Origin of the sequence: Chryseobacterium paludis (genome assembly GCF_025403485.1) — a bacterium.
Classification (GTDB): Bacteria; Bacteroidota; Bacteroidia; order Flavobacteriales; family Weeksellaceae; genus Chryseobacterium; species Chryseobacterium paludis.
Window position 1 is genome coordinate 1 of the sequence record NZ_CP099966.1, and the last position, 461373, is coordinate 461373.

The 461373-nt window shown below is 35.1% G+C and carries 384 protein-coding genes, 2 tRNA genes and 8 pseudogenes (1 of these 394 only partly in view); 244 read left to right on the top strand and 150 right to left on the bottom strand.

The window, feature by feature from the left end; genetic code table 11:
- The 5 genes from dnaA to NG806_RS00025 all read left to right on the top strand — a co-directional run bounded on the left by dnaA (position 1) and on the right by NG806_RS00025 (position 3742).
- A complete protein-coding gene (dnaA, locus tag NG806_RS00005; RefSeq protein ID WP_214833607.1) occupies positions 1-1455 on the top strand; it encodes a chromosomal replication initiator protein DnaA in 1455 nt (484 codons plus the stop codon).
- Between the two features lie 105 nt (positions 1456-1560).
- A complete protein-coding gene (locus tag NG806_RS00010) occupies positions 1561-2010 on the top strand; it encodes a low molecular weight protein-tyrosine-phosphatase (RefSeq protein WP_261511462.1) in 450 nt (149 codons plus the stop codon).
- A gap of 1 nt (position 2011) precedes the next feature.
- Complete coding sequence (locus NG806_RS00015) at positions 2012-2512, top strand: Cif family virulence factor (RefSeq protein WP_261511463.1); 501 nt, start codon at positions 2012-2014, stop codon at positions 2510-2512.
- A gap of 4 nt (positions 2513-2516) precedes the next feature.
- Positions 2517-3215, top strand: a complete 699-nt coding sequence (locus NG806_RS00020; RefSeq protein ID WP_214833598.1) for an SAM-dependent methyltransferase — start codon at positions 2517-2519, stop codon at positions 3213-3215.
- 149 nt (positions 3216-3364) lie between these two features.
- Positions 3365-3742 (top strand): hypothetical protein, encoded by a 378-nt coding sequence (locus NG806_RS00025; protein ID WP_214833596.1) that lies wholly within the window; start codon positions 3365-3367, stop codon positions 3740-3742.
- Positions 3743-3792: 50 nt separating this feature from the next.
- Here the strand turns inward: NG806_RS00025 and NG806_RS00030 are convergent, their stop codons facing one another.
- Positions 3793-4656 carry a DUF4349 domain-containing protein gene (locus NG806_RS00030; RefSeq protein ID WP_261511464.1) on the bottom strand — a complete coding sequence of 288 codons (864 nt, stop codon included), beginning with the start codon at positions 4654-4656 and terminating at the stop codon, positions 3793-3795.
- Positions 4657-4814: 158 nt separating this feature from the next.
- Between NG806_RS00030 and NG806_RS00035 the strand changes: the two genes are divergently transcribed.
- Positions 4815-5882, top strand: coding sequence for a DUF2891 domain-containing protein (locus NG806_RS00035; RefSeq protein WP_214833590.1), 1068 nt, complete (start codon positions 4815-4817; stop codon positions 5880-5882).
- Here the strand turns inward: NG806_RS00035 and NG806_RS00040 are convergent.
- Entirely contained in the window at positions 5879-6352 is a 474-nt protein-coding gene (locus NG806_RS00040; RefSeq protein ID WP_214833587.1) for an Mpo1 family 2-hydroxy fatty acid dioxygenase, read from the bottom strand. The genes NG806_RS00035 and NG806_RS00040 overlap by 4 nt on opposite strands.
- A gap of 70 nt (positions 6353-6422) precedes the next feature.
- On the opposite strand from NG806_RS00040, the gene NG806_RS00045 reads away from it, so the two are divergent.
- The 6 genes from NG806_RS00045 to NG806_RS00070 all read left to right on the top strand — a co-directional run bounded on the left by NG806_RS00045 (position 6423) and on the right by NG806_RS00070 (position 13517).
- Entirely contained in the window at positions 6423-7268 is an 846-nt protein-coding gene (locus NG806_RS00045; protein WP_261511465.1) for a helix-turn-helix domain-containing protein, read from the top strand.
- 88 nt (positions 7269-7356) lie between these two features.
- The gene (locus NG806_RS00050; RefSeq protein WP_261511466.1) at positions 7357-8667 is read left to right on the top strand and encodes a TolC family protein; all 1311 of its coding nucleotides are present in this window, start codon (positions 7357-7359) and stop codon (positions 8665-8667) included.
- A gap of 24 nt (positions 8668-8691) precedes the next feature.
- A complete protein-coding gene (locus NG806_RS00055; protein ID WP_261511467.1) occupies positions 8692-9807 on the top strand; it encodes an HlyD family secretion protein in 1116 nt (371 codons plus the stop codon).
- 81 nt (positions 9808-9888) lie between these two features.
- Complete coding sequence (locus tag NG806_RS00060; protein ID WP_261511468.1) at positions 9889-11481, top strand: efflux MFS transporter permease; 1593 nt, start codon at positions 9889-9891, stop codon at positions 11479-11481.
- A 268-nt stretch (positions 11482-11749) separates the two neighbouring features.
- Positions 11750-12559, top strand: coding sequence for a siderophore-interacting protein (locus NG806_RS00065; RefSeq protein ID WP_214833501.1), 810 nt, complete (start codon positions 11750-11752; stop codon positions 12557-12559).
- Positions 12560-12812: 253 nt separating this feature from the next.
- Entirely contained in the window at positions 12813-13517 is a 705-nt protein-coding gene (locus NG806_RS00070; RefSeq protein ID WP_261511469.1) for a class I SAM-dependent methyltransferase, read from the top strand.
- 155 nt (positions 13518-13672) lie between these two features.
- Here the strand turns inward: NG806_RS00070 and metG are convergent, their stop codons facing one another.
- On the bottom strand, positions 13673-15709 hold the full coding sequence (gene metG / locus NG806_RS00075) for a methionine--tRNA ligase (protein WP_214833494.1): 2037 nt from the start codon (positions 15707-15709) through the stop codon (positions 13673-13675).
- 335 nt (positions 15710-16044) lie between these two features.
- On the opposite strand from metG, the gene NG806_RS00080 reads away from it, so the two are divergent.
- From NG806_RS00080 to NG806_RS00120, 9 genes are all read left to right on the top strand, one after another.
- Entirely contained in the window at positions 16045-18792 is a 2748-nt protein-coding gene (locus NG806_RS00080) for a SusC/RagA family TonB-linked outer membrane protein (RefSeq protein ID WP_214833491.1), read from the top strand.
- 11 nt (positions 18793-18803) lie between these two features.
- Entirely contained in the window at positions 18804-20402 is a 1599-nt protein-coding gene (locus NG806_RS00085; RefSeq protein WP_214833488.1) for a RagB/SusD family nutrient uptake outer membrane protein, read from the top strand.
- An 18-nt stretch (positions 20403-20420) separates the two neighbouring features.
- Complete coding sequence (locus NG806_RS00090) at positions 20421-21536, top strand: SusE domain-containing protein (protein ID WP_261511470.1); 1116 nt, start codon at positions 20421-20423, stop codon at positions 21534-21536.
- Positions 21537-21613: 77 nt separating this feature from the next.
- Positions 21614-23770, top strand: a complete 2157-nt coding sequence (locus tag NG806_RS00095; RefSeq protein ID WP_261511471.1) for a glycoside hydrolase family 97 protein — start codon at positions 21614-21616, stop codon at positions 23768-23770.
- Positions 23771-23844: 74 nt separating this feature from the next.
- Entirely contained in the window at positions 23845-25707 is a 1863-nt protein-coding gene (locus tag NG806_RS00100) for a glycoside hydrolase family 13 protein (protein WP_261511472.1), read from the top strand.
- A 26-nt stretch (positions 25708-25733) separates the two neighbouring features.
- On the top strand, positions 25734-26258 hold the full coding sequence (locus NG806_RS00105; protein WP_214833476.1) for a nuclear transport factor 2 family protein: 525 nt from the start codon (positions 25734-25736) through the stop codon (positions 26256-26258).
- 15 nt (positions 26259-26273) lie between these two features.
- Positions 26274-27656: an MFS transporter gene (locus NG806_RS00110; protein WP_261511473.1), complete on the top strand. Its 1383-nt coding sequence runs from the start codon at positions 26274-26276 to the stop codon at positions 27654-27656.
- Positions 27657-27986: 330 nt separating this feature from the next.
- The gene (locus NG806_RS00115) at positions 27987-29519 is read left to right on the top strand and encodes a GMC oxidoreductase (RefSeq protein WP_261511474.1); all 1533 of its coding nucleotides are present in this window, start codon (positions 27987-27989) and stop codon (positions 29517-29519) included.
- A complete protein-coding gene (locus NG806_RS00120) occupies positions 29516-30682 on the top strand; it encodes an MFS transporter (protein ID WP_261511475.1) in 1167 nt (388 codons plus the stop codon). The genes NG806_RS00115 and NG806_RS00120 overlap by 4 nt, the downstream gene beginning before the upstream one ends.
- 127 nt (positions 30683-30809) lie before the next feature.
- On the opposite strand, the gene NG806_RS00125 is transcribed toward NG806_RS00120, so the two are convergent.
- A complete protein-coding gene (locus tag NG806_RS00125) occupies positions 30810-31409 on the bottom strand; it encodes an FMN-dependent NADH-azoreductase (protein ID WP_214833464.1) in 600 nt (199 codons plus the stop codon).
- Between the two features lie 83 nt (positions 31410-31492).
- Between NG806_RS00125 and NG806_RS00130 the strand changes: the two genes are divergently transcribed.
- The 9 genes from NG806_RS00130 to guaA all read left to right on the top strand — a co-directional run bounded on the left by NG806_RS00130 (position 31493) and on the right by guaA (position 41038).
- On the top strand, positions 31493-31870 hold the full coding sequence (locus tag NG806_RS00130) for a winged helix-turn-helix transcriptional regulator (protein ID WP_261511476.1): 378 nt from the start codon (positions 31493-31495) through the stop codon (positions 31868-31870).
- A 242-nt stretch (positions 31871-32112) separates the two neighbouring features.
- Positions 32113-32841 carry a pirin family protein gene (locus tag NG806_RS00135; protein WP_214833461.1) on the top strand — a complete coding sequence of 243 codons (729 nt, stop codon included), beginning with the start codon at positions 32113-32115 and terminating at the stop codon, positions 32839-32841.
- Between the two features lie 36 nt (positions 32842-32877).
- A complete protein-coding gene (locus NG806_RS00140) occupies positions 32878-33432 on the top strand; it encodes an NADPH-dependent FMN reductase (RefSeq protein ID WP_214833458.1) in 555 nt (184 codons plus the stop codon).
- A gap of 273 nt (positions 33433-33705) precedes the next feature.
- Positions 33706-34698 (top strand): phosphoribosylformylglycinamidine cyclo-ligase, encoded by a 993-nt coding sequence (gene purM, locus NG806_RS00145; protein WP_214833455.1) that lies wholly within the window; start codon positions 33706-33708, stop codon positions 34696-34698.
- Between the two features lie 76 nt (positions 34699-34774).
- Positions 34775-35338: a phosphoribosylglycinamide formyltransferase gene (gene purN / locus NG806_RS00150; protein ID WP_261511477.1), complete on the top strand. Its 564-nt coding sequence runs from the start codon at positions 34775-34777 to the stop codon at positions 35336-35338.
- A 22-nt stretch (positions 35339-35360) separates the two neighbouring features.
- Positions 35361-36389, top strand: coding sequence for a proline-specific peptidase family protein (locus NG806_RS00155; protein ID WP_261511478.1), 1029 nt, complete (start codon positions 35361-35363; stop codon positions 36387-36389).
- Positions 36390-36513: 124 nt separating this feature from the next.
- Entirely contained in the window at positions 36514-38031 is a 1518-nt protein-coding gene (purH, locus tag NG806_RS00160) for a bifunctional phosphoribosylaminoimidazolecarboxamide formyltransferase/IMP cyclohydrolase (RefSeq protein ID WP_214833447.1), read from the top strand.
- 93 nt (positions 38032-38124) lie between these two features.
- Positions 38125-39363 carry a phosphoribosylamine--glycine ligase gene (purD, locus tag NG806_RS00165; protein ID WP_214833445.1) on the top strand — a complete coding sequence of 413 codons (1239 nt, stop codon included), beginning with the start codon at positions 38125-38127 and terminating at the stop codon, positions 39361-39363.
- A gap of 145 nt (positions 39364-39508) precedes the next feature.
- Entirely contained in the window at positions 39509-41038 is a 1530-nt protein-coding gene (gene guaA, locus NG806_RS00170) for a glutamine-hydrolyzing GMP synthase (protein WP_261511479.1), read from the top strand.
- 208 nt (positions 41039-41246) lie between these two features.
- On the opposite strand, the gene NG806_RS00175 is transcribed toward guaA, so the two are convergent.
- Positions 41247-41591 carry a hypothetical protein gene (locus NG806_RS00175; RefSeq protein ID WP_261511480.1) on the bottom strand — a complete coding sequence of 115 codons (345 nt, stop codon included), beginning with the start codon at positions 41589-41591 and terminating at the stop codon, positions 41247-41249.
- 55 nt (positions 41592-41646) lie between these two features.
- Positions 41647-41994, bottom strand: a complete 348-nt coding sequence (locus tag NG806_RS00180) for a hypothetical protein (protein WP_261511481.1) — start codon at positions 41992-41994, stop codon at positions 41647-41649.
- A 198-nt stretch (positions 41995-42192) separates the two neighbouring features.
- On the opposite strand from NG806_RS00180, the gene NG806_RS00185 reads away from it, so the two are divergent.
- The 3 genes from NG806_RS00185 to NG806_RS00195 all read left to right on the top strand — a co-directional run bounded on the left by NG806_RS00185 (position 42193) and on the right by NG806_RS00195 (position 47913).
- Positions 42193-43158 (top strand): pepsin/retropepsin-like aspartic protease family protein, encoded by a 966-nt coding sequence (locus tag NG806_RS00185; protein WP_261511482.1) that lies wholly within the window; start codon positions 42193-42195, stop codon positions 43156-43158.
- 197 nt (positions 43159-43355) lie between these two features.
- Positions 43356-46325, top strand: coding sequence for a glycoside hydrolase domain-containing protein (locus NG806_RS00190; protein WP_261511483.1), 2970 nt, complete (start codon positions 43356-43358; stop codon positions 46323-46325).
- A 79-nt stretch (positions 46326-46404) separates the two neighbouring features.
- A complete protein-coding gene (locus tag NG806_RS00195) occupies positions 46405-47913 on the top strand; it encodes a carbon-nitrogen hydrolase family protein (protein WP_261511484.1) in 1509 nt (502 codons plus the stop codon).
- Between the two features lie 67 nt (positions 47914-47980).
- Here the strand turns inward: NG806_RS00195 and NG806_RS00200 are convergent, their stop codons facing one another.
- Entirely contained in the window at positions 47981-48142 is a 162-nt protein-coding gene (locus NG806_RS00200; protein ID WP_214833428.1) for a hypothetical protein, read from the bottom strand.
- Positions 48143-48303: 161 nt separating this feature from the next.
- On the opposite strand from NG806_RS00200, the gene NG806_RS00205 reads away from it, so the two are divergent.
- From NG806_RS00205 to NG806_RS00215, 3 genes are read left to right on the top strand one after another with little or no spacing between them, the layout of a single operon-like run.
- Positions 48304-49950: an ABC1 kinase family protein gene (locus NG806_RS00205; RefSeq protein WP_261511485.1), complete on the top strand. Its 1647-nt coding sequence runs from the start codon at positions 48304-48306 to the stop codon at positions 49948-49950.
- A gap of 51 nt (positions 49951-50001) precedes the next feature.
- A complete protein-coding gene (locus tag NG806_RS00210; RefSeq protein WP_261511486.1) occupies positions 50002-50511 on the top strand; it encodes a hypothetical protein in 510 nt (169 codons plus the stop codon).
- A gap of 17 nt (positions 50512-50528) precedes the next feature.
- Entirely contained in the window at positions 50529-51881 is a 1353-nt protein-coding gene (locus NG806_RS00215; protein ID WP_214833420.1) for a DEAD/DEAH box helicase, read from the top strand.
- Between the two features lie 151 nt (positions 51882-52032).
- On the opposite strand, the gene NG806_RS00220 is transcribed toward NG806_RS00215, so the two are convergent.
- From NG806_RS00220 to NG806_RS00240, 5 genes are all read right to left on the bottom strand, one after another.
- Positions 52033-53001: a tetratricopeptide repeat protein gene (locus tag NG806_RS00220; protein WP_214833417.1), complete on the bottom strand. Its 969-nt coding sequence runs from the start codon at positions 52999-53001 to the stop codon at positions 52033-52035.
- Positions 53002-53010: 9 nt separating this feature from the next.
- Entirely contained in the window at positions 53011-53667 is a 657-nt protein-coding gene (locus tag NG806_RS00225) for a GDSL-type esterase/lipase family protein (RefSeq protein ID WP_261511487.1), read from the bottom strand.
- Positions 53668-53738: 71 nt separating this feature from the next.
- Positions 53739-54200, bottom strand: coding sequence for a lipocalin-like domain-containing protein (locus tag NG806_RS00230; protein ID WP_214833411.1), 462 nt, complete (start codon positions 54198-54200; stop codon positions 53739-53741).
- A gap of 207 nt (positions 54201-54407) precedes the next feature.
- Positions 54408-55571 (bottom strand): iron-containing alcohol dehydrogenase, encoded by a 1164-nt coding sequence (locus NG806_RS00235; RefSeq protein WP_261511488.1) that lies wholly within the window; start codon positions 55569-55571, stop codon positions 54408-54410.
- A gap of 118 nt (positions 55572-55689) precedes the next feature.
- Positions 55690-56094: a winged helix-turn-helix transcriptional regulator gene (locus NG806_RS00240; RefSeq protein WP_214833405.1), complete on the bottom strand. Its 405-nt coding sequence runs from the start codon at positions 56092-56094 to the stop codon at positions 55690-55692.
- Between the two features lie 97 nt (positions 56095-56191).
- Here NG806_RS00240 and lpdA point away from each other — a divergent pair, with 97 nt between their 5' ends.
- Positions 56192-57592: a dihydrolipoyl dehydrogenase gene (gene lpdA, locus NG806_RS00245; RefSeq protein WP_261511489.1), complete on the top strand. Its 1401-nt coding sequence runs from the start codon at positions 56192-56194 to the stop codon at positions 57590-57592.
- 46 nt (positions 57593-57638) lie between these two features.
- Here lpdA and NG806_RS00250 read toward each other — a convergent pair whose 3' ends face one another.
- Together NG806_RS00250 and NG806_RS00255 are read right to left on the bottom strand one after the other, a co-directional pair.
- Entirely contained in the window at positions 57639-58244 is a 606-nt protein-coding gene (locus NG806_RS00250) for a hypothetical protein (RefSeq protein WP_214833400.1), read from the bottom strand.
- A gap of 99 nt (positions 58245-58343) precedes the next feature.
- The gene (locus tag NG806_RS00255; protein WP_261511490.1) at positions 58344-59825 is read right to left on the bottom strand and encodes a serine hydrolase; all 1482 of its coding nucleotides are present in this window, start codon (positions 59823-59825) and stop codon (positions 58344-58346) included.
- A 189-nt stretch (positions 59826-60014) separates the two neighbouring features.
- Between NG806_RS00255 and NG806_RS00260 the strand changes: the two genes are divergently transcribed.
- Positions 60015-62549 carry a phosphoenolpyruvate carboxylase gene (locus tag NG806_RS00260; RefSeq protein WP_214833394.1) on the top strand — a complete coding sequence of 845 codons (2535 nt, stop codon included), beginning with the start codon at positions 60015-60017 and terminating at the stop codon, positions 62547-62549.
- 6 nt (positions 62550-62555) lie between these two features.
- Positions 62556-63080, top strand: coding sequence for an SMI1/KNR4 family protein (locus NG806_RS00265; RefSeq protein ID WP_261511491.1), 525 nt, complete (start codon positions 62556-62558; stop codon positions 63078-63080).
- A 39-nt stretch (positions 63081-63119) separates the two neighbouring features.
- Here NG806_RS00265 and NG806_RS00270 read toward each other — a convergent pair whose 3' ends face one another.
- Positions 63120-64724 (bottom strand): S8/S53 family peptidase, encoded by a 1605-nt coding sequence (locus NG806_RS00270; protein ID WP_261511492.1) that lies wholly within the window; start codon positions 64722-64724, stop codon positions 63120-63122.
- A gap of 86 nt (positions 64725-64810) precedes the next feature.
- On the opposite strand from NG806_RS00270, the gene NG806_RS00275 reads away from it, so the two are divergent.
- From NG806_RS00275 to NG806_RS00290, 4 genes are all read left to right on the top strand, one after another.
- Positions 64811-65935: a DegT/DnrJ/EryC1/StrS family aminotransferase gene (locus NG806_RS00275; protein ID WP_261511493.1), complete on the top strand. Its 1125-nt coding sequence runs from the start codon at positions 64811-64813 to the stop codon at positions 65933-65935.
- A 2-nt stretch (positions 65936-65937) separates the two neighbouring features.
- Positions 65938-66399: a hypothetical protein gene (locus tag NG806_RS00280; RefSeq protein ID WP_261511494.1), complete on the top strand. Its 462-nt coding sequence runs from the start codon at positions 65938-65940 to the stop codon at positions 66397-66399.
- A 22-nt stretch (positions 66400-66421) separates the two neighbouring features.
- On the top strand, positions 66422-67450 hold the full coding sequence (gene galE / locus NG806_RS00285) for a UDP-glucose 4-epimerase GalE (RefSeq protein WP_261511495.1): 1029 nt from the start codon (positions 66422-66424) through the stop codon (positions 67448-67450).
- Positions 67451-67534: 84 nt separating this feature from the next.
- Positions 67535-67975 carry an adenylyltransferase/cytidyltransferase family protein gene (locus NG806_RS00290; protein ID WP_214833379.1) on the top strand — a complete coding sequence of 147 codons (441 nt, stop codon included), beginning with the start codon at positions 67535-67537 and terminating at the stop codon, positions 67973-67975.
- Positions 67976-68040: 65 nt separating this feature from the next.
- Here NG806_RS00290 and NG806_RS00295 read toward each other — a convergent pair whose 3' ends face one another.
- The 5 genes from NG806_RS00295 to pnuC all read right to left on the bottom strand — a co-directional run bounded on the left by NG806_RS00295 (position 68041) and on the right by pnuC (position 73942).
- Entirely contained in the window at positions 68041-70545 is a 2505-nt protein-coding gene (locus tag NG806_RS00295) for a TonB-dependent receptor domain-containing protein (RefSeq protein ID WP_261511496.1), read from the bottom strand.
- A 168-nt stretch (positions 70546-70713) separates the two neighbouring features.
- Positions 70714-71739, bottom strand: a complete 1026-nt coding sequence (mltG, locus tag NG806_RS00300; protein WP_261511497.1) for an endolytic transglycosylase MltG — start codon at positions 71737-71739, stop codon at positions 70714-70716.
- A gap of 31 nt (positions 71740-71770) precedes the next feature.
- Entirely contained in the window at positions 71771-72538 is a 768-nt protein-coding gene (gene dapF, locus NG806_RS00305; protein WP_214833370.1) for a diaminopimelate epimerase, read from the bottom strand.
- Between the two features lie 91 nt (positions 72539-72629).
- A complete protein-coding gene (locus tag NG806_RS00310) occupies positions 72630-73268 on the bottom strand; it encodes a hypothetical protein (protein ID WP_214833367.1) in 639 nt (212 codons plus the stop codon).
- Complete coding sequence (gene pnuC / locus NG806_RS00315) at positions 73265-73942, bottom strand: nicotinamide riboside transporter PnuC (RefSeq protein ID WP_214833364.1); 678 nt, start codon at positions 73940-73942, stop codon at positions 73265-73267. The genes NG806_RS00310 and pnuC overlap by 4 nt, the downstream gene beginning before the upstream one ends.
- Positions 73943-74109: 167 nt before the next feature.
- Here pnuC and NG806_RS00320 point away from each other — a divergent pair, with 167 nt between their 5' ends.
- The 5 genes and pseudogenes from NG806_RS00320 (at position 74110) to NG806_RS00340 (ending at position 80362) form a co-directional block, all read left to right on the top strand.
- Positions 74110-75639: an APC family permease gene (locus tag NG806_RS00320; protein WP_214833361.1), complete on the top strand. Its 1530-nt coding sequence runs from the start codon at positions 74110-74112 to the stop codon at positions 75637-75639.
- Between the two features lie 55 nt (positions 75640-75694).
- Positions 75695-76705, top strand: coding sequence for a WD40/YVTN/BNR-like repeat-containing protein (locus tag NG806_RS00325; protein ID WP_261511498.1), 1011 nt, complete (start codon positions 75695-75697; stop codon positions 76703-76705).
- A 76-nt stretch (positions 76706-76781) separates the two neighbouring features.
- Positions 76782-77693 (top strand): annotated as a pseudogene (locus tag NG806_RS00330) (sialate O-acetylesterase).
- Between the two features lie 95 nt (positions 77694-77788).
- A complete protein-coding gene (gene hemN / locus NG806_RS00335) occupies positions 77789-79147 on the top strand; it encodes an oxygen-independent coproporphyrinogen III oxidase (RefSeq protein ID WP_261511499.1) in 1359 nt (452 codons plus the stop codon).
- 75 nt (positions 79148-79222) lie between these two features.
- Positions 79223-80362 carry a hypothetical protein gene (locus NG806_RS00340; RefSeq protein WP_261511500.1) on the top strand — a complete coding sequence of 380 codons (1140 nt, stop codon included), beginning with the start codon at positions 79223-79225 and terminating at the stop codon, positions 80360-80362.
- Between the two features lie 15 nt (positions 80363-80377).
- Here the strand turns inward: NG806_RS00340 and NG806_RS00345 are convergent, their stop codons facing one another.
- The gene (locus NG806_RS00345) at positions 80378-81745 is read right to left on the bottom strand and encodes a PQQ-dependent sugar dehydrogenase (RefSeq protein ID WP_261511501.1); all 1368 of its coding nucleotides are present in this window, start codon (positions 81743-81745) and stop codon (positions 80378-80380) included.
- Positions 81746-81961: 216 nt separating this feature from the next.
- Between NG806_RS00345 and secD the strand changes: the two genes are divergently transcribed.
- Both secD and NG806_RS00355 read left to right on the top strand, forming a co-directional pair.
- Entirely contained in the window at positions 81962-84856 is a 2895-nt protein-coding gene (gene secD / locus NG806_RS00350) for a protein translocase subunit SecD (RefSeq protein ID WP_261511502.1), read from the top strand.
- Positions 84857-85108: 252 nt separating this feature from the next.
- The gene (locus tag NG806_RS00355; protein ID WP_214833345.1) at positions 85109-86335 is read left to right on the top strand and encodes a TCR/Tet family MFS transporter; all 1227 of its coding nucleotides are present in this window, start codon (positions 85109-85111) and stop codon (positions 86333-86335) included.
- 81 nt (positions 86336-86416) lie between these two features.
- Here NG806_RS00355 and NG806_RS00360 read toward each other — a convergent pair whose 3' ends face one another.
- The gene (locus tag NG806_RS00360; protein ID WP_261511503.1) at positions 86417-87355 is read right to left on the bottom strand and encodes a hypothetical protein; all 939 of its coding nucleotides are present in this window, start codon (positions 87353-87355) and stop codon (positions 86417-86419) included.
- A gap of 219 nt (positions 87356-87574) precedes the next feature.
- Here NG806_RS00360 and NG806_RS00365 point away from each other — a divergent pair, with 219 nt between their 5' ends.
- Genes NG806_RS00365 through NG806_RS00375 form a run of 3 tightly spaced genes read left to right on the top strand, consistent with a single transcriptional unit; the run spans position 87575 to position 89292 of the window.
- Positions 87575-87907 carry a Sec-independent protein translocase subunit TatA/TatB gene (locus tag NG806_RS00365; protein ID WP_214833341.1) on the top strand — a complete coding sequence of 111 codons (333 nt, stop codon included), beginning with the start codon at positions 87575-87577 and terminating at the stop codon, positions 87905-87907.
- 3 nt (positions 87908-87910) lie between these two features.
- Positions 87911-88477: a phosphatase PAP2 family protein gene (locus NG806_RS00370; protein ID WP_214833340.1), complete on the top strand. Its 567-nt coding sequence runs from the start codon at positions 87911-87913 to the stop codon at positions 88475-88477.
- Positions 88474-89292 (top strand): tetratricopeptide repeat protein, encoded by an 819-nt coding sequence (locus NG806_RS00375; RefSeq protein WP_261511504.1) that lies wholly within the window; start codon positions 88474-88476, stop codon positions 89290-89292. The genes NG806_RS00370 and NG806_RS00375 overlap by 4 nt, the downstream gene beginning before the upstream one ends.
- Here NG806_RS00375 and NG806_RS00380 read toward each other — a convergent pair.
- Positions 89289-89762: a 23S rRNA (pseudouridine(1915)-N(3))-methyltransferase RlmH gene (locus tag NG806_RS00380; protein ID WP_261511505.1), complete on the bottom strand. Its 474-nt coding sequence runs from the start codon at positions 89760-89762 to the stop codon at positions 89289-89291. The genes NG806_RS00375 and NG806_RS00380 overlap by 4 nt on opposite strands.
- Before the next feature lie 159 nt (positions 89763-89921).
- Between NG806_RS00380 and NG806_RS00385 the strand changes: the two genes are divergently transcribed.
- From NG806_RS00385 to NG806_RS00395, 3 genes are all read left to right on the top strand, one after another.
- Positions 89922-90947 (top strand): DUF4421 family protein, encoded by a 1026-nt coding sequence (locus tag NG806_RS00385; protein WP_214833333.1) that lies wholly within the window; start codon positions 89922-89924, stop codon positions 90945-90947.
- Positions 90948-90949: 2 nt separating this feature from the next.
- Positions 90950-91927 carry a YihY/virulence factor BrkB family protein gene (locus tag NG806_RS00390; RefSeq protein WP_214833331.1) on the top strand — a complete coding sequence of 326 codons (978 nt, stop codon included), beginning with the start codon at positions 90950-90952 and terminating at the stop codon, positions 91925-91927.
- Positions 91928-92061: 134 nt separating this feature from the next.
- The gene (locus NG806_RS00395; RefSeq protein ID WP_214833329.1) at positions 92062-92208 is read left to right on the top strand and encodes a bacteriocin-like protein; all 147 of its coding nucleotides are present in this window, start codon (positions 92062-92064) and stop codon (positions 92206-92208) included.
- A 42-nt stretch (positions 92209-92250) separates the two neighbouring features.
- On the opposite strand, the gene nhaA is transcribed toward NG806_RS00395, so the two are convergent.
- The 3 genes from nhaA to NG806_RS00410 all read right to left on the bottom strand — a co-directional run bounded on the left by nhaA (position 92251) and on the right by NG806_RS00410 (position 96127).
- The gene (gene nhaA / locus NG806_RS00400) at positions 92251-93438 is read right to left on the bottom strand and encodes a Na+/H+ antiporter NhaA (protein WP_214833327.1); all 1188 of its coding nucleotides are present in this window, start codon (positions 93436-93438) and stop codon (positions 92251-92253) included.
- 2 nt (positions 93439-93440) lie between these two features.
- Entirely contained in the window at positions 93441-95651 is a 2211-nt protein-coding gene (locus NG806_RS00405) for a RelA/SpoT family protein (protein ID WP_214833325.1), read from the bottom strand.
- Between the two features lie 110 nt (positions 95652-95761).
- The gene (locus NG806_RS00410) at positions 95762-96127 is read right to left on the bottom strand and encodes a hypothetical protein (protein ID WP_214833323.1); all 366 of its coding nucleotides are present in this window, start codon (positions 96125-96127) and stop codon (positions 95762-95764) included.
- Positions 96128-96374: 247 nt separating this feature from the next.
- Here NG806_RS00410 and NG806_RS00415 point away from each other — a divergent pair, with 247 nt between their 5' ends.
- The gene (locus tag NG806_RS00415) at positions 96375-97640 is read left to right on the top strand and encodes a T9SS type A sorting domain-containing protein (RefSeq protein ID WP_261511506.1); all 1266 of its coding nucleotides are present in this window, start codon (positions 96375-96377) and stop codon (positions 97638-97640) included.
- A 59-nt stretch (positions 97641-97699) separates the two neighbouring features.
- On the opposite strand, the pseudogene acs reads toward NG806_RS00415, so the two are convergent.
- The 9 genes and pseudogenes from acs to NG806_RS00460 form a co-directional block, all read right to left on the bottom strand.
- Positions 97700-99616, bottom strand: a pseudogene (gene acs / locus NG806_RS00420) (acetate--CoA ligase); the annotation flags it as partial.
- 43 nt (positions 99617-99659) lie between these two features.
- The gene (locus NG806_RS00425; RefSeq protein ID WP_261511507.1) at positions 99660-101558 is read right to left on the bottom strand and encodes an AMP-binding protein; all 1899 of its coding nucleotides are present in this window, start codon (positions 101556-101558) and stop codon (positions 99660-99662) included.
- Between the two features lie 190 nt (positions 101559-101748).
- A complete protein-coding gene (locus NG806_RS00430) occupies positions 101749-102114 on the bottom strand; it encodes a response regulator transcription factor (RefSeq protein ID WP_214833314.1) in 366 nt (121 codons plus the stop codon).
- A 15-nt stretch (positions 102115-102129) separates the two neighbouring features.
- Complete coding sequence (locus NG806_RS00435; protein ID WP_214833517.1) at positions 102130-104823, bottom strand: ATP-binding protein; 2694 nt, start codon at positions 104821-104823, stop codon at positions 102130-102132.
- Positions 104816-105010: a hypothetical protein gene (locus tag NG806_RS00440; protein WP_214833312.1), complete on the bottom strand. Its 195-nt coding sequence runs from the start codon at positions 105008-105010 to the stop codon at positions 104816-104818. Before NG806_RS00440 ends, NG806_RS00435 begins: the two co-directional genes overlap by 8 nt.
- Positions 105011-105090: 80 nt before the next feature.
- Entirely contained in the window at positions 105091-105318 is a 228-nt protein-coding gene (locus tag NG806_RS00445) for a DUF6814 family protein (RefSeq protein ID WP_089025812.1), read from the bottom strand.
- A gap of 43 nt (positions 105319-105361) precedes the next feature.
- Complete coding sequence (locus NG806_RS00450; protein ID WP_261511508.1) at positions 105362-106942, bottom strand: MFS transporter; 1581 nt, start codon at positions 106940-106942, stop codon at positions 105362-105364.
- Positions 106943-107001: 59 nt separating this feature from the next.
- Positions 107002-108381 carry a porin gene (locus NG806_RS00455; RefSeq protein ID WP_261511509.1) on the bottom strand — a complete coding sequence of 460 codons (1380 nt, stop codon included), beginning with the start codon at positions 108379-108381 and terminating at the stop codon, positions 107002-107004.
- Positions 108382-108597: 216 nt separating this feature from the next.
- Positions 108598-109014, bottom strand: coding sequence for an IS1/IS1595 family N-terminal zinc-binding domain-containing protein (locus NG806_RS00460; protein WP_214833306.1), 417 nt, complete (start codon positions 109012-109014; stop codon positions 108598-108600).
- Between the two features lie 158 nt (positions 109015-109172).
- On the opposite strand from NG806_RS00460, the gene NG806_RS00465 reads away from it, so the two are divergent.
- The 8 genes from NG806_RS00465 (at position 109173) to argH (ending at position 117739) form a co-directional block, all read left to right on the top strand.
- Positions 109173-109862, top strand: coding sequence for a GNAT family N-acetyltransferase (locus NG806_RS00465; protein WP_214833304.1), 690 nt, complete (start codon positions 109173-109175; stop codon positions 109860-109862).
- On the top strand, positions 109834-111030 hold the full coding sequence (gene argG / locus NG806_RS00470) for an argininosuccinate synthase (RefSeq protein WP_214833302.1): 1197 nt from the start codon (positions 109834-109836) through the stop codon (positions 111028-111030). The genes NG806_RS00465 and argG overlap by 29 nt, the downstream gene beginning before the upstream one ends.
- Positions 111027-111992: an N-acetyl-gamma-glutamyl-phosphate reductase gene (gene argC, locus NG806_RS00475; protein ID WP_261511510.1), complete on the top strand. Its 966-nt coding sequence runs from the start codon at positions 111027-111029 to the stop codon at positions 111990-111992. The genes argG and argC overlap by 4 nt, the downstream gene beginning before the upstream one ends.
- 129 nt (positions 111993-112121) lie before the next feature.
- Positions 112122-113264, top strand: a complete 1143-nt coding sequence (locus NG806_RS00480; RefSeq protein WP_261511511.1) for an aspartate aminotransferase family protein — start codon at positions 112122-112124, stop codon at positions 113262-113264.
- A gap of 47 nt (positions 113265-113311) precedes the next feature.
- Complete coding sequence (locus NG806_RS00485) at positions 113312-114274, top strand: N-acetylornithine carbamoyltransferase (RefSeq protein ID WP_214833296.1); 963 nt, start codon at positions 113312-113314, stop codon at positions 114272-114274.
- 6 nt (positions 114275-114280) lie between these two features.
- Entirely contained in the window at positions 114281-115075 is a 795-nt protein-coding gene (gene argB / locus NG806_RS00490; protein WP_214833294.1) for an acetylglutamate kinase, read from the top strand.
- Positions 115050-116132 carry a M20 family metallo-hydrolase gene (locus NG806_RS00495; RefSeq protein WP_261511512.1) on the top strand — a complete coding sequence of 361 codons (1083 nt, stop codon included), beginning with the start codon at positions 115050-115052 and terminating at the stop codon, positions 116130-116132. The genes argB and NG806_RS00495 overlap by 26 nt, the downstream gene beginning before the upstream one ends.
- Before the next feature lie 302 nt (positions 116133-116434).
- Positions 116435-117739, top strand: coding sequence for an argininosuccinate lyase (gene argH, locus NG806_RS00500; RefSeq protein ID WP_261511513.1), 1305 nt, complete (start codon positions 116435-116437; stop codon positions 117737-117739).
- Here argH and NG806_RS00505 read toward each other — a convergent pair.
- Positions 117736-118197: an Lrp/AsnC family transcriptional regulator gene (locus NG806_RS00505; protein WP_214833288.1), complete on the bottom strand. Its 462-nt coding sequence runs from the start codon at positions 118195-118197 to the stop codon at positions 117736-117738. The genes argH and NG806_RS00505 overlap by 4 nt on opposite strands.
- Before the next feature lie 242 nt (positions 118198-118439).
- Here NG806_RS00505 and NG806_RS00510 point away from each other — a divergent pair, with 242 nt between their 5' ends.
- The 8 genes from NG806_RS00510 to NG806_RS00545 all read left to right on the top strand — a co-directional run bounded on the left by NG806_RS00510 (position 118440) and on the right by NG806_RS00545 (position 128883).
- Positions 118440-119330, top strand: coding sequence for an aspartate carbamoyltransferase catalytic subunit (locus NG806_RS00510; protein WP_214833286.1), 891 nt, complete (start codon positions 118440-118442; stop codon positions 119328-119330).
- A gap of 83 nt (positions 119331-119413) precedes the next feature.
- Positions 119414-120490, top strand: coding sequence for a carbamoyl phosphate synthase small subunit (locus tag NG806_RS00515; RefSeq protein WP_214833284.1), 1077 nt, complete (start codon positions 119414-119416; stop codon positions 120488-120490).
- A gap of 249 nt (positions 120491-120739) precedes the next feature.
- Complete coding sequence (carB, locus tag NG806_RS00520; RefSeq protein ID WP_214833283.1) at positions 120740-123922, top strand: carbamoyl-phosphate synthase large subunit; 3183 nt, start codon at positions 120740-120742, stop codon at positions 123920-123922.
- Positions 123923-124060: 138 nt separating this feature from the next.
- On the top strand, positions 124061-124477 hold the full coding sequence (locus NG806_RS00525) for a hypothetical protein (protein ID WP_261511514.1): 417 nt from the start codon (positions 124061-124063) through the stop codon (positions 124475-124477).
- Positions 124478-124540: 63 nt separating this feature from the next.
- A complete protein-coding gene (locus NG806_RS00530) occupies positions 124541-125029 on the top strand; it encodes a DinB family protein (RefSeq protein WP_261511515.1) in 489 nt (162 codons plus the stop codon).
- 188 nt (positions 125030-125217) lie between these two features.
- Positions 125218-125721: a hypothetical protein gene (locus NG806_RS00535; protein ID WP_261511516.1), complete on the top strand. Its 504-nt coding sequence runs from the start codon at positions 125218-125220 to the stop codon at positions 125719-125721.
- A 118-nt stretch (positions 125722-125839) separates the two neighbouring features.
- The gene (locus NG806_RS00540) at positions 125840-126991 is read left to right on the top strand and encodes an ABC transporter ATP-binding protein (protein WP_261511517.1); all 1152 of its coding nucleotides are present in this window, start codon (positions 125840-125842) and stop codon (positions 126989-126991) included.
- 20 nt (positions 126992-127011) lie between these two features.
- Positions 127012-128883: a hypothetical protein gene (locus tag NG806_RS00545; RefSeq protein WP_261511518.1), complete on the top strand. Its 1872-nt coding sequence runs from the start codon at positions 127012-127014 to the stop codon at positions 128881-128883.
- Between the two features lie 46 nt (positions 128884-128929).
- Here NG806_RS00545 and NG806_RS00550 read toward each other — a convergent pair whose 3' ends face one another.
- The gene (locus NG806_RS00550; RefSeq protein WP_261511519.1) at positions 128930-129778 is read right to left on the bottom strand and encodes a retropepsin-like domain-containing protein; all 849 of its coding nucleotides are present in this window, start codon (positions 129776-129778) and stop codon (positions 128930-128932) included.
- A gap of 137 nt (positions 129779-129915) precedes the next feature.
- Between NG806_RS00550 and NG806_RS00555 the strand changes: the two genes are divergently transcribed.
- From NG806_RS00555 to NG806_RS00595, 9 genes and pseudogenes are all read left to right on the top strand, one after another.
- Complete coding sequence (locus tag NG806_RS00555) at positions 129916-130386, top strand: DUF1203 domain-containing protein (protein ID WP_261511520.1); 471 nt, start codon at positions 129916-129918, stop codon at positions 130384-130386.
- A gap of 66 nt (positions 130387-130452) precedes the next feature.
- Positions 130453-131226 carry an isocitrate lyase/PEP mutase family protein gene (locus NG806_RS00560; protein ID WP_261511521.1) on the top strand — a complete coding sequence of 258 codons (774 nt, stop codon included), beginning with the start codon at positions 130453-130455 and terminating at the stop codon, positions 131224-131226.
- A 23-nt stretch (positions 131227-131249) separates the two neighbouring features.
- A pseudogene (locus NG806_RS00565) lies at positions 131250-131744 on the top strand (bifunctional transcriptional activator/DNA repair enzyme AdaA); the annotation flags it as partial.
- Between the two features lie 12 nt (positions 131745-131756).
- Positions 131757-132272 carry a methylated-DNA--[protein]-cysteine S-methyltransferase gene (locus tag NG806_RS00570; protein WP_251040646.1) on the top strand — a complete coding sequence of 172 codons (516 nt, stop codon included), beginning with the start codon at positions 131757-131759 and terminating at the stop codon, positions 132270-132272.
- A gap of 46 nt (positions 132273-132318) precedes the next feature.
- Positions 132319-132852, top strand: coding sequence for a Crp/Fnr family transcriptional regulator (locus NG806_RS00575; protein ID WP_261511522.1), 534 nt, complete (start codon positions 132319-132321; stop codon positions 132850-132852).
- A 54-nt stretch (positions 132853-132906) separates the two neighbouring features.
- Positions 132907-133455 carry a DinB family protein gene (locus NG806_RS00580; RefSeq protein WP_261511523.1) on the top strand — a complete coding sequence of 183 codons (549 nt, stop codon included), beginning with the start codon at positions 132907-132909 and terminating at the stop codon, positions 133453-133455.
- A 107-nt stretch (positions 133456-133562) separates the two neighbouring features.
- On the top strand, positions 133563-134168 hold the full coding sequence (locus tag NG806_RS00585; RefSeq protein WP_214833261.1) for a DUF2911 domain-containing protein: 606 nt from the start codon (positions 133563-133565) through the stop codon (positions 134166-134168).
- 4 nt (positions 134169-134172) lie between these two features.
- Positions 134173-134703: a GNAT family N-acetyltransferase gene (locus tag NG806_RS00590; protein ID WP_214833258.1), complete on the top strand. Its 531-nt coding sequence runs from the start codon at positions 134173-134175 to the stop codon at positions 134701-134703.
- Positions 134700-135059 (top strand): cupin domain-containing protein, encoded by a 360-nt coding sequence (locus NG806_RS00595; RefSeq protein WP_214833256.1) that lies wholly within the window; start codon positions 134700-134702, stop codon positions 135057-135059. The genes NG806_RS00590 and NG806_RS00595 overlap by 4 nt, the downstream gene beginning before the upstream one ends.
- A gap of 105 nt (positions 135060-135164) precedes the next feature.
- Here NG806_RS00595 and NG806_RS00600 read toward each other — a convergent pair whose 3' ends face one another.
- From NG806_RS00600 to NG806_RS00610, 3 genes are all read right to left on the bottom strand, one after another.
- The gene (locus tag NG806_RS00600) at positions 135165-135908 is read right to left on the bottom strand and encodes a dienelactone hydrolase family protein (RefSeq protein ID WP_261511524.1); all 744 of its coding nucleotides are present in this window, start codon (positions 135906-135908) and stop codon (positions 135165-135167) included.
- 133 nt (positions 135909-136041) lie between these two features.
- The gene (locus tag NG806_RS00605; protein ID WP_214833252.1) at positions 136042-136653 is read right to left on the bottom strand and encodes an HAD family hydrolase; all 612 of its coding nucleotides are present in this window, start codon (positions 136651-136653) and stop codon (positions 136042-136044) included.
- Positions 136654-137103: 450 nt separating this feature from the next.
- A complete protein-coding gene (locus NG806_RS00610) occupies positions 137104-137538 on the bottom strand; it encodes a type I restriction enzyme HsdR N-terminal domain-containing protein (protein WP_200245366.1) in 435 nt (144 codons plus the stop codon).
- A 6-nt stretch (positions 137539-137544) separates the two neighbouring features.
- On the opposite strand from NG806_RS00610, the gene holA reads away from it, so the two are divergent.
- The 5 genes from holA (at position 137545) to NG806_RS00635 (ending at position 142669) form a co-directional block, all read left to right on the top strand.
- Positions 137545-138582 carry a DNA polymerase III subunit delta gene (gene holA / locus NG806_RS00615; protein WP_261511525.1) on the top strand — a complete coding sequence of 346 codons (1038 nt, stop codon included), beginning with the start codon at positions 137545-137547 and terminating at the stop codon, positions 138580-138582.
- 249 nt (positions 138583-138831) lie between these two features.
- Positions 138832-139773, top strand: coding sequence for a thioredoxin-disulfide reductase (trxB, locus tag NG806_RS00620; RefSeq protein WP_261511526.1), 942 nt, complete (start codon positions 138832-138834; stop codon positions 139771-139773).
- A gap of 228 nt (positions 139774-140001) precedes the next feature.
- Positions 140002-140086, top strand: a tRNA-Ser gene (locus NG806_RS00625).
- Positions 140087-140357: 271 nt separating this feature from the next.
- Positions 140358-141770 carry a site-specific integrase gene (locus NG806_RS00630; RefSeq protein WP_261511527.1) on the top strand — a complete coding sequence of 471 codons (1413 nt, stop codon included), beginning with the start codon at positions 140358-140360 and terminating at the stop codon, positions 141768-141770.
- A 119-nt stretch (positions 141771-141889) separates the two neighbouring features.
- Entirely contained in the window at positions 141890-142669 is a 780-nt protein-coding gene (locus tag NG806_RS00635) for a hypothetical protein (protein WP_261511528.1), read from the top strand.
- Positions 142670-143021: 352 nt separating this feature from the next.
- On the opposite strand, the gene NG806_RS00640 is transcribed toward NG806_RS00635, so the two are convergent.
- From NG806_RS00640 to NG806_RS00670, 7 genes are all read right to left on the bottom strand, one after another.
- Positions 143022-143693, bottom strand: coding sequence for a hypothetical protein (locus tag NG806_RS00640; protein WP_261511529.1), 672 nt, complete (start codon positions 143691-143693; stop codon positions 143022-143024).
- 328 nt (positions 143694-144021) lie between these two features.
- A complete protein-coding gene (locus NG806_RS00645) occupies positions 144022-144315 on the bottom strand; it encodes a hypothetical protein (protein WP_261511530.1) in 294 nt (97 codons plus the stop codon).
- On the bottom strand, positions 144302-144910 hold the full coding sequence (locus tag NG806_RS00650; protein WP_261511531.1) for a DUF4304 domain-containing protein: 609 nt from the start codon (positions 144908-144910) through the stop codon (positions 144302-144304). Before NG806_RS00650 ends, NG806_RS00645 begins: the two co-directional genes overlap by 14 nt.
- 1 nt (position 144911) lies before the next feature.
- Positions 144912-149306, bottom strand: coding sequence for a DUF6443 domain-containing protein (locus NG806_RS00655; protein ID WP_261511532.1), 4395 nt, complete (start codon positions 149304-149306; stop codon positions 144912-144914).
- A gap of 39 nt (positions 149307-149345) precedes the next feature.
- A complete protein-coding gene (locus NG806_RS00660; protein ID WP_261511533.1) occupies positions 149346-153413 on the bottom strand; it encodes a DUF5977 domain-containing protein in 4068 nt (1355 codons plus the stop codon).
- 42 nt (positions 153414-153455) lie between these two features.
- Positions 153456-154898 (bottom strand): hypothetical protein, encoded by a 1443-nt coding sequence (locus NG806_RS00665; RefSeq protein WP_261511534.1) that lies wholly within the window; start codon positions 154896-154898, stop codon positions 153456-153458.
- A 933-nt stretch (positions 154899-155831) separates the two neighbouring features.
- Positions 155832-156116: a helix-turn-helix domain-containing protein gene (locus NG806_RS00670; protein ID WP_261511535.1), complete on the bottom strand. Its 285-nt coding sequence runs from the start codon at positions 156114-156116 to the stop codon at positions 155832-155834.
- 426 nt (positions 156117-156542) lie between these two features.
- Here NG806_RS00670 and NG806_RS00675 point away from each other — a divergent pair, with 426 nt between their 5' ends.
- The 6 genes from NG806_RS00675 (at position 156543) to NG806_RS00700 (ending at position 163561) form a co-directional block, all read left to right on the top strand.
- Positions 156543-157727: a helix-turn-helix domain-containing protein gene (locus NG806_RS00675; RefSeq protein ID WP_261511536.1), complete on the top strand. Its 1185-nt coding sequence runs from the start codon at positions 156543-156545 to the stop codon at positions 157725-157727.
- A 362-nt stretch (positions 157728-158089) separates the two neighbouring features.
- Positions 158090-158932: an RteC domain-containing protein gene (locus NG806_RS00680; RefSeq protein ID WP_261511537.1), complete on the top strand. Its 843-nt coding sequence runs from the start codon at positions 158090-158092 to the stop codon at positions 158930-158932.
- Between the two features lie 240 nt (positions 158933-159172).
- Complete coding sequence (locus NG806_RS00685) at positions 159173-159469, top strand: helix-turn-helix domain-containing protein (protein WP_261513150.1); 297 nt, start codon at positions 159173-159175, stop codon at positions 159467-159469.
- Positions 159470-159550: 81 nt separating this feature from the next.
- Positions 159551-159892 (top strand): helix-turn-helix domain-containing protein, encoded by a 342-nt coding sequence (locus NG806_RS00690; RefSeq protein ID WP_261511538.1) that lies wholly within the window; start codon positions 159551-159553, stop codon positions 159890-159892.
- Positions 159893-159991: 99 nt separating this feature from the next.
- Positions 159992-161464 carry a DUF3945 domain-containing protein gene (locus NG806_RS00695; protein ID WP_261511539.1) on the top strand — a complete coding sequence of 491 codons (1473 nt, stop codon included), beginning with the start codon at positions 159992-159994 and terminating at the stop codon, positions 161462-161464.
- A 27-nt stretch (positions 161465-161491) separates the two neighbouring features.
- Positions 161492-163561, top strand: coding sequence for a type IA DNA topoisomerase (locus NG806_RS00700; protein ID WP_261511540.1), 2070 nt, complete (start codon positions 161492-161494; stop codon positions 163559-163561).
- 68 nt (positions 163562-163629) lie between these two features.
- On the opposite strand, the gene NG806_RS00705 is transcribed toward NG806_RS00700, so the two are convergent.
- A complete protein-coding gene (locus tag NG806_RS00705) occupies positions 163630-164001 on the bottom strand; it encodes a DUF6904 family protein (RefSeq protein ID WP_261511541.1) in 372 nt (123 codons plus the stop codon).
- A gap of 166 nt (positions 164002-164167) precedes the next feature.
- Here NG806_RS00705 and NG806_RS00710 point away from each other — a divergent pair, with 166 nt between their 5' ends.
- A complete protein-coding gene (locus tag NG806_RS00710) occupies positions 164168-164602 on the top strand; it encodes a DUF1896 domain-containing protein (protein WP_261511542.1) in 435 nt (144 codons plus the stop codon).
- On the top strand, positions 164592-170000 hold the full coding sequence (locus tag NG806_RS00715) for an N-6 DNA methylase (protein WP_261511543.1): 5409 nt from the start codon (positions 164592-164594) through the stop codon (positions 169998-170000). Before NG806_RS00710 ends, NG806_RS00715 begins: the two co-directional genes overlap by 11 nt.
- A 194-nt stretch (positions 170001-170194) precedes the next feature.
- On the opposite strand, the gene NG806_RS00720 is transcribed toward NG806_RS00715, so the two are convergent.
- Entirely contained in the window at positions 170195-170557 is a 363-nt protein-coding gene (locus tag NG806_RS00720; RefSeq protein WP_261511544.1) for a hypothetical protein, read from the bottom strand.
- A gap of 770 nt (positions 170558-171327) precedes the next feature.
- Between NG806_RS00720 and NG806_RS00725 the strand changes: the two genes are divergently transcribed.
- Complete coding sequence (locus tag NG806_RS00725; protein WP_261511545.1) at positions 171328-171621, top strand: hypothetical protein; 294 nt, start codon at positions 171328-171330, stop codon at positions 171619-171621.
- A gap of 6 nt (positions 171622-171627) precedes the next feature.
- Here NG806_RS00725 and NG806_RS00730 read toward each other — a convergent pair whose 3' ends face one another.
- The 4 genes from NG806_RS00730 to NG806_RS00745 form a co-directional block, all read right to left on the bottom strand.
- Complete coding sequence (locus tag NG806_RS00730; RefSeq protein ID WP_261511546.1) at positions 171628-172392, bottom strand: terpene synthase family protein; 765 nt, start codon at positions 172390-172392, stop codon at positions 171628-171630.
- Positions 172393-172710: 318 nt separating this feature from the next.
- The gene (locus tag NG806_RS00735; RefSeq protein WP_261511547.1) at positions 172711-174456 is read right to left on the bottom strand and encodes an ATP-binding response regulator; all 1746 of its coding nucleotides are present in this window, start codon (positions 174454-174456) and stop codon (positions 172711-172713) included.
- A 107-nt stretch (positions 174457-174563) separates the two neighbouring features.
- Positions 174564-174863 (bottom strand): hypothetical protein, encoded by a 300-nt coding sequence (locus NG806_RS00740; protein WP_261511548.1) that lies wholly within the window; start codon positions 174861-174863, stop codon positions 174564-174566.
- A 42-nt stretch (positions 174864-174905) separates the two neighbouring features.
- Positions 174906-175106, bottom strand: a complete 201-nt coding sequence (locus NG806_RS00745; protein WP_261511549.1) for a hypothetical protein — start codon at positions 175104-175106, stop codon at positions 174906-174908.
- 416 nt (positions 175107-175522) lie between these two features.
- Between NG806_RS00745 and NG806_RS00750 the strand changes: the two genes are divergently transcribed.
- From NG806_RS00750 to NG806_RS00780, 7 genes are all read left to right on the top strand, one after another.
- Positions 175523-175756 (top strand): helix-turn-helix domain-containing protein, encoded by a 234-nt coding sequence (locus tag NG806_RS00750; protein ID WP_261511550.1) that lies wholly within the window; start codon positions 175523-175525, stop codon positions 175754-175756.
- 606 nt (positions 175757-176362) lie between these two features.
- Positions 176363-177529, top strand: coding sequence for a toll/interleukin-1 receptor domain-containing protein (locus tag NG806_RS00755; protein WP_261511551.1), 1167 nt, complete (start codon positions 176363-176365; stop codon positions 177527-177529).
- Positions 177511-178107, top strand: a complete 597-nt coding sequence (locus NG806_RS00760; RefSeq protein ID WP_261511552.1) for an SLOG domain-containing protein — start codon at positions 177511-177513, stop codon at positions 178105-178107. The genes NG806_RS00755 and NG806_RS00760 overlap by 19 nt, the downstream gene beginning before the upstream one ends.
- 2 nt (positions 178108-178109) lie before the next feature.
- Entirely contained in the window at positions 178110-178721 is a 612-nt protein-coding gene (locus tag NG806_RS00765) for a TIR domain-containing protein (protein ID WP_261511553.1), read from the top strand.
- Between the two features lie 28 nt (positions 178722-178749).
- Positions 178750-179301, top strand: a complete 552-nt coding sequence (locus NG806_RS00770; RefSeq protein WP_261511554.1) for a toll/interleukin-1 receptor domain-containing protein — start codon at positions 178750-178752, stop codon at positions 179299-179301.
- Between the two features lie 4 nt (positions 179302-179305).
- The gene (locus NG806_RS00775) at positions 179306-180766 is read left to right on the top strand and encodes an SIR2 family protein (RefSeq protein ID WP_261511555.1); all 1461 of its coding nucleotides are present in this window, start codon (positions 179306-179308) and stop codon (positions 180764-180766) included.
- 2 nt (positions 180767-180768) lie between these two features.
- A complete protein-coding gene (locus NG806_RS00780; RefSeq protein ID WP_261511556.1) occupies positions 180769-181251 on the top strand; it encodes a TIR domain-containing protein in 483 nt (160 codons plus the stop codon).
- Positions 181252-181339: 88 nt separating this feature from the next.
- On the opposite strand, the gene mobC (NG806_RS00785) is transcribed toward NG806_RS00780, so the two are convergent.
- Positions 181340-183337: a conjugal transfer protein MobC gene (gene mobC / locus NG806_RS00785; RefSeq protein WP_261511557.1), complete on the bottom strand. Its 1998-nt coding sequence runs from the start codon at positions 183335-183337 to the stop codon at positions 181340-181342.
- A gap of 288 nt (positions 183338-183625) precedes the next feature.
- Here mobC (NG806_RS00785) and NG806_RS00790 point away from each other — a divergent pair, with 288 nt between their 5' ends.
- Positions 183626-184183, top strand: coding sequence for a hypothetical protein (locus tag NG806_RS00790; RefSeq protein ID WP_261511558.1), 558 nt, complete (start codon positions 183626-183628; stop codon positions 184181-184183).
- Positions 184184-184210: 27 nt separating this feature from the next.
- Here NG806_RS00790 and NG806_RS00795 read toward each other — a convergent pair whose 3' ends face one another.
- Both NG806_RS00795 and mobA (NG806_RS00800) read right to left on the bottom strand, forming a co-directional pair.
- Complete coding sequence (locus NG806_RS00795) at positions 184211-185518, bottom strand: relaxase/mobilization nuclease domain-containing protein (RefSeq protein WP_261511559.1); 1308 nt, start codon at positions 185516-185518, stop codon at positions 184211-184213.
- A gap of 1 nt (position 185519) precedes the next feature.
- The gene (gene mobA / locus NG806_RS00800; RefSeq protein ID WP_261513151.1) at positions 185520-185957 is read right to left on the bottom strand and encodes a conjugal transfer protein MobA; all 438 of its coding nucleotides are present in this window, start codon (positions 185955-185957) and stop codon (positions 185520-185522) included.
- Positions 185958-186717: 760 nt separating this feature from the next.
- Here mobA (NG806_RS00800) and NG806_RS00805 point away from each other — a divergent pair.
- Genes NG806_RS00805 through NG806_RS00820 form a run of 4 tightly spaced genes read left to right on the top strand, consistent with a single transcriptional unit; the run spans position 186718 to position 189393 of the window.
- On the top strand, positions 186718-187485 hold the full coding sequence (locus tag NG806_RS00805; protein WP_261511560.1) for a ParA family protein: 768 nt from the start codon (positions 186718-186720) through the stop codon (positions 187483-187485).
- Between the two features lie 5 nt (positions 187486-187490).
- A complete protein-coding gene (locus tag NG806_RS00810; protein WP_261511561.1) occupies positions 187491-187907 on the top strand; it encodes a DUF3408 domain-containing protein in 417 nt (138 codons plus the stop codon).
- Between the two features lie 2 nt (positions 187908-187909).
- Positions 187910-188542: a conjugal transfer protein TraD gene (locus NG806_RS00815; protein WP_261511562.1), complete on the top strand. Its 633-nt coding sequence runs from the start codon at positions 187910-187912 to the stop codon at positions 188540-188542.
- Between the two features lie 38 nt (positions 188543-188580).
- Complete coding sequence (locus NG806_RS00820) at positions 188581-189393, top strand: hypothetical protein (protein ID WP_261511563.1); 813 nt, start codon at positions 188581-188583, stop codon at positions 189391-189393.
- An 82-nt stretch (positions 189394-189475) separates the two neighbouring features.
- Here NG806_RS00820 and NG806_RS00825 read toward each other — a convergent pair whose 3' ends face one another.
- Entirely contained in the window at positions 189476-189775 is a 300-nt protein-coding gene (locus NG806_RS00825; protein ID WP_261511564.1) for a hypothetical protein, read from the bottom strand.
- A 694-nt stretch (positions 189776-190469) separates the two neighbouring features.
- Here NG806_RS00825 and NG806_RS00830 point away from each other — a divergent pair.
- The 11 genes from NG806_RS00830 to NG806_RS00880 all read left to right on the top strand — a co-directional run bounded on the left by NG806_RS00830 (position 190470) and on the right by NG806_RS00880 (position 199726).
- A complete protein-coding gene (locus NG806_RS00830; RefSeq protein WP_390882552.1) occupies positions 190470-190736 on the top strand; it encodes a DUF4134 domain-containing protein in 267 nt (88 codons plus the stop codon).
- A gap of 11 nt (positions 190737-190747) precedes the next feature.
- Positions 190748-191071, top strand: coding sequence for a DUF4133 domain-containing protein (locus NG806_RS00835; RefSeq protein WP_261511566.1), 324 nt, complete (start codon positions 190748-190750; stop codon positions 191069-191071).
- A 5-nt stretch (positions 191072-191076) separates the two neighbouring features.
- Positions 191077-193578 (top strand): TraG family conjugative transposon ATPase, encoded by a 2502-nt coding sequence (locus tag NG806_RS00840; protein ID WP_261511567.1) that lies wholly within the window; start codon positions 191077-191079, stop codon positions 193576-193578.
- 24 nt (positions 193579-193602) lie between these two features.
- Positions 193603-194232 (top strand): DUF4141 domain-containing protein, encoded by a 630-nt coding sequence (locus NG806_RS00845; RefSeq protein WP_261511568.1) that lies wholly within the window; start codon positions 193603-193605, stop codon positions 194230-194232.
- Between the two features lie 23 nt (positions 194233-194255).
- Positions 194256-195266: a conjugative transposon protein TraJ gene (traJ, locus tag NG806_RS00850; RefSeq protein WP_261513152.1), complete on the top strand. Its 1011-nt coding sequence runs from the start codon at positions 194256-194258 to the stop codon at positions 195264-195266.
- Between the two features lie 143 nt (positions 195267-195409).
- Positions 195410-196033 (top strand): conjugative transposon protein TraK, encoded by a 624-nt coding sequence (traK, locus tag NG806_RS00855; protein WP_261511569.1) that lies wholly within the window; start codon positions 195410-195412, stop codon positions 196031-196033.
- Positions 196034-196119: 86 nt separating this feature from the next.
- A complete protein-coding gene (locus NG806_RS00860; RefSeq protein ID WP_261511570.1) occupies positions 196120-196428 on the top strand; it encodes a TraL conjugative transposon family protein in 309 nt (102 codons plus the stop codon).
- Complete coding sequence (gene traM, locus NG806_RS00865) at positions 196398-197711, top strand: conjugative transposon protein TraM (protein ID WP_261511571.1); 1314 nt, start codon at positions 196398-196400, stop codon at positions 197709-197711. Before NG806_RS00860 ends, traM (NG806_RS00865) begins: the two co-directional genes overlap by 31 nt.
- Before the next feature lie 22 nt (positions 197712-197733).
- On the top strand, positions 197734-198678 hold the full coding sequence (gene traN, locus NG806_RS00870) for a conjugative transposon protein TraN (RefSeq protein WP_261511572.1): 945 nt from the start codon (positions 197734-197736) through the stop codon (positions 198676-198678).
- 57 nt (positions 198679-198735) lie between these two features.
- On the top strand, positions 198736-199266 hold the full coding sequence (locus NG806_RS00875) for a conjugal transfer protein TraO (protein ID WP_261511573.1): 531 nt from the start codon (positions 198736-198738) through the stop codon (positions 199264-199266).
- Positions 199267-199282: 16 nt separating this feature from the next.
- Entirely contained in the window at positions 199283-199726 is a 444-nt protein-coding gene (locus tag NG806_RS00880) for a DUF3872 domain-containing protein (protein WP_261511574.1), read from the top strand.
- A gap of 91 nt (positions 199727-199817) precedes the next feature.
- Here NG806_RS00880 and NG806_RS00885 read toward each other — a convergent pair whose 3' ends face one another.
- On the bottom strand, positions 199818-200207 hold the full coding sequence (locus NG806_RS00885; RefSeq protein WP_261511575.1) for a helix-turn-helix domain-containing protein: 390 nt from the start codon (positions 200205-200207) through the stop codon (positions 199818-199820).
- A 379-nt stretch (positions 200208-200586) separates the two neighbouring features.
- Here NG806_RS00885 and NG806_RS00890 point away from each other — a divergent pair, with 379 nt between their 5' ends.
- The 4 genes from NG806_RS00890 to NG806_RS00905 are packed head-to-tail and all read left to right on the top strand — an operon-like array spanning position 200587 to position 210208.
- A complete protein-coding gene (locus tag NG806_RS00890) occupies positions 200587-202128 on the top strand; it encodes a T9SS type A sorting domain-containing protein (RefSeq protein ID WP_261511576.1) in 1542 nt (513 codons plus the stop codon).
- Positions 202129-202131: 3 nt separating this feature from the next.
- A complete protein-coding gene (locus tag NG806_RS00895; protein ID WP_261511577.1) occupies positions 202132-205851 on the top strand; it encodes a DUF5977 domain-containing protein in 3720 nt (1239 codons plus the stop codon).
- Positions 205852-205862: 11 nt separating this feature from the next.
- Positions 205863-209507 (top strand): DUF6443 domain-containing protein, encoded by a 3645-nt coding sequence (locus NG806_RS00900; protein WP_261511578.1) that lies wholly within the window; start codon positions 205863-205865, stop codon positions 209505-209507.
- A gap of 17 nt (positions 209508-209524) precedes the next feature.
- Positions 209525-210208 (top strand): hypothetical protein, encoded by a 684-nt coding sequence (locus NG806_RS00905; RefSeq protein WP_261511579.1) that lies wholly within the window; start codon positions 209525-209527, stop codon positions 210206-210208.
- Positions 210209-211604: 1396 nt separating this feature from the next.
- On the opposite strand, the gene NG806_RS00910 is transcribed toward NG806_RS00905, so the two are convergent.
- Both NG806_RS00910 and NG806_RS00915 read right to left on the bottom strand, forming a co-directional pair.
- Positions 211605-211805 (bottom strand): hypothetical protein, encoded by a 201-nt coding sequence (locus tag NG806_RS00910; RefSeq protein WP_261511580.1) that lies wholly within the window; start codon positions 211803-211805, stop codon positions 211605-211607.
- 69 nt (positions 211806-211874) lie between these two features.
- Positions 211875-212948: a DUF932 domain-containing protein gene (locus tag NG806_RS00915; RefSeq protein ID WP_261511581.1), complete on the bottom strand. Its 1074-nt coding sequence runs from the start codon at positions 212946-212948 to the stop codon at positions 211875-211877.
- A 614-nt stretch (positions 212949-213562) separates the two neighbouring features.
- On the opposite strand from NG806_RS00915, the gene NG806_RS00920 reads away from it, so the two are divergent.
- From NG806_RS00920 to NG806_RS00935, 4 genes are read left to right on the top strand one after another with little or no spacing between them, the layout of a single operon-like run.
- The gene (locus tag NG806_RS00920; RefSeq protein ID WP_261511582.1) at positions 213563-214606 is read left to right on the top strand and encodes a ComEC/Rec2 family competence protein; all 1044 of its coding nucleotides are present in this window, start codon (positions 213563-213565) and stop codon (positions 214604-214606) included.
- Positions 214607-214611: 5 nt separating this feature from the next.
- On the top strand, positions 214612-215706 hold the full coding sequence (locus NG806_RS00925; RefSeq protein WP_261511583.1) for a trypsin-like serine protease: 1095 nt from the start codon (positions 214612-214614) through the stop codon (positions 215704-215706).
- Positions 215699-216154 (top strand): hypothetical protein, encoded by a 456-nt coding sequence (locus NG806_RS00930; protein ID WP_261511584.1) that lies wholly within the window; start codon positions 215699-215701, stop codon positions 216152-216154. Before NG806_RS00925 ends, NG806_RS00930 begins: the two co-directional genes overlap by 8 nt.
- 5 nt (positions 216155-216159) lie before the next feature.
- Positions 216160-218277 (top strand): AAA family ATPase, encoded by a 2118-nt coding sequence (locus NG806_RS00935; protein WP_261511585.1) that lies wholly within the window; start codon positions 216160-216162, stop codon positions 218275-218277.
- Positions 218278-219256: 979 nt separating this feature from the next.
- Here NG806_RS00935 and NG806_RS00940 read toward each other — a convergent pair.
- Positions 219257-219376, bottom strand: a pseudogene (locus NG806_RS00940) (DUF4287 domain-containing protein); the annotation flags it as partial.
- 502 nt (positions 219377-219878) lie between these two features.
- Between NG806_RS00940 and NG806_RS00945 the strand changes: the two are divergent.
- The 6 genes from NG806_RS00945 to NG806_RS00970 all read left to right on the top strand — a co-directional run bounded on the left by NG806_RS00945 (position 219879) and on the right by NG806_RS00970 (position 224306).
- The gene (locus NG806_RS00945; RefSeq protein WP_261511586.1) at positions 219879-220064 is read left to right on the top strand and encodes a hypothetical protein; all 186 of its coding nucleotides are present in this window, start codon (positions 219879-219881) and stop codon (positions 220062-220064) included.
- A 133-nt stretch (positions 220065-220197) separates the two neighbouring features.
- The gene (locus tag NG806_RS00950) at positions 220198-220650 is read left to right on the top strand and encodes a VOC family protein (protein WP_214834669.1); all 453 of its coding nucleotides are present in this window, start codon (positions 220198-220200) and stop codon (positions 220648-220650) included.
- A gap of 65 nt (positions 220651-220715) precedes the next feature.
- On the top strand, positions 220716-221267 hold the full coding sequence (locus tag NG806_RS00955) for a putative glycolipid-binding domain-containing protein (protein WP_261511587.1): 552 nt from the start codon (positions 220716-220718) through the stop codon (positions 221265-221267).
- A 38-nt stretch (positions 221268-221305) separates the two neighbouring features.
- Positions 221306-221914, top strand: a complete 609-nt coding sequence (locus NG806_RS00960; RefSeq protein ID WP_261511588.1) for a hypothetical protein — start codon at positions 221306-221308, stop codon at positions 221912-221914.
- A 685-nt stretch (positions 221915-222599) separates the two neighbouring features.
- The gene (locus tag NG806_RS00965) at positions 222600-223220 is read left to right on the top strand and encodes a DUF6134 family protein (RefSeq protein ID WP_261511589.1); all 621 of its coding nucleotides are present in this window, start codon (positions 222600-222602) and stop codon (positions 223218-223220) included.
- Between the two features lie 333 nt (positions 223221-223553).
- Positions 223554-224306, top strand: coding sequence for a DUF3667 domain-containing protein (locus tag NG806_RS00970; protein WP_261511590.1), 753 nt, complete (start codon positions 223554-223556; stop codon positions 224304-224306).
- 230 nt (positions 224307-224536) lie between these two features.
- Here the strand turns inward: NG806_RS00970 and NG806_RS00975 are convergent, their stop codons facing one another.
- Both NG806_RS00975 and NG806_RS00980 read right to left on the bottom strand, forming a co-directional pair.
- Positions 224537-224932, bottom strand: a complete 396-nt coding sequence (locus NG806_RS00975; RefSeq protein WP_214831703.1) for a DUF3574 domain-containing protein — start codon at positions 224930-224932, stop codon at positions 224537-224539.
- Between the two features lie 185 nt (positions 224933-225117).
- Entirely contained in the window at positions 225118-226146 is a 1029-nt protein-coding gene (locus tag NG806_RS00980) for a rod shape-determining protein (protein WP_214831704.1), read from the bottom strand.
- Between the two features lie 366 nt (positions 226147-226512).
- Between NG806_RS00980 and NG806_RS00985 the strand changes: the two genes are divergently transcribed.
- Positions 226513-227727, top strand: a complete 1215-nt coding sequence (locus NG806_RS00985) for a T9SS type A sorting domain-containing protein (RefSeq protein ID WP_261511591.1) — start codon at positions 226513-226515, stop codon at positions 227725-227727.
- A 92-nt stretch (positions 227728-227819) separates the two neighbouring features.
- Positions 227820-228419, top strand: a complete 600-nt coding sequence (locus NG806_RS00990; RefSeq protein WP_261511592.1) for a DUF6624 domain-containing protein — start codon at positions 227820-227822, stop codon at positions 228417-228419.
- Between the two features lie 2 nt (positions 228420-228421).
- Here NG806_RS00990 and NG806_RS00995 read toward each other — a convergent pair whose 3' ends face one another.
- Together NG806_RS00995 and NG806_RS01000 are read right to left on the bottom strand one after the other, a co-directional pair.
- The gene (locus tag NG806_RS00995) at positions 228422-229120 is read right to left on the bottom strand and encodes a LytR/AlgR family response regulator transcription factor (RefSeq protein ID WP_261511593.1); all 699 of its coding nucleotides are present in this window, start codon (positions 229118-229120) and stop codon (positions 228422-228424) included.
- Positions 229117-230787 carry a histidine kinase gene (locus NG806_RS01000; RefSeq protein ID WP_261511594.1) on the bottom strand — a complete coding sequence of 557 codons (1671 nt, stop codon included), beginning with the start codon at positions 230785-230787 and terminating at the stop codon, positions 229117-229119. Before NG806_RS01000 ends, NG806_RS00995 begins: the two co-directional genes overlap by 4 nt.
- 107 nt (positions 230788-230894) lie before the next feature.
- On the opposite strand from NG806_RS01000, the gene NG806_RS01005 reads away from it, so the two are divergent.
- Complete coding sequence (locus tag NG806_RS01005) at positions 230895-233267, top strand: TonB-dependent receptor domain-containing protein (protein ID WP_261511595.1); 2373 nt, start codon at positions 230895-230897, stop codon at positions 233265-233267.
- Between the two features lie 38 nt (positions 233268-233305).
- Here NG806_RS01005 and NG806_RS01010 read toward each other — a convergent pair whose 3' ends face one another.
- Complete coding sequence (locus NG806_RS01010) at positions 233306-233776, bottom strand: hypothetical protein (RefSeq protein ID WP_261511596.1); 471 nt, start codon at positions 233774-233776, stop codon at positions 233306-233308.
- 188 nt (positions 233777-233964) lie between these two features.
- Here NG806_RS01010 and NG806_RS01015 point away from each other — a divergent pair, with 188 nt between their 5' ends.
- Positions 233965-234390, top strand: coding sequence for an HIT family protein (locus tag NG806_RS01015; RefSeq protein ID WP_261511597.1), 426 nt, complete (start codon positions 233965-233967; stop codon positions 234388-234390).
- Positions 234391-234534: 144 nt separating this feature from the next.
- On the opposite strand, the gene NG806_RS01020 is transcribed toward NG806_RS01015, so the two are convergent.
- The gene (locus NG806_RS01020) at positions 234535-236181 is read right to left on the bottom strand and encodes a serine hydrolase domain-containing protein (protein WP_261511598.1); all 1647 of its coding nucleotides are present in this window, start codon (positions 236179-236181) and stop codon (positions 234535-234537) included.
- A gap of 194 nt (positions 236182-236375) precedes the next feature.
- Between NG806_RS01020 and NG806_RS01025 the strand changes: the two genes are divergently transcribed.
- Together NG806_RS01025 and NG806_RS01030 are read left to right on the top strand one after the other, a co-directional pair.
- Positions 236376-237083, top strand: coding sequence for a DUF2071 domain-containing protein (locus tag NG806_RS01025; RefSeq protein WP_261511599.1), 708 nt, complete (start codon positions 236376-236378; stop codon positions 237081-237083).
- Positions 237084-237119: 36 nt separating this feature from the next.
- Positions 237120-237455, top strand: coding sequence for a TfoX/Sxy family protein (locus tag NG806_RS01030; protein WP_261511600.1), 336 nt, complete (start codon positions 237120-237122; stop codon positions 237453-237455).
- A 52-nt stretch (positions 237456-237507) separates the two neighbouring features.
- Here the strand turns inward: NG806_RS01030 and NG806_RS01035 are convergent, their stop codons facing one another.
- Positions 237508-238557, bottom strand: coding sequence for a serine hydrolase domain-containing protein (locus NG806_RS01035; RefSeq protein WP_261511601.1), 1050 nt, complete (start codon positions 238555-238557; stop codon positions 237508-237510).
- A gap of 182 nt (positions 238558-238739) precedes the next feature.
- Between NG806_RS01035 and NG806_RS01040 the strand changes: the two genes are divergently transcribed.
- Complete coding sequence (locus NG806_RS01040) at positions 238740-240548, top strand: serine hydrolase (RefSeq protein WP_214831716.1); 1809 nt, start codon at positions 238740-238742, stop codon at positions 240546-240548.
- An 86-nt stretch (positions 240549-240634) separates the two neighbouring features.
- On the opposite strand, the gene NG806_RS01045 is transcribed toward NG806_RS01040, so the two are convergent.
- Positions 240635-241465: a GLPGLI family protein gene (locus tag NG806_RS01045; RefSeq protein ID WP_261511602.1), complete on the bottom strand. Its 831-nt coding sequence runs from the start codon at positions 241463-241465 to the stop codon at positions 240635-240637.
- 296 nt (positions 241466-241761) lie between these two features.
- On the opposite strand from NG806_RS01045, the gene NG806_RS01050 reads away from it, so the two are divergent.
- Positions 241762-242859, top strand: coding sequence for a DUF5700 domain-containing putative Zn-dependent protease (locus tag NG806_RS01050; RefSeq protein ID WP_214831718.1), 1098 nt, complete (start codon positions 241762-241764; stop codon positions 242857-242859).
- A gap of 468 nt (positions 242860-243327) precedes the next feature.
- Here the strand turns inward: NG806_RS01050 and NG806_RS01055 are convergent, their stop codons facing one another.
- Complete coding sequence (locus tag NG806_RS01055; protein ID WP_214831719.1) at positions 243328-244764, bottom strand: MFS transporter; 1437 nt, start codon at positions 244762-244764, stop codon at positions 243328-243330.
- Entirely contained in the window at positions 244765-245331 is a 567-nt protein-coding gene (locus NG806_RS01060) for a TetR/AcrR family transcriptional regulator (protein ID WP_261511603.1), read from the bottom strand. It lies immediately after the preceding gene.
- 1492 nt (positions 245332-246823) lie between these two features.
- Here NG806_RS01060 and NG806_RS01065 point away from each other — a divergent pair.
- The gene (locus NG806_RS01065; protein ID WP_261511604.1) at positions 246824-247219 is read left to right on the top strand and encodes an ACT domain-containing protein; all 396 of its coding nucleotides are present in this window, start codon (positions 246824-246826) and stop codon (positions 247217-247219) included.
- 324 nt (positions 247220-247543) lie between these two features.
- Here the strand turns inward: NG806_RS01065 and NG806_RS01070 are convergent, their stop codons facing one another.
- From NG806_RS01070 to NG806_RS01080, 3 genes are all read right to left on the bottom strand, one after another.
- A complete protein-coding gene (locus NG806_RS01070) occupies positions 247544-248557 on the bottom strand; it encodes a serine hydrolase domain-containing protein (RefSeq protein WP_261511605.1) in 1014 nt (337 codons plus the stop codon).
- 101 nt (positions 248558-248658) lie between these two features.
- The gene (locus NG806_RS01075) at positions 248659-249567 is read right to left on the bottom strand and encodes a helix-turn-helix domain-containing protein (RefSeq protein WP_315941745.1); all 909 of its coding nucleotides are present in this window, start codon (positions 249565-249567) and stop codon (positions 248659-248661) included.
- 87 nt (positions 249568-249654) lie between these two features.
- Complete coding sequence (locus NG806_RS01080; protein WP_261511607.1) at positions 249655-250614, bottom strand: SDR family oxidoreductase; 960 nt, start codon at positions 250612-250614, stop codon at positions 249655-249657.
- 133 nt (positions 250615-250747) lie between these two features.
- Between NG806_RS01080 and NG806_RS01085 the strand changes: the two genes are divergently transcribed.
- Both NG806_RS01085 and NG806_RS01090 read left to right on the top strand, forming a co-directional pair.
- Positions 250748-251248: an RNA polymerase sigma factor gene (locus tag NG806_RS01085; protein ID WP_214831724.1), complete on the top strand. Its 501-nt coding sequence runs from the start codon at positions 250748-250750 to the stop codon at positions 251246-251248.
- Position 251249: 1 nt separating this feature from the next.
- Positions 251250-251855, top strand: a complete 606-nt coding sequence (locus NG806_RS01090; RefSeq protein ID WP_214831725.1) for a hypothetical protein — start codon at positions 251250-251252, stop codon at positions 251853-251855.
- A 71-nt stretch (positions 251856-251926) separates the two neighbouring features.
- On the opposite strand, the gene NG806_RS01095 is transcribed toward NG806_RS01090, so the two are convergent.
- From NG806_RS01095 to NG806_RS01110, 4 genes are all read right to left on the bottom strand, one after another.
- Positions 251927-252718 (bottom strand): SDR family NAD(P)-dependent oxidoreductase, encoded by a 792-nt coding sequence (locus NG806_RS01095; RefSeq protein WP_261511608.1) that lies wholly within the window; start codon positions 252716-252718, stop codon positions 251927-251929.
- A 51-nt stretch (positions 252719-252769) separates the two neighbouring features.
- Entirely contained in the window at positions 252770-253351 is a 582-nt protein-coding gene (locus NG806_RS01100; RefSeq protein WP_261511609.1) for a TetR/AcrR family transcriptional regulator, read from the bottom strand.
- A gap of 1801 nt (positions 253352-255152) precedes the next feature.
- On the bottom strand, positions 255153-256061 hold the full coding sequence (locus tag NG806_RS01105; RefSeq protein WP_261511610.1) for a helix-turn-helix domain-containing protein: 909 nt from the start codon (positions 256059-256061) through the stop codon (positions 255153-255155).
- Positions 256062-256157: 96 nt separating this feature from the next.
- Entirely contained in the window at positions 256158-257141 is a 984-nt protein-coding gene (locus NG806_RS01110) for an aldo/keto reductase (RefSeq protein WP_261511611.1), read from the bottom strand.
- 291 nt (positions 257142-257432) lie between these two features.
- Between NG806_RS01110 and NG806_RS01115 the strand changes: the two genes are divergently transcribed.
- Positions 257433-258377 (top strand): alpha/beta fold hydrolase, encoded by a 945-nt coding sequence (locus tag NG806_RS01115; RefSeq protein ID WP_261511612.1) that lies wholly within the window; start codon positions 257433-257435, stop codon positions 258375-258377.
- 42 nt (positions 258378-258419) lie between these two features.
- Here the strand turns inward: NG806_RS01115 and NG806_RS01120 are convergent, their stop codons facing one another.
- From NG806_RS01120 to NG806_RS01145, 6 genes are all read right to left on the bottom strand, one after another.
- The gene (locus NG806_RS01120; RefSeq protein ID WP_261511613.1) at positions 258420-259934 is read right to left on the bottom strand and encodes a hypothetical protein; all 1515 of its coding nucleotides are present in this window, start codon (positions 259932-259934) and stop codon (positions 258420-258422) included.
- 187 nt (positions 259935-260121) lie between these two features.
- The gene (locus NG806_RS01125; RefSeq protein WP_261511614.1) at positions 260122-261639 is read right to left on the bottom strand and encodes an amidohydrolase family protein; all 1518 of its coding nucleotides are present in this window, start codon (positions 261637-261639) and stop codon (positions 260122-260124) included.
- Positions 261640-261741: 102 nt separating this feature from the next.
- On the bottom strand, positions 261742-262482 hold the full coding sequence (locus NG806_RS01130) for a LytTR family DNA-binding domain-containing protein (RefSeq protein WP_261511615.1): 741 nt from the start codon (positions 262480-262482) through the stop codon (positions 261742-261744).
- A gap of 105 nt (positions 262483-262587) precedes the next feature.
- Positions 262588-262848, bottom strand: coding sequence for a hypothetical protein (locus tag NG806_RS01135; RefSeq protein ID WP_261511616.1), 261 nt, complete (start codon positions 262846-262848; stop codon positions 262588-262590).
- 140 nt (positions 262849-262988) lie between these two features.
- Positions 262989-263543 (bottom strand): hypothetical protein, encoded by a 555-nt coding sequence (locus NG806_RS01140; RefSeq protein WP_261511617.1) that lies wholly within the window; start codon positions 263541-263543, stop codon positions 262989-262991.
- A gap of 176 nt (positions 263544-263719) precedes the next feature.
- Complete coding sequence (locus tag NG806_RS01145) at positions 263720-264352, bottom strand: NAD(P)H-dependent oxidoreductase (protein ID WP_261511618.1); 633 nt, start codon at positions 264350-264352, stop codon at positions 263720-263722.
- A 178-nt stretch (positions 264353-264530) separates the two neighbouring features.
- Between NG806_RS01145 and NG806_RS01150 the strand changes: the two genes are divergently transcribed.
- Positions 264531-264917 carry a winged helix-turn-helix transcriptional regulator gene (locus NG806_RS01150; RefSeq protein ID WP_214831737.1) on the top strand — a complete coding sequence of 129 codons (387 nt, stop codon included), beginning with the start codon at positions 264531-264533 and terminating at the stop codon, positions 264915-264917.
- A gap of 150 nt (positions 264918-265067) precedes the next feature.
- Here the strand turns inward: NG806_RS01150 and NG806_RS01155 are convergent, their stop codons facing one another.
- Positions 265068-266021: an AraC family transcriptional regulator gene (locus tag NG806_RS01155; RefSeq protein WP_261511619.1), complete on the bottom strand. Its 954-nt coding sequence runs from the start codon at positions 266019-266021 to the stop codon at positions 265068-265070.
- A gap of 102 nt (positions 266022-266123) precedes the next feature.
- Here NG806_RS01155 and NG806_RS01160 point away from each other — a divergent pair, with 102 nt between their 5' ends.
- Both NG806_RS01160 and NG806_RS23025 read left to right on the top strand, forming a co-directional pair.
- Complete coding sequence (locus NG806_RS01160) at positions 266124-267239, top strand: FAD-dependent monooxygenase (RefSeq protein WP_261511620.1); 1116 nt, start codon at positions 266124-266126, stop codon at positions 267237-267239.
- A gap of 571 nt (positions 267240-267810) precedes the next feature.
- Positions 267811-268128, top strand: a complete 318-nt coding sequence (locus NG806_RS23025; RefSeq protein WP_390882555.1) for a DUF3892 domain-containing protein — start codon at positions 267811-267813, stop codon at positions 268126-268128.
- Positions 268129-268319: 191 nt separating this feature from the next.
- On the opposite strand, the gene NG806_RS01165 is transcribed toward NG806_RS23025, so the two are convergent.
- Genes NG806_RS01165 through NG806_RS01175 form a run of 3 tightly spaced genes read right to left on the bottom strand, consistent with a single transcriptional unit; the run spans position 268320 to position 272353 of the window.
- Positions 268320-269129 carry a methylamine utilization protein MauJ gene (locus NG806_RS01165; RefSeq protein WP_261511621.1) on the bottom strand — a complete coding sequence of 270 codons (810 nt, stop codon included), beginning with the start codon at positions 269127-269129 and terminating at the stop codon, positions 268320-268322.
- A gap of 60 nt (positions 269130-269189) precedes the next feature.
- On the bottom strand, positions 269190-271535 hold the full coding sequence (locus NG806_RS01170) for a DGQHR domain-containing protein (RefSeq protein WP_261511622.1): 2346 nt from the start codon (positions 271533-271535) through the stop codon (positions 269190-269192).
- An 8-nt stretch (positions 271536-271543) separates the two neighbouring features.
- On the bottom strand, positions 271544-272353 hold the full coding sequence (locus tag NG806_RS01175) for a DNA adenine methylase (RefSeq protein ID WP_261511623.1): 810 nt from the start codon (positions 272351-272353) through the stop codon (positions 271544-271546).
- Between the two features lie 268 nt (positions 272354-272621).
- On the opposite strand from NG806_RS01175, the gene NG806_RS01180 reads away from it, so the two are divergent.
- Positions 272622-273494 carry a putative phage abortive infection protein gene (locus tag NG806_RS01180; protein WP_261511624.1) on the top strand — a complete coding sequence of 291 codons (873 nt, stop codon included), beginning with the start codon at positions 272622-272624 and terminating at the stop codon, positions 273492-273494.
- Between the two features lie 13 nt (positions 273495-273507).
- Here the strand turns inward: NG806_RS01180 and NG806_RS01185 are convergent, their stop codons facing one another.
- Positions 273508-273924: a hypothetical protein gene (locus NG806_RS01185; protein WP_261511625.1), complete on the bottom strand. Its 417-nt coding sequence runs from the start codon at positions 273922-273924 to the stop codon at positions 273508-273510.
- Between the two features lie 478 nt (positions 273925-274402).
- Here NG806_RS01185 and NG806_RS01190 point away from each other — a divergent pair, with 478 nt between their 5' ends.
- The 14 genes from NG806_RS01190 to NG806_RS01250 all read left to right on the top strand — a co-directional run bounded on the left by NG806_RS01190 (position 274403) and on the right by NG806_RS01250 (position 301287).
- Complete coding sequence (locus NG806_RS01190) at positions 274403-274774, top strand: helix-turn-helix domain-containing protein (protein WP_261511626.1); 372 nt, start codon at positions 274403-274405, stop codon at positions 274772-274774.
- 381 nt (positions 274775-275155) lie between these two features.
- Positions 275156-275368: a bacteriocin-like protein gene (locus tag NG806_RS23065; protein ID WP_449243616.1), complete on the top strand. Its 213-nt coding sequence runs from the start codon at positions 275156-275158 to the stop codon at positions 275366-275368.
- A 60-nt stretch (positions 275369-275428) separates the two neighbouring features.
- Positions 275429-276292, top strand: a complete 864-nt coding sequence (locus tag NG806_RS01195; protein ID WP_261511627.1) for a GLPGLI family protein — start codon at positions 275429-275431, stop codon at positions 276290-276292.
- Between the two features lie 249 nt (positions 276293-276541).
- Positions 276542-277492, top strand: coding sequence for a hypothetical protein (locus NG806_RS01200; RefSeq protein WP_261511628.1), 951 nt, complete (start codon positions 276542-276544; stop codon positions 277490-277492).
- A gap of 317 nt (positions 277493-277809) precedes the next feature.
- Positions 277810-279357 carry a T9SS type A sorting domain-containing protein gene (locus NG806_RS01205; RefSeq protein WP_261511629.1) on the top strand — a complete coding sequence of 516 codons (1548 nt, stop codon included), beginning with the start codon at positions 277810-277812 and terminating at the stop codon, positions 279355-279357.
- A gap of 11 nt (positions 279358-279368) precedes the next feature.
- The gene (locus NG806_RS01210) at positions 279369-282806 is read left to right on the top strand and encodes a hypothetical protein (protein ID WP_261511630.1); all 3438 of its coding nucleotides are present in this window, start codon (positions 279369-279371) and stop codon (positions 282804-282806) included.
- 5 nt (positions 282807-282811) lie between these two features.
- Positions 282812-286189: a DUF6443 domain-containing protein gene (locus NG806_RS01215; protein ID WP_261511631.1), complete on the top strand. Its 3378-nt coding sequence runs from the start codon at positions 282812-282814 to the stop codon at positions 286187-286189.
- Positions 286190-286807 carry a hypothetical protein gene (locus NG806_RS01220; protein WP_261511632.1) on the top strand — a complete coding sequence of 206 codons (618 nt, stop codon included), beginning with the start codon at positions 286190-286192 and terminating at the stop codon, positions 286805-286807.
- 603 nt (positions 286808-287410) lie between these two features.
- On the top strand, positions 287411-288961 hold the full coding sequence (locus NG806_RS01225; protein WP_261511633.1) for a T9SS type A sorting domain-containing protein: 1551 nt from the start codon (positions 287411-287413) through the stop codon (positions 288959-288961).
- A 4-nt stretch (positions 288962-288965) separates the two neighbouring features.
- Positions 288966-292394 carry an RHS repeat domain-containing protein gene (locus tag NG806_RS01230; RefSeq protein WP_261511634.1) on the top strand — a complete coding sequence of 1143 codons (3429 nt, stop codon included), beginning with the start codon at positions 288966-288968 and terminating at the stop codon, positions 292392-292394.
- Between the two features lie 6 nt (positions 292395-292400).
- Complete coding sequence (locus NG806_RS01235; RefSeq protein WP_261511635.1) at positions 292401-296033, top strand: RHS repeat-associated core domain-containing protein; 3633 nt, start codon at positions 292401-292403, stop codon at positions 296031-296033.
- 4 nt (positions 296034-296037) lie between these two features.
- A complete protein-coding gene (locus NG806_RS01240; RefSeq protein WP_261511636.1) occupies positions 296038-296514 on the top strand; it encodes a hypothetical protein in 477 nt (158 codons plus the stop codon).
- A 1246-nt stretch (positions 296515-297760) separates the two neighbouring features.
- Positions 297761-300127 carry a TonB-dependent receptor gene (locus tag NG806_RS01245; RefSeq protein WP_261511637.1) on the top strand — a complete coding sequence of 789 codons (2367 nt, stop codon included), beginning with the start codon at positions 297761-297763 and terminating at the stop codon, positions 300125-300127.
- 14 nt (positions 300128-300141) lie between these two features.
- Complete coding sequence (locus tag NG806_RS01250; RefSeq protein ID WP_261511638.1) at positions 300142-301287, top strand: PepSY-associated TM helix domain-containing protein; 1146 nt, start codon at positions 300142-300144, stop codon at positions 301285-301287.
- Positions 301288-301320: 33 nt separating this feature from the next.
- On the opposite strand, the gene NG806_RS01255 is transcribed toward NG806_RS01250, so the two are convergent.
- Positions 301321-302151, bottom strand: a complete 831-nt coding sequence (locus tag NG806_RS01255; RefSeq protein ID WP_261511639.1) for a GLPGLI family protein — start codon at positions 302149-302151, stop codon at positions 301321-301323.
- 259 nt (positions 302152-302410) lie between these two features.
- Between NG806_RS01255 and NG806_RS01260 the strand changes: the two genes are divergently transcribed.
- Genes NG806_RS01260 through NG806_RS01270 form a run of 3 tightly spaced genes read left to right on the top strand, consistent with a single transcriptional unit; the run spans position 302411 to position 308106 of the window.
- Complete coding sequence (locus tag NG806_RS01260; protein ID WP_261511640.1) at positions 302411-303661, top strand: alkaline phosphatase family protein; 1251 nt, start codon at positions 302411-302413, stop codon at positions 303659-303661.
- Between the two features lie 15 nt (positions 303662-303676).
- Complete coding sequence (locus tag NG806_RS01265) at positions 303677-306634, top strand: SusC/RagA family TonB-linked outer membrane protein (RefSeq protein WP_261511641.1); 2958 nt, start codon at positions 303677-303679, stop codon at positions 306632-306634.
- Positions 306635-306651: 17 nt separating this feature from the next.
- Positions 306652-308106, top strand: a complete 1455-nt coding sequence (locus NG806_RS01270; RefSeq protein ID WP_261511642.1) for a SusD/RagB family nutrient-binding outer membrane lipoprotein — start codon at positions 306652-306654, stop codon at positions 308104-308106.
- 314 nt (positions 308107-308420) lie between these two features.
- Here the strand turns inward: NG806_RS01270 and NG806_RS01275 are convergent, their stop codons facing one another.
- The 4 genes from NG806_RS01275 to NG806_RS01290 form a co-directional block, all read right to left on the bottom strand.
- Positions 308421-309251, bottom strand: a complete 831-nt coding sequence (locus tag NG806_RS01275) for a universal stress protein (RefSeq protein WP_214834092.1) — start codon at positions 309249-309251, stop codon at positions 308421-308423.
- A 44-nt stretch (positions 309252-309295) separates the two neighbouring features.
- Positions 309296-310711, bottom strand: coding sequence for an inorganic phosphate transporter (locus tag NG806_RS01280; protein WP_261511643.1), 1416 nt, complete (start codon positions 310709-310711; stop codon positions 309296-309298).
- A gap of 93 nt (positions 310712-310804) precedes the next feature.
- Positions 310805-311053, bottom strand: a complete 249-nt coding sequence (locus NG806_RS01285) for a hypothetical protein (RefSeq protein WP_261511644.1) — start codon at positions 311051-311053, stop codon at positions 310805-310807.
- Positions 311054-311271: 218 nt separating this feature from the next.
- A complete protein-coding gene (locus NG806_RS01290; protein WP_214834103.1) occupies positions 311272-311667 on the bottom strand; it encodes a VOC family protein in 396 nt (131 codons plus the stop codon).
- Between the two features lie 227 nt (positions 311668-311894).
- Here NG806_RS01290 and NG806_RS01295 point away from each other — a divergent pair, with 227 nt between their 5' ends.
- The 4 genes from NG806_RS01295 to NG806_RS01310 all read left to right on the top strand — a co-directional run bounded on the left by NG806_RS01295 (position 311895) and on the right by NG806_RS01310 (position 314611).
- The gene (locus NG806_RS01295; RefSeq protein WP_261511645.1) at positions 311895-312644 is read left to right on the top strand and encodes a hypothetical protein; all 750 of its coding nucleotides are present in this window, start codon (positions 311895-311897) and stop codon (positions 312642-312644) included.
- A gap of 155 nt (positions 312645-312799) precedes the next feature.
- Positions 312800-313309 carry a GNAT family N-acetyltransferase gene (locus tag NG806_RS01300; protein ID WP_214834109.1) on the top strand — a complete coding sequence of 170 codons (510 nt, stop codon included), beginning with the start codon at positions 312800-312802 and terminating at the stop codon, positions 313307-313309.
- Between the two features lie 29 nt (positions 313310-313338).
- The gene (locus NG806_RS01305; protein ID WP_261511646.1) at positions 313339-313923 is read left to right on the top strand and encodes a Crp/Fnr family transcriptional regulator; all 585 of its coding nucleotides are present in this window, start codon (positions 313339-313341) and stop codon (positions 313921-313923) included.
- 61 nt (positions 313924-313984) lie between these two features.
- Positions 313985-314611 (top strand): FMN-dependent NADH-azoreductase, encoded by a 627-nt coding sequence (locus tag NG806_RS01310; RefSeq protein WP_261511647.1) that lies wholly within the window; start codon positions 313985-313987, stop codon positions 314609-314611.
- Positions 314612-314627: 16 nt separating this feature from the next.
- Here NG806_RS01310 and NG806_RS01315 read toward each other — a convergent pair whose 3' ends face one another.
- Positions 314628-315944, bottom strand: coding sequence for a sensor histidine kinase (locus NG806_RS01315; RefSeq protein WP_261511648.1), 1317 nt, complete (start codon positions 315942-315944; stop codon positions 314628-314630).
- A 100-nt stretch (positions 315945-316044) separates the two neighbouring features.
- Entirely contained in the window at positions 316045-317388 is a 1344-nt protein-coding gene (locus NG806_RS01320) for a sigma-54-dependent transcriptional regulator (RefSeq protein ID WP_214834122.1), read from the bottom strand.
- Between the two features lie 209 nt (positions 317389-317597).
- On the opposite strand from NG806_RS01320, the gene NG806_RS01325 reads away from it, so the two are divergent.
- The 4 genes from NG806_RS01325 (at position 317598) to NG806_RS01340 (ending at position 323543) form a co-directional block, all read left to right on the top strand.
- A complete protein-coding gene (locus tag NG806_RS01325) occupies positions 317598-318839 on the top strand; it encodes an efflux RND transporter periplasmic adaptor subunit (RefSeq protein WP_261511649.1) in 1242 nt (413 codons plus the stop codon).
- Between the two features lie 135 nt (positions 318840-318974).
- Positions 318975-319697, top strand: a complete 723-nt coding sequence (locus NG806_RS01330) for an ABC transporter ATP-binding protein (RefSeq protein WP_261511650.1) — start codon at positions 318975-318977, stop codon at positions 319695-319697.
- 78 nt (positions 319698-319775) lie between these two features.
- The gene (locus tag NG806_RS01335) at positions 319776-322190 is read left to right on the top strand and encodes an ABC transporter permease (RefSeq protein WP_261511651.1); all 2415 of its coding nucleotides are present in this window, start codon (positions 319776-319778) and stop codon (positions 322188-322190) included.
- A 54-nt stretch (positions 322191-322244) separates the two neighbouring features.
- A complete protein-coding gene (locus NG806_RS01340; RefSeq protein WP_261511652.1) occupies positions 322245-323543 on the top strand; it encodes a TolC family protein in 1299 nt (432 codons plus the stop codon).
- A gap of 107 nt (positions 323544-323650) precedes the next feature.
- Here the strand turns inward: NG806_RS01340 and NG806_RS01345 are convergent, their stop codons facing one another.
- Positions 323651-324466, bottom strand: a complete 816-nt coding sequence (locus NG806_RS01345; RefSeq protein ID WP_214834135.1) for a DUF4249 domain-containing protein — start codon at positions 324464-324466, stop codon at positions 323651-323653.
- 3 nt (positions 324467-324469) lie between these two features.
- Positions 324470-326812, bottom strand: coding sequence for a TonB-dependent receptor (locus tag NG806_RS01350; protein WP_214834138.1), 2343 nt, complete (start codon positions 326810-326812; stop codon positions 324470-324472).
- A gap of 458 nt (positions 326813-327270) precedes the next feature.
- Between NG806_RS01350 and NG806_RS01355 the strand changes: the two genes are divergently transcribed.
- Positions 327271-327645, top strand: a complete 375-nt coding sequence (locus tag NG806_RS01355) for a VOC family protein (protein ID WP_214834140.1) — start codon at positions 327271-327273, stop codon at positions 327643-327645.
- A gap of 139 nt (positions 327646-327784) precedes the next feature.
- On the opposite strand, the gene NG806_RS01360 is transcribed toward NG806_RS01355, so the two are convergent.
- The 5 genes from NG806_RS01360 to NG806_RS01380 all read right to left on the bottom strand — a co-directional run bounded on the left by NG806_RS01360 (position 327785) and on the right by NG806_RS01380 (position 331750).
- Positions 327785-329395, bottom strand: coding sequence for a serine hydrolase domain-containing protein (locus tag NG806_RS01360; protein ID WP_261511653.1), 1611 nt, complete (start codon positions 329393-329395; stop codon positions 327785-327787).
- A 206-nt stretch (positions 329396-329601) separates the two neighbouring features.
- Entirely contained in the window at positions 329602-329949 is a 348-nt protein-coding gene (locus NG806_RS01365; RefSeq protein ID WP_214834146.1) for a 4Fe-4S dicluster domain-containing protein, read from the bottom strand.
- Between the two features lie 74 nt (positions 329950-330023).
- The gene (locus tag NG806_RS01370) at positions 330024-330590 is read right to left on the bottom strand and encodes an NADPH-dependent FMN reductase (RefSeq protein WP_214834149.1); all 567 of its coding nucleotides are present in this window, start codon (positions 330588-330590) and stop codon (positions 330024-330026) included.
- A gap of 6 nt (positions 330591-330596) precedes the next feature.
- Positions 330597-331097 carry a DUF2480 family protein gene (locus NG806_RS01375; protein ID WP_261511654.1) on the bottom strand — a complete coding sequence of 167 codons (501 nt, stop codon included), beginning with the start codon at positions 331095-331097 and terminating at the stop codon, positions 330597-330599.
- Between the two features lie 26 nt (positions 331098-331123).
- Complete coding sequence (locus NG806_RS01380) at positions 331124-331750, bottom strand: superoxide dismutase (protein ID WP_261511655.1); 627 nt, start codon at positions 331748-331750, stop codon at positions 331124-331126.
- Between the two features lie 191 nt (positions 331751-331941).
- Between NG806_RS01380 and NG806_RS01385 the strand changes: the two genes are divergently transcribed.
- The gene (locus NG806_RS01385; RefSeq protein WP_214834157.1) at positions 331942-332562 is read left to right on the top strand and encodes a helix-turn-helix transcriptional regulator; all 621 of its coding nucleotides are present in this window, start codon (positions 331942-331944) and stop codon (positions 332560-332562) included.
- A gap of 100 nt (positions 332563-332662) precedes the next feature.
- Positions 332663-333430: a hypothetical protein gene (locus NG806_RS01390; RefSeq protein WP_261511656.1), complete on the top strand. Its 768-nt coding sequence runs from the start codon at positions 332663-332665 to the stop codon at positions 333428-333430.
- Between the two features lie 17 nt (positions 333431-333447).
- Here NG806_RS01390 and NG806_RS01395 read toward each other — a convergent pair whose 3' ends face one another.
- Complete coding sequence (locus NG806_RS01395; protein WP_261511657.1) at positions 333448-333951, bottom strand: DinB family protein; 504 nt, start codon at positions 333949-333951, stop codon at positions 333448-333450.
- A 407-nt stretch (positions 333952-334358) separates the two neighbouring features.
- On the opposite strand from NG806_RS01395, the gene NG806_RS01400 reads away from it, so the two are divergent.
- Positions 334359-336491 carry a S8 family peptidase gene (locus NG806_RS01400; RefSeq protein WP_261511658.1) on the top strand — a complete coding sequence of 711 codons (2133 nt, stop codon included), beginning with the start codon at positions 334359-334361 and terminating at the stop codon, positions 336489-336491.
- A gap of 198 nt (positions 336492-336689) precedes the next feature.
- Positions 336690-338138: a beta-lactamase family protein gene (locus NG806_RS01405; RefSeq protein ID WP_261511659.1), complete on the top strand. Its 1449-nt coding sequence runs from the start codon at positions 336690-336692 to the stop codon at positions 338136-338138.
- Positions 338139-338154: 16 nt separating this feature from the next.
- On the opposite strand, the gene NG806_RS01410 is transcribed toward NG806_RS01405, so the two are convergent.
- Positions 338155-338781 (bottom strand): RNA polymerase sigma factor, encoded by a 627-nt coding sequence (locus tag NG806_RS01410; RefSeq protein ID WP_261511660.1) that lies wholly within the window; start codon positions 338779-338781, stop codon positions 338155-338157.
- A 267-nt stretch (positions 338782-339048) separates the two neighbouring features.
- Between NG806_RS01410 and NG806_RS01415 the strand changes: the two genes are divergently transcribed.
- The 16 genes from NG806_RS01415 (at position 339049) to NG806_RS01490 (ending at position 358517) form a co-directional block, all read left to right on the top strand.
- Positions 339049-339996 carry a FecR family protein gene (locus NG806_RS01415; RefSeq protein WP_261511661.1) on the top strand — a complete coding sequence of 316 codons (948 nt, stop codon included), beginning with the start codon at positions 339049-339051 and terminating at the stop codon, positions 339994-339996.
- Positions 339997-340068: 72 nt separating this feature from the next.
- Positions 340069-343365, top strand: a complete 3297-nt coding sequence (locus NG806_RS01420) for a TonB-dependent receptor (RefSeq protein ID WP_261511662.1) — start codon at positions 340069-340071, stop codon at positions 343363-343365.
- Positions 343366-343704: 339 nt separating this feature from the next.
- Entirely contained in the window at positions 343705-345021 is a 1317-nt protein-coding gene (locus tag NG806_RS01425; RefSeq protein ID WP_214834177.1) for a hypothetical protein, read from the top strand.
- A gap of 64 nt (positions 345022-345085) precedes the next feature.
- Positions 345086-346006, top strand: coding sequence for a T9SS-dependent choice-of-anchor J family protein (locus NG806_RS01430; protein WP_261511663.1), 921 nt, complete (start codon positions 345086-345088; stop codon positions 346004-346006).
- 184 nt (positions 346007-346190) lie between these two features.
- Positions 346191-346928 (top strand): hypothetical protein, encoded by a 738-nt coding sequence (locus tag NG806_RS01435; RefSeq protein ID WP_214834183.1) that lies wholly within the window; start codon positions 346191-346193, stop codon positions 346926-346928.
- 22 nt (positions 346929-346950) lie between these two features.
- The gene (locus NG806_RS01440; RefSeq protein ID WP_261511664.1) at positions 346951-348303 is read left to right on the top strand and encodes a S41 family peptidase; all 1353 of its coding nucleotides are present in this window, start codon (positions 346951-346953) and stop codon (positions 348301-348303) included.
- A gap of 83 nt (positions 348304-348386) precedes the next feature.
- Positions 348387-348665: a hypothetical protein gene (locus NG806_RS01445; RefSeq protein WP_214834185.1), complete on the top strand. Its 279-nt coding sequence runs from the start codon at positions 348387-348389 to the stop codon at positions 348663-348665.
- A 247-nt stretch (positions 348666-348912) separates the two neighbouring features.
- Positions 348913-350382: a hybrid sensor histidine kinase/response regulator gene (locus NG806_RS01450; RefSeq protein WP_214834188.1), complete on the top strand. Its 1470-nt coding sequence runs from the start codon at positions 348913-348915 to the stop codon at positions 350380-350382.
- 6 nt (positions 350383-350388) lie between these two features.
- Positions 350389-354009, top strand: coding sequence for a response regulator (locus NG806_RS01455; RefSeq protein WP_261511665.1), 3621 nt, complete (start codon positions 350389-350391; stop codon positions 354007-354009).
- 14 nt (positions 354010-354023) lie between these two features.
- A complete protein-coding gene (locus NG806_RS01460; RefSeq protein ID WP_214834194.1) occupies positions 354024-354389 on the top strand; it encodes a response regulator in 366 nt (121 codons plus the stop codon).
- A gap of 1 nt (position 354390) precedes the next feature.
- Complete coding sequence (locus NG806_RS01465) at positions 354391-355221, top strand: CheR family methyltransferase (protein ID WP_214834197.1); 831 nt, start codon at positions 354391-354393, stop codon at positions 355219-355221.
- Between the two features lie 9 nt (positions 355222-355230).
- Complete coding sequence (locus NG806_RS01470) at positions 355231-355812, top strand: chemotaxis protein CheB (protein WP_261511666.1); 582 nt, start codon at positions 355231-355233, stop codon at positions 355810-355812.
- 18 nt (positions 355813-355830) lie between these two features.
- Positions 355831-356196, top strand: a complete 366-nt coding sequence (locus NG806_RS01475) for a response regulator (RefSeq protein WP_214834203.1) — start codon at positions 355831-355833, stop codon at positions 356194-356196.
- Between the two features lie 161 nt (positions 356197-356357).
- A complete protein-coding gene (locus tag NG806_RS01480; protein ID WP_261511667.1) occupies positions 356358-356849 on the top strand; it encodes a MarR family winged helix-turn-helix transcriptional regulator in 492 nt (163 codons plus the stop codon).
- Between the two features lie 5 nt (positions 356850-356854).
- Positions 356855-357613: a hypothetical protein gene (locus NG806_RS01485; protein WP_261511668.1), complete on the top strand. Its 759-nt coding sequence runs from the start codon at positions 356855-356857 to the stop codon at positions 357611-357613.
- 175 nt (positions 357614-357788) lie between these two features.
- A complete protein-coding gene (locus tag NG806_RS01490) occupies positions 357789-358517 on the top strand; it encodes a sterol desaturase family protein (protein WP_261511669.1) in 729 nt (242 codons plus the stop codon).
- On the opposite strand, the gene NG806_RS01495 is transcribed toward NG806_RS01490, so the two are convergent.
- From NG806_RS01495 to NG806_RS01505, 3 genes are all read right to left on the bottom strand, one after another.
- Entirely contained in the window at positions 358480-359388 is a 909-nt protein-coding gene (locus NG806_RS01495; protein ID WP_261511670.1) for an NAD(P)-dependent oxidoreductase, read from the bottom strand. The two genes, NG806_RS01490 and NG806_RS01495, sit on opposite strands and share 38 nt — an antisense overlap.
- A gap of 190 nt (positions 359389-359578) precedes the next feature.
- The gene (locus NG806_RS01500; RefSeq protein ID WP_261511671.1) at positions 359579-360529 is read right to left on the bottom strand and encodes an NAD(P)H-dependent oxidoreductase; all 951 of its coding nucleotides are present in this window, start codon (positions 360527-360529) and stop codon (positions 359579-359581) included.
- A 46-nt stretch (positions 360530-360575) separates the two neighbouring features.
- Positions 360576-361409: a sigma-70 family RNA polymerase sigma factor gene (locus NG806_RS01505; protein WP_261511672.1), complete on the bottom strand. Its 834-nt coding sequence runs from the start codon at positions 361407-361409 to the stop codon at positions 360576-360578.
- A gap of 107 nt (positions 361410-361516) precedes the next feature.
- On the opposite strand from NG806_RS01505, the gene NG806_RS01510 reads away from it, so the two are divergent.
- Positions 361517-362080 (top strand): Crp/Fnr family transcriptional regulator, encoded by a 564-nt coding sequence (locus NG806_RS01510; protein ID WP_214834221.1) that lies wholly within the window; start codon positions 361517-361519, stop codon positions 362078-362080.
- Between the two features lie 98 nt (positions 362081-362178).
- Positions 362179-362568, top strand: coding sequence for a RidA family protein (locus NG806_RS01515; RefSeq protein ID WP_214834224.1), 390 nt, complete (start codon positions 362179-362181; stop codon positions 362566-362568).
- A 173-nt stretch (positions 362569-362741) separates the two neighbouring features.
- Here the strand turns inward: NG806_RS01515 and NG806_RS01520 are convergent, their stop codons facing one another.
- Positions 362742-363803, bottom strand: a complete 1062-nt coding sequence (locus NG806_RS01520) for an NADH:flavin oxidoreductase (RefSeq protein WP_214834227.1) — start codon at positions 363801-363803, stop codon at positions 362742-362744.
- Positions 363804-363936: 133 nt separating this feature from the next.
- On the opposite strand from NG806_RS01520, the gene NG806_RS01525 reads away from it, so the two are divergent.
- The 3 genes from NG806_RS01525 to NG806_RS01535 all read left to right on the top strand — a co-directional run bounded on the left by NG806_RS01525 (position 363937) and on the right by NG806_RS01535 (position 365853).
- Positions 363937-364284 carry a winged helix-turn-helix transcriptional regulator gene (locus NG806_RS01525; protein ID WP_214834230.1) on the top strand — a complete coding sequence of 116 codons (348 nt, stop codon included), beginning with the start codon at positions 363937-363939 and terminating at the stop codon, positions 364282-364284.
- Between the two features lie 238 nt (positions 364285-364522).
- Positions 364523-365581 carry a 3-oxoacyl-ACP synthase III family protein gene (locus tag NG806_RS01530; protein WP_261511673.1) on the top strand — a complete coding sequence of 353 codons (1059 nt, stop codon included), beginning with the start codon at positions 364523-364525 and terminating at the stop codon, positions 365579-365581.
- 187 nt (positions 365582-365768) lie between these two features.
- Positions 365769-365853: transfer RNA gene (locus tag NG806_RS01535), tRNA-Ser, on the top strand.
- 725 nt (positions 365854-366578) lie between these two features.
- On the opposite strand, the pseudogene NG806_RS23030 reads toward NG806_RS01535, so the two are convergent.
- Positions 366579-367367 (bottom strand): annotated as a pseudogene (locus NG806_RS23030) (recombinase family protein); the annotation flags it as partial.
- On the bottom strand, positions 367318-367512 hold the full coding sequence (locus tag NG806_RS01540; RefSeq protein WP_261511674.1) for a hypothetical protein: 195 nt from the start codon (positions 367510-367512) through the stop codon (positions 367318-367320). The gene NG806_RS01540 and the pseudogene NG806_RS23030, both read right to left, overlap by 50 nt.
- A gap of 617 nt (positions 367513-368129) precedes the next feature.
- On the opposite strand from NG806_RS01540, the gene NG806_RS01545 reads away from it, so the two are divergent.
- Positions 368130-368573: a JAB domain-containing protein gene (locus NG806_RS01545; RefSeq protein ID WP_214834332.1), complete on the top strand. Its 444-nt coding sequence runs from the start codon at positions 368130-368132 to the stop codon at positions 368571-368573.
- Between the two features lie 204 nt (positions 368574-368777).
- Here NG806_RS01545 and traN (NG806_RS01550) read toward each other — a convergent pair whose 3' ends face one another.
- The 8 genes from traN (NG806_RS01550) to NG806_RS01585 form a co-directional block, all read right to left on the bottom strand.
- The gene (gene traN, locus NG806_RS01550; RefSeq protein ID WP_261511675.1) at positions 368778-369665 is read right to left on the bottom strand and encodes a conjugative transposon protein TraN; all 888 of its coding nucleotides are present in this window, start codon (positions 369663-369665) and stop codon (positions 368778-368780) included.
- Positions 369666-369685: 20 nt separating this feature from the next.
- Positions 369686-370990, bottom strand: a complete 1305-nt coding sequence (gene traM / locus NG806_RS01555; protein WP_261511676.1) for a conjugative transposon protein TraM — start codon at positions 370988-370990, stop codon at positions 369686-369688.
- Positions 370991-371262: 272 nt separating this feature from the next.
- A complete protein-coding gene (gene traK, locus NG806_RS01560) occupies positions 371263-371886 on the bottom strand; it encodes a conjugative transposon protein TraK (protein WP_261511677.1) in 624 nt (207 codons plus the stop codon).
- A 15-nt stretch (positions 371887-371901) separates the two neighbouring features.
- Positions 371902-372894: a conjugative transposon protein TraJ gene (gene traJ / locus NG806_RS01565; RefSeq protein WP_261511678.1), complete on the bottom strand. Its 993-nt coding sequence runs from the start codon at positions 372892-372894 to the stop codon at positions 371902-371904.
- 1 nt (position 372895) lies between these two features.
- Positions 372896-373528 carry a DUF4141 domain-containing protein gene (locus NG806_RS01570; protein WP_261511679.1) on the bottom strand — a complete coding sequence of 211 codons (633 nt, stop codon included), beginning with the start codon at positions 373526-373528 and terminating at the stop codon, positions 372896-372898.
- Between the two features lie 11 nt (positions 373529-373539).
- Entirely contained in the window at positions 373540-376056 is a 2517-nt protein-coding gene (locus NG806_RS01575) for a TraG family conjugative transposon ATPase (RefSeq protein ID WP_261511680.1), read from the bottom strand.
- The gene (locus NG806_RS01580; RefSeq protein WP_214834256.1) at positions 376019-376384 is read right to left on the bottom strand and encodes a DUF4133 domain-containing protein; all 366 of its coding nucleotides are present in this window, start codon (positions 376382-376384) and stop codon (positions 376019-376021) included. Before NG806_RS01580 ends, NG806_RS01575 begins: the two co-directional genes overlap by 38 nt.
- Before the next feature lie 11 nt (positions 376385-376395).
- Positions 376396-376701: a DUF4134 domain-containing protein gene (locus NG806_RS01585; protein ID WP_214834259.1), complete on the bottom strand. Its 306-nt coding sequence runs from the start codon at positions 376699-376701 to the stop codon at positions 376396-376398.
- Between the two features lie 308 nt (positions 376702-377009).
- On the opposite strand from NG806_RS01585, the gene NG806_RS01590 reads away from it, so the two are divergent.
- Complete coding sequence (locus NG806_RS01590; protein ID WP_261511681.1) at positions 377010-377273, top strand: hypothetical protein; 264 nt, start codon at positions 377010-377012, stop codon at positions 377271-377273.
- Positions 377274-377750: 477 nt separating this feature from the next.
- Here NG806_RS01590 and NG806_RS01595 read toward each other — a convergent pair whose 3' ends face one another.
- The 3 genes from NG806_RS01595 to NG806_RS01605 are packed head-to-tail and all read right to left on the bottom strand — an operon-like array spanning position 377751 to position 379503.
- Positions 377751-378302 carry a conjugal transfer protein TraD gene (locus tag NG806_RS01595; RefSeq protein ID WP_261511682.1) on the bottom strand — a complete coding sequence of 184 codons (552 nt, stop codon included), beginning with the start codon at positions 378300-378302 and terminating at the stop codon, positions 377751-377753.
- A 3-nt stretch (positions 378303-378305) separates the two neighbouring features.
- On the bottom strand, positions 378306-378731 hold the full coding sequence (locus NG806_RS01600) for a DUF3408 domain-containing protein (protein ID WP_261511683.1): 426 nt from the start codon (positions 378729-378731) through the stop codon (positions 378306-378308).
- A gap of 4 nt (positions 378732-378735) precedes the next feature.
- The gene (locus NG806_RS01605; protein ID WP_261511684.1) at positions 378736-379503 is read right to left on the bottom strand and encodes a ParA family protein; all 768 of its coding nucleotides are present in this window, start codon (positions 379501-379503) and stop codon (positions 378736-378738) included.
- 651 nt (positions 379504-380154) lie between these two features.
- Between NG806_RS01605 and mobA (NG806_RS01610) the strand changes: the two genes are divergently transcribed.
- Together mobA (NG806_RS01610) and NG806_RS01615 are read left to right on the top strand one after the other, a co-directional pair.
- Positions 380155-380586: a conjugal transfer protein MobA gene (gene mobA, locus NG806_RS01610; protein WP_261511685.1), complete on the top strand. Its 432-nt coding sequence runs from the start codon at positions 380155-380157 to the stop codon at positions 380584-380586.
- Positions 380587-380593: 7 nt separating this feature from the next.
- Positions 380594-381874: a relaxase/mobilization nuclease domain-containing protein gene (locus tag NG806_RS01615; RefSeq protein WP_261511686.1), complete on the top strand. Its 1281-nt coding sequence runs from the start codon at positions 380594-380596 to the stop codon at positions 381872-381874.
- A 29-nt stretch (positions 381875-381903) separates the two neighbouring features.
- Here NG806_RS01615 and NG806_RS01620 read toward each other — a convergent pair whose 3' ends face one another.
- Both NG806_RS01620 and NG806_RS01625 read right to left on the bottom strand, forming a co-directional pair.
- On the bottom strand, positions 381904-382239 hold the full coding sequence (locus tag NG806_RS01620) for a PDDEXK nuclease domain-containing protein (RefSeq protein WP_315941774.1): 336 nt from the start codon (positions 382237-382239) through the stop codon (positions 381904-381906).
- 12 nt (positions 382240-382251) lie between these two features.
- Positions 382252-382689 carry a hypothetical protein gene (locus NG806_RS01625; protein WP_261511687.1) on the bottom strand — a complete coding sequence of 146 codons (438 nt, stop codon included), beginning with the start codon at positions 382687-382689 and terminating at the stop codon, positions 382252-382254.
- 24 nt (positions 382690-382713) lie between these two features.
- Between NG806_RS01625 and NG806_RS01630 the strand changes: the two genes are divergently transcribed.
- From NG806_RS01630 to NG806_RS01655, 6 genes are all read left to right on the top strand, one after another.
- Positions 382714-383109 (top strand): hypothetical protein, encoded by a 396-nt coding sequence (locus NG806_RS01630; protein WP_261511688.1) that lies wholly within the window; start codon positions 382714-382716, stop codon positions 383107-383109.
- A 763-nt stretch (positions 383110-383872) separates the two neighbouring features.
- Complete coding sequence (locus tag NG806_RS01635) at positions 383873-384547, top strand: DNA-protecting protein DprA (protein ID WP_261511689.1); 675 nt, start codon at positions 383873-383875, stop codon at positions 384545-384547.
- On the top strand, positions 384537-385145 hold the full coding sequence (locus tag NG806_RS01640) for a phosphoribosyltransferase (RefSeq protein WP_261511690.1): 609 nt from the start codon (positions 384537-384539) through the stop codon (positions 385143-385145). The genes NG806_RS01635 and NG806_RS01640 overlap by 11 nt, the downstream gene beginning before the upstream one ends.
- 262 nt (positions 385146-385407) lie before the next feature.
- Entirely contained in the window at positions 385408-386361 is a 954-nt protein-coding gene (locus NG806_RS01645; protein ID WP_261511691.1) for a hypothetical protein, read from the top strand.
- A 2-nt stretch (positions 386362-386363) separates the two neighbouring features.
- On the top strand, positions 386364-386825 hold the full coding sequence (locus NG806_RS01650; protein ID WP_261511692.1) for a hypothetical protein: 462 nt from the start codon (positions 386364-386366) through the stop codon (positions 386823-386825).
- A 3-nt stretch (positions 386826-386828) separates the two neighbouring features.
- Complete coding sequence (locus NG806_RS01655) at positions 386829-388880, top strand: AAA family ATPase (protein WP_261511693.1); 2052 nt, start codon at positions 386829-386831, stop codon at positions 388878-388880.
- A 20-nt stretch (positions 388881-388900) separates the two neighbouring features.
- On the opposite strand, the gene NG806_RS01660 is transcribed toward NG806_RS01655, so the two are convergent.
- Together NG806_RS01660 and NG806_RS01665 are read right to left on the bottom strand one after the other, a co-directional pair.
- The gene (locus tag NG806_RS01660; protein ID WP_261511694.1) at positions 388901-389500 is read right to left on the bottom strand and encodes a hypothetical protein; all 600 of its coding nucleotides are present in this window, start codon (positions 389498-389500) and stop codon (positions 388901-388903) included.
- Positions 389501-389769: 269 nt separating this feature from the next.
- The gene (locus NG806_RS01665; RefSeq protein WP_261511695.1) at positions 389770-390462 is read right to left on the bottom strand and encodes a PDDEXK nuclease domain-containing protein; all 693 of its coding nucleotides are present in this window, start codon (positions 390460-390462) and stop codon (positions 389770-389772) included.
- Positions 390463-390639: 177 nt separating this feature from the next.
- On the opposite strand from NG806_RS01665, the gene mobC (NG806_RS01670) reads away from it, so the two are divergent.
- Positions 390640-392640: a conjugal transfer protein MobC gene (gene mobC / locus NG806_RS01670; protein WP_261511696.1), complete on the top strand. Its 2001-nt coding sequence runs from the start codon at positions 390640-390642 to the stop codon at positions 392638-392640.
- Positions 392641-392721: 81 nt separating this feature from the next.
- On the opposite strand, the gene NG806_RS01675 is transcribed toward mobC (NG806_RS01670), so the two are convergent.
- From NG806_RS01675 to NG806_RS01710, 8 genes are all read right to left on the bottom strand, one after another.
- Positions 392722-394797, bottom strand: coding sequence for a type IA DNA topoisomerase (locus NG806_RS01675; RefSeq protein ID WP_261511697.1), 2076 nt, complete (start codon positions 394795-394797; stop codon positions 392722-392724).
- 3 nt (positions 394798-394800) lie between these two features.
- Positions 394801-396108: a DUF3945 domain-containing protein gene (locus NG806_RS01680; protein WP_261511698.1), complete on the bottom strand. Its 1308-nt coding sequence runs from the start codon at positions 396106-396108 to the stop codon at positions 394801-394803.
- A 410-nt stretch (positions 396109-396518) separates the two neighbouring features.
- Positions 396519-397763, bottom strand: coding sequence for a chloride channel protein (locus NG806_RS01685; RefSeq protein ID WP_261513155.1), 1245 nt, complete (start codon positions 397761-397763; stop codon positions 396519-396521).
- A gap of 342 nt (positions 397764-398105) precedes the next feature.
- Positions 398106-398507, bottom strand: coding sequence for a cytochrome C (locus NG806_RS01690; protein ID WP_261511699.1), 402 nt, complete (start codon positions 398505-398507; stop codon positions 398106-398108).
- Between the two features lie 11 nt (positions 398508-398518).
- Positions 398519-398779 carry a hypothetical protein gene (locus tag NG806_RS01695; RefSeq protein ID WP_261511700.1) on the bottom strand — a complete coding sequence of 87 codons (261 nt, stop codon included), beginning with the start codon at positions 398777-398779 and terminating at the stop codon, positions 398519-398521.
- A 1-nt stretch (position 398780) separates the two neighbouring features.
- Positions 398781-399770, bottom strand: a complete 990-nt coding sequence (locus NG806_RS01700; RefSeq protein ID WP_261511701.1) for a cytochrome c — start codon at positions 399768-399770, stop codon at positions 398781-398783.
- Positions 399770-401503, bottom strand: coding sequence for a cbb3-type cytochrome c oxidase subunit I (locus NG806_RS01705; RefSeq protein WP_261511702.1), 1734 nt, complete (start codon positions 401501-401503; stop codon positions 399770-399772). Before NG806_RS01705 ends, NG806_RS01700 begins: the two co-directional genes overlap by 1 nt.
- Positions 401504-401601: 98 nt before the next feature.
- Positions 401602-402201: a Crp/Fnr family transcriptional regulator gene (locus tag NG806_RS01710; RefSeq protein ID WP_261511703.1), complete on the bottom strand. Its 600-nt coding sequence runs from the start codon at positions 402199-402201 to the stop codon at positions 401602-401604.
- 549 nt (positions 402202-402750) lie between these two features.
- On the opposite strand from NG806_RS01710, the gene NG806_RS01715 reads away from it, so the two are divergent.
- Both NG806_RS01715 and NG806_RS23035 read left to right on the top strand, forming a co-directional pair.
- A complete protein-coding gene (locus tag NG806_RS01715) occupies positions 402751-403530 on the top strand; it encodes a hypothetical protein (RefSeq protein ID WP_261511704.1) in 780 nt (259 codons plus the stop codon).
- 403 nt (positions 403531-403933) lie between these two features.
- Positions 403934-404119: pseudogene (locus tag NG806_RS23035) on the top strand (hypothetical protein); the annotation flags it as partial.
- On the opposite strand, the gene NG806_RS01725 reads toward NG806_RS23035, so the two are convergent.
- Entirely contained in the window at positions 404032-405210 is a 1179-nt protein-coding gene (locus NG806_RS01725) for an NUMOD4 domain-containing protein (protein WP_261511705.1), read from the bottom strand. The pseudogene NG806_RS23035 and the gene NG806_RS01725 sit on opposite strands and share 88 nt — an antisense overlap.
- Before the next feature lie 436 nt (positions 405211-405646).
- Here NG806_RS01725 and NG806_RS01730 point away from each other — a divergent pair, with 436 nt between their 5' ends.
- From NG806_RS01730 to NG806_RS01765, 8 genes are all read left to right on the top strand, one after another.
- A complete protein-coding gene (locus NG806_RS01730; RefSeq protein ID WP_261511706.1) occupies positions 405647-410308 on the top strand; it encodes a DUF3320 domain-containing protein in 4662 nt (1553 codons plus the stop codon).
- 664 nt (positions 410309-410972) lie between these two features.
- Complete coding sequence (locus NG806_RS01735; RefSeq protein WP_261511707.1) at positions 410973-412373, top strand: helix-turn-helix domain-containing protein; 1401 nt, start codon at positions 410973-410975, stop codon at positions 412371-412373.
- Positions 412374-412463: 90 nt separating this feature from the next.
- Entirely contained in the window at positions 412464-413519 is a 1056-nt protein-coding gene (locus NG806_RS01740) for a hypothetical protein (RefSeq protein ID WP_261511708.1), read from the top strand.
- Between the two features lie 477 nt (positions 413520-413996).
- Positions 413997-414443, top strand: a complete 447-nt coding sequence (locus tag NG806_RS01745) for a hypothetical protein (RefSeq protein WP_261511709.1) — start codon at positions 413997-413999, stop codon at positions 414441-414443.
- 77 nt (positions 414444-414520) lie between these two features.
- Positions 414521-414877, top strand: a complete 357-nt coding sequence (locus NG806_RS01750) for a transposase (RefSeq protein WP_315941747.1) — start codon at positions 414521-414523, stop codon at positions 414875-414877.
- A gap of 29 nt (positions 414878-414906) precedes the next feature.
- On the top strand, positions 414907-415221 hold the full coding sequence (locus NG806_RS01755; protein ID WP_315941748.1) for a helix-turn-helix domain-containing protein: 315 nt from the start codon (positions 414907-414909) through the stop codon (positions 415219-415221).
- Between the two features lie 772 nt (positions 415222-415993).
- The gene (locus NG806_RS01760; RefSeq protein ID WP_261511712.1) at positions 415994-416443 is read left to right on the top strand and encodes a hypothetical protein; all 450 of its coding nucleotides are present in this window, start codon (positions 415994-415996) and stop codon (positions 416441-416443) included.
- Positions 416444-416769: 326 nt separating this feature from the next.
- Positions 416770-417264: a Crp/Fnr family transcriptional regulator gene (locus NG806_RS01765; protein ID WP_261511713.1), complete on the top strand. Its 495-nt coding sequence runs from the start codon at positions 416770-416772 to the stop codon at positions 417262-417264.
- Positions 417265-417330: 66 nt separating this feature from the next.
- Here NG806_RS01765 and NG806_RS01770 read toward each other — a convergent pair whose 3' ends face one another.
- Positions 417331-418089 carry a response regulator transcription factor gene (locus NG806_RS01770; RefSeq protein WP_261511714.1) on the bottom strand — a complete coding sequence of 253 codons (759 nt, stop codon included), beginning with the start codon at positions 418087-418089 and terminating at the stop codon, positions 417331-417333.
- A 225-nt stretch (positions 418090-418314) separates the two neighbouring features.
- Here NG806_RS01770 and NG806_RS01775 point away from each other — a divergent pair, with 225 nt between their 5' ends.
- Positions 418315-418797, top strand: a complete 483-nt coding sequence (locus tag NG806_RS01775; protein WP_261511715.1) for a hypothetical protein — start codon at positions 418315-418317, stop codon at positions 418795-418797.
- Positions 418798-419479: 682 nt separating this feature from the next.
- On the opposite strand, the gene NG806_RS01780 is transcribed toward NG806_RS01775, so the two are convergent.
- On the bottom strand, positions 419480-419620 hold the full coding sequence (locus tag NG806_RS01780; protein WP_214826062.1) for a bacteriocin-like protein: 141 nt from the start codon (positions 419618-419620) through the stop codon (positions 419480-419482).
- A gap of 442 nt (positions 419621-420062) precedes the next feature.
- Here NG806_RS01780 and NG806_RS01785 point away from each other — a divergent pair, with 442 nt between their 5' ends.
- From NG806_RS01785 to NG806_RS01820, 8 genes and pseudogenes are all read left to right on the top strand, one after another.
- Positions 420063-420698: a hypothetical protein gene (locus NG806_RS01785; RefSeq protein ID WP_261511716.1), complete on the top strand. Its 636-nt coding sequence runs from the start codon at positions 420063-420065 to the stop codon at positions 420696-420698.
- Between the two features lie 515 nt (positions 420699-421213).
- Positions 421214-422308: pseudogene (locus tag NG806_RS01790) on the top strand (serine hydrolase domain-containing protein).
- Between the two features lie 512 nt (positions 422309-422820).
- Positions 422821-424359 (top strand): T9SS type A sorting domain-containing protein, encoded by a 1539-nt coding sequence (locus NG806_RS01795; protein WP_261511717.1) that lies wholly within the window; start codon positions 422821-422823, stop codon positions 424357-424359.
- Positions 424359-428324, top strand: a complete 3966-nt coding sequence (locus NG806_RS01800; protein WP_261511718.1) for a DUF5977 domain-containing protein — start codon at positions 424359-424361, stop codon at positions 428322-428324. The genes NG806_RS01795 and NG806_RS01800 overlap by 1 nt, the downstream gene beginning before the upstream one ends.
- Positions 428325-428332: 8 nt before the next feature.
- Entirely contained in the window at positions 428333-432013 is a 3681-nt protein-coding gene (locus NG806_RS01805; protein WP_261511719.1) for an RHS repeat-associated core domain-containing protein, read from the top strand.
- Positions 431997-432314, top strand: coding sequence for a hypothetical protein (locus tag NG806_RS01810; RefSeq protein WP_214826041.1), 318 nt, complete (start codon positions 431997-431999; stop codon positions 432312-432314). The genes NG806_RS01805 and NG806_RS01810 overlap by 17 nt, the downstream gene beginning before the upstream one ends.
- Positions 432315-432689: 375 nt before the next feature.
- A pseudogene (locus tag NG806_RS23070) lies at positions 432690-432842 on the top strand (RHS repeat-associated core domain-containing protein); the annotation flags it as partial.
- Between the two features lie 905 nt (positions 432843-433747).
- A complete protein-coding gene (locus NG806_RS01820; protein ID WP_261511721.1) occupies positions 433748-433903 on the top strand; it encodes a hypothetical protein in 156 nt (51 codons plus the stop codon).
- On the opposite strand, the gene NG806_RS01825 is transcribed toward NG806_RS01820, so the two are convergent.
- The 7 genes from NG806_RS01825 to NG806_RS01855 form a co-directional block, all read right to left on the bottom strand.
- Complete coding sequence (locus NG806_RS01825; RefSeq protein ID WP_261511722.1) at positions 433881-434264, bottom strand: helix-turn-helix domain-containing protein; 384 nt, start codon at positions 434262-434264, stop codon at positions 433881-433883. The genes NG806_RS01820 and NG806_RS01825 overlap by 23 nt on opposite strands.
- A 1857-nt stretch (positions 434265-436121) precedes the next feature.
- Positions 436122-436661, bottom strand: coding sequence for a hypothetical protein (locus NG806_RS01830; RefSeq protein WP_261511723.1), 540 nt, complete (start codon positions 436659-436661; stop codon positions 436122-436124).
- A 31-nt stretch (positions 436662-436692) separates the two neighbouring features.
- Positions 436693-438168 (bottom strand): DUF11 domain-containing protein, encoded by a 1476-nt coding sequence (locus tag NG806_RS01835; protein WP_261511724.1) that lies wholly within the window; start codon positions 438166-438168, stop codon positions 436693-436695.
- A 526-nt stretch (positions 438169-438694) separates the two neighbouring features.
- Positions 438695-439576, bottom strand: a complete 882-nt coding sequence (locus NG806_RS01840; RefSeq protein ID WP_261511725.1) for a helix-turn-helix domain-containing protein — start codon at positions 439574-439576, stop codon at positions 438695-438697.
- Positions 439577-439870: 294 nt separating this feature from the next.
- Positions 439871-440734 carry a helix-turn-helix domain-containing protein gene (locus NG806_RS01845; protein WP_261511726.1) on the bottom strand — a complete coding sequence of 288 codons (864 nt, stop codon included), beginning with the start codon at positions 440732-440734 and terminating at the stop codon, positions 439871-439873.
- 604 nt (positions 440735-441338) lie between these two features.
- On the bottom strand, positions 441339-441818 hold the full coding sequence (locus NG806_RS01850; protein ID WP_261511727.1) for a VOC family protein: 480 nt from the start codon (positions 441816-441818) through the stop codon (positions 441339-441341).
- Between the two features lie 45 nt (positions 441819-441863).
- Positions 441864-442787 carry a Dyp-type peroxidase gene (locus NG806_RS01855; RefSeq protein WP_261513157.1) on the bottom strand — a complete coding sequence of 308 codons (924 nt, stop codon included), beginning with the start codon at positions 442785-442787 and terminating at the stop codon, positions 441864-441866.
- A gap of 458 nt (positions 442788-443245) precedes the next feature.
- On the opposite strand from NG806_RS01855, the gene NG806_RS01860 reads away from it, so the two are divergent.
- From NG806_RS01860 to NG806_RS01915, 12 genes are all read left to right on the top strand, one after another.
- A complete protein-coding gene (locus tag NG806_RS01860; RefSeq protein WP_261511728.1) occupies positions 443246-444109 on the top strand; it encodes a helix-turn-helix domain-containing protein in 864 nt (287 codons plus the stop codon).
- Positions 444110-444647: 538 nt separating this feature from the next.
- The gene (locus tag NG806_RS01865) at positions 444648-444938 is read left to right on the top strand and encodes a hypothetical protein (protein WP_261511729.1); all 291 of its coding nucleotides are present in this window, start codon (positions 444648-444650) and stop codon (positions 444936-444938) included.
- A 171-nt stretch (positions 444939-445109) separates the two neighbouring features.
- Positions 445110-445283: a hypothetical protein gene (locus NG806_RS01870; protein ID WP_261511730.1), complete on the top strand. Its 174-nt coding sequence runs from the start codon at positions 445110-445112 to the stop codon at positions 445281-445283.
- A 105-nt stretch (positions 445284-445388) separates the two neighbouring features.
- On the top strand, positions 445389-445682 hold the full coding sequence (locus tag NG806_RS01875) for a hypothetical protein (RefSeq protein WP_261511731.1): 294 nt from the start codon (positions 445389-445391) through the stop codon (positions 445680-445682).
- Between the two features lie 416 nt (positions 445683-446098).
- Positions 446099-446848, top strand: a complete 750-nt coding sequence (locus tag NG806_RS01880) for a sulfite exporter TauE/SafE family protein (RefSeq protein ID WP_261511732.1) — start codon at positions 446099-446101, stop codon at positions 446846-446848.
- 16 nt (positions 446849-446864) lie between these two features.
- Positions 446865-447107: a MoaD/ThiS family protein gene (locus tag NG806_RS01885; RefSeq protein WP_261511733.1), complete on the top strand. Its 243-nt coding sequence runs from the start codon at positions 446865-446867 to the stop codon at positions 447105-447107.
- Between the two features lie 10 nt (positions 447108-447117).
- A complete protein-coding gene (locus NG806_RS01890) occupies positions 447118-447534 on the top strand; it encodes a molybdenum cofactor biosynthesis protein MoaE (RefSeq protein ID WP_261511734.1) in 417 nt (138 codons plus the stop codon).
- A gap of 45 nt (positions 447535-447579) precedes the next feature.
- Positions 447580-448455, top strand: a complete 876-nt coding sequence (fdhD, locus tag NG806_RS01895; protein ID WP_261511735.1) for a formate dehydrogenase accessory sulfurtransferase FdhD — start codon at positions 447580-447582, stop codon at positions 448453-448455.
- Complete coding sequence (locus NG806_RS01900) at positions 448452-448802, top strand: DUF7009 family protein (RefSeq protein ID WP_261511736.1); 351 nt, start codon at positions 448452-448454, stop codon at positions 448800-448802. The genes fdhD and NG806_RS01900 overlap by 4 nt, the downstream gene beginning before the upstream one ends.
- Positions 448803-448829: 27 nt before the next feature.
- Positions 448830-451226, top strand: a complete 2397-nt coding sequence (locus NG806_RS01905; RefSeq protein WP_261511737.1) for an FdhF/YdeP family oxidoreductase — start codon at positions 448830-448832, stop codon at positions 451224-451226.
- Positions 451227-451261: 35 nt separating this feature from the next.
- Entirely contained in the window at positions 451262-451750 is a 489-nt protein-coding gene (locus tag NG806_RS01910; protein ID WP_261511738.1) for a molybdopterin-binding protein, read from the top strand.
- Positions 451751-451773: 23 nt separating this feature from the next.
- Entirely contained in the window at positions 451774-452691 is a 918-nt protein-coding gene (locus tag NG806_RS01915; RefSeq protein ID WP_261511739.1) for a bestrophin family protein, read from the top strand.
- Between the two features lie 55 nt (positions 452692-452746).
- Here NG806_RS01915 and NG806_RS01920 read toward each other — a convergent pair whose 3' ends face one another.
- Genes NG806_RS01920 through moaA form a run of 5 tightly spaced genes read right to left on the bottom strand, consistent with a single transcriptional unit; the run spans position 452747 to position 457070 of the window.
- Complete coding sequence (locus NG806_RS01920; protein WP_261511740.1) at positions 452747-453790, bottom strand: HesA/MoeB/ThiF family protein; 1044 nt, start codon at positions 453788-453790, stop codon at positions 452747-452749.
- 23 nt (positions 453791-453813) lie between these two features.
- Complete coding sequence (locus tag NG806_RS01925) at positions 453814-454416, bottom strand: NTP transferase domain-containing protein (RefSeq protein WP_261511741.1); 603 nt, start codon at positions 454414-454416, stop codon at positions 453814-453816.
- Positions 454397-454873: a cyclic pyranopterin monophosphate synthase MoaC gene (gene moaC / locus NG806_RS01930; protein ID WP_261511742.1), complete on the bottom strand. Its 477-nt coding sequence runs from the start codon at positions 454871-454873 to the stop codon at positions 454397-454399. Before moaC ends, NG806_RS01925 begins: the two co-directional genes overlap by 20 nt.
- Before the next feature lie 8 nt (positions 454874-454881).
- Positions 454882-456075 (bottom strand): molybdopterin molybdotransferase MoeA, encoded by a 1194-nt coding sequence (locus tag NG806_RS01935; protein ID WP_261511743.1) that lies wholly within the window; start codon positions 456073-456075, stop codon positions 454882-454884.
- 8 nt (positions 456076-456083) lie between these two features.
- Entirely contained in the window at positions 456084-457070 is a 987-nt protein-coding gene (gene moaA, locus NG806_RS01940; protein WP_261511744.1) for a GTP 3',8-cyclase MoaA, read from the bottom strand.
- A 157-nt stretch (positions 457071-457227) separates the two neighbouring features.
- Here moaA and NG806_RS01945 point away from each other — a divergent pair, with 157 nt between their 5' ends.
- Both NG806_RS01945 and NG806_RS01950 read left to right on the top strand, forming a co-directional pair.
- On the top strand, positions 457228-458070 hold the full coding sequence (locus NG806_RS01945) for a helix-turn-helix domain-containing protein (RefSeq protein WP_261511745.1): 843 nt from the start codon (positions 457228-457230) through the stop codon (positions 458068-458070).
- A 1121-nt stretch (positions 458071-459191) separates the two neighbouring features.
- Positions 459192-460022 (top strand): helix-turn-helix domain-containing protein, encoded by an 831-nt coding sequence (locus tag NG806_RS01950; protein ID WP_261511746.1) that lies wholly within the window; start codon positions 459192-459194, stop codon positions 460020-460022.
- Between the two features lie 775 nt (positions 460023-460797).
- Here NG806_RS01950 and NG806_RS01955 read toward each other — a convergent pair.
- On the bottom strand, positions 460798-461373 hold the 3' portion of the coding sequence (locus tag NG806_RS01955) for a hypothetical protein (protein WP_261511747.1). 237 nt of this gene lie beyond the right edge of the window; only the last 576 of its 813 coding nucleotides appear in the window; its start codon lies beyond the right edge, outside the window; it ends in the stop codon at positions 460798-460800.

Consider the following 461373-nt stretch of genomic DNA (forward strand, 5'->3'; position numbering starts at 1 on the left):
ATGGATGAAAATTTAATGATGATATGGCAGAAGTGCCTTCAGTTTATGCGTGACAATCTTAACGCAGCTGAAGATAATTCTGATTTGAAAAAACTTGAAAAGTCTTTCGACTTACTGTTTGATAAAGTGCAGCCAATCTCTTTGGTTGACAACAATCTTACATTAATGGTGCCGAGTGATTTTTACAAGGAATATATAGAAGATAATTACCTATCTTTACTTTCTGCTGCCCTGAAGAAAAATATAGGAAAAGGAGTTAAATTATGGTATTCAGTAATGGAAAATAAGCCTAATGGTTTAGAAAAACCCGTTACAATGAACATGAAAGGAAAGAGTGTTCCTACTCCGAAAATGCAGGAAACAATGCCGCAGGGTTTTTCATCCAATATTGTTAATCCTTTTGTAGTACCCGGAATTAAAAAAGTAAATATAGATTCTAATCTGAAATCAGATTTTTCTTTTGATAATTACGTAGAGGGAGAGAGTAATAAATTTGCAGCTACAGTAGCAAGATCTATTGCAAAAAGACCTGGAGCAACAGCTTTTAATCCATTATTTTTATATGGTGGATATGGGGTAGGGAAAACCCACTTAGGACAAGCAGTAGGTTTGGAAGTTAAAAGCCAGTTTCCGGATAAAGTAGTACTTTATCTGTCTTCTGAAAAATTTATTCAGCAGTTTATATCGGCAGCTAAAGCTCATAAACAAACTGAATTTGCAAACTTTTACCAAATGGTAGATGTTTTAATTATTGATGATATTCAGTTTCTTTCTGGGAAATCAGCTACTCAAGATAGTTTCTTCCATATTTTTGATTATTTACATCAAAATGGAAAGCAGATCATTCTGACTTCTGATAAGGCACCTGTAGATATTATGGATATTCAGGATAGAATTGTTTCCCGCTTTAAATGGGGACTTTCAGCAGAGATCAAATCTCCGGATCTTGATACCAGAAGAAAAATTATTGTTGATAAATTAAGCAGAGACGGAATTGTTCTTACAGAAGATATGCTTGATTTCTTAGCTGCAGAAGCTAAAACCAATGTAAGAGAACTTATTGGAGTAATCAACTCAGTAATTGCCTATTCCACAATATATAAATCTGATCTAAGTCTAGAATTATTAAAAGATACGATCAACAAGATTGCTGCTAATCAGAAAAAAATCATCAATATTCCTTATATTCAGGAGATTGTATGCGATTATTTTGGTATTAAAAGAGAGCAGCTACTTTCTAAGACAAGAAAAAGAGAAATTGCTCTTCCAAGACAGTTAGCTATGTATTTTGCTAAAGAATTTACGAATGCCACATTTACTAAAATTGGTGAAGAGATGGGAGGCAAAGATCATTCAACTGTAATGTATGCGTGCGAAACAATAAAAGATGTTTCAAAGATCGATAAAGAAGTGAAAAAATACGTAAAGGAACTTACTGAAAGAATAAAGCATTAAATAATTTAATTTGATATAAAGAAAAATGAAGGATAGAATTATTCTTCATTTTTTGTTTAATTTTGTTTCTTACGTTACTACTCATAAACAGATACATTTATTCACATGAAAATATTGATGGTATGCTTAGGGAATATATGCAGAAGCCCTTTGGCAGAAGGAATTATGAAGACAAAACTTCCGGACGGCTTTTTTGTAGATTCCGTTGGGACTATTTCAATGCATGAAGGGGAGCACCCGGATAAGCGGGCAATAAAAACAGCCTCAAATCACGGAATTGATATTTCAAAACAAAGGTCGAGACCCATTTCAAATGCTGATTTTGAAAAATTTGATATAATCTATTGCATGGATATTGATATTTATGGAGATGTTATTTCTAAAGCTAAAAATGAAGAGCAGAGACAGAAAATATTTTTATTTTTAGAAGCGGCTGGAAATCATAAAGATGCAGAAGTGCCCGATCCATATTGGGGTGATATGAATGATTTTGAAGATGTATACCAGCTTTTGGATCAAGCCTGTAATATGATAAGTAAGCAAATTTTAAGTTAATATGAAATATATTTTTCTACTATTTATTTTAAGTTCCAGTATATTCTTTGCTCAAACTAAAGATGAGGTTGCCATTCGAAAAGTGATGAATGATTTTATGGAATGCATCAAAAACAGAAATGAAGAAAAGTTTCTTTCCCTATTTCAGGAACCAGTACTTTGGACTGGAATATATACGGACAGAACTCAAGCAAAACGTCTGGAGAAAAATCCTCAGGCTGAAGCTTATTTCTCTGATAATTATAAAACTTTTATTGCTGGATTTAAAGATGATAAATCAGAAGAGAAATTTGATCATATTAAAATTATTGAAGATGGATCAATCGCTTCGGCAAACTTTGACTATAGTTTCTGGTATGATGAAAAAATGAGCAATTGGGGAAAAGAGATCTGGACACTGATGAAGATCAAAGGTATCTGGAAAATTACTTCAGTTTCATTTTCCATGGACTTAACAAAATATTACCCACAACCTTCACTAAAAGAAAGAACCCAAAAATAATATAATGCTTTTTTTACTTCCTGCCTATTTATCAGAAAATACACCGCTTAGTCATTTTTCACCTGTGATGAATGATTATATCATGCAGACCGATTACTTTTTTGTGGAAAATGAAAAGACTGCCCGAAAAGTTATTAAGTTTTTCGCTCCCGATAAAAAGCAGTCAGATCTTAAACTGTTTTTACTGGATAAATATACTCAGAATGCAGATATAAAAGATGCTCAGGAATTGATGCTTAAAGGTCAGGATTTTGGACTGCTTTCCGAAGCTGGACTCCCTTGTATCGCTGACCCTGGAAACCTTGTTGTAAAATGGTGTCATGAGAAAAATATTAGGGTATTACCTATTTCTGGACCATCTTCTATTATTTTGGCTTTAATTTCCAGTGGGTTTAACGGTCAGGAGTTTTCCTTTAATGGATATCTTCCAATTGAAAAAGGAGAAAAAAAGAAACAGATCCTGCATTTAGAAAGTCTTGTACAGAAAACAGGTTACTCTCAAATTTTTATGGAAACACCATATCGGAATAATCCTCTTTTTGAAGATCTGTGCAAATTTTTATCTCCTCATACAAAACTCTGTATTGCAGCTAATATTAATGATCCGGAGCATGAGTTCATTCTGACAAAAACGATCAAGGAATGGCAAAAATTAAAACCGGAACTTCATAAAATTCCCGCTGTATTTGTTTTAGGAAAATAGTTGTCATTGCGAGCCGAAAGGCGAATAAATCTCATGAGAAACTTTACGGTTGTTCTTCTGTTAAATAGACAAGAGAATTATTTAACATGCATTAACGCACCCTTTGCATTATTGTTGTTTGACCTAGCATAACTTTAAAAAATTAAATTATGTCAGACAAGAAATTAGCAGGAATCTGGATAGATACTGAAAAAGCCATCGTAGTGAAAAACCATGATGCACAAAATGCCTTTAAATTTTTTCTTTGTAATCCCGTAAAAGCTGAGAAACAGCATGGGAACTCCAGTGAGAATGCTGGTAATAATGCTGAAAAAACCAATAGAGTAAAGTTTTTCAAAGAAGTTGAGCATTTATTGACCAATTCTCAGGAGGTCTATATTACAGGACCTGGAATTGTTCAGGAGGAGCTAAAACATTATCTGCATGATACGGCTCAATTCAGAGATCTGAAAATTACCTTAGATACCTCGCAACAGATGTCAGATGAAAAAGTATTGGAAACTGTAAAAGATTATTTCAATGCCTAGACCTTTTAATCAATAAAAATCCGAATATGAATTTCATATTCGGATTTTGTTTATTTTTTTCTTCTTCCTTTCCATTTTCTCCACAAGAATATAATTAAAGGGATCGTTAAAAAGAATGGCCAAAATGAGATTAGACCTAATATGAAACTTATAAAACTATTCCATCCTTGAGTAATAGAATCTCCAAAACGACTTCCAAATCCTATTTGTGATGTAGTTGAGCTTCTTACCTTCTCTTTATACAGACTTAAGTTTAATGTGCTGTAATTTACCCGGTCATCGATAAAACGAAGTTTTCCTTCTGCAACATCTATTTCATCCTCTAAACCACGAATTTTTTCCTGAATCTCAAGCATATCTTTTGTAGTAGATGCACCCTTAAGCAGATCACGGTATTTTTCAAGATAAATTTTCTTATTTGCTAATTTTATGGAAACATCTGTATACTCTTCAGTGACATCTTCCGATGAAATATTTTTTGATAATACTGAACCCATACCACTCGAAAGAGAATTGATGAGGGCATCAAAACTTTTATGTGGAACACGTATGGTAAGGTCTAAATTCTCGTCTACGTCTGAGTTTCTAAAGTTTTCAGTCTGAATATAGGCTTTGTTTTTCTTTAAGATTTCATTCACCTGACCCTGAGATTTTTTAATATCTCCAACCTGAATGCGCATATCTCCATTTTTAATAATTTTCTTAGAAATAGTATCTGATCTTTTGGAAGAGTTTTCTCTTTTTTGTTCTTGAGAGGGTGGAGGTGGAGGTGGAGGTTCATTTTCAGAAGGAATGTTTTTATCTTCCTGTAAGACTTCCATCAGGTCAGCTTTGGCCTCATGTTGGACAACACCATCAGATTTACTGCAATGTATAAGTAGTAGGCAAAATAAAGGAAGGATAGGGTTTTTCATTAGTAAGTTTTTATGTATCCTATCAAAAACTATGCTTGAAAATTACAGATTGACTTAATTTTTTAAATAAAAATTTGGATTAAAGATTAATGCTTATAAAATTGATATTTGAACTGGTCAGGGTTATTAAGATTCAAATTATTTCTTATTTTTATTCAATGAAAAAAAGTCTTTTAGTATTTATATGTGCTCCATTTTTCTTGTATGCCCAAGAGATTCCAAAGTTAACGGATGATATCGCATTAAAACTCGCGGATAAACCGCTTCACTGTATCAATCAGGAATATCCCAATAAAACAGCACACATCATTAACAACGAAACGGAGGTACCTTTAAGTCCAAAAAATCTACATCCAAGTTTTTATGGCTGTTTCGATTGGCATAGCTCTGTTCATGGGCATTGGATGTTGGTAAGGTTACTAAAGACAAAACCCAATCTATCGAACGCAAAAGAAATCGAAAAGATCCTTGATGGTTCTTTTCAAAAAGAAAATTTACAGTCTGAAGCTGATTACTTTACAAAATATCAATTGACAACTACTTTTGAAAGAACATATGGTTGGGGGTGGTTACTGAAGTTAGATGAAGAGTTGATGACCTGGAATCACCCAAAAGCTAAGATCTGGCACGAAAATCTAAAACCTTTAACTGATCAGATCCTAAAATCCTGGAAAACCTTTCTGCCAAAACAAACCTATCCTAACCGTACTGGTGTTCATCCAAACACTGCCTTTGCAATGGCTTTTGCCATAGATTGGGCAAGAGCAAGTAAAGATAAAGATTTTGAAAATCAACTTTTAGAAAAAGCCAGATATTTCTATTTAGCTGATGAGAAGACACCTGCCTATCTGGAGCCTGATGGCTCGGATTTCTTTTCTCCAAGTCTTGAAATTGCTGATCTGATGAGACGTGTTCTGCCACAAAAGGAATTTGTAAAATGGTTAAATAATTTCTACGAAAAAAGAAGCCTTGAGAATGTTGAAAAGATTCCTGTTGTCAGTGATTTAACCGATTATCAAACGATTCATTTAGTGGGGTTATCTTTTTCAAAAGCATGGTGTATGAAAGGAATAGCAAAAGCACTTCCCGATGGTAATCCTTTAAAAAAGGACTTTGCTAAAACAGCGGATAAATTCTTAGCCAATGGATTGCCTTTGTTATTTCAGGGGAATTATGGTGGCGATCACTGGCTTGCAAGCTTTGCAGTATATGCACTAGAAGATTAATATTTTATTCCTGTTTTTTTTAAAATAAAGGTCAAAAGCCAGATAGGACCCATTAAAAGGAATTGAAGATCTTTTACGAATGAAGGTTTTTTGCCTTCTATTTTATGTCCTAAAAAACGTAAAATCCATGTGATGATAAATATTGAAAGATAAATGATCCATGAGCTTTTCCAAAAATGAATATTGACAGTGTATACCAAATGTTCCATCAATATCATTATAATAAGCATAATAAAGCTGATCAGTAAAGATAATCTCAGGTAAAATACAGTAACCAGAACTACAGCAATGATGCTTATAATACTGATACAGCCAAAGTAAGGAGAGCACATATGTGGTGATGGAATAAGAGAAACAAAACCTAATATAGTCCAGAAAATTAAAGGAACACACATCCAATGGATCAATTTATTGGTTTTGTTTTTGTGGCTCTTACAATATTCTGCAAAGAAAAGATCTATCTTTCTCATGATGTGGATTTGGATCATACTAAATTAATAAAATTTTGCAACCGTCCAAGAGATTGAATAAATTTGCTATATGTCTGCATTAGAAAAATTTGGTGTTGAAATTTTTACACAACATAATATTTTTGAAAGAATTTCTGCCGAAAAGCCTTTTCGTCCGGATAATCCTGCATTTATTTTTATAAAAAGCGGAACGATAAAACTTCGCCAGCATTTTAGTGATTTAGAGCTTACTCCGAATATGTTCATGGTGACAGATCCACAAACTGTTTATGAAATGGTATCAGTAAGTGAAAATTTTCAATCCAGAATGGTTTCCTACAAAAGAGAATTCATTTCTGCTCTGTCATTAAAGTTTAATCGCTTAATTGCCTATCGCTACTTTAGACAACAAATGAACAAAGGGGTTCCTTTTCAGGAAGATGAAATGGAAATGGTATGGAAAAGCGTAAACTTCCTTAAATATATACTCGATTCTGATACTGAAATGATGTACAAAAAGGAAATTGTAGAGCATCTGTTCTCTGTTTTTTGCTATCAGATGGCGGGAATTATTTCTAAGGAGGACAGCAATTCTATGGGGCAAATGTCAAGACAGGAAGAGATTGTTTTTGTTTTTTTAAATGATCTTGCAGAAAATCATCAACAAGATAGAAGTGTGGAGTTTTATGCCGAACGACAGTCGATTACAACCAGACATCTTTCATCAGTCGTGAAGTCGATTACCGGAAAGTCTGCAAGTCAGATAATCGCACTGATAGTACTTAATGAAGCTAAAGTTCTTTTGAATTCCTCTAAAAGGCCGGTTTCAGAGATTTCAAGTATTCTTGGATTTAGTGATCAATACTCATTTTCCCATTTTTTTAAAAAACATTTAGAAGTAAGTCCCAGCCAATACAGGAATCAGTTTGAAAGCTAAATCCTACATTTGAACATCTTTTTCCAAAAATCAAGCATTTGTTTGATTTACTTACCACCGTAACTTTGCCTTTGTAAAACAAGGTAAAATGATAAATAATGTAAAAACAGCACTATCAATTCTGATAGCGATATTTCCTACGCTGTTTTTTTCACAGCAGGTGAAACAGATGACAGCAAATGAAGTTGCTGAACTGGCACTTCAAAATCATCAGCAGTTAAAAGTTTCGGCTCACAATATAAATATTGCGAAGCAGCAGACTGATATTACAAAACTTCAAAAGCTACCTAATATTACAGCTTCTACAAGTCAGTTTTATTTAGGTGATGCGGTTGCAATTGATAAAGATTTTTCCAACTCAACCAATATTCCGATGCCTCATTACGGTAGCTCATACGCTGTACAGGCTACTCAACTGATATTTAAAGGCGGTTTGGTGAATAAGTCTATAGAGTTGGCCGGACTTCGTGAGCAACTTTCTGAATTAGATTTAGAGAAAAATAAGCAGGATGTTAAACTTTTAGTGATATCCAATTATCTCGATGTTTATAAGATCCTTAATCAGGAATCCGTTTTCCAAAATAATAAAAAGTTGGCTCAGGAACGTTTAAAGAATATTCAAAAATTCTACCAACAGGGTATGGTAACTAGAAATGAGGTGATCCGTAGTGAGTTGGCAATAAAAAATTTAGATCAGGGGATTTTAACATTGGTCAACAATAGAAAGATCCTTAACTATAATTTAAATATTGCCCTAGGTTTAACCGCTGATACTGAAATTATTCCCATTGAGAGTTTAGCGAGTAAAGAAGTAGGAATTGGAATGGATTATTATGTAGACCTGGCCCATAATAGCAATCCACAGCTAAAATCTGCAAAAACCAATATTGATATGGCCAGTAAAAACATTGAAATTATAAAAACAGATCAGCTTCCTACATTATCTGGTTTTGGAGGTTATACGCTACAAAGGCCGATTACTACAAGAAATCCTGTTTTGGATATGTATTCCGGAGGTTGGCAGGCAGGTGTTTCTTTAAGTTATAATATTGATAATCTTTATAAAACTAAAGAGAAAATTAAGCTTGGAGAAATACAAAAAAACCAGGCAGATGACAGCATGACTTTAGTTCAGCAGAATATAGATATGGGGGTAAATGCTGCCTACGTAAAATATCAGGAATCGATTCAGCAGGCAGATATCCTTAATGATGCTAAACAATTAGCAGAAGAAAACTATAAAATAACTGAAGCTAAATACTTAAACCAGCTTGCGGTACAGGCGGAAATGATCGATGCTCAAAATCAAAAGTTACAGTCAGAATTGGATTTTGCGAATGCTGAGATCAATGTTTTATATCAATACTATAATCTTTTGAAATCGACAGGAACACTTTAATTTTTAAAACTGAAAATCAAGATAATGGAAAACAAGGAACAACAAAATACACAACCGGCTTCTACAGCATCAAGTGTAGTAGCTAAGAAAAAAGAATCGAGGAAAAATAAAATAAGAGCAATTATCTCTAACATCATTGTATTCCTGGTAATAGGTTTTGGATTATTCTGGCTGGTTAGGGAATATTTTCACATTGGAGATAAGAGTTATACAGAAGCAGCTCAGGTGGAAGAATTTATCAATCCTATTAATACCAGAGTTTCAGCATATATTAAAGAAATAAAATTCATTGAACACCAACAGGTAAAAAAGGGCGATACTTTAGTTATTTTAGATAAGAATGAAATCATAACACAGTTAGGACAGGCGGAAGCTGCCTATCAGAATGCCTTGGCACAACGTTCAGCGACAAGTTCATCAGTTAATACGGTTTCCAATAACGTAAATGTAATGCAGTCTAATATTGCAGGAGCGAAAGCCAGATTGTGGAATGCTGAACAGAATTTAAACAGATATAAAAACCTTTTAGCTTCTGAAGCGGTAACAAGACAACAGTTTGATCAGGTAAAAACGGAGTATGATGCCCAAAAAGCAGCTTATGAAACGTTAGTTAATCAAAAACAATCAGCTAACCTTTCTACAACCGAGGTTAAAAGCAAATTAGGAATTAATGATGCTGAAATAAAAAGAACAAAATCTGCCTTAGATATGGCGAGAATAAATCTTTCTTACACTGTAATTACGGCTCCTTATGATGGGGTAATGGGAAGAAGGACAATCTCCGAGGGTCAATTAATTCAGCCGGGACAACAGGTAGCGACCATCGTATTAAATGGTCAAAAATGGGTAACGGCTAACTTTCTGGAAAGTCAGATGCCCCATATTAAGATCGGAGAAAAGATGATGATGACTGCTGATGCATTAGGCGGACAAAAATTTGAAGGAATAGTCACAGCAGTTTCAGCAGCTACGGGATCCCGATATTCAAATGTTCCTACAGATAATTCTACAGGTAATTTTATTAAAGTTCAGCAGAGAATTCCGGTTAGAATAGAATTTACAGCCTCTAATAAAAAAGAAGACATCAGTAAGCTCAGCGCCGGAATGAATATGAATGTGAATATTGATGTGAAAGATTAAAAAATTGAAGGATGAAAATTAAAATTGTAAAGAGTTTTTTTCAACATTCCACCATCAATTTTCAACTTTAAAAATATAAATATGTACAACAAAGGTTTATATCATGACTGGGTTCCAAAACCGGTTCAGCTTCTGCTTATTGTGCTGCTATTAGCTGTGGTAATGCCATTGGGTGGAGTGTACACTGGTAATATCAGTTATCTCGTTGGTGGTACCGGAGCCCTTTCAGAATATTTTATTTGGGCGAACTATGCCACAACGATAGGAATGGGGGCTTGTATGCCGGTAGTTCTTAGAATGAAGATGAGATTCAAGGTCCGTGACAAGATTGTTTTAATCCTTGTTCTCTTGGGATTATTGAGCTATGTGAATGCAACAACCTTACAACCAATGGTAATGGTAATCACTGCTTTGATCATTGGATTTTTAAAAATGATGGTGACCATTGAACTGTTCTTGCCATTAATGGCAATGATAGGAAACCGCGGTGTATTTTATGGAGCCTTTTATACCTTCGTTTTGATGATGAATCAGATTGCAAGCTATTATGCAGTAGAGGTTTCTATATTGTATAACTGGCAACATTTCTACATTATTGTAGCAGTCTTATGTTTTATATTAGCGTTGATACACTGGATTTTTATGCACGATAAATATTTTGCTCTTAAAGTTCCATTGCATTATATTGATTGGTTGAGTATTTTACTTTTTGTTTCCACATTCATGTTTTCAGCTTATGTGTATTCATTTGGAAAACAACAGGACTGGTGGAATTCCTCCAAAATAATGAATGCCAGTATTGGTGCTTTTGTAAGTTTTGCATTATTGGCAATCCGTCAGTTAACGTTAAAAAGACCTTATTTGTCATTCACCATATTCAAAAGAAATAATGTGCAAAATGGATTGTTTATGTTGTTTTGGCTTGGGATGTTTTTAGGTACAACGACCTTACAAAATACCTTTGCAGTAGGTGTTTTAGGATATGATCAGTTAACCAATGCCTGGCTTAATATTCTGATGATTCCGGGAATTATATTGGCTGGACTCATTGCTATTTTTTGGTTTAAAAAAGAAAAACCACTCAAAATGTTTATTTTCTCTGGGTTTTCTGCTATGGTAGGATATGCAATGATCATGTACTTTTCCATGGTGCTGGAGTTTAGTTATGAAAGATGGTATCTTCCTATGTTTTTAAAAGGCTATGGAATGTGTTCGTTATTCATTTCTGTTTGGTTTTATACTTTGGATAAATTAGAACTTGATGATATGCTCGCGGCCATAGGTCTTGTATTGGTTTGGAGAACTTTCCTCGCTGTTGGTCTTTTCTCTGCAATCTATTCTTGGTTTCAATATCATTTTCAAGTTGTGGCAATTGGGGATCTGGCTGTTTACATCGATGGCATGACAATAAGTCCGCAAACTCTGGCCGGAAATATGAAAACAGTCCAACTCAATGCGATCATTATTGCAGGCAAAAAAATATTCGGCTGTATTGTTTTGATTGGTTTTGGGGTATTAGCCTATGTCCTGACACACCATTTTGGAAAAGAACGTTTTCAGTATTTGAGATTTATCAGAATGCTTAGTGGAAAATCAGTTATTGCAAGAAGAAGATTGAGAGAACGTAAACAATTATTAGAAGAAATAAAAGATGCGGCAGGTCCTGCCATCTGAAGATACCTTGTTTTTCACTAGTAAAACCCCGGACTTTTTTAAGCTGGGGTTTTACGTTTTTCTAGTGTATCATAAAAAACAACGAATTAGCTGTGATGAATAATTTTATATAATATTATTTTTATTTAGACGTAATAAAAATAATATTTAAGTACATTTGCATTGCTCAAAGCAAAGGGTTAATGAAGACAATTATAATTATTCATTTTCATTTATTAAAGGGCTTCATGTATTTATTGAAGCTACATCTAATTTTAAAATTTCAGTTATGACTAAAATTCAAACCGGGCAGATTGTTGCAGAAGTCACTAAAAAAGAGTACATAACACCACATTTTATCAGGGTATATCTCCATTCGGAAGATGTTTTACAATTTAAAGATACCACCATCGGGGATAACAATAAAATTGCCATTCCTCCAGAGGAATTGAATGAAATTTACTTTCCAGATTGGGACGGTCATCAGTGGATCCATCCTTCGAAAGAGGTAGCACCATCCATCCGAACGTATACCCATCGTGGGATTAATTTTAAGACCAATGAGCTATTTATTGATTTTGTGGATCATGGTGACGGTGGCCCCGCTTCAAAATGGGCGAGAGATGCAGAGAAAGGTTCAAAATTAGGAATAATGATGCGCACAGAGAGGAAAGAATTGTATCCCCAGGTCGATTGGTATTTTCTGATTGGTGATGGTACGGCAATCCCGGTTTTAAGTGCTATTTTAGAAACCCTTGCGGAAACGGCAAAAGGAGTTTGCGTGATTGAGGTTCATGGAAAAGAAGACGAGCAAAAAATAGAAACTAAAGCTGATATTGAGTTTATATGGGTTCATAATCCCGATTCTCATTTAGGAAATAACCTGACTGAAACGGTGAGAAATGTAGTGATTCCCGAAACCTCAAAATTTGGATATCTCGCTTGTGAACTGTCAACAGTAAAAGAAATTCGTTCTTATTTCAGAAAAGAAAAAAATTGGAAACAATCGGAGCTGTATGCATATTCCTATTGGAAGGCTGGTGTGGCTCAGGATGAATCACAAACTGAACGCCGAAAAGAAATGAATTCAGATCAATAAATAGAGCCTAGACATTACATTCGGGTTTTTTAATGACAGACATTTTTTCTTTTTAGATCATAATAAGGAGCTTTTTCCCGCTATCCACTTATACTCCTCGCTCCAAACCATTCCCATCCTTTGCTGCGGGGTAACCGTTACTATCGGGGCTATAAAGTTATTGCGGATATAAGCTTCTGCCAATATCTGTAATAATATATCCTGTATTTATTTTTCAAGTCAAACCCGTATCTTTGCCCCATTAAAAATAGCTATGAAAGATTTAATGGGTAAGGCGATCTGGGACTATTATCACAATGACAATCCTGAAGATTTGCAAACTGAAACCTCGATTTCTGAACTCGATGAACTTCCGGTAGAATATCTTTTCAGAGATTTTGAAGAGATGAATGATCTCGAACAGAAAGCTCTGGAATTAGCTCATGGAAAAATTTTGGATATTGGTGCAGGAGCAGGTTCACATACTTTGTATCTTCAGAACGAAAGAAATCTGGATGTTGTAGCATTGGATATTTCGCCAAAATCTGTTGAGGTTTGTAAACTCAGAGGAATTAAAAATGCTGTTTGTAAAAATATGCTTGACTTCACTGAAGGAACTTTTGGCACGGTTTTACTGTTAATGAATGGAACCGGAATATTTGGGAGCCTGGCCGAAATCGATACCTACCTTCAAAAATTACGATCTTTGCTTAACGATAACGGACAAATCTTAATTGATAGTACAGATATTCTATATATGTTCGATAGAGATGAGGATGGTGGAATATACATTCCTGCAGAAGGGTATTATGGAGAATTAGATTATGTGGTTCATTACAAAGAAGAATCAGAGGAGCCTATAAAATGGTTGTATCTTGATTTTCAAACGCTAAAAAACGCTGCAGAGAATAATGGATTTGCCATTGAAAAAGTAATGCAGGACGAGGATGCCTATTTAGCTAGATTAACAAAAAAGTAAAACGTTTTGACATTGCAAACAAAGCGAAGCAACCTCAAATTGAAAAATAAATAATTTAGATTTGATGATGAGATTGCTTCGTTCCTCGCAATGGCGGAAGAAAATAAAAAAGACGCATGGAACTCCATGCGTCTTTTTATTATAAATAGAGCTGATTATCCTATTTCGATACCATTTTCAACATTGCTGTCGTCTGGAGTAACGAAAGATAATTTACCGTCTGGTTTTGTCGTTAATAATAACATTCCCTGAGATTCAATTCCACGGATCTTTCTTGGTGCAAGATTTAATAGGATCATTACCTGCTTTCCAATCAGTTCTTCCGGACTAAAGCTTTCTGCAATCCCTGAAACTACTGTTCTTACATCAACCCCTGTGTCAACGGTAAGCTTTAATAATTTATCTGCTTTCTCTACTTTTTCAGCTTCAGTGATCGTAGCTGTTCTAAGGTCCATTTTTGTAAAGTCGTCAAAAGTAATTTCCTCTTTCATTGGTTTTGCGTTAGGGTTTGTCTTCTTATTATTTTGTTTCGTATTTTCAAGCTTCTGAATTTGAGCCTCAATAACATCATCTTCTATTTTTGAGAAAAGAAGTGATGATTCATTAATTGTATGTCCGGTTTCAATTAAAACAGATTTTGTTTCAACATCATTCCAGCTCAATTTTTGAACATTAAACATATTCAATAACTTTTCAGAACTGAAAGGCATAAACGGTTCACATAACTGAGCTAAAGCTACAGCAATCTGAGCACCAACAAATAATGAATGTGCTGCTTTTTCAGGATTATCCTTAATGGTTTTCCAAGGTTCTTCAGTCTGAAGATATTGGTTTCCAAAACGAGCCAAATTCATTAATGCTGTCAAAGAATTTCTGAATTCATAGTTTTCCAGAAAAGCTGAAATTTCCTTAGCAGATTTATTTATTTCCTTTAATTCAGAAGTATTTACATCTCCCTGTGGAACAACTCCATTATAATATTTATGGATAAGAACAGCAACTCTGTTAATGAAGTTACCAAAAATTCCAACCAGTTCAGAATTGTTTTTCGTCTGGAAATCTTTCCAGGTAAAGTTATTATCTTTGGTTTCAGGAGCTGAAGAAAGCAATGCGTATCTTAAAACATCCTGTTGCCCCGGAAATTCTTCAACATATTCATGAGCCCAAACTGCCCAGTTTCTTGACGTTGAAATCTTATCATTTTCAAGATTCAGGAATTCAAATGCCGGAACGTTTTTCGGCATAATATAATTTCCATGAGCTTTCATCATCGCCGGAAAAATAATACAATGGAAAACAATATTATCTTTTCCAATGAAGTGTACCAGATCACTGTTCTCACTTTGCCAGTAATCTTTCCAGTCTTTTCCATTTTTCTCAGCCCATTCTTTGGTAAAAGAAATATATCCGATCGGTGCATCAAACCATACATATAATACTTTTCCTTCAGCATTCGGAAGTGGAACCGGAACACCCCAGTTTAAATCTCTGGTCATTGCACGAGGTTTTAAACCATCATTCAGCCATGATTTTACCTGTCCGTATACATTGGGTTTCCAGTCGTCTTTGTGACCTTCAATGATCCATTCATTCAAGAAATCTTCATATTCATTTAAAGGAAGATACCAGTTTTTGGTTTCTTTAAGAATTGGTACATTTCCACTTAACATTGATTTTGGATTGATCAGTTCTGAAGGAGAAAGGGTAGAACCACATCTCTCACACTGGTCTCCATACGCATTTTCATTCCCACAATTCGGGCATGTTCCAACGATATATCGGTCAGCTAAAAATTCATTAGCCTGTTCATCAAAATATTGTTCTGAAACCTCCTCAGTAAATTTTCCCTTCTCATAAAGAGTCTTAAAAAAATCCTGACTGGTCTCATAATGTTTTTTGGAAGTCGTTCTGGAATATTCATCAAATGAAATTCCCAGATCTGAAAAAGACTTTTTAATGATCTCATGGTACTTGTCCACAATATCCTGAGGACTAACTCCTTCTTTCTTAGCTCTTATGGTAATAGGAATTCCGTGTTCATCTGAACCACAGATAAACGCTACATCTTTTCCTGATCTTCTTTGAAATCTTGCGTAAACATCCGCAGGAATATAAACACCTGCCAAATGCCCTATATGAACCGGTCCGTTTGCATAAGGCAAAGCTGCCGTAATCATCTTTCTGTTTGACATTTATAGTAATAATTTAACTACAAATATACGGAATATCTCTCGAAAATTTGTGATAGTCTGCAAACATTACCTTCAATAAGGCCTTAAATACAAAACAAATATTACAATTTGTTAAACGGTTGTTTAACTTTATATTAAATGTAGAATATTATTATGCATGACATACGACTGTGTAAGTAAATGGAAAGCAGATATCTAATCTTTGGAGGTCGTTCAATTTACATAAAATTATCTGAATTTTTATTAAATTTATGATAATTATATTTTTTTTATAAATTGCAAAGCTGGCTTTCTACCAGTATTACTACAGAAACGAAACTAAAAAAAACAATATTTTGAGAAATTTTACAACAGTATTAAAAATTGCGCCTGCCTTTTTACTAGCTGGTACAATGGTTTATGCACAAGACTCTGTTACTAAAGAAAAGAAAATAGAGGAAGTTGTATTGATTGGATATGGAAAGCAGAAGAAATCAGATCTTACAGGTTCCATAACTTCAGTATCTTCAAAAGATTTCAACGGAGGTGCTACATCCGCAGGCCAGCTGATACAAGGGAAGACTCCAGGTGTACAAATTACGAATAATAGTGGTGCTCCCGGATCTGGAACAGCGATAAGAATTAGGGGAACGGCTTCTTTAAATGGTAATAACTCACCACTCATCGTTATTGATGGTGTTCCACAGGACTTTGTGGGAGTTAATGGTGCAGCTGATCCTTTATCATTGATCAACCCAAATGATATTGAAACATTTGATATTTTAAAAGATGCATCCGCAACAGCTATTTATGGTAACCGTGCAACTAATGGTGTTATCTTAATAACCACAAAGAAAGGAACTGCAGGTAGATTCAGAGTTAATTTCTCTACGGTTGCTTCGGTTTCTACAAAAATGGGGAATGTAGATGTTTTAGATGCTAACCAGTTCAGGGATTTTGTAAATACCTATGCTCCTGCAGGGTATAAAACGAAACTAGGGAATGCAAATACGAACTGGCAAGATCAAATTTATCAGGCAGCATGGGGTACAGATAATAACATTGCATTATCGGGTGGAATCAAAGGCTTGCCATACCGTTTATCACTTGGTTATAACGAGCAGAATGGTATTGTAAAAACCAATTCGTTTAGAAGGACATCGGTAGGCTTGAATTTAAACCCCAAGTTTTTTGATAATCACTTATCCGTAAATGTAAGTACAAAAGGAACTTTTACTGATAACCGATTCGTAGATGGTGGTGTGATTAAAACAGCAACTTATTTCGATCCCACACAACCTGTGTATTCAGGGAATTCTAATTTTGGAGGGTATTATGAATGGCTTGATGCCGGATCTGTAAATGGTACGAATGTAAATGCTAACTCAAATCCATTAGGAATGATTAATGGAATTCATGATGTTTCATCAGTTTTAAGAGGATTAGGAAATATCCAGTTAGATTATAAATTTCATTTTCTGCCAGACTTACATTTTAATGTAAATGCTGGTTATGATTATACCAGAAGTGACGGACAGAAAAAAGTAAGTGCACTGTACAGACCCGGAGTGAACGATATGGGAAGTTCTACCATCTTTAGAATGGAGAAAAAGAATAAGCTATTGGAAACTTATTTTAATTACGTTAAAAATATTTCTTCAATTAATACGGGAGTTGATGTTACTGCAGGTTATTCATACCAGGATTTTCGAACTATTATTCCCGGATCTATCAATTACAAAGGAAATGCCCCAACCAAAATTAATAATGATTTTGAAACCCAAAATACATTAATATCTTTTTATGGAAGAGCAATATTTACTATAGCAAACAAATACATTGTTTCAGGATCTATAAGAAGAGATGGATCTTCGCGTTTTTTTAATGGAACAAGAGATAATTTATGGGGTAACTTCCCAGGAGTATCGGTAGCTTGGAAGTTAAATGAAGAGAGCTTTATCAAAAGTGTTTCTTCAATAAGTACCTTGAAACTAAGAGCAGGTTGGGGGAAAACAGGACAGCAGGAGTTACCTGGGTTAGATGGCAATAAACCATTCAATTATCCGGCTTATGCAGCATATAATCCAAGTAATGATGGTGCTTACTATCAATTTGGTAATCAATACTATTACATGTTTAGACCTAATATTTATAATCCTAATCTTACTTGGGAAACAACAACAACTAAGAATTTAGGAATAGATTATGGATTTTTAAATAATAGAATCTTTGGTTCCATAGATTTGTTCCAGAAGGATACTGAAAAGTTACTGGTTCTTTCTCCAATTGCTGCAGGAGACTTAAGTAATCAAAACCTACTTAATGTAGGAAATATGAAAAATAAAGGAATTGAAGGGAGTATTACTGTAATTCCTATTAAAAATCAGAATACCACTTGGGAGGTCAATTTTAATGCAACTCATTATAAACCGGAGGTCACTAATCTTCTGGAAAGAGCTGATGCAAGTTTTAATATTCCTGTCGGAGGAATCGAGGGTGGATCAGGAAATACCATTCAGGCTCATGCTGTAGGGTATGCACCAAATGCTTTCTGGGTTTATCAACAGGTTTACGACAACAACGGAAAGCCTTTGAATGGAGCATATGTTGATAGAAATGGTGATGGAATAATAAATACTTCAGATAAGTATTATTATAAATCTACAACACCCGATGCAATTTTAGGATTCTCTACCAAAGTTTCTTATAAAGATTGGGATTTTGGATTAAGCGCAAGAGCAGTATTAGGTAATTATGTTTATAATAATGCAGCTTCAAACAGTTCATTGCAGTCAGCATCTACAAATGAATATTTACAAAATGTATATTCAACAGCACCTGCTTATCAATTTTCACTACCCCAATATTTTTCAGATATATATGTGGAAAATGCTTCATTCTTAAGATTAGACAATATTAATGTCGGATATAATTTTGGAGAAGTATTCTCTAAAGGAAGTAGTTTAAGAGTGTATGGTATGGCACAGAATGTTTTTGTGATTACAAAATATTCTGGGATTGATCCCGAGGTTTTCAACGGGATAGACAATGGTTATTATCAAATGCCTAGAATTTATTCATTGGGTCTTAATTTTCAATTTTAATTAGTAGTAAGATGAAATCAAATAGAAATTTTAAAAATATATTTTTAACAGCGTCCGTTATCGGATTGCTATCTGTGACGTCATGTGTTAATGATCTTGAAAGAGAGCCTATTACAGATGCCACTTCTGCAAATGTTTATAAGGATTTTGGAAATTATCCTAATATTCTGGCAAAATTGTATGGTGGACTTGCTATGGGTGGTCAGGTAAGTGGAGATGGAGCAAACTATCCTGATACTGATATCAATGGTATTAATGGTGGTTTTTCTCAGTATACAAGATTGATGTATACTATGAATGTTATATCTACCGATGAAGCCGTAATCGCATGGAATGATGGTAACCTGCATACCATCCATAAGATGACCTGGGATTCTTCAAATGAGTTTATCGCAGCATTATATTATAGAATTTTTACAGAAATTGCTTTTTGTAACGAATTCTTGAGAAATGTAACAGATGAAAAATTAGCGGAGAATAATATTACGGGGGATAATTTAGCTCAGGCAAAATATATGCGTACTGAAGCAAGATTTTTAAGAGCACAATCTTATTACCACGCATTAGATATGTTTGGAAATGTACCTTTCGTAAAAGAAGATTACCTTCCGGGATCTACAAACCCACCTCAAAGAATTGAAAGGGCGGCTTTGTTTAATTTTGTTGAACAGGAATTATTGGCTTGTAGCAATGATTTGAAAGATCCAAAGGCAAATGCTTATGGAAGAGCAGACAAAGCAGCAGCCTGGTCATTATTGGCAAGATTGTATCTTAATGCGTCTGTATACACAGGAACACAAAGAAATAATGACTGTATCACATATTGTAATAAAGTGATAGCTGCTGGTTATTCTTTAAAACCTAAATACGGAGATTTATTTCTTGCAGACAATAATGTAAATAATCCTGAAGCTATTTTTACGGTTAACTTTGATGGTGTTAATACACAAACCAATGGTGGAACTACCTATTTGGTTCATGCTGCTATCGGAGGGTCAATGCAGGCTGTAAATTATGGTGTTAATGGCGGCTGGGGTGGTCTTAGAACTACAAAAGCATTTGTTGCTAAATTTCCGGCGAATGGTGCTGATAAGAGAGGTAATTTCTTTACCACAGATCAAAATCTTGAAATTAATGATTTAGGTTCATTTAATGATGGTTATGCTTTTGTCAAGTTTAAAAATATTAAAAGTAATGGTGTTGCCGGAGCAGACAAAACATGGGTTGAGGCTGATATTCCATTATACCGTTTAGCAGATATTTATTTAATGTATGCTGAAGCTACCCTTAGAGGGGGAAGTGGAAATATTGCTACAGCAGTTGGTTATATTAACCAATTAAGAGAGAGAGCTTACGAAAATACCAGTGGAAATGTTACTTCTATTAATTTAGATTTTATTTTGGATGAAAGATCCAGAGAATTATCGTGGGAGATGACCAGAAGAACTGATCTTATTCGTTTCGGAAGATATACTACAGGAGATTATTTATGGCCTTGGAAAGGAAATATAAAAGATGGAAAAGCAGTTGAAAGCTTTAGAAATCTTTTCCCAATTCCTGCAAAAGATCTTGTAGCTAATCCAAACCTGATTCAAAACCCTGGTTATTAATTTAAAACAGAATCTAAAATGAAACATTTTTTAAAAATAATAGCCGTAGCTTTTGTTGCTCTGTTGATTATTTCCTGTGAAAAAGATGAAGATCAGGCTATAATAAATGAAGTAAATCAAGCTAAGATTTCTTCCGATAAAACTACTGTTGTACTAAATGAAGTTACTTCAGGAGATGCAGTGATTAATTTTACCTGGACAAAGCCGACATTTAATATAGCTGTTGTAACGCAACAGCAAATAGAATTTGGAGTTAAAGGAAAAGGTTTTAAAGACAGTTCTACTTTTGATGTCAGTAATGATTTAATAAAGTCTCCTATGACCCATGCTCAAATGAATGCAGCAATGTATAGTTGTGGGGCAATTCCAGATGTTTCGAATCAGATAGAAATTAGATTAAAGACAATTGTAGGATCCGGATTTTTTTACTCAAATGTAATTAATGTAACGGTAACACCTTATACTCCAAACCCAGATTTAGTTTATCCTAAAATAAATGTACCGGGAGCATATGCCGGAGCAGCAGGATATGCAGATTGGACTCCTGGAAATTCTCCCAATTTGTTTTCACCTGAAAAAGATGGGAAATACAGAGGTTTCATTTATGTTACTACTTTAGCAAGTGATAAGGGCAAATATAAATTTGCAATCAATCAAAATTGGCCTGGTAATAAAGGAGATGATGGCACGAATACAGGTAAATTAAAAGTGGACGGTTCGGATATAACTGCAAGTGCTGTTGGAACTCATTATCTAAAAGTAGATTGGAGTGCAAATACCTATTCTGCTGTAGCAGCTAATTTTGGAATTATCGGAGATGCTACGCCTACTGGCTGGAATTCAGATACTGATTTTGTTTATAATCCTGCTACTAAAAAATATGAAATAGCTTCAATTCAATTGTCAAGCACGGGTTTGTTTAAATTCAGAGCTAATGACGATTGGGCTATAAAATTTCAACCAGCAAATGCTGATCAGACTTTAGTGTCGGGGACTGCAGTTCAGACCTACCTAAATATTGAAGATACTGTAACTGGTGATTCAGGATATAAAGTGACAGTTGCAGGTAATTATAAAATAGAATTAGATCTGCATAATTCTGCTGATTACAAATTAAAGATTACAAAATTATAAAAACAGGCTGAATTGCCTGATAAAGTGTTGCTTTTTAGCAGCACTTTATTTATTTTTAAAACTTATAAATAGTCATTATGAAGAAAATTACAGTTGGAGCTTTATTGTTCTCAATGATGTTTGCGGGCGTTAATGCACAAACTTTAAAATCACCCGACGGAAAGTTCGAAATGGACTTTCAGTTAAAGCAGGGAGTACCTTATTATAATTTAAAATATAATGGGGCTATAGTTGTTGAAGATTCTAAATTAGGATTGAGATTATTTAAAGACTCAGCTATCAAGTTTGCCTCAGAAATTGCTAAGGCAGAAGATGCAAAATTTGACCTTAATAACGGTTTTACAAAAACAGATGAGAAAAGGGATTCTAAAAATGAAACCTGGCAGCCGATACTTGGTGAAAAGAAAAATTACATCAATAACTATAATGAATTAGCGGTTACCCTTAACCAGGCTTCTTCAGACAGAAGTATCGTTGTGAAATTCAGATTGTTTAATGATGGACTAGGATTCAGATACGAATTTCCACAGCAAAAAAATCTTAATTATTTTGTGATCAGAGAGGAAGATTCTGAAATCGATTTTCCTACTGATATGAAAGCTTGGTGGATTGTGGCCGATTATGATTCTCAGGAATATCAGTATCAGGAAACAAAGATTTCTGAAATTCCAGGCAGATGGGATAAGGCTTTTGATGCAAATGCTTCTCAGTCATTGGTTAAAAATGCAGTTCAGTCTCCATTAATGCTTAAAAAAGAAGGAAAAAATCCTTTGTATGTTAATGTTGCAGAAGCAGCTGTTTTAGATTATCCAGCTTCACATTTAGAAGTGGATGCTCAGAATTTCAAATTCAAAACACACCTTACTGCAGACAGACAGGGAGCAAAAGGATATATTCAGACTCCTTCGGTTACACCATGGAGAACGATCATTGTTTCTCCAAAAGCAGAAGAGGTAATGGATTCAAAGATGATCTTTAATCTTAATGAACCGACAAAATATAAAGATACTTCATACATTCATCCTACAAAATACATGGGTGTATGGTGGGAAATGATCATCGGAAAATCTCAATGGGCTTATTCTACTGCAGAAAATGTTCATTTAGACAAAACTGATTTTACAAAGCTGACTCCAAATGGAAAACACGCTGCGAACAATACAAAAGTTAAAGAATATATTGATTTTGCTGCAGAAAATGGATTTAAGGGACTTTTAATTGAAGGTTGGAACATCGGCTGGGAAGACTGGTTCGGACATTCAAAAGAATTTGTCTTTGATTTCATCACTCCTTATCCGGATTTTGACATCAAGATGCTAAATGAATATGCTCATTCCAAAGGAATTAAACTGATCATGCACCACGAAACCTCAGGTTCTGCAACGAATTATGAAAGATGGTCCGACAAAGCATTCCAATTAATGAATAAATATGGATATGATGCTGTAAAAACGGGTTATGTTGGTGATATTATTCCAAGAGGGGAACACCATTATTCCCAGTGGACGATCAATCATTTCTACAGGATTGCTGAGAAAGCGAATGAATATAAGATCATGGTCAATTCTCACGAATCTGTACGTCCAACAGGAGAAAGCCGTACGTATCCAAACTATATTTCTGCAGAAGCAGCTCGTGGAACTGAATATGAAGCATTTGGAGGAAATAATGCAGATCATCAGACTATTTTACCATTTACAAGATGGATGGGAGGTTCAATGGATTATACTCCGGGAATTTTCCAAACCAAATTAGATTATTATTTCCCTGGTGATAAACGTTTTGTAAAAACGACTTTAGTAAAGCAATTGGCATTGTATGTAACGATGTATATGCCACTTCAGATGGCTGCTGATTTACCCGAGAATTATAAGAAGCATATGGATGCATTCCAATTCATTAAAGATGTAGCTGCTGACTGGGACGATACTAAGATCTTAGCTGCTGAACCTGGAGATTATGTAATCACAGCAAGAAAGGCTAAAGGAACTGAAAATTGGTTCGTAGGAGGAATCACCGATGAAAATAAACGTGAATACACGGTAGATTTTTCCTTCTTAGATAAAGGTCAGAAATATGAAGCGACAGTATATGAAGATGGAAAAGATGCTGATTATATAGACAACCCACAAAGCTATAACATCTACAAAAAGCAGATCACAAGCAAGTCTAAGATCAATTTCAAAATGGTAAGAAGCGGAGGTTTTGCAATCTCTATCAAGCCCATAAAATAAATTTTAAGATTAAACTTAAAACTTAAACCTTACAGGTGGATTATTCCTGTAAGGTTTTTTTAAACCAATCCATTATGAAAAAACTATATGTAATATTGGCTCTTTCAGCGGTTTCTTTTGCGTTCTCACAATTAAAAACATTAGAAAGGGTGGAACCAGCCTTTTGGTGGAAAGGAATGAAAAATCCTGAACTTCAGATATTAGTGTATGGGAAAAATATTGCTGAGAATGAAATTGAGCTGTCAGATGGAATTCAAATAAAAGATATTCAGAAAGTTGAGAATCCAAACTATGTTTTTCTTACGGTCAATACAAACGAAATTAAAGTTCCTAATTTTAAGATCAACATGAAAAAGGATAGGAAAAATATAGCATCTTATTCTTATGAACTCAAACAAAGAGAATCAAATTCGGCAAATCGGGAATCTTTTACCTCCAAAGATGTGATGTACCTTATCATGCCTGACCGTTTTGCTAATGGAGATGAAAAGAACGATTCACGACCTGATCTCACCGAAAAAGCCAATAGAAACCTTCCCAATGGAAGACATGGCGGAGATCTTCGGGGAATTATCAATAATCTTGATTACATTCAAAATTTAGGAGCAACATCAGTATGGCTAACTCCGGTTACTGAAGATAACGAAAAAGTGTATTCTTACCACGGATATGCACAGACGGATCTTTATAAAATTGACGGTCGTTATGGGACCAATGAAGAATACCGTGAACTATCCCGTGAGTTGAACAAAAGAAAAATGAAATTGGTTTTAGATTATGTGACCAATCATTGGGGAATTTCACACTGGATGATCAAGGATCTACCTACGAAAGACTGGATCCATTGGTTTGATGAAGGAGAAAAAGGTTTCTATCGTTCTAATTATAAAACAACAACTCAGTTTGATACAAACGCTTCTGAAATTGATAAAAAATATGCTTTAGACGGGTGGTTTGATAAAACAATGCCGGATATCAATCAAAAAAATCCCCTGGTTCTTAAATATTTAATCCAAAATGCAATCTGGTGGATCGAGTATGCTGAATTAGGAGGCTTTCGTGTGGATACCTATCCTTATAATGATAAAGAAGCAATGGCGAAATGGGCGAAAGCAATTACTGATGAATATCCGAAATTTAATATCGTTGGAGAAACCTGGCTCTATACTGCTGGTCAGATTTCAGCATGGCAAAAAGATTCAAAAACTGGAGAGGCGGCTCACTATAATTCTAATTTACCCTCTGTAATGGATTTCATGTTGTATGGTGATTTACCCAAAGCATTTAATGAAAAAGAAAGCTGGGATAGTGGATTGATTAAATTGTATAATGTATTCACCAGTGACTTCCTTTATCCGGATATCAATAATGTGATGGTCTTCTTTGAAAACCATGATACCGAAAGATGGAACGAAATTTTTAATGCCAATCCGGAAGCTTATAAAATGGGATTAACTGTAATTTCTACAGTGCGTGGAATTCCGCAGATCTACTATGGGTCGGAGATAGGGATGAGAGGGAATAAAGAGAAAGGTGGTGATGCAGATATCAGAAGAGACTTTCCGGGAGGTTGGAGATCGGATCAACAAAATGCTTTCAATCCTTCAGCCCAAACTGAAAAACAGAAAGAATTCTATGAATTTACCCAAAAGTTATTGAACTGGAGAAAAGGAAAAGAAGTCATTCACACAGGAAAAACTAAAAATTATATTCCTCAAAACAATGTTTTCGTATATTTCAGATATAATGAAAAAGAAAGTGTGATGGTCGTTTTGAACAACAATGAAAAAGAACAGATATTAGATTTAAAACGTTTTGCTGAATCTTTGAATCATGTCCAAAAAGGAAAGGATATCATCTCGGGAAAAGAATTTTCATTACAAAGTACCATGAGCATACCCGCAAAAGCTTCATTAATTATTGAATTACAAAAATAGTTACATAAATTTATTTAATTTAGAATATGAAAAAAATTACAATCATTTATACACTGATATTTTTAGTGTTAAATTTTAGCCATTTCTCGGCACAATCTAAAGACGCCAAATTTGAAAAAGATAAAACCGATATCAGTACTATGCTTGATGGTTTCAATGTAGCAGCTGCGAAAGCAGATTTTAATGCTTATTTCAATTACTTTGCTGATGAATCTACGTTCATAGGAACCGATGCAAGCGAAGTTTGGGATAAAAAAGCATTTATGATTTGGGCTAAACCGTATTTTGACAAAAAGAAAACATGGAATTTTACTTCTCTTAAAAGGAATGTCTATTTCAGTAAGGACGGTAAACTGGCATGGTTTGATGAATTATTAGATACTCAGATGAAAATCTGTCGTGGTTCGGGTGTTGTAGAAAAAATAAACGGAAGTTGGAAAGTGAAGCAATATGTTCTTTCTATAACGGTTCCGAATGATGTAGTAGATAAAGTGGTTGCTGAAAAAGCACCTATTGAAGATGTGCTTTTACAGCAATTAAAAACCAAATAATACCTCCTATAGATAATGGGTAAAAAAGTAAAACCAAACCTCTCCATGACTCAGATCATCAACATGAGTATGGGTTTTTTAGGAATTCAGATGGCTTTTGGCTTACAAAATGGAAATGCAAGTAGAATTCTTGCCAATTTCGGGGCAGATGTTCATGAGCTATCCTGGTTTTGGTTGGTGGCACCTGTTACCGGATTAATTGTTCAGCCAATTATCGGACATATGGGAGATAATACCTGGAGTCCTTTGGGAAGAAGGAAACCCTATTTCCTAATTGGTGCTGTTTTATGTGCTATTGGTCTGGTTTTACTTCCTAATGCAGCTTCTGCTACCCAAATGATGGCTGCTAATGTATTGTTATTAGCTGTTATATTTTTGGCAATGATGGATGCTTCCATTAACGTTGCGATGGAGCCTTTTCGAGCTTTAGTAGGCGATATGCTTCCCAAACATCAGGGAACAATTGGATTTTCTGTTCAAACAATACTAATTGGTATTGGAGCTGTGATCGGATCATATCTGCCCAGTCTATTTACAAAACTAGGTATATCTAATGAAGCTCCTAAAGGTTTTGTGGGCAATAATGTTATTTATTCTTTTTATGTTGGAGCAATACTATTGTTGATAACAATACTTTATACAATTTTCACAACTAAGGAATATTCTCCAAAAGAGTTTGCTGAATTTGCAGATGGTAAAGAGGCAGTGGAGGAATCATCTAAATTTAGTGATATTTTTAAAGATTTTGCTAGTATCCCGTTACAAATGAAAAAATTAGGGATAGTTCAATTTTTTTCCTGGTTCGCTCTTTTTACCATGTGGGTATTTACAACAAGTGCATTAGCCACTCATCATTTTGGTCTTTCACCAGAAGATACTCATTCAAAGAGATTTAATAATGCTGGAGATTTACAAAATGAACTATTTGCAATATATAACTTTTGCGCTATTCCTTTTGCTTTTTTATTAGCTCCAATTGCAAAATGGATTGGAAAGAAACAAACACATGCTTTAGCCTTAACGTGTGGAGGAATAGGATTAATTTCAATGTATTTTATTAAAGACGCTAGTTATCTCTGGATGTCGATGATTGGATTAGGATTTGCCTGGGCAAGTATTTTAGCAATGCCTTATGCGATGTTGATAGAAGTAATTCCTCAAAGAAAAATGGGAGTATACATGGGAATTTTCAACTTCTTCATTGTCATTCCACAAATTATCAATGGCCTTTTTGGCGGACCTATAGTAAGTGGGTTCTTCGGAAACTATGCTATTGGTTACGTTGTAGTAGGTGGGGTCTGTATGTTGCTTGGAGCTATTCTTACGATGATTCTTGTTAAATCAGAAGATGAAACGCCTAAAGAAATTGAGGAAGAAATTAAGCAGGTACATTTTTGATTGAAGCAAGTACTAGAAGTTAGAAGTGCGACGAGATTATGTACTTTAAAAACAAATATCAATAGGAGTGGGCTTTAGCCCACTTTTTTATTATAAATATATTCAAATGGCTTTAGTCAAAACATAAGTTTAAGTCTCGCAGATTTTGCAGATTTTATTTTTATGATGAGGTGAAATCTACATGATCTATAAAGTTCGTGAGACTATTTTGATATACCATATCCACATAGAATCATGGTTCTTTATTTATATAATCAATTGGAATTTAATTTTTTATTAAGCTAACCGTGGCTTTAAATCTTTAATTTAGATAGATTAAAATTTTAAAGGATGTATGATATCATAATCATTGGTAGTGGAGCAGGAGGTGCAACAATGGCTTATAGATTAGCTGACAGTGGAAAGAAAATACTGGTTATTGAAAGAGGGGATTATGTACCTGTTGAAAAAGAAAACTGGGATTCTATAGAAGTTTTTGAGAAGAACAGATATACAACAACAGATCTATGGTTAGATAAACATGGAAAGCCATTTCGCCCCGGAATGCATTATAATGTAGGTGGAAATACCAAATTTTATGGAGCTGCTTTATTTCGTTTGAGGGAAGAAGACTTTAAAGAAATACAACATTATGGAGGAACTTCACCAGTCTGGCCTATTCAATATGAAGATTTAAAGGCTTATTATCTGGAAGCTGAAAAGCTTTTTCATGTTCACGGTAAAAGAGGATCAGATCCAACAGAACCATTCGATTCTGAACCTTACCCTAATCCACCATTACCCCACGAACCGAGAATTCAAGAGATTGTTGATGAATTAACCAATTATGGACTGCATCCTTTTGAATTGCCTATCGGGGTGAATTTAGAACCTCATAATACAGCAAATGCCCCTTACATATTAGATCGTTTTGATGGTTTTCCAGATGCTTCCGAAAGAAAAGGTGATGCCCATCTACGTTCATTATCCAAAGCATTGGAGTATCCCAATGTAGAATTGATGACCAATGCAAAAGTGCTGAAATTGAACACTGACAGCACAGGAAAGAGAATTTCTGAGGTTTTAATAGAACGGAATGGAGAAACAAAAACATTGACTTCAGATCTGGTGATTCTTTCTGCAGGCGCTATTAATTCTGCAGCTATATTATTGGAAAGTAAAAACGAACAGTTTCCTGATGGTCTTGCCAATACATCAGATCAGATTGGAAGAAATTATATGTTTCATCAGAATACAGCATTGGTGGCTTTATATACGGAGCCGAACCCTACAAAATTTGGAAAAACATTTGGCATCAATGATTTCTACCATGCAAACAGAGGTTATGAATTTCCTTTAGGACATATCCAGATGTTGGGAAAGTCCGATGAACACCAGATTAAAGCAGATAGTCCAATTCCTGCACCAGGTTTTACTTTTGAACTCATGGCTAAGCATGCAGTCGATTTTTGGCTGACATCTGAAGATCTGCCAGATCCTGAAAATAGGGTGACCGTAGAAAATGGACAGATTAAAATAACCTACTCTGAGAACAATCAAAAAGGACATGAACTTTTAAAAGCTGAATTGATTAAAGCTTTAAAAGCATCCGGAAAATTTGAAAGCTTTTTATTCAAAGGGTTTTATTTCAGTAAAGGAATGGATATCGCTTCACCAGCACATCAGAATGGAACGACAAAAATGGGTGTAGATCCTAAAACTTCAGTGGTTGATACGAACTGTAAAGCACATGATTTAGAAAACCTATATATTGTAGATGGTGGATTCTTTGTCTCCAGTGGAGCGGTAAATCCGGCACTTACCATTATTGCTATGGCATTAAGAGTGGGAGATTATCTGAAAACCCATGTTTTAACATCATGAATTCTAAAACAGTAACCATCATTGTCGTCTATTTACTGGCTTTTCTGACAGGAGTTAATTTTGTTGTATTTCCGGCTTTGGGAACTGCTTTTACAGATCATTCTTTATTTGAGTTAAGTCCGTCAAAGTTTGGAAATCTCTTCATCCCACAAGTAATTTGCATTATTGTTTCCTGTTTAGGAGCTCCTTTTCTTGTTAATAAAATAGGGCCTAAAATAGTTTTGAGCTGCGGACTCTTATTGATGATTATATCGACGGGAACCTTATGGATACTTCACTATTTTATGGACGAAAAGTTCTTATTGTTTCCTGTATTAATGATTTTGGTAGCATTTACAGGAACAGGATTTGGACTTTCTATAACGACATTAAATCCATTAGCCGCGAGCTTGTTTAATAATAAAAGATCTTCTGCTATTTTGATCTTACAGTTTTTAGTGGGATTGGGAACCTCTACTTCCCCATTAATGATGAATCTGATAGGTGATGTCAAAAACTGGATGTATATTCCCGGCAGTATATTTATTGTCGTGACTATCGCTTTTATCGCTTTTTTATTTTTAAAATTAGAAAAAGGAACATTTTTCGAACTTCCCAGGCATTTTAAAATTCCCGGAAAACTATGGATTTTCTTTGTCACCATTATTTTATATGGATGCATAGAAGGCACCTTTGGAAGTTTTGGTGGAATTATACTTAAAAATCAAGGCCTGGATAATAACAAAGCCAGTCTCGGGCTTTCCTTATTTTGGGGTGGTATTGCTCTTAATCGATTGTTGTTTGGAATTTTTTCAGAAAGATTTAATTTATCCTATGTTTATTTAACTTCTCCTTTATGGGTAGCTGGGTTGGTCTTTCTAATGTTGGTCGATCCTAATGTAAATATTCTTTTATTCCTGATGTTCTTCATTGGCTTTTTTATGGGAAGTATTTTCCCCGGATCTATTGGTTGGGGAACCATAGAATTTCCAACGCTTTCTGTATTGGTTTCCGGATTTTTAATGGCTGCTAATCAAATTGGGACCGGCGCTGTAACAAATATCTTAGGTCATTTTTCCAATTATACTTCTATGATTTTAGAATTTCTTATCGTCTTTATGATACTTATTTGCGGTCTTCTTTTCTATCTTAAAAGAGATTCTAAAATTAAAGAGGCTTTTTAATACAATTTTGAAACTTTGAAGATCTGCTCTATCTGCTTGATTTACGAAATTATCTTGTTTTATGACTAAAGGTGGACAAAAGCCCACCTTAAAAATAAGAATATAAAAAACGGTTATTAACCAAAACTTAGAAACTATACGCTTCGATTTCTGAAACAGTTTTAGATAAATTTTCCTCTTTTAAATGAGGCATCATCGTTCCCTGAGATTTGAAAACTTCAACATCTGTAATGCCAATAAAACCTAATAAAGTTTTTAAATACGTTTCAACATTCTCAATAAGTCCATTTTCATATACACCACCGGCTGCAAAATTCAGATATACTTTTTTGTTCTCCAGAAGACCTTTTGGTGCTCCATCAGCATAAGAAAATGTTTTTCCTGCAACAGAAATACTGTCAATCCAGGATTTTAAAGTTGATGGAAAACTGAAATTATAAAAAGGAACTCCAATCACGATAATATCTGCATTCTGAACTTCTCTCAATGCTTCGTCAGAATATTTCGAAGCTTCTTTTTGTTCGTCATTCTTTTCTTCATCGGGAATTCTTGATGCACTGAAATGATGAATTTCTAAATGGGGAATCGGGTTTGTTGCCAAATCACGGACAACAACTTTGCTTTCAGGATTTTTTTCTAACAATTGATTAATAACAGTCTGAGAGAGTTGACTGCTTATAGAGTTTTCTCCTACGATACTTGTTTTGATATTTAAAATGTTTGCCATTTTGTTTTTTGTTTTTATTGATGACAAAATTATTGTAAATTTACTTTCAAAAGTATAGTAGTTACCTAAAGGAAAGCGGAATAATGGAAAAACAGCATAATCATAAAGATTGTATGCAGGCTTTAAAACCTGTTCAGGATACATTAGATGTAATCAATGGCAAATGGAAATTACAAATCATCATTTCTTTAAACCATGGAAATAAGCGGTTTACAGAAATCGAAAGAAGCATCCCTAAATTAACCTCAAAAGTTTTAGCCAAAGAATTAAAAGAACTGGAGCAAAATGGGTTGGTTGAAAGAATAGTGAGAGATAGCTATCCCGTTTCTATTGAATACCTGCCAACAGAATATACAAAAACCCTGCATCCCGTAGTGGAATCATTAAAGAATTGGGGTACAAATCATCGCCAGCATATTTTTGGTACAGGTGTCGAAGAAGTAAAAGATAACGAGAGTTAAAAGAAGGAAGGCAAAATCGCTGAATCGCAAAACTGCGAAATCACATCATTATAAAATATGAAAAAGCTTAGATACAAACGCTGTTTTGTCATTCCGCAGGAATCTCACTAAAAAATATTCAGAATCCATAATCCATAATTCAAAATTTATAATCCATAATTTAATCTAAACATCCTTTCTTACCTTACATCAACATCTGCGAATCTCACACGCCGTACATTTGTACCATAATTAATCACAATATGAAAACAGTATATCATAAATCAGATTCAAGAGGCCATGCTAATCATGGTTGGTTAAATAGTTACCATACTTTCAGTTTTGCAAATTATCAGAATCCTGAAAGAAGCAATTTTGGAGTTTTAAGAGTGTTGAATGATGACACGGTTTCTCAGGGAATGGGATTTGGAACACACCCTCACAGAGATATGGAAATTATTTCTATTCCTTTGGAAGGTGATTTGGAACATAAAGACTCAATAGGAACTACCGCCGTTATTAAAAAGGGAGAAATTCAGGTGATGAGTGCCGGAACTGGTGTACAACACAGTGAGTACAATAAAAATAAAGATGAAGAAGTAAAATTCTTACAGATCTGGGTTTTCCCAAGAGAATTGAATGTAGAACCCCGATATGATCAGAAAAGCATTAAGGAAGGAGAAAAGATCAATGGGTTTCAGCAGATTCTTTCACCAAATAAAGATGATGATGGAGTTTGGATTCATCAGGATGCATGGTTTAATTTAGCCAATTTTACCAAAGGAAATGGGAAGAACTATGTTTTTAATAAAAAAGGAAATGGTGTTTATGCTTTTGTATTGAAAGGAAGTGCAAAAGTAGGAGACAGAGTATTAAATGAAAGAGACGGATTGGGAATTTGGGATACTCAGAGTTTTAACATCGAAGCTGTTGAAGACACCGAAATATTATTGATGGAAGTTCCAATGGATTTACCATCTTATTTGAAATAAAAATTAAATTTGTAGACTTAAAAAAAATTAAATAGAATGAAAGTTTTAGCAATAGCAGGAAGTAATTCCGATGCATCAATGAATAAGCATTTAGTATCTTATGCTGCATCTATGTTTGGAGAAAATGCAGAAGTAGAAGTAATAGATTTGAATCCTTTTGAAATGCCTATTTATAAGCATGAAAGAGAACTGGCAGGAGGTGTACCTCAGGAAGCAAAGGATTTTGCTGCAAAAATTGATGCTGCGAATTTACTTTTGGTTTCTTTACCAGAACATAATGGTACATATTCAACGGCTTTTAAAAATGTGTTCGACTGGGTTTCCAGAATCAAAGACAGAACAGTCTGGAATGAAGTACCAATGCTTTTAATGTCTACATCACCTGGTGGAAGAGGCGGAGCTGGAGTTTTGGAAGCTGCGGGTAAACGTTTTCCTTTCCATGGCGGAAATGTGGTAGAAACATTTTCACTTCCTTTCTTCAATGATAACTTTGATAAAGGAGCTGGAAAAATATCTAACGAGGAAAAAGACAGCGAATTAAGAGAAAAAATTATTAAGATTTCTGCTATTGAAACAATCTTGGAAAAATAGAATTTGAATATTAATTTAAAATTACTATTTTTGCAAAAAGAAAAGAGATGAAAATTCAGTCCACTTTCAAAGAATGTTTTTCCATAAAAGGGAAAACTGTGGGCTCTAAAATTCTCAGATAAAATACTGGCCGATAATCTACTAAGATTGTCGGCTTTTTTATTTTCTAAATTTTGAATAAATTAATATAAAAGATAGAGTACATCAGATGTAAGATATTAGATTTACAATAGTTTGTAATCTGAAATCTAGCCTCTAAAATCTAAATACAACATGAGCAACACTTACAAATCTGCAGGAGTAGACAAAGAAGAAGGATACAAAACCGTTGATAAGATCAAAAAAGCGGTTGGTGAAACCCACAATTCCAATGTATTGAATCATCTGGGAAGTTTTGGTGCTTTCTATGAGATCGGTGGTTATAAAAATCCCGTATTGGTTTCAGGAACAGATGGAGTTGGAACTAAACTTAAGGTAGCTTTAGATTCCAAAAAATATGACTCTATCGGAGTAGATTGTTTTGCAATGTGTGCTAATGATATTCTTTGTCACGGTGCAAAACCATTATTCTTTTTAGATTATTTGGCTTGTGGAAAATTAGATTCTGAAATTGCTGCAGAAATCGTTTTAGGAATGGTCGCAGCTTGTAAAGATAACAACTGTGCATTAATCGGTGGTGAAACTGCTGAAATGCCAGGAATGTATCAACCTGGAGATTATGATGTTGCAGGATTCTGTGTAGGAATTGTTGAAAAAGATCAGATCATCGATGGTTCTAAAATAAAAACTGGTGATAAAATTATTGCATTACCAAGTTCAGGATTCCATTCAAATGGATTTTCATTGGTAAGAAAAGTATTCCCGAATTTTGAAGAAGAATTCGAAGGAAAACCACTTTACGAAACACTATTAGTTCCTACAAGATTATATTATAAAGACATTCATAAAGTAATTGAAGAGGTAAAAGTTTCAGGAATTGCTCACATTACAGGAGGTGGTTTATACGAAAATATTCCAAGAATTATTGGTGAAGGTTTATGTGCTTCGATTGATGCTTCAAAAATTCAGATTCCAAGTATCATGCTTGAACTGGAAAAAAGAGGGGGTGTAGCCCGTGAAGAAATGTTCGGAACTTTCAATATGGGAGTAGGAATGATCGTTGTAGTAGATCCAACACATGCTGAAAAAGTATTGCACCTATTGGATGATGCATATGAAATCGGAGAAATCACTGAAGGAAGCGAGAAAATTAATTTAGCAATATAACAATCGATCAATGTACCAGTGTACCAATTGAATTCATTGTTACATTGTTAAACTGATACATTGTTACATTAATAACATGAAAAACATCGTTGTACTCATTTCAGGTTCCGGAACTAATCTTCAAAGAATTTTAGATACCATTGATAATGGAGAGATCCAGAATGCAAAAGTATCTCTTGTTGTTGCTGATAGAGAATGTTATGGACTGGAAAGAGCAAAAAATCATAACATAGAAAACATACTGATTCCAAGGGGCAAGAACTTCAGCAGTGAATTGAGTAAGGTGATTCCTGAAAATACAGACCTAATTGTATTGGCTGGATTTTTATCTATTCTAAAACCTGAATTTTGTGAAAACTGGAACGGGAAAATAATTAATATTCACCCTGCATTATTACCAAAATACGGCGGAAAAGGAATGTGGGGAATGAATGTTCACAATGCTGTTATTGAAGCTAAAGAAAAGGAAAGTGGGGCAACAGTACATTTTGTAACCCCTGGAATTGATGAAGGACAAGCGATTCTGCAGAAATCATTTGAAGTTACTGAAAATGATACACCTGAGACGCTAGCTGAAAAAGTGCATAAGGTTGAATATGAGATTTTCCCAATAGCAATTAATAAAGTATTAGGGAATTAGCTATAAATAAAAACCAACAAAAATGACAACCAGAATCGTTATTTCTTTTTTGACAATTTTTATCATTTTTTCGTGTAATAAGGTTGCAACGAAAGATCAGGAAATAACCACCAAAAACTATTTTAGTTATGGGGATTCGATTCAGTCAGGGGGAGTGAAAATGATTCCAATCACAACACCCGTTGGAAATTTTAGGGTATGGACAAAACGTTTCGGGAATAATCCAAAGATCAAAGTTTTGCTTCTGCATGGAGGTCCGGGGATGACCCACGAATATATGGAATGCTTTGAAACTTTCTTCCAGAAAGAAGGTTTTGAGTTTTATGAATATGATCAGTTGGGATCTTATTACAGTGATCAGCCGGTAGATGATAGACTTTGGACAACAGATCGTTTTGTAGATGAAGTTGAGCAGGTGCGAAAATCGATTGGTGCAGATAAATCTAATTTTTATGTTTTAGGTAATTCCTGGGGTGGAATTTTAGCGATGGAATATGCCCTGAAATATCAGAAAAATTTAAAAGGATTAATGGTTGCCAATATGGTGGCAAGCGCACCGGAATATGGTAAATATGCAGATGAAGTTTTAGCAAAGCAGATGAAGCCGGAAGTTTTAAAAGAAATAAGAGCAATCGAGGCAAAAAAAGATTTTGCTAATCCACGTTATATGGAGTTGCTTATTCCCAACTTTTATAATCAGCATATCTGTCGTTTAAAAGAATGGCCGGATGGAGTAAATCGAGCATTAAAGCATTCTAATGAAAATGTTTACACATTGATGCAGGGGCCGAGTGAATTTGGAATTAGTGGACGTTTGGGTGATTGGGATATTAAAGGCCGATTGCCTGAAATCAATATTCCTACATTAATGATTGGTGCAAAATATGACACGATGGATCCAAAAGCGATGGAGGAACAAAGTAAACTGGTGAAAAAAGGAAGATACCTTTACTGCCCAAACGGAAGTCATCTTGCCATGTGGGACGATCAAAAGGTTTTCATGAATGGAGTTATTAATTTTATAAATGATGTCGATTCCCGAAAATTTTAAGAATTATCCTCTTATTTCAGAATTTGTGTATAAAAAAATCTAAGTAAAATAAAAGTAAATCCGGAGGTGAAAGACCGGGAATACAGTTTGAAATGGCTGTGAAAAGTAAAAAATTGAAAGTAAAATGAGTAAAAAGAGAGTTTTAATCAGTGTTTCTGACAAGAACGGATTAATAGAATTCGCTCAGTTTTTGGAAGCCCAGAACTACGAATTGATTTCTACTGGCGGAACATTCAAGCATTTGAAAGAAGCAGGTTTAAATCCGATTCAGATCGATGAGGTAACCAACTTCCCTGAGATGCTGGATGGTAGAGTAAAAACCTTACATCCAAAAGTTCATGGCGGACTATTAGCTGTTCGTTCCAATGAAGAACACATGAAGACGGTTCAGGAACACGGAATTGGTTTGATTGATATGGTGATCGTAAATCTTTACCCTTTCTTTGAAAATGTAAATAAAGACATTTCTTTACACGAGAAGGTAGAATTTATCGACATCGGAGGTCCTTCCATGCTTCGTTCAGCAGCCAAGAATTTTGACTCTGTTACTGTAATTACTGATGTTGAAGATTATACAGCAGTAAAAATTGAAATGGAACAGAACGGCGATACTTACATCGAGACCCGTAAAAAACTAGCTGGTAAAGTATTTAACCTTACTTCCGCTTATGATGCTGCAATTTCAAGAATGCTTTTAGAGGAGGAATATCCTGCTTATTTAAGTGCTTCTTACAAAAAAGCAGCTGACTTAAGATACGGTGAAAACCCTCATCAGACAGCCGCTTACTATGTTTCTACTTTTGAAAATGGAGCAATGAAAGATTTCGAACAGCTTGGTGGAAAAGAACTTTCTTTCAACAACCTTCGCGATATGGATCTTTGCTGGAAAGTAGTGAATGAGTTCAAAGAAGAAATGGCTTGTTGTGCTGTGAAACATTCAACACCTTGTGGCGTTGCTATAGGAACTTCAGCATTGGAAACATATCAGAAAACTTTTGAATGTGATCCAATTTCCATCTTTGGCGGAATTGTCGCAATGAATTATAAGATCGACGCGGCAACAGCTGAAGAATTAAATAAAACCTTCCTTGAAATTGTAATGGCTCCTGATTTTGATGAGGAAGCTTTAGAGGTTTTAAGAAAAAAGAAAAATTTAAGAATTATAAAAATCGTTAATCCTGTTTCTGACAAGCAGACATGGGTGAAAATTGATGGTGGTATATTAGTTCAGGACAATGATACTTATTTTTCTGAAGATATAAAAGTAGTTACCGATGTACAGCCTACAGAAGAGCAGAAAAAAGCATTGCTTTTCTCTCAGAGAGTAGTAAAATATGTAAAATCAAATGCGATTGTTGTTTCCAATGGAATTCAGGCCTTTGGAATAGGTGGTGGACAGGTTAACAGAATCTGGGCTACTCAACAGGCAATCGAAAGAGCTAAGGAGAAATTCTCCGGAAATTTAGTACTGGCTTCAGATGCATTTTTCCCTTTCCGTGACGTAGTAGATTTCTGCGCTGAGCAAGGTATAAAAGCAATCATTCAGCCAGGAGGTAGTGTAAAAGATCAGGACAGTATCGAAGCCGCAAACGAACACGGAATTCCGATGATGTTTACTGGAGTTAGACATTTTTTACACTAATTAAAATAGAATTAAAAAGTAGTTTTGAGATGGTATTTATAGCATTCAAAATTATATATTTGTATAATATAGACTAGATAATTAAATAAAAGTATGAGAATCTTAATCATAGGTGAAGGTGGAAGAGAGTCTGCATTAGCGGCAAAACTTCATAAAGACTCCAGAGTGACTAAAATGTTTTTTGCTAATGGAAATGCATCTACGGATGTTATGGGAAAAAATGTTCATTTATCAGAAATTAAAGAACTTAGAGATTTCGCTATTAAGGAAAAAGTAGATTTAACGATCGTAGGTCCTGAAGCTCCTCTTGTAGCAGGTTTGAAGGATGAATTTAAGAAACATGATCTTAAAGTTTTTGGTCCGAATCAAAAAGTAGCAAGTCTGGAAGGAAGTAAAGCTTTCTCTAAGAAATTTATGCAGACCTATGATATTAAAACAGCTAAAGCTGTAGTATTTGATTCATATAACGAAGCTAAAGAATATGTAAAAACTCAGGAATATCCTTTAGTGATCAAGGCGAGTGGTTTAGCAGGAGGAAAAGGTGTTGTGATCTGTGATACTTTAGAAGAAGCTGAAGCCACTATTCACGATTTCATGATTCGCAGAATCTATGGAGATGCTGGTATCCGTTTAGTTATCGAAGAATTTTTACAAGGTTTTGAAGCATCTATCATTGCATTCTCAAACGGAGAAAAATTGTTCCCTTGTATAGCTGCTAAAGATTATAAAAAAGCTGGAAACGGCGATACGGGTCCTAATACAGGTGGTATGGGTTCAGTGGCACCAAGCCCGGAATTTACTGCAGAACATCAGGCGGATTTTGAGAAAAATATTTTAGAACCAACTGTTCATGGTCTTAAAGAAGAAGGATTTAGTTTTAAAGGGATCATTTTCTTTGGATTAATGGTAACTAAAAACGGAACATACCTTCTTGAATATAATATGAGATTCGGAGATCCTGAAACTCAGGTATTGATGGCTCTTATGGAAAACAATCTGCTGGATGTTATCAATGACTGTATGAACGGTAAAGATATCGAGCTTAAGTTTAAGGACGAAAAAGCAGTATGTCTGGTGATGTGTTCAGGAGGATATCCAAGAAACATTGAAACAGGCTTCGAGATCAAAGGAGAGGATAAAGTACAACACAGCCAGTTATTGCATGCCGGAGCTATTAGAAAAGGAGATAAAGTGGTTTCTAATGGTGGTAGAGTACTTAACCTGGTTGCTACAGGAGCTACTTATGACGAAGCTCGCAAGAAAGTATACGAAGATGCAATTCCGGTTCACTTCGATTATAGTTTCTACAGAGAAGACATCGGAAAGTTTTAATAAAATCATAAAAAAAGATTTGGAACATTTCCAAGTCTTTTTTTGTAAAACAGTTAATATTAGAAATAAGATTTCAGATACTAGATTCCAGGCTTCAGGCCCAAAAATCTGATATCTGATATCTTTAAAAAAATCAATTATAAAAATGAATAACGGTATTATCATATTAGATTTCGGATCACAGTATAACCAGCTTATCGGAAGAAGAATCCGGGAGATGGGTGTATATTCTGAAATCTTACCTTACAATACACCATTACAAGATATTTTAGACAAACAGCCAAGAGGAATTATCCTTTCCGGTGGCCCAAGTTCTGTGAATGCAGAAAATGCTCATCTTGTTGAAAAAGAATTATATGAGCAAGGAATTCCTGTATTGGGAATCTGTTACGGAATGCAGCTTACGGCACATCTTTTAGGTGGAAAAGTAAACAAAGGGGAAAAAGGAGAGTATGGAAAAGCTCATTTAGATATTATTAAAGAAAACGCTTTATTGAAAGGAGTGACTCAAAATTCTATCGTTTGGATGAGTCATTTTGACGAAGTCGGAGATTTACCAACTGGTTTTGAATTAAATGCAAAATCTGGTGTTATTGCTTCTATTTCTAATCCTGAAAGAAAAATTTACTGTGTACAGTTCCACCCTGAAGTTTCTCATACGGAAGAAGGAGGAAAAATGCTTGAGAACTTTGTGTTCTCGATCTGTAATGCAGAGAAAAACTGGAAGCTGACCAACTATATTGAAAAGACCGTTGCAGAGATCAAAGAAAGAGTAGGAGACAATAAAGTGATCCTAGGACTTTCTGGAGGAGTAGACTCTTCTGTAGCAGCTGTTTTAATTCACAAGGCAATTGGAGATCAATTGACTTGTATCTTTGTTGATACCGGTCTTTTGAGAAAGAATGAAGATGTGAAAGTAATGGAGAATTATGGAGAGCATTTCAACATGAACATTAAGTTGGTTGATGCTTCCGAAAGATTCTTATCAAAGTTAGCTGGTGTAGATGATCCTGAACAAAAAAGAAAGATCATCGGAAACGAGTTTATTCATGTTTTTGATGAAGAATCCCATAAAATTGAAGGCGCTAAGTTCTTGGCACAGGGAACGATTTATCCCGACGTAATCGAAAGTCAGTCCGTAAACGGACCTTCTGCAGTAATTAAATCTCACCACAATGTGGGCGGGCTTCCGGAAGAAATGGATTTTGAATTGCTGGAGCCTCTAAGAGAGCTTTTCAAAGACGAAGTAAGAAAGGTAGGAGAAGAACTAGGTATTCCTCACCATCTGGTACACAGACACCCTTTCCCGGGTCCTGGTTTAGGAATTAGAATCTTAGGAGCTGTAGATGCTGAAAAAGTGAAAATCCTTCAGGAAGCTGACGATATCTTCATTGAAGAATTATACAAAAATGACCTTTACGAGAAAGTTTCTCAGGCTTTCGTCGTATTACTTCCTGTGAAATCAGTTGGAGTAATGGGTGACGAAAGAACATACGAGTACACGGCTGTAGTTCGTTCTGCAAATACCATAGATTTTATGACGGCAACGTGGAGCAGACTTCCTTACGAGTTTTTGGATACTGTTTCCAGTAGAATCATCAATGAAGTACGAGGAATTAACAGAGTAGCTTATGATATTTCAAGCAAACCACCTGCAACAATTGAGTGGGAGTAATCCTGCTTTAAAATAGATAAAATACAGAATCCTACTTTTTTAGTAGGATTTTGCTTTTTATGATTATGCTCATGAGTTATTAGATTTTTAGGACTTATCTTTGTATAAGAATTAAGTGACTTATATTAATAAATATAATAATTTTTTTTTCATCATTTGTGTTTTTGACCTCCCTTAGGGGAGGTTTTGTTTTTTAAACTTTATATTGTTATTTAAACTCCTGAAAAGAATATTTATATTCCTTTCCATTCTTCTTTTTTAGAGTTAAGATTTTTTGAAATGGTTTTTTATAAATACTGTCACCTATTTCTGTAGTTGCATTGAAAATACTGTTGTCATTTAAATCTGAAGTACGGGGATAAAAAACATATTGATTATATTTAAAAATAATTTTCACTCCCCTTGCATAATAGTCAGTGCCTAAGAGTTTATCGTTTAAATTGCTTTTATTAAAATTGATGTAATTATTTTTTGCTTCTTTTCCACCATAGCAATAATGTATTATAACTGCTATCAAGGCAATAATGAAAGGCAGATATTTTTTGAAATTCATTTTTTACTTACTTTTTTATAAAATATTCTAACAAAGGCAGAATTGGTTTTTATGATTAAAATTTAAAAAAGGTGTATTTAAAAACCAGACCATTCTTTTTCTGTAATATTAAAGTATCTTGGAATTGTTTTTTTATAACCTTATCTCCAACTTTTGCAGTAAAATTAAAAATATTATTATCATTTAATTGACTGGTTTGGGGATAAAAAACAACAATTTTACTCTCTAAGTGCAATTTAATTCCTCGAGCAAATTCTTCTAAGCCAGTGATAGAACCGTTCAGATTACTTTTATTAAAATCATCATAATTCTTTCTGTCTCTTTTCTCCATTGAATTTGCTGTATAACAATAGATGGCTAATAATATAGCAATAGCTATCGAAAAAAATATCTTCTTATTCATTATTATCTATTTGTAGAACATCCTTTCCTTTGCTGGAAGGAACATCTCACTTGCTCCTAATATTATATTGCAAATTTAAATCTATTTCCACAGTGTAAATGAAGGAGACGAGTATTTTTTCCTGAAAATAAATATATCTACAAAATTATTATACATTTAGAATTATAAATCTAATACCTCAATTAAGCATTCTAGAAAATGAAAATACAACGACTTTTTATCATTATTTTACTTACCTCAATATTATCAGGGTGTTCGACCTCTAATAAAGGCATTACTCACACAGACAATTATTCATGGTTTCCGTTTTCGTGGTATTCTGCAAAAATATCAGGAAAGACATTTGATAAAGTAGCGATGCTTGTTCCCGTTAAGGTAAATGATTTGAATGCCAACTTCACAGTGCAGTTTGATTTAGGAAGTGATGCAACACTTATTTATGGAAATACCATAAGCAGTTATTACAAGGAAAATGAAATGAAAAATTTCATTTTACAAGATTCTAAATCTACTGATGATGGAGGAAAAATAGGATATGCTACGAAAGGACTTGTCTATCATTTTGGGAAATTATCCGGGGATAAATTAATATATAAAGATAATTATGGGGATAAAATTCCCCGGGACTCATTATTTACTAAAAACCCTAAACACATAGGGAGTTTGGGTGCTGATATTTTTTATAATAAAGTATTGATTATAGATTATCCGAATAAAAAAATGTGCCTTCTGGATTCGTTGGATAACCACTGGAAAAACATCACAACCTTTGTCGATGTTAGATCTAAAAATGGAAGACTTCATATTCCATTGACTATTGATAAAAAAACATACTGGTTTTTGTTTGATACAGGAGCAAGCTTATTTCCTATCAACATCAGCAAAGACTTGTGGAATTCATTAGTTGATAAATCAGCGAAAACAGATACTATTCTCGCCAACTCCTGGGGAGAAAAAGTTAAATTCTACGGACGCCCCATTAAAGAAAAAGTTTATTTGGGGAAAAAGAAGTTAGAGAGCAATTATGCCTGGTATAATGAAAATAAAAGACTTCAGGAATTTAATAAAACTGAGCAAATAAATGGTTTAACTGGAAATGCTTTTTTTGTTAATGATATTGTAGTCTTAGACTTTAAAAATAACAAATTTGGAGTGGTTAATTAGGGCAATAGAAGTTATCATAAAGCCAAGTAGCCTTTAGCAATGATCTTTTAAAATATAGCAATCTTTGTTTTTTAGCTAGGCGTTATGTATTATAATTCTGTTCATTAAAAAAATACTATTTCCCTTGTATCAGAATTAATTGATTTATATTAAATTTGACTGGTAAGAACCATTTTTATCTTCTATTCACATTTACTATGCTTTTAAAAAAACTTTTTCCACTTATCCTGATGGGAAGCCTTGTTCCTAATCTAATTATAGCGCAACATATTTATCCTCCCCAAGTTCAGAAATGGAATGCGGACGAATTGGGAGATCAGCGTGCAGTTTTGCGTTGGGATGCATCGACGAAACAAGCTAAAGCCACTGTTCAATGGAGGAATATCAATATAAAACCGGATCAGAAGCTGATCATTATTGATAGCCTTACTCAAAAACAGTATGAGCCAGACGCTTATCTGAATATGAATGAGGAAGAAGGCTCATTTGTTTTTACACCAGTTTCAGGGAAGGGTATTTATTATGTCTATTTTCTACCCTACCAGTTGGATAAGAGAACCAATTACCCTACGGCAACTTACTTGAAAAGAACAGATAAATCTGTGTCTAAAGACGTCGGGGCTTCATTAGCGAGCGTATTAAGAATTGAATCAGTAGACGACTTCAACAGCAATGAACCAATGGAAATGATCGCTACCCAAAAAGAGATCGATCAGTACAAAAAGAAAAACGAGAATAAAATTTATTTTGTTTTTCCAGAGGTTAGAGATAGACCAATTAAGACGAATAGAATTCCTCGACATTGGATAGACGATAAAAAAAACGTGTCAGTTTTTCAGGGTCAGGCAGAAAGAGGAGAGTTTTACGCTTTTCAAATCGGTGTTTTACCAGTAAAAACAGACCTTAAAAATGTGAAGATTACAGCATCTTCACTGAAAAACCTTTTTGGAGCGACAATAGAATCCAAATATTTCAATTGTATCAATACAGATGGTATAGACTATAAGGGAGAGAAACTTGAGCTAACTGTAAATGTTAAACAAGATAATTTACAAGCCTTTTGGTGCGGTTTTGATATTCCAGAAAATACTTCTCCGGGAACCTACAAAGGAACGGTAACGATCCAACCCGAAAATGCAGAAGCTCAGATTGTAAAATTTATTTTGAGCGTAGGAGGAAATCCTGTTAACAAAGGCTTTGATGAGCCCTGGAAGATGACCCGTTTGCCATGGCTTAATTCAACATTGGCACAGGCAAATACAGTAATAAAACCATATACACCTTTACAACTCAAAGGGCAGGAAATTTCATTGTTGGGAAGAAAAGTAATACTGGATGCATCTGGATTTCCAAAACAGATTCAAACCTTTTTCACTCCTGAGATGACTTCGATCGGTAAAAATGCCAATTCCATATTGAATGAACCTATACATTTTGTAGTGACAGGTCCGAAAGCAAATTCAGAAAAGTGGAAGACGTCTGGAATTCAGTTTACCGGAAAAGAAGAAGGAAAGATTTCCTGGACAAGCATAAACACCTCAGAAAATTTGAAAATGCAGGTTGAAGGTTCCATTGAATTTGACGGATTTATGGACTATAGCGTGAAGATCACGGCATTGAACGATATACAGCTTCAGGATATTGCCATGGAGATTCCTTTTGCAAAAGATAAGGCCACCTATATGATGGGCTTAGGCCAAAAAGGAGGATACAGACCAGAAAGTTTAGATTGGAAATGGGACGTGGCCAAGAAAAACCAGGATGGAGCATGGATAGGAAATGTAAACGCTGGGATACAATTTTCGTTGCGTGATCAAAATTATTCAAGACCTCTGAATACCAATTTCTATTTACAAAAGCCTTTGATTCTTCCTTCTTCATGGGGTAATGACAATAAAGGCGGAGTAAACATCAGGGAAGAGAGAGGTGAGATTTTAGTTAATAACTTTAGTGGTGCCCGCAGTATGAAAAAAGGAGATGAACTGTACTATAATTTTCATTTGCTTATTACACCATTTCATCCGATCAATACTGAAGAACAGTGGAATAACCGTTTCTACCATGCCTATAAGCCTGTTGACACAGTAAAGGCAAGTGGTGCTAATGTGATCAATATACACCATGGTAATGAGATCAATCCTTACATTAATTATCCTTTTGTGGCAACTAAAGAAATGAAAGATTATATTACCAAAGCCCATGAAAAAGGGCTGAAGGTGAAGATCTATAATACCATTCGTGAGGTATCTAACAGAATGTATGAGCTGTATCCAGTGAAAAGTCTGGGCCAGGAAGTTTTTTCTACTGGAAAAGGTGGTGGCTATTCCTGGTTGCAGGAGCATTTGCACGACAATTATATAGCAGCCTGGTATGTACCGGAATTTAAAGATGCTGCGATTATCAATAGTGGAATGAATCGTTGGCACAATTACTATGTAGAGGGAATGAACTGGCTGGTCAATAATTTGGGAATTGATGGGATCTACCTTGATGATGTGGCTTTTGATAGAGTAACAATGAAAAGGATAAAAAGAGTAATGACGCAGGAAGGACATCCAGGTATAATAGACCTGCATTCTGCAAACCAATACAATGAAAAAGATGGTTTTAATAATAGTGCAAACCTCTATCTGGAACATTTTCCCTACATCAATCGTTTATGGTTTGGTGAATACTTTGATTATAACAGCAACAGTCCGGAATTTTTACTGACGGAAGTAAGTGGTATTCCTTATGGATTAATGGGAGAAATGTTACAGGATGATGGAAACCCTTGGCGAGGAATGTTGTATGGTATGACAAGTCGTCTGGGATGGTCAGAGAAGAGTAATCCAACCCATCTTTGGAAAGCCTGGGATGATTTTGGAATCAAAGGCTCGAGAATGATTGGCTATTGGGTCAATGATAACCCGGTTAAAACAAACAATCCTGCAGTACTGGCAACAGTTTACCAACAGGATAAGAAAGTCATGATCTCTTTAGCCAGTTGGGCTCCAGAGGATACACGGGTAAAATTGAAGATCGACTGGAAAAAACTGGGGCTTGATCCCAAAAACTTAAAAATGGGTACCCCTTCAATCAAAGATTTCCAGGAAGCAAAAGCTTTTGACTTAGATGAAGAAATCAGTATTGCTAAGAATAAAGGATGTTTATTAATTATTCAATAGGATAAATCAACTGTAGGAATAGAGGTAATCCGGTTTAGGAATTGATTTATTTTACCTAAATTTAGTAAAATTTATAAAAATGCAAGTAGATACAAGGACCTTAAATGTTCAGGATTATGATGGATTGGTGGAAACCATGAGACGAGCTTATCCTCAAATGTCGGAATATGTATGGTCCAAAAAGAGCATAGAAAAATTAACCAAAATATTTCCAAAGGGCCAGATCTGTATCACTGTAGATGGCAAACTCGCAGCAGTTGCACTTTCTATTATCGTTAATTATGATGAATTTGGAGATGATCATACTTACAGTGATATCACAGGAAATTATACTTTTAATACCCATTCATCTACTGGAAATGTACTTTATGGAATAGAAGTTTTTGTAGATCCTGAATACCGTGAATTACGGTTAGGGAGAAGACTGTATGATGCCAGAAAAGAATTATGTGAACAACTGAATCTGAAATCTATTGTATTGGGTGGAAGAATACCCAACTATCATAAATACAGTGATAAGCTTTCAACAAGAGATTATATAAGAATGGTAAGGGATAAAGAGATCTATGATCCTGTTTTGTCATTTCAGCTTTCCAATAATTTCTTACCTATTAAAGTATTGAAGAAGTATCTTCCTGAAGATGAATCTTCAAAAGAAAATGCAGTTTTGCTGCAATGGAATAATATCTATTACAGCAAAAGTCCTAATACGATGCAGGACAGTATCATCCGATTGGGTCTTGTACAATGGCAAATGAGGCATTTTAAAAATATAGATGCCTTCTACGAACAGGTAGAATTTTTTGTAAATGTGATGGGAGATTACAAATCTGATTTTGTTCTTTTTCCAGAACTTTTCAATACCCCTTTATTGGCGCCATTCAATAAGCTATCTGAGAGAGATAGTATGATCGAATTAGCCAAACTGACCGATCAGATCAAGCAAAAAATTTCAGAACTAGCGATCAGTTATAATGTCAATATTATTTCGGGAAGTATGCCGGTTTTTGATCATGATCATAATGATCTCTATAATGTAAGTTATCTGATGCACCGTGATGGACGTATCGATGAATACCGTAAAATACATATCACGCCTAACGAAAGGAAGTACTATGGAATGAAAGGCGGAAATGAGATCAGAGTATTTGATACCGATTGTGGAAAAATAGGTCTTGTCATCTGTTATGATGTAGAGTTTCCGGAGCTTCCGCGAATTCTGGCTGATCAGGGAATGAAAATCCTGTTTGTGCCTTATCTGACAGATACTCAAAATGCCTATATGAGAGTCCGCCACTGTGCGGCTGCGAGAGCAATAGAAAATGAATGTTATGTAGCTATTGCAGGGTGTGTGGGAAATTTACCGGGAGTAAATAATATGGATATTCAGTTTGGGCAGGCTGCCGTATTTACACCTTCGGATTTTGCCTTTCCATCCAATGCCGTAAAAGGAGAAGCAACGCCTAATACGGAAATGACCTTAATTGTTGATGTGGATCTGAATTTATTAAAAGATCTCCACTATAACGGTTCCGTTCAGATTCTTAAAGACAGACGAAACGATCTCTATGAGACTTATCTTAAATAATAAAAAAGAAAAACAGAATGCCTAGCATTCTGTTTTTTTATAAAATGGTTTTTTACCTATTTATATCTTATACTAACTGCGGGCAAACCACAGCAGGGCAGATCAATCTTGGACATCTTGGTCTTCCATCGGTAGGGCAGCACTGGTTTGAACAACCAACAATGATTCCACCTCCTGAAACATTTCTTAATTCTTCTCTGGATAATTTTTTACTTGGTAAATTTTTCATTTTGTAATCTTTTATGGGTTAGTATTAATTTGATTTGTACTCCATAAAGATAAAAAAAACTAGCAAATAACAAGAAAGGTGAAAAGTTTTTCTTAGATCGTTATTTTAAATTCTACATAGGAATAGTTTTTGGAGTAATTTGCGTTCACTATCCATACAATATGTTTGATAAACAACAACGAAAACTGAAAAGATCTGCCCGACTGATTTCTGTATTGAGTAAATACGGTTTTAAGGATATGCTGGCAAGAATGAATGGGAATAAGCAAGAGGAAGATGCTGGAAATTCTGATGAAATCATATCAAAAGGAACGGTTTACGAACGGATCAGATTGGTTTTGGAAGAATTGGGACCCACGTTTGTTAAATTAGGTCAGACATTCAGCAATAGAGAAGATTTACTTCCACCGGAACTGATTCAGGAATTACAGAGATTACAGGATAAGGTAGATACTGTAGACATGAATGTGAATGAAATCCTTGAAAATGAATTTAATATTTTGGTTAAAGATCACTTTCAGGAAGTTCAGGTTCAACCTTTGGCCACAGCCTCTATTGCTCAGGTGTACAAAGCTACGTTGTTAAATGGTTCTGAAGTGATCCTGAAAATTAAAAAAGCTGACGTACAGACCGTTATTGAAGATGATTTGCTTTTAATAAAAGACCTGGAAAAAATTGTTTCTTCATATTCAGAAATAGGAGAGAAACTTAACTTAAAACAAGCTATTTCCACTTTTGAAAAATCCTTACTGGAAGAAGTTTCGCTGATCAATGAGAAGGATAATATCCTACAGTTTGGCAGGAATTTTAAAAATAATAAAGAAACCTACGTTCCGAAAGTTTATGAAGAATTCTCCAACAATAATGTACTTTGTATGGAATTCATTGATGGAATCAAGGTGACGGATAAAGCTGAACTCTTAGCCCATAATATTGATCCTGTAAAAATTTCTGAAGTAGGGCTAAGGTTGTTTGTTGCACAGATCTTAGACTATGGCTTTTTTCATGCTGATCCACATGCCGGAAATATTTTAGTAAAAAAAGACGGTAGGGTTGTTTTTATAGATTTTGGAGCTGTTGGTCAAATTCAACCTAATGATAAAGAGATTCTTGAAGATCTTATTGTAAGTTTTGTGGCTAAAAATTCTCATAAAATTGTTCGATATCTAAAAAAAATGGCGATAAGCTATGAAATTCCTGATGAAAGAAGATTTGAAAATGATGTAAATGATATTCTCAATTTTGTTCACAGCTCATCCCTGCAGGAGATCAATGTTCAGGTAATGATCAATAAGATGAAAGATATTCTTAAAGATAACCGACTGCATATGCCGGATTATTTTTATCTCTTGTTTAAAGGAATAAGCTTGATAGAAGGAGTGGGGCGAACTATTAATCCTGATCTGGATATTGTAAAAAGCCTTCATCCCTATACAAAGAAAATATTCTCAAAAAAAATCAGTCCAAAGAATATTCTAAAAGTGGGGATGGATAAAATGATGAATTTCACAGATAATGTTGACGAAATTCCCAAAGAGCTCCGTTCTGTTTTACAAAAATTGGATGAAAATAAATTTACCATTTCCAGTGAAATAAAAAATATTGATAAGACTAACCAGATTATTAAATCAAGTGCGGTTAATATGATTTTAGCACTGATCTTAGGAGCTAATATGATTGCAACAGCGATCGTTTTTGTTTCTGAAGCTCCACCCCGGATTGGGGAAATGTCACTGATAGCGATATTAGGTTTTATTTTTTCTGTTATATTAGTTTTAATAATTTTGCTTAGAATAACCAGAAAATAATCTAATGGTTTTTGAAATTTATTTAAGCATAAAACAACAAAAAATAACCAGATGAAACTAATGATCTTAACCGCTTTTACTTTTTGGAGTTCTCTTTTATGGGCTCAAAAAGCAGAAGAAAAAGGAATGCAGGGTGACTATGATGGAAATGGGACAAAAGAATATGCCTTCGCAAAAGTAAACGACTGCAGTGAAGAATGTGATGGAAAATGTGAAACAACGATCTTTTTTAGTGATAAAAAGATAAAACCTTTCACGATCTCACCAGCTAATGGAGTCACTTTATATAATCTTGGTGACTTAAATGATGATGGAAAAGATGATCTTGGGGCTTACCCGGATTGGTGCACAAGTTGTTGGCATCCTTTTTATGTATATACCTATGGGAAAACAGATTGGAAGCCTTTAGTAAAGCCTATTTCTACACATTGTTCACAATGGGAAGAAGATAAATTTCCCATTAAAAAAGATCCTAAAAAGAAAGGAAATGTGATCATTACTTCGAGCCAATGGAAGGATGACGATATTAAAATAATAAGTGAAAGTGTAAAAATTAATTAAATACCTATCTTTGCAAAATGGAAAAACTCACTTTTGCAGATTTTGACCTTCCGGTTAAAATTCTTGATGTTTTAGCAGATTTAGAATTATTCGAACCTACACCTATTCAGGAAAAGAGCTTGAGCCCAATACTTTCAGGAAGAGATGTTATGGGAATTGCTCAAACCGGAACCGGAAAAACATTAGCTTATCTTTTACCAGTCCTTAAGACTTGGAAATATAATAAAACAGGAAATCCAACAGTTTTGGTGTTGGTTCCTACAAGAGAATTGGTAGTTCAGGTAACGGAAATTGTTGAAAAGTTAACGGAAAACATTACTGCAAGAGTTATAGGGATTTATGGTGGCAAGAATATCAATACACAGAAACTTTTATTCAATAACGGATGTGACATTTTAATAGGTACACCTGGTAGAGTAATGGATCTGGCGATTGATAATGCTATATCTCTTAGAGAGGTTCAAAAGCTTATTATTGATGAATTTGATGAAATGCTTAACTTAGGTTTCAGACCTCAGTTAACACATATTTTCGAAATGATGAAGGCGAAGAGACAAAATATTCTATTCTCTGCTACCATGACGGAGGCTGTAGATGAAATGTTGGATCAGTATTTCGCACATCCAATTGAAATTTCATTGGCAAAATCAGGAACTCCACTTGAAAAAATAGAACAGACGGGTTATAAAGTTGAAAACTTTAATACCAAGATCAATTTACTGGAACATTTACTGAAAAGTAATGCAGATATGTCCAAAGTGTTGATCTTCAATAATAATAAAAAGAATGCCGATTTATTGTTTGCTAAAATTAGTGAGCTTTTCCCTGAACAATTTGATGTAATCCACTCCAACAAATCTCAGAATTACAGATTGAAAGCGATGAAGCGTTTCGAGAATGAAGAGATTAGAGGACTGATCACCACCGATGTAATGGCGAGAGGATTAGATATTTCGAATATTACCCACGTGATCAATTTCGAAACACCTGAAGTACAGGAACAGTATATTCACAGAATTGGTAGAACAGGTAGAGCAGATAAGGATGGTAAAGCAATAACGTTCGTTACTAAGAAAGAAGAATCTTTAGTATTAGATATTGAGCTCTTGATGGATAAGGAATTGAAATTTATTGATTTCCCTGAAGAGGTAAAAATAAATCCTAAAAAGATTGCTTCTGAAGAGGAACAGATTGTAATGAAAAATCCAGCACAGGTAAAATTACATGAGGGTGGTGGAGCATTTCACGAGAAAAAAGATAAAAACAAAAAAGAAAACTGGGGTGGACCTTCTAAAAGAAAAGCACCAAAGAAATTTGGAGCCAACAGGGCCCAACAGAAAGCGATCTCAAAATCGAAAAAAAAGAAATAATAAAAGAGGCTCCCAATTTGGGAGCCTCTTTTATTTGTATGGTTTCTCGTTCCACTAACGTAAGAGGTTCTTCTTTATCATCGTTATTACATGAAACATTACTAAATGAAAATTAATAAATTAAAAGTTGGCAATTTGAAAACTTCTTTAATCAAAACTGCATATTATTTTTTTTCAAGATTTCTTTAAATTTTTCAGTTTTGTTATTTTCTTTCATGTTTTTGTAAATAGATTGCATTACAGCTTCAGCATCTGTTCGATAGGGAGATTTTTGATTGCTATAAATCCTATAAGCTTTACAGATATAATCTAATGCTTTTTCATCATCTTTAATACCTGAAAAATACACCTGACCAATTCCGTAATAGACTTCAGGGTCTCCAGGGTATAACTTGTCTAAGGCTAAATAAGCATCAATTGCTTTTTGAAAATCTTTCTTGTATATATAAACCAGAGGAATATTTTGTAAAGGCATTTTTCCTTTCGGGTCTATTTCAAGAGATTTTTTATAGGCTTCAAGAGCTTTATCATATTCGTTAATTCGTCTGTAATTTATACCTAAATTATCCCAGGCATAAATGAATTTCGGATCTTTTTTTACAGCTTCTTCATTATTTCTAATAGCTTCTTTCCAATCTTCTTTTTTTGAAGCCTCTAATGCTTTAGAGTAGAATTCCAAGGCGATTGGATCTTTTGAAAGTCCTTCAGTTTTGGTTTCTGATACAGCGGTTGCCATTTTTACACTTTCACAATTTTGCATCAGATAACGTTCAAGTTCATTATAGCTTTCTGTATATTGTTGAGAGTTTTTACTTGTATCAAAGTTTAAATTTATTTGTTTTTTACCATTTACTTCTGGTGCTTTTTTTTCTAAAGTTTCTACGCTTCCTAATAGCAATCCTATTTGTAATGCTCCGGCATGTTTATCAATACAATCATGTACATCTTTTAAAATGTCTTTTTTACTGCGATTAAACAAACTAATTGAGTCAGTACATTTACATGCATTATCAGAAAGCTCTTGAATAAGTTTTTGTTTATCAAAACTTTTATCTTTTTGTCCAAAAATTACTGAAAAACTAAAAATAAGAATTAAAATGGTTATTTGTTTTTTTATCATTTTTTTTAATTATTTCATATAAGGTCTAATCACATCTGCCCAGATTTTGTTTCCTTCGGGGGTCAAATGAAGCATATCTTCCAGGAAGAGATCTCTTCTGACATTTCCGTTTGCATCTTCCATTGCTTTTGTGATATCAATATATTCGGCGTTTTTTTCTTTTTTCATGAATGCAGCAATCTTTTTATTGGTTTCTTTCATTTGCGGCCAGAGGATCTTTCTGCTTGGTGAAAATTTTATTGAAATATAATCAATTTCTATATCCGGAAACCTTTCACGAACTTTCTTATAAAAAGTTTTATATCGCTCAACAACTACTTTTGCTTTGAGTTGATGATTGTCTGCAAAATCATTATCACCACAGTAAATGATGATTTGTTTTGGTTGATAAGGATCTAGAAGATCAGTGGCAAAATCATTGAGATCTGTTAATCTTGAGCCACCAAATCCACGGTTGATGAGTGTTTTATCAGGAAAATAACTGGCAATATCTGTCCATCTGGTAAAAGAGGAACTTCCAATTAGAAGAATAGCATCTTTGGGAGGTGGAGTTTTCTGATCTAATTTTTTGAAATTTTGTATGTCCTGCCAGAACACTGACTTTTCTTTCTGCGAAAAGAAAAGGGCAAATGACAGCAATAAGAATGCTGATAGAATCTTCTTCATTTTTTTAATAATTTTTAGTTAATTAAAAAACCTTCTCAAAAAAAACTCCCGAACTTTCGGGAGTGTGGTTTTTATCTTTTGTAAGTGGTGTAGCTTATATCTACCACCTGATCTCCATTTACATCAACATTGCCAAACAGCTGTTGTATTTTTAGCTCTGTACTGTTGAGTATAACAATTCTATACTTTCTTTCAGTATCGTTCTTATATGTTATATTTAAATCCTTACTTTCAGTATCATACGTAAAAGTTCCCTCACTTACTCCATTTTGCTGACAGTCAGCACCAACTCCTGCATAAGAGGTATACGATGTAAAATAGTCAGTTCTGAAAACTGTTACATTTTTAGTACTACACCCTGTTGGAACGTCGGAAGCAAGTACAGTTTTATTGTCTTTTCCGGAGATAATTTCTGTTTTACTCGTCTTCCATTCTCCCTTCATCATATCCAATTCGTAGGCTTGATTATTATCATCTTCACAAGAGGTAAGCGCTAACGCTGAAAAGGCAAATAAAAGTAGTTGTTTTTTCATTTTCACAAATTTAAGAATATGCTAAAATATAAATAAATTTGAAATATTTGTAATGAAATTAAGGTTTTTTAAACGAATGTTTATAAATAAAATAATTTTATATGATAAGCTGGAAGCAACAAGTGTTTAGAATTTAAAGATTTGAAAATTCAGATGCTTTAAGAACTCAAAAATAAAACAACTTGTAACTTCCAGCCCTAAGCTTTATTAATAGCTCATTTCTACGATTTTATACGCATCCTGAGGAGTCAGTTTTTTATACTCTCCCAGACCAAGCCAGTTTCTTTCGGTGAATGCTTTTTCTACTCTTTCAGCAGTTCCTTTATATTCTTCGGTGTATTCTGAAAGTTTAGTCTGGATATCCAAACTATGGAAAAATTCTTCCATTTTTTTTATTCCAGCTTCAGCCTTTTCTTCTGTGCTTCCTTCCTTAATTCCCCAAACTCTCTCGGCGTATTGTGCCAGTTTTCCTTTTTTTGAATCAAAATTATAGCGATAATGAGAAGGGGCAATGATAGCAAGTGTTCTAGCATGATCAATTCCGTAATAAGCCGTTAATTCGTGCCCCATTGCATGAACTGCCCAGTCTGTAATAACACCTTTTTGGATCAATCCGTTAAGAGCCATAGTACAACACCACATAAAGTTTCCGGCTGCATCATAATCAAAATTATCAGCCATTACTTTTGGAGCGGTTTCCTGTAAACTGATCAGGATGCTTTCTGCAATTCTTTCCTGTAAATCTGCAGAAGATGGAGCAGTCATATATTGCTCTAAAATGTGAGTATAAGCATCTGTAATTCCGTTTACGATCTGTCTTTTAGGAATAGACCGTACGACTTCAGGGTCTAAAACTGAAAATTGAGGAAAAAGTCCGGGACCACCGGAAGATAATTTTTCATTTGTTTCTCTTCTCGAAATTACATATCCTGAATTCATTTCCGAACCGGTCGCCGGAAGCGTTAAAATGCTTCCGAAAGGCATTCCTTCTCCTTCAAATGTTCTTACAGGTTTTTTTAGAATTTCCCAAGGTTCACCATTGTAATTTGCAGCTGCAGAAAGAAATTTAGTTCCATCAATTACAGAACCTCCGCCGACAGCTAATAGAAATGTTATTTTGTTTTCTTTAATAACATCTAGTGCATTAATTAAAACTTCATACTCCGGATTAGCAGGAATTCCACCGAACTCATAAACCTGATGATCCTTCAAGACTTCTTTTACCTGGTCGTAAACACCATTGCTTTTGATGCTTCCACCACCATAGAGGATTAATATTTTAGCATCTGCGGGAATTTCTTTTGAAATTTTAGTTATTTCACCCTTCCCGAAAAGTATTTTTGTTGGATTTTTAAACTCGAAGTTTAGCATTATTGTAAATTTATTTTAATTCAAATTTACGGAATGCAATATGAAAATTGAGTTAACGAAGTTTTAAAATTAATATGATTATTTTTTATGAAAACTATTGACTTTTGTGGTGAATAAATTATTTTCCCTTAAGATAAATTTTAGCTGTTTCTATAAACTTTTCTTTATCTCTCTTTATATTCTCAAGCATTTTAAGCTTATCAGGCGGAGTAGATAAATATTTATCTCCCCAAAGGTTAATCTCAACAATGATAGGAACCAGATCAATCCCTTTTTCTGTAAGATAATATAGACCCTTTAATTTACTATCCGGATGATCTTTCTTGTCAATAATGCCATTCTCTGATAGATGCTGTAGTTTCGAAGCCAATATATTGGTTGCAATTTTTTCATCCGCTTTAAGAAACTCTCCATAGGTACATTCCTTGTTCAGCATAAGGTCACGGATGATTAGCAATGACCATTTGTCACCCCATATTTCCAAGGATGAACTGATAGGACAATCTGATCTTTTTTTACTCATAGCTTTTAATTAGAAAAACACTTGCAAAATGAAAGTTTTTATGTAATTTTACTTTCGTTTTGCAAGCAAATTTAATCATAAATAAATTAATCAATCAATGGAAAATTATGACGTTGCCGTAATAGGCTCAGGTCCTGGAGGGTATGTAGCAGCAATCAGAAGTGCACAATTGGGTTATAAGACAGCTATTATAGAAAAGTATGATACTTTAGGCGGAACATGCACCAATGTGGGTTGTATTCCGACGAAAGCCTTATTGGACAGCACCCATCATTATGCAGATGCGCAACATAAGTTTGCTACTCATGGAATCGGACTGGGCGAAATTGATCTTGACTTTTCTCAAATGTATAAAAGGAAATCAGAGGTTGTCGCTAAAAATACATCCGGACTTGAATTTTTAATGAGTAAAAATAAAATTACTCATATTAAGGGTGTAGCACAATTTATAAATAATTCTACAATACAAGTTACCGGAAAAGAAGGAAACCAAACTATAGTTGCGAAAAACTACATCATTGCAACGGGTTCTAAGCCGTCTGCAATACCTGGAATAGAAATAGATAAACAAAGAATTATTACTTCTACAGAAGCTCTTTCACTTCAAGAAAAACCTAAAACTATGGTGATCATAGGTGGTGGAGTGATAGGAGTGGAAATGGCATCCATTTTCAGTCGTATTGGTACAAAAGTAACCGTTGTTGAATATGCTGATCATCTTATTTCTACTATGGATCACGAATTGGGAAAAAGCCTTCAGAAGATCTTAAAAAAGGAAGGGATTGATATTCTTCTTAATCAGTCTGTTTATAAAACGGAGAATCTGGGATCATCTGCAAAAGTATTTTTTCGGGATCAAAGTGGTAAAGAAAGTGAATTGGAAGCTGATTATGTTCTTGTTGCAGTAGGACGAAAACCTTTTACAGAAGGACTGGGACTGGAAAGAACAGAGGTACAGGTTGATAGCCGGGGTTTTATCAAGGTAGACGGTACATGTAAAACATCAGTATCCAATATTTATGCAATTGGAGATGTTATTGGTGGTGCTATGCTGGCTCATAAAGCGGAAGAAGAGGGCGTTTTGGTTGTGGAAACGATTAACGGGCAAAATCGACCTATTCATTATAACAGTATCCCCTCTGTGGTATACACATGGCCGGAAGTAGCTTCTGTTGGGTATACAGAAGAGTATCTGAAAAATAATCAGATTGAATACAAATTCGGAAAATTTCCATTTTCAGCCAGTGCGAGAGCGAGAGCTTCAATGGATACAGAAGGATTTGCAAAAGTTTTGATAGATCCGAAGTATGGAGAAGTTTTAGGAGTTCATATTATTGGTGCAAGAGCTGCAGATTTAATAGCTCAGGCGGTTATTGCTCAGGAGTTTGAAGTGACTGCAGAAGATATGTTCCGTATTTCGTATGCACATCCAACCTATTCAGAAACTTTGAAGGAAGCTTATTTGATTGCATCCGGACAGGGTGCTGTCAATATTTAATATTTTTAGATTTTATGAAGAAACTGCTCTTAAATGGGTAGTTTCTTTATTGGTTTATACACTCATCACTTTTGTAGTAAACACCATTACTTTTTGCGTCGAGTTTTCCATTTTTCCGATTAATTTTTATTAGAAAAGATTCTTTCGTAGCCGGACAGTCTTTTGATTTTAAACCATATATGGAAATGTATTTGTCTTCTATTTTATATGAACCTGTGAATCGGTTCTTGGTGTCGATCCAGAAACCATTGATCCTTGCTATAAGAAGAGCCTCAGGAAGATTATCCACGGATCCGATAAAATCTTTAAGTTGCTGTTCATTGGAAAAATAGACTGACCTATCTTTTTTACAGGCAAGGATGTATGAAAAGCATCCTTCTCCAATACATTTTTGGAAAAAACCTTTTTCAGGAACAGGTTCATTGATGGTCATCGGATCAGGCATTTGGCTTTCATAGATCACAGCCTTATCGGGATCGGTGACGTTGCTGAGTACTCTCCAATAAGCATATTCCTTACTCGGGACGATGAATGGGTATAAATAATCAACCGTATCCAGGATATCAGGAATTTTCTTATAATCATTAGGAACTGTAATCTGAGTATAAAACAGATTGGATACAATGAGGGAGAGCGCAACAATTATTTTCATAGATGATTGTGATCCTGTAAATTTACGAAATGATATTTTTATATCAATATGGTGATCTTCCATTCTACACTAAGGCAAATTTCGCTTCAGGATATTATTCTATTTATTTTTTAAATAATCAGCAGCATTTGTATTTCCAGGATTTAACAAAAGGGATTTCTTATAATTAATAATAGCTTCTTTCCTATTTCCCATGGTTTCTAAAATCTCGCCATAACTGTCAAAAACATTTGAGCTTTGAGGAAATAACAGTGTGTTTAATTTAAATACATTTAATGCTTCATCCTTTTTATGTAAACCTGACAATTGGTAACCCCAGGCATTTACTTCATCTTCTGTTAAGGCGAAGTTTTTATGATCTTTTTTTAATGTTTTATATGCTTTTTCAATATTGCTGAATCCATCTTTTATAGCTTGCTGGCGTAATAATTTCATATTGGAACTCAAGCCAAAACCATTTTCAACTTTCATGTCAGAAATATAGTAACTGGCAATTTCATCAATAAACCATTCCGGATTGGAGCCCTGAAGATTTGTTAAAACCACGATCGATAAGTCGTCTTTAGGATAAACAAATAAAGCAGAACGCATTCCACCAACTGGAGCTGCCGCGGGATGATCTTCTCTTACCACGGTTGGCCAGCCAAGTGCATAACCGTTCGTTAATTTATTAAAACCATCAATATGTCCATCATTCAATTTTGTTGTTGTGAAAAGTTGTGTAATACTGTTCTTATCTTTTAATAACTGATCATTTTGTAAGGCGATAAGCCATTTACTAAGGTCTTCAGCGGATGAAATAATTCCTGTAGCTGTTCTGAAAAACACGGGAAAAGTTGCAAAAGCGTTATGTTGTTTTCCGTCATTAATCCATTTTCCATCTGTATTAATGATCGTAGAATAGGCTCCGGCACTATTAGGAATAATATCATTAGAATCACCAAATTGTGTAACCGTCATTTGTGATGGCTTAAACTGATTTTCTTCAATGAATTGGGTGAAATGTTTGCCACTTAATTTTGTAATTATTTTTCCTAAAATATAATATCCGGTCTGATTATAACTGAACTTTTCTCCAGGTTGAAATTCCATAGGTAATTTTCTCACCAGTTCCCAGTTTTTTTCCTCTGAGCCATCTCCTAATAGCTGTTCCTTGTTATCAATATTATTTGGAAGTCCTGAAACATTACTCATCATCTGTCTGATGGTTATGGATTTCCATTCATTGGGAATATCTGTGATGTAAAGAGAAATAATATCATCTACTTTTAATTTCCTCTGCTCTTGTAATTGTAAAATAGCAACACCTACAAAAGCCTTGGTTATAGAATTGATTGAGAATACAGTCTTCGTTTTTGTTGAAACCTGATGTTCCAGATTGGAATAACCGTAGTTGCTCAGTTTCTCTAGCTTCCCATTTCTGATAACAGCTAACTGAAGTCCCGGTATTTTGAGCTGTTCCATCTTACTCTTAAGAAAAATGTCAATACTATCTGGAGCTTTTTGAGCTGACAATAAATATGAAAATGGGAGGAACGCAACAATTAATAATTTTTTTATGGATAGCAATGGGTATTTCATAGAGTAGATTTATACATAGAACAGTTTAAAGAGTAATTTAGTTACATAGGTAGGCAAAATAATGATGAAAAGGACAAATTAAATTTTGGTTAATTAAACTAGAATATGAGGAGTATATTTTGTCAATATTTTATATTTTTTTAATTAAAATAGACACTATTTAAAAACAAAATCTACTACATTTGTTATATGATACATGACCAACGCGCAGAAAAATTCAGGCAGATTGTAGAAAATAAGTTTCAGATCTACAATTCATTATTTATGAGTCTGCCTTATGATAAAATGACTAATATCGGGATGTTGCTCCCGTTTTTATATGAAGAAAGTAAAAATGGCTACGAAGTCGGAAAGACACCCGAAGAAATTGTAGAAGAGTTTTTTAAAAGCCATACTGATTTACAGACTGAAGAGCAGAAATTAGAATTGCTTTTTAAGATTATACAATATATCGAAAGGCAGGTAGTATTATTTGATAGTATTGAAGATGCTGCTTTTCCTAATTTACATTCTGAAAGTGATAATGGAACGGTAACCAATCTTTTTGAACGTTCACAACAGGATCATAAGCTTGAAAAAGTTCGTGAGAAATTAAGAGATTTTACGGTGAAAGTAGTCTTTACAGCACACCCAACCCAGTTTTATCCGAGTTCTGTACAAAGAATCATTCAGGATCTAAGATCTGCTATTACGACAGATTCTATAACCAATATTGATATGCTGCTTCAGCAGTTGGGGAAAACACCATTCGTTAATAAAGAAAAGCCAACGCCTATTGATGAGGCCTTGAGTATTATTTCTTATTTACGATATGTTTACTATGATACAATTGGAGAATTGTTTACCAAGATCAGAAAAACTTTTGGAAATGGGCATTTTCATTTACACGAAGATATTATTCAGCTTGGTTTTTGGCCTGGAGGAGACAGGGATGGAAATCCTTTCGTAACAGCAGAGGTTACCAGAAGAGTAGCTGAAGAACTTCGGTCAGCGATTTTAAAATCCTACTACAGTCACTTGAAATTTATCAGAAGACGCTTAAGTTTCAGAGGGGTATCGGAAGTTTTACAACAGCTGAATGACGAATTGTATAGTGCTATTTTTAATAATCATAAGATCACTACCGAAGATATTCTCGCAAGGGCAGATGAGGCAGAGCGTATTCTTGTTAATGAGCATAATTCTTTGTTTTTAGATCTTTTAATGAATTTCAAGGATCGTGTTAAAATTTTTGGGACCCATTTTGCTACGTTGGATATTCGTCAGGACAGCAGAATCCATCAGCAGGTTATTGATGAGGTTTTTACAAAAGTCTATGGAAATGTTGAAGCTGATCACAATGAAAAATTCAATAAATTAATTCAAATTACAGATGAGGTCAATGCAGATGATTTTGAAGGTATTATAAAAGATACCTTGCTTACGGTTTCGGAGGTTGAGGGAATCCAGCAGCTAAATGGATTACGGGGAATGAACCGATATATTATTTCCAATTCTGATGCAGTGAAGGACGTGATGAATGTGTATGCATTTTTCAAGATCTGCGGATATAAGGATGAAGATATCAATATGGACATTGTTCCATTGTTTGAAACTATGGAAGGGCTCAATAATGCTGAAAATGTAATGCGGGAACTTTATCAAAATCCTGTCTATAAAAAACATCTTGAAAAAAGAGGAAATCAACAGACGATCATGCTTGGTTTCTCGGATGGTACAAAGGACGGGGGGTATTTAAAAGCAAACTGGGAGATCTATAAAGCTAAAGAAGTTTTGACTCAGCTTTCTGAACAGACAGGAATTAAGGTTGTTTTTTTTGATGGTAGAGGAGGGCCACCTGCAAGAGGAGGCGGAAAAACCCATGATTTTTATGCTTCACAGGGAAATACAATTGCCAATAATAAAATTGAACTAACGATTCAGGGGCAAACCATAACCAGTATTTTTGGAAATAAGGAACAGGCAAAATATAACTTTGAGCAACTTCTTACCGCAGGAGTGGAAAATGATGTATTCAAAAACTCTAAGAAAGATCTGACAGAAAAAGAAAGAAAATTAATCACAGAGCTAGCTGAGATTAGCTATAAAAAATATTCAGACTTAAAAGCCCATCCTATGTTTGTACCCTATCTTCAGGAGATGAGTACATTGGAATATTACGGTAAAACGAATATTGGAAGTCGTCCGTCGAAAAGAGGAAATGGAAATGAACTAAGGTTTGAAGATTTGAGGGCTATTCCTTTTGTGGGTTCATGGTCACAGTTGAAACAGAATGTGCCTGGATTCTTTGGTTTTGGATTTGCGATGGAAGAAATGAAGAAGCAGGGAAGGTTTGAAGAAGTAAGAGATTTATATAAAGGTTCAGACTTCTTTAAAACTTTAGTTTTAAACTCAATGATGAGTATGAACAAGTCTTATTTCCCACTCACATACTACATTAAGAACAATGCGAAATTTGGAGCATTCTGGAATGTGCTGTTTGAAGAGTACAGTCTTTCAAAAGATATTATGCTTGAATTAACAGGATTTACCATGCTTCAGGAAGAAGACCCACTATCCAGAAAGTCGGTGAAGATTCGTGAGAAAATAGTATTACCATTGTTAAGCATCCAGCAATATGCTTTAATGAAAATTCAAAAAGGAGAAGGAAACAAAGAAGCTTATGAAAAGCTGGTAACGAGATCTCTTTTTGGAAATATTAATGCGAGTAGAAATTCAGCGTAAGCCATAATGAAAGAAATTTTAATTGCAATATCTTTCTTGTCTATAAAGCTGGGTGATGCTCATGAGAGTGCTTCGAAGTTTCAGATTCAAAATCAATGGTTAGGATTTGAGCCAGCTAAAAATGAAGAAATAATTAGAGCAGAAAAAAGATTAAATGTGATTTTGCCAGAAGATTACAAAGACTTTTTGAAAACAACAAATGGTTTTTCTGCTCCTAATACTATTGAACCAACTTTTATGGAAGTACAGGCAATTGATTTTTTTAAGAATGTCGACAGTGAGCTTGTTGAAATGTGGAAAGAGGGAGATGTTGAGACAGGTGATATACTGGAAAGAAGTATAATAGTCGCAGGGAAGAATCAAGAACAGCAATTTCTGTTAATTCCTCCTAATAGTAAAAAAGGAAAGTGGAGATATTGGAAATTTGCAAATTGGTATCCTGGCGAACATGCATTTGAAAGTTTAGATGATTATTTTAAAGACGTTCTTGAATTTAGTGAAAAAGAATACAAAGAAAGCTCAAAACAATGACAAAAAAATAAAGAGCCTATCTAATTGATAGGTTCTTTATTATTCTTTTATAAATTTCTCATAATAAACCCTGTCTTTTGCCTGGATCTTCAGATAGTAAGTTCCCTGGGGAAAATGTTCAACTCGTAGCGATTTTTGTTGAGTATTCTTAATAACCAATCTTCCGAGATTATCATAAACTTCCAATGATAAAACCTCGCTTTCAGAAGCGACATTCAAAATGCTCTTAACAGGATTAGGAAATACGGCAACCTTTTCTTTTTTTACCGTTTCAGAAGTACTTAACGTAGTATTATAAAAACTGCCAAAATTTAGAATTCCATATCCCATTTGGCTTGTATGATTAGGATATAATGATGCTGTTTGTCTTAATCTGTTTTTCATCAGATCTCTATTCATATTTGAAAAAGCCTGAATTAAGCAGGCGATTCCTCCTGCTGCGATGGGTGTTGCAATAGAAGTTCCAGTGGCAACAGTTGTGCCATTATCGAAAACAGTAGCAGCTGCGGATCCCCTGGTACTGCCGTCTGGCTTTATTACACCTAAAGCATTAGGTCCGAAAGATGAGAATCCAGATGAATTACCACTGGAATCTACGGATCCGATTGTAAATACTTTGGCATTATCAGCTGGTGTTAGAATATAATGCCAAGGCTGTTGTCCTGAATTCCCGGCAGCGATTAAGACAAAAATACCTTTATTAGATGCAATTTCTGCAGCTCTCGCAATAAATGAAGTGTTTCCGTTCATATCCGCATATTCATAATTATATCGCGGATCATCAAATGTAGAATACCCTAAAGAAGTAGTGATAAGATCAACTCCTTTTCTATCAGCTTCCTCTGCGGCTTCGATCCAGTATAGCTCTTCTTCAGGAATCTCTACCGTTGAATTTTCACTGCGATAAAGATAAAAATCTGCATCTGGAGCAGAGCCAACAAATGTATCCTGGATATAACCTCCTATAGCTCCTAAAACTATGGAGCCATGAACATTGAGTGTGGGATTATAAATGTCATTAGACTTCGTGACAAAATCGTAGCTTGCTTTAATCTTATTGTTTGTCCACAACCTTGCAAAGGCAGATCCTGTATTTACAGTAGGAAAACCAGTATCTATTACGGCGATTGAAACACCTGTTCCCGTAAATCCAGCAAGATGAAGTGGTCTTAGATTAATCTGATCGATCTGTTCAGAGCCAGAACCATAATCAAAAGTGGTTAGATTTTTATTAGTATTATTAAAGTTTTCCCACTTATTACGATTCATATTCTTTGTTCCTGTTGAAGAATTTCTCGCAAAACTTTCCACGGATTGCACAAAGGATTGTGACTGGAGTGTTGTTATTTGTGCTTGTGTAGCATTTACAGCAACCCCATTCAGCCACTTTGAATAATCTGTTACCGTAAAGCCTAGATTTTGGATATTCTGTATGTAAGATTGTTCAATGGGAGCATCCTGATCGTTTAATGAGATTCCCAATGCGATTCTTCTGTTTAACGACTTCTGGCTAAGCTCAGACAGTGGATTAGCATAGAAAGCAGATTTATTTGGCTTGTCATTAAAAAACACAAAAACAAGCTGTGTTTGAGCAAATGTAAGTGAATAACATATTAAAAGACAAATAAGTAGAATTTTTCTCATGAAGTTATTTTGTATAAAGATAAAACAAAATCAATAAAATTTTTGAATGGATTTTAAATTCCTTATTTTTACGGAAATATTTATTTATGAAAAAAATTCAGATGGTTGACTTGCAAAGTCAGTATTACAAAATAAAGAATGATGTAGATAATGCAGTATTAAATGTAATGGATTCAGCGGCTTTTATCAATGGCCCAGAAGTGAAGTCCTTCCAGAATGAATTGGAATCTTATTTAGAAGTAAAGCACGTTATCCCTTGTGCAAACGGAACCGATGCTTTGCAGATTGCTTTGATGGCCTTAGACCTTAAAGAAGGAGATGAGGTAATCACTGCCGATTTTACTTTTGCAGCTACGGTAGAAGTTATTCATTTATTGAAACTTAAATCTGTTTTAGTAGATGTAGATTACGATACATTCACGATTTCAACAGAAGAGATAAAGAAAGCAATTACACCAAGAACGAAAGCGATCATTCCAGTACATATATTTGGACAATGTGCTAATATGGAAGAAATTCTTAAGATCGCAGAAGAAAATAATTTATTTGTTATTGAAGATAATGCACAGGCAATCGGTTCGGATTATACATTCTCGGATGGGACTGTAAAGCAGGCAGGAACAATGTCTACTGTAGGAACCACTTCATTTTTTCCATCTAAAAATCTAGGTTGCTATGGAGATGGTGGAGCTATTTTTACTAATAACGACGAATTGGCTCATCGTTTAAGAGGAATTGTTAATCATGGAATGTATGAAAGATACTATCATGATGAAGTAGGGGTAAACTCTCGTTTAGACAGTATTCAGGCTGCTATTCTGAGAAAAAAGCTTCCTAATCTTGATTCTTATAACGAAGCGAGAAGAAAGGCTGCTGATTATTATGATGAGGCATTTGCTGGTAATCCAAATATATTAACCCCAAAAAGAGCAGAAAATACAACGCACGTATTTCATCAGTACACACTAAGAATCCTAAATGGAAAACGCAATGAGTTGCAGAAATTCTTAACAGAAAAGGAAATTCCTGCAATGATTTATTATCCTGTTGCATTAAGAAAGCAAAAGGCATATTTCCAGGAAAGTAATGATGCTGATTTCGTGAATACAGATAAGTTATTGGATCAGGTTATTTCTCTTCCAATGCATACAGAATTAGATGAAGAACAGTTGAAGTATATTACCGATGCTGTGTTGGAATTTATGGGATAGTAATGAGAAAAAGATTATTTAAATATAAGTGGTTAAATGCTATTGTAATTGTATTCAATTTTTGTCTACTTTTAATATTTAGTTTTGCCACTTTTGATACTTATAATCTTTTTAAAAGCGAAGCTTATGCTGTTTCCAACGGAAAATATTTTGCACTGTTAATCTTAGCATTCGGCTCCTTATTTAGCTTTGTAAGCTTAATTCTGGTTTTGTTAAAATTATCGAAAAGTTTATTTTTTTTAAACTTATTTTACGGAATTCTTATTGTAATTTTTTTAGTGGGTTTGGCTACTATGTTTTTACAAGAGTTTGCTATGACAGAAGAGGATATTCCCTTATTTGAGTATGTAATGTTGTCTGTATTTATTTGTATTACAACATTGCTGGTTATACTGGTTAACAAGTACAGATATAAAGAGGTAAAATGTGATAACATTGAATTTATAGGGCAAAAAGAAGAATAAAAATTCAAACATAAAAATATAAATGGCAATACTGGTAACAGGAGGTCTTGGATATATAGGTTCCCATACAGTTGTGGAACTCCTTAATAATAACTTTGATGTTGTTATTGTAGATGATTTGTCCAATTCAGAAAGATTTATTTTAAACAATATAGAAGAGATTGCAGGAAAGAAGCCTGTATTCTATCCTTTTGATTTAAAGAGGAAGGAGCTTTTAACTCAGGTTTTTGATGCCCATCAGATCGATGGCTGTATTAATTTTGCAGCTTCTAAAGCGGTTGGAGAAAGCCAAATTATACCCGTAGACTATTACGAGAATAATTTATTTTCATTGATCAATATACTTCAGGAATTTAAGAAGAGAGAGATTTCAAATTTCATTTTTAGCTCTTCGTGCACTGTTTACGGTCAGGCTGATGTAATGCCGATTGATGAGGAAACACCATTGAAAATGCCAGAGAGTGTTTATGGTAAGACAAAACAAATGGGTGAAGAAATTCTTAAGGATTTTGCTAATGCCTATAAGAGAAAGGTGTCTTTGTTGAGGTATTTTAATCCCATTGGAGCGCATCCGTCAGCGAAATTAGGAGAGTTGCCAATTGGTGTTCCTAATAATCTGGTTCCATATGTAATGCAGACCGCAGCGGGAATTCGTGAAAAGCTAAATATTTGGGGTAATGATTATGAAACAGAAGATGGAACTCCTATTCGTGATTATATTTATGTAGTAGATCTTGCTAAAGCACATGTAGCAGCTTTAAAAAAATTAATGGCAGATAAGGACAACAAAACTGTGATTGATATTTATAATTTAGGGACTGGAAAAGGTTCATCCGTATTAGAAGTTGTTAAGGCTTTTGAGATCGCTAATGATGTAAAAGTAGCTTATCAGATTTGTGACAGAAGAGAAGGGGATATTACGATAGCTTATGCTAAAGTTGATAAAGCTCAACGTGAATTGGGCTGGAAATCAGAAACAACCTTAGAAGAAGCATTAAAAACAGTTTGGGAATGGCAGAAATATCTGGATTCCAGAAACTTTAATAGTTAAATTAATTACAAAATATTTTTCTGAGTGATAGATTTTTTATGATTAAAGGACTTATTGCTTCAGTGAATTTTTAAATATATAAATATGAAAACAGAAAGAATAGGGATTACATTCTCTTCATTTGATTTACTTCATGCCGGTCATATAAAAATGTTGGAAGAAGCAAAAACAGTTTGTGATTATCTAATTGTGGGCTTACAAATTGATCCTTCTCATGATCGTCCTAACAAGAACAAACCTACTCAGACGATTGTAGAGAGATATATTCAGCTTAAAGCTGTAAATGCAGTTGATGAGATCATTCCTTACTACACGGAAGAAGATTTAGAAGATATTTTAAAATCATTCGTGATCGATGTAAGGATTATCGGAGATGATTATATGGACAGAGATTTCACGGGAAAAAAATACTGTGAACAAAAAGGAATTGAGATCTATTATAATAAGAGAGATCATAGATTTTCCTCCAGTGATTTAAGAAAGAGAATTTTTGAAGCCGAACAGAATAAAGTAGCTGTAAAATAAAAAAAAATCCCGAAAAATATTTTCGGGATTTTTTTTATACTATTTTGTTTTTAAAACAAGTCGGTTTACATTGGGCCACCTTGATCGTCTCCGCCATTATCATTAGCGTTGATGTCCTTTTTCTTTTTAGGTTGTTCTACCTTCTCTCCCTGCTTAAATCTATAGGTTAATGATAGGGCAAACTGTCTTGGCTGCCATTGCATGTAAGAATCCCTTGTAAAATCAGTACCATAAGTAGTGGATCTCATCGCTCTTGTATTAAAGATATCCTGAATATTGAAACCAATGGTTCCGTTGCCGTTCCAAATTGTTTTAGAAGCTCCAAAGCTTATTGCATACATATCTTTTCTATCTTGGCTTTGTGTTTTCTGAGCTCCTCTGTAAAAACCTTGAAGCTGGAAATTAAATGTTTTATCTACTTTGAAAGTAGAAGTAAGTCTTGCTCTTGTAGAGAAACCACTTCCATCAAAAGACATTGGCTTGTCCATTGTTTTAGAATCAAAGTAAGTACCGGTTGTTTTATATCCAAATAAATCGACATTACCCATGAACTTCAGCCATTTTGTAGCATCCCAGTTAAAATTCAAATCTAAACCGTAACGATCATCATTGCCAAGATTAATTGGTTTTGTATGGAAGGTAGTAATGTCATTGGTATCAACGGTTTTAAATACTAACATTTTAACATCATCACTAGAATGTCTGTAGTATAGAGTTGGGTTAATTGTAAAATTCTTTTTTGAAATGCTATATCCAAATTCATATGAATCTACATACGAAGGATTTAGGTCAATATTTCCATCGAAAATATTTTGATTATCATTATAGCTTGGATTCGGAATCATAAAAAATGAACGTGGGCGGTCAATTCTTCTTGAGTAGTTCACCAAAAATTGATTGTCCTTTGCAATCTCATAACTTAAGAATACACTTGGAAAAAGGTTGTTGTAATTTTTAGTCGTTTTTTGAGCGCCACCAGCAAGATTTAAATAATCAATATCTACCTTAGAAATTTCATCTCTTAATCCCAATTGATATCCCAGTTTTCCAATCTTGCTTTTAAATTGAAGGTAAAATGCATTAAACATCTCCTTATAAACAGCATTATAGGAGTAATCTTCAAGATATGAAAACAGAGGATGTGTTGCTGTACTTTCCATAACCATATTATTATAGTTATTTCTGTTAACATCTATTCTATAACCCGCTTCTATTTTGGAGTTTTCTCCAATAGGCAACTCATAATCTGCTTTCCCTATAAAAGATTTGTTGAGTGTTTTTTGTGCCACTAAATCTTGTAATTGAAAGATTCCATTATTGGTGTCAGATATATCTGTATCATTGTTGGATCGGTTTCTCTGTAAGCTTGCTGATAAGGAAAGGTTTTGACCTTTGTCATCAAATTTATGATCTAATCCAAAATCTCCCTGAAAAGCAAGATTATTACCATTTGCAGTGTTTAATCTTTGTCTGAAACCCGTTGTATTATTACTAAAATAGTCATAATAAGTAACATTTCCATTGCTTTGGTTATCAAAAGTTCTTACTGTTCCAGAAGCATTTATAGAGGTCTTATCGTTGATGTCATACGTTACACCGGCAGAAGCATTATAATTATCATTCTTACTTTTTGTGATGGATTCGTTATCAATTTGTTGTGTTGTACCACTATTGAAGAATGAATTATTTCGATTTGTATTTTTGGATTCACGATATCCACCACCGCCATTTAGAAACCAATTGAATTTTCCTTTTCTCCAACTTAAATTGGTATTAAGATTGGTTTGTGGAAGATATCCCAAAGTCCCAACTACGCTACCATTAAAACCGGTTTTCTTACTTTTCTTTAAAATAATATTTAAAATACCTGCTGTACCACTAGCTTCAAATTTAGAAGAAGGATTGGTGATTACTTCAATTCTATCAATCTGATCGGCCGGGATACTTTGTAATGCGTTAGCACCATCGTCGATACCTAACAATGCTGAAGGCTTCCCATTAATTAAAAATTTTACATTTGAACTCCCTCTCATAGAAACAGTACCATCAGTTTCTACAGATACGGAAGGAACATTAGATAGTACATCTTGAAGGTTTCCTCCTTTACTTACAATATCTTGAGAAGGGTCGTAAGTTCTTTTGTCTAATTCTACTTTATATGGTTTAGCCTGGACCGTAATGGTTACTCCCTGGATATCCTGAGTTTTCAGGTTGGTTGCACTTTTTTCTGGTTCAATAGCTAAAGCTCCGATGTTTCCTGCAGCTGTAATTTGTTTGTTGATTACATTTTTTTTGTAATCAATAGCTTCAACAGTGATATCGTAATTCCCTGGAGTAAGATCAAGCTTATATTGGCCCTTCTCATCAGTAAGAGCGGCGTCACTGAATAATTTATTTTGTTTATTGCTAAATGTAACTGAAGCATAAGGGACAGGTTGATTATTTTTGTTGACAATAGTTCCTGAAATACCTACCTTTTCCTGGCCAAAAGCGAATGCTGCTGCCGAAAGTACAAAAGTAAGCCCCAAGGTTTTTTTTGTGAAAATGTTAAAAATTTCCGTCTGATTCATAAGGTATTTTTTGTGTAAAATCGTGAAAGGATAACTCCTAATATTGCGAAATTATTAATGAATTAAATTTCAGAATATTACGATTGATTTATTATTTATAATGAATATGTCGATTTTAAGAGCTAAATGTTAATTGTGAGATTGTTAAAATAAAGTTAAACTTTGGTTTTATTTTATATTTTTTGAATTTAGCCAGTTCTGATAAGCCTTTGCATTGATAGCATGCTCTGCTGCGCTTGCTGTAAATTTGTGATAACCAAATCTGGCAGGATCGGCACACATGAATATATAGTTGTTGTTTTCCGCACTAAGTACTGCATCCACCGAGTTTTTATCGACAACACATATTGGTCCTGGAGGGATGCCTGCATTCGCATATGTATTATAAGGCGATGGAGTAGAAAGATATTTATAGAAAACCCTTTTAATAGGATCTTTAAAATTCGTTTGTTTATTGATAGCATAAATCACTGTAGGATCAGATTGTAATTTCATTCCCTTTCTATATCGGTTTAAGTATAATCCTGCAATAGTTTTCATTTCATCTTTTTTTCCTCCGGATTCTTTATATACAATTGAAGCTAAGGCGTAGATCTGATCTCTTGTTAATCCAGATTGTTGTTCTTTACCTTTTCTTTCGCTCGTCCAAAAAGCATTATATTGATCTTCGAATCTTGTAAAAAAGTCTTTTGGGCTCACCGTCCAGAAAAAATTATAGGAATCAATAAAGAAATACTTTTTAAGATCTTCAGCATCTTTATATCCTTTTTCTGTCGCAATTGTATTAAGCTCTTTCACAAACGTCAATGAATCCAATTCGGTTTTTTTTGTAACCTTACCAATCATTTGGTACATATCTCCAAAATCTCCTATCCTGAATGTATTCTCCGTCTGATTTCCTGCTTTAATCATATTAATAATATTCGTATTGCCGGTTCCTTTTTGGATGTGATAACGCCCAGGTTTAAAACGTTGGGCAAGATCCTTATCTTTTGCCACGGTTTCAAATGATTCTTTATTCTGTATATATGGAGCAATAGAATCTAAGACCTGTTTAAAACTTGCCCCATGGGGAATTAAAACATAACCTTCCTTTTCTACGTTATTGCCGTAATATGTATTATAAAATCTTAACCCAAAAAATCCCGCAACTACTACAATAAGTAGGACGATAATGAGAATAGTTTTTTTCATTATTAAATAATTGATTAAAAGTTTTCTGTTTTTAAACTAGGTCAACCTTTCCTCTAAAAACTTGCTTTGCAGGCCCTTCCAGCCAAATGTTTTGGAAAGAATTTCCCTCTTTTTCAGCATAAACCTTTAGATTTCCACCCAAAGTTTTAACTTTTACAGAGATTAGATTGTTTTTTTGTAGAAAAGTTAAAGCCGATGCTGTAACTCCTGTTCCGCAGCTGAAAGTTTCATCCTCAACGCCTCGTTCATAGGTTCTTACGAAAATTTCATCATCAGTGATCTTTTCAACAAAATTCACATTGATTCCTTTTTCTTTATAATTTTTTGAATTCCTGATGCCGTTTCCTTCTGCAAAAACGTTGTAGGTAACAAGATCTTCAACATACTTTACATAATGTGGTGACCCCGTGTTCATTACTGTAGCTTCTCCATCATTGGAAATAGTATTCACATCGATCATTTTTAATTTGACAATTCCATTATGAATTTCAGCATCATGTTCTCCATCTATAGCGATAAATTTGCACTTGTTTTCAAAGATATCCAAGAAAAAAGCAAAGGCAACCAGGCATCTTCCCCCGTTTCCACACATGGTACTTTCTCCACCATCGGAATTATAATATACCATTTTGAAATCATACTTTTCATCATTCTCTAATAGAATAAGGCCATCTGCACCAATTCCAAAGCGTCTGTCACAAAGCTTTTCAATGATCTGCTTATCCTTTGGAAACTGTAAATCACGGTTATCTACCATTACAAAATCGTTTCCTGTACCCTGATATTTATAAAATTCCATACTTTCTTTCTCTAAAAATAAACATGCAAAATTACTATATTAAAATAAAAAACGAGCAGTGTTTGCTGCTCGTTTTTGTTATTTAGAATAATTATCTTCTGAATCCACTTCCACTGGATCTGTTGGAATTATCTTGTGGCTGAGGATTAGTTTGTGTATTAGTTGGTGTAGTGTTTCTAAATCCGCTGCCACTGTTTGTATTGGTGTTGCTGGAATTATTGTTTCTGAACCCACTGTTGTTATTTTGAGGGCGTTGTGTATTTTGCTGTGGAGCATTTCTGTAGCCACTTCCCTGGTTATTTTTATTGCTGTTTGAATTTGAGTTTCTAAAACCGCTATTGCTGTTATTATTATTGTATCTATTGTTATTATTGTAATTACTATTGCTGTAATTGCTATTATTAGTAGATGTATTTTGCAGACCATAATTAGGTCTTTGTGAAGTAACTGTTCTTCTTTCTACATATACTTTTCTTCTGTTATTATTATTTCCATAGTAATAATAAGGAGCACCGTTATCATAATAATAGTTTACATCATTTCTATAGTAATACCCGTCATTGCCGTAGTATCCACCACTTCCATAATACCCGGACGGAGCATAGTAATTTCCGTTGTTATAATATGGATCTCCATAACCACTATTAGCATATCCATCAGAATAGGCTAAACAAGATGTTAAACTAACGATAGTGAAAAAACTAAATGTTATTTTTAATAAATTTTTCATGACTTTATTTTACTTTTTTCTTTAAAACTTTTTTTCCAATTGACGTATCCTATGATCGCCATTATAGTAAATACCAAATATTGAACCGAAGTGATTCCTAGACCCTTAAAAATCATCATTGGCATGCAAATAAAATCTCCGATAATCCAGAAGATCCAGTTCTCAATGCGTTGTTTGGCCATAAACCACATTCCAACTAAAAATATAGATGTGGTTAAAACATCAAGCCAATTTGCCCAATCCAAATGATATAATCCCAAATTTGCCCCTTTCATAGAAAAATGATTATCTATATAAGGTTTATAATAATATATGATGGTAACTAATAACAAACTAACAATAAAAAGTATGCTGGCAAATATCCACTCTTTTTTTGTAGCCCATGAAACCTGTACATGAATGTTATCATCAGAATTTTTAGCCCATAGTATCCATCCGTATACACTCATTGCAGTATAATATACATTAATCATACAATCGCCCAGCAATCCGAAGTTGAAAAGTATATAAACATAAATTAAGGTAGAAATAATACCTGTTGGATATACCCAAATGTTTTTTTTGATCGAGAAATAAACGCTGAGAATACCAAAGAATGTGCCCATGGCTTCAAGCATAATTTGTAAAGCAGTATAGTATTCATACGGTTTTACAAAAAGATCATATAGATTCATGTGTTCAAAAATAAGGAAAAATTCATTATACTCGAAAAATGAGTTGAATGGTATGCTAATCAGTTTTTTATGTTCTTAAATATAAATTTAATAATGAAAGTTTATCAATAATTGTTAGTATTTGTAAATTTTTTATACTTTCGTAAATCTTAAATAAACAATAAAATATGTCTAAAATTTGGGTTAAAAAACCAATGAGCGCTTATGAAGCTGATATTAAAAAAAGCGAGCTGAAACGCGTTTTGGGAAAATGGAGCCTTACTGCTATTGGAATTGGAGCAATTATCGGAGGTGGGATTTTTGTACTTACAGGAACCGGAGCGTATTATAATGCAGGACCTGCATTAGCTCTTTCTTTTGTAATTGCGGGGATTGCGTGTGTGTTTGCTGCTCTATGTTATGCAGAATTTGCTTCCATACTCCCTGTAGAAGGTTCGGCTTATGCTTATGCTTACGGAACAGTAGGTGAGATCTTCGCCTGGATAATAGGGTGGGGACTAATTCTGGAATATGCGATGGGATCTATGACGGTCGCCGTATCCTGGTCAGGATATTTCGGAAAACTACTCAAAATGTTCGGATTGCATTTACCAGCTTGGCTTACCACGGATCCACAAACATATTGGGCTGCCGGAAATTCAGGCTTTTCAATGAATTTACCCGCATTTTTGATCGTATTATTTGTTATATCAATTTTAGTTAGAGGAACAAAAGGAGCTGCTAAGGCAAATAACTTTATTGTAATCCTTAAAGTTTCGGCTATTATTTTTGTAATTATTGCCGGAGTTTTCTTTATTAATACAGCAAACTGGACACCTTTTATTCCTGAAGCAACAACGATCACAGAAAATGGAGTTTCCCATTCTGCCTATGGTTTTGGTGGGGTCGTAGCCGGAGCTTCAGCTATTTTCTTTGCATATGTAGGATTCGATGCCGTTTCTACACAGGCAGGGGAGGCGATTAATCCTAAAAAGGATGTACCTTTTGCTATTATTACTTCATTAATAATTTGTACGCTTTTATATATATTGGTGTCATTGGTATTAACAGGAATGATGCATTATACAGATTTTAACCCTCTTGGGAAATATCCTGATGCAATTAAAGCTCCTGTAGCTTATGCTTTTGATATTGCAGGACAAGCTTGGGCTGGTTATATCATTACAATTGCAGCAACGATAGGTTTAATTTCCGTATTAATGGTAATGATCATGGGGCAATCAAGAATCTTTTTAGGAATGTCTAAAGATGGATTGATCCCTGCTACATTTTCAAAGGTAAATCCTAAAACAGGAGTTCCTACGAAAAATCTACTTATTTTGGGTGTTGTAATTTCTGTTATTGCTTCTTTAACACCTATTAATGATTTAGCACACATGACAAGTTTCGGAACTTTGTTCGCATTTACAATGGTTTGTGTTGCAGTTTGGGTATTAAGAGTTAAAGAACCAAATTTACAGAGAAACTTTAAAGTTCCTGCTTTACCTTTAATTGCTTGCTTAGGTATTTTAATTAATGTGTATTTGATTTTCAATTTAAGTAGAGAAGCTAAAATGTATTCTTTTGCCTGGTTGATTATTGGTTTCATTATTTATTTCTTGTACAGTAAAAGAAATTCTAAGCTCCAAAATGGAGGTTATGGTGAAACTTTTAAAGCTGAACAGGAGCCTTTGGAAAAACCAAATACAGATTTATAAAAAATAAAAGTTAAAAAATCCACAGGAAGCTGTGGATTTTTTATTTTTGTCTACTATGAAAAAGATTTTACCATTTTTACTTTTCTTTTTAGGAATATTTTCATTCTCTCAGGAAGTTAGCTTTGAGACTGTTTTTAATGACAAAATTAGCATTAGAGCCATTGAAATATGGGACAATAAAGTCTGGTTTAGTGGAACAGATTCTAAATTTGGTTTTGTAGATCTAAAGAATCCTCAAGATCAAAAACAAATTAAATTGTCTGAAGGAAGATTGCAGTTCCGTACACTGGGACAAAATAAAAATCATTTTTATGCCATCAATATCGAAAGTCCGGCTCTCTTTTTTGAAATTGATAAAAAAGACCTGAAATCGAAAACGGTATTTAAAGACACGGTGAAAACAGCATTTTATGATGCTCTGCATTTTGTTAATGATAACTTAGCCTACAGCTTCAGTGATTCTGATGCTAATGATAACTTAAAATTAGCAATTCTAAAAAATGGAGAATGGAGCTCATTTAAAAATGATGTCATTTTAAATAAAGGAGAAGCGGCCTTTGCTGCCAGTAATACTAATATCGCTTCTAATAAAAAATATCTATGGATTGCTACAGGAGGAAAGGCTTCCAGGATTATCAGATTAAATTTTAAGACAGAAAAATTTGAAATTTTTAATACTCCTTTTATTCAGGGAGAATCTTCACAAGGAATGTATTCTATAGACTTTTATGATGATCAGTTTGGAATTGCAGTAGGTGGAGATTATACCAAGCAGGCTGATAACATCAATAATATTGCTACTACAGGTGACGGTGGGAAAACATGGCAGATTCAAGCTTCCGGAGCTAATGCAGGTTATACAACATGTGTCAAAATAAGACCAGGTTCAAAAGGGAAAGAAATAATAGCAGTAGGTGATCAACATATCAGTTATTCTTCGGATTTTGGAAAAACTTGGAAGAAAATTTCTGATGAAAAAAATCTATATGTCTGTGAATGGATCGATTCTAATTCTATAGTTTTTGCTGGAAAAGACAGGATTGCGGTACTGAAATTAAAATTTTAAATTTTTAGTATAGACTATATCTCTGTTAATACTACCATTTATCTTATTCTTCACTCTACCTTTGAATAAAATTTGCATGAGAAACCTTAAAATATTTGTTCTTCTCATTTTTCCAGCTTTATTATTCAGTCAAAAGATAAGAGTTTTTATTTTAGCAGGTCAATCCAATATGAATGGATTTGGCTATAATAAAGATCTTCCTGATGATTTAAAAAGTTTTAAAGAGGTATACATTTTTCAGGGAAACTCAGTGCCGGACGGAGATTTGAATGGTGGAACAGGAAAATGGGAAGTTTTAAAGCCAGGAAATGGAACAGGATTTAAGACAGATGGAAGAATAAATATACTTTCAGATAGATTTGGTTTAGAACTTTCTCTGGCAAAAAGGCTAAAAGAGCTTTTTCCGAATGATAAAATTGCTTTAATAAAGTATGCAAGAGAGGGAACATCCATTGATAGTCTTGCTAAAGGAGATTTTGGATGTTGGGATTCTGATTTTCATGGGAAGAACGGAATTAATCAGTATGATAATTTTCTGAAAACAGTTAAAAATGCTTTTTAGGAAACTGATATTGATGGAAATGGTAAGAAAGATGAAATTTTTCCTTCAGGTATTCTATGGATGCAGGGAGAAGGAGATGCAGGTTATAGTGAGGAAATAGCTGATCATTATTATGATCATTTAAAAATATTAATGAATCAAATAAGAGCCACATTACGGACCGACGATCTACCCGTTGTCATTGGAAAAATTTCTGATTCAGGAAAAGATAAAACAGGAAAAGTATGGCCTACAGGCGAATTGGTACAATATGCCCAGGAGAAGTTTGTGAAAAATAATAAGAACTCAGCGATTGTGCGGTCTACTGGAAAATATAATTATGGAAATGATCCATGGCATTACGATAGTGCAGGATATATTGATCTGGGGAAAAGCTTTGCTGAAGAGGTATTTAGACTCATTATAAATTTCGAAAATAAACCCTAATATAATTCATGATTTATAATTCATAAGTTATAGCTAATTTTGCAGAATGAAATTCTTTTGTATTTCATTCGATTTATAAAATTTAAAATTTTTAAATGAATTCTTTAATTGATAAATATAATATTCCGGGACCACGTTATACCTCTTATCCTACTGTTCCATATTGGGATGAGAGTACATTTTCTCCTGAGAAATGGAAAGAAAGTGTGGTAAGATCTTTTCATGAGAGTAACTCTGGTGAAGGAATTTCTATTTATATTCATTTGCCATTTTGTGAAGCCTTATGTACTTTTTGTGCTTGCCATAAACGTATTACAAAACAACATAGCGTTGAAACACCTTATCTTGAAAGTGTTTTAAAAGAATGGAAGCTTTATCTTGAGCTTTTTGAAGAAAAACCGAAATTAAAAGAACTTCATTTAGGTGGTGGAACGCCAACTTTTTTCTCTCCTAAAAATTTAAAAACATTATTAGAAGGGATTTTTGATACTGTTGAGATCGCGGAACATCCTGAATTTTCTTTTGAAGGACATCCCAATAACACAACAAGAGAGCATCTTCAGACTTTGTATGATTTAGGTTTTAGAAGAGTAAGTTTTGGAGTGCAGGATTACGATCCAAAAGTTCAGAAAGCCATCAACAGAATTCAACCTTTCGAAAAAGTAAAAGAGGTAACTGAGCTGGCTAGAGAAATTGGTTACGGAGGAATAAGTCATGATCTTGTTTTTGGACTTCCACACCAGCACTGGGATGCGATGGAGCATACGATTCGTAAAACATTAGAACTAAAACCTGACAGATTAGCTTTTTATTCATATGCTCATGTTCCATGGATCAAAGGGGTAGGGCAGAGAGGTTTTGATGAAAATGACCTACCAAGTGGAGAGGAAAAAAGACGTCTATATGAGGATGGTAAGAGCCTTTTGGAGGAATTAGGTTATATTGAGGTTGGGATGGATCATTTCGCTTTAGAACATGATGATCTGTATCAGTCTTTGATTCAGAAGAAGCTGCATAGGAATTTTATGGGGTATACTTCAAGCAAAACGCAATTAATGGTTGGGCTCGGTATGTCATCAATTTCAGATTCATGGTATGCATTTGCTCAGAATGTAAAAACAGTTGAAGAGTATCAGAAAATAGTTGAAGAAGGAGAAATTCCTGTAGTAAAAGGACATATTTTAAATCATGAAGATTTAATAGTAAGAAGGCATATTTTAAATTTAATGTGTCAGCTTGAAACAACATGGGATATTCAGAATTCTTTTCCTGAATTGGAAAATGCTTTGGAAATGCTGAAGGAAATGGAAAGAGATGATCTGGTTGAAATTCATGATAATCAAATAAAAATTACAGAAAAAGGAAGGGCTTTTACAAGAAATGTAGCGATGGTCTTTGATCTTAGGATGATGCGGAATAAACCTGAAACCAGGATTTTTTCTATGACAATCTAAAAAATGAGGAGGAAGCTTCTTTTTGTAATCATTTATTTATATGCACTTGTATTTAGTGTTTTAAAAACGATTAGATTGCCAAATAATTGGTCCGAAGCACATTGGGTGATGGATTATAAATTTGGTTTTATTAAAAGAGGGCTTGCAGGAGAGCTTTTTAGTTTCTTTTTAGAAAAAACTGAACAAAATATACTATTCATCTCTGTTTTTATATTGATAATTCTGTATGCGTCACTATTATTTATTGCATACAGAGAGACTGTTAGAAGTAAAGAGGGTATTGAGACTGTATTGTTTTATGTAATTTTCTTTTTGTCTCAATATATCATATTTACAGCACATCTTATCGGGTACCTTGATCATTTAATCTTTTTGCTGACAATACTTGTTATCTGGCTTCTCAAATCGAGAAAAGTTTTACTCCCATCAGTACTTGTTTCAATAAGTATCCTGATACATGAAATTTCATTTTTCTTAATGGTTCCTATCTGTTGTTTCGCATTGATTATTAGTGAGATTGATGAGAATGGATTTTCAATAAAAGATATTCTGGCCCGGGGAATGGTAAAGAAAATTTTAATATTTTTAATATTACCTTTAATCACCACGTTTGGGGTGTCTATATATCAGGAAATTCTTGGAACAACTGATCATAGTCAAATATTTAATTATTTGGAGCACTTTCAGTTTATGGATAGAAAAGCTGCTGATTCGGTTGCATCTGCTTATACTGTAAAGTTCACAGAGTATTTCAGTGAAGAAAGTCCACACTTTTTTCAGAGAATATTTGTTTCAAAGGGTTCAATTTTCTTTGGTATTCCCATTCTTTTTATGATGTACCTTGTTTACAGGCGATTCAAAAGAATAAATATCTACCTCCTGTTATTATTGGCCGTCATTGTTCTGTTTCCTTTATGTCTTCATGCTATCGCCTGGGATACCTATAGAATATGGTCTTTTCCTTTTATGATTTTGTTTTTAGGTTTTTGGATATTAAATTCTAAAATAACTTCAAGATCTGATGCCAGTGAAAAAATGTTTTTAATAGAAATAATTTTTGCCGTTATTTCAGTTCTTTTCGTATCATTAGTTCCAAATAACCTGCTTGACAATGAGGTTGAAAGATTTTCATTGTTAGAAAGACTTGTTATTCTTTTACCACTACTGATTATATGGTTTTATTATTATAAAAAAGCCCCAATAAAAATATATTGAGGCTCTCATTTACTTTTATTGAATGATCAGCTTTTGACTATAAGCTTTTAATTCTCCTGATTTAAGGTTGATATAGTATACTCCTGCTGGAATACCTGAAATATCAATACTGTTATCTTTATTAATTTTTATTTGATCTAGAACCTTTCTTCCTTCTGAACTTATAATTTCTACAAATACTTTTGTGTCTTTTAATCCTTCAATAAATACTCTTTTAGAAGCTGGATTTGGATACACTTTAATCTCACTTATATTATTGTTTTCCTGTGTAGAAAGAGTTGTGCTGGTAATTTTATAAATTTTCCCACTGTTAACAGCAGCCACATATAATCCCTTCTGGCTATCTTGTCCGAAACTTGCGAATCCACTACCAGAATATGGAGTTGTCCAAGTAATAGAGTTATCTGAACTTAGTATACCAATCTGATCAGAACAGTAATCCGCAAAAAAATATTTGCCTACCAAAGTAGGATAAAGGCTTCCTCTGTAAACATAGCCTCCGGTTATGGAACATTTTCCGCCAGAATGATCATAAACTGCGATAGGGAATGTCATTGTGGAAGCACTTGCACAACCGTTGGCGTTATAGGCTGTATTTCCTTCGTAGCATCTCCATCCGTAATTGATCCCTGCCTGAGAAATAGGATTTCTGTTGATTTCTTCGATCTGACCTTGGCCGACATCAGCGATCATGGCATTTCCTGTTGTAAGATCAAAAGAAAATTTCCACGCATTTCGAAGACCGTAAGACCATATTTCGTCTGCTCCATCAACACCTACAAAAGGATTGCCTGCTGGAATATTATAAGCATTGGTGGAATTTACATCAATACGCAGCATTTTTCCAAGAAGAGAGTTTTTATTTTGTGCATTGTTATTGGGATCCCCTGCGCTACCGCCATCTCCGGTTACAATCCATAAATTTCCGTCAGGAGCAAAATGAATGCTTCCGCCATTATGATTAGAAAAGGGCTTTGGAATACTTAATAATATTTTCTCTGAATTGGGATCAGCAACATTAGGATCCGTGCTGCTTACAGTATATCGTGCTACAGTAATGTTACCTGTTGTAATATTGTTATAGTACACAAAGAAATACCCATTTGTAGAGTATTGAGGATGGAAAGCTAATCCTAAAAGTCCTCTTTCTCCACCATAAAGAACCTTAGTACTTATGTTTAAAAAATTAATCGTATTGATAGATCCTGTAGGCTGGATAATTTTTATGATCCCATTCTGTTGTACGACAAATAACCGGGTGTCATTGGCATTTGTGATTTCGACAGGACTGGTAAGTCCCGTTGCAAATTCTTCCAGATTAATAGATTGTGAATTAAGGAATAAGGAAGAAAAAATAGTTACAGTAAAAAGTAAATTTTTCATAATATTTTGATATTTAGTGTCTTGTGAAGTTAATGAAAAACAGCTATTAATCAAAATTTGAAAATTTAATAATTTATTGCCGCAAAATTGATGAATCTTAAATAGAAGTCGCGTTGTCGATATATCTGAAAATAAACCATTTCTGTTGTTGAAAGTTCATAAAATATAAAGAAAATCATTATATTTGCCGACTTAATTTAACGTAGTTATAACAAAATGCAAGGAAAAGGACTTATTACAATTGTTGCTATTGTACTGGGGTTGATTTGCTTAAATGAGCTTATACCAACCTGGTACGCCAGCAAAATTGAATCGCAGATTGAAGCTGCGAACGGAAACGAGAAAGAGATCAAGCGATTAAAAGAAGATACTCTAAATCTTGGTTATACAAAGCTTTACTATTCTAAAGCAAAAGACAAAGAAATGAAACTTGGTCTTGACTTGAAAGGAGGGATCAACGTTCTTCTGGAGATCAACCAAAGAGATTTAGTGAATGATTTAACAAATTATTCTTCTAATCCTGTTCTTATCGAAGCTTTAAACAAAACTGACGAAGTTCAGAAGAATTCTACAAAGGCTTATGTTGACAACTTCTTCGATCAATTTGAAGCATTAAACAAAGCAAAAGGGACGAATCTTAAACTTGCAGATCCGGAATTATTCGGAAACACTAATCTTACTGAGATTAAGTACAATACTACTGATGAGCAGGTAAAAAGTATTATCAAAAGAAGAATTGATGCTTCTGTAGGTACTGCTTTTGAGGTAATCAGAACGAGAATTGACAAAATGGGGGCTGTGCAGCCAAATGTTCAGAGAGTACCTGGAACAGCAAGAATTTCTGTTGAAATGCCAGGTATGAAGGATATCGACAAGGTAAAGAAAATGCTTCAGACTTCAGCAAAACTTCAGTTCTGGGAAGTTCAGCAGGTTCCTGAAATCGGACCTTATTTCCAGACTTTAACTACGATGATACCTATTAAAGGGGATTCTATGGGAGTTGCGAAGAATGTAAATTTCATGAATCTTTTACATTTAGATAAGCTAAGAACAAATGGTGTTGCTAGCATAAAGTTATCTGATACTGCTGTAGTTAACAATATTTTAAATAGCAAAGTAGGACAGTCTTTACGTCCTTCTAATATTAAATATACCCAATTCATGTGGGGTTACAAACCTGAAGCTACTGATCCTGAAAGTTTAGTATTATATGCGATCAGAGGTAACATCAACCAAAAAGCACCAGTAGACGGTGCTGTTGAAACAGCTAGCATCAGCTATGATGAGCTGGGAAGAGTAGTGGTTGATATGCAGATGGATTCTAAAGGAGCTAAAGAATGGAAAACATTAACAGAGAAGAACGTTAACAAACCAGTTGCCGTAACTCTTGATAACAGAGTGTATACTGCACCAAATGTAGTAAACGCTATTCCTAACGGTAGAACTCAAATCTCTGGTAACTTCTCTCAGGATGAGGCTAAAGAATTGGTTGACGTTCTAGGAGCAGGTAAATTACCGGCTGGAGCTAAAGTAGTTCAGGCTACACAGGTAGGACCTTCATTAGGACAAGAATCTATTGATGCAGGGATGATCTCTTTTGCTATCGCATTTTTAGTGATTATCGTTTATATCATTTTCTATTATGGTGGTGCAGGGGTGTACGCTGTAATTGCTATGATCATCAACTTATTCTACATTTTCGGAATTATGGATTCCGTTGATGCTACCCTTACACTTCCTGGTATTGCTGGTATTGTTCTTACAATGGCCATGGCCGTGGATACGAACGTAATTATCTATGAAAGGACCAAGGAAGAATTATTTGCCGGCAAAAATATTTTAGAAGCATATAAAGATGGTTTCAAGCACGCTTTAAGCGCTATTGTTGATGGTCACTTAACGACGTTATTAACAGCGGGAGTACTTTTCCTTTTCGGAACAGGACCTATTAAAGGATTTGCTTTAACGCTGGGTATTGGTATACTAATGACTTTCTTTACTTCGGTATTGATTTCAAGAACGATGATCTTTGCTAGATTGAATAAAGGAAAACAACTTTCTGTTTGGACTCCTCCTACGAAGAACTTATTCAGAAATACCTGGATCGACTTTATTGGAAAAAGAAAATATGCTTATATTATCTCTTTAGTATTAACAGTAATCAGTATCGGATCTATTTTTATCCACGGATTTAAATATGGAATTGACTTTACCGGTGGTAGAAACTACGTTGTAAGATTTGATAAGGATGTAAATGCAGAAGATATTGAACAGAATTTAGTAAAAATATTCAAAACTGAAGATGGTAAAAATTCATCTGTTGAAGCTAAAACTTTTGGAAATGCCAATCAATTAAAGATTTCTACGGATTATCTTATTGACGATGAATCTCTGAAAGCTGACCAAACTGTTGAACAGAAGCTATATGAAGGTTTAAAAACAAGTCTGCCAGCTAATATTTCATTGCATGATTTCAAATCTGCAGATAAAGAACATGCGGGAATTATCTCTTCTGAGAAAGTAGGACCTACTGTTGCTGATGATATCAAAACTCACGGTATTCTTGCAGTTGTAGCTGCTTTAGGAGGTATCTTCCTTTATATCTTGGTGAGATTTAGAAAATGGCAATTCTCTCTTGGTGCTGTTGCGGCGTTATTCCATGATGCAGTTATTATTTTAGGAACCTATTCGTTGCTTCACAAATACATGCCTTTCAACATGGAGATCAACCAGGATTTCATTGCTGCGATCTTAACAGTACTTGGATACTCTATCAATGATACCGTTATTATCTTTGACAGAATTAGAGAGTATTTAAGAGAGAAGAAATCTTTAACATTGGCAGGATTATTTGATGATTCAATTTCTAGTACGCTAGGTAGAACATTCAACACTTCATTTACAACAATCCTTGTTATTTTGGCGATCTTTATTTTCGGTGGAGATAACCTTAGAGGATTTATGTTTGCGATGTTAATTGGTATTGGTTTCGGTACATATTCATCCATATTCATTGCTTCGGCTATTGCATATGATTTCCTGAAATCAGGAAAAGAAGAAGAGGTACACGGAAAAACTACTTCGAGCAAAGAAGTACTTGCTTCAAAATAATTATACTACAATAAATAAAAAAGAGCCTTTCAAGCGAAAGGCTCTTTTTTATTTATAAGCTTCGGGTTTCAAGTTCAATGGTAGGAAAATAAATGAAAATAGTGTTTCTGGGAAGAAGAAGTAGTTGATACAATATTCCGAAAAACTTGAAACCCGGAATCCGGAACTGAATAGTAGACAATTCACTATCCATATTAATTATTCATAATTTAGAATCATTAGTTCTCTATATTTCGTTATTTTTGCAGAATTATGGAAAATTCAAGGAAAAAAGCTGCCATGAGCTTTATTTTTATAACACTATTAATTGATATCACTGGATGGGGTATCATTATCCCTGTTGTTCCTAAATTAATTGAAGAACTTATTCATGCAGATATTAGTGAGGCAGCGAAATATGGTGGGTGGCTTGGTTTTGCTTATGCATTCACCCAGTTCATATTTTCACCAGTTGTTGGAAACCTCAGTGATAAATATGGACGAAGACCTATTATTCTGATTTCACTTTTTGGATTTTCAATAGATTACATTTTCCTCGCATTAGCTCCAAGTATATGGTGGCTTTTTTTAGGAAGAATTATTGCCGGAGTTACAGGAGCCAGTATTACCACTGCCAGTGCCTATATTGCTGATATTTCTACAGATAGCGACAGAGCTAAAAACTTTGGATTGATAGGAGCTGCTTTTGGCCTGGGATTCATTATAGGTCCGGTTTTAGGTGGAGTCTTAGGTCATTATGGTGCAAGAGTCCCATTCTATGCTGCGGCTGGTTTATGTTTATTAAACTTTCTTTATGGATATTTTATTTTACCTGAAAGTTTGGATAAAGACAAGCGTCGTGAATTTAGTTGGAAACGTGCTAACCCTGTAGGATCATTTAAATTTTTGGGAAAGCATCCAGAAATTTCAGGATTAATAGTGGCACTTATTTTAATCTATATTGCCGGTCATGCTGTGCAGAGTAACTGGAGTTTTTATACGATGTATAAGTTTAACTGGACAGAAAGAATGGTAGGGTTGTCCCTTGGTGCCGTAGGTCTTTTAGTAGGACTAGTACAAGGTGGTCTGATACGTTGGACAACACCGAGGTTGGGTGAGCAGAAGAGTATTTATTATGGACTGGCTTTATATGCAATTGGGATGTTGCTGTTTGCTTTTGCTACAGAAGGATGGATGATGTTTGCTTTTCTGATTCCTTATTGTTTAGGTGGAATTTGTGGGCCTGCACTTCAATCGGTCATTACAAAAAGTGTTCCTTCCAATGAACAGGGTGAACTTCAGGGAGCATTGACGAGTTTAATGAGCGCAACAGCGATTATTGGACCTCCTATGATGACGAATTTATTCTACTATTTTACACACGATGAAGCGCCATTTAAATTTTCAGGAGCTCCTTTCTTCTTGGCTTTTATCTTAATGGCAGTGAGTGTTGTTATTACATATTATGGATCTCAAAAAAGTAAAGACATAAAAAAATAATACATTTTGAAATATAAAAAAGCGGGGAATCAAATGTGATTCCCCGCTTTCAGTTGAATATAATATAGTTAAAATAATGTATTATGGATAAAGTGATTTAGTACCATTACTTACAATATTGCTTCCCAATCCTGAGAATGATACTGAAAAGTTGCTTGAATTAAAGCTTAAAGAACCTGTCGGAGTACACAGACCAAGTGCATATCTGCATTGTCCGTAAGCACCTGTCCTCTTAATTACTTTACTTTCACTTTTGGCTTTCCCTAAGCTGATATTACCCCAATCGCTCACATCAGTGTTTGAAACCGTAGAACCGTTATAATAAATGGTTATTTTATATCCGGCTTCACCTCTCTTTGATCCCCACAACCATTTTGCAGTCCACCATTCTTTAAACCATTTAGAAACGACCTTGGCCTGAGTATCAGTAGAAGTCTCAACATTACTGCCTCTATCCATCATTACCAATCCACCAAGAACATTATCCCAGATAATTCCATCTTTATTATAAAAACATAACGAGGTAAACTGTTCTCCTTTATGATTCCATGTGATTTCAAGAACATCAGTGTTCATTTTTACTTCTTGTGCAATGACATCGGTAAGCCCTTTTTGAGCTGCAGATAATTCTTCACCAGAATTAAAACTTCCTATTTTTCCCACTTTTACTGAGTTAGGATCAGTGATGTTGCCAAATGCAACATAGGTGTCTTTACTCGAAATTAAATTCTGGGAAATTGCAATGCCTCTTTCAGTAGAAAGTGTCCCCAGAACATTAATACCTGTAATTTGAAGATCATTTTTCAAATATTGCTCAAGATTCTTTTTAGATTCTTCCAATTGTATTTGAACATTGTTGGAAAGTGTTTGGGCAGGGCTCAGTTCCTTTTTTAAATCAGAAATGGATTCCTTTTTTGTCGCATTGTCCTGAAGTACCTCAGTGCTTTCATTTTGACAGCTGGTTAAAGATAATACCATTGCCAGCGCAAAAAGTTTAAAAGTAGTTACTAATTTTTTCATAGTTTAATATTTGTAGTTGTGTGGAATAAATCTAATAAAAAAAACCATATAATTCTTTATATAGAGAATTAATTATTAATTAATTTTAAATGTATTTAATGTTAAACTATTGTTATCCTCAAATAAAATATTATAAAGCCCTGAAATAAATATTCTTAAAATTTGTTTAAAATTTTGGATTCTACATTATATATGTATAATCTTTTGTAATTTTACACCATGGAATTAAGCATTGGAGAAATGGCATTGATTGCAGTTGCAATCGTTGTATTATTCGGACCGGATAAACTTCCTCAAATAGCGCGTGACTTAGGAGCAGGCGTAAGAAAGATGCGTGGGGCGGTGGAAGACATTAAAACTGAGATCATGAAAGAAACAGATAACCCTGTTTCTGAAATCAAGCGTGAGATCGAAAAAGTAAAAGATGCTGCAAAAGATTTCAATCCGATGAAGAATATCGAAAAAGATATTCTTACGGAACCTTCTTCTTCTGAACCTGAAAAGCCAAAGCCTTCTGAAGATGAAACTTATGAAGGACCTGTAAGCAGATAATCGATGGAAGAAATTATTCAAGAGGATAAGAAGGTCTTTTTGTTTCTCAATAATTTGGGCGACTCTTCTTTTGATCAGTTTTGGATGCTGATTTCCAGTACCTGGATATGGGTTCCGCTTTATATTATATTTCTTTATTTTCTATATAAAAACTACAAACTAAAATCTTTAGTTTATATTCTTTTATTTGTACTGATAGGAACTACGGTTTCTGATCAGGTTGCAAGTATATTCAAACACGGAGTAGAGCGATTAAGGCCATGCCATGATCCTAGCTTGGAGCATTACATGAGGATTGTAAAATGTGGTGGACAGTTTGGATTCTATTCTGCCCATGCTTCAAATACTTTCTTTTTGGCAACTTATTTAAGTGTTTTATTAAAAAAGAAACTCAATTGGTTTCCTTATGCTATATTTGTATGGGCTGCAGTAGTTTCTTACAGCCGTATATATTTAGGAGTGCATTTTCCGATAGATATTTTGGTGGGGGCGTTTGTTGGACTTTTATTGGGAGTGATATTTGGTGCACTCGCAAAAAAAGTGATCAATAAACAAACTATAACCACATGAAAAAATTTTTATTCCTTCTAACATTAGCGATAACATCTGCTAATCTTTATTCCCAGGACTCAAAAACAGCTGAAGAATGCTTTAAAAAAGCGGATTATAAATGTGCTGAAGAGCAATATTCTAAACTGGCTGAAAAAGAACAGATTCAGAAATATCGATCTGAGTACTATAACAATTTAGGGACGGCACAAAGAAGACTAGGTAAAACGCCTCAAGCCTTTAAATCCTACGAATCTGCCTTAAGAGCAAATCCACTGTCTGCATCAGTATATGCTAATTTAGCTTCATTAAACAGCCAGAAAGGAACCAAAGAAAAAGCTTTGGACTATATTGACAAAGGATTGCAGATTGATCCTGAAAATGTAGATATGTACCTAACGAGATCTAAAATTTATGATAGCCAAGGAAAAAAAGACTTAGCTATTAAAGATTTAAATCAGATCCTTGCCTTCGCACCAGAGAATATCTTTGCAAGAACAGGTTTAGCCAATCTGAAAAAGAATAATGGTGATCTTGAGGGTGCCTTGAAAGATTATAATCAGCTTATCTCTGAAAAACCTGAGTCGTTACTTTACAATGGGCGTGCAGATCTGTATTTAAAAATGAAAAAATCAAAAGAAGCTTTGGCAGATATTAATAAAGCCATTTCTATTGATCCTAAATTTGCTCAGTCATACGTAACAAAAGCTTTAATCCTATTCGATACTCAAAAACCTAAGGAAGCATGCACTAATCTGGAGAAAGCTGTAGCTGTGGGTTATGAAAAGGCTCTTCTAGCTCCACATTTTGCTAAATGTGTTATAAAACAGAATTAATCATTGTGATAAGGTTTTCCCTGTAAGATCTGATCAGCACGATACAGCTGTTCCACAATAAATAAACGGATCATCTGATGGGTAAATGTCATTTTAGATAATGACATTTTTTCATTGGCTCTATTATATATTTCTTCTGAAAAACCATAGGCACCCCCAATCAGAATATTAATTTTCTTGACTGATGAATTCATCCATACATCTATTTTTTGAGCAAACTCTCTACTTGTAAATTGTTTTCCTTTCTCATCTAAAATTACGACCAGATCATTTTTATCGATTTGATTCATAAAAAGTTTGGCTTCTTCTTTTTTTAAAAGATCCGAAGAAAGGTTTTTTGCATTTTTAATATCAGGGATTTCTACTATTTCAAAATTCCAATGCTTAGGAAGGCGGGTGAGATAATAGCAGATCAAAGAAGTAATTTCTTTATCATCTGTTTTTCCAATACAGAGTAAGTTGATTCGCATGGGATGTAATCAATTTTAATGAGGGCAAAGATATTCATAATTTAAGGAATTATTTCTTATTTTTTTAATGCTTTTTGTTCATTATGATCCAAAAGCAACGTACCTAAATGTATTCTAAGTTTAAAAAAAACTGTATTTTTACGTAACCAACAGCACGTGATGACATTGAGATTAATCTCCTGTATATTTTTATATTTCCCCTTAACTTCTTTTAGCCAGGAGGTTACAGGTGATGATGAAAAAAAAATTGATGAGGATAAAAATAAAATTTCAATAGTCGCAGGGGTAAGTTATGTTAATAATTCTTTTGGGGTTCGTTTTCAAAAGGAAACCTTCAGGCTGAAGCCTAACGATTCTTTTTATACCGAATTTTTTGTAAGATACAGATGGCTGGATACGAGTATTTCTTTTACACCTAAATTAATTAAAATAAATAATGACGATGATATTAAGGGGAAGACCAAATATTTTAGTGTTGGTTTTGCCTTTTTCCTGACCCCAAAGCTTAGACAAATGGTAGGATATAACCAGATCAAAGGATTATATTTTGAGGATACAAAAAGATATATGACCATGCTAATGGAGGGGCTGAATTTAAATATAAGTGACGCATATTTTCAATTTCCCGATGCAAAATACCGCTCTTTTAAAGGAGAAACAAGTTACCTATGGCTTGGAAATAAGGAAAACTACAGAAGTTATACAAATATGACGTATCAGCCTTTGAAAAATGATTTTGTTATTATTACAGGCTTGTTTTATCAGTATAATATATTGAGTGATTCGGATAGAGCGATATATCTGGGGGAAGTTTTAGATGGTGGAGAGGGAAGTTCTGCTACTAAAGACCTTAGGTTAGCATTAAGGACGGGAGCAGGTATCCAAAGGGTAATTAATAATAACTGGTACGCTGTGGTTGAATTTTATCCTCAACTTTATTATTCAAAATTACTCGATGAAGCTTTTCATGAATTCAATATAGGAGTCAATTCTAATGTCAGAGTTGGCTATGATAATGGAAAATGGTTTATAGGAGCAGGTACCCAGTTAAACTGGGTAAATAGTTCAAATGAGAATTTCTATTCTTCTACCCAGTGGCAGTTTAGGGCTGGAATAGGATTAAGGTTTAATTCTCCAAAATTTGTCAATAGAAATTTTGATAAAATAGATAATATTCTAAAATAATTATGGGTATAAAAGTTCCTAATTTTATCTTGAAAATTCAAGAATTCTTAGACGATATACATATTCCTGTACTGGGAATATCACTTTGGCAGATGTTTCAAATTTATATTTCAGGTATATTTAAAGATAAAATAGGAAGAAAGGCCGCAGCTATTTCATGGAGCTTTACAATAAGTCTGTTCCCGTTTCTCCTCTTTTTGTTATCTGTTTTACCTTATATGCCTCATTATGATAAACTGCATTTTTATATTTTTGAAGTTTTAATCCACAATGTTTTTCCATCAAATATGGAAACGGATGTGCGGGGATATATTGAAAAAAGTATTATTCCCAATATGAGGGGGATCAGTAATTTAACGATCGTTCTGGCATTGGTTTTTGCAACAAATGGAACTTTCTCGCTGATCAATGGATTTAATGAAAATTCAGATGAAAAACTCACTGATGTAAAAGAATTTATACTTTCTTTTTTTATTACAATTGGTTTTATAACCATCGTATTCTTAGCTCTTTTTGGAGTCTATTATGTAGAAGTCGTGCTTAAATTATTTACACCTACACATAACGTTTCATGGTTAGTGAAAAACCTATCCAAAATTATAGGATTTGTATCTTTTCCTCTTTTTTACTTTATTTTACTTGCTATGTTTTACTGGTTGGGAACTGTGAAAATCGCCAGATTCAGACAAGCGGTTCCAGGGGCTATTTTAACGACAGTTCTTTTTGTTCTTACTACCTATATTTTTGCTATTTATGTAAAAGATATTGCGAGATACAACGTTTTGTACGGCTCTATTGGAAGTATGATCCTTTTAATGGTTTGGGTAAATGTAAATGTCTATCTTCTTTTATTTGGCAATGAGCTTAATATGGCTATCAGAAAGCTTAGAATAGAAAAATTACTGTCAGATGAACTTCACAAAGATATGCTAACAGGCTATCCTACAAAGGATGAGAATAATAAAAAAGATTTTGATTAAATTCATAAGCATCTCATAATATTTAACGTTAATTATTCAAAAACTGTTGAATAATTTTTTTTGTTAATAGAATTGTATTAATTTAGTTATCAATAGGGAATCTGATATTCTCATATAAACTAAATCTATTTATTATGAAAAACATTAAAAAATTAACGAGAGATGAGCTGAAAATCGTAAAAGGAGGAATAGCTTGCAGAACAGACGATGGTGGTTGTCCAGGAACCAATACGTATTGTTGTAACGGACTTTGTAGACTGATAACTTATGTTTGTCCATAAAAACAAAAAGAGAGCCCAATAGCTCTCTTTTATATTTCAATATTATTCTTCATTATCTTCGTTAATGAATCTGTTTCTTTTAGAACTCATACTTAGTATGGTAACTCCTAAAACGGCAGATAAGAATGATGCGATTAGAATAGCAAATTTTGCCTCATCCTGAATCTCAATTTCATTTTTGAATGAAAGCAGAGCTATGAAAATAGACATCGTGAAACCAATTCCTGCCAGTAAGCCAACCCCCAGCATATGTGCCCATGAACTGTTATGTGGGAGTGAACTTAATTTAAGTTTGATAGCAATAAATGAGAATAAATTAATACCAATTAATTTTCCTATAACCAAACCACCTATAATTCCCAGTCCTAATGTACTTACCAGACCTTCAACCATTCCATTGTGAAATGTAATATTGGTATTGGTTAAAGCAAATATAGGCATGATAATAAAACTTACAGGGAGATGTAATGTATGCTCTAGTTTTTCTAAAGGAGATATTTTAACATTGGACGCATTCGTAGGAATTGATAATGCTAATAATACCCCGGCAATGGTAGCATGGATTCCGGAATGATGTAAAAAATACCATAAAAATAAACCGGGAACGATGTAGAAAACAAGTTTTGTAACCTTTAAAAAGTTTAAAAGAAAAAGCAGAGCGACAATTCCGAAGGATAAAATTAAATATATCCAATGGATCTGGTCTGTATAAAAAATGGCAATCACCAAAATAGCGCCCAGGTCATCAACAATAGCAAGGGCAGCAAGAAAGATCTTGATAGAGTTAGGGATCTTACTCCCCAGCATAGAAATAAGTGCTAAGGAAAATGCAATATCCGTTGCCATTGGAATTCCCCATCCGTTGCTGTATTCTGTACCTGAATTGAAAAGAGTATAAATTGTTGCCGGAACCAGCATTCCGCCTATAGCTGCAAAAATAGGGAGCGATGCATTTTTGAAAGATGAAAGCTCTCCCTCTACCAATTCTCTTTTTATTTCCAGACCGACCAAAAGAAAGAAAATAGCCATAAGGCCATCATTGATCCATATGTGGATTGGATATTTTAAATGAAAAAGATCGATGCCTGTCTCCTTATCCAATAAGTTTTGAAAACTGCCTGCTAATGTTGAATTGGCAATCAGTAAAGACACGACAACACAAAAAATAAGGATTATTCCTGACGATTGACTGTTATTGAAAAATTTTTTAAAATAAATTGATAAATTCATGTTTAAGATTGTAATCGTCTCACTCTCGAAACTCCGTTAATATTTTTAAGCTTTTTAAAGGTTTCCTCAAGTTGTCCCTTATTCTTTACTTCCAGGGTAATATTTCCCATAAAAACTCCATTATTGGATTCGATAGACATACTTTTCATATCCATTCCCATTGTTCCGCTGATGACAGCAGTAATATCATTGATCATTCCCATTCTGTCTAGACCTTCAATATCAATTTTCACTCTGTTTTTAAAGCTTTCTGCATTTACCCATTTGGCTGGAATAACCCGGTAATCATATTGGGCTCTAAGGTTAATCGCATTGGGGCAATTATCACTGTGTACTTTTATCCCATCTGAGATCGTAATGAATCCGAAAATTTTATCACCAGGAATTACAGTACAGCATTTTGCATATGTATAGTTTAGTTTTTCTTCATCTTTACCAAAGACGATCATATCAAGGTTTTGTTCCTTCGGCTCTTCGTAATGAACATTTTTCGGCGGCGATTTTCTAAATCTTGACAGCAAGTTATTGAAAACGTTTTTGCTCTCTATATATTTTCTTAAACTGCTAACATCTAATTCATTACTCTGGAATTTTAAAAATAACTCCTGAGATGTTTTTAAATTAAAAAACTTTTGAAGTTTGTTGATCTCCTCATCATTAAAATTGATCTTGGCATGACGAAGTTTTCTTTGTAAAATTTCTTTTCCTTCTTCTACCAATTGGTTCTTTTGCGAATTAAGATAACTTTTGATCTTAGATTTCGCTTTTGATGTTACTACAAATTCCAGCCAGTCGGATTTTGGTTTTTGATTTTGAGAAGATAAAATATCAACCTGATCACCATTTTGAAGAACATAAGAAATAGGAACCAGCTTACCATTGATTTTTGCCCCTAAACATTTCATTCCTAAATCGGAGTGTACAGAAAAGGCAAAATCCAGTGCTGTTGCATTTGTTGGTAGAATTTTAATTTCACCTTTTGGGGTAAATACAAAAACCTCTTTCGAATATAAATTAAGTTTAATATTATCTAAAAGTTCAGAAGTGGAGAGATTCTGTTGTTGTTCCAGTACATCCCGGATCTCTGTTACCCATCTTTCAAAATTTCTGTCATCTGTACTTTGTTTATAGCCTTCCTTATATTTGTAGTGGGCAGCCACACCTTTTTCTGCAATCTCATCCATTCTTTCAGAACGGATTTGTACCTCGATCCACTTTTTGTCCGGACCAAGGACCGTAAGGTGTAAACTTTCATACCCTGTAGAACGGGGCTGAGTAATCCAGTCACGCATTCTCGATGGATTACTGTGGTATACATCCGTTACAATAGAGTAGATCTTCCAGGCTAGAAATTTCTCATTTTTAGCATCAGATCTATAAATAATTCTGATGGCATAATTATCAAAGACCTCTTCGAAAGAAACACCTTGTTTAAGCATTTTTCGGTAAATAGAAGAGACTGCTTTTGCCCGACCCTTTATACTGAAATTCAATCCTTCCTCCTGTAATCTTTCCGAAACTTCTTTTTTGAATTCCTCAATGTATTTTTCACGATTTTCTTTAGCTAATTCTAATTTTTCCGTGATCTCATTGAAAACTTCTGGATTGTTGTACTTCAAAGAAAGATCCTCAAGCTCCGATTTGATGTTATATAACCCGAGACGATGTGCCAGTGGTGCATAAATATAAACGGTTTCTGAAGCAATTTTCTTTTGTTTATCAGGAGCCATACTCTCCAGGGTACGCATATTGTGAAGACGGTCTGCAATTTTGATCAGAATAACCCTGAAATCCTCAGATAACGTTAGTAAAAGCTTTCTGTAGTTTTCAGACTGCACAGAAATATTCTGATGATTCATAATGGATATCTTGGTTAATCCATTAACGATATTGGCTATTTTTTCGCCAAAAATCTTCTTTATATCTTCAAAAGTATAATCAGAATCCTCAATAACATCGTGTAGTAATGCACATGCAATAGAAGTGGCTCCCAAACCGATCTCTGTTGCTACAATTTTAGCCACAGCAATAGGATGGTAAATGTACGGTTCACCAGATTTTCTTCTTTGATCTTTATGTGCATCTAGTGCAATATCAAATGCCTTTCGGATGAGCTTGTTGTTTTCCTCATCAAGAGTCCTGTAGGTATTAGAAATCAGATCTTTATATCTTGCGAGTATCTCTTTATTCTCCTGTTCTAAGTCGTAACTCATTTGTGTAAATGCCTATATTTAAACGAAAATACGAAAATTTTCCCAGTTTTCAAATTACAAAAAATCCGCAGAAAGCTCTACGGATTTTCGGTTATTAGAATTTAGTTTTATTAGAATTTTACCTCGGAGTCAATGCCATGGCTTGAACCTTTGATCTTGACATCAGGGCTATTGTGGATTTCGGCTTTATTTCGAGCGTCAATGTATTTTTTTAAGTTATGGTAATCAGCCTGTTCGATACCCATATTTTCAAATAAATATGTTTTCAGAACAGAGTTTTGACTGAATATATTCCGTGCATTGTCGGTCTGATCAAGATCATTTACGGCGACACTTGCTAAATATTGAGAGCCGTGAGGATGGTCTTCGAGATATACAATGTAATCTGAGTTTCCAAAACCAGAGCTTTCCAGGTCTGTTTCAAGTTTTTTATAATCACTGTGAGATTGAAATAATCCGGCTAATATTTTTGTCATGATCGTGTGTTTTAAATTTCTACTTAAAGGTAATAATTAAATTTCAATTTTTTTGAATAAAATGTAATAAAATTAACTATATAGTAGTTTATCTATAATTTTATGTTAAAATGTTTGATGATCTCTATCAATCGAATGTTTGAATTTTTTGAGACATTAGCACTTGATCAGTTGCTGTATTAATTGTTTTCAGGACTATTGTGTACTTGTCTTAAAAAGCTCAAATTAGCGGTAAAAATAAATAACTATGAAGAGAATTTTACTTGCTTTTTCTTTGTTGTCTTCGTTCTTAGATGCGCAGCAATATAATTGGACCGCTTTTTCTAATCCACCGCCTGCTAGTGGGGTTGGAAGATATGATGACGTCTTTTTTCTTGATGAAAATGTAGGTTGGGCTGCACGTGGAGGAAGTGCTGCTGTTTTTAAAACGATCAATGCCGGTAGCACCTGGACTCAACAGGTTGTAAGTTCCACTCCAAATGAGTATTATCGAAATATTGAGTTTTTAAATGAAAATATTGGCTTTTTAGGAACTTTGAACAATAATTTCTATAAAACTACAGATGGAGGAAGTTCGTGGCAAAGAGTCAATAATATATCACCCTATCCTCAGGGGATCTGTGGTTTGGATTGTGTAGGAACTTCTACTGTTTATGGATGTGGAGCTTGGTTTTATCCAGCTTATATTATAAAATCAACGGATAGTGGGAATACGTGGCAATATATTGACATGTCTGCATATGCTACGGCCTTAGTAGAAATTACTTTTATCGATGAAAATATTGGTTTTGCAGCTGGAAGTGATGATGATGGAGCAGTAGTTCTTAAAACTACTAATGGAGGGGTAAGTTGGACGAAAATTTATAACAGTAATATTCCGTTTGAATACGTTTGGAAAATGCAGCTTCTGGATAATAATAAAATATTTTGTTCCATTGAAGCAGAGTCCCCGAATATTGGTAGATTGTTAAAATCATTGGATGGGGGACTTACCTGGGAAACCAAGGATTTTCCAGATACTTATGTGCAAGCTGTTGGTTTTACTTCTGCAACACACGGTTGGATGGGTGGACATAACACAGGCTTCTATGAAACTTTTGATGGAGGTACTACCTGGAACAACACGGGTGTAGGAGGATCTTTGAACAGGATTTTTTTTGTTAGTAACAGTCTCGCTTACGCAGCTGGAAAGAGTATTTATAAAATGACCACCGGAAATCTTGGAATACATGAAAGTACAGATGACCATTCGGAAGGAAAACTTCAGATTGATATTGCTCCAAATCCTGTTAAAGATAAACTGAATTTAAATATTCATTTTGAACACTCGGACCATGTTATTATTGGTTTATATGATGGGTCTGGAAAATTTATCACAAATATTCTGAAAGATAACATCAGTGAAAAAGGAATGAAAAAATATTCTTTGGATTTTAATTATCCTAAAGGAAATTACTTACTCAATGTGCATTCTAATCTCGGAAGACAAGCTATTAAAATTATAAAAGAGTAAATTGATAAAAGAAGGCGTAGAAATTTTCTACGCCTTTTTATTATACCTGTCTGTTTAGATTAATCTAGTCTTTCGTTTTTAATTTCCTCGACAATTTCAGGATTCAATAAAGTTGAGATATCTCCGAAGTTGCTAAAATCTCCTTCAGCAATTTTTCTAAGAATTCTACGCATAATTTTTCCTGAACGTGTTTTAGGAAGTCCTGAAACGAACTGGATCTTATCAAGTTTCGCAATAGGTCCGATCTGATCGGCAATAAGCTGATTGATTTCCTTTTTAAGGTTTTCTCTTTGACGGCCTTCTCCTGTTTCTTTTAAAACGACATAGCCGTATAAAGCATTCCCTTTGATATCATGGGGGTAGCCTACAATAGCAGATTCTGCGACTGCAGGATGCTGATTGATGCTGTCTTCAATAGGAGCAGTTCCTAAATTATGTCCGGAAACAATGATCACATCATCAACACGTCCTGTGATTCTGTAATATCCAACTTCATCTCTCAAAGCACCATCACCGGTAAAGTATTTCCCGGGAAAAGCGGTGAAATAAGTTTCCTTATATCTTTGATGATCACCCCAGATCGTTCTGGCAATACCAGGCCATGGAAAACGGATACAAAGATTTCCTGTAACCTGATTTCCGGTAATCTCATTACGCTTGTCATCCATTAAAACAGGTTGCACACCTGGAAGTGGCAGCGTAGCGTAGGTGGGTTTGGTAGGGGTTATAAACGGAAGCGGTGAAATCATAATTCCTCCTGTTTCTGTTTGCCACCAGGTATCTACAATAGGACATTTTTTTCTTCCTACATGATCGTTAAACCAATGCCAGGCTTCATCATTAATAGGTTCTCCAACAGATCCAATTACTTTCAGGGTACTTAAATCATGTTTATCCACCCATTCTGCACTTTCTTTTGCTAAAGAACGAATGGCAGTAGGTGCAGTATAAAATTGAGTGATTTTATGTTTTTCAATGACCTCCCAGAACCTGTCAGGCTCCGGATAAGTCGGAATACCTTCAAAAATAACGGTGGTCGCTCCATTCAGTAATGGACCATAAAGAATATAAGAATGTCCTGTGATCCAGCCAATATCTGCGGTACACCAGTAAATGTCATTTTCCTGATAATTGAAAATATTCTTAAAAGTATATGCGGTGTACACCATATATCCTGCACAGGTGTGAAGCATTCCTTTAGGCTTTCCTGTAGATCCGGAAGTATAAAGGATAAATAACGGATCTTCTGCATCCATAATTACAGTGACGAAATCGGCAGAAGCTGTTTCATAGAGTTCAGAAAGCCAATGGTCTCGGCCTTCTTTCATTTTGATTTCATTATCTGTCCTTTTTACCACCAATACATTTTCGATGGTTGGAGTCTTTTCAAGAGCTTCGTCTACGATGCTTTTTAGGTCTAAAACTTTATTTCCCCTGTAGCTTCCATCGGAAGTGATCACCAATTTTGCTCCACAATCATTTATTCTTGAAGCAACAGCATTAGCTGAAAAGCCTGCGAAAATAACAGAATGTACAGCTCCTAATTTTGCACACGCTAACATGGTAATTGCTAGTTCAGGGATCATCGGAAGATAGATACAGACACGATCTCCTTTCTCAATACCCATTTCCCTTAGGATATTAGCTGTTTTATTGACACGGGTATATAATTCGTTATAAGATATGTGCTGTGCTTTTTCTTTTGGATCGTTAGGTTCCCAGATGATCGCAGTTTTATCTCCTCTTTCGTTCAAGTGCCTGTCGATACAGTTTTTTGTAATATTTAATTTAGCATTCTTAAACCAAGTGATCTTTGCCTCATTCATATCATACTTAACCACTTTGCTCCATCTTTGGTACCAGACAAAATTTTGATCAGCTATTTTATCCCAGAATTTTTTAGGATTTTTAATAGACTTTTTATATTCCTCAAAATAATGTGGTAAATCTTCTATTAAGTAATTTCTCATATCCCTTTTGTTTTTGAAATTTGAATTTTATTGATATTTAAATTTATGTTTAATTTGTGAATTTAGTCCTGTAATCCACGATTTTTTCTTGTATTTCTTCTATGATCTGATCGTCATCTATAGTAGATGGTACCTGAAATTCTTTACCATCTAAAAGTGTTCTGATGAGTTTCCGTAAAATTTTTCCTGAACGGGTTTTAGGTAAGCGTTTCACAACCATAGCATTCTTTAAAAAAGCGACAGCTCCTATTTTCTCACGAACCATTTTAATAATTTCTTTTTCTAAATCTTCCTCGGAGATTGTAGACCCATTTTTTAAAACAACAGTAGCAAAAGGTACCTGTCCCTTTAATTCATTATCAATTCCTACCACAGCACATTCTGCAACCTGTGGATGTGAAGAAAGAATTTCTTCCATTTCTGAGGTAGAAAGCCTGTGTCCTGCGACATTGATTACATCATCCACTCTTCCTGTGATAAAGAAGTATCCATCTTCATCCTGTATAGCACCATCTCCTGAAAAATAATAACCTTTATATTGAGATAAATAACTACTTTGAAAGCGTTCATAATCTTTCCAGATTCCTAAAAGAGCACCTGGAGGAAGAGGAAGTTTGATAACCAGATAACCTTCCTGGTGTGGATCAAGTTCAAAACCATTTTCGTCAAAGATTTTAATATCATATCCGGGGATCGGTTTTCCGGCTGAAGCTCTTTTAATCTTATAATGATCATCAAAAGTCAGTAATCCAAGCATTGGCCAACCTGATTCTGTTTGCCACCAATGATCGATGGCGGGAACTCCAATATGCTCATTGAACCAATCTAAGGTAGCAACATCGCAGCGTTCACCAGCAAGAAACTGTTTTTTGAGATTTGAGAGGTCGTATTTTTTAACCAATTCACCATTAGGATCTTCTTTTTTTATGGCTCTGATAGCAGTTGGGGCAGTAAACATTGCAGAAACTTTATATTCTGAGATGATCCGCCAGAAAGTTCCTGCATCTGGAGTCATAATAGGTTTCCCTTCAAAAACAATGGTGGTATTACGGTTCAGTAAAGGTCCATAAACAGAGAAGCTGTGTCCTACAGCCCATCCAAAATCAGATGCAGCCCAATAAGTTTCTCCAGGTTCGATTCCATAAATATATTTCATGGAAAATTTCAAAGCGGTAGCATAGCCTCCCGTGTCACGGACAATTCCTTTAGGCTTTCCTGTAGTTCCTGAGGTGTATAATAAATAGAGTGGGTGTGTAGATGCTACAGGAACGCAGGCTACAGAAGAAGATTGCTGAATAAGTCCCTCATAATCTATTAATCCATCAAACATTTCGTCCTGGTTATCGATTAGTTTCCGGTTGTAAACGATGATGTGATCTACTTTATCCTGGGCTAATTCAATTGCTTTTTCTACCAATGGTAAATAAGGGATTCTTTTAGCAATCTCAACTCCTGCAGTAGCTGTGATCAAAGCTTTTGGTTTGCAATCATCTATTCTTACCGCAAGTTCGTGAGGCGCAAAACCACCGAAAACAACATTGTGGATGACTCCGATTCTTGCACATGCTAACATGGCAAAAAGGGTTTGCGGAATCATCGGCATGTAAATTACCGCTGTATCTCCTTTTTCTAATCCCAGAGAAACCAAACCACCTGCAAATTTTGAAATCTCTTCTTGTGCCTGGTTAAAAGTGTATGTTATCTTCTGATCAGTAACCGGAGAATCATAAATAATGGCAATTTGATCACCATAGCCATCTTCAACGTGCTTATCTATGCATAAATAACAAATATTAAGTTTTCCATCGGAATACCATTCAGTGTAATTGTTTTCATTTTGTGAAAGAATCTGACCAGGAAACTCAAACCAACTGATTTCCTGAGCTTGTTCTTTCCAGAAATTTTCTTTGTCTTCTATACTTCTTTTAAATAAATCGTCTGCATTCATATCAATAATTGTGTTTCGTATTTTGCTGGTTCTGTCACTGCAGGCAACGGGGAGCTGTCTTTTAGGAGATTCTGGTTAACTATATTTTAAGTTTAGATTCCTTATTCCCCTTGCTGCATTCTGAATGACAGGATGTATGTTTTGATTATGTAAAATAATAATGCTTCATTTTCAACTTTTATCCTGACTCTTATACCTCAAACAATTCCTCTATCTGCTGCATCAGCTTCTTGATTGAATATGGTTTGGTAACATATGCGTCAGCACCCATTTTCAGTCCTCTTTCAATATCTTTTGGATTGTTTTTGGCACTCAGGAAGATTACTTTTGTGTTTTTTAGCCTTTCCTGTTCTTTGATTATTTCAAGTGTACTGTATCCATCGAGATTAGGCATCATGATATCTAGTAAAATAACATCAGGAACCATGTCTTTTAAAAATTCTAATACTTCCGTTCCATCCCTGGCAATGAAAACATCATAACCGTTTTTCTTAAAACTGTACTCCAGGGACATTAATATTTTGTGCTCATCGTCTGCTATGATTATCTTTTTCATAATGTGTTTGTATGGTTATTCAACTTCATTTTGATTTTCTTTTATATCTTCAGGAAAGCTTATCGTAAAGGTGACACCCAAGCCATTATTTTCAGCAAGTATTGAGCCTTGATGGGCTTCAACGATTTGTTTTGAGATGGCAAGTCCAAGTCCGCTTCCTGTAGGTTTTAAAATATTCTGATTTTTAGATTGATAAAATTTGTTGAAAATCATTTCCAGATCTTCTTCCGGGATCTTTTTTCCGGTATTAAAAATGGTTATGACCAAATGATCTTCTTTTTTAGAAAACTTCGTTTGTATCGTTCCCTGATCATCTGCAAATTTTAAAGCATTTCCAAGGATATTTTGAAATAACTGAATGAATCTGGCTTCATCATATTCAAACAAATGGTCGCTGAGAAGGTCAACTTCACTGATGTGGATATCTTTCTGTTGTATCAAATGAAGTAGTGGATTGAGTGCTTTTTTATAGGTGTCAAGGATGTTATTCTGTTTAATATTTAAAGCAATTTCACCATGTTCTAATTTATCAAGATAGAGGATGTCGTTGATGATCTCACTTAACCGGTCAGATTCTGTAATGATATTGTTTAAAAATTCCCTTTTAATATCTAAAGGAATATCGTCATCATCAGCCAGGATTTCCCCGGCGGAACGAATTGCTGTAATGGGTGTTCTCAGCTCATGCGCAACAGAATCCAGGAAGTCATCCTTTTGGCGATCTTTAATAATTAAACTTTCGTTAGCTACAGTTAACTCCTCTGAAAGTTGCTTTAATTCCTCAGATTTTTCTGTTAGCTTTTTGTTTAAAGTAATATTCTCTTTAGATTCTTCCAGTATATCTAAAACTTCTTTTAAAGATATTTTATCCTCCTTTGTGACACCTTCAATTAGGATTTTAGCAGAGGCGGTTCCTATTCTTCCCGCTAAAAGGTTTTCAGAAAATTTAATAAATCTCGAATCTGCAGTTTCAGTTTGGGAATCAATATTGTATTTTAAATTAAATATTCTCAATGCCTGTTCTGTTTTCTTTTTACCTAAAAATCGTTCCAGAATATTTTTGATATCTGAAACATAAGCAGTACCGCGCCAGATGAAAGCATTCTCATGGTTTTGAATATATTTATCAACATCCACATAAAGTTCAGCGAAATTTCTTTCCCTGTAGTTTCCTTTAACGCTAACAGAAATAATAGTAAATAATCCCGTATTAATTAAAATAGACCAGAAGAAAATTTCCGGAATCCTGCTTAAATAAGGAATGCTAAAGACATCAAAAATGTTATAAATATCTCTCAAAACTCCTTTGAGCTCTTGATTGTAAGAGAAATAATATTGAGGAATAATTAGGCCGAAGTAACAAATTACCAATCCGGCAAGAAGTCCTGCAACAGCACCCTTATAAGTTCCTCTACGCCAAAATAAAGCGCCAAAAAATGCAGGTGCCAGCTGACCAATTACTACAAATGAGATTAGTCCTACAGAATCTAATGAGGTTTTAAGGATGAAATACTTGTAGAAGGCGAAAGCCATAATAATTAAAGCAAAAATGCTTATTTTCCTAATATTGGTAATGTTTCGGGTGTTCTGAGTCTCATTCTCAGATTTAAATTTCCCAAGCAGTCCATAGGGAATGATGAGGTTGTTGGAAAGCATGATCGATAAAGTAATAGCCGATATGATGATCATAGAGATACATGAACTTAAGCCACCAAGAAAAACCAAAACGGTAATTAATGTATTGTCAAAATATTGTGGAATTAATATAGAGTAAAACTCGGGATTTACATTTTGTCCATCAAAAATAATCCTTCCACCCCAGGCAATAGGAAAAATAAAAATGGTAAAAATTAAAAGATAAAGCGGAAAAAACCAGATCGCTGTTTTTATATGTTTTTCCTGTCTGTTTTCTACAATAGCTGTATGGAACTGTCTGGGAAGAATACAGATCGCCGTTCCCGAGATCATGCACAAGATCATCCAGTTCATGGCTCCTTCAATTCCATTAAAAGTATTTTTCTGTTTAAAGTCCTCAAATTTGCTCGCTTTTTCATAAATATCTGAAAAACCGTCAAAGGCAAAATAGATAACAAATAATCCGAGAATGATAATGAAAAATAATTTTAAAAAACTTTCTAAGGCAATAGCAGAGATGATTCCAAGACGTTTTTCTGAAGCGTCTACATACCGGGTTCCATAATATGATGAAAACAAAGCAATTAAAACAACAACAAATGTCGCGTTGTCCGTAAGTATATTTTGAGATGTCGGAGTCTTTGTTACCAGGTGAAAAGTTTCAGAGATCGCTTTGATCTGTAATCCGATATACGGAATAATGGCTAGAAGGCAAACAATAGTAATAATAGCGCTAAAGTTTCTGCTGTTACCATATCTCAAAGAGATGAAATCTGCCAGGCTGCTTATTTTATTGATCCTGGAAATCCGCACAATTCTGGTATTAATGAAGATCCATGCGGGAATAACAATGATAGGACCAACATAAATAGGTAAATAATTTAATCCACTTGTTGCCGCAACGCCTATACTTCCATAATAAGTCCATGCTGTACAGTAAACGGCTAATGATAATGCGTAGATATAGGGATTGTTGATCCAGAGCTTACTTTTTTTCTTTTCTGCCAAATAGGCAACCAGGAATAGAAGAGCCAGATAAAGGAGAACAACAGCAAATAGGGCAAAACTACTCATCATACTTTTTTACAATTATAAAAGATATGATGATAGAAAGCATCCAGACAGCGAATATATAGATCAGAATTATTGGATAACCAAAAGTATCTTTTTCACTGTTAAATAACAATGAAATGGGAATACTGAAAGCGATCATTAATCCAATGCTTAAGATGATCAGTTTTTGTTCGTGTCTCTTCTTCATAAATGATGATTGATAAAAGATAATTGATGAACAGATTCTTTAATATAGATCATTCATCAATTATCATATATCATTTATAATTAAATTTTGTCGTCAGAATATTCTCCTGTTAGAGCATAATAACCAAAAATGGCTAGTCCACCTGAAATAATTGGCATCAATACAAAAAGGATAATAATGCCAAATACCAGATCCTCCTGCTTTCCTGAGGTTATTTTTGGAATACCTAATACGGTTATCCCAAAATAGCCCACAACCAAAGCAATTAAAATCCATAGAATGCCTAATATTTTTTTTAGTCCGTTCATTTTAGTAGTTTTAAAATTAATAAAAATTTAAGTGATTCCGTTCCTAATCGTGAATATTATTGTTTTTCCTTTTAAGATAAAATAATCCGATCAACAAACAGACGCCTGCAACTCCTATAGGATACCAAAGCCCCTGAAGATACCAGGTAGGATGGCCGGCATCTTTTCCTGCTGTTACCAGATAAGTAGCCACTGCCGGAAGAAGTCCTCCAAATACCCCATTACCAATATGGTAAGGTAATGACATTGAGGTGTAGCGGATTCGTACCGGGAACATTTCTACAAGGAATGCTGCTATGGGTCCATAAACCATGGTTACAAATATCACCTGAATAAAAACCATAAAGACCAGATACCATTTCGTGTCGTCATTAAGTTTCAACGATTGAGAAACTTTTGGTTCTTCCGTTTTACCGTCTTTTATTACCGGACCACTTGCTGACCAATGAACGATGCTGTCTTTTTTAATTAAAGTACCATCTGTAAACAGCGTTTCCTTATGGAAGGTGACCAGGCTGTCGCTTGCGATATCTTTATGGATTTTAGCAGTTCTCTTTTCTGTAATTCCGTTTGTGGCAATGGTTTTACTTTCTATATTAACACTTTTATACATGCTGTCATAAATAGGACGGTAGGCTAAAATAGCAACCAGCATTCCGGTCATCATAATGGCTTTTCGACCAACCTTATCAGAAAACCACCCAAAGAATACAAAGAATGGAGTTCCTAAAAGTAAGGCCGTAGCCATTAGTGAATCTACCTGTGCAGATTCAACATTCATTACCTTTTGCAGGAAGCTCATTGCATAAAACTGTCCCGTATACCAGATGACTCCTTGTCCCATCGCAGCTCCGAATAAGGCCAGTAAAACAAATTTGAAATTGTATTTATTTCCAAAACTTTCTTTTAAAGGATTTTTAGAGGTTTTACCTTCACTTTTAGCTTTTGCAAAAAGAGGAGATTCTTTCATGTTTTTTCTGATGACATAAGAAACGCCAACCATTAGAATAGAGATCCAGAATGGAACTCTCCAACCCCAGCCATCAAATTCTTCTGCTGAAAGGGTATTTTTAGTGATTAGAATAACAATCAATGAAATAAATAACCCTGCCGTTGCGGTAGTCTGGATCCATGAGGTCCAATATCCTCTTCGATGTGGTTGTGCATATTCAGCAACATAAGTGGCAGCACCCCCGTATTCGCCTCCTAATGCTAATCCCTGTAATAATCTTAAAATTAAAACCAGAACAGGAGCCATGAATCCAATGGTTTCATAACTTGGAATACATCCGATTAAGAAAGTGGAAAACCCCATGATTAATAGTGTGACAAGAAAAGTATATTTCCTTCCGATAATATCTCCCAATCTTCCAAAGAATAAAGCTCCAAATGGTCTCACTACAAATCCCGCTGCGAAAGTCGCTAAAGTAGATAAAAATGCAGCTGTAGGATTGTCTGATGGAAAGAATTTGGTAGCCAATACAACGGCTAAACTTCCGAAAATATAGAAATCATACCATTCTATCAATGTTCCGAGAGATGATGCAGTAATAACACTCCAGATGGTTCTGTTTTTCTGCTTTTCAGTCATATTCTCGTAATTTTCATGATGAGTATCGCTCATATCACTTGATTTTTGATGTTAATTAAATTTTTTTTAAAAAGTATATTCGATCATCCTTTTTATAGATAAATCTGAAACTGCACAATAAATTCTCCTTTTGATTTTGGTTTTTCAGTAGGATTATAGTAAACAGGTCTCGTTGAATACTGTGTGGTAATCTTTGCGTGATGACCATCGATGAACCAATTGGCTCCGACATCAAATTGAGAAGAGGATTTATCAAAAGCTTCAAAATTCTTATGGGTGTAGGCTGCGAAAGGTTGAATTCTGATCTTCGGTTTTTCTGCCTGACTTGGTAATAGTAAACCGGCCTGTGCGTAGATAATATTACCTGTTCCGATCGTAGGCTGTAAATTTCCGGGACCGGCAATTGATTTTTGTCCAACAAAATTTGGATCGGTAGCAGCAATATTCATGGTACCTAGATTTCGTACATAATTAGGACCGAACTGATAATTATAATATCCGGCATAAGCTGAAACAGCCATTTTATTTTTAGCATTTCCTAATGGAATATCTGCAAAAGCATCAACAGCTAAAAGGGTAATATCATGTTTTTCAATATTGGAATTCACTGAAGTTCTTGTACCGTCTGCCTGGTGGTAAAAACCTGCGCCAACATTGAATACTCTTTTAGTTCCGAGATAAGATCCAACTTTGAAAGGAAGCGTGTTAGATTCCTCATCTAGAAACTGATATTCTAAATATCCTGCTTTCGAGAAACTAGGGTTTCCGTTATTGTCTACGGCAACAGCTCTTGAAGGATCCGTAACATTTACAGGAACCAGATCAGTAGCGAAGGGCTTATTTAAGCTTAACCGGTATTCAAGTTTTCCATATTTTCCTTTAGCAAACATTCCCAGCTGTCTTGCAAACTGATCGGAACTATCAATTAAAGGCCATGAAAAAACAGGAGAATCAAGGGTAAGGAAATTGAGGGTTGAGGCCATTGTCATTCTGGATAATCCCATGTAGTAATGGAGACCGGCTCCTAAGGTTAGGCTGAATTTACCTGCTTCTCCAGGCATAATTACGGCATATTCGTTCCATGCATCATGGAAAAAAAGCTGTGGCTTTTTCCCATTTCCGTAACCACCTGTTCCTGTTGTTCCTGTTGCTCCGCCATTAATAAAGGTTTGATTGTTAATTCCGAAATGAAGCAAGATCATATATCTTTTGGTGACCTGTGCATAGGCTAAGGCCCGAAGTCTTCGGTTTCCTACGCTCCAGGTATTGTCTGTGGGTTCGCCTCCAACCATACTTCCGGGATTCATTTGGGAATTTCTTAGCCAGAACTGGTCCCATAAAATGAATCTGACAAATTTATCTCCCTCTGGATTTAGATTTATTTTTAACCCATTTCCATAATCTGGTGATCCTTGGGAGTATAGAGAATTACTGATTAGAGCTAATCCAATAAAAGTGAGTATTTTCTTCATAAATTATCAATTTTTTGGCTTTAATTTTGTGAAAGCCAAATTGTAATTAATAATTTAGTTATAAAAATTTAATATATATTATTGGTAAGTATATAGTTATTACCTGTATCGCAGGTTACTTGTTGAGAGTTAAAAGTTTCGCGATCTAGGATTCGAGTTAGGTGGTGGCTTGTTTAAAACAGTTTTCGCAAATAAGTAATTTTACAATTTTAGTCTTTATTTTTTAAATCGTTCCCATTTGATCAACATGTATTTATCTGCAAATTGGGTAATAATTAATCCGGAGTTTTTAATATTCTCTTCATTGGACATATATTCAATAAGTTCATTTTGTTTTAAAATTTTATATACGGGATGGAACTCAGAATGAGGCGGTCTGGTGATGTTGTACTTTTTGATCCACGAGCTGATCGTGACATGAGAAACCCCGATAATTCTTTCTATTTCACGAAAACTTAGCCCCTCAAGGTATAGTTGGAGAGCTTTGGTTACGTAATAATCATCAATTTGTTTTCCTATTTTTTTTACAGTAAAATAATACTTACAGTCTTTGCAATGGAATCTTTGTTTCTCATTAATAACCCCGCTTTTTACGAAATTAGTGCTATTGCATTTGGGACATTTATTTTCCATATATAGTATTTTAGCAAATATATAATAATTTAGCAAAATTATATATTTCAAATAAGATATATTATCTTGTAAAATTGATTTAAACAAAAATAATATCTTTTTAATTTGGTTTTTAAAGTTATTATGCTTTAAATTTGCCAAAAAATTCAGATAAATAAATGGAAATAGAAATTTCCTCATGCGAGCATTTAATGTATGTGAGTGAAATACAGCAGGAAATGTATGATTCTGCACAACGGAGAGGGACGGGGATCGCAAAACGTTCCATAGAATATTTAAGTAAAAAGATTTCAGAAGGTAATGCCGTGGTTGCTACTGAAAATGGAGAATGGGTGGGATTCTGTTATATAGAAACCTGGTCACATGGTCAGTTTGTGGCAAATTCAGGACTTATTGTATCTCCAAAATATAGGAACGGAGGTGTTGCCACTTTGATAAAGAATAAGGTTTTTCAATTATCAAGAGACAAATATCCGACCGCTAAAGTATTTGGATTAACGACAGGGCTTGCGGTGATGAAAATCAATAGTGACTTAGGATATAAACCGGTTATTTATTCTGAATTGACGCAGGATGAAGAGTTTTGGAATGGGTGTAAGAACTGTGTGAATTATGAAATTTTAATGAAGAAGGAACGTAAGAACTGTTTATGTACAGCGATGCTTTTCGTTCCGCAAAATAATGTAATTAACGGGGTTGGAAATGAACATCCCCAAAAAGAATATAACAAGGAAATGATTCAGGAAAGTTTTTTGTCCTCAGAACAAATCACGGCTGATGAATTAGATCTTGTAAATAACAATACGAAAAAGAAGACAGATGAAAAAGAAAGTAATCTTAGCGTTTAGTGGTGGTTTAGATACCTCTTACTGTGCTAAATATCTTAGTGAAACACTTGGATATGAGGTGTATGCAGTAACTGTAAATACAGGGGGCTTTTCTAAAGAAGAAGAAAAGGAACTGGAAAAGAAAGCCCTGAATCTTGGGGTGAAAAACTACAGGTGTATTGACGCTCAGGAAGATTACTACAATTCTTGTGTAAAGTATCTGATCTTCGGGAATGTATTGAAAAATAATACCTATCCGCTTTCCGTAAGTGCTGAACGCACCATTCAGGCTCAGGAGATTGCAAAATGTGCTTTGGAAATTGGGGCTGATGCTATTGCTCATGGAAGTACAGGAGCAGGCAATGATCAGGTGCGTTTTGATTTGATCTTTCAGGTGATGGCTCCAAATGTGGAAATCATTACGCCGATTCGTGATATGGCATTGTCAAGAGAAGAAGAAATTGAATTCCTGAAAAGTCATGGTTATAATATGGAATTTCATAAAGCTCAATATTCGGTTAATAAGGGACTTTGGGGAACTTCTGTAGGTGGAAAAGAAACATTGACTTCAAGAAATTATCTGCCTGAAGAAGCCTTTCCTTCACAAATTAAAGAGAGCCAACCTTCTGAACTGGAAATAGAATTTAAGAATGGAGAAGTTGTAGCAGTGAATGGCGAATACTTTAGCCATTCTGTCTATGCGATTCAGAAGATTGAAGAACTGGCTTCCGCTTACGGTATTGGTCGTGATATTCATGTAGGAGATACGATCGTTGGAATTAAAGGACGAGTAGGATTTGAAGCTGCTGCTGCATCAGTCATTATCAAAGCGCATCATTTATTAGAGAAGCATACTTTATCTAAATATCAGCAAATGATGAAATCGCAGTTGTCCGATTGGTATGGCAACTGGCTTCATGAAGCATTGTTTCTAGATCCGGTAATGAGAAATATAGAATCTTTCTTATCTGACTCTCAGGGAATGGTAACAGGGAAAGTTTTTGTAACACTTTATCTATACCGATTTGTTCTGAACGGAATCGAATCTGAACATGATCTGATGTCTGATAAATTTGGAAGCTATGGAGAAGCTAATCGAGCATGGAGTGGTGAAGATGTGAAAGGTTATACTAAAATCGTGAGCAATTCCCTAAATATTTATCATCAGATTAACGGAGTGAAAGCATGATAAAGACGGTAGGAATTGTTGGGGCTAACGGATATACTGGTAGTGAATTGATTCGTTTATTAGCTTTTCATCCTAATATTAAATTGAGTTTTTTATATAGTCGTTCTAATTCGGGTACTAAGATTTCAGATCTGTATCCGGATTTAACGACGGTTTGTGATATGGTTTTAGCAAATAAGCCTTCACAAGTTGATATTCTTTTTCTTTGCTTACCACATAAGGAAAGTCAGAATTGGTTAAGTCAAAATGTTGTTAGTGATGATACACTGGTTGTTGATCTGGGAAATGATTTCCGTTTAGATGGGAAATTTGCAGATAGAAATTTTATCTATGGATTACCGGAAATCAATAAAAAAAATCTTTTAGGAGTTAAAAGTATTGCGAATCCTGGTTGTTTTGCGACAGCAATTCAGTTGGCTTTATTGCCATTAGCTGAAAAAGGATTGCTCAATGAAATATTTACTACCGGAATTACAGGTTCTACAGGTGCTGGGCAGTCTTTACAGTCAACAACGCATTTTACCTGGCGCAACGATAATATTTCTGCTTATAAAACATTGACACATCAGCATGTGGATGAAGTTTTACAGCAATTGAATTCTTTTAATGATAAAGAGGTTAGCTTAAATTTTGTTCCATGGCGTGGAGATTTTACGAGAGGGATTTTTACCAGCTCAACGGTTAAATCAGATTTGAAGCTTTCAGATTTGGAGCAATTATATAGGGAATTTTATGAAGAAGCAGTTTTTGTAAAGGTTAATGAGAGGGCAATTGATTTAAAACAGGTTGTCAATACGAATCGCTGTGTGATTCATATAGAAAAGAATGAAAATGTGGTCGTTATTCATTCAGCGATCGACAATTTATTAAAAGGAGCTTCCGGACAGGCGGTTCAAAATATGAATCTTGCAATGGGCTGGGAAGAGAGGACAGGATTGAACTTAAAGCCAATAGGTTTTTAAAAATAATGAAGAGGTAGCAGATAGCAGATAATAAACAAGATCGTTAATCAAATCAATCTCAATCTCGGATGCTGGAATTCGTAAACCAAACTTTAAACTTTCAATTATCAACTTTCAATTTAAAAAAACATGAACTTATTCAACGTATATCCATTATTTAATATAAATCCTGTAAAGGCTCAGGGATCATTTCTTTGGGACGATAAGGGAGAAAAATATCTTGATTTTTATGGTGGTCATGCTGTGATCTCTATTGGTCATAATCATCCGCATTATCAAACGAAACTTAAAGATCAATTAGATAAAATTTCTTTTTATTCTAATTCTGTTCAAAATGAGCTGCAAATGGAACTTGCTGAGAAATTAGGGAAGTTATCAGGTTATGAAGATTATAATCTTTTCCTGTGTAACTCAGGAGCAGAAGCCAATGAGAATGCTTTAAAACTGGCTTCTTTCCATAATGGAAACAGCAAAGTTCTTTATTTTTCAGGGTCTTTCCATGGAAGAACTTCTGCAGCAGTTTCTGTGACAGATAATCCAAAAATTGTGGCTCCCGTTAATTATTCTGAACGATTCATCAAATCGGAATGGAATAATGTAGAGCAGCTGGAAAAGGTTTTTGAAACTCATGGGGATGATATTTCTTCTGTAATTATTGAAGGAATCCAGGGAGTAGGTGGAATTATGATTCCAACAGCAGAGTTTTTATCTAAAATTAAAGAACTGTGCGAGCAGTATAATACTGTTTTGATTTTGGATGAAGTACAATCCGGATATGGAAGATCGGGTTATTTCTTTGCACATCAGGAGTTTGGTGTTCAGCCGGATATAATTACAACAGCTAAAGGAATGGGAAATGGTTTTCCGATTGGTGGTGTTTTGATCCATCCGAAATTTGAAGCCAGCAATGGATTACTGGGAACTACTTTTGGTGGAAATCATTTAGCTTGTGCTGCAGCGATTGCCGTTCTGGATGTGATGAAAGATGAAAATCTTATGGATAATGCTGAAAGCATGGGAAATTATATTGAAAATGAAATTAAAGATTTTCCACATGTTCAATCTATTCGAAGGAAAGGATTGATGATCGGGATAGAGCTTGACAGGGATTGCGCTGAGGTGAGGAAAAGCCTGCTTTATGATCATCATATTTTTACAGGAAATTCTAATGATAAAGCTGTGCTGAGAATTCTTCCGGCTCTTACCATTAAAAAAGAAGAGACTGATCTTTTCATTAATGCTTTGAAAGAGGTCCTTCATCAAATAGATTAAATATTCAAACTTCAAAAGTTTGGTTCAGACTTTCAAATTTTAATAAAATGAAAAATTTTACCGCTGTAAGTGATATTGAAAACTTACAGGAAATCATAAAAAAAGCTTTATATATAAAAGAAAACCCCCATTCAGAAACTGAAAAAGGAAAGGGGAAAACTATAGGATTGGTATTCTTAAATTCAAGTTTAAGAACCCGTTTAAGCAGTCAGATTGCAGCCCAAAACTTGGGATTAAATGTCTTAACACTAAATGCAGCCCAGGAAGCATGGAATCTTGAATTTGCTGATGGAGCGGTGATGAATGGCGATACTGTAGAGCATATCAAAGATGCTATCGAGGTGTTGAATCAATACTGTGATATTATTGCGGTTCGTTGTTTTGCGGGAATGAAAAACAAGGAAGATGATGTAAATGAAAGTATTTTAAGTCAGTTCCTGAAACATGCAAAAGTTCCGGTAATTTCTTTGGAATCGGCAACCCGTCATCCTTTGCAAAGTTTAGCAGACTGTATCACCATCACTGAAAACTGGAAAGAAGAGCGTAAGCCAAAGGTTGTATTGACCTGGGCTCCACACATTAAGCCAATTGCTCAGGCTGTAGGAAATTCTTTTGCTGAGTGGATGCAGGAAATGGATGTGGATTTTGTCATTGCGAATCCTAAAGGGTATGATCTGGATCAAAATTTTACAAAAGATACCAAGGTTATTCATAATCAGGAAGAAGCTTTGAAAGATGCTGATTTTATCTATGTTAAAAACTGGTCGTCTTTTGATGAATATGCTGCCATACCTGAAGTAAAAGAAAATTGGATGCTGACTGCTGAAAAGCTGGCAGAAACGAATAATGGAAAGGTCATGCACTGTCTTCCGGTTCGTCGGAATGTAGAACTAAGTGATGAAGTAATGGATGGTGAAAATTCGATTATTTATCAGCAGGCTAAAAACCGTATTTTCTCTGCACAGGCTGTGTTTAGTGAGATTTTAGATGAAATCAAATCCAGTAAATAATCTATTATGAAAGAGAAACTTTTTGTTGTAAAAATAGGAGGTGCCTTGATTGATGATGAGGTAATGCTGAATCAGTTTCTGGAAGAATTTTCCAATATTAAGGAAAAGAAAATTCTGATTCATGGTGGTGGAAAACTGGCAACGATACTGGCGGCTAAATTGGGAGTAACTCAGCAGTTGGTCAATGGAAGAAGAATTACGGATAAATCGACATTAGATATTGTGACAATGGTGTATGCGGGAAATATTAATAAAAATATCGTTTCGAAACTACAGTACAGAAATTGTAATGCTTTAGGGCTTTCAGGTGCTGATGCTAATGTAATTCAGGCAAAAAAGAGAAATCACTCTGAAATTAATTTTGGATTTGTTGGTGATATTGATGAGGAAAGCGTCAACAAAAAAATGCTTTCTTATTTTCTTTATCTTGATCTCGTTCCTGTTTTTTCTGCCATCACGCATGATAAGAAAGGAAATCTCTTAAATACCAATGCAGATACCATTGCTTCGGTAATTGCTCAGTCTTTATCAGAAATATATGATGTTGAATTGTTGTACTGTTTTGATAAAGAAGGGGTATTGGAAGATGTTGATGACCCTGATTCTGTTATTAAAAGTGTATCTCAGGAAGATTTTTCAACTTTAAAAGAAGCAGGAAAATTGCATAAAGGGATCTTGCCGAAACTTGAAAATGCACTTGGAGCCATTAAAAATAATGTAAATAAGGTTTTCTTAATTAAAGAAACCCAATTGAAGAACCATATAGAAAATCATCATGCAGGAACTGAAATCTGTTTATAATCAAGAAGAGTTATTCAATAATGCAATTGAATTGCTTAAAAAACTGATTGAAATGCCTTCATTCAGCAAGGATGAATATAATACTTCTGTAGAAATAGAAAGTTTTTTTCAAAAACACGGAATTCCTGCGAAGCGTTTTAAAAATAACATCTGGGCGGTCAATAAACATTTTGATGAGGCTAAACCTTCTGTATTGCTGAATACACACCATGATACGGTAAAACCTAATAAGGCCTATACTTTAGATCCGTTTGTAGCAATTGAAAAAGAGGGAAAATTATATGGATTGGGTAGTAATGATGCCGGGGCTTCTCTGGTTTCTTTAGCACAGACGTTTTTATATTTTTATGAAAGAGGAGATTTAAAATATAATTTAGTTATTGCTTTAACGGCAGAGGAGGAGATTTCAGGTTTTGATGGGATTGAAGCCTTATTTCCACAACTGTCCAATGTGGAATTGGCTATTGTAGGAGAACCTACGCAGATGAACCTTGCGATTGCTGAGAAAGGACTTTTGGTAATTGATGGTGAAATGAAGGGTACAGCTTCTCATGCTGCTCATCCTAATAATGATAATGCTATTATAAAATGTATGCGGGATTTGCAGCATATTACAAATTTTAAGTTTCCAAAGGTTTCAGATTATCTGGGAGAAGTTAAAATTACGCTATCTGCCATTCATGCCGGAGTTCAGCATAATGTAGTTCCTGAAGCATGTCAATTTACTTTGGATGTAAGAGTGACGGATGAATATAGCAATGAAGAAGTTTTTGAAATTATTCAATCACAAATGAAATCAAACCTTACGGCAAGATCCTTCAGGTTAAATTCTTCGAAAATAGAATTGGATCACCCTTTTGTGCAGGCTGGTTTGGCAATTGGAAGGACAACGTACGGATCTCCAACCTCTTCAGATCAGGCAATCATACCTTGTACCTCTGTTAAAATGGGTCCCGGAGACAGTAGGCGCTCTCATACGGCGGATGAATATATAGAACTCAGTGAAATAAAAGAAGGAATTGAAATTTATATCCGGATTTTAGAAAAGGTGTTATAAAAGACGTAAGATCTCAGACATCAGTTATCAGACATTTCAATGGATTAAATAAGTCTAGCATCTGATATCTAGTATCTGAAATCTGAAAAAAAATATTGGTTTTAGTTAGTTTTTAAATGTTTTGACTCAGCATGATTATAATGAAGAAAGCAGTTTTTAATAAGATTTATGCAAGAAGACCATTAAAAATGAAAGACTTTATTGAATGTGGAAGATGTTAAAGTTTTTAGCAGTAAGAAATATCATGCTGAGCACAAAACAGCTCTAAAACCGAATTATAGTAATATTTTAAATAGACAATTATGAAAAAGATATGGCAGAAAGATAATCTTGCCACCAATATATTAGTCAACCAGTTTACAGTAGGAAAAGACCTTGATTTCGATGAGCGATTAGCAAAATATGATGTTAAGGGTTCTATGGCTCACTGTAAGATGCTTGCAGAAGTTGGAATTATTTCCAATGAAGAATCAGAACAGATGACCTCTGTTTTGGCTATGATATTAAAAGATATTGAAAACGGAAGTTTCGAACTCGACAAAGAAGCTGAGGATATCCATTCTCAGATTGAAGCGATCTTAATTGAAAAATTAGGAGATGTAGGGAAAAAGATTCATACGGCAAGATCCCGAAATGATCAGGTTTTATTGGATATCAAGCTTTATTTACTGGATGAGATTCGTGAAATAACAAGCCTTACTGACGAGTTTTTTCAGCTATTGATAGGATTGGCCGAAGAGCATAAAGAGGTTTTGCTTCCAGGATATACACATTTGCAGATTGCAATGCCTTCGTCTTTTGGATTATGGTTCGGAGCGTATGCAGAGGCTTTATTAGATGATGTTGAAATGCTGTTCTCGGTAAAGAATATCATTAATAAAAACCCATTAGGTTCTGCAGCTGGTTATGGTTCTTCCTTTCCGATCGATCGAGAAAGTACAACCTACAACCTTGGGTTTCAAACGATGAATTATAATGCTGTATATGCTCAGATGACCCGTGGGAAATCTGAAAAGTTACTGGCAATGGCCATGGCAACAATAGCAGGAACCCTTGGGAAATTTGCCTATGACGTATGTTTGTATTTAAGTCAGAACTTTAATTTTATAAGCTTTCCTAAAGAATTTACAACGGGAAGCAGTATTATGCCTCATAAAAAGAACCCGGATATTTTCGAGTTGGTGAGAGCGAGATGTAATAGAATTCAATCTTTACCGAATGAGCTTATACTGTTGACGAATAATCTTCCTTCAGGATATCACAGAGATGTACAGCTGACAAAAGAAATTCTTTTTCCAGCTATTGATTCCTTAAAAGAATGTCTGGAGATCTTAAATTATACTTTGCCCAACATAAAAGTGAGAGAGGGTATTCTGGAGGATGAAAAATACAAATATCTTTTCAGTGTAGAGAAAATTAATGAAGAGGTTAAAAATGGCAGTTCCTTCCGGGATGCTTATGTAAAAGTAGGCCAGGAAATAGAGAATAATGAATTTGATTTTGAAATTGCGAATCTTAGCCATACCCATCAGGGAAGTATAGGAAATCTATGTCTGGATAAAATAAGTTATCAGTTTAATAAACTGAAAAATAAAATACTGGGTTAGGCGAGATCAATTTTAAATTTAGTGGATTTTTTCACTTCATGTAAAACGATGGAACTGTGGTATTGTCCGATATTAGGAATATTTGAGATCACACTTACAGCAAAATCATTATAAGAGTTGATATCCTTGGCAATGATCTTCAGCATATAATCATATTCGCCAGAGAGGCTGATGATTTCCTGAACTTCGTCATATTTTCCAATGTTCTTCTCAAAAGTCTCCAATACCTTTTTGGACTGCTCTTTAAGACGGACATTACAATAAACAACAATATTAAGTCCCAGTTTTTCACGGTTCAGAAGGCCAACATATTTCTCAATAACCCCTTGTTTCTCTAATTGTTTGATACGCTCATAAGTTGGAGTGAAGGTAAGACCAATCTTCTCGGAGATTTCTTTTACAGATAGAGTAGAGTCTTCCTGAATAATACTGAGAATCATTTTGTCTTTAGCGTCCATAGTGTAGATTTGAGATTTAACAAAAATATTAAGAAAAAATGAGAATAATGGGTGATTGAAGTTTTTTAATTTATTTGGGATTTTGATTTTGTAGTATCGCTGAAATGTTATATCTTTGCACCTAATGAATAAAAGAGTATTTATATCATTAGATTTACCGGGCGACAGCGCCCTTTACGATATTTATTGTTATTAAGCGAAGATTTTGTCTTCGCTTTTTTTATGTAAAAAATTAAGATATTATGTTTACGATTACAGAACTAAGTACCGAGAAAATCAACAGTATACTGGCAGAAGCACTGGCTTTTGCTAATGGAAAAACTGCTAAAATAGAGGGCGAAGTTTTTTGCTCAAATCTATTCTTTGAGGATAGTACAAGAACAAAAACAAGCTTCGATTTAGCTGAAAGAAAATTAGGATTGCAGGTCGTTCCATTTGATGCTTCACACAGCTCAGTAAATAAGGGTGAAAGTTTATATGATACAGTGAAGACGATTGAGAGTATAGGGGTAGACTTAGTTGTAATAAGAGATAAAAAAGACGGATTCTTTGAAGAATTAAAAAATATTAATATTCCGGTGATCAATGGTGGCGATGGAAAGGGAAACCACCCATCGCAGTGTATGCTGGATCTTATGACGATCCATCAGGAATTTGGAAAATTTGAAGGTCTGAAAGTTGGAATTGTAGGGGATGTAAAGCACAGCAGAGTTGCTAACTCCAATGCAGAAGCATTAAGAAGACTAGGTGCTAAAGTATATTTCTCAGGACCAGAGGATTGGTTTGATGAAGGTGCTTTGATTAACGGAACTTACCAGTCGGTAGACCAGCTGATCAATGAAGTGGATGTTTTAATGTTATTAAGAATTCAGCATGAAAGACACGACGCTAAAATGAGTTTTTCGGCTTCAGATTATCATAGAAAATATGGTTTGACGAAAGAAAGGGAAAAAGCGATGAAAAAAGAAGCGATCATCATGCATCCAGCTCCTATCAACAGAGGAGTGGAAATCGATACCGATTTAGTAGAATGTGAGCGTTCAAGGATTTTTAAGCAAATGCAGAATGGAGTTTTTGCAAGAATGGCGATACTTAAAAATACGCTCGAAGAAAAAGGATTTAAGTTTAAATAATTGTAAAAAGTATTAATGTAAAAGGTATTCATGAAAATCGTCTATAGGTTTATATATGAATACATGGTACAACAAAAATAAAAATGAAAAAGAAATTAATATTAGAATCCGGAGAGGTTTTTAACGGAGAAGGTTTCGGAGCAGAATTGGAAACAGCAGGAGAAGTGGTTTTCAATACCGGAATGACGGGATATCAAGAATTGATTTCCGACCCATCTTATTGTGGTCAGATTGTATGTATGACTTATCCGTTGATCGGAAATTATGGGATCAACCGCGATGATTATGAAAGTATTGAACCAGCTATTAAAGGTCTTATTGTAAAGGAAATTTGTGATCTACCATCCAATTTCCGTACTCAGATCACCTTGGATGAATTGTTCAAAAAGAAAAACCTTTCAGGAATTTCAGGAATAGATACAAGAAGACTGACAAGAATTCTTCGTAACTCAGGTGTGGTAAAAGGAAAAATTGTAAATGCAGATGCTGATGAAAACGCAATTGTAGAAGAGTTAAAATTAACAACTTTCCCTACCAACCAGGTAGAAACTGTTTCTACGAAAACACCTTACGCAAATCCGGGAAGAGGTTTCAAAGTAGTATTGGTAGATTTCGGTTCTAAATTAGGAATCATCAGAGAGCTTTCTCAAAGAAACTGCGACATTATCGTTGTATCACATGATACAACAGCTGAAGAGATCTTACTAATGGATCCGGATGGGATTATGCTTTCAAATGGTCCTGGTGATCCTGAAGATAACCAACAGGCCTTAGAAATGATCCGCGGTCTTTTAGGAAAAGTTCCGATCTTTGGAATTTGCTTAGGACACCAGTTAATAGGGTTAGCTTGTGGAGCGAAAACATTCAAACTGAAATTCGGACACAGAGGAGGAAATCACCCGGTTTTAGATTTAGTGAAAAATAAAGTTTCGATCACTTCCCAAAACCACGGTTATGCAGTAGATCAGGAAAGTCTTAAAGGAACAGACCTTATCGAAACCCACATCGCTCTAAACGACAGAACAAATGAAGGATTGAAACACAAAATCCACCCTTGTTTCTCAGTTCAGTATCACCCGGAAGCAAGTCCAGGCCCGGAAGATGCGAATTATTTGTTTGATGAGTTTATTGATTTAATGGAAGACTTTAAGAAGCTATAATACAGACATCAGATAGCAGACACTAGACATCAGACTTTTGAAAATTAAAGTAATTATGCACAATTTTGAGAAATTAATTTTAACAAAAGAGTTAGAACTACTTAATGTGGAAAAAGTTGATAGTCTAATATCAAATCTGAATGAAATTCAAAGAATGATTTATACATTCAAATCTAATTTAAAAAAGTAAAAACAGAATGTTGGAAGTCTGAAATCTGGCATCTGAAATCTTGTATCTAAAAAAAGAAAATGGCAAAACGTACAGATATAAAAACAATTTTAGTAATCGGTTCTGGTCCTATCATCATTGGGCAGGCGGCAGAATTCGATTATGCAGGAACGCAGGCTTGTTTATCCTTAAGAGAAGAAGGTTACAAGGTAATTTTGATCAACTCAAATCCTGCAACGATTATGACGGATGTGGAGATCGCTGATAAAGTATATATCGAGCCGATATCCCTTCAGTTTGTAAGTCATATCATCAGAAAGGAACGTCCGGATGCGTTGCTTCCTACTTTAGGGGGGCAGACTGGATTGAATATGGCAGTAGAATTGGAGAAATCAGGGATCCTTGAAGAATGTAAAGTTGAGGTATTGGGAACTACACTTTCAGCGATCAACAGAGCGGAGGACAGAGATCTGTTCCGTGAATTAATGAGAGAGCTGAACGAGCCGGTTCCGGAATCTGATATTGTAACTACAGTAGAAGGAGCTCTTCATTTCGCTGAAGAAATCGGATATCCCGTTATTGTTCGTCCTGCCTTTACCATGGGAGGGACTGGAGGTGGAATCGCTTCCAATGAAGCTGAATTAAAAGAGATCGCAGAACTGGGATTGAAATACAGTCCGGTAACGCAGTGTCTTATTGAAAAATCAATCGCAGGTTTCAAAGAAATCGAATACGAAGTAATGCGTGATGCGAACGACAATGCAATTGTGGTTTGTAACATGGAAAATATAGACCCGGTGGGAGTTCATACGGGAGACTCAATTGTGGTAGCGCCTTCACAGACGCTTTCAGACAGAGAATACCAAATGTTGAGAAATGCTTCCCTAAAAATCATCAGAGCACTGGGTATTGAAGGGGGATGTAACGTACAGCTGGCTTTGGATCCACATTCATTTGAATACTATATCATTGAAGTAAACCCGAGGGTTTCAAGATCATCAGCTTTAGCAAGTAAAGCGACGGGATATCCGATCGCTAAAATTGCAGCTAAAATTGCAGTTGGGTTAACCCTTGATGAGATCATGAATCCGGTTACAGGAAAAACTTACGCATGTTTCGAACCAGCTTTGGACTATGTGGTAACTAAATTCCCAAGATTTCCTTTCGATAAATTTGAAACTGCGGACAGAAGACTTTCAACACAGATGAAAGCGACCGGAGAAGTAATGGCTATCGGAAGAAACTTTGAAGAATCTTTACAGAAAGCGGTACGTTCCCTGGAAACAGGTTTAAGACACTTAGGATTAAAAACAAAACAAGCTGCAGCTTTAACAGACGAAGACATCGAAAGAAGAATCAGAGTTTGTGATGACGAAAGATTATTCATCATTTGTGATGCTTTAAGAAGAGGTTACGATTGGGAACAGATTGTAGAATGGAGTAAGATTGACAAGTTCTTTATCTATAAATTAAAGAAACTGGTTGACTTCGAAAAAACAATTGCTGAACATAAATTTGATAAAGAGATTTTAATTAAAGCTAAAAAATTAGGTTTCTCAGATCAGAATATCGCTCACTTATGGGAATCTACTCAAAGAGAGGTTTACAATTTCAGAAAAGAAAATGGAGTGATACCGGTTTACAAAATGGTAGACACCTGTGCGGCAGAATTTGAAAGTGAAACACCCTATTTCTACGGAACTTATGAAGAGGAAAATGAAAGTGTGGTTTCAGATAAACAAAAAGTGGTCGTTTTAGGCTCAGGGCCAATCAGAATAGGACAGGGAGTAGAATTTGACTACGCTACAGTACATTCAGTTTGGGCGATCAAAGAAATGGGCTATGAAGCGATTATCATCAACAATAACCCTGAAACAGTTTCTACAGACTTCTCAATCTCAGATAAATTATACTTCGAACCTTTAACGGAAGAAGATGTAATGAGTATCATCGACCTTGAGAAACCAATGGGAGTAGTTGTTCAGTTTGGAGGACAAACGGCGATTAACTTAGCAGATAAACTGGCAAGCTATGGAGTAAAGATCTTAGGAACTTCATTAGAAGACCTTGACAGAGCTGAAAACAGAGATAAATTTGAAAAAGCGCTGCAGGAAATGGGAATTCCTCAGCCTTTAGGAAAAACCTCAACATCAAAAGAAGAAGCGATAAAAATTGCTAATGAGATTGGTTATCCGGTTTTAGTTCGTCCAAGTTATGTACTGGGAGGGCGAGCCATGGAAATCGTGTATACAGAATCAGAATTGGCTCATTATATGGAATTTGCGGTAGATGCAAGCCCGGAACACCCGGTATTGGTAGACCGTTACATTACCGGAAAAGAAGTTGAGGTAGATGCGATCTGTGACGGAGAAACGGTAATCATTCCTGGAATTATGGAACATATCGAAAGAGCGGGAGTTCACTCCGGAGACTCTATAGCGGTATATCCACCACAAAATGTTTCTCAAGCTGAAATTGACACCTTAGTAGATTACACCCAAAGACTGGCAAAAGGCTTGAATGTTATTGGATTAATGAATATCCAATATGTTCTGTTTGATGGAAATGTATTCGTGATCGAAGTGAACCCACGTTCATCAAGAACAGTTCCTTTCCTTTCAAAAATTACAGATGTACCGATGGCTAACTTAGCGACAAAAGCTATCTTAGGTCAGAAGCTGAAAGATCTGGGATATAAAAACGGATTGGTTCCGAAAAAAGAAGGCGTGTTTGTAAAAGTTCCGGTGTTCTCATTCTCAAAATTAACGAAAGTTGATATCTCTTTAGGACCAGAAATGAAGTCTACAGGAGAAGTGATGGGGAAAGACACCACTTTAGAAAAAGCTCTTTATAAAGGACTTATTGCAGCAGGAAGAAAAGTTCCGATGCACGGATCAATATTATTCACAGTAGCTGATAAACACAAGCAGGAAGCTGCTGATCTGGCTGCAAGATTCCATGAAGTTGGATTCAGAATCTGGGCAACAGAAGGAACGGCTAAATTCTTTGAAGAAAAAGGAATCCCTTGTAAAATAGGATACAAAATCGGAGAAGAAAGTGTAAACCTTATCGACCTGATCCAAAAAGGAAAAGTACAATATGTAGTCAACACCATGACCAAAGGAAAGCAGGTTGAAAGAGATGGTTTCCAGATCCGAAGAATGAGTGTTGAAAATGGAGTACCATGTTTAACATCAATGGATACGGTAGAGGCTATTTTAAAAGTGATCGAAAGTATGACTTTTAAAATGAATGCGATGTAATCTTTGAAAAGCAAATATATTTAAAACCCCGTAAGTTTTCTTACGGGTTTTTTTTATAAAAATTAAATTATTTGTATAATTTAGATAGTATTAATATTATATAGAAATTCAAATAAACTCAAAGATTTTTTATAAACAATGAAAACTAAAATAACAATTCTAGGAGTCCTAATATTAGGTTTTTTAGCCGCTTTCTTTTATGTGTTGCTAGCGAATCCATATAAGGCTGAAAAAATAAAAATACTTGATTGTGAATCTACTTACAGGGACTATTATTTTGATGATTGGAGTTTAAGAGATTACTACATAAAGCCTAGGGCAACAACGTCATTCGGAAAACAATTTGCTGAAAAAGAAGTTGGAATATGTTTGTATGATAATTATTTTAAGTCACTCAACTCTAAATATAAAGCTGAACTTTTAAAATTATTCAAAAACAATAAAGAGATTATTATTACAGAGAAAAATTTTGAAATTGAGGAAGATTTTAAAAATAGGACAGGAATAAATAAACCTAAAAATCCTATTGAATTTGATCAATATTATCTTGAATAGGGAGTATTTAAAAAGTAATCGAAAGAATGTGATTTATCAAAACCTAACTAATTAACAGGATTTATGATTAAAACTTACAGAGAAGGTGCCGTTGGTGCATTGCTCGACGAATATGAAAGGGCAATTAACGACTTGCAACAGGTAATTACTGACATTTCAGATGATGAACTAATTACAATTATTGATGCTGAAACAAGTGACTCTAACTGCAAATCGATTCAGACAATACTGGCACATGTGGTTAGTGCAGGATTTGCTTATGCTATCGATATCCGATTAATGGGGCAAAATGTAAAATATCCAGACATTGTACTTCGTTGGACAATAGATGATTATCGTAAAGACTTTGACCGCTTATTCGTCTTTACCGTAGAAACTTTCAGAAATATTCATGATGATCAGCTTGAAGAATTTGACAACACCAAAAAAATAAATACTTTGTGGGGACAAGTTTATGATATAGAACAGTTAATGGAACATGCAATTGTTCATGTTTTACGTCATAGACGACAAATTGAAAAATTCAAAATTATATTGCATGGGCAAAAATAAAAATAGTTGAACATGTTATTGTTGAATGGGTAAATTGATATAATTAAAAATTAATTTTGCAGAGTTTTGTGAGATCAGTTTAAAAATAAATAATATTTGCTGATTTATTTATAAATTAGAGCGTTAAAATTCAGGCTGTTAATACTATTTAAAAACCAATAGAAATTCCACCAAATTAAAAAATAACCATGGCAGAATATCAAGCAGAATCAAGCAATTCTTTATTTTTTGAAGTAACAAAAGAGAGCAGGTTAGTTGGAAAACTTATTTATAATAGTTGGTTTAAGTTTAATGCTGTAATAGAAATTGTAGATGGTTTGGAGTATCATATTGAGCCGAAGGGGTTTTGGGGAACAACCATTGAGTTAAAGGACAACGAAAAGATCCTTTTAAAATTCAGACTGAACTGGAATGGAGAAATTGTTATACAAACCTACTTTGACGACTTGAAGAGAAGCTATGCTTTTAAGCACAGAGGTATTTTTAAAGAATCATTTGTACTAACAGATCAGGAAGGACTTGAACTTTTGGTAATGAAGCCGGATCTCAAATGGAGCACCATGAATTATGAATACCAAATAACAACATCAGAAGCTTTTGAGATTCTACCCAGTAAAGAAATACTATTGATCAATTCTCTACATTGTGCCAATTATTATATGTCTATGATGATGTCATCAATGCTTACATAGATTATGAAAAAATAACATAGATATCAAAAGGATGCAGCGATGCATTCTTTTCCATTTTAAGAGGAAACAGCTTCAAAATTTATATCTTTAGAAAGTAAAAATAATATTTAAACACCAAATGACGAAACATCAGCAAAGAGTAGCGGACGTGTATCATTTCTTTGATAATAAAGACACTATTCTCGGATTCAGAAAATTGCTTGACTGTGCTATGGATACTCAGAATATGGGTATTTACAACGAAGCAATTTCTTTAACGGACTGGAAGGAACAATACCCAGATAAAACCGAAGAATTTATTGATAAATCAAAAGATCTGCTTCAGAAAATTGAAGCAATTAAAGTTCCTGAATATCCTTTAGAAAAATCAGTGCTTCACGCAGAGCATATTTCTAAATCATATGGTAGTAATCGGTTTTCTTTAGGACCTGTTTCCATTTCAATTAATAAAGGTCAGGTTTATGGATTAGTTGGTGAAAATGGTAATGGGAAAACCACCCTTTTAAGAATTTTAGCAAAAGAAATTTCTTATAATCAAGGTCAGTTGCAATATGCATTTAACCAGGAACCAAAGAATGATTATGATCTTCGTACAAAATTGGTTTACATTCCGCAACGAACTGCCAAATGGTATGGAAGTCTTAAAGACAACCTTAAATTTGTCCTTGCCAATTACGGGGTGAATACAGAAGAAAATGAAACCCGAACGCTAATGATGATCGCCCGTCTCGGATTGTGGAATTATAAACATTTAAAATGGAGCGAACTATCCTCAGGATATAAAATGCGCTTTGAACTGGCACGCACTCTTTTGAGAAAACCTGAAATTCTGTTGTTGGATGAGCCTTTAGCTAATCTTGATGTGGTGGCCCAACAGGTGATTCTGGAAGACTTGAAAGCGATTGCTAATTCAGTAAATAATCCCATTGCTTTGATCTTAAGTTCTCAGCAATTGTATGAAGTGGAAAAGGTTTCGGATAAAGTTATTTTCCTGAAAAACGGACAATACAAGGATAATTCTGATCTTAAGAACAATGAAGAAAACCATTTGATCATTGAAATTGATACTCCCAGTTCCAGAGATGAACTTTTAGAAGTTTTTAAAGCTTTAAAACTGGAAAAACTCAATTATAATGGTGGAGTATATGTTGCCTATTTTTCTGTAGAAACAGAATTTTATGATGTAATGTCTTCATTGGGAAATGCTAAAACCAACATTGTTTATATCCGTAATATTTCATCTTCCACAAGAAGATTTTTCGTTAGTTAATCTTCTTTAATTCGATCAAAATGCAAAAAATAAATCAACTCAATCAATATTTACTGGAGCGATACCCAACCATCTGGAACACAAAAATCGTGTGGATGCTTTTGGTAAGTGCGCTTATTCATATCTTGTTTTTCGCAATAGGATATTGGTCTCATATGGATCCACGCTCCCTTCAGACCTATAGTGTAAAAGATGATTATTTTAAAAATGGTGTTATATTCATTCATCTCATCATCTCTATTTTAATGATTGTAGGTTGGCTCATAATGATGTTCAAAAACAATGCTTTCAAGAATTTTTATCCTGTTTCAAAATGGAAATTATTCTCACAGTTTGTTCAGTATTTTATCATCCTTTTTGCCAGTACTACCTTCTTTTTCTCTTATATGATAGGTTTCAGGATGTTTATTAATCATCAGTACCCTGATCAACAAGTAGAGAAAAATATAGATATTATTAATAGAACCTCACCCTTTCTTTCACAGGAACTTGAAGCCTATACCTTGGATAACAGAAAGTTTCCAAAACCTTTTGCAGATCTTTTCTGTGAAACGGATATTAATAAAATAAACACGGGTAAAAAATATTTTATTTATTATAACAGGGTATATCAATACTATTCTGTGTATTCCAAGACGTCTGCTAAAAAAGATAGATATGGAAATTTTGCAATTCCTGAACCTGAAAGAACTAATAAAACGGCTGTCGCTTATTCTGAACTGAAAGAAAATTCTGGTACATTCTATTTCAAAAAAGAGGTTGTGGATCTTTCATCATATATTCAGACAACAGGTTTAAGCTATTATAATTTTTCTAAAATTTTCTATGATGAGACTTCTAAGGATGTTCATTATGTAAAAGAGCAAAATTATAATGATATGAATACGGAAGGTTATACAAGCAGTGACTACAAAAAATTAGCTTTTGAAATTAATAAAAAGACTACTGATCTTTTAAATAAAAACAATCCTGCAAAATTAGAAAGCTTACTTTCTGATTTTTTGAAAATATCAAAAGAATATAAAATACAGACTAATCTGGAAGCTAAAGAATGGGCGAAAATGATCTATTCCACACAGAATAATAATTTTGAACCCAAATATTTTATACGAAAGGTTAGAAACTACAATGAAGCTGATGATCCATCAATCTCCAGAGAATATGAAGCTGATTATGCTGTTACAGATACCGAAGCGGCTATTGCGGATAATGGAACGATCGTAAGGGATTCTTTAGCTATAGTAGCTCTTAACCCTGATATTCATCAACAGGTTTCTCCTGAAAAGTATTTTAAAAATAATCTTACAGACTATTACTTTTACACAGATTCTTTGAAAGATGTTCTGAATAATGTTAATACAATAAAAAATATGGATTTCTTCTCGGAGAATATTCATATTTACTTATGGATCTCTTTTTTCCTGGCAGCTTTTATTTTTAGTTTTAGAATTGTAGGATTGAAATCACTATTATTCAGTGTCATCAGTGCCGGAGTATTGATTTTAGCCGTCACGTTACTTACCGTTTTATATTCTGTGTTAGTACGTGGAAAAGAAGAGTTTTTTGCTTCTTATTTTACTCTTTTTATCTCTTTAATCATTCTTTTAGTTCCCTTATTGATGATGCGAAAAGTTGGAAAGCTGGTATCTTCGATTTTTATTACTATTTCAATGAGTGGATTTGTGCTTTTCTTATTTCTTATCTTCGGAATTATCACTATTCATCAGAAAGCGACGTGTATAAGTACGAGTACTGTACATTCGTATGCCGAATGTCCAACAATTATTGATTCTATGGGTCTTAATCTGAGCTTTATTATATTTGTATGTGGTTTTATATTTATGTATTTCTATACTTCCATTCTTCAAAAATGGAAAGCAATGCCACAATAATTTAAACAACATAAGAAAATCCTCATCACATATAAGATGAGGATTTTTAATTAATTTTATAGTAAGGTACTGAAAAATATTTGCTTGGCTTTATATATGCTGTTTTTCTGTCAGCATCAAAGATCCAGATAAACCTTCGTATCATATCGGCTGCAAAATAGCTTACTTTTTGTGTTTTAAGATCTCCCGCAAAGAACCCGGCAGATACATTTTCCATCATTATATTTCCTATTTTGAATTTGGGCAAAATACCTTGCTTTGTGATGACACTTTTACCACTGGAGTTTTTTAATGTTTTTTCTCCTGTTACTTCCAGTTTTTTGTCTAATCCGTTGTCTTCGGCAAATTGATTATTGTAAAGCAATCCTCCGGAATATCCTGATTGTAGAAGAAAATGACCTTCAACTGATTTTCCATCAATGATATTCTCTGCATTAATGAATAGCTGATCTCTTTCAGGATACAGTTTAATAGCCTGATAACCTTTTAAATCTGGCAGCTGATCGTAGATAACGAACTTATTATTATCATAATCGATCTTGAAAGCTTTTCCCGAAAAAATACCTGTTCCAAATTTCCCGTCGGCTTCATGGCCTGTCAGCTCATTATCGAAAAACCGAACATTTTTTGTTACTATTTTTCCTAATTGTATGGTATTATTTTCACTGATCTCATCCTTGAAAATAATATGATCTGCTTTTCTAGCACGTTCAGGGGAAATGGAGGCATCTGCCATAGCAATTTGAAACATCAGATCCAGAGAGTCCTTATCATTTATCAAAGCTTTGACAATGATATTATTGTACTGAGTGAGTCGAAAAGGAATTGTTTCCTGTGCCTGAACTACAATAAAATATGAAAGAAAAAGAAATAGAATGTTAAGTTTTGTAAACATCAGTAAAATGGTTATTGGTTGAAACTTTAAGTTTAGAAAATTACCTTTTATTTTTGAAATGCGAAAGAACATAAAAATACTTGTCTGTTTTTCGGTTGCAGTGCGGATTTTCTGTATTTAAATTTGTAAGAAAAAATATGAACAATTTTAAATTTGAAGCACTGAATGATGTAGATTTTGCTTACTTGAGTCGCTTATCAGATGCTGAACTTTCAGAAAAAAATATTAAAAAGTTAGTGGTAGATAAATTTCCTGGTTTTCCATGCCGGGTTACTTTGGAAGATGCAAAGGTAGACGAGCAGGTTTTCCTTCTTAATTATGATTTTCACAATGTAAATTCCCCATATAAAGCCAGCGGGCCTATTTTTGTAAGAACAAACCACTCAACAAAAATGTATGAAATTAATGAGGTTCCAATAATGTTTAACCATAGACTTCTTTCTGCTCGCGGCTATACCAAAAATGGGATGATGTTTTTTGCAGACGTTTTTGAGGGAAAACTTTTGAAAGAAAAGATTCAGGAGATTTTTGAAAATCAGGAAATCGAATATGTACACATTCACAATGCAAAACCAGGATGTTTTAATGGTGTTGTAAGAAGAGCATAAAAATACTTGTCCATTTTTCGGTTGCAAAATAAGCCATACTCTTATTAACTTTATAAAAAAATAACAATGACAAATATTCAAATTTTTAAAGATCTGCATATAAATGATGACCTTTTATTAGTAGGAAATGTATGGAATGTACAAAGTGCTAAAGTATATGAAAAGTTAGGATATAAAGCATTAGCCACTTCTAGCTCTGCGGTAGCTCATAGTTTAGGATACGAGGATGGAGAGGAGATGAGTTTTGATATATATTTCTATATTGCTGAAAGAATATTAAAATCAGCGAATATTCTTTTATCTGTAGATTTAGAAGGTGGATACGGAAATACAAGCGATCAGATTGTTTCAAATATTTCAAGGTTAGCAGCCATTGGTGCAGTTGGTATTAATATAGAGGACAGTGTTGTGGTTGATGGAGCCAGAAAGTTATTAACGAAAGAAGAGCTCCATGAAAAATTTAAACCGGTTATTTCAAAATTGAAAGCGGACAATATTGATATTTTCATCAATTTCAGGACTGATCCTTTTTTGTTAGGAATTGAAAATCCTGTAGATGAAACACTGCAAAGAATAAGGATTTTTGAAGAATTAGGAGTAGATGGAATTTTCGTTCCTTGTATTACGGATGAAAACGATATCAAAACCATTGTAAATTCTACAGAAACTCCAATTAATGTAATGTGTATGCCCGATTTGCCCGATTTTGAGACCCTTAAAAATTTAGGAGTTAAAAGAATTTCTTCAGGAAATTTTTTAAATGGGTATATTTATAATCATTTGGAAGATGCAGGCCGTGAGGTACTCGTAAAACAAAGTTTTTCACCCATTTTTATGTAATGATGAGACTTACAGAAGATAGAATGTATCAGGCCTCTTTGGAAAAAGATTCCACATTCGAAGGAACTTACTGGATGGCGGTAAAAACGACAGGGATATTCTGTCGGCCCACCTGTACTGCCCGAAAACCCAAAAGAGAAAATGTAGAATTCTTTTTAGATACAAAAGAAGCTATAGAAAGTGGATATCGAGCCTGCAAAGTTTGTAAGCCTCTTGAAAAACTAAACGAAACACCACTTTATATTCAGGAATTGCTGAATGAACTAATGCGCGATGAATCTTTAAAAATCAAAGACGCCGATTTAATGACCAGACATATTGAACCGGTAACGGTTCGTCGGTGGTTCCTGAAAAATCATGGAATTACTTTTCAGGCCTATCAAAGAAAATTGCGCATGAACAAAGCTTTCAAAAAGATAAAAAATGGTGAGAGTATTATAGCAGCTGCGATCGATTCAGGATATGAGAGCTTAAGTGGATTTAATGAACGTTTTAAAAATATAGTAGGTGTCTCACCTAAAAATACCAAAATGCAAGGAATAATAGATCTTAAAAGAATTGAAACTCCACTGGGACCGATGTTTGCCTGTGCAGTAGATGAAGGGATTTGTTTGCTGGAGTTTACAGATCGGAAAAATATGGATAAACAGTTTGCATCACTGTCAAAATCTTTAAATGCAGAGATCGTTCAGGGTGAGAATAAACACTTTCAGCAATTAGAAAAGGAGCTACAGGAGTATTTTGAAGGAAAGCGAAAAACTTTTGATGTTCCGTTATATATCACCGGAACTGAATTTCAGGAAAAAGTATGGCATCTCTTATGTGAAATTCCAATGGGAGAGACCAGAACTTATAAACAGCAATCAGAGTTTTTAGGAAATCCAAAAGCAATACGTGCAGTCGGAACTGCAAATGGAATCAATAAAATAGCTATTTTAGTTCCCTGTCATCGGGTCATCGGCTCTAATGGTGATCTCGTAGGATATGCAGGAGGAATCTGGAGGAAACAAAAGTTATTGGAGTTAGAGAAGGCAATATTATTCTGATTTTATTTAAATTTATAGACCCTGATATTAAGGTCATTTTGAATCTATGAGTTCTGTAAATATAATCCAAACACTGATTGATGCTGATCTGTTTAAAACTGAAAAAAACATTCAACGTTACCAGTTTCTAAAAATAAAAGACGAGATAGACACGAATGTTTATTTTGTGGAAGAGGGAAGTGTCCGTATTTTTATCATGGATGAAGATGAAGAACGGATCATTAGATTCGGTTATAAGGATAATATCATTGTTTCCCTGGATTCATTTTTATCAGATAAGCCATCGGATTTCTATATTCAGGCGATTAAAAAGACAAAGGTAAAAGTAGCAACAAAAAAGGATTTTTACGAATTTATTCAATCGAGTGATGAGCATTTAAAATTATGGACTTTTATTTTAGAAGATCTTGTTTTACAACAGATTGAAAGAGAAAAAGATCTTTTGGTCAACTCACCTCTTGAACGTTACGAAAGGGTTTTAAAAAGAAGTCCGAAGCTATTTCAGGAAATCCCCAATAAATATATTGCCAATTACCTTAGAATGAGTCCCGAAACATTATCGAGATTAAAAAAATCTTGAGTTCAGTCAATATTTAGAAATGTAGGAATACAGAAATTTGCATAAAAAGGATCAATGAAAATTTCTTCTTCACAATTAATATCAGAATTAACGACGATTACCCAACAACACATCCAATATGTAGAAACACTTTTGCAGAAAACAGATCAAGAGCTGAATCACAGAACATCCGAAAATAGCTGGAGTGTTCTGGAGTGTATTGAACATCTTAATCTTTACGGAGGTTTTTATATTCCGGAGATTACCCACAGGATATCTTCTTCTCATTCTACTACAAAGACTACATTTTCACCGGGAATCCTTGGTAATTATTTTGCAAAGTCGATGTTGCCAAAAGAAAAGCTAAATACAATGAAAACATTTAAAACAATGAATCCTATCCGCGCTAAGCTGGATAAAGGAGTATTGAAAAAATTCATTTGGCAAGAGCAACAACTATTAGTTCTGTTGGAAAAATCCAGAAACATTAATCTGGAGAAGACAAAAACAAGTATAAGTATTTCAAAACTGATCAAACTGAAACTAGGTGATACGTTACGTTTTGTTATTTATCATAATGTTAGGCATATTGAACAGGCAAAAAAGGTTTTACTGGCTGTTTGAAATTTTTGAAAAAATAGAAAAGTTAATAATGTGGATATTATAAAAATTATTGAAATTGGAGCAGACTATTTTGTTTTGATTTCGTACTTTTAAACAAAAATTTACACGTGAAAAAATTAGTATTCGCACTTTGCCTATCGGCTTCAGCTTTAAGTTTTGCACAAGACTATTCAGTACCGGCTGCAAGTCCGCGTCAGAAGGTGGAACAGCAGTTCTCTATGTCTAAAATCAGTATCGATTATGGAAGACCTGGTGTAAAAGGTCGTAAAATCTTTGGAGAATTAGTTCCTTATGGACAGGTTTGGCGAGCAGGGGCCAACTCATCTACAAAAATTACATTCGGACAGGCTGTTAACTTCGGTGGTAAAATGGTGCCTGCAGGAACATATGGATTATTTATCGTTCCAACAGATAAAGAATGGAAAGTGATCTTAAATAAGGATTTTCAACAATGGGGTGCTTATACCTACGATCCGAAACAGGATGTGGTAGATGTTACTGTCCCTGTTAATAAATTAGCTGACAAGCAAGAATGGTTTGAAATTACATTAAATCCTACGGATGAAAATTCTGGGAATTTAGTGATCAAATGGGATATGGCTCAGGCAGAAGTTGCCTTAAAACCTGCAAAATTAGATGCCGTAATCAAAATTTCAGATAAACTGAAAGAAATCAAAAAAATAGAAACTGACGCTGCTAAAACAAAAAGCTAAGACAATGAATTTTTCTATTCAATCTATTTTAGAAGATAATGAATTTCAATTAATCCCCTTAATACAAGGGGATTTTGAATCTGTATATGAAGTAGCTTCTGATCCCAGAGTCTGGGAACAGCATCCTAATAAAGACAGATACAAAAGAGAGGTTTTTGAGAGTTTTTTTAAAGGTGCGATTGAAAGTAAAGGTGCTTTTAAAATTATAGATAAAGCTTCCGGGAATATATTGGGAAGCAGCCGATACTATGATTTTGATGAAAAGGACAATCATATTTTTATTGGATATACTTTTTATGGCACAAAATCCTGGGGAAAAGGGGTAAATCCAAGAGTTAAAAAACTGATGCTGGATTATATTTTTCAATTTGTAAATAAAGTTCATTTCCATATTGGGAAAGAGAACTTCCGTTCCCAAATTGCCTTGGAAAGATTGGGTGGAGAAAAAATAGGGGAAGAAGAAGTAGCCTATTTTGCAGAACCCACAAGAACCAATTTTGTATATGAAATAAAAAAGGAAAATTGGCTGAAATGAAAAAATATAAAATTCAGAAATCACCATTTGTAGTTCCTACAACAGACGGGAAATTGATCGAGGAGCATTGGGGAAATTCTACGCAAAATCCTAATGTATCCATCGCTCATATGGTAGCACCACCTGATTGGAGTGAACCCCATCAGACGCCTCAGTTTGATGAATTTACAATTATTATTTCAGGAAAAAAGCAGTTTGAAATAGATGGTGAAATAGTCACCCTTGAAAAAGGACAGAGTATTATGGTGGAAAAAGGAGCAAGAGTCCGCTACAGCAACCCTTTTACCGAGCCTTGTGAGTACATTGCAATCTGCCTTCCTGCTTTTTCGATGGATTTGGTGAATAGAGAAGGATAATTTTTTTAATGTAACAATTTACCAATAAATTAATGCTGCAAAATTGAATCAAGTGACCATATCATTGCTACATTATTAAACTGGTAAATTGTTAGATTGAAGCTTTCACTTCAAAATTTCTTTCAGGAACATCAACGTATGATTCCAGGCTCTTTTTGCCATTACTTCATTATAATCAGGAGATTTTGGATCCGTGAAAGTGTGCTTAGAGTGTGCATAGGTGATAATTTGCCAGTCAGCATTTCCTTCATTCATTTCTTTGATCAGATTGTCGTAATCCTGTTGGGTTACTCCTTTGTCTTCTGCTGGATTTTCAATTAACATCTTAGGACCTATTGCTCCATTTTTTCTAGTTTGGTCCTTACCAATACTTCCATGAATGGAAACAATGCCGGCTATGGGCATATTAGATCTGGCAACTTCTAATGCTCCAGTTCCACCAAAACAGTATCCGATAACTGCTAATTTATTAGCAACAGCACCACTTTTTTTAAGTTGATCCAGTGCCAATGAAATACGCTTCTGATATTCTGCATAATTTTGTTTATAATGTCCTGAGGTTTTTCCTGCGGCATCATTATCCGCAGGGATATTTCCTTCTCCATAAATATCTGCTATAAAAGCAATATAACCTTGCTTCTCAAGTTCTATGGCTGCATTTTTAGCTTCATCATCAATTCCTTTCCATGCGGGTAATACCAATACTCCCGGAAGTTTTTTTCCGGCGTTTGAAGTTACTAGGCCATTCAGTTTTTGTGAGCCGTCCTGGTAGGAAACTGTTTTAAGGTTTTGGCTGAATAGAGCTCCAGATGTCATAAAGAGAGTTGCTAATAAGATTGAACGTATCATATTTTGTAATTTTTTAAATAAGATTTGATCCTGTCATTTCAATTGGCAATGACCTATCATATCAATAGAAATCTACATCTAAATTAATAAAAATAACTTATAATAATGATTGTCAAAATATTATTATAAGTTATTAGAACTTTAGCCCTATATCAATCAGTTCCTGTTCTAGATTAGTATCTGCATACACCTGAACAGTATGAAAGCCCAGGGTTTTTGCCATTTCTATATTTTTGGGATTATCATCAATAAAAAGGGATTCGTTAGCTTGAATGTTGTAACGCTCCAATAAAAGATGCCAGATTTTAGGGTCAGGTTTTATTAATTTTTCAGTTCCTGAAACGACGATCTTACCATCGAAAAGCTGAAAAAAGTCATAGTTTTCCAAAGCATAAGGAAAGGTTTCTTCGGACCAGTTGGTCAATCCATACAAATGATAATCTGTTTTGCTTAGTTTTCTAAGAACTTCTACATTTTGTGGGATCTCGCTTTTCAACATGACATGCCAATTGTCATAATAAGCCCTGAGTTCTCTCTCCCAATCAGGAAATTTCTGAACCTGTATATTGGTTCCTTCCATGAGACTTCTTCCCCGGTCCTGTTCTTCATTCCATTCCGATTGAGCAATGTGGGTAAGGAAATATTCCATTCTGTTATCGTCATTAAAATAATCTTTAAAAAAATATCTTGGATTCCAATCCATTAAAACGCCCCCGAAATCGAATATTATGTTTTTGATGTTCATATCAATCATTTAAATTTTATTTAACCATATTTTATCTGACCACAAAAGGAACAAAAGTTTTTTTTGGGTATTTAAAATTTGAAGTTTTTTGTTTTGAAAAATAAGGAGATCACCTAAGACGAGAATCAAAAGATTTCCAAAATGCTTATGTGTCCTTTTATTGTGACTTTAATTAAAGCACTTTAAATTTATAAAAATTTAAAGTCATATTAACTATCATATGCATTTAAAAATTGTGAACTTTAGTTAACAACAGAGCCAAAGAAGATTCTTTTTAAAATTTAGTATTTTCAAAAACTCAAATGCAGTCTTTGGGGTACATTAAAACTTTTATGACTTTTTTGGTTTATATCTATGAATAGGCAAGACTGAGATTCCAGACGCCAATTCGCTTAGATCTGAATGACAAACTTTGCGCAGGATTTTCCCTAGATAAATAATATAAACTGATTAATTATCTGCTTTATAAAATTGATACTGGTCATTCTCAAAATAAGCATTAATATGCTGCAAGCCGTTGGTTAAAATGATCTCTTTAGCGCCAATAATTGAATTGTATCTTGCGGTTTGCTCAAAAGTTTTTTCAGTCAGTTTGATCTGTGGAGCCTTACATTCGATTAAAATTTTTGGCTGTGCTTTTTCTGTAATAAGCAGGTCAATTCTTTTAGTAAGACCATTTAAAACGATCTTTTTTTCTGTAATCAATGCAGATACAGAATAGGATTTTACTGTGAGATAATAATGTATCCAATGTTGTCTTACCCACTCTTCAGGGGTAAGCAAAAGGTAAGTTTTACGAACTAAATCATAAATAAAAAACTTATCTTTGTCTTTCTTGAATTTAAAATCAAAAGTTTCCTGAAAATTCAGTTTTGGAAGTTCCATTAAAAGATGAAAGAATTAGATTTAATCCTCAAAAATATTAAAAATAAAGAAGTTTTACCGATTTATTTTTTCCACGGAGATGAACCTTATTTTATTGACGTTGCTGTAAAAGCTCTTGAACACGACTTTTTGGAAGAAGATGAAAAAGCTTTCAACCAGACCGTGACTTATGGAAAAGATACTTCTTATCAGGAAGTTCTTTCTTTGGCAAGGCAGTTTCCCATGATGGGAGATAAACAGGTGATTATTGTAAAAGAAGCTCAGGATCTAAAACTTAATGACGAAGAAAATAGAATTCTGGAAGCGTATGTTGAAAATCCGATTCCATCAACAGTTCTGGTTTTTGCCCACAAACATAAAAAGCTGGATAGCAGGAAAAAGGTGACAAAAGCTTTAGATAAGGCAAAAGCACTTTTCCTCAGTGAATCGATCAGAGAGAATAATCTTCCGAAATGGATTGCTGATGAATGTTCTAAATTAAGCATAAAAACAGCCCCAAATATTTCTCACCTTTTAGCAGAATATCTTGGAAATGATCTTTCAAGGATCGCCAATGAATTGGGTAAATTAAAAATAATCCTTAAAGAAGGAGAGCTTTTGGATGGCACGATTATCGAAAACCATATCGGAATCAGTAAGGAATATAATGTTTTCGAACTCCAAAAGGCTCTAGGAACGAAAAATGCAAATGCAGCATTTAAAATTGCCCATTTTATGGGAAAGAATCCTAAGAATAATCCTTTTGTAATGATGTTGGCGAGTTTGTATAACTATTTCTCAAATGTTATTATTTATCAGACAATGCCGGGACAGTCGCCACAGGCTATTGCTTCCCAAATGGGGATTAATCCTTACTTCATCAAAGATTACGCAGAAAGTGCAAGGTTATATCCTTTAAAACATGCTACGAGAGTGGTTTCTATTTTAAGGGAATTTGATATGAAAGGAAAAGGTTTGGGAGCGGTAAATATGAGTGAAGCAGAGTTGATCAAGGAATTGGTATATAAGATTATTAATGTCGATAAATTTAAGATGAAAGTTTAGTTTATTGTAGAGTTGGGAGGTTCGGGATGCGAGTCACGGGGAAGGAAGTGAAATGTTGTTAGTTGCAAGTTGTTTAAAAGCCGTTTCGCGATTTCAAAATGAGCCCCAATAACGGTCAGCAACGTATAAAAACAATCATTGACAGTCGACATATTGATTATTGACAAGTATCATTAAAATTCCTTTAATAAAACATTAAAAATTACGAAATTAGCAGACTTTAATTTTAATCTTTTTGAAAAGTAAATTATGGAGCAAAACATTTTAGATTGTGTAATAGTTGGATCAGGGCCTTCTGGCTTTACAGCGGCAATTTATGCGGCAAGAGCAGATCTGAAGCCTGAATTATATACAGGCTTAGAGCCAGGCGGACAATTAACAACAACAACGGAGGTTGATAACTTTCCCGGATATCCTGCTGGTATTACAGGTCCTGAAATGATGATGGATTTGCAAAAACAAGCGGAAAGATTTGATACCAAAGTTCATTATGAAATGATCACGAAAGTGGAACTTTCTAAAGAAAAGGGTGGTGTTCACAAATTATTTGCCGGAAATAAAGAGATCCTTGCTAAAACCGTGATTATTTCTACAGGAGCTACAGCTAAGTATTTAGGTCTTGATGACGAAAAAAAATATAATGGAGGTGGAGTTTCTGCATGTGCTACTTGTGATGGATTTTTCTACAGAGGAAAAGATGTAGTAGTAGTAGGAGCCGGTGATACTGCGGCGGAAGAAGCAACTTACCTTGCAAAATTGGTTAATAAAGTGACGATGTTGGTGAGAAAGGATGTTTTCAGAGCTTCAAAAGCGATGATCCACAGAGTAGAAAATACACCAAACATTGAAGTGAAATTCAACCACGAATTAATAGGAATAGAAGGGGAGAATAATCTTGTTGAAAGAGCGGTTGTTATTGATAACCAAACTCAGGAAAAATCTACGGTTGATGTTCATGGAATTTTTATCGCTATTGGTCACAAACCGAATACTGATATTTTTGTAGGACAAATTGACTTGGATGAAAACGGATATATCTTAACAGAAAAAGGATCTACAAGAACAAACTTACCTGGAGTTTTTGCTGCTGGTGATGTTCAGGATCATATTTACAGACAAGCAATTACAGCTGCTGGAAGTGGATGTATGGCGGCAATGGATGCTGAAAAGTATCTTGCTGAGTTACATTAATACTTATTTTTATATAATATACAATAAACGCATCATTGATTTGATGCGTTTATTGTATATCTGATTTTCTCAAATTTTGTTGATCAGTAAGTAGATTACAGAAAATAATTAAGTTGATTTTTAGTGGATTATTTCAATTTGCTAAAATTTATCTAATAATTATTTTGTCAGAATTAAAAAACATTCTATATTTGCACCACTGAAAACGACAGTATAACTGGAGTTTAAGGAGAGATGGCAGAGTGGTCGATTGCGATAGTCTTGAAAACTATTGACTGTAACAGGTCCGGGGGTTCGAATCCCTCTCTCTCCGCTATAAGTGAAAGCATACACTAACAAATGCTTAAAAGAGCTAATAAAGCCTGCAATTTTAAAAAATTGCAGGCTTTATTTTTTTTGAGGAAATCCCAAAATTTGCAAAAAGCCTCATAATCTATGTGGCAATATCGTGGCACTTTTAGGTTATGAAAAAAAGTGCCACAGATTAGTACTTAATATGTTGATAATCAACATGTATTGCAGGCGTACGACTTGATTTGAAGAAGCATTATTTCGAAATTTATTAATACTAAAATTTTCGAATTATGCTAGAGATTAGTTATGGGCTAACATTCTTTTTAAAAAGCCCGAAAAGTAAATCTGAACTATTCAGATATGTTTATGTGAGAATTACCGTTGATGGAGTTCCTAAGGAAACCTCAACGAAGCGCAAATGGGATATGCGCAGATGGGATCAGAATTTAGAAAGAGCTATTGGTACGAAAGAAGATGCTAGGTCGCTCAATTTCTTTTTAGATTCCCTACAATTAAAAGTTGATAATTTCAAAACTGAGTTAGTCAATACAGGAAAAACAATTATTGCTGCTCGGATTATTGAATTTATAAAAGGAAACGAACCTTCAAAAGCTAAAGTACTTGAAGAATTTCAGACGCATAATGATGAGTTGCAGGCGTTAGTTGAAAAGAAAGAGTTTGCAAAGGGAACTCATACCCGTTATGTGACTGCACGTTCTCATGTGCAGGAATTTATTTTTTTTAAATATAAAAGAGATGATCTTGAATTTCGTGAATTGAATTATGAATTTGTCACTGACTATATGTTTTATCTGAAAACAGTCAGGAACTGTTCCAATAATACAAGTTTGAAATACATATCAAATTTTAAAAAGATAGTGCTCCGTGCGATTGCAAAGGAACTTATTCTACAAGATCCATTTAAATTGTTTAAAAGCAAAAAGACGAAGATTAAAAAGAAACCTTTGACTAGGGTGGAATTACAAGCACTAGAAAATAAAGAGTTTCAGAGCGATAGACTTTCCACTATTCGGGATATATTTGTTTTTCAATGTTATACCGGTCTAGCCTATATTGATGCCTATCAATTAAAAAAAACGGATATTAAGGAAGGGAATGATGGCAGATTGTGGATTATGAGCAGTCGACAAAAATCAAAATCCAATACGGACATACCCCTTCTTCCCAAAGCATTAGAAATTTTGAATAAATATAAGGATAATCCTCTGTGTATATCAAGAGGTTCAATACTCCCAGTGAAATCCAATCAAAAGATGAACGAGTATCTTAAAGAAATAGCAACGTTGTGTGGGATCAATACATCTCTTAATACACACAAAGCAAGACGAACATTTGCCAGTACGATAACTCTTAATAACGGTGTACCAATAAATGTTGTTAAAGAAATGCTGGGGCACCACTCTGTAAAACAGACTGAAGACTATGCTATTACTGAACAGGAAACGATAAGCCGGGAAATGATAGAATTAAACGAAAGATTGTCAGGTTCAGAATCTTCACAAATTGAGAATGAGGAAGATATTGCAAGACTATTAAAGCACCTTAATAAAGAGTTTGTGAATCTAAAATTAGCGCAACATACAAGCGAACGAAACGTTTTTAAAATTAGGCTGGCCCAATTTGAGGCGAGTTTTAAGAAATTTAAGGCAGATATCAGCAAAGTTGTAAAAGCCACTATTTGAACTTATTGCTATAGAAATAAAGTTAACGCTATATCTGAATCAGTAAAATAATTGATTTCATTCATTCGGTGTAGGTATTAAAAAACTTTTCATAAATTACCTAAAATAATGTAAATACAATGCAAACAAGGCATCTACTTGGGGTTACATTTGTGAAAAGTATAGATAAATTTAAACCGATCCTCATTAAACAATATGCGGAGCTAAAGGGGAGAGAAGTTCCTGAACTTGAGCCAATTTTCTCAGAGAAGGATTGCAGGCATTATTATATTACAGAATCAGTAATAAAGGACTGTAAAAAAATAAAAGTTGAGGAGCCATTTGATTTAAACTGGCTTAACCACAAACTTGATGAAAATGTAAAACAATGGTCATTCGGAGAACGGTTTATTCGTTTTTTGAAAAAAGATAATAGGATAATTGCAATCTATAGCAAATTTCAAGATATTGAAGAACCTTTCAAACTCAGAGCTGGGGAACGAGGCATTAACTACGTCGTATTTGATTTTGATTTAGCAAATAAGGAGGTGGATGTCACGGAGGGTAATTCTAAATTGCCAATTGCAGATGAAGGTCGTTTGTTATTCTATCAATTATTGACTTTTATTTTATTAGCAGCTGTTGATATATATATTGTTCCTCCAGGCCAAAAGCATGGAACTAGAAAATCACCGGAAAGGTTGTTGAATGAGGAGGACTTCCCATTTACAATTATTAATAGTAACTGGAATAAAATAAGTATTAACATAGAAGGATTTATTGTAAGTGGGAATTCTGGTTTAGGCTTTCCTCGTAAACAAGCATGTGGCCCAGGATGGAAAGACCGAAAATTAATTTGGATTGAACCATTCAACAAATCCGGTTATGTATTAGGAGCAAAGGGAAATAATGAATTGTGAGATTAACTAAAATTACGTCTTTCAAAATGTATAAGATCAAATGTTGGCTTTTACAGATAATTGAATTTTTTGATTCTTTGAAACGTAAGAATTTCTGTTGATTAAGATTATGCAATAGATTCAATGTTTTCTGAATCGATTAGTTTTTAGCATTTGTAACTCAATATTAAGAGCTTCTGGATCTTTAATTTTACCAGAAGCTCTTATGCAATTTTTGAGTAATAAACCAGTGGTGAAACGCTGTACTTATCCTTTTTTCGACTTGATCACCCGCCGCATTTGTTGTCCGTCTTCTTTCTAAGCTTTCTGTTCTAATTCATTTTAAACATACTATAGATCAAAAATCAGAATCTTATTCAATAAGATTTGAAAAAGGAAGCTTTTCCAACTTTTTATCATTTCGATTGACATCTATTGCCTCCAAAAACTCATTCCTATTCTTAATTCTATCTCTTAAGGATGCCAACCATAGATAAACATCTCGACCAGCCAATTTAAAATGATTTTCATCCCACTCATGTTCCGCAATTTTATTTAATAGATCCTTTGCCCCAAATTTATTTACATACAACAAAACATTGAAAAGATTCTCTTGCAATGCAGCATATAAAAATGAGCCAGGGGCGTGGCTTAAGGGTGGTCTTTTTGAAACAATATCAACAAGGTTAAGTATTGTTTCAGTTTTTACGTCCCCTTGCAACGGTATTAATATTTGATTTTTTATGTTTGAAACTGCTACGGGGATCAAGTTAGGATCATATGTTAAATCATATTGAAATCCTTTTTCATCAAGAAATTCATAAAGCAGTAATGGGCCAACAAGGCTAGCTTTTAAATCATTCCCATTCCTATTAGGCCATAGACCATAAAGTACAAAATAGGGTCTATAATGATCACTCATGGGTAATTTCTTCAATTCAATTCCTACTAAAAGAGGCCCAATAATTTTGTAAAATTTATTCTTTTCATGAGTTGATAAATCGGGAAAAGCTTTTTGCCACTCTTCAACTATATGTTTTGCCACAAAAAAAATTAAGCAATTTTAAAAAAAATATAAGTGCTGTCGGATATAATATACAGCTATGCCATTAAGTATATAATAAATTCTCTGATACCCAGGTTAGTTGCTCAGTGCCGGTTAAATTTTTTTCAATAAGTAGCTTAACCCTTTCTGACATTAAAGGCCAGGCTAGGCTATTGGGCTGATAATCCAACCAGATTGGATTGAACCCACATAAATCAACAGATTTAATTAATTCATCCTCTCCATCACACAGCCTTACCAAAGTTTCTTTATCAGGGAATTTTATAGAATTTAATATATGACTAAACTGTTATTTGTAATAGTGCACTTATACTCGAATAAATAGAGAAATTGCGCCCTCATAATTCAGTTCTAAGCTATTTCCATTTAACTTGAAAACAGTGGTTTCTTTATTAGGCATTGAAGGCTGATTTGTTATTAGCTGATTTCCTACTATTTCATAAGTCATAAATATTACCTGTAACCTTCCATCCTCGTTAATATTGTAAATTAGATCACCGTTGGGCTTAAACTCTATGGAAGCTCCGCTTCCATAGAGTTGTTGTGTTTCAAGGTCATTCGGATCTGCCAACCAAGTACCGACCAATTCATTTTGTAGCATATAAATTGTTTAGTTGTGTCAAGTGAACATTTGCAAGATATTCACAACGATTATTTTTAGTATAATTAATTAGATCCAAAACTTTTGAATCAAAAGAATCTTTTTTATAATATTTTAATAGGACGGTTAAATTTATTAGTCGTTTTAATTCCTCTGGGCCTGATGTTTCTTTTTTTAACCAATTTTCTTCGAGAGCACTATCAGATAGGTGCAATTCTATTTTAGGAACAGCTAACTTCAGAATGTGATCTTTAATCTCCAGATACAATACTTCCAAATCAATATTGTCATCAATTTCCCACCAATAATCTCTTTTGCCAGGCATTAAATCTCCTATTCTAAGAGTCCAGTGGGAATCTTCAAATGGAGGCCTTTTCGTTAAGTCATCCTCATTAAATGCTCTAATTACTGTTGATGAAACACCTAAGTTTATTGTAAAACTTGTTTTGTTCGATTGATTATTTACGCTACGTTGAAAATATAATAATCCCCAATTATTATATTGGGAAAAATAGAACGTATTAGCCTTTTTTGACCATCCCTTTAATTTTAATTCCTTTCCAATTCGCGATATTAATTCTTGAAACTTATCCATTTTACCAATTTAAGGGTTTTCTAACAACATTTACTCTATACCTTTCAGCGAACCATAGCCAAATGTCTTTTGCCCTCTGTGCCGCACGGTACCTCGCATTCATGCTGGCTTTTGCTTCAATCCCTCCAAGATTTCTACCGCCAGATTCGATAGGTGCTGTCCATACATCAATATCGAGGTATCTTCTTCCAAAAGGTGTCTTCTTGTAAACTTCTTTATAAACAGTTTTTCCCTCAGCTTCTAAGGCCTGAGCCAATTCATCTCTAAAAACATTTCCTGCTGTTCTATTGGCTTGAACTCCTCTGGATGCAAAAGAACTAGTTAAACCTGTTGTCTCTGCAGCGGTTTGTCCTACTGCTTTGCCGCCATTTCTAGCCATTCTAAAAATCGTTGAAACAGAGAGTTTTCTTACAACGCCACTAGTCAACAATCCTTCCAACCCCATCGTTGTTACTGTTGTCACAACAGGTTCTACGTAGTCTGTAACAAATATAAAGGTTTTCCTATTGACAGCGATACCATCTCTAAATGCCTGTGGAGTGGTATTATATGCCTCAAAATTACGTATAGGGAACCCATTATTAAGCTCGAAATTCTGGTCATCCGGCATTGTCATAGGTTCTGCCTGGAGACTAGGTAAGGTTTGCAAATCTATACGCTGGGACCCAAGATTTTGCCTATTTACGTAACTTGCTATTTGATTAAAACCATTGGTAGCAAAGCTTCTGATTGCGCCATCAGCAAACCCTTTAGCAAGATTCTTCGCAACAGCTCTACCGGTTTCCGGCACGATATAGGTATATGTCCATCCAACACCATCAATAAATACTTTGATCGGATCATCCCCTAAAGGATCATTAAAATATATTGGATTATTAAAACTGCTACTGTACGGACTTATACCGGGATATGTCTCCGCCGCCGGGTCCATTTGCCACCATCTTCCTGTTTGCGGATCAAGGGTACGGTATTCTGCATCATATTGGTTTAAACCAAGCTCAGTAGTTTGCTCTATGCCATTGTAATTGTTTTTATTTTCAGCGTATGGGTTTTTTAGTGCTTTCGAACTAATCCCTGCCATGGTCAGTCCAAAGGGATAGTAATGTGTTTCCTCTAATAATGGTCCGCTATTGTGGGCGACCACTATATTATCGAAAAACACATCTTGGATACTCTCATTGCTCGTATAAACATAGATGAATCCATCCTTTTTTATCACCATCCTGTCAGTGGCTAAAGTCTGTAATTGATCAGGGCTTCCCTGTACCTGCCTTACGCCACTATTTTCATCTACCATATTAAGCAGGTCATCAAATAGCACATAATTCAAATAGGCCTTGGGCTTAGCTGTTTGGTTCTGATTTGGATCTTTATCCCTTATCGCTTGATAATTTGCTGCCGAAAAGTTGGTTGCAAGTGGGGAGCCCGGTCCTGTGCCATTACCATGAACTCCTTCGGATGGCATTGAGCCTGATGCAAAAGCCTGTAGTAGCGCAGCCAGCATATTGGCTGGAGTAGTGCTAGAAGTACTAGCGGCAGCTGATTTGTAAAATGCCTTAGCGCCAAGTTGAATCGTATCGCCTGCCATTACCCGTAAAACAATAGAAGGACCAATTTTTTGGGTGCCTGCGCTTGCGTTTAATTTTGAAACATAATCGTTCGGAGAAGTGGTGCCATCAGCCGGATACCCAACAGGCTTTGCACTTCTGGTATTATCAATATTAGAAAATAAAGCATTTTCTTTAGCGGAACTGGCCGTTTCCATAGTGGCAGCATAAGAAGCCAAATTGGTTTCTTCGGTTAGAATGGATCTTGTATTATCCAGATGATCAGAAATAAAATAGTCATATACTAAAGCCACCGGCTTACCGGTAGCATAGGTAGCTCTCACTCTCCCTTCATCATGGGAAAAATACAATAAGCTATCATTTTGATATACGAAACCATCAATATAGTCCATTGTCTTGACCACCACCGTGGAGCCTGATACGTCGGTTACTTTTTTACGAAGTCGGTTACCAAGGGCATCGTATGCATACTCAATATATCCTTTACCTAATACAGTGAGGCTGTCCGGCAGATTCAAAAAATTGTACGGCTTAGGACTTAAAAGCCGGTTCATGTCAAGCGTTAAATTGCCAGAGGAGTCGTAGGCATAATCCTGGGATTCATTATTATTGATTTCTTTAAAGTCGCCCAATTTGCTTTGCGGGTCATTATTTTTATCTGTGACAAAGAATACTTTATTGGTATTTGGGATGTATCCATATTTTAGGCTGTCTATAGTGGCAATAGAAAGCCCTTTCATTCCCTTTTGCACCATGCTTTGAATATTACCATTGGCGTCATATCCAAGGCCACTTACAGAAAAGTCAACTTTATCAGTAGTCCAGGCTGTAGCTCCCGCGTTTTGTTGTGAAAAGTCGGCCTTTAGTATCCTGTTGGTGCTGTCATAACTGTAGCCATAGGCCCTGGCAATGCCATCGCCTCTGCTTTTCCATTTTGTACCTGCAATGCCACCGTCGTATTGATTGGCAGTGAAACCATAATCGTATGCCAGTTCCTCTCCAAACCAATTGGTGCTGCTACCGGCTGTATTCACAAAATCTTTGTTTATGGCCTTTAGCCAGCCCTGAATAGTAAAATCATAATTGAGCGTTTCCCTGGCAATGTTATTGATAATCCCTAATCTTCTGGTTTTAAGCCTACCACCCTCATCATAGCTATAACTGCCCACTGTCCGTTTGGTGGCGGCTACGTCATTAAGAAGTATACTAGTTTCCGTTATTTTTCCCGAAGCATTAAACAATGTTTGCGTTAGAATGGTGGTCTGTGGGGTAATGGTACTTCGTGGATTGGTATGCCTAAGATAGGTGCTGAGCAACTTGCCGCTGAAGTCATAAAGGTAAGTCGTTACCGCTTTGCCGCCAGCAATATTGTCAGAAATCGTTTGTATAACTCTGCCTTTATCATTATAATAAATAGTGGCTGCAAGCCATTGATTTGTCCCTAAAACACGGATTCGGGCGCCGGTTACTTTTCCGCTCAACCGATGGCTGATAGAGATATTCGCCTCCGGATAAGGATTGGAGCCACTTTGGGGCTTTCCGAAATCAGATGTTACGGGTACCTGTGCTCCCTGAAATGAATAGTTATCGTCATAAAAAGTAAATACAAGGTCCGTCAGGTTGGCCCCAGTTATAAATGGAAAAGTTCCGATTGGAGCGACGTCTACCTGAGCCTGTAACGCACTTCTAGTCGAAGCTGAGGCATACAGAGAGGTTTTTACGGGCCTATCGAGTCCATCATAATAGGTGATCAGCCATTGTTGCTTGGCTTTCAAATTTCCATCACGCGATAGTACTGGACGGTCCCTTGTATCATAAATGGTTTCCGTTGAATCAGCACCTGGAAGCTTAGCAACAATATTTCTTCCACGGGCATCATAGCGGTACATTATACACAAACCTGATAAAATGCTGGAAATATTCCATGTTGGCATTATCTTTTCAACTGCCAATGGTGGGATTATAACCCTTAATTTTCCAAAGTCGTCATAAACGAAGTAGGTACATAACCACCCCAGGTGGGCTGTTCCTGGAATAGCGGCACTTTGAGATTTTTTTAAAATCAGCTTGCCGCTCTTATCGAAATAATCAACAAGCTGTGTTCCCGTCTGATCTTTATATTGTCGCTCAGATAGCTCTCCGGCAGGATAAATACGGGTGGTTGTAGGAATACCACTTGCATTAAGGGTCCATACCCTTACGGAGTCCGAAACGGTATTGGAAAATGAGTATTGTTGTTGAGACCTGGCAGCTCCTTCTTTGGACCAGGTATTTCCAGGCCCAAAGGATTTTATTGGAACAGAGGAAGGAGCCAGCTCAAATTCTGTGGCCCCATAGAAGATACTTTCTCCTTTACTGGAGGGGCTTAAAACATTATCCTTGTAAAAAACATTCTGACCGGCAAAAGGGTCGTTTTTAAATTTCCCATCACTAACATTGCCCGTTGTTTGAACATAAGGTAGATAAGTGTATTTACTTCTTCCAAATTGGTCATAAACGTTAGGAACAACAATGTCTTTGCCGCTGGTGCTAAGCCCTTTTGCTACAGACTGTAGCGGCCTTAAAAGACCATCAGCGTAGTCGGTCATTTGTAGTACTTCGGATAGCGATCTCGTAGTCGCCGTAACTGTGGCCGGATCAGTAGTCGGCATGGAAGGAATCCAAGTCCTGACATAACTTTTAATAGGATTTTGATAAGCAGTCGGGATGGGGATAGCTACGGCATTTGGCTGTGTGCCTGCGGCAGGTTTGACCTGACTTTTAACATTAAGTATTAGTGTAAGGCAGTACAGAATACTATAAATTCTTTTTATGAATATCGAAGTCATAAAAATGGATTAAAAATGATTTAATTTTTTGGTTTACTATTACGGGCAGTTAACAAATCCGCCTAATATTTTGGGACTATGCGAACCATCAGAGAACCTGTACCAATATCCACTTCGACATTTTCCACCTGCAACTGGCTCAATAAAGTCTTCATAAGTACCAAGCTCGCAGACACCATTGATAACCGCATGGTCATTGCCCGTGCAATCACAGGCATTTTGCTGATTGGCGTACGCTTGTCCGTTCTTTTGAATATCTGATAGCGCCTTGGCATCAGCTGTTCGCTGATCATCGGAAGTATAAGTACCTGCCGGAACGGTGTATACCACAGGATGAGGCGTAAATCCTGACGAACAATTTGTCGGTAGAAAGGATTGGGAAACCAGTACATTGCCAAATACCGAACCACCGCAGTTTTCTATCTCACCTGCATAGTTGTAGCAAATCCTGCGGAGGATATTGCGGTCTTGATCCCTGACGATACTTATATGACCCAAGGGATCATATTCGTAAATCGTCGTATTACCATTCTGGTCCGATTCTGAGGTAAGTCCAATTAGAGGATCGTAGGTTCTGGTACTAATAATCGCGTCTGTAGGATAAACCCTTATCTCATCTATACCAGTTCCATCGGAGAGCACCATATTATTGGTGTATGGCTTTGAGTTGTAAATCCATTTACCGGAGGAAAGGTAACGGTAGTCTACCTTATAGCTTCTTGCATTAGGCATTGTAAATGGAACTGTGTAATCTCCCAAAAGATACTTCTTACCTGTGAATGGATTATCCGTAGCAGCGGCTACGTTTTCTTCAAATCCTTCATAGAAAATTTCGGAGGTAAATGAAGAAGATGGATCGGTACAATAGGAATAATTAAGTGTTGTTGTTTGGCCAGCGGCAAAATTATACCATGTGAAATTATTAACAGTAAGTGTATAAGTTCCGGCCGGCAGATCCCCAAACACAACGGTGCGGGGATACAATTGTTTTAGATCGTCCCAAGCGTCGGTAATGTTATCCGATATTCCAACATTACAAAGGGTACCTGATTTGGTGGTTAATGGATTTCCACCACTAAGTGTAAACCTACAGGAGCGGGCCTCCCCATTATACTTATTGCCAACCACAGCGTTTAGTTGGATACAGATGGTACCTGCCTGAGCTAAGGTTATAGAGACTGTTTTTGTTTCATTGCCATTAGCATTAATGCTACCATTATTGACTGTTCCCAGAGTTAGGCTTTTTTCGGTATGAGCCATATGAGCATTTTGAATTGCCGCAACGACATACTCTTTATTATATCCCCACTGATAACCACCTTCAGCTGCATTAGGACTGGAAACATGCAAAAGTTTGCTATTGCCGTCAAAGCTGAAGCTTTGCTGGGCCTTTACGTATGTGGGTAAACGATTCAAAACATTGGCATTAAAGCTTCCTGCTACGGAAAGGGGAATTGGACTATCGTTTTGAAAACTCAGGTTATGAATGCCTTTAATATCCCCATTGGCTAAAAATCGAAAATCAGTAATGCTTGCATCTGTCAGCCGCCGGCCTGAGCTGTTTAAAAGCCACGTTTCCTGAGCAATTGGAATGTTCACCATATTGGCATCCCTCATAACTTTGACGGCAATGGAATTCGTCGGATTATAATCATCCTGGTAATAAATACGTTTTTGAACCGTATCCCCGGTGCTGTTAACAGCACTTATTTGAATTGGATTAAAAGTGGATGAATCATAATTATAACTAGTAACAGATTGCACAAAAGCGCCTGTCGTGTCATATTTTTTTTCTGTTGACGTATTTATCAAAGCCCTACCGATTTTAGCTACATAGCCGTCACCCATCATCCTTGATCCGGAACCGTAATAACTGCTAAACAGGTTTTCTGGACAGACAAGCATTTGAGTCGCCTTCCATTTAATATTACCTTTGCCGGGGCCATCATCTCCCGTAACTAAACTATAGTTATTGACTATCTCAGACACCGGTTTATTGGATTGGGACAATTCTACTTTGCGTTTGAGCAAACCATATTCCCAAGGCAGACATCTTGGAATGGCACTGAAAGGAGGTTGCTGAACGGGAACAAAAAGTGGAAAATCGTCTGGCGAAGTAAATTCATAAACTATTTTGCCGATGTTATCCGTAGCAGCGCCTTCAAAGACCTCAACCCGTTTATACATGTGCGGAAGTTCATTGGCTTTTGCAGGGTGAGCACTGAATTTCTGATAGGAGGTAACCGTCATTACCTTTGTCGATGGGGGTGGGGTAAATAAATCAATAATGATGGTGATGGCAATTCCGGCAAACATGTTCCATGCAAATGATCCCGAAATGGAGGTAAAGCTTGTCAGTTGATTGCTTATGATGTCATTCATGGTGGTAGTAGCAACACTATAGCTTAAACTTCCTACAGTACCCGGATATTGCGATGGCGGTATAACATAATAAGTGCTCAGTGAATCATCATAGCGTGGAGCTTCATAACCCCATCCGGAACTACCACCGTCAGTTTTGACATACCGGTAATCGCGGATCATTTTCTTACTGGTATCGACCATGTCAATAAGCGTCGTCCTTTTAACTCTTACCCCACCACTCAGAACAGATGAAACTCCGAATAGAGCAGTGTTATTTTCATACTCATACAACAATTTTCCACCACCTGGATAAATAATTTGTTTTAACAGACCAATAGATGGTATGTCATATGAGGACGGCCTTCTATTTATATCAGAGACCAGTGCCTTTACACTCGAATAAGTATGGGAAACGTTTGAGAAGTCACCAAAATTGGTATCGCCATTAAAGTATCCCCAATAATCCTGTCCGCCTAAAACGCGTGCGGGCATGGTGGCAGGCGTTACTGAACTTTTGTAGAGATAAGAAAATTCATATGGTGGTTCCGTCATTTTAAATAGCCCCATTTTTTGAACAGATTTCAAACAGAGCCTGGCATAAGGAAGTTCTGCTGCATTAAATGAGTAGTTAAAAGCGCGTACTGAATCTTTAAAGTAATACTGATAATTGAACTGGTAGCCCGATGTCTGTATCCCTTCCCGAAGGACTTGTAATTGAGCCAGAGCTCTTTCACCTGGTAGATCGACCAACTCCGAATCAGAATAAACCAGTTTCACTTCTGTTTTGGCACCTGGAAGATTAATAGCGGTAAGTCTCTTTTTGGTGCCTGCGAATTTTGACTGGATAAATTGAAGAGCAGCCTGATCGACCCCATCTACTCTGGTGGTCGAGTAAATCCCTTCATTGCTCTGGAGGTATTCCACGTTATAGTCCGAATAAGTAAAAGTTATTTTACTGCCGCTAAACGGATCTGATATTTCAGTCAGCACCCAGCTATTAATCACTGAATAGCTGCTGGTTTTATACCGTTGAGTAATGAGTGCCCTTGTACCGTCCATTAACTTATTACCGTTCTCATAGGTGATAATGTTTGAGATTTCACCGGGATCGAATTTGTACCGGACTCCATTCTCATCAGTTATGATAAAACTTTTTATCCGTGTGACGATATGGTCAGGAACTAAGTTTTTTTCAATTTTTTCAATCCGTAGCTTTGTTTTGTCTAACGGATATATTTCGCCCTCCCGGTTTATCACAAAGCTGCCGGATCGTCCTCCAAACTGAAAGATGAAATTATCCTGTTCTCCATCTGCCAGGACCGTTGAGTCAGGCTTGTAGTAGTGTGGGTCTGTACCGTTGGGCAAAAGAGGTAGGTAGGCTCCCTTCAAGGGGGCTGGTGACAGTGTAGAAAGCCCAGAAGTAATGTGGCCGGTTCCGATCCTGTCACCATCATATATACCTCCTGTTTGGTCATCTGGGAGTCCATTAGCTCTTCTGGTGATAACTCCTCCAGATATCAGTTCCCAGCCAAGCCCAACTGTAGTAGGAGTTTGATTGACCCTGATCCCATTTCCTCCCGAGTAATTTAGTGTGATGTCGCAGGAAAGTCTTGACGCGTCATCGAAATGAAATAAAGAAATATTGAATAACGGTCTACCGGTTTGCAGTTCTACCTGGGAAAAAGCAGGCGCAATATAGACCAGATAGAATAAAGTAAATAAGGGATAACATTTTTTCAACATAACATGTAGATTAATTTTTTATGGTAATTGATTTATTGGCACTCAGAAATTGTAACCTACTCGGAATTTTATAGGATCAGTGTGAGGGTAATGCTGATTGTATAAAAAATCGAATAGTATCATCGCATTTCCTTTGAGCCTACTGTTTATCTTATATTTTTTACTTACACCGACTAGTCCACTCTGCGTCCATTTCTGCATGACTCTACTTGCTAAAATGACGTAATTTGTCGGCACCCATTCGTAGTTAGGTTGGTAATTCTGTTCATAGCCTCCATTCAAGAAAATTGTTCCTTTTATTTTCCAATCCATAAAGGACCGTATGCCCATACCTTGATTGGAAAATTGGATGTTATTAAATCCTGTACCCATGCCCAGTTTATAAGAGAGGCCAAGACCTGCACTACCATTTTTATGAAATTTGTAGGCAACCTGCCCGGCTAAATCACTAGTAGTCGGAAAGAATTTGTTACTGCGTTGAAACTGGATATTACTTCCAAACTCCAAGCGTTGCAGGAAACTTTTTGTTTTCATTTCCTTAGGCTTAAAGTCAGGCATATCACCGGTATTGTCCAGGTTTGGGAATTTACATTTTAGCTCATCAAATTTGCTTCTTGCTTCCGACATTTGCTGGCTCAAAGCAGCACCAGCATTAGGGCCACTACCGAGGCGTTGTTGGATGAGTTGCTCCACCTGATTACGGGTTTGCAGGCCTTCTAGGCTTTGAGCTGAAGCGCCGTTTCCCTGAATATTAAAAAGACTAGCCAGCTGGGAGTGCTTTTGCATAAACTCATTAAAGGCAGGTATTTTCTTCATTAATTCCATTGCCTTTTGCTCTGCCTTCTTTTTATCTTTAAATATTTCTTTGTATTCTTTAAGTTGCTGAGTATAGTAGTAGGCTTCTTTATTCATTTTTTGTAAGTCCTTAGAAAACCCAGTATACTGGCTTAACTGATCTTTGAGCATTTGTTTACGCTCCCGGATATAGGCCTTTATCTGCTCTGTCAAAGCAAGTTTATCTTTCAAGTCATCAATTGATTTTAATGATCCATTTAATTTATCGGTGATGCCTTTGGATTGCTCCAGGATTCCTTTCGTTTGTTTTAGAAAGACAATAGAGTTGCTAAGACTATCCACATAGAGGTCTCCACTAGCTTGTGACAAGGCGCTGGAGTATTTAACCACCTTCCCTTTCATGCGTGATTTTAAGCTCCCCAGCGAATCAATGGAATGTGTAAAAAGATTATTCGCTTTCAAGGAATCGATTTTGCCCAACTTGCGTTTCAGCTTTTGCTCCTGCTTTATAAAGCGGCTAAGAACCTCTTCACTCTGTTTGGAAATCCGTCGATCCATTTTGTCGGTTTTCTGTTTTACCTGAGAAAAATAATTCTTAGATATTTGGTTGTGGGCAATCGATGTGGAATCTTGTGAGATCGCACGACCAGATACCAATAATAGGTATATGGATATAATGACTGTTTTCATAAAACGGCCTTTAAATAAGTGGGAATTAAGCTAATTGGAAGAATATTTCCTTACATCTAATAGGATTTAGACCTATTAAGCAAAGACATGAGTTAACATGGGAGATAATTAATAAGGCCACATAGAGACATGATTTTATTTTTGTTAAAATGACATTATGTCTAAAATCTAATTGCCAATGCTGTTGTTATTCAAATGAGCTTTTGGTGTAATTAAGTAAAATGAAAACAGGTGATTAAGAGGGAATACTATTTGACTCTTCGAACAGATAAAGGGAACAATCTGCCTTCAAGTTAAAATGCATATTTGAAATTATAATATACTTTTTAAGAATGCGTATAAATACTGGAGTCCTAACGTAATTATACGTATCCTCTATCTGGTTCTCAAATTATTAAAACAAATAAATTCCTTCCTGACGCATTCTATCTGCGCAGCGGAAAATCTCTTCAGACTAGAACAGTTCAAAAAACAATAATGGTAAGGTAGCTGATTTTAAATCTATTTATTATCACGATAATTTCATTTCTGAAGTATTTTCAAAAAACAATAAATCCGATAGGATTTGCTATCGGACTTAATTTTAATTATAATTATAGGTAAAAGGGATTGTCAATTTGTTTAAGTATAACTGAATACTATGTAGCTATAGGTTATGCATATACAAATTCTACTGTACTTCTATACCCTGGATGATATGATGGAGTATATATTATATAAGACATTTCTTGGATTTGCTTAAAATATTTGTGGTAGGTAGACAGGTTATTAATATGAGAAAGTGCCATAAGTTTACTTCGGCTTACGTGTATTATTTTCTTTTCATTTTGTAAGTAAGCAAGTTGTATTAATGCTTGTAGTAGGGCAAGATGCCAAACGTTTAGTCTTGAATCGTGAGTGATCGCTGCTAGAAAGTTTATCCACTCTGTCTCGCTATTGATTTCCATCTCCAAATAGTTTTAATAAATCAGTTCTATTATAGTAATATGATCCCATTATCTTTCGAAAGCGGATTTTTCCTGTTATTCGAATATTTTGCAACGTTCCAGGAGAAATATTCATAATGCTCCTTATGGATTTACTTCTTATCCATTCTTGTAGCAGCTCCTTAGGTCTATCATCAGTTTGTAGTTGCACTTTTTTGTCAATCAGCATTTCAATGTCATGCAATAGCTGCATTCCGAATTGTCTTAGATCATCCTTTGTAATTTGTTCCATATCTTATTGTATTTAGCGTAATAAAAATAGAAGTAAGAAAAAGATGGATATTATGGTTGTCCAACTTTGTCTGGGAAAGGAAGTGTATGACAAGGGAAGAGTGGCTATACGAGTCTTAGGAATTTTTAATAACGAAGAGGGTTCAGTTTTTTGTTTTGATAGAGATAATCAACCTTATTCTACAGGGAATATTTTTGTATTAATCTCCTGCCAATAAATTTTTGTTTAAAGGCTTTACCTAAGTTGTGTGTTGGTTAATAAACACAGTTTCTGTTTTTTAGATGTAATATATTATGTTAAATAAATGTCTATATAATATTGATTGTAAATCAATGTATTACTATTTTTGAATGAGTGCTCCGATAATATAACCCAGAATGGAGATTTTTCTTTACTAATGAAATAATTTAATAGGTCTGAGAGCAGATGAGTGTTGTATTTAGTGTTTTGGATATAGTTGTTATTGTGGGTGCTATACAGGGTATAGTAGGAGCTGGTGTTGTTGTGGCTTATCCTTCCAACTTGCCGGATAAGAAAATATTATCAGCTATATTAATTATCCTAGCATTGTTAAATTTCAAAATCCTAATGCCTATTTTTGATATCAATGAGCATCCTACCTTACAATATTTTCCATTGGCAATTGATACTCTGATTCCACCACTTTTTTATTTATACACCTGTTCATTGACGGAGAATAATTTTGTATTTAGACGTAATAAACTATGGCATTTTTTGCCCGTAGTTTTATTCCAATTCCACGCTGTTGTGGTATATGCCATGACTTTTATGGAGCCAGGTTTTCACACAAAATATCTTATTGCAGAAGGATTTCTGTTTCATAATACCGTTAAATGGATTGAAGATATTGCGACACTTTTTTTATCGCTTATTTATTGGTATCTAAGTTTGAGAAGAACGCAAGTCTATCGCCAGTGGCTATTTATGAGCCAGTCATCAACAAAGTATTCCGAACTGACCTGGCTCAGGAATCTTCTAATCGGGACAGGCATATTGGGTGCCGTATTGTTCTTATCTTCAATTCCGGTTACTATTCTAGGATTTACTGATTCTTCTACATATGTCAAAATTTTTTACAGCTATCTTACCATACTTATATACTTTCTCTCGATTCGGGGCTATCAAATGGAATTAACTTCTGAAATGCAGGCTGTAAGGCTGTCTCAGGAAGCGTTAGAAAAACAAGACGAATCAGCAGATTTTCCGGATATTTCTGAACCAATGATCGAACAGGAAAAGGACTATTCTGATATTCTATCAGCATTGAAAGAGTCCATGGAGAAGCATCTTCTTTTTCTGGAACCGGAATTGAGCCTTAGGGAAATGGCCAAAGCAATCGGTTATCCGATGGGACAAGTTTCTGCGGCTATTAATGCTGGCTTCGGACTGAATTTTCGAGCATGGGTGAATGGTTATCGGGTAAACGAAGTCAAAAAAAGGCTCGATGATTCCGCTTATAAGCATTTAAGTCTTACCGGTATAGCTTTCGAGTGTGGCTTTAATTCCGAAGCCAGCTTTTACCGTATTTTCAGACAGTATACGGGAAATTCTCCCAAATCATATCTACAGGAAATAAAACGAGAATATTAAAAAAAACTCTCAAAAGATGTTCTGAGTGGGGTAGAATTGGCAGATATCGTTTATTTGCTAGAAATAATCTGAAAATGAACAATGTAATTAGAGATTTTCAATCACCAAAAGTCCTCGAATAATTTTGAAAATAGGGCACTAATTCAATCAAAGATAACAGAAATGAACCAGCGTTGTTATAATTGATAAGAAAAAGAGAAATTTACAGTGACAAATATTCTTCAGACCAGATCCCCTTGGCAATAGGCTTAGAAATCGTATGCTAATAAATTCAATTATCACTGGGACGTTTAGCTCAAAATGTATCGTTAATATTAAGAAATTACCCCATAAATGTTTGCATAACCCATTAATTAAAATCCATGAAACCCACATTCAGAAACACTCTAAAAATCTTAAAGGAGGAAGAGGAGAGAATTACTTTAGCCCCTGAGCGAGTGGTAACAGAATCCCGAAAGATGATGACCTGTTTGCATGAACATCTTGAAAAGTTGAAAGAGTGTGTGCTTAAAGAGGGATTTGAGAATACTGAGGATGAAATTGAGTTTTTTAGGACCATTAAGCCGCTGATTTTTGGGAAGCTGCTTTATTACAATAAGATTTTTAAGATTGAAGCCGGCAGACCTGTTGAAGTAGGTAATATCTCTCAAAAATATTTCAAGGGAAAACTAGAAAAACTCGAAAGTTATTATATCAGGGATATTGCGGGAACTGATTTCTATAAATATTACAGGTCTGAAAGCACAGAGAAAGATGAGGAGTATTTTGTGAGAGGACACCTTGATTTGCTGCCTGGTGCAAGGAGCCGTTTTTTCGATGCTGACCATCGTTTTTCTACCTATTACGATTATGAAGCGGCACGAATCATAGAATGTGAATTATTGTACGAATATCTTCATTTACGCCTTTCTGGGCAATTTGATCAATCCGGTAATTCATTACCGGAAAATCTTGGAGATAAAAAATTTTTATGGACTGAATCTAAAAATGCGCTCATCGAGCTTATTTATGCTCTTCACGCTTCTCAGTCGGTGGGATATGGGAAATTAAGCATCCGGCAGTTGGTGACCTTATTCCAGATGGTATTTAATGTTCAGTTAGGGGATGCCAATCATGCTTTTCACCGAATGAAGTTTCGTACCGGTGATTCTTACCTGGACCGACTTAAATCAAGCCTTGACTCCTATAAGGAAAAGGATTTATAATTGGGCCTCCCAATTTTATAGCGATCTCATCATTGTCAATCAAACTGATGCCCATGTGTGCCCATTGGCATCTCGTCCTGTTTCCTTCCCAATTACTTTGCCATTCCTCTCAAACCTCTATATAAGTACAGCAGTATGATTTTTAGTGCTATTTAAAAAAAATAGCAATGCGGTGGGTAAGCCTTGGCAATCAATTTAATGAAGTGTGAGGAGCTTTGTAAGAAGCAAAACCCCATTATCATGAATATAGACAAGATGGAATTTATCGCATGGATGGAGCGGATTTCAACCCGCCTTGATATCCTGGCAGAGCAGCTAAAGTCTTCTGATAAGCGACAGCATTTAGTAGATGGTGAAGAGCTTTTGGATAACCAGGATGTGCTTCAGATCCTTAAGATTAGCAGCCGATCATTGCAGCGCTACCGTGGTTCGGGAAGACTACCTTATTACAGAATCAGTGGCAAACCATACTATAAACTCTCAGACGTACATCAGTTTATCAGGGAAGGGTTCTCCCACCCGGTACAAAAAGCCTAATTCAGGATAAATGTCCTTCAAGAAGAAAGGATTCTGGGTAGTCACTTTATTCCTATCCCTCTTAATTAATATAAAGAAACTATGAAAAGAAAAGACCTGAAAATAGAACTGCGAGCCATTGCAGGACAGCTACAGAAGATTCTTCTGATTTTGGATAAGGAAAAGGGGCAGACCATCTCCAATCAAGATGCAATAGAGTATCAAAGAAAAACTCCTGAGAACCGGAGGTATATCATAGATAATGAACAGCTTTTAAATAATCAGGATGCATGTCGTACCCTTCAAGTCAGCCGGCGTTCATTACAGCGGTACCGAAGTTCTGGAAAGCTTCGGTATTATATGCTCGGTGGACGAACCTACTATAAGCTTTCAGACGTTCATCAGTTTATGCGAGAAGGATTATCGCACCCAATAGAAGATTAGCTAAGATCGACACTATAAATGCCTTTCTCGGACAAAGGCGGACAGAACACTCTGAATGATATTTATCTCAGGCTACATTCGAATAAAAATAATGAAATAATGGAAGAAGAAATTTTAACAAAAGAGCCACTGCCCGAGACCGGACAACTTCATGAGATCTTGTTGGTGTTGGATAAAGAAGAAAAGAAAATCTCGGCAGTTACCGGAATTGATAAGGATGGGCAGCTAAAAAAGGCAGATGTAGCGAAAAAAAACCAGAGTGAGTTCATGCGTGTAGATATGCACGGGGATTTATTTACCAATTTTTTTTCAAATTTTTTTCGCCAGCTCAAAGACCCAACTCGTTTTTCATTTTTTAAAGTTCCTTTGAAATCTGCCATTGGGATGGCGAAGAAAATGCAAGATCATATTAATTCTCCTACGAAAGAGGGAGAAGGACTTATGGAAAAACATCAGGTAAAAGAAACACAAAAACATCAACAAAAAAAAGAAATTACAATGGACACAACAGAGGTAACACCGCAAACCAATACAGTAGCACCAGCAGAAAAAGCAGTTTCACAGGAATACCGCTTTAAGCCCGAACAGATCGACTGGGAAACAATATCTAACCTGGGCCTAAGTAAAGAGAAGCTGGAAGAGAAGAATCTTTTGGAACCGCTACTTAAAGGTTATAAAACTAATGTAGTAGTTCCTGTGAATGTTAACCTGGGTTCCTGTATCCTAAGCGGTGAAGGGAGGCTGTCCCTTCAGGAGAGGGGCGGAAAAGTAGTGATGGCCATTCATGGCATCCGAAAAGAGCCCAACCTTAATTCTCATTTTTTTGGTCATCAATTTACTGACGAGGATAAGTCTAACCTACGGATGACCGGGAATATGGGACGTATTGTTGATCTGACGAACCCCAAAACGGGTGAACCTATTCCGTCTTTAATTAGTGTTGATCGATTGACCAATGAACTTGTGGCATATCGTTCTGATTGGATCAAAATCCCAAATGAAATTAAAGGGATCATCTTAAGTGAAGACCAAAAGAAGACCTTACAAGAAGGCAAGCCCCTCTTTATTGAAGGGATGACTTCCAGTAAAGGAGAAAAATTCGATGCTAATGTTCAGTTTAATGCTGACAAACGTTATGTAGAATTTCTTTTTGATAGAAATAATAGTAACCACTTGTCACAAGGCCAAAATGGAATAAAGGAGGCTTCAAGAGTCTTTAGGGGTAAGGAACTTGATGACAAACAATTCCAAAAGTTTCAAGAAGGGAAGACAGTGTATGTGACTGGGCTTATTGATAAGAAAGGGGAAGAATATAAAGGGTATATCACCTTTAATAAGGAGAATGGAAAAACCATGTTTTCCTTTAAAGATCCTAATGCGCTGAAAGATAAAGTGAAACCTTCTCAGGCTCATGCCACACAGGTAGCTGTTAATTCTGGTGGTAAGACTAATGAGGCTACCAACAAGATTCAGGAGCCGTTGAAGCCAGGTCAGCAAACTCCTAAAAATGCCAAGCAGCAAGAGGATCAAAAACCTGAGACTACAATTAAATCTAATGGGAGAAAATTATAGTTGTGAATAATTCATCAAAGAGATATTATGAAAGCAATAATTGCAGAGAAACCGAGTGTAGCCAGGGAGATTGCTTCTCTTTTAGGGGCTGCCGAAAAGAATGACGGTTACTTCGAAGGGGGTGGTTACAAGGTTACTTGGGCTTTGGGTCACCTGGTGGCTCTGGGAATGCCAGAAGATTATGGTATTACAGGTTTCAGGCAGGAGTCTTTACCGATCCTGCCTGATCCATTTGTACTGACAGTAAGGAAAGTGAGAAAAAACAAGGCTTATGAGCCGGATAAGGGAGCTTTAAAGCAGTTAATGGTTATTGATAAAGTAGTTAAAAGCTGTGACAGTATTATTGTAGCAACAGATGCAGGAAGAGAAGGCGAGCTTATATTCCGTTTTATTTATCAATATCTGCAATGTACAAAACCCTTTGAACGACTCTGGATAAGTTCCCTTACGGAAAAGTCAATAAGGTCGGGTTTTGAGAATCTTAGGCCAGGAGGTGATTTTGATGGTCTTTATCAGGCGGGGAGAGCACGGAGTCACGCAGACTGGCTGGTGGGGATTAACGCTTCTCAGGCGTTGACCATCACCGCCAACAGTGGAATATATTCTTTGGGACGAGTACAAACACCAACCTTGGCATTGATCTGTAAGCGGTATAGGGAAAACAAAAACTTTGTTGTCCAGAAATACTGGCAGGTTCAGCTTTGGCATCGCAAGGAGTTTACGGATTTTAGCAGTCTCTCGGTCTCCAGGTGGGACAACATGCAAAAGGCGGAAGATGTGCAGAAAGCCGTTATACGGATAGGCATAGCAACGGTGAGCACAGTGGAGCATAAAACAGTTACTGAACAACCGCCGCTACTTTTTGATCTTACAGGGCTACAGAAGGAGGCAAACAAAAGCCTGGGATTTTCTGCTGAAGAAACCCTAAATATAGCCCAAAGCTTGTATGAGAATAAATTCATTACCTATCCGCGCACAGGTAGTAGGTATATTTCTGAAGATCTGTGGCCTGAGATTCCAGCTCTTGCCAGAGCCTTGGATGAAAAACCGTCCTTAAAGGAAGCTTGTAAAAAGATTACTTGGGGCCGCTTCAATAAACGTATTGTTAATGATGTAAAAGTAACTGACCATCATGGGCTACTGGTGACTGAGAAAGTTCCTACGGTGCTACCGGCAAAGGAGAATGCTATTTATGATATGATTGCGTTACGTCTGTTAGAGGTTGTTGGACAAGCCTGTGAGAAGAAAATCACAGATGTCACTTTACAGGCGCTACACTATGATTTTACGTTGAAAGGATGCCAAATACTGGATATAGGCTGGCGTGGTATTAAAGGAAGTTTTATAGATGAAGAAAATGGTACTGCTCAAGAGCTCCCGGAACTACATGTGGGTGATGAGTTGAAGATTGGACGTGCTGGCGTGCTGGAAAAGAAAACTAAGCCGCCGTTGCTTTATACTGAGGCAAGTTTATTATCTGCTATGGAAAATGCGGGGAAGGAAATTGAAAATGATGATGAGCGTAAGGTTTTACAGGGCATTGGTATCGGAACACCTGCTACCAGGGCAGCTATTATTGAGGCACTCTTCAGTCGGGAATATATTATTCGTGAAAAGAAATCACTGATCCCGACAGATAAAGGATTGCAGGTTTATAATTGGGTAAAAGACAAAAAGATTGCTGATGCTTCAATGACGGCTGAATGGGAACTTGCTTTGGCAAAGATCGAAAATAAGGAAGGCGATGCCCAGACCTTTGAAAAAGAAATGGAGACTTATGCGGGGTCAATTACCAGGGAACTGCTGGCTTTATCCGATTCCATAGAAAAACTACCTGCACTGGTCTGTCCGAAGTGCAAGAAACAGCATCTGCTTATTCGGGACAAGATTGTAAAATGCCCTGATGAATCCTGTAACTGGTTTCAGTTCCGAAATGTATGTGGAGTAGTATTAACTAATACAGATATAGATAGTCTCACTACGAAAGGGAAAACGGGGCTGATTAAAGGCATGAAAAGCAAGTCAGGAAAGAAATTTGATGCTTACATCGTCTTAAATGAAAAAGGAGAATCTTCATTTGAATTTAAGTCTGTATAAAGTGCTTCAAAAGATACAGAAACTAGGAATCTATTTTTACTCCCCTTAATGGGGAGTTTTTATTTTCCTTACCATACAACACTTTCGTAATCAAAATCACCATCACTAAGTTCCAGGTCAGATATTTCGCAATGCAGCCTTTTAGCTTCATTTTCTAAAAACATCTTGTAGGTTTTATATTCCTCAGTAGAGTATACTCCTCGTCGTAGTAAGTCTGGAAGTTTTCTAAATGCATTAACCCCTCCTTTTAATGTGAAAAAGTCGTAGTTAATGCTTCTCATATATTGATATATATAAGGATTTCCACCATGAAGACCATCTTCAATATACCCGGCGACTTCTTTAGCACCTTTGCTATCAAACTTCATCATGGCATCCTGTAGCCAAAATTCAAAGAGTAAAATTTGGGAGACATCCAATGTAGGGATTATATGCATCATGGTGTTTTAACGAATCATTTTTCGTACCTCCAAAAATACGAATTTCTCTTGCAATTCAGGTTTTAAAATTGCCTATGGCAGCCAATAGTGGACATGGGAGGCCATCTCCAAGATTCACTGACTTTCCATGATACTTTTGACTTTGATTTAAATTAAAGAAAAGAGTATGAGTATAGAAGCAAAAGACCTTTCTTATTTCACATTAAGGTTATTGGAATTGCTAGTGAGCAGTTTCCCTGAAAAGGTGGGTGATACCGCATTTGTGGAGGAGCGCTCCACAAATTGCGCAAATGTTTATGAACAGGCATTTAAGGCAGGGAATTCCCACGATGCAAGTTTACGTATGGCTGAAAAAGTCCTTTTTGAGGGGCTGCATTTTTCAAGATACGATACCGTGTTTAAAGTGGTATGTAATGAGTTTGACAGGTTGATGGCGGATGAAGAGTTACAGCCTTTTGCCATGAAGATGCTTCCGGTATGTGAAGAAGTATTTAAAGGTTATATCCTGACTGATGATTTTCAGGATCATCAGGATTACGAATTGCTCTATACGGAGCTGACAGGAACTATTCAACTCTGGATTGAAGATCATGGCCTTTAGTAAGCGTGAGCATCTTAGGCAGAATACAGAGGCAGTGCGTACGATGTTTCGATTAGAGAAAGAAAAGCGTCATGCTACCGAGGCTGAAAGAAATATGCTTATGCTGTATAGTGGTTTCGGCGGACTTAAATTTGTTCTTAACCCTGCTGACCATCCTAACGATATAAAGCACTGGAAAGATTATGAACATGGCCTCTTTGCTTCTACACAGGAATTGTTTAAGCTTCTTCGGGAAAATGCCGGTGATGAGAAGGAATATCGTCAATTTCTTGATAGCCTTCGTACTTCAGTACTCACCTCATTTTATACCCCTCCAGAAATAGTCAATGTTCTTTCTGAGGTATTTAAAGAGCATGGAGTAGACATTCGGAGGTTTCTTGAACCCTCAGCAGGAATAGGTGCTTTCCTCCTTCCTTTTTCGGGAAAAGAGGTGTTACATACTACCGCTTACGAAAAGGATATTTTAACAGGGAAGATCCTTACACAGCTATATCCACATCAGGATATTCATATCAGTGGTTTTGAAGAATTTCCCAAAGAAGACTTAAATAGTTATGATGTTGTGACAGGTAACATTCCATTCGGAACAAGTGCCGTTTTTGATCTCAGTTATTCACGCGGTAACGATGCTGCTCGTATGCAGGCGTCGCGTGGTATCCATAATTATTTTTTCCTGAAGGGGACTGATGCCCTCCGTGACGGGGGGATACTAGCCTTTATCACAAGTCGTGGGGTGTTGGACAGTCCAGGCAATCATGCTATACGTGAGGCGCTGATGAAAGAACACCAGTTGCTATCGGTAGTACGTTTCCCCAACAACCTTTTTTCAGACTACGCAGGAACCGATGTAGGTAGTGACCTGGTAGTCCTACAGAAAAATAGTAACAAACAGGGGCTTTCAGAATTGGAGAAATATTTCTGCGAGACATTACCTACTGAGCAAAATGATCATATCAATGCTTTCATCCGATATGCTAATCCAGTTGTAAGTAATAAAACCATTGCATCTACTGACGGATATGGAAAGCCAACAACTTTGCTTTTACATAGTGGCGGTATAGCCGCTATTGCTCATGAAACTAAGAATATACTAACAACCGATTTTAAAAATCGTTTTGATCTTAAACTCTATAACAAGTTCTTTCAGGAAGTTGCTTTGCCATCCATTAATAGACCATCGTTGGTGGCATTGGATGACGAGAGAAAACAGTTCGTAGCCACCACTTCTCCGGCAGCTCCTAAAGAAAAGAAAGAGCTTACAGCTCCCAAAATGGAAGCCCACTCTTCGCAGGTAGAGGTGCAGTTAAGTTTATTTAGCCTTTTTGATCATAATGCAAACGCTGCAATAGCAGCATCTCCATCAAAGAAAAAAACTAGTATTTCCAAAGGGAAAACACATCCTCGTCGGCAGCCTGGGCTTTTTGATTCCTTGCCAGTAAATGCAGCTGATAAAAAAATGACTCCACCTGCACCAATCTCCAAGATGAGCGAGAAAAATGGCGTTATTGGAGATCTATTTTCCTCATTGGAAGATCAGGTAGAAACTACAATCACTAATCCGGATGCACCCGTTTCTTACTCAGGGCAGTGGAAGAACTTTTATAGGGATGATTGTCTGGTAGGATATCAAGGAACTGTGGGGTATCTCCAAAAAATGGATAGACACAGAAAAACAGCAACGTTTCATCCATTGAGTTTACCCTCTAGTCAAAAGGAAAGAGCTAAAGCCTATATCGCTCTCCGGGATGCCTATCAGGATCTTTATCAGAAAGAGGCAGAACTACACACTGAACACAAGGAAGAAAGAAGAAATCTTAATAGCCTGTATGATGCCTATATCAAGAAATATGGAAAGCTGAATGAAGCAGAAAACATTAAGTTGATCAAAACGGACAGTTCCGGTAAGGAAATACCTTATTTAGAGCGTGTGGTAGGAGGTGTGATTCATAAGGCTGATATCTTTAACCATCCGGTCAGTTTTTCTACATCTTTGACCGTTGTAGAAACTCCTGAAGAGGCATTAATAGCATCCCTGAATATCTTTGGAGGTGTCGATTTGGGGTATATGGAACAGATCAGTGGGATTACCAAAGAAGAGCTAAAGACGGCTCTCCATGGTCGTATATATTATAACCCTATTGAAAGACAATATGAGATCTCCGAAAAATGGATTTCGGGAGATGTCGTAACCAAGGCTAAAGAAATTAGTTCCTACCTTCTCAAATATCCAGAGGACAACGAGGCTACCCTTAGCCTGAAGGTACTGGAAAGTGTGAGGCCGGAGCGGATTGAGTTTGAGGAGCTTGATTTTAATCTAGGGGAAAGGTGGATAGCCCCGGAGATCTACAGTCGTTTTGCTTCTTCTCTGTTTAACACAGGGGTGAACATCGGATACATGGAAAGTACTGATGATTTTTCCATCCATTGTCCATCCAAGAATATTCATATCACGGAAAAGTACGCCATTAAGTCTGAAAGCCGCACGTATGATGGTATTGCGCTATTAAAATATGCACTTGTGAACACAACCCCAGATATCACTAAGAAAGTGATGATAGGGGATCAGGAGGTAACGGTAAGGGATATTCAGGCGGTTCAGATGGCTAATACTAAGATTGATGAGATCCGTGGAGCTTTTACCGACTGGTTATATGCGCAGGATCATGAATTTAAAAATCGGTTAACTGATCAATACAACGATAACTTTAACTGCTTTGTCCGTCCGCAGTATGACGGTTCTCATCAGGCATTCCCTGGCCTTGACCGCAAAGCTTTGGGTATGGAGGACTTATATCCCAGCCAGAAAGATGCTGTATGGATGATTAAACTTAATGGCGGAGCCATTTGTGATCATGAGGTGGGCGCAGGTAAGACCTTGATCATGTGTACTGCAGCACAGGAAATGAAGCGTTTGGGACTCGCTTATAAACCCATGATCATTGGATTAAAGGCTAATGTTCATGAAATAGCAGAAACCTATCGGAAGGCTTATCCCCATGCCAAAATACTATATCCTGGCAAAGATGATTTTACTCCTGGAAAACGCCAGCGCATCTTTGGTGATATTAAAAACAATGACTGGGACTGTGTTATTCTTACCCATGATCAGTTTGGTATGATCCCTCAGTCTCCTGAACTGCAACAAGAAATTCTGCAAGCGGAGCTTGAAAGTGTTGAAGAGAATTTGAGGGTTCTGGAGTCTCAGGGGAAAAATGTCTCCCGTGCCATGTTGAAAGGAGTACAGTTACGCAGACAAAATTTAGAAGTTAAGCTCAAAACACTAAAACATGACATTGAAACCCGCAAGGACGATATTGTAGACTTTAAGATGATGGGTATCGACCATTTGTTTGTTGATGAAAGCCATAAGTTCAAAAATCTCATGTTCAATACGCGGCATGACAGGGTTGCCGGATTGGGAAATATGGCTGGGAGTCAGAAGGCGATGAACCTGCTTTTTGCCCTCCGCACGATCCAGGAGCGTTCGGGTAAAGATTTGGGTGCTACTTTCCTTTCAGGAACGACGATCAGTAATTCATTAACAGAGTTGTACCTGCTTTTTAAATACCTACGTCCTAAAGCTATGGAAAAGCAGGGTATTACTTGCTTTGATGCTTGGGCGGCCATATTTGCCCGTAAGACTGTAGATTATGAATTTTCGGTTGCCAATAACATTGTATCAAAGGAACGATTTCGTTTTTTCATTAAGGTACCTGAACTTGCGCAGTTTTATGCAGAAATAACCGATTACCGTACCGCCAAAGATATTGGTATTGACCGCCCTGAGAAAAACGAAATTCTGTACCACATTCCACCGACTCCTGATCAGGAGGTTTTCATTAAAAAGTTGATGGAATTTGCCAAGAGTGGAAATGCAGAAGTATTGGGAAGGCCCAAACTTTCTCAGAGTGAAGAAAAAGCGAAGATGCTGATTGCTACTGACTATGCCCGGAAGATGTCTCTCGACATGAGGCTAATCAGTCCGAAATATAAAGACCATCCTGGCAATAAAGCTTCCCTTTGCGCTGCTAATATTGCATCGTATCACAAGAAATTTAACACACAGAAAGGAACACAGTTTGTTTTTTCGGATCTTGGAACTTATAAGCCTGGTGAATGGAACATATATACTGAGATTAAGCGCAAGCTTGTCACTGACCACGGGATACCAGCGCATGAAATACGTTTTATACAGGAGGCCAAAACAGAAAAGCAGCGTAAAGAACTTATCCGGGATGTCAATGAAGGTAAAATACGGGTATTATTCGGGTCTACAGAGATGCTTGGCACAGGAGTTAACGCTCAAAAGAGGGCTATTGCTATTCACCATCTGGATATTCCGTGGCGCCCTAGTGATTTAGCTCAGCGAGATGGTAGGGCAGTGAGAAAAGGCAATGAAATTGCCAAATTTTTTGCTGGCAATAAAGTGGATGTATTCATTTATGCCGTTGAGAAATCGCTAGATAGTTTCAAATTCAATACCCTGTACAACAAGCAGGTGTTTATTGATCAGCTTAAGAGAAACAGTTTGGGAAAACGGACCATTGATGAAGGGGGAATGGATGAAAGTACAGGAATGAATTATTCTGAATACGTTGCTATATTGTCGGGTAATACCGATTTACTTGAAAAAGCCAAACTTGAAAAACAGATCGCAGGACTGGAAAGCGAGCGCCAAGCATTCAGCCGTTCGAAGAGCAGCTCCAGATTTAAGCTCGAAGATACCAAGGCCGAATTGAAATCCCACAGATCTCTTTTGCAGCGGATGAATATCGATTGGGATCACCTCCAAGGAAGGATTAGAAAAAATGCTGATGGTACGGTAATCAATCCTATCCGACTTATAGGTCTTGCAGAAAATGCTAATGTAAAAGAGGTAGGTGCCAGGTTAAATATGTTATCTGAGAAATTCGCTGCCGAAGGGAATTATCAGGAAATTGGTTCACTATATGGTTTTTCCCTTTTGGTGAAAACAGAGGTTATGAAAAAAGAAGGTGAGGCCGTAAAATATAACCGCTTTTTTGTACAAGGCGAAGGCGGAATTAAATACAGCTATAATAATGGGATGATGGCTACAGATGCGAAGACCGCATCACTTAATTTTTTAAACGCCCTTGAGAAAATCCCTGGCTTCATAGAACAGGAGCATATAAAAATTACAGAATTGGAAAAGGACTTGCCGGTACTTGAAGAAGTAGTTGGAGGTAGTTGGCCCAAAGAAAAACACTTATCAGCTCTCAAAACCCAGCTGGCTTCTGTGGAGAGAACCATAATGTTGTCAATTGAAAAACCAGAGATTCATACAGGGCAGGTAACTGTGGCCGAGGAGCCCATTGCTTCTGAAGCAAACACCTTCACCCACTTGAAAGGTGTCCACATCCCAAGAGGGCTCCTTTGACTTTGTTATATGCTATTTTAGTATTAAATAGTTGAATACACAAATTTTTATCTTCGATTGATAGCTAAATGTATCTCCTATTATAAAATAGGTGAAATATGAACCTTAGGTAATTTGCATAATATTTATAACATCGTAAGATTTGGTTCTGTTGAATGAAACTGGTATCATGATAATTATTTATTGTTAAAGTTTTACCGACGTTTTTTAGTGCTCTTATCCACTTTTGCAGATGCCATGAACAGCTCAAAATTCCTATCAAATTGCTTTTTCTTTTTGGTGAGTATCTCAATGATCTTTTCTTTTTCAGCATTAGAAACTGTTTCGGCGGGTGATTTTCTTTTTCTTTGATATTTTGAGATAGGCCAGTCGCATTCCAAAGCGATTTCATTCATAACCGGATTGTGTAGCTTTTCAATAAGTGCATAGTAACCGAAAATGATATTGCTCGATTTCATTTCACTTCCCTGTCTACGTACATCATCATAAAATAGTTCCTCATCACAAAATAGTTCCTCATCGCTGATAATCTTTGTGGCGTGTGTTGTTTGTCTCATTCTTTGCATAATTTTCAGTGATTTATATTTGCAGTTTATTGTGCAGCCGTTTTTAGCGAGCCACAGGTAATACCTCGCAGATCCATTGGAGCAAAACTTCTACAAATAGATTGAGATATGCCCGCTCAGTTGACGTTGCTCGCAGGTAGAAAGGGCATGTCTTTCTATACTCATTTATCTGCTGCAAATGTTGGCAGATATCTGTCGCATTATACGAAGTGAAAATATCTAGACGGATTTTCCACGTAGGATCATAATGCAATTGTAACAGGTCAGCTGCAATTGGGGCAATAGTTAGAAACTGACTGCGGTATTGTGAATTGCGATGTAATATGAATTCGCGGGTGCTGGTGTAATAACAAAGAAACAGTCTGTAGTTCTCTATTGCTTCGTCATGGGAAAAACAGTCTGATAATGATAGCTTTTCCGGGTTGCCACTACCAGTTATATAATTATCCATGCTATGGGATTTAACTTAATTATTGGTAACTGAAATATGAAGGAAATAAGCTTGCCTTAATTGAATAAGGGCATATCTAAATTGCAGCTAGATAAGAATAATAGTTGTTTTGGTTGAAAACAGGAGTACTCATAACTAGCTTACAGTAAGTTAACTACGAGAATCAAATATAGTCCTTTTAAATAAAAAGATGAAATATTGAACTAAAAATATTAATTAGTGAACTATAAAATATACAATGTCATATATTAAATAGCAGCAGTCAATTATTAGAGCATATTAGTGATAGATAATATTTCACTAATCAGCAATGACAACTCATAAAATCCAGAATAAAGAGGTGTATGCTACCGTAAAAGTATTAATTGACGCGGGGCATGCTACAACCTTCAGCTCTATTTTCCCGACTGTGAAGAAAACGAATTTTGCAAAAGATATGGGGATGAACTACCAAACTTTACTTTACCGGATTAAACATCTAGGTTCTTTTACTGTAGAGGAAATCAACGCTGCTGCTTATCTGATAGGAGTGGATAAGCGGGTTATATTTGGTATGCTTGCAACAGAGATAGAAAATAAGCGCCAAAAGCCGCCCCATAAGTAGATATGATTATTTTACATGTGCAAACTGGTAGCGGGTTGTTTCATTTTCTGACCAATCCATATTTCCGCGGATAATATATTTCAGCCCATTTATATAGTTGGAAAGTAAAGGGGAATTTCCTGCAACTGCATCTGCCTTAATCTGAAAACGTTTCATGTCCTGGTCATGAATACCGACTGTCTTATTGATTGCCTCATCCAAAGACAGCTTGTATACCTGTTGAATAATCAAGACGAGGTTATAGGTATCTCCCTGTTCGATTTCTTTGGTGAGGCTATAGAGATCATTTGCCCAGCAAACAATATTTTCAGCCAAGGTTGTAAGTTCAGCAACCTGCATTGTCAGGCGGCCCCAATTGCTGGTAATATCCAAAACGGCAGGTATGGAAGCAGTAGCGATATTAGCAGCTCCTAAAAAACGGCGGTGCATTTTATATTCTTCTAAGGTCGGTTTGTAACCGTTTTTAACATTCTCCATCTGCCAGAGCGCGGAATGAAAGGTTTGGCAAAGTGCTGTTGCAAACTGCCACTGCCATAGGTCCGAAGTTATGACAGTAACCCTGCTCCAGAAATCTGCTAAGGCGCATAGAAAAGGGTGAGTATACTTCTGAGGCAATGGGTTAAACAAAACGGACATAAAAGCTGAAATAAAAGGACGTAGTTGTAGTTTATCCTTTCCTGAATCCTTTGAAACTGGATCTATTTGATCATCAAGTAAAAAAAGAAGACTATTAATATCTGTAAGGGCAAAAAGCAATGGTTGCGGCGCCATGGGAAACATTCTTGCGACCATGTAAGCAAAACCTTGAGCCCTGTAATTTTTATAAGCAGTGTTATCTGGTAGTAAGTTAAATTGGCGTAACCATGCGTCTGTATGGTCTTCCGCCAAATGGACAAGCGGGTTAATCGTTCCATTGTAAGGACAATAGATACGGGGAAGGGTGACAAGCATTTTTTTCGGATCGTTGTGAGTAAAATATGACCAACCTGAACTGGCTTGATAAAAATACCAATAGCGGCTGCAAACAAGTCGCAGCCGCTTTATTTATGGATTTTTCTGTTAGCAATGTTTTATCTAGCCTTGTTTTTATTACTCATTGGTAGAGGTAACCTGGAAACAGTTATGCACCAGTGTTCTTAATTCCTTTAGAATAACTGGCTTTAGAAGATAATCACAAGCACCGGCAGCTATTGCATCGTCTCGGGTTATATTCTTATCGGCAGTTACCATGATCACGGGAATTAGGTCGAAATGGCTTTTTTGCAGTGCACGGAGGGCCTCAATGCCGCTAATATCCGGTAATGTATTGTCCAAAACAATCAGATCTGCTGCCTGTTTATCCAATTCCTTAAAACCGTCTATTCCAGTTTCTGCAAGACGCACGATGGCACCGTTACTTTCCAAAAATTTTTTCAAGTAAGTGGCTTGCATCAGATCATCGTCAATAATGAGTATTTGTTTCCCCAAAAGATCAGGCTGCTTTAGGGAATGCCCATCTGCCTGGGATTCTGGGATGGAAGTAGCTGTTATTAATGGGAATTGAGTAACGAAGTTGCTACCATGTCCAGAGCGGGTAAAGACCTCTATCTTTCCTTTCAAAAGGCCAATGGTTTCACTTACGAAATAAAGCCCGAGGCCCGTTCCTTCTGCACTGTCAGTACTGCTGGAATGAAATATTTTAAAGGCTTCATCCAATTCTATTTTAGGTATACCTTTGCCTTGATCGGCAATACTGATGTTCCAAAATGTTTCATTACTATCTACTGTAATTGTTACTGTAGTGTTTTTACGGGTAAATTTAATGGCGTTGTACAGTAGGTTATTGACAATCCGTGTCAATTTTTCATGATCTCCTTCAATGTGACTGGGAACACGTGGCCGAACTATTGTTTTTATAGTGACCTGCTTATGGGAAGCTATGTATTGGAAGATGTCCATAATGTCTTTTATCCAGTTGCGAACACAGATCGTACTCATTGTGACCGGATAGCCACCCACTTCCAATTTAGAAACATCTAAAGCACTGTTGATAATATTAAGTGTTTGATAGCAGCCTGCATTGAGTGTGTGGATATCATCTTCGATTTGTTTAAAATTATCAAACTTGGGTAATTTATCAAGTAACTGCTGGGCAATTGAAAAGATAGCATTAAATGGCCCTCTGATTTCATGAGTTATTTGCTGTACATATTTGACTTTTGATGCTACTAATTGTTGCAGCTGGTCAGTAAGCTGTTCCAATTTTTCATTGGCGTGTGCAAGGGATTCATTAGCTTTTCGCTTGTCTTCTTCATTAAACCAGACCACAACCATTACCAAAAACAAAATAACGGATAGGCTTAACCAGCGCGTAATACGCTCATCATGGAGACTAAGGGATATTGGTTCGAAAATGGGATACTGGTAATTGTATTCGAGAATAAACAAGGTTACGCAGGTCACAATGAAGCAGGTAATCTTTACATGTTTGTCGGAAAATAAAAGAAGTGGTATGATCCCTAAGAAAACGATCATTAACTTTACGTCTACATGTTTTCCGAACAGCAGGCCGAAATATAGTACAGTTGCATTTTGGAAGATGTGAATGGCAATACGTGCCACACCATACTTCCTATAATGGTTCATGACAATAATGCTGGAAAACATACCCACCTCGGTATAAGCCGCAATACCAATAGCAGCCTTCCCAGTGAGTATAAAAAGAAATGTCCCTGCTGAAACCGCAAGCAAGGAGGTAATAATGGAAATGGTGTTGACAATTAAAATAATCCTTTTTTGTGCTTCACTTACACCAGATGTACCAATATGACGGATGGATTCGAGGGAATAGCTCATGGAAAAGGGTTTAATCAAAATAAAATTTTTCCTAATACCAAAGTGTAAATTCTTTGTAAACGATTTTGGTAATAACCATTGCTAAGTATTGGTAGTTGACATAGTGATTAGTTTACATTTACGTTTACCCTTGCGTTTTCACCATAAAGAAGCAAGTGAGAAATACAGTTTGCCAGCTCTTGCTTAGAGCCAATATATTTAATATCTGTAACTATAGATTGGTTCATTTGCCTACCATCGGGAACAAAAAGAAGCATTATTTTATATAAATAGCTTTGCTTGTCAGCTGTAGTGTGCATGAGTGCGAATGCGATGGGGCAATGCACCGAAAGGTAGCGGAAATGCACAATACCGGAAGTTTCGGGATGGGTGTCAACCTGTATGATATAAAAAGATGTTAGAGCCATTACTGTAATTTTGGGAGGCGTGGTTTAGAAAACAAAAATGGGTTATACAGCAAGTAAAAAGAGGCGGATTTGGTTTTGTAGGGCTGAAAGAATATCTGTTTCAGCATGTTCCCACGACAAATTACTGTGTACTAAAAGAATGGAAAGTAAAATAGAAAAAATGGCGCTAAGTCCCAGAAGAATAATAAGAGTAAGCACCAAATAACGGTAATAACGTACTTCGTCTGATAAGAGTTTACTCATACCATGAATGTTTATGGGTATTGATACCCTACGATGAATATTGCTTTGGCGTATATAAAAATGACGCGGACACTCACTTGCCTAACGTTTTGTCTGATTACCTTGGACGGGAGACAGACTAACATTAACAAGCGAGTGCCCGCGCCAATGAGCTGCGAGCATCGCTTTCCCGACTACCTGCTCTCCCGTCCAAGGTAATGCAAGTATGGAATCTTTCGCACACGTCAAGTTTAAATATGATCTAATCCTTGAAAATTGCGATAAATAGCAATTGATTATCAAATTACTATAACCTGAACTTTCGATACTGTTCTAAAAATCCGTTCTATAAGCCGAAAATAAATAAAAAACGCAAATTTACCAAAGGTGAGAAATCAAATGCCAGAAATTGACAGGATTTTGCGAAAATGGATCGTTTGGACGATAAAATTGTATTATATGAGATAGGTGCCAACATCAGGAAAAAGAGAATTGAACTCGGTTGGACACAGACTGATTTAGGCATTGCAGCCGGTGGTATGGGCGTTGGCAGAATAAGCGAAATTGAAAGAGGTTTACGTGACCTTCATACTGTAACACTGGTAACATTGATCTGGGCCCTTGGAGCGGAGCCTGGTGAGATCATCCCCTATACTAAAAAAGATAAATAAAAAACAAGGAAGAATCCCGGTTCTATTTTAAATTTTAATATCTATTAAAAAAACGAAATGCAATACTAGAATTTTCGGATGATTTTATATGTTATTCAGCCGTTAATACAAAATAATATAGAAATACGGCGAAATTTATAGGTATTCATTATCCGAATATTGGGTGATGGATCATTGAATCATACTTAGAAGTCATCTGTTGTATAAGTCATTATCTTTAGCCTACTGAAGGGTACTAGCTGCCGAGAGAAATGCTTTGATTTCCATTATGAACATACAGTGTAATATTTGACCCCTAGAAATTGATAAAATCATATTTCTAGTAGGAAAAATCGACAACAATAATGTACTAAAGGAGATTTTATTTGTCTACTTTTTTAAAACTCAGGTTCGAAGTAATATTCATCGTAAAATATAGGCTGAATAGAGAGGATTTATTATATTAGCAGAAATGCTTAATGTTATAAATTCTTGTTAAAAACTCAATTTTGAATTAAGTATTTGGTGTAAGCATCATCCAAAATCAAATTATATTTGTAGAACTGCAGATGTTTCCCTCAAAGTGTGAATTGTAACTCCAAGAAATAATAGTTAAATCAGTAAGAGATGTTTAAATATCAACTCATATTACTGGGGACAATTACCCCATTAACAGAGGAGCTTGTTGCTCTATACCATCAAAAAATCGAAGAATTAAAACTCCAAAAGGATTTCTATAAAGTTATTCGTGCTAAAGAAATTAACGAATACAAAGGAAACCAGCCTGCTTTTGTTATTTATTTTGGTGACCCTGCAGGCAATCATAAGGATATTGATGAAGTATCAAAAATGATTGATCAAGGAAATATGGTATTGCCTATTTATTATAAACAAGGTGCATTTAGAACAGAAATACCAGCAATACTTAGTAATCAAAATGGATTGTTATTTTCTAACTTTCAGAAGGATAAAATTGTTGATTTAGTACTTGAATCATTTGGCAAGCTTAGAAATGCAAGAAAAGTCTTCATAAGCTATAAAAGAAATGAATCAACATCTGTAGCCATACAGTTATATGAAGCATTAGAGAAACATAACTTCGATGTATTTTTAGATACTCACGCAATTAAACAAGGGGAACCATTTCAAGAGGAGCTTTGGCATAGGATGACGGATTGTGATGTAATTGTTGTCTTAAATACTCCTGGATTCATGGAAAGTGAATGGTGTGAAAAGGAAATAGCCGAAGCAAGTGTAAAACAAATCGGTGTCATTCAGCTAATTTGGCCAAATCACAAACTAGAAAGGATGGCAGAAGTATGTTTTCCTACTCAACTCAGTACTGTAGATTTTATTAATGGGCTTTATTCTGATAAGGATAAATCAAAGCTCACAGATCAGATGGTCGAGGGGATTGTTTCCCATGTAGAATCTGTAAGAGCAAGAAATTTAGCATCAAGGCAAGATAATCTGATTACCGAGTTTTTAAACGCTGCTCGTAAGAATGGAAAACAAATTAATATCCAACCCGAAAGGTTTTTAACAGAAGAATTACCTAATAGCAAGAGACGAATATTTATACCATTGGTGGGAATTCCACAATCTTTGGACTACAACCAATCTTCTGAGCTTAGAAAGGCAATTAAAGATTTTCATGTTGAAGAAGTGTATCTGATATATGATGATGTGAAAATAAGACAAAAATGGTTGGACCATTTAACGTATTTAGATGGACAATTAGATGTTGAAACAATTAAAAAACAGGAATTTGACCTATGGCTACAAAATCATTAAAAAATATTTTCTTATCGGCCAGTATCCCCTTTAAAGAACGAGATCAGAAGTACTACAATTCTGCTGATATAATTGCAATACGGGATTCAATAGTTGCATTGGCTTCTACTGTTTTACCGGGTCATCGCTTGATTTGGGGAGGTCATCCTTCTATTACACCAATCATTTACTATGTAATGCAAAAATTGGATTTGAATATTCAAGAGCATGTACTACTATATCAAAGTAAGTACTTTGAGCATTTGTTTCCCCCTGACAACGATAAATTTAAAAACATCATTCTCACAGAGAAACGTGAAAAACTAGCTGACAGTGTATTTCATATGCGTGAGCGAATGTTTGGAGAGCATAAATTTGAAGCGGCGGTATTTATAGGAGGAATGGAAGGTATTGAGGATGAATTTAAGATGTTTAAGGAGTTTCACCCTAAAGCATTTCTCATGCCCGTGGCAAGTACAGGAGCTGCTGCCAAACTCGTTTATGAAGAGGCTTTACCTGACAGATTTAAAAATGATAGGTTAGTTACTGATTATGGCTATATGAGTTTATTTCAGGAATTATTAATTGAACAATTATAGAGATGGCAAGAGAGACTTTTATTTCATATAAATATAGTGAGGCAAAAGCATTGCGTGATGAAATTATCAACCAATTGGGAGACGATGCTAATTATTATAGAGGGGAAACCTCAACATCTCCTAACCTAGTCTCGACGACGGTTAACAATATAAAGAATAATCTTAAAGAAATGATTTATGGCACCTCTGTTACAATTGTTATTGTCTCGCCAAACATGCTTCATAGTGAATGGATGGAATGGGAAATAGAATATTCTTTAAAAGAAATAACTAGACAAGATCGGACTTCAAGAACAAATGGAATATTGGGTGTTGTCATGAAAGTAAATGGCAGTTACGATTGGTTGATATCGAGAAGGATGAGTCAAGATGGGTGTTTTTCAAGGTATATCGACAAGAATTATCTTTTTGAGATTCTTAATAGGAATCGATATAATTTAAGAACAGATGATAGATATTATTGTGCCACCTGTCAGTCTTATGACAGACTAACAGGATCATATTTCTCACTAATAGACCAAGATGAGTTCTTAAGTGATCCCAATAAATATATTGAAAACGCATATGAAAAAGCCACAAACCTATGGAAGTACAAAATCTGCAAAGAAAGCTAATATAACTTATTAAGTTAAGAAATAACCTATGGAAAAATTAATCTCAAAAGATCTTCTTGCTAAGGTAAGGAGCGAAAACTTGAATGAATTTATTCAACTTAATACCAAAGCGGAAGATAAAAGAAAAAGAAACAAGTATTCTTTTGAAACTTCTGTATTCCTTTCCCATAAACATGACGAAAAGGAAATTATCAAACAAGTCATCACATTACTTAATAAATTAGGGATAGATGTTTATGTGGACTGGTTGGATAATGAAATGCCTAAAAATACTAATGGTAGTACGGCAACAAGGATAAAAGAAAAGATTAAACAAAACGATAAATTTATTTTATTGGCAACTGAAGCTGCTATTAGTTCTAAATGGTGTAATTGGGAGCTTGGTTATGGAGATGCTCATAAGTATCATAAGAATATTGCAGTGATGCCCATTACCAACAATAATGATAATGTCTTTAGCGGAACAGAGTACCTACAAATCTATCCAATAATTACTTCAGAATTTTTCACTTTTACAGGTACTTATTGGGTAGAATATAATGAAACAAAAATTAAGCTTGTAGATTGGCTAAAACAATAATAGAATGGAATTTACGCAACAACAACTTGCATTTATCAATGCATTCGTAACTGAGATCAATAATGGTGATGCCGCAATATTTGCTGGTGCCGGTTTTTCTACGTCTATTGGGTTTGTAAACTGGAAGGAACTTCTAAGAGATTTGGCGGAAGAACTTAAATTGGATATAGATAAGGAACATGACCTACTGTCTATTGCACAGTATCATTTTAATAAGTTTAAGCGTGGAAAGATAAACGACAAAATAAAAAATGAGTTTACCACACTAAAGGAAGGAAGTGAAAATCATAAAATATTGGCTAGAGTTGGGATTGATACTTTCTGGACTACCAATTATGACCAGCTTATTGAAAGAACTCTAGAAGCAGAAGGAAAAACAGTAGAACGGAAAATCAGAAATGAAGATTTTTCAAGTAATATAAAGAAAAAAAATGCGATAGTCTATAAGATGCATGGTGACAAGGATTCTCCCGATGAAGCTGTATTGCTAAAGGACGATTATGAGAGCTATAATGATAAGAAAGAATTATTTTCCACTGCTTTAAGAGGTGATTTGTTATCAAAGACTTTTCTATTCATAGGATTCAGTTTTGATGATCCCAATTTAGAATACATTTTAAGTAGGATAAGAATTTTGTTAAAAGATAATACACCTACCCATTTTTGTTTTTTTAGAGAGGTTTCAGTAGATGGTTTTAATGATCCAAATAAATCAGAGGCGCAAAATAATGAAGAGTATGTATATGCTAAGATCAAACAGGAACTTAAAATCGAAGATTTGCGTAGATATGGAATTCATGCTATCATGATAAAAAAGTATCCTGAAATAACTTCTATCCTTTCTGAAATAGAAAAACGTATTAAGAGAAGAAATATTTTCATTTCGGGTGCAGCTCACGATTATTCTCCCTTTACTGAAGAAAATGCAATAAAATTACTTCATAATTTAAGTTATAGATTAGCGGAGAAAGAGTATAAAATAATTTCTGGGTATGGTCTGGGTGTCGGAAGTACTATAATTAATGGCGCATTAGACTTTAAATTAAATTCCCATTATAAGAGTTTAGACGATTTGCTGATTCTCCGTCCATTCCCGCAAATCAGCTCAGATACGTTAAGCCTTTCTGAAATGAGAACAGAGTATAGAAGAGAAATGATTTCAAAAGCGGGAATTGCACTCTTTGTATTTGGAAATAAACTCAATGGTGGAGATATTGTCAATTCCGATGGGATGCTGGAGGAATTTGATATTTGTCTTGAACATCATGTAGTGCCTATACCTATTGGTTTAACAGGTGCAGTATCTAGGGTATTATGGGATAAGGTAATGAGTAACTTAAGCGCATACTATCCTGATAATACCGATTTATTCGATGCTATTGGCGAAATGGGAAGGACTGATATTTCTGAAGAAGATCTTATAAAAAATATAATTAAAGCAATTAACATACTACAAAAAATATAAATATGGCAAAGAGGCAAATATTTTATAGTTTTCATTATGACAATGATGTGTTCAGGGTTCAATTGATCCGTAATATTGGTGCCCTAGAGGGAAATGAACCAGTTTCGCCTAATGAATGGGAAACAGTGAAAAGAGGGGGCGAGGCATCCATAAAAAAATGGATCGATGATAATTTGAAATATAAAAGTTGTGTGGTAGTTCTGGTTGGATCGGATACTGCGAATCGCAAATGGGTGAAATACGAAATTGAAAAGGCCTGGAATGATGGAAAGCCCGTACTAGGGATATATATTCATAATTTAAAATGTCCCCGAAATGGAACCTGCAGCCAAGGTGCCAATCCTTTTGATAGCTTGACCCTAAGTGGTAGTGGAAAGAAGCTGTCTAGTATAGTTAAGTGTTATAATCCTGCTGCAAACAATGCTTATTCGGATATTGCTAATAATCTTGAAAAGTGGATTGAAGAAGCCATATCTAGCAGGTAAATTTTAGCTATAAACTTCATAAGCCAGGCTTTGCTTCTTTATGAAAAGCAAAACCTGGTTATTTACAGGAATTGGCTTAAGAAAGAAATTATTTCTTGATCAGATGTTGTAGACCGGGATCGTTATTGATCCGTTCTTTTTCTCTTTCAATAATGGATACAACATCTAACTTTATTTCCTTGTAATTTTCCTGAATTTCTTTTTTCATGATATCTTCTCTATTCTCATTCAAAAATGATCTGATGTATGGCATTTTCTGATAGGCTTTTGTTTCAGAAGCAACTTTGTCATTATCAACTACGATCTCCCCATGGAAAATTTTCTGTTCAATGCGCTGATCAAAATTGTCAGAAACAGCCCCTACGAATATACCTTGGGTTAAGGTAGAAATTTTAGAGGCGGGTATCAAGCTATCAAGCTGTGTTGATATCGATGTTGACGTATCATTCCTATTGATGGTCATACTCTGGCGCTTCTGTAAAACTTTCCCAAACCGCTCTGATAAGTTTTTGGCGGTTTCGCCAACTACCTGGCCACTAAAGATATTACCCACTGTATTTTGTATCACTTTACTTTCTTTATCACCGTAGTCCCTAGTGAGCTGGGAAAAATCCTGAAATCCAAGGCAAACAGCAACCTTATTGCTACGGGCCGTTGCAATAAGGTTATCCAATCCACGAAAATATATCGTTGGTAGTTCATCAATGATTACAGAGCTTTTTAATTGCCCTTTTTTATTTATCAGTTTTACAATGCGTGAGTTGTAGAGCCCGAGAGCGGCAGAATAAATGTTCTGACGGTCGGGATTATTGCCCACGCAAAGGATCTTGGGTTCTTCAGGGTTGTTAATATCCAAAGAAAAATCATCGCCTGTCATAACCCAATAAAGTTGGGGAGAGATCATTCTTGATAAAGGAATCTTCGCGGAAGCGATCTGTCCCTGAAGCTGATCTTGGGCGCCACTCTGCCAAGCATCCATAAAGGGAGAAAGGTAATTTTCAAGCTCAGGGTAAGAAGTTAAAATAGTAAACACATCGGAGTACTTTTTATTTAGCAATTCTATCGCGTGGGGAAATGTACAATATTTGCCATTTTCGTAGATTTTTAGAAACCAGATAATGGCCGCCAGTAAGATAATTGGTGACTCAACAAAAAAATCGCCCTGCTTCTGAATCCAGCTACGGTTAAGATTGAGCATGATGGTATAAGCAGCTTCATAGGCGTCTGATATATCTGTCATAAAAGAAGGGTTTAGTGGATTACAGCGATGGCTTCGATGAGGGTCATCAAAGTTGATGACATAGAATTTGGGTTTTACCTTGTATTTGTCAGCATGTTTTAGAAGATGATTATATGCTATGGTAGAAAGGTCATCGAATTTGAAGTCATATATATACATCGAAAATCCCTTTTCAATATGTTGCTTAATATAGTTGTTAACAATGGCATATGATTTTCCTGAGCCAGGAGTTCCCAGTACAATGGTGGCCCTGAAGGGGTTTACGACATTTATCCATCCGTTGTTCCATTGACCTTTGTAATAAAATTTGGTTGGAAGGTTAACGGAGTATTCATTTTGCATCAATTGGGTTTCCTGCTGGAAACTCTCATTTTCATTATTGAAAACATCATCCATCAGGCGGTTCCGAAGTAAACGGCTCATCCATAGCCCTGCAACCATTAGGGCAATGTAGCCTACTGAGGTGGTCAGAATGTATAGTAATGTAGCCAGCGCCGTAGAGAGATTCAGCAAAGGGGTATTTAGAAAAAAGCACACCAGACCAATCATTAAGACCAGAGAGATCTTTGACCAGGTGATCTTTTCATTTTTTACTCCTTTGGTTCCTAAGCAACTAAGAGCAAGCAATACCAGAGCAAATGCTTTAGTATAGAATGGAGCCAGAAACAATCCGGCGGTTCTGTTAAAATTAATAAGTATCCTTCCTATGACTTCCAATGTCCATTCCCGCTGAGCGAAAAACTCGTAGCAAAACCAGTAAAAGTGCATGAGTACCAAAAGGATACTTACTGCTCGCATAAATGCCATAATCTTGGCTAATCCTCTTAAATCATCTTCTCCTTGCATAATCTATAAAATTGTGTGTTAGAGATCAATGTAAGGCCTTCACTTAGAGTGATAGAAAATACGGTATGGATGGCTTTCAGAGGCTTTATTTGTCCATCAGTATAAAGTGAAATTTTTTTGAAGGATTTTATTGCTTAAAAAATCGGTGATAGGTTATCAAACTTTATTATTGCTAAACTTTAAAAGTAATTTGGACTCCCAAAAAAATATTTTTTAAATTTATTGTTCATAAGAATCATTTTCTTATCTCATTTGTTTGATTAATCAAGATTAAAAAAAAGGAATGTTATGGATTGGAATAATCCCGATGCTTTCCCTGGAGAAAGCGAGGAGGAATATAGCACTCGGAAAAGAAATGAAAGTCAATCAGCCACAGGATTGATGTTTGGGGTCTTAGGTATTTTTATTTCTGTTATAAAAATAGCAGTCATTTTTGGGGTGTTCTTTTATGCCGGATTTTTACTGTCACAAAGATTATGGGGTAAGGAAACCACTAATCTTAAAATTTGGCTTTTTTCTATAGTATTTACGTATCTTATCTTCTGCATCATTTATTTTTTTAAAGGTACTATCATTGGGTTACGAGAAAAAAACCGAAAGTTGTGGATGCTTCCATGGACAATCTGCGTGTTATTATGCTGTATTACTCCTGCATTTATAGTAAAATCATTGATATCTGGTATGTTTAGCCCGACAGAAAGGCTTGGTGTATTGTGCATTGTGCTTAGCTGGGGTGCTTTTGTGCTTTTTTCATTATACATCTATGGCTTATATCAATTCAAAACACCAACTGCACCAAAGATTTTGTACTGGAGCTATGCTTTAGGGCTAAAAATATCTTCATAATTTAGAGTTGATAATTAAGTATAAATATTATTGATTCCTCTTACGCTTCCTTTTTTTCTTCTTCATCATGTTGTCAAAATCATTTTCCGAGTAATTTTCTTGCTGTACTTCTGGCAATAATCCCCCTATAATTTCTATAAAACCGTGTTCGCTTTCCAAAAATGTAGGCTCCGTTCTATCTAAGAAGTCAAATAAACTATTGGAATTTGTTGATGAAGCAGGAGTTTCTAATGCCATATGATTGAATGGTGCATTCTTTTCTTGTGTGATACTGAAATTAGGTCTATGGTCATCTTTCCACCGATCATTAAAGATGTTGGCTGAAAATTCTTTTCCTAATTGGGAGCCATTCCAAACCGTTTTAGAATGATGATCTATGAATGTAACCCCATAAATTGTTCCGTCATCATTATGGCGAATTACCGTATTAATACCCCTTGAAGCAAGCGCTTTCTTAAAATCCTGTTCATTATCTGTAGATTTCAATGCGGTAGCAATATTTTCTCTGATAAAGTGCTTTGCTTTACTTTCCTTCAAAACACCCTTGCACTTAGTAAAATGTTTATTCTGCGCCTCATATCCTGCACCTTTCCCAAAGAGGGATGCTTTGAATGCAGGACTGGCTTTTTCTCCACTGGTATTAAGTGCGGAATAAATCAGTCCCTTTTTGGTCTGACCATGCAATTCCCCTTCTATCTTTTCAGCAGTGATGTTGAAGAGTGAAAGAAGCGCATTGTACTGGCCAAGGGTTTGATATTGGTAATACTGCGGTAAATGCCTGACAATAGAAGCAATTTGACTTTTGATATTTCCTCTTTTATAGTCAACAGGATGAAACTGTAAACCGCCGTCCTGCTTTTCTTCTTTTCCTATTGCCGGTATTAACCCAAATTGCTTTTCGATATTGCGACACGCTTTCATGGATCGTACTTTTTCAAATTTATCTGAAATTTTTTTTCCGTCTTCGTCCACACAGACTGATACAATATGAATGTGAGTGCGATCTATATCTGTGTGCTTAAACACAACAAAAGGCTGCTCTCCATAGCCCATTTCTTGCATGTACTCCTGGGCCATGAGTTTATATTTCTCATCGCTAACGTTATCCCTGGGATCAGGGTTGAGCGATATATGCAATACCGGCTTTTCAGTGTTACGGTTAGCGATCAAATACGGTTCAAAAGATCGTAACAGATAGGAAACTGTATATGATCCGCTAGGGGTTTCAAGCATTTTATGGGTTAATAGAACCTGTCCATTTTCCTTATCCACCTTGAGCTGATTGTAAGAAAGAGCCCCGTAAAGGCTATTCCCTCTACCTATTTTTGCAATCATTTTACCCTTCTTTTTTCAAATATTCTGCTTCAAATTCCTCTGTTAGCTGTATTATTTTTTTACATAATGCTGCCATTTCCTTAGTTTCTTTCTCCAGTTTAAACAGAAATGCCGCTGCTTTTTTCTCTGAAAAATGACGGTATAATATCTTAACTAGCTGGTTGTAGTTAACTCCAACCGATCTGAATTGCCCATATAAAGTGGTCAATCGCATATAATAATCCATGGCAGCCTTGTCGATTTTTACAGTCTTAATAGTCTTCTGAAAGATACAGGCGGTAATAAAATGAGCCATAACATTCATTCCTGACCTCTCAAAAAGAGATAAGAATTGTGCGTTTTCCTCTGCGGTAAAGCTGATGGAATACCGGAAAACCGCAGGGCTTTCTTTCGGTTTTCGTCCTCCTTTTTTCTGTTCTTGATTCCTTGTCTTATCCATAACTGTCCATTTTAATTTCACAAAAACATCCGACTTCGGAGGATGTTTCCAGCCCCCGGCAGGGCAAGTGGTTTTGAGCAGCGGAGAAGGATTCGAGCAGCTCAAAACACAACTTGCTGTTACCGGGTGGTAACAAAATCCGCCCTTCGGGACGGATTGATTATAGCTGGAAACAACAGCTTGCTGCTGTTTAATTTCGTATTCCAAATACCGGCTTGTTTTAGCATAAACCACTGATAAAAATTGTACTACAAAGTAAAACTTTGTTTAAGCAGGTATTGCAATGCGATACCCAGCCAAACACTGCATTTACAGGACAATCACTGCCACATAGAAATAGGTTGGTACCTATCTACATTTCTTTGTCCCTGAAAACGGACGTGCAGAGATAGAGATGTTGTTACCTACTTATGTGACTACATCTATATGGATTGATAGATCTAAGTATATAGAGAAGTAAATAGAAATGTTAGCAGGTAGTTATCGAGGCAAGGAGGTACATATGCCGGTGGAGTTGTACATAGCTTCTTACATAAATACATAACTATTACAATAACTGTATAGTTACATAGATCCTTATATAGATGGGTTTATAGGGGAATACTTATATACATAAACAACTGCTTATAGCAATACAAATGCAATTGAGTAAGTAAATAAGACTGTACAGAGTTATCTGTATACAGATAGATACACAAAAGTATAGATGCACAGTTATAGAGACCTAAGTAAGCAATTATATAACATTAAAAGCAAAAAAATGAGAACAAAGCAAAGACCTTTATTCATCGCCTTTTCATCTCAGAAAGGAGGTGTGGGAAAAAGTACTTTTACAACACTGGTTGCCAGTATACTTCATTATCGTTTGGGCTATAATGTCGCGGTATTTGATGCAGATTTTCCTCAGCACAGTTTGATGAAAATGAAAGAACGCGACCTCAATATGGTCATGGAAAACGAGGTTTTAAAGAAGCTTGCGTACAAGCAGTTTACAACCATTAACAAGAAAGCATATCCTATCATCCAGCATAAAGCAGAAGGGGTTGTTGAAGCAGCACAAAACTTCTTTGATTCTTCTGCTGTACCTATTGATGCGGTCTTTTTTGACCTTCCTGGAACGGTAAACACTCCTGGTATCCTAAAGGCACTGGCTGGAATGCATCACATCTTTACCCCAATAACAGCAGACCGATTAGTGATGGAAAGTACGCTGGTTTTTACACAGCTATTGCAGGATGTGATTATGAAAAAGGGAGAAACTTCCATTGAAAGTATTAACCTCTTTTGGAATCAGGTTGATGGTAGGGAAAGCACTCCTTTATACAATGTTTATATCCAGGTGATTGGAGAACTAGGTCTAAGTCTTATGCGTAGCCAGATCAGAAGCAGTACCCGTTTTCGTAAAGAAAGTGAAGTAGGAGCCAAGGCAGTGTTTCGCAGTACATTAATGCCTGCTGATGAAAGATTGATGAAAACCTGCGGGTTGGATCTCTTCATTAGTGAGTTTTTACAAATTATTCAATTGTAGTTTTTATGGAAAAAGAAAATTCTAAAAAAGCCGGTCCTGATATCAACGAAGAGCTGATGATGAGTCTTATGGCTGAAGGAGTGAAAAAGGATGGTTTACGGCTTCCCCCTGAGGAGCCGAAAACTATGGTAGAATCCGTGCAGGAAAAACCTGCGGGCAAGGAGAGAAGCAAATTGAAAAGGCAAATTGACGCTGATTATGAAAGTCTATTTTTCAAAAAGACTGATACAAATGCTCGTGATGGGAAGACGGTATATATCCAGCCTGATTTTCACGAAAAGCTATCACGTATTGTCCAGGTTATAGGTGAAGATAAACTAACTATTTACACCTATCTGAACAATGTACTGGAATACCATTTTTTGGAATTTGGGGAGCAGATCACCAAAAGTTTTAATGAGAAATATAAACCTATTTTATAGTTATGGAAAGCTTGATACTCATATGCCTGGTGATTGTGATTCTTCTTCTGATACATGATAAAATCTTTCCCAAGAAAACTATAAGTCAGAAAAAACCTGAAGAGAGTCATACAGTCGGATTTTCGGATATCATGGGGAAAACCAGAAGTGTTTCCCGCCTTTCACTGCCATTATCGGACAAAAGTAGCCAAACGAAAAAAGTGGATGGATCAGCTGTTACCTTTGAATCAGAAACCGGTGGGAATTCTACCGGGATTGAAATTCCGCAGGAAGAAGAGGAAGAAGTTTTCAGGGTGATGCCTGACTTTGAAGAAGAAGAGGAAGAATGGAGAATAGACGGACTTTCGGAAGGCGGCCAAGGTTTTGCTATGGGGGTTACCTTTGAGGAACTAAGCGCTGTGGGAGTGCTTCTGCTGAAAGAGAAGCCAGGAGCCTCCGAAATTGAAGAAGCAGCGGATATAGTTCAAAGAATACAGGGAACCGAGTTGCTAAGTCTTTTGGAAAGTTCTATGAAAGGAGCATCGGAGAAGATTGCACAATTGCTGGACAGAAGTATTGCCAGAGAATCGACTTCTTTTTCTTCCATCATGCGGAATGGAAATCTGGATCAATTTGACATCGGGGAGTTTGTCTAAATGACAACTCCCTTTTTTAAACTTTTAATAGTTGCACTATGAAGTACATACAGCCGGTGATTAATATTGAGGGTAGTGAATTTGTGGTTGACGTTGATAACTTTCTGCTATGGGAGAAAAATAATCCTCATAATACCATCCAGTTTTCTGATATGAAGGATACGGGGGACGGATACGAATTTGAATATTGTCGGGATGATAAGAACATTCCATTCTATTTTTATTCTGATAACTCGGTTATGGTAAAGTTACCAGCATTGATAGAATTAGACCCTGAAGGTATGGCAAGGAAGTATAACTTGTCGGTACAGGATTTTAAGGGAAAGACAGACTTTGATATCATCGTAGATAAAGTTGAATATGATAAGCGGGTATTCATGGGAATTCTTCCTACTTTTGATATTGCAAGTCATACTTTTTATGTAGACCTTCGCATGGATATGCTTCGACCCAAGGATGATTTTTTGTCAAAAGGAATTGTTTTTTCGAAACTTGAAGGATATTATATTGCGGATAAAAAGAAATATTTAATTCCGTACAACCCTAAGACCCATGAGTTTCAGGAGCCCAATTACCAAACCATAACAGAATTTCCGAAAGATCTTATTGCCGTTGAAATTCCGATGGAGAGAAATCTTGATCCTGTTGGCTGGAACAGAAAAATGGGCTTAGATCCAAAAACCGATTTAAAATGGGTTGGCCTAAAGAGTAAACACACAGCCACTATCATTCCCTGGAAAGATACCCCTTTATTGAAAATCATTGATAATAATCTGTCGCTCAAACAAAAGAACGAGTTGAAGAATGATTCTCTCTCTGATAAACCAAAAGGTAAAGGTCGAAGAATATAGCGTTTGCGCCATTCTCATTAAGGTAAGACTACTTTTTCTGCATATTGCTAATTTGCACCCATATTACTGGTACCTTTTCCTTTTAGTTCTTATTTAGTTTAGAGTCTGCCCAGTTACCGTCACCATCTCCTTTTTTCCGACTTAGAGGTAGCGGAGGTCTTGGATGTATAATATCAAATAACCAAATTTTTCCCAAAATGGTACCTTTAACTTCCACTGATTCTAGTACAATAGAGAATTCAACGCGCTCACGAGGAACTAGTTTTTTAACAAAGGGCTCGTTTTTAGCCGTGTAAAAAACGTCTATTTCCTGTTTCTTTTGACTTGTAATGATCTTGATCCGGTCAGAAAGAACTTGCTTAATTTCGCCACTTATTTGCATTCAGCAAAATTGATACAAATTATATCAAATCGCCAAATATTTTCAGATATAATTTATAGCAAAATACGTTTTTCCTGATTTCACCGGTACTAAAAAGCCCATCCGAAGACAGGCTAAAAAACACAAATGTTTATTAAAAAAATTACATTGTACTTAAAGATATAGATAATACGTCAAAACGATCTATTATGATTACGATCATAAAAAAACTTAAAAACACGTAGTAATTTTGGAAGGGAAAACATCCCAATAATAATTTCATCATTTTTGCATAAGCTTCTCTCCAACGGGAAGCTTTTTAATATGAAACACTTTTTTTAGTTCATATATATTACTGGATAGGAGTCCTTCAATTGAAGGACTCTTTTTATTTAGTGTAAATTTTTATGAAGCTACCCTGTTTTATTTTCATCAGGTATTCTTTCCAACAACGTGTCCAATTTCTTTTGGACGTAAGCTCATCTCTCCAGTTAGCCGGTGATTTATTCAGGATGCTTTTTCATTGATTCTATTCTTATTATATCTCCTAATCCGGACAATTCCGGACAAAGGTTTCCTCTGGGAGACGCTATAGTAGCGGGCTTTGAATTCCATGGCATTTTTGTCGTGACAACTGCAAAGAGCAGTATTCACAAACAAAAAAAGCATTTTACACATGGAAAAACAAAAAAAGAAAAAGCTGTTAACGGGGATCATGCTCCTAGCAGCAGTAGTAACCTATGCGCAGGGAAATGGTTCTGCCGGGATCAACGAAGCCACCCAAATGGTCACTTCTTATTTTGATCCTGCCACTAAATTGATTTATGCCATTGGTGCGGTGGTGGGTCTCATCGGTGGAGTAAAGGTTTACAACAAATTCAGCAGCGGAGACCCCGATACTTCAAAGACTGCCGCGAGCTGGTTTGGAGCCTGTATCTTTTTGATCGTGGCGGCTACTATTCTAAGATCCTTTTTCCTTTAATATCCGGCGCCATGTCAGAGTTTAAAATTAATAAAGGAATCGGCAGAACGGTGGAGCTGTACGGACTGAAAGCCCAATACCTGTTTGTATTTGCAGGTGGGCTTTTAGCAGCACTCATACTGGTTATGGTACTCTATATGGCAGGACTATCTCCTTATGCCTGCATAGGTACTGGGGCTGTTAGCTGCACGCTGATTGTGTGGCAAACCTTCCGTCTGAATAAGAAGTACGGACAATATGGGGTGATGAAGTTAGCTGCCAGAAAAAAGCATCCCAAGTACATTCTCTCCCGCAAAGCTGTCTTCAGGTATTTTCACTCAACCCAAAAAAGTTAACCGCCATGAAAAACACGTCAAAATCAGCGACCCTGGAAAGCATGTTTCCGTTATTGGGTTTCGAGCAGGGATTTTTAATCTCTAAAGAGGCGGATGTTACTGCCTGTTTCAAGGTTCGCCTTCCAGAGATCTTTACGGTGGGGACGGAAGAGTATGAAACGATACATTCTACCTGGCATAAGGCTATTAAGACCCTCCCTGATTATACGGTGATCTGCAAACAGGATTGGTTTATCAAAGAAGATTATCAGCCTGAATTAGACCGAGAGGATCAAAGCTTTTTGGGACGCAGCTATCAATTGCATTTTAATGAGCGTCCTTTCCTGAATCATTACTGTTATCTCTATCTCACAGCTACCACTAGGGATAGAATGCGCAAGCAAAGTAACTTTTCATCGCTTTGCCGGGGTTCACTGGTTCCTAAAGAAAGTCAGGATAGTGAAACCTTACATCGATTTGCAGAAGCTGTAAGTCAGTTTGAGCGTATTGTCAATGACAGTGGCCTATTGTCCATGGTAAGAATGGAAGAGGATGATTTATTGGGAAATGAGAAGGATCAAGGCTTATTATCCAGGTACTTAACATTATCGACTGGTAAAGAGGGAGTCCTTCAGGATCTTTGCCTGGGATCTGAGGAAATGCGCGTCGGCAATAAGCGAATATGTCTTCATACACTCTCTGATACGGACGATTTACCCTCATCGGTAGGTTCTGAAACTCGGTATGAAAAATTATCTACAGACCGTAGTGATTGCCTGTTGTCTTTTGCTGCTCCGTTAGGGCTGCTTCTGAGCTGTAATCATATCTATAATCAATATCTCTTTATAGATAACAGTGAAGACAATCTCCGGAAGTTTGAGAAGACTGCCCGCAATATGCATTCTCTGGGCCGCTATAGCCGCAGCAACCAGATTAATAGGGAATGGATAGAAAATTATCTGAATGAAGCCCATTCCTATGGACAGCCTTCGATTCGTGCTCATTTCAATGTGATGTGCTGGTCTGAAGATCTGCATGAGTTGAAGTTGGCCAAGAATGATACCGGAAGTGCAATGGCGCTTATGGAATGTGTGCCAAGGCATAATACCAGCGATGTCGCAACTCTATACTGGGCGGGTATTCCCGGTAATGCAGGGGATTTCCCCAGTGAGGAAAGCTTTTACACTTTCATCGAACCTGCATTATGCTTTTTCAGTGGAGAAACCAATTACCGAAATTCTCCTTCTCCCTTTGGTATTAAGATGTCGGATAGGCTGACGGGAAAACCTGTTCATGTAGATCTCTCTGATTTGCCGATGAAGAAAGGGATCATTACCAACCGTAATAAATTTGTGCTGGGTCCATCAGGTAGTGGAAAATCTTTTTTCACTAATCATATGGTAGAACAGTATTACCAGCAGGGAGCTCATGTTCTGTTGGTGGATACAGGGAACTCTTATCAGGGATTATGCGAACTTATCAAAGGAAAAACCAAAGGTAAGGATGGGATATATTTCACTTATACTGAAGAGAATCCGATCTCTTTTAATCCATTCCATACAGACGACCGAATATTTGATATTGAAAAGAAAGAGAGTATTAAAACTCTCATTCTCACGCTATGGAAGCGGGATGATGAACCACCAACCCGTTCCGAGGAAGTGGCATTATCGAATGCTGTCAACCTATATATTGATCACCTGAAAAAAGATCTGATTCATATACCTTCTTTCAATGGCTTCTATGAATTTGTAAAGGATGAATACAGCCAGGTATTAACAGAGAAAAAAGTAAGGGAGAAGGATTTTGACCTGACTGGATTTCTGAATGTACTTGAACCCTACTATAAAGGGGGAGAATATGATTACCTGCTTAATTCCGAAAAGCAGCTGGATCTTCTTTCCAAACGATTCATCGTTTTTGAAATTGATGCAATACGCGAGCACAGAATTCTGCTCCCAATTGTAACAATTATTATAATGGAGGTCTTCATTAACAAGATGAGAAGGCTCAAGGGAATCCGGAAAATGATTTTGATTGAAGAGGCGTGGAAGGCCATTGCCAAAGAAGGTATGGCTGAGTATATAAAATATCTTTTTAAGACGGTAAGAAAATATTTTGGAGAAGCCATTATTGTTACCCAGGAGGTTGATGATATTATTCACTCACCGATTGTTAAAGAGTCCATTATCAATAATTCAGATTGTAAGATTCTTCTGGATCAACGCAAGTACATGAACAAGTTCGATGACATCCAAAAAATGTTGGGCTTGACGGAAAAACAAAGAGGGCAGATTCTTTCAATCAATCAGAACAATGATCCTTCCCGGTTATATAAAGAAGTCTGGATAGGGCTTGGCGGAACCCACTCAGCGGTGTATGCTACAGAAGTTAGCGCGGAGCAATATCTCGCTTTTACCACTGAGGAAACGGAGAAATACGAAGTGATGCAACTTGCTGCTGAGCTTGGAGGCGACATAGAAGCGGCTATACAAAGGATCGCCTCTTTAAAACGAGAAAACAACTAATAAAAATCCAAAAAAAATTAATCAATGAAAAAGTCAATTCTGATGCTATGCGTTGGCATTTTGCTAGGAACAACATCACTAAAAGCACAGTTTGTAGTAACTGATCCGGGAAATCTATTCTCCGGTATAATCAACAGTGCGAACGAAATCATTCAGACCTCTTCGACGGTATCTAATGTCGTCAAAAATTTTAAGGAGGTAGAGAAAGTATACACACAGGGAAAGGAGTATTACGACAAGCTAAAGGCGGTTAATAACCTGGTGAAAGACGCCAGGAAAGTTCAACAGACAGTCCTCTTGGTCGGTGATATTTCAGAAATGTATGTGACCAATTTTGGGAAAATGATTAATGATCCTCATTTCTCACCACAGGAGGTCACGGCCATCGCCTATGGGTATTCCCAACTTCTTAAAGAGAGTAGCGGTCTTTTAAACGACCTCAAACAGATTGTTGGTAACTCAGGGCTGGAAATGAACGACAAGGAGCGCATGGATATCATTGATAAGGTGTATAAAGAGGTCCGGGAATATTACAACCTGGTACGTTACTACACCAATAAGAATGTGTCGGTGAGCTATCTGAGAGCCAAGAAAGAGAATGACGGAGCCAGAGTTTTAAAGCTCTATGGTACTGACAAATTAAGATACTGGTAAACTACAACATTATGTTATTACAAATAGAATTTGAGAGCCTGCATGAAGTGCTTCGCTCTCTGTATGATGAAATGATGCCGCTTTGTTCCCAAATGTCGGGAGTGGCAAGGGGGATTGCGGGATTAGGAGCGCTTTTTTATGTTGCTTATAGAGTTTGGCAGGCACTTTCCCGCGCAGAACCTATTGATGTATACCCGCTGCTGCGTCCTTTTGCCATAGGAATTTGTGTGATGTTCTTTCCGATTATCGTTCTTGGCACTATCAACGGGGTATTGAGTCCCATTGTCACAGGAACCCATAGTATGCTAGAAGGGCAGACGTTGGACCTCCATAAGCTTCAGGCACAGAAAGACCAATTGGAAAAAGAAGCACTGCTTCGGAATCCTGAAACAGCTTTTTTGTCTTCCAATGAAGAGTTTGACAAGAAGCTGGATGAGTTGGGATGGTCGCCTTCAGATATCGCTTCCATGGCCGGTATGTACGTCGAAAGGGCTTCGTATAATCTTGAAAAACAAATAAGAGATTGGTTCAGGGAGCTGGTGGAAATTCTCTTTCAAGCAGCTGCGCTGGTGATTGATACAATACGGACGTTTTTCCTGATTGTACTCAGTATTCTAGGGCCTATTGCTTTTGCCATTTCAGTATGGGATGGTTTCCAATCTAATCTTACCCAATGGATATCGAGGTATATCGGGGTGTACCTATGGCTTCCGGTAGCTGATCTTTTCAGCTGTATGCTGGCGAAAATTCAGGGACTGATGGTTGAACAAGATATAGAAAAGCTTTCCGATCCCAGTTTCATTCCTGATGGCTCGAATACGGTGTACATCATATTCATGCTCATCGGTATTGTCGGATACTTTACCATTCCTACCGTAACAAGCTGGATTATTCAATCAGGAGGCATGGGAAACTTTAATCGCAATTTGAGTCAATCCGTCCGCAAAGCAGGAAGCATTGCCGGAGCAGGAGTTGGAGCTTTAGCTGGAAATGCAGCAGGACAAGTCAAAGGACAGCTTTTGACCAAGAAGTAGCACTGCGTTGATACTTGATTACGGCCGGAAAGGTCACTCATGAATAACGGGCATGGATATACTTTCAATTATAGCAAATACAGTCTAATCCTACCCATAACACTAGTTACCCGACCGGCTTTTTACCATTTAACAATTACAATATGGAATTTAAAATATTAAGAAACATTGAGAATAGCTTTAAGCAGCTTAGACTGTTTTCTTTTCTGTTCGCAGGAATGTGTTTAGCTGTTACTGCATTTACGGTTTGGAAGTCTTATGAGTTTGCAGAAAAGCAGCGTCAGAAGATTTATGTACTAGAAAAGGGCAAATCATTGATGATGGCATTATCCCAGGACATCAGAATTAACAGACCCGCAGAAGCAAAAGAGCATGTAACGAGGTTTCACGAACTCTTTTTCACCCTAGCGCCTGATAAAAGCGCTATAGAGTACAATATGAAGCGTGCATTTCTATTGTCTGACAAAAGCACTTTCAACTACTACAAAGATCTTTCAGAAAAGGGTTACTATAACCAGATCATTTCAGGGAATGTACTCCAACGCTTAGAAATAGACAGTATCAAGTGCAATTTTGATCGCTATCCTTATGCAGTACAAACCTATGCACGTCAGTATATTACGCGCAGTAGCAGTATTACCGAGCGTAGTCTGGTAACTTCCTGTTTCTTGATTAATTCAGTAAAATCTGAAGCTAATCCTCAAGGTTTTATTATCGAAAAATTTACGGTTCTGATTAATAAAGATCTACAGGTGGTAGAGCGCTAACCCCAATATTACGATCAGGCGGTGAAGTCCTCTGAGAAAGGTATCAAAACTCACCGGTGAAGAGTAAAATCTAAAATAAGAATACCATGAAAAATATAAGAAAGATGGCGGGAACCTGGCAGGCGGATTTAAAGGTCTACTGCAACAGTTTGACCCCACACCAACGTTTGCGATTCATCCTAATTATCTCCATACTATACTTGTTGATGGCGATGGCCACGATGGTTTGGATTTACCTGGATGCAAAAAGAGGTAAGAAAGCAGGAAATGACATTGACCATATCACCAATCCATTGCCTGCTTTACAAAATAGTAAAAAAGTAGCTTTTATGACTACAGTCGATAACAGGGAAATAGAAAAATTATGGAAAAGGAAAGGAAAAGTACAGTGTTGATCCATGAGGCAGGTGGTAAAAAGGACATGAAGGTGGAAGCTTCTACTCGTAAAAAGCCTGAGTTTAAGAAAGCTGCAATTTATGGACTTCTTGCCATAGCCTTTGCAGGATGCCTATACCTTATTTTTCGGCCTGATGAAAAGAAGGTAATTACAGATGCAGGGCTTAATAATGCGTTACCACAGGCTAATGATGCTGGTTTATTAGGAGATAAAGAAAAAGCATATGAACAGGAGCTTCTTGAAAAAAAGCAGAATGAACGAAAGAATGCAATGCTTTCTTTATCTGATTATTGGAATAACCGTGATAGTGTTGCCAGCACAAACCCATTAACAGGAGAAGGTGGTAAGAACCGGGCAAATCCGACATTAACCAGTCGGCAGAATTATGAGGAGATCCAGAATACCCTGGGAAGCTTTTACCATGATGACAATGAGAAGGAAACATTACGGAAGGAAATCAGGGAGTTGAAAAGAGAAAAAGCCAATGCAACCTCTTCACAGGATGCTATTACCAATGATCCGATTGCTATGATGGAGAAATCCTATCAAATGGCAGCCAAATATCTTCCTCAGGTTATGCCTCAACAGAAGCCGCTGGCTTCTGATACAATAAAGCAGCATCCTGTTTCCAAACGGTATATTGAACCAGTATATATGACGGAGAAGAGCGTAGTGTCTTCTCTTACCCAAAGACAGCAACAGACCGATCAGGAATTTGTGGCTTCAGTATTGAACGGTGGACAGGTGCGATTTTTTAACGGAGGTATTGGAGAAAGTTCTGCTGTTTCCAAAATACTGTCCAATAGCATCCATGCCTGTATTCACCGAACTCAAACGATCACGGTAGGTAGCAGTATTCCTTTGCGTCTGCTCGAAGGTATTCGTATCGCGGGAATAGCCATCCCACCCGGAACACTCCTCACGGCCAGAGCTGGGATTAGAGATGGAAGGCTGGGACTGGAAATTAGTTCTGTAGAGTATAAGGGTAAGATAGTCCCTGTAGAAATTTCGGCCTATGACCTGGATGGCCAGCCTGGGCTTAATCTTCCTTACACTCCAGATGTCAATGCGATAAAGGAAATCGCTTCGGGGATGAGCAGTTCGGCAGGAACTAACATTGTGCTGAGCAGCTCTACAGGGCAGCAGTTGATCTCTGATCTGACGAAAGGGGTAGTACAAGGAGCATCAGGATACCTGGCTAAGAGGATTGGAGCTCCAAAAGTTACTGTAAAAGCAGGATACCTTCTTTTCCTGCTCCCTAAAAACAATAAAAACAATTAGAACAACCCATTAAAAATTAATTATGAAACATATTTTTAGAATGGCTGTCATTGTTCTGTTAACCCTTATGCAAAATGATGCTTGGGCGCAGTTACAGCCAGCAGAAATACCAGTTGATACCATAAAAGAGGTGAAGAGCCTTCCAACGGAAGAGTCTTATCCAACTATAGCCCCATATGATATAAGGGTGACTTATGATAAAACCACCCACTTGATATTTCCTTCTGCCATACGTTACGTGGATTTGGGTAGTGAGAATATTACTGCCGGGAAAGCAGAAAGTGTGGAAAATGTACTCAGGGTTAAAGCTGCGGTAAGAGGTTTTACAGATGAAACCAATTTTTCCGTCGTTACTGAAGATGGAAAGTTTTACAATTTCAATGTCCGATATAGTGAATATCCTGATACTCTTACCGTGAATTTATCAAAAGATAGAAAGAACAGCAAAGACAATATATCCACAGCTACAGAGGGCGAAGCACTTTTTAAAGAACTCGGTACTGATGCTCCGGCATTGTCTTATTTAGTGATGGCAACTATCTATAAACGCAATAAGCGATTTGTTCGGCATATCGGTGCAGAAAGCTTTGGGATAAAAGTGCTCCTTAAAGGTATCTATACACTCAATGGAAAGCTTTTTTTCTATTTGGAGTTTAACAATGCAACTAATATTCCTTTTACCATTGATTTTATAAGCTTTAAGGTTGTGGACAAGAAGATTAGTAAGCGTACGGTTATACAAGAAAGGACAGTGAAGCCTCTTGGAGAATATATGGAACTAAAAGAAGTTGCGGGGATTAGTACAGAAAGAAATGTTTACCTGCTGGAACAGCTCACTATTCCTGATGATAAGGTATTGGTCATCGAAATCTTTGAAAAGCATGGTGGCCGGCACCAGATGCTGAACATAGAGAATGAAGATCTCATCAAAGCAAGGTTGGTTAAGGATATGCGCCTGAATTTTTAAACTAATACCTAAAATTTTAAGACAATGAAAAATATAGTTTTAATACTCATCCTGATTTTGGCGGGCTTTAGTGAAGTTAAAGCCCAAAGACTAATGGAAGGAAAGAAAGGAATAGAGCTTTCCATAGGCAGGATCTTGGGAGGGAATTTTTTACCCACTCCCTATTATATACAAGCAGGAATGACGGTTACCCGAAAGAAAGGCAACTATCTACTGTGGGCATTTGATTATTCCCGTCGGAAATATGCCTTTGGAGGGATGGAAATTCCTGTGGAGAGTTTTGCAGCTGAGGGTAGCTATAATCTCTATGTACTGGGGGACTGGACAAGAACAGTATCCCTTTACGTTGGACTAGGTGCTGTAGCAGGTTACGAGACCATCAATGAGAGCAAAAAGATACTTCCTATGGGAGCTGTCATTCTCAATGAGGATCGCTTTATCTATGGAGGCGCATTACGTCTTTCTCTTGAAACTTATCTGGGAGATAGAGTAGTGTTGTTAGTGCAAGGAAAAACCCGGTATGTGATGGGTACAACCCTGGAACGCTTCCGTCCCATGGCTGGTGTGGGAATTCGTTTTATTTTCTAATGATAAATCAACAACTATGAAATATTTTAGCAGTAAGCAATTATTAAGAACAAGTACTATTAAGAACGGGAGCTCATTTATCATGCTTCTGTTTATCTGCCTGGGGCTTGTCTCCTGTTCAAAGGAGCTGGAGGTTCAAACTAACTTTCCTTTTACATTAGAGATTATGCCGATCCCGTCATCAGTAGAATTAGGAGAAATCGTGGAGATTCCTTGTCATATAAAAAGAGAAGGATTCTATAAGGATACCCAATATTCTATTAGGTATTTTCAATACGAAGGGGTCGGTAGGTTGATGTTTCAGGATGAAAAATATTTTCAGCCTAACAAGCTGTATAAAATTCCAACTGATTCTTTCAAGCTGCACTACAAACCGAAATCAAAAGAGGGGCATAAGTTTCAGATATGGGTATCAGATCAGTTCGGAAACGAAAAAACAGCTGAATTTGATTTTAACTGATATATTCATTCACTTGATGGGTTAATTTGTATGATAATGTTGACAGCTGGGATTTCCATCCCGGCTTTTTAATTGTATTAACTAACAAAAGTTATACTCTTAACTTTTCTATTAATGCTTCAATAAGCTTATTCTGTGAATCCATTAATTTAGCAAGATGTTCCTGGTTCTTTATAATTCCTTCCATCATAGCTGAAGAATTAATATTAAATACGGGGTTGTAGGCTGCTCCAATTACATTGGAAGAACAAGAATCAAATGTATTATTCGAAATAACTGTATTTCCATCTTCTAATAAATCATTAATTTCAATATCATAGATTTCACACAACTTAACGACTGATTCAATACCTGGTTTGGAAGTATCCGTTTCCCATTTGTGATAGGCGGGCTGTGATATGTGCAACAGATCAGCAACTTCTTGCTGTGAGTATCCTTTTCTTTGTCTAAGTCTTGTTAGTTTGGTTCCCAGTGTTGCCATAAGTAAATTTTATGTTGCTAAAATATAAAAAATATATAATATAACTGATGTACAATTTATAACCGCTAGTTATTAAATTTATAACTAAAAGTTTTCACTCCATGCAGAATTATTTTATAGATTAGCCCCAATTTATTTCAAGTCAACATCATGCAAAAAGATATTGTTTTAAATAACCTTAATAAATAAACGTCTTCGATTTATTAAAAAATAATACGACACCTTCTGTCGCTTTGCACTGATACATTTGTAATAATAAATGATTAAAAAGAACATGCCTATGAAAAACAGTAAATCTCACATTAAAATATGGGGAAATCCCTCATATGTTAATCAAATTACCTTTTTAGATTTAGCCTCATAAAAATTAATAATACCTATGAAAAAAAAATATCTAGGTGCACTTATGCTGTGCGCCGCATTAAATCTCTATGCACAACAAATCATCTGGCAAAAAGATATTAAATCCAGTACACAGGATTTTTTAAGTCAGATTACCGCAACAATAGATGGGCAATACTTAATTACAGGCAGTGCCATTCAATCAACTAAACTTCATTCAGAAAGCAAACAAAATAAAGGATACGATTTCCATTTGGTAAAATTGAATCAGCAAGGAGACCAAGTTTGGGAGAAGTATTTATCAGGGAATAACCATGATTACCTATCCTCTACTGTTGCAACACAAGAGGGTGATTTTTTAATATCAGGAACAACTTACTCAAATAAGGGTTTGGATAAAAAAGATGACTCTAAAGGAGGATCAGACATCTGGCTGGTCAGACTCAATGAATTTGGCGATGAATTATGGCAAAAAACTTTAGGAACTTCTGCTGATGAAGAAGCGAGAGCTGTTATCCAAACTACTGATTTAGGACTCTTTGTAGCTGGTAATGTTCAAAATTCAACCAATGGTTATGGTTCTAAAGATGTTTTGATAATAAAACTGGATAAAGACGGAAAGGAAACCTCACAACTTGTATTAGGAGGAAGGGGATTAGACGAGGTAGAGAAAATGATTCCAACTAAAGATGGTGGAGCATTATTAGGTATTTATTCCAGAAGTACTATCAGTGGATCAAAACAGACTGAAAATTTTGGTGAAGGCGATTACTATATTATCAAACTAAACAAAGATGGAAAAGTAGAATGGGAAAAGGACTTTGGAGGTATAGGGGATGACCATTTAAGAACCTTGGCTCTAACTTCAAACGGGTATATTATTGGGGGGGAGTCTATAAGTGAAAAATCAGGAAACAAATCGGTGGGAATAGAAGAAGGAACTGATCTGTGGCTAATCTCACTGAATGAAAGGGGAGAAGAGGAGTGGCAGAAATCTTACAACTTTAAGAACAGAGATATTTTAATGGGGATCAGTGTGATTCATTCATCCGACGATAAAACGTCTAAAGGAATTCTACTAGGTGGCTATACCCAGGCGGAGGGAAGAGTCGAAACTGATGATGAAAGTTTCTGGATGTTATATTTAGATGGGGCTGGAAATGAACAATGGAGAAAATATGTTAAAGGTGAATCAAAAAAGCAGGAAGAACGACTTTCGGATATTAAAATCAACAGAGATGGCTCCATCATCTTAGCGGGAACCAGTGCTGAAGAATTAGGAAAGGAAAACTGGAAGATTATCAAACTAGGAGATAAACAGTTAGATCAGCTAATTGAGAAGCAGGATATCAAGATCTATCCAAACCCAGTATCTGATTATGCTTATGTTGAAATAGGCTTTGATTTTAAAGATTCAGACATCACATTATATGATATGGGTGGAAGGCAATTGCAAAGCTTGAAAACAAAGAACAAGGTAACGAAAATAAATACCCAAAGTTTGATACAAGGGGCTTATTTACTAGTAATCAAAACTGATACAAATAAAACGGCTAACGCAAAATTGATTAAACAATAAATTATGAAAAAAATAGGAATAATTATATTTTTCTTTTCTGTTATTTCTACGGTTGCACAAACCAAAGTGGCAGATACCATTGGTGCAAAGAACGTGATTGAGGATGAACCAATTTTTGCTGATCCGGATAATAACCCCTTTAACCTTAATATATTAACTGCTAATACTGTAAACACATATACAGGAAGGGCTGATATTTCGGTTCCCTTATATAATCTGAATTTTGAAGGTTTGGAAATCCCTATAAATTTACAATATAATTCAGAAGGGATTAAAGTAAATCAGTTCGCTTCTGAAGTTGGTTTAGGATGGTCATTATCATCTGTTGGTGAGATTATTAAAGAAGTAAATGGAGGCTATGAAGATAATGAAGGACGTGACAATTGGAGGGCCTACCTAAGAGGCTTACCTAATAATCCATCAAGTGATTTTCCGGATTATTATACCATAAATACTCCAGTCTTATCAGGTAAATTTTTTATTGACAAAGAATTAACGGTAAAAGAATTAGAAGGATTTAATACTGCGAACATAACCTTTACACGAGCAAAGACCGCAGAGAGTGAAATTCTAAAATATGGATTTGTCTCTAACCGAAGAACCCAATGTTCATCAGGAAATGGTATTCCGGCCCCAGCAGGACCATTTGTGAATTATTTTTTGCATACATTAATCGGAACCTGCACTAACACAGAAACTCCAGGAAATCATTTTGATACACAAATGATTAATATAATTAAGGATAAGTTTACTTACAGTTTTTCAGAATTCGAACATATTCATATAGGAACAAAAACTAAGGATGAAGCATTTAGAAGCTCTCCAACATTTCCAGAAGATGGTTATACTTATTCTGATATGGAATATCATAATAGCTATAAATTATCTAAGATCATGGATAATACGACAAAAAATACTTTACAGGTGAGTTATATTCCTTTGGCGCGTTATGATGAAACAATAAAACGGGACAGGATCTGGGATAAATTAGTACATAGGGTGGATGGTGGTTCTGTTACTAATTTTTTTAGAAAGATTGAAAACTTTGATATTTCAACCAAAGAAGCTTATATCAAAAAATTAGTTTCAAAAATAAAAACGGATGAGGTGGAGATTCTTTTTAATTATGAAAACTCTAGGGAAGATAGAATAAATAGGAATATGGTTTTAAGTGAGATTCCAAATGCTCCAGCAGTAGAGTATACCGGACCCTTTTATGGAGCTGAGATTGTTAATCCTATTACACAAGAACCACTATTAAAATCGATTGTTATTAAAAATAATATAGGACAAATCATTTCACAATACAATTTTATTTATGATTATTTTAATTCTGGATGTACTGACCCTGTTTGTAAAAGATTAAAATTAGTTGCTATTGAAAAAGGATTTGGGCCAAATAATTTGAACAAGGAAACTCATACATTTTCTTATTATGAAGATACAAACCTTCCAAAGATCACTTCATTTAACAAGGATGTATTTGGTTTTAAAAACAACCTTATTGAATCTTCTATAACAGATTCTTATGGGTTTCCTATGAGACCAAATCTGTACAAATACAGTGAAACAAGAAATAATATTAATTTTGTTTACTACTCCCCTCTAAAAGTTAATTCTCTTAATCCGGCTATAGCTGCTGGCAGTTTTGATCAAGGTATTGCGGGACTTGAAAACATTCGTGCATGGACTTTAAAAACAATTACCTATCCAACTCAGGGAGTTCAGTTATTTTCATATGAGCCACATGTTTTTTCATGGAAACAATATCAAATCAGTGGTGGTGGACTAAGGATTAAGGAAATTAAAATGCTTGATCCTATTACTAATAAAACACTGACAACAAGCTACACCTATAGCAATGGTCAGGTGGCTACTCTGCCTCTGGTTACAGGTGAGCAGAATATTGCCACATATAATTTTGAGATTAAAACAGGCACACCACAAAGTTTTAATACCTCACTTAAAACATCTAAGGCGAGCTATGTTATTTATCCGGAATCTAGAAAAATAGATCCCAATGGAGGATATACAAATTATAAATTTAGCAGTTACACTGAATACCCAGAAAGTAATAAGTATACTTGGGATATCTCTGGCAGTCTGGTTGATATTGATTTAGACCAATACTTATTTTCAAAGAATAGTATCAATACTAAAAGTTTTAACAGCGATTATTTAAGAGGGAATCAAATCAGCCAACAAATATTTGATAAAAATAATATCTTATTGAAGTCAACCGACTACAATTATACATCAACTGAATATGCTTCTCCTATTTTCGGAGAACAGGCATATTATCCTAAAGTTCGTTATTTATATTGGCCTCTTGCAAGCAGTTATGATGCTTGTTTTCCTCAGCAAACGCCTTTCCAAAAAGCGAAAATAATTAAGAAAAATAATTTAACAAAGATTATTCAAACAGATTATTTCTCAGGTAATACAATAAGTAGTGAAACAAATAATATATATCTGGAACGGTTTAATTTATTAAAATCAGTAACTAATACTAACCAGGCTGAAAATACAGCCATAACCAATACCTATGGTTTCGAAAGTGGAGATGTATTACTAAATAATCCCGACTACGAACAAATACTGGTAGGAGTAGATCAAAAAAATAATAATGATAATATAGGTAAATCAAAGGTTACTTATGCCAACATTAATGCCCTTGTTTTACCTAAAGAAAGTAACTATAATAATGTTGAATCTGGTGCTTGGGGAACAGATACGAAATATGACCTTTACGACAACAAAGGTAATATCCTTCAAAAAACAAATTTAGAGAAGCCTTCTACTATTATTTGGGGTTATCGTCAAAGTAAACCTATAGCCACGATAGAAGGTGCCACTTATGCCCAGGTAATGCAAGCAATGGGATTAAGCACAACAAGTAACACCGCTTATTTGCAGCTTGATATTGTTAAAAAATCGGATTTGGATATTGATGAAACTACAGAAGCTAATCTTACTTCTGTCCTTAATATCTTTAGAACTAAACCTGAATTAAAAGATTACCTGATTACCACTTATACTTATGATCCTCTGATCGGAATAAAATCATCAACGTCAAAATCAGGAATTACAACAAAATATAAATATGACACATCTAACAGACTACAGAAGATAGTAGATAAAGATGGAAATACATTAAAAGAATATACGTACAATTATTCGGCAGCAAGATTTTATAATAGGGAAAAAAGTCAAACATTTGTTAAAGATTGCGGAAGTTCAGGATTTGGAAGTGCTTATGTCTATACAGTCCCAGTAAACAAATATTCATCATTGTTCAGTCAGTCAGATGCTGATAATCAGGCTGATAATGATATGAATACTAATGGGCAGAATGTAGCTAACAATTTCGGGACATGCACCAGTATGTCATGCAATGTAATAAAAGGCAGTGGAATTAGTACCATGCACTTTTCATCTATAACCATGTATGGTAGCAATCCTTCTCAATTCAGGGTTAAAATCCAGTATCCATTTGAATCTGGGCTTAACTGGACAAACGGAAACGGAGTCCTAGTAGGAAAGATCACCGGAAATTGTGTAACTGCAGGAATTCGAACATCCTCTTGCTATTCAAGCGGAGTTTGGGGAATTACAGTAAACCCTAATGGGGACATCTATGTGAAGTTTGTGCCAGGTGCAACCTTTGTATTGCCCCCAAATAATACAATAATCCTTCTGGATTTTGCACTTTCAGTAATCTAAATAACCGAATTATGAAAAAATATATTATAATATTCATTTTATGTTTTGTATCTAAGGTGATTTCGGCTCAGACCATCCCTTCAAATACCGAAAATTTTATTTATACGAAAGATTGTTTAAATAATGATTGTACAAATAAAGCAGAAGAAATCCAGTATTTTGATGGCCTGGGGAAGGCCATGCAGGTCGTTGGAGTAAAAATTTCTCCTACAGGAAAAGATGTTGTGATTCATAGCGAATATGACCAGTATGGCAGAAAAACTAAAGATTTTTTACCTATTCCACAAGCAGGAACACAAAATGGAGCTCTTTATTCTGCACCTCTGACAAATGCCGCATCAAATTATGGAAGTGAAAAGATTTTTTCTGAAGTGATATTGGAAGACTCTCCGTTAAACAGGGCTAAACAAAGAACACAAGTTGGAAATGACTGGACAAGCAAACCTATTAATTATGTTTATAATGTTAACGCAAACTTAGATAGAGTAAAAAGATTTACAGGGACAACAACCTGGGATAATGGTACGACCAAAACCATTCTTGGCCAAAATGCATTTTATCCACCCAACTATTTATTTAGGAATACAGTACAAGATGAAGATGGAAATATAACCACTGAGTTTAAAAATGGGCAGGGACTAGTCGTTCTAGCAAGAAAATACAATAAAAGTAATGAGTTTGCAGACACGTATTATGTGTATAACACGTATAATCAAGTAGCTTATATCATACCTCCATTAGCTAGTGCCAAATCTGATATTGCTACCAATGTGCAAAGACAAGAAGAGTTGTGCTACATTTATCATTATGATGGAAAAAAAAGACTCGTAGAAAAAAAACTTCCTGGTAAAGGATGGGAAGAAATAGTCTATAATAAACAAGGGAAGATTGTCCTTTACAGGGATGCCAATCTTAAAAACGGATTAGCAAATTCGATCCCGGCCGAGGCTTGGGTTTTTACTAAATATGACCAATTTGGAAGAGTTGCTTATACAGGGATTTCACTAGATGCAACCCCAAGAAAAAATATCCAGACTTATATAGATAACCAGGCTGCGTCAATCTCTTATGAAACCAGAGGTGGAGGAAGTGTTACTCTTAGTACTATTACTATCGATTATAGCAACAAATCTTATCCTACTGTACTTGCAAAGCTTTTAGGAGTTAATTATTATGATACCTATCCATTAGGAACACCATCTGCTACTCCTACCATACTTGGTCAACAGATACTTACGGATAATTTACTGAGTCCCACTAATACTAAGAGTTTATTAACGGCCTCTTTTCTTAAAAATATTGAAGACGATAATTGGACAAAAGATTATTTCTGGTATGATGGGAAAACAAGGCTTATAGGGAATCATTCTGTGAATTATTTAGGGGGGTATACCAAAATGGAAAGCAAATTAAATTTTATTGGAGCCCCCGAACAGGTTAAGACGTATCATAAAAGAATAAATGCTGATACTGAAACAATAATCAATGAAACCTTTGAATACGATAATTCTGGTAGGCTATTAGCGCATAAGCATCAGATTGATAATAATCCCATAGAGATCTTATCTCAAAATTCATACAATGAACTGTCTCAGATAGAGAGTAAAAAAGTGGGAGGAACAAATGCAGCTTCACCACTTCAAGTAGTGGATTACAAATACAATATTAGGGGTTGGATGACTAAGATCAATGATCCAGTTAACTTGAATGGAAAATTATTTGGATATGAAATAAAATATAATAATCCATCAAACGAAGTTGTTGCTCCTAAAAAATATAATGGAAATATCGCAGAGATAGATTGGAAAACCTCAAATGATCAAGTCTTAAGAAGATATGGGTATCAATATGATAAACTTGAACGCTTAACTAAGGCTACATTCCAAGAGCCCAATACATCTCTTCCTGAAAACGGATATTACAATGAAGATTTAACATATGATATCAATGGAAATATCCTTAATCTAAATAGATTTCAAAAACCAGAATCCGGAACAACTCCTTTACAGATTGATCAGTTATCTTATACCTATTCAGGTAATACCTTAATCAGAGTATTTGATGTAAAAGGCAATGACGAAGGCTTCCGTGATGATGTTGCGCCCGGTAACGATGACACATCAGATGACTACGCTTATGACCTTAATGGAAACATGACAAGGGATGATAATAAAAGAATAACATCAATAAAATACAATCTGCTCAATCTTCCTATTGAGGTACAACTTTCGGATAATAATAAAATAAACTATGTCTATAGAGCAGATGGTTCGAAATTAAAAAAAATAAGAAAAATAGTTGGATCAGGCAGTTCATCTTATGAGACAACAGATTATTTAGATGGTTTCCAGTATCAACAAATTAGTAATTCCAGTACTATTACTCCAGCTAAGCTTTTGTTTTTTCAAACAGCAGAAGGGTATTATAATAAAAATGTAAATACGAATCCTTCTGACCCGGTTGTATCAGCTTATGTGTATCAGTACAAAGATCAAGTGGGTAATGTAAGGCTTAATTATTACAAGAATAATAGTAGTAATTCTTTGGTTGTAGATAACGAAAACAACTATTATCCTTTTGGATTACTACATAAAAAGTACAACACACAGCCGGGAAATATAAACTATCAATATAAATTTCAAGATCAGGAACTACAAAATGAAACTGGATGGTATAGTTTTAAATGGCGTAATTACGATCCTACAATAGGAAGATTCTTCAATTCGGATCCTTTATCAGAAAAATATGCTTACCAATCCCATTATAATTTTTCTGAAAACAGGGTAGTTGATGCTGTAGAGCTAGAGGGGATGGAGGCCATAGTAAATAGTAAGACTGGGGATATAGTCATTAACATCAATGGGCAGGGATCATTTGGCTTATCAGCTGGTGAATATACAGTTGGGGTTGATGGAGAAATTAATATAGCGGAGATTAATCTTGGAACGTATACTGCAAAATCCAGTTTAAATTTTTCTCCTTCACAATTGGCAAATGCTCCAACAATGCAGCCAATGCCAGAGATATCCGCAAGTGTAGGAAGTGCTGTACAATCTATCAGAAATTCTTCTCCAATGAAAGGATACGGAACTTCTCGTGGATTAAATATTCTGGCAAAAGGAATTCAAGATCAATTATTAGATGCTGGAAATTTTGTAAGAAACCAATTATTTGATAAAAGAGACTATTCAGGCTTAGGTCCCAGAATGACGGGATGGGATGGAACTCCAATGGGTGCTGAAGAGAGTATGGATGCAAGTTTTAATGCTATTTTATTTTTTGGTAGCTTTACAACTGGAGGATTAAGTGCAGAATTAAATGCTACTAAAGCAGGCTTAACCGACCTTCAAATAGTCCAAAAGGCAGCCATGAAAGCTGAAAATGCTATAGGTGGGACAGGAAGATTCGCAGGAACAGCTAAACACACATTCTCTACAAATCTTATAACTAGATACCAAAGTATATATGGAGATAGAGGACTTCGTACAAATTTTTATTTTAATAAAAGTGCGGGAAGAGGCTTCTTAGATGTTGTCAACCATAATACTGCGACTATTTATGATTTTAAATTTGGTAATGCTAAGATGAGTACAAAACAGTTTACTAAATATTCAAACGCTTTTGAAGGATACTCGATACAAATTGTTAGACCATAAATAAAATATTTATAAAAATGTCAATAGATGCAATCATTAAAAAACAAGTAATTCAAGATTGGATAAATAATTTTCCAGAATTATCATTATATGGTACAGATAAATTATACAAAGTTATAGGCCCTGTTATAATTGGTTTAGAATTAATAAAGCTTCCTAGAACAGAAGAATATAGACCTCATTTTGTTATTTACCCATTATGGAAAGAAAAGACAGAGTCAACACTTAAGGTACCCATCTTGCTGATAGAATATGACAATAAAAAAGGGTTACAATATAATATACCATATAAAAACCATTACACTTCTTTTTATGAAGCTTTGGACAGTATAAAGAAGCAAACACCACTCTCTTTTACAGCTAATATTACTTTGAAACAATTAGAATCAGTTTTAGATAAATATTCAAAATCTCGACCACTAAGTGCCGCTCCTAATTCTTATTTGCAGGCATTACTACATGAGGCAAAACTTAGAGTAGCTTTATTTATAGGAGTTAAAGAAGCAGAGGGAATATTAGATGAAATTATAAAAAGAGAATGGGATACGAAATCTTTTAATAACTGGAAAATTGATATGATTGACTGGTTCAAAAGTTTACATGAGATTATTGCTAACAGAGATGAATTTTTAAAACAAATTGAAGTAAATAAGCTAGATAAGAAAATATCAAAGCTAAACAGGTCTGAACTTGTTTTATAGCAATCTTAAATATGAAATAAAAGTCTAAGCTATCAAGAGCAGGGAATAGATAAAATTCCTGCTCTTTTATTGTAGAGCAAATACTATAATAGTTTGAAAGAACAAGGGTAATAAAAAAAGACCTGAAATAAACCAAGTCTTAAACTAATAAAAATTTGCCATGATTGGCACATTTGATAACAAATATAAAAAAAATAAATATACAACGGAGGGAAATAATGCAGTTTTTGTAAAAACGGTGATTTTACAACGTATTTTATCAGTTCCAAAATGTAAATACATATATTATTTGATTATGCATTCAATGTTTTCAAAACCCATTCAAAAGAAGAGGCAATGCTAATTGTGAAATCTACAATTTGAAACTTAATGCTTTAAATGAAAAATGTGATCATGCTTTGATTGAAACTGATGAAAGAGAGCAAATTGCCAAAATAATAATTTTGAAACAAAATTTGAATTTACAGAAATTTTGATGGAAAATGATTCGAAGAAGTGTAAACTAACTATTAGTTATTCAGTCCCTGCTAAAAAAGAAAAGGTTAAGGAATATTAACTTGTGTTTGTTTTTAATAACATTAAGCCTGAATAAAATCTTTATAAAATTCCGCTGGCATTAAATATTAGGAACTTATGGAAACTTTAAATCAAGTGGTCGAAACATTTATGCAGCAATCAACTGGCAGACCGGATGCAAGTATAGCAATTGAACATCTAAAAGAAATAGGATATAAAAAATAATAAAATAGACGATGTCTTTGCAGTTATTATAGGTGAGAACGCCAAGAAGTATTTTTAATATGTTGTGTGTTGTGTGCTGCAATTGCGTTGAAGAAGAGTATCACTGAAGAACTGAGATAATTTTAATTGGAGCTTTAAAGGCAAAAATTAAAATGTTGGCAATATCAAACTTTTTGAGAGTTGATACTGCCTTTTTTTGTTTATAATAGAATGGCAAATAGGAGGGAATTGCATGATTTAAAATATACTAATTGAATAAGCATTTAAATTTAAAAAGGTTGTATAATATAAACAATCTTTTAGAATGGAATTATTAACTTCCTGGACTACTTTTAATTTCGGAACTTTGATAGTTCCGTTCAAATATGCAGTAGCTGGTCAGGTAAAACGTGTGAAGGTTTTTGTGGAGAGGGTTAAGTTCTACCTGACGGGCTACGCCACTTCTGAACGCAAAAATGCGTTTCCTCCGTTTCGGAAGGGACGGCATTTTTGCAGCCGGATTTTGAATTATCAGACCAGGATAGGCTGAGAGCGGAAATTTTTTAAATTGAGGAAAAATCTCCTGTAGACTATCATACCATTACGAAATAATCGCCATAGCAAAGAATAGCATGTATAGGTCTTGTTTTTTTCAGTGCTTAGCTAGTGAGCGACCTTATTTTAAAGTGTTTTTAAATTTGATACGACGTTGTATCAGCTTATTGTACATATCTGCCCAATAAGCATTTTGCTTTTGATCAAAGCGAGAGAAACTTTTATCCTCATGCCTAAAATCTTTGTATTGTTTGGCTTGCCTTATCGCTTTGTGTAGGTTGGTAACCTCGATAGGACAACCATGTAAATCTGTTATTTTCATAATGTTCAATTGGCTTTTCATTTTTTAGTAAAGACAGTCCGCCATCAGCTGACGGACTGCCATATATGGTTAATTAAGGGTAAAAGCTTCTGCACCGTCTGTAGCAAATGAAGTGCATAGCTCAAAAGCTTTTTGAGTTTTCAGTTGCGCAGTACCTCCCATTACTATGGATTGCAGTTTAGCTTCGCTGTCCTTGTAGTTACGTACATTCTGATAATAGCCTGTCACAGCATTGTAAGCGCCAAAGAGTGTTCCTTTTGTAGTTTCCATTTGTTGTGTGTCATTTATCATTGCATAAGCGAAGGCATCATCTACTGTATTTTTAAATACGGTGGAAACATCTTCTTCCGCACCCTTTTTGAGCAGATCTAAGGTTTCCTTATTGGGACATAGCGCCAACTGGATCAGTTTTTTCACTTCCTCGTCTGTTACCTTTACTTTTGCCCACTGATTGAATGTGCTCTCCAATTGTTTGCTTAGGGAATTGGCCAATCCCATCACTTTATGGGCGTTTTCTAAACGTTGTTTAGCCCCTGCGGTGTGTTTTATACGTACTACATTACTCATGTTTCGCAGTGAAGCATTCAGAGTATTCTGGCAGACAATACGAATAGGGGTGAATGCTGCCGTAATACTTCCACTGCCATCGTGCGAAGTTGTCAGGAAGATGTATTTTTCTGTGATATCATCCCCGTTTCCTACCCGGATATAATCGGGGAGCTTAGCGGTAATAAAGATGCGTTCACCTTGTCCTAAGGCCCCAGCAGTTTCGTAAAAAATGCCGTCATTACCACCTACAATTGCATCAAAAAAAGTGAAAGCATCACGGTTTTGTATTATCTGATAATCTTTTCCTACTACGCCTAATACTGCATTATTGTCTGTGCGGATATTAGCGAAGTAATTGGGAACATGTAGTTCATTTGAGCCGATTTCGATGCCATCCGCGGTTTCAATGATACCTGAGCCTTTAGTATAGAGTGGGGATTTAGCTACTTCGTAGTTGAGTCCCGCATACCTGATAGCTTCTTCACTAGTGGGATAATCCTGAATAATTTGTCCCAATCCGTGCCAAGCTTTTTCTTTCACGCTGAAAAATGAATAGCGTCCTGTTTTGTTGTTGAAATTTAAATTGTGTGCCATGATATTTTATTTTAGATTAATTATTAAAAAGTTTAGAGAACAAGCAAACCTGATAAGACGGTCACCTGTGGGAGAATACAGAATTTTTTTGTAGCTGTCATTAACAGATAGAGAGAACTTATTACCTTCCTGTTGTTTGATGTTGTGCGTACTTGCGCATCTTGTGTTAATTTTCCAATGATGTTCATGACTTTTCTTTTTAGAGTTATAGAATGTTTTTTTCTTCTCTTTTTCCCTGTCCTGCTTCGTTTTTTCGTGATACTTTCCAAAAGAAAAACCGGAAAAAAGAAAGCAGATATGGAAGACGTACAAAGGGGAAAGCCAAAAGGAAACGGAATAAAGGATGGCCTATGTGCAGGGGGATTGTGTTTATGCCGTAGTCTTTTGGCAGGCATGTGCGTGAGGTGTACGTCGTACCTTAGCTGCCTTTTTACCGGTTTCTTGTGGAAAGTATTACTTGTGTAATATTCTCTACCATCAAATAAAAATTTCTCAAACCGATAAAATGTTCATTGCCAAACAAGATAGCAGGTAAGAACTGTTGGCATGAACACTAAAAAATAGTATATTAGCTATTATAAACTAATACTAACCAAGAAACTCTGCTTCATTGAATGAAAAGAAATAAAACTGAATTTGCCATTTTACCAGCATTTCATGGTGATTGTATTCTGATAAAAACATTTGATGTTAACAACAATGATTTTTTTATCCTTGTAGACGGAGGAACCGCTCAGACCTTTCGGTACTCTCTTAAAGCAGAATTAAAAGATATTACCCATATTGATTTATTGATACTAACTCATATTGACTCTGATCACATAGCCGGCCTAATAAGCTTATTTAAGAGTAGCCTTATTGACAATATTACAATAGGCGAAATTTGGATGAATCATCCTGAGCTTGTTGAAGTCGAAAATGATGAATTAATTAGTACAAAGCAAGGAGATAATTTGAAGAATTTAATTCTTGAAAAACAGCCAAATGTAAAGCTACTTGAAATATCTACCCTTGAAAAATCAATAAATAAGTCAGGTGTTGAGTTTGTTATATTATCACCAACCCCAGAAATCAAGAATGAATTGTATCGGCAATGGCAAGCATCCACTTTGGCTGAAAAAGAAAAAGAAAAAGTAACCATTTCTTCTCAGCAAGACACTTATTGTAAATCATTGAAGGATTTGAGCAGGATTCCATTTGCCCCTGATAAAGGTATTAATGATGATATCTTTAACTCATCATCTATTGCATTTATTTTAAGATGTCGAGATATTTCAATTTTATTATTAGCGGATTCTCGACCTGAGATTATATCTGAAAGTTTGAGATCGAATGGCTTCAATGAATGTTATCCACTTAATGTTAATTATGTCAAAATTTCCCATCATGGAAGTCTCAATAACACATCACAAGAACTGCTTGGTTTAATAAAATCTGATAATTTTATAATTTCCACTAATGGAGGAACTTCTTCCCATAAACATCCATCTAGAGAAACAATTGCTAGAATAATCTTTAATTCACAAAGAACAGATGAGATCCTAAACATCTATTTCAATCATCAAATCGAAGATTTGAGGAAAAGGATTGGTAATTTTATAAGCGAAGATGATTTTAACAGTGGAAATTGGGTAGCAGAAAGCAAAAACTGGTTTTAAGAAAAATGATATATAATCTGGCAGAAAAATATTGTGTTCGGGTAAAAAGTAATGGGCACACTGGGAGTGGGGTTTTACTTCCAGGAAAAGATACATTTTATGTTTTAACAGCTGCACACTGTTTAGGCGATAGTATTCCCAGTACTGATGATATAATTATAGAAAAACAAAATGACTATACTTCCGAATTCAAAACAATAACTAGTGTTGAAATCAAAGAATTCAATAAAGAACATGATTTTGCTCTTATTGAAATCGACTTTGATAATGAAGAGAACTTGCTTTATCAATATAAGTTAGGTCGTGGAGTCTTGTCTGAAAATGAGATAAAGTTCTGTGGTTATCAGGGGATAAATATAGAACAATATCGCCCTTTTACAGGAAAAATATTATCTACCAGTGAAGATCTTGGATGTTTTAAAATTACTTTAGTAGGAGAAACATTCGATCAAGGTGGAGAAGATGGAAATTACCTAGCTAAAGGTCTGTCTGGTAGTGGAGTGTTCGTTTATCGACATAATTCGCCATTTCTTATTGGTATTCTTAACTCGGTTGTCACAAATAAAGCCTGGAATGATGATATTGCTTGTTGTTCGATAAAACATATTGAACAATACATATCAGAATATGTGGACTTGTCTGATTTTGAAAATTTGAAACAGTGGAACGAAAACTTAGAAAGAGAGCGAACCGATCGGGAAATAGAAGTTTTTAAGAAAGAAAATAGTGATTTTTTTGAAAAGCTTTATCGTAAAAACAATGTACTGTATCCTGAAACAGTTAAAGCGAATACTGTAACAGCGAAACAAATACGGAAATTTCTCGCAATGAGGGACAATATTAGAACAATTGAAAATGACTATCCTATACTTTATTCTAACTTCAAAAATATTGTTAAGAGATTTGTAGACCAAGTACAGGATGATTATTCGAGAAATGTTAATGAAAGTAATGAAGCAATAAACTTAAAAATGGAACTTCAAAATCAATTGAAAACCCAATTTGAGGTTCTTCCAAGCTTTACGAATTTGGATTTATCTGAATATCAGGTTATAGAATGGCTAGGTATATGTACATTAAATTTTACTAAAAATGATTAATATTCAATTAGACGAGAAGCCAATTTCGGTATCTATCCGATATAATGGATATTATAAAGTGGTTTTGTTGCTAGCAATCATTGCAAATTGTGGTTATGCAAAAAAGGCAAGCTTGGAGTTAATACATATTGTTTTTTGGAGTTTACGTAACGAAACTAACTATCAGGTGTTGTTAGATTTAGCAAATCAACAGAGAAATACTTTAATACCTTGGACTTTTGAACATGGTATAGATGAGGTACTAGCTCTAGGTCTAATCAATGGATACATTGAACGTGTGATTGTAGGCCAAACACTTGAAATTAAAATAGCAGATAAAGGCAGTGAAATTATTAATGCAATTGACCAGTTTGGCCTGTTTCAAGATGAAGTGCAAAAAATAAAGGCATTGGGAAAGATACCCAAAAACAGATTGAATAATGCAAATAAGAATTGGAAATTAATATAGGAGATATGTTTAAGATCAATAAACTAAGAGCTGAAATACTTACAGATAAGAGCGGAGATATAACTGATTTATATGGTTTCGATTTTTCATTCGACCAGGGCTTGAATATCATTGCTGGACCGAATTCAAGAGGGAAGACAACCATAAATACATGCATATATTATGCTTTAGGAATGGAAGAACTTCTTGGTGCTCGTAATGAAAAAGCATTAGATAAAGCTCTTAAAGAGGAGTTTACTATTAAAGTGAATGAAGAGGAAGATGGTATTACCTATAAAGTACTTTCTTCAAAAATAATTTTAGAAATAGAGAATTCAAATAATGAAATTGTTTGCTTAGAAAGATTCATTAAATCCAATACGGAAGAAGCGAAAACATCAAATATTATAATCTACCATTCTCCCTTTGAACGTATTAACGAAGAAGGAAATAGCAGTCGTCATGGAGTTTTTTTTGTTAATGCAAGAGGAAATAATGAAGATCCAAATGGTTTTTATAATTGGTTAAGTGATTTTATAGGTATTCAACTACCATTGGTAAGCAATAGCTCTAGGTCAGATAATTACAGTCCTCTCTACTTACAGACAGTATTTTCAGCATTATTTATTGAACAAACAAAGGGATGGTCCGATTTTTTCGCTACAATGCCTTTTTTTGGAATAACAAAAGCTAAAGAGAAAATTGTCGAATTTATACTTGGCTTGAATGAAATTGAACTTTCTACACAAAAAGATGTATTAAATAAAGAAAAAAGTATAATAACTGAGGATTGGAAAAGAAAAACTAAATCATTTTCGTATTTAGAAAAACAAACTAATTCAACAATTATTAACATTCCAGAAGAACTTACAACAGACAAAGCTGAAATTGATAAAATTAATGTTTTGTTCTCTACATCGGAAGATGAAAAAATTGGTTTTACTGAGTTTCTTGATCAAAAAGTCATGATTGTTAATGATCTTGAAAATAGACCGCTTTCTACTATAAGAGAAAACAGAGAAGAAGCTGTATTAGAATTTAATCGACAGAAGGAAGAGTATTTCAAGCTCAAAGATTATATTGAAAGATTTGAAAATAAATTGCGGATAGAGAAACAACAATTCGCAGCCCTAAATAGTCAGTTAAGTATTGTGGAGTCCGAAATTAAGGATCATATCAATCTACAGAAAGTTTTTAGTGAGAATATCATTAATGAGCGAGGTGCAAATCATTGTCCAACTTGTTCTCAAGAAGTTGCGATTGATCTTATTTCTATAAGAAATATAAAGATTCCTCAACTCACTCTGGAAGAGAATACTAATTTTTTACGAAGTCAAAAGAAAATTATTGAATCTTCCATAGGAAGTTTGAAAGAAACTGTTAATGAGAAAGAAACTCTTTTACAATATTTTAAAAATTCACTACGGCAAAAAGAAATCTTAATAAAATCGCTTTCAAAAGATTTAATTGCAGATGATAGAGCTCTTTCAGAATCAGAAGTGGTAAAAAAAATACAACTTGAAAGAGAAATCGAAAATTTACATTTGCTTAAAGAATCTATTTCAGAAATGAAAAACGAATTAGAAGCATTAGCCAATAAATATCACAATAATAACTTAAAAATTGAAAATTTGGGTGATTCAGAAAAGGAAGACGAGGTAAAACTTTTGGATTTTGAAACTCAATATAAGGATTGCCTTTTTGGATTTGGTTATGAGAGTAATGAGAAGTATCAAATTTCGATAAATAGAAAGGAACCATTTAAATATTTCCCAATATATAAGAATCATAGAAATGATACAATGCCTCAATCAATTCGTATCAATTCTTCAGCTTCAGACTTCGTTCGTAACATTTGGGCTTATACATTAAGTCTATTAAATAACGGAATTAATCATCCTGGTATTATAATTTTTGATGAGCCAGGACAACATCGGACAAATTTAAGTAGCTTGAAATCACTTTTTAAAACTTCATCTGAAGTAATCGAAAAACAGACTATAATTTTCACTTCGATTGATAAGCCTCTTAACAATGAGGAAGATGAAAAGATTGAATTGGATATCCTAATAGAAGATTTAGATAACTCTAAATATAAATTAATTAGGCTTGATAATGTTCATAAAGTGATTGGTAAGATATAAGATAAAAATGCCTTTTTAGTATGTTTTTTCAATTTTGTGCATAAAATAATTTGTATATAAACATAATCAATAAAAAAGTTAAATTTGCAGTAAGAAATTTTGTGTTCTTTATTTTAAGTCGTAAAATATTTTGCAAGTAAAAGAAGCTTGGGAGGAAATTGTTGAAATTTTTTTATTTCTGGCAGTTTCATGGCACTTCATATTTTATGAAGCTGGAAAGAGGCACCAATAAGGCATTTGCTGTATTGGTTCGAATCCCTGACTCTCCGCAAAGCAAAAGTTAGAGTAGTTTATAAAACTTCTTGAAACAAGAAAAGTTAGTGTGGCAATATCGTGGCACTTTTCAAATCTTGAATAAAAAGTTCAATAAACATCACATATACACGAGATAGGTTCATATCCCTCTCTCTCCGCAAAAAAAGGGTCTTCTTTTAGAAGATCCTTTTTTTTGTGTTAATAATTCTTTCTCTTTCATTTTCATATGGTTATAGGATAGAATGCCTAACATTGTAAGGGTTCGATAGATGCCCTTTTAAGAGTAAAGAAATGAATGGGATTATGCTCTTATAAGTACACTAAACTAAATTGTATGTCAGCAGTCTTTCTATATCAGACGTTCTTGATATATTCATGAATGTAGGTTTGAAGGTGAAAAGCCCGTTATCTTTAAAGGTAGTGACATACTTGCCGGGGTGCTAAATACTTAACTTATAGTCATTATCTTTAATTATCTAAGAGTGCTGAAAAATCAATTTTACTATAATAGTATAATTCTATGTTTTTTTAATGTAATTTTTCCTGCAATACGTAAAGGCCATCGTCAAAAGTACTAATAATGTCTGTTTCACAGCCTGTAGCAGATGAGTGAACGGTATTTAAAAGCAGAGGGGCAAGTAAAATTCAACTTATGAACTTGGGGCTATAAACAGTCTAATGGGCAACTCCTATGCTGCTTTCATAGTGGAAATACCTTATTTTATTATTCACGTTTTCCTTTAAAATAGGCGTACATCGCTGTTGCGTGACCATGGCCTAAACTAAAATCCTCTTTTAGCCAGTTGATAATTTCAGTGGCTTTAACGTTAATAGTTCCATTTTTAGTAAAACCTTTTTTGTCTGCGAGAAATTGGAAATCTTCCGGTGATTTGCCGGTTTTTTTTCCTCAATATTTTTGATGTAAGTTATAAATGACATAATTATTTTTTTGAATTTGACGAAGATGATAAGCCTTTGTAACTTAGAACAAAGGTAAATAGTATGAAAAGAAACGATATGGTCCAAAAAAGGATATTAATGGTCAATTCCTAAGCTTTTCTGATTTTTTGAAATCAAGAGGAGTGAAATGGGTATGCTTTCTGAAAAATTTCCCAAAATTAGACGGATCCGAAAAGTTAAGCCGAAAAGCTATTTCGGAAAATTGGTTAAAGATTAATACAAATATTGAACTGTAGTGATTTATTATTGAGGTGTTTAGGCAATGTTTGATGTTTATTAACGGCTTGGTTTTTGTAAGGTTTTAAATGAATTCATTCAAGAATAAATGAGGAAATTTAGAGAAAGTGAAATAATTACGGATACTAAAATACTAAAAAAATAAAATCATGAACATTAAACGAATTTTTGCAACAATATTAACCGTTCTGGGAATCGCTGGTTTGATTTACACTGGATATCAGTTGATTAATAAAAATACTTCTTATACGACCTTAGGGGTGATAGGAGTTCTTGGTTTAATCTTCTTTATTGCAGGGATTGGCCTTGTGAAAAACACAAAAGATGAATCTTAGCTATAATTGGAAAAATAAGTAAATTGATTGTGTCAAAATAAAGGGGATTTTAGAAGATTTTCTTTAAAAAGATATCTTGGAACACACATTCTATTTTCCCAATATTTTGAGGATAACTTTATAAATCAACACTATGGAAAAAAGTAAATTGTTGCGAATGGACAATATGGGCATTGTTGTAGAATCCCTTGATGAAGCTATTTCCTTTTTTACAGAAATAGGGTTAAAGATTGAAGGACGTGCGAAGGTTGAGGGAGAGTGGGCTGGTCGTGTTACGGGATTAGGAGAGCAGCTCGTTGAGGTGGCCATGATGGTGACACCCGATGGCCATAATCGGCTCGAGATTTCACAATTTATTAACCCGTCGACTATCTCAGATCATCGGAATGCTCCTGTAAATTCTCTCGGATATTTACGGGTTATGTTTACTGTTGAGAATATTGATGAGCTGGTGTCCAGGCTAGTGAAACATGGTGCTGAACTCGTTGGCGAAATGGTTCAGTACGAAAACTCTTATCGCCTGTGTTACATTCGTGCAAAGGATGGGCTGTTAATAGGTTTGGCTGAGGAATTAAACGGTAAGTAAAATTCCTCTTCACAAAGACCTGTGAGAAATTCGGCGAAGAAATATTATTTATGAATACTCCAATTATGAAAACATTATTATGGAAGGGAATAGCTTATGAATCTCTAGAATATTTTAAAATTGAAAAAAAGAATGAAAATAATGTTGTAGAATCAAAGATTATCGGCAGCCAAAATGGTAATATATATGATGTTAATTATAGATTGGTTATTGATGGAAATTGGCTGATTAGAGCATTTGAAATCGAATCAGAAATCAATACGATAAAAAGAAAGATGACTGGTGAGAATTCCGAACATGGATGGCAAATTAATATAATGACAAATTCTGATTTTAAAGGTTTTAAATACATTGATATTTCACTTACACCATTTACCAATACGCTTCCTGTTAATAATTTATCATTTGATATGGAAACACCAAAGGAAATTGATGTGATTTATATAGATGTCTTAAAAAATAACATTGTACCTGTCAAGCAGAGGTATACCAAAATAGCGGATAACAAATATTTTTATGAAAATTTAAATTCAGGTTTTAAAGGAAATATGAGTGTTGATGAAGTTGGATTAGTGGATAATTATTTTGGACTTTTTGAAAAAATAGCAGAATATTAGTTTTGAGCTTGTCAATTATTTTCTAAAGAGTTAACGAAATGGGAAAAAAAATTATTTTTTTTATAGTATCAATGACTTTTCTTTCCATCTATGGACAGAGCAAACCTTCCATAACTGACCGGAAGAAAATTGATATTGAACAGATTACAACCGAATTTGAAATACAAAATTATTTTAACGATGAGAACTTATCGAAGAAGAACGAATATTCGGTTGTTAGAAATACGAAACTTTTTATTCAAAAAAAACAAGGGAAAAATAGTATATATTATAATTTATCTATCTGGTCTCCTAAGAGGGATACAATAGCAAATTTCGGTACTATTAACTTTGATTATATTGAAGGGCTTACAAATAAAGAGAATTCTTTTTTTGGATTAGTATTTAAAAGTACAAAGGAATTAAATGAACAAGGCTTTAAAGAAAGAGTGGACTATTTTAAAGACAAATTGGGAATGCCGAATTTTCAATTTAGAGAGGCTGGTTGGGATTTAGTTGGCACTAAACTGTATAGTTGGAAACTTAAAGGGTTTATTTACGTAATCCATCTGGATGGACAAAATGGACTATGTTTACATTTAATCAACTTTGAAAAGTATAAGGAAATACAAGAAGCAGAATTAGGATGGCGATTAATAGATATATGATTTCGAATATTATCCGACTTTCTCGCATAATACATTATTTTCTAATTGACTGGTTAAACACTTTGCACAACGTATATTACATCCGAAAAAAATCAAAACCAAAAGGAGGATATGTAGTTGACTTAAAAAATGGTAGGATTTAGGCAGTAGGGAGATGTTGAAAACTTTCCAGATTCCTTAGCCCTTATTTCTACGTGTATTTTATATAGCTGTAATTTTAGTAGTTCCTTTATATATTTGTGATATGTGACATTTTTATTAGCCTACTTCTGCTAACCCCATATCATTTTGCTCTTATATTGTCAGAAATCGATTTTTTCTTTTTGTTTAGCTAATATTTTCAAAAATACTACTCAGCTTCCAATTTTTCAAAAAAGTATAGATTCCAAACTATTATAAAAGTGGGGAACAGGAATTACAAAATAATATAATAATATACTTTATTTATTATCAGCGACTGCTTAAAAAAAATTACCTTCTTATATCTCGAGAGTTTAAAAAACAAGGTTCACGATTATAAATTGGAACGCAGTCTTATGGTTAATGGTTTTATTTTCAATCAGTTAAATTTCATTAATGAAATGGGTTCGCATTTATCCTATGGAACATTCTAAGGCTTTCCCATGCCTAATTTTGCATCATAAATATTTTTAAAGAAGCCATTATTATTTTAAAAAATAAAAAAATGAAAGCACTCCTGATTTTTTCGATGATGTTGTACCATTATTTTCAACCCAATATTGTAACACCAATTAACAAAGAATATCTGAATTATTCTATTATAAAAGACGATAAAACGATTGGCAATATCCATGTGGAACGTTCTTTGAAAGATGATGTCACCGAATATATTTTTGAATCCCGAGCTAAAGTAAAAATCATTTACAGTATTGAAATTTATGACAAAATGGGTGTCACTTTTAAACAGAATATTCTACAGCAGGCCAAACTTTACCGAACAATGAACGGGAAACTAAAAGTGAACAATACCGCTACCTGGAACGGAAGTGTTTATAATCTTTCGGACAAAGATGGAGCCAATGGTTCTCTAAAACAGTCCATTTTCAGCTCTACTGCAAGTCTGTATTTTAATGAGCCCGAAAATATAAAATCTGTTTTTTCGGAGAAATTCCAAAAGATGATTCCTATTCAGAAGATTAATTCCAAAAAATACAGGATCGATCTGCCAAACGGAAACACGACTACTTACACATACAGCAAAGGAATTTGCACTTTAGTTGAAGCCAATACCGATTTTGCAAACCTAAAGTTTGTTCTTGATACGAATCCAAATAAAACCCATTAAAGTCCTTATTGCAACTATTTATTGTGAAAACTTTGGATTTTTCACATAAAAATGAGATAAATGTGGTATTTACGAGATAGGTTCACATCCCTCATTCTCTGCAAATACTTAAAAAGAGTTTTTTTTGCAGTTGTTATTTAATATTTTTATATTCGGTGAATTAAAAATTTCATTTAAAGATATCTAGAACCCGATGAATATTACATTAGGAGTAACCTATTTATGTGAAGGAATAAATTCATTTGAATATTACAAATGTGAGAGGATAATATATATAGGCTCTAAGAATGTTTACTATTTAACTATATCAAGTACCTCCACAAGTTTTAAAGAATGGAAATAACTCTTTGTAAAAATTGCAATTTTAATTATTCAGGTAATTATTGTCCAGAATGTGGACAGTCTGTACACGAAAAAAGAATTGATGTACATTGGCTAATTCATGATATACCACATTCTGTTTTTCATATTGACAAGGGGTTTTTCTATACACTAAAATGTCTTTTTACAAATCCTGGAAAAATGGTAGAAGGATATCTTGCAGGAAAACGAGTAAAACATTTTAGGCCTTTTGCTTATGTTATATTAATAGCATCTATTTGTACTTTTGTTGTTAATAAACTTCAAAGTCTTACACAAAGTATATATCAAAAAAGGTTTCCTAATCAGGTCCTTGAGGTCAATGAATCATTCTTTAGTCATTATTTCAGTCTTTTTATTTTTATAATGATTCCTTTTGCTTCTTTAATAACGTGGTTGTTTTTTATAAAAAGGCAATATAATTATTGGGAGCATTTTCTTGTGAATACTTATTTAGCGGCACAACTTAGTCTGTTATTAGTACTCATTAACTTGATAAAACTCTTTATGACCCTCTTTTCAGAGAAAACAGATGTAAGTGAGCAAGGTTTTTTTATCTCTTTTTTTATGACAGGATTTTTGTTTTTATATGGTTATACGTATGGCAGCCTGATGAGTACAAAGAAAACCAACTTGCTAAAAATATCATTAACAATTACTGTAATGAATTGCTTACTGTTTATTTTGTACTACTTTGGACTAATAATAACCAACGTTATCCATTAATAACAATAGAGAAAATGGTGGATGGTAATCCAAATGAAACTAGGATCAAAAAAATGCAGTCAATCATGAATCACAATGGGATTTATTGAATAATAAAAGCTATTGGAATGGCTAGAAGAAATGGCTATTAATGAAAAATTCAAAAAAAATTCCTCTCCATTTTAACGAAAGAACAGTATAAGTGGAAAAACGTTTGAATCTTAGAATTGTGTTTTGCTGTAAAAGATAATTTATATTTTGCTGATAAATTTTACCTTAGGTTTACTGTCTACTCTTAATACACTTTGTTGATGAAATCTGCGGATGTATCGTTGGGTAATACTATCCAATGAAGCATTTCTTTCTTTTGTAGGTTTACCCAGGAAAGTCACCACTTTTGTCTTTTCTGATATGGTTAATTTTGTTTGGGTATCCATCCACTTACCAACCGCATCCGATTCGGTATATCCTTCAGGAAAGTAATGTGTGATCACACTATCAGAGAATGCTTTCCACTGTTGTGCTGTTACATCCCCGCCAGTAGGAATATTTGTTCCAAAATATAAATCAGTTCGTTGCATGGTACTACAGGAAACAAAGGCTATACTTAAAAAAGCTGCGAATATTAGTTTTTTCTGAGTTTTCATTTGGTTATATTTATTTACTAGAATTGTAGGTGTTCTATTCAACAAATATAAAATTTTTAACTAAAATAATTCGAAAATAGGGGATAAATAGATGTGAGTAACCATTTCGTATGTAATAAAACGACGGTAAAATAAAAAGCCCTTAAATAATAGTATTTAAAGGCGTTTTATATTTATTCCTGAGTTTAGCTACTCATAAGAAATCTAAACTTATTGATATTTTTAAGGGCAATGCCCGTTCCACGAACAACGGCTCTTAAAGGGTCTTCAGCAACGCAAACAGGTAATCCTGTTTTTCTGTGTATTCTATCAGCCAATCCATTGAGAAGGGCACCCCCTCCTGCAAGATAAATTCCAGTTTTGTAAATATCCGCTGCAAGCTCAGGTGGAGTAAGAGAAAGGGTTTCCAAAACAGCATCTTCAATCCTCATAATGGACTTGTCCAATGCTTTGAAAATTTCCTTATAGTTCACCATAATTTCTTTTGGCTTACCAGTGATCAGGTCTCTTCCCTGTACAGGAATATCTTCTAAAGGATATTCAAGCTCTTCCAATGCAGAACCTATTTCGATTTTTATCCTTTCGGCAGTTCTTTCCCCAACGTACAAATTGTAGTATGATCTCAGGAAGTATGCAATATCATTTGTAAAAACATCACCAGCGATTTTTAATGATTTGTCGCAGACAATACCACCCAGTGCGACCACCGCAATTTCAGTCGTTCCACCACCTATATCAATGATCATATTCCCTTCAGGGCTTTGAACGTCAATCCCTGCTCCAATTGCCGCTGCCATTGGCTCATAGATCAATTTTACTTCCTTAGCATTTACTTTTAATGCCGAATCTTTAACCGCTCTTTTTTCAACTTCTGTAATTCCTGAAGGAATACATATTACGATTCTTAATGCCGGTTGGATAAATCTACCTCTGATTCCCGGTATTTGTTTAATGAATTCCTTGATCATATGTTCAGACGCATGAAAATCTGCAATGACACCATCTTTTAATGGACGTACTGTTTTGATATTTTCATGGGTTTTCCCCTGCATAAGTTTAGCTTGTTCTCCAACCGCAATAGGTTTTCCTGTAGTACGGTCAATAGCAACAATGGAGGGCTGATCAATAACAATCTTGTTATTATGTATGATCAAAGTGTTAGCAGTCCCAAGATCCATTGCGATCTCTTGCGTAAACATGTCAAATAGCCCCATCTTTTCATTGTTTTATTAGACTGCAAAGTACGGCTTTATGGATTGATTTAAATAGTCCGGTACTTTATAATTGAAGTTAAAGTTGTGTTAATTTGTGGTATTAAGATATTAAAAGGCCTCTAAATTCTTAAAATACTTTTACATAAGACTAACAAAACTTCTGAAGTTCATTTTAAATGTATATAAAAGCAAGGAAATCAATAATTAATTGAATTTCAATACACTCTTTTAACATAATAAAATAATTGCCTAAGTGCTTAATTAATATAATATATTTACAAAAAGAATACGTGATTATATTTATTGTGAAAAATAAATTAAAAAACGCAATTATATCCGTAAATTATTAATTAAAATGAAGATTTTATGAAAAAATTATTACTCTGTTTTTTTTTATTAACAATTACATTTGTGAATGCTCAAAATGATAATTGTTCAGGTGCAATACCATTGGTAGTAGGAACAAGCTTTGCTTCAGGAGCGGTTACCTCTTCCAATGTTGGAAGTACTATAGATGGTGCTCTTCCTTCATGTAATTCTGATGCCGTAGATAATGTATGGTTTACTGTAGTTGTTCCAGCAAGTGGAAACCTGACTATAGAAACCAGGGAAGCTGCCGGATCTTTATTTGACGATTCAGTGCTTACTGTGTACACAGGAACATGTGGTACTTTAACTGAAATTGATTGTAATGATGATACAAACGCAGATCTATTTTCGTTGATATCATTAACAGGACAAACTCCGGGAACAACTTTATATGTGAGTGTATGGAAATATGATGACACGATCGACAGTGGAACTTTTCAGATTTCAGCATATGAGCTTGTATCAACGAACAATATCTGCTCACAGGCAATGCCACTGACAATAGGAACTGATTTTGCGTCCGGTTCAATTGTTACTAATAATGGCGGAGCCACTACCGATGGAACTCTTCCTTCCTGTAACGGAGATGCGGTTGATAATACATGGTTTAGTGTAGTTGTTCCTCCAAGCGGGAATATCACTATAGAAACAAATGAAGCTTCCGGATCGCCATTTGATGATTCTGTTCTCACCGTTTACAGTGGTAGCTGTGGAACTTTAACTGAAATTGCCTGTGATGATGACAGTGGAGATAGTTTATTTTCACTAGTCTCTCTTACAGGACAAACTCCGGGATCTACACTGTATATAAGTGCCTGGAAATATGATTCAAGCATAAGTATGGGAGAATTCCAGATTTCAGCTTATGACAGTACCGTTTTATCTACTAACGAAACTACTAAAAAAGACAAGCTTAAAGTATCTCCTAATCCTTTCAGTGATTTTATCAGTATTTCTGATATATCTGATGTAAGATCAATTTCTGTTATTGATATCTCAGGAAGATTAGTCAGAAAAATTGAAAAAGTATCATCATCGATTTACTTGGGTGATTTAAAAGAAGGGGTATATTTAATTTCTTTAAAATTAAATGACGGCACTACAAAAACAATTAAAACAATAAAAAATAATACATTTTATTTAATTGTCAGTAACAATATGTTAAGTACAAAAATGTCCGAAGAATCAATTGATTCTTCGGACATTTTTTGATGCAAGCTAAAAAAAGAGACACGAGTTTATATTGATAGAAAGTTTGTGTAATTTTAAACGATATCTTCTGGTTAATTTATAATAACAGCATCATGGACTATAAAATTTTTGCACAAAAAATAATTCATTTAAAAGATGCAGATCTGGAATTTCGGAATCAACTTATTCAAAAAGGGCAGCTTGGGGAAGGGTATAATGAAGAAATGGAAAAACGGCATAATAAGAATGCAGAAATATTAAATGATATAATAGATTCCATCGGCTACCCGACTATTGATAAAGTAGGTAAGGAAGCCAGTGAAGCAGCTTGGCTGATCATACAGCATTCAATTGGGAAACCCGTTTTTATGAAAAAATGTGCGGAGCTATTAAAAAAAGCAGTGGATGAAAATAAAGCAGATCCGAAAAACTTGGCTTATCTAACCGATCGGATAGCTGTGTTTGAAGGAAAGCCACAGCTTTACGGAACTCAATTTGATTGGAATGAAAATGGAGAATTAGTTCCCAACTCCTTTGATGACTTAATAAAAGTAAATCAAAGAAGGAAACTTATAGGCTTAAATACCCTGGAAGATCAGATTGTTTTAATCCAGCATCGGGTAAAAAACGAAAATCAAACACCCCCAAAAGATTTTAATCAAAGGAAAAATGATAGCGATGAATGGAAAAAGAAGGTAGGCTGGATAAAATAATATCAGATCATCTTATTTTTAAGATCCTTATATTTTGAGCGTCCTATTGGCAATGTTTCCCCGGTTTTAAGCTGCAGTCCATATCTTGTGCCGGGGTTGATCAGTATTTTTTCAGCCTGTTGGAGGTTAACGAGGTAAGACTTATGAATCCGCTCAAATCCGTCCGGAAGAAGTTGTTGCAAAAGCTCAAGTGATTTATCGTGCAGTTCCTGTTGTCCATTTCTAAGATGCAGTTCTGTATAGATACCTGCCCCTTTGATGTAAATTATTTCAGCAATATTGATCAGGCGAATCTGCCCCGATCTCTTTACCGCAAGGTATTTCATGCCATCATCTGATTTTATGGATGGACTTATAAACCGGTTCAGAGCCTGAAAAAGTCTTTCCTTATCAAAAGGTTTGGGAACAAAATCAAGAACACCATAGGTAAAAGCGGTAATTGCTTTATCGATATTGGCTGAAACAATGATCGTATGAAAAGAAGCAGCTACCATATGTTCCAACACTTCAAAACCATTGTCTCCATTGAGATTCAGGTCCAGAAGAAGTAAATCGGGAAGCTGACTGGCAATTTGATCAAGACCTTTTTGAAGAGAATCACAGATTGTAATTTGGACAGGCTTGTTCCCAAAGAATTCAGCAGTCATACGCTGCAAACGATGGGCGATCCTAGCCTCGTCCTCAATGATCAGTATATTCATTGTTTTAAAATTTGAATAGTAGATATCCAACCGTTTTCTGTCGCATGCGAATCGAATGTCCAGTTTTGTCCATAGCTTTCAGTCAGACGTGCCCGGATATATTTAAGTCCATTACCACCTGTACGGTCTGTGAGTATCTGTCGGTTCTTTGCGATGGTCTCAAATACATATTGATGACTTTCTTTCGTTACAAAATAACGAAGCACAAATTTAATGGTATTTCCGGGTAATGGCTCACTGTGGGTAATACCATTTTCCAGCAATGTATGAATAACAGCGGGTGGTATCAGTTGAGTTTTATCTATTCCGTTTTGTTCCCATACATAATTAATCTCCTTACGAAAACCCATTACAGAAAGGTGTTGACGGCAAAGTTCCAGTTCTTTTGTTATGGGAATCAGGGTTTGCTCTGAAATTTCGTTCATAATGTCAAATTCTGCAGCGAGTGCCTGTATAAAACGAGAACCTTCTTTTGGTGATTCTTCAACCCAATCCATCATAGAAGTCAGGGTATTTCTTAAAAAGTGAGGTTGAATATTTTTTTTGAGCAGTTCCAACTGTAGCCTTGAGGAAAGTAAAACAGCATTCTGATGCTCTGCCTCCATCACGCTTGTACGGATGGAATGTAGATAAAGCATACTCAGAACAATTATGGTAAAACTAATAAACAGCCCAAAATCATAAACCACTAAATTATTGACCAGAGCACTCATTAAAAGGGCAACCATAGCGATAAATCCTCCTTTTTCCTTTTGAATAATACCATTCAATACTACGATGAAAGCAGCAACAAGCATTGCTAAACTATAAAGCCGGGCAGTCAGATCATAGTGTCCGTAATTAGACCAGTAAAGGAATATCAATGCTGTTAGCAGGGCAGCCATTAGCCATTTTCCCTTTTTAAAATTGAACTGGATGATAAAATACAATGGAACCAGTAATGCATTGGCAAAGGTCAGCCATCCAATAATCTCAAGGCGTACGAAAAATTGAGAATAGGGGATCACCACATGGAATTTAAGGTATTCCATAATCAGCAGGGCAAAAAACAGAAAACAGATGGTACCGAAGATTAGGATATCCCATTGTTTTCGCTTGCTGTTTACATAAAGAAAAAAGTAATAAACTGCTGCGATAAGAAAAGCTCCTGCCATGAGATTCATATAAGACATCGTAACCAAAGGTCTTGTCAGCAAGGAGTTGTAAGGATCAACTTTAAATCCAATGCTGCGTTGCACATGCGGAAGTGATGATTGCGAACTGCGTAGAGCAACTGTATGAAGACCAGGTGACATTAGGTGGTCCGGAATCCTGTAATAACTGCTTTCAGTACCGGGTATTTCCGGTTTGCCATTTTGTGGGATTTGACCGTTATTACCGATCAATACTCCATCCCAGTATACTTCAAAAGATCCAAAGGATTCAATCTGAAGGCCAAGCGGCAATACCTCACTTTCAACCTGACGCAGATCTAAATGAGTTCGGGACCAGAAGATTTTACCAGAGGTGTTGCCTCGCTCCTGTGACCAATTCTTGTCATTATAGTCCTTAGATGCCCAAGCTATATCATCACCTATTTTGTAAACAGGTACAGGATCTTCATTACGAATAACAGATGGGTTCAGTATGCTGAGTAAAACCAGCAAAAACATAAAATTATGCATCATGTAAATATACAAGGTAATTTGAAAAAGCTGAAGGCTGTTTGAAAGTCTGTAGAGCCGTTCAGATGTTTTTACTCAAAATGACTATGTACGGGATCTAATTTTACATCATGAAACAAATACTGCTCTTTTTTCTGATCATGTTGGCTGTTCAAAATTCCTTTGCACAGCAAGCTCAAATAACGGGTGTCATTCATGAAAAACCTTCTGTTCCTATCCAGTATGTCAATATAACACTAAAAGATAATGCGGGAAAATTAATTACGACCAGTACTTCTGATGCTAAGGGAACATTCACCATGGAAAAAATTCCGGCCGGAAGTTACCATATCACCTACAACCTAATAGGTTTTAAAACCGTCAATAAACCTATACAAATTAGTTCTGGTACGGTAAATATTGGAACAATAACTTTGGAGCCTGATGCAAAACTGTTAGAGGAGGTAGCACTAACCGGACAGCGCGGATCAGTCAGTTTAAAACTTGATAAGAAAGTTTTCGAAGTAGGTAAGGATGTGCTTTCTCAGTCAGGAGCAGCAACTGATTTATTGAACATTGTTCCATCAGTCAGTGTCAGTCCTACTGGTGCGATCAGCCTTCGGGGTAATGCTAATGTATTGGTATTAATTAATGGACGACGAACAGGACTAACTCAGGGGAATGCTCTGGAACAATTGCCTGCTGACCAGGTGGAGCGCGTAGAAGTAATCACCAACCCTTCTTCAAGGTTCGATGCCGGAGGTTCAGCAGGAATTATTAATATCATCCTTAAAAAAAATAAGAAAGCAGGTTTCAGTGGACAGTTAAGGGTAGTTGGTGGTATTCCCAATGAAACACGGGTTAGCCCCAGCTTGAATTATAAATCAAATAAACTCAACCTTTTTGCGACCTATGGTTTGCGATTGTCGGATTATGTAGGTCTCTATAAAACAGAACAGTCGACCGGACTTTCAGGTACTCCTGTTTATCTGAACCAACGACAGGATGAGAACCGCCATGATAATGCCAAATTACTTTATTTTGGTGCAGATTATCAGATTAATGATCACAATACGATTACTGCAGCTTTCCTTAGGAATTCTACCCATGACCATGATAAGACGCGACTGAACTATTTATATTCAGGAAAAAATGGCGCCATCGACAGTACGCTGAGCCGCAACGGTGAATCATGGGAAAAACGAAGCTATAATCAACTGGAATTTAATTATACCAAAACTTTTAACCAGACTGGTAAAAAATTTACAGTGGATATGCAATACGATTTCTGGAATAGTGATAAAGAATGGAATCTGGCAACCAATAGAGTTTCTCCTATACCCATTATTTTTCCTACGATCAGGACAGGTTCAATAGGAGAAAGCAAGGACTTCATGATTAAAACGGATATGGTACAGCCACTGGACAGTACCTCAACGTTAGAGTTTGGACTGAAGTTTGAGGATAGGAGGGTAAATACTGATTTTATTGCGGAGCAGCAAAATACTGCAGGCTGGGAGATCATTGATCAGATCGACAATCATCTATTGTACAAAGAACTGATTGGGAGTGCCTATGTGCAGTTTGTGGGAAAGATGGGGAAGTTTAGTTATCAGGGCGGCGTACGTGGCGAACTGACCCGTATAGGTATTGAAGACCGTATAGGAAATTATACCAATGATAAGAATTATAGCAGGTTATTTCCAACATTAAATGTCAGTTACCGCTTTGATACAGGAACGACCTTACAGGGGAGCTACAGTAAACGAATCAATAGGCCATCGCTGAACATGATCTATCCTTTCAATGAGTTAACCGACCTGAATAGTCGCTATGTTGGTAACCCGAACCTAAACCCATCTTACGCTCATGTTTTTGAATTTGCTTTCCTGAAGAACTGGAAGACACTTACATTTAATCCATCTCTTTATTATCAAAAAAATAATGGGGTTATTGAAGATTATACATCTCGGAATGGGGATGGTTTGTTTATTACCATGCCGGTTAATATCAGTAAAGAAATACGCAGTGGTTTAGAGCTTTCGGTACTATATAACCCCATCAAATGGTTGCAGTTAAATACCGAACTTAATATATTTCATTATGCTAAACAGGGAAGTTATCAAAATCAGACCTTCGACTATTCAGGAAATACACTTACGGCCCGTTTAAGTGCTCAGGTGAAACTGAAGGACAAACTTGCTTTCCAGACGTTATATAATTTCAGGGGTGCCAATGCAACTGCCCAAATTCACTCAAACGCTTTGCATAGTATTGATTTTGGGTGCAGTAAAACTTTCTTAAAAGACAAAGCAACAGTCTCCTTTGATGTAAGTAACCTGTTTGAATTAAGAAAATTATCCAGTACGACCAAAGGAGCAGATTACCTGATCAGTCAGACCAATATTCCCAATGCAGCCCGTTACCGGTTAACACTTGTTTATCGACTTAATTTAAAAGATAATCAGTCCGTTCGACAGGCTAAATCCGGTAATCGCAATTGATGGTGTCCTATATTATTTTTTAATGGAAAAAAGGAATTTTAGCATTTTAACGTAAAACCGATCCCTGCTTTAAAAATTGTATTGTGCAGAGATAGAGGCATTATTTGCTTTTTTAAATAAGTCTCAATTAAATTTTCCAGTTCTTTAATTTGTTCTTTATTTAAATTGCATTCCATGACTTTATCATCCTTTTCCATTTTTAATAATTGACCACTTCCATTGATGTGAAAGGTATAAACCAATCGTAATTTTCGACAAGGAGTACAGTCAATTGAAATTTTATGTTCTACTAAATAGGGAGTGATGCATTTTCCAGTTATACCATTGTTAATGATCGACCAATCGGCAGACTGATAAATAGTTAATTCTTGTATTTTAGAGGCCTTGTTTTTAACTGATTTTTTCGTTATATCGGATGGTAAGCGTTCATTTGATTTCTTAGTATTTTCACATCCTGATAAGATAAACAGGAGGCAAAAACTAATTAAGGCTAAGGTTATTGTTTTCATGATAAATGTTGATAATATCTAATGCAATTATAATCTAAATTTAGAAAACGATTTTTAAAAAGATTAATCTGTTATTGCACGATCTTTTTTGAGTTGGTATAACCTAAGTTAATTCGTCTTAACCATATTATGGAAATATTTTGAGCCTGGCATCTCATATCATTTTATTATTTTTATAAAAAAACTTTATGACCGATTGTATTTTTTGTAAAATAATAAATAGTGAACTACCGGCAAGTCTCATTTATGAAGATGATCATGTCATTGCCTTCATGGATATACAACCTGTAAATCCAGGACATATATTGGTAGTACCTAAAATTCACAAAGAACTTATCGCGGAGCTGGATGAGGATCTGACTTCCAGACTGTTTAATGTAGGGGCTAAAATTAATCTGGCGATCAGAAAATCAAATGTAAAATCTGAAGGTATTAATTATTTCCTGGCCGATGGGGAAGTGGCTGGCCAGGAGGTCTTCCATACGCACTTACATATTATTCCAAGGTTTCAAAATGATGGTTTTGGGCTGAAATTTCACGAAACTTATTACGAACTTCCAAAGCGGGAAGAGCTGGATGAGATTTGTGGGAACATTAAACAGTTAATGGAATAGTAACTTTATTCTGCTAATACATCAATTGTACTACAGTTTATATTTTTTTAGACTGTAATCAGGAGCTTTTTCCCGCTATCCACTCATACTCCTCGCTCCAAACCATTTCCCATTCCTGCTGCGGGGTAACCGTTTCTATCGGGGCTATAAAACAGCCGGAAGAATAAAATTTTCCAGTATTTTGGTTACCTGAGGGTGAGCATAACTTTGATTGTATGCGCTAGCTGTAATAACGATAACTAAAGGTTGGTCTTTAAAAATAAGAATATAATTCCCACCATTTCCTGCACAGTAAAATGCTTCAGCCTTTTTGTTGCCCACACTGAAACTTTTGTTCCAGAAAAAATAGCTGTAATATTCATCTTTTCTATCCGGTATTTGAATCTGTCTGGTGAGTGTTTTTAACACCCAGCTTTGAGGAATGATCTGTTTTTTATTCCACATCCCATTGTTTTTATAAAGCTGTCCATATTTAGCAAAATCCAATGCATTCATACGAATACTTCCTGCTGTATTGGGAATATTCTGTGGAGTATATTGCCATTTGTAATTTTTAATACCCAATGGATGAAAGAGCTTTTCTTCAGCAAATTTTTCTAAGCCCATTGGTACCGATTTGTTGATGATATCTCCTATAATGATGGTACCCGCTGTAAAGTAATGCCATTTATTTTTAAAGGTCTGATCATATGGTAGATTCAAAGTAAAGTCAACCCAATTACTGGTAGGATACATATTCTCTTCATTTCCGGGAGAATTTTCATCGCTATCATCGCCATCAAATCCAGATGACATGGTTATAAGCTCTTTAATAGTTGCATGATCTTTACCCTGAGGATGCTGATAGGACTGGATATTATAAAAAGCACCGAGTTCTTGATTTTCGTCTTTAATGAGGTTATTATCAATAGCAATTCCTAATAAAGTTGAGGCAAAAGATTTTCCAACAGATCTTGGATCATGCAGTGTATTTCTGTCTTCCCCATTAAAATATTCTTCTATCTGCAGTTTACCTTCATTAATAACGATAATGCTGTTGATCTGTTTAAAAATTCCTTCATCAATAGATCCCTTCAATTCCTTTATTTTGTCTTCATTGAATTTTTTAGAGGAAATCTCAAAACCCACATAAGTCATTGGTTTATTGAGTTTAATAGGGGTGATATCAATTTTTGGATTTTGTGAAACATCTAAGGCCAATTCACCTTTTGCTAACAGAGGACTTACTTTAATTTCATTATTTATGTTGACATAAGCACGGATTTCCAAACGAAGTTTATGTTGTCCGTCCTGTAATGCTTTGTCCCCGCCATTCGCTATAAATCTGTTCCAGAAAGATTCACTCCATGTTCCCTGACCATTTGTATTATTAATTAAAGGTCTGTTGAGTACCAATGCCGTATCCTGTACTTTTTGATAAGGTGCACCGGGTGAAAGATTACTTCGATAGATTTCCTTATCATCTATCCAAAGTGTAAATTGGTAATTGCCTTTTCTGAATAAGGAGTCTTTCTCTATATTCGGAGAAAGTTCAGATTTGTAGTCTGTAAGTGATTTATCAAAAAATGCAACAAAGGAAAGGTCACTTTTATTGGTTAATGTATATTTTTTGACCAGATCATTTTCCTTAATCTGATGTGAATTCTTAAAAGCTGGAAGAAATACTATTTTTCCAATGTTTTTAGAATAGAACTCATCATTATAGTCTGATTTTAGAAATGAATTGTTTTGAGCACTTGCCTGTTTAACAAATGCAAAAAAAATGATAAATATTAAAATTGAATTTTTCACGGAGTAGATGTTATATATGGGTACAAATCTGACGAAAAAAAAGGTAGAAAAATAGAACGAGATTAACATCTTCGCCTTTTTTCTGTGATGGACTTATGCTGATCTCTATATGTAAATGATTTTAATCGAAATGAATTACATTTGTCATTACAACGAAACATCATTTTCAGCATTTAAATAAGTTGTAACAAAAGATGAAACTACCAGCAATACACGGATATATAGACCGGAGGATACTCATAAATTTCACAGCTGATCCAAAAGTTGTAGAGAAAATTATTCCTTTTCCATTCAGACCACATCTTTATAAAAATAAGGCTATCGTTGGAATCTGCCTGATCAGGCTTAAAAGTATAAAAACTTTAGGTTTGCCGGATTTCATGGGGATAGGTTCTGAAAATGGGGCACACCGGATTGCGGTAGAATGGGACGAAGATGGTGAAGTAAAGACCGGAGTTTATATTCCACGGCGAGATACTTCGTCAAAAATAAATGCACTGGTGGGTGGACGCATTTTTCCAGGTAAACACTATCATGCAAAGTTTAATGTAGAAGAAAAAAATAAAAAATATCATATTGATTTTAAGAGTTCGGATCAGTTGGAAACTTCAATCGATGCAAGAGAAACCGAAACATTCAATACCCGTTCTATATTCGGAACCTTAGAAGAGGCTTCAGGTTTTTTTGAAAAAGGAAGTCTTGGATATTCCCCCAATAAAGATAAATTTGAGGGGCTGAAACTTAATACCTACAAATGGGAAATGCAACCTCTTGATGTATTGGAAGTAAAATCAACCTTTTACGAAAATGAGCACGTTTTCCCAAAAGGTTCCATAGTATTTGACAACGCTCTATTAATGACAAATATTGAGCACACATGGAAAACGATGCCTGATAAATGATAATTTCTTTAGAATCAAATAAATTAAAGCAATATTATGTACAACGAAACATTGGTAAATCGCATACGGGAAACATTGATCGGTGAAAAGAATGTTGTTGAGAAAAAGATGTTTCAAGGTTTGAGCTTTATGGTTGATGATAAATTATGTATAGGAGTCCGTGATAACGAAATCCTATGCAGAATTGATCCTGAAAAAGCAGAACTCGAATTGGAAAAAAACTATTGCCGGCCTATGATGCATGGCGGAAAGATGATGAAAGGATATATTTTCATCAGTGAAGAGGGATACCGACACAATAGCGATTTCCATTATTATGTAAACCTTTGTCTGGAGTACAATAAAGTTGTTCAGAAGACCAAAAAGAAATAGCGGATAGTATCTTACTTCTTTTACTAAAGAGTCGTGGAAAGGACGAATAATTTTATTTTCCAATCATCATAAATTGATCCAATCTTTTAGCAAATTCCCCCTGTTTACATCCGGCAATAAAATAAACAAATCCAACTTTTGAATCCTTATAAAATTGAAACAAAGAATTGTAGCAATTGCCGTTACTCCCACCGTGAGAATATTTTAAGCCAAAGGGGGTCTCTTGAACATAAACGCCCAATCCCATATTGATTTTTAAGTTTGGATCCATATCCTCTTCATGAATTTCTACCTGTGAACCAACCATAGACTGGAAAGTACTATTTGGAATATAGCTTTCCCTGATTAATTCAATGATGAATTTAGCGTATTCTTTAGACTCCGTATATAAACTGTAAGCGGCATGTGGTTTTATATAAGGTTCATTTCTGCCTCTTTCATTATTGTCCTTTATCCCATCTGCTAAATGCTTGTTTATATAATCATTGAAGACCAGGTAAGAGTTTTTGATAGACATGGGTTTCATGACATATTTTTCAACAAGTTGATCTATGGTTTTACCCGTTAGGTGTTCTACAACAAGGGCAAGATATCCGTATCCTTCCCCTGAGTAGCCAAATTTGGTGCCTGGAGTAAAATTTATGGTCAGTTTATTATTTTCTCTCCAGTTCGGAAACCCTGTAGTATGATCAAGAACCATTCTTGCTGTAATTAATTTATAACGGTCATCATAAGCAATATCGGGATAAGGGAAATATTGGTAAAGTGGAGTGTCTAAATTAAGAATACCTTCCTTAACAAGTTGGAGGACTGTATAGGAAAACATTGGTTTAGTCATGGATGCAGCTTCAAAAATGGTATTCTCATCAATAGGTTCCTGTTTGGTATTTTTGGTTCCTATAGCTTTTGAATAGACTACTTTGTTACCTTTAATTACGGCAATTGATAATGCTGAAATCTGAAGTGAATCTACTTCTTTTCTGATAAAGGCATCCATTTCTTGGCCGGAAACATTTACCCCTCTCACGGTTTTTATCTGAGCAGATATATTTTGGGAGATAAGAGCGATGATGAATAGATTACAAATATTGAACTTTCTCATATTACTTTTAATTAGGTTAAAGTTTGAATTTTCTTATTAGTAAGACAACTACTATTGTAATTTGGTTACACGAGACTTATTTTTTGTAAATAATATCCTTCATAAGATTGTTTTATTCATTTGAAGTAGTATCTGATATTCACAAAAGTTGTCTATTTTTAACCAATCAAATTTAAACTAATATGAAAACCAAAGCTCCTTTTTATATGATATTTCTGTTCGGAATGGTAGCAAATCAACTATTTGCCCAAACAGACACTCAGTTAAAAAATGAAATTGCTAAAGTAGAATCAGGATTAATGCCTGCAGTTCGTTTTGAGGGTGAGCCTCTTTGGACTATGGAGTCTCGAATGAAATATTATAATGTTCCGGGAGTAAGTATAGCAGTTATCAAAAACTCTAAGGTGATTTGGAGCAAAGCCTACGGATTAGCAGATGTAGAATCTAAAATTCCAGTAACTACTGAGACAAGGTTTCAGGCAGCATCCATGAGTAAGCCGGTAAGTGCATACGCCGCATTAAAAGAAGTGGAGCTTGGAAAAATAAATCCAGATGCTGATGTGAATGCTTATTTGAAATCATGGAAAATTCCGGAAAATGAATTCACAAATGAGAAAAAAGTAAGTCTTAAACATATTGTCAGTCATACCGCAGGGCTTACGGTGAGTGGTTTTCCGGGATATGAAGTAGGTAAACCTGTGCCAACACTGATTCAGCTTTTGAACGGGCAAGGTCCGGCTAATACCCCAGCTATTTTTGTTGATAAAATACCAGGAAAACCATTGCGATATTCCGGTGGTGGATATTGTGTGATGCAGCAAATGCTCATTGATATTGAAGGTAAAGACTTTGCAACGATTATGAATGAAAAAGTACTTTTACCACTGGGAATGAAAAACAGCACGTTTAACCAGCCTTTACCGGAAGCTTTGGCATCGTTGGCCGCTACAGCTTACAATGAGAGCGGAGCCAGGGTTCAAGGAAGATATCATACCTATCCAGAACAGGCACCTGCCGGTTTATGGACGACCGCTGAAGATTATGCAAAATTTGTCATTGACATCCAAAATACACTAAGTGGAAAAAGCCATACCATCATTTCTCAAAAAATGGCAGAAGAGTTTACAAGTCCTTTTATCGAACCATTCGTAGGATTGGGTATTTTTCTTGCTAATAAAAACGGACAGGTTTACTTTCATCACGGTGGCTGGAATGAGGGTTTCAGCAGCGACTTTACAGGAAACACAACCAGCGGTGATGGCGTTGTTATTTTTACGAATACGAATAAGCCCGAATTTATCAATGAGCTGCTTCGATCAGTTGCAACTGTTTATCAATGGCCGAATTTTATGAATCCAGTCGATAAAATTCTACCCTTAACGGCAAGTGACTTAAATAATAATATAGGTCGTTACCGACTTGATAAATATAGTTTTTGCAAAATCTATCACGAAAAAGGAAAACTAATGGCGATCAATAATGTAGAAACTCCTAAAGAACTTATTAAAGTAGGAGAGAACACTTACGCCCTAAGGGATTGGGACTATAAAGTGACATTTGCGAAAAATCCTAAAACAGGCAAGAAAGAACTTGTGCAGATCTTACTCGACAATGCTGCTATTAGACAAAGAGGTGATCAAATGAACAAGGATGAAAAAACACCTTTAGAATTGATTCTTGAAGGGCAATTTGAGAAAGGTCTGGAGGCATATAAGAAAGCTAAAACTGAAGATCCTGCTAATGAGCAGCTTTCTGAAGGTTCTGTGAACGGAACAGGTTATGCATTGCTTGGACAAAAAGATTTCAAGAAAGCTATTGATGTATTCCGCGTAAATACCATATTGTATCCTAACAGTGATAATGTTTATGACAGTTTGGGAGAAGCCTATCTGAAAGCCGGACAAAAAGATAAAGCGAAACAGAATTATCAAAAGGTATTGGAAATTAATCCCAATAATGAAAGTGCTGCAAAAGCTCTAAAAACATTATAAAAGAAACTGCCTTCAGAAATGAGGGTAGCTTTTTTTAATATGCTCCGAAAAGCTTCTATAACAGAATTTTTTATTGCCAATTATATTTACAAACCCTGCAACCAATCAATTTCGATGATATTATTATCTTTCTTTAATCTTTCTTTTGTCAGTTTTTCGACCTCACGTACAACTTCGGTTCCTGTACGGAAATTTCCGGAGCTATCTTTCTGGTCTATTATTTTTCCCTGCATATAGAGCTGTCTTGTACTTGCTGCAGGATCTTTTCGATAGTTGGTAAATAATTCTATGAATTTCTCCTGAGTTAAAGAAATTACTTTTGCCTGAGCATTTAATTCCGGATATTGCAAGTCACTGTTGATATTCTTTACCCCCACCAATTCAAACGCATGACTATGAGTGTTATCTTCGATTTTTATAATAAGTCCTGGTAAACCTTTAAATTTGTAAGGGCCATCCTGAATTGTAATATCAGAAGAAAACCAGGCAGTCCATTGTCTGCCTCCAAAATTTGTAATTGCTTTTTGAGTATTATATTCACCTATTTTCTGCTTATCCGGAAAAATTTTCCACTCCATTTTTCGATCGTCTTCCACTTTTATTTTTCCAAGACCATAATCTGTAGTTTTAAAAAATGCTTTATCAGGATAGTTTTTTTCAATACGGTATAAAAGGTCTGCATTTGGTATGTAAAATTGCCCCTTCTTAGCTTGAGCAATGGAGATTGAATCTTCAACATTCTTACGGTGGCTATAGAACGAAGATTTGGCATTGGTAATATCTAAAAACATCAGTTCTTTGACCACATTAGACCTATTGGTAGAGTCAGGAACGTATTTATATTGATATATGAACCTTTTATTTTGACCATGTATCATCTGAACGAAAAGAAAGAAAACTAAAAATAAATTTTTCATAATACATTGTTGTGGTTATTTGTAAATATAGATATTAAATCAAATAAGTGGGCAATGTTTTTAAGCTAATCAGCTCGTAATACAGAATTACCGAACTTCTGATGTAATGGAATCATCGACATAGTTGTTTTTATTAGTAAACAAATTAATGCTAAAGAGCACCTGAGAATTTCTAATATGCCGCATTTAACAACAACCTAAATTTTTTATGTTCAAAATTGAAACATAAAAACTCAAATTACCAATCCATATTAATACTTTAGCCATAAAATAACTTCATAAAAAATGTATCAATAATGCAAAAAATTATACTTGCTTTGTTCGTCTTTCTTGCTTCGCAAATCGTGTCAGCACAAACCTTCGATGACAGTTCATGCTGGGAATATTTTAAATTGACCGCAGACTTGAAACAGGATAAGCCTCTGGACAAAAAAACATGGGATCAATTTTTAAAAAATGAAGCCATACAAGTTTATCTGAACGATCAGGGAGTTGACAGCACCTACACGGAGAGTTACAGAAGATCAATGGAAATTGTATATATGCCAAAAAACAGTGCGATTTTACAGGAAAAACTAAAAAAGCCGATGAGCAATTGGTGGATTTATAACATCAATGAGTGTAAGGTAAACGAAGATCAGATGAAAAAATACCTTACAGATATCAAAAAAGATTCTAAAGGTTATTTTGATACTTGTTATCAGTATACCTATAATATGCTTCCCAAGAAATATCAGAAAAAAGCACCCAATTATAAAGTGACAATTATTCCGATACATAATGACGCCCATGTTGAGAACGGATGGATCATATATACACTTATTTCAGCATACTTTCACGATGCCAACAAAATGGGGGCAATGGGAGGTCATGAGTTTCATCATTTGCTTAGGCCCCAACTTGTATTTAAAACTGATGATCAGGATGCAGTCATTATCAGTCTGCTTCAAAAAATACTAAACGAAGGAAGTGCTGATTTAACAGATAAAATTTATGAAGGGAAAGATGCAATAAAGCTATTGGAATATCAGAGAGGAACTGGTCCAGAATTCATAGCAGATGGAGCGAAAGTGATTAAAAATATTGATTCTCTATTATCTGTAAAACAATTAGACCGATCCAAGCTAAAAATGAATAAGCTGATCAATAATGGCAACAGGAATGGTCATATCCCGGGATTTTATATGTCTAACATTATAGATAAGGGTGGATATAAAAAAGAATTGATCAAGTATATCGATGACCCTTTTCAATTTGTATATCTATATGATAAAGCGTCGAGAAAAGTTAAGGATGCTTATATTCTGTCATCGACCACGATGGATCTTATTCATGAATTAGATAAAAAGTACAGACCTAAAGCTACTATTGAGCAACAGCAATTGAACAATTAAAAATTAAAAAGGACAAATCATTGATTTGTCCTTTTTCTTTTATATACAGCAGATCAACCGGATTGAACAGGCTTAACGTATTGAAATTCAATATTGTGACTGGTTTGTGGCTAAGGAGTAGAAAAGGGCTTCAGAGATTGCTTCGTTCCTCGCAATGACAATGATGAAGAGTAGTAATAGTTAATAGATAAGATCGAGCAGAGTAAAAGGCTAAGTTTCAAACTTTGTTGACAACCATTAACCGACCTAGGAAGCTGCAGTGTTAAAAAAATAAGTTCTGTGAACGTTAAAAACATTCTACTGTCCGAAGCGTGACACCAATCTCGAATCGAAGAACTCAAGATCGAATTCGCGCAAGTTTAGAATTTTTAGTGAGCAGAACTTATTTTTAGCGGAAGCTTCCAGTCTTGAACTTTTGGTCCATTTTGCTTCAAGGCAAAAGGACATAAAAAAATAAAAAAATATTTATTAAGACTGCTTCGTACCTCGCAATGACCGTAAGTTGTTTTTAGGACTACTTGATGTCGCATTCTTTTCTTCCGGCAGAATAAAAAGCATAACCCCTACAAAAACCACACAAATTAAAATAGCAATGATACCTGCTTTATAAGCTTCCTGCCAGCTTTCCTGCGAAAAATAGAAGAATATCCCTCCAATAATACTGACTCCTAAGGCTGAGGCGGTTTGTTGAAAAGTTGAGTAGATTCCTGCTGCAGCTCCGGCATGTTCTGCAGGTACACTTTTAAGTACAATGTTTAATAACGATGGTAAGACCAATCCGTTTCCCAGTCCCCAAATCCCCATGAGTGCAATGATGAGCCAGCTATCTACTCCAGGTTTCCATAATTGAATCTGAAGAAAAAAGCTCATGGCTAAAATGACAACTCCAACTTGTAGAACGCGTTTTCCGAATCGGACGATTAGTTTTGAAGCTATAATGGAGGAGAAAATAAATAAAATTCCAGGGAAAATAAAATAGAGCCCACTGTGAAGTGCAGATACTTTAAGTCCATTTTGCAGATATACAGCGCTGAGAAGCAAATAGGAAGTGTGTAGCATAAAATGAAATAATACGGCAATTAATCCAATATTAAAATCCTTGATTTCAAATAACCGGACATCAATAAGAGGAACTTTATTAGTTGTTAATTTCTTTTTTTGATTATAAATAAAATAAATGAACAACACAAATGATAAAATAATCAGTGCAATACTCCATAATGGCCATCCTGCTTCACGACCTTGAGTTAAAGGATAAATCAGACAAACTAAAGCCAGGGTTAAAATAAGCACGCCTTCATAGTCAAACTTACTTCCTTGGTTGCTTTTAGTTTCAGTTACATAACGATGCGTTGCCCATAGAGTTACGATGCCAATGGGAAGGTTGATGAAGAAAATCAATCGCCATCCCGCAATGATCCAATGTGTATCCGATAAATAGCCACCTAAAACCTGTCCGATAATGGCAGCGAGTCCTAACGTTATACCGAATAAACCAACTGCTTTGGCTCTTTCCTTTTTTTCTGTGAAAAGTATTTGAATGAACGCAATGGTTTGTGGAACCATAAATGAAGCACTGAGCCCCTGAAGGAATCTGGTAATGTTGAGTTGCAGCGGGGTCATTGATAGGCCGCACAGACAGGAGGCGATGGTAAAAGCAAGCATTCCCCAGAAAAATACTTTTTTGCGTCCGAAATGATCTCCAGCTCTGCCTCCGGTAATCAGGAAAGCGGCATAGCCCAATAGATATCCGGCTATGACAAGCTGAACTTCTGCATCCGTAGCATGGACTCCTGTTTTAATTGATGGAATAGCGATATTAATGATGAATACGTCTATTACAGAAAGTAACGGTGCGGACAGGACGATGATAAGTTCCAGCCATTTATTTTTTATGTCGTTCATTTAGATTAGTTTTTGAATGATTTTTTTTGCAGATTGGAGGTCTTCTGCCTGTTTAAATATGGAGGCTGCGACGATTCCACCTTCAGTCATCAGAAAGAGCATTTCGGTGAGTTCCTGATCGGTCAGTAGTTTTTTGTGATCAGAATTGATGACCAGCTTTTCTATAATCTCTTTAAAATGCTTTTTAGCATTTTGTATCTCAGCCAAAACCCGCTCATCGCTGTCTCCAGCTTCGTTGTTTGCTTTAACAAAGGCACATCCCCGGTATTCCCTGTATAATTGTCGCTCTGTCATATGATCAAAAATGGCTAAAAGCTTTTGTTTGGGATCCGATTCTTTATTAATTCTAATTTCCAGGCGATTAAGCCAATCTTTATGAAAACGCTGCATATAAGCCAGTAATAAATCAGCTTTAGAGTCAAAATGTTTATATAGAGAGGCTTTAGCAATATCAGCCTCTGCAATTACCTGGTTTATACCTGTTATATTATAGCCTTGTTTATAAAAAAGCCTTTCGGCGGTATCTATGATTTTGTCAGTTACAGTCTGACCTCTTTGTTTTTTCATGATGCAAAGTTAATCATTAAATATACAAGTCGGTCTATTTAATGAAAATATTTTTTTTAAGCTGTCATTGCGAGGTACGAAGCAATCTCTTCAATTCTTCTACAAATAGGTCTTTAATTAATACTCAAGCAGATCAAGTCGGTTGAGTAAATTAATAAGTTAAGATTCGAAACGGTGTTGATAGTCATTAATCGACCTAGGAAGCTGTAGCGTTAAAAAAATAATTTCTGTGAACGTTAAAAAAATTCTACTGTCTGAAGCGCGACACCATTGTCGAATCGAAGAACTCAAGATCAAATCCGCGCAAGTTTAGAATTTTTAGTAAACAGACCTTATTTTTAGCGAAAGCTTCCAGTCTTGAACTTTTGGTCCATTTTGCTTCAAGGCAAAAGGACATAAAAAAATAAGAAAATATTTATTGAGATTGCTTCGTACCTCGCAATGACGGTGGGGTTTGTCTCTCGCAGATTACGTAGATTTAAAATGGCAAAAATTTAAAAATTGAAGAGAATCATTAATCGACCTAGGAAGCTGTAGCGTTAAAAAAATAATTTCTGTGAACGTTAAAAAAATTCTACTGTCTGAAGCGCGACAAGAATGTTGAATCGAAGAACTCAAGATCGAATTCGCGCAAGTTTAGAATTTTTAGTGAACAGACCTTATTTTTAGCGAAAGCTTCCAGTCTTGAACTTTTGGTCCATTTTGCTTCAAGGCAAAAGGACATAAAAAAATAAGAAAATATTTATTGAGATTGCTTCGTACCTCGCAATGACGGTGGGGTTTGTCTCTCGCAGATTACGTAGATTTAAAATGGCAAAAATTTAAAAATTGAAGAGAATCATTAATCGACCTAGGAAGCTGTAGCGTTAAAAAAATAATTTCTGTGAACGTTAAAAAAATTCTACTGTCTGAAGCGCGACAAGAATGTTGAATCGAAGAACTCAAGATCGAATTCGCGCAAGTTTAGAATTTTTAGTGAACAGACCTTATTTTTAGCGAAAGCTTCCAGTCTTGAACTTTTGGTCCATTTTGCTTCAAGGCAAAAGGACATAAAAAAATAAGAAAATATTTATTGAGATTGCTTCGTTCCTCGCAATGACGGTGGGGTTTGTCTCTCGCAGATTACGTAGATTTAAAATGGCAAAAATTTAAAAATTGAAGAGAATCATCAATCGACCTAGGAAGCTGTAGCGTTAAAAAATAATTTCTGTGAACGTTAAAAAAATTCTACTGTCTGAAGCGGGACAAGAATGTTGAATCGAAGAACTCAAGATCGAATTCGCGCAAGTTTAGAATTTTTAGTGAACAGAACTTATTTTTAGCGAAAGCTTCCAGTCTTGAACTTTTGGTCCATTTTGCTTCAAGGCAAAAGGACATAAAAAAAATAAGAAAATATTTATTGAGATTGTTTCGTTCTTCGCAACAACATAGAACGTTTTTATCAATTGATAAATGAATCCAGAACCATAACCCTTAGTTTTGTATAAAAAAGATGTCTGGAGAAAAAGATTTGAAAACATTGTTGCAAAATATGAAACCTGTATTGAATTCAGGGGAATATGTTTTCTGCAAAGTAGAAAGCTTGAACGAAATCCCGGATTTGGAAAAGCTCGTGTTTTTCTTTCGTGAAACGGAAGCTGTTACAGTAGTTTTAGAAACATCAGTTGCGGATGAATGGGAGTTAGAATACAGTTATATTTCATCATGGATTACTCTTAATGTCCATTCCTCACTGGAAGCTGTAGGATTGACGGCTGCTTTTGCCAATACATTGAAGCATGAAAATATAAGCTGTAATGTCGTGGCAGCCTATTATCACGATCATATTTTTGTAGTTAAAGAAGATGCTGAAAAGGCAATGTCAGCTTTAGTAATGCTAAGTAGGTAAAGTTATTTATCTTTGATCATTGATTTCATCTTTTAATAAATCAAGTCCATACTAAGCACATGAAATATGAAAAATCAATATTACAACAGGCTCAAAGAGTTTCTTGAGAAAAATGAATATCACATATCTATGGTCATTATAATCATTGTTATATTTGTTTTTATCATCGCTTTTTTTGTTATAGAACCTGGATCTGGTTATACTGGACCTTGATTTTAATTATAAATTCTTGATAAAATTAGAGATGAAGGCAAAGGTTTTAACTTCACCTACTATTCAATATTTTGATGGGTCTAAAAATTATCACTTATTTACCATTCATTTTTATTTACCGTCTAAAATGTTTTCGATAGCTTCAGCGATCTCATATACATTTCCTTGTTTTTGATTGGATAAAATGATGATCGTTCTGCCTTTTTGGGTTTCAGTTTTTAAAAGGGCCTGATAATGTATGGCACTGCCATCATGTATATGGCTGATTACCTTGTCAGCTTCCATACTTCCATTCCCCAAACCAGCTTGTTGATCAGGGCCAAAAGGTATAATTATTTCGCGGGTTGAAGCCGGGTTGATTAAACAAAAGTTGTCTATGCATTGTGCCCATTTGTAAAAATCGTCCAGGTTTAGGCAAGTCCATCCGGAAATGGGAACTTCCAATCCGTCCTGTTTAAAATTATTGTCAAATGATCTGGCCATTAATGGATCTTTATCCGTTGGATCTACTAATCCATTGTTAATGCCTACTTTATTAAGAATGTTTTGTAAAACAAATTTATTAAAAGGTATTCCTGTTACTTTTTCGATAATCCTTCGGCGCAAAAAGGTATTGTTATTATTATAAGCATAATTACTTCCAGGCTCGAAATCAAGTTTTTGAAGAGATTCTAAATCTTTCCAATGGTCTGCATCGCTATGTACTGTTTTCCAGTTTATATCTGGTAATCCGCTTGTATATTGAAGTAAATTTTTGATACTGATGTGATCAGCCCATGAAGGTAGGTTGGGGAAAAATTTAGATACCTTGTCATTAATGTTCAATTTACCTTGCTCCTGAAGCATCATCATTCCAACTGCATCGAATTCTTTCGCAATAGATCCGATATGAAAACGATATTCTGTGGTCAGTAGATTTTTTTTAGATGCATCTGCATAACCGATTGCTTTTTTTACGATTATTTTACCATGATCAGCTATTAATATATTTCCATTGAAAAGACCTGACTGGTGTGTTTTATCTAAATAGGCATTAATGAGTGTGGCTTTATTTTTTTGAGCGAATGTTTGGATTCCCAATAGAAATAGAGTAATAAAAAGAAGTAGACTTCTATTATAAGACATAGTTATGATTTTTTTTTTAAAGATACAGTATAATTTCATTTGCTCTATAATTTCAAAGTAAAGTAGCTAAATATCAATATATCTTGACGGAAAAAAAGTAATTAGTTAAACAATTCCCTAAACGCCAGGGGAGTCGTACTCGTCATTTTCTTAAAAAATTTACTGAAGGACTGTGGATGCTCAAAGCCCAGTTCGTAAGCTATTTCACTCACGCTATTGCTGGTTGTGCTTAATTTTTCTTTAGCTTTTTCAATTAATTTCTGATGAATAAAATGCTGGGTACTTTGTCCCGTAAGGTTTTGAAGCAGGGTCCTTAAATATCCAGGTGAAATATTAAGCTGTTCGGAAATATATTGAACTGTGGGAATCCCATTATTAACAATAAGATCGCTGTTCAGATATTGATTAAGGATCATCTCTAGACGTTCAAGGATCTCATGATGTGCTTTATCACGGGTGATAAACTGACGCTGATAAAAACGATTCGAATAATTGAAAAGTGTTTCCAGTAAAGAAGCCATAATATCACTGCTGAATTTATCCGTATTGGTATTGTATTCCTGTCGGATATTTTCAATCAATTGCACAAGGATCTGTTCCTCATCATCGGAAAGAAATAGGGCTTCATGGAGGGAATAATCAAAGAATTCATATTGGGAGATCGTTTTAGCAAGGTTTTTATTCCATAAAAAATCTGGATGTATCAAGAGCATCCAGCCTGATGGAGGCTGTGAGTTTTCTTCTGTTTCAATACGTAAGACCTGATTGGGTGCGATAAAGAAAAGAATCCCTTCGTCAAAATCATAATCCTTCTGACCGTATTTGTATTTATGATTCATATTTCTTTTCACAGACAATGAATAAAAATCGAATATCAGGCTTTCATCTCCTATTTGGGGACGGTTTTGCATTTCGGAAAAATTAACAACACTGATAAGAGGATGCTTAGGTTTGGGTAAGCCTCGAAGGTTGTGAAATTCTGAAATGGTTTTAATTCTGATGGGTTCCATTGATGCCATAATTTTCTGATAAAAGAGAAGAATAGGCAGGCTGAGGTCTGCCTATTTTTCATTGATTTTGATAATTAAATTTACGATTTATTCAGCTGGAAAATAAGCTTCACTCTGCAAATCTGATAATAGATCGATTTGATCGGGAGACCAGCTTAGGGTTTCACGTGTTGCTGCACTTGATGCTAAAATATTAAACTTCGCAAAATGGGCAAACCAAGTAAAATGTTCTGCCACATCAGCAGCTGCTATTGAACGTGTAGGAAGACCCAATTTTGAACCTATTGTTTCAGCGATCTTCTTAAACTCGATTCCCTCTTCAGCTACGCCATGATAGCGTGTTCCAGTTCCGGAGTGCTTTTCCACTGCCAAACGGAATAATTTTGCGGCATCTCGACGATGTACGGCTGGCCATAGATTCGTTCCGCTTTCAATAAATGCAGAAAATCCTTTAGCTTTTGCAATCCCGATCAGGGAAGGGGCAAAACCTATTTTATCTCCAAGGTCATGAACCAGGGGTGGAAGTCGTACCACAGCTACCTGTACACCCATATCAGCGACTTTATCTGCAGCACGTTCCGTTATAATACGTGGAATTCCGTCACCTTCCGGCTGATCATTTTCTGTTACCATTCCTTCTTTTTGAATAACACCGATCCCAGAAGTAATAATAAATGGTTTTTGTGTTCCTTTCAAAGCAGAGCCGATCATTTCGATGATTTCTCCATCCAAAATACACATTTCCTTAAATTTACTAAAATCATGAATAAAACCTAGGTGAACTATCGCATCTGACATCTCCACCGCCTCTATCAATGTTTTGGGTTGACTGAGGTCGCCGTAATATACTTCAACACCAGACTCTCTTAATTTTTGGGCAGATTCTTCTGAACGTGCCAGTCCTAAAACCTTATGTCCACCAGCTTGTAATTCTTTAACCGTTGCAGAGCCTATAAAACCTGTGGCTCCTGTTACAAATACTTTCATTTTTATGTTTGTTTTTAACAATACAAAGGTGAAAAGAAAGCATTTTTTCCATGTAGTCAAAACACACTTTGTTGTAGCCGGAAAACACATTTCAGATTAAGCTGAGAAAGCTTTAGTTGTTTTTATTTTTTTAGTAGGTTAGATCTTGTAACTTTTTTTTGCAACCGGGAACAAATAGCTAAAGTTAATAGATTTGAAAAAGACAGATTTAGAATTAGAGTTCGAATTAAAGCTAAAAGAATATAAACTTTTGATTTATAAAGTTTGTAGGATATATGCCAACGATCCAAATAATATTCAGGAATTGTACCAGGACATTATCATTCAATTGTGGAAATCATATCCAAAATTCAGAGCAGAGTCAAAATTCAGTACATGGCTCTATCGAATCGCTATTAACACTGCATTAACGAGTTTTTCTAAACCAAAACGATCTCTTCAGTATAGTGATGTCGAATTACACAATGTAGAGATACCCGACGAAGATGATATTGGATTAAAAGACGAGCAGCAGGAACAGCTATATCTGGCGATACAGCAGTTAAATGACATAGAAAAATCTATTGTGATGCTTTACCTGGAAGACAAGTCTTATGATGAGATGGAAGATATATTGGGTATTAGTAATGCTACCTTAAGGGTAAAAATGAACAGAATCAAGGAAAAATTAAGAACCTTAACCAACAATAAATAAAATGGAACTGGACCTATTAAAAAATAGCTGGAAAAAAATTTCCGTGGATGTAGACAGCAATGAATTCGACATCATTTCTGCAACGAGAAAACAAATGAAATCTCCTTTAGAGGAGCTTAAGAAAAGATCGAAAAAGCAAATAATAATTTTACCGCTTCTTTTTATCTTTTTAGTTGTAATGGCAATTACTGTAGCCAAGGATAATAATAACTTTTTGATCTATATGGCCTTAATTATTCTACCCTTACTAATGATATATTATTATTTCAATTTAAGGTTAATAGGACAACTAGAAATGTTTAATGGCTCAGTAAAAAATGATATCGAAATTAAGATCAGGAAACTGATAAAGAGCAATGTTATATATCTTAACATTACCAGACTGCTCTTTCTGATTTTGATTATTTTTTCTGAGGTATTATTGAGGTATAACAGATTTGATTTAGTTCCTGAGCTTGCCTTACTTTCAAAAGTTAGTTTTCTCTTGAGATTGTGTATGTATGTGGGAATATTAGGAATGCATTATTTAATAAGTAAATATACATTTAACCTGTATTTTGGAAAGTACTTAAAACAATTGAGAAGTATATTATCAGACATGCAGTAAAAAAATACTCCGGAACTTATTTCGGAGTATTTTTCAATATTTTTCTGTTTTTAGATGATAATTAAAATGATCTACACCGTTTTTAAAACGCCACCATCTGCCCTTAAACTAGCTCCATTCGTAGCACCAGACAACGGACTTGAAAGATAGGTAGCGAGACTGGCAATTTCCTTAGGCTTAATAAATCTTTGCAATAAAGAATCAGGATTGGTTTGCTGAATGATCGCTGTTTTCATCTGCTCAACGCTGATGTTTTGATGGGCTGCAATGTGTTCAATATTGGTAGCCACACCTTCTGAATACGTAGGGCCACCAAGAATAGTATTGACTGTTACCTCAGTTCCTTTGGTGAGTTTTGATAAACCGTTACTAATGGCCAGCATTGAAGCTTTCGTCATTCCATAGTGGATCATATTGCCCGGAATATTGACTCCCGATTCACTGCTGATGAAAATAATTCTGCCCCATTTTTTCTCTAACATCCTGGAGAAGAGATGTCGCGATAACCTGACTGAACTCATGACATTGATTTCAAAAATAGTGTACCAGTCTTCATCGGAAATTGCTTCAAAATCTTTCAATTCAAATACACCTACGTTATTGATTAGAATATCGATGTCATTTAATTCCTGGAGCAAAAAATTCACTTCTTCTTTGTTTGAAAAATCAGCGACAAGGCTTGATACTTTTGCATTGGGAAATTGTTGTTTGAGTTGGGAAACTGCATTCTCAGTTTTCTCTTTTTGTCTGCCATTGATAATCACTTCAGCTCCTTCTTCCAGTAATTGCTGAGCGATTGCAAAACCGATTCCCTGTGTTGAACCACTGATAAATGCTCTTTTTGATGTCAATTCTAAATTCATTTTGTTTCTTGTTTATTTTTGTAATGATCGATCCATAAATAGATAAAAAAATTAGCTGAGCACAGCTAATTGCATTTCTATTTGTTGAGACAGTATTTTTTTGTCAGGGTACATTCTTCTCAGCGTATTCAGACCGCACCAGAAGGTGATGAGGTATTTTCCTAATATCGAAGCATCGGTCTGATTTTTAATTTCTCCTTTTTCCTGTGCTTTACGAATGTTTTCCGTGTACATTTCTTCAACTTCTTTAAGGATCTGTATCGAGTCGTTTTCCAGCTCTTCATCGATGTAGGTCATTTCCACAACCGTATTGGCGATGATACAGCCTTTTAGGTGAGAGATCTTGCCTTCGTAGGCGATACTTCTGAAAAAGTCTTTGATCAGTTCGATGGGAGAATCACTTTTTTCCAGTTTGGTTTTAAATTCAGCGAAAGCCTCCCTTCTTTGTTGGATGGCTTCCTGAAAAACCTGTTTTTTCCCTCCTTTAAAAGTATTGTAAAAACTTCCGCTTCCTGTTCCTGTGATGGTTAATAAGTCACTTAAAGAAGTAGCAGTATAGCCCTTTTTCCAGAATATGTCCTGGGCTTTTTCTATCAATTCTGAGCTCGCGTGAATATTAGGTCTTCCTCTCATTTTATTTTTGTAATGATCGATACAAAAATAGGAAAATGTTTTATATTGATGATAATTTTAGAAAAAAAATTAGTTATCTAAGGTTTAGTTTTAGCGAAAGCTTCCAGTCTTGAACTTTTGGTCCATTTTGCTTCAAGGCAAAAGGACATAAAAAATAAAAAAATATTTATTGAGATTGCTTCGTGCCTCTCAATGACGGTGGGGTTTATCACTCGCAGATTATGCAGATTACGCAGATTAAAACGACAAATATTTAAAACATAAACCACCACCACTAAACGACCTAGGAAGCTGCAGCGTTAAAAAAATAAGTTCTGTGAACGTCAAAAAAAATTCTACTGTCCGAAGCGCGGGACCTCAAATTCAATAATAAATTCACATTAAATCCGCGCAAGTTTAGAATTTTTAGTGAACAGAACTTATTTTTAGCGAAAGCTTCCAGTCTTGAACTTTTGGTCCATTTTGCTTCAAGGCAAAAGGACAGATAAAAATAAAAAAGAATAGTGTTTATTGAGATTGCTTCGTGCCTCGCAATGACGGAATGTTTATCTCTCGCAGATTATGCAGATCAAGCAGATTAAAACGACAAATATTTAAAACATAAACCACCACCACAAAACGACCTAGGAAGCTGCAGCGTTAAAAAAATAAGTTCTGTGAACGTCAAAAAAATTCTACTGTCCGAAGCGCGACAAAAACATTGAATCGAAAAACTCAAGATCGAATTCGCGCAAGTTTAGAATTTTTAGTGAACAGACCTTATTTTTAGCGAAAGCTTCCAGTCTTGAACTTTTGGTCCATTTTGCTTCAAGGCAAAAGGACATAAAAAAAATAAAAAAATATTTATTGAGATTGCTTCGTACCTCGCAATGACGGTGGGGTTTATCACTCGCAGATTATGCAGATCAAGCAGATTAAAACGACAAATATTTAAAACATAAACCACCACCACTAAACGACCTAGGAAGCTGCAGCGTTAAGAAAATAAGTTCTGTGAACGTAAAAAAAATTCTACTGTTCGAAGCGCGGGACCTCAAATTCAATAATAAATTCACATTAAATCCGCGCAAGTTTAGAATTTTTAGTGAACAGACCTTATTTTTAGCGAAAGTTTCCAGTCTTGAACTTTTGGTCCATTTTGCTTCAAGGCAAAAGGACAGATAAAAATAAAAAAGAATAGTGTTTATTGAGATTGCTTCGTGCCTCGCAATGACAGTGGGGTTTATCACTCGCAGATTATGCAGATCAAGCAGATTAAAACGACAAATATTTAAAACATAAACCACCACCACTAAACGACCTAGGAAGCTGCAGCGTTAAGAAAATAAGTTCTGTGAACGTAAAAAAAATTCTACTGTTCGAAGCGCGGGACCTCAAATTCAATAATAAATTCACATTAAATCCGCGCAAGTTTAGAATTTTTAGTGAACAGACCTTATTTTTAGCGAAAGCTTCCAGTCTTGAACTTTTGGTCCATTTTGCTTCAAGGCAAAAGGACATAAAAAATAAAAAAATATTTATTGAGATTGCTTCGTACCTCGCAATGACGGTGGGGTTTGTCTCTCATAGATTAGATCCATTTTGCTTCAAGGCAAAAGGACAGATAAAAATAAAAAAGAATAGTGTTTATTGAGATTGCTTCGTACCTCGCAATGACGATGGGGTCTGTCTCTCACAGATTAGGTCCACTTTGCTTCAAGGCAAAAGGACATAAAAAATAAAAAAATATTTATTGAGATTGCTTCGTACCTCACAATGACGATATAGCAATTACCTGGGAAGATAAGATTGATTAAAAAACCTAATTAAACGACTCCCTGAACTCAAGGGGAGTCCTCTTCGTCATTTTCTTAAAAAATTTACTAAAAGATTGCGGATGTTCAAATCCCAGTTCATAAGCAATTTCACTTATAGATAAACTGCTAACAGACAGTTTTTCCTTTGCCAGATTACTTAATTTATGATGAATATGCTGTTGTGTACTTTGCCCAGTAAGGGAACGTAACACGTCACTCAGATAGCTGGGCGAAATATTTAACTTTTCGGCAAGGAAATTCACGGTAGGAATTCCTTGTTCCAGTAAAGCGGAGTTGTTGAAATAATCGTTCAGAGTCTCTTCAAATTTTTCCAGTAAGCTGTGATTGACAGCTTTTCGGGTAATAAACTGTCGTTTATAAAAACGGTTGCTATAGCTTAACAGAAGTTCTATTTGTGCGATCATTACATCCTGACTAAAATCGTCTATTCTGTTATTTAATTCTTCCTCAATAATGGTAAAAACTGATAAGATGGTTTCCTTTTCTTTTTCAGAAAGGTGTAAAGCTTCATTGGTGGTATAAGAAAAGAACCCATATTCCTTGATTTTTTTAGCCAAAGGATAGGACAGAAGAAGATCGGGATGGAAAAACAGGAGATAGCCGGAATTGGCTTTATTATTAGGACTTTCAAAGACCTGATTGGGAGCAGTGAATACCAATCCACCTTCTCCGAAATCATAATAATTCTGTCCATATCTTGCCTGACTGCACAGATCTGTTTTATAAGCAACTTTATAAAAATTCAGCATCATGGTTGGAGACAGCTCATCCGGATTAATTTTAATGTCTTTGATATTGATAAAACTCACCAAAGGATGTAAGGGCTTTTTCAGCCCAAACACCTTATGTAATTCGGATAAAGATTCAAATTTTTGTGGAATATTTTTATCCATTTCAAATGAATGTATTAACGTTGTTTTCTTATTCAGGGAATTTAATGACAATTTAGGAATAAATCTCTTTTACCAGTCCATTCCTGTGTTGTAAAATTAATCTTTTAATGTTCGCAATTTGATAAGATCTTCATCTCTTCGGTTACCGTGAATCTGAATGGTCGATAATGCAGTTTCTATTTGGTTAAATTCATCCTCACTCAGTACAATTTCAGCTGAACCCATATTCTCCTCAATCCTTTTCATATTTCTTGAACCAGGAATAGGTACGATAAAATCATTTTTATGAAGCATCCAAGCCAGGGAAACCTGTGCAGGAGTCGCTTCTTTTATGGTGGCAAACTGATGCAATACTTCTAACAAAGGCTGGTTGGCAATGATATTGTCCTTCTCAAAACGGGTAATAACCCTTCTTGCATCAATTCCCTTAAACTGTGTTTCCGCATTCACCTGGCCAGATAAGAAACCATTAGCAAGGGGTGAAAAGGCAACAAAACCAATTCCAAGTTCCCCACAGGTTGGAATGATATCCTTTTCAAACTGTCGCGCCATGATGGAATATTCACTCTGAATGGCAGTGATTGGAGTCACCGCATGAGCCCTTCTGATTTCCTCTTTCGTTGACTGTGATTGACCCCAACCCAATATTTTTCCTTCTTTGATCAGTTCACCCATGCAATAAGCAATGTCTTCAACTGGAATATCTTTATTGACCCGATGCTGATAATACAATTCGATATGGTCTGTTTTCAGTCTTTTTAATGAGTTTTCTAGTTTGTTTTTAATGATACTCATTAATTTTTCTGTGGAATAATCTTCGATACTTTCCTGAATCCAGAACTTAGTGGCAATGCTGACTTTATTTCGGATGTCGGCTAAAGCCTCACCCAACAATTCTTCATTGGCTCCCATTGCGTAGGCTTCAGCAGTATCAAAAAAGGTACAGCCAAGATCATAAGTGTTTCGAATTAATTCAATAGATTCCTTTCGATCCGGTACTGATCCATACCCCTGACTTAGTCCCATACTTCCATAGCCGATTGCCGATACTTCCAGGTCTCTTAATTTTCTTGATTTCATTTTTTCTTATTTAAAGTTTACTAAGCAAAGGTCATCTTATCGCAAGACTTGCACGTAGCCTGATTGCGGGATCACGTAGCCTGATTGCGGAAAGTAAGTTGAATTAAATAAATTAAAGTTTTGAGCATTTCTAAAATACCAAAGCGAATAGGCAAAAGAATACCTACGTAATTTTTGAGATTCCAAAATGTCTGATTAACCCCTGAAAATGTCTGTTTAAAGTACTTTGTACGTGATCCGCTTGCCTGTACTTTTTAAGTTTGCATCATAATCATACAAAAATAAACGATAATGAAAGCATTCAGAACAATTTCAGCAGCAAGTATTTTATGTGTAACTCTTTTTACTGTAGTTACCGTATCGTGCACAGAGGAGAGTGAGGTGATCACCCAGGAAGTACAGGTATTAAATCACCGTAACGCTAAAACTAAATTTGTAAAAGTCAAAGGCAATGATTTTGCGTACCGTACCTGGGGAAAAGAAGATGGAATTCCTTTGGTATTGTTACCGGGATTAGGAGGTTCTATGGACGATTGGGATCCTTCAGTAACAGACGGACTGGCACAGAAGTATAAGATCATCATCTTCGATAACCAGGGAGTCGCAGCTTCCCAGGGAACTACCCCAAACACCGTACAGGCTATGGCAGATGATGCCATCGATTTTATCAAAGCTTTAAACCTTACTAAAGTCAATATCATGGGATTCTCTATAGGTGGATTTGTAGCGCAAAGAGTGGTTTTAACCCAACCCACACTGATCAACAAAGTGATCCTAACAGGGACGGGACCAAAAGGAGCAATAGGATTATCCAATTTACCTAATATCATTGCCGGAACAGCAGGATTAAGTGCTGAAGAATCTTTCCTGAAATTCGGATTTACACAATCTGCAGCGAGTATTGCAGCTGGAAAAGCGTCGTATGCCAGAATCCAGCTTCGTACCACCGACAGAGATCTTCCATTAAGTGATGCCACTTCCAATTCACAGTTTACTGCGGTTCTAAGTTGGGCACAGCCTGATGCCAATTCACTTGAAGATATAAAAATGATTAAAAATCCTGTGCTTATCGTTCATGGAGAAAATGATCTTCCCGTATCGGTTCAGAATGCACAAAATATGAAGCAAAATTTAGAACATGGCGAACTTCTGGTTTTTCCGGATTCAGGTCATGCGTCTTTCTTCCAGAATCATGACGCGTTTGTAGCGAAAGCTGTTGCGTTTTTAGGTGAGTAGTTTTGTTTTTGTGGTTAAGAGCCTACCGTTTATGGTAGGCTTTTAATTTTTATATAACCTTAATTCAAAAATGTATTTGCTGAGTGATAATTCAACTGATTTATTGCCATTCTTCCATTTCACAGTTGAATTTTCTTTATCCCGATTATTTAAAATAGGACTTCCTAGTTTTCGCGTTAGAAAAGAAAAGAGCCAGTCAAATTTTGATTTATATAACTTTTGTGTATCGATATTAGAGGTAGTTCGATCTTCTTCTACACTATCAAAATGTGATTTAATACCCCATTCAAATTCTATCAATTCAATTGATTTTTCCTTTGCTGTATAATAATACATTGTTATCAGATGAATAGAAGGACTTTCCTTTTTTCGATAAATTCTAGGAGTTTCTATATCTTTTCCGTCAAGTAGGTAGTGAGAGATTTTGTGACTCTGGGTTAAGTCCCTTGCATTTTCCTTTTGCTCAATATCATCAATTTTATCTAAAGACAAGGTATCTAAGTTAGAATAGAAGTAATCGAAATTTTTTTCAACCCAGCTCCTTGCCCAGTCTTCATCCATAATAGGTTCCTTGTAAGAATTTTTAAATGAAGTCACATTGATTTGATCTTTTTTAATTTCAATGATCCCAAAAGTATTTTTATCGTTAGTAGCAAACTGAATAGTTTGATATAGATTGTTCTGTATTGGGTTTCTTGTATCATAATACCATTTGAACGGGTGGAGATCATATTTAAAATCAAAAATTGGTATTAACTTTTTATTCTCGAGTCTTCCGATTTTTGTTGAAATACCATCGTTAAATAAATGATAAAATTTATTGTTCGCTACAAAAGAGGTTGCTATCGAACGTTTAGATTTATCATCAGTTGTATCAATATATATAACTTCACCTCCTTTCATTGAGACGCTCCCTTCTCTGAAATAACGTTCTGCTAATACTGCTTTTTTATAATCGTAAGTTTTTTTACTTATTGCTAATTTTCTAGGATCTGATACTCTAAGGATGTATTTACTTGTCGTTAAATAATAGGCATTATCAAATTTATTGATCACTGGATCTGTTGCGGCTATTTCATATTGTTTATGAGTTAAATTATCTTTGAACCAAGTTACCCCGCCCCATTCCCCGAAGTCGCGAGCATATATGGTGTATTTTTTATCTTGATATACAAGATCAATTCCTTTTTTAGTTTCAATCCATTCTTTATTTTTTTCATCAAGATAAAAAGTATGATGATTATAATACTCTGTGGTAAAGATGGAATCATTTTTTATATATAAATCGTAGTAATAGGTTTGGAGCTTTTCAGGAACACTTATTTTAGAATTAACTTTTCCTTCCTCATCTAAAATGTAAAAGTTGTGATTAGAACCAGAGCTGAATTTATCATTATCAGTCTGAAAATAACAATAATATTTGGAATTATATTTTAACCAGGGTCCAGGACTTCCGGGAATATTAATTTCTATGGTTTTATAGTCAACTTTTAATTCTTGTGAATGACAAGATTGTATAGAAAATATTACGATAAAAATGAGGATAATGTTTTTCATGGAGCTAACTGTAATGATGCTAACTTACGATTAATTCTGAGATTAATTTATATTCTACTTGCTGAAAATCTTAGATTTTCTTACGCCTTAAAAACAGCATAATATTCGAAATTCCCTTGCGCCTTTGCGATTAACTAAATGAAACTCAGTAATAGGTTAGCCCTTTTTATAATCTCTAATCTCTTTTTCAATGTAAATATTCATTAATGCTTATATCTCTGTTTTTATTATTGGCCTCTTCTATAGCCTTTAAGATCGTTTTTATTTGAATTTTATCGATCATGTATTGATCAAAAAACACATATTCAATCGTTTTTGTGTTTTTAATATTTTCTAAAGGATCTTTTGTAAGAAGTACCAAATCAGATTGATATCCTTTTTTTATTTTTCCAGTATTGCTTTTCATCCAATTGCCTGGAGCGACGGTTGCGGAATAGATTGCCTGTGAATTGGTCATTCCGGATTTAGATAAAGATTCCAGTTCATTATGAAGGGAAAAACCGGGAACAACAGTTGCTACATTGGCATCTGTACCAGCCATAATGTTTACTTTTTGATCGACCAATGCTTTGGTCATGATGTGAATTGCTTTTGTATAGGTATTCCAAAAAACCTTAGAGGCCTCTTTTGCATCTGGTTCATCTTTTCCAGAATATTCATATCCATTTTTACCAGGTAACCAACCTAATTTGTAAAGTGGTGTTCCTTCGATAATTTTGGGATTTACATATTTTAATTCTATTGTTTTAAGCTTAGACTTTAAGTCAAATTTTTGGCTTAGAAAACCTTCACATAACCAAACCGTTGAAGTCACACTCATATTATTCTTTTTTAACTTTTTTGCAATTTCGGGGGCACGTGCTTTTAGAAAATTGAGGTATTCTTCAGGGTTTTTAGAAATTGATTTTCCAAAATCATCAATCGTTTTAACGGTTAATTCTTCAATGTGAGCAACTTCATTTTGACCTGACTGATAAAGAGTTTCTAAATCCACTAATGGGATATGACCAATAACAGGAATGTTATTTTCTTTGGCAATCTCTATGGTTGTTTTAAACATTTCTGGATTTACAAAACCATACATTTTAATAGCATCATAGCCTTGTTCCTTGATTTTTTTTATTGCTTTTTGAGCATCCTTTTTATTGGCGTAATTAATAGAATGTCTGGTCCAGCTGTAATAATAACCTGCCAATCCGCGCTCACTAAATATTGGGGGAGAGGCAATAAACATTCCGGGACCCATGTTATTTTTCTGTATTGATTTTCTCCATTCTAAATTGACAGGCTGTCCGGCCATCTCTCTAACATAGGTAACACCATTTACTAAATACAAAAATAAATCATTCTTACTTTCTTTTAGATGAACATGACTGTCTACAAGACCTGGAATCAGGTATTTGTTAGTGCCATCAATGATTGTTGCTGTATTATTTATTGGTTGATTTTTGCCTAACTGAATGATGATACCATCTTGAATAAGTACATCCTGGTTTTTAATGAAATGGGTACAATCGTCTGAAAGAATACTGACGTTTTTTATCTGAATTATTTTGGCTGGTTTAACGATCGAAGATATATTGATGACCTCAGTAGACTTACCCAAAACCTTATTTAATTCATGATCTGCCCATATAAAAACGACCATAAGAATACCGGACAATATAATGACCGAATACAGAACTCTTCTTAACCAAAGTTTCATAAATTATTTATTTTTATCTGCGACAAAAGTAAATGGAAATTGATCCTTAGAGGTTATGAATAGGGGAATTAGGTACGAAATAAGCCGTTTTAGGTACGAGAATTATAAGGCCAATAGATCTTTCCTGTAATTTTTAGAAACAGGCAATTCAATTTGAGTAAGAGAAATGGTATCCTGATTTTTCCATGCCTTAAAATGAGATGGATTTATTAAATGTGACCGATGGACCTGAATTAAAAAATCAAAATCATTCTGGACTTTTTTTAATGTACTCCGAATTAATTTCTTTTTCATTTGACTTCCATCGGTAAAGAAGATCTCGACATAATTTTGTGAATTTGAAACACAGATCAAATCCCCTTTTTTTATTTTTAAAATATCCAGTTTATTTTCTCCCCGGATAATGATGATATCGTCTTCAGCAGGAATTAAGGAGACCACATATATTCTTGCTAAAATTATTATGGGAGTGGAAATCAGGGCTGATTTAAGAATGATCATTTTAAAAAATTTAAAAAAATCATATCCACCATGTAAAACAGGACTTTTATAAAAGCAGTATGTGCTTACCCAAAAAAGGAGCTGGAAAAAAAAGAGACTGGCTATTTCAAATCCAATATTCCATTTTGAGAGTTTCTGATAAATACTTTTTTGAACGACCGAAAGTAATCCATAGCATAAAAAAGCAATCAGGCTAAATCCAATACTGATGATTACCCATACTTTAAAACTTACCGTCCCATCGTCAAATGGCCTTATAAAAAAAGCGAAGATAAAAAGCCACATACTGATGAAAATTCCTATCAGTAAATGATGCTTAATTGAAGGGTTTAACTTTTTCATTGAATAAAAATAGTCTGCTATATACTGAGATATTTGTTTCCGGAATTCTATACTTTCAATATACAATTAGTTTCGGGAGTAGGTTGGTTCTTCGGTTGATCCTTATTACTGCAGGTTTCGGGATGCTATTTCTTTTTGTACTTCCTTTTCTAAGATGGTATTGCTTGCAAAACTCCTGGCGATCAGAATTGCTGCGACCAAAGTAAAGAAAGTGAAAAATCCAAACCCATTTTTTACGGCACTATACACTACAATTCCGATAGTAACTCCAATAATGGTAGCATTAATTAATTTATCGGTCTTTAAGTTTTTTAGTTTCTTTAAAAGCTCTTCATTGCTTAACGCTGTCAGGTTTTCAGGTTTCATGGATTTAGTTTTTACTAAGGGCTAAAATAAAATAATTTTGGTTAATGTACATCTACGTTTGAGTGAATAGTTATTATTTTAAGTAAATAAAAAAGTTCACCGATAATCAGTGAACTTTTTTGTATTAGTTAATTTGAACTTTATTTTTTAAGATCATCAATCTTATTTTTTGCTTCTACAAAAGCAGCTTCTATTGTATCTCCATTATCGATAAATAAGGTGTTATCTGAACCATACTTTTCTAATTTAATATACCATTTAGCCTTCCCCTGACTTACATAATATCCAACCTGAAAACCATCTACAGTTACAAATTTATTTTCCATATAATCTGGATTGGAGGTAATATCACTATTAACTTCTGCTTTTAATACTGCTATGGCTTTTAAAACTTCGATCAAGTCACTATATTCAATAGATGCAGTTGTATTATTGTATTTACCTGTTTTTTCAATTTGATAGAAATAAGCATTTGACGAACCATTTGAGATCTTTCTGACTCTTGTTTCAGAGGACTCATAAGTAGCCTTTAATTTAGGGAGTTTAGTATCTACAAATTTTGTAATGCTTCCTGTTTTTGATGCAAAAACATCCATTTTAGTTTTTACAGGTTCTGATTCCTTTTTCACATCTTGTCCATAGGAGGTTATTGAAATAAAAATGATTGCACTAATGGAGAGTATTTTTTTTACCATTTTATCTATTTTTTAATGTGAGACAAATTTGGTTGTTTAATTCTTTTATTCAATACGGAAATCCACAGTGTCCAAAAATAATTTTTAGGATATTAGAAATAAACCCATCTTATGAAAATAATAAAAACCCCATTAATGTCAATTTAATAGGGTTTCAAATCTTAAGGTTTTGAATTCTAATTGAGTTCAATAAACAGCTCCTCGTTAGACCGCCTTACTTTTTTAAGATTCACCAGCCAGTCATTCTCTTCATCTCGGTATCCTAAAGCCATAAGAACTGTACTCTTTAATCCCTGCTCTCGAAGATGAAGGATCTCATCGTAAGCTTCACTGTCAAAACCTTCCAGAGGAGTGGCATCTACTTTCAGATGGGCAGCAGCAAGAAGACCAAATCCCAATGCGAGGTAAGCCTGATGCGCGGCACCTACAAAATGCTGGTCCTTACTTCTTTGATCCAGGATACCAAGAAGTTTTAAACGGTAGTCATCGGTGGCACTGGAAGGCAGGTTGCGTTCCTTATTGCTGAATTCGAAAAATGTATTCACTCTTTCCGGGGTGTACTCATCCCACGCGGCAAAAACCAGCAGGTGAGAAGCCTGAAGAATCTGCTTCTGTTCCCATGATACGGGATATAACTTTTCCTTTAATTCCTGATTGGTGATCACAAAAACTTTAAAAGGCTGTAAGCCTGAACTCGAAGGCGACAAACGGATCGCTTCCAGAATCTGGTCGATCTTTTCATTTTCTATTGTTTTCCCATTAAAACTTTTTGTGGCAAATCTCCATTGTAATGTTTCTTGTAATGACATAATGTTGCGTGTTTTTTATTAAAAATCTGTTGAGGTTTTAATCTCATTTATGGGTACAAAGTTAGGGTGTTTTGGTTTCCATAATACACCTGTTACCCGTTGGTAACCAGTTACTAAAAAGTAACCAGGTGACTTTTTGTAAAAAGAATTCTGTAATTTTGAGTAATAATTTCAGGGTATGAAAAAAGATAAAATTGAGATCGGTGAAAAATGCAAAAGCCATATCCGTGGGGTAAAGGATACCATGGATCTACTGGACGGAAAATGGAAAACCCTTATTATAAGCCAATTATACTACATTGGGAAATTGCGTTTTATGGATTTAAAAAGGCAGGTAGAAGGTATCGCTTCAAAAACCCTTTCAAAGGAATTGAAGGATCTGGAAATGAATAACCTTATCAAAAGAACCCAGAACAATACCATGCCCGTTTCTGTGGATTATGAACTGACCTGTTTTGGTGAAAGCCTGCATACGATTATCGATACGATGGGAGAGTGGGGGATCAAGTACAGGAAAGATTTGCTAGGAAAAGAGACTAAAGTGGTTGCTGAAGTTGTAAATTGATCCGTAAGGTTTATTTTCTCGGATCTATCATGATGTTTTCGTTTAAATTTGTAATTAAAGAATGGATAACGAATCCGACATTCACGACAGCGATATAGGCATAACCTATATGATCAAATTTCACTATAGTTGAGCTATTTTTGCCTTCCTTTATTTCAGGTTATTACTGTATTTTTTCGGCTTTTGACCTATATGTTTTTCAAATACCCTTGAGAAATGACTTAGGTTTTCAAAACCCATTAGATAGCCTGCTTCAGATACGGACAGTTTTTCATCCCGTAAAAGCCGGGCAGCTTCTTTCATGCGTAAGTGCTGATAGTAATCGTAAATTCCCATACCAAAAACCTGCGTGAATATTTTACGGAGCTTAAGTTCATTCATTCCTGCAATTTGTTTCAGCTCTGCAATGCTGGTCGGTTGGCTTAATGAGGAAACTATTTTGTCGCGTACCTGGTAAATAGATTTTATTTCCTTTCCGCTTAGTTTTTGGTGGACAGAACCTTCCCGTTTGCGCAAACTTTCAAATAAATAAAAAAGAAGTTCCATCGCCTTGATTTTGTAGTAATAACTTTTCATTGTACTTGGCGCTTCCTTTTTTACAATATCGTTTATGGTGCGCAAAATATCATCGGTCATCAATTCTTCAATCAGAAAACTGTTGGTATCATCGAACAGGAATTGAAAATAGGGAGATTCCTCCTTCAGAAAACTTTTCAGATAATCAGCACTGATGCTGATTGAAACGTACGTGGCCTGTGTATTTTTTGTAAAATTGATTTTCTGCTGTATCGTAAATGGGAATATCCGTACAAATGGCGCATCTCCGGACAGTTTGATTGTACTTATACCAGAAGAGGTCTGATCATCCTCAAAAATGTTGTAAAATAAAAACCCAATACTGTCTTTGATCGATGATGTTGCGGTTTTGCGGATAAAATTCTTTTTAATGTTAAACGTACCAAAATGCATGGCTATATCCGGCAAAAACGTGAAGGCTTTAAAAAGTTTGACTTCGACATACTGTAGCTCGTCCAGTGTCGTTAGTCCTACTTTGGCTGCATATTCAAGAATTCTGTGGTCTATATTATTATCTGCATCATTCATAATTTTTACGACTATTTTTAATAGCTATTGGAGTATTTTAATCGTAAAGTTACTGCTAATTTTGATCTATCAATGTTACAATGACAATTAAATTTTCAAGCTATGAAAAAACAAGTTTTGATCTCAGGGGCAAGCTTTGCCGGATTAACGTTAGCGTATTGGTTAAACAAATTTGGCTATAAAGTGACGGTCGTGGAAATTGGCAAAGGTCTTAGAAAAGGCGGTTCGCCCATCGATGTCCGTGGCAAAGCCCTGGATGTTGTAAAAGAAATGGGAATATTGCAAAAAATAAAAGACCATGAATTTATCCATACCGATGAGGTTGTCAATGCCAAAGGCGAAACACTGACTACTTTTTCAATAAACGCACTGGAAGAATATCTCGGTGATATTGAAATCCATCGCAACGACCTGGTCGATATTATTTTTGATATTGTCCCTAAGGATGAAGTCGAAATTGTTTTCGGCAATAACATAAAGAGCTTAATCCAGCATGAAGACCGTGTGGATGTATCCTTTGAAAATGGACCGAACAGAAGTTTTGATTTCTTATTTGGAGCAGATGGTACACACTCCATCGTAAGGAAACTTGTATTCGGTCCTGAAGAAAATTTCAAAAAGTTTTTCGGTGTTTACTTTGCTTTTGCCAAAGCAGATCATATACAAACAGGCAAGTCAGGTAACACGGGAATCGTATACCGGGAGCTGGGCAAACAGGCGGTGATATATCATTTCAAAGAGGGAGCGAATGCTATACTCATGTTTAGGACACCTCAATTGGATTGGGATTATAGAAATGATGACCAACACAAGCAAATTCTAAAAGAATATTTTGGCAATAATACAAATTGGAAAATCCCTGAAATATTAGACACCATGCTTCATTCCGATAATTTGTATTTTGATGAAGCCTGTCAAATTCATATGCCGAACTGGACAAAAGGACGAGTTGCCCTGATTGGCGATGCTGCACATGCACCAAGCTTTTTTACTGGAATGGGTACAAGTCTGGCTTTGCAGGGGGCAACGTTATTAGCAAAGGAGCTTAAAGAAAATGATGATTATAAAACTGCTTTTGAGAAGTATAGTGAAACGTTCAAGCCAGTTGCAGAAAGTATTCAATCACGTATTACAAGAGGACTAAAGGTTCAGTTGCCAGAAACAGAAGAAGAGTTACAGGCATCTTTCATGGCGATGACTAATAATAAGCCGTCCTAGTTGCTGAAATTGAAAGAGTTCAAAAGAAATCTCACGTTCGGTCATCTATCCTTACTCATGTCCAATGAATAACATCTTACATAATAATTCGGGAAACTTAAATCTCTCGAATTTTTCAATTTTTTTTTGTTGCATTTATAATAAAAAACAGGTAACGAGCGTGACGTTAGCAATAACTTATGAAGAATTAGGCTCAGTAAAGGCCAATATTTAAGAGTAGGTAAGATTTATGATTAAAAAGTTTTATGGTTACATATACTTTTAATTTGAGCTGTTTGAATGCTGTTGTGATTAAAAAAATTATTATATAAATGACTTTTTAGTAAAAATGTAATAATTAGAAAATTAATTAAATCTACGCAAATTGATTGCGTATGTGTTAATTAGCTTTGTAATATGAAATTTATCTAATAAAATATTTGGGAAGGAATTGTTACAAATATGTGAGGTTTGAAAATAATTCCAACAATAATATTCTTAGAAAAATTGATTTAAAATTTTTATTAACAAAACTCCAGCAGAAATATAATAAGCTGGCCTGGGTGGAAGAGACCAGAAAATATTATTTATTATGAGTATTTTTTATGTAACAGCGGTAAGATACAGTAGTGATCATTCGCATATTAGTCATGTGTTAGTTCATTCACCAGAGAATGTAGGAGGACGTCTAACTAAAGGAATTATTTTAAGTAAAGAACAAGTAATTACCAATATTGGTCAAGGGCACATTTATACAACTGCGATCCATAGTTATAGGGATCAATGTTGGAAATATGGTGCTAAAATTGGAATTGTATCAGTAGGGTTTAATCGTTATCTTAGAACAGATCGAGATTCAACCTCGACTGATAATTTGGAAAATCTTTTATTGATAGATGAGTTAAGATAAAATGGATAGGATATAAATAGATTGTGGTCAGCTTTTATATAACCTATCTTTTATTTATCTCCCTTTAGTTGAAAATTTCTTATCTAATAGATGTAAGTGGAAACAAAAAACTTTCAAATAAAAAATTTGAAAGTTTTTTGTTTAATATTTAATGAATTAGTTATCCTCTTGTACAAGTAACTAATATTATTTTAAAATAGTTTCTCGCTAATGTCATCAGTAATTCTTGGTGCTAGCCTATCATCTTTCCAATCGCTAATTAATTTGTAAGCTACACTTTTAATTGTCTCTATTTTTGATGTCACATTTTCTACTACATTAACGTCAATGGAGGCAATACCGTGTGCTATATCCTTTCTAATATCATAATTTTCATCAATCCAATCTATTTCATTAGGTATTATTGGCCAGTGGGGGCATTCACCCCAAATCGATTTAAATGTTTCCCACATATGACATTTGGTATTTGTACCGGGATTATTACAGCGATCTTTGTTAGGATTGTACTTGTTACAAAGAATTTCTATACTATTAAAAAATGCAAGAAATTTATCAAATGGGTCTTCTGTGTATAATCCTTTTCTATACCAGCCTACTGCCCGTAAAAATGTTGGCTCGGTTAAAACCCAAAGCCTTGCAGTTTTAAAAGCATCACTAAGTTCATTTTCGGCTAACCTTCTACGTTCAGTTTCTACTTTTGCTGGAAAGTTCTTATTATCTGTAATTGTTAATATAGTTGGTAGATTAATATTTAATGATAATACGTCCAGTGCTTGTCCACAAAAATAAAGAGCCGCTTTTCGGGCTATTGTTTGTTCAATCGCATATGCTGTTAATGTAATTGTTATTCCAAGTGAACTATTTTTTGATACCTCAATATCACTATATAATTTATCATTAAAATGGAAATCTTTACGTTGGCGAAAATTAAATTTTCTTTCAACAGTTATTGGACCATAAACATTTAATGTGATTTCCCAAGTAGGTAAATTTTCAGGCATACTTTACTTTATAAATTTGATTCAAGAATATTAAGATTTGTCCATGCTTAGATGAGATTTTCACACATAAAAATGATGATGTACTTTTTCAATAAAATTAACTTCTTCTTTATTTAAGCGCTTCTCTTTTGTTCCTTCATGTGCCCAAAGATTTCTATACGAGTTAAAAAAAGAAATCCATTTTAAAGCTTTTGGTTTACTTCCTATTCCATCACCAATATTAATTGAGAAGTCTTTTTCAAAAGTTGTGAAATCTATAGTTTTATTTTCCGGTATTTTGTTCCAATATTTTTCTATTATTGTTTTATAATCATTGATGTTAAACATTTCAGTCCAATCAACTTTCTTCTTGCCTAATCCCTCTTTATAGTTTTTTTCCATTTCTTGTTCAGCTCTATTTTGACATTCTCTCTTAATACTATTAATCTCCAAATCCCAAACGTCACCATATAGCAATTTCATCTTTGCTAGAACTATACTTTTCATTCTTTTCTCAATTTCGATACCTAAACTTCTTCCTTTATTTTGTAATTCTTCATCTTGAGTCTCTAACCATTTTATTAATTCCACTGGAAAATATTCATCGTGTTTTCTATGAATTATGCTTTGAAAAAAACGGAGCCACTTAGTTTCAACACCACTTCCTAAAAATGCTAGTTGCTTACTTTTCTCCTCATCTGTAATTTCCTTTTTTAAATATTCAAGTAATGACTCTAAATAAGGTTTTATTTTTTCAAATCGAGTATTTTCATCTGTGGATTGATTAATAATATTCTGATCAGTTAAAAATCTATTCAAACTGTCAATAATACATATAAAAGGGTAGGTTCCTCTATTAGATAATATTAATGATTTATCTTCAGTGTATATTTCATTATAATTTTGTTCTACATAATCGTAGCATTTAGCTAAAAGTTGAAATATTCTTTTTTTGCAATTAGTCATTTCTGCTGTGTGGTCATGATTTGAAATATTGTAAAGTGAATATTTATGAGCTTCTTCTGTGAAATTATTTCCTTTGGCTTTGGGTAATATATTAGAGGCGGAAAGAGCATTGGAAAAAGGTTGAAATGTTAAAAGTGACTTATCTTCACCAACGGAAATTTTTTCAAATAAAGGACTGCTTTGATTATTAGCAAGTTCTTTAATTATTGAAGAACGTAGTGCTTTAAGTCTAGAGTCTGTTCTATCTGAATTCCAATATAAATCTTCTTCAAGATCCAACCTTAAGCTTGGACTTACTGCTTTCTGATTTTCATTTATGTCCATGAAGATTTTAAGTTGATCACTAGTATCTAGGTTTTCAAATGCAACAACAGGAATTGTATTCGAATTTTTAAATTTTGAATTAGCATATCCATAAACACGGTGTTGACCATCAATTATATAAGCTATTGCAAAACTATTTGGAATTTTTAATGTCCCAAAACATGAATTTGTATCTCCAATTTTTGAACTTGCTTCAAATTGAACTTTATTCTTTTTATTGCTAAAGTTTATTATTATTGAATTTGGAAAATACCCTCCGTCATCAATAAACTTTGTAATACCGGGCAATCTTTTTGCAACTAAAAGTCTTTGATATGTTGGGAATTCTGATTCATTGACTTTTGTTCGATGGAGAATAAATCCCATCTTCAATAGTAATTCCGGTTCAATAGAAAACATGTAGTAAGTTTTGGTTCCCATTTCACCTTTTACAGCCGGAATTTCTATTCGATCTTTACTAATAAGTTCATTTTTAAAGATTAATCCTAAAAATTGATAAAATGCAACATTTTTATAGTTTTTTATTAGGTCATCAATATATTTAAAAGTATTATTGTTATAATAAAAAGAATTTGTAGAAAGTAATCTTTTCATATCTTCACTTTCCATATCAATTCGTAGATTTCTAGTAGCAAAAATGTATTTGATTTTTAAATTTTTCCCATAAATCTGCTGAAGAGTCTTTTTAAAACCATCTAATCTTAAACTTAATAATTCAAATTCATCTTTAAAACTTGGTGCTTTTTTAAGCGTATCACTTGATTTACATTCAATTATAATTGCTGTGTCGTCATTAATAGCAAGAACATCAATCTGCTTCTTATCATTATTGTTAAAGTTTAAATGTAAATTTTCATCTATATTTAGAGTTCTATATCCTAAATCATATATTTGGCACCACACATCATCCTCAAACTTTTTAGAGTGAGATTTAGCTTTTCTAAGTCTAGTTTTCGTTTTTAAAGGTTTACCAAAAATTTCCCACCTTTCCTTAATATAAGCATCAACCAAGTTATGATCTACACTGACAATTTGATAATCATTTTTTTTTGCTTTATATAATTTACCAAGAAAAGAAGTATCATTAGTTATTTTTTTCTCAATCTCAATAACTTTAATGTGATCGATATATGTCATATTGTATTTTATAAAATGTTGGTTAAAATTAATTCAGAGTATTTTTCCCTTTTCGCATTTTTTCCTCCAATTAAGCTTGCTCTTTGAAGTTCATACATTTTATCTCCGTTTGAAAATATCTCTTTTATTGCTATATGTGCTGCATTGGTCATAATATAGTAAGCACCAATTTCTTTTAATTTCTGAATGTACTCCTGTAATCTATATTGATCATTCAAAGAAAAAATCTTTTGATTATATTGAATGAATCCATTTTTATTATGAGCAACAGTATAAGGTGGATCAAGAAAGACTAAATGACCTGGTTTAACTTTATCAATTGTTCTGTGAAAGTCTTCAGAATTAATGTTTGTGTTTTTCAGATTTTCACTTGCAATTTTGAGATTTTCAAAATCATATTTATGATTTTTTCGATGCCCAAAAGGAACATTGTATTCACCTTTTAAATTAACTCTGAAAATTCCATTAAAAGAAGTTTGATTTAAATATATAAACCGTGCAGCCTCTTTAATTTCATCTTCAAATTTTTCTTTTCTAATTTTATAATAGAATTCTTCTGTATTTTCAAACCCATTAAGTAAATGTATTATGGGTTCAACATGATCTCTTAACTGAATATATGAATTAATCAGCTCATGATTAGAATCAGAAATAAAGGCGTTCCTAGGATTGAGATGAAAATAAATGGAGCCTCCTCCTATAAAAGGTTCGTGATAAGTTGTAAATGCATTAATGTCTACTAATCTATCAATTTCTTTTAATAACCATCTCTTTCCTCCTGCCCATCGTAAAAATGGTTTAGCTTTAGTTTTAATCATTTGCTGTGGTTATTTTATTGTGAAAATTTAAAATAATTCACAAATATAAATTATTGAAAAATTAATTGTTGGTATTTTTAAGTAGATTTTGAACTTTTTTAAATCCATAATTATTAGTTTGCCGTAAATATCCAAATTAAAATGATATTAAACAATACGGTTTTCCGTAAAATTATTTTAATTAAATTTTTTTTAATTATAAATGAAACAAATTAGTACTTTCTTTCCTAGAAGGCTTTTTTGTTATATTTGGGGAAACTAATAATAGATGCGACAAAACAAGCAAGACACGGATCAAGAACTTGACTTAAAGTATTTAGCAATAATAGTTGGTTCGATAATAGTTGTACTCTGGTTAATATCATTAGGAGTATTAGGTATATGGGTCACTAAGGGTAATGAAATTGGAGATTCTTTTGGAGCAGTTAACGCCTTATTTTCAGGTTTGGCACTTGCTGGAATTATTCTCACAATTTTAATGCAAAGAGAAGAGCTTAAATTACAAAGAAGGGAACTAGTATTAACCCGGAAGGAAATGGAACACACCAGAGATGAATTTGTTACTCAAAATGAAACCCTTAGAATTCAGCGTTTCGAAAATACATTTTTTCAAATGACTTCCTTGTTAAGTAGTATTTTAGCGAATATTGAAATTGATTGGGAAAGATATGGCATTATCAAATCAAGAAAAGCTCTAAATAAGTTGGCATATACATTGAGTGGTTACTTAGTAGAAGAGATGCACACAGATGAGTTCATGGAACGTATCTTGCAATTTGATTTATCAAGTCTAGATGAAGCTGTAACAGAAAAAGATTTAATACTAGTTTACGATAGGCTTTATCAGAATAATAAAGATATTTTGGGACATTATTTCAGAACTCTATATCATATAATCAAATTAGTTCACGAAACAGACGGCGTTGATAGAAAAAGATATATATCAATAATCAGGGCTCAGTTGTCAAACTCTGAGCAGATACTATTATTCTACAATTGTTTACATGAAAATGGGAAAGAGAAATTTAAACCATTGATTGAAATTTATTCACTTTTACATAATATTGATTTATCATTTCTTCCTAATATGGAATTAAAAACAGTTTATGCAGAATCAGCTTATAATACTACAGCCCCTTAATTGGGGGCTTTACTTAACGGTTTTGTAGTTCATGAACATATCGCATGCAATTTCCAATAGGAACTACTGTAAGTAATGGATTGCCGAATCTCATGATTGTCTTCACTTCAAATTTATAGAGACATTTATTGTTAAAAGCATAATCTAAATCATTATAAAAATATAATTTAAAACCTGCATAGTCATTAATTTCTAAGTCAGTTTCAAGATTTACAAATCCTAGTTTAGTAAGGATTGACTCAGTTAAATCTACAGGCATTATATCCTCGTACTTGGCTGTATGTTTGCTGTCTGGATAGTCTACTTGTTTACATTTAACAAAATAATCGTCTGCTTCTTCGACTTCTAATATTACTTCAATGGGGTTTCTGGGAATAAAATTACTTTCTAAGTATACCCAATTCCCAACTTTGACATCATCTTTAATCATATGTTCATGGTTTTATTTCTGTCAAAGTTAACTCTTTTCCATTGAGTACGAAGAAAGGATTTTGTAACTGGTGAATATAAGTAAGTGTACCACACGCGAATAATTCATTTGATATAAATGCTATACTTCTGGGAACAACTGCAGACTCTCCAATTCAAATTTTAATTTATAAATTCCTACATCTTCGATAAACTCAAACCCAAACTTCAATACCCAGTACTCGGTTAAGGGGACGGCATGTAGTAGTCAAGAGCTATATCGTTAATTAATATCTAATCTCCCAGATTGTAAAGCTGATATACATATTCAATATTTTCATCTTCTTTATCACGTATAAAATTTCCTAACCGTAATTCGTTTGTTTCTATAATTCAAATTTAAGTTATTTTAAAAATTTGGACTTACTATTATTCAGTCACGAAACACAATATATAAAACCAAATTTTCTCTATATTTGTACAAAGCACAATAAACCACTATGGAAAAGCTAAGAAGTCTAAGAAAGCAGCGAGGATACACTCAGGAATACATGTCAAACATCTTATCAACAGATGTTTCCAATTATTGTAGAAAGGAGAATGGAGATGTCAAAATATTTGAGGACGAGTGGGAAAAGTTGGCTAAGGCTTTGGATGTTTCTGTTGAAGATATTAAAGAGGAGAGAGGTGCTCAGGTGCAGAATAATGATAACCTTACTTTTAATGATAGTACAGGGAACTTTCAGTCTACTAATAATTACTATAATCTACCAGAGTATATACTGGAAAATCAACAAGATTACATCAACCTTCTAAAAGAGCAGATTGAAGCTTTAAAAGAAGAAAATAAAAGATTAAAATCTGGGAAATAAATCTGTTTCAGAAAAACAGATCTTCAATATACTATACTGCATCTAACGAGGCAGTATTTTTTTGTAATAAATTATTCTTTAAATGTTCCTATATGAATTACAATTTGATCATTTATAAGGTCAAATCTCTTATTCTTCCTTGTTATTTTAACTGGTTCACAAAACTGGGAAACTTATGTTTTCCGAATTGATTGCTTAACATTCATTATTTCATAATTAGAACAGTAAAAAAAACTAAAGTTTCAAATTTTCATTTGAAAAATTCAATAGATATTTTTATATGTAAGTATTTGTTATTTAGTTTATTAACATAGTTTTTTTTCTTGATTGTTCGATTTATATTTTTATATTGGGTACTTAACTTTATATATTTTAAACACAATGAAGAATTTAAAAAAATTATCTCGAAATGATCTTGAGACAGTACAAGGAGGAAGACGGCCGCAAACCTGGATCGCAGAGACATCTTGTGGTGTAACTGCTACCACTACCCAGGATTGGAGCGCACAACAAGCGAATGAATGGCGTGATAGAGTTGAAGCAATTAATTGCCCTCCACCTACTCATAGTGGTTCTATTACTAATTTAGCTTGAAATTAATTTAAATTTAGGCACTTATACTGCAATCATTTTAACGATAAGTGCCATTTTATTATGAAATCATCTACCTTTAATTATCATAAAAAACTATTTCAACTATTCATTTTATTGTATAGTATTTTATCTTATAGTCAATCATACAAGCAGGATACTTTACGGGGTGAATTTACTTATAGGTTGAAAGCTAAATTTAGCACACGAACTGATTATAGAAACGAAGAATTGTTTACACTATTAATCGGGGATAAGCATGCATTTTTTGCAAGTAGCAATTCTCTTAAAAGAGATTCGGTATTAGATAACTCGAGAGTAACAACCCATAATTCTGATGGAAGCATTACCCTTGGTGTTAAAAAAGGGACTTCAACTCCAGAGACAAATTTTAACTTTACCATCATACAATCCAATGAAAATATACAATATTTTGCACCTGTTGTCATGTCAGTACTCACCTATAAAGAATCGGTAATAAAAAATTGGAAACTTGTGGATGAAACAAAAATAATCAATACCATTCATTGTAAGAAAGCGGAAGTTATCTTTAAAGGAAGAAACTGGATTGCATGGTACTCCCCCGAAATTCCTTTACCCTATGGCCCTTATAAATTTAGTGGATTACCGGGGCTCATCATTAAAATAACAGATGATAAAGGGGATTATGATTTTGAACTTATAAAATCGGTATCCGGCTCTAAATTAAAAGGAAAATTAATTAACATTAGGAAAAGCAGATATACCGAAGCAATAGAAACGACACAACAGAAATTGAAACAAGCATTAAGAAATGCTGATGGTAATGCAGCTGCCATACTTGCAAGCTATGGAACCACTATTATAAAAGGACAAGAAATAATAAGACAAAGAGAAAAAGAAAGAGAACAAAACAAACAATATGAAAACCCCATAGAATTGGAATAAAGAAGAAAATAAAAGATTAAAATCTGGAAAATAAATCGGTTTCAGAATAACAGATCCTCAATATAGATACCGCTTCCAACGGGGCAGTATTTTTTTGTGATAATGTAGTATTTTCAGTCTTTACGTGTTTCTACGTAACTCACCGTTTGGTTATTTATACTATAGCATCTCCGGCTTTTTCTTCGTTATTTTGACCTGTTCGCAGAACTGAAAGCCTTATGATTAAAGTTAAAAACTAAAACATTTACCATGAAAACCATTACCCTCACATTACCTTTATCTCCGGATTATCACAATGAGTCCGCAGATCTTCAGAAAACCGGATATACCATATCCTTTGAGATACAAAACGGAACGCATACCGTAGATACTCATCCAATACCAGTTGGAAAACTTTTATATCTTAACAATACCAACCTGATGGCACAGCTTTCTTTTACCTACAACTACGAGGAAGAAAATCAGGTAATCACCATCAGCGGCCCGGAATATGTAGCAGAAGATGCTGTCTGCCTAACCACCTACCCGGAAGGAACCATGGAATATGCTTACCAAAGAGGATCAGAAACAAAGATCAGTACTCAAAAAGCCCTGTATAATCCCAATTGGAATTACAATACACCCATGACCCCTAACTTAGATCAGCTTTTCGCGAATACCGTGAAGGAGGCCAATCAGGCTTTGATCGATGCTTTCCTGAAGGAGAATCTGACCGTTCAGGTGAAGACGCCGCCACCCGCACTCAGTCCCGAAGAGCATAATGATCTTCAACTGCTGTATAAGAATGGCTTGTTTGCCGGCTTTTATAACTCTGAAGAGCATTACGGAAATGAATTCGTAAAAAGATCTATTTATTCCGTCTGGGGTGGGGAAGTAACCTTCAACAAAAATGAGAATTTTGCCAACGTTATCGGCAGTACCAACGATCCTAAGATCGCCAGTAAAACATGGCTCAGATTATGGAGCGATCAATACGGAAATCCTACGAATTGTACTTCCCTTAATTACAGTCCGGTTACCTGTAACACAAACTTGGTTGGAGGTCATGTAATCCTGGGAAAGACCGCAAAAGCAGAGCCCAAGGGTTCTAACTCTGTTTATATAATGCCGATTTGCAGTGCCCATAATAACAATAACAATGTTTATATGGCCGCGATTATGTATCAGAAAGGGGTTTGGCTGAAGAATTATTTGAATTAGGAGTTTAAATAAAATACAAAGAATACTGCTTTATTTGAAGCAGTATTTTTTATTATGTCAAGTTTTCATGTAAGTAAATTTAAAAGCTCTCCAACTTTTTCTTTGTTATTTGCATCTATATTATAACACGACATGTTCTGTCGTTTTGCTGGAATACTTTTGTTCCATGACAAATTGAATTAATTTCAAATATCGATGATATAAATACAATATAATTTATATTAAATCTTTTTAATGTGATTAATGAATACTAAAAAATGTTAAATTTGCGTAATTCTTACAATGAATACTAATATCAATTATAATATGCAAAATAGATGAAAAAAATCTACATCGGTGCTTTTACTATGTGCACTTTTTTATTTGCCAGCGCTCAAGATGTTGTTTGGCAAAAGGATATTAAATCCAGTACACAGGATTTCCTGAGCCAGGTGACAACAACAATAGACCAGCAGTATTTAATTACTGGAAGTGCAATTCAGGGAGGTAGCCTTCGAGAACCTCAGGCTACATCGAAACAGAATAACGGGTACGATTTTCACTTGGTGAAACTAAACCAGCAGGGAGATCAGGTTTGGGAGAAATACTTTGCAGGAAATAATCATGATTATCTTTCTTCAACTGTAACAACACAGGATGGAGGATCGCTTTTGGGAGGTACCTCGTACTCAGGGAAATCTTTAGACAAAAAAGAAGATTCCAAAGGTGGATCAGACATTTGGCTGATCAGAATTAATGAATTTGGTGATGAATTATGGCAGAAAACTTTAGGAACTTCTGCTGATGAAGAAGCCAGAGCTGTTATTCAGACTACAGATCTTGGATTTTTTGTGGCAGGTAATGTTCAAAACTCAGCTAAAGGTTACGGATCAAAAGATATTTTAATCATCAAACTTGATAAAAATGGAAAAGAGATTTCTCAATTAGTTTTAGGAGGGAAAGGGCTTGATGAAGTTGAAAAGATGATTCCTACAAAAGATGGTGGTGCATTATTAGGAATTTATTCCAGGAGTACTACCAGTGGATCAAAGCAAACTGAGAACTTTGGTGAAGGTGACTACTGGATCATCAAACTTTCAAAAGACGGAAAAGTAGAGTGGGAAAAGAATTATGGTGGTAAAGGTGATGATCATTTGAGAACACTCGGTTTAACTTCAAATGGATATATCATTGGTGGAGAATCAAGATCTGAGAGATCAGGAAATAAAACCGTAGGAATCGAGGAAGGAACCGATGTTTGGTTAATCTCTTTAAATGAAAGGGGCGATGAAGAGTGGCAGAAATCCTACAACTTCAAAAACAGAGATGTTTTAATGGGGATGAGCGCAATTCATTCCGCAGATGATAAAACAAAAGGAATTCTATTAGGTGGTTATACTCAGGCAGAAGGAAGAATAGAAGCTGATGATGAGAAATTCTGGATGCTATATCTGGATCAAAACGGAAATGAACAGTGGAGGAAACATGTGGAAGGGGAATCCAGAAAAAGAGAAGAAAGGTTATCTGATATCAAACTCAACAGAGATGGTTCAATCATCTTGGCAGGAACCAGTGCTGAGGAATTAGGAAAGGAGAACTGGAAGATCGTAAAACTGGGTGATAAACAATTGGATCAATTAATCGAAAAACAGGATATCAAGATCTATCCTAACCCTGTATCAGATTATGCGTATGTAGAAATAGGCTTTGATTTCCAAGAAGCCGACATCACTTTGTATGATATGGGTGGAAGACAATTACAGAGTTTGAAGACGAAGAATAAAGTAACGAAGATCAATACACAGCCATTGATCCAGGGAGCTTATCTTATATCGATCAAAACTGATACTAATAAAACTGCCAGCGCTAAGCTGATCAAAAAATAAACTGATATTTCATGAAAAAAAATACTTCAGCCGTTATATTACTAGCGGCTTTATGGGGAAATACGTTTTTTGCACAGACATCACCATCGGCACCGAGAAGTTTTGTCGGAAGCATTAACGAAATGTTTCCCCCAGCACCTACAGCCAATAATCTAATGAAGTTTGAGGAAGTACCGGTAAGTTATTATACAGGAATACCTGATATTAGCATTCCCTTGGTAAGTATTCCAACTAACAGTCCAAATGTTAAGATAAATCTTCAACTTAAATACCATCCACTAAATGCTAAACCTGAGGACAGAGCAGGAGAAACTGGTCTGGGATGGAGTCTTATAGCCGGAGGGACTATATCAAGAACGGTAAGAGGGGGTAATCCAGATGAAAAAGACAGAAGTGTCTTATTTTCTTCTCCCCCTAAGACAAAATATGGAATTTATAATGTGATTTACAATTCCACTGCAAAAATGATCAAGGACCAACCTCTTAATCTTGATGAATACCGGTTTGAAGCAGCAATGGGAAGGTTTGATACAGAATATGATCTTTATCAGTATAATTTTTCAGGACAATCGGGAAGATTCTATGTGATCAAAGACGATGCAGGAAATTATCAGGTAGAAAAACTAGATAAAAATAATCTTCAAATTCTTACAGGTAAAGATGCGCAAGGTATTATCAATTCTTTCACAATAGTAGATGACAAAGGAATCAGATATACTTTTGATGCCATGGAAAAGTCCCAAAAGAATATTACTGCAGTAAAAATTGGTCTTACTGAAGGTCAGGGAGATGTAAGCCCTAGTGTTGATGTGGGTGATTACTGGACTTCCTTCCATCTGGCTAAGATACAGGATCAGAATAACCAGACTCTCGCGGTTTTCAACTATGCTCTTTCCTCGCTGGTGAAGTTTGAAGAAGCTCCTACAACCACAAAAAGAATTGCAAAAAATATATACTATACCAATAATTCTCAGTGGGAAACTGGTACGAAACAAAACCCAGATCCTAGTATGCCTGGGGCTATAGAAACCCAAATTGTCTTTAGTGATAACCAGACAAAGCTTCTTACAAGTATTGATGTAAGGGGTCGAGGGACAGCAATTTTGACTTATGAAAAAGGGAGACAGGATACTAACTATAGTCAGCCTTCTGAACTATATAAATTAAAATCAATACAAACGAATTATCCTGGTCAAAGTGCAGCCCAGTTCACAGACAAATATGTATTTGATTATGGCTATTCAAATACATATTACCAACCTCCTTCTGGTCAGCAAAAAAACCTTAAAAAATTATTACTTACAAAGATTACTAAAACACCAAGTACACAGGATGTTCAGAACCAGGAATATGTATTAAGTTACAGCACAACAACAGGTGTTTTAGAAAAAGATAAATGGGGATATTATAAAGGTGATATTGGAGGATTTAAGACGGATGTGCTTAATTCGATAACATATCCTACTAAAGGAAAGAGCGTTTTCGATTTTGGTCTTAATGACTATAGCAATTACTATAGTGGAACGGGGAATGATCCGGTCACGGGACATTGGACAACCAATGTCAATACCTGGAATGTTAATTTTGGTCAATTAAATAATACCTTCAAAAAGCAATTCTTTACTGTAGTAACCCCACAGGAAGTTGATCTACATCATATGCTGGGTTCTCTAATTAATTTTAATTGGAATTTTAAGATATTCAAGAAAAATGCAGATAATACTTTCCCATCAGTACCGGTATACAATATAAGCCCGGGTAATCAAACCTGCAATATTCCCCAGCCACCTTACTGTTCTACATCATGGATAGGAAATCCGGGAGAGATCGTATCGGATATGTATGCTACTATACAGCTTGGAGCAGGTGAATACTGGGCATCATTGGGAGGATCTTATTTTCCTTCTAATGTTACTGATACAGGAGATCTTTTCGAAGCTACTACAAAAGAACAGGTATTTATTAACGAGAAGATCCGTTATGGTGGGGGTTTAAGAATTAATAATATTACTTATTATGCTAATTCTTCCTCGACAGTTCCATCGAAAACCTATAGATATGATTATAAGGATATCAATGATACTACGCTTAGTAGTGGAACATTGGTTTATCCGGAGCCAGTAATGGAGTCTACAGATTCTTATGCCTATCAAAACAAAACAAATCCCAGCATAACGTACAGTGCCGATTTTGATATTACAACAGATTATAATATTATTCCCACCGAAAAAACACAAGGTTCAGAAGTAGGGTATCAATATGTCACCGTAAAACAGCTGGACAAGAATGGGAATAGTAAAGGGAAAACGGTACATACCTTCCGTTCTCCATTAGAATATCCAAATGAAGGTGGACTTGTTCCTATTATGCCAGTAGTACCAATTCCTAATCTGGATTATAAAAGAGGGCAGCCATTGTCAGAGAAAGTTTATAATGAAGCAGGACAAATCCTTTCGGAAACAACTAATGAGTATATAACAACCGAGTTCCAGAAGAATGATGGGATCAAAATTCTTGGTAACTACGACAAAAATATGGTTGGCGAATATTTTTCTTATGATAATTATCAAGCTCTGGCCAATCACTATCCTGGAATCATCTTGACAACACCTTATAAAAGTTTTGAAAAATTTGGAATAACACTTCCTTCCAAAAAGAAAGAGACTTCTTATTTCTACAAAAATGGGATTCAGAGCTCGGTAATGACCACTACTGATTATGTATATAATCCTGAAGACTATCCATTATCCGAAACCCAGACTATTACCGGAGGTGATACTTATTTAAGCTCTTATAAATATGCTAAAGAAAAGAGTAATCAACGATTGATTACTGCCAATATGATTGGTATTGCGTTGGAAACCGAAACCAAAAAGAATGGACAGATGAAGGAAAAAACGGAAACATTCTATGCCGATCTTTCACACCTGTTTCCAAGTTCAATTGCCTCTTATAATCTTCAGACTGCCGCTGCTACCACAGAATTAACTTATGAAAAATATGATTCCTTTGGAAACCTCTTACAATACAGAACAAAAGATGGTATTCCGGTATCCATTATCTGGGGGTATAACAGTACCCAGCCTATTGCGAAAATACAAGGTATAGCCTATGATCAAATTGGGCAGATTGCCGGTTCACAGCTTACCACATTTATTTCAGCTTCGAATACGGATGCTTTAGCCGCTCCTGGAGATGCAGAAACAGCACTATTATCTGCAATGGAAACTTTTAGAGCCGCTATTGGAGCTCAGAGTAGTGGGATTACTACCTATACTTACGATCCTTTGATAGGAGTTAGAAGTATTACACCTCCTTTAGGAGCCAGGGAACTTTATTATTATGATTCAGCCAACAGGCTTAAGGAAATTAAACAGATCCAGACGGATGCATCTGGAACTACTTCTCTTAAGACGGTTAAAGAATTTAAGTACAACTATAAAAACTAATGATTGTGAAAAAAATAATAATACGATCTGTCATTTTATTATCATCTATAGGTATGTTACATGCCCAAAGTGATACGGTAAATTATGTACAGACCAAAACCTATCTTGATTATCCTTTAGGCCAAAGTGTAAAGATGGCTGTGGATGTGCAGTATTTTGATGGATTGGGAAGACCTAAACAAATAGTAAAGGTAAAAGCTAGCCCTTTGGGAAGAGATGTGGTATCTCATATAGAATATGATGCTTTTGGAAGACAGGCCAATGAATACCTTCCGGTTCCTCAAACTGCAACTCAAAACGGGAATATATATGGAAATCCACTAATTAATGCAACGAATCCTACAGTTTATGGAACTGAAAAGATTTATGGGGAAAAAGCATTTGAAAGTTCCCCTTTAGATAGGGTTCTTCAGCAAAAGCAGCCTGGAACAGCCTGGAATAATAAGCCCTCTACATTTGAATATGGGAGTAATACGGCCACTGAAGTTAAAAAATATACGGTTACCACCACAAGCTGGGTCAGTGGGGTTGCTACTACTTCTTCTGTAACTCTTTCCGGAAATTATGCTGCAGGACTTCTTTACAAAACAGTTGTCACGGACGAGGATGGTAATGCTACGACCGAATATAAGAATATTCAAGGACAACTTATTTTGGCTAGAAAAGCAGTAAATGCTTCATTGAATGCAGATACTTACTATGTGTACAATAAATTTGACCAATTGGTTCTTGTTGTTCCTCCTAATGCGGTAGTGGCTCCGACGATAGCTTCTGCATTGGACACACTGTGTTATCAGTATCAATATGATGGAAGAAACCGGCTTGTGGCCAAGAAGCTTCCTGGCAAAGGCTGGGAATATATGGTGTATGATAAACAGGATCGTATGGTGATGACCCAGGATGCCAATCTGGGAGCAACCAAACAATGGCAGTTTAGCAAATATGATGAACTGGGAAGAGTAGTTTATATGGGTATTTATACCAGTACAGCTGAGTATGGACTGGCAGGAAGATTAGCAGAGCAAACCAATGTGGAAGCTAAAGGAAGTAATAATGAACTCAGGGGAAGTGCTTCTATTCCAGGAAGTGGAGCAGATGCGCTCAATTACTCTAATACTGCTTATCCTACTTCATCGATCAAGATCATGATGATTAATTATTATGATACCTTCCCGCGGGATTCATGGTTTCCAAATGATTTAGCTGATGCCGTATTCAATCAGAAAGTCATACTCAACACTCAGAATGGTTTTGCAAAGGGATTGCTTTTGGCTTCATATATAAGAAATATTGAAAACGAGGGCTGGACAAGGAATTTTATACTGTATGATACGAAAGGGCGTCTTATCTCTACACGATCACTTAATCATTTAGGAGGATATACTATAAGCAGCTCAGATCTTGATCTTTCAGGAGCAATTAAACAGACCATTATAAGGCATAGAAGGCTGGCTACTGATACAGAGAGAACTACAAAGGAGATTTTCACTTATGATAGTCAGAATAGGCTGCTGACTCATACCCATCAGGTAAACACAGGCCCTATTGAATATCTGGTCCAGAACAAATATAATGAACTTTCACAGTTAGAATCTAAAAAAGTTGGGGGTGTAGATCCAGCAATACCTTTACAGACCATTGATTACAAATATAATATCAGGGGCTGGATGACTAAAATTAATGATCCTACTAATTTGGGAAGTGATTTGTTTGGGTATGAAATCAAATACAACAATCCTACAAATACGAGCTCTTCAGTTGGAAAATTCAATGGGAATATTTCAGAGGTAGACTGGAAGGCATCTAATGATGGGGTATTCAGAAGATATAATTATCAATATGATGGTTTGGACAGACTGAGAAATGGAATTTATTCAGAACCAAATTCAACGGTACCGCAAAATAATTACTATAACGAAACAGTAGATTATGATCTAAATGGAAATATTGTAAATCTCCAAAGAAACAGGTTTTTACAAAATGTTGGTGTGCAGTTAATCGATAATCTTAGTTATACTTATACAGGGAACAGACTTAACACAGTTACTGATTCTTCAGGAAATTATACCGGTTACCCCGATACGTCAGGCACGCTCATTACGTATGACAATAATGGCAATATGGCAGATCATGTTGATAAGGGTATTTTGAAAATAGACTATAATTATCTAAATCTTCCAGGTTATATTAAATTTAATCAATTTGTCATAAGAGATGATCCTTTTGGCCTTGGCTCAATAACCACCTATCAAAATACCAGTTATCTTTATCGTGCAGATGGAGTAAAGCTACAAAAGCTTCATAATTATTTTACAGGGCGTACCCAGTTAGATGCATCCATTACAACAGACTACCTGGATGGATTCCAATATAGTGCTTCTGTTAATGGAATATCAATGTCACTTGCAGAGTTACAATTTGTACCCACTAAAGAAGGATATTATGATTTTGTTAAAAATAAATATGTTTACCAGTATAAAGATCAAGTCGGAAACATCAGGTTGGCATATTATAAAGGCGACTCAGGAGCTGCTCAAATAGACAGAACAACAAATTATTATCCTTTTGGTTTAGAATTTGGAGGAGATATAAATATTTCCACATCGATTTCTCCTAATTATACTTATACCACCCAGGGACAGGAAAAACAATTAGAAACGGGATGGAGTTCTTTTAAATGGAGAAATTATGATCCTACAATGGGGAGGTTTTTCAACATAGATCCACTTGCAGAAAAATTCTCATATAATAGTACTTATGCATTTCAAGAAAATAAGATTGGTTCAGGTCGGGAACTTGAAGGTTTAGAGTTAGTACCCTTTGAATTTATGATGATGTCTAACTCTGCTGTAAGACCAACGACAACAATCGCTGAAACTATGGTTCGAGAAGGCCAGATTGAGGGTATAACTTTAGTTGGTAAGGCAACTCCTCCTCCACATATCGGGTTTTTTGAGAGAATTGGAAATGCAATAAGCAAAGGTTGGGATTCTGTTTTTGGGGGAAATAAACCTGAAACAACAACTCCTAAATCAATGGATAAAGCCATAGAACAAGTAAAACCTGAGAGCCCTGTTGAACAAATCAAACCTGGTGGATCCTCCCAATATGAAGATATAACTTCGGCAAGTAGAGGAAAAGAGGCTGTGAAAAACAAACAAACTGACATATCGAAAGAAGAATTTGGACAGAATTTAGAAAAAGCAGGTTTTGATAAAGCTGAAAAAGGAGGAGGTAAAGCAGTGGAGTATAAGAAGGGAGATCAGTCTTATATGATTCGTAATAATAAAAACGGTCAACCAACAGCAGATTTTCGGCAAAGCCCTGAAAGTAAACAGGCAGATATCAAAATACGTTTAAAGCCAGAAACACCAATTGAATAAATGATAGATTTTGTATCAGATAAAAAAGAATTTGAAGATTATAAACTTAGGTATTCGGAGTTATTTAATTCAGATAAAGAGTTTTGTGATAATAATTTTCATGAAAATTTCAAATACTTTCTTGGATTTGAGTTTGATTATATATTCCATAAGTCTTTTTTTGAAAAATTAAAAAAATATGTATCTCATATTGAGGGAAGTAGTGTAGTTTTTTATACTCTAGAGCCTTCTCCTGAAGAGTATTTTTATAAAAATTTTAAAAAATATAACGTTTTAAATATTGATCTTCTAAGTACGGATGAAGAATTAACTAAAATTATGATGGAAAATCCTTCGGACTCAGGAGGCATTAGTATGGCCATGGGATCGGATGATATAGCAATATTTTCTAAATCTAAGGAGTGGGCTATTATTGGATCCCGAGATTGGGAAATAGCTATAGTTGGATTCACTTCTTTAGAGATGAGAGAAAAATTTTTAGAATCATTTGGAACAAGCTCTGATATGTTTACAACGGTAAAAGAGCAAGTAGAAATTTTAGATGAAATGCTACATTTCAATGATGTTGCAAAAACTGAATATGCGAAAATAGTTGCTAATTATTCTGAGAGAATTTAATTTTTGATTAACTGTAGTCTAAAATTTTGACCCAAGTCGTGAAGTGGTGTAATTTTCACTTCATTAGTTAAGATATTAATATACAAACAATCAATAATTAACAAATAAGCCACCTACAGGGTGGCTTATTTAGCTACAGGTAATGACAAGAGAAGATATGTAGCGATCATGAGGCAGTATTGGTGAATGGTAGTTTGGAACCCCTTAGGAGAGAAGTCAAGAAAATTCTTTGAATATCTATCAGGTGTCTTCTCTGAAATATAAAGTCTTTCATTTGTGTTAGTCTGTATTGTACTAGTTTGTGCATTTGCAAAGAACTAATATGCACTTATAGTAATCCATAATGAAGCTATTTCTAATACTGATATTTTTGAGATTAATTATAAACTTTTGGGTACATATAATACGACACGATCTGTCGCATTGCGGGAGTACTTTTGTATTATAGAAATTATTAAACCTAATTAGAAATTATGATAGAAATAAAAACGTGAGGTAATTTATATTAAATCCTTTAAATAAAAAGCTAATAAATGCTAAAAAATGTTAAATTTGCAAAATTTATACAATGAAAACTAATATTAATTATAAAACACAAAATAGGTGAAAAGAATCTACATCGGTGCTTTGACTATATGCACTTTTTTATTTGCCAACGCTCAAGATGTTGTTTGGCAAAAGGATATTAAATCCAGTACACAGGATTTCCTAAGTCAGGTGACGACAACAATCGATCAGCAGTATTTGATTACGGGGAGTACTATTCAGGGGGGTAGCCTTCGAGAGCCTCAAGCTACTGCCAAACAGAATAACGGTTACGATTTTCATTTGGTAAAACTCAATCAACGAGGTGAAGAGGTCTGGGAAAAGTTTTTCTCTGGACAAAATCATGATTTTTTATCGGCAACAGTGAATACCCAGGAAGGAGGATTTCTTCTTGCTGGAACTTCTTATAGTGGAAAGGCGTTAGATAAAAAAGAAGAATCAAAAGGCGGATCAGATATCTGGGTAATCAGAATCAATGAATTTGGGGATGAATTATGGCAGAAGACAATTGGAGGAACGTCCGATGAAGAAGCAAGAACAGTAATTCAGACTACCGATTTAGGATTTTTTGTAGCTGGAAATATTCAAAATTCAGCAAAAGGTTATGGATCTAAAGATGTTTTGATCGTAAGATTAGATAAAAACGGGAAAGAATTATCTCAATTAGTTTTAGGCGGAAAAGGACTGGACGAGGTTGAAAAAATGATTCCTACAAAAGATGGTGGAGCTCTGTTGGGAGCTTATTCCAGAAGTAATCATGGTGAATCCAAGAAGACGGAAAACTTTGGAGAAGGCGATTACTGGATCATTAAGCTTAATAAAGAAGGAAAAGTAGAATGGGAAAAGAACTATGGAGGAAAAGGAGATGATCATATAAGAACACTTGCTTTAACTTCAAACGGATATATCATTGGTGGAGAATCAAGATCAGAAAGATCAGGAAATAAAACCGTTGGGATCGAAGAGGGAACAGACTTATGGTTAATCTCTTTAAACGAGAGAGGTGATGAACAGTGGCAAAAGTCTTATAATTTCAAGAACAGAGATGTTTTAATGGGAATGAGTGTGATTTCTTCTGCAGATGATAAAACATCAAAAGGAATTTTATTAGGAGGATATACCCAGGCAGAAGAAAGAATAGAAGCTGATGATGAAACCTTCTGGATGTTGTATGTAAATGGGGATGGAAATGAGCAGTGGAGAAAACATGTAAAAGGCGAATCCAGAAAGAGAGAGGAGAGGTTATCTGATATCAAATTAAACAGAGATGGGTCGATCATTTTAGCTGGAACGAGCGCTGAGGAATTAGGAAAGGAGAACTGGAAGATCATCAAACTAGGTGATAAACAATTGGATCAATTGATCGAGAAGCAAGACATCAAGATTTATCCAAATCCTGTGTCTGATTATGCTTATGTGGAAATAGGATTTGATTTTAAAGATGCTGATATTACTTTGTATGATATGAGTGGAAGACAATTGCAAAGTCTGAAGACGAAAAATAAAGTAACGAAGATTAATACCCAGGCTTTAATACAAGGAGCTTATCTGATTGTGATCAAAACAGATACAAATAAAACGGCTAATGCTAAATTGATTAAGAAATAAAACCATGAAGAAAACAACAGTAGCTATTATATTATTAGCTTCATTAAACAATATATTTGGCCAAAATCAGTACGATCCCAGCATAAAAAATGTTCCTACATCCCCAGAAGTAGCATTGTTAGGCAGATTCGGGAATATACCGGTAGGGCATTATACAGGAACAGCCAATGTTTCAATTCCTTTATACAATTTAAAGGTTGATGATCTTGAGATTCCGTTGGCATTAAGTTATCATACTTCGGGAATTAAGGTAGCAGACGAGGCAACCTGGGTAGGCTTAGGCTGGAATTTTATGCCTGAGGGAACAATAACCCAGGAAATAAGAGGTAAAGAAGATTATGTTTCTGGGGGTGATGGTTTCTCTACTGCTACGGGTTATGATATCTTCAAAAGTCATTTCCCTACTTTATTTGCGCAAAGTCATATTAATAGACTACAGGTTGGATATAATGATTACAATTCCGGTGGAACAGTAGGAACAAATCCGGCTGTTGATGATTCTAATGATATTATTCTTCGGTTAAACGAAAAAAAAGGTCAGCCTGATATTTTCACGTATAATTTTTATGGGTATTCTGGAAAGTTTTTCTACAATCCTGAAAATAACAGCGAAATACTTTTTATGGAGAGTAATGATGATGTAAAGTTTACCCGAAATACCCAAGGGTGGATAGCTACAACCAATAAAGGGGATAAGTTTTATTTTTATGCTATAGAAAAATCTAAGACAGACCAGACAAGTTATACAGATATTGGTTACACTTTTAAGATCTCACAAATAGTACTTACCAGTGGCAAAACAATTACTTTTACTTATCAAAATGAAAGTACGAACCAACTGTATCCTGTACAAGTTGCCCATATCACCAATTTTTCGAGCAATACTATTGTAAATACCAGTTCGAATGCTACAACTAACGAAAAAAAGACTTTGACAGGTATTGAAACAGACGATACAAAAATAGAATTCAATTTAGATAACAGAGAGGATATCCGGCCACAATTTCCGTCAATTCCTATTAAAAAATTAAGCTCTATTGATATCAAATCCAAATACCCGAATAAGAAAATTAAAAGTTTTGTGTTTGGTACAACCTATTTTAATCCTACAGTAAATACTCCTGAAGAAGGGTATAAATTCAAAAGATTAAAATTAAACTCTATCCAGGAAGTCAATTATAATGAAACAGGTGCTGCTGTACAGAGTAGTCCGCCATATTCATTTGAATATGATATGAGTAAAACCATGCCTTCTAAAATATTCAGCTCAGATTTTTATGGATATAATAATGGTTCAAACAGTAATGTACTTGTTCCTGATTTAGCTTTTTTTAATTATTTCAGTCAGGATCCCTATAAAAATTATGGGATGACACCTACTTTTTACAGTGGTACATCAAGGTATACGGATAAAGAATATATAAAAACTTATATCTTAACGAAAGTCATTTATCCTACGAGCGCCCGTACTGAATTTGAATATGAGTCTAATACGTTTGGCAATCAGTTTGTTCCAGCGATCGGTCAGCTAATAAGCCCTTTAAAAAGTATAAATCTAACTCACAGAGGAGCGTCAGTTGTACCAGGTGGCCAATACTTTATCGAAAGTCCCACTTTCAAGATAACCCAAACACAATCTATAACATTTCAGAATACAATCTTCGACGGTTTTTTTGGTCCTAACTATCCTGAAACACATTATGGTTATTATGATTTTGATTTATATAAATGCAAAATACAATTTTTAAAAAGGAAAACAGTTAATGGGCAGCCAGTAACTACTCTTATTAAAGAATGGACAATAGATGTTGGTGGTGATGTTTTTGAGCAGACCCATAGCCGGGTCTGGAATGAAACTATGCAGATGTATCCTGACAGTGACCTCACGACTGAATACTACGTACGCGTTGAAAATCCAATTCAATATCGCAGCAATGACGGGATGCATCGGGCACTTGTATCAAGCAATGTTAATTACTATGACGAATCTGAGATTGACAAATCAATATCGTATGGAAATGGAGTAAGAATAAAGTCCATCAAAAATTATGAAAACACTACCTTATTATCTTATAAAGAATACGGTTATCAGGGTGGAAGATTGACTTATCCTTTTCAGCCTCTCAATTTTATTAGAGGTGCAACTTATAAGTCTCAGCCCACAAATTTAAATGGAGGATGTTTCATAGAGAATATTTCTATTTTTAATGATTTATCAATTGATTCAAATGATATGGGAATCGGAGGAAATAAACCTTTTGGTTACAGTCAGGTTACAGAAAAAGATATCAATGTCTTAGACGGAACACTAAAAGGCTCTACTGTATATTATTTCACTAATGAAGCACCTGTAGGACTTTCTTTAAAAGGAGTACCGAAAGTTGATATTCCGTCCAACGGTGAGAATACTTTTATAGAGATGTTTGATAAAGATCAAAATAAACTCTCTACAAAACAAAATATTTATGATAATTTACCCAATACCTATGGAGTTTATCCGTCGTTTAGTTCGATCAATACTTCAATTGGCCCGGTAGACCCTGGAAATAACTATTATCCCTACACGGTTAATGGCTGTCCTGTTATAGGATTATCTTACACTGGTAATACTGTTCAAAATCCCTTGGGAACGACTAAGTATAATTTTATCTTCAATCCATTAATCACAGGAAAAAGAAGACTGATGAGAACGTTTGATACTTCTTATTTTGGCAATAAAGAGGTAGTTGATAAAACAGAATTCTTTTACACGACTGCCGGTAATTTGGATATCAGCAAAAAAACAACACCAGATGGTAAGATCATTGAGACGAATTATGATTACGCGGGTGATATGGGAAATAACCGTTTGGTAAATAATGGTATGACCGGTATTGCTTTAAATACTCAGGTAACTTCGGATAATAAGATTTTAAATCATGCAGAAACGAAATATGACAATCCAGACAATTATCTCCCGTCTTCAGTTGTATCTTACAATCTTTTATCAGGAACTCCAGATACTGAAGTGACTTATAACAAGTACGATAATAAAGGGAATTTGTTACAATATAGTGGGAAGGATGGGATTCCAGTATCCATTATTTGGGGGTATAACAACACCAAGCCTATTGCTAAAATACAAGGCATTACCTATGACCAAGCCATTGCTCTTTCGGGATATGCTGACATCGTTGCCAGATCAAATGAGGATATTAATGCAACTACACAAAATACTTTAATAGATACCTTAGATACATTTCGTACAAACAGTAGTAGATATTATATGTCCACTTATACTTATGATCCATTAGTTGGTGTCACCAGTATTACTCCACCTTCAGGAATCAGAGAGATTTATATTTATGATGCCGCCAATAGGCTGAAAGAAGTAAGAGAAAATAATTTAACAGGTAAACTTTTAAAAGAATTCAAGTACAATTATAAAAACTAAGACACGATGAAAAAGATAATAATTCCAATAGGAGCTTTGCTAATGACTGGTATGGCACATGCCCAGCTTTCTCCTACTGAAAACTATGTGTATTCAAAAACCTATCTAGATTATAATACTTCTAATATAGCTACCAAAACTTCAGAAACGGTTCAGTATTTTGATGGTTTAGGCAGACCTAAACAGATTGTTAATATAAAAGCATCACCTACAGGGAAGGATGTAGTAACTCCTATTGTATATGATGGATTTGGAAGACAGACAAGGGATTACCTTCCTGTTCCACAATCAGCAACAACCAATGGAGCGATATACGGACAGAATTCAGGGTTAGTGCCCTTACCGGTATCTGATCCCACAGGGGTTTATCCTGTTGGAGAAAAAATTTTTACTGAAAAGAAATTTGAAGATTCTCCTTTAGACAGAGTCCTAGAACAAAGACAGGTTGGACTAGCATGGGGTGATAAGCCTGTAAAGTTTGAATACGGTACAAATGTGGCATCGGAGGTTAAAAAGTATGTAACGGTGACAACCCCAGCCAATGGTACTACATCTTCAGCAATAGGCTCAGCTACGGCTACCTATGGTGCTAATCAATTATACAAAACTACGGTTACTGATGAAGATGGAAACAAAACCATAGAGTTCAAAAATGGAAAAGGACAGGTTTTATTAGTGAGGAAAGTAATTAATGCTAGTGAAAATGCAGACACATATTATGTTTATAATGAATATAATCAATTGGCTTTTGTCATTCCCCCAAAAGCATCTGTAGTTGCTAATGTAAATACTGTATTAGGTAGTCTATGCTATATTTACAGGTATGACGGAAGAAATAGGCTTGCGCTTAAAAAATTGCCTGGAAAAGCCTGGGAATATATGGTGTATGATAAACAGGACAGGGTTATCATGACTCAGGATGCTGTAATGGGAGCCAATAAACAGTGGCTTTTCACCAAGTATGACCAGTTCGGAAGGCCAGCTTATACCGGAATATATACCTCAACACAAGCTTATGGGCTTGTAGGAAGAGAAGTGGAACAGACAAAGGCAGATGCAGCAGGCAGTAACAATGTAGCTAGAACCGCTTCTGTAGGATTTAATGTTGGTGGACGTGGGGTATATTATGACAACACCGCTTCTACAAGCTATCCTAATTCCATTACTTCGCTTTTAAGTATTAATTATTACGATACCTATCCTGTATATGGATTTAATCCAACATTTCCGACCAATATTTTAGGAATGCCTGTAATGACAGATAATTCCACGGGAAATTCTGTAAGCACAAAAAGCCTTCCCGTGATGAGCATGGTAAGAAATATCGAAGACACTAACTGGACAAGTAATTATACCTATTATGACAATAGAGGAAGAGCAATAGGAACTCATTCCGTTAATTATTTAGGTGGATTTAACAGGACAGAAACTGAACTGGACTTTGCCGGGATACCAAAGAGAATGAATACAACTCACCTAAGAAAACCAGGTGAAATAGGTGTCAGCATACAAGAGCGTTTTGTTTATGATGCTCAAAACAGGTTAAAGCAACATTATCATCAGGTAAACGATAGAGCTGAAGAACTACTGACGGATAATTCTTACAATGAGCTATCACAGCTGAATAATAAAAAAGTAGGAAATAATCTTCAAAGTATAGATTATAACTACAACATCCGGGGCTGGCTGACGGACATCAATAAAAACCAGATGACGGTAGCTAATCTTGATGGAAAACTGTTTGCTTATAAAATTAAATATAACCAGAAAGAAGGGGTTACGAATCCTGATTCAGTTTTGTTTCCCGGTAAAAATGTTGAGGCTAAATACAATGGAAACATTGCCGAAGTAGACTGGAGAGCTGTGGAAACAATTGGAGCTAACCCGTCACTTACACCCAAAAGATATGGTTATGTTTATGATAAGCTAAACCGACTAACGGCAGGTTATTATCAAAACCCAAGTAATCCGAATAGTAAAGAAAATATAGAATCAATAGATTATGACCTGAACGGGAATATCTCAAAATTATACCGTACATCTGTAATGCAAAATACAATTGCTACTGTAATCGATAATCTCGAATATAAATATGCAGGTTCGGATAACAAATTAACAAGTATTAAGGATTATGCCAATAATTCCACAGGATACGAGGGAGGAGAAAATACAATAGGATATGATCTTAATGGAAATATGACCGATATGCTCGATAAAGGGATTACTACCATTAAATATAATTATCTTAATCTTTCCAATAAGCTGGATTACAGCAAAAATGGGAATGAATCAGTTACAGTGAATACCAAATATAGGGCTGATGGAAGTAAATTACAGAAAGAAACTATAACAACAACTACAGGTATTATTGGTTCATCCACTTCCAAAAAGATAACAGATTATCTTGATGGGTTTCAGTATCTGAGGGTTGAAACTCCTAACCCAGGAGGTTCAGAAGAGTTTGCTGCGAATTTAGAAACCAGCAGAGCTTTAGAAACAGAAGCCTACTCATTAATGATTCCTGTTGATGAACCGACGCTTGAGGCAACTAATCCTGAACTTCAGTTTTTTCCAACTGCTGAAGGATTTTATGATTATGCAAAATCTCAGTATATTTATCAATACAAGGATCATTTAGGAAATGTAAGAATAAGCTTTGCAAAAAGCAGCGCAGGAGTTCTTGAAATTACAGATTCTAATGATTACTACCCATTTGGAATGAATCATTTAAAGACCGGAAATTCTTTCTTTGGTCCTAGTGCTTATAAGAACTATAAGTACAATGGTAAGGAGCTGCAAGAGACCGGTATGTATGATTATGGAGCTAGAATGTATATGGCGGATATTGGGAGATGGGGAGCTATAGATCCTTTTGCTGAAAGATATATTAAAGCAAGTCCTTACCATTATGCCCTTAATAATCCTGTTTTTTTTAAAGATCCTGATGGAAAAAAAATCATTATCTACTATCAAACAGGAAGTGGTAGTAATCAAGAGTGGGAATATTCATACTCCAAGAACCGTACTACAACAGGATTTGATTTTCTAGACAAAGCAGTTGCTGCTCTTGATCAATTATATGAATCTAATGCATTGAACCTAGATACCGATGGAAATGGCGAAAAAGATACAAATTATCTCCAAAAGATAATTGACAGTGATAAAACTTTAGGGGTAACAAGTGGTGAAAAAAGTGATTTTGCAGAAGGTTTATCATATGATAAAAAAAGTAAAGATTGGAAAAGCGGAGATAAATCAGCTATAGGGCGAATACGCTTTAATAGTAATAAAGGATTATTATTTAATAATTCCGAATATAATGATGAGAATCAAAAAGGACTAATAGAAAGATATAAATCTGGAAAGTTAAATAAAGATGATAAAATTAACTCACCAACAGCATCGCTCGGTCATGAACTTGTACATGCAGGGAATTTTTTATTAGATAATGCAAATTTTTTCCAAAGGAAAAAACCATTTGATAAGTTTGATAATAACGGATTTATAAATAATGAAGAAATAAAAACAACAATTTTATCAAATCAAGTAAATGATGCGTTACATGAGCCACAAAGGAAGGTTTATTGGGGAATTAAAGTTCCTACAACATCAGTTAATAGTAATAAATTACAAAACTAAAAATATGAATAAGAGTATATTAATCATTTTTTTTTCAATATTTTTTTTTACAAATTCTTGTTCTTCTCATTCGGAAACAAAAAAAGATACCCAATCGGTTATTTTGTTTAAACAAGAAAGCATTGCGAGTGATTCAGACTTTAGTTTTGAAAAAAAATATTTTTGGGAGGATAATAAAAAGAATAATACATTTATAACACAAAATTTCACTTTGCTAAATTATAACGACATAATTACCACTGTTAAAGAATCGAAATTTTTAGGTAATTCCAGTCCTGAATACTCTAACCACATTATCTATTCATTTATTTTGTATAAAAATAATAATGTTGCAAATGATACAGTGTATTATGATGGATATAGCAAATGGTGGATAATTAGTGATGAAAAATCATTACAATATGAAGATAGGAAAGGAGAGCTATCTGATAAGTTGAAAAAGTTTTATCCAATATTTAGAAATTGTCCTTATTCTAATTGAGTAAATTAATGAACATTACTTATGCTAAAATAGATATTCCCCTGCCTGCTGCGCGAGCGTCACGCTTGTGTCCGAATAAAGATTAACAATCTATAAATAAATCCGAGAAGGTATACTTTCTCGGATTTTTATTTATGATTAAAAGTTAAGTGAGTCTGAAAGTAGTTTTGTAACAGAGCCTTATGAATGGAAATATAGTAGTGCAAGAAATTACTATAATAATGATCAGAAAATTTTGGAAATAGATTTAAATTTGTAATTAGTGAATGGGCAACGAGCGTGACGCTCGCGCCAGCGAGGGGAATTATATTGTTGATTTTTAATGAAATAACAGTTTTTTTATAACAATATTCTAAAAGTAAAATAGGAGAAATGAGAATTCACTACTGATGAGAGTACCTTGCTTATGCCTAAATAAAGTAACAAGCAATAAATTGACTTAGGAGACTTCACTTTCTGGGATCTTTCACTATAATTTCGTTTAAATTTGCAACTTGCTCTAGTGGGGGGTAATTTTCCAAATCCTTTCATATATTAATTTTCAAGTTCAACATTATGAATATAATTTTACAAATAATACTCCTTATCATCATATTTTCAAATTCAATGTTTTTAATGTTGGGGAAAAATATATTGTCCTTTAAAATATTTAAATTAAGTTGGGTTATCGCATTATTAGATATTTCAGTCATATTATTGTTTTTTGAACTGAAACAATCCATTATTCTTTACGTCATATTTACATCAATTATTGTTGTATTTGCTTTAGGGCTAAAGAATTCCGTAAATAGTAATAATTCTAATATTTTAGAAAACAATGATAATAAAAAACGTTTTATCAATTTTTTCGTTTACTTTTTACTCTTCTTTTTCATTATGCTTACAATTGGTGTTGTGAAAAATCTTTTATTTGATTCTCCTTTAGAATAAGCTACTATATTTTAATTCCTACTTGAGCGACAGTCTTGTTCGTGTCAAAATTAAATTGGCAACAATTAATAAATTAAATCTCTTTCTATTCAACAAAATAAAAGGTCAAAACCCACCCAATCATGCTTAAATAAAGCATGATTGTTTTTTTAGAGTTATTGTAAATAAGCCGCTGTATCGTATAACCTCTAACCGCCCACCAATCAGGGATATATTTAATTTTATTATAATTTCCTTAAACTCAAATTTTGTCTTGTTTTAGTGAGTTTAATTCCAGTAATTTGCACGCTATTAATAATAAGACTAAATAATAATAATGAAATTGAAATTACTTATTTTGTTTGTCTTCTTTTCTTCAATGGGGATGGCACAGGAGAAAGAGGGAAACAATGGCTCTGTTACAGGTACTGTAACAACAGCTGACGGAAACACAGGACAAGGCGTTGACGTAAAAGTAAAGGAACTGAATATAACCACTACTGCAGGAGCAGATGGGAGTTTTGAGCTTAAAAACCTTCCTCCCGGAAAATATACCATACAGGTTGCCAAAGGAAAATCTGATGGATATTCCCAGGAAATAGAGATCACTCCCGAAAACGAAAATGTACTTTTAAACATACAACTGGATTATTCTTCCCAAAAACTGGAAGAGGTGATCGTAAGTTCCGGAGGAAACCGTTTCGCTAAAAAAGAAAGTAATGACGTTTCCAAAATGCCTTTAAAAAACATGGAAAATCCACAGGTGTATTCCATTGTAAGCAAGGAGCTGATGAAAGAGCAGAATATTACAGATTATAACAGTGCTTTCAAAAATATTCCCGGAGCAGGTATTGCAGAAGTAAGAAACCAGGGAAGAACAACCAATATGTCCCGTGGATTTCCAACGCCACAGTTGGTGAGAAATGGAGTAGGGAGTTTTACGTATAACACGATCGATCCGGCTAACCTTGAACGTATTGAAGTGATCAAAGGACCCTCAGCGACTTTGTTTGGAAGTACCATTTCTTCGTTTGGAGGTTTGTTCAACAGGGTAACGAAAAAGCCTTTCGATACTTTCAAAGGAGAAATTTCCTATTCAGCAGGAAGCTGGGATCTGAACCGTTTCACGGCAGATATCAATACTCCGCTGAACCCGGAAAAAACAATGTTATTGAGATTCAATACGGCTTTTCATAGCGAAAACAGTTTCCAGGATGCAGGGTTCAACAGAAGCTTTTTATTAGCACCAAGTTTTTCTTATGCTGTTAATGACAGACTGACTTTCTTATTGGATGTAGAATTCGGTGTATTGAAAGGAACTTCCCCAACAAGATTAGCCCCTTACATTAGCAAAGATCCGACTAAACCGGCACTGGCAACGAGCATAGAGGATATGAATATCCCTTATAGCCGTTCTTTTGCCAATAATACGGTAAACTATAACGGACAGCAGTACAACATTTTTGCGCAGATGAAGTATAAAATATCGGATACCTGGAACTCACAAACGATCGTTTCCCGCACGAGATCTTCTTCGGAAGGATATGTGGTATCATTATCTGCTTTATCGGATACAACACTGAGACAGTCGGTGACGAAGCAGGATTACCCTTATTACGGAACGGATATTCAACAGAATTTTATCGGGGATTTTAAAATCGGAGAGCACAGAAACAGAGTGGTTGCAGGTGTGGATTTTTACAGCCTGAAAGCCTACCGTAATGATGCCACCGTTAATATGCCGGCCATTGATTACAGAAACCCGGGTGCGGCTTACAATAATTTTACGATATCGAAAATAGAACCATTATTCAATAATGTAACCTTCAATAACTTTACATCGAACAACGAACAGACGTACAGCGCGTATGTGTCTGATGTTTTTAATGTGACTGATAAATTCATCGCAATGGCAGGAGTAAGGCTAGACCGGTATTTCAATAAAGGGTCATATTACCCGGAGAAAGATCTTACTGTTGGAGATTATAACCAGACAGCATTTTCTCCGAGATTCGGTTTGTTATATCAGTTAATTGACAAGAAATTATCTTTGTTTACCAATTATATGAACGGCTTCAACAACGTAGGAGGTTCTGATTTTAATGGAAATCCTTTTAAGCCAAGCCAGGCCAATCAATGGGAAGGTGGGGTGAAACTGGATCTTAATAAGATCAGTGCCACCGTGAGTTACTACAATATCAGAGTAACGAATATGACCCGTCCTGACCTGGATCATACGGAAGGCAGTTTCCTGATTCAGGATGGAACACAGATCAGCAAAGGTTTCGAAGCTGAATTGATCGCCAATCCAATTCCAGGATTAAATATTGTGGCTGGATTCAGCTACAACGACAGTAAATATGCGAAAGCGAGTGCTGATGTAGATGGTTTAAGACCTTCCACAGCAAGTTCTCCAACGATGGCGAACCTTTGGGCGAGTTACCGTTTTATCAATGGACCGTTGAGCGGTTTAGGTGTTGGGATCGGTGGAATTTATGGAAGCAAATATTATCAGACGAATACCCATACCTTCACCTTCAGCATTCCTGAATACACGGTATTGGATGCTTCAGTTTTTTATGACAGACCTAAATTCAGAATCGGTTTTAAAATCGATAACTTAACCAACGAAAAATATTGGTCGTACCGTCTGGCAGCTCAGAATCCGACCAGAGTGACAGGAAGTTTTACATTTAAATTTTAATAATCAGGGATTCGGTGGCGAACAAAAAATTTAAAAAAGCAATACGACAGATTCATTTGTGGCTGGGTTTAGTGACCGGGATTATCGTCTTTGTGATTTGTATCACCGGATCCCTGTATGTTTTTGAAGAGGAGATACGGGATTCAATGGGTAAAGAATGCCTGCATGTTGAACCCGAATCAAAACCTTTTATAGGGCTTGAAAAGATCATTCTGAATTTCCAGGAGATCGCCCCGAAAGAGAAGATCAATTCGATCAGAATAACCGAAAATGAACCTGGTGCAACTGTTCAGATCCTGAACAAAAAGAAACAGGTCTTTTATTTTAATCCATATACCGGAGATTTGGTTGGCAAACAAGGCAGTGACTGGCTCAATGTGGTTTATGATCTGCATACTTCCCTGATGATGGGTGAAACGGGTAAAATGATTCAGGGCTGGAGCGTCGTGATCTTTTTATGCATGCTGATAACCGGCTTAATCCTTTGGTATCCTGCAAAAGTAAAACAGGCGAAACAAAGTTTAACGATCAAATGGGAAGCTTCTGTAAAACGGAAAATTTATGATCTGCATAATGTATTAGGATTCTATGCCTCGATCTTTCTGATCATTATCGCGCTTACAGGAACTTATTTTGCTTTTTCAGGGGTTAAAACGGCTGTAGAGTTTGTAACCAACTCCAAATTAAGTAAGGGAGATCATTCAATGAAGATGACTATTGATCCGAAAGCTAATTTAGCAGTAAGATATAATGCGATCTATAAAACACTTACTGAAACTTACCCGGGTGCTATTTCAATGACTTATTCAATTAGGAAAAAAGATGAAATGCGTGTGCGGATGATCTATCCTTACCAATGGTCGGCCCGTAAACAAAATACATTCTTTTTTAACCAGAAAACAGGAGAACTCTTACGTGGCAAGCTATACAAAAACAATAACGCAGCAGATACGGTGGAAGCGGCTAATTACGATCTTCATACAGGAAAATTTTTCGGAATTATAGGAAAGGTCTTATGGCTTTTGGCATCATTGATCGGAGCTTCCTTACCTGTCACCGGCTTTATCATGTGGTGGAACAAGAGGAAAGCGAAAAAGAAAAAACCGAGAAAGCATCATCACCAGCATAGAGTTTTGAAAAAACTGGAGGTAAAACAATAGATAACTTACGCTTTGGGATTTAAAAAAATCACTCTATTTTATAATATCATACTTCAAAAGGTTATTAGTCTTTTTTAGGGCATTTTTGTTATTCTGCTCCATAATTCTGTAAAATTCGGAGCTTGAAACTTCTTTACCTTCCATATAAAAAGTCATCTTTTTACCATTATCCTGATGAGCTTCATCATTCATTTGTACAGAAGGTTTCTCATAAAAATTTTTAATAGCTTTTTTTAAATCATTTTCATTAATCGATAATAGATCTGACTGGAAATAATAGGGTATTTCATTGATGTTGAATTGAGGCAATGATTTTATTTCGATCAGACTAAATGAAATACCTTTGTTTTCATCTTCCGCTTTTATGATCAGACCAGGCAAACCCTGAAGCAGGTAAGGGCCATCCTGCACCGGAATATCAGTGGTAAACCATACCGTCCATTTTCTTTTGTATAAGGTAGTGGTTGCTTTTTGAGCAGAGTATCCCAAAATATTCTTTTTCTCAGGAAAAATCTTCCAGTCCAATTTCTTTTGTAAACTTACTTTATAATCAATAAGGCAGTTTGTGTAGAAATTGATGTCAAAGCCAGGATAATTTTTTATAACGACATCCAAAAAATTGATGTTCTGATAAGGGAAATCACCCATTGGGGTTTCTTTATTTTTTATTAAAGAATCCAGTTTTAAAACTTCAGCAGCATAAAACTTAGATCCTTGTTGCCCTATATCCAGATTTAAAAATTCTTTTTCTTTAATTTCCAGATGGGTTGAATCCTTTGCTAAAAAATATTCATACACAAAACGTTTATTTTGAGCGTTAATAATTGATGAAACAAATAAGAAAAGGAAGATGAGTTTATACATTTCTTAAAATTAAAGGTCAGTTATACTTGAGTTAATATATTGTTTTTTAATACAATAAATGTAAAAATAGTAAAATTTAAAGTTTAATCTGGATATTGTGATATAATTTATTAACGCTTATCAATAAAGGCTTATATCTGTATTTTAATGTATGCCAAAGGGTTTAATGAAAGTTAATATATTATTTAAACTTGTTAATGTTTTGTTAAAAGGTAGTGCGTGTTTTTTGTGGAATTTTGCCAGGATAAAAAAAGATAAAGTGAAGTTCCTGAAAAATCCCGTAATTATTCTTATTTCTCTTCTTAGCTGCAATGCTTTTGCTCAAAAGAATATACCCCAGAAAAAAGTAGTTTTTATCATTGTAGACGGTATCGCTGAAGATATGCTGAACAAAGCTGATATTCCCAATCTTAACCGGATTAAAAAAGATGGTGCATTACTGAAAGCTTATGTAGGTGGAGAAAAAGGGGGCTATAGCGAAACGCCAACCATTTCTGCAGTAGGATATAACAGCTTGCTGACAGGAACATGGGTAAACAAGCATAATGTGTTTGATAACGATATTAAAGATCCTAATTACAGTTACCCAACGATTTTCAGACTTTTCAAGGATCAGTTTCCCAATAAAAAGACGGCTGTATTTTCAACTTGGGAAGACAACCGTACAAAGCTGATTGGTGAAAACCTTGATGCTACAAGGAAAATAAAAATGGATTTTTTCTACGATGGAATGGAAAAGGACACCCTGCATTTTCCACATGATAAGCAAAGTGGATACATCCGTAAGATCGATAGTCTGGTAGCCGGAAAAGCAGCCAGTTATATCAAAGAAAATGCACCGGATCTATCATGGGTTTATTTAGAATTTACAGATGATATGGGACATCGTCATGGTGATGGTGATATTTTATATAAAGCGATTTCTTATGAAGACCGTTTGATCGGAAAAATATATGATGCGGTAAAAGAACGTGAAGCGAAACATGGGGAAGACTGGTTATTCGTCGTGACTACAGATCACGGAAGATCTGCAAGCAATGGAAAAGGTCATGGCGGACAGAGTGATAGAGAGCGTAACACATGGATCGCTATTAACAAGCCAACGATAAATACCTATGCAAAGAATAACCGGGTTGGAGTTACGGATATTTTACCTACCATCACAGATTTTATGAGCCTGAGTGTTCCCGAAATATTTCAGCAGGAAATAGATGGTATTGACTTACTTAAAAACAGAACTGCTTATCAGTTAAAGGCTTCTTTAACCTCTGATAAAACACTGGAACTTACCTGGAAAACAATGGGTCCTTCTAAAGAACTTGGTGAAGTATATATTACAGATACCAATAATTTTAAAACAGGAGGTAAAGATCTTTACCAGTTATTGGGACAGGCAAATCTTGGCAGTGGTAAGTTTAGTTCTACATTAAAAATTAACAATTCCAATATCTATAAGATCGTTCTCAAAACCAAAGAAGGTTTTCTGAATACCTGGATCACAACCAAATAAATAAGGAATCTACTTATGAAATTACACCTTTTAATCGGCCTGGGCTTAGTCACAGGCTTAGAAGTTTATGGTCAAAATGTACAGAAGATAGATGCTGCTGATACGATAGCGACCCACGAAAAAAAGATCGATGAAGTTGTTATTACAGCTTTAGGAATCAAGAAAGAAAAGAAAACATTAGGGTATGCAGTACAGGAGGTAAAAGGCGAAGTTTTCGAAAAAGCAAAAGAATCGAACTTTGTCAACTCACTCTCAGGACGTGTCGCAGGACTAACGATTAAGAACAGTACCGACCTTTTTCAGGATCCGGGAATTAATTTAAGAGGGTCTAAACCACTTATCGTTATCGATGGAATCCCAGACAGAACGGCTGATGTATGGAGAATCAATGCTGATGATATTGATAATATCAGTGTACTGAAAGGTCCAACAGCTTCTGCTTTGTATGGATCTGTTGGTAAAGACGGGGCGATTATGATTACGACCAAGAAGGGAAAAAAAGGAAGAATGAGTATCTCCTTTAATAACTCTACGATGTTTCAAAGTTCTTTTATCCGTATTCCAAAGGTTCAGACCGTTTACGGTGGCGGAAATAACGGGAAATATGCTTACATAGATGGAAGCGGCTCTGGAAGCGAAGGAGGTGGATGGATCTGGGGACCAAAATTAGATCAGAAAGATCCTTCTACGCCAAGCGGATATTATGAAACCCCACAATACAACAGCCCGATTGATCCGACAACCGGAAAACCAATACCACTACCATGGATCTCCCGCGGAAAGAATAATATTAAAAATTTCTTCGATACCGGAATTATTCAGTCCAATAACATCAGTGTGGACTGGGGAAATGACAAAGCAACTTTCAGGCTTTCCCTTTCCAATATTTACCAGAAAGGTATTGTTCCGAATACAGATCTGAAAACAACATCAATAAGTTTGGCAGGTTCTGTAAACCCTATTGAAGGCCTTACGATCAATTCTTCCTTAACCTACAATAGAGAATATACTTCCAATTTCCCGGAAGTAGGCTATGGGCCGACCAACTATCTTTATAATCTGGTATTATGGACGGGTGCTGATGTAGATGTAAGAGATTTAAGAAATTATTGGGTAGCAGGAAAAGAAGGTTATCAACAAAGACATTACAATGTGTCTTATTATAATAACCCCTACTTTCAGGCTTATGAATACCAAAGACCTTATTATAAGGACAATGTAATGGGGAATGTAAACATGGAATATCAGATTATTCCGAAATTATCTGCCAAAGCTCGTGTCGGAACTAATGTATATGCTTTGAACCGTGAGTATAAGGAGCCTAAAAGTTATATTGGATATGGTAATAAATCATTAGGAAACTATACCCAGATAAATGGGAATTATCTTGATATCACCTCCGAGCTAGGTCTTAAATACCAGAATAGGTTTTCTGAAAACTTTATGCTGACAGGAGAGGGCTATGTATCCAATTATTACAGAGAGCTTAAGAAAAGTGAAATACGTACCGATGGTTTGGTAAATCCAGGCTGGTATAACCTTTTTAACAGTGTAGGGCCTTTATTTGCTCCAAAGGAGGGAAATAGAAAAGAATATGAACTGATCAATAGTGTGTATGGTTATGTAGATATGGAGATTTACAAAGCGTTCTTCCTGAATATGACTGCACGTTATGACAAAGTATCCACGCTTCCAGATGGAAATAATGCCTATTTCTATCCATCTGTTTCCGGATCAGTAATGCTGAATCAGCTGGTCACTCTTCCTGAATGGATAAGTTTTGCTAAACTGAGAGGATCTTTAGCACAGGTTTCCAACGGTAAAATATCCGATGATACCTATGGCTATATTTCTGCATTTACAAAAAATGATATCAGTTGGAATGGGCAGTCAACATTTTCTTTTGGAAATACCCTCATCAACGCGAATATAAAACCTGAAACCTCAAACTCATGGGAGATAGGGACTAATATCGCGGTGTTGAAAAATAGGATCAATTTAGATGTGGCTTACTATCAAACCCGCGATTATAATAATCTGACCAATATTCCTTTGTCAGAAAGTGCAGGTTATGATTATTTTAAAACAAATGGAAATGTTTTCCAAAGAAAAGGAGTGGAGATTACCGTAAATGCGGATATTGTTAAGAAATCAGATTTTAGATGGAGTACTCAGCTGAATTTGAGTCATTACCGTAGATATCTAAAAGAAGCCTATGGAGGAAATGGATATACGACGATTTATAATCCTGCTAATGGCAGGGAGAACTTCATCAGAGAAGGTCAGAGGGCGGATCAATTAACTGCAGTACCTTATGAAACCTCACCTGATGGGCAACTGGTTCTGAAAAACGGATATCCTGTGAATTCTACAGCGCCATTCGAATCCAACATGGGTTATTCTGATCCGGATTGGACCTATGGATTCTCTCATAACTTTGGGTATAAAAATTTCTCACTCTCATTACTGTTTGATGGAAGAATTGGTGGAACAATGTATTCTACAACCAACCAGAAAATGTGGTGGGGTGGTATTGATCCGGGAACAGTGAATCAGTACAGGGATGATGCTAATGCAGGAAATAATACCTATATCGCACCAGGGGTAAGAGTGGTTAGTGGCTCTATTACATACGATCAGAATGGGAATATAAAATCTGATACCCGTGTTTTCGCTCAAAATGATGTTGCAGTAAATTACAATGCCTATATGCAAAGTACGAGCAACGCTTTTGAACGCAATTACCATTATTACAAACAAACTTTTATTAAATTAAGAGAAGTTACCCTTACCTACAATTTCGAAAAATCTTTTGCAGAAAAACTGAATGTCTCTTCAGCGAGTATTTCTCTGATCGGAAGAAACCTCTGGTTGGCTTCAAAGATTAAAAATGTGGATCCCGATTCCGGGGTAGACCAACTTCAGACTCCGGCGACCAGAAGTTTTGGGGTAAATCTTAATGTAAAATTCTAATTATAAAAACAAAAGAAATGAAAGCAGCTAGAATATACATATTCCTATTAATATCAGCAGCAAGCGTAATAAGTTGCAGCAAGACTGAAGATTTTCAGGATGATCCCAATCGTCAAACAAGTGTGGATGCCGAAAATATCCTTCCCGGAATTGAAGTAAGTGCCTTTAGTAATATTAAGGCTGAAGCTGCCCTGGCATCCAGACAGCTCACCTACATCAATGGAGTGAATGCTCAACAGTATTACAACTGGCAGAGGGGATCTTTTGATGCTTATGACAATATTAAGCAGGTGGAAAAGATGGTAGAGCAAGCGAATAAAAAAGGGGGGAAGGAGTATGTAGCATTGGCTCGTTTTTTCAAGGCTTATTATTTTATCTCATTATCTGAAACTTTTGGTGATATTCCTTATAATGAAGCAATAAAAATGGATAATTTTTATCCAAAATATGATGATCAGAAAAGTATTTATAAAAATGTTCTTGCCGAACTGGCCTTGGCTAATACGGAGCTTGCTAATATGAGTACAGTGATAAGAGGCGATATTATCTATAATGGAGATTTGTTTAAGTGGAGAAAACTGATCAATTCTTACCGTTTGAGAATTTTAATGGATTTGTCCAAAAAGACAAATGATACAGATCTGAATGTGAAACAGACATTTGCTGATATTGTAAATAATCCTGCACAAAATCCAATTATGGAAACGAGTGAAGAAAGTGGGCAATTATCCTTCTATAATCTTGTCAATAACCGGTATCCATTTTTTAACAGTAATGATTTGAAAACAGCTTATTATATGGAACAGAGTTTTGTAGATAAGCTTAAAACTTCTAAAGATCCAAGGTTATTTAAAATGGCTGAAAAGAAAACGAGCACGGTAGGAACCACACCGACAGATCCTTTTAGTTTCTATGATGGATTGTACGGCAGTGGAGATTTAGGGCAAAATTCTATAAAAGCTTCTAATGGGTTGGCATCAAGGATTAATCCAAGATATTTTGATGATCCAATCAACGAACCTACATTACTAATGGGGTATTCAGAACTGCAGTTTGTTTTAGCCGAAGCGGTTGTACGTGGATGGATCAGTGGAAATGCAAATACCTATTATCTGAAAGCAATTAATGCTTCTATGAGCTTTTATAAAATAAATCCAACTGATGTTAGTGCCTATTTAGCACAACCATCCATCAATCTGCAGCCTGGAACAGAGATCGAACAAATCATGGATCAAAAGCATACGGCATTGTTCTTTAATACGGGCTGGAGAATATTTTATGATCAGAGAAGGACGGGATTTCCTAAGTTCAATACAGATGGACCGGGTATTTTGAATAATGGAAAAATTCCTAAAAGATGGATGTACCCTGCATCAGAAAATAGCACGAACAATGCAAATCTTAACAGTGCCATTACCAAGCAATATCCGGGTGGTGATGATATTAATGAAACCATGTGGCTGATTAAATAAAAGATAAATAAACTTAATGTTTTATTTAAATAGATCTCGATACATTTTCCTCCATTTCATTACGAAAAACACTCGATCTGACGGTAGAAGAATGTTTGTATTGTGAGGAGAAAATGAACAACGTCACTTCGAGTAGATTTTGAAAAAATCGTATCGAGAAGTATTTACTTTTGAAATAGTAAGATTATAAAAATTTGATTTCAAACAGAACTTCTTTAAAGTTTAAAGCTTAATTAAAACTGATCACAAATAAAACTCCTGTCTCAATGAGGCAGGAGTTTTTTATCGTGGCATATAAAGAGATCAGTTTCATTTTATTCATGAAGTATCAATATGGCTTTGATGGATTTATTTAATACCTCATTTACAGTACTGCTTGCAAATAAGCGGTAAATGATATTATGATTTCGTTTTACCAGGCAGAGGATATCGGTTTCATTTTGCTCTATAAAATCTATAATTCCGCTTGATGTTTTACCGTCATCCTCAACATAGTTAAAGTTAATTTCTACCGAAGGAAGCTGTTCTTTTAATTTTTTTTCACCATTTTTTATGGATTTAGGATCCATATCCTTTTCGGAAATATGAAGGATCTCCAGCTTCTTTGGCTTGGTTGCCTTCAGTATCTGGTTGAGTGCTTTAACATCCCTTACTGATAATCTGGTTGTTTTATAATCCGTAGCCAGGGTGACCACCGGAACAGATGGTAAAGTACTTTCTAAAGGCACAATTAATGTTGGAATACGCATTTTTGTAACCGCCATGCTGGCATTGCTACCCACAATTCCTTTGATGCCTGTTGCACCGGTAACACCCATTACCAGGAATGATACAGAATTATATTCGACATATTTGGTGATGACCTTACGCAAAAAGCCTACATCACATATGGTTTTAACCTGCACATCTTTATAGTCTTCATTTTGTTTGAACGTTTCGGCCCATTCTTTTAAGGCAGATCTTTTTTTAGCGTAATAATCTTCAATGAAAATAGCATTGTATGTGCTGTTATTGATGCCTTCTGTTGGATGTATAGCATGAATAACCGCAATTTCCATCTGCAGGATTTTAGCAAGAGACAATGCGTATACCATCGCATTGCTGGCACTGTTTGAAAAATCTGAGGCAACAAGTATTTGTTTCATTTTTTTTCGGTTTTAATAAAGTGAATTAATCAAAATTTGTGATCTTATATAAACAGATGGAAGAATAGAAATAACAATAAAGATAATAAAATAGAAACAGGTAAGGTAAGTACCCAGGCAAGACCGATACTTTTTAATGTACCTGCATTCAGGTTGCTTTTACCGCCTGATGCAACCATGGAACCTGCGATACCACTTGATAATACGTGGGTCGTACTTACCGGTAACCCCAAAAGTGTGCTCATACCAATAGTGGATGCTGCCACAATTTCACTTGAAGCGCCCTGGGCATAATTTAAATGTTCATTTCCTATTTTTTCTCCGATGGTTACTGCAATCCTTTTCCAGCCTATCATTGTACCTAATCCCAATGAAACAGAAATTGCAATAATAACCCAGATGGGAGCGAATTCGGTTAGTTTTTTAAGTTCAGATGCCTGATGGTTAAGGGCTGTTCTATTACTTTCATTAATGACGAGGACTTTATTTTCATTAAGTGCTTTAATTGATTCTACCAGCGCTTCTACTTGTTTTCTGAATTTATAAGTCCCTTCCTTATCTTTTTCACTTTTAAATTTAAGATGTGTTTTTACAGCATTAATATCAGTATTGAGCTTGGTGAATTCTGTACTATTTTTCGTATTGTCTGCAGCAATTGTTTGCAAAATCCTTTCCGTTTGGTGTAGCGTAGTGATAATTTTATCGTTAGGAATACTGTGGTCGATTGCAAATTTGGCGGGTAGAAAAGCAATCAGTATCAGCATAAACAGACCAACGCCCTTTTGACCGTCGTTACTGCCATGAAAAAAGCTCACCAAAGTACAGGTGGTTATCAGAATGGCTCTGATTAATAAAGGAGGTCTGTCATTTTCGCCCTCAGGGATATGAAAAAGAGCTTTGTATCTGACTACATGTTTTAAAAACAGCATCAGTAAAATGGCTAAACCAAATCCAACAATAGGGGAAAGAATAAGTGATAAACCGATTTCTTCAGCTTTATGCCAGTTTACGCCATTACCCCCATAATACCATGTAAAGCCTAAGCCGGCACCGATCAAAGCACCAATAAGAGTATGTGAACTTGAACAAGGGATGCCTAAATACCAGGTCCCTAAGTTCCAAATGATAGCCGCTAGCAACACGGCAAGTACAAGACTTGCTCCAACAGCTGTTGGCAAGGTCATTAAGGTATCCATTGGGACCAGTTTCAATATTCCCATGGCTACAGCAATTCCACCTGTAAAAACACCTAAGAAATTCCATAATCCCGACCATGGAATGGCAATAACAGGTTTAAGTGCTTTCGTATAAATAACGGTGGCTACTGCGTTGGCTGTATCATGGAATCCATTAACGAATTCAAATGCTACCACTGCAAGCATACAAAGTGCAAAAACGATGACAAGACCTGTAGTTAAATCTGATTCCCCTAAGAAAGGGATGAGTTTATTTAAAAGCATAATGTGCGTTTTCTTGTTTAAATTGAGTTAAGTTGATCGTTTGGGATAGGTCGTCAGAACTTTTAATGGATATACTATGCACTACACCAACTATCAGAGGTATCGCAATCGAGCTCTAAGAGCATCATCTTTAAGATCATTGGTAATATTTTTAAAATTTGTGAAACGATTATCTGAATCAGAAGGAAGGATAATCTCAGGAAATTGTGTGTTTTGAAATTGAATTTGTAGATACTCCCTGGTTTTACGATCGTGTAGATTGTAATTTAATGGAGTATTGTTGTTTTGCGCTGCAGAGATAACAGATAGAGCCAGCATTAATAGCAACAGATCTTTTTTCATTTCTGTAAAAGTAGAATGTCTATATTATTCTAATGTCAATAAATGATTAACCTTCTGTTACATATTTTTGAAAAGAGAATCTATTTCGCTTAGTAAATCGTTTTATTTAGAAATAAAAAAGACCCGGGAAGGCTCCCAGGTCTAAAAGAATATTAAAATAATGAGTGGTGACAGATTTAAATGGGAAGGCTCAAATCATTTTGCCTTCAGGAGAATACTTAGCTGAATTTTTTAATGGCTTCCGGTGTTACTGGAGTGAAAAAGTTGATTAAATTTCCATCAGGATCACAGAATAGGAGCGACCGGTTACCCCAGGGCATGGTAGTCGGAGTCTGAATAATGTTATCTGTCATATTTTTAATCCTTTCATATTCGTCATCAACATTGGCAACAAGAAATTCTATAATGCTGCTTTTACTACCAGTTGATTCTGTCATATTTTCACTAAACATCTTCATAGTGCGGGTGCTTCCGATAGCCAGAGTAATTGAATCTGTTGAGAGTTCAGCAAAATCTTCTGTAAACCATTGAGCCGTTAATCCGATTGCCATTTCATAAAATTGAACAGATTGTTTGATGTCTTTTGTAATAATTCTTAATGAGGTTAACTTCATAATGTTTTAAATATTTAAACAAAAGTAAGGCAGGGTTATGACACCAGCGTGTCAGGAGGTTTGGACTTTTTTATAAAAGCTTTTATCTAAATAAAATGTTTAAAGACAAGTTTCTTAATAAAGTATTGGATTTAGAGAATTCTTCAACTTTTTAGAAAGGCTGATTCTCAGGTAGATGATATTTTGTACATTGTCAATTAATTAAACATGAGTAAAATACATAGCTTATGAAGACAAAATATATCTTCTGTAGTTTCATCCTTTTACTGTTACTGAGTTGTGGCAAAAAGGAAACGATATATAAGGGACAATATCAAAATCAGCCGGTTACAGTGAATATGAAGTCAACCCCAAACTTCAGCTCAAATACAGTTGATTATTATGTTCAACTTGGTGATTTAGAGCCGGTAACTATCAATGCCCAGACAATAGATCTTTATGGCAGGCCTTACAGCTATTCTATTTTTAAGGATATTCCTTATTTTATGATTGAGCCAGATACCGTTACCTACAAAAACAGAACCGGAAATAATGGTATAAAAACAACCATGCTCTATATAGATCCCAAAGAGCATGACGTGAAAAGCTTTACTGCCTATGCCGGTTTTTTTTCTAAAGAATGGCCTCAGATACAAGAAAAATTACGTAAACTTCCCAATATTTACTTTGATATAAATCTTATAGGCGTTGCATATACCCAAAATAAAGACCTTATACAGTATTTTGAAGGAGAGAAAAATGGTAAACCTTATTTCTTTGATATCACTCCGGATGGTGTTATCTCATTTCATGAAGGAACGTCTGAGAAAAATGACTTCAATCTCCAAGGAAGTGGTTTGGCAGAAAAAGTAGAAATGCCAGGCAAGGTGATCAATATAATTGATACTACCTTTTATAATCGATCCACATTACGACAGTTTAAAGACAGCTATGGTAAGAGCATGGAAGATTATTTTACAATCAAAACAAAGCAATAGTCTTTCTTTTTTTACTAAAGCTTAAATAGAAATATTTTCGATATTCATTCGCTGAATTTTCAATCTTAAAATTAGATGTATTTTTATACATTCGCAATCTAATGGTACTGCCTGGGTAAAAGGTTTCATTAGTAAAACCATGAAATACAGATATAATGATCAGTACAAAACTTTTTCAGTATGATAATTTCCCCAATATCAATGGAGATAGAATATCACTAAGACAGATTTTAGACAAAGATATTCCTGAGCTTGTTGAAATATCTTTCTATGATGCTATTCAGGCAGAGACTGTTGAGCAAGCAGCAGAAATGCAGTCTAAAATTAACACAGATTATATCAATGGAAACTCAATTCATTGGGCTATCGTAGATCATGCGACCGATAAGATTGTTGGAACCTGCGGCTATTACAGGGGTTTTAATAAAGGAGAAGGAGAATTAGGCTGTGTTTTATTACCCCAATATAAAGGGAAAGGGTATATGACGGATGCCATGTTATTGGCCATTGATTTTGGTCTTCATCAGATCGGGCTCAAACGTATCTGGGCTGCCACAAGTCAACAAAACACAAAAGCAATACAGCTTCTGGAAAGACTGGGATTTAAGAAAATTGCGGATCTGGATGATAATGAAATCGAATTTGAGTTAAGTCAAAAGAGTTGATAATAAACTAATTATTAAGTGACCATGTTATGAAAGAGGATGCTTTAATAAAAAATATTTCCAAATATGTAACCCTGACACCGGAAGAGATTTTAATTTTTAAAAGTTTCTGGACTGAAAAGACTTTGGAAAAAGGAGACTATCTTTTGAGAAACGGAGATGTTTGCCGGTATGATAATTACGTGGTTTCAGGATTATTAAAAGCATTTTATATCAATTCTGAAAACGGGAACGAGGAAATTCTCTATTTCTCAATCGATGACTGGTGGGCTACCGATCTGGACAGTTTCTCCAGACAAAAGGCTTCTATTTACAATATACAGGCACTTGAGAAAACCATTCTTTTACAGATCAATTATCACTCTTTTCAAAAGCTTTTAGTAAAAATACCACAGTTGGAGCGGTATTTTCGGCTTATATTGGAAGGATATCTTGTCGCATTGCAAAAAAGAATTATTTACAATAATATATATGATGCCGAACACAGGTATTTTGATTTTCTAGAAACCTATCCGAATATCGCTTCAAAAGTACCTCAATATTTAATTGCTTCCTATTTAGGGATCTCTGCAGAATTTATCAGCAGACTGCGAAAAAAAAATAAATCATCTTGAACTAGATCAATTTTTCTACATTTTATAATTGGGAATTTTGCTTCATAATAATTACGAAGCAATGAAAAAAGTATTGATCATTAACGCAAGCGTTAGAAATGAAAGGTCTTACAGCCGAAAACTTTCACAACTTTTTGTTGATAACTGGAAATCGAAATATCCACAGGATATGGTTAGTTACCGGGAAGTGGGAACTGATATAATTCCGGGGATTGATGAGTCCTGGATTGCGGGAGCATTTATAAAGCCTGCAGATAGAAGTGAAGCCAGTGAAAGAGCATTAAGTCTAAGTAATGAGCTGGTGAATGAATTGAAAGAACATGATATCTATGTTATTGCTACACCCATGTATAATTGGTCGATACCAAGCGGGTTGAAGGCATATATAGATCAGATTATGAGATTCAATAAAACCTGGAAATTCAGATCCGGTGTTCCTGATGGTGATTATGTAGGTCTACTTGAAAACAAAAAGATGTTTATATTGTCAAGCAGAGGCGATACCGGTTATGGCGAAAATGAGAAAAATGGGCACATGAATTTTCAGACTACCTATTTGAAATTTATTTTCGGTATTATGGGAATAGAAGATATGACCATCTTTTCGTTGGATAACGAAGAATTTGGTGGTGAGATATTTGAAAAATCTAAAAATGAAATCTTTGAAACGATAAGTTCAATAGAATAAAATCAGGCTTAATACATCACCCTAAAAACCATAGTTCAAAGCTGCTTCCTTCCTCCAGTGCCTGATAATTGAGGTATCCGCCATGCGCTTCCATAATACTTTTAGTAAGGGTAAGCCCAATTCCTGAACCGTTATCTCTTGTAGTGAAGAATGGAAGGAAGATCTTGTCTTTGATCTCGGTCGTAACCCCTAAACCATTGTCGGTTACACTCACTATAATACGATTGTTATGAGATCGAACGGTTGTTTTGATCATTTTATGTTCTTTGTCAGAAACAGCAAAAATAGCGTTGAGGTAAAGGTTAATAAGACTTCGTTCGATCATTTTCTCATCTGCTGAAACGATAAAATCTTCTATTTCCAAAACAGGCATAATATGTTGTTTTTCAAATTCACGTTTCAGAAAACTAACGGCAGACTCAATCACTTTTTTCAAAGAAACACGGGCCAGGACAGGTTTAGGTAATTCTGCAACCTGTCGGTAATTATCTACAAAGCTTAAAAGTTGTCTTGATTTAGAATTAATGATCATCAGGCTTTCTCTCATTTCCTGCTGATCTTCTTGATCTACAGTCTCCTGATTGCTGATATATTCCAGATTCTGGATCAGGCTGTTAACAGGAGTCAGGGTATTCAGAAGTTCATGAGAAATAACCTTCATCAGATTATTCCAGGCCATCTTTTCTTTTTGTTCAATGATTTTTTGAACAGATTCCAGAGTAATAACATAAAATCGATGTTGCGTATTTCTTACCTGTTTGGTTCTGAGAGAAAAGGACTGTTTCGAATTTCCCCGAATAGAAATATCAAAAAATTCCTGAGAACTGTTATATCCGGTATCTTCAATAATTTTATAGAACTCCGGGACTTTTGAGGCATAGAAATTCCAGCTGTTATATTTAGGGATTTGTAGAATATCAAGAAAAGCATCATTTACATAAAAGACATCCCAATCTTTACTATTTTCTGAAAGGATCATAAGACCCGTTTCCATCTGATCCAGAATACTTTCATAGAGGAGTTTGTAGGAGGATAAAGAAAATTGCTCCTCTTTGCTTTGGTAATATAATCGTATGCTGTTGTCCAGAAGTTCTGTTCCGTCTTCTTTGGGAAATAGTGAAAAATCTTTTCTTCTGATCGATGAGATGATTTTTTCGGTTTTTGAAATCTGTGTTGTTAATGAGGAATTAATTAAAACTACGAAAACGATCATTATGCCACCAAAAAAAATAGCGCTAAACCATTTCTCTTCCAAAAAGAAATGATAACATACGATTCCACTTAGTATAGCAAGGAAGTTATAAATTAACCATAGGTAATTGTATTTACTCATAATTTACCAATATTTTAATAATAAAAAATAACAATTTTGTACTTGCCTTTTTTTATTTCACGATTAAGGCCCGACATCTGATATCTGGTATCCGCTTCTATCATATTCCAAATTTCTCCATTCTCCTGTAAAGAGCAGCCCGGGAGAGTCCCAGATCTTCTGCGGCTAAAGAAATATTTCCGGTATGCTTTTTTAAAGCTTTTTTAATCAGGATCTCTTCCATTTCTTCAATATTGAGATTGGTGATTGTATTTTCATTTTCTTCGGGCTGAGGCATTAATAGCTGTAGATTGATATCTGTTGAAAGAATAACACTTCTCTCAATGGAATGATCCAATTCCCGGATATTTCCCGGCCATGGATAATTTTTTAGGATAAGCAGTAAATCATCATTAAGTTCCAGATTAGGTTTATGATATTTCTGCTTATAACGATCCAGAAAATACTCTGCCAAAAGGGCAATATCTTCCTGTCTTTCCCTTAAAGCAGGAATCTGAATTTCTACCGTATTGATTCTATAATACAGATCCTGACGAAAACGGTTTTCAGCAACTGCTTTTTTCAAATTTTCATTGGTTGCAAAAATAAAACGCACATCCAACAAACGCTCTTTAGATTCTCCTAATCTCGATAACTTTCTATTCTGGATCAGACTTAGTAGCTTCGTTTGAAGTTGGAGGGGAAGATTTCCAATCTCATCAAGAAAAACGGTTCCATTTTGAGCATTCTCGATTTTTCCCGCGTAATCCTGATAGGCATCTGTAAATGCACCTTTTTTATAACCAAATAATTCTGATTCAAAAAGACTTTCCGAAATACTCCCTAAATCAATATGAACAAATGGTTGATTTTTTCTATCAGACTGCTCATGTATGGATTCTGCCAGTACATATTTTCCGGTTCCGTTTTCTCCCAAAAGAAGGATGTTAGCATCTGTAGGAGCTACTTTTCTGATCTGCTCAAGAACTTCCTGCATTTTCAGGGAATGACTTTCCAGTTGATACTGGTTGTTTTTTTGACTCACATTTTCCCATTGGCTAAGCTTTTTATTTTTTCTGGAAATATCTACAGCAAGATTAACAGAAGCGTATAACTTCTCATTATTCCAGGGTTTTAGAATGAAATCCGAAGCTCCATTTTTTAAAGCTTCTACAGCCAGTTCTACTTCGCCATATGCAGTCATTAAAATAATAGGAAGATGAGGTTCAAGTGTTTTGATTTCGTTCATCCAATATAGGCCATCCTGTCCATTCTCAAAACCTTTTCTGAAGTTCATATCCAATACAACAGCATCGATCTGATTTTCGATAATGAATTTCATGATCTGAGCAGGCTTACTGAGACAGCTCACTTCTGAAAAAAACTTTTTAAGCCAGACCCTTGCAGAGAACAGAATATCTTCATCATCATCTACAATTAAAATATGAGCTTCTTTTTTACGCATGTTATTTTTTATTGAATGTATTAAAGCTAGTTCTTTATTATTAAAAATCTTCGGTTAAGTGTTCATTTTCGCACAAGAAGTGTCCGATAATGAACAGTTAATGCCCTGTTATCAAAAGTATTATTTCAGATTTTCAGGGACTTATAGGTTTATATTTTTCTGGCACTTCTGTTGTGTAATCTATTGTAATAAAAAGAGTTATCTTTATTATGGATACGAAAATAGTAAAAAAGAAATCGAAATTAAAATTTGTTTTAGGTGGATTGGGAGCAGTAGTTATATTATCGTTGTCGGGAATGTATTTTAGCCAACAGAAAAAAACCTATAATGTGGCTTCAGAAGATATTCAGACGGATAAGGTTACCCAGGGTAAGTTTGAAGATATGCTTATGGTTACTGCACAGACACAGTCTCTTAATTCCTCTCTGGTAAATGTTCTGGAAGGAGGTGCTGTTAAAGAAATTTTTGCTGAAGATGGGCAGATGCTTACGAAAGGGCAGCCTATTGCAAGGGTGTATAATCCCAATACGGAATTCAACTATATGAATCAGGAAACTGGGGTTATGCAGCAGATCAGTCAGATGAGGACAACGCTCCTGGAACTGAAAAATCAGGAACTGGCTCAGGATAAAGAAGTACTGCAGGCACAGAATGACTACAATACAGCACTTCAAAATTTTAATCTTCAGAAGCGTCTTTATGATGCTGAGATTGGAAAAAAAACAGATTATGACATCAGTATGCAGAATCTTAATTACCAGAAACAACGAAAATCAATTGTAGAAAACGGATCTTCCAGTGAGAAAAAGTCCCGAAGCTCTCAGATGTCAGCGATTAACACTTCGATCGGGCAAATGGATAAAAGTCTCCAGATCTTGCGCTCTAACAAGAATAATTTCCTGATTATGGCTCCAGCTTCCGGAAGGCTCTCGTCCTTTACGATTACAGAGGGAGAGAACCTGACCAGCGGTCAGAGTATTGGAAAGATTGACCTGATGGACGGTTATAAGCTGGTCGCGAAGGTAGATGAGTATTACATCAATAAACTCCAGAATGGGATCAAGGGAATCCTTGATAATGACAGCCAGTCTTATGAAGTAGTGATCACAAAAATTCTTCCAGAAGTAAAAGACGGACAATTTTCTGCTGAGCTTAATTTTACCAATAAGAAGCCTGCAAATCTGAAAATAGGGATGACTTTTGGAGTAAAACTAAAACTTTCGGCAGATACGCAAAGTACCATGATTCCTAAGGGAAATTTTTCCAAAGACACGAACGGAAAATGGGTATTTGTTGTAAAAGGAAATAAAGCTGAAAAAAGAAATATCAGTCTGGGAAGAGAGAATCCATTATATTATGAGGTGAAATCGGGACTGAAGGCTGGGGAAACAGTTATTGTATCCGATTATTCTGATCTTAAAAAATATGAGATCCTCAACATTAAAAATTAAAAATATGAATACTTTTAATTTCATAGAAGTGTATGATTAATAAAAGTATTCCTTTAACATAATAAAATTTCACTGATGAGCCTTAAACAGCGCGTAGCCAGTATTATAAATACTAAAATTTAAAAAATAATTAAAATGATCAATATTCATAATCTTTCAAAAATTTATCAATCAGAAGATGTACAAACTCATGCATTAAATAAAGTGAGTCTTAGCATTAAGGAAGGAGAATTTTTAGCTATAATGGGACCTTCAGGTTGTGGTAAATCAACATTTCTAAATATCCTTGGGCTTTTGGATTCTGCTTCAGCAGGTTCTTACCAATTTTCAGAAGTGGAAATGGTAGGACTTAATGAAAAAAGAAAATCAGATGTTCGTAAAAGAAATATAGGTTTTATTTTCCAGAATTTTAATCTGATAGATGAATTAACGGTCTATGAAAATATCGAACTTCCTTTGATCTATAACGGAATTTCACCTTCAGAAAGAAAGAGGAGGGTAGAAGAAATTATAGAGAAAATTAACATCAGCCACCGTGCAAAACATTATCCACAGCAGCTTTCGGGAGGTCAGCAGCAAAGAGCAGCTGTAGCAAGAGCTTTGGTAACAAAACCTAAACTGATCCTTGCTGATGAGCCAACAGGAAACCTGGATAGTTCAAATGGAAATGAAGTGATGAACCTTCTGGCAGAACTTCACAGAGAAGGTTCTACTATTGTGATGGTAACGCACTCTTCATATGACGCGGGGTATGCTTCCAGAATTATCAATATGAAAGACGGAGAAATTTTTAATGAGGAACATGCTTCCCAGAGAAAAGATGTATTTGCAAAAGCAGATGCTGCAGAATTTGAATAAATCAGGAGATTTTCCGGCTTGTATTACTCAGATCATACCAAAATGATCTATAACATTCATTATTAATAACATACAATTATGCTTAAGAACTGGCTCAAAATTGCTTTGGTCAATTATAAAAAAAACGCATTATCCACGATCATCAATATATTTGGACTCACCGTAGGTCTTACAGGATTTATGATGATCCTGATGCATTGGAATGATGAGGAATCTTATGAAAAATGGAATCCTAAAAAAGATCAGGTTTATGCTTTTCAGCTTTATACCAAAAAAGATAATGCTTATGGAAGTACTATATCTTATCCAATGGCCTTTAGTGCTTCAAAAAAAATCCCAGAAGTTCAGGATTATTTGCTTTTCAGCAGCCCAACAGGCTATAAGATGACGACAAAATACCGGACAGCTTATCAGCAAGACGGACTTTTATCATCAGAAAGCTTCTTTAATTTCTTCCCGTTTAAAATAATTTCAGGAGAACCTAAAGATGCTTTAAAAACAGAAACATCTATTGCTATTTCTAAGCAAACGGCAATAAAATTATTTGGAAGGACCAATGTTACCGGAGAATCAATAAAAATTGAAAATAAGGAGTACATCGTTACGGCGGTTTATGAAATTCCAGAAGGAAACAGCCAGGTAAAACCGGAATTTATTATCAATCCCGTAGAGCAGTTGAGAAATGACAGGGAGCATTGGAGTGACTTCAAGTACGGATCTTTCTTTATGTTAAAAAAAGGAACAGATCCTGCTGTTTTTGAACAGAAATTCAATAGAGATATTATTGAAATGAGGGCGGCTATTGAAGCTAAGGCTTCTGGTATAAGTGTACAGGAGTTTTTGGAGAAGTATGGCCCAAACAATGGTTTTCTGACTCCTTTAGATGAAATTAGACTCCATGCAAAAGCATCATGGTTTGGAGTTGGAGATTTCAAAACGATACTCATTCTATTTTTCCTATCAGTGATGATCGTGGTTTTATCTGCCATCAATTTTATTAATTTAAAAACGGCAGAAGCTTCACAGAGAGGAAAAGAAGTAGGTGTAAGAAAGGCGATCGGAGGGACAAGGTTTTCTCTGATGATGCAGTTCCTTTTAGAGACCTTTATGATATGTATACTGTCGTATTTTCTTTCGTTGGCACTAACGGAACTTTTACTTCCCAATTTCAATAAGTTCTTTGATAAAGAAGTAAAACTGAATGATTGGCATATCTTCATCTATTCATTGGGAATGGTACTTGTAGTCACTTTAATATCCGGACTCATTCCTGCCTTCTATCTTTCAAGCTTCAAAGCCATTGAAACCCTTAAAGGAAACTTTTCACGAAGCAAACATGGGATCTGGTTGAGAAATGGAATTCTTACCCTCCAATTAATGATTTCTTCATTTTTTATTATCGGTGGCCTGATTGTAAACAGCCAGGTAAAACATATGATGAATAAAGATTTAGGTTTTAATGGAAAACAGATCATGCTCATTACCTTCAACGAAAATAATCCGAAACCATGGTTAAAATATGAACGTCTTAAAACTCAACTTTCAAAGATAAATGGAGTAGAAGCAGTTTCTTATGGTGAAGCTGTTGCAGGAAGCAATCGGAGAAGCAGTTCAAATATGGATTGTATGAACCAGACGATTAATTCAGATTACAGTTCAATGGATTATAATTATCTCGAATTTATGGGTATAAAACTATTGAAGGGACGGTGGCTGAATCCTGAACTTGCCTCCGATACGATCAACAATATGATTGTAAATGAAGCGTTCGTAAGAAAATTTGGCTGGAAGGACGATCAGATACTTCAGGGTAGCTTCACTCCGGGATTTGATGACAGTAAAAAATACAGAGTTGTAGGAATTGTCAAAGATTTTAATTTCAGAAATCTAAAACTTAAAGTAGAGCCGATCGCGTTTTTCCATTATAAAGAAACCGATCGCAAAAGATTTGATGTGTATAATATTCAGGTGAAAATTAAACCTGATGATATCGAAGGGACAGTTAATGGGATTAAAAAATACTGGGAAAATTCTGTAGAGCCGGGGTATCCTTTTGAGTATTATTTTGTCAGCCAGCGTTTTGCCAGAACTTTTGTGCAATACGAGAAACAGAAAACCACATTTTCTATTCTTAATGCGATGGTACTGATGGTTGCTTTATTAGGACTTTTCGCACTTTCTTCCTTAATGATTGAGCAAAAACTGAAAGAAGTAGCGATCAGAAAAACATTGGGAGCATCAGACCGTATTTTGGTTTTTGGATTAACGAAACAATTCCTTTGGATCGCAGTCATAGCAGTATTTATGAGTATTCCGATCTGCTATTACCTGATGAATGAATGGTTGAAAGATTTTGCTTACAGGATTGATATGCCGGTCTGGCCATTTATTGTGAGTTTCTGTGTCCTGTTGGCATTAACGTTTGCTGTTGTAAGTATCAAAGCTTATAAAGCAACAAAAGTGAATTTAGTGAAATATCTGAAATATGAATAATTAAGTTCATCATTAAAAATTGCTTTTAAAATATATTTAAATCAGAACGTACTCATGAAAAATTTCATTTTCATATTTTTTATCAGTCTTTATCCCGGACAGCAGTCCTGGAATCTGCAACAATGCCTGGATTATTCCTCTGCAAATCATCCATTGATCAAGCAGGCCACTGTTGCGGTTAAGAAAAACGAAAGACTGATCAGCGCATCACAAGGGATGTTGCTTCCTTCTATAGGAGCAGGCGTTAATCATACATACAGCTTTGGTTCTTCAATTAACCAATCGAGCAATCAAAGAGGAAAGCTAAATACTCAATATGATGAGTTTAATGTAAAAGCGGATTGGGAACTTTTTAATTGGAAAAATTTTCTTACTATTTCTCTGTCCAGGCTTAATAAAGAAACCAGTACCTACAAGCTTAAACAAGCTCAGAACGACGTAAAGCTTAATGTTATTCAGATGTTTTTTGCTTATCAGAACAGCAGAAGCTGGCTTGAAGTTTTGGAAACTCAGATCTCAGGAATTGAAGATCAGATCAAGCGTACTGAAAAGGAAGTAGAGATAGGGAACAGGCCTAAAAGTGATGTATATGACATCAAAGCCAATTTAGGAACTCTTCAAGAACAATGGGTGTCTGCAAAAAACCAACGTGATCTGTCCAAAATTAATCTTCTCAATGCGATGGCTGTTACTAAGGATTCAATCGATTTTGTGATGAATGATGATGGGGTCTTTTCTGAAGCCGAATTTCAGGATCCGGATTTTACAAAAAAGTTATTGGAGAAAAATCCTGCCTATCAATCGGTAATGGCAGAGATCGATGCTCAGAAAAAGAGAGCAGACGTTGCAAGAGCAGATTATTTACCTACGATCAATGGCAGATACAGCTGGTCCAGCTTTTATAATAAAGTTTTAGGAAAAGATGATGCTTCTGCAATAGGATTCTCAGATCAGTTTGCACAAAACAAAAATCAGTCTTTATCTTTTGGACTCAATATCCCGATTTTCAATAAATTACAGGTGAAGAACAATGTGGAAATAGCCAAACTGAATGCGATCAATTCCAATTACGACAAGGAATTGGTTGTCAATAATCTTACACAGAGTATTAACTCTATTAAGGCTCAGTTTCTGAATGCCCAGGAGAAATATCATCTTCTGGATCTAAATTTTGAAAATCAAAAACTGTCTTTCCAGAAGTCTGAAGAAAAATATAAGGAAGGATTAATGGATGCCTATACCTTTTTCGTGGTGCGGAATGGATGGCTTCAGGCCAATTATAATCTGATAAGCAGCAAGAATGATGTTATCCAACAAACTGAGCTGTTAAAAGTATTGGAATCCGGTTTATAGATTTGAAAAACGAATTTCAGTATTAAAAAAAATAACCCTATTTAACATTCATTATATTGAAGAGGCTATTTCGGAATTTCCGAAATAGCCTTTTTTATCTGATATTATTAATTGGGTTGCTGGATAACAAAATCTCTTTTGCTAAGCGTATGCGCTGAAAAATATCCTAAAGCACCATTATTAATATTGCTTGGTGGATTGGCAGGGGTAACACCAGCGCCACCGTCATCCATAATTTGAAGCAAAGCACTATAATAAGTAAATACATTATTGTCTATGGATTGCATTTCAACATGAATGGTATCTCCAACTACTACGAGAACATCATCAGGATCATCGCCGTCATCATTAGGCAGGAATAATGGCCTTTGGTTGGGTAATCCGTTATTTACATTATCTGAAAATACATTAAAGGTCTTCTTTGGTTTGTTGTTGACCGTAAAAGTAAAAAGATAGCGGTTTCCTAACGCTATAGGATCCGTAAAAATAGGTAAAAGGGTAAAAGTCGTTGTACCTCCGAAAACAAAAGAATCTTGTTTCAGACCTTCAAAATCTACGGCTGCAGGCATGGTACTCTGAGCAGTATATTGTTTTCCTTCGGCCTGTATTTTCAGACTATAGGTTCTACCGCTTACCCCGGTAAAAGCGTTCGTCTGGTATTTTCCGTCACCTATATACTGTAAGGTTTCTGTTTGGCCTGTATTATCACTTACAATAACCTCAGCATTGGTCACTGCGGGATATTGATTATTTTGTGTGAAACTAACGGATTTTGTTATTCTCACAATATAAGGTCCCGGTTGATCAGTAATATTTCCTTCAATGACAATGTTTCCACTTTTGTCAGCAAGATCAAGGTCGATCTCTTTTTCACAAGAGTTTAGTAAAAACAGGGATAATATGATAAAAAATGTATTCTTCATGATTTAAAATTTGAAATTATAAGTGATGTTTGGTACCCAACGGAATAATGAGGTCTGCATGGCGCGGGTTGTTCCCGGATTATTTGGATTATCTTCAAAAGTAATGGTGTAAGCATTCTCACGACCATAAATATTATAAATACCAAAGGACCATGAACCACGGAAACGTTTGTTAGAGTTAGAACTTGGCTCATATGTAGCACTTAAATCCATTCTGTGATAAGCCGGCATTCTATCCGCATTTCTACTGCTGTATTGAAAAACAGTTTCTCCGTTCAGCTCATATTTTCCTGTAGGGAAAGTAACAGCATTTCCTGTACTGTAAACAAATAATCCTGAGAAAGACCATTTTGGATTCAGTTGATAGGTGGCAACGATAGATAAATCATGGGTTTTATCCATTCTCGCATTATACCACTCATTATCATTGATTCCATTTATTTTTCTTTCAGTTTTAGATAAAGTATAGGAGATCCAACCTGTTAGTTTTCCGCTTTTCTTTTTTGCGATCAATTCTAAACCATAAGCTCTTCCTTTTCCAAACAGTAATTCACTTTCTACATCAGCTGCAGTATCAAAGGTGATTTGTGCACCATTTTTAAAGTCGATCTGATTTTGCATTGATTTGTAATAGATCTCAGCATTCAATTCGTAATTGTTATTATTGAAATTTCTGCTGTATCCTACGCTCACCTGATCTGCAATTTCAGGTTTTACTGTATAGCTGCTTCCAATCCACTGATCAGTAGGGTTTCCACTGCTGCTGTTGCTTAAAAGGTGCAGGTTTTGGGTATTGCGGGAATATCCTCCCTTTACACTACTGACTTCATTGATACGGTAATTGGCAGTAATACGTGGTTCAAGGTTGACATAGGTCTTTCCAAATTTCCCTTTTTCCAGAAATCGACTGTCTGTAAGAACTCCATTTTCGTATGAATTAAAAGTATCACCTCCTAAAACACTGAATCCGGAAAGTCTCAAACCATAATTAACGGTTAGTTTTTCTGTTGCTTTAAAATCATCATTGATATATACCGCATTTTCCCATGAGTATCTTGGATTTCTTGGAAAACTGCTTACACTGGTACCTGAAGCACTGCTCGGGGTAAGCGTATGATAAATCGATTGAAGACCAAAACGAACAGAATGTTTATTTCCTGCAAACCACGTAAAATCCTGTTTAAGATTCCAGTCCTGGATCTCAGAATTTAAACCAAATTTATTATCATTACTTTCCAGACTGATTTTATAGTTATAATCGCTGTAAATAAAGGATGTGTTGGAGAATAACTTACTGCTGATAATGCTATTCCAACGCAATGTCGCTGTTGTATTTCCCCAGTCTGTTGCGAAGGTTTTACCTACTCCCAGTACATCTCTTCCAAAATATCCGGATAGATAAAGACGGTTACTTTCGTTGATCTGATAATTCGCTTTTAAATTAAGATCATAGAAATACAATTTACTGTCTTTATAATCATCACTTCCCTTAAGAAATAAGTCAGCATAGGTTCTTCTTCCTGAAACAATAAATGAAGATTTTTCTTTTTGAATAGGTCCTTCTACACTCAGCCTGCTGCTGATTAATCCTATTCCGCCGTTGACATTATAATCCTTATTATTCCCATCCTTCATCTTCACATCCATTACTGAAGAAAGACGGCCACCATATTGCGCCGGACTGTTTCCCTTAATAATACTTGCATCTTTTAAAGCATCACTATTGAATGTACTAAAAAAACCAAGTAAGTGTGAGGCATTATAAACCGGTGCCTCATCCAATAAGATCAGATTCTGATCGGTTGCTCCACCTCTTACACTGAATCCACTGCTTCCTTCACCATTACTTTTAATACCCGGCAATAACTGAATGGTCTTCATTACATCTTTTTCTCCAAATAAAACCGGCAGTTTTTCGATATTTTTAATACTTAATGTTTCAGTACCCATCTGGGCAGTTGAAAGATTCTTATCTTTTTTTACACCTGTAATAATAACTTCATCAATCTTTGCTGTTCTTTCTACCTCTTCTTCCTGACTGAGAGGGAGATCCAGCTTGATATTCTGATCAACTTTTATAGTTTGTTCAAAATCTTTGTAGCCGGGATAAGAAATAATCATGGTATAATTTCCTTCTGGCAAGGATAAAGAGTAGAAGCCATATTCATTGGCTACAACATTAATCGAAGGGTCTTCAGCTACTTTTACAGCAACTCCGATCATGAGTTCCCCGTTTTTCTGGTCTTTTATAGTCCCACTAACGGAAAATTTTTGTTGCGCTATAGCCACAGTGCTGAAACAGAGCGCAGCAGAGGCAGCAGCAATTTTAAAAAAAGATGTTTGCATTCAGTTTATTTTTTAAAGTAGTAGAGTTTTTTAAATAGTAGTAGAATTTATTTGGTGTTTGTTACATGGGGAAAGAAGAGAAGTTCAATTTTACCGAGAAACCAGTATGAAGATCTACTGAGAAACCAGTATAAAGAAAAAATTGATTACAATTTTACAGGTTTTAGTGAATGGTTTTTAGGTTAAAATAGTTTCTTTGAAAATCTGCAATGCGAAAATAGGTATTTTAGTTTTTAAAATGTACTCAGGTATATTATTTTTCAAACAAATGTGATTTTTCCCCTTTGGCTGTAGCCTAATGAGAGGTCATTTACGAAATTCGTTTCATCTTGTTGCAGAGATTTAATAGTTGGTTATCAAGGTCTATAACTGAGAAATCATAAAAATATTTGATCAATGATCAAAAAAAATAATAATTTTAACGCCTGTGCTAATTTTTAAACACTAAAACAATAAACATGAAAAAAGTAACAGGTATTGGTGGCATATTTTTCAAATGCAAAGATCCTAAACAAATGCAAGAGTGGTATAAAACCCATCTTGGCTTAGACACAAATGACTATGGTGCGACTTTTGAATGGCGAGAGGCTGAGGATCCTAGCAAAGAAGGAGCTACACAATGGAGTCCTTTTGCTGAGAATACAAAATATTTTGAACCCTCCACAAAAGAATTTATGATCAATTACAGAGTGGCAGATCTTGAAGCTCTCGTTGAAGAGCTTAAGAAAGAAGGAGTAACGATTGTAGATGAAGTAGCAACCTATGACTATGGAAAATTTGTTCACATTATCGATGTGGAAGGAAATAAGATTGAGTTGTGGGAGCCAAAATAAGTTGAGTTCGAAATATAACAGGAAATCAACAAAATTTCAAACCCATTATTGAAGATTAAAGTATCCCTTACTGGATTAGTAGGGGATATTTTTATAAAAATACGTTTGATGATTTCAGTGAAACTTTAGTGTGTTACTCTTATTTAGAGTCTTTTAGCAGCAGAATACCCCAGAAAAAATGATCTGGTGGCAATGAATCCCAATAATTGTAGGCGTGTCCGGAATCTGATTTGTAATGAAGCGTATATTGTCCACGGGGTAAAATAATTTCCTCGCAGACCTTTTGATTTTTAAATGCACCGCCTGCTGATGTGGAAGGTTTTCCCTGCATGCGCCAGACAGTTTGACCGGCATTGTTATCTATCCATCCATAATCGCACCAGGAACTGCCATCTCCTGAACAATTTTCACCTACAGCGTACACTTTTATAGAAGTAGCATGTAAGAGTTTGAAAGTGCGGTTTATATCCTTATTAACTCCAACATTTCTAATATCAGCGATAATTTTACCATTGGGGATATGATTTTCCTTGGCATCATATTTTTTTTGATAAACATTATAAAGTCGTTGTGCTTTTAAAGTATCTCCTTTTTTCAATGCCATTGTAGCATTAGTAATTAATTCTTTGTTTTCCAGATCATTTTCCGCCTTTTCATTGTTATTAATAAAACAGAGATAAAGCAACTGACCTACAGGAGACATTAGCAGATCACCGTCGCCCAGTGGAAAAGGCTGACTAAGCTGATCCATATTACACATAACGATTAAGGTCAGATGTATTGAAGGTATCTTTACAAAAAGTGCAGATTCTCCTGTTGATTGTCCGTAATGCCAGTAATAGTCTACGCCTTTATAGGATTGTACAAACCATCCCAGTCCATAAGGAGTAGCAATTCCGTTATTGGTTTTATGGGCTGTATAAACTTCCTTTTGTGAAGCAGCTGAGATAAATTGATTGTGATCAATCGCATCTGAATACTTTAAAATATCACTTACACTGGTAGCTAAACCACCAAAGGCACCGAATTCATTTAGATATTCACTGTGGATAGCATGGCCCGAATTATCCACTTCGTAAGGCTTAGCCAGGCGGTTGAATGTTGTGTCAAAGAAAGGCAATACACTGGGATTTAGTTTGCTGTAGTCATAAAATTGATCTAAGGCTATTGCAGGAGCTGAAGATGTCATTTTTAAAGGGATGATGATCCTTTCCATGAGCAGACTGTAAAATGGTTTACCAGATGCTTTTTCAATGACCTTTCCCAAAAGTCCGTAGCGATAGCCGTTATATTGAAAATAGGTTCCCGGAATACCCTCGGAAGTATGTGTTAATAGATGTCTTACAGTAATTTTGGAATTACCTAAATCGATACCATATTGAGTGACAGGATCGTCAAGGTTTAGTTTATGCTGTTCCACTAATTCCATAAGTAATGTAGAAGTGAAAGTTTTGGTAACTGATGCTACACGGAAAGAAGTTTGAGGAGTAGCAGGAATATTTTGTTCCATATCTGCATATCCATAACCTTGTTCCAGTAGAATGGCATTTCCCTGTTGTACTGCTGCAGCCATTCCTGGGATCTTTAACTGTATACGAATAGAATCTAGCTTAGCACTGAATAGCTCAGCACTTGTTTGTTTTTGTGCGCAGATAGTTTTAACAGCAGCGATCGATAATAAAAAGACTGCATATTTTATAAACTTGTTATTAAAGTATTGATAATGGATTGATTGGGTCACTTTTTCCATTTTTTCCAGAATAAAACTAATCAGATTCTTTTGGTCGTGCAAGTGTAAATTTCATTTTGTTGACTGATACGGGTGAGATTCTTTTCCAACCGTTCTTTGCGTGAAATAAAATTAGCTTATCAAGTATGAAAAAATGCAGATAAAGCAGAAAAGAATCTAAAAATTAGATTCTTTTCTTATACTTTAACTTAAAGTCATTTCATTTGTCAGGTATGCAGAAATCTCTGCCGATTAAGTAATACTTCCTCCGTTTCCCGATGATCGGGATCATCTACACAACAGTCTACAGGACATACCGCCTTACATTGTGGCTCATCGTGAAACCCTTTGCATTCTGTACATTTTCCGGCAACGATGTAATAAACGTCGTCAGAAACAGCTTCATTAAAGGCACTGGCATCTACTTCTGTACCATCAGGAAAAACTGTTTTTCCGGAAAGTTTTGTTTTATCCTGCCATCGCCAGTCAATGGCACCCTCATAAATAGCGGAATTAGGACATTCAGGTTCGCAAGCTCCGCAGTTAATGCATGCGTCTGTTATTGTTATTGCCATTTCATCAATACTTTAGATTCTATGATCAGTAAATAATCTAGCATGATTCGTGCCGATGATTAATTTTATCCGTCTTAATCTGCATTATTATATATTATCTTTTCTATCCTGTTGGTGGTAGCGATATGAATCAGCCTGTCGAGCTTATCTGCATACATGGAAGAAATTTTATTGTCCTGATCAAATAAAGAGGTTCTGATCATTGGAACACTAAAAGGTAATGGCCACGCCCGTAATGATTTTGCAATAGCATCCATTGTATTGATCCCCTGCATAGCCTGTAGCCCATCGGCCCAACAAACTAAACCAACCGTTTTATCTGTAAGGTATGGCTGATCCCTGTCAGCAGTTACTTCAAGCCAGTCCAGACAGTTTTTCATAACTCCCGGAATACTTCCGTGATAAAGAGGTGCCAACCAGAAATGGATATCAGCATCAAGAAATAATTGAGTCATGCGTTCTACTGCTAACGGTGTTTTGGTAAGTGTGATATCATAAAGAGGAATACCAGAATCTGCAAGAGCAAAAGTTTCATGGGTAACACCCAGTAGATCAAGTTTCTCAGTAAAGTATTTTGAAATGAGCCCGGAAGTTGATTTTGGCCTTCTTTCCAGGGCACCGTTAAATATAATTGCTTTCATTTTGTTTTAATTTTTAAATATAACTTTTGGCAGGCCTATTTCACCATACATGAGGCTTTTAACAAAAGGTTTCAGTAGTCGGGTTGCTAATAAATAAAGTGCGGGATTGGTATCTGATCTTGCCTTAATAACTACTTTTTGATCCTTATATTGTCTGAGATCAGCATTGATGAGTTTATCTTTCCAAAGATCTAAAAGAACTTTTTCCACGCTGTTTAGATCAGTATAAATAGTATGAGGATATAGTTTATCCATTATTAACATAAAAGCCCATGGTGGAATGATAGCCTCCGTAGAACAGATTAAAGCTACGGCTTTTCCGGCATATACAGAGTAATCTATTGCGGATATTGATTCTTTAAATTCTTTCTCTTTGACAATCATTCCCATGAAAAGATGTTCTTTGAGATCGAGCTCAGCAATATCTACTGAAGGTTTGTAATCCCAAAGGTCAAATGATATAATTCCTGAGGTTTCTGCCTTATTGATTAAAATTTTCTGATCCATAATTAAATGTTAAAACTTTTTAATAGCTATTTGATTTTTGAAAGAGCTTCTTCATATTTTTTTTCTACCGATGACCAGTCCAGAACTGACCAGAAAGAATCCAGATAGTCTGCTCTTTTGTTTTGATAAGCCAAATAGTATGCATGTTCCCAGACATCTATTCCAAGAATAGGGAAGCCTCTGTTCGCCGATTGAAGATCCATCATAGGGTTATCCTGATTAGGAGTTGAACTAATAGCAAGTGAGCCACTGAATTTAACATACAGCCAAACCCATCCGGATCCAAACTGACCAAGCCCGGATTTTTTCATTTCTGCTTTAAGATTTTCCAGATTGCCAAAAGCCGTGGTAATAGCTTCACCTAATTTTCCTTCTGGATTTAATTTCGGTTGTGGGGATAAGGTTTCCCAAAATAAAGAGTGATTGTAATGTCCACCACCATTATTTCTGATGGCAGGGCTGTATTCACTTATTCTTTGTAATAAAGAATCCAAATCAGAATCTGTTTCCCCAGCCTGGTCAAGGGCAGCAATAAGATTATCAACATATGCTTTATGATGCTTCTGATGATGAATGGTCATCGTTTCTTTATCTATAAATGGTTCCAATGCATCGTAAGCATAAGAAAGCTCTGGTAATGTAAATGAGTTCATTATTTTGATTTTTTGATTAACGTGTTTCAAAGGTAATAATATATTTTAATTAAACAACCAACAAGTTGGTTAATTGCTTAAATGAAATAACTCTCAATACACTGATAATTATAATATTAAGTGATATTATAGTTAATTATAGAAAATGACTATATTTGTTGTAGGAAATAAAACAACTTATATATTGTCAAATGAATAAGCCAGCAACAGATCGTATCCTGATGTTTTTAAAGATGAGAGGCGAAGCAACTTCACTTCTTATCTCTAAAGAATTGTCTATAACAAAGGAAGGAGCGAGAAAGCATTTATTAAACCTTGCCCAGGAAGGATTGATTAAATCCGTTGCCAAAAGCGAAGGGGTAGGTCGTCCTTCTACATATTATGTGCTTACTGAAAAAGGATTAGCACAATTTCCTGATACACACGCAGATGTTACGGTACAGCTTCTTCGATCTGTAAAAAATCTTTTGGGTGAGAATGCTTTAGATTTGTTGATCAATGATCGGGAAAAGAATACATATCAGCGTTATGAAAAAGCATTGATTAAAGCTTCATCACTAGAACAACGTCTGGATATTCTGGCAAAGATCCGTAATGATGAAGGATATATGGCTGAGTGGAAAAAGGAAGGGCATGACTATTTTTTGATTGAAAATCATTGTCCTATCTGTGCTGCTGCTAGCGAGTGCCAGGGATTCTGTCGTGCAGAATTGTCTAATTTCCAGAATTTAATAGGTTCCCAATATAAAGTAGAACGGATAAAACATATTCTTTCAGGTGCGCAGCGTTGTGTATATAAGATCAGTGGATAATATATACTTTTAATCTCTTTCCGGAATTTGAAATAGGAATTGTATAAGTGAAACTTTCTAAATATGTAAATTGCATCAACCATACTCATGTAAAATTCATATGAATAAAAATATTTTAAGCCTTCCGTACTTTAAATGGGTTTTTATCATTTCGCTTATTGTAAATTATGGGTGCTCTAAAACGCCTAAAAAGCAAACTTTAAATGAAAGTAAAAGAAATTTAAATCCTGCTTTAAAGCCTCAAAAAGAGAATCCCATAATTGATATTAAAAAAGAACCTGCTGATTTTTTACCAAATGGGTACGTGATCTTTGAAAAATCCTATGGTGATTTAAATAAAGACGGAGTAGATGATTGTATTCTCATCATCAAAAAGACGGATCAAAGTAAAATTATTACAGATGAATACCGCGGAAAACTGGATCGCAACCGTAGGGGTATTATTATTCTCTTTAAGAAAAATGAAGGCTATGAATTGGCTTCAAAAAATTATGATTGTTTTTCATCGGAAAATGAAGATGGCGGAGTGTATTATGCTCCTGAACTATCTGTCTCTGCTGAAAAAGGAAATCTATATATTCATTATGCCCATGGACGATACGGATATTGGAGCTATACATTCAGATATAAAAATCCAGATTTTGAATTAATAGGCTACGATGAAAGCTCAAATACAGGTCCTGTAATTAACAGTGAAACCAGTATTAATTTTTTAACGGGAAAAAAACTTATTAAGGTCAATGTAAATGAAGGCGCTGAAAGTGGTGAAGAAAAATTTGAAAATACCTGGTCAAAACTTAAGTCATTAAAGAATTTTAATCTTTCAGAAATTAAAGATTTTGATGAGCTTGATTTCTCGGAATATTAGCAGATATTTATTTATTGTCAGATTTTACTACTCATTTCCTGAACTTCTTCTGCAGAAAAGCCATAGATCTGAGGTGTTTTTACATCAAGTAAATTAAGATAAATATAAAGTTCTCCTCTATGATGGATCTCATGTTCTGTCATGGCACGAAGCCATTTCCATATGGTGATCTCATTATTTGCCGGAGTTAAACATTTTCGGTTGAGATCCTCATCAGAAAGGCTGCTAATAATTTCGATGGTTTGCCTGTGCATTTCATTAAAGTAGCTGATAATATTGTCATAGCCATCTGCCAATTCTTTTCCGCAACCCTGATAAGCACTTTTTCTTCCCAAAATAGTTTCCCCATACATAGACCTTTCAATAGCCGCAATATGCCTGATCTGATCACCGACGGTAAACTTTCCGGGTTTATATGAGAAATCCAGATGTTCAGGTCTGATAACCTCAATTAATCGATTGGTTCTTGCCCTAACTTTTTCATAATAATCAATAAATGATTGTGCGGATCTTATTTCCATTGTATTAATTTTTGTTTTATAGCACACGAAAAGAAATTATAATTGAGCCGAAAACTTTTTGTGAATATAAGAAAATATACTTTCTGTTAAGGCTAACAACTCTTGTAAGCGATCTGGAATATATTAAAATGATCATTTAACTAATTTTTTTTGCGCAGCTGGCGGTTGCACTATTTAATTATAAATAATTTTTTTTAAAATTTTAATTGCAACATTGTTGCGGTTTGTGTTTTTTTTTATTATTATTGCAATTGAATTGCATTAATTTAAATTGATCTTACTGAAATGAAGAAATAAATCATTGATTAGTAAGAAATGCAGAATACTAAACAAATAAAGTTGTAGGACTGTGTTTGTATTTTCAGATAGCCTTTAATTTAAAAAACATACTTAACATTTTATCAATTATGAAAAAACAATTACTAGTAATTGGCGTTCTGTTCGCTGTTTTGGTCAGTGCCCAAGCCAATGATGATCTAAAAAGAGCATTTGAAAAACAAAACATACAGAACAACGAGAAGTTTGATTCTTATGCTGCAAAACACTACGGCTCGGCTAAGGCACCTGAGGTTCAAAAAGAAATTGAAGAGCAAAGAAGCAACTTAGCGGGTTTCCTACCGAATGGTAAGCCTTATTTCTATAAGAATCAGGATATAAGACAAGTACAGAATTCCAATGCTGATGCTTTAAATACGGTGGGCGGCGTAACTGGATTGACCAATGCTTATAAAGGAGAAAATATTAAGTTCACTATTTTTGATGGCGGAAGAGTATATGCCGGACATCCTGCATTTGATAATGCAGTTGGCAGAATTTCCAATAAAGAAGCAGCGACTCAAATTTATAGTGAACACTCAACAGGTGTCGCTGGTTTTATAGGAAGTAGGGCTTTAAATATCCAAGGAAATCTGAATGGAGTACCAGTTACAGGTAATATTCAGGGAGTTGCTGTGAATTCAACGATAGATTCTTATCGGTTTGCCCAAACGATCTTACCGGGAAATACCACAGCAAGTAATGTATTTCAGAAGATATTGGCAGCACAGCCAAAAATTTCTAATCATTCATATGGGATCAATGCAGGCTGGGATATAAAAACTGCAGATGACGGCAGTTATTTCTGGTTATGGAATGGTGCTTTTGACAGTCCGGGTACTTCTTATGATACACAGGGAACTTACTTATCAAATGATCAGAATTATGATCAGATTGTATATAATAATCCTTCCTACATTATTATAAAATCTGCAGGAAACTATTTCGGAGACGGTCCTGATCGCCCGGGAACAACTACGTTTCCCAGATATTATGAAGATAATAATGGAAATTTAGTTCAATTTGCTTCTACAGATACTCTGCCAGCAACAAATTGTGCTCAGGGTTTTGATTGTATAGGGCAGGGCTCATTAGCGAAAAATATAATTGTTGTGGGTGCTACAGATGTGATCTCAACTAATAATTTCAAATATTCAGCAGCAGCTGATGTTGTACATTCTGATTACAGCAGTGCCGGACCAAGGGATGATGGTGGGATAAAACCAGATATTGCAACGACCGGGACTAATGTGTTTTCCGCTTCTACTGCAGAGAATACAACAGGTAGTGTAAAGTATGATTATGGCAGTGGAACCTCATATTCAGCACCGGTTGTAACGGGAGTTATTGGTTTGTGGACACAGATTTATAAAGATCTTTTTTCTAATCAACTGTTAAATGCTGCCAGTGCCAAAACATTAATGGTTCATTCGGCTTCTGAAGCAGGAAACGTTGGCCCTGATCCATGGTTTGGATGGGGTTATATCAATGCCAGAAAAGGAGCTGAATTATTGGTCGGAAAAGCTAATAACACTGTTATTTTTAATAATGAAACATTAAATAATGGTGTTGCCAATACTAAAATTATTAAAGCATCAGGATCGGAACCTCTTAAAGTGACTATCTCATGGATCGATCCCGCATATAACGTTCCAGCTAACTTAACCTGGGGACAGGTCTACAATAATAGAAGCTCCAGATTGGTCAATGATTTGGATTTAAGAATTATAGATACCACTACCAATACGGTACACACTCCCTGGAAACTTAATGCAAACAGTCCAATGACTCCGGCTACTAAAGGAGATAATACAGTAGATAATGTAGAGCAAGTAGTGATTGATGCTCCGGTTGCAGGCAGAAATTACAGAGTGGAAATTACCAATAAAGGCAATTTAGTTAATAATGCCGGCGCTGGTGCTCCTCAGGATTATTCTATTATAGCCACCGGTTTTAGTCAGGAAGTTCTTGCAACCAGTGAGAAAGGAAAAGAGGAAAGCAATATTGTAATTGCCCCTACGATTACCAAAGATATCGTTAAAGTATTGAAAGCCCCGAGAAATTCAACGTTCAATATTTATGATCTTTCCGGGAAGAAGATACAAAGTGGAATAATTAATAATGATGAAGTAAGTGTAGATCTGTCTTCAAGTGTAAGAGGTATTTATATCATTGAAGTAAAAACAAATAAAGAAACAATCTCTAAAAAGATTATTAAAGAATAAACCGTAATTCTCTATTCTACTATTTTTTATGTGTGCAAAGACATTATTATGCTAAATAATAGTTTTAATTCTATGAAGTAGCTATTAGATGACCTTGCTTATTTACGATAACCTGCAGTATTATGTTGCAGGTTATTTATTTGGTATTTATATGTAATACATTTGTTGTTAGTATTGTCTTATTACAAACTACCCAGAATGAAAACTTACTTTTTGCTTATTATTTCTATGCTTTCACCCTTCTTTTATGGTCAGAGCACGACAGCAGCTGTTGATGCTATTATTAAAAGAGAAATGACTGAGCGAAAAATTCCGGGATTACAGATCGCCGTTGTGCAAAACGGAAAAATTATTTTAAAAAAATCGTATGGTACAGCGTATGTACAGGATCATATTCCTGTTACAGATACAACCATTTTTCCTATTAACTCGTGTACAAAAGTGTTTACAGCTACAGCTATTATGCAGTTGATGGAGGAAGGGAAAGTAGATTTATCAGCTCCTGTTTCGAAATATCTGGATGACCTTCCAGAAACATGGAAAAAAGTGACAGTTGAGCAAATGATGACTCATATTTCGGGATTTCCCGATTTGCTAAGACTGTTTGATCCCAATACAGGTAACGCATCGAAAACTGAAAAAGAAATATGGGAGGAGCTAAAGACGGTTCCTATGATTTTTAAAACAGGAGACCAGTTCAGTTATAACCAAACGAATTATTATTTGTTAGGGAAGATCATTGAAAAATTTAGTGGAGAACCTTTTGATCAGTTTTTTAAAAATCGACAGTTTCAACAGGTTGGTATGACTAATACTTTATTTGGAGATTCAAGAGATGTTATTCCTCATTTTGCACCCACTTACCGGTATAGAAGCCTAAACGGAACCCAGGGAAAATGGGTGAATGATTACTTTATATTTCCGGATTTCAGCAGAACAGGTTCGGGAGTCAACAGTACCGCTGAAGATATGGCAAAATGGATTATTGCTTTGGAAAGTGGTAAACTCCTGAAAACCCCTGAAGCATTAAACAGAATGTGGTCACCTATAAAAATGAATGATGGAAGCCCCACAGCCTGGGCTCCAGGATGGGGTATCGCGAAATTCCGGACCAAACACAAAGCAGTAGGGATGTCAGGAGGTAGTAGGTCTGCATTTCTGGTTTATCCTGATGATCATTTAGCGGTCATTGTTCTTACTAATCTGGGAGGAAGTTCTCCTGAAGATTTTCTTGAAGAGCTTGCAGCCGTTTATAATCCAGACATTATAAAAGCCGATCCCGTTACTTTTCTCAGAATGAATTTAAAAAAGATTGGTTTTGATAAAGCCATAGAATTAGTTGATTCCGAAAAGAAAAGAAATCCTGATTTTAAGCCACAGGAATTTGAGCTTAATGAATGGGGCTACAGAATGATGTCAAGAAATGAGCTCAAAAATGCATCTGAAATTTTTAAGTTAAATGTCTACCTATTTCCGAAAAGCTGGAATGCTTATGACAGCTATGGAGAAGTATTACTAAAGTTAGGGAATAAAGATCAGGCAGTTAAAATGTATCAAAGATCAATGGATCTGAATCCTGACAATGAAAATGGGAAAAATGTTCTGAAGAAGTTAAGTGAAGAAAGATCTAAATCTATTTCTAAATAATAATTTTAAAGAAACTCTAAGAATAAAAATTAGGCATCATTTCCATAAGAACCAGTAATGATATTAGCTTTTTAGAGGATTCGTAATTCGGATTTAGCTGTTCCCTTATTTCATTTAAAGCCTTACTTAAATTGTTACTGACCGTTTTATTACTTAAATTAAGTGCTTCTGCGGTTTCAACAACAGACATATTCTTTCGGATACGTAAGTCGTATACCTTCTGCTCAGTCGGGGTAAGTTGAGAAATTACTTCGTCTATCATTGTAAAGAGTTCGGCAATATCATTATCTTCAAGTATCTCTGCATACTCAGAATCGGTTATTTCAGATAAAAAATCTTCTGACTCATCCACATATACTTCCTGTATTTTTTTAATACTTGCGTAATAATCAAGAATACGGTAGTGTATAAAACGGAATAAATAACCTTTAGCACTTTCATCTTCATCGGTCTGTACGAATTCAGGATTTTCAAGAATTCTGATCCATAGGTTTTGCAATAGCTCTTCCGTAGCTTCTCTATCCTTCGTACGCATAAAGATCATCGTATAGAAACTATCCCAATATCGTTCATACAATATCACAAAAGCAGGGCGGTCGCCTGATTTTATTTTCTTTAATAAAATATCGTCTGTAGGTTTCATAATTTCTAGTACAAATTTACCTAAACTAATATTAATGTTTTATGAATTATCCAGCCTGTAAGGTTAAATATTTCTGAAAAAAAATCACGTTTTCCACCTTTAATGTGTAGGATTGTTCATAAATGTATTGTTTTTGTTGAAAAAATAACGCCAATGTTAATGATATATTAAATGGCGTTTGGGAAGTTTTTCTTTTTGCCCAGTATTATAAGTGAGGGTATTTACGAAACTAATACAACAGAAAAACTAATACAACAAAATTATAAAGTGAAGAAATTGAACTACAGCAAGGCCGAGGCATTTGTTTTTAAATTATGGGGCAGGGAAGTATCCGGCGATAAGATCTCAGAGAAAGAATCAGAAGTCTTGGAATTGTGGAAGAATGAAACTATAAAAGATCTGGATAAAAAACATGTTCAGGAATCCAAAATAAGAGTACTCTCAGGTTTGGAATCCTACTTTGCAAGTCCGGTGAGAAACAATGTGTTTTATCTGAGAAAGAAATTTTATAGTGCTGCTGCTGTATTTCTTATCCTATTTGGTCTTACGGGTTTCTTTACTTATCAATTTTTCATTAAACCTGATGTATATGTCGCTGTAGATGCTAACCGTACTATAAAACTGGAAGACGGATCTACAGTAATGCTTTTGCCTGGTGCAAAACTTACCGTTGAAAAATCTTTTCCAGCTAAAACAAGGATAGTGGATTTACAAGGGGATGCCATATTTAAAGTAGCTAAATCCAAAATCCATCCATTTATAGTTCGTGCAGATGGTTTCAGTACAAGAGTAATGGGTACGGTATTCAAGGTAATGCAGAGAGGAGGACAAAAAACAGTGGAATTGTATGAAGGTAAAGTTGCTGTTTCTTCACCAGGAACTGCTGTTTCTTACCTTACCCCTAATCAGAGATGGACAAACTTTGGAGCTCCACATACGGCCGCGGTAATTACTGAGAAAACTGATATAAAATCTGGAAAAAAGACTTCAGTATTACTGACGCTGACCTTCAATGATGTCACGTTCAGGAGTATCATGGAGGTTTTATATAAAAACTATGGAATCAGTATCAAATACCCGGAAGAAATAGCTGAAAAGAAAATTACAGCAGATCTTACAGGAAGCAGCTGGGATGAAAATGTAGAAGCACTCGCATTTATAACGGGGCTTGAGGTACATAAAGAAAATAATACCACTTATATATTAAAAAAATAGTAACAGGATTATTAGATGGAGTTTACGAACAGAATTATGAGTCAGTCAGTAATAAAAAGTGGTGTTAAAAATATGAGAAACTTGAAATGCAGTCTTACAGTAGCGGTGATCTTCTTTGCCACAACAATAGACGCGCAGGAGCTAACAATGAAAGTGTCTTTTTCTGCTGCGGCAGGAAGACCTTTGATCAGCACATTAGAAGAATTAGCAGATAAAGCAAGGATGCGTTTGGTCTACTCAAAATCAGATATAAAAGATCTTAAAGTGGGAGAGGTAAAGTGTGATAACATTCCTGTAACCGACTGTCTGAAGAATATTACAGATAATCTTCCGGTAGCGGTGCGCCAAAGAGGAGAACTGATCTCAATACGATATCAGGGATCTAATAGGTCTGTGTCTTCTGTACAAGGAAATGGAAAACTTACCGGAAAGATCGTAGATGAAGTGGGAAATCCAGTTGTAGATGCAGAGGTAAATGTAGCAGGTAAAGCAACAGTAACAGATAACAACGGAGATTTTAATTTCAGTATTCCTTCAGGGATTTATACACTGACCGTTAAAGCATCTGGTTACAGCTCTTTAAGAGTGGAGAAATTAAAGATAGGTAATGAGGAAACGAATATGGTTTCTTTCGCCATGAAACATATTTCTTCAGATAAAGAAACCAGTATTAAAGAAGTCGTGATTACCGGAACACGTAAAGCAGATACCCAGGCAGGGCTTTTGGCACAGCAAAAGAAGGCTGCCCAAATGAGTGATGGAATTTCGGCTGAACAAATTTCCAAAACACCGGATAGCGATGTTGGGGGAACCCTAAAAAGAGTAACAGGGATTACCACGATAGATAATAAATATGTGGTCGTTCGATCAATGGGAGAGCGATGGAATACCGCTGCAATGGACGGGATTAATCTACCAAGTACAGAAGCTTATAATCAGAACTTTTCTTTTGATATTATCCCTACTGCAATGGTAGAAAGCGTTGTAGTAAGTAAAACAGCAACGCCGGATATGAATGCCAGTTTTGCCGGTGGATATGTGGAAGTAAGGACGAAAGATATTCCGAATGAAAATTTTACGACAGTGAATGTAGGTTCTTCTTACAATGATGTCACGACATTTAAAGAATTCATTTCCAAAAAACGGGGGAAATACGATTACTGGGGTTATGATGACGGAACAAGAGATTTTCCTAAAGGCTTAGTAGCAACTGACTGGAATAACCCTTTATTTTTTGAACAGTCCAAGCAGTTTACCAATGATAATTTTACGAATTACGCTACCAAAGCTAATCTGAACTCTAATATGCAGATTGCTTTAGGGAGAAACTTTAAACTGAAAAATAATAATAAATGGGGTTTTGCTGCTGCCATTACAACAAGAAACGAACAGAATAAACTTGATATTGATCACACTGGAAGAGGAGGGTGGATGGATAATGCTACTCCGGTTAACAACTGGCAAGAGCTGGGAGTTGCTCCGGTACGTTTTGCAAATTTTAAAAATAAAGGAGCTTCTTACACTTATAACTCTACGATTGGAGGAATGCTGAACTTCGGTCTACAGCTTGGAAAAAACAGAATCTCCTTCCGTAACTCTTATACCCATATTTATGATCAGACCCTGACAAGAATTACAGGATGGAATGAATATGTGGGTGGAAATGGAGATGCAACAGATTCTTACAACTATTTTTATTATGGTTTAAATCCTAATAATACAGATCCGAAACTTCTGGATAAGCCAATTACGGAAACAACTGACTATCCAGTTTATCAGACTTTGTTGCAGAACAAGCTGGAAGGTAATCATAAAATAGGAAATAAAGAAATCAGCTGGTTTGCAGCAAGAACTGGTGTGACTTCCGATACAAAAGACTATACCCAGTATCGCACAAACTATAATTTCATAGGAAATGAGATTTTGAGTTACAATCAGATTTACAATTCTCAGGATAATTTTGCAAGAGGTTATATTGCCAATAAAGAAACAGATTACAATTATGGTGCTGCATTAAAATGGAGTATGGATTCTGAAAATTTTAAAAATGATGTTAAAATAGGGTATGCCGGAGCTATAAAGAATAATACAAATCAGCAGCAAAAATTTTTCCTGAGAGTAGATGAAAACCGTGATGTTCCGAACAGTGAAAAAAACAGTCTGATCATGTATGGATCTCTTGCTGGTTGGTTTGATGGTTCACATTATAATCCAGGTGGTATTGGATGGCAGACGAAAGCACTTTATAAAAATGATAAATATGAAGGGAAAGTTACGCAACATGCACCTTTCATTATGTTCGATAACCGTTGGAATAAACTGAGACTGGTTTGGGGAATGCGAGCTGAGTATTTCAAATATGATCTTATTTCCCAGCAACAGGATCCTAACGACCCTAAAAGTGTTATAAAAGAGCCTATTAAAGAAAAAGCATGGCAATGGATGCCATCAGCAAACTTCACCTACAGCCCTTTAAACAGTATGAATGTAAGACTGGCTTATAACAGATCTGTCATCCGTCCCCAGTTTAATGAAAGAACAGGACTACCTTATTTTGATCCGATTGCAAACGGTCTTATCTATAATACAGAAATGACATCATCGGTAATCAATAATTATGACTTCAAGTTTGAATGGTTCCCTGGATTAGGAGAGATTATTTCTGCAGGACTTTATTATAAAGATATTGACAGGCCAATAGAACGGGAAGGATATATTTCTGCAGAAGGAAACCTGTTTCTTTATAATGGAAATTCTAAAAATGCCAAATTAAAAGGATTTGAGGTGGAAGTAAGAAAGAGCCTTGGCTTTATCAGAGAAAATACTTTCCTGAAAGACCTTTTTATCAGTGGAAACTTTACATATAATGATACTAAGGTAGTTGCTTTTAAAGACCGATATAAAACGCAGGACACAGATGCAACCTATGAGGTAAGCCGTCCGTTGTATGGGCAGACTCCTTATGCTTACAACCTGGGATTATTATACAACGGAGATCGTCTGGGACTGAGCTTTTTATACAATGCAAAAGGGGATCAGTATATTACTGTGGGGTACGCTTATATTGGAGAAGAGATACAACGGCCTTATGCAGTAGCGGATGCTCAGATTTCATATAAACTTTTAAAAGATAAGAATCTGGAGTTCAAATTTAATGTAAGAAACCTATTCAACAGAGTAAGGGAATACTACAATAATTTCAATTCATATTCAGTGTCTAAGGGTGGTGGAAGCTCTTTTGATACACAAAGAGAATCATTGGGACTTTTACCCGGAGCTACAGATAAATATGATAAAGATATTGATAGAATATTGTTCAGGGCTTACAATGGAAGAACATTTGGGTTATCTGTAAGCTATAGCTTTTAGATAAGAGAAAATAGAAAATTTAGCTTTTGGCAAAAGCATTATAATATAAGATCTTATAAATGGTAAATGTTACAGGTTTCCGTATCCTGAGATCTGAGCGAATAAAAACTGATGATGCGCACTTCAGTAAACATTCAGACGAAAATGGGAAATTACTGTATCCCCGGACAGTAATTAAATCTAAGGGGAGCTTTATATAACTGCACCTCAGCTATGTAAGGTTCTAAAAACAAAGTGTAACCAAATCGCGGAGATATTTAAAGGTGAGTATCCCGTAAAACAGGAATCATCCGGACCAAAAAAATAATAACCGGATCCATATTTCTAAATTTTACAACAATGAGAAAATTAACTTTAATCGCTGTAACAGCTTTATCCCTAACAGCTTGTCGTGAGAATGATTCTATGTCAGATTCTTCTAAATTTGAAATGCAATCTGCTTCTGCAGAGTACATCACAGCTTCTGCACTTCCTGTTACGGCAGTAAGTGGTGCGATTACTACTAATACTACTTGGAGTGGTGTTGTTGAAATCGATGGTATTGTAACTGTTAAAGATGGAGCAACTTTGACTATCCAGCCAGGTACTTTCATCAAAGCAAAACCTAATACTACAAATACACCAACAGGAGTTTTGGTTATTGCTAAAACGGGTAAGATAAACGCTACTGGAACTGCTTCTCAGCCTATTATTTTTACAAGTTATAAACTTTTGGATGGAAAAGAAGCAACTAAAGCTTCTCCAGGTGATTTCGGTGGAGTTATTATGTTAGGTGATGCCCCTACCAATAAACCAACAACTACTGTTATTGAAGGATTATCAGGTGTTGATTACCAATATGGTGGAACAACAGCAGGTCATAACGGAGGAACTCTTAAATATGTACGTATTGAATTTGGAGGATTTGACCTTTTTGCTCCTAACTCAGGAAATGAGATCAACGGATTAACTTTAGGTGGAGTTGGTAATGGTACTACATTAGACCACATCCAGGTTTCTTATGGTAAAGATGATTCATTCGAATTCTTCGGAGGTACAGTAAATGCATCTAACCTGGTATCTTTTGCTCCGGATGATGACAACTTCGATTTCGATTTCGGATATTCAGGAACTATTACTTGTGCATTAGCATTAGCTGATTACAACTCTACACATAGCCAAAGTGGTGGTGTTTCTGATACAAACGGTATCGAATTGGATAACGACGGGACAGGTTCTTCAGCTTCTCCTTTTACAAATCCAACGGTTAAAAATCTTACTATCGTAGGTGCTAAGAGTCCATTAAATGGAGCATTGTATGAAAATGCTATCCACGTAAGAAGAAACGGTAAATTAACTTTAGATAACGTTGCGGTTACAGGTTATCCTGTAGGAGTATTGTTAGAAACTGTAGGTGGAGCAGCTGTGAATCTTGCAGATCTTAACTTTACATCAGTACAGGCACACGGATATACTTTCGCTACAGCTTCTAAAATAGGATCTACTACTGCAGCGCTTACTATTCCTGGAGTTACTACTTCTACAACTAACCCTGCTAACGCTTGGGGAATGACTCAGCCATTCTTTAACGACGCTCCGGCATGGAATGTTACTCCTAGAAATTGTGGAGATTTCAAAGGAACATGGACAAAATATAATTTTTCAATTGTACAATAATTGATCAATATGGGGTGGCAGAACCTGCCATCCCATTTTTTATTTCATCTTTAAAATTTGTAATATGAAAAAAATAATTTTATTATCTGTTTTGGTTTTATCAAAATTAGTGTCAGCACAATATCCGGTGTGGACCAATTCTTTTAATTCCACAAGTGATATGCAAGGCTGGTCTTTTCACGATTTGAATGGAAATGGAAATGGATGGATCCAAGGACCAAATATTTACTATAACGGTACATCGTTAGCTTATGGTTCAGCAGGTTCTCTTCGTTATTCAATAAGTAACGTTCCTTCAGGATTTGTAACGGGATTTGCTACAGAAAATGACTGGGCTATTTCTCCTGCAATCGATCTTACTGCAGCTTCAGGAACTATTACCTTAGCAGCTTATATTGGTAGACAGCAGACCGCACATGATTTGGTTAGCAGATATCTGTATATTTATGAAAGTACAGCTCAAAAACCGGTACCAGAATTGTCAGATTTTCAGGCATTGGCAGTAGATGCTGGCGGAAATCAATTAGGAAGTCCTTATTATATAAGTGCAGGAGGAAGTAATCCTTTTCCTGCTGATTTAACTCAGTTTGTAGAAAGTCTTGTAGACCTTTCAGCATTTGCCGGGAAAAAGATCTATATTGGATTATGGTCAAACAGATTGACAGATGATGATACTAACGTTCAAAATATCAACATCAACGAAATGGCAATCTATTCATCATTTCTAAATACACAGGATGTAAAAAAAGTAAAAAATACAACTTCAATTATGCAGAATCCTGTAACAACATCATTGATGTTAAAACTTAATCCTGCATTAAAAGAAAATGCTGTTACGGTAAATATCATCAATATGGCCGGACAATCAGTTCTTACAACTCAATACAATAGAGAGATTAATGTTGCAGGTTTATCTTCAGGAAATTATATTGCTGTAGTATCAGATGGAATCCTTTCTGAGAAAGTGAAGTTTATCAAAAAATAGTTTTTTAGATGCAGGTGTACTCCTTGTTTCAATTTTTTATAGATGTAAAATAATAACCATGTCAGCAACTATCATTATAGGATTTATAGTACAACCTGCTTAATATACAATTTATAAGTATTGCCCTCAGTCTGGCTTTGGGCAATATTTCTAAATTTAGTTTTATATAATAATATCATTAAAAATGAAAAAAATAATCGCCCTTGCTATTCTTACAGGTTTGTTATCATGCACCGATGAGGTGATGCAGCCTTATGATAAATCGCAGAGACCTGCAGAAATTAATATCAAGGGATTTTCAAAACCGGATGTAATACAGCTAAGGCTTAATGGTAAGCCAATAAGCATTAATGGAAATACATCTTATACCAATAATATAGAAACCAAGCTAAGCTTTGTCGTAGATGAAGGAGAAACGGATCATATCGAAATCTATAACAATGAAAACGGAAAGCGCATAGCCAACTATAATATCAACTTTAATAATACAGATCAATATAAGAACTTAAATTTCTTTAACCTTCCGGGAATTTATCTTCAGACCTATGCTGTGAAACCTCAGGTAAATCTTGGAAAAGTAGGTTTTGAACTGCTCTTTCATAATCTGGGAGAATATTCACACTCTTCATTAGAAGGAGTAAAAGGAGTATTAAAGAAAGAGAATGGTGATGTATTGGCAGAGTTTGAAAATATTGAAAAAAATAATTTCTCACCATTGAAGATGTATAGCTTTTTCAGTGTTACAGCTCCCGTTTATTTAGAGTTGTATAAACCAGGAACAACTGATCCTTATTTTGGATCACAACTGATTAAGGTGAAAATAAAACAAGATATCGGAGCCAATATGATCGTACTGCAGGAGAAGCTGGAAAATGGAGTTGTTGTGGTGGTTGGTGATATCGATATCGTAGACTATTTATAAAAAATTCCATTAGATAACTATTATGGGTAGATTTTTAAAGTTTTATATGCTGACGTTATTGCTTTTAAGCACAATAGCTGTCAATTCCTGCAGATCTGAAGAAGAAGTTATCCCGGATTTTCCTGATGGAAGTGTGGAATCCGTTAATGTTTGGGTACAGGATAATATGAAACGTTATTATTACTGGGCAGATCAGATGCCTTCAAAACCGGACTATCATCTTCCGGTAAAGAAATTTTTTGCAAGTCTTCTATCACAAAACGATCGTTTTTCAAGCATTGTAAATACTGAGGATTCTTCAACCTATTTACGGACAGTCCGAAATATGTATGGTTTTGATTATGCCGTAATTCAGCTTGCCAATGGACAAATAACTGCTGTAATAAAGCTTGTGTTGCAAGATTCTCCTGCTCAGAATGCTGGTTTACAACGTGGAATGATCATAAAAAAGATCAACGGAAGTCTGATCACTGCATCCAATGCCGAAAGCCTTCTTAATTCTATTCCAGATAATACAACCCTCGATCTTACAGTAGGAGACTGGGAAGCCGGAAATGTGATCAATGAAAAAAATATTATAGTATACTATGGCTTTTCTCTAGATCAACCCATTGTATCAAGAATTTTTGATCAAAATGGCAAAAAAACCGGATACTTATATATATATGATTTTCCAGATGGAATGTCTCAGAGTCTTAATCAGAAATTTGCAGAATTCAAAGTTGCTGGAGTAAAAGATCTTGTTGTAGATCTTAGATATAACTATGGTGGATCAGTAGCTTCGGCTGCAGCATTATGCTCAATGATCCCTTCAGGAATAACTGCTAACTCACCATTCATAACCTATAAAGGGAATAAAAATGGTGGTGAAGTGAAAAAAACATTTGCAGAACAGGTAGCTTATGATCCTACTGCACTTAGTTTTTCGGCACTTCATACTAATTCATTGGGGTTAAGCAGAGTATTTATTCTTACCTCCAGAAATACAGCGTCAGCATCTGAGATAGTGATCAATAATCTTAAGCCTTATGTGCAGGTAATACAGGTAGGAGATACCACTTTAGGCAAAGATATGGCGGGGTTTGCAGTAACAGATGACAGTAAATCTCAGAAGATTACTTGGCAGATCCATCCTGTTATCTACAAAGTGTACAATGCAAATGGAGAAGGAGAATACAGTGGTGGAATTTCCCCTCAGATTCCCATTAATGAATATACCTCACTTCCTCTGATTCAGCTTGGAGAGTCAGAGGAGATTTTGCTTCATGCTGTACTAAATAAAATATATTCCAAATCTGTTAACCACGAGAATTCAAATAATAACGTGAAAATAATTACAGAAAGTGAGAAGCCTTTTTCAATAGTTAAACCCTAAGTAGGATCTATTGAATTAAAAAAAAGAAAAAGAAAAAACCAAATCAAACATATATTATATTTTTTTTTAAAATTGAATTCACTATGCAGGGAATAGAGCCAAAAATACATCAGGAAGTGATCAAGAGAATTAATGATCTAGAACAATTGCTAAAGCAAACACCTGAACCGGAAAGAACATATACAGATGAGATTTTTATGATGAATACAGAGCTATCAGCACTGTATGATGAATATCTTACGATAAAAAAGAGATTGGAAACTTGTATTAAACTGTACAGGTTAAGACATATTGAAATCCGAAAACAGCTTACCCAGAATATCAGGAAGCTGAGACGTGAGACAGTTAATCAAAATAGGTAAACATTTTTACCGCCATTTAGTTTTACTGATTAGTAATTTTAAAAATGAATAAATAAAATCAATATCGACATATAAAGCAAAACACAATTCCATATATATTTATACTAAAAATTATGTTTTTAGTATTTTTTTGTTGTATCCTATATTTACGGAATATTGTTCAGAAAATAAACTATTTTTTGGGATTTTGTGAGTACTTTTGAAAACTTAAGGAAGTATGAACTCTTATTAGATTATTTTACGTTTTATGATCTTAATTGTCGATGATAACGAAAACAATATTTACTCGTTAAAGAAATTATTAGAGTCCAAAGATTTTCAGGTGGACACGGCTAATTCCGGGGAAGAAGCATTGGGAAAAGCTTTGAAAAATGATTATGCCCTGATTATTCTGGATGTGCAGATGCCTGGGATGGATGGATTTGAAGTTGCGGAAATATTTGCAGGATACAGCAAGACCAAAGAAATTCCTATTATATTTCTGTCGGCCGTAAATACCGAAAAAAGATTCATTACACGCGGTTACGCTTCTGGTGGAATGGATTACGTTACCAAGCCGGTAGATCCGGAAATTCTTTTACTTAAGGTTAAAACATTTTACAACTTGCAGGAACAGAATCTTGCAATGAAAAAAACACAGCAGAGTTTAGAGCTGGAAGTGAAAGGAAGAAGGGAATCTCAGGTCAGCATGAAGTCTAAAATTGATCATTTTCATCTGATGCTGGAAGGCTTACCGCAAATTGCCTTTACTTTAAATGAAGAAGGAATTGTAGATTTTGTGAATGGCAGATGGTATCAGTATTCTGCTTCTGATGAAGACTTTCCGGAAACATATCCTGAAGATACAGATATTAAAGAAGAGTTTGAAAAATCTAGAAAAAAAGGAAAATCTTTTGAATTGGAGACCCGGATAAAAAATATTGAATCCGGAAATTACAGGTATCACCTGTTAAGAATATCGCCGGTATATGAAGGAGATACCGTTAAAAACTGGGTAGGAACATTCACCGATATTGATGATCAGAAAAAGGTAGAAAATGAGAAAGATGAATTTCTCAGTATTGCCAGCCATGAGCTGAAAACTCCCTTAACCAGTATTAAAGCTTATGTGCAGCTATTGGAGCGTAAGCTAAAGCTTGATAAAGATAGTGCAGAGGCAGGTTATGTAATGAAAGTACAGGATCAGATCGAAAAGCTGAACAGCCTCATCAGTGACCTTCTTGACGTTTCCAAAATAGAGAATGGTAAACTGAAGATCAATAGAAAACCTTCTAATTTGGAAAAGGTACTTGATAGTGCTATCGAAACCATACTTCAGACGCATGACGAAAATAAAGTGAAAATTCAGCGTCATGGAGAAATATCAGATATTCTCATTCCTTTTGATGAGATCCGTATAGAACAGGTGCTGATCAATTTCCTGACGAATGCCATTAAATATTCACCTCAAAATAATCAGGTTATTGTAACTACTTTTGTAGATGAACAAGAAGTAAAAGTAAGTGTTACGGACTTTGGTATCGGTATTCCTGATTTTAAGCAGAAAGCTGTATTTCAGAAATTTTATCGTGTTGAAGAATCATCATTACAATTTCAGGGAATGGGAATAGGTTTATATATCTGTTCAGAAATTATCAAGCAACATAATGGAACTATCGGATTATCGAGTATCATTAATGAAGGTTCTACATTTTATTTCACTTTACCTTTAAACTAATTTTTTATGCCGAAAAAAATTATAAGAAATCTGCAATTTGGAGTAGGAATGTCTTTGCTGATTTTAATAGCAAGCTCAGTAGCATCATATTGGAGTATTCAAAAGCAGATGGATAATCGTGAAAGTTTATCCAAAACCCGACGATCTATAACTGCAGTAAAAGATGTATTAATTGCTCTTTTAGATGCAGAAACAGCAAACAGGGGATACCAGTTAACAGGGAAACAAAATTTTTTAGAACCTTATAATAGAAGTATTGCCGAATATCCTAAAGCAATTGCCAATGCAAAATCTTTAGATGTTACAGATAAAGCACAACTCAAACGTTTAGAGGATTTAGAAGAAAATGCAAGTAGTAACATTAAGAATCTGGGGCTTTATGTTGAAAATAGACGTCATGGAGTAGAAATGACACAGGAGCAGCTTATTTTGAGTAAATCCTATATGGACAAATGCCGGAAGATCGTCCGTGATTTTGTACGATATGAAGAAATCCAGCTCGAGATAAAAAATAAGGATCTTAATCGATCATCCAATACAACCGTTATTTTTATCCTGTTTTCGGCGATTGCAGCCATAGTAGTTACGGTTTATCTCTATGTTAAATTGCGAAATGATCTGACCCGCAGAGATATATTGGAAAAAGAACTGAAAGCAAAAGACCTTGAAATCAGCAAACGGGTAAGTGCTATCCGACAGATTGCAAATAGAGTGGCAAACGGGGATTATAGCCAAAAGGCAGTTGATAATGCACAGGATGATCTTGGTGATTTAGTGGATTCACTTAATAATATGACTGATTCACTGAAAAAGTCTTTTGAAAAGATCAATAGAAGTGATTGGCATCAAAAAGGTTTAGCACTACTGAACGAATCACTAGTAGGGATTAAATCAATTAAAGAAGTTACTACCAACTCTTTGAACCATCTCATTGAATATGGAGAGGGTACAAATGGAGCTATATATTTAATTGATGAAGGAAAATTACAACTAAATACAGCAGTAGGTTTAGAGGAAAACATGAAAAAATCCTTCGAACCGGGAGAGGGAATGATTGGACAGGTTTTTCTTCAGAAAAAAACAAAGGTTTATAAAGATCTTAATGAAAATGATTTTGCTGTAACTTTTGCAAGCAGCAAAGTAAAAACTAATGGAATTGTGCTTGTACCAATTACATTGGACAGACAGAGTATTGGTGTATTGGAAATAAATTCAACTACTAATTTTGATCAGGATAAAATCAATTATTTTGTAGATAGTTGTCGGAATATTGCTACTGCCATTAGTGCGGCAAAAGGCCGCGAAATGGAACAGCGATTATTAGAAGAAACCCAGACCCAGTCAGAGGAATTACAGGTACAACATGCCGAACTTGAAAACCTGAATACTGAACTCGAAGCGCAAACTCAAAAACTACAGGCTTCAGAAGAAGAATTAAAAGTACAGCAGGAAGAATTAATGCAAACTAATGCTGAACTGGAAGAAAGGTCAAAACTCCTGGAAGAAAAAAATCATCTGATTGCCGAGCGTAATATCGAAATTCAGAAAAAAGCAGAGGAACTGGCTTTAAGTACCCAATATAAATCTGAATTCCTGGCAAATATGTCGCACGAACTGCGTACACCTTTAAATTCTATCCTTCTTCTTTCCAGGTTAATGGCAGAAAACCCTGAAGAAAACCTGAATGAAGATCAGGTAGAATCAGCTAAGGTAATTCAGAGTTCTGGAGGAAGTCTATTGACACTAATAGACGAAATTTTAGATCTTGCTAAAATTGAATCAGGTAAGATGGTCTTAGAATATGATGATGTAGCCATAGATGAGGTCGTAAAAGATCTGCGAAATCTTTTCAATCCGGTAGTACTTGAAAAAGGAGTTCAATTTGATATCCATATAGAAGATGGTCTTGAAAAAACTATCGAAACCGACCGGTTAAGATTAGATCAGGTATTACGAAACTTGCTGTCAAATGCATTTAAATTTACCACAGAAGGTAATGTAGCATTGCATATTAAAAAAGATCCTACCAATAAGAACTTCATTATTTTCAGCGTTAAAGATACTGGAATTGGTATTCCTGAAGATAAGCAAAGAATTATTTTTGAAGCATTCCAACAAGCTGACGGATCTACTCAGCGGAAGTTTGGAGGAACAGGTCTGGGCTTATCTATAAGCCGTGAAATTGCTAAGTTATTTGGTGGAGAACTATCATTAAAAAGCAAAGTGGACGAAGGAAGTGAGTTCAGCTTAATCATTCCTATGAACGCGGGTTCAGAAATATTACCGATGCCTTCTGATCTGGAATTAGTAGAAATTATACAGGAAGATGTAGAGGAGATCAAAAATATTATCGGTTATGATGAACATGAGTCTGAAATAGCAGCATCAGTTAGCGTTTTGGAAATACCCGAAGATGTAGCAGACGATCGGGATACCATTACCGATGGTGATAAAGTAATTTTGATCATTGAAGATGATACCAATTTTGCTAAAGCATTACTGAAATATGCCCATATGCAAAATTATAAAGGAGTAGTTGTAGTAAGAGGAGATCATGGATTATCTGCAGCACTGCAATATCATCCGTTAGCGATCTTACTGGATATTCAGTTGCCTGTAAAAGATGGATGGCAGGTAATGGATGAACTAAAATCAAATCCTAAAACAAAACCTATTCCGGTACACATGATGTCTTCATTGCATGTGAAAAAACAGGAAAGTCTGATGAAAGGAGCTATTGATTTCATCAATAAACCAGTTGCTTTAGAGCAGATGACCGATGTTTTCAGAAAAATTGAAGAAGCTCTCCGGAAGTCACCTCAAAAAGTTCTGATTGTTGAGGAAAGCGCCAAACATGCCAGTGCATTATCTTATTTCTTGAGCAATTTTAATATTTCATTATCAATAAAAGATAATGTAGAAGACAGTGTAAAAGCCTTAACTGAAGATCAGGTGGACTGTGTTATTTTAAACATCGGACCAACCAGAGGTAATGGCTATAAAATTATTGAATCGATCAAAAGTTATGATGGATTAGAGCATTTGCCGATTATTATTTTTACTGAAAATAATTTATCCTCATCAGAAGAGCTTAAAATCAGACAATATGCAGATTCTATTGTTGTGAAAACAGCACATTCCTATCAACGGATATTAGATGAAGTAGGTTTGTTTTTACATTTGGTCGAAGAAAAGAAAAGTTCGGAAGAAACACCTAGAAATAAGACATTAGGATCACTAACCGAAGTTTTAAGTGGTAAAAAAATTCTGATCACCGATGATGATGTCCGGAATATATTTTCATTAACGAAAACTTTGGAAAAATACAAAGTAGAAGTAATTTTGGCGATGGATGGAAAGCAGGCATTGGAGCAGATTAAAGTACATCCCGATATTGATGCCATTTTAATGGATATGATGATGCCAGAAATGGATGGCTACGAAACGATACAGGAAATAAGAAAAAAACCGATGTTTACCAGATTGCCAATTATTGCAGTAACAGCAAAATCAATGATCGGAGATCGTGAAAAATGTATCACCGCAGGGGCTTCAGATTATATATCAAAGCCTGTAGATGTTGATCAGTTATTGTCATTGTTGCGCGTTTGGTTGTATGAAAGTTAAACACAAGAGTTCTGATGAATAAGAAAATTTTGATTGTGGATGATGATCCACGAAATATATTTGCACTTAAATTAACACTGAAAGCCCGTGGTTATCAGATGGAAAGCTGTACTATGGCGGAGGAAGCCATTCAGCTTTTACAGAAGGATGATCAGATTTCTGTGGTGTTGATGGATATGATGATGCCCGAGATGGATGGTTATGAGGCCATTAAAATTATTCGTAATACACCATCTATTAGTAAGATACCTATCATTGCAGTTACGGCGCAGGCTATGCAGGAAGATCGGCAGAAATGTCTGGATGTAGGTGCACAGGATTATGTGAAAAAACCTATTGATGTAGATTTATTATTAACAGCTATAGAAAAACTATCCTAAAATGCTAGAACCGAGTATTGTAAAAGATGAAGAGGTAGAATGTCTTATAAAAGATGTTTATGAGCTATACGGATATGATTTTTCGCTATACAGTAGAGCTTCCTTCAAACGTAGAGTGAATAGGATCTGTCTGATCGATAAATTTACCAGTTTTGCAGAACTTCGGTATACCGTTCTCAATGATCCCGATTATCTCAAGCATTTTATTGAAGAAATTACAGTGAATGTTACAGAGATGTTTCGTGATCCCTATTTTTTTAAAGCATTAAGGGAAAAGATACTGCCACAACTGGGAACCTATCCTTTGATCAGAATTTGGGTAGCTGGATGTTCAACAGGCGAGGAAGCATATTCCATGGCTATATTACTTAAAGAGGCCAATCTCTATCAAAAATCACTGATCTACGCAACAGATATTAATCCTTCCGTACTAGAAACAGCAAGAGCAGGTGTTTTTCCATTACAACAGATGAAATTATATTCTGAAAATTATATTCTCTCCGGAGGAAAAAAAGATTTTTCTGATTATTACACGGCGAATTATGATGGAGCAAGATTTGATAAGAGTCTGCAGCAGAAATTAATTCTGTCAACCCATAATCTGGTGTCCGACAGTTCCTTTAATAGCTTTCAGTTGATTATATGCCGTAATGTATTGATTTACTTTGATAAAGAATTGCAGGAACGTGTATTTCATCTTTTTGATGATAGTTTGGAAAATCTGGGTTATCTGGCCTTAGGTTCTAAGGAAACATTGAGATTCTCTAATTTAGGTAAGTCTTATCATCAGGCGGATGATCAGAAGATCTGGAAGAAAGTAGATTATAATTAAAACAGAAAGATGAGTGTAAATATTGAATTGGTTGTCATAGGAGGTTCTGCGGGAAGCTTGGAGGTTATTTTAGATATGATCAAAAAGCTTGACCAGAAGATCAGCTTTACTATACTATTGGTTGTTCATCGTAAAGTGCAATCCACAAGTATATTACCAACTTTGTTACAGCAGTTTTCCTCCATTGAAGTATCTGAAATAGAAGATAAAGAAGAAATACTAAATAACCATATTTATATTGTTCCCGCCGACTACCATCTGTTGTTTGAAAATAAGCAATTGGTGTCACTCGACAGTTCTGAGAAAATGAACTATTCCCGTCCGTCGATAGATGTGACATTTAAATCTGCAGCAGAGATGTATGGGAAAAGTCTTGTTGGTATACTGCTGTCAGGTGCCAATGCGGATGGTGTAGAAGGCTTACAATACATCAAGAAAAACGGTGGTGAAGTCTGGATTCAGGATCCTGATACGGCCGAAGTGAACTATATGCCAAAACATGCTGTAGATGGAGTCGCCTATGATCTGATCATTACTCCACAGGATCTGGCAACACATATTAATCAATTGAATACTTTAAATAAGCTTTAAAATTAAAACTAACCATATATGAACAAGAAGAAAATTTTGATTTTTGACGATGATAAAACGATTTTAGACGTAGCTACCATCATTTTTGAAGAAAGTGGTTACGAAGTTGGAATTTCTGAAACATCACATGACATTATTGACAAGGTTTCACAATTTCAACCTGATGTAATTTTAATGGATAACTGGATTCCCAATATTGGTGGAGTAGAGGCAACAAAACTGCTTAAGAGTCATGAAGAATTCAAAAAGATTCCTGTGATCTATATTACAGCCAATAATGATATTAATTCATTAGCCGAAAGTGCTCAGGCAGATGATTATATTGCAAAACCATTCAATTTAGATGATTTGGAAGAAAAAGTAGCAAAATACATGAAAGATTAAAGTTATCATTAAGTAACTTTGAAATTTAATATACAAAGGGTCTTCAGTATGAAGATCCTTTTTCTTTTATTCTTTATTAAAAAAATAATTAAAAATAAATATAGTTAACTATATAGTTGTATATATTTTTATATATTTGATCATCAGAAATTTTATTTTTAATGAATAATGATTTTATAAAAGAACTTGGTTATAAAGCACTTGATTCCCGTTTTAAGAGGATAAGTGAAAAGATGGCTTATAGTGTAAAAAAGCTTTATAAAGACCTCGATTATGATATTGAGCCCAACTGGTATCTCGTTTTTATGATACTGAGAGATAAGGGTGAACTGTCTCTTATTGATATTGCTGAAAGCCTGGGCTATTCACATCCGTCTATTGTCATCACCGTAAAAAAAATGAACAGCAATGGATACCTGATTGTAAAAAAAGATCAATCAGACAAACGAAAACAGATCGTGTCACTTTCTCCCAAAGCAATCCAGTTAATGCCTGAGTTTGAAATTCTTTGGAACAGCTGCGAAGCAGCAATCTTAAATGTACTGCAAGAAGATCTAAGCATTTTAAATTATCTGGATGACATAGAATCAGCACTGGAGGAAACTTCGTTTTATTATCGATTTAAACAGGAATATAAAAACCATTTAAAATAATCCTCATGAAAAAATATTTAATACTCCTTCTTACCATGTTTTGTCTATTTTCTTACGCCAAAGAGACAAAAATTACAATTAGGGCAAAAGCAAAAGATGCAAAATTTATAGGAAGCTCTTTAGGTGGAGCCTATGTAATTATCAGAAATAAGATCAATAATACGATTCTGGCTGAAGGAAAAACAAGTGGAAGCACCGGGAATACTGATTTGATCATGAAGGCTCCAAAACATAGAGAAAGCTCTATTGCAGATGATACTACAGGCAAGTTTCTGGCGACTCTACATATTGATGAACCGACGTTTGTGAGCATTGAAGTATTTTCACCTTTTAATCATAAGCAAGCACAAGCTAAAGTCAGTACAGAAATCTGGGTAATTCCCGGTAAAGATATTCTAGGCGATGGAATTATTCTGGAAATACCAGGCTTTATTATTGATATTTTAAAACCCCGGACCCATCAGTATATTGGCTTAAATTCTATTAGTGGAAAACCATTTCAAATTCAGGCTAATATTGTAATGATGTGTGGCTGTGTGATCGATAAAGGCGGAGTCTGGGACTCCGATAAATTTGAAACAAAGGCTATCATTAATAAAGATGGAAAACTAATTAGTGAAACCAGTTTATCATTAATTTCTACTAATCTTTTTGAAGGCAGCGTATCAATCTCTTCACCCGGGAATTATGAAATATTTGTTTATGCTTTTGATCCGAAAACTGGAAATACCGGAGTGGACAAAATAAATTATGTGATTTACTAATATAATTTTTTCATAATTAATATATAGTTGTAGTATAGTTTTGGATTCATTTTTTTATTGAAATCACTAAAATTGACAGATAAAATTAAAATATTATTATCCTGATTTTTCACTTTTCTGATGCAAATTACCTTTGAAATTCATACTTTTATACACGTATACAAGAGTCTGATAGATGATGAATTTTAATCGTTGGAGTTTTACAGAATATTTGAAAATACTTGAACATTTTTCCTTGTCAGAGTGGATTGGGTTTAGTTTGGCAGTCAATATCGCTCTATACTTATTTTCAATAGGATTATATGTCTTTATTGAAAAGACCTGTCGTAAAAATAAACTGCAGCATTTCAGTCATCCCATAGTACGTTCTGATTTTTATTTAAGCATTCTTACAATTGTTTGCAATAGCTTTGTAATGCTGCTAGGCGTTTTCTTATGGAAAAATAACTGGATCGAACTCGATGACAATTTTTCAGCAGTTTCAATTTTTTTACAAGTTGTAGCTTTAGTCCTCCTCATGGATTTTTGTATGTATCTGTTTCATTATGCAGCTCACATACCATTTGTGTACAAGAGGCTTCATGGTAAACACCACGAACATGTGAACACTAATTTTTTAAGTCTTTTCGTATTGCATCCGGCAGAGACTATAGGTTTTGGATTAATGATATTGGCATTATTAATAGGCTATGATTTCTCTGTGATTTCAATAACTCTTTATCTTTTTATCAACCTTATCTGGGGAACCATCGGGCATTTAAATAAAGAATTTTTTCCTGCAAGATTCAATACATATTTTGTAGGAACGACCCAGTTTCATAATCAGCATCATCTGGATGAAACTAAAAACTTCGGTTTCTATACCTCTATTTGGGATAAATTGTTTGGTACTTATAAAATGTAGACGTTTTGTAATGCAACTTTTTAAAGCTTTGTAAGGTATCGATAACCCCTTCAAATTTTTCGTCTTTAAAAATACCAGATTTGTACACCCTTTCAAAAGTCCCTGCAATTCCAGAAGCTACCATATTCGGTAAGTTTTCATTTTTTAACATTTCAGTAAGCCCTTTCATTTCATCAATTCTCCTGAAAATATGTTGTGGATAGGTGGGCGTTGTTTTTACAAGATCCTGATAGGTACCAGGAAGAAACTCTTTTAGACTCTCATTTAGTTCATCAAGAATACCAAAATGAGCTGCTGCAGTCATTGTTTCAAAGAATAAAGCATTCATTCCCTTATTCACCATGGAAAACAATAATTTGTAGGCAGATGCTGCCTCCGTTTTATCACCTGCATCTTTTACTTTAAAAATTTCCGAAAATTGATCAATAAATAAATTTCTGTACATGCCACTTACGATCAATGTAGAATTATCAGGAATGTCTTTTGAGGCTCCCATCACCGCTCCGTTTATAAATCTGATGTTTATAGAAGAAAACAGATTCTCAATGGATAAGGCAATTTCAGGAGTATTGGAATTCAGGTCTATGTAAATCGGATGGTTATTGGTGTTTTTTAAGCAGGAAACCGTATTTTTTGCAAGCTCCAGACTTGCTTCAGGACTGCTTAAAGAAAGAATAATATCTGCCTGCTCAACTACACTTTGCAATGAACCTCTGTCAATAATCCCGGAATCCTTTATGTTTTGTAAAGTTTTCTGTGACCTGCCTTCTCCGGCAGTAATCACATTATAGTTATTTCGGATCAATTCTTTCACAATTTGAGTTCCCATATCTCCGGGAAATAAAAGGGCAATAACTGGTTGTGCTGACATTCTTATTTATTTTTAAGTTGAAGAAGTAATTAAATGGCTTCAATTATTCTATTGCAAATCTCCTTAAAATTTTTAGATCTGTAAAACACATTATTTCGATGGATTCAATTGCTAAAACCGATTAATAATTAAAATCAATGTAGGACTGATCAGTCTTCCTATATTGATTTTAATTGAATTATTGTTAAGCTTATCTTTTTTCTATAACCGGAATATTGGTGATTACTTTCCATTTATCGTTTTCCAGTACACAAACGATGGTGGATTTAAATCTGACAATATCACTTTCCAAAGTTAATTTAGCAATGGCAATATTTCCTTTTTGTTCAACAGATTCAAAAGAAATGGTTCTCGGTCTTCCCCCAAATGTTTTGTTTCTGATATGATCAATGTATTCTTTTTTAGAAATAATAAAAATCCCTTTCTGATCAAAGAATCCATCCTGGATATTTTGATAGTCTTTGTGAAGGATTTCCTCCATAAGCACGATATCACTGTTATCGCCAGCTTTGATAAAGCTTTCAATGGCTTGTTGTATATCTTTCATGTTCTTAATAATTAAATGTTGGTTTATTTGTTTTCTCTGCTGTTCAATTTTCACTCCGGCATCATCTGGATTTATCATTCCATCCATTGGAAAATAGGTAATCTCCATAATTCCAAGCTGATTAAAAATACTGGTTAGTTGGATTTCAATAGGATTTTGTTTCTGTATGATGGGTTGAAGGATACCCATTGTAGAAATAATAAATGCTCTTTTGTTCAGGAGTAATCCTTTTATACCATTATTATCATAGGTAAATGTTTTTTTTGTCCGGACAACCAGATCGAAATAAGCCTTTAATGAAGAAGGGATTCCATAATTATACATAGGACAGGTGATAAGGATCTCATCACTGATATATAATTCCTCAATCAACTGATCCGATAGTTTAAGATGTTCAGAATAAAGGGTTTCATCAAAAAATCCATTTACGGTTTCCTGTGTTAAATGGGGCGTAGGTTCTAAGGTCACATCCCTTTCGATGATCTTTCCATTCGGGTGTTTTATTTTCCATTGCTGAACAAAATAGTCACCCATTGAACGGGAATAAGAATCTTTCATCCGGAGGCTGCTGTCAATACGGAGAAGTGTAGTCATGTTTGCTTTTTTATTAAAGACAAGCAGCTCTTCTAAAACGTGACGATTATACCAATTTTTTTAATTTTTCAGGATCAACGATAGAGTAGATTTCCCGAATCATGCCTTCATGGTCAATATCTAAAATGTGACAATTGTAGATCTGATTTTCCCGCCAAAAGCAAATAGCGTGCTGATGATTGAAAATATGAAAAGTATAGGGTTTTTGATTAAGAAATTGCTGTTGTACATAGGCAAGTAGAGTAGCAGTGGCTGATTTTCCAACTTCAACAGCTTTTATAACACGAACCCGCTGCCCTCCATCTGCAGAAAGCCTGATGTCATTTAATAATAGCTCTTCAAGCATAGAAATACTTCCTTCGCTTAATGCCCTTTGATATTGGGAAAGCGTTTCATTAGGAATGGATGAGTTGATGTGATCCGGTATATACTGTACATTTTGAAGCTGTTTACCAGCTCTACTCAGTATTTTTCTTGAATTTTCTACAGAAATATCAAGAACTTCGGCAATCTCCTGATGCGAATAATCAAAACCTTCCTTTAAAATATATACGGCACGCTCTTTTCCAGACAGGCGTTCTAAAAGTACGAGCAACGTATAACGAGCTGTTTGTTCTTTTATAAGTTTAGTTTCTGCATTTTCAAGGGATAAAGGTTCAGGTAGCCATTCACCATACACCATTTTTTTGGTGTGCCTGTTTTTAAAGTTAATGGCATGATTGATCGTACTTTTGATTAAAAAGTTCTTTTCATTCCGTATATCGGTTTTATCCAGTGAAATATATTTTTCCAGCACATCTTGCACAAGATCCTGAGCATCCTCGTAAGAACCTGTAATATTATAAGCGTACGTTAAAAGTTGACGGTAATTTTCCTGCATGCTATTTCTTTTTAAGACCCAAAAGAGGGTGAAAACGTGACATCCCATAAATAAAGATGATCAAAAAGAGTAAAAGTAGTACTTTTATATTTTTGTAACTATAAACGATGCAGGATCCATTAAGAATACATATTGAAAAAGTTATTCCTCTTAGCGATGAAGAGTTTGCATTAGTATCCTCTTATTTCACAAGAAAAAAGTATAAAAAACATCAGTTTTTAATACAGGAGGGAGAGAAAGTTATGTATAATTATTTCGTATTAAAAGGGCTTTTAAAACTGGTCTATACCGACGATACCGACAAAAGTCATATTGTTGGGTTTGCAATGGAAGATTGGTGGGAAAGTGATTTTCAGGCTTTTTATACACAAACTAAATCAACAATGTCTCTGGAGTGTGTTGAAGACACTGAAGTTTTATGCCTAAGTCTGAATGACTACAGAAAACTGTGTAATGAACTTCCAAAGATGGAACGTTTCTTTCTTGAAAAAGCCTATTTCGGTTTTATAGCAGCGCAGCAGCGTATTATCTCTACAATGACTTCCAATACTAAAGAACGGTATGATAAATTGCTTGAAAAATATCCAGCATTGGTTCAGCGCGTTCCAAAGTCTCTTTTAGCTTCTTATCTGGGTGTTTCCAGAGAAACATTAAGTCGCTTTTCTTCTTAAAATGTGATCTTCCTCACTCTATAATCGTGATGAAGGTCAAGAGATGATCCTGGGTATAAATTGCAATTTTGTCCTATTAATTTTATACAGTTAAAACAATGGAAAAAAGAACAATCAATCCCTGGAATTGGCAAAAAGAACGCAGCTACTCGCAGGCTGTAGAAGTAAAAAATGTTGAAAGTACATTATACTGTTCCGGTCAGGCGGCTATTGATCCGGATGGAACATCAAGTAATAAGGATATGAAATCTCAGCTTCAGCAGGCCATTGCGAATCTGGAAGAAGTAATCACTACTGCCGGATACGAATGTAGAAATATTGTAAGGTTAAATATATATACTACATCAACTAAAGAACTATGGCCCCATTTTCCTATTCTTCAGGAATGGATAGGCAGGCATAAGATTGAGCAGGCTGTTACCATGCTGGAAGTGACCGGATTATTTGAAACATTAACGGTTGAACTGGAAGCAACTGCTGTAAAATAATTTCAAAAAGTATTTTGAAATAAAACCTTCAAATCTTTGATTTGAAGGTTTTTTATGCCAGTAATTTCTAAAAACACTAAAGAATCCTTTTGCATATGGAAGCCAGGAAATCAGGCTTCCGGTTATTGAAGAAAATTATTATGATATAAAAACAGAAAAATAGTTTTAGAAGTTTAGTATAAAACGCCCATACTTTCCGCTGCGAAGCCTGAAAGCTCTTCTATTTTTCCTTCTTTTATTTTTTTTACCCATTGGTGGTCATTCAATAAGGCACGTCCTACCGCAACTAAATCGAAATCTTCTCTTTCTAATCTGCGTACCAATTCTGTAAGATCAGACTTTTCTGAACTTTCACCTGCAAAAGCAGACATGAAATCTCCTTTAAGACCCACAGAACCTACAGTGATGGTCGGTTGTCCGGTTATTTTCTTTGCCCACCCTGCAAAATTAAGATCTGAACCTTCGAACTCAGGCTCCCAGAAACGACGTTGTGAACAATGAAAAATATCTACACCTGCTTCTTTCAGAGGAAGTAACCAATCTTCCATCTCAGCAGGCGTTGTTGCCAACCTACTTTTATAATCCTGTTGTTTCCATTGGGAAAGTCGAATGATGATCGTAAAATCTTCCCCTACGGCAGCTCTTATCGCTTTGATAACATCTGTTGCAAAACGGGTTCTTTCTTTTACTGTTTTACCTCCGTATTCATCAGTTCTGGTATTAGTAACCTCCCAAAAGAACTGATCGATAAGGTAACCGTGGGCTCCGTGTATTTCAAGACAGTCAAATCCAAGGTCTTTTGCTGACTTAGCAGAAGCTGCAAATTGTTTTATAGTGTCCTGGATATCCTCTAAAGACATGGTGGAAGCTTTCTCCATTGGAACTTCAGGGTATTCTTCTGATGCTCTGGTATCACCAACATGCCATATTTGTGGTCCCATTTTACCCCCGTTATGATGAACCTGATCGATTACGTTTTTCCAGCCTTCTAATGCCTGGGTTCCATAGAAGTCAGGGATATTCTGCATATTTTTTGAAGCCGGTCGGTTAATTACTGTTCCTTCGGAAAGGATAAGTCCTACCTCTGAAGCAGCTCTTCGTGCATAATAGTCGGCTATTTTTTGTGTTGGTACTCCATTATCTGATTGTGCTCTGGTCATAGGAGCCATTACAATTCTGTTTTTCAGTTGTAGATTTTTATAATTAAATGGACTAAATAACGCGTCTGTACTCATTTTTTATTAATTTTATTATGATGTCAATTCTTTTGTTACACAAAGTAACTAATAATAATTCGTTTTTGTGCCTGGATAAGAAAAAATTGTGGTAACTTTGACGTAACAAACAATAGTAACTTCTTAGTAACTTATGAGACACAATAAAATGACCCAAGGCAGTTGCCCTCTAGGGAAAGCCATGTCAGCATTGGGAAGTAAATGGAAACCGATCATTGTGATGGTCATTAAAGACCGTGTATTGCGTTTCGGACAGATCGCTACCCGTATCCATGTCATTTCAAGAAAAGTTTTGACGGATCAGTTGAGAGAAATGGAAGAAGATGGGTTATTAATTAGACAAGAATTTAAAGAATTACCTCCGAGAGTTGAGTATTCCCTGACAAAAAAAGGGCTTGCTCTTCTACCAATCTTACATCTACTGGAAGACTGGGAGACAAAATACGACGCGAAGGAAGTTTTTGTGGATGCAGCTGTATAAGATAAGTATAGTTTATGATCGATCTTTAAATCGGTCGTTAGCATTCCTGGCTATCTGCTAATCAGGGATTAAGGAATATTTCTAAAAGTTAAATGTAAAAATGGCTATGACATGCATAGCAGATTAAAGAGAAAAATGAGAGAATATTTTTCGCGAGATACTTTTTTTTACATTTAATCGTTATATTTAACGAATTAATTCTTAAATCAAAAATGAATTAAAGCATCATAACTTTTAAATGACTAGTAAAATCATCGGTGTAGGAAACTACATTCCCCCAGAAACCATTACCAATTTATTCTTTGATAAACACAATTTTATAAACAAAAGCGGCGAGTCATTAAAAGAGAGTAATGCCATTATTGCCAGTAAGCTAAAAGACATTACAGGTATTGAAGAGAGAAGATATGCAAGTAATGATCAGGTTACTTCTGATTTAGGTTTTATTGCTGCACGGGCAGCCATTAAGAATTCCGGAATTGATCCTGAAACATTAGATTATATCATATTTGCCCATAATTTTGGTGATGTACGTTTTGGAACAGTCCAATCAGATGCAGTTCCAAGTCTTGCCTCAAGGGTAAAACATCTTTTAAAAATAAAAAATAATTTTTGCGTAGCATACGATGTATTGTTTGGGTGCCCCGGATGGATAGAAGGAGTGATTCAGGCCAATGCATTTATAAAATCTGGTATTGCTAAAAGATGCCTGGTTATTGGTGCAGAAACACTTTCAAGAGTCGTGGATATTCATGATAGAGACAGCATGATATATGCTGATGGGGCAGGAGCTGCGATACTGGAAGTTACCAATGATGATATGGGTGTAAAATCCCATGTTTCAGCATCTTTTACATTGAACGAGAAGGATTATTTATACTTCGGAAAATCATATAATAATGAAAAATGTCCGGATACAAAATATATCAAAATGGAGGGACGGAAAATTTACGAATTTGCTCTTTCCAATGTACCTCTTGCTATGAAAAAGTGCTTAGATGAAAGTGGTTATAGTGTCAGTCAACTTGACAAAATCATTATACATCAGGCTAATGAAAAAATGGATGAAGCCATAGTAAAAAGGTTCTATCAGTTATATGACACACCAATGCCGGAACACATCATGCCTATGGTTATTCAAAAACTAGGAAATAGTAGTGTGGCTACAATTCCATCTCTATTAACCATGATTTTACAGGATGAGCTAGATGCTCATGAAATCAACGATGGAGATGTGGTATTATTTGCATCTGTGGGAGCTGGCATGAATGTAAATGCATTTGTATATAAATTTTAAAATAGAGAATAAAATTTCAGAGAGGATCAATATCTTTCAATTTCTAAGATCTTGATTAAGAAATCAATCCAACAACGGGAAATTTAATTTTACTATTTTTATGCATAGACTGACAAAATTATTTTGTCAGAAATAAAAAACTCTTTATATTTGCACCACTGAAAACGACGGTGTAATCGGAGTTTAAGGAGAGATGGCAGAGTGGTCGATTGCGATAGTCTTGAAAACTATTGACTGTAACAGGTCCGGGGGTTCGAATCCCTCTCTCTCCGCTAAGAGGGTCTTCTACAAGAAGATCCTTTTTTTTTTCGTATATTAATAATCCTTTCTCTTTCATTTTCAGGTGGTTATATGATAGGGTGCCTAACATTGTAGGTGTTCGATAGATGCCCTTTTCATAATAAAGGTTGCTGTCGAACACCAGGTCAACAAATTCCCGCTTTTGAAGGGTATTGGCATGTGAGTAGATATAGCGCAGATCTGTTAATAACTCTAATTTATCTTCCAGAATACTAAATGCACGACTTTGATCTTTGCCAAGTCTTTCTATTGCCCTTCTTAGATTCATTATGTCTTTATTGTATGTTGAATACCAACGATCATAAGTATCTTTATTAATTTCATTCTTTATCCATTTTTCTTCAACCGTATATAATCTTGATTCGATTTCATCTAACTCCTTTTTCTTTTCACCGATCTTTTTACGGTTAATTTCCATTTCCTTATCAATATTCAGTTTGCTTTCTGTTTTGATTTTTTTTACCCTTAAAGGGCTTAAGCTCATTAACTCACAAACGGACAGAAATTGATCGTGGGCTTTTATCGCACTGATATTATTATGTTTGGAGTGTTTGCATTTGTAATAGTAGAAGTATTTTCCAGATTTGCCTCTTGATGGGGCACCAGATAAAGGATGTCCACAATGGCATTTTAAAATTCCGCGGAGTGGAATTTCATCATCTAAGATTGTTCTTAGTTTTTCAGGTCTTTTCATTTTTTCCTGAACCATTTTCCATGTGGATATATCAATAATAGGCTCATGGTTGCCCTGAAAAAGTCCACCTTCATGTTCTTTAAACGCGGTAACTTTCAGCAGTCCTGCATATATAGGGTTTTTAAGGACCCGCTCAACAGCCATACTTCCTTTTGTAGTAAAACCGAGTTGCTGAGCTTGTTCTTTTATTAAATACAGAGGTGTATTTCTGATGTAAGAATCATAAATAAATTGAATAATCTTAGCTTCTGTTTCTTCAATAACCAATTTTCTGTCTTTTCTCTCCCCTTGCTTTCTATACCCAAAAGGAGCATTTTTAAAAACAAATCTTCCTTCCTTGGCCTTAGCGGTATAGATTCCACCCTTTACTTTAATGCTTCTATTGATATTATCTTCTTCGGCTAGCAATAATTGCAAACCGGCTCTAAAGAAGCTTCCGGGAGTTTCATAATCAAACGTAATTCCCTCAGTAACACTTACAACCTGGATGTTGTACTTTTGTTGAAGAAGCTTGACCATACTCATGGCCTCTCCGGCATCACGGCTAAAACGATCAAGTTGGTCTAGAAGCAAATAATCTACTGTTCGATGGTGTTTGGTTATGAACTCCTTTAATTTAATGAAATCAGGGCGGTCAAATGTTTTGGCGCTTTTTCCCCGATCAATAAAAGTATCAACAAGTTCAACATTATTGTTTTTCAGCCATTGATCGGTGTAGAGTTCCTGCCTTTCTATGGAACCATTACTCTGTCCGATCTGGCTGAACCTTAAATATCTTATTGCACGTTTCATAATATTCCTTTAAAGTTGATGATACAATAATTTCTATAATCAATCTTTCGAATTCATCCTCTTTTTCCTGTTCTCTCTTAGTCTGTAATTCTTTAATATTTTTATCTATATCAGTAGTCGTTGATTCTTTTTTATTAGTTCCCATTTCTTTCTATTGCTTAGATTACCCCTTACTCCGTTTTTCAGGTTTGGTCTAAATCTAGAGGAGAAATGAAACACCTTATGTAGATAGGAAACATCTTTCGTAGTTAGGCATTTATTGACTCACCACTGCATATTGTCTTCTTATGACGGTTGAATTTACAATGATTTTAAAATAACTATTGCTTTCTAAAAAAACGCAAATTGTAAAAATAAATTACAAGTTGCCATAAAAATATTAAAAAAACTTTAATTGAAAATTTAATAATTGAGGGTTGGATTGATTCTTTTTATCATATAAATAATTTTCACAATCAACCGGTAAAAAGGCAGCCAAGATATAGCGGCCAATCCCTTTCTTTTTCCTGCCAAAAGACTACGGCATAAACGGTTTCCTCCCTAAAGGTGCCTTCCATTTATTCCGTTTCCTTTCGGCTTACTGCATTGCCCGCTTACATTATCTGCTTTCTTTTTTCCGGTTTTTCTTTTGAAAATACTTAACGAAGCCTGACAAAGGCTTTAATAAAAGCAGAGGCGGAAGATTGAGAAGAGATCTAATTTGAAATTCGAAAAAAGTAAGTGCGGGAAATGAAAGTCTCTGCCGTACTCAGAGCAAAAAAGATGAAATTTAATGTTGTCAATGAAATTAAATTAAGTTATTACAGAAAAGGAAATTCTGAAAGGTTAATCACCAACTCAAAGGATGCTGTTGATGTATTTCGGGAGCATTTTGATAGTGATGAAATTGACTATCGAGAGTCATTTTACACACTGTATTTAAATCAGGCCAATAAAGTCTTAGGCATTAAGAGAATTTCGGAGTGTGGGATCACTTCGGCGATCGTAGATGTAAGGCTTATTATGCAGGCCGCTCTATTGTGTAATGCATCATCCATTATTCTCGCACATAACCATCCCTCCGGAAATCTAAAGCCTTCAGCTGAGGATGTGAAAATAACTCAGAATATAAAAGCAGCTTCAAAATTTCTAAACATACAATTGCTTGATCATTGTATTTTAACCTCTACTGAGTATACATCGTTTTCCGATGAAGGAATGCTATAGGTACTTGTAAGACATAATAAAAAGAACGGCGATGTTTAATTGCCGTTCTTAGTCTATATGTATCGGGCGAAAAGAGCACTTCTTCTTTACAATCAGAAGTGCCTTTTCGCAGTAGTTAAATTGCCTTTTTTAATATGAATTCACTGATCAATGACTTCAGGCAATTGATCTAATCATGGTAATTTTCTGATTGTTATCTTCATCTTAGTTTAAGCTTTCGATAATTGAGGCATTAATCAAATCAGTATTTTTAACGTGAATTTTCTGATGACGGCTGCCGTCTTTTTCGACGACTTCGATTTCCAACACCTGACCTTTCAATAAAGTAAATTGATTGAGAAGATAGACAGCTTGTTCCTTTGTCTGATATCTGACTGTTTTGTCCGGCAGGAATGTTCGGAGTGGCACCAATAGTTTATCCTGTATAACCGTACGCTTCAGTTTCTTTTTATCGGTTATCTTAAAGTTGATAAAATCAATGCTATAGTTGATATTACTGAGGTTCTTAACCAACAGGATAAAATAAAATTTTCCTTCATGTACATACAACGATTTTAAACTAAGCTGAATTCCGGAACTTTTTGCCTTGATATGTTTAATGTTTTGTTTAGGGCTTTTGTGGAGCATCTTCATAATAAGTTCGGTATCTGATGACCTCTCTCCTCCAAGTTCTTCAAATTGTGCATGAGTAGAATGTTTTTTTTCTACAGTTTGTTGCAGTTTCAGGAGATCATAGTTCAGTATGTCGGGATATGAACTGTACGACACATCAAAGTTGTAGAATTTTCCATCCTGGGTAATAACGGAAAAGTTTGTTTCTTCTTCAAAGTCCCTTACGGCAGATTTTATTCTAAGTACATTTTCTATATCTTGAGCTTTATTGGCAATAAGATGTTCACTTCCTAAATCGACATATCGTATGGGCGAAGGAAACAGCAAATGGGTTGTTTTATCATAGGTAACTTCCATTTTGTAAGGCTCCAATCTTGTTTTATACAGTGAAGGAGTTTCAGTAGTTTCCTGGGCTTTTATTATACATGTAAAAAACAAAATGAGCACTGCTGAAAGCCATTTATCAATTATTGTTTTCATTGCTTTATATTTTCAATTAACTATTTTTTTGAAATTAAGAATACCTGATGTCCGGCTTTTACGGTGACCTTAGGTGATTTTACCCTTTTCCGGAAATATCCTGACACTCCCTGAACCAGTCCTTTTGTAAGATCAGCGGCAATTTGTTGTCCTGCAGACTGGGTCATCATAATATTAGTTCCTGATGATTGACTCATATTAGCGAGCATATCGGTAATCGCGTTTTGTTCAGGAGAATAAGGGATATATAATCCTGATTGTCCATCATTATCATGAATGGTGATATCAACAGGTTGTATAGATCCGTCATATTCTATAGCAGATATTTTTAACTCTAGTCTGGCATCCTGGAATTTCCCCGTAGCTTTTAATAATGTTCCCGATGGAATTCTGGAATTTCCAATCATCATAGGCTCAAGAAGTCTTAGGGATAATATACTTTCAGGTGTCATTACTTGGGTTTCATGAATTACTGCACGGATGCTGTTTTTCCTTTCAAAACCTTGTGGATTTACATTTTGGATCCCTGTAAACCGGTTATGATCAGGACCGGCCAAAAGCATACTGTCAGAAGGGTAGCGGTATAAACCGGAAACAATATCATTACAGATAGGCTTTATTGAAGCTATCTCAGCCTTATTATGATCTGTTTCTTTTTTTTGAATCTCATTATTATCCGGATCTTCATTTTTGGGTAAAGGCAGATATTTTGCTGCCATCTGATAAGATTTTTCCATTAGTTCAAGCTGATCGTTAATTCCTGAACTGACTGGAACCAGATCTTTTTGCATCGATCCATGCTTAAGTCTGCTGATCTCTTGCTTAAGTTGATCAATTTCCTGATTGTCTCTCTTGTAAAAAGAGCCTAACGTCTGCTGTGCAGTCTGGTAGCTATTAAATGCATTACGGCCTGTAACCATATTAATTTTGGAGTTTTCAGCTACATCGGGGTGGAGGGTTTGGTTCTTCAAGTCAGAGGAATGATCCGGATCATTCCAATAATCAGATAAACTGGTTAGGGCTTTTCTTTTTTCTTCATTTTTTTGCTCCAACAGATCCTGTTCATAAGCTTTCTGTTTGTCAGGCTGAAGTTGATCATTGGCCGCCTGAGGAACCGCCGTATTAAAACCCGCATTCCCGGTGATGACTTGGTTTTTATTGGGCTTAAAGATCAAATATAAACACCCGGCGCAGACAATCCCCATTAAGAGATAGATAAGAGGCTTCTTTAATTTTTCCAATTGCTGTGTCCCGCTTTCTTGATCATCTGGATCTGGTGAGTTTCCTTCTGTTATTCTGATAGTGGTTTTACTTAAATCTTTCATGGTGGGAATTTTTTTCTTGAATGGGTGTCTTTTGATTCTTAATGTGGTTTTCTGTCTGGAGACTTCTTATATGTTCCACTGGAATGGTACTATTGCGACCTGCCAGGTTCAACCCGATATGCAGTATGGAAAAAATACTTAGCAATAGGTACATTGCAAAAATGATTTTTATTATTCGCCGGTGCCTATAATCAGGTAACGTCTTCCACTGTTGTTCCATCTCCCTGGCATAGCAGTCTATCGCTTTTCTGAATTCTTTCATATTCGTTGATTTACCGTTCAACAGTTTCGATATCCTTATTCTCAATAACACTGAATTTCTCAATGGTAAATCCCTGCGGGTTATTATCTGATCTCACTGAATTGACAAGTGAGCAGCTGGTGATCAAACTTCTTATGGTCAGATTGCTTGAGCGTATAATGAACTGCCTGGCGTAGGTTTTCACTGGATACGGATAGGTGTTGAAATCAGCGATCACGCTGTCCACCTCAATCCTTTGTTGGATGTTTCCTGAAATAATTCTATTGTAGTATCCTTTTTCAGAAAGGTCTTTATAGTAATTAAATGCGGATTGGTCTGCCAGATTGAAAGCCCTTTTGACATTGCTTTCAATGGCATTTTTGTCAGGTGCAATGGTAAAGAATAGCTCATGGAAACGTCTTGTATGCTCTCTTGCCTCTACAGGCCGGTTGATAGACATATCCTGAGATAAGGCCAGCATTAAGGATTTTCCATTATCCAATACGTAGATTTTTTTTCTCTGCTCTTCAGCAAATCTATAAGAACGGTATATGGCAAATAGCACAACACTCAGGCAAAACACCGTAAAGAGAAAAGTAAATAACCTGATCTGCTTAAAGCTGTTTTCAATATTTCTTAAGGTCTTAAATTCCATTGTAATTTGATTTTATTATTTAAGTAATTTTCCCGATATATTGCCTGTTGCTGATCCTGCAGCAGCGCCTGCAATATTTCCTGATTTCTGGGCAGTCTGGTTGACATTGCGCATAAAGTTGCCTGCGCCTCCTGCCTGGATGACCCAGCCTGTAACGGTTGGAACCGTAAAGTAGCCGATGATTCCGATGATCATATAAATGATGTATACGGTATTGGACGTATCAGGAATGAAATCAGGATCCGAGAGCATCTCAATATCCCGCTCCAGGATAAGGGATTGAATCTTGGCAAGTATCGTACTGAACATGTCTGCAACCGGAAGCCAGAGGTAAACGCTTACATATCGGGTCAGCCACTGGGTGAGGGTAGTCTGAAAACCATCCCACACAGAAATCGAAAAGGCTATCGGTCCCAGGATGGATAGTACAATGAGAAAAAATGTCCTTATGGTATCAATAACCAATGCTGCTGCCTGAAACAATATCTCCAGGAATTCACGGAATCCGTCCCTGATATCTTTTTTAATGGCAAACATTTCCCTTTCGATGTACATACCTGACATGGTAACCAAATCTGAAGGGGACCAGCCAAGCTCTTCCAGTTTTTTGTCAAACTCTTCATCAGAGATCAGATAGGCCATTTCCGGATTTCTGAGCATGGCCTCCCTTTCCAGCAGGTCTTTTTTTTGCTGCATTTCATTGAGATCAAGAACCTGGCCTTCAAGCATGGAATGACTGCCTTGTACGATAGGACTTAAAACAGCATTGATGCTTCCCAGGACAATCGTTGAAAAAAACATAATACAGATTCCGATGGCAAAAGGGCGTAACATGGGAAACAGATCAATAGGTTCGGCGCGGCTCAGTGCCTGCCAGACCTTAAGTGAAACGTAAAATAAGGCTCCCAGCCCGGCAACTCCCTTTGCCACTGCTGCCATATCAGCACAGAAGGGCATCATCTCTTCATAAACAGATCGGAGTACTTCGTGTAAGTTATTGGGTTCCATACTACCAGTATTTTTGATTGGATGTTCCGTAGAGGCTCAAAACCCTTTGTGTATTATTGTGTTTCTTAGCTCTTAAATAGCTTACCGAAATATTTTTATTCGTATAGTATCTTACCAGATTATAATACTCCTTAACCTCTTTGTATACCCTGTCAATGACATCCATACGTTCCTTGTCATTAAGTGATAAACCGGTTGAGGACACGATTTGCCTGAGCTCTTTAAGCAGTTCGGTGCTTTCGGTAAGGAGTGCCGAATATCCATTGGCTATTGCGGTCAGTTCCTGGGTGTTAAAGTTGGGGTCATTAAGCATTTTGCCAAAATTACTGACGTAGATTTCCGATACATCGCCTACCAGCAAAACCGTTTGCTGGACTTTGCGGGCATCCTTAACCAGGTTGTTGACTGCTTTTAGCTTGTCATAATATTCTTTACCCTGTTCATAGACTTTTTTAACTTCATTAAAGTTTTTGATTACATTGGAGACCGTCGATGAAGTCTGTACAATTTCATTGGCGGAATTCAGGATTCCGGAGGCAAGATTGGTGGGATCTGTAACCACAAATTGAGCTTTAACGAATGTTGTTGCAGCAATTACTGCTGCTAGTAATGTTGTAATGATTGGATTTTTCATTGTTGTACATTTTAAGTGATTGGGTTGTCTTTATTTGTTCTGATTCTTTTAAGGGATATTCTTTTAATAGCATGTTCAATATTTCCGGCGAGTTCGGATGCCAGGTTCATGACCTCCATTTTTTCAGATTCTTCCGTAGTGTAAGCAAGGTATTCTTCTGTGGAAACCTCGGTTGCGTAAACGGCAGAATGAGTTCCTCCCAATCCAATCCAGACTTCTTTATAAAGCCTCTTAGGATCGTTATTCATATTGATTGAAAGGACCTGGGCTTTTTCTTTATCCGTTAATCCGAGCATAGCCTGGATATCATCGAACTTGTTCATATATTTTCGCTGGTCAAGTAAGATCTTACAATCGGAATTATTAATAATACTTTCCTTAACAATGGGGGATTGGATGATATCATCAACTTCCTGAGTGACTACAATGGCTTCTCCAAAGAATTTTCTTACGGTTTTGAATAGGTATTTGATGTATTCTGCCATGCCTTCCTTAGCAATAGCTTTCCAAGCCTCCTCAATCAGTATTAGTTTTCTGATCCCTTTAAGTCTTCGCATCTTATTGATGAAAACCTCCATGATGATAATGGTTACAATAGGGAAAAGGATCTTATGGTCTTTGATTGCATCGATCTCAAAGACGATAAAGCGCTTGGATAACAGGTCAAGCTGCCTATCTGAATTGAGAAGGTAATCGTATTCGCCACCCTGGTAATAAGGCTCTAAAACATTAAGGAAATTAGCAATATCAAAATCTTTTTCCCTGACATTCTTCTGTTCAAGGATGCTCTGGTAATCTTCTTTTATATACTTGTAAAAGCCGTTGAATGAGGGGATCTGCTTGCTGTTTTTTATTTGATCGATATAACCGCTTACGGCATTGGATAAAGCAACTTCTTCAGAACGGGAAGGCGGTTCATCATCTCTTTTCCATAAGGTGAGGATCAGGGTTTTGATGCTTTCTTTCTTTTCAATATCAAATATTCCGTCATCGGTATAAAAAGGATTAAAGGAAATGGGATGATCTTCCGTATACGTAAAATATACCCCGTCTTCTCCTTTTGTTTTACTTTTAATCAACTCACTCAGACCCTGGTAAGAATTTCCGGTATCAACCAGCAGGACATGAGCGCCCTGTTCATAATACTGCCTTACCATATGGTTGGTGAAAAATGATTTTCCGCTTCCTGAAGGCCCCAGAATGAATTTATTTCGGTTCGTGATAATTCCCCGCTTCATGGGAAGATCAGAAATATCCAAATGGATGGGTTTACCGGTAAGCCGGTCAGCCATCTTGATTCCGAAAGGGGAAGGAGAATCCTTATAATTGGTTTCCTGAGTGAAAAAACAAAGAGCCGGCTCAATGAAGGTATAAAAGCTTTCTTCGCTTGGAAAATCACCTGCGTTTCCAGGAATTCCGGCCCAATATAGAGTTGCCGCATCCGTTGTATTATGGCGCGGCTTACACTCCATTAAGGCTAACGCGCTTCCCGTATCGTTTTTAAGTTGTTTGAGTTCACGGGTATCATCAGACCACACCATCACATTGAAATGTGCACGGATCGACTGCAGTCCAAAAGAATGGGCTTCATTGAGATATTTTTCTATCCATTCCTTGTTGATCTGATTGGCTCTGCTGTATCTTGCCAGTGAATGCATATTTCTGGCTGACTTTTCGAATTTTCCCAGATTATAGTCGCTGTTGTCAATGAACAGATACTGATTATAGATATGATTGCAGCTTAGTAAAAGTCCGACCGGAGAGGCAAACGATAATAAACAGTCACTACGGTCCGTACTTAACTTTTCATACCGGGCATGTGATGACACTGCTGCCGGCAGATCATCCGCATCAGATAAGGTATGAATACTGATCCGGTTGTTACCGATACGAACCTCTTCAGCTCCAAGCTGCAGATCCTGAAGGGGTATGCTGGATTCTCGGGATAGGGTAAGATATTGTTCCAGGAGTCCGGACTCATTTTCAGTACCTGTAATCTCGTCTGCCGACATTTTCTTCAGATAAATGTAACCACTGTCATTCATAATCCTTTCGAACTGATCAACAGCTTCCATAAATCTACCGACAACCTCACTATACCTGATTTCTTTCGGGATGAGTTTGCCTTTGCACAGCGATGAAAAGTTGCTTTTAGTTCTCATCCGCTCTTTAGTGGTTTTGGTGAGAAATAGATAGCAGTAATGATTCAGGAAGGGTCTTTCATTAAAATGACGTTCAAAAGATTTTGATAAAAAACTTTGGTCTTCCAATGATAAATCAGGCGTGTAATTTTCTTTAATATACCAATCCTGTTTATGAACCACCGTATAATCGGGAAGGGTCTTTACCGCTTTAAACCATGTGGAATGAATGGCTTCATATTCTGGTGATGCGATGGTAAAGAGTTCCGGTAACCTCACCTTAAAGCAGACTGTGATATCGGCATCCTTAGATATAATGCAGTTATCTTCTACAGCAAGCAGTGGGAATTTACTCTCCAGGGTCGCTGCTTTGGAGCTGTTTCTCATATGAATGTTTTTTAGGGGTTGCTTTTAAATATCTGAGTATGGGTTTGCGGCTGAGTATGTACCTGGGATGCTTTTTCTTTGCACCCAGTTTCATGAGTCCGTGCTCACCGTATTTTCTATTCAGAGAGAAAGTCTTCCAGATCAGAATACCACTACATGAGCTCCCTGTAAATAAACAGATATAAGTATTAATGCCTGTCATATACAGTAACATCACCAATAGCAGTATTCCCAACAATCCACCTGCAAAAATAAACAGGTACTGTGCCTTCAGGCCTTTGAATTCGACCGATCTTCCAATTCCTTTGTTGATGAGATAAGTATTCATAATCAAAATTCTTAAAGGAAGAATGAACGCAGGATGGTCGCTGCTACAATAAGGAATATACAAGCTCCAAACCAGCTGGCGGCAGTTTTTGAGGTATCCGGGTCACCACTGCTGAACTTATTGTACACCTTAACACCTCCGATAAGTCCCACCACGGCTCCGATAGCATAGATAAGCTTGGTCGCCGGGTCAAAATAGGAAGTGACCATCTGGGTAGCTTCCGTGATGCCGGCGCTGCCATTTCCCTGGGCTTGCAAAAACCCATTAATCAGCACAGCTACCGATAGCAGTAAAATCTTTTTTCTTTGTTTTTCCATAATTGAAATATGTTTAATTGATTGTAATGAGCCGGCTCATTGCTGGCTTCATGACAAAATTGTGGTGAAAATCGATCAGTATTGGTGAATTGGCTGTACGTACATTGGTTTGGCAGTAATTGTCTTTATAAGAATAGCGTATAAGAAAAGCAGCGCCAACTCAGTTAAGGTTGGCGCAGTTCCTATTTAAAATTGAATGATCAGATGCCTAGTCCCCCAAAATTAGTTTCTAAAAATGGGCAGGCAGCTTGTATGTTCTGAAGGTATAGTTTTTGTATTTCTATATTAAACGAACAAGATTATTTTGTATGAAGTCAAGATTTATTCTGTTTTGGCAAAAATATGCTCCATACATTGAGTTATTATGGATCATACTTTTACTTATCGGGAATACCTTTATGAAATATTCCATGACCTTTAAAAGCATTGCGGTAGGTGGTTGGATTGTTTGTGTGATAATGTACATCCTTACGGAAAAAAACTATCGGACGGTACGGTTCTGGCTCTTTTTGATATTAGGTCTGATCCTTGCGATTAATCAGACTCTTCAATTGATTAATATGGCAAATTGAAATAGGAGATCAATGGAATTTCTATTTTTCCGGATGTATTTTATCCAAATAACCAGACATGTCGCCTCGTAATAATCTAAATATCCTTTAAATAATTTTCGGCATCAATATTTAAATATATCTTATTCTATTGGTAATTGTGTGTCTGTTAGATAAAAAGCCCCTCCGAAGAAGGGCTTAAAAAACACAAATAATGTAAAGAAAATTACATTGTAATTAAAGATACTGAAAATCCTTTAAACATACCTTTATGATTCTGGTCATAAAAAAACTTAAAATGAAAAACTTAAATTTGAATTGAGAACCTAACTAATAATTTTTCATCATTTTTACATCGTAGTGCTTCCCTCTTTTGGGAAGCTTTTATTTAAAACACTTTTTTAAGCATCATAGATTTTACAGCCCGTGGAGCTCTTCAATCGAGAAGGGCTTCTTTCTATGGTGGGCAATTTGAATATAATTATCCAAATTTAATCATCAGATAAATTCTCCAATATCGAAATTTTCATAGTCTTCTTTCCGTAAAATGGAAAAACTACTTTTGTCTTCAACTGTAAAACTATTATCCAATAGTTCTGCTATTTTATGAGCGGTATCTTCCATTGAATTTTCCAGTAGGTTGAATAGTGCAGTTCCATGTATCTTTTGAAGGATAGCAGAGGTTGTTTCCTTTTGAGACGGTGCCAGGCTATCTCTATCGAGGTCTCTCTCCACGCTGCATAGTTCTTCAAAAGTGACACCTTGGGCAAGACTGTTACCATCACTCATTATCCTGTGCTTTTTCCATTCTTCTTCCTCTTCCTCAAAATCAGGTTGGGTACTTAAAATATTTTTCTGTTCTTCCTTTGGATTTTCGGTACCTTTTGATACCAAACGTTTTTTCGTTGACTTGGACTGTCCCATAATTTCAGGGGGATGTGGGACTGTTTTTTCCATATTTCTTTGTGTAACCCTTTTATTGATGTATATCTTGTCCTGTATGAGCAATACGATAATAACCATCAGGCACATCATTATTATAATTTCCATGACTTAAAGAATAGGTTTGTATTTATTGTTGAAACTAATGGTAATCTGGTCCCCAAATTCATGAAAATGATATTCAAGCAAATTATCCAAGTACGCATAGATAGTGAGCTTATCTTCACCTATGACCTGTACGATACGGGATAGTTTTTCATGAAAAACAGGTCTGATATAAACCGTTTTACCATCACGGGCATTTGTATCGGGCTTTTTGAAAAAGAGAGTTTCATAATCGGGTACGGGTATTTTTTTTGCTTTAACCTTTTCTTTTCCGCTAGGTTTTTGATTGGGAAGGTCTGCATCATCCATATGGTCTTGGATTGGTTCCAAAGGAATTGGTAGTCTGTCAATTTTCACCCCCTCAACCATAAGGTTCATCATTAATTCTTCATCAATATCAGGTTGGGCTTTTTTTGTTTTATCTTTATCCATACAGCTATAATTGAATGATTTCTAAAAACTCCTCTATGAAAATATCCAGTTGGCACGCCCTCATTAGCCGTTCATCTGGAGGGAGTAAAGTAGAACGGAAGACATTTTTGCTGTCTAATTCACTTTCTTTACGGAATTTACTGCTTTTCTTGACCTGGCTTTTCATCAGATTTAATCCCAATTGTCCGATAAGCTTATTGTAAACCTCGTACAGAGCTGTATTCTCTCTGCCATCTACCTGGTTCCAGAACAGGTTAACGGATTTTATTGAAGTTTCTCCTTTTTCCATAATTACATTTTGCAGGAGTTGGGTAAATATAAGGGTGCTCTCCATGACCATGCGGTCTGCGGTTATAGGTGTGAAAATGTGATGCATCCCTGCCAACGTTCTGAGGATACCCGAAGTATTCACAGTTCCCGGGAGATCAAAAAATAATACATCGATAGGTATATTTGATTCGCTTATCCATTTGTGGGCGGCTTCAAGTAAATATTCCGCTTTGTGTTGCATGATAGGATAGGCTTTTTTGCCGATGGCAGTAAATTGTTTATAGGCCATTCTTTTCAGGTTCTCATTTTCCATGACCATTGCCAGATCACGGGATTTCATTTTCATAAGGCTGTGCTGAGGAAAATCCGCATCGAATACAGCGACATTATATCCCATACGGTAATGCATGATGCTTGCCACCAAAGAGGTAAATGTGCTTTTACCCACACCGCCTTTTTGAGAGGAAAAGGCGATAAATACTGGTTTGTGTTTTGGGTCCATATTATAAATATTTGTAATTGTACTTTCTTGTATTGTATCAGTTTGTCTGTATCTATTTAGCTGCATATTCACTACGAGATATAGAAGTCTAATTATAGGTGGACTTCTGTACTTAGCCAGATACAAGAGTGTTTTTTTATATACCTGTGCCCGGTAGTGGGTAAATGGATAAGCAGCTATTTCTATAAACATATATTGATAATTATATTTTTCTGCCTAATACCCTGAATAGGTATCTCATTACATGTATATCCAACTTTATCCCTATATATTGTTATAAGTGCAAAGAAATGCACTTACTTATTTGCGGTAGATAACGATGGAACACATTGGCATTTAATAGGGTGTATTTGGGACTCTTACGTATTGGGTTTTACCATTAACAGGCCTTTACTTTGCAAGAGATCACAAGTGCCTGATGTAATAGAAATGACGATGAAGCATCTGGTAATTTACTTTACAGGCCAGATATATTTTTACAGTATAGTTAATCGTTAAGGAAGCATGATTTTTTGTGTTCATCAGAACACGGCAAGTTGTGTTTTGAGTGCCTCATAACTGTTTTGGGTGCCTCAAAACAACTTGCCCTTGCAGGGAGCTTAAAACTTGCTCCGAAGTCGAAGTTTTATGAATAATTAAATAGGGGCAGACATGGAGAATAAAAACAATAATTATAAGAAGAAAGGTGGTCGAAAGCCAAAAATGAATCCAAGTATTCATCGTCATGTTTTCAGGCTTACTGATCAAGAAAATGATAGGCTGATATCGCTTTTTGAAATGTCGGGAATGACCAATAAAGCAAAGTTTATTGTCTCGGTGCTGTTTTCTAACGAAATAAAAAAGGTCAGCATTGATAAAGGCTCTGTAGATTTCTATATGCGGTTAACATCCCTTTATACACAATTCCGTTCAGTGGGAGTGAATTATAATCAAATTGTGAAATTGTTATATAGTCATTTTTCTGAGAAGAAAGCGGCGGCATTTCTTTTTAAGCTGGAAAGGCAGACCGCAGAAATGGCATTATTATGTCAAAAAATAATTGAGATAACCCAGGAATTTAACCGACATCATTTGAAAAAATAAGAAGGAAATGATAGCAAAACTTGGCAGGGGAAGTAATTTATATGGAGCCTTGGCATATAATGTGGCTAAAATTGAGAAGGGTAAAGGAGAAATTCTGTTGACAAATAAGGTAATTGAAACGCCAAGTGGCAGGTATACTGTTTCGCAATTGGCCAAATCGTTTGAGCCTTATCTTGTTGCAAACCGGAATACCGAAAAGCATACGTTACACATATCCCTCAATCCTGATCCGAAAGATGAGGTTGATGATGAATGCTTCATAGAGATGGCTCAAGACTATATGCGGGAAATGAACTATGAAAAACAGCCCTTTGTTGTATTTAAACATACTGATATTGATCGCACCCATATTCATATCGTATCAGTTTGCGTGGATGAAGATGGGAGAAAAATTTCTGATAGGTTCGAAAAAAAAAGGTCAATGAATATATGCAGGGAATTGGAAAAGAAATATGGTTTGTTATCTGCAACAGAAAAGGATTCCCTGAAAAATGAAATGATTTTTAATCCTGTGGATTACCGGACTGGAAATATTAAAAGACAGATTGCCTCTGTTGTAAGGCATTTGCCGGAATATTACCAATTTAAAACATGGGGGGAATATAATGCGCTGCTTTCCCTGTTCCATATTACGGTTGAAAAAGTAGAGGGTGAAATGAATAGCGAGATAAAGCGTGGTCTATTATATTTTCCGCTGAATCAGCATGGTGAAAGGGTAGGGAATCCTTTTAAAGCATCTCTACTGGGTAAAAGTGCAGGTCTTGATACTTTGGAGATGTATTTTATAAAATGTAAAGAATTGTCAACAAATGCTAAGGCTATAGAGGATATCAAAACGGTTATTGATCATGCTGTAAGGTCTGTGGATAATGAAAGAGACTTTAAAAAGCTTGTAGCCAGTCAAGGCATCAGTACTGTAGTTCGCAGGAATGAGACAGGACGCGTATACGGTATCACTTTTATTGATCATCATTCAAGAATAGTCTGGAACGGCTCAAGCCTAGGGAAATATTTTTCTGCGAACTCTTTTAATGAGCGATGGATAGACCGAATCCAACCTGATAAAAAACTAAAATCATGGGTGAACTCTTTAACGGATAAGGATTTTATAATCCCAGAAGACCCACATTCTTTGTTTGTCTTTTTAAGTGCCGGACAAATCCCTGATCCGTTTGATGACCATCTGCTTGAAGGAATAGGAGGGCTATTGGCTTGCGAAAATGAAGAAGACCATCAGGAGCAGGATTTTGCCCATCGAATGAAAAACAGAAGGAAACGGAAGCGATAGAAGGCAATAGATATTTCAGCTGTTCCCCTTTATCCTTCTTTGTCCAGTATGGCCTTCACTTTGTTTTGCAGTTCTTTTTTATCGGGTAAATAAAGCTGGTATTTAGAAACAAAGATCTTGTTTGAAATTCCACTGGTAGCATATTCTACAAGTACCTCGTCTTTTTCTGCGGAGAGGATGATACCGATGGGTTCATTATCATCTTCAACATTTTCCTCTGATTTGAAGTAATTCAGGTAAAGGTTCATCTGACCGATATCGTTATGCTCCACCTGCTTTATCTTTAAATCAATCAATACAAAGCATTTTAGAATACGATGGTAAAAAACAAGATCAATATAGAAATGTCTGTTTCTCAGTGATATTTTATATTGTCTTCACTCTAAAGGAAAAGTCACTTTTATCAGTGATTTTCCCTTTTTTTTATTCTGTAATTGATTGTTTATTAATAAGATATAAGATAGTGCAGAATTTATGTGGGGTGTTCGAAAAGTTGTTTCGTAAAATTCGAGTTTTTCGGCAAAAATCGAACACATTATTACCTTTTTAGTCTCAGAATCTCCTGTAGTATAAAGTTGAGAGAGATTTGGTAGCACTTTTAAAACCTGATCAAGTTTAGTTTTGATATCGGTGTTTCTACCAGTCAGCTTTTGATTTTGCAGATCCATTTCCAATACATCAATTTTCTTTTTACTTTCATTTTTAATCAATTGATAATCTTCAAAATCCAATTTATCCTCTAAATATTTTTCTCTGGCACTATTTAGACGATTATTTAAGTTGATAATTTTTGAAGAAATTTCTTTTCTTTTCACGTCGATACCTTAGATTCGATCGGGATGGAAATTTTGATCCATAAGCAATTGCTCAATTTAAATCCTCAGGGAAAATTAATTCAACCATTGATCGATTTTGAATACGAAGTTTCATTCTATTATTTAAATGACCAATTTCAATATGCACTTTATGCCCCAGACAAAAACAAACGCTGGGAATTGGTCGAATATAGACCATCAGAAAGCGATCTTGGATTTGCGAAAAAATTTATAGAATGGAATAATATAGAACGCGGAATTACAAGGGTCGATGCTTGCCGTCTTAAAAACGATAAACTTGTGTTAGTTGAACTTGAAGACCTGAATCCTTTCCTTTCAATCGAATTGTTGCCTGAAGAGAAACGAGATCAATTTATAAGTAATTTAGTGGAAGCATTAAACTCATCATCTAATGATTGATGATCTATCAAACCAGATTTAGGAATTTTATCTTCCCAACCCATAAACTATCTGCTTTCAAATCGTAAAACTATTATTAATCTCGAAATGGAAAGTTGTGATCTTATAAAATAGTTATACCTACAGTTTCTTGATCAGGCAGCTATTTAGCAGCAACTGATCATATGACTATTCGTATTGCGATTGTAATAATTTGTCCAAGGGAATCTCCAATTGAGCTAGTTATCGACAAACGAAGAGTGATTGAAACGATCAAACAAGAATAAATGTTTGAATAGCTTTTGTTAGGTGTTCAAAAAATATTAATCAGGATTATTCTGTTTTCGAAAAATAAAAAAATGGCTCCATCTATAAAAAAAAAAATGGAGCCATTTGGCTATGTATGAGCAAGACAAGCGTATCTTCAAACACTTTTATCGATGATTAATTTCTTCTTTGCTATATAGTTCATTTTTAGCTGTACTGAAACCAAGAAAATCCTTTATAAAGAATGAACGTGAGCACAATCCAGATTGCTAGATGTGTTCTGTAAATAAATTAAAAGAGTATCGACAGGGAGGAAACCGTTGCCGTAGTCTTTTGGCTGGGTGAAGAAATGGATGGCCGATATACCTTAGCTGCCTTTTTACCGGTTTATTATGAGAAATATGATTTCTCTTTAAATTATTGTAGTACTACTTTACGTAATCGAGAATATTTTTCAATTTGTATTTATAGGGTAAAAAAACTATATTTACATTATTCATTTAAATCTTGAGTTCCTATGCAGATCAGTGCTTTTAACGAATATTACGATAAGCTGACCACCGTTGAGAAGAAAAACAGTCCCAAAGAGTTACTTTACAAAGGGGACTTTTCGTTATTGGAAAATGGAAGAAGGGTAGCGGTTGTTGGTTCTAGGAAGGTGTCAGAACTTGGGGTAAGAAGAGCAAGGAAGATCGCAAAGCTTTTGGTACAAAATGATATCACTGTGGTCAGCGGTTTAGCGGAAGGTGTTGACTCGATCGCACACAAAACTGCGATTGAATTTGATGGTCATACCATCGGTGTTATCGGAACACCTCTTAATAAATATTTCCCTGCTGAAAATAAAGATCTTCAGGATTTCATTGCTGAAAATCACCTACTGATCTCGCAGTTCCCGGAAAACTATCCCGTAACACCAAAAAGTTTCCCTATCAGAAACCGCACAATGGCGTTGATCAGTGATGCAACGATCATCATTGAGGCCAGTGAGAAGAGTGGAACCAAGCATCAAGGTTGGGAGGCATTGAGATTGGGAAGACAGTTGTTTATTATGGAGAATGTCCTTAACGATAAAATCTCATGGGCAGAAGAAATGCTCAGTTATGGTGCACAGGTACTGACTAATGATAACTTTGAATTTTTGATCGAAAGCATTCCATATCTAACAACAAAGAAAGAATATGTCTTTTGAGTTCCTCACGTTTTTGGCCTATTCTCCAAGGGGTAAGTCTGAGATCGAAATTGCTTCACGTACGGTTGCAGGTTCCTGTAAGAACGGAGATGTCATATTTAGTACAAGATTAAGCCAGAGATTAAAAGAAGCCGGTCTATCGGAATATTTTGCAAAGTCAGCCCTAATACCTGTACCACGGAGTACACCTCTTATTGAAGGAGCTGTTTTTCCGTCTAAGATCATCTGTGAGACACTTGTTAGTAACGGATTAGGCGAGAGTGTAGCCGATTGTCTTAAGCGCAAATATGCAATCCCCAAATCAAGTGGACAATTTCATTCCGATACCAGAAATACAGTACAAGTACATCAAGACAGTTTACAAGTAACACCGATATTGATCACTGAACCAACCATTGTTGTGGTTGACGATATTCTAACACTAGGTAGAACATCTATGGCTTCTGCACTAGAACTTCAGAAAGTTTATCCTGATAAAGAGATTAAAATATTCTGCACTATTAGGACCAGAGGTTGGAAAAACTTGGAAAAAATTATAGATGTTAGCAAAGGATACATGAATGTTGCTGGTAATGGAGGCGTTCAGTTACCGGATTAATCTAAGTACCGTACAATTACACTAAGATATGCTGTAGAGACGTAATCAAAAAATACTTATTAATACTGTGGTTAACCGTAATATTTGTAAATGATTAACCGATATCTTTAAACTGCAAAACCTACTGTAATGTTTATAAGGTAATTGATACTCAAATATCATTAAGTTGCAATCCTAAATAAAAATTGTCTGAAGATTATGAAATATTGGTTATAATTCACTTAAATATGAGGATTTATGAATATTTTTTATAAATTCACAATTGAAAAACGACGTAATCAGTGAAGTAACTATGTACACAACCAAATTCGGTCCCTTTAATGGAGATTCTTGGGAAGAACTAATTCAAATCTGCTTAAGATTAAAATATGAATCTGAGCAATATCAATCTATTCCTGCTTCACCGGGTGATTTTGGAATTGAAGGATTTACTAGAACTGGTAAAGTTTTCCAATGTTATTGTCCAGATAATAACATGACTTCTGCTGCACTTTATGAGAAGCAACGAGATAAGATTACAAAGGATGTAAATAAACTATCACTTTACCAAGATCGCCTTCTTCAAATTTTCGATGGAACAAAAATAAAAGAATGGATATTTGTTACACCTGAATATCGAATGAAGGAACTTGTTATTCATTGTAATAATAAAGTAGAAGAACTTAGGCAGCTAAACCTTCCTTTTATTGATGATGATTTCAGGGTGATAATACATGATATTGGGAATTTTACCAAGGAAATTCCAATTGCACTGAATGGTGGTTCTCAAAAATTAATGATCAACCCAAAGATTTCTAGTACCGGAACTATGACTTCTTGGAAAGAGCAGGAAAATGAGCTGGTTGGTAACGCAATTAGAAAACATATCAAGAGATTTCCAGCTGATATGAATGGTGTTACAAAAAAAGTCAATGATCTTACAGAAAATACCATTAAAAGCTACTTTGACCGGGAATCGATACTAAGCAGGTGGCAACGTCTTCATCCGCAGGATTATGACAAATATCTGATATTAATTTCACAAGTTGAAGAAACTGTGAAAGAACAGTGCATGTTTCCTAGTGATAACAATAATGAACTGTATAAAAGTTTACGAACTTTGGTTGATAAGAAACTTAGGGAGAATTTCACGTATTTGGACGATACGACAATAACTAATCTTACAAATGGTGTTATTGCAGATTGGCTTTTACGATGTCCATTAGATTTTGAATAGTAATGCAGGGAAAAATACAGGGACTCAGCTTTACTAAAAGAGCCATCCCAATACCAGCTGATTATCGTCCATTATATAAGATTGCACATATTTTGTTAATTCTACATTTGTCAAGTAGATCAGGAAAATCTTCTATGATGAAGCTTCATTTTTTATGCTGGGCAATAAAAACAAAGGCAAATACATCAATTGTCAACGGATGGATTGGAGATAAATTTTCAAGCCACCTTCACATATGGGGGATTGAACCAACAGTGAATCGCGCATTAACTTTTGCAACTGCTGATGATTTGATAGAAAATATAGGAGCAGATTTTGTAATTACCTTTAAAGGAAAGGAGCTTGCAAAGGCTATTTTAAAAGATAAAGAACTATTTGTCCGAGAGAAGGAATTTTTATCAGCAATAGGTAAAAATACTATCACCGAATCACAAATTACACAATTATCCAATAAATTTTTTTAATAGATGTTACAAATTAAAGCTCTTCGACTAGAAATCAATACAACCAATGGATTGTATGGTGCATTCTTTCCTTTTGAATCGGGTCTTAATATTATTAGAGCTAACAATACGAGTGGTAAGAGTACTATTTTTCAATCTATTATTTATGCTTTAGGATTTGAAGAGTTGATTGGAGGAAAAAATGAGAAAACCATGCAGTCGGTTTTAAAAGATGCAGTACTTGATGGAAACCATCAGTATAACGTCTTACAATCATCTATCGTTCTTGAAATTTCTAACGCTGATAAAACAGTTACAATTAGACGTAGCGTCATAAATGAAAATCGAAAGCCTCAGTTAGTAGACGTAATTGATGGTCCTTACCTGACTGATCCTAACGGAAATTATGAAATTAGACAAATGTATATTCATGATAGTGGTGCTGCAACCGACGTCAAATACGGATTTCATGTTTTTCTTGAAGAATTTTTAGGATGGCAAGTACCAAATGTTCTTGATAGTGCAGGAAATAGTACTAAGTTGTATCTTCCTCTTATAGCACCATCTTTTATAGTAGAGCAAAAATCAGGATGGTCGTCTCTTTTTGCCACAATGCCGTTCTATAGGGTGAAGAATGCTGAAGAAAGGGTGATAGAATTTTTGCTCAATCTTGATGTTTTCCAAAATGAACAGGCTAAAATCTCATTAAATATACAAAAGCAAACTGTAATTGCCCGTTGGCAATCTTTATACAGTGAATTCGTTAGATTGGGTGATCGAAGTAGTGGAGAATTAACAGGTATTACGGAATCTCCGGCGATTATTAACAATATTTCTGATGTGTATTTTCGGTTTCTTAGAAATGAAAAATATTATTTGGTTAGCGAACTGCTAGAAAATCTTCAAACTGAATATCATCAATTATCAAAACAAACAGAAGTAACAGTTGGAGAAAACGTTGAAAAAAATCAATCTCGTTTGAAGGTGTTAAATGAAAACTTAGTTAGATACACATATACTCTTGAAAAATGGGAAAATGAAAGTTTTATAGAAAAAGATCAACTAAAGCAGTATATTAGACAAAAGAGAAATATTGAAGAGGATTTGATTAACAATAAATCCGCTAGAAAAATGCTCAATCTTGGAGCTGCAGTAGAATCTCCATTGGCAAATAATCAATGCCCAACTTGTAATCAGGAAATAAATGCAACTTTATTGCCAGCAGAGGTTGACCAAGTACCTATGGATGTTGAAAAGAATATTATATTTCTTACAGCTCAACTCAAAATGCTTGAGACATTCGTTGTAGGTGAAAGAAAAAAGGTAATTGGGAACGAAAGAAAGCTCAATGATCTCCGCGATCAAATTCAAGATTTAAGACAACAAATTAGAAGTATTAAGAAAGATCTTGTTTCTGATGAAAGGCTTCCGTCAGAAGAACTTATCGAGAGAAAAATTAATATAAAAAAACTAATTATTGTTTATGAAAATTTGGTTGAGACGGCAGACGGTCTAAAAACTCAACTTAAATTGCTTTCAAAAGAGTGGGAGAGATTAAAAGGTATTGAATCTAACTTGGGAGGTGATTTCTTTACGGCAAAAGATAATGAAAAAATAAAATTTCTAGAGAATCGTTTCATAGCATTACTGACTCTTTTCAACTATCAAAGTAAAGACAAAAATTCAATTCGAATTTCTCGTGATAAGTACACTCCTGTAATTGAAATACGGCTTCCCAACGAAAGACCTAAATCTTATGATATTCGATTCGACTCATCAGGAAGTGATCATATAAGATGTATGTGGGCATATTACATTGCTCTTTTAGAAACTTCTTATTATATGAATGGGAATCACCCTCTTTTACTAATTTTTGATGAACCACAACAGCAATCAGCTTCTACAAAGGATTTTCATGAATTTTTAAAAGAGCTATCTATTCAAAAAGAAGGACAAAGTATTGTTTTTGCTTCATTTCAAAATTCCCAAGTGGATTTTAAGGCGGCAACAAAAGGATTGAATTTTAATGAAATAGAGGGGAATGGAAGATTTATTTCCAAAGAAGAAAGTTTTTAAAATAAATGAGAAAAATAAGTTTATCCCAAAACTCTTTTTACAAATGCCTTATGTTCTTCAGTCCGATGATTACGTCTTTGTACAATAGCTTTTAATTCCGTGGAGAAATCATCTACAGGATTCCATTCGTTGTATTTTTTCTTCTTAATACCATATTTCTCAGACAGGTCATTTGAAAGTTTGTGAGCAATTAATCCAAATTGGCAATAATAAAATTTTCTTTCATCAAACCAATCTTGATAATCCGGAGGATACGCAATGATAGTTGCAGCGCTGATTATTCGATTTCCATCTTCAATTTCAGATGGAAAAGAAAGAAGAGCAAACATCACATCTGGATCTATGCTTTTCCAGTCAACATCTTCAGGGTAATTCGGAGCTGAAGGAATATCAACTTGAGAAACGAGACAACCTTCTGATGATCTCTGTCCTTCGTATAAACCATCATCTTTAACTACGTTAGCACAATCCTCCATATACTTATCTAATATGCAAACAACTCTAATCGCTAAATATCTGGCGTTCTTTTCTGCTTCTTTATTAGTAGTCCAATATGATTGAAACCAAGAAATTCCAGATCCAACTAACACGCCTATTAATCCAAAAATTGCTTCAGTCATCAGTTTAAATTTGAATTACAAGATAACAAATTAATAACTTACAAATACATCATTAATATTTAAAACCTATTTTAAAAAAAATAACAAAAGTTTAAAGAATTACAAACACTGTAGTAGTTTTTTCGTTCTCGAAATGAATGCATTTTAATGCCATATATCAATTTACTACATGTTAAAATTTCTTTTTTTATCCATTTGTTAATTTGTATAATCAGATGCTTTTTCCAAATAATTGATTGATGATAATTTTGCAATTTCGTTCAAGTCTTCTACAAAAGTGTTCGAAAATTGTACCTCTGGGGTCCCACAAAGGCAAAACCTTTGCCCAGCTCCAAAAGGAACATTTGCAGGTTATCGATGATTTTCTGCTCCAAAGCCTTTTCTGTTACCTGATGGCTTTGAGGTAATTGAAGGAAATCAAGAATGTAAGGGTCTTTTATAGCCTCTGTGGAATGGGTAATGAGATGTCCTTTTTCTGCAAGCTGTAATACACCTTTTTTATCTTTGCTCAAGGCAAGGCGTTCAAACACGGAAGAATTAATCTGCCGGTCAAGCTCCCTGTAGCCCCAGTTTTCCAATACGGTTTGTTTTTCGTAAAACTTTCTTGCCGTATCATCTGAAACGCCGAGTAAAGTGACCATATGGGTCCAGCTTAATTTGGCAGGCACTGCCTGCCATTTTTGATACGTAAGGTAAAACCGGCGAATATCAAGGATATTCCGCCTGCCAAATCCTTTGCCATAACGCTGCTTAAGATCTTTGGAAAGTGTTGATAATAGATTACTTCCGTATTCAGCTCTTTCTTGTCCATGTTGCTCAAATTCGACAATATGCCTGCCAATTTCCCAATTGGCTTTCACAAGTTCAGTATTGACTGCTCTGACTGCATTTTGCCTGGCTATCTCGATAGTTGATCCTATATTGTCAAGGAGCTCGGTGTATTTTGATTGGATGGGTGTCATCGTACTTTTCTTAAACAAACAAATTTAAACATTCTCAGTGAAGCTTATGGATTGCCAGTGATTAAATATAGGATGGATACGCTGCCAAATACAGTCATAAAAAGCCGGTAGTTGCCACTTTTTAAAAATGCCTGTGACAGCATCTAAATTGAAGACAGAACATTAAAATATGATCAAATGCAAGGAGAAGATGACTTAAGAGGCCTGGCTAAGATCATGGCATTGATGCGAGCTGTAAGTATTCTGATCGTGCTTATGCACCTATATTGGTATTGTTATGCATTTTTTCTGGAAAGGGGGTGGACTTTGGAAATAATCAATAAGATACTGCGCAATTTCAATAGAACCGCAGGATTATTTTACCATCCGATGCATACCAAAGTACTTGTCCTCGTGTTGCTTGCATTGAGCTGCCTGGGTACCAAAGGGGTGAAAACGGAGAAGATCACCTGGTATAGAATCAACGTAGCACTGGGAATCGGGTTTATCCTGTTTTTCCTAAACACTGCTTTGTTAGGCTTATCTCCTCTGATCGGAGAATACCTTTATATACTTGCCTTTTTTTTGGGATACATTTGCTTGATGATGGCCGGTACATGGATGAGCCGTTTATTGAAAAATAACCTTATGGATGATGTTTTCAATAATGAAAATGAAAGTTTTATGCAGGAAACCAAACTGATGCAAAACGAGTACTCCATCAATCTTCCTACAAAGTTTTATTACAAAGGGAAATGGAACAAAGGCTGGATCAATATTGTAAACCCGTTCAGGGCGACCATTGTACTGGGAACACCAGGATCAGGCAAATCATATGCAATAGTGAACAATTATATTAAGCAGCAAATTGAAAAAGGCTTTTCAATGTATATCTATGATTTTAAATTCGATGACCTCTCCACCGTAGCTTATAACCATTTATTGAAGAACCAGCATAAATACAAGATAAAACCACAATTTTATGTCATCAATTTTGATGATCCCAGAAAAAGCCACCGATGTAATCCTCTCAATCCGGATTTTATGACCGACATTTCGGATGCCTACGAAGCTGCTTATACCATCATGCTCAACCTTAACCGCAGCTGGATACAAAAACAGGGCGACTTTTTTGTAGAATCACCCATTATTCTTTTAGCAGCCATCATTTGGTTCTTGAAGATCTATGAGAATGGAAATTACTGTACATTTCCTCATGCCATTGAATTGCTCAATAAAAAGTACTCCCAGGTTTTTACCATTCTGACATCTTATCCAGACCTGGAAAATTATCTTTCCCCGTTCATGGATGCATGGCAGGGGGGAGCGCAGGATCAGCTCCAGGGACAGATTGCATCTGCTAAGATCCCTTTGTCAAGAATGATTTCTCCCAGTTTATACTGGGTCATGACAGGGGATGATTTTTCATTGGATATTAATAACCCCAAAGAACCTAAAATACTTTGTGTAGGAAACAATCCGGACAGGCAGAATATCTATTCGGCGGCATTGGGCTTATACAATTCCCGCATTGTAAAGCTGATTAATAAAAAAGGGCAGCTGAAAAGCTCTGTGATCATAGATGAGCTGCCTACTATTTATTTCAGAGGATTGGATAACCTTATCGCTACGGCAAGGAGTAATAAGGTAGCGGTATGTTTGGGGTTTCAGGATTTTTCACAATTGACCAGGGATTATGGAGATAAAGAAAGCAAGGTGATCCAAAATACGGTGGGTAATATCTTTAGCGGCCAGGTAGTGGGAGAGACTGCTAAAGGCTTATCAGAAAGATTTGGTAAAGTATTGCAGAAGAGGCAAAGTATGACCGTTAACAGAAATGATAAATCGACCTCGATTTCTACTCAGCTCGATAGTCTGATACCGGCTTCCAAGATATCTGCATTGACTCAGGGAATTTTTGTAGGGGCTGTTTCTGATAATTTTGATCAACGTATCGGGCAGAAGATTTTTCATGCCGAAATTGTAGTCGATAATGAAAAAGTTACTGCTGAAACTAAAAACTATCAGAAAATACCTGAGATCATGTCTTTTAAAAATGAAATGGGAGAGGATATGATGACGCAGGAAATTCAGGGCAATTATATGCAGGTTAAGAATGATATTGTTCAGATTATTGAAACTGAGATGGAGCGTATAAAGAATGATCCGGATTTACGGCATTTACTGCAGCATGAATAACCGGTAACAATAAGAATGAGGCTGATCATGGATCGCCTCATTCCTTTAAATGATTATTGAAATACGGAATATTTGCCGGGATTATTTCTTATTGTTCTCAAATTCAAAAGAAATCGTATGATCTTCATTTAATACCAGATGGGCATCAAATTTCTTTCCTGATTTGCTTTTCATTCCTTTTATCAAATAGGTTTTTCCCTTTGCAAATAAGCTTTCAATATCATTTGGATCCATTGAAATTCCGCAAATATTGCGAAGCATCAGCCATCTGCAAGCGCCACCCGTACATTGGATGATTTTGTCCAGAATGGTTAATGGATGGGATTGGCATTTAGGACAGATTATCGGTGGTAAGTTCATCTGCCTGAGCTTTACTTGAAGCAATTCTTGGGTAATAGATGCTGCGTAAGCCTCAATTTCTTTTTGAAAACTGATGGCATCTGTTTCGTTGTTTTCTATTTTTTGCATGGTCAGCTCCCATTTAGCCATCATTGCTGCATCTGCAATTTTTTTGTCTTTAACGAGTTCATAGATCTGCAATCCTTTTTCAGTGGGAATCAGTGACTTATTTTCCCGTTTAATGTAATCCAGGTTACATAATGTTTCAATAATGCCAGCTCTTGTTGCAGGAGTGCCGATCCCAATATTCTGTGAGATTTTCTTTTCTTCACCATCTTCGGCTCGTTTTCCTGCTGTTTCCATAGCGGAAAGAAGCGTGGCTTCCGTGTAAAGTTCAGGTGGCTTGGCTTTTTCCTCCAGGATAGCAGTCACCTTGATCTTAAGTTCATCACCTTCTTTTAAAGATGGAAGATCCTCTATTGTCCTTGTTTCGTCGGAAAACTGGCCTTTGATCAAGCGCCAGCCCGTATTCAGGATCTTACAGCCTTTGGCTATAAAATCGTAATGCAAAGCCTGTAATGAAACTTCGGTAATTTGCCTGATGCATGCCTCAGAAACAGATTCTAATAATCGAAAGGCAATCATTTCATATACAGCATTCTGCTCTGAAGATAATGCCGAAGGGATCTTTTCAGTAATAAGAAGTCCCGGATGATCAGTAAACATTGCATGACGGACAATATGTTTATTAAAATGCCCCCATTTCATTGTGCAGATAATCTGCCCGAAATGATCCTTACTCTCCAATAGCCTGATGAGATTGGGGATCTCAGTCCACATATCTTCAGGAATATATTTGTTCTTTGTTTTAGGATATGTGATGAATTTCTTTTCATACAAACTTTGTGCTATATTCAGGGTCTCTTCAGCTGAAAGATTCAGTTTTTGATTGGCTTCTTTTTGCAAACCTGTCAGATCAAATAATAAAGGAGGATGTTCCGTTATATTTTTATGAGTAATGGATGCAACACTTATGGTATTGCCATTTCTCTCAATGGATCTCAAAAGGTCTTCTGCCTTTTTTTTATTATTCAGCGTGGTTTGTGAACGGCTTTTAAATTCAATGAAATCTTTGGTGTGCAGAAGTTCTATCTGCCAGTATTTCTGTACCGAGAAATCCCTGTTTTCAAAGTAACGCTTGCATATCATAGCCAGTACGGGAGTCTGTACTCTTCCCGGCAAATAAATATTTTTATGTGTGACTGTGTGTAATGCTTGCGTGGAATTGATGTCTATGAGCCGATCTGCGTAGTGACTGCATTGAGATGCTTTATATAATCCGTGAAAATCTTTTCCAGGCTTCAGGTTTTCAAAGCCCTGTTTAATCGATTTTTCAGTAAGGGAACTGATCCAAAGCCTTTCAAAGGGTTTTGTACATTTCAGGTATTGGTTGACGGACCTGAAAATAAGTTCCCCCTTTCTGTCTGCATGGGTAGCCACGATAATGCCCTCACACTGATTAAAAAGCTGCTGAATTATGCTCAGTTGTTTTAATGCGGCTATACCCAGAGCAAGGCTGTTCTCTTTCTTAATCTTGCCGGTAGCCCGTAAATATGGCTCCGGAAGTACAGGAAGAGAATTTGTTTCAAATCCTGAAATATCTTCACTATGTGGCATTCCCAGATCTATCCAATGTTCAAAAGCCCAGGTCACACAGTAGGTATTGCCTTCCAGATAGCCTTCTTTTTTTTGAAACGGGCCCAATACGCTGGCTATTTCCAGTGCAGCACTCGACTTTTCTGCAATGATGACTTTCATAGCTTATATTTTACGTGATCTTGGCTTAGCAGGTGTTTTAGGCTTTTGCTGTTTCTCTTGTTGTTTTTTGTCTTTATGTGTCTGCTGAGCAGATTGTAAGGGCTCCTTGATGTTTTTAGTGGCCTCATTGGTTTTACCCTCGGAGTTGATGGCCACCTGGGTTGCATGTGCTTCAGTAGGTTTTGCCTGTTCTCCGAGATTGTTAGGGTTTTTGAAAGAAAAATCAATCTTACCTGTGTCTCTATTGAATGTGATGTAGCCTTGGTATTTCTGATCTTTTTTATCAATCAGACCATCAATGTAAATAGTTTGACCCGCTTTGAATTGATCATACTGTTCGTCATTCAGTTCCTTTCCCCTGAATGTTCTGGGGATTTCGGCAGATTGGTCTGCGATTGCATGATTGCCATGAGATTGTTGGTTGCTCATCCCTCTGTCAAATAAGAATTCTACATATTTCTTATCAGCATTAAATTGGACCGATGCATTGAATAGCTCGCCCTTTTTGGAAAGCATTCCCTCTATATAAAGGGGTTTACCCTCCATGAGCGTTTGTTTCTGTACAACATCCAGTGGTACTCCTTTTATCTCATCAGGAATTTTAATATTTTCGGCCCGGTAGGCAATAAGCTCATTGGTGAGCCGGTCTCTGCTTATGACAGAAGGGATGATCTCATCGGTTTTAGGATTGACAAGATCAACAATCCTGCCCATGTTTCCTGTTTCCTTAAGGTTTTTCTTGTCTTCTTGGGTAAACTCATGTCCGAGAAACGGATAATTGAAGCTAGGTTCTTTTCTGATACTATGAAGGTTAATAACAACATCTCCGGTGTCATTGGTCTGCAATGAAAGGCGGACGTCCATTTTGCTTACAGCAGTTCCCAAATTCATTGTAATGGGGACAAGACCATTGGTTTTAAATCCCCGTAATAGGGGATCTAGTGCATTTAGTTTCTCTAATTTTTCCTGGTTTAAACCGAATTTTGACATGGTATTCCAGTCAATCTGATCAGTGGAATATAGGTATTCCTTTTCTGAAGATGGGGTAGTTGCACTCATCGTTTTTATATTTTGATTGGTTGTTTTGAATGTACTGTTAAGTTTATCCAGATTTTGTATGTGAAAACTCTTAGCATCTTTAGAAGAAACATCGAACATAATAAATGACGTAGGATCCTTAAGCTGACTGAAAAAATTGAAAAAGAAATTGGAAAAAAAATCCCCTTGTTTGTCAATTTTTATAAAAGAGTTGTTATTTTTTCTTGAGTTGGGAATTAAATCTATATCCCCTGGGTTTTCTAATTTTTTCATGATGTTAAATATGTATCTAACATCGAATTTAGCAGTCTTTGTTACAATTTCGTTACAGAAGGTATTTGATGGAAGGTATTGGCTTTTTTTGACTACTATTTTGGTATTTTTTTCTTTGAATGGAATGGGAGTAAGGGTAGAGGATAAAAAAATATCTCAATTTGCAGGTTAATTTCTCTCGATGTGATCATTTAGTAAGATCATCTCATTATAACAATTAATTATTGAAATGACGATCCAAAAAAAATGAAAGCAGTTATGGTGCATGAATTTGGAGGCCTATACAAATTGAAGAATTAACAGTTAGAGAATGAAAAAAGGTGATGCCAATGGAAAATAAGAAGTTGCTTGCTAATTAATGGTTATGGTTGAGGTACTAAAGGCTGACTTTCTATAAAGGAAAAACATTTTTATAAATTATAAGTATACACATTATAAGGTAATATCCTTTTAGCGAAATTTTTTGATATCAGGCATCCTATTAAAATAGGAAAGAACAGAATGTAACCATTGGGAGCAAGATTACAGACTAGAAAAAGTGCTGTAAAGGGAGCATAAATAGATGCCGATAAAGTAGCAGCAGCTCCGACTAAAACAAAATTGAGGTAAATTAAAGAAGTTCCCAAAAAGGTATTACAGAAAAGTGCAAATGTAAACCCAAGAAAAGCACCGGCAACAATACTTGGTGCAAAGACACCACCATCTCCCCCTGCGCCAAGGGTTAATGAAGAAGCCAAGGGTTTTAAGAGAATTAGAAAAAGAAGGAAAATAAAGGAGAAACTTTGAGGATGATTAAGAATTTCCGAGAGCGAATGATAACTGTCTCCATATAAAAAAGGAAAACAAAATATCATACCTCCTACGATTAGAGCTCCAAGATTTACCCTGTAAAAGTTATTGGAAATACCTGAAAAAAAGTCTTTAATTTTGATCACTAAAAATGTAAAATACACAGATAAAATACCACCTAACAAGCTTAACAGTATAAAAAAAGGTAGGGCATTCCATTTCCATCCGGTAATCTCGAAAGGAAGTAATGGTTCACTCTTTACAAAATGCAAAAAAACTCCCGAAATTACAGCTGATGCAGTGCAACTTATAAAAAGAGTTTTATTAAATTTCCTTGCAATTACTTCCATCGCAAAAAGCCAGCCTGCAATCGGGCTTCCAAACAAGATGGCCACTCCTGCTACAACTCCTGCGCAAATAAGTTCTAGTTTATAAATGTTAGCGGAAAATTGTTTTTCATACACTGCATTTCCAAGGGTTGCCGTTGCAACGACAGTGGAGACCTCAATTCCAGTGGAACCACCAAAGATGACTGTCAGAAATCCATTAAAATAATGTGATGGAATTTTAAAAAGTGGTAAATGGTCTTTTCTTTGATCAACGGTTTTATAAATTTCGGTGATTCCTTTATTTTTTCTGTTTAGGAAAAGATATTTTCTTAAAAAATATATAGCTGTAATTCCAATTGTCGGAAGAAAAATAAATAATATAGAATTCTCTCTTTCTACAAAATAGAATATGAGTTTTTGAAAACGTTCAGTTATGAATTTTAACGAATATCCCAGAAAAGATGCGCAGATGCTTATTAAGACTGAAACTAAAACTAACCTGAAATAATGATGTCTTTGTATTTTTTTCCTTTTCATTACCTGTATGAATTCAATTTTTACAAAATTAAGTGTTGGAGAAGTGCAGTCAAAAAAATAGTACATGATATTCTATCTGACTAGGTCAAATCTTCTAAATATTTTTTAATCAAGGGGTAGCAATACTTTTTATTTTTCGCGGCATAAATCAACACGATGGTGTCCTTATTTTTATGATATTCTAGAAAATTGTTTCTGTGATTTCTTTCTTAAGTTCTGGTCCTCCAGAATATGACGGCTGTCTGGGGGTAGGATACTTCATAAATCTAGATATCTTACAAAAACCTCGTCAGGAAGGCTATCCTGACAAGATTAAAAAAAATAAACTAATAATAAACTAATTCAAAGACGAAAGTTCGTTACTATATAAAAAGCTGCCCAGGCTACAAAAACCAAAGCGATTACCCAAACCCAAATTGGGATCGTTCTGGGATTTTCACTTCCTTTGATAATGAAGCTCTGGTTTCTTCCTGTATCATAGGCATTGAGCATTAATGGTAAAGTCCCATTCACCGTTTCATTATCGGAAAGTCCTTCTATATGAATAATGGGACCATTACGAACTGTAAAACGGATGATCTTTAATCCTTCTTTCTGATCAAATTTGCTTACAATTTTCAGAGTATGTTCTCCATCTGTTAATTTTGTGGTATCAAGGTTAAAAACGACAGGAGTCTGAAGTTCGGCAATTGGATTCGCTTCCTCATCCATAAATAAAAAGACAATGGCATTGTATTTTGACATTCTTCGAAGTTTTAAAAATCCAATATTGTATTTTTGATATGTTTTCTGTTCTTTTCCCCCGGTTTAATAAGGAATCTGAAAGAATAAAGCAAAGTAATAAGTGTTATTACAGTAATACCTACGACAATACACCAGTCCCAGTTTGACTCCGGACCAGTTCCATGAGTCAAATCCTGTGTAATTTTGGGTTGCTGAAGTTTACAGGCATCACAGGCACGAACATATCCTGCCCAAAATAAAAAAACAGGTATTCCAAATTTTATCTTTTTCATATTATTTTATTTTATCCATGATTGCTTTTACTTCCTCAGCCGTTACTTTCTTACCGGTATTTCCCCAGCTTGTCCGTTCGTGATTGATTAGAGCAGCCACGTCTTCCGGAGAAAATCTCGCGTTATCGCCAACTGCAGGCATTGTTGCAAATTCCGGACGCGGATCGTATCCCTTCATAATAATGGTGACATATAATTCCAAATTATCACCTAAAACAACGGGACTTCCCTTTAAAGGTGGAAAAGCTCCAGGCAGACCTTCTCCATTGGCCTGATGACAGGTTGCACAATTTGCCGTAAACAACGAACTTCCGTCAGGAAGGTTATCTCCGCTGGCTTTAGCTTCAGTTTTTTTCTCTATTTTATATAAAAATTCTCTTGCAGGAAGACTTTTAGGAAGTTCAGTTTGTTTTAAACTCAATAAATAAGCAACTAAATCCTGAGCATCTTTTGAAGGAATAATTTTCCCTTTAATTCCGGCTTTAAATTTCTCCAGAACATTTACTTCCACGTCTCCGGTGTCAAGTCTTTCTTTTATCATAAACAACCATTTATAAGAGGGCATTATGGATTCAGGAACAACTGATCTTGGATTGAACAGATGTGAATATTGCCATTCTTTACTTGGCTGCCTGGTTCCAATACTCGTAAGATCGGGTCCGGTCCTTTCAGTTCCCATTAAGGTGGCGGTATTCTGAAAAAGATTTAACCTTTTATTTCGTACATAATCGATAGCCAAACTTGGCCTGCTTCCAAAAACCTGATCCATATCAACATTTCTTACCTGTTGTGTATGGCAGGCCACACATCCTTCACGGATATAGATTTCTTTTCCATGACTTTCCTCTTCTGAAAGGGCTTTGCTTCCCGGCAGTGGTTGGTATGCTTTCTGATTGTTAAGTGCTGGTAAAATGCAGATAATCAAGGTTAGGAAAAGGAAAAATACCAATGCCGATGAAAACAATTTTTTATGGTCGCTGAAAAAATCCATTATGATCTTGCTTGTTTTGTGTGAAGGATTTCTAAAAGCTCTATAGGTGATTGAGGAAGTTTTATTTCCTTTCTCGGTTTTATCATTCTGTAAAAGTTATAGGCATAGACTATATGTGAAATCCACATCATTGTTCCGCCAATTGCTCTCCAAAGCCAAAAAGGAAACATCTTTATAACTCCTTCAATAAAAGGTTTTTTTTCCATCCAAAGCATTCCTTTTTCCGTAGAGCCTATCATTAAAGAGACCGTATAGACCAGTACTCCGATCAAAGCCATCCAGAAATGTAATCCTACGGTAATGCTTGGGGGATCATAGGAGGTAAGCCGCGGAACTAAGGTATAGGTGAAAGACCATAACATAAAGGTGATGATTCCATACATTGTCAAATGTGAATGAGCTACAGTAAAGTCGGTAAAATGCCATAATAAATTGGTTGCCCTAAAAGCCTCTGCTGTTCCTTGCATGGAGCCTGTAAAATAGAAAATGATGGAAACCACGTAAAATGGAAGTACATAACTAAGTTTAAGGCGATGCCATGAGCCACGGATGGTCATCATAAAATTGACGCTTCCTGCTGCAACCGGAATTACCATTCCGACGCTGGCAACAATAGCGATGGTCTGCATCCACCATGGAATAGCACTGAAGATAAAATGATGAGTCCCAATCAACGTATAAAATAAAATCTGCGTCCAAAACGCAAGTATACTCAGACTGTATGAATACACCGGACTGTTAAGTTCTTGGGGTAGGAAATAATACATGAGCCCCAGGTTGAAGAACATAAACCACATCCCAACTCCCTGATGCATAAAATATCCCTGGGTAATTGTTTCACCTAGACCATCCTGCCAGAAAGGAAGATAAGCGACCACTAAAATAACAACCACAAACATCATGGCAGAAACGATATACCAGTTAGAAACATAAATTTCTTCCGTTTTCCGGAATGCTATAGTACTAATATGATTGTAAATACTAATTATAATTCCTACAGCAAAAAGTATCATAACCGGCCAAATGTATTCTCTGTATTCCCCACCACTGTTATTGATCCCTGCCATTAAACAGAGACTACCTAGAAATACGGCGGAATTCATTAATATCAAGGTAAGGTATCCTATTTTGAGATTGAAGATTTTAGTATTTCCAACTCTGGGAACAACATAATAGGAAAATCCCATCATGGCCATCGATGCCCAGCCCCAGAAAACCATATTGGTATGTACTGGCCTCAGACGTCCAAAACTCAGCCAACTGACATGGTCAGCATCGGGGGCCACGAATTTAATCCCCAGATATTCACCAACGGTAGTTCCCATAAAAAGCCAAAATACACTACATCCTAAAAACCATAATATTAATTTTTTTTCTGCTTCTGGAATTTCAATATTTCTTCCTTCTTCTCTTTTGGTCTGGAGAAAACGGATATCATGTATTTCATTTGCCTGATCTACTAATCCCCGTGGATCTTTTACGATCTTATTAGACGAGAGTTCATTTCCTGAAAGTTGAAATTCAAGTTCCTTTTTTCGTTCTTCCAATGCTGAAATTTCTCCAGGTTGAAGGTGGCTCAGCTTCTCGTAGATTTTTTTAAGCTCATTCTTTTTTAAAGTATCAGAAATCATCCTATTAACCCTTATTAAAATAAGGATGAGTGCAAAAATTACAGGTAATGAAAATAGAATAATTGTGATTTGTAACCCAGGCTCATTGAGAAGTTTGTCCATCGTATGAATTTTAAAGAGATCAGCTTTTTTATCTCTCTTAAAGTTACACTGAAGTCCAATTTTTCAATTATGATCTCGATCACAAACGATTGTTTTATTTAATAGTAGATTTGCCGTTTTTTTATTTTAAGCAGATTGTTCTTCTCCATTAATTTAATGGTCCGAATAACAGTTTCTACCCTTAAACCGGTAAGATTGGCCATTTGCTGACGTGTTAAGGGAATCAGATATCCATCCTCCGAATTTTCTTTTATATGATTGCTGTTCTTAAAATAATCCATTAAAACTGTGAGTCTTATATTAGGGTCTTTAGAAAATAGATGCTGGGACATGATCATTTTATAATATAGCCTCTTTGAAAGATTTTTGTTAATTTCTACTGCATATTCCGGATGGTCATTCAATAATTTAAAGAATTTTTGAACGGAAAGTTTTATAATCACAGTATCGGTTAAAGTAATAGCATTTGAAGGATATCGTTCGTTTACAAAAAGCAAAACCTCACCAAAACATTGGGGCGCTTCAAAGATATTCTGGATAAACTCTTTGCCATCTTCACTGTAGTTGTTAAGCTTGATTTTTCCTGATATTATCTGAAAGTAGTTCTGACACACTGTATTTTCTTCATATACAAAATCTCCACTGTCATATTGTTCTATCTTGCCATTATATTTTTTTAAAAGTTCTTCAGGAATCATCCTTAAAGATAAAGAATCCTATGGAATTTTGTCATTAGAAATCCTCTTAAATCTAATATTTCTCTGCCAATCAGATAAAATAACCATTACTTACTCCTTCAGCATAGGTTTATGGCAGCGAGATACCGAATGCTGAATCTGTTATTGGGGGTAGTATTGACATTGTTTTCTTCATGTTATTTATTTTGAGCACAAGGCAAATTGGAAATTTTAACGCTTTTTCATATGAATTAGTTAAGAGCGGCATTCTCCAGGTGTATAATCCATTACATACTTTTGTGTTTTTGAAATAAATTTCCAAACTCTTGGATTACACTTACTTTAAAAATAATCACACTTATCTAAGAAATGTGAACACTTACTAGTTTATTATAACGATTTTTTTTAAAAAAAATGATCTTTGAAAAAAATGATTTAACTAAAGTTTCAAAAAAGTTGGATTAATTATTTTCAAAAGATCAATGGGCAAAAAAAGTGATTATATAATTTTATTAAACCAATAAAAAATATTAAAAAATGAAAACAAAACTTATTGCAATTGTATCAAGCATGGCGTTAGCCATCACATCTTTAATAGGCTGTACTAACAGCGATAGTAATGCTGGATTGGAAAATCAGCAACCAAGTGCTATGTCGGGTAAAACTTGTAAGACGGTTGATTTTACTGCTGCTGATTTTGGAGAATTACACAATCAATATGTTATTAGCCTGTATAATGGTGTTGATTTTTCTAATCCTACTGTTGCAAGGAGCAAAATCTTGAATAATTTCCAGAATATGGGAATAGATACATCTGTATTCAATATGTCGGAAGACGAATTTAAAAGCAAAGTTTTAAGTGTTAATGAACAGCTTTCTACTTATAAATATGATTTAAGACAATGGAGTAATAATCCTATCTCACAAAAAGAATCATATCCGTATATAGTTAGGATTCTGAATGAAACAGATAATATAAATAATTTAGATGCTTTTAATGACAAGTTAAGCTTAATAGAGCAGGAAGCTCAAGCAAATTTGAGTTGTGATGATTTAGACGTTGTCCTAGGCACGGTAAAAGTAGCTAAAAGCTCTGCAAAACTTTGGGCCCCTACTACATTAGGAGGTGATGGATTTTTTGATAGCACATTTGGACAGGATCCGCCGATGCAAATAATGAGTTGGAGAGGGGCATTAATCGGGGATGTAAGTGGTTCCGCCCAATATTTTACAGCAATTGGTGTTGCCGGAGCTGCAGGTTTAGGAGTGCCTGGTGCTAATGCAGTTATATTAGGAGGATGGGGCATTGCTGCAGCATTAGCTTCTGGTTGTGGAGCTTTAGGTTTCTAAAAGATTGAAATTTCCAGACAGTAAATCAAAAGAGATTTTTACTATTATAAAAAATCAGCAATACATACAAACCCACGTACAATTTTGTACGTGGGTTTTTTGTTCAATAAGTATGCTCATATTAACAGGTATTAGTGGTTAGCTATCACCATTCTTGCATCTGTTATGAATAATCTAATTTAAATTCAAAGAATTTATTCTTAAATTTTTGTAATAACTATAGAGATAACTTTAAATAATTATCCGATGTATTTTTGTTTCACTATTTGATGATTCTATATTTTTTAGAGAATAATTTTACTTTCAAATATATATTCTATCCAGTTATAGAAAATATTACCCAGTTTAATTTCGTTATGGTATTTTCTGTGGATGGATTTTTACTAAAACCGGGTACAGAACCGATGGAGAGTACTTGCTTGATAATCAGAATTTGTTGCAGATGCTTACGATTAGTTCAAGATCACTTCAGAGATACAGGTCTTCCAGGAGGCTTCCATATTATATGTTTTCTTTTTCTTTTGACCCTGAAATTCTCGGGCGTAATCTGAGTTTCGTGATATCGAGATTCCACAACGGTTCACTTTGATTAACCATGATGAGGTTTTTATCATTCATGTCAAATTCTTCAACAAAACAGTAATAAAGTAACCTTGAAATCATTAGCATTGTCATATGCTCTTTGTGATTTACACGAATATAAAAATAAGGTTTATTTCTACCAGCCTTAATTCTTATATTAAGGGACATAATTTGTTCTTTCCAAAAACTTTTATTTTTGCTTGTCGTCCAGCCACTAAGCCGTTTTACCCTTCCTTTGTTTGAAATGACATACCCGTTTTCAAGGCCAGGTATCGGTTTCCAATGTTCACCAGGGAGGTTATCAAGTGACAGGTTCATGCATGCGGGAGGATCGTTCTCATCAATTGGAGGTTTGCCCAGCTTTTCCCAAAGAGGCTTGTTAAACACTTTACTTGTAACTGATTTATTTTCTTTAGAAATTATAAAATCTTCTTTTTTAGGGCTGTAATCTTTAAAGAACCATCGGAATCCTCCTGCAGTCAGGCGCTCTTTGTTTAGTACTGCTTGAATATTTCTGCGACCAATACCAAGGGTATTGCTTGCTGCGTCAATGTTTTCAAATGTAGTTACCAGATCACCTTCTGTTGTGTACTGGTTCACAGGTCTCTTATAATAGGTTTTACTGTTTTTAGCGCTGTCCTTGTGGGATTCTTTAAAACGCGTCTTATTAAAGGAGAGCTTCTCTAAATTTTTAGCGTTTAAATTAAATCTATTATCGTCTTTAAATGAAATAATAAAGTGACTGTCATTTAGATCAAATTTTTCGACAAAATAATAATAAACCAACCGGGGGACGGACTTTCTGGTTTTTTTTCCTTTTGATGATAATACACAGATGACATTATAAAACTGATCATCAGGATATTTATTGAAAAATTTCATGAATTGTAACTTCATCATACGTTCAGATGCTTTCCATTTCCTACCGTTTAGTGATGTAATCCAATGCTCAAGACTTTTCACCCGCCCATAGCTGGAAACCGCATAGTTCTCGAAATTTTCAATCGACTTCCATTCCTCTCCTGGAAGGTTTTCTAAAGAAGTATTGTAAATAACTTCTTTTATGTACCAATCTTCTATTTCAAGGGGTAAGTTCATAAATGGGAAATTTCTTTTGTGGATAAATGAATCCTATTTGTGTACCATAAAAAAACTAAGATAGAACAAAATTATAAAATCATGGGCATAAAATATAGATGATAGAGATTGCTTAGTCAAAGTCAAATTAAAAGGAAATAAAACAATAGATATTGACTGGCAGAAACCTAAATAATATTAAAAAAAAGCTACCAATTGGGTAGCTTTTTTTCTTTGGATCAATTAGTGATATTTTTTTTATTCTGATTTTCCTGCTTAAAGTTAGAAAATAAGCAAATCTCATCCTGTAGTAAAATAATAATCTAATCTTAAAAGCGGCTTTCCATAATATTTAATACTAACTATTTTATTATATTTAACAATTTGCCATTAACCAGTAAAAATGATCTCATTTTAAGGTTTAATATTTACTATAGTATCCTAATTGTCAATAACCATGAAAGAAATAATACTTCCCAAATTAGAAGCATCAAGAAAAGAGCTGTTGGATCTTGGGATGCGTAATACTTTGTTAAACTATAAAATTCCAAAAGCCCGCGGATTACATATCGTTCAAGAGCAGTCAAGTTCTATTTTTAATATCCTGGTAAAACAGAATAAAGCCATGACCTTTTTAGGAAGGCCCGGAAAAGATGATAGTGAAGAGCTATTTGAATTACCACCACTTTCAGATGCCGAATTACAGGACGCCTATAATGATACCCGATTACAAACCAATGAGTCCGAACAAAAGCTTCAGACAAAAATTCTTAATACATATTATTTTGCAAGAACGAGTATAGAAGAGCAGGGGGTAAATACATTATTTTTATCATTAGGGATGCTCAACTGGTTTGAGAAAGGGAATACGGAGGATGTGAGAATGGCTCCACTAATCCTTATACCGGTTACTCTGGAACGTTCCAGTGCAAGTGAAAGATTTAGGCTGCTTTATACAGGTGGGGAAATTGGAGCTAACTTATCGCTTCAGGCCAAGATGATGGTTGATTTTAACCTTACTATTCCAGATCTTCCTGAGGAGGAGGAACTTGATATTGTAAGCTATTTTAATGAAATTCAGAAACACATTAATCACCTTGAAAATTGGAAAGTTGATCTGGATGCTATTGAATTGGGATTCTTTTCCTTTGGAAAGTTTATGATTTATCATGATCTTGATAGTGCCAAATGGCCGGAAAGTAAAAAGCCTTTTGACCATCCCATCCTTCAGTCTTTATTTGGAGATGGCTTTAGCGAACCACAACCAACTATAGGAGAAGAGCATAGGCTTGATGAAGAAACAGACGCAGATAAATTATTGCAGGTAGTAGATGCCGATAGCTCACAGGTCATCGCAATGCTGGCGGTACATGAAGGGAGGAATATGGTAATTCAGGGACCTCCGGGAACAGGAAAATCCCAAACCATTACTAACCTTATTGCTAATGCGGTTGGTAATGGGAAAAAGGTTTTGTTTGTAGCAGAAAAAATGGCAGCTCTTGAAGTTGTAAAAAGAAGACTGGATAGTATAAATTTAGGGGAGGCGTGTCTTGAATTACATAGCCATAAAGCCAATAAGCGTGAACTGCATACGGAGCTTAAGCGAATCTTAGATCTAGGTAAGCCAGCCGTTGCGCATCTTGAGGAAGAGGTACGTTTGCTTGATCCCTTAATTAAGGAATTAAATGCCTATTCTACAGAAGTTAATAGACCTATTGGTGGAAGTGAACTTTCAGCCCATGATGTAATAGGCTATCTTTTAAAGATAAACAATAAAAACAAAGATTATAAATTCCCGAAAATTATAGCTAATGATTTGTCGTCATGGGATTTTAGACAAATTAAGGACTTTGAGTTATCAGCTGAAAAGATTCAGGTAAGACTTTCTAAAATAGGGCAACCTGAAAAATTAATTTTTTATGGCAGTAAATTATCGGTCTTTCTTCCTAAAGATGAAGAGCTGGCCAAGGATCTTTTGTTACACTCAATAAGTACCACTGAAAATCTGATAAACGGCTCAAGAACCCTAAGTGATTTTATGGAATTTCAGGCGCCTGTTGATGTAATAGATGCTAAAAGACTTTTAGCTGTTGCAAGGTGGGCAGCTAATAATCCAGGTATCACCTCAATGTCGATTAGTAATGATGCATGGCTAAACAACAAGGCAGATATTGCCGAACTACTAGAAACCGGCAGTAGACTAAAAGAACTTCATGGTAAATATGATTCTGTATTTATATCGGAAGCGTGGAATCAGGATGTCCTTGAAATAAGACAAAACCTAATTGCTTATGGGGGTAAATGGTATAAGTTTTTAATTGGAGACTATAAAAAGAGCGTTAAAAAGCTGGCAGGATTACTTAATACTGTTATGCCCGATGATATTCAAAAGAAATTGGATTTTGTCAATACATTAATGGAAGGAAAGAGGCTTTCCTTAGCTTTAGAATCCAATGATATTTTAGGAAGTAAGCTATTTGGAAACCAATGGCAAAAGCAAAGATCTGATTGGGAAGCCTTACAAAAAGGAGCAAACTATTTGCAAAGTATCCACAATAATATCCAAGAAGGTAACATCCAGAAAGAAATTTTATCGTTTCTTGAAAAGAATAAGGATTCTGAAAATATTATACAATATGCAGGTCACTTAAGTGGTGCCATTGATGAGCAGAATACATCCTTTGAAACTTTATTTAAACATCTGAGTTTTGAAGGAAATGGGATTGAAAACTTTAAGTTATCAGCCCAGGTGTCTGTACTTAACAAATGGTTGGAGCAGCTGCCTGAAATCCATAAAGTAGTTTCATGGAATGTTTTAAAAGAAGAGGTAGAAAAGCAAGGAGCAGGGTTTCTTATAAAGGCGGTTGAAAATTGGGATGATGCATCCTCGCATTTAAAAACAGCGCTTCAGAAAACCTGGTATGACCATCTTCTCGAGAAAGCTATGCTCAATAGCCCTGAATTGAGAAAATTTGAACGTTCTACTCATGAGGAAGTTATTTCTAAGTTTAAAAGGATAGATGTCCTTAAGCAATACTATAACAGAGCTAAGGTAGCATTGAAACACTGGGAAGGTGTTCCTAAGCAAGATGGAGGTGGCCAGATCAATATCCTAAAAAGCGAATTCAACAGAAAGGTACGCCATATGCCTATACGAAAGCTATTGCAGGAAGCTGGTATGGCTATTCAGGCGATAAAACCTGTTATTATGATGAGCCCTATGTCTATCGCTAACTTTTTATCACCTGAAAGTATTGATTTTGATTTGGTGATATTTGATGAAGCGAGCCAGGTAAGGCCTGTTGATGCATTAGGGGCTATATTAAGAGGAAAACAAATCGTTGTGGTAGGTGATACTAAACAGATGCCTCCAACGAGTTTTTTTGATAAATTAAATACAGATACAGAAGACGAGGAAAATGTTACTGCCGATATGCAGAGCATTTTGGGAATGTGTGATGCTCAGGGGGCGCCACAAAAGATGCTGCGTTGGCATTACCGAAGCAGGCATGAGTCACTTATTAGCCTTTCCAACCAAGAGTTTTATGAAAATAAGCTTGTTATATTCCCAAGTCCAGGATCGAAAAACCGTATGGGATTATCCTTTAATCATTTGCCGGATACCTATTATGACAAAGGAAAAACAAGAACCAATCCGGGAGAAGCTGAAAAAGTTGCTGATGCGGTGCTCCAGCATGCCCTTAAAACACCAAAATTAAGCCTTGGTGTAGTGGCTTTCAGTACAGCGCAGATGCAGGTAATACAAAACGCCATAGAAATAAGACGAAGAAAAAACCCGGAAGTAGAAAGTTATTTCAGGGCACATGCTAATGAGCCGTTTTTTGTTAAAAACCTGGAGAATGTCCAGGGAGATGAGAGGGATGTGATTTTTATAAGTATTGGATATGGGAGAACGGAAGATGGAAAAGTTCCTATGAGTTTTGGTCCTCTTAATAATGAGGGTGGTGAGAGAAGGTTAAATGTCTTAATTACAAGAGCAAAGAACCGCTGCGAGGTCTTTACCAATATTACGGCATCAGATATGACGCTGGGACCCAATGCTAAATTTGGAATCAGAGCATTAAAGAGTTTCCTTTATTTTGCACAATACGGTAAGTTTGAAAGTGACAAAGATGAATTGCCTTACACGGCACAACCATTTGAAGAAATTGTTGCTCAAACCCTTAGAGAAGCAGGTTACCTTGTTCGTGAAAAAGTTGGTACTGCGGGGTTTTATATTGATCTGGCTATTGCAGATGCTGATAATCCTGGCAGATACCTGTTGGGCATTAATTGTGATGGTAAGTCTTATCAGGCAGCTAAATCAACACGTGACAGAGATAGGCTTAGAAATACTGTACTGGAAGGAATGGGTTGGAACTTAATGAGTGTATGGAGTCTGGATTGGTTCCGTAATCCTGCAGCAGAATTAAGCTTGCTTACTGAGGCTATAGAAAAAGCGAAGACACAGGCAGAGCACAATGATATTATTGAAGAAGAATTAATGGAAGAGCTTAAAAATCTTGTGCGTGAAGAACCCATAGAAGAGGAGAGTATTGTATATCCAGTTTATGAAATAACAGTATTACCCATTGAAATTGCTCACCAGGAATTACATACCTATCCCTTAGGAAAACTTAGCACATGGATTCAGGATGTGGTTATGACGGAAAGCCCTATCCACTTTGAAGAAATGGCAAGAAGGATAGTTGATGCCAATGGCATATCAAAAATAGGCAGTAGAATTCGTGCATCTATAACTAATGCTACCAACTATGCAATTGACAATGGCCATATATCTAAAAAAGGGGACTTTTTATGGCATCCGGAAAAAGAATTAACAACCATCAGAGATAGAAGCATGCTGGCTTCTAATTCCAAGAAAATAACCTTTATCTCACCTGAAGAAATTAATCTAGCCATTATAAAAGTCGTAGAGGACTCGGTTGCCATACAACCTGATAATGCCATTTCACTTGTCTCTAAGCTTCTGGGCTTTTCACGTGTTACGGAAGATATTAAAAAGTATATTCTGGAAATAATAGATTATAGCAAGGAAAAAGGAAATATTTATCAAGATGGATTGTTTTTGAAAATTACTGAAAAACAGTCGATATAAGTACATTAATGTTAATGAGTAAAAACATTTTTTCTATTTATTTTACTTATTATAATTTAGAGTAACTGATGCAAAATCAATTATGATACGACAGCCTCTTCGACTTTAGAAAGAAGATGTAATTATTATGAGAATGCTAAGCATACATGAACTATTTAAAGGCGCAAAACTTTTCTCTATTTGTAAAAATTAAAGTCATTATAAGATATGGATTGACAAATGGTCGGCTACTAACCACACTTTCATCTCGCCCAGTCAACATCATAAGAGAAAAAATCATATTGGCAAGTATGCAAGATTTAATTAGTCATTGCTTATTATAAATTAATTGTGACTTAAAAGATTATCAAAATTTAATGTCTGATCAATCTAAAAATGTAGCATAAAGAAGTATATAAATTTTGTCTCAAAAAATAGTTGCAAGTTCAACTTGTATGTGTTAAAATTAGCAAGAAGCAGGAAACTAATTATCAATAATGATAAGTAATTTTAAAAAGAATTATTGAAGTTTTTGTATTTTTGTTATTACATTAAGTATTTATAGTATTTATAGTATTTTTGAATTATGATAATGTTTTTATAACCGATTACTTTGCCGTGTAATACTATTGTGTAGTTATTTATTTCTGAGAGATTTATACAATTAAAACTTAGTTAATCTGCTATGAGGCTTTTTCTTGCGTATGTTTTCGGATTACTCTTTCATCAGCTATCGGCACAGCATGCATCAGATAAGAATCAGATATTTCACAAAATAGATTCACAAATGATAGTGAATCCCGCAAAAACAAGAGATTTAATCAGTTTTGTTGAAATAAATTATAAAAATAGGGAGGTTCTAAATAAGTGTAACAGACTTTTTGCTCAGGCTTATTATTATGAAAACAATTATAATGAAGCACTTAAGAAAATAATTCAAACAAAAGATCAACAAAATGTTAGCGGAGTTGTTTCTTATCGGAATATTTTATATTCAGCAGGTATAAAGAAAGTAGATTTCGGCACAGATTATAATCAGAATTCTGTGTTTAAGCTTAACGAAGAAATTTTAAAAGCAAATGAATTAATCTTACTGGGACGAAAAGAAAAAGCAATTAAAATAATTTTAAATATTCTCCCAAAAATCACGAATAAAAGTTTATATAATTATAGGGATAGTTTTAGTTTTGTCTTAATCAATTTGAGTGAAGATGATTGGATAACTAAATCTCCTGAATTCCGTATTCCCGTTTTAAAAATTTTATCTTATTATCCGGATGATATGGGATTTGATATTTTAAAAAAGAAATTATTTCCTGCAAATATTTCTGATGTCTGGTTAACAAAAGCCAAGAAAGAGATAAATAATACCACTAATTTCCAACTGAGAGCTATTTACTACAATTTTTTACTAGATTATTATCTTAGTAAAAAAGATGTTTCAAATTATATTTTAATATCAAATCAAAGAGATGAACAAATCAGGGAAAAAAATAAAGCAATAACGCAGGCTCGCTCTCAATGGATTTATTTGACTGAAACTAAGCACTACGATGAATATATTTTTGCAAAGAAAAGAGGAATTATTATATTGATAAGTATAATTCTTTTGTCATGTATTGTATTAATTTTATTGGTTGTCAAAATACGACATGAAAAACTAAGGGGTAAAACGTATCTGTTACTTTCAGATAAGTTAAAAAATTTGGTAAAAAAAAAGACACCTCAGGTCATTTCAGAAAACGTAAAACTTACTCTTTTAGAGAGGCTAGAAAAATTGGAATCAACGAATTTTTTTTTGGATCCAAACATTTCTATCCAATCATTGGCTAATAAACTTGATTCCAATTCAAAATATATTTCTGAAATCATCAATACTTACAAAAAGAAAAATTTTACAACTTACATTAATGAGATGAGAATCGAGTATATCAAGCAGAAACTCAATAATGAATTGGTTTATCGAAGTTATAAAATAAAATATCTAGCAGAAGAGAGCGGATTTTCATCTCACAGTGTTTTTTCCTCTGTGTTCAAAAGTATCGAAGGTATTTCTCCGGTGCAGTACATTCAACTTTTAAAATAATTAGTCCTGAGATTTATATATATACTCATTTTACTGTTATGTTCTGATCATATTTATTGTCAGAAATATGATTCTATAAATGTAAAAGAGATGGAGAAATATCTCATTTCAAATCCTGAAAAATCATATTATTTAGGTGTTAAAATATATAATAATAGTGATTTAGATGACAATTTCAGAACACGTCTATTATTTTCATTGCTCAATGTCTGTAATCAAACACGAAGGTTTAGTGAGGCCATACACTATGGAACAGAAGGGCTGAGTTTGGCGGAACAGGCAAATAACAACGTTTTGCAGGTAAAGTTTTTAGGAATCCTAGGAAACATTTATCAGTCACTTCAAGTCAATGATAAGGCTAAATATTATCTTAACAAAGCAGAGGATATTCTTGAAAAAACTAAACTACCAAGTTCAGTACAATATATTAAAGGTAATATACTCTATTTAAAAGGTATGAATTATGCTTATACGCTTGATTGCGATATAGCATTGGAATATTTCGACCAAGCAATTTCAGTTTATCGTTCAGCAAATAATCCTTTATCTAAAATGAATGTCAAGTTGGCTTATCTTAATAAGGCAAATTGTTTAATAGAGATGAGTAATCTGAAAGACGCAGAAATTTATCTGAATCTTTCAAAAGTAAATTATTCAGAAAGTGATTTGTCATCAGGTATTCATCAGATTTATTCTAATGTATTAAATCAATCTGCTGACTTAAGTTTTGCTAGAATTTTAGCCTTGAGAAATGATTTTAATCAATCGAACAAAATGCTGCTTTCTATTTTGAAACTCCAAGATAAAACAAATATTTCTGAGACCGATACTGATACTTATTTTCAGTTATCTCAGAATTTTTTGAAACTGAGAGAGATTGAAAAGAGTAAATATTACGATGTCCTCTATGAACAGGAGATGGCAGAAAAAAATAAAATTCAGGTTGAGGTACTTAATAATCTGCTCTTGCGAGATCAGAAAAACGCTGATAAGAAAATACAGGAACAAAACAATAAAATTTTAAAATGGTGCATTATTGCAATCTTGTTTTCTTCTGTTTTACTCCTTATTCTTACCATTACATTTCGGAAAATTAAGAGGGTTAATGTTTTAATTGAGAAAGACTTGTATAGTTCTGATAATTAATATTTTGATGCTTTTTTTCTTCTGTAGAATTTATAGAATATTCATTAAAACTGATACCCTTCTTAATTTTTATGATGTTTTTTTAGCTATTATTGCATTAAGATTTTAAGATTACTGAAATGTAAAAATTGAAGATTAAAACTTCTTTTGTTGATCATAATTTTTTATCAATGCATTCTTAACGAAAGCTTTTCTAAACATTCTGTAAATAAGTTTTCTTAATTACAGAAATTTTTGGAGATGATAGTATAGTAGGACTATGTTTTATTGAAAGCTTTTCAATTATAACGTGAAAAGGCTTAAAAATAATAACTAAAATATAAAGCCATGAAAAAGAAATTGTCCCATAAGTTTTCCTACGATTGTTCTTACGGGAATACTGAAGATATCCTGTAATCTCAATTCTCACATCTGGATGCGATGTATGTGCATGTTTATATATAATTCTATTTTAAGAATTCAAAATATCTAAAGTTAATGGCAAATTGCAAACTTGACAATAAGAAGTACATAAGGCTATTTATGTTTACGTTTTTATGCTTGATACTTCTTGATCTTTCAATGATAGCAAGTTGTATAATCACATCATTTAAATACAGCAATATTCCGGTAATTGTCGGAGTCTTTCTTTTGCTGGTTTTCTCGTTGGCATTTTCTGCAATACGTGTTGTTGAATTTGAGAGTTCATACGCACAGATAAAGATCAGGTATTGCCATCCTTTTAAAAGATACCATCATGGTATATTAAGGGAATTCCCATCAGTAATGTTACAAAGCTGCGCAATTGAAAATTCTAATCTGACAATGGTCATAAAAAAAAGTGATGGCGATACAGAAGCCATCTCTCTTCGCCTGCACGGACTGAGCACCGATGAAGTAAGAGAAATGGAGAGGGCTTTACGAGAAATAATTAGAAACGCATAATAACAATGAACATTGATTTTAAAGATATTCATATAGGTTCCCTTATACAAACCCGTGTAAGGGAAATGGGCATAGATATGAATAGAATATGTAGCAATATGAAGCTTAAGGAAGGGGAAATTAATAATATGTATCAGCAGGATACATTAGAGACAAAAGTCTTGTTGAAATGGTGTAAGCTTCTAGAATACGATTTTTTCCGTTTTTTTTCGCAGCACCTCATACTATTTACCTCTCCCATGGGAGCGAATTATAACAGGCCGACTGATTCTGTATTACCGCAGTTCAGGAAAAACCTTTATACGAAGGAAGTGATATTTTACATACTCGAAATAATTGAAAGCAATGAAAAAACGCAACTTGAAGTGATCAATGATTACAAGATCCCTAAATCGACATTACGCAGATGGATGACTAAATATAAGATCCGGTAAAAAATAAGTAAATGTATCTGATGGAAAACATGCCCGATTACAAAAGAATTTATACTGATATTCTGAACACCAGGTTTCAACATAAAAAGAAAGACTGCGAAAGCTTATTGAATAAAGAAACATTATCACATCTAGATGTGATAGACCTTAACACGATCATATTTGGGGCCGTCACTGCAGAAAGTTGGAAGTTTAATAAAAGGCATCGTTTTTATAATCAGAATACCATTATGGAAATACTTCAATACCAAAAAAAAAACAAATTAAGTAATACACAATTAGCTAACCATTACAAATTAAGTAGAAATACGGTAGCTCGATGGAAAAAGCTATTTGCCATATAAGTTCAACTAAAATATTATAGTAAAAAATTATTAATACATTTTATGGTCTTAACGAATAAAGATAAAGTAATATCAAAAATGAGGGTTTGGCAATTTCTTCTTGTATTTAATTGCTGTTTGGCAGTATGTGGATTTGTCTTACAATCTCTTATACCGGTGGAATTAAGATGGCCGTTACTCGGGATGTTTCTTGTAATAAGTATATTAATCATTAAAAAAATAACAAGTCTTAAAGTATTTCAGTTTGAAAATAGTGGTTTCATATTTTCAATCAAATACTATCATCCATCAAAAAAAGGGATTGTATTTCCTTTAGTTGAATATCCTGTGCACAAATTACGCTCGTTTAAAATCGAAAGATCGGTATTTGCTGATATAATTGTAATCGATGTTGATTTGAAGGAAAAAGAAATGCCTTTTAGAATTAAGATCAGGGTATCTGATATAAATGACAGGGACTACCGAAAGATGGTCAATTCCTTTTCACAGAAATAACCAAGTTTTTTCATATATATTTATTTCTGAATTTATGTTTTCAAAATATAGATTCAAAATGCACTTTACCAGCCTTTATAAAAATAAGTAAGGGCTGGTCCTGTGATGATTACTTTTATGGGTAGAAAAATTAAAACATTGTATGATTTTGAGAAAAAATAGACCAAAAGTTTAATGAAAACATAATATAGACTTTGAGTTGTCATGGCTGCATTCCTAAACTTATTTTCGTCCTAAAAACAGATACACGGATAAAACAATTTCAAAACTATTAGTGATGAGACTTGTTTATAAAGATCCAACAAAATCTCCGGAAAATATTTATAAACCCCTTGGGTTGACAAGGACAACATTTTATCGATACTCCAAAATTCTTAATAATAACACAGATGAAGACATGGAAAAAGAAAATAGTGTAAATGATACGGTAGAAAAAGTAAAAGATACTTTACTGGTATTAAACAATGCGATCAATACCATCGGACTTGTTCAGGGCGTTGATAAAGAAGGCTATCTCAAAGAAGTAGTTCTACCTGGAAATAGAGCTTCCCAACAAATGATCCGTATTGATGCTGATGGAGGGTTGTTCACCAGTTTCTTTACGGATTTTTACAGTCAGCTTAAAGACCCTTTTGATCTTTCATTTTTCAGAGTAACGGAATATGATCTTATTTTAAAAGTTTTTATTGTAGTAAATTTCACTTTTGTTGTGTTTTATTTTGCTTAAATATCTGATATGCTTAATTTTGATCGGATTAATTTGGGTTTGTGATTGTTTGTTTTTCTATTTTTGAAAGCATTTTTCGAGCATTTTCATTTTTTGGATTTAATTGCAAAGATTTCAAATAGTATTTCTTTGATATTTCATATGTTGCAGCGTCTAAAACAATTTTAAAAGGTACTCGGTGAAAAATCCTAACTTTGCCTGATGTCATGTCGCCGTTTAATAAAAAAGAGTACAATTAAAGAATGTTTAATAAATTTTTTGATTACATCGAACGCAATAGCATCACCAGGCTCTCCAGCGACGAAAAGCTGGAAATAGAGGCATTAATGGTGCCAATAAAAATAAAAAAGAAACATTATTTTCTTAAAGAAGGGCAGATCAATGAATATGCTGGATTCGTAGTCAAGGGAGCGTTACGTCTGTTCAGTATGGATGAGAATGGTACCGATCATATCCTCCAGTTTTATATTGAGGACTGGTGGGCAGTCAACATGAAGAGCTACATGAGCCGGAAGCCGTCCGATTTTTTTATTGAGGCCAATGAGAATTCTGAACTATTTGCTGTACCGCGAGATAAATTCGAGGTGATCCTGGAGATTCCTGCTTTTAAGGAAATGTTCTGGTATATCAATCAAAATCATCATATTGCCACGCAAAGGCGTAGGGATCATGCGATACATCTCAGCGCATTGAAACGATATGAAAACTTTTCGCTTTTGTACCCTCAGCTGGTTCGAAGATTTCCTACTAGTCAAATTGCCTCATACCTTGGCATAACCCGGGAAACATTGACCAGGGTCCGAAAAGGTCTGTCAAATTGATGCAAGCCTGTTAATTCTTAATTTTTATAATGTATGGGGTTGGGCGTGGACATTATTGAGCTTGCCTTAAATAATACCCATCAGAGTTGCTGCATGACAAGCTTCAGTAGAATTTTTTACGTTTAATTTTTCGATTATATTTTGCCTGTGACGGTCAACGGTATTTTTACTGATATAAAGTTTCTCTGAGATTCTTTGACTCTTACTGCCACTGGCGATTTCTTTCAAAACTTCGATTTCACGTTTTGAGAGAATGTTTTTCAGGCGAAAGTCTGTGCTTGAAAATGTCTTACCGTTGCTTGAGTCAAGGATTGTACCGGATGAACTTATCTCTGGGTTGTTGACAGAAGTAAAACTGTACAGGTATAAAACGAGCTGAATACTATCTTGGGACGATGCGTAAAATACTTTAAGTTCTAGAGGAACATATTCCTTATTCTTTGCCCTCACTCGGATTCTCATTATAAGATAATAGTTTAAACGTTCATCCAAAGGTTTGTTTTTTAAGAAATGAAACAATTGGAGTTCCATTGTCTGCTTGGATTTCAAATCCTCTGGGTGGATGTTATTCAAAACGCTTTCTTTCCAGAGGTGATCTGAAATTTCAGATGTCATTCTTTCTCCTATGCCTAGGTATTCTGAGAGTGCGCCATGATAGATATAATTCTTTTGTGATTTTAAATCTGTAAGGATTGCTGTCGAATTTTGTAGAACAGAGAAAATAAAAGCAACATGTCTATACTTTTCAAGGGACATCTTTGGATCAAGTTCACCGCTAAATGTCTGGTCGAGTATTTCGTTGATGGATGGATTAGCTGAACTCATAAAAATGGTCATTTTCTACTATTTATTTATATCTCATTAGTAAATATCTTTGCGAAGATAATAGATTTAAATGATTTGCTAATCAGTGAAAGCAAAATAAAATCACCCACCAGCGTATTAAAAACGCATTTATACACTATCGAAATGAAACAGAAAATTAAAAATTTTTCTTTAAGAACAAGTATTTGGGCCTTCGCCATACCAATGGTTATTTTTTTTATAGTGATGTCTTTCATCCTCATTCCAAAACTTCAGCTGTTATTGGGTGAAATGCAACTTCTGGATACCATGTTCAAAGGATATGATCCCGCATATGTTCAACAATTATTTGATAAGCTGCAGATTGAAGGACAGGAGAATTATTGTTCGCTTGAGCTATATGCTGACATCCCCTTTATTTTATTGTATACGGTAACCTTTACAATTTTGATTACAAGGCTGTTGGTCAAAAATCAATTATGGGATACCAAACTATACTATAGTTTGCTTTTACCGGTCCTAGCAGGCATTTTTGATCTTCTTGAGAACATTGGGATTATTAAGATGCTAACGGATAAACATGCGATTACCGAAGAAATAGTCAAACTGACTTCCTATAGTACAATTCTTAAGGGATACTTTCTACCCCTAACTGCTTTCACATTGCTTTCCCAGCTAGGAATTATGGTATACAAAGCGGTGAGATCAAGGATCAAAGCTGCTCGTTAGCTGGTAATTTTAATGTTGATCTATGGTCGGAATTTGGTTAAAGTTGATTCGGCCGTCTTAAAAAAGTAAACGAATACTTTAGTGAAAACTTTCCCTTAAAAAACTCTGATACATAGACAACTGATTTGAGCTGGAATTGAGCTTGTATAAGTTTTGATTAACTAAATTTATACATTCAAATTCGAAGTAACTTTTCCATTTTACAGGTGCATACTTCATTGGATTGTCCCCAAAAAGTTAAACACTTTTTAGGGGCATTTTTTATGAATAGGAAAGAAAAATTTAGCGTTGCTTTGGACAAGGTGCATGGTTGGGAGACATTCTATTAGTGTTTAAAAATACCTGGCTAGAGTTGGGTCGCTTTTGGGAGAATTATTGAAAAAAAAAACTCACAATTTAAAGTGTGAGGTAAGTGACTTGGAAGGATTATCTTCGCATCAGTTTCTTAAAAACCTTGATAGGATCTTAAGTATAGGAGTTCAATAATTTATTTAAAGCAAAAAGTTACAGATTATAAATTGTGTAAAGAGCTGAAATGCAAATTTTAATTGACATAAAAAGAGACAACTATCATATAGTTGTCTAATAAAGCGACTTAGATTAAATTATTTTCAAACACTTTTTCACGGATATTGAAAATATTTTAGAAATATGTGCTTGAAAAATAGTTTTTTTATTTTTTTTATGGCTCAAGTCCAGGACCACCACATGAGTTATATGGAACGCATGTTAATTTATCATTTACAAAACATAACCTAGTACAATCTGCTCCTCCAACAATTGTTTTTAATTCTGCTTTATTAAGCTTTTTCAAATTTTTCATATCAATAATATTTTGGTTGTAGAACAAATTTCAAAAATAATTAGTACATAAAAGCTACGATTAACAAATTTTAACTTTTAAATTAGCAAATCATCAATAGATTTTTAGAAGTATGGATCTGCAGCAACAAGTTTTTGATATTACTCATATCATTTATTATACCAATATCTGTAGACCTTCAAGTCTATACATAAGATTTATGGCTTGAAGATGAATATTATAAAATCTCAATTTTTACGAGATTTCATCTTTTTGTACTTAAGATCTTAATAAAATTTATGATAAGGTCTCTTTATTTTTCCTATTATAATTGGTATTGTAGCTATTTTTGAATATAATGGACGTAACGGAAATGAAGCTACAGATAGAGAATTTGCAGCAAAATCTGTATATGGGACTCCTGGTGTCGGTTCATCAGTTTTAAAAAGAAGATATAATTATTATGAAAATACTAAGCATACAACAAAGAAATAGTCATAAGTTTTTTATGATCTTATTCGTTTTGATTTCGATCCAATCTTGTTATGCTCAAAATAAGGAGATTAACAATTTTTTTTCAGATGCTAAGAAATCTTCTTATCAATATTGTGTTAAAGAATCGGGGATTAATAGTATTAAAAAAACTAACGAAAATAAAGATTTTCTCAGATTAATGATTAAGGGATGTGAAGACCGAGGACTTTTTTTTGATAATCTTACAAATAGTTCAGTCACTTTACTATCTTCACTACAAGGAAAGCAAGATGATTTTATCATTTTCAATTGGAAAGTTTATTCTCCTTATATTCCGGCGCCTTCAGTTACCATTTTACAGAGTAATAAAACTGAGGCCATTGAATTTACGTATTACGATGAAGAAAAAAATGCTTATGATATACCTTTAAAAAGGAAAGCCTACGAAGAAAAAGAAGGAAAATTTAAAAATGAACTTTTATTTGCTCAATCCAAATTAAACGGAGACAGAGCTGACAATGGTTTATCTAGATATGAACAGAATGATTATTATATTATAAAACGGTCAAAAGGAAAATATACATTTTATACTATAGTTGATGGAGAGTTAAAAGAGGTAAAATAAATTCATTATTACATAACCAATTAAAACCGGGAGATGCATTAAATGCTTATTATGATATATAGGTTGTGGGCAATCTTTAAAAGATAGATCTAGTTATAGTAATGCAAAAAGACAAAAAAATGAGAATCTTTTTAATAGGTGTTTTTGTTGCTGTAACTTCCTGTAAAACACAAAATAATAAAAATTTAAAATCTGGAGTTGCTAACTTCATTAGGACATAATTCTTATGCTCTTTAACTTTAAGAGTATAGGTTCAGCTCTTTTAGGAGGGGAATTTTTGGGATGGCGTCAAGATTGGCGGTATTGTGGCTTTATTCAATCATACAATGCATAAAATTTCTGATAATTTGTTGATTGATAAGCAAACAAGAAAAGAATTCAGGTAGTTAGTAAAAGCGAAGAATTACCAAGGTGCATTTGATTTAGTGAACTCTAAATATAACCTGGATGCTAATATGGAAGGATATCGGAATAAAGCCAAGCAATTTAGTGTCTTGATAATTGTTTTTTCGGGAATGTTTTTTTCTTGTTCGACAGCAATATTTTCACAAAATAAAATTCCATATAAGACAGATTCTCTATATGTTGAAATTGAAAAATTAGGTCAGGAACTTACTTTAAAGAATAAAGTTCCCGGTACTGCGGTAGCAGTGATACGGGATGGAAAGATCGCCTGGATACAATCAATTGGGTATGCGGATCTGGCAAGAAAAAAACCTGTAACTTCTGAGACAATTTTTAATATTGGTTCTATCTCCAAGTTGGTTTCTTCGTGGGGCTTTATGCAACTTACAGAAAGAGGTTTTTTACAACTGGACGATCCTGTTGACTAATTTCTTACCCGATGGCATCTGCCTGACTCTGGGTTTGATAAATCAAAAGTAATACTGAGACGAATCTTAAGCCATACCGCAGGACTGTCGGTACATGGTTATGGCGGATCAGATGAAGGAAGCCCACTGCTAAGCCTGGAAGAATCACTGAGCGGAAAAACCAAACGGAATGGTGAAACCGTACATCTCATCAGTGAGCCGGGAACTAAATGGGATTATTCCGGAGGAGGCTATTCTTTAGCACAACTACTTTTAGAAGAGAAAACAAACCAAAATTTCTCCACCTATATGGCGAATAATATCTTTCTGCCACTTGGAATGAAACATACAAGCTATGAATGGACAACAGAAATGATGGCAATCGCAGTAACGGCATATGACGAACAGGGCAAACCTATAAAAAACAAAATTTTTACTGAAAAAGCAGCGGTAGGTCTTCAGACTACTATTAAAGATTTGGCACATTTTGCAGAGCTATCTATTATACCGGATTCTAATCAACTCAATAAAGTTTTGAAACCGAAAACCATTAAGCTAATGGAAACGCCCGTTCATCCATCATCCGAGGAGGGCGAAAGCGGTCTGGGCTATCGGTTTATGAATTATGAAGGTTTCAGAACCATAGGACATACGGGTGAAAATGCAGGCTGGAGTGCGGCTATGTTTTTGGATCTTCCAACTAAAAGCGGCATCATTATTCTATGCAACGGGTCCAATGGTGATCGAGCTTGGTTTCCGATTTATCAAAGCTGGCTGAAAACTGTAGGCAGAAAATGAATATTCCAAGTAATTTCTGATTTATCTATCAATAGATATGTTTTTTCTTTAAAAATTCACCATTCTGTAAAGCAATAATCCACTGAGCTATATCATCGGCTTTTTTAATTTCTTCTTGCTATATTTAAATGGTTAATAATTGAGTTAAACTTTTGAGCCCGCAATACAATAACCGCTAGCTCTATAATAGGAAAGTTTTCTATTAACTCTGCGTGCCAGCACTTTATATTGGATTACAATTTCTTAAAATCAATTAATTCGTTTGTTGGAAATAAATGTATTAAAAGGAAATTCACAGTATATCGTTGTTAAAATTAAATAAGGTGGTACATGAAAAAATTTAAACTTTATATTTTTTCAAGATAATGTATTGCTTGGCTTCTATATACAATTTATTTTTGTCTCAAAATGATATAATGTGATAAATGTCATGTTTATTTTGTTGTTACAGATGTTTCACCAATTATCGAAATATATTAATTTCGTGCCCTAATTTTAAAAACTAATAACTAATGCGAAAACTCTATATAAGTGCATTTTTCTTATGCAATTATTTGGGAGTATCTGCCCAGCATGTTTTATGGCAAAAAGATATTAAATCCAGTACACAGGATTTCCTAAGCCAAGTGACTACGACAATCGATCAGCAATATTTAATTACGGGAAATGCCATTCAGGCATCTAAACTTCAGACAGAAGGTAAACAAAATAACGGGTACGATTTCCACTTAGTGAAACTAAACCAGCAGGGAGATCAGGTTTGGGAGAAATACTTTGCAGGAAATAATCATGATTATTTATCCGCTACAGTAGCTACGCAGGATGGAGGATTCCTTCTTTCAGGAACCACTTATTCTTCAAAAGGATTAGATAAAAAAGAAAATTCTAAGGGTGGATCAGATATCTGGGTGATCAGAATCAATGAATTTGGTGATGAATTATGGCAGAAAACGTTAGGGACTTCTGCTGATGAAGAAGCGAGAGTTGTTATTCAAACAACAGATCTTGGATTTTTTGTAGCAGGTAATGTTCAAAACTCATTTAAAGGTTACGGATCAAAGGATATTTTAATCATCAAACTTGATAAAAACGGAAAAGAGATTTCACAACTTGTTTTAGGTGGAAGAGGTTTAGATGAGGTAGAAAAAATGATACCTACGAAGGATGGTGGAGCATTATTAGGGATTTATTCCAGAAGTAGTGCTAATGGATCAAAACAAACTGAAAACTTTGGAGAAGGCGATTACTGGATCATCAAACTGGATAAATCTGGAAAAGTAGAATGGGAAAAGAACTATGGTGGAAAAGGAGATGATCATTTAAGAACACTCGGTTTAACTTCAAACGGATATATCATTGGTGGAGAATCAAGATCTGAAAGATCAGGAAATAAAACCGTAGGAATAGAGGAAGGAACCGATGTTTGGTTAATTTCTTTAAATGAAAGAGGCGATGAAGAGTGGCAAAAATCTTACAATTTTAAGAATAGAGATATCTTAATGGGGATGAGTGTTATTCATTCTGCAGAAGATAAAACAAAAGGAATTCTGTTAGGTGGTTATACTCAGGCCGAAGGAAGAATAGAAGCTGAGGATGAGACCTTTTGGATCTTATACATAGACCAAGCTGGAAACGAACAGTGGAGAAAACATGTGAGTGGGGAGTCAAGACAGAGAGAAGAGAGACTTTCGGATTTGAAATTTAATAGAGATGGTTCCATAATTTTAGCTGGAACTAGTGCAACAGAACTCGGAAAGGAAAACTGGAAGATTGTAAAGCTAGGGGATAAACAAGTTAATCAACTGATAGAAAAACAAGATATCAAGATTTATCCAAACCCAGTATCAGATTATACTTATGTAGAAATTGGCTTTGATTTTAAAGAAGCGGAGATCAATCTATATGATATGGGTGGAAGGCAGCTACAAAACTTAAAAACGAAGAATAGTGTTACTAAAATCAATACCCAGTCACTGGTACAGGGAGCATATTTGGTAACAGTAAAAACCAATACAAATAAAACTGCAAATTCTAAAATTATTAAAAAGTAATGAAGAAAGAAAAAATCAATCTGGCGAGCCTACGAAATACACTCGGTACTTATTTGTTTATTCCCGCATTATGCTTGTCTCATTCTTATAAAGGTCAGGATCAATTTAATAGTAATAGTCAGATCACACAATCGGTACTGGATGCCTCAAGTTTTTCAACAGGAAATACAGGAAGTGTGGATATTTCAATACCGATTACAAATATTTCCATTGAAAATTTTAATATAGATGTTAAGCTTAAGCATAACTCTACCGGAGTAAAAATAAACAGAGATGCCGATCTGTTCGGAGTAAACTGGGATATTAATGCAGTAGGGTTGATTTCAAGGGAAATTAAAGGTTTGCCTGATGAGCTGCCCCAAATGGTTATTTTAGAAAGTAATCTAGGAGGATGTACTAAACTCAGTCAGATGCAGAATGTAGGATATTTTTACAATAGAGACAGAGTTAAAAACTTTCTTCCTGCTTATGAGGCCGGTTATCCCAATATCCCATTATCAGTGTCAGCTGATCTTACTACCAACGGATTATCTTCGCATTTTTTTAAACCACCTAGATTTTTTACTCCTCCTACGGATGACCCTGGACTTCTTAAAGATTATGAACCGGATGTTTTTACGGTCATAATTCCAGGATATAAAGCCTTCAAATTTTTCTTCGATCTTGATAAGAAGATTGTGATCAGCTCTGATGATAATTATAGAATAAGTCATGTAGAACAGGATGGAGAGATAGCTTCATTCGAAGTTATTGATAAAAACGGGACAAAGTTTAAATTCAGTAATAAAGAAAAACGTAAGCTAAGCAACCTAAAGACAGAGTTTGAAAATGCAGGGATTTTAGAAAATAAAGATATTTCAGCTTCTATAGAAACACCTCCTGTTTTAGGCCTTTTATGTGCAGGGTATGATCAGTCACATGTTGATAATTTTAAAAAGCAATACACTAAATCATGGTATCTGGATCTTATTACCAATACTCATGAGGAGACTATATCTTTTACCTATAAAAATCTTGAGCTTTACTCAATCACTCCTGCTTACGGTAAAAAACCCTACACATCCGATTATATAATTTATCCTAATAACGAAGACTACGGTTACATAACGTGGGAATATTCTCCGTTTGGAGGAAGCTATCCTGTATCGCATTTTAGATTTTTACAATCTGCACTGGTGACAACTACACCAATTATTAAATCTATAAGTAATAAGGATAAAATTGTTTATCTTAATGAGGGAAACTTAAGAGAAGATATATTTAATAATACATATACACAATATAAAGAAATTAAAAGTATTGATGTTTGGACTTATACTGGTCCTAGATTATTACTAGGGCTTGATTACTTCTTTACATATTTTCCAAATTCAATTCCAGATACTTTTAAAAAAATACAGACTTTTGACTTTGATTACTTTTATTCATTTTCAAATGGAGGGAGCAACAGTGCTAAATATGCATATGCCAACAAAAGGCTGTTTCTTAATTCCATCACTCAAAAGGTTGGAGACGAAGGTATTATTAAATATTATCTAACCTATAATGGGGATCTGAATGTATTACCGGATAAACAGACTACAAAGAGGGACTTATGGAATTATTATAAAGAAAATCCAGAATTAAATTTTTTTCATAAATTATATTATTATCCGGATGATGGGAGAAATAATGTTGATTTAGGTCCTGTTTCATTCTATCCGAGGCAGAGTTATACAGGATCTGAAGTCTCTATTTTAAATTATTATTCAAATTATCCTTTGAGGCCCGGTTACTTTGGAGATAAGACTCCTGACTTCAATAATACAAGTATTGGGTCGTTAAAAAGTATTATGACGAGTATGGGTGGGGTAACCAACTTTATTTATGAGCCCAATTATATTCAGTATTATGGAGTAAAAAGGCCTTCAGGAGGAATTCGTATCAAATCAATTGAGAATGTAGAATCAGGTAAAAAGAACATAACCGATTTTTATTATGGTCAGAATAGCAATGGAGTAGGACATGTTTATATGAATACCGGAATTAACAGGCTAACTTATAACCCTGATAATACTACAAGATTTGATCAGAATGCACCTCATTTTAGTGACTTTATAAAACTTAATTTCTTAGATGAAGCATCTACTATTACCTACTATGATGAAGTAAAAAAGGTGAAGAACGATGAAAATGGAAACTCCAAAGGATATACGGTTTCAAAGTACAGTTTATTTAAGGATAATAACCATACAGGCTTTCAATTGGGAAATGTATTTTATAAGTCAAATATTTTTTCGAGTTATAGTCTAATATACCATCATTCCCAGAACCAAAACATGGTGTATTATACCAATAATACCAAAGATTATTATCCTTTCAATGAAAAAGAAGATTTTTCAGAAATCAACGGATATTTATTAAATGAGAAGACATATGATAGCAGTAATGTACTACTAAAAGAAAATAATTATACCTATGATCTAAAAGTACAGGAATATAAATTTTTGAAAGATGATAACACTGGATGGCAGCCGGCTGGATCATTGTATAAGCTTCGAAAATACGATTACTTATTGCAGAATACTCTTAATAAAGACTATTTCAATAATAATACTGTGACAACCAATACTACAAATACATACAATCAGCTAAATCTATTGAAAAAAGTATCGACTGTTTTTCCTGATAACAGTATTTTTTCAAACGAACTTAAGTACTGCTACGAAACAGATAATTCATTTGTATCATTGAACAGGCTTTCAGAAATATGTGAAGAGAAAGAAACTAAAAATAATAAATCTACTATTGTTAAGTATTTATATAAGAATTTAAATAGGCCAAAATTATTTATTGGAACAGATGTTATGGGCAGCTTTTACACCTATTACGGATCTGATTCTGAAAATGTGCTATACACGACTCAGACATCTCTGAATGGGACGACGTTTAAAGATGGTGTTAAAATTAATACGCTCGGAGAATTTAGAAATGTATTAGAAACTGAAGCGAACACAGTTCCGGAAACTACAATTTACGGATATCATCAAAACCTTCCAATTGCAAAAATTAAAGGGGCTTCTTATAATCAGGTCCTTATGGCTTTCAATCTGGATCCGGCTAATTATGAAGATTATCTAAATCTTGATATTATTAAAAAATCAAATCTAGATGTTGATATACCAACAGAAGGCGCATTAATAGCCGCACTAGATACCTTCAGAAGTAATGCACAATTGAAAAACTATGAAATTACAACATATACTTATGATCCAGGAATAGGAGTAACGTCTATGACCTTACCCAATGGCATTAGAGAATATTACAAATATGATCTAGCCAATAGGTTATCGAAGATACTGGACAAAGACAATAACTTTATAAAAGAAATAAAATATGGAAATGCGCCGATAAAATTTTATAATCGTAAAATAACCAGGATTTTGTCACGTAATAATTGTAATGCTTATAGCGAAGATGGTGGACAGTATAGTTATGTTGTTCCACAATATACATATTCTTCAGTCATAAGCCAGGCCGATGCAGATCAACAGGCCGAAAATGAAATCAATACCACAGGGCAAAGTCAAGCGAATGCCAGTTTGCCATGTACACCTAAAACGATATGTACGTTATCTTTTGCGAATAATTTTATCCGTAGATCTCACCCTTCAGTCCCAGAAATATATAAATTACCTAATGCTCCAAAGGTATATTTTGATTTTTCATTCTCTGGATATCCTATCAATGCCGACTATTGGAGTAGTTATGTTACTGTAGGATATGTGTCCGGCTGTATTACTAAACCAGACTATTTTCTATATGAAGAGGTTCCGGGAGGTTTATTTGGCAATACACCTGCTAACCGTACATGGCAGATTGGAATTTCAACAGCCGGAGAGATCAGGGCTAAGATAGTGTCAGGATCAGTAGGTAATAATTCATATAACGCTATTAAGTTTCAATTTTCTAGTGAACAACAATAAAAATAATCATGAAAAAAAACATAACCTCAATATATTTTTTATTTACCTCATGTCTGGCATATGCACAAACTTCGGGAGAAGCTTATATACAGACAAGAACCTATCTAGAACCGGTTTCTTCTACTAGTTCTGATGCACGGCAAATTCATGAAGTTCAGTATTTTGATGCATTGGGGAGGCCCAAACAAATTGTAAGCGTAAAAGCAACACCGGGTAGTAAAGATGTTGTGGCCCATATTGAATATGATAGCTTTGGTAATCAAACATTAAGTTATCTTCCCGTTCCTCAGCAGGTAACACTTAATGGTGGCATACATACGAATCCGCTAAGCAATGCCTCGCAATCTGGTGTTTATGCAAATGAAAAAATTTCGTCAGAGAAAAAATTTGAAGCTTCTCCATTGAACAGGGTTTTAGAGGAAACTCAAGTAGGTAATGCGTGGTCAGCAAAGCCTGTAAAATTTGAGTATAATACAAATACTGATGGCGAGGTTAAAAAATATACTGCATCTTTTGACTATTCCACTTTCCAATCAGCTATTGATCAATCGGGTACATATGGTGCCAATCAGCTATACAAAAACATTATTACTGATGAGGATAACAATAAAACTATTGAATTTAAAGATGCAGGAGGGCGGCTTATTTTACTTAAAAGAATAATTAGCGATTCAGAAAGTGCAGATACTTATTACGTGTATAACGAGTATGATCAGCTAGCTTACATTATTCCGCCCAATGCTTCTGCACTTAATTTTTCTCCTGCCGTATTAGATCAGCTTTGTTATCAGTTTAAATATGATGATAAAAACCGTATGGTAGAGAGAAAAAATCCAGGAATGGGTTTAGAGTATATGGTGTATAACAAGGCTGATCAGCTTATCCTTACCCAGGATACTTTGCTTAAGGGAAAAGGACAATGGCTTTTTACAAAATATGATCAGTTTGGAAGAGTCGTTTACACAGGGATCACAAATAATACGTCCAGCAGGGTATCGATGCAAAACAGTGCCAATCTGAATAATAATTTATATGAGACTCGGATTGCTACGGCAGGACTGACATCAAATGGTATGCCTATATATTATACTAAGCTTTCCACTCCTACCAATGTCAGTCAGGTCTTAAGTATTAATTATTATGATAGCTATCCTGTAGGCTCTCCATCAGTACCGGCTCAGATCTTAGGACAAAATGTATTGCCACAAGATACCCCTGGAAGTATTACAAGTACAAAAGGTATGAAAACAGCTTCATATATAAAGAATATTGAAGATGATTCGTGGACAAAGAGTTACGTTTGGTATGATATGAAAGGAAGAATTATAGGGACAAGTCTAGACAATCACCTGGGAGGATATACGAATACAAATATTCAGTTAGATTTTTCAGGAGTTGTTATTGCTAAAAACACCAATCATGTCAGAAGGCAGGGAGAAAATGGAGTTGCTATAAAAGAACGTTTCATCTACGATGGACAAAATAGGTTGAAAGAGCATTGGCATAAAGTAGATGATAGACCAGAGGAACTCTTGACTAAAAATACCTACAATGAATTTTCTCAATTATCCAATAAAACAGTTGGTAATAATCTTCAAAGCATAGATTATGCATATAATATAAGAGGATGGATGACAGATATTAATCCAGCTCAGATGGCATTACCCGATTTAGGTGGGAAGTTATTTTCCTATAAGATAAAATATAATCAGAAAGATGGGATAACAAATCCCGATCCTGTTTTATTTTCTGGAAAGGATGTAAAACCACGATATAACGGGAGTATCTCTGAAGTAGATTGGAGATCAATATCTATACTGGGTGAAATGCCATCTTTGACACCAAAACGATATGGGTATGCTTATGACGGCCTTGACAGAATGACTGCAGGTTATTATCAAAATCCTGTTAACCCCAATAGTAAAGAAAGCATAGAGGCTGTGAAATATGATCTAAACGGAAATATCACCAACTTATATAGGACTTCCGTTATAAAGAATACAAATAGCACCACTCCTACAACTATTGATAACTTGGAATATATTTATGATCATTTAAATTTCGGCAATAAAATCACCAAGATTAATGATCATTCCAATAATCCTACAGGATATGAGGGTGGTGGTGGAAGTATCGATTACGATGCCAACGGGAATATGTTGAAAATGTCTGATAAGAATATCAGTAAAATATCATACAATTATCTTAATCTTCCAAATAAGATAGTATATGGTGGGATAGACCCTTTAGGAACGTCTTATCTTTACAGAGCAGATGGAATGAAACTGCAAAAAATTTCGCCAAGCATGGAATGTGGTATCATTAATTGTTATACTGTGACAGAAACTACTGAATATCTGGATGGATTTCAGTATCTGAAAAGTGTTACGAACAACGATAATGGTGGCGGGAGCACAGAAATTCTATCTGCTATATTAGAAAAAAGTAAATATGCTCAGCAACAGCAGGCTTTTACACTAGGAGATCAGATTATTGATCCCGGAATTACAGAACCAGGGATAGACCCACCAATAGGAAGTGGTGGTCTTATTCCAGTTGCATTAAAAACTCCTGATCTTAAATTTTTTCCTACAGCAGAAGGATATTATGATTATCTCAGAGATCAGTATATTTATCAGTATAAAGATCACTTGGGAAACATACGTATGAATTTTGCTAAAAACGGAGACTTTATCAGGATAAAAGATGTAAATGATTATTATCCATTTGGTATGAACCATTTAAATACAGGTACAGCTTTTTATATGGCAGGGTCCTATAATAATTATAAATATAATGGGAAAGAATTAGAAGGCAGCGGGATGTATGATTATGGAGCAAGATTTTATATGCCTGATATAGCAAGATGGGGTGTACTTGATCCTTTGATGAATAAGTATGAGAGCGTTTCACCCTATTCATATGTAGCCAATAACCCTGTGAATGCAATTGACCCTGATGGAAAGAAAATATTATTTGTCAATGGTCATTACCAACGCAGCTATGTAGGAAGATATATTTTAGGATCGGACAGAGCGGGAGAAGATTACTGGGGTAATGGATTCCCTTTCCAAGCAAAGGTTTTCTTTGATGACTTTGCTGAAATAAAAGCATCTAATTTTATTGATGGATCATCATTTATGGGTGGTGATATGAGTGGTCAGGATAGATATGATGCAGGATACAAATATGCTAAAGATCATATCAATGATCTTACTGCTAACATGGCGAAAGGAGAAACATTTAAAATAGTGACACACAGTGAAGGATCAGCTTATGGAGCAGGAATAGCAAAATATCTTTTGGATAAAGGATATAAGGTGAGTAGTATTGTGCATCTGTCATCAGACGAAGGAGATGAGTTTACAACTCCCAAAGAGCCAGAAACTTATCAGCTTGTTTATGATGGGGATATGGTTACTGGAAATAAAAAAATTGAAGGAGTAGATAAATTTGGAGTAGTAGATTCGGGCCTGAGTGCAACCTATGTTCATGGAAGTACTAGAAATAAAGGAGTATTCAAACAAGTACAAGATTTAAAAACTGTTAGAACAGCTAAAAATATAGGTACTGTAAATGGAAAGACGAAAACATGGACCTCACAGGACAGTGCTTCTACAAAAAACAAAACAAGTTTTATTAGAATTGATGACGATATAATTTATAATCAGGATGGGACACACAAATAAAAACAACACCTATATATTGTTAAAAGCTACAATATATACCATTGGACTTCTTAGTTTGGTATTCTTGTCAAACCTCTGGATTGGCTCTGAAGAAAATTGGGATGAAATCGTTACGAATGAATTTATTCCTGCCCTTATTACAAGAACTATTTTTTTAATAGTTGCTGGATTATTGTTTTTGGGGATATCTTTTGGCCTGGACCATATCTATAAAATAAAGGGAAGGTTTTCAAGAGATTTATTTTTTTTAACGATGTTTTCTCTTGTTCTGAATTTAATAATGATGCTTGTACGATTCTAAATAATTTTTGCGAGAATTAGATCTTTTTTAGCAAAAGCCTTAAATTATTTTGATGTTTGTTTTAAAAGTAAAAGAGATTGCCCTTAGGGGTAATTTCTTTTATTTTTAGAAGGAACGGAATATATAGTTCTCGATGGGTTTCAATCCTTCAAACTTAAGTTTTTCCACAAGTCCACATTGACAACACCGCCCAAACAACTCTTTTTTTTCAATTGAAATTAAACTATCTAGGTGAATCCTTAAAAAACCGAAACTTATTTTTTTCAATTGAAAGAAAAATATATCTTTGAAAAAGCGATAGAGAAGCGTTCAAAAATTAAGCGGTCACGCGAGGAAAAATGAAGTATAAAAATCTCCAAAAATGGGGCAGACTACGGAATGTATGATTACGGAGCGAGATTTTATATGCCTGATTTGGGAAGATGAGGTGTTTTGGATCCTTTGGCGGAGAAAATGACGAGATTTAGTCCTTATAACTATGCTTTCAGTAATCCTATTTTGTTTGTTGATCCTGATGGAAGAGAAGGATTGGGTTGGATTGAACAAAATAGTTTAATTGGTAAATCTTATACTTATGATCCAAATGTTAATACAACAGCGGAAGCAGAAGCTGGAGGATACAAGGGAGTAAGCAATGTATCTGAAAGTGTTACTATCAATGGAAAAACTACTCTTGCCGGAGTTGAAATCAATCATTACTCTTATACTTTAGCGTCTAACGGATCAGTATATGATACTCAAGGAAATTCGATTAATTCTGATTTTACTACAGATGGAGGCTCTGCAATTAGCAACGTTCAACCAGGATTTGGTGGATTAGGTTTCAATGACGGACCTATTAAGTATGTAGGAGGAGCAGGTGATGTTACTGGAATTTTTGAAGTTGGAGGAATAGTTCTTTCTTCTTCAGGTGATTCTAACGCACAGTTAGCAGCACTTCCTTTATTAGTATTATCAGGAAATGAAGATGATACTTTAAAAGTTTTAGCTGCTGAAAAAGGACTTTGGACTTCCACTAAAAATATGTCTGCGGCAGGAAATGCTTTTTCACACTTTAAAAAACATGGAAACGAGTTTCCTGAATTTGGAAATTCTCTACAATATGCTGAAGGAGCACATCATCTCCAGCAGGAATATTAATAAAAACAAGAACCAATGGAGATATTATGAAGTATCATCCTACAACTAATACGTTTGGAGTAACAAATTCTGCCGGAGCACCTAAAACACTCTTTAGACTTAAAGACGGAATGAATTATTGATTAAAACAAAAATAAAATTTTTATGAAAGAATATATTTGTAAAGCCTGTGGATTTAATAACTATCCTGAAGAATTTTGGGAAGATGATAACCCTATGTATATAATTTGTCCATGTTGTGGGTGTGAATCAGGGATGAAGATTATACTATAGAGTCTGCAAAAGAATATAGAATGGAATGGATAAAAAAGGGAACAAAATGGTTTGATCCATCATCAAAAACCAATGATTGGGACTTTTCTTCCCATTTAAAAAAAATTCCTGAAGAATATATAAAAACTCCGCTCAATGAGCGGAGTTTTACTTTTACAATGCAGCAATATTTTTAAGTTTAGCAGCTTTAATAAAGGCATCAATAGTCGCAAAAATGTGCACTTTTGTATCACTATAGAGTTCCTGTATTGCTTTTAGTTTTTTCAGAGTATCGTTGTCGATCTGCTCATACTGTCCGTCTTTTACGAGATAATCCAATGTAACACCAAAAGGATCTGCAATTTTTGTAGCGACATCAATTGACGGCACGTTATCCCCACGTTCGTACTTGTCAATCATTACACGAGACACTTCGTTTTTATCTGCCAAATCGCTTTGGAGTTTCGCAAAGAGATGCCAAGGTGGATCATATTGAAAATAAAAAGTCTGCAGAATTTGAAAATAATGCAGACTCAAAACTAAGATATGAATTATCATTTATAGGGCATTTTTTAAATAATTCAGTAAATGGCCTGGATTATACCAAGCCCCTAATAACCTGTGTTTATAGAGAAAATGACTTGATCAATATAAAACCGGTATAAGAACACCGGTGGAGGAATTTTTTTTGATAACAATTGCACTAAGAAAAGTACTCATATCATCAAAGTTTCCAATTTTTATATCCTTTAGCAAAGTTATATCTTACTTTCTTCAAAAACTTATTCAAATTATTCAATTGTTTTTTTTATTTATTCCGTTTTTCGGAAGGTCTCTTAGATCTTATTCAATCAACAAAAATAGAATATACATATTGTTGACATGAAAACGTCTGTTGAGGTTTATTGATAACTTTATAATATTTGATTTTAGACATTAAGTTTAGAAATATCAAAATCTTAGTGTACTCACAAAAATGATTAATCTATAAAATTATGCTTTTAGGAAGAAACTTACTACAGTTGAAAACTTATCAAAATTTTTAGTTCTAATCTTAAATCTCAACAAAAAAAGCTAAAAAATTAAAAGCCTGCAATTCAATTGGGAGACTGCAGGCCTTCATAAGCATAAACAAAATTATAAGATGATTACTTCTATAAGAATAGCAAATAACTGAACTAAAGACATATTGGAATTATTAAAAGTATTGTGCATATATTATTTGTTATTGTATTTAATGAACAATTTAAAAAACCTGGTATGATCAAATTTTCACACCAGGTACTGATAATAATATGTAGATAGTAATAAGTGATCAATTAAAAAGCCGGTAAGAAAACTAACTAATTACCGGCTTACCCATAACAAATTATACTATTTATAAAGAATAGTAAAAACTTCTATGTACGAAGGTAGCTAATGAGTAGAAATTTGGGTATCAAGAATTATTCAACAACTTTCTTATTTTATGCCTGAATTAAATTTTTATTGTTGAAGAAGGTATGATATAATGATAAGGTGGGTTATAGAGTAGCTAAGTCAACTAACATGAGATTTTCTTAGAAATAAATTTAGATGGATTGTGAAATAGTTAAATCACCGAATTATATGGAAACTTATCTGATGAATTGAGAGTTGATAATATGTTTATGTTAGGTAAAAAAGAATGTGTGTTAGAATAAAATATGACAAAAAGGTATTAATTAAAAAGCTTTGCAGATGAATTGCTAAATAGTAATCAGCGGCCAAAAATAGAATAATTTAAGTGTAACATAAATATAATATAGGATGACTATTAAGTTTGTACCGCTGATTAGTTTAATTAAGAGTAATTTTAAAAAAAAATAAAAATGCCCATTTCCAAGGCAAAGTTTATTTGCTAATGTTTACAGATACAAATTTACAATCTGTAGTAGTATATATTTAGTCAAATTTATTCTATTACTTATTGACTTTATATTATCTTAGTGTATGTTACTATGGGAGGACTATTATTTTTTAGTAAATTTTCCTTATCCATCTGATCTCACTCTTATTCATTTAAATAAACATCCATTTTATTACATAAGATGGTTTGAAGTCATATTCATAGATTTCGAAGTAAAACTATAATTTAAAAAAGTTTAATTGGTTCCGAATCCCTATCTTTAAACGGTAATTTTTTTATCATTTGTGTTTTTTCAAGTCTCTCAATATGAGAGGCTTTTTGTTTATACATCTATCAAAATAATTTTATTCTAAGTGTTAGATAAAATTATTTTAGAAAGTAATTTGATTATAGTTTATAATGTGCTTATGCAAAAGATGCTACAGGAGTACAATTTAAAATCCTCTCATTTATGAGAGGATTTTTTTGGATTATATTCATTGAGGATAAAAAATATGAATTAACCTAGTATATTGAATTTGTATTTTTTAAGGTTTCCAATAGGACCATTTACTTCCGTTGAAAACGGCAAGTCTTTTTGCCCCTGTTTTATTTATATATACCATCATTCCGGGGGCAGGATTTGGTATATTATCTGTGTTCTCTACATAAGGTAGAATCATTGCCTTGGATGCTGATTCCAATACAAGAACTCCTTCTGCTGTTGAAACTGGATTTCCGATCACGACTTTTTCGTCTGTATTTTCTATTGCTTGAGAGGTAGTTGGTTGAGAAGCCAATGCAGATGCAACATTGGCACCTTGACCACTTAGATCAGTCCACGATCCATTATAAAATTTAACTCTGGCATCACTTGCAGTTGTTGCATCCAATATTATTGTTCCTTCAACAGGTGATGTAGGAAGCGAACGTGTATAGGGTAGAACGATACCTTTGTTTTGTCCCTGCGCGAATTCTAGTAAAACAGAAGTCTTATTTTGCGCCGTTCCAGAAGCATTACCAATAATAACTTGGGTAAATGCGCATTGGAAAGCCAGTAGTAGTGTTATAGAAAGGATATTTTTCATACTTATTTATATTTTTATAAATTTTAATTTATTAATTACAAGCGGGTTTTGAAAAACACTGCCAAGCTGAATCTGAATAAATTTTAAGACATTTATCTGTTGTGTCGTATACTAGCATGCCTTCAACAGGAACTGTAATATTAGATAAATCTGATTTTGCCATTCTTGTAATAACAAATCCTTTAGAATTGGACTCCATTACTAAATGAGCTGATTTTCTAACCATGGGCCAATTTTCGCCTGCTCTTTTTAGTAAGGTAATTCCAAATTTTGAATCTATTCCGGGATTGTCTGTATTCGCATCATTATAGCAGACACATCTATTGTTGATTGTTGGAGTAACCGAACCATTGTTATTTGTTGTATTGGGGTCACGAAGATTTCCTATTATAGAGGCTGTATTTGTATAATTACCATCACAATTCACAAGAGCTGTAATTGTAAGTAGTGCCGATACACCATCATTAAGTGTTCCAATATTCCAAATGCCTGATGAACTGTTGTATGTTCCTGTATTGGTTGAAGCACTGATAAATGTATAGCCGTTGGGAAGTAAATCAGTAACAGATACATTGCTATTATTAGATGCTCCCTTATTTTGTGCAGTTAATGTGAAATTAACATTGGTTCCTGTATTAGGACTTTGAGTATCAACCATTTTTGTTATCGAAAGATCACTTTCCAAAGCTGAGATTCCCAGTGTAAGCTGATCCCCAACACCATTTTGCCACCTTGAAGCACCTCCGGTACCCTTAAAAGTTAGTTTTAATTTCAGTGTACCTATTCCTGTCCCTGACACCAAGACTGAACCTGAAGCAGAAGCAGTACCCGTGGAATTGGGATTTGATGCAGAATTATTTATAGTTGTTGAAGTCACGCTGAAGCTATTTGAGTTTCCTGATAGCCTGGAAAATGATACTGGGACATTGGAAGAAAGATACTCAAACCCCGCTGTTATTCCCATCGTTTCCTGAAATCCACCCATTCCGCCAATATGAAGTATAGGATTGTCAACTGGTCTATTGAACGTGATTGTCAGGTCTGCCATGTAATAGGTGGCATTCGTAGGTCTGGTACCTAAAATAGCACCATTAAGAAATAAGTTGACTCCTCTGTTAACAGATGTATTTATTCCCTCGCCTGCCTGTGCACCGGAAGACGAAAAACTATTATTGGGTGGACTACCTGCAGAATTCAACAAAGGAAAAATAGGTGCAGAACCACCATTTGTCGTACTTCCTATGCTGGCTGCGTTACTATACTGTTGGTTTGATATTGTAAAGGTTGCACTTAATCCTGGGGAATATAATACAAAATTTGATCCTGAGGGATTGTTGGTGTTTTTTACAAAATTGAGTGTTGTAGTGGTCACTGGTCCATTGCCTGTTGGATTTCCATCACTATTAACCGATGCATATTCTAAATTCGGCGAATTCTGTGCAGTAATGGAGGTTAGAGAAAATATGAACAATAATGCACCATATTTTTTTGTTTTGTTATTCTTCATTTATTATGCTCTTTTTGGTTTTCTTTATTTCTAAGGACATCGCAAAACTAGAATTTTTCACTCTTTTAGATGGGTTCAATTCTATGCAATAACTTGTTTGTTTTATTACAATTTGCGTATGAGTAATTGAAAATGAAATAACTCAGCATATGTAAAATATAAATAGTTTCAAAAATGTTCTGTATTTGACATCATGAATACTCTCTCTACATGAATCAATGAATGATATGTATTTGATTTGCAGCATGATAATGCTTGGGTAAATGGGTCGTGCTTATGATAACTTATGAGATTCCTACAAAAGAAATAAGAGGATTAAAAAAGTAAACCGGCACAAAAAAATATATTGTTATTATTGAAATTAAATTGGCCGGTTTACAGCCTATAAGATGTTTTCAAAAAAGAATTTTAGGAGCTACCTTGGTAGCTGTCATTTAATTCGTAATGTAAAAATACAATTTAAACCCTTTGATAGTTATATGTATATTATTCAAGTATTTATTTGTTTTATCTCATTATATAGATATTAGTTTTGTTTTGGTCTTCTATGCAAATCTCTAAAGTTTTTAGGTGAGATGCCTGTTATTTTTTTAAAAAATTTACTAAAGTATGCATGGCTTTTAAAACCAAAATCATCAGCGATATCCCTTATATTATCATTAGATTCTATAAGATGAAGTTTGATTATTTCAGTTATTTTAGTATGGATAATTTCCATTGCTGTTTTATTAAAATGTTTACGACAAAGTACATTTAGGTAATTAGCTGTAGTTCCTAATTCTTTTGCATATGATCCAACCATTTTATTTCCGTGGTATTTCTTCTTGATCAGTTGTAAAAACTCAAACAATAATGGATGTTGATAATAGGTATTCAAATCATCGAAATTGGTCTTGATCTCCTGACTGATATAATCGATAATTATTTTTGTCTTTAAGTTAACGATATGCTTCATAACACAGGACGGATCATCCAATTCATTTTTTATATCCAAAAATTCATGACATAATAGCTCTCCTATATAATGGGGGATATTGATGACAGGAAATTTTTTATAGATTCCTTTTGGTAATGGAACCTGTCCGTTCATAAATTCTTCAAAAGCTTTTTTTGAAATAGATAACTGATGTAATTTAGTCGATCCTGAAATGTTCCAGGAATGGACAGAGTCAGAGAATATAATGTGAATTTGAAATGCCTGAATATTATATTGTTTTTCATCTATCCGGTGTATTCCAAATCCGCTTTCAAAAAAAATGATGGAAACAAAGTCGGATTTAAGGTGCTGATTACTCGGATATAGTCTTTCTGGAGAAATTGAAGAATAGATTATATCATTCGTGACTTTATGTTTCGATTGTATATCATGCAGAGATTCCAAAAGAACATTATTTATATTTTTAACCATATTCAATCATGAAATAATTTGATTATTTTTTATATACAATATTTATTAATATTAATACATAGCAAGGTATCACGTTAGTAATCGACAATAAAGTTACTTCTTCATGTAGTTTTAGACTTTATCTAAATATTTAATAAGTTGCGTGAATTATAATTATTAGTGAAAATTGATAGGGAAAACACAGTATGTGATAGTATGGGAATGTAACTCCTAAACTTTCTTTTCTAATAATGTCATTTGAGCACAGGTAAATGAACTTATTGAAAATTTTCTGATTGATATGAACATCTATGTTTAGAACAATTTAATATTCTGGTTCTGGATGACAAAATCTCTCGGAGATAATCCCGTATGCTTTTTAAAGAAACTTGAAAATGAAGACATACTTTGGAAGTTATAGTCATACACCAGTTCTTTTATTGACTTATCTGATGTCATCAAGGTTCTTTTTACTTCAAGAAGGATTTCATTAATTATGATAGATGTTGCGGTTTTACCAAATTGTCTTTTGCATAGAATATTCAGGTAATTAGGGGATATGAAAAGCTTATCTGCATAGAATTTTATGCTTCTTTCCTGTTTGTAGTGAGTAAGCATCAAAGTAATGAAATTTGCCATAAGAGAAGAAGCAGTATTATTGTTTTTTTTCATGTATAACCGGCAAGCTTCCTTACTAATCATTAAAGTAATTATCCTTATTCTACCGTAGATAACTTCCCAGAAATCAATATTGCTTTTCATTGTTTTTTCAACGTTTATTAATTCATATAGAATTCTGTGGAAATTATCCTCACTTAAGTTAAATACTGGGTTTTCCCGATAAAATGAAAAAGGAAACATCATGTAATTACTAAACTTTTCAATAATGTTTTCATTGATCTCAATATGAAAAATTTCATGCTCTCCAACAAGATTTAATTGGTGTGTAACATTTGGAAATATGAAATGGATTTGGTAATCATTAACAGGAAATTTTTTACTATCAATTAAATGGATACCTTCTCCTTTTTCGATAAGTATCAATTGAAAGAATGCCCGAGATATTTTTTTATCCATACAAATATCTCCAACGGAAAATAGCGAATCTTTTATTTCAGTATTTAGCCCTAGAAGAGTTGATAGTTTTTGGCTTTTTTTTGTTTTCTTTTTAGTATCCATTTGTATGTTATATAATTTGGGATAAAAAACAAGACTTTACAGGGGAAATATGTAAAGCCTTGTATTCATCATTTAATATTATATAGAATCGTGTTTAAAATTATAGCATGGCAATATGAATCATTGATAATATCATAAGCAAAAACTGTCAAGTAGTGCTCTGATTAATTACTTAACAAATTTAAATCGCATAATGATTTGCAGTGTACTTAATATTATTTAAAAGGTTTATTAAATTATTCCAATACTCAAAAGCTCATATCTTTGGACTGACTGATAAAAGATCTTTACATTTTGCATGTGGAAAAAGGAAGGTTTTTAAAATGCCGTGAAGTTTTGTCACACTAATGTTTAGAATGAATTTTTAAGTTACTGGCTGAAACTTTATAAATAGGTAACTGATTATGAAATTTCATTTTTTGCACAACTAATTGAATAGTTTGTACTAACAAAGAATAGTTACATTTAATAGATTTGCTTTAATTATTTAGCTATATAAATTGGTGTTGTTAATTTATATTTTTAAATAATTTTTTTCATCATAAAGTTTTTTAAGGCCTATTCTGTAAAGAAAAGGCCTTTTTATTTTAGAGCTATATTATTGTTAATTGGCGGAAAATAAATCAAAAGAAGCATGTCTTTTTTTTAGGTTCTTATCATAAATAATCATCCAATTAATTCCAAATGGGTCGATGACCATACCCAGATAATCATTCCATAAAGTATAAGAGGGAGGAATAAGTATTTGACCTTTTTCAGCTAGTTTATCAAATAATCCTTTAGTACCTGATATAGTTGAGTCAGAAACGGAAACGGAAAAATTATTGCCTTTAATCATGGGATTTACCCATTTGTCCTGGATATCACAACCAATGAGTACGGAACTACCAATGAATAGTGAAATGAATACGATCTTATCGCACTCATTGCAGGAATCGAAATTTGAGATATTATTTTTAATATCCCTGAAACGTATTATTTGACCAAAATCTCCTCCAAAAATAGATTTGTAATAATTGAATGCTTGTTCACAATTGCCATCAAAACTCAGATAAATACCTGCTGTTCTCATTTTATTTTGCATTTGGTTTTAATACTTTCTTTATTAGGTGCATCAATAAGAATTATGCTAATTTGAAAAACGATCTAGCATTTCCAGTGAAGGAACAAAAAAAAGGGTGCCGGTTTTTGCAGTACTAAAGTCAAGTATTCTATCATAATTCCCTGGTGGATTTCCTACGAACATATTTTCAAGCATTTTTTCAATTGTTGAAAATGTACTGGCATATGCCAAAAAATAAGTACCCATCTCATTTGTTGTTGTATTTCCAAATGGCATATTATCCCGTACGATTTTAAAGTCATCACCAATATTGGCAAGAGCAATGTGCGAGTTAGATGGCTTAGAAGTATCATCCATTTCAATGTCATTCTCTTTTGAGCGTCCAATCACATTTTCCTGTTCTTTAACAGAAAGATTTTTCCATGCATTCATATTATGGATATATTTTTGAACAAAAAGATAGCTGCCACCTTTGTACACTGGATCAGTATCATCAATCACGGAGAAATAGCTACGGTCTTCTCCGTGAGGATTTTCTGTGCCATCAACAAAGCCAAGTATGGACCTTCCATCCCAGTACCGAAAACCATGTACTTCAACAATGCAATCGGCATAAGCTCTTAAAAAGTCTGAAATAATGGTCGATATGTCATAGGCATAGCTTTTTTTATCGGAACGGATATGAAAATGGAGATCTCCAGGAGTAGCTGGTGCGGTATGCTTGCTCCCTTTAATCTCATTAAAGGGTTTAAGTTCTTTTGGGAGTGGTTGGCATAAACTCAATTTAACCCATGCATCATAGCTTATACCTAAAGTACAGCTTGATCTTGAATCAGGAAAGCGATCAAGGGCAGAATTATTTATATTTGTTATTAATGCACATATTCTTTTAAAAATATTTACTACATCAACATTAGGTTTAAAATTCCATACTAAGAAATAGGTATTATCATTAGGATAGTCTGTAACATTCTGCGCTTGATATTTCATCATTTGTTTATTATGTGTAAGTTAAAATTAAAAAAATCTTTTTGTTCAGTCCAGCAATAAGTATAGCTATAATGTAATTATTACTAAAGTAAAGCGAGTACAGCAGCTTAGTTTAAAGCTTGTCAAATAGGCTATTCCTCAAATTTACTAAATGATGACTATGTAATTTATTTAAATCCTGAAAAAATTATAAAATGGGTAAGTTAATTCACGATATGTAATATATTTTCTATTGTACTCATTTTATTATATTCCTATTATTGTGTTTTTAAAATACTTTAGATTAATCTTAATTCAAATAAAATGGATACGTAATAATTTCATATAGTATTTAAATTTATTATTTATATAGTGTTCTGGAGGTAATTTAACAAAAATATCATTTCAACTATACTGGTTAAAATCAGAGGGTTATATCTAAATAAATGATAATTGAATATAATAAAATGAATGAATAAATGAGTAATAAGAAAAATGCATCTTCTGTTAATTCAATTTCAAAAACTTCTTTATTGGAGGATTCTAAAGAACATTCTTTTGTGATTTATGAAGATTTTGTGGATTCGGCCCAACTTAATTCTTTTCCTGAAAGATCTTTTACGATTGTTTTATTGGATCATTGCTCGGGAGATTGCCATACAAATGCAAATACCTACAAGGTTGAATCAAAACAAGTATTTATTCATCTTCCGGATGAGAAGATTGTTTGGGATCTCCGTCGTAATTCTTTTGGAAGGCGGCTTTTGATCAATAATATTCTAATGGAATCATTTACTTTACCTATAAGACATACATTTTCTTCTGCTAATGACTATATAAGCCTAAATCTGGATACAGACGCTTACCAAAAACTCAGTACAGAGTTCAATGCAATAAAAAAAGAAATTGAATCCAGTTTGGTATTTCCTGAGCTAATAAATGCGAGAGCTAGACTGATTGCATTAATTGTTCATTTATTGATTTCTCACCGATATGGTCAGAAAGTAGTTAATCACAACAGTCTCCCACATAAATTTCATGCATTGGTGGATAGGCATTACAAGACGGAGAAATCCGTTGCCTTTTACGCGAATGAATTATGTATAACTCCCAATTATCTTGGAATTTTATGCAGAAAACAATATAATATGTCACCTTTAGCCTTTATTCATGAAAGGATTCTGCTAGATGCAAAAAAGCTACTTCATAGTACAAATATGTCTATCAAAGAGATTGCCTACAGCCTTGGGTATGAAAATCTTGCTTATTTTTCTTCATTATTTAGATCACATACTGGTATAGGTCCTAAAGAGTATAGAAAGTTAATGCAAAAAATTAACTAAGATCTCATTGGTATCTTTGAGTAATCTAAAAGCATTGCTATTATAAGTATTCATGTTTCCAATGCACTTTTGGCCAATGTGTATCAAGGATATTTTGTCATATGTAAAACTACATTTCAATTTCACTCCTTTGTAAGTAGATTACTCCCTTTTTTTATATTTTTTACTTTAAAAGAATATCAGCTTGTTTACCCATACTCTTTATATGGTAAAGGTTTTTAGTCATTAATTTTTTATTTAACATATATGCTGTTTTATGGGATTTCTGACGCTTTTTGAGATAATATAGTATAATTGAGATAATATAGAAAAGAATTCAGATAAATAGAGCTAAAAAAAATCACATCATATTCATAATTTAGAGGCTGTATTACATGGTGTTTACAGAGACTTATAACTCTCTGTAAGAACCTTATAATATAAATTATAATATCAATAAAAATAAAATAGGTGTGTAGGAGTTGAAATTAAGATATGATGTTTATATAAAATTCATATCCAATTCATATCCAATTACCATAAAATTAAATGTTGTAATATGCCCTTGGATTTAATAGTAAATAGTGTCTTAGTTGTAAAATCAGATAGAACTTTAGCCATCACAACAATTCTGAAAAATAATTTTGAACAGCAAGTTGATTTTGGAAAATCTAAATTTTTATTAATTGATGGTATTGAGATACCTGTAACTATATACAGAGAATCTTCTTTAAATAATTCCTATTATAAAATATTTATATTTGCCTTAGACAATTTAGATCAAAATGTTTTATTCAAACTGGTTGCTATCAAGCAAGGGAAGGAAATACAAATGCTCAGTTATACATAAAGATATTTGTCTATATAATTATTAATGCTGTTTATTTCAATTTCATAACTATTTCCTTTCTAGAAATTGATAAGCAATACTTGACGTTACTAGAGAACCTACTAAAAAAATGTATCAGATGTGCTTATTGCTCCTAGAATAACCGGTAGTGAACTGAAAAATAAGGACGACATGTATACAGTTGAACAGAATGGTACTATCATCTATGTGACTGATGAGCTTGATGGTTCTTCTACAACTGCAAGAACCAGAAATGTACTACGGAAAGGGTATTATAGCTTTGACTCTTCCAAAGGAAGTGATGGTGAATGGGTGAGGTGTTTGATAATGCACTGCTGGTGCTAATGGAGTGAATGCCCATCAGGTGCAGCGATAACAGTAAGCGCAGCAAATAATAATACAGGCGGATCAACACTGTTGACTCGTACATTTACTGTCAAAGAAAGGTCATTGGTCACATTTAGAGTTTCTGTACCTGCATCAGAGATCTTAATTGCGAACGATTCAAATCTTACAGATGGAGCATCAAAAAACTATGGATTCAATCTGATATTAAATGTGGGAAGTTTTAATAATTACCTGTTTACAAGGCAAGGAGCAGCTTTTTCAAATAGTGGAAATTTCTATGCTATGGGCATTTATCACATTTATCAATTGAACTCATCGAGTCAGTTGTATTGGCTTCTGGATCTTATAACGTTAATCTTCAAGTTTTTGTCTTTGCGAGAGACTCTACAGGAATAAGGGCATCATTTGGTTGGCTTGCAATAGACACGGTATTAGATATTATTGGTTACGGTACACTATAATGATTATGGTATAATATTAATTTAATAATGGAAGATGGGAGTATCCAAAATTTTAAAACCTTTAAGAAGTAAGTTCTATTTAATATTGTATTGACATGTTAGTAAACATTTATTTTAAAAAGGCATTTTGTTACGCACAGCCTTGAGCTCATTACCAATGTTAGCAAGTGCGATATTACATCATCATCCATTTTAATATCAAGGTATTTGACTTGCTTGTTACTTTTATCTATAAGATAAACAATTCAGAATATTATTCTCACAAATTACTACAGAAACTTTTTACTATAACTCCATATGACGGCTTAAAAATGAGTATTATTGTAAGAAAATTAATTTCTGCAAAAATATATGGGGTATTGGGAGATCTTTGTGTTTTTTTTAATCATCGCTTTTATTTATTCTTCTGTTGGGTTTGGTGGTGGGTCCAGTTATCTAGCAGTTTTGGCAATGTATAACCTTCCTTACCAAGAAATACGCTTAATGGCACTTATTTGTAATGTTATTGTGGTAGTAGGAGGTGCATTTATTTACATCAGAAATAAGCAGACTGACTGGAAGAAAATACTGCCGCTTACGATTGTAAGTGTTCCTATGGCATACCTTGGAGCTGTTTTAAAAATAAGCCAGGAAACTTTTTTTCTGATATTGGGTATTACTTTAATTATTGCGGCATTGTTGCTGTGGATAAGGACAGAATCAAAAAATGGAGAAGACCCATCAGAACATACAGAAACCTCTCTCTTCAAAAACGGATTTTTAGGAGGTGGAATAGGATTTTTATCAGGATTGGTTGGCATTGGTGGCGGAATTTTTCTTTCACCTCTATTAAACCTTATGAAATGGGATACCCCACGAAAGATTGCAGCAACATCAAGTGTTTTCATATTGGTAAATTCAATATCAGGGATTTTCGGACAATTATCCAAACTGTCTGCGGATATGGATTATTTCAGAATTCTGAGTTTATGTTTTGCCGTATTCATTGGGGGACAGATAGGTTCAAGGATGTCCCTAAAATGGAATCCTTTGGTCATCAAAAGAATGACTGCTGTCTTGGTTTTGGTAGCCGGGATAAACGTTTTAATAAAATATTGGTAATAAGATAAAGTTAAAAATGATACTTAAGATATTAGCATTCGGAATAACGAAAGATATTTTCGGAACTTCAGAAAAAGAAATAGAAATAAACGAAGGTGCAAATATTAAAGCACTAAAAGAGCTTTTGGAAGAAGATTTCCCGGAGCTGAAAAAATTAAAATCTTATTTTATTGCCGTTGACGATGAATATGCGGAGGACGATCAGGTAGTAGCAATTTCTAACGAAATAGCAATAATCCCGCCGGTAAGCGGCGGATAATAGAATAGATATGATTGATATAAAAATAACAGAAAATATACTGGATCTTACTGATTGTTTTACACTTGCTTCGGATCCTGCGTGCGGAGGGATAGCATCATTTATAGGAACAGTAAGAAATCATACCAAAGGTAAATCTGTCATTCATCTGGAATATGAATGTTATGAATCTATGGCAGTTAAGGAAATACAAAAAATAGCGGATAAAGCCATTTCTTTATTTTCAGTAAAAAATATTGTAGTTCATCACCGTACTGGAATTTTGTTTCCTGGGGATACAGCCATTATATTAGTAGTGAGCGATGGTCACAGGGATTCTGTTTTTGATGCGTGTAGCTATATGATCGAAAATGTTAAAAAAACCGTTCCCATCTGGAAAAAAGAAATTTTTGAGAATGGAGAAGAATGGGTTTCTGCACACCCGTAATTTAAGGAACAAAATTTTGTACCTTTACTATACAGCTATTAAATTATGAAAACTCATCTGTTATTAAATAAGTCTGTAAAACAGATAGAAATTGTCAAAGTTAAGGCCAACAGCAGTTTTCCTTATATGGATGATGTTTCTGTAGAAGAACCTTTGGAGATTAGGGTTTCTTATTATGCAGGAGATAAAAAAGAGTTTAAAAGTATATCTGTGACTATGCGAACTCCGGGAAATGATGCAGAGCTTGCTGTCGGTTTTCTATTTACAGAAGGAATTGTTTCCAGCCGCCAACAGGTTAAAAACATATATTTTGCAGAAGTAGAATGTTCAAGAAACAGTGAAAATATTGTCACTGTTGAGCTTACAGAAGGTTTTGTTCCTGAACTTATGAAGGCTGATAGGAATTTTTATACAACCTCCAGCTGCGGTGTATGTGGAAAAGTATCCATAGAATCCATACGGACAGTAAGTTCATTTCATAACCATAAAAAAGGAAAGACAGATATCTCTCTTGAAACTCTGTATCAATTATCCGAAAAATTACAGTCTTTTCAGAATAATTTCAGCGCTACTGGCGGTATACATGCTTCCGGTATATTTGATTCGGAAGGCAATCTTCTGGCGCTACGTGAGGATGTCGGAAGACATAACGCATTAGATAAACTTATAGGATATGCACTATCTGCAGATTTGCTTCCTCTTAACGATAAAATTTTAGTTTTAAGTGGAAGAGCCAGTTTTGAACTCATTCAGAAAGCAGCAATGGCAGGAATTTCCATTGTTGCAGCAATAGGAGCACCATCTAGCCTTGCGGTAGACTTGGCAAAAGAATTTGATATCACTTTATTAGGCTTTCTTCGGGATATCAGGTTTAATATTTACCATTCCGGCAGCCATTTTAAAATTGAAAATTTGTTATGAAAATAAGAATTAAAGACAACTCAATAAGATTCCGCCTAACCCAATCCGAAGTTGCAGAATTAGGAAAAAACGGAAGTATCTCAAGCTTTACAGAATTTGTAGACCGTCCGTTTATTTATTCTATCGAAAGAACGGAGGACGAAGAGCTTTCAGCAGCTTTCATCGAAAACAGAATTGTACTGAAAATGTCTAAAACTATGATAAATGAGTGGATTTCCACAGACAGAGTTGGCTTTGACGGACAAGTCGGATTGGTGAAAATTTTAATAGAAAAGGATTTTGTATGCATTGATAATACGCTGGAAGATCAAAGTGACAATTATCCCAACCCTAATTTAAAATGCTAATTTTTCATTTTTAAAAATTTAGAAATCATGGAAAACAAAGATTCATTTGATAAAATAAAAGAAGGCAGTAGATTACCTTCTGCAGAACCTCCATATAAATTGCTGGATTTGAAACTGAAACCACCAAAAGCCTGGGCAGCTGGTATTCCTGCTGTTATCCATTCATTGGACCAGTTGGTTCTCAATGCCTCTGTTCTTCGTGGAGGAAGGGCTCTTTTCAGTATGAATCAGTTTGACGGATTCGATTGCCCAAGCTGTGCATGGCCCGACCCGGATGATGAACGTTCCAGATTGGGTGAATACTGTGAAAACGGAGCAAAGGCCTTAGCAGAAGAAGCTACCTCAAAAAAAATAGATGCAGCATTTTTCAGAGAAAATTCAGTGTATGATTTAGCAAAATTAACAGATTTTGAAATCAGTCAGTTGGGAAGAATTGCAGAACCTATGTATCTGCCGCAAGGAGGAACCCATTACCAGCCGATAAGTTGGGATGATGCCTTTTCAAAAATTTCTCAAAAACTAAACACTCTTGATTCTCCCAACGAAGCCATATTTTATACTTCAGGCAGAACAAGCAACGAAGCAACCTGGGTGTATCAGTTGTTTGCACGTGAATTCGGAACCAATAATTTTCCAGACTGTTCCAACATGTGCCACGAGACTTCCGGTTATGCACTTTCCAGAAGTATAGGTATTGGGAAAGGGACAGTAAAGCTAGAAGATTTCTATGATACAGATCTTATCATTATTATAGGTCAGAATCCAGGAACCAACTCACCTAGAATGCTTTCTGCATTATCTAGAGGAAAGAAAAACGGAGCAAAAATTATGGCTGTTAATCCACTTCCCGAAGCCGGATTGAAAGGTTTCAGAAATCCTCAGGAGGTTCGTGCCCTGCTTAATAAGCCTTATGAATTGTCAGATTTATATCTTCCTGTCAAGATCAATGGAGATATGGCGCTTTTAAAAGCACTGCAAATTCTCGTTTTGGAAGAAGAAACAAAAAATCCGGGAAAAGTTCTTGACCAGGATTTTATCGCTAATAAAACTGAGGGTTTCAATGAATTGGTTGAAGAATTAAAATTGTATGACCTCGATTATTTATCGGAAGAATGTGGAATTCCGATTGAAAATCTTCGGGAAGCGGCGCAAATGATTGCCTCAAAAAAACGTATTATCATTTGTTGGGGAATGGGAATCACTCAGCAGCATAACGGAGTGGAAATGATTTATAATATCGTGAATCTCCTGTTGATGAAGGGAAGTATAGGAATTCAGGGGGGAGGAGTTTGTCCTGTTCGTGGTCATAGTAATGTGCAAGGAAACCGAACATTACTTATTAATCATCATCCTACAACTGAGCAATTAGATAAGCTTCAGGAGTATTATGGCTTTGAAGTACCGAGAAATGGGGGTTATGATGTTGTAAATGCGATTAAAGCGATGCATGAAAGTAAAGTGAAATTTATGTTCTGTATGGGAGGTAATTTTCTTTCTGCAGCACCTGATACAACGTTTACAGCAGAAGCGATGCGCAATCTGGAAATGTCTGTGATTGTTTCTGTAAAATTAAACAGAAATCATCTTATACATGGGAAAGAAGCTCTGATCTTACCAGTAATCTCCAGAAGTGAGAAAGATATAATTAATGGAGAGCTTCAGCACGTAAGCACGGAAAATTCAATGGGAGTTGTGGAATGGTCAAGAGGGGTTCTCGAACCTATTTCCAAACATCTGATTAATGAAACACATGTTGCCTGCAGAATGGCAAAAGCGGTTTTGGGGGAACGTTCAGTAGTGAATTGGGATAAGTTTATCAACAGTTATGATGCCGTTCGTAATGATATTGAACAATGTATCCCCGGATTTGAAAAATATAATGACAGAGTAGTACAGAAAGGTGGCTTCTATCTTCCGAATGGACCAAGAGATGGTATTTTCAATAGTGAATTTTACCCGGGAAAAGCTGCTTTCAATATAACAGCTGTACCGGATAATTCGCTTGCAGATGACGAATATCTGATGGGGACGACCAGAACACATGATCAGTTCAATACGGTTGTTTATGGTTTGAATGATCGTTACCGTGGGATTTTCAATGAAAGAAGGGTTGTCATGATGAATGAAAAAGATATCGAAAAGGCTGGTCTCAAAGAGGGTGATCATGTAGACCTTTTCAATTATGATGATGGAATCGAAAGAATCGCACCACTTTTTATTGTAGTAAAATATCCTATTCCGCAGAAAAGTACGATGACTTATTTTCCGGAAACTAATGTTTTGGTATCTATTAATAATGTGGTAAATGGAGCCAATATGCCGGCTTCTAAGTATGTTCGTATCAAAATCCGAAAGCACAGTCCCAACATTTTTAAAAAGATTGACGACCATGTAATTGCAGCCGCCGGAACAAGCCTTGAATAACTGTAAAGTATATATTACTTAAATAAATAATAATCATGAGGAACTTTTTTTTTGTTATTATATTTTCTTTTTGCAGTTTGGTACCAGCACAAACTAATTTCAAACTAAAGGTTTCGGGAGAAGTTGCTCATCCTTTGGAATTGAGTTTATCCGATCTTTTGAAAATGTCCCGAAAAGAAGCTATATTAAAGGATAAAGAGGGGAACTCTCATACTTTCAGTGGAGTTCCGATCATGGAAGTTTTGGAAAAGGCAGACGTTCCATCTGGAAAAGCGCTTCATGGAGCAGAAAATTTTTCAAAATATGTGCTGATAAAATGTTCTGACGGTTACCAGGTTTTATTTTCACTTGCAGAACTGGATTCCTCTATTCAGGATAAGAATGTCATTATTGCTGATATTGTAGATGGAAAACCTTTATCGGTAGAAAAAGGTCCGTTACGTATCATCGCTGAGGGAGAAAATAAGCCTGCTCGCAGCAGTTATCAGGTTACGGAGCTTGTCATTGGATCAGTAAAAAAATAATTACAAATAATTATCATTTAATAATGATCATAAGAAAAAAAGAACACTGGTTCAGAATGCTTTTTGTTTGGCATGGCTCTGTTCTGCCGGCACTGCTTCCCCGTTTGGGATTACTTTTGATTCTTTCTTTATTGGTGACCTATTTTCATGGAATAATTCTTTCGTTTAAAGTTCCGTTAAATCCTGCTCCACTCACGCTGTTCGGTTTTGTATTGGCCTTATTCCTTGGATTCAGGAACAACGCCAGCTACGATAGGTTCTGGGAAGGACGAAAATTATGGGGTACCTTGTTGAATACTGCACGTGCATTGACTCGTCAGGCAATGACTCTGAGCCATATAAAGAATGATAGCGTGTCTGTTCACGACTTTGTTCAGTTGCTTAGTGCCTTTGTTTTTGCTTTGAAACATCAACTTAGAGGAACAGATGCTTATGAAGATTTAAAATTTAAGCTTAATGAAGACCAACTGAGAGTTGTTGCAGTATCAAAGTATAAGCCGGCAGTTATTATGCGGCTGCTTGCAGAATGGGTTCAGAGAGCAAAAGATGAAAGTTGTTTAGATTCTATCCAACAGGCTCGTTTCGATGAAAATTTTGATAAGCTTTCTGATATTTTGGGAGGTTGTGAAAGATTAATTTCTACCCCGATTCCTTACAGTTACCGTGTTCTGTTGCATCGGACGGTGTATATTTATTGTTTTTTGTTACCTTTCGGTCTTGTAGATTCGCTTGGATGGTTTACTCCTCTTATTGTTGTATTTGTAGCCTATACATTTGTTGCATTTGAAGCAATAGCTGATGAAATTGAAGAGCCATTTGGAACAGATGCGAATGATTTAGCTCTTAACAACATGTGCATTATGATTGATGAGACCATTCACGAGATGGTGGGAGAGAATATTACCATTTCTCAAAAAATAACTCAGAATATTATTGATTAACTTTTAAGAGAAGATGATTATTACTTTTTAATTGTTATAAAGTAAGAAAATATTATTATTGATAATATGTTTTTGGAATGCCGTCTTTTAAAGAAAACACTTCTTTTTCAGGAAAAATGTTTTTAATTTTTCTCACCGCTTCTGCACTGCGTTTCCCGGATTTACAATATAATACAATAGAGTCTGAACTGCTAGAAATATAATGTAGATGATCCTGTAATTCTTCTAGAGGAATATTGATTCCTCCAATATTGAACTGTTCATGCTCTTTTGGTGTACGAACATCTATGATTTCAAAACGATCTTTTTCCTGTATCAGCAGTTCAAATGTAATGGTCTCAATAGTCTGAGGTAAACTTGTAATTTGCATAGAAGTTTTTCTTAATTTAATAATTTGGGTACTACCATTCAGAACATTCATCATCCAGAGTTTTCCTGCCAATGAATCTTCGGGATTTGTAAAATATTTTATAGCTTCATTAGCCTGCATACATCCAACAATTCCTGCCAGTGTAGGGATTACACCGCCTTCTCTGCAGTTGGGAACCTGTGATTCTTCCGCATTCGGAAAAATATCACGATAATTGGGCGAGTAAGTACCGTCTTCCTGTAAAACATTCCAGATGCTTACTTGGCCTTCATATTGATAAATAGCGCCATAAATTAAAGGCTTTCCTGTCAATACACAGGCGTCATTCAATAAGCATTTTGTTTCGAAATTATCTGTTCCTTCAATAACCAAATCAAATTCCGAAATCAAATCCATAACATTGGAGGAATTAACCCTCAGGTTGTAAGGAATTATGGAAATGTAAGGATTTTGTTGTTGCAGTTTTTTTACTGCCACATCCACTTTATAGGTTCCGATATCATTAGAGGTATATAGGATCTGGCGATGCAGATTACTTTCAGAGACTATATCATCATCTGCAAGCCCAATTGTTCCTATACCTGACGAAGCAAGATATTGTGCCGAAGGGCAGCCAAGCCCTCCCATGCCTACTATCAGAACTTTGGCATTTTTGAGTAGTTCCTGAGAGGAAGCCCCAAATCCGGGTAAAGCCATCTGGCAATGATAACGTTCAAGTGGGTTATTCATATATTTCAGTCTTCAATTACAATCTACTTTTTTAAAATCTCCTGTGCTTTTGCCATATCTTCAGGAGTATTCACATTCATTAAAGAATCCGGGTTAGTGGGTTTCAGGATTAGTGTGTCACTGTTGATCAGAACTTTCCTCGGACAGGTATTTCCTGATCCTAAAAAATTCAGGAGCAAAGAATAGCTTTTAGGTTCCCAGATGGTGATCAGTGGCTCCGGTAAACCGTCAAAGGGACTTTCATATGTTGTTGCTGCTTTTTCCGGGTTTCTGGATTGTATTAGAAACTCTAATGCACTTTTATCCAGCAAAGGAAGATCACAGGCTACCACCAGCCATGCTTTATCTCTCTGAGAACGCAATGCTGAAAGTATTCCTCCAAAAGGCCCCATATTTAGAAAAGTATCAGTCAGGGCATTGTAATCCATATCAAAATTTTCCAGCTGGTCTTGTCTGCAGGAAATAAATACCTTGTCACAAAATGGAACTAAAAGATCAGCTGCATAATACCGCTGCTCTTTGCCATGCCAGTTGATTTTATCTTTAGGATTTCCCATTCGCTGGCTTTTTCCTCCTGCCAGCACCAATCCATTTAATTGGGGAAAATCAGTCTCTTTTGAAATCATTTTTTCCTCCTGATTTTTCGATGAGTTTTATTTCTTTTATCATAATATCATGACTCATTGCTTTGCACATATCATAAATGGTAAGTGCGGCAATAGATACACCTGTCAAAGCTTCCATTTCGATACCTGTTTTAGCTTCAATCTCAACAGTACAATAGATTTCAATTTCGTTTTGAGAGTTGATTTCAATATCTATTTCACAGTTATCCATACCAATAGGATGGCAAAGAGGAATCAGGTCATCTGTTTTTTTTGCTGCCATTATTCCTGCAATGATGGCGGTTTGGAAAACAGAGCCTTTTTTAGTTTTAAAGTCATCTTTTTGAAGCGCTTTCAGAATATTTTCAGGAAGTATTACAATGGCTTTGGCAATTGCTTTTCGGTGGGTAATTTTTTTACTACCCACATTGACCATACCTGGCAGTTCCTTTTTATTAAGATGTGAAAAATTCGTCATGAGTAAAATTAAAAATTATATTTCCAGATTTTATACACTTCGCCTTTTTTAAACGCATTTTTTTCCAAGGGAAGCTCTATGAATGCATTGGTTTCTGCAAGATGGGAGAAATCTCCGGAACCGTTGGTATTTACAGATTCTGCAATTAATTGTCCCGATTGATTCACGCTGAGTTTTACCTGTGCAAAATATTGTAACGAAAAAGGAAAATTTATATCATTTTGTAGAACAGCATACTGTGTTGTTTCCGGAATCTCCAAAGATTTCTCCAGCCAAGGAACAAAATACCTATATAGGCACATAAATACGGATACTGGATTTCCCGGGAATGCGAAAACCAATTTTTCGTTTTGGCTTTTTCCAAACCAGAACGGTTTTCCCGGTCTTTGCTTTATTTTATGAAAAAGCTTTTCTATTCCCAGCTCTTCGCAGGCTTTGGGTAGATAATCGAATTTTCCCATAGAAACCCCACCACTCATCAGTAAAACATCATAATTGTCAATGCAGTGGGAAAGTTCCTTCTTTATTAATTCAAAGTCATCATTCCAATGTAGCCAATCAGCATTGATCCTGTATTTTTCCAAAACTGATTTTATAGTAATTCCATTGGAACGTCTTAGCTGAAATGGAGTAGGAATAGTTTCAGGTGACACCATTTCATCTCCTGTGGAAATAATGGCTATCTTGGGAAGCCTTTTTACTGTTAAAAATGTTTTTCCGACTGACACAGCAATCCCCAGAATAGATGGCGTTATTACATGATCGGCTTCTACCAATGTTTCTCCTGTTTTTTTATCCCTTCCTTTCAGATGGATATTCTGTCCTTTTTTAACATCGATATTAATACTTGCGACATTATTATTTATAAAAATATCTTCATAACGAATTACAATGTCCATTGAAGAATGCAATGCTGCTCCGGTCATAATTTCAACACAATCATTTTCTTCATTAATAGAAACCGGAGCTTCTCCCGCTGCTTGCACAGCTTTAATGGTAAAGTCACGCACTCCTTTTTCATAGGATTTAGAACTGATCGCAATTCCATCCACCGTCGACCTGTCAAATGGCGGCAAATCGCGATCGGCCAAAATATTTTCAGCTAAAATTCTTCCTGAGGCATTTTCATAGAAAATTTCTTCTGTTCCGAAGTTTATGACCTGGGAAAAGATAATTTCTTCTGCCTGCTTTACACTGATCATATGCATAATTATCCTCCTATTGTTGCCATTGACTGATGTATTTGTGATGCGGTCAGACTTGATTTTTGAGCTTCCCAACCGTCTTTCGGTTTTTTGTGTACACTGTTGATAATTATATTTTTCAGCTCTTCATTTGATCTTCCCATACGGATTTCGTCTTTCAGATTTACACCGGTTCCTTCATATAAACAGGTTCTGAGAATACCGGAAGGAGTGATTCTGATCCTGTTGCAGTCCCCACAAAATGAACGGGTATAAGCTGCAATTATCCCTATATCTCCTTTAAAGCCCGGAATTTTATAGTTGTATGACGTTGAACTTTTAGGATCGTCTGCCTTTTGGATTTCAGGAAAAAATTCTTTTATATAGTTGTAAATTTGCGTGAAATTCCATTTCAGGGAAATATCAGTTTTGCTACCGTTAAAAGGCATTTCTTCAATAAAGCGGACATCTACTGGAAGATCTTTTGTAAGCATTACCAAGGGAATAATATCCTCAGTATTTTCCCCTTCCATGACCACCGTGTTGATTTTTACTTTTATATCATGCTGTAATAAGCTATCTAAAGTTTTCATAACCTTATCAAGACTATTTCTTCTTGTAATTTTGAAAAAGCGTTTCTTATCAAGTGTATCAAGACTTAGGTTGATAGATTTTATTCCATATTTTTTCAGTTGAGGAATATAGGGTTCTGTAAGAAGACCATTGGTGGTTATACTGATGTCAGTAAGTCCGTCTAATTGTGATATATTTCGGATAAGTTCAATACTATTTTTTCTAACAAAAGGTTCTCCTCCCGTTATCCTGATTTTATTTACTCCCATTTCTGTAAATACCGAGCAGATTCTGAGCATTTCTTCATCAGTCATTAATTCATTTTGCTTAATCCAGGTAAGACCATTTTCCGGCATGCAATATGTACAACGCAGATTACACCGGTCTACAATAGCAAGCCTTAGATAATTGATGTTCCTTCCAAATTTATCTGTCAACATTTAAATAGAATAAGTCCTATTACAAATATACTGAATGTTTCCCTTTCAAAGGGATAATTCTATACTTGCAGATAATAGACAATATTTATTTCACAATTCCGGATATAGATGAGTATTAATATCGAATTAAGTAACTTTATCGGACATTAAATAAGTGATGCAACAAAAGAGTAATTTAGCTGTATTAAAAAGAGAGGATAAAAAAGATATTGATGTTATTTATCAGGGTGAAATAAGTTCTTCCGAGCTTAATCGTTTTCCTGATAATTCTTTCACAATCATTATTTTAGATGAATGTATTGATGGTAATTGTATTACGGATATTGATACTTATGCTTTAAATTCCAAACAATTATTTGTCCATCTTCCTAAAAGGAAATATATATGGGAGCTGCCTATGCGTTCGAGTGGTAGAAGGTTGATCATTAATGACTCTATTCTTGAAACATTTTCTCCGACATTAAAACATACTTTTTCTCCTCATAGTAAATACGAAATGATCCAGTCAAACGAAGAAGCTTATGAAAAATTCAGTATGGAGTTTGATGCGATTCGTAAAGAAATAGATTCAGAAGTTGTATTTCCAGAACTTATTAATGCAAGGGTGAGACTTTTGGCGCTGATGATTAATCTTTGGATAGAGCAGATGTATGGAAAATCTGCATTGAGTGATTACAATAATCCTGCTTTCCGTTTCCATGAACTTGTTGAAATCTATTACAAAACGCAAAAAGGTGTTGCCTTTTATGCTAACGAGCTATGCATTACTCCCAATTATCTAGGAGTTTTGTGCAGAAAACAATATAAAATATCTCCATTGGAGTTTATAAGACAAAGAATATTATTGGAAGCAAAGAAATTATTACATAGTTCAAATAAATCAATTAAAGAAATAGCCTTTGATCTCGGATTTAATAATTTATCTCATTTTTCATATTTTTTCAGAACACAAACAGGTTGGACTCCCAAGAGTTATAGAATGACTATGAGAAAAAGTTAAATTTATTAGACATAGAAAGGGACATATCTTTTAGAGTTTGAATGACATAATCCCTTGTTTTGTCGTTCAAACTCTAAAAGAATTGAAGTTTTATTTGATGGTCTTGTTGTTTTGCCAGTAATAACTTGAAAAAAAAAGTACTGGTAAAAAAACATTAGTGGGAGTGAAATTATAACTTTTTTTATATGTATATCTGAGAACGACATACCGGAAGTAGCTAATTCTTTCATTAAATTGCTTGTTGGATTTATAATCAGAAATTATGATAAGTGAAGAAAGCCACAGTTGTCAAACAATTATAAAACCATTAAATTTTCTGCTGACAACCGGGCTATTCAAGCTAGTAACAAATTGACTGTTTACAAAATTACGATCAAATTTGTCTTTAGTAAAGTCTCAATTATTCAATTACTTGTGTATTTTATAACAGGATTATAAGAATTAAGAAATCTACACAAGAAGATTATATTGAATTTGATATCATTCAAATTCCGAAATACATACCGTTTGTCCAGCATTTTTAAAAAAATATATAACGTAGTAGAGATTCGATCCATACAAGATTTGATAAGAATTAGTAGGTTTATGGTAGTATTTATATAGATTATTCAAAAAGATGCTGCTACCTGAATAAGGGCAAAAAGTCGTAACAGCTACCTGGAAAATGGACTACCAAAACCATCATTTACGGTAGCTATTAGACTTGAGGACTTAAAATGAAATATATATGAAAATACAAATATAACTTGATCAAAACTTATTAATATTACCTTTTTTATTCAATTATTTGGTCAATTCATTCCAAAAAATAAACTATTAATAACGAAAGTATATCCCAGATGATATGAAATAATGAATGTCTATTTAGTTAGTTAATAATCCTTCTGTAATTCATAATTAAGTACACTAAATTCTAAGTCATCTTGTTAAGCAACATCTCTTGCTAGTTAATTAGGGGGCACCCACAGGCTTTATAGGTATTTTGTCTCATTTCATATTAATACCTGATTATTATCTTAAAGTATTCAAATGCTTTCGATTTTTATTTTTTTTTTTATCATAATTATTGAAAGGTATGGATGTTGAATTAGTAAAGTGAAATAAAAGTGTAATAGTAATAAATGAATAGCAAGTTTATTGAGAAGGATTTAGAGTTTGAAGCTCAGATTAAAGATCATGTTACGTATTTTCCTTTAGCTGGTGAAAGTGAGATTTCTGGTTTTAGAGCACCAGATAGTTATGTTTTTATATTTTTTGAAAAAGCCTCTGGTAATCATTTTATTGACTTCGTTGAGTACGAAGAGAAAGATAACCAGGTACATATCTCATTTCCTGGACAAATTCATTCCTGGAAAACAGAGATAGGAGCTAGAGGACATAAGTTGATTTTATCTAAAGAGTTTATAGAGAAGCGGCTATACAATTCAAGATTTTCTTCTTTACTTCCCAATAAATTTCCTGTTCTGGATATTCCAATAGAAATCAGCAAAAAGCTGTCACGCGAGTTTAAAATGATCCAAGAAGAGTTTGGAGAAGAGCCTGTCAACTGGGATGTAATAAGCTTTAGGGTAGAAATAATTTTCTCATTTATTAATATGTGTATTGATGACGCAGAGCGGGATACAATAGTGACGAACAGAAGAAACCCAATTATTTTGAGTTTTATTGAATTGATTGAAGTGAATTTTGTTGAGTCAAAAGCAGTAGCGTTCTATGCGGAAAAATTACCAGTAACCCCCAATTACTTAAATATTCTTACAAAAAGCACATTGGGAATTACTGCAAAGGAGCTTATTGATGCAAGGATTATTCTGGAAGCAAAGCGGCTTCTAAAGGGTTCTAACCAAACAGTCAAAGAGATTGCTTTCAATCTGGGTTTCTATAGCATTTCATCATTTTCTTCATACTTTAAGGGAAATACAGGGTTGTATCCCACCAAGTTTCGTGAATAAGAATTTAAAAGTATCAGACGAAGATCGACTTCGCATAGTACTTTAAAATCTCATAAAAGCAAGTTGTTTTCAATTTCTGACAGCACTTAAATTATAGTGTCCGGGAAAAGGCTACAAGTGAAATCATAACAAAGTATAATAAACCATTGCTTAGGAATTTATATTTTTACTGGGATTTAGCTAGAACATCTTTTAATACTACATGGAGCTGAAAAACTTAAAAAGTTGCAATAGAATAAAAATTCCGGCGAAAAATAATAAGCTGAACCAAATTATATCGCCGGAATAATATCAAAAACAGATCCTCACTCTGTTTCAAGAATACCAGTACAAATTAATGTTCTCTTTTTGATTAAAGTATATTCAAATCATTCAGAATATTATTGTATTTATTCTAATTTATTAAACAATCGAAATCTTATTCTTAATAATTCGGTTTAAATTTAGATGGTCAAATTGTTCAAAGATCGTTGCTGTCATAGAATTTTTGCCAATACGCTGAAAGGAATCTGCAATATCATCTGAGATGATATTATGCTTTTTAATCGTAGAAAGTTAAGGGAAGATGATAAGCTACTATATGAGGAAGTGTCTTTGCCAAGATAATACCATTGAATATATAGAATTTTATAATGCCAGACTTTTGATTGGTTACTTTATATTATAAACTTATAAGTAATCATTTATAAATAGCAAAACACCGACATAAGCCGGTGCTCTTATTCTAATTTTTCGTAGAAATCTATGAATACTTGATGTAAGATTTTGTAAAGAATTAGTCACCAATTCGAAAGACGAGTACCTGAGTAGATCTTGCAGCCAACTGCATACCTGCTCCAGAACAGTTGCCTGATTGTCCTCTTCCTAGAGCTATTTTCCAAGTTCTATTGGCGGGAATGGTCGTGGCATATGTGATCGTTCCTCCATGATTAGATAATGCTCCTTGTGAATGTGCTGCAGTACTATGAACTCTTGAAGTTGTATCATTGAGAGGGAAATCTACAAAGTATGAACTGATAGTACATCCTGTAGCATTATGGGTTGCTTCATACACAAAAGTAATCTGATATGTTCCTGGGGGGAATGTAATCGTACTAGTGCTTGTATCATAACTCATTCCAGGAATCGTATTTTTAACAACAGACATAGGAACCAGCTGCGATCCACCCGCACCCTGTGCCTGTAGAAAATTAGTTTGCGCATTTTCTAATCGGAAAACTGCTGGGTTAGGAATAGATAGTCCTCCCAATGTACCAATGTTCCTTATAACACCAGTAGAGTCGATTACAACAAGATGATCTGTAGTTGTATTCCCAGCCGAAACTCCTTGCAAACGTAATGGATCAGTTCC

Excerpts from the sequence above, each read along its gene's own strand:
- dnaA (WP_214833607.1), top strand. The coding sequence starts at position 1 with ATGGATGAAAATTTAATGATGATATGGCAGAAGTGCCTTCAGTTTATG.
- NG806_RS00010 (WP_261511462.1), top strand. The coding sequence starts at position 1,561 with ATGAAAATATTGATGGTATGCTTAGGGAATATATGCAGAAGCCCTTTG.
- NG806_RS00015 (WP_261511463.1), top strand. The coding sequence starts at position 2,012 with ATGAAATATATTTTTCTACTATTTATTTTAAGTTCCAGTATATTCTTT.
- NG806_RS00020 (WP_214833598.1), top strand. The coding sequence starts at position 2,517 with ATGCTTTTTTTACTTCCTGCCTATTTATCAGAAAATACACCGCTTAGT.
- NG806_RS00025 (WP_214833596.1), top strand. The coding sequence starts at position 3,365 with ATGTCAGACAAGAAATTAGCAGGAATCTGGATAGATACTGAAAAAGCC.
- NG806_RS00030 (WP_261511464.1), bottom strand. The coding sequence starts at position 4,656 with ATGAAAAACCCTATCCTTCCTTTATTTTGCCTACTACTTATACATTGC.
- NG806_RS00035 (WP_214833590.1), top strand. The coding sequence starts at position 4,815 with ATGAAAAAAAGTCTTTTAGTATTTATATGTGCTCCATTTTTCTTGTAT.
- NG806_RS00040 (WP_214833587.1), bottom strand. The coding sequence starts at position 6,352 with ATGAGAAAGATAGATCTTTTCTTTGCAGAATATTGTAAGAGCCACAAA.
- NG806_RS00045 (WP_261511465.1), top strand. The coding sequence starts at position 6,423 with ATGTCTGCATTAGAAAAATTTGGTGTTGAAATTTTTACACAACATAAT.
- NG806_RS00050 (WP_261511466.1), top strand. The coding sequence starts at position 7,357 with ATGATAAATAATGTAAAAACAGCACTATCAATTCTGATAGCGATATTT.
- NG806_RS00055 (WP_261511467.1), top strand. The coding sequence starts at position 8,692 with ATGGAAAACAAGGAACAACAAAATACACAACCGGCTTCTACAGCATCA.
- NG806_RS00060 (WP_261511468.1), top strand. The coding sequence starts at position 9,889 with ATGTACAACAAAGGTTTATATCATGACTGGGTTCCAAAACCGGTTCAG.
- NG806_RS00065 (WP_214833501.1), top strand. The coding sequence starts at position 11,750 with ATGACTAAAATTCAAACCGGGCAGATTGTTGCAGAAGTCACTAAAAAA.
- NG806_RS00070 (WP_261511469.1), top strand. The coding sequence starts at position 12,813 with ATGAAAGATTTAATGGGTAAGGCGATCTGGGACTATTATCACAATGAC.
- metG (WP_214833494.1), bottom strand. The coding sequence starts at position 15,709 with ATGTCAAACAGAAAGATGATTACGGCAGCTTTGCCTTATGCAAACGGA.
- NG806_RS00085 (WP_214833488.1), top strand. The coding sequence starts at position 18,804 with ATGAAATCAAATAGAAATTTTAAAAATATATTTTTAACAGCGTCCGTT.
- NG806_RS00090 (WP_261511470.1), top strand. The coding sequence starts at position 20,421 with ATGAAACATTTTTTAAAAATAATAGCCGTAGCTTTTGTTGCTCTGTTG.
- NG806_RS00095 (WP_261511471.1), top strand. The coding sequence starts at position 21,614 with ATGAAGAAAATTACAGTTGGAGCTTTATTGTTCTCAATGATGTTTGCG.
- NG806_RS00100 (WP_261511472.1), top strand. The coding sequence starts at position 23,845 with ATGAAAAAACTATATGTAATATTGGCTCTTTCAGCGGTTTCTTTTGCG.
- NG806_RS00105 (WP_214833476.1), top strand. The coding sequence starts at position 25,734 with ATGAAAAAAATTACAATCATTTATACACTGATATTTTTAGTGTTAAAT.
- NG806_RS00110 (WP_261511473.1), top strand. The coding sequence starts at position 26,274 with ATGGGTAAAAAAGTAAAACCAAACCTCTCCATGACTCAGATCATCAAC.
- NG806_RS00115 (WP_261511474.1), top strand. The coding sequence starts at position 27,987 with ATGTATGATATCATAATCATTGGTAGTGGAGCAGGAGGTGCAACAATG.
- NG806_RS00120 (WP_261511475.1), top strand. The coding sequence starts at position 29,516 with ATGAATTCTAAAACAGTAACCATCATTGTCGTCTATTTACTGGCTTTT.
- NG806_RS00125 (WP_214833464.1), bottom strand. The coding sequence starts at position 31,409 with ATGGCAAACATTTTAAATATCAAAACAAGTATCGTAGGAGAAAACTCT.
- NG806_RS00130 (WP_261511476.1), top strand. The coding sequence starts at position 31,493 with ATGGAAAAACAGCATAATCATAAAGATTGTATGCAGGCTTTAAAACCT.
- NG806_RS00135 (WP_214833461.1), top strand. The coding sequence starts at position 32,113 with ATGAAAACAGTATATCATAAATCAGATTCAAGAGGCCATGCTAATCAT.
- NG806_RS00140 (WP_214833458.1), top strand. The coding sequence starts at position 32,878 with ATGAAAGTTTTAGCAATAGCAGGAAGTAATTCCGATGCATCAATGAAT.
- purM (WP_214833455.1), top strand. The coding sequence starts at position 33,706 with ATGAGCAACACTTACAAATCTGCAGGAGTAGACAAAGAAGAAGGATAC.
- purN (WP_261511477.1), top strand. The coding sequence starts at position 34,775 with ATGAAAAACATCGTTGTACTCATTTCAGGTTCCGGAACTAATCTTCAA.
- NG806_RS00155 (WP_261511478.1), top strand. The coding sequence starts at position 35,361 with ATGACAACCAGAATCGTTATTTCTTTTTTGACAATTTTTATCATTTTT.
- purH (WP_214833447.1), top strand. The coding sequence starts at position 36,514 with ATGAGTAAAAAGAGAGTTTTAATCAGTGTTTCTGACAAGAACGGATTA.
- purD (WP_214833445.1), top strand. The coding sequence starts at position 38,125 with ATGAGAATCTTAATCATAGGTGAAGGTGGAAGAGAGTCTGCATTAGCG.
- guaA (WP_261511479.1), top strand. The coding sequence starts at position 39,509 with ATGAATAACGGTATTATCATATTAGATTTCGGATCACAGTATAACCAG.
- NG806_RS00175 (WP_261511480.1), bottom strand. The coding sequence starts at position 41,591 with ATGAATTTCAAAAAATATCTGCCTTTCATTATTGCCTTGATAGCAGTT.
- NG806_RS00180 (WP_261511481.1), bottom strand. The coding sequence starts at position 41,994 with ATGAATAAGAAGATATTTTTTTCGATAGCTATTGCTATATTATTAGCC.
- NG806_RS00185 (WP_261511482.1), top strand. The coding sequence starts at position 42,193 with ATGAAAATACAACGACTTTTTATCATTATTTTACTTACCTCAATATTA.
- NG806_RS00190 (WP_261511483.1), top strand. The coding sequence starts at position 43,356 with ATGCTTTTAAAAAAACTTTTTCCACTTATCCTGATGGGAAGCCTTGTT.
- NG806_RS00195 (WP_261511484.1), top strand. The coding sequence starts at position 46,405 with ATGCAAGTAGATACAAGGACCTTAAATGTTCAGGATTATGATGGATTG.
- NG806_RS00200 (WP_214833428.1), bottom strand. The coding sequence starts at position 48,142 with ATGAAAAATTTACCAAGTAAAAAATTATCCAGAGAAGAATTAAGAAAT.
- NG806_RS00205 (WP_261511485.1), top strand. The coding sequence starts at position 48,304 with ATGTTTGATAAACAACAACGAAAACTGAAAAGATCTGCCCGACTGATT.
- NG806_RS00210 (WP_261511486.1), top strand. The coding sequence starts at position 50,002 with ATGAAACTAATGATCTTAACCGCTTTTACTTTTTGGAGTTCTCTTTTA.
- NG806_RS00215 (WP_214833420.1), top strand. The coding sequence starts at position 50,529 with ATGGAAAAACTCACTTTTGCAGATTTTGACCTTCCGGTTAAAATTCTT.
- NG806_RS00220 (WP_214833417.1), bottom strand. The coding sequence starts at position 53,001 with ATGATAAAAAAACAAATAACCATTTTAATTCTTATTTTTAGTTTTTCA.
- NG806_RS00225 (WP_261511487.1), bottom strand. The coding sequence starts at position 53,667 with ATGAAGAAGATTCTATCAGCATTCTTATTGCTGTCATTTGCCCTTTTC.
- NG806_RS00230 (WP_214833411.1), bottom strand. The coding sequence starts at position 54,200 with ATGAAAAAACAACTACTTTTATTTGCCTTTTCAGCGTTAGCGCTTACC.
- NG806_RS00235 (WP_261511488.1), bottom strand. The coding sequence starts at position 55,571 with ATGCTAAACTTCGAGTTTAAAAATCCAACAAAAATACTTTTCGGGAAG.
- NG806_RS00240 (WP_214833405.1), bottom strand. The coding sequence starts at position 56,094 with ATGAGTAAAAAAAGATCAGATTGTCCTATCAGTTCATCCTTGGAAATA.
- lpdA (WP_261511489.1), top strand. The coding sequence starts at position 56,192 with ATGGAAAATTATGACGTTGCCGTAATAGGCTCAGGTCCTGGAGGGTAT.
- NG806_RS00250 (WP_214833400.1), bottom strand. The coding sequence starts at position 58,244 with ATGAAAATAATTGTTGCGCTCTCCCTCATTGTATCCAATCTGTTTTAT.
- NG806_RS00255 (WP_261511490.1), bottom strand. The coding sequence starts at position 59,825 with ATGAAATACCCATTGCTATCCATAAAAAAATTATTAATTGTTGCGTTC.
- NG806_RS00260 (WP_214833394.1), top strand. The coding sequence starts at position 60,015 with ATGATACATGACCAACGCGCAGAAAAATTCAGGCAGATTGTAGAAAAT.
- NG806_RS00265 (WP_261511491.1), top strand. The coding sequence starts at position 62,556 with ATGAAAGAAATTTTAATTGCAATATCTTTCTTGTCTATAAAGCTGGGT.
- NG806_RS00270 (WP_261511492.1), bottom strand. The coding sequence starts at position 64,724 with ATGAGAAAAATTCTACTTATTTGTCTTTTAATATGTTATTCACTTACA.
- NG806_RS00275 (WP_261511493.1), top strand. The coding sequence starts at position 64,811 with ATGAAAAAAATTCAGATGGTTGACTTGCAAAGTCAGTATTACAAAATA.
- NG806_RS00280 (WP_261511494.1), top strand. The coding sequence starts at position 65,938 with ATGAGAAAAAGATTATTTAAATATAAGTGGTTAAATGCTATTGTAATT.
- galE (WP_261511495.1), top strand. The coding sequence starts at position 66,422 with ATGGCAATACTGGTAACAGGAGGTCTTGGATATATAGGTTCCCATACA.
- NG806_RS00290 (WP_214833379.1), top strand. The coding sequence starts at position 67,535 with ATGAAAACAGAAAGAATAGGGATTACATTCTCTTCATTTGATTTACTT.
- NG806_RS00295 (WP_261511496.1), bottom strand. The coding sequence starts at position 70,545 with ATGAATCAGACGGAAATTTTTAACATTTTCACAAAAAAAACCTTGGGG.
- mltG (WP_261511497.1), bottom strand. The coding sequence starts at position 71,739 with ATGAAAAAAACTATTCTCATTATCGTCCTACTTATTGTAGTAGTTGCG.
- dapF (WP_214833370.1), bottom strand. The coding sequence starts at position 72,538 with ATGGAATTTTATAAATATCAGGGTACAGGAAACGATTTTGTAATGGTA.
- NG806_RS00310 (WP_214833367.1), bottom strand. The coding sequence starts at position 73,268 with ATGAAAAATTTATTAAAAATAACATTTAGTTTTTTCACTATCGTTAGT.
- pnuC (WP_214833364.1), bottom strand. The coding sequence starts at position 73,942 with ATGAATCTATATGATCTTTTTGTAAAACCGTATGAATACTATACTGCT.
- NG806_RS00320 (WP_214833361.1), top strand. The coding sequence starts at position 74,110 with ATGTCTAAAATTTGGGTTAAAAAACCAATGAGCGCTTATGAAGCTGAT.
- NG806_RS00325 (WP_261511498.1), top strand. The coding sequence starts at position 75,695 with ATGAAAAAGATTTTACCATTTTTACTTTTCTTTTTAGGAATATTTTCA.
- hemN (WP_261511499.1), top strand. The coding sequence starts at position 77,789 with ATGAATTCTTTAATTGATAAATATAATATTCCGGGACCACGTTATACC.
- NG806_RS00345 (WP_261511501.1), bottom strand. The coding sequence starts at position 81,745 with ATGAAAAATTTACTTTTTACTGTAACTATTTTTTCTTCCTTATTCCTT.
- secD (WP_261511502.1), top strand. The coding sequence starts at position 81,962 with ATGCAAGGAAAAGGACTTATTACAATTGTTGCTATTGTACTGGGGTTG.
- NG806_RS00355 (WP_214833345.1), top strand. The coding sequence starts at position 85,109 with ATGGAAAATTCAAGGAAAAAAGCTGCCATGAGCTTTATTTTTATAACA.
- NG806_RS00360 (WP_261511503.1), bottom strand. The coding sequence starts at position 87,355 with ATGAAAAAATTAGTAACTACTTTTAAACTTTTTGCGCTGGCAATGGTA.
- NG806_RS00365 (WP_214833341.1), top strand. The coding sequence starts at position 87,575 with ATGGAATTAAGCATTGGAGAAATGGCATTGATTGCAGTTGCAATCGTT.
- NG806_RS00370 (WP_214833340.1), top strand. The coding sequence starts at position 87,911 with ATGGAAGAAATTATTCAAGAGGATAAGAAGGTCTTTTTGTTTCTCAAT.
- NG806_RS00375 (WP_261511504.1), top strand. The coding sequence starts at position 88,474 with ATGAAAAAATTTTTATTCCTTCTAACATTAGCGATAACATCTGCTAAT.
- NG806_RS00380 (WP_261511505.1), bottom strand. The coding sequence starts at position 89,762 with ATGCGAATCAACTTACTCTGTATTGGAAAAACAGATGATAAAGAAATT.
- NG806_RS00385 (WP_214833333.1), top strand. The coding sequence starts at position 89,922 with ATGACATTGAGATTAATCTCCTGTATATTTTTATATTTCCCCTTAACT.
- NG806_RS00390 (WP_214833331.1), top strand. The coding sequence starts at position 90,950 with ATGGGTATAAAAGTTCCTAATTTTATCTTGAAAATTCAAGAATTCTTA.
- NG806_RS00395 (WP_214833329.1), top strand. The coding sequence starts at position 92,062 with ATGAAAAACATTAAAAAATTAACGAGAGATGAGCTGAAAATCGTAAAA.
- nhaA (WP_214833327.1), bottom strand. The coding sequence starts at position 93,438 with ATGAATTTATCAATTTATTTTAAAAAATTTTTCAATAACAGTCAATCG.
- NG806_RS00405 (WP_214833325.1), bottom strand. The coding sequence starts at position 95,651 with ATGAGTTACGACTTAGAACAGGAGAATAAAGAGATACTCGCAAGATAT.
- NG806_RS00410 (WP_214833323.1), bottom strand. The coding sequence starts at position 96,127 with ATGACAAAAATATTAGCCGGATTATTTCAATCTCACAGTGATTATAAA.
- NG806_RS00415 (WP_261511506.1), top strand. The coding sequence starts at position 96,375 with ATGAAGAGAATTTTACTTGCTTTTTCTTTGTTGTCTTCGTTCTTAGAT.
- NG806_RS00425 (WP_261511507.1), bottom strand. The coding sequence starts at position 101,558 with ATGAATGCAGACGATTTATTTAAAAGAAGTATAGAAGACAAAGAAAAT.
- NG806_RS00430 (WP_214833314.1), bottom strand. The coding sequence starts at position 102,114 with ATGAAAAAGATAATCATAGCAGACGATGAGCACAAAATATTAATGTCC.
- NG806_RS00435 (WP_214833517.1), bottom strand. The coding sequence starts at position 104,823 with ATGAGTAGTTTTGCCCTATTTGCTGTTGTTCTCCTTTATCTGGCTCTT.
- NG806_RS00440 (WP_214833312.1), bottom strand. The coding sequence starts at position 105,010 with ATGAAGAAGAGACACGAACAAAAACTGATCATCTTAAGCATTGGATTA.
- NG806_RS00445 (WP_089025812.1), bottom strand. The coding sequence starts at position 105,318 with ATGAACGGACTAAAAAAAATATTAGGCATTCTATGGATTTTAATTGCT.
- NG806_RS00450 (WP_261511508.1), bottom strand. The coding sequence starts at position 106,942 with ATGAGCGATACTCATCATGAAAATTACGAGAATATGACTGAAAAGCAG.
- NG806_RS00455 (WP_261511509.1), bottom strand. The coding sequence starts at position 108,381 with ATGAAGAAAATACTCACTTTTATTGGATTAGCTCTAATCAGTAATTCT.
- NG806_RS00460 (WP_214833306.1), bottom strand. The coding sequence starts at position 109,014 with ATGGAAAATAAATGTCCCAAATGCAATAGCACTAATTTCGTAAAAAGC.
- NG806_RS00465 (WP_214833304.1), top strand. The coding sequence starts at position 109,173 with ATGGAAATAGAAATTTCCTCATGCGAGCATTTAATGTATGTGAGTGAA.
- argG (WP_214833302.1), top strand. The coding sequence starts at position 109,834 with ATGAAAAAGAAAGTAATCTTAGCGTTTAGTGGTGGTTTAGATACCTCT.
- argC (WP_261511510.1), top strand. The coding sequence starts at position 111,027 with ATGATAAAGACGGTAGGAATTGTTGGGGCTAACGGATATACTGGTAGT.
- NG806_RS00480 (WP_261511511.1), top strand. The coding sequence starts at position 112,122 with ATGAACTTATTCAACGTATATCCATTATTTAATATAAATCCTGTAAAG.
- NG806_RS00485 (WP_214833296.1), top strand. The coding sequence starts at position 113,312 with ATGAAAAATTTTACCGCTGTAAGTGATATTGAAAACTTACAGGAAATC.
- argB (WP_214833294.1), top strand. The coding sequence starts at position 114,281 with ATGAAAGAGAAACTTTTTGTTGTAAAAATAGGAGGTGCCTTGATTGAT.
- NG806_RS00495 (WP_261511512.1), top strand. The coding sequence starts at position 115,050 with ATGCAGGAACTGAAATCTGTTTATAATCAAGAAGAGTTATTCAATAAT.
- argH (WP_261511513.1), top strand. The coding sequence starts at position 116,435 with ATGAAAAAGATATGGCAGAAAGATAATCTTGCCACCAATATATTAGTC.
- NG806_RS00505 (WP_214833288.1), bottom strand. The coding sequence starts at position 118,197 with ATGGACGCTAAAGACAAAATGATTCTCAGTATTATTCAGGAAGACTCT.
- NG806_RS00510 (WP_214833286.1), top strand. The coding sequence starts at position 118,440 with ATGTTTACGATTACAGAACTAAGTACCGAGAAAATCAACAGTATACTG.
- NG806_RS00515 (WP_214833284.1), top strand. The coding sequence starts at position 119,414 with ATGAAAAAGAAATTAATATTAGAATCCGGAGAGGTTTTTAACGGAGAA.
- carB (WP_214833283.1), top strand. The coding sequence starts at position 120,740 with ATGGCAAAACGTACAGATATAAAAACAATTTTAGTAATCGGTTCTGGT.
- NG806_RS00525 (WP_261511514.1), top strand. The coding sequence starts at position 124,061 with ATGAAAACTAAAATAACAATTCTAGGAGTCCTAATATTAGGTTTTTTA.
- NG806_RS00530 (WP_261511515.1), top strand. The coding sequence starts at position 124,541 with ATGATTAAAACTTACAGAGAAGGTGCCGTTGGTGCATTGCTCGACGAA.
- NG806_RS00535 (WP_261511516.1), top strand. The coding sequence starts at position 125,218 with ATGGCAGAATATCAAGCAGAATCAAGCAATTCTTTATTTTTTGAAGTA.
- NG806_RS00540 (WP_261511517.1), top strand. The coding sequence starts at position 125,840 with ATGACGAAACATCAGCAAAGAGTAGCGGACGTGTATCATTTCTTTGAT.
- NG806_RS00545 (WP_261511518.1), top strand. The coding sequence starts at position 127,012 with ATGCAAAAAATAAATCAACTCAATCAATATTTACTGGAGCGATACCCA.
- NG806_RS00550 (WP_261511519.1), bottom strand. The coding sequence starts at position 129,778 with ATGTTTACAAAACTTAACATTCTATTTCTTTTTCTTTCATATTTTATT.
- NG806_RS00555 (WP_261511520.1), top strand. The coding sequence starts at position 129,916 with ATGAACAATTTTAAATTTGAAGCACTGAATGATGTAGATTTTGCTTAC.
- NG806_RS00560 (WP_261511521.1), top strand. The coding sequence starts at position 130,453 with ATGACAAATATTCAAATTTTTAAAGATCTGCATATAAATGATGACCTT.
- NG806_RS00570 (WP_251040646.1), top strand. The coding sequence starts at position 131,757 with ATGCAAGGAATAATAGATCTTAAAAGAATTGAAACTCCACTGGGACCG.
- NG806_RS00575 (WP_261511522.1), top strand. The coding sequence starts at position 132,319 with ATGAGTTCTGTAAATATAATCCAAACACTGATTGATGCTGATCTGTTT.
- NG806_RS00580 (WP_261511523.1), top strand. The coding sequence starts at position 132,907 with ATGAAAATTTCTTCTTCACAATTAATATCAGAATTAACGACGATTACC.
- NG806_RS00590 (WP_214833258.1), top strand. The coding sequence starts at position 134,173 with ATGAATTTTTCTATTCAATCTATTTTAGAAGATAATGAATTTCAATTA.
- NG806_RS00595 (WP_214833256.1), top strand. The coding sequence starts at position 134,700 with ATGAAAAAATATAAAATTCAGAAATCACCATTTGTAGTTCCTACAACA.
- NG806_RS00600 (WP_261511524.1), bottom strand. The coding sequence starts at position 135,908 with ATGATACGTTCAATCTTATTAGCAACTCTCTTTATGACATCTGGAGCT.
- NG806_RS00605 (WP_214833252.1), bottom strand. The coding sequence starts at position 136,653 with ATGAACATCAAAAACATAATATTCGATTTCGGGGGCGTTTTAATGGAT.
- NG806_RS00610 (WP_200245366.1), bottom strand. The coding sequence starts at position 137,538 with ATGGAACTTCCAAAACTGAATTTTCAGGAAACTTTTGATTTTAAATTC.
- holA (WP_261511525.1), top strand. The coding sequence starts at position 137,545 with ATGAAAGAATTAGATTTAATCCTCAAAAATATTAAAAATAAAGAAGTT.
- trxB (WP_261511526.1), top strand. The coding sequence starts at position 138,832 with ATGGAGCAAAACATTTTAGATTGTGTAATAGTTGGATCAGGGCCTTCT.
- NG806_RS00630 (WP_261511527.1), top strand. The coding sequence starts at position 140,358 with ATGCTAGAGATTAGTTATGGGCTAACATTCTTTTTAAAAAGCCCGAAA.
- NG806_RS00635 (WP_261511528.1), top strand. The coding sequence starts at position 141,890 with ATGCAAACAAGGCATCTACTTGGGGTTACATTTGTGAAAAGTATAGAT.
- NG806_RS00645 (WP_261511530.1), bottom strand. The coding sequence starts at position 144,315 with ATGCTACAAAATGAATTGGTCGGTACTTGGTTGGCAGATCCGAATGAC.
- NG806_RS00650 (WP_261511531.1), bottom strand. The coding sequence starts at position 144,910 with ATGGATAAGTTTCAAGAATTAATATCGCGAATTGGAAAGGAATTAAAA.
- NG806_RS00655 (WP_261511532.1), bottom strand. The coding sequence starts at position 149,306 with ATGACTTCGATATTCATAAAAAGAATTTATAGTATTCTGTACTGCCTT.
- NG806_RS00660 (WP_261511533.1), bottom strand. The coding sequence starts at position 153,413 with ATGTTGAAAAAATGTTATCCCTTATTTACTTTATTCTATCTGGTCTAT.
- NG806_RS00665 (WP_261511534.1), bottom strand. The coding sequence starts at position 154,898 with ATGAAAACAGTCATTATATCCATATACCTATTATTGGTATCTGGTCGT.
- NG806_RS00670 (WP_261511535.1), bottom strand. The coding sequence starts at position 156,116 with ATGGAACAAATTACAAAGGATGATCTAAGACAATTCGGAATGCAGCTA.
- NG806_RS00675 (WP_261511536.1), top strand. The coding sequence starts at position 156,543 with ATGAGTGTTGTATTTAGTGTTTTGGATATAGTTGTTATTGTGGGTGCT.
- NG806_RS00680 (WP_261511537.1), top strand. The coding sequence starts at position 158,090 with ATGAAACCCACATTCAGAAACACTCTAAAAATCTTAAAGGAGGAAGAG.
- NG806_RS00685 (WP_261513150.1), top strand. The coding sequence starts at position 159,173 with ATGAATATAGACAAGATGGAATTTATCGCATGGATGGAGCGGATTTCA.
- NG806_RS00690 (WP_261511538.1), top strand. The coding sequence starts at position 159,551 with ATGAAAAGAAAAGACCTGAAAATAGAACTGCGAGCCATTGCAGGACAG.
- NG806_RS00695 (WP_261511539.1), top strand. The coding sequence starts at position 159,992 with ATGGAAGAAGAAATTTTAACAAAAGAGCCACTGCCCGAGACCGGACAA.
- NG806_RS00700 (WP_261511540.1), top strand. The coding sequence starts at position 161,492 with ATGAAAGCAATAATTGCAGAGAAACCGAGTGTAGCCAGGGAGATTGCT.
- NG806_RS00705 (WP_261511541.1), bottom strand. The coding sequence starts at position 164,001 with ATGATGCATATAATCCCTACATTGGATGTCTCCCAAATTTTACTCTTT.
- NG806_RS00710 (WP_261511542.1), top strand. The coding sequence starts at position 164,168 with ATGAGTATAGAAGCAAAAGACCTTTCTTATTTCACATTAAGGTTATTG.
- NG806_RS00715 (WP_261511543.1), top strand. The coding sequence starts at position 164,592 with ATGGCCTTTAGTAAGCGTGAGCATCTTAGGCAGAATACAGAGGCAGTG.
- NG806_RS00720 (WP_261511544.1), bottom strand. The coding sequence starts at position 170,557 with ATGAGACAAACAACACACGCCACAAAGATTATCAGCGATGAGGAACTA.
- NG806_RS00725 (WP_261511545.1), top strand. The coding sequence starts at position 171,328 with ATGACAACTCATAAAATCCAGAATAAAGAGGTGTATGCTACCGTAAAA.
- NG806_RS00730 (WP_261511546.1), bottom strand. The coding sequence starts at position 172,392 with ATGGCGCCGCAACCATTGCTTTTTGCCCTTACAGATATTAATAGTCTT.
- NG806_RS00735 (WP_261511547.1), bottom strand. The coding sequence starts at position 174,456 with ATGAGCTATTCCCTCGAATCCATCCGTCATATTGGTACATCTGGTGTA.
- NG806_RS00740 (WP_261511548.1), bottom strand. The coding sequence starts at position 174,863 with ATGGCTCTAACATCTTTTTATATCATACAGGTTGACACCCATCCCGAA.
- NG806_RS00745 (WP_261511549.1), bottom strand. The coding sequence starts at position 175,106 with ATGAGTAAACTCTTATCAGACGAAGTACGTTATTACCGTTATTTGGTG.
- NG806_RS00755 (WP_261511551.1), top strand. The coding sequence starts at position 176,363 with ATGTTTAAATATCAACTCATATTACTGGGGACAATTACCCCATTAACA.
- NG806_RS00760 (WP_261511552.1), top strand. The coding sequence starts at position 177,511 with ATGGCTACAAAATCATTAAAAAATATTTTCTTATCGGCCAGTATCCCC.
- NG806_RS00765 (WP_261511553.1), top strand. The coding sequence starts at position 178,110 with ATGGCAAGAGAGACTTTTATTTCATATAAATATAGTGAGGCAAAAGCA.
- NG806_RS00770 (WP_261511554.1), top strand. The coding sequence starts at position 178,750 with ATGGAAAAATTAATCTCAAAAGATCTTCTTGCTAAGGTAAGGAGCGAA.
- NG806_RS00775 (WP_261511555.1), top strand. The coding sequence starts at position 179,306 with ATGGAATTTACGCAACAACAACTTGCATTTATCAATGCATTCGTAACT.
- NG806_RS00780 (WP_261511556.1), top strand. The coding sequence starts at position 180,769 with ATGGCAAAGAGGCAAATATTTTATAGTTTTCATTATGACAATGATGTG.
- mobC (WP_261511557.1), bottom strand. The coding sequence starts at position 183,337 with ATGCAAGGAGAAGATGATTTAAGAGGATTAGCCAAGATTATGGCATTT.
- NG806_RS00790 (WP_261511558.1), top strand. The coding sequence starts at position 183,626 with ATGGATTGGAATAATCCCGATGCTTTCCCTGGAGAAAGCGAGGAGGAA.
- NG806_RS00795 (WP_261511559.1), bottom strand. The coding sequence starts at position 185,518 with ATGATTGCAAAAATAGGTAGAGGGAATAGCCTTTACGGGGCTCTTTCT.
- mobA (WP_261513151.1), bottom strand. The coding sequence starts at position 185,957 with ATGGATAAGACAAGGAATCAAGAACAGAAAAAAGGAGGACGAAAACCG.
- NG806_RS00805 (WP_261511560.1), top strand. The coding sequence starts at position 186,718 with ATGAGAACAAAGCAAAGACCTTTATTCATCGCCTTTTCATCTCAGAAA.
- NG806_RS00810 (WP_261511561.1), top strand. The coding sequence starts at position 187,491 with ATGGAAAAAGAAAATTCTAAAAAAGCCGGTCCTGATATCAACGAAGAG.
- NG806_RS00815 (WP_261511562.1), top strand. The coding sequence starts at position 187,910 with ATGGAAAGCTTGATACTCATATGCCTGGTGATTGTGATTCTTCTTCTG.
- NG806_RS00820 (WP_261511563.1), top strand. The coding sequence starts at position 188,581 with ATGAAGTACATACAGCCGGTGATTAATATTGAGGGTAGTGAATTTGTG.
- NG806_RS00825 (WP_261511564.1), bottom strand. The coding sequence starts at position 189,775 with ATGCAAATAAGTGGCGAAATTAAGCAAGTTCTTTCTGACCGGATCAAG.
- NG806_RS00830 (WP_390882552.1), top strand. The coding sequence starts at position 190,470 with ATGCTCCTAGCAGCAGTAGTAACCTATGCGCAGGGAAATGGTTCTGCC.
- NG806_RS00835 (WP_261511566.1), top strand. The coding sequence starts at position 190,748 with ATGTCAGAGTTTAAAATTAATAAAGGAATCGGCAGAACGGTGGAGCTG.
- NG806_RS00840 (WP_261511567.1), top strand. The coding sequence starts at position 191,077 with ATGAAAAACACGTCAAAATCAGCGACCCTGGAAAGCATGTTTCCGTTA.
- NG806_RS00845 (WP_261511568.1), top strand. The coding sequence starts at position 193,603 with ATGAAAAAGTCAATTCTGATGCTATGCGTTGGCATTTTGCTAGGAACA.
- traK (WP_261511569.1), top strand. The coding sequence starts at position 195,410 with ATGGAATTTAAAATATTAAGAAACATTGAGAATAGCTTTAAGCAGCTT.
- NG806_RS00860 (WP_261511570.1), top strand. The coding sequence starts at position 196,120 with ATGAAAAATATAAGAAAGATGGCGGGAACCTGGCAGGCGGATTTAAAG.
- traM (WP_261511571.1), top strand. The coding sequence starts at position 196,398 with ATGGAAAAGGAAAGGAAAAGTACAGTGTTGATCCATGAGGCAGGTGGT.
- traN (WP_261511572.1), top strand. The coding sequence starts at position 197,734 with ATGAAACATATTTTTAGAATGGCTGTCATTGTTCTGTTAACCCTTATG.
- NG806_RS00880 (WP_261511574.1), top strand. The coding sequence starts at position 199,283 with ATGAAATATTTTAGCAGTAAGCAATTATTAAGAACAAGTACTATTAAG.
- NG806_RS00885 (WP_261511575.1), bottom strand. The coding sequence starts at position 200,207 with ATGGCAACACTGGGAACCAAACTAACAAGACTTAGACAAAGAAAAGGA.
- NG806_RS00890 (WP_261511576.1), top strand. The coding sequence starts at position 200,587 with ATGAAAAAAAAATATCTAGGTGCACTTATGCTGTGCGCCGCATTAAAT.
- NG806_RS00895 (WP_261511577.1), top strand. The coding sequence starts at position 202,132 with ATGAAAAAAATAGGAATAATTATATTTTTCTTTTCTGTTATTTCTACG.
- NG806_RS00900 (WP_261511578.1), top strand. The coding sequence starts at position 205,863 with ATGAAAAAATATATTATAATATTCATTTTATGTTTTGTATCTAAGGTG.
- NG806_RS00905 (WP_261511579.1), top strand. The coding sequence starts at position 209,525 with ATGTCAATAGATGCAATCATTAAAAAACAAGTAATTCAAGATTGGATA.
- NG806_RS00910 (WP_261511580.1), bottom strand. The coding sequence starts at position 211,805 with ATGAAAATAACAGATTTACATGGTTGTCCTATCGAGGTTACCAACCTA.
- NG806_RS00915 (WP_261511581.1), bottom strand. The coding sequence starts at position 212,948 with ATGGCACACAATTTAAATTTCAACAACAAAACAGGACGCTATTCATTT.
- NG806_RS00920 (WP_261511582.1), top strand. The coding sequence starts at position 213,563 with ATGAAAAGAAATAAAACTGAATTTGCCATTTTACCAGCATTTCATGGT.
- NG806_RS00925 (WP_261511583.1), top strand. The coding sequence starts at position 214,612 with ATGATATATAATCTGGCAGAAAAATATTGTGTTCGGGTAAAAAGTAAT.
- NG806_RS00930 (WP_261511584.1), top strand. The coding sequence starts at position 215,699 with ATGATTAATATTCAATTAGACGAGAAGCCAATTTCGGTATCTATCCGA.
- NG806_RS00935 (WP_261511585.1), top strand. The coding sequence starts at position 216,160 with ATGTTTAAGATCAATAAACTAAGAGCTGAAATACTTACAGATAAGAGC.
- NG806_RS00945 (WP_261511586.1), top strand. The coding sequence starts at position 219,879 with ATGAACATTAAACGAATTTTTGCAACAATATTAACCGTTCTGGGAATC.
- NG806_RS00950 (WP_214834669.1), top strand. The coding sequence starts at position 220,198 with ATGGAAAAAAGTAAATTGTTGCGAATGGACAATATGGGCATTGTTGTA.
- NG806_RS00955 (WP_261511587.1), top strand. The coding sequence starts at position 220,716 with ATGAAAACATTATTATGGAAGGGAATAGCTTATGAATCTCTAGAATAT.
- NG806_RS00960 (WP_261511588.1), top strand. The coding sequence starts at position 221,306 with ATGGGAAAAAAAATTATTTTTTTTATAGTATCAATGACTTTTCTTTCC.
- NG806_RS00965 (WP_261511589.1), top strand. The coding sequence starts at position 222,600 with ATGAAAGCACTCCTGATTTTTTCGATGATGTTGTACCATTATTTTCAA.
- NG806_RS00970 (WP_261511590.1), top strand. The coding sequence starts at position 223,554 with ATGGAAATAACTCTTTGTAAAAATTGCAATTTTAATTATTCAGGTAAT.
- NG806_RS00975 (WP_214831703.1), bottom strand. The coding sequence starts at position 224,932 with ATGAAAACTCAGAAAAAACTAATATTCGCAGCTTTTTTAAGTATAGCC.
- NG806_RS00980 (WP_214831704.1), bottom strand. The coding sequence starts at position 226,146 with ATGGGGCTATTTGACATGTTTACGCAAGAGATCGCAATGGATCTTGGG.
- NG806_RS00985 (WP_261511591.1), top strand. The coding sequence starts at position 226,513 with ATGAAAAAATTATTACTCTGTTTTTTTTTATTAACAATTACATTTGTG.
- NG806_RS00990 (WP_261511592.1), top strand. The coding sequence starts at position 227,820 with ATGGACTATAAAATTTTTGCACAAAAAATAATTCATTTAAAAGATGCA.
- NG806_RS00995 (WP_261511593.1), bottom strand. The coding sequence starts at position 229,120 with ATGAATATACTGATCATTGAGGACGAGGCTAGGATCGCCCATCGTTTG.
- NG806_RS01000 (WP_261511594.1), bottom strand. The coding sequence starts at position 230,787 with ATGATGCATAATTTTATGTTTTTGCTGGTTTTACTCAGCATACTGAAC.
- NG806_RS01005 (WP_261511595.1), top strand. The coding sequence starts at position 230,895 with ATGAAACAAATACTGCTCTTTTTTCTGATCATGTTGGCTGTTCAAAAT.
- NG806_RS01010 (WP_261511596.1), bottom strand. The coding sequence starts at position 233,776 with ATGAAAACAATAACCTTAGCCTTAATTAGTTTTTGCCTCCTGTTTATC.
- NG806_RS01015 (WP_261511597.1), top strand. The coding sequence starts at position 233,965 with ATGACCGATTGTATTTTTTGTAAAATAATAAATAGTGAACTACCGGCA.
- NG806_RS01025 (WP_261511599.1), top strand. The coding sequence starts at position 236,376 with ATGAAACTACCAGCAATACACGGATATATAGACCGGAGGATACTCATA.
- NG806_RS01030 (WP_261511600.1), top strand. The coding sequence starts at position 237,120 with ATGTACAACGAAACATTGGTAAATCGCATACGGGAAACATTGATCGGT.
- NG806_RS01035 (WP_261511601.1), bottom strand. The coding sequence starts at position 238,557 with ATGAGAAAGTTCAATATTTGTAATCTATTCATCATCGCTCTTATCTCC.
- NG806_RS01040 (WP_214831716.1), top strand. The coding sequence starts at position 238,740 with ATGAAAACCAAAGCTCCTTTTTATATGATATTTCTGTTCGGAATGGTA.
- NG806_RS01045 (WP_261511602.1), bottom strand. The coding sequence starts at position 241,465 with ATGAAAAATTTATTTTTAGTTTTCTTTCTTTTCGTTCAGATGATACAT.
- NG806_RS01050 (WP_214831718.1), top strand. The coding sequence starts at position 241,762 with ATGCAAAAAATTATACTTGCTTTGTTCGTCTTTCTTGCTTCGCAAATC.
- NG806_RS01055 (WP_214831719.1), bottom strand. The coding sequence starts at position 244,764 with ATGAACGACATAAAAAATAAATGGCTGGAACTTATCATCGTCCTGTCC.
- NG806_RS01060 (WP_261511603.1), bottom strand. The coding sequence starts at position 245,331 with ATGAAAAAACAAAGAGGTCAGACTGTAACTGACAAAATCATAGATACC.
- NG806_RS01065 (WP_261511604.1), top strand. The coding sequence starts at position 246,824 with ATGTCTGGAGAAAAAGATTTGAAAACATTGTTGCAAAATATGAAACCT.
- NG806_RS01070 (WP_261511605.1), bottom strand. The coding sequence starts at position 248,557 with ATGTCTTATAATAGAAGTCTACTTCTTTTTATTACTCTATTTCTATTG.
- NG806_RS01075 (WP_315941745.1), bottom strand. The coding sequence starts at position 249,567 with ATGGAACCCATCAGAATTAAAACCATTTCAGAATTTCACAACCTTCGA.
- NG806_RS01090 (WP_214831725.1), top strand. The coding sequence starts at position 251,250 with ATGGAACTGGACCTATTAAAAAATAGCTGGAAAAAAATTTCCGTGGAT.
- NG806_RS01095 (WP_261511608.1), bottom strand. The coding sequence starts at position 252,718 with ATGAATTTAGAATTGACATCAAAAAGAGCATTTATCAGTGGTTCAACA.
- NG806_RS01100 (WP_261511609.1), bottom strand. The coding sequence starts at position 253,351 with ATGAGAGGAAGACCTAATATTCACGCGAGCTCAGAATTGATAGAAAAA.
- NG806_RS01105 (WP_261511610.1), bottom strand. The coding sequence starts at position 256,061 with ATGGATAAAAATATTCCACAAAAATTTGAATCTTTATCCGAATTACAT.
- NG806_RS01110 (WP_261511611.1), bottom strand. The coding sequence starts at position 257,141 with ATGAAATCAAGAAAATTAAGAGACCTGGAAGTATCGGCAATCGGCTAT.
- NG806_RS01115 (WP_261511612.1), top strand. The coding sequence starts at position 257,433 with ATGAAAGCATTCAGAACAATTTCAGCAGCAAGTATTTTATGTGTAACT.
- NG806_RS01120 (WP_261511613.1), bottom strand. The coding sequence starts at position 259,934 with ATGAAAAACATTATCCTCATTTTTATCGTAATATTTTCTATACAATCT.
- NG806_RS01125 (WP_261511614.1), bottom strand. The coding sequence starts at position 261,639 with ATGAAACTTTGGTTAAGAAGAGTTCTGTATTCGGTCATTATATTGTCC.
- NG806_RS01130 (WP_261511615.1), bottom strand. The coding sequence starts at position 262,482 with ATGAAAAAGTTAAACCCTTCAATTAAGCATCATTTACTGATAGGAATT.
- NG806_RS01135 (WP_261511616.1), bottom strand. The coding sequence starts at position 262,848 with ATGAAACCTGAAAACCTGACAGCGTTAAGCAATGAAGAGCTTTTAAAG.
- NG806_RS01140 (WP_261511617.1), bottom strand. The coding sequence starts at position 263,543 with ATGGTAAAAAAAATACTCTCCATTAGTGCAATCATTTTTATTTCAATA.
- NG806_RS01145 (WP_261511618.1), bottom strand. The coding sequence starts at position 264,352 with ATGTCATTACAAGAAACATTACAATGGAGATTTGCCACAAAAAGTTTT.
- NG806_RS01150 (WP_214831737.1), top strand. The coding sequence starts at position 264,531 with ATGAAAAAAGATAAAATTGAGATCGGTGAAAAATGCAAAAGCCATATC.
- NG806_RS01155 (WP_261511619.1), bottom strand. The coding sequence starts at position 266,021 with ATGAATGATGCAGATAATAATATAGACCACAGAATTCTTGAATATGCA.
- NG806_RS01160 (WP_261511620.1), top strand. The coding sequence starts at position 266,124 with ATGAAAAAACAAGTTTTGATCTCAGGGGCAAGCTTTGCCGGATTAACG.
- NG806_RS23025 (WP_390882555.1), top strand. The coding sequence starts at position 267,811 with ATGAGTATTTTTTATGTAACAGCGGTAAGATACAGTAGTGATCATTCG.
- NG806_RS01165 (WP_261511621.1), bottom strand. The coding sequence starts at position 269,129 with ATGCCTGAAAATTTACCTACTTGGGAAATCACATTAAATGTTTATGGT.
- NG806_RS01170 (WP_261511622.1), bottom strand. The coding sequence starts at position 271,535 with ATGACATATATCGATCACATTAAAGTTATTGAGATTGAGAAAAAAATA.
- NG806_RS01175 (WP_261511623.1), bottom strand. The coding sequence starts at position 272,353 with ATGATTAAAACTAAAGCTAAACCATTTTTACGATGGGCAGGAGGAAAG.
- NG806_RS01180 (WP_261511624.1), top strand. The coding sequence starts at position 272,622 with ATGCGACAAAACAAGCAAGACACGGATCAAGAACTTGACTTAAAGTAT.
- NG806_RS01185 (WP_261511625.1), bottom strand. The coding sequence starts at position 273,924 with ATGATTAAAGATGATGTCAAAGTTGGGAATTGGGTATACTTAGAAAGT.
- NG806_RS01190 (WP_261511626.1), top strand. The coding sequence starts at position 274,403 with ATGGAAAAGCTAAGAAGTCTAAGAAAGCAGCGAGGATACACTCAGGAA.
- NG806_RS23065 (WP_449243616.1), top strand. The coding sequence starts at position 275,156 with ATGAAGAATTTAAAAAAATTATCTCGAAATGATCTTGAGACAGTACAA.
- NG806_RS01195 (WP_261511627.1), top strand. The coding sequence starts at position 275,429 with ATGAAATCATCTACCTTTAATTATCATAAAAAACTATTTCAACTATTC.
- NG806_RS01200 (WP_261511628.1), top strand. The coding sequence starts at position 276,542 with ATGAAAACCATTACCCTCACATTACCTTTATCTCCGGATTATCACAAT.
- NG806_RS01205 (WP_261511629.1), top strand. The coding sequence starts at position 277,810 with ATGAAAAAAATCTACATCGGTGCTTTTACTATGTGCACTTTTTTATTT.
- NG806_RS01210 (WP_261511630.1), top strand. The coding sequence starts at position 279,369 with ATGAAAAAAAATACTTCAGCCGTTATATTACTAGCGGCTTTATGGGGA.
- NG806_RS01220 (WP_261511632.1), top strand. The coding sequence starts at position 286,190 with ATGATAGATTTTGTATCAGATAAAAAAGAATTTGAAGATTATAAACTT.
- NG806_RS01230 (WP_261511634.1), top strand. The coding sequence starts at position 288,966 with ATGAAGAAAACAACAGTAGCTATTATATTATTAGCTTCATTAAACAAT.
- NG806_RS01235 (WP_261511635.1), top strand. The coding sequence starts at position 292,401 with ATGAAAAAGATAATAATTCCAATAGGAGCTTTGCTAATGACTGGTATG.
- NG806_RS01240 (WP_261511636.1), top strand. The coding sequence starts at position 296,038 with ATGAATAAGAGTATATTAATCATTTTTTTTTCAATATTTTTTTTTACA.
- NG806_RS01245 (WP_261511637.1), top strand. The coding sequence starts at position 297,761 with ATGAAATTGAAATTACTTATTTTGTTTGTCTTCTTTTCTTCAATGGGG.
- NG806_RS01255 (WP_261511639.1), bottom strand. The coding sequence starts at position 302,151 with ATGTATAAACTCATCTTCCTTTTCTTATTTGTTTCATCAATTATTAAC.
- NG806_RS01265 (WP_261511641.1), top strand. The coding sequence starts at position 303,677 with ATGAAATTACACCTTTTAATCGGCCTGGGCTTAGTCACAGGCTTAGAA.
- NG806_RS01270 (WP_261511642.1), top strand. The coding sequence starts at position 306,652 with ATGAAAGCAGCTAGAATATACATATTCCTATTAATATCAGCAGCAAGC.
- NG806_RS01275 (WP_214834092.1), bottom strand. The coding sequence starts at position 309,251 with ATGAAACAAATACTTGTTGCCTCAGATTTTTCAAACAGTGCCAGCAAT.
- NG806_RS01280 (WP_261511643.1), bottom strand. The coding sequence starts at position 310,711 with ATGCTTTTAAATAAACTCATCCCTTTCTTAGGGGAATCAGATTTAACT.
- NG806_RS01285 (WP_261511644.1), bottom strand. The coding sequence starts at position 311,053 with ATGAAAAAAGATCTGTTGCTATTAATGCTGGCTCTATCTGTTATCTCT.
- NG806_RS01290 (WP_214834103.1), bottom strand. The coding sequence starts at position 311,667 with ATGAAGTTAACCTCATTAAGAATTATTACAAAAGACATCAAACAATCT.
- NG806_RS01295 (WP_261511645.1), top strand. The coding sequence starts at position 311,895 with ATGAAGACAAAATATATCTTCTGTAGTTTCATCCTTTTACTGTTACTG.
- NG806_RS01300 (WP_214834109.1), top strand. The coding sequence starts at position 312,800 with ATGATCAGTACAAAACTTTTTCAGTATGATAATTTCCCCAATATCAAT.
- NG806_RS01305 (WP_261511646.1), top strand. The coding sequence starts at position 313,339 with ATGAAAGAGGATGCTTTAATAAAAAATATTTCCAAATATGTAACCCTG.
- NG806_RS01310 (WP_261511647.1), top strand. The coding sequence starts at position 313,985 with ATGAAAAAAGTATTGATCATTAACGCAAGCGTTAGAAATGAAAGGTCT.
- NG806_RS01315 (WP_261511648.1), bottom strand. The coding sequence starts at position 315,944 with ATGAGTAAATACAATTACCTATGGTTAATTTATAACTTCCTTGCTATA.
- NG806_RS01320 (WP_214834122.1), bottom strand. The coding sequence starts at position 317,388 with ATGCGTAAAAAAGAAGCTCATATTTTAATTGTAGATGATGATGAAGAT.
- NG806_RS01325 (WP_261511649.1), top strand. The coding sequence starts at position 317,598 with ATGGATACGAAAATAGTAAAAAAGAAATCGAAATTAAAATTTGTTTTA.
- NG806_RS01330 (WP_261511650.1), top strand. The coding sequence starts at position 318,975 with ATGATCAATATTCATAATCTTTCAAAAATTTATCAATCAGAAGATGTA.
- NG806_RS01335 (WP_261511651.1), top strand. The coding sequence starts at position 319,776 with ATGCTTAAGAACTGGCTCAAAATTGCTTTGGTCAATTATAAAAAAAAC.
- NG806_RS01340 (WP_261511652.1), top strand. The coding sequence starts at position 322,245 with ATGAAAAATTTCATTTTCATATTTTTTATCAGTCTTTATCCCGGACAG.
- NG806_RS01345 (WP_214834135.1), bottom strand. The coding sequence starts at position 324,466 with ATGAAGAATACATTTTTTATCATATTATCCCTGTTTTTACTAAACTCT.
- NG806_RS01350 (WP_214834138.1), bottom strand. The coding sequence starts at position 326,812 with ATGCAAACATCTTTTTTTAAAATTGCTGCTGCCTCTGCTGCGCTCTGT.
- NG806_RS01355 (WP_214834140.1), top strand. The coding sequence starts at position 327,271 with ATGAAAAAAGTAACAGGTATTGGTGGCATATTTTTCAAATGCAAAGAT.
- NG806_RS01360 (WP_261511653.1), bottom strand. The coding sequence starts at position 329,395 with ATGGAAAAAGTGACCCAATCAATCCATTATCAATACTTTAATAACAAG.
- NG806_RS01365 (WP_214834146.1), bottom strand. The coding sequence starts at position 329,949 with ATGGCAATAACAATAACAGACGCATGCATTAACTGCGGAGCTTGCGAA.
- NG806_RS01370 (WP_214834149.1), bottom strand. The coding sequence starts at position 330,590 with ATGAAAGCAATTATATTTAACGGTGCCCTGGAAAGAAGGCCAAAATCA.
- NG806_RS01375 (WP_261511654.1), bottom strand. The coding sequence starts at position 331,097 with ATGGATCAGAAAATTTTAATCAATAAGGCAGAAACCTCAGGAATTATA.
- NG806_RS01380 (WP_261511655.1), bottom strand. The coding sequence starts at position 331,750 with ATGAACTCATTTACATTACCAGAGCTTTCTTATGCTTACGATGCATTG.
- NG806_RS01385 (WP_214834157.1), top strand. The coding sequence starts at position 331,942 with ATGAATAAGCCAGCAACAGATCGTATCCTGATGTTTTTAAAGATGAGA.
- NG806_RS01390 (WP_261511656.1), top strand. The coding sequence starts at position 332,663 with ATGAATAAAAATATTTTAAGCCTTCCGTACTTTAAATGGGTTTTTATC.
- NG806_RS01395 (WP_261511657.1), bottom strand. The coding sequence starts at position 333,951 with ATGGAAATAAGATCCGCACAATCATTTATTGATTATTATGAAAAAGTT.
- NG806_RS01400 (WP_261511658.1), top strand. The coding sequence starts at position 334,359 with ATGAAAAAACAATTACTAGTAATTGGCGTTCTGTTCGCTGTTTTGGTC.
- NG806_RS01405 (WP_261511659.1), top strand. The coding sequence starts at position 336,690 with ATGAAAACTTACTTTTTGCTTATTATTTCTATGCTTTCACCCTTCTTT.
- NG806_RS01410 (WP_261511660.1), bottom strand. The coding sequence starts at position 338,781 with ATGAAACCTACAGACGATATTTTATTAAAGAAAATAAAATCAGGCGAC.
- NG806_RS01420 (WP_261511662.1), top strand. The coding sequence starts at position 340,069 with ATGAGAAACTTGAAATGCAGTCTTACAGTAGCGGTGATCTTCTTTGCC.
- NG806_RS01425 (WP_214834177.1), top strand. The coding sequence starts at position 343,705 with ATGAGAAAATTAACTTTAATCGCTGTAACAGCTTTATCCCTAACAGCT.
- NG806_RS01430 (WP_261511663.1), top strand. The coding sequence starts at position 345,086 with ATGAAAAAAATAATTTTATTATCTGTTTTGGTTTTATCAAAATTAGTG.
- NG806_RS01435 (WP_214834183.1), top strand. The coding sequence starts at position 346,191 with ATGAAAAAAATAATCGCCCTTGCTATTCTTACAGGTTTGTTATCATGC.
- NG806_RS01440 (WP_261511664.1), top strand. The coding sequence starts at position 346,951 with ATGGGTAGATTTTTAAAGTTTTATATGCTGACGTTATTGCTTTTAAGC.
- NG806_RS01445 (WP_214834185.1), top strand. The coding sequence starts at position 348,387 with ATGCAGGGAATAGAGCCAAAAATACATCAGGAAGTGATCAAGAGAATT.
- NG806_RS01450 (WP_214834188.1), top strand. The coding sequence starts at position 348,913 with ATGATCTTAATTGTCGATGATAACGAAAACAATATTTACTCGTTAAAG.
- NG806_RS01455 (WP_261511665.1), top strand. The coding sequence starts at position 350,389 with ATGCCGAAAAAAATTATAAGAAATCTGCAATTTGGAGTAGGAATGTCT.
- NG806_RS01460 (WP_214834194.1), top strand. The coding sequence starts at position 354,024 with ATGAATAAGAAAATTTTGATTGTGGATGATGATCCACGAAATATATTT.
- NG806_RS01465 (WP_214834197.1), top strand. The coding sequence starts at position 354,391 with ATGCTAGAACCGAGTATTGTAAAAGATGAAGAGGTAGAATGTCTTATA.
- NG806_RS01470 (WP_261511666.1), top strand. The coding sequence starts at position 355,231 with ATGAGTGTAAATATTGAATTGGTTGTCATAGGAGGTTCTGCGGGAAGC.
- NG806_RS01475 (WP_214834203.1), top strand. The coding sequence starts at position 355,831 with ATGAACAAGAAGAAAATTTTGATTTTTGACGATGATAAAACGATTTTA.
- NG806_RS01480 (WP_261511667.1), top strand. The coding sequence starts at position 356,358 with ATGAATAATGATTTTATAAAAGAACTTGGTTATAAAGCACTTGATTCC.
- NG806_RS01485 (WP_261511668.1), top strand. The coding sequence starts at position 356,855 with ATGAAAAAATATTTAATACTCCTTCTTACCATGTTTTGTCTATTTTCT.
- NG806_RS01490 (WP_261511669.1), top strand. The coding sequence starts at position 357,789 with ATGATGAATTTTAATCGTTGGAGTTTTACAGAATATTTGAAAATACTT.
- NG806_RS01495 (WP_261511670.1), bottom strand. The coding sequence starts at position 359,388 with ATGTCAGCACAACCAGTTATTGCCCTTTTATTTCCCGGAGATATGGGA.
- NG806_RS01500 (WP_261511671.1), bottom strand. The coding sequence starts at position 360,529 with ATGACTACACTTCTCCGTATTGACAGCAGCCTCCGGATGAAAGATTCT.
- NG806_RS01505 (WP_261511672.1), bottom strand. The coding sequence starts at position 361,409 with ATGCAGGAAAATTACCGTCAACTTTTAACGTACGCTTATAATATTACA.
- NG806_RS01510 (WP_214834221.1), top strand. The coding sequence starts at position 361,517 with ATGCAGGATCCATTAAGAATACATATTGAAAAAGTTATTCCTCTTAGC.
- NG806_RS01515 (WP_214834224.1), top strand. The coding sequence starts at position 362,179 with ATGGAAAAAAGAACAATCAATCCCTGGAATTGGCAAAAAGAACGCAGC.
- NG806_RS01520 (WP_214834227.1), bottom strand. The coding sequence starts at position 363,803 with ATGAGTACAGACGCGTTATTTAGTCCATTTAATTATAAAAATCTACAA.
- NG806_RS01525 (WP_214834230.1), top strand. The coding sequence starts at position 363,937 with ATGAGACACAATAAAATGACCCAAGGCAGTTGCCCTCTAGGGAAAGCC.
- NG806_RS01530 (WP_261511673.1), top strand. The coding sequence starts at position 364,523 with ATGACTAGTAAAATCATCGGTGTAGGAAACTACATTCCCCCAGAAACC.
- NG806_RS01540 (WP_261511674.1), bottom strand. The coding sequence starts at position 367,512 with ATGGGAACTAATAAAAAAGAATCAACGACTACTGATATAGATAAAAAT.
- NG806_RS01545 (WP_214834332.1), top strand. The coding sequence starts at position 368,130 with ATGAAATTTAATGTTGTCAATGAAATTAAATTAAGTTATTACAGAAAA.
- traN (WP_261511675.1), bottom strand. The coding sequence starts at position 369,665 with ATGAAAACAATAATTGATAAATGGCTTTCAGCAGTGCTCATTTTGTTT.
- traM (WP_261511676.1), bottom strand. The coding sequence starts at position 370,990 with ATGAAAGATTTAAGTAAAACCACTATCAGAATAACAGAAGGAAACTCA.
- traK (WP_261511677.1), bottom strand. The coding sequence starts at position 371,886 with ATGGAATTTAAGACCTTAAGAAATATTGAAAACAGCTTTAAGCAGATC.
- traJ (WP_261511678.1), bottom strand. The coding sequence starts at position 372,894 with ATGGAACCCAATAACTTACACGAAGTACTCCGATCTGTTTATGAAGAG.
- NG806_RS01570 (WP_261511679.1), bottom strand. The coding sequence starts at position 373,528 with ATGAAAAATCCAATCATTACAACATTACTAGCAGCAGTAATTGCTGCA.
- NG806_RS01575 (WP_261511680.1), bottom strand. The coding sequence starts at position 376,056 with ATGAGAAACAGCTCCAAAGCAGCGACCCTGGAGAGTAAATTCCCACTG.
- NG806_RS01580 (WP_214834256.1), bottom strand. The coding sequence starts at position 376,384 with ATGAATACTTATCTCATCAACAAAGGAATTGGAAGATCGGTCGAATTC.
- NG806_RS01585 (WP_214834259.1), bottom strand. The coding sequence starts at position 376,701 with ATGGAAAAACAAAGAAAAAAGATTTTACTGCTATCGGTAGCTGTGCTG.
- NG806_RS01590 (WP_261511681.1), top strand. The coding sequence starts at position 377,010 with ATGAAGTCAAGATTTATTCTGTTTTGGCAAAAATATGCTCCATACATT.
- NG806_RS01595 (WP_261511682.1), bottom strand. The coding sequence starts at position 378,302 with ATGGAAATTATAATAATGATGTGCCTGATGGTTATTATCGTATTGCTC.
- NG806_RS01600 (WP_261511683.1), bottom strand. The coding sequence starts at position 378,731 with ATGGATAAAGATAAAACAAAAAAAGCCCAACCTGATATTGATGAAGAA.
- NG806_RS01605 (WP_261511684.1), bottom strand. The coding sequence starts at position 379,503 with ATGGACCCAAAACACAAACCAGTATTTATCGCCTTTTCCTCTCAAAAA.
- mobA (WP_261511685.1), top strand. The coding sequence starts at position 380,155 with ATGGAGAATAAAAACAATAATTATAAGAAGAAAGGTGGTCGAAAGCCA.
- NG806_RS01615 (WP_261511686.1), top strand. The coding sequence starts at position 380,594 with ATGATAGCAAAACTTGGCAGGGGAAGTAATTTATATGGAGCCTTGGCA.
- NG806_RS01630 (WP_261511688.1), top strand. The coding sequence starts at position 382,714 with ATGGAAATTTTGATCCATAAGCAATTGCTCAATTTAAATCCTCAGGGA.
- NG806_RS01635 (WP_261511689.1), top strand. The coding sequence starts at position 383,873 with ATGCAGATCAGTGCTTTTAACGAATATTACGATAAGCTGACCACCGTT.
- NG806_RS01640 (WP_261511690.1), top strand. The coding sequence starts at position 384,537 with ATGTCTTTTGAGTTCCTCACGTTTTTGGCCTATTCTCCAAGGGGTAAG.
- NG806_RS01650 (WP_261511692.1), top strand. The coding sequence starts at position 386,364 with ATGCAGGGAAAAATACAGGGACTCAGCTTTACTAAAAGAGCCATCCCA.
- NG806_RS01655 (WP_261511693.1), top strand. The coding sequence starts at position 386,829 with ATGTTACAAATTAAAGCTCTTCGACTAGAAATCAATACAACCAATGGA.
- NG806_RS01660 (WP_261511694.1), bottom strand. The coding sequence starts at position 389,500 with ATGACTGAAGCAATTTTTGGATTAATAGGCGTGTTAGTTGGATCTGGA.
- NG806_RS01665 (WP_261511695.1), bottom strand. The coding sequence starts at position 390,462 with ATGACACCCATCCAATCAAAATACACCGAGCTCCTTGACAATATAGGA.
- mobC (WP_261511696.1), top strand. The coding sequence starts at position 390,640 with ATGCAAGGAGAAGATGACTTAAGAGGCCTGGCTAAGATCATGGCATTG.
- NG806_RS01675 (WP_261511697.1), bottom strand. The coding sequence starts at position 394,797 with ATGAAAGTCATCATTGCAGAAAAGTCGAGTGCTGCACTGGAAATAGCC.
- NG806_RS01680 (WP_261511698.1), bottom strand. The coding sequence starts at position 396,108 with ATGAAAAAATTAGAAAACCCAGGGGATATAGATTTAATTCCCAACTCA.
- NG806_RS01685 (WP_261513155.1), bottom strand. The coding sequence starts at position 397,763 with ATGAAAAGGAAAAAAATACAAAGACATCATTATTTCAGGTTAGTTTTA.
- NG806_RS01690 (WP_261511699.1), bottom strand. The coding sequence starts at position 398,507 with ATGTCAAAATACAATGCCATTGTCTTTTTATTTATGGATGAGGAAGCG.
- NG806_RS01695 (WP_261511700.1), bottom strand. The coding sequence starts at position 398,779 with ATGAAAAAGATAAAATTTGGAATACCTGTTTTTTTATTTTGGGCAGGA.
- NG806_RS01700 (WP_261511701.1), bottom strand. The coding sequence starts at position 399,770 with ATGGATTTTTTCAGCGACCATAAAAAATTGTTTTCATCGGCATTGGTA.
- NG806_RS01705 (WP_261511702.1), bottom strand. The coding sequence starts at position 401,503 with ATGGACAAACTTCTCAATGAGCCTGGGTTACAAATCACAATTATTCTA.
- NG806_RS01710 (WP_261511703.1), bottom strand. The coding sequence starts at position 402,201 with ATGATTCCTGAAGAACTTTTAAAAAAATATAATGGCAAGATAGAACAA.
- NG806_RS01715 (WP_261511704.1), top strand. The coding sequence starts at position 402,751 with ATGGCGTTAGCCATCACATCTTTAATAGGCTGTACTAACAGCGATAGT.
- NG806_RS01725 (WP_261511705.1), bottom strand. The coding sequence starts at position 405,210 with ATGAACTTACCCCTTGAAATAGAAGATTGGTACATAAAAGAAGTTATT.
- NG806_RS01730 (WP_261511706.1), top strand. The coding sequence starts at position 405,647 with ATGAAAGAAATAATACTTCCCAAATTAGAAGCATCAAGAAAAGAGCTG.
- NG806_RS01735 (WP_261511707.1), top strand. The coding sequence starts at position 410,973 with ATGAGGCTTTTTCTTGCGTATGTTTTCGGATTACTCTTTCATCAGCTA.
- NG806_RS01740 (WP_261511708.1), top strand. The coding sequence starts at position 412,464 with ATGGAGAAATATCTCATTTCAAATCCTGAAAAATCATATTATTTAGGT.
- NG806_RS01745 (WP_261511709.1), top strand. The coding sequence starts at position 413,997 with ATGGCAAATTGCAAACTTGACAATAAGAAGTACATAAGGCTATTTATG.
- NG806_RS01750 (WP_315941747.1), top strand. The coding sequence starts at position 414,521 with ATGAATAGAATATGTAGCAATATGAAGCTTAAGGAAGGGGAAATTAAT.
- NG806_RS01755 (WP_315941748.1), top strand. The coding sequence starts at position 414,907 with ATGCCCGATTACAAAAGAATTTATACTGATATTCTGAACACCAGGTTT.
- NG806_RS01760 (WP_261511712.1), top strand. The coding sequence starts at position 415,994 with ATGAGACTTGTTTATAAAGATCCAACAAAATCTCCGGAAAATATTTAT.
- NG806_RS01765 (WP_261511713.1), top strand. The coding sequence starts at position 416,770 with ATGGTGCCAATAAAAATAAAAAAGAAACATTATTTTCTTAAAGAAGGG.
- NG806_RS01770 (WP_261511714.1), bottom strand. The coding sequence starts at position 418,089 with ATGAGTTCAGCTAATCCATCCATCAACGAAATACTCGACCAGACATTT.
- NG806_RS01775 (WP_261511715.1), top strand. The coding sequence starts at position 418,315 with ATGTCTTTCATCCTCATTCCAAAACTTCAGCTGTTATTGGGTGAAATG.
- NG806_RS01780 (WP_214826062.1), bottom strand. The coding sequence starts at position 419,620 with ATGAAAAATTTGAAAAAGCTTAATAAAGCAGAATTAAAAACAATTGTT.
- NG806_RS01785 (WP_261511716.1), top strand. The coding sequence starts at position 420,063 with ATGAAAATACTAAGCATACAACAAAGAAATAGTCATAAGTTTTTTATG.
- NG806_RS01795 (WP_261511717.1), top strand. The coding sequence starts at position 422,821 with ATGCGAAAACTCTATATAAGTGCATTTTTCTTATGCAATTATTTGGGA.
- NG806_RS01800 (WP_261511718.1), top strand. The coding sequence starts at position 424,359 with ATGAAGAAAGAAAAAATCAATCTGGCGAGCCTACGAAATACACTCGGT.
- NG806_RS01805 (WP_261511719.1), top strand. The coding sequence starts at position 428,333 with ATGAAAAAAAACATAACCTCAATATATTTTTTATTTACCTCATGTCTG.
- NG806_RS01810 (WP_214826041.1), top strand. The coding sequence starts at position 431,997 with ATGGGACACACAAATAAAAACAACACCTATATATTGTTAAAAGCTACA.
- NG806_RS01820 (WP_261511721.1), top strand. The coding sequence starts at position 433,748 with ATGGAATGGATAAAAAAGGGAACAAAATGGTTTGATCCATCATCAAAA.
- NG806_RS01825 (WP_261511722.1), bottom strand. The coding sequence starts at position 434,264 with ATGATAATTCATATCTTAGTTTTGAGTCTGCATTATTTTCAAATTCTG.
- NG806_RS01830 (WP_261511723.1), bottom strand. The coding sequence starts at position 436,661 with ATGAAAAATATCCTTTCTATAACACTACTACTGGCTTTCCAATGCGCA.
- NG806_RS01835 (WP_261511724.1), bottom strand. The coding sequence starts at position 438,168 with ATGAAGAATAACAAAACAAAAAAATATGGTGCATTATTGTTCATATTT.
- NG806_RS01840 (WP_261511725.1), bottom strand. The coding sequence starts at position 439,576 with ATGGTTAAAAATATAAATAATGTTCTTTTGGAATCTCTGCATGATATA.
- NG806_RS01845 (WP_261511726.1), bottom strand. The coding sequence starts at position 440,734 with ATGGATACTAAAAAGAAAACAAAAAAAAGCCAAAAACTATCAACTCTT.
- NG806_RS01850 (WP_261511727.1), bottom strand. The coding sequence starts at position 441,818 with ATGCAAAATAAAATGAGAACAGCAGGTATTTATCTGAGTTTTGATGGC.
- NG806_RS01855 (WP_261513157.1), bottom strand. The coding sequence starts at position 442,787 with ATGAAATATCAAGCGCAGAATGTTACAGACTATCCTAATGATAATACC.
- NG806_RS01860 (WP_261511728.1), top strand. The coding sequence starts at position 443,246 with ATGAGTAATAAGAAAAATGCATCTTCTGTTAATTCAATTTCAAAAACT.
- NG806_RS01865 (WP_261511729.1), top strand. The coding sequence starts at position 444,648 with ATGCCCTTGGATTTAATAGTAAATAGTGTCTTAGTTGTAAAATCAGAT.
- NG806_RS01870 (WP_261511730.1), top strand. The coding sequence starts at position 445,110 with ATGTATACAGTTGAACAGAATGGTACTATCATCTATGTGACTGATGAG.
- NG806_RS01880 (WP_261511732.1), top strand. The coding sequence starts at position 446,099 with ATGGGGTATTGGGAGATCTTTGTGTTTTTTTTAATCATCGCTTTTATT.
- NG806_RS01885 (WP_261511733.1), top strand. The coding sequence starts at position 446,865 with ATGATACTTAAGATATTAGCATTCGGAATAACGAAAGATATTTTCGGA.
- NG806_RS01890 (WP_261511734.1), top strand. The coding sequence starts at position 447,118 with ATGATTGATATAAAAATAACAGAAAATATACTGGATCTTACTGATTGT.
- fdhD (WP_261511735.1), top strand. The coding sequence starts at position 447,580 with ATGAAAACTCATCTGTTATTAAATAAGTCTGTAAAACAGATAGAAATT.
- NG806_RS01900 (WP_261511736.1), top strand. The coding sequence starts at position 448,452 with ATGAAAATAAGAATTAAAGACAACTCAATAAGATTCCGCCTAACCCAA.
- NG806_RS01905 (WP_261511737.1), top strand. The coding sequence starts at position 448,830 with ATGGAAAACAAAGATTCATTTGATAAAATAAAAGAAGGCAGTAGATTA.
- NG806_RS01910 (WP_261511738.1), top strand. The coding sequence starts at position 451,262 with ATGAGGAACTTTTTTTTTGTTATTATATTTTCTTTTTGCAGTTTGGTA.
- NG806_RS01915 (WP_261511739.1), top strand. The coding sequence starts at position 451,774 with ATGATCATAAGAAAAAAAGAACACTGGTTCAGAATGCTTTTTGTTTGG.
- NG806_RS01920 (WP_261511740.1), bottom strand. The coding sequence starts at position 453,790 with ATGAATAACCCACTTGAACGTTATCATTGCCAGATGGCTTTACCCGGA.
- NG806_RS01925 (WP_261511741.1), bottom strand. The coding sequence starts at position 454,416 with ATGATTTCAAAAGAGACTGATTTTCCCCAATTAAATGGATTGGTGCTG.
- moaC (WP_261511742.1), bottom strand. The coding sequence starts at position 454,873 with ATGACGAATTTTTCACATCTTAATAAAAAGGAACTGCCAGGTATGGTC.
- NG806_RS01935 (WP_261511743.1), bottom strand. The coding sequence starts at position 456,075 with ATGATCAGTGTAAAGCAGGCAGAAGAAATTATCTTTTCCCAGGTCATA.
- moaA (WP_261511744.1), bottom strand. The coding sequence starts at position 457,070 with ATGTTGACAGATAAATTTGGAAGGAACATCAATTATCTAAGGCTTGCT.
- NG806_RS01945 (WP_261511745.1), top strand. The coding sequence starts at position 457,228 with ATGCAACAAAAGAGTAATTTAGCTGTATTAAAAAGAGAGGATAAAAAA.
- NG806_RS01950 (WP_261511746.1), top strand. The coding sequence starts at position 459,192 with ATGAATAGCAAGTTTATTGAGAAGGATTTAGAGTTTGAAGCTCAGATT.